Here is a 461,373-nt window from a genome sequence, read left to right as displayed (position 1 = left end):
AACCAGCACCGAACATTACAAATAGTAAGAGTGCCACAGCAGCCACAATTCCCGAAAGCCTTGCTCTCGCCCCATTGGAAACATTAATCAAGCTTTGCCCCAACATTGCACAACCACCCATTCCAGAAAAGAAACCTGAAAAAATATTTGCAGCACCTTGAGCCACCGCTTCTTTGTTTCCTCTACCACGAGTTTCGGTAATTTCATCAATAATATTGAGCGTTAGCAAACTCTCAATCAAACCGATACCAGCTACAATTGCCGCATATGGGAATATCAAAGCCAATGTTTCAAAGTTGAAAGGAACACTTGGAATGTGAAATGGCGGAAAACCACCTTGGATAGATGCAATATCACCTACGGTTTTTGTGTCAATTCCAAAACCTACCACAATTCCAAAAACAGCCAAAATAGCAACTAATGAAGCAGGAATAACTTTAGTAAGTTTTGGTAAACCCCATATAATGAGCATTGTTAACAAGACCAAGCCAAGAATAATGTACAACGACTGACCGGTTAACCAATTTCCTGATGCGTCCTTAAATTGGTCGAGTTGCGACATAAATATGATGACTGCCAAACCATTGACAAATCCGAAAATTACAGGATGTGGAACTAATCGCATTAACTTACCCAATTTGAATACACCTGCCAGAACTTGAATAATACCTGCCAAGACTACAGTTGCAAATATATATTCGGGTCCGTGAGAAATTGCCAAAGCGACAATGACAACAGCAACTGCACCAGTAGCACCTGAAATCATTCCAGGTCGTCCACCAAAAATAGACGTGATTAATCCAACTACGAAAGATGCATAAAGACCTGTAAGCGGAGATAATCCTGCAATTAAAGCAAAAGCAACAGCTTCAGGTATTAAAGCCAAAGCTACTGTTAAGCCCGATAAAATCTCTGTTTTGGCACTTTTTTCAGAATTTTTACTAAATAAGTTAATTACTTTTTTATATTCTTGTTTTGATTTTTGACGATAAAGTCGTGCGTATTTATTCATTAATATTTTTTGTTAAAAAGCGAGTCCACTTGGCAGTAATACCAATGACGTCCGTTTGATTAAATAGATTTTAGTAAGTTTACCTCTAAAAGAGGGCGGAGAAAAAAAGCACTAAATTTCAGGGCGGAGTAACCGCAGGAAGATTGAAATTAAATATTGAAATTGTATTTGCCATTTTTGAAGTCGCAAAGTTAATAAAAATTCTGACTTAAAAATAATAAAAAAGCCTGTGGGTAACAATGTATATAAAAAATAGGCGAAACAGTAATAAATTCAAGTCTTTTGGCTTGTATCTAATTCTGTGCTTAACTGAAAGTTTAATGCTTTGAAATCGCCTACTTTTCATATACAAACCGTTATCTGCAACCGTATAAAAACCATAGAAATGAATAAGATACATTTTAATCATTTAAATTTTAGAGATAATAAAGCACAATTTATTCTTTTAATTCTTGCCTTTATTCTTATAATTTTGAACTTTCTTGAATTTTGGACTTTTGAAAATCCTAAAATTGGAAAATTAATAAATATTGCAATATTCTTATTTCTTGCTTTTATTCATTCTAAAATTTTTTGGTACAAAAACTTTGTGCAATGGAACAAAAAAGGAATTATGATTAAACTAAATGAATTTTGGGGTAAAAATTTTCAATTTGAAGAAATTAGTAATTACAATATCCAAAATAATGAACTTATTATTTCAAAATATGATGGACAAAAAAAGGTTTTTAATTTACAAAATATTGAATCTGAAAGCATAAATAGGCTCGCTAACATTTTAAAAGCTAATACCTAAAAAACGTCTGCAGATAACATAGGTTTTGCAAAATTGCGACGCACGGTCCTTGGCTGAGTCCAGTCGCAACTTCGCAAAGCCTCTTCCCGTTGTACGCAATTTAGATAAAAGTGTCACCAAAAGAAAAATGAATATAAAATCGCTTATTTTTTTCTCCGCATTCGTTGTTTTTTCCTGTGGTAAAAAGCGAGATTTAATAACAAAACCTGACACTAATAATTATTGGGATGAACTAATTATTGAAACTAGATTTCAAAAACTAACGATTTCAAAATTTTCTGACTCCGCAGAGTTTGAAAATATCATATTCAGCAAGGAAGTTTATAATATTCCGCCTAAATATGAGATTGAAAAAACTGAATTACAAAAACTATTTTTTACTAAAGCAGAGAAAGACAGTTTATCCAAATTCATTTATCAAACTATAACTACTCCTAAATTTACGAATCGTCTTGCAACGGGTTATGTTGGGAACGTTAAATTAAGTTATAAAAAAGAAAATATGAATTTAACTTGTGAATATAAATCTGTGGGAGACTGGACAGAAGTATCTCAAAACACCCATAAAATTTTTACTATAATTAATTCAAAAATTCCAATATCACGACAATAAACTGCGTACAACAAAGTATTTCCATTAGCGGGGTTGAAGTTTACATCATAAAGACTTTCGCGAGTTGTTCTTTTCGTTATATTTACAAAAACCAGTTATAATAATCCCCGCCAACAGAAATACCAAAACGTTATCTGTAATTGCAAAAAAAACGCCGTGGATAAAACGAAATTTCCAGAATTAAGAACAGAAAGACTTATTCTAAACCAACCTAGAAATAGTGATTTAAAAAAAATTACTGAAATCCTGAATAGTGAAGTTTATTCAAAAAATACAGTAAATATACCTTCACCTTATACTGATAAAAGTGCCGAATTTTGGTTAAGATTATCAGAAGAAGGTTTTATTAATGAAAATCAATATGTTTTTGCAATTCGCTTGAAAAATAGTGAAGAAATTATTGGTGGAATTGATTTAGGAATTGACAAACGCTTTAACAAAGCAGAACTTGGTTACTGGATTGACCAAAGATTCTGGAATATAGGATATGCAACTGAATCTGTAAAAGCCGTAATTGATTTTGGTTTCAAAACTTTAAACTTAAAGAGAATTTTTGCTACCCATTTTGATTTTAATACTTCTTCGGGAAAAGTTATGCAAAATGCAGGTATGAAAAAAGAAGGCGTTTTGCTTTGTCATACTTGCAAAAATGGAGAGTATCAAAATCACGTTATTTACGGAATAATTAATGAATAAATAAATGCAACTACAGATAACACGGTATTTGCAAAAGGCGGGGCTGAATATATAAAACAACCACTCGATTCCTTTAGCCGCAGCTGCTTTTCATATTGTTTTTTTCCTTAATTTAGACAATCTGAAAAAGCATCTGCTCCGGTTGGTCGAAATTGAACTTTCAGTTAAATTTAGCCCGCCCTTCGCAAATACTTTTCCGTTAGTGGTGCATTTAAAAAGACATTCAGACAATAAATGAGATTTTCGATACCAATATTGACTTTTTTGTTGTTCCTCTGTGGACTATTAATCTTCTTCGGAACTTTATTGGCGACAGGAATTGGATTTTACACCCCTATCTTGACAGGTTCTGCTTTTATTGGTTTTGTCATTCTGCTATTTGACAAAAAACTTGGTCAGACAGTAATGCTATTTGTCTCGGCAGCTTGGCTTTTAAGATATTTTGAACACGCCAGCTATCTTATCCTCTATGACCCTAACAGTTCAGGGAGATGGTTTCTAACAATTATTCCGCTTTTGTTCGCACTACCAATTTTCGGACTGACTTTAAGGGAAAAGTTCAAACAGTTTGACAAGACATTTAAAAATTGGTATTGGGGACTTCTACCATTGACCTTTTTAGCAATTGGACTATTTTCATTCTTATACAAACCACACACGGACGAGTTCAATTGTTGGTATTACTTTGACGACAAAAGTGATGACTATAAAATATCATTTGCAATAACCCCTGACCATAAATTTGAAACTACAGCCAATTCGCCAGAACTAAAAGAAATCGTCATAAAGGAAGGACTGACATACGAAGGAAGAGATGGATATTATTGGCCTGAGACAAAAGTACGAGTAACAACACGTTTCAAAAAAATCATTGGGGTGAAAATATTAGGGTTTAGAAACTCAGAAATTGACAAAAAAGTACGACTTGAAAATCCCTTTGAAATTGATTTAGAAACAATTAAAGGAGACAAGTCAATATTAGAACCTGAATTCAATTTGGGAGACTAAAAATAAATGAATGAAAGAAAAACGCACCACAACATTGTATAAGCGTAATGCGGGCTGAACAGCTAAAAATGAGCATTTTTGCTCCTAAGAAACTTTGCGGTAGGCGGGCAGTGAATCGCTCCGAAATCCCGCACTACGCTTATACTTTACCGTTGTGCGTCACCCTAAAAACCCACCGCACATTTAGCACATTTGGTTTTTCCGACACTCAAAGCCAACGCTAAAAAACCAAAAGAGCTAAATCACCCACCGCTGACAAAGAAGAATTGTTAAAAACTATAATTAAGTATTTGCTTAAATAAGAAAACTATTTGTATTTTTGCTGCGTTATTAAATCCTAAACAAGGAAATTATGGAAAACAATCAATCGTGTATCCGTGTGTTTGCCGACAAGGTTCAAATAGACAATTGTAGAGAAATACTTCAAACCAACGACAAGGCATTCAGTCAACTGAGTGGACTTTTAGCATTGGCAGGAAACGAAGTAAGGTTAAAAATCTTATTTCTCTTAGAAGAAGAAAACGAACTTTGTCCTTGCGACCTTTCAGACATTCTCGGAATGAGCATCCCTGCCGTTTCGCAACACCTCAGAAAACTAAAAGACGGAAACGTCATTGAAGGTAGAAGAGAAGGACAAACCATTTTCTACTCTTTGAAACAGGAGCAACTTACTTTACTTCGTCCATTTTTTAAACACATCATAAACAGTTCAAAAAAGGAAACAGTATGAACAAGAAAAACAACAGACTTGTCGGAGCGGGTGTGCTTTCGGCAGTAGCAGCATCACTTTGCTGCATTACACCTGTATTGGCTCTTATTTCAGGAGCTTCAGGAGTGGCATCTACCTTTTCATGGATGGAACCAGCAAGACCTTATCTAATCGGTATCACCGTTTTGGTATTGGGCTTTGCTTGGTATCAGAAGCTCAAACCACGAACAGCCGAAGAAATCCAATGTGATTGCGAAGAAGACGAAAAAAAACCCTTTATGCAGACCAAAACATTCTTGGGAATTGTAACCGTGTTTGCAGCCTTGATGCTCGCTTTTCCAAACTATGCACACATTTTCTATCCTTCAAACGACAACAAGGAAGTTGTAATCGTCAATGCTTCTGACATCCAAACGGTAACTTTTGATGTAAAAGGAATGACTTGCAATGGTTGTGCTTCACACGTAGAAAATGATGTGAACAAATTGCCAGGCATTGTTAAGGTAGATGCGATTTATGAAGAAGCGATTGCCAAAGTAGAATTTGACCAAACCAAAGTGAGTATCGCTCAAATTGAAGAAGCCATCAACGGTACAGGTTACAAAGTGGTTGGCAAGAAATAGTATTTTTTTGCCTTTTGTATTTAAGAACTTAATTAAATAATTACACAATGAAAAAGAATTTAATTCTATTGAGTGCTTTGTTCCTAATTGGAATTGCTCAGCTCAATGCACAATGTTGCAAACCGACTGACAATAAAGCACAAACAGCAAATACAACACAGCAAGAAGGTAAGACCCTGCAACTGAAAATCACGGGAATGACTTGTGCAGGTTGTTCCAACCATATTTCAAATGCCCTCAAAGAAGTGGACGGCATTATTGAACACAAAGTGGAATATCCGGGCGATTTGGCAACCATCCAATACGACCCAAAGAAAACAAATCCTGACGCTATCATCAAGGTTATTGAGCAGACAGGCTATAAAGCCGAAATCATTAAGGAAAATCAAAAAGAGAAATCATTATGAACAAAGAAATAATAAAACTAGACATCACAGGTATGACCTGCGACCATTGTGCCACAGGCATTGAAAAACTACTTTCCAAAAACGAAGGTGTAAAAGAAGCAAATGTGAGCTATCCAAAAGCTACTTGTGAATGTTCTTTTGACCCTACCAAAACAAGTAAAGAAGAAATCATCAATACCATTAACGGCACAAAAAACTATCGTGTAAAAAGTGAAATTTCTGAAAATGGAAATAGTAGGAATAATCAACTTGATTTAATAATTATCGGTGGTGGTTCGGCTGCATTTTCGGCAGCTATCAAAGCCGAAAGTTTAGGTTTATCGACCTTAATGGTAAACGGTGGTTTGGACTTTGGCGGTACTTGTGTCAACGTGGGTTGTGTGCCTTCTAAAAATCTTATTCGTGCAGGCGAGTCGGCTTATCACGCTACACATTCCAACTTTGAAGGCATCAAGCCAAAAGGAGTTGATATTGATTTCGCTCAAATCATCAAAGACAAGAAAAAATTAGTAGCCACACTTCAAGAGAAAAAATATATGGATGTGGTAAGCGATTTTGAAAACCTGACTATGCTAAAAGGTTGGGCAAAATTCAAAGACAACAAAACCATTTTGGTTGATGGCAAGGAATACAAAGCCTTCAAATTTTTAATTGCTGCGGGAGCTACGACCAACATTCCGACTATTGAAGGATTGGACAAAATTGACTACTTGACCAACGTTTCCCTTTTCGACTTGGAAGAAAAACCCGAAAGCTTGACCATTATGGGAGCAGGTTACATAGGTTTGGAAATTGCAATGGCGTACAATCGTTTAGGCGTTAAAGTCCGAATCATTGAATTTACCGACCGTGTTCTACGGACACAAACCCCAGACATCAGTGAAGCATTGGAAACCCAAATGCGAAAAGAAGGCATTGAAATCTTACCTAATTTCAGAGCCGTGAAATTCGAGAAACAAGCGAATGAAACCATCATTCACTGTAAATGTCCTGACGGTTCATTTACGCAAATTATAGAAAAAGGTAAGGTAGTAATTGCCACAGGCACAAAAGCCAATACAAGCCAATTAGGGTTAGATAACATTGGTTTGGAACTCACCAAAAGCGGACATATCGCTGTAAATGAAAAAATGGAAACCAATCTACCTAACATTTACGCAGCAGGTGACGTAACCAACACCCCTGCATTTGTTTATACAGCCGCTTTTGAAGGTAAAATTGCCGTTGAAAATGCGTTCTCAGGAACAGATAATAAAGCCGATTATTCTTCTTTACCTTGGGTGGTGTTTACTGACCCACAAATTGCAGGGGCAGGTTTAGATGAAGCACAGGCAGAATCAAAAGGCATTCCGTTTGAAGTGTCAAAATTGGAATTGAAAGACGTACCGAGAGCCATAGCAGCCAACGACACAAGGGGTTTCATCAAACTCATTCGTAACTCGGAAACTGACAAACTTATAGGTGCAAGAGTAGTCGCACCCGAAGGTGGAGAACTCATACAACAATTAAGTATGGCAATCAAATACGGAATAATGGTGAAAGACTTAGCAGACAGTTTCTACCCTTATTTGACTTTGGGAGAAGGTATAAAATTAGCAGCAATAACTTTCGGAAAAGACGTATCAAAATTAAGTTGCTGTGCCAGTTAATCCGCCCCAAAGGCACACACTCTTGCAAGTCGCACCAGCCAACGCTTGACCAAAACTTGCAAGAGAGAGTGCCTTCCCTACCCCAAAAAATCCTACCTTTGAAAATTGACTAAACCGACTAAAAATAAAGGGCGAACGCACAACATTGTGTATAAGCAATAGCGGGTGAAGTGGTAAAATCAAGGTCTGTGCTTTTAATAAGCTTTGTGCTAAACTGAAAGGTTTGTACTTTCAAATCCGCTACTGCTCATACACGAAACCGTTATCTGCAATGAAATTAAAACCCGCCATAAACATAAAATTTTGGATTTCCATATTCCTGGCAATTCCTTTTTGGCTTTTCAGTCAAGAGAAAAACAATATTAAATTTACGATTGAAAAGGGGAAATTTATTTTCGACAGAGAAAGTTATACAATTCATAAAAGACAGTCTGAAGAAGTAGTTGAAAGTCTGAGAAAGGCAGATAGCATTTCTAAAGCAGAGCCAAAAGTTTCCATCAGTTTCATAGATGATCGAGTTCTTGAATATCCAAAATTTGAACCTGCGACGATAATGTTCAGAAATAAAATACTGGAGAATTTAGAAATTCATAATGTGAAATTTGGTCAAAATACAATGTCAATTTTAATCGACAAATATGGAAAAATAAAAAAGTTTAAATGTATAAAAGTATCGGACAGAAAAATATGCCGTCAGGTAAGAAAAATGCTCTTTAAAAAAGATTTCGATAAATGGAAACCTGCATCCTTTTATGGAACAATTGTAAATTACGATTTTAGATTTTCTATTATTATTGATTCTAACCTTGCAAAATATGACTTAAAAAACAAATGGTCTCAAGAAAGTAACTTGGAGAAATTCATAAAATAGGAAGTCACTGCAGATAACAGTGTATTTGTAAAAAACGGGGTTGAAGATGTCCTTTGAAAATTTGGTTTTTAATATCCGCAAAACTGCTTTTCATCTTTCAATTTTCACTAATTTAGAAATCTGAAAAAGCATTTTGCTCTAGGCGGTTTTCCTTACCACTTTTGGTTTGCAGTAGCCCGTTCTTCGCAAATACTTTTTCGTTATGTGCCATTTTGTGTGACAACCTAAAAACCGACAATGAAAATTTACGACATATCAATTACGAATTTCAGAGGAATAAAATCTTTACAGAATCTTAAGGCTGGCGACATTAATTCTTTTGTCGGTAAAAATGATTCTGGAAAATCTAATATTCTTAAAGCACTCGATGTCTTTTTTAATGAAAAATTCACCTCAAATGACGTTTTCAAAGGAATTGCAGAAGATGAAAAGACTGAAATTGTCATCCGTTTTGAAGCGAGTGAGACAATCAATCCATTAGCACTAGATTCAGAAGGAAAAATAAAACTAAAAAAAGTATTTACATTTTCAAGTGCTGGTAAATTAGTTAAAGAACTATTCTACTCTTGCAATGACATTAATAGTGAACAGTTTTCGAATTGTTGGGGAATTAAGGAAGCTGATATAAATGGCTACCTAGGTGCATTGAGTGTTGAACACTCTCGTTCAGGACGTGGAGTAACAAACATTTCAAAAATTGAATTGATTGACGCAAATACACAAGATTTAGGAAGAGTAGAGAAAGAATATCCAGGAGATGAATATTTAAAGAATTTAAAGAAACAATACGAATTCTTTGAAATGCCTGATTACTCATTATTTGATGCTGAACAAGATTTAAACGTTGGTTCAACTGCCTTTCAAACTCAGTTTAAACCTATTGCAACTCAATCATTGCAAAACAACTCTGCATTGACAAGTCAGATAGAGACAAATGTTCAAACCGATTTAGAAACTGAATTCAGTGTTATAACTGAATTAATGAAAAGAAACGTTCCTAATTTAGAAAAGATAAAACCTTCCGTAGCTTGTAACTGGGGAAACTTAGTGAAATTTGACCTATCACTTAAATTTACGACAGATACATTTGAAATTCCAATATCAAACAAAGGGACGGGTTTTAAACGACTTCTAATGGTAGCGTATTTTGAGTATTTAGCCCAAAAAGCAACTAAAAAATATCAAATATTTGGCATTGAAGAACCCGAAACCTTTTTGCATCCCGAATTACAAAACGACTTGTTGGATTCTATTATTACACTTTCAGAAAATAGTCAATTTTTTATTACTACACATTCGCCTGTTTTTGCAGGTGCGACAAAAAACTCCAATATAGTTGTAGTTAAAAAAGAAAATGAAATATCAAATTATTTCAATTACGAAAATGAAGCCGACATATTAGATGTAGTTATAAAAGAGTTAGGCATTAGACCCAATTACAATTTACTTAACGACAATTATAGAAAAGCAGTATTTGTAGAAGGTAGTGGGGATGTAAAATTTTGGGAAAAAGCATTTCAAAAAATTAATGGCGGTTTACCTGACGACATTTTACTAATTCCGTGTGGTGGTGACCAAGTTGAATTTTTTGTAAATGCAGAATTATGCAGAAAAATAAATCGAAAGTTTATTTTCATTCTGGACTCTGACAAAGGTGCAACTGACTACGATTCAAAATTGGCTAACAAGCAACTACTAATTGACAAAGTACAAGAACTTGGAGGCGATTTCGATATTCTGCGAAAACGAGAAATCGAAAATTATTATTCAAGAGATGCAATCCAACGTTTAATAACGAATGCAAACATTTTGCCTGTTGAGTTTCAAATAGCAGACTATACCGACATTAAAGAAGATATAAAAACACATATAATTAAAGGATTCAACATCAACTTTAAAGCAAAAAACAATTTTAGTATTTTTGACGAAATGACGAGAGAAGAATGGTTAGCTTGTGCTTATCCTGTTGACGGTTCGACAGACTTGGAAATCATATTAGCAAAAGTGCTTGAAGAATAAAACGGCACATAACAGCAGTTTGGCAAAATGGCGGGTTTAGTGCTAAAATCAACGGCAGTTCTTCGATTGAACTTTTGTACAAAACTGAACATTCGTGCTTCGATTTCCGCCACTTCGCCAAGCTGCAAACCGTTATGTGCAAGCGGAAGAAAGAACTTCAGGAATAACATCAAATTTCTTCTCTGAGCTTTACTAAAAGTTTAAGCCGAATTATTGACTGAAAAAAAATATTCAAAAAAGTGTGATTTTTGAAACCATTGCGCGAATAATTAAGAAAAGGTAAATACTTCTTAATTAAATCTAACTAAAATGGAGCACAAAAACATCAGATTAATTATTGTTGTTATTACGGCATTTACAATACTCGCAACAGGTTGTAGCATTTCGATAACGAGAAATTATTATAGTGCAAAACCAAAAACACCAATAAAAACAGACAGCACAACCTATGTATTAAAATTAGGTCCTCAAACGCACAAACTGAATGATGGACAAAGATAGAACAGCCAATTTTCTCGTTATTGTTGAGAACAATAAAGGTATTCTATTTAAAGTCGCAAACTCATATTGTCGGAACATTGAAGACAGGAAAGACCTGGTTCAAGAAATTATTTTACAGTTGTGGAAATCATTTGACAACTACAACAAAAAATTTAAACTTTCAACTTGGATATACCGAATTTCATTGAACGTGGCTATTTCGTTCTACAGGAAAGAGAACAGTAGAAAACGGATTTCAAACCCACTTACGACAGATATCTTCGATTTTTCCGAGACAGAAATAGCCGATGAAAAAGAAACCAACTTGGGAATATTGAACCAAATAATTTCAGAATTAAATGACTTGAACAAAGCCCTGATGTTGCTATACCTAGAAGAAAAAAGTTACAAGGAAATTTCAGAAATCATCGGAATTACAGAAACCAATGTTTCAACAAAAATCGGCAGAATTAAAAGCAAACTAAAAAAAGAATTCAATCAACTTAAAAATCAATAAAATGGAAAACATAGAACTTATAAATATTTGGAAAGAGCAAAATGTCAAAATAGAAAAAACATTGACAATTAATAAATTACTTTTAAAAGAAACTATTGGTAGAAAGGCAGAATCTACTTTAAAAGGCTTGATTAAATTAAAAACGGCAGGAACAGTAGCTTTTGTATTTTATCTTCTTATCTTGGGCTACGCTTTGTTTTATGCTATTTCAAATTATTCTTCGGCAAGTAATTATTTTATTGTTTCCATTTCGGCAATCGCTTTAATAAACATAAAAGGGTTTGCGGACTATATTAAACACCTCGCTTGGACGAAAAATATAAATTACAATGGAAGCATAATGGAAATTCAGAAACAATTATCAAAACTTCAACTTTCCATAATTAACCACGCCAAATTTATGTGTTTACAATTCCCCTTTTTTACAACGTTTTATTTGAGTGACAATTGGTTTCCACAAGACGTGGGATTGACATACATTATCTTTCAGATAATCCTAACAGGTAGTTTTATTTACTTTTCGTTTTGGTTATACAAAAACCACAAATCCGAAAACTTAAATAAAAAGTGGTTTAGAAATTTATTAGCAGGTTCGGGAGGAAAATCCGTTGAAAAAGCCATTGAATTTTACAGGGAAATTGAAGAATTTGAGAAGGAAAATAGTTGAATAAAAAGTGCCAGCACATAACAAGGGTTTTGCAAAAGAGCGGGTTAAGTCATAGGTTGAACGTTTGTGCACTTAATCCGCAAAAACCATTTTTCATTTGCTCTTTTTTGTAATTTAGCAAATAGAAAAAATGGTTTTGCTACATTTGTAAAAAGTTGAAAGTTCCATCTTTCTAATCCGCTCCTTCGCAAAGCCCAAAACCGTTATGCGTCACCTTATCACAACCGTTCGAAAAAACTAAAAATGAAAAACGATAACGTAAGAAAATTTTTACAGTCCTTTAATATATTGACAGATATTGAAATTGACGATTTTCTACAACTTTTATCTTATAAGATCTTCAAAAAGGCAGATTATTATATTAAAGAAGGAGAAACTTGTAAACAAATAGCATTTGTTTTAACAGGTAGTTTGCGATCATATTATATTTCAGACAAAGACGAACAAATTACTTACTGTATCACTTTTCCAAACAGTTTAATGACAGCATATTCTTCATTTTTGACAGCACAACCAACTATGGAAAATATACAAGCCATTACAAAAACTGAATTGTTAATCATTCCTAAAGACAAATTCGAAAAATTAGTACAACAAAATCCTAATTGGGTATATTTCTTAAAAACAATAGCAGAACAACAATACATTGAATTAGAGAAAAGAATATTTCAATTGCAAAAAAGCGATGCCTCAAAACGCTATACAGACCTAATGAAAAATCAACCAGAGTATGTTCAAAAAATTCCTTTACAATATTTGGCCTCTTACTTAGGTATTTCACAACGACATTTAAGCAGAATACGAAAAGAATTTTCTTTTTAGACATTTGTCCTATTCTGAAAGTTTGATAGGATTTAGCTTTGCACATCTAAACTTAAACTAAAGAGATGAGCAAAACAATTTTAATTATAGGTGGAACTGGTTTGATTGGAAATACTATTCATGAAATGCTTTCGAACAGAAACCCAGCTTTAAAAATTTTAATCGGAACAAGAAATAAGGGTACCAATCAAAATCATGTACAAATTGATATAAATGACAAAAACTCTTTTGAATCATTATACAAGCATTCAATCAATTTAATCATACTTTGTGCAAAAGACCCCAATAATAATGCTTTAGATTATGCCATAAAATCTAAAATTGATTATATCGATATTACAAAACCGACAAGTGAACTAGTAAAATCTTTAGATTTTGCTGAGAAAAGAACCATTGAAAGTAAAATTGTATTTAGTTCCGGATGGATGGGTGGTATTGCACCATTGCTATTATATTCAAAAGGTGTTTTAGCAAATGATGTCAAAAATGTTGAAATTTTGGTTTATTATTCTACTAAAGATAAAGCTGGGAAAAGTTCAGCAGATTTTATGGCTGAAAATGTAAGCAAACCATTTAATTTCTATAAAAATAATACTAAGGTTAATACCAAGCATTTTTTAAATTCAAAGTATCATGTTTTTAATTTTGTGAGTATTTCGGAGTGATGGTGCCAGGTGTTTCGGTCAAACAGTGCCACTAGGAAGATCATGCAATATTAAGTTTTTTATTGATTATAATTAGTATTGATTTTGTTTTTTCGCAAAGATTCACCCTGTAAATTAATACGATGTGCAGAGTTTACAATACGATCTAAGATTGCGTCAGCTAAAGTTCCTTCTCCAATTAGTCCATGCCAAGCCGATACCGGTACTTGAGAGGTAATAATTGTTGTCCCTGAGGAATATCGTTCATCAATTATATCTAATAGTATTTCTCTAGTCGTTGCATCTAAAGCTTGCAAGCCAAAGTCATCAATAATAAGTAAATCTACTTTTATTATTTTCTTGAGTGACGCAAGGTAGGTTCCATCCATCTTACTGAGTCTCAACTCATTTAAAAGCTTCGCTGTCACACGATATAAAGTTTTGTATTCCATAATACAAGCCTGATGGCCGAGAGCTTGTGCAAGATAGCTTTTACCGGTTCCTGCGGCTCCAGTAATGATTAGGTTCTCATTCCTTTTTATAAGGTCCAGAGTGGAGAGCCTCATAAACATGTTCTTGTCCAAGTGACGCTCGGGTGAGAAGTCCACATCCATTATACTCGCTCGTTGTCGAAAGCCTGCTTGCTTTATTAGGTTTTGCATTTTACGATTTACACGATCCTCCCATTGGTGGTCCGTTAATAAAGTAAGATACTCATCTGGAGTAAGTTCAAGAGACTTGGAACTTTGAGTAAACTGTTGATGCATAAGTGCCATTGCACTTAAACGCATTTTTCGTAGTCGTTCTACGGTTTGGATTTGATTCATAATAAATAGATTAATTTTTTAGTTGTAAGCTGAGGCACCACGGATATTCTCATGTTCCGGGATATGGGATTCCTCCCTTTCTAGATCTGTATAATAAAATGATGTTTTATCCACATTGTTCTTTAGGATATTTCTAATACGATTAAAGGATACCATGTCGTATTTAATTGCCCAATAGCAAGCCCGATTTAAACGTTCCGAACCATAAGACTTACTTAGCAATAGAAGCCCCATGATTCGCTTGTATCCAACCTCAGGGTACTCAGAGTCCTGGAGGATTTGTTCTACGCATGCAACAACGTGTTCTCCGTAGGGCAATGCTTTGTTTAGGAAGTATTGGGGACTCCAATCCCTGTACGCTTTATGAGTACTAGATAAATGATCCGGATTTGTATTATAGACCCCTTTAGAACAGAGGCGCTTATGGTGAGCAATACGCTCATGATTATAATACACTTCCACATGATTTGCTGTATATTGAATAATGGTATTCTTGCCTATAAAACGATAGGGCACACTGTAATAAGACTTGTCTGCGGAGAAGTACACATATCCAATCTTCTGAACTTTTGCCCTGCAGTATTCTGTCATTTCAAAACCTTCGGTAGGAAGTTCTTTTAGGTATTCTTTTTCTACGGTTCTAAACAACTCGAGTCGACTTGCGTCCTTTCTTTGGAAGAGTAACTTGTTATAAGCCGTGAGTAACGTTTTAATTTCCTTGTTTAGATCCTCTAATGTAAAAAAGTTCATTTCTCGCATTGGATAATAGATCCGTTGATAGACTAGATTGACTGCATTCTCCACCAACGCTTTATCTTGTGGGGCATAGGTGCGCGTAGGATTCACAACACAGCCGTAATGGTGCGCAAAATCTTTAAAGGATCGATTAATTCTCGGCTCGTATTTACTTGCTCGACTTACCGCTGATTTAAGGTTATCACAAACAATAGCTTTAGGTACCCCTTGATAAAAATGCAGTGCATTCTCACAACATTTGATGAAGTCTTCTTTTTTCTGACTCACGCACGCCTCTACATAGGTATAATGGCTATTAGGGAGTATACACACAAAAACTTCCACAGCCATTTCTTCACCTGTTGCTTTATCAACTATCTTAAGCTTTTTACCAGCATAATCCACAAACATTTCTTTTCCTGGCTCATGCTCAAGTTTCATTGACCCTTTAATCTTGCTATGTTTTCGGTGGTAATGCTCAAGGAATTGAGTGTAGCTGTAGGGTGTATCCACTAGAGAGACATACTGTTGATAATGATACTGGAAAGTAAATCCAGGGTGATTACGAGCCAAATTAATTTGGTCAAAATACTGCAGGAGTTTATCTTGACGATTTGAGTCCACCGTGCTTGTATGCGGGAACATTTCACTAAGCTGCGCAGGGGTTTGTTGCACAAGTTCCTTTACGCAGTAATTACCGGCCCTAACGCGGTTAATGTAGGAGTTGATTGTGTTACGTGATATTCCAAGCGTAACTGCAATTTGACGATTACTATAACCGTCTAAATGAAGTGTAAGAATTTGTTTAAAGTCCATAGGATCAAGTATATTCGCCATAGCTTATCTTTTTTACAAGATAAGATACTTGATCTTCCTAGTGGCACAATTTGAACCGAATTAGGTGGCACAATTTGAACCGAAATTTCGAATCGTGATCAGTGGCACAATTTGAACCGTTTTGGGTGGCACAATTTGAACCGAAAATTCAGATCGTAATCAGTGGCACAATTTGAACCGAATTAGGTGGCACTAATAGACCGAATTGGGTGGCACAATTTGATCCGTAATATCCAATTTTGACGGTAAAAACAGGAAAGTTTATGATTTTGATATTCCAGATTTATATATTTTTAATCAAATAGAAAAGATACCAACTGTTTCAGCCAAACTGACCTTTGATTCTAAACTCATTACTTCTGCTTTAGGCATCATGCAAAAAATAAATTTCTTTAAAATTTTAAATTTTAAAGAACGAAAATTAATATTTGGAGGAGGCGGTAGTGAAGATGTTTCAACCTTTGAAATTTTTGTCTCACACAGTAATTCTAAACAAGAAAAAGTTATTTTAAAATGTCCAAAAGGTCAATCGGAATTGACCTCTTTTTCCACTGTACTACATGTTGAAAAAATACTTGAAAACAGTTTTCAGAACAGCATCTATTTTAGCCATCAACTACATAACCCAAAAGATTTTACAGCTTCATTAACTTCAAATAGCTCAATATCTATACATTAAATAATTTATGAAAAAAATATTAATTATAAATGGTCACCCAAACAAAGAAAGTTTGAGCTTTGCATTTGCAAAAGCCTATAATAAAGGTGTTACAAATTCAGGGGCAGAAGTCAAAGAAATAATAATTGCAGACCTCAATTTCAATCCAAATCTGCAATTTGGGTATCAAAAAAGAACAGAATTAGAGCCAGACCTTTTGAATGCTTGGGAAAAAATTAAATGGGCAGACCATTTAGTTTGGATTCATCCTGTTTGGTGGGGTGGACTTCCTGCGAATATGAAAGGATTTATTGATAGACTTTTTTTGCCAGGCTTTGCATTTCAGTATAGAGAAAACTCAATGTTTTGGGACAAATTGTTAAAAGGTAAAACAGCTCATATTATTACAACACTTGACCAACCGAGTTGGTATTATTGGTTGGTTTATGGCAGACCAAGTATAAACCAACTAAAAAAAGCAACTTTAGAATTTTGCGGAATTGGTCCAGTTAAAGTTTCGTACTTTGGCATCATTAAAAACTCAAATGAAACAACAAGACAAAAATGGATTTCAAAAGTTGAAAAATTGGGAAGACAAAATAAATAAAGGCGAACGCATACCACTGGCTATAAGAAATTTGCGATTTTTAGGTAGTTGAAACATCATGGTTACGAAGAAAGTTTTATTTTGCCGACTGTACTCGGTTCGCTATGTCGCAAACTTCCCATAGCCAGAGACCGTTGTGTGCAATTTTAGAACGACACGTATGACAACAAACATTTGGATAGAAAAAGGTTGGGGCGACTCAGTTGAGAACGCAACATTTGACGACATACAATCTGCAATTGAAGAAACAATCCAAATGGACGAAGAACACGGAGCTTTTTGGGTTGGACATATGGAGAATGAATTTGTACTTGAAGTTCACAAAAACCTTGACCTATTTTTTGTTTATGGAGAAAATCAAGACGAACAAATTCAAACCAAGCTTGACAATTGGGAAGACGTAAAACACTTCTTTAAATTATTTTTTGACAACGAATTTGAAAAATTAAAGACTGAAATTAAGTTGAGACCATTTACATATAAGAAACTGACAAATGGATAGTATTTATATACCAAAGACAGAAATCGAACTTGAAAATTGGATGAAAGAAAACTGTTTCAACTTTAATAGCTATTCAATAAATGGAAGCAGTATTTATGAAGGTTTTGGGATTGACAAATCAGGCGGACTTTATATTTGGTATTATACAGAACGTGAACAAAAAGACAATTTGAAATACTTCAAGTCAGAAACTGAAATTGTCGAATATGCTTTTAATCAAATTAAGTCTGACAAATGGGCAAAGACACATTGCATTGGTTTTTCCGCAGACATAAGTAAAATCAATGATTTAAAAAACATATTGCAGACAATGGAAACAGAATTCTTTGAAGATAAAATACCATATTACGGAATAGACAAACCTGTTTATAGGGTATTTGTATTAGGTTGTGACATTAAAAAGACTGAATATTTAAAAGAAAAATATTGGACAGAAAAATAAAAACTGGGCATAACAGCCGTTTGCCGCAATGGGGGCTGACGTGGTTAAATCAAGTGCAGTGCTTCTATCAACATTTGTGCTTGGTTGACAGTGTAGTGCTCCGAAATCCCCCACTGCGGCAAGCGGCAAAACGTTAGCCGACATTTTAAAAAAGGAATGATTGAATTAATTATAAAATATTTTAACAAATTAACTTTTAATGGAATAATTGACCTTTTTCAATTTATTATTCCAGTAATTTTAACAGTTTGGGCTGTTTTTTATATTCGGCGATCTTCATTTTATTACATAGAGAGAAGTAATATTAAGCTTTATGATGATGTAATAAAAAAAATTCAAGGAATTTCTATCAAATATAAAGAAGAAGACATTAATGAAAATCTTATTCTATTCAATGGAACAATTATTTTCAAAAGTCATAGTGATATTAAAGCAGATGAAATTGACAAGGAATTAACAATATTTTCTAAAGATACCAATGCTATTTGGAAACATTTTGAAATAACAAAAACGAGTACGGATTTCACTCCTAAATTTAATATTGTAGCAAATAAAGTAATAATTGAGAAAAGTTTATTGAAATCTAATGATTTTATTTCGTTTGCTGGGCTTTTAGATTCAAAAAACAATCAATTAACAGTTGGACATAGAATATATAATATTATTCCAAGTAGTATTAATTTTAAAGAAAATGATTTAACATTATACAGAATTGGCGCAAGTTTTTTGACTTTTTTGCTAGTTTTTCTTTTTTCATTTAAGGTCTATACAAATTATAAATTCGATAGAGAAAAAAGCATATCTACAACTTTATCAAAAGTTGATAAATCTGGAAAAAAAACCTCAAAAAAAGATTCAATATTATTTCGAAGCTTTGATTTTAGAACTGAATTCTACTTAAATAACAATAAGATAAATATTGATACTTTATCAAAGCAGTACAAGAAAAAATGGGATAATAAAAAGAATTTGGTAGAAAATGCAAATCAAAAACAACTTGATAGTTTAACCGAAAAATTTAAGAAAAACCGTACAGAAAAAAATGAGATTGTAATGCTCAGAAAATTTATTGATAATTTTAGTATATCATTTTCAAATCTTGTAAATCCTTACGACGAAATTAAACATTTATCAGATAAGAAACTATTAGAATTAATTACTGATAACAAAGTTAAAAATGGTACAAAATACAAAATAAATGATTCAATAACTGTACAATTTAATGACACAACTGTAAAAGTTCCAGAAGATAAAACTAAATCCGAAAGTATTTCAAAAGATATTGACTATTTTGCAATTATATTTTCTGCACTTGAGTATTTGTTTAGTTTAATAATTATTGTTTTAATGGTTATATTGTGGTATAAATATTTTAGACTGTTAAGATTAAAGAAAATGTATATTAAAAACGTCGGCTAATAACTAAGCTTTCGTCTTGTCCGCAGGACACGAGATGAAAGCCCGTTGAACGGAAGCTCCGGTAGCTTTTCAGCGGTATTTTGGCAGTCTATGGAGTTTTCGATTTTAGAATTTAGGATCACAAAGCAGTTTTTCGGAAGGACTGCTTTTTTTTGTGGCCTTTTGTGGTCTTTGTGGGTGTTTTCTGCTGTTTTTCTTCGCTGCAGAACACAGATTCCCTTACCCACAAGTTTATTCTGCAGACAAAGGTTGGGTGACGAAAAGAGAATCCTGCGGCGGACCGCGCTGGCCGAAAATGGCAATGGTGACTAAATTCCCTTGCTTGCAGCACCGGCATTTATTGAGCAAAGTTTTGGGTGGTACCTCCTGGATCTTGATCTTTAAATCGGATTGCAAGGCCTGCAGTTTCCCACGCTTCCAGCTGCTGCTCAGGATGCCGTAATGGCGAATCCTTACAAATCTTTTCGGCAGAATATGAAGACTGAAGCGCCGGATAAACTCCTGGTTGCTCAGGGTCATTTCCTTTTTTTCGCCGCCTTTGCGGTAATCCTTGTACTCAAAACGGACCTGCTGATCCGTCACTTCTTTTATGCGGTGATTGCTGATGGCGACCTTGTGGGTGTATCTTCCCAGATATTCGATCACCTGTTTGGGGCCGCCAAAAGGCCGCTTGGCATACACAACCCAATTTTTGGAAAAAAGTTTTTCGGTAAGAGCGTGGTCAGTAATTCCACAAAGCCTCAGTAAAGCCACAAACTTTGCCCGGAACACTTTGCTCAGTGCTTTCACCGGAAACAGATATTTGTCGGTCCTTACTTTCTTTCTCCATTTTCCCTGCCTCGTGAGGCCACCGCCCGGAACAATGCAGTGCAGGTGCGGATGAAGGCTCAGGTTCTGTCCCCAAGTGTGCAAAACACCAATCATGCCCAGCTGCAGGCCTTCGGTTTTGCCGAACTGGTTTAAAGTGGCCCAGGCGGCCTCAAACAAGGCTTTGTAAATGAGTTGGGGCTGGGATATTGCTAGCCCATTCAACTCCTGCGGCAGTGTAAAAACCACATGATAATAGGTGCACGGCAGCAAGTCCTGTTCGCGTTTCTGGATCCATTCTTCCTTTTTGTGTCCCTGACACTGTGGACAATGCCGGTTACGGCAGGAGTTGTAGCTGATGGAAAGGTTCCCGCAACCGTCACACGTATCAATATGACCACCCAAGGCACCTGATGAGTCGATTTCCAACATTGAGGAAAATTTTAATTCAAAGTCACTGTGGGAAGAGGATATTAAATTTATTAATAATGTTAGCTTTATTTTCCAATCAAAATTCTTAACACATCAATTTAAATTAGAACACGGAATTCCAATTTGGGATTATTCTATGACTATGGGCCATCTGGATGAAAGCTTTATGACAGTTCCGCTAAAAAAGAATGGTCGTATCAAAGAGTTGCTCATTTTCGTAAGAATTAAAAATAAAGTTTATTTCAATTTTAATAAGGATGAAGAAAACTTAGAATTCTTTGAAAATTATTATTTGCTCAATAAAAAAGATATTGTTCCTGATTACAAGACATCTGACTTCAAAAAGAATCTAACTGCAAAGTTTTTAGCCAAATCTTCATCTTTATACTGTGAGACTCGTTATTATGATTATAGTTATTTAAGTTCAGACGGAGGTGTTACTTTTGTAAGAACAAGTTTTCAAATTTGTGGATCAAAACCTTTACATTATATACCCACAGTAGATGATGGGGGTGCTGATAACCGAGATTACGGAGGTGGATCTTTTGATTATCCGGAGCCCGCTGTAAAAGAAGAAATGGATTGTGAAGATGCTAAAATCCCCTCTGAAATTGCAACTAACATTTCTAAAGGTACAAAATACACTGTTGCCAAAATTGCTATAATTGGCATGAATAACGGGGTGGAAAATGGCGTTGTATTTGGAAATGTGAATGGAAATTTGGAAATTACAGGCGTTCAAACGGGTGGAAGTTCTTCCATTGAAAACTTAACCAGTAGCTTTTCTGATCCTGTTGCAGATTTGCATAATCACCCTAATAGCAATCCGCCATCTCCTGGAGATTTTTATTCTTTAATAAATGCAAGAAATAATCATTCTAACTACAACACGAGATATGTGATAACACAAGACGGTACAACATATGCTTTGATAGTCACAGACCCTAGTGCAATGAATATTTTTCTACAAAATTATCCGCCTTCGATAATATTGGATGCTAATGGAAAACATGTTAATTTTCCAAATGAACTATTACAAGAATGGAGTGAATTAAGAAACTCATTTTCACTATCTGGTGCTTTGGCATTTATACTAAATAAATATAATTCTGGAATAGCACTTACTAAAATGGATAGTGCTGGAAATTTTAGAGCCATAAATATTCCAACAACGCAAAATGCTGACGGAACAACTAATTACGCTTTTACTTTATGTCCAAATTAAAAAAAATTAAAAAATGAAAAATTTAGTTAAACACCTAACAATGATTTCTATTTTTATTTTCAATTTTTCTTGTGCCCAAACCACAATGCGGAGCGTTGCTGATGCAAAAAAAATAGACGTAAATAAGAATGAATTCATTGGTAAGCCTTTAAGCTTTCTACTATCAAAAATGAATGTGGAAATAAAATCTACGTTGCCTGCACCAAACAAAAATAGAAATGAAATCAATAGAATAACATTCAGGTTTATAAATGATTATGAATATAGAAAAAATAGTTCAAAACAGATAAAAGATAGACCTACACAGCTTACAGTTGTTTTTAATCAAAATTGGGATTTCAATGGGATTGTATGTAAAAACACCGATCCAAATTGTAATAATTGGACAAAAGAAGATGAAAAAAACCTAGGCGGTTTAATAGTTTATGATATTTATGTTTTAGGAAAAGAGTAAAAACCACTACAGCCAACACGGTATTTGCAAAAGGCGGGGTTGAGAGCGCAATATGACGAGTGGTTTTTTTAAGCCGCTACTGCTTATCCACTTCACCAATTTTCGTAATTTAGGTTCGTGGAAAAAGCATTCGCTTCGGGCAGGCAAAGTTGAGATTTTAGAACTTCTTAGTCCCGCCCTTCGCAAATACTATTCCCGTTGGCAATAATACAAGAAATGATTTGAAACACGGATTTTACATAAAATCAAATAAGGAACAAAATCAGATTCAATTTTTGATTGGATTTTTTGCATTAATTATAATCCTGACTTCCTTATATATTTCCTGGAAATCAGGAATGTATTTATTTGTGATTTTAACTTTCCCAATAACTCTATCTATAATTGCACCTTTCTTTGATACACCTTCCTTAAAAAAAAGCGGAGGTTTAATTTATTATTCACCACTCTTTCTATCTGAAAAACGCAAAAGGGGAATGATTAAAATACACGGAGGAACCTTATTTGATTATGTTTTTGTAATTGACCAAAAGATGAATGGAAAACAAAGAACAAATTTTATAATTCAGCAATATTTAGAAGGACTTTTAAACCTTATTGAAGAGAATGAAAATAATAAGTCTGAAAATATTAAAATTCGTGGTACTAGTTACATAATCAATGAAAGGACAGCTCAACGAATTGGATTTAAGATTGCCAAAACTGATAAAATTCAAAAATTAATATTGTTATACAATTGCTTCAATGTATTAATAACATATTCAATTGCAAAAGGTAAATTATCATTTCCGAATTTGAAAGAAACAAAAACATTCGAAACCAACCTAAAAGAACTTGATAAACGAAAAGATTTTATAAGGAGCTTAAATGATAAACTAAAAAGTACTATTGCCAACAATGTATAAGCGTAATGCGGGCGAAAGTGCTAAATTTAAACGAATTGAATATTAACAAACATATGGTTAAACCGAAAGTGAAGTGCTTCTAAACCCGCACTACGCTTATACTTGACCGTTGTGTGTCATTAAAAGAAACTAAATGTTAGAAATAAGAACTACTTGTGAAAATTGTAAAAAGGAATTACCTAATGAAAGTTCAGAAGCAATGATTTGCACTTATGAATGTACATTTTGTAAAGATTGTGTTGATAATGTTCTAAATAATGTTTGCCCCAATTGTGGCGGTGGATTTGAGAAAAGACCTACTCGACCTAAAGGAGAATTAATTAAAAACCCAGCAAGGAAAGATATTATATATAAGCCAGTAGAGAAAAACCAGTTTTTAGAAACAAATAAAAATATTGACCCAAGAAAACGGTAATACTGAATTTTATGATAGCAGACACACCAAAACCGCCCTAAAAAAAATGGAAACAAAACGCTGAGCATTTAATTGCGCAAGAGAAAGGACCAAAGAATGGTACAAAGAATATAAAACAAGAATATCTAAAGTTGAAAGGGATTACGGATATGATAAACAACAATAACGAACACACAACAAGGGCTACACGTAATGCGGGCTGAATTTCTAACCCGAAGATTTGTGCTTCTATTCCGCTCGCAGTTTGTATATTTATTGCAAGAAAATAACAAATATAAAAACGGCTCGCTACCGTTTGTGCGAACTTGAAACTTTCGGCTTTTAAAATCCCGCACTACGTATAGCCTAGACCGTTATACGACAGCAAATGAAATCAGACCTTATGAAAAAATTATCGATCTATTTGTTATTGATTTTACTAACTGCATTAAGTTGTAAAACGAACGACATCAATTCAAAAAAATATATTTATTATTTGCACGGCCGTATAATTGAAATTCAAGGAAAAAATGCTGTAAGTGAAGAATTCGGGAAATATGAATTTGATGAAATAGTGAATGCTCTTAGAGTTCCAAATTCTGAAGTGATCGCCGAAGTCCGCACAGAAAATGTTGATTATCTAAATTATGCAAATAAGGTGTCCAAACAAATTGACAGTCTTATTAAAAAAGGTACTGCTGCAAGAAATATAACTGTAGTTGGTGCTTCTAAAGGTGCAATTATCGCCAGCAACATTTCACACATTAATCATAATCCAATTAATTATGTTTTATTAGCAGGTAATAACGATTACCAAGAACAACATAACGAATGGAAATTTCACGGACAAGTGTTATGCTTTTATGATGATTCTGATAATATTGCAGGAAAGAACTATAACTTTTGGAAGAGTAGAGAAAACTTTACTACAAAATTTGAACAAATTAAAGTTGACAAAAACTTAGGACACGGATTTCTATATAAACCGTATAAAGAATGGATTGAACCGACAAAAAAGTGGGTTTTGAAACAAAAACTTTAGTAAATTTTGCCGTCGTATAACATTGTATTTGCAAAAGGCGGGGTTGAAACCAAGTAGAAAGGTTTGTTGCATTTAGTCGCAACTTGCTTTCCATATTACTTTTTTTTGTAATTTGGTAATCTAAAAAAGCAATTTGCTTCGTTCGGTCGAAATTGAACTTTCAGTTAAATTTAGCCCGCCCTTCGCCAATACTTTTTCCGTTAGCGGTCATTGTAAAAGAACGAAATCGAATAAAGGAAAATCATAAAATATTGACAACCGAAAACATATTAAACACATTTCCCGACGACTTAAAAATTGCTAAAAAATTAGTTTATGACAAATGTGATTTTGAATTAACAACCCCAAAACTTAATATCGAAAGCGTAGAATATGGAGCTTGTACATTCAAACTTAATGGAAAATCAATCCTTCATCGAGTTTCTAAAATCACACCAAAAAAAACAGGACAATTTGTAGCGATTTGGAAAAGAAATAAAAAAGGAATAACCGAACCTTTTGACATTGCTGATGATTTTGATTTTATAATTATCACAGCAAGAAATAAAAATAACTTTGGACAATTTATTTTTTCAAAATCTCTTTTAGCTGACAAAAGAATTATAAAACAAAATGGAAAAGAAGGAAAAAGAGGGATTAGAGTTTATCCACCTTGGGACGTAACAACAAATAAACAAGCAGAAAAAACCCAAAATTGGCAAACAAAATATTTCTTGACCATTAAAAATGATGATTCAACAAACCTTGAATTGATAAAAAAAATTATTTACTGATTTTAATGTAACTTGACCAAACCAAAACCGAAAGAAATTTTTAGGTCAATTTTTTTTAAAAACGAGATATTAATTGATTTTGACATTAGAAAATAACCGTTTTGAAAACACGGAAATTGAAATCAAAAAAACAATAATTAACGAAATAAAAGAAAATTTAAAGTTGCTAAAACGAACTGAGAAATGAACAACGAACCGCTAACAACGGCTATGCGCCAGGCGGGATTTTCGCCTTCGATTGATAAATTACGGATACGAGAAATGCTCGTTTTCAGAAGAACAATTCCGGGCAAAAGCCCCGCCTGATCGCATAGCCGCGAAACGTTATCTGTAATTGTATAAAGCACTATCTAGAATTTATGAAAGCGTTATTGACACCAAAAATTATTTATCTATCTATTCTGTTAATGTTATTCATTTCATTTTTAAACAGAGAAGGTAAATTTATTAACCAAAACTTGTATTATGCAATCGCAATTATTGTAATAATTTGGGCTTTGATTGTATCTTATTTGGAAATATCTAAAATCATTAAAAGAAAAAATTAACTGTTTTTTCTATAAGAAATATGAAATCGATTAAAAAACAACTACAGATAACAAGGTATTTCTATTAGCAGGGTTGAAGTTTACATCATGAAGATTTTTGCTAATTGTTCATTTTGTTATATTTACAAATATCAGTTAAAATAAGCCCCGCCAACAGAAATACCCAACCGTTGTGCGATATTTTACAAAACATCGTATTAAAATTAAATTCTCTTAAAATATTAATGAAAAATATTCTTTTAGAAGTCTATTACTTTATAAAAAATCCGACTGACCAAAGAATCGAAAATTGGACTTTCAAAAAAAATGTAAAATATATACTCGTTATTTTATGTTTTGAACTTGTTATTAATGCATTAATATTTTTTCCTCTAATATATTTTTTGAATAAAGTAGAACCTATTTTATATGAAATAAGAATAGATTATAATAGTAACACTTTCTTACAAACATTATTAATCACAGCCTTTCTTGTTCCAATTGCTGAAGAGATGATTTTCAGAGATCTATTGCGTTACAATAAACTTTTTTCAAAAATTATAGATAGAAATAAATGGAATTTTTCATTTAAAATTCTTGTTTATATATCCATAATTTGGATATTACGGATCAAATTGTGCCACCCAATTCGGTCTATTAGTGCCACCTAATTCGGTTCAAATTGTGCCACTGATTACGATCTGAATTTTCGGTTCAAATTGTGCCACCCAAAACGGTTCAAATTGTGCCACTGATCACGATTCGAAATTTCGGTTCAAATTGTGCCACCTAATTCGGTTCAAATTGTGCCACTAGGAAGATCAAGTATCTTATCTTGTAAAAAAGATAAGCTATGGCGAATATACTTGAGCCTATGGACTTTAAACAAATTCTTACACTTCATTTAGACGGTTATAGTAATCGTCAAATTGCAGTTACGCTTGGAATATCACGTAACACAATCAATATAATACCCCCGCAAATTCAGACCACTTGACTAATTAAAAAAATGTTTAATTTTAATCAAGTGAAAATTATGAAAAGAAGCAGAAGAAAATTCGATTCCTCATTCAAAGCAAAGGTTGCTGTTGAGGCTTTGAAAGAGCAGCAAACCCTTTCGGAACTGGCTATTAAGTTTGATTTGCACCCCAATCAGATATCACAATGGAAGCATGAGTTTTTAGAGAACTCGGCGCTAGTTTTTGAGCAAAAGCCCAAAGCATTGAAATCCGATCATGAGGTTGATGTGGATAAGCTCTACTCCAAAATTGGGGAATTGCAAATGGAGAAAGATTTTTTAAAAAAAAGTTTAGCCAAGTTAGGTCTATGATTGATTCAAAGCTTTTTATTGACAAGAATCACGGTCTGAGTATCCGTAAACAATGTGAAATTCTGGAAATAAACCGCTCCGGATTATACTATGAACCGAAAGGCGAGCCTCAGCAGAACTTGGAGATCATTGAGATCATGGACAGGCATATCCTGGAAGAACCTACTGCGGGGGTCCTGACCATGCAGTCCATGTTGCAGGATCGGGGAATTAACGCTGGTTATGAACGTGTAAGACGCCTTATGAGGCTGGCTAACATTAAACCTATCTATCCCCGAAGGCATTTAACGCAATGGAAAAGGAACGACTATATTCACCCTTATTTGCTTCGGAATCTCGCCATAACGCATAGTAATCAGGTATGGGAGATCGATATCACTTACATACCAATGGCCAAGGGATTTATGTACTTAACGGCAATTATTGATGTTTACAGCCGCTATATTGTTGGATGGGGACTAAGTAACTCTCTGGATGCCGATTCCTCTCTGAGGGTAGTCAAAGAGGCTATTCGGGATCACGGTAAACCTATGATACTCAACAGCGATCAGGGAAGCCAATTTACTTGCAAGGAATACATAGATTATCTCAAAGACCAGCAAATACAGATCAGCATGGATGGCAAAGGCCGGGCGCTGGATAACATCTATATTGAACGGTTCTGGAGAACAATAAAGTATCAGCATATCTACTTGAATCCGGCGACATCAGGTGTCGGTCTATTTACTGGAATTAAGAAATGGATTGAAAAATACCACTACAGGGCACACCAGGGAATTGATAGAACCAAGCCAATCAACAGATATAAAATGGCAGCCTAATTCAACTAAGAAATGATCAATAGTGGTCTAGTGATGTCGAGGTATTTTACAACTCCTACATTAACCGCGTTAGGGCCGGTAATTACTGCGTAAAGGAACTTGTGCAACAAACCCCTGCGCAGCTTAGTGAAATGTTCCCGCATACAAGCACGGTGGACTCAAATCGTCAAGATAAACTCCTGCAGTATTTTGACCAAATTAATTTGGCTCGTAATCACCCTGGATTTACTTTCCAGTATCATTATCAACAGTATGTCTCTCTAGTGGATACACCCTACAGCTACACTCAATTCCTTGAGCATTACCACCGAAAACATAGCAAGATTAAAGGGTCAATGAAACTTGAGCATGAGCCAGGAAAAGAAATGTTTGTGGATTATGCTGGTAAAAAGCTTAAGATAGTTGATAAAGCAACAGGTGAAGAAATGGCTGTGGAAGTTTTTGTGTGTATACTCCCTAATAGCCATTATACCTATGTAGAGGCGTGCGTGAGTCAGAAAAAAGAAGACTTCATCAAATGTTGTGAGAATGCACTGCATTTTTATCAAGGGGTACCTAAAGCTATTGTTTGTGATAACCTTAAATCAGCGGTAAGTCGAGCAAGTAAATACGAGCCGAGAATTAATCGATCCTTTAAAGATTTTGCGCACCATTACGGCTGTGTTGTGAATCCTACGCGCACCTATGCCCCACAAGATAAAGCGTTGGTGGAGAATGCAGTCAATCTAGTCTATCAACGGATCTATTATCCAATGCGAGAAATGAACTTTTTTACATTAGAGGATCTAAACAAGGAAATTAAAACGTTACTCACGGCTTATAACAAGTTACTCTTCCAAAGAAAGGACGCAAGTCGACTCGAGTTGTTTAGAACCGTAGAAAAAGAATACCTAAAAGAACTTCCTACCGAAGGTTTTGAAATGACAGAATACTGCAGGGGACACTATCCCAAAAAGTGTGTAAGTTGAAAAGTATTGGCTTGAGATTTATAATTTAAGCCTATCTTCAAATATAAGCATAAATTGATTGAGTACGATACCCCAATCTCTAATAGGCATTGTCCATTTTTTTGTTGCTTCTCTTAAGGCGAGGAAAACTGACTTTAAAACTGCATCATCCGTAGGAAAGGACATTTTATTTTTGGTGTATTTTCTTATTTTTCCATTGAGATTTTCGATTAAATTTGTGGTGTAAATGATTTTTCGGATTTCAACAGGGAATTCAAAAAACACGGTTAATTCATCCCAATTATCTCTCCAGGACTTAATTGCATAGGAATATTTAGATTCCCATTTTTCTGCAAAATCATTTAAAGCGGCTTCTGCGGCTTGTTTTGTGGGTGCGTTGTAGATATGTTTCATATCGGAAGTAAAGGCTTTCCTGTCCTTCCAAACCACATATTTGCAAGCATTTCTAATTTGATGAACTACGCAAATTTGAGTTTGCGATTGGGGGAACACACTGCGAATAGTCTGGGTGAATCCATTAAGGTTATCCGTTGCAGTGATAAGTATGTCTTCCACGCCACGTGCTTTCATATCGGTTAACACGCTCATCCAAAAACTGGAGCTTTCACTCTTCCCTAGCCACATTCCTAGAACTTCTTTCTTTCCGTCACGTCGCAGACCCACAGCAAGATAGATGGTTTTATTGATGACTTTAGAGTTCTCACGAACTTTAAAAACGATTCCATCCATCCAAACAATAAGGTATAAATCCTCTAAAGGTCGATTTTGCCAAGCGACAATTTCACTGGAAACAGCATTGGTGATCCTGGAGATTGTTGAGGTTGAGACATCAAAATCATACATGTCCTTGATTTGTTCTTCAATATCACTCACACTCATTCCTTTGGCGTAAAATGATATTATAATATTTTCTAAACCATCAATAATATTGTGCCTTTTGGGAACTATCATCGGCTCAAAAGTACTTTGTCGATCACGCGGAACTTTAATTTCATCTTCGCCAAAAGAGGTTTTTATCTTCTTACTCTGATGACCATTGCGATAGTTGCCGTCTTTCGTTTTCTGATGTTTATTAGTATCTAGATGGTCATCTAGTTCTGCTTCGAGCATATGTTCTACGGCTCGTTTGTGCATTGTTTTGAAGAACGAGGTAAGATCTTCGCTGTTCTTGAAGGATTTGTAAAAATCCTTGTTGTTTAATAATTCTTCTTTGTCAATCATAACTGTATAAAGTTTAAAAATAGTAAAAAGTTATTTCCGAAAAAGTTTTGAGTTTTTAAGGACTCAAAATTTTTCAGAATAACTTTTCAACTTACACAGTTAGTGAAACACTACCCTGCAGGGCAAAAGTTCAGAAGATTGGATATGTGTACTTCTCCGCAGACAAGTCTTATTACAGTGTGCCCTATCGTTTTATAGGCAAGAATACCATTATTCAATATACAGCAAATCATGTGGAAGTGTATTATAATCATGAGCGTATTGCTCACCATAAGCGCCTCTGTTCTAAAGGGGTCTATAATACAAATCCGGATCATTTATCTAGTACTCATAAAGCGTACAGGGATTGGAGTCCCCAATACTTCCTAAACAAAGCATTGCCCTACGGAGAACACGTTGTTGCATGCGTAGAACAAATCCTCCAGGACTCTGAGTACCCTGAGGTTGGATACAAGCGAATCATGGGGCTTCTATTGCTAAGTAAGTCTTATGGTTCGGAACGTTTAAATCGGGCTTGCTATTGGGCAATTAAATACGACATGGTATCCTTTAATCGTATTAGAAATATCCTAAAGAACAATGTGGATAAAACATCATTTTATTATACAGATCTAGAAAGGGAGGAATCCCATATCCCGGAACATGAGAATATCCGTGGTGCCTCAGCTTACAACTAAAAAATTAATCTATTTATTATGAATCAAATCCAAACCGTAGAACGACTACGAAAAATGCGTTTAAGTGCAATGGCACTTATGCATCAACAGTTTACTCAAAGTTCCAAGTCTCTTGAACTTACTCCAGATGAGTATCTTACTTTATTAACGGACCACCAATGGGAGGATCGTGTAAATCGTAAAATGCAAAACCTAATAAAGCAAGCAGGCTTTCGACAACGAGCGAGTATAATGGATGTGGACTTCTCACCCGAGCGTCACTTGGACAAGAACATGTTTATGAGGCTCTCCACTCTGGACCTTATAAAAAGGAATGAGAACCTAATCATTACTGGAGCCGCAGGAACCGGTAAAAGCTATCTTGCACAAGCTCTCGGCCATCAGGCTTGTATTATGGAATACAAAACTTTATATCGTGTGACAGCGAAGCTTTTAAATGAGTTGAGACTCAGTAAGATGGATGGAACCTACCTTGCGTCACTCAAGAAAATAATAAAAGTAGATTTACTTATTATTGATGACTTTGGCTTGCAAGCTTTAGATGCAACGACTAGAGAAATACTATTAGATATAATTGATGAACGATATTCCTCAGGGACAACAATTATTACCTCTCAAGTACCGGTATCGGCTTGGCATGGACTAATTGGAGAAGGAACTTTAGCTGACGCAATCTTAGATCGTATTGTAAACTCTGCACATCGTATTAATTTACAGGGTGAATCTTTGCGAAAAAACAAAATCAATACTAATTATAATCAATAAAAAACTTAATATTGCATGATCTTCCTAGTGGCACTGTTTGACCGAAACACCTGGCACCATCACTCCGAAATACTCATAATTCTTTTTGGATTTGTACATAGTAGTAATTTTGAAAACAGTTCCACATTTTTTTACTGTATTTTACCAATTTTAGTATCTACACAATTAATTGGAGGAATTTTTCTAACTTTTTTAAGAGTAAGATTTAATATTTTAACTTCTATTGTTTCTCACGTTTTATGGAACGGAATATTAACAATTATACCAATATTAATATTCATATTCGAAAAACCATACGAACGTATGACAGAGGATTATAAATTAAATATTGAATATTTGAATTATAACACAAGTAAACCACAAAAATTCCAAATTGATTCTACTTCTAATAGAATTTTTAAAATAGCTATCGAAGAATATTCTTTTAACCATATTTTAGACTCTTTAAAATACCTCGACATCACTAGACCACTATTGATCATTTCTTAGTTGAATTAGGCTGCCATTTTATATCTGTTGATTGGCTTGGTTCTATCAATTCCCTGGTGTGCCCTGTAGTGGTATTTTTCAATCCATTTCTTAATTCCAGTAAATAGACCGACACCTGATGTCGCCGGATTCAAGTAGATATGCTGATACTTTATTGTTCTCCAGAACCGTTCAATATAGATGTTATCCAGCGCCCGGCCTTTGCCATCCATGCTGATCTGTATTTGCTGGTCTTTGAGATAATCTATGTATTCCTTGCAAGTAAATTGGCTTCCCTGATCGCTGTTGAGTATCATAGGTTTACCGTGATCCCGAATAGCCTCTTTGACTACCCTCAGAGAGGAATCGGCATCCAGAGAGTTACTTAGTCCCCATCCAACAATATAGCGGCTGTAAACATCAATAATTGCCGTTAAGTACATAAATCCCTTGGCCATTGGTATGTAAGTGATATCGATCTCCCATACCTGATTACTATGCGTTATGGCGAGATTCCGAAGCAAATAAGGGTGAATATAGTCGTTCCTTTTCCATTGCGTTAAATGCCTTCGGGGATAGATAGGTTTAATGTTAGCCAGCCTCATAAGGCGTCTTACACGTTCATAACCAGCGTTAATTCCCCGATCCTGCAACATGGACTGCATGGTCAGGACCCCCGCAGTAGGTTCTTCCAGGATATGCCTGTCCATGATCTCAATGATCTCCAAGTTCTGCTGAGGCTCGCCTTTCGGTTCATAGTATAATCCGGAGCGGTTTATTTCCAGAATTTCACATTGTTTACGGATACTCAGACCGTGATTCTTGTCAATAAAAAGCTTTGAATCAATCATAGACCTAACTTGGCTAAACTTTTTTTTAAAAAATCTTTCTCCATTTGCAATTCCCCAATTTTGGAGTAGAGCTTATCCACATCAACCTCATGATCGGATTTCAATGCTTTGGGCTTTTGCTCAAAAACTAGCGCCGAGTTCTCTAAAAACTCATGCTTCCATTGTGATATCTGATTGGGGTGCAAATCAAACTTAATAGCCAGTTCCGAAAGGGTTTGCTGCTCTTTCAAAGCCTCAACAGCAACCTTTGCTTTGAATGAGGAATCGAATTTTCTTCTGCTTCTTTTCATAATTTTCACTTGATTAAAATTAAACATTTTTTTAATTAGTCAAGTGGTCTGAATTTGCGGGGGTATTATAGCTTGTTGATTCTCGCCGTGTCCAAATCATATTGCATTTGAAATTTCAACCAGAAATCTGCGGGAATATCTATTGCTTTTTCTAATAGCAATGCCATATCTGCAGTTATTGATCTCTTCCCATTTATAATTTCGTTTAAGAAAGACGCTTTTACATCAAGTAAGTTGGCCAATTCTTTTTGATCAAGATCTTCTCTTGTTACAAGTTCATCTGCAATTAGACTTCCGGGATGAGTGGCGATAAAGGGTGTAATTTCCGATTGTGTTTGTGCTGTTTTCATTTTTTACTTTTTAGAGTTTCCTAGCCATTTTGCCGATAAGTTACCAATAAACGGAATTGCACCATAGCGACCTTCGATGTAATCTTTCTCGAAAGAACGATCTTTTCGAATGAGTTTACCATCTTCTTTATACTCAACTAAGGAATAAAGATCAGAGGCTCCAAATTGATCCTTTTCAACGAAGTAGATTTGATCCCTTCTATAGTTGCCATAGTACATAAGATTGGTGTCATACGTTGCAAATATTAATTGTGCATTATTGGGATTGTATTCTTTTGAGTTGAAAAGTTTGGTGATGGCTAAAGTCATCAAAGGGTGTAGGCTAGAGTCTAGTTCGTCCACTACCAATAATCCGCCATCGTTTAATACATCGAAGATTGGTCCAGAGATAGTAAATAGTTTATTTGTACCTGCTGATTCTTGGTTTCGAAGATCAAATTCAACATTACTCACGCTGGTATTTTCAGCATTAAATTTTTTGTGAATCGTTTTTATATCTATTTTATTTGCCCCTTCTAAATCTGTAATAAGTTGCTTCATTAGACTTTTTGAGATTTCAGTGGGTAGCTCCGCCGGTTCAAATTTCTTTGTAGAAATAGAGATATCCTCAAATCCAAGATCTAGTCTTTGGTAAAATTCGAGTAACGAACTTCTCATTTTGTCATTTTCAAGCATTTTAAATGTAACTTCCTTATAGCCTTCGTGGCTTAGACCAGAAATGCTAATGAAATCTTTAAACCATTTCATTATTTTTTGAGATATTTTCCCGTTAAATTGGTCTGTTACGGCAAGAAATAGTGCATTGTCTCTTGTACGCTTTTCAAGATCCTTCCCTTCAGAAAACCCTTTCCGTACGTCAATTCCGTCATCTACCCGCAGAAATAATGGGGTTTCGGCTTTTTTCACAGATTTAAACAACCATTCCGCATGAATGGTTTTGTTATCTGCTTCAAACCCATACCGGTATCTGATATCATCAATTAAAAATATTGCTTCGAAGAAAGAAGACTTATTTTCAGTTTCCGTATTTAGTAAAAAAGGTACTATGGGAAGATCATCCGCAGAAGACTGTTCAAAGGATTGAAGTATTAGTCGTCGCATGGTAGACATTGCTTTCACTAGGTTGCTTTTGCCACTTGCATTGGCTCCATAGATAACAGCACCTTTCAAAAGATTAAATCGATTCCTTGAAACCACATTTGTATCTATGTGCTCCTTTATTGAAGTTGCTTCCATGCTAAGGGTGACCCTTTCTTTAAATGATAAATAATTACTGACAGAAAATTCGATTAACATATGTTGTTATTTATGAGAAATTTTCTCAAAGATACGTAAAATAATAACGTTTAAATCTATTTAGTGAGAAATTTTCTCATAAATGGGGTATTCGTTTTTCGTTATACCGCACTTTTTCAATTATATTTAAGTTTCCAATTGCTATTTAATGAACAGATACATGTTTGTATTAATAAATTCAAAGAGTAATCCATGTAAAAACAAACGTCAATATATATTTCAAACTTTCGGCAGTATTCTTAATTTACTGCCGAAAGTTTGAAATATGCGTACTAGATTATGATGGATTTAAATTTTCAAAATTAAGAAGCTATCTTTTTACGAAATTACGCAGCGAATTCACAGCGAACACCCAATATAGGGTGCTTCGCCATAACTCCCTTCAATGTAATCCTTCTCGAAAGTGCGATCTTTTCGAATAGTTTTACAATCTTGGAGCTATGTGTCAATTAGCAGGGATAATTAAACATTAGCTGCATTCTGCAAGTGAGCCATCGAAATGGTTCTAGTTCAAAGACTAATACATTAGTAAGAGAACGATTTAAATTGCACAATAATCAGTGGTCGCAAGTTTCATTGGTCATCAAAGAAGCATTAAATCAAAGCAGAATAAAGCTTAATGACCCAAGTAATTCTTCTACAAAATTCGTGGAGTATATTCCTTTTTGGACTTGATACTTTGCTTGTTTAGAAAAAAGAAAGCGAGTGTAACTGACACCAAATTAACAAGTTGTTGCATGTTTTAATAAAAGGAAATGAATTAAATGAGCGAAAATTGGATTGAATTGAATGTGGTTCAGTGAAATCTGCTTTACTACTTCTGGTGAAACGCCTTCGGCATGAAGAATTAAAAAATAAATTCTATTTATCTCAAGCTGATGAAAAATTATTACAAACAATTATTAAAAAATGACAGATTCAACAGCAATAGCAAAGATCTGGAATCTTGCCAACATTCTACATGATGATGGTGTTATAAGATTACACACAAGTAACCGCCCTAGCAAGTACATTGGATAGAGTCCAATTTATGTACTTCCTAGGGCGGATGTTGTATTATATATTTGAACTAAAAGTTCTAATCAGTTCTATTTCAGACTAAGTTCCTGTTCTAAAGTAGGGTAGTCCGTATACCCTTTAGCTCCTGGAGAGTAAAGAGTGTCATAGTCTGTAAGCGGGATGAGTTCTGCACCTTTTTCAATTCTGCTAGTGAAGTCAGGATTAGAAATAAAAGATCGTCCAAAAGCTACTACGTCAGCAAAACCTTCACTTAATGCCTTTTCGCCTGTTTCAGGCGTAAGACCATTACATAGAATTACTGTGCTAGAGAAATTAGTTCTTATAATTGAATACAATTCTTTTGGTATATCCGCATTAGCACTAAGGTGCACATAAGCTAAGTTTAAGGATTCCATTTCCTTGGTTAGAAGGGTATAGGTTTCGATTACTTCGTTTTGTGGATATGGAGCTAGATCACTGCTTTGAGAAAAGGGTGAAATACGAATCCCCACTTTATCAGAACCAATTGCATCTACAATCCCTTTTGCGATTTCAACGACAAACCGAATTCGGTTTGGGATTGATCCACCATATTCATCCGTTCTTACATTTACATTAGGATTTAGAAACTGTTCAGGCAGATATCCATTCGCGGCATGAATTTCAATTCCATCAAAACCAGCTTCTATTGCATTCTTTGCAGACTCTACAAAATCAGCAACTGTATTTTTCACTTGCTCAGTAGAAAGTGCAATCGGAGTAGTGTGCTCTTGCATCCCTGACATTGTGAAGATTTGTCCTGCTGCTTTAATGGCGGAGGGTCCTACAACGACACTTCCTTCTGGTAAATTCGATTCGTGCGCAATTCTACCGGAATGCATTAATTGAACAAAAATCTTACTGCCCTCTTGATGTACAGCTTCGGTCGTTTTTTTCCATCCATCAATTTGGTCCTTGTTGAAGATGCCAGGAATGCTAGTATAGCCGAGACCATCTGGGGAAGGAGAAGTTCCTTCCGTAATGATTAGACCAGCACCTGCGCGCTGCTTATAGTAAGTAGCCATTAGTTCATTGGGAATGTTTCCTGTAGCACGGCTACGGGTCATAGGAGCCATTACGATGTGGTTCTTTAGCTGAAACTCACCTTTAGTAAAAGGAGATAGTAATTTATTCATTAATTCTGTGATTTGGTGTCTTTTATGTTCTTGCTGTATCCGTGTGAATATTCATGTACTACTATAGTAGTACGCCATACTCTTTTTATCAAGTATTTGAGTGCTGCACTCTAAATATTTGAAGAATCAAAAATACGCATATAAAAAAGGGCGAATGTAATTTTTGGAGTGGCTTATTGAATTAGACAAATAGGAAATCTCAATAAGTATGGAGGCGGGCTTTATAGAGCTTTAGTGCAATGTAAATGAGCATTGTGGTAGAGTTTAAGCCAGGATGAACCAGGTCAACCGGACTTACACTGTTAGTGAAACACTACCTGCCCAATTGATCTTTGTATTGGTAAAGATTTAAAACCACATACCTAACTGTCAAATCAAGTCGTGGCTGTTGCACTGTATGCAATAAATTTACGATTTTATTTTATTGATGATATGCTCGACAAACCAGTTTGGCATATTCGCTTGGTCAACGTGTATGGTCATCACTTTATTTTCAACTTCCGCAATCATCCTCATTGTGTTAGAATTATCAAAAAGATAAACCCGGCCTGACAGCTGAATAGCGTCAAAGACGTTTTCTAATGTTAATTTATATCTTGATATTACTTTTTCTTTATCTACTTTGTGACCACCTTTTGCCACTCTGTTTTCTACGCGAGAAACATTGATTTCAGGATCATCTACACATACAAAATAAAGATAGATTCTATAGCCCTTTTCTCTGGCAAGCTTAAGTTCGTTCAGTTTGGAAGAATGACTCATAACACTTTCAAAAGAAAAAGTGTTTTCATTTTCTATCAACTCTTTTCTGATAAAAGACGATATTAAGGAAGCTTCATAGCTATGTGTATCTTTTGATTTATCAACTATAATGTTTTCATCTAAAGAAACATCAATAGAATGATTTGATTCTTCTGCTTTTTTAAGAAGTGTCACTGAATCGTCTTCTTTCAGAAAGTCATTGAAATCGTTCTGGCTTACTTTTAATTGAATGTATTCAGGTCTAGGAAACCTGTTTTAAGAATTTCTTTTTCTATTTCATCGGAATTGGTTTAAACTCCTCAAATAAACTCGACTTTCCTGAACCATTAAGACCACAAAAAAGTCGAAGTTTCATTTTTACAGACATAACTTACTGCCTTTTCTAAGCCCATGCTTTTCAGAAGTAATTTTATCCACTTTTCCCGATGCTACCCATCTATCTTTGAGGACAGTGTAAATTATACCATCTTTGATAACATTATACGGAATGTCTAAAACTCTTGATGCTCTCTGTGCATTAAGTGAGGCTCTCCTTGCTGTTCTCTTCAGACTTCTGTTACCAGAAGCGGAGATTATCCTTTTTCTGATTTGTTTTCTTTCTCTAATTGTCATTGCAAGTATCTTTTACTACACGAATATACCAAATATTAGTGATATTATTTTTTTGAGCTGAATCACGGGGTTTCTCTTTCCCAATGTGAACCATCAATGATAGGAATTTCGTCTTCAGGTACTATTAAAAAATGTTTGGGAATCGGAAGAATTGGATTAATAAGTGATGTAACCACGTTGACGGTCTCATCAAAATACCAATCTTTATCTGACCGCGTATAAGACTGAAAATAGTGACAGTAGATCCAACACAAAGTATTGTCTAAGCTATTAAAGTTTTCCATGGTACCTAAAATTTTCTCGAGCCTAGCTTTTTCAACTTCTGGCCCGTCAAAAGTTTCGATACCAATATGAATTATACTTCCTGTTTTGTTATCAAATTGTTTAATAGCGCTATAAATCTGCCTTTTTATATCTCTTGCTTTTGCATTAATAGAAGCTTCCGCATCGCAATAACATTGCACACCAAAAACATTGGCAATTTCTGCTAAATAGCTATTATTAACATTACCCTCACCCAAAAAAAACTGAACACTTTTAGTTCCGCACGTAAAGCTCGAATAGTCTACAGCTTTTCCGGCTATCAGTTCCAAGAGCTGTGGAGAATGATTTTTAACATAATATTTTTCAAGATGGCTATTGATTTTGATAGTATCAACTTTAGATATTTTTATGTCAACTTCCGCATTTGAAACTATTAATTCATGTTCCATATTAGGAATGATATTGATCAGTAAATCCTTCAGATAGGTATCTGATAATGATTTTAGTTCGACGTGGATTGTTATATCAAGTAGGATATTGTTTTCTAACAATAGATCTTTAACTTCATTTATCAGTGACAGTCTTTTTTGGGTTTCAGTATATGTGTAATCTGCTGTTTTGCTTTGTCTTTTACATTCGACCTGCCAGCTTGCAGTACCTTGTGTCATTAAAAAATCCGGTTTTTTCCCAGTTTCTCCTTGTCTTTCTTCAACTATAGTCGCTTTCCAACCATTTAATACCCATAATAGACCTGTCAAAATTTCAAAAAGAATAGCATCTGCTTCAGAAGATCTTTTACGAATTAAATCCCGCATTTTCTTGTCAATACCTCCAATAGATTTTACTAGCTCTAGATTTTTCCCCAATCGTTTAAATATCGGTATAATCCGCGCACCTTGAAAGTACTCATATTTGTGGCGTTCATAGATATAGGTGTAAGTAAGATATAGATACCAACCCATTTTGTCGTCTTCAATCACAATACTAGGTAAGCTTGCTATATTGGTTGAGATGTCTACAGGCTGTAAGCAGCCGGATAGATAGCTTTCAATAGCATTCTTCTTTTTAAGCCAATCAGATTGTGACAGGTATAACCGAAACCATTCGTATGCTGCAATAATATCCTCGTCATCGCATTCAACTGTCGGGAATCTTGAAAGAGGGATTCGATTCATACTTTAATAATTAGCGACAATTTTAATTACATTACTCTTAACCACAAATGAAGAAATCAAACCCTGGTTATTAAGATTATTAACAAACTCACGATTGTGGCTGTTTAAAGGGATTGTGGGTCTTTTTCTGCTTACAGCGATTTCAGAATAAGGATAGGGTAAATTTTTTGCCAGATTACTAATTTCTTCGATAGATAGTTTGCTAAATTGAATGTTAAGCAGTTTTATTCTATTTTCTACCGAAGTGGTATTTTTAAATAATCCCTCAATGATCTGGTATTCTAATGGAATATAAGAAGAGTTTGAAAGTATGGCACAGACAATAATCGAAATATCCTTACTATTGATAATTACATCAGAATTAAGTATTTTTATGATTGCAATTTTAGTTTGATGATTTATTTTAGTCAAATTGCCTAACAGTAAAATAATATCTTTTTCGTCCAAAGGATATTTTTCAAAATCTTCAATGAATTTATTTTGATGATTGGCTATAAGGTCGATATGTTGATGGGGAAATTTTTCTTTCAACAGACTATAATTCTCTTTAGATAGGGTCAGAATATTTTCAACCAGATATTTCACCTTCTCAATACTCAAATTATCGAAGGCAAGCTGGACTCTTGTGTATAAACTATTTTCCAGCAATTTTTTATAGCTCGCGTCTGACAAATCATTGCACAGTAGAATATTTTTTCTAAACTCTACATAACCAAAATCTCCCTCCTTATCCATCTTTTCCTTCGAAAGCTCAAGATAATTTTCACCATTATTCAAAAAGTCTATCAGGGGTTTTTCCAGAGAAGAATCGCAATCAATATAATAATCAATTACATTTTTCCAATTTGGTATAATTTTATTGGACTCCACCAGCATTGTTTTTATTTCCGAATCTACTTTATCTGATATACTGGAGATTTTAAAGCTATATTTATTTATCACATCCTGTTTTAATTTTTTTTCCAAATTATGATTATTTAGGAGTATAAGAAATGACTCTTCTGGTTCTTCAGAATTTCCTTCTAATTTTAAAAATACATTTTTAACATATGTACTTATATATCCTTTCACATAGCCAATAAGATGTTCGCACTTTGAATGAAGAACAGAATTAAAATGAGCTTTTCCTAAATCGCCTGCTTGTCTATATTTACTATACTCAAGCATCATAGCTTCGATATTTTCCGCATTTATCTGATAACTATCATTTTCATAAACATAATCGAACAATCTTTTGGTATCATCTTTAACAGGATCTAAAAGCGAAAATTTCACATCTAATATTTTCAACAGCGAAGAGACCTTTTCAAAATAGTCAATTTCATCAGTATTCTTTATCATCGACAAGAAATATGACCTTTCTTCAATCAAATCCTTTAACAAATAATTATTTTGAAATTCCACGATATCTTCGTTCGGAACAAACTTTATCAAAAGCTCTAGATAAAAGTTCATTTTTTCCTCAGTATAATTGCTATCATTGTATAGATAATCGATCAATCCCAGCCAAGACTTACAAATGGACGACATAAAAATTTCTTTCGGAAAATCTTCTCGGTGTATATACGAATCTATAAATACGATAGATTTTTCCTTCTCGTTGCCCAATAAGTTTATGATACTATCATATAAAGATTTATAATTAGTATGATTTTTAGCAAGAAAATCAAGTAAATCAAAATTCAAAATACTGTCTCGTCTGAAGTATTTTTCAGGAATTTTACTAATTACAGTCTCAACATTTGTCAAGTTATAATCGAACGCTAGAAACTCTCCACTCTTGACTTTCTTCTCGAAAATGAAATCTTCTTTGGTCAAACTTACCTCGTGGAATAAAGAGATGTGATCATTATAATTTTCATTGAGGTAACCATTTATCAGTAAATTACGCATCAAAGGACTCCCGGCAAAAACATCTAAATAAGTGCTTATATCAATTTCTTCAAAAATCTGCTTTACATCCCAAGATTTGACTTCTTGTCTTTTGTTTTTGAGTTTTTCAATCTCCAATTTGATAAGTTGAACCATATCGTTGGTTTTATCTAAAATAAATTGTTCTCTTTCCGAATAGGTGAAATCTGAACTTATCTCCCTTTCAAGATCAGAAAATTTGAAATCTAGTTTGGTGGTTGTTTGGCTGTATTTATAAGAATCATATCGTGTATAGACGTTGTAAGTGACATTATTATTAATGATATAATTTTCGAAATTTTCGTCATCTGTTAGTTCGTTAATAGGAGCCTCTATAAATAAAGTTGCGTTTTGTGGTAAAAGACATAGAACAGCGTTAATATATCTAATTCTTAAATCTTTTACACTTTTAATAACTTCATCTTCAATTTTTTTGATATCTTTTTCGTTCTTTCTAATCTGTTCATCAATTTCATTTATTATTCCTGAAACATATTTGCCCTTATTATTTATAAATTGATAAAGCATTCCTTCTCTTCTGTGTAACTTCATAAAATCGTTAGGATACAGATTTTTGTAAGTAATGATTGCGAAAAGTTCCTCCGGCATGGTTACAAATTCCGGGTTAAGGGCCTCTCTGTATAAAACAAATTCGTGGAAGATATTGATGAGCAAACGCATATCTATATCATCAATAAAAGTAATGACGTCACTGATAAATTCTTGGGATAGAACAGATTCCAATTTTGCTTCCCTAATAAGCTTGGATAACTGTTCATCGGCGTTGGATGGATTAATGAAGGGTATTATCGGAATTATATATTCAAAAAACTTAACCCTTTCGTTCTTATCTTTAAACATATCATCCTTAATTGCATATATAAATTTTATCTTCTCATAACCTCTTTTACTTTGGATGGACTTTGAATTATTCAGCAGAATATTTATTTCTCTAAGTTTTGTGAAAATATCCGAGTTCTCAAATCTGTCTAAGTCTTCAATCACGATTACATTATAATCAGTTCTTTCAAAAAAGTAAAGAATCTCTTCCAGATGTTCATTAAAAACAGATTTATCAATATTATCACCTAATTCAACTTCTCCCTGAATATTTAATTTATTGATTTTGGAATTGCTGAATAAACGAACAACGGTTTTAGAAAACATTCCGATTCCAAAAAAGAATATAAGATATACTAGTAAACCTATCCAATCTATATTCCTCCATCCCAAGATCCAAGTGTCCGGATTAATTTTCTTTATGTAGTCAAATTTGAAAAGAATGAAAATACTAGAAATCCATAAGACCAATCCAATAGCGATAGACCAGATTTTCCCAGTTGTATTGTTAATAATACGCTTGAATCTTGAATCAGGAATTTCACCTGGCTTTACGTGATAGAAAATCTGCTGCAATATGCTTACTTCGAGCATTCTTTCCATTTCATCCGTATTATTAGTATCATTGAAAGATGCTAAAGAAATATTGAGGTATTTATTTTCTGGATTTAGTTGCTGAAATGTTTTGATAATGGTACTTTTGCCAGAACCGTAAGCGCCAGTAACAGCAATGTTGGTTATCGCAGGTTCGTCAATTGCATTTTTGATAGCCGTAAGATAAGGCTGAACTCTTGCAACTTCTTTCTCATCTGTCAGCACTTTAGCTGCTAAAGAACTCAAACTCTTTCTTTCTGGTAGCTTTTGATTTTCTTTTAATCCGATTTTATGAAGTATCGATTTCAGCATATATAAAATTTTTCATCTAAAACTCAAAAAACATTCCTTGGACAATATTTGGTTAATTGTCAGAAAGTTATACGATTAATAATTTCAAACCTGCCATTATGACTGGTTTTTCAGATTTAACTTATAATTAAGCGATATAGCAAATTCAGGTAGGTTCTGCCAGTATTTATGGTCGTATCACTGTATGCGCCCTACGATCTACATAGTGTCTCACCTGAACTGAGATTTTAGCTTTGCTATAAATTTTATTTACATGAGTAAACGTGAAGCAGGATTGTCCTTTGTAAAGAAATGGAGATAGAGTGGTCTTAGTAAAAAGGTTAGGTGTTAAAAAAAGGTGTTGGCATTCACCGACTACTTTATTGGTCAAGCCGGGACAGGCAGCTAGGGCTCTTTGGGTTTTCGTAAAATTGACAATACAAACAATTTGTCGACAGGTGAGCTTCGCATCGTATATCAAAACGGTGTAAAGATTGAGTGCCGAGCCACTATGTCTGTGGTACGAGAAGGTAGCCACGAGCTGTGTAAGTTGAAAAGTAAAATTCTTACTTTTTTAGTCTTCATCCTCGTCGTCTCTGCGCAAAGTATGCTTTATAAGTTCAATCGGTGAAACTCCGAGAGATGACGCAATGTTTTTAATAACCTTAATTTTGTCTTCTGCGTCTCTTCTTGCCCGTAGGCCGAGTTCTTCTTTTGTCATCTTGCTTTCTTCTTCAGCCCATTTACGAAAACGATCTCCTGTGGCTTGTAGATCTTTGAAATGGTCATCCAAATTATAGTAACAATTGTGTTTTGGTTCTTCTTCTTCCATGGTATTTTTAATTTAAGTTTTTATTAGAAATTCTGACAATTTCCTATGTAAATATACTTAATTCTACAAAAACTTTAGGGGTTGTGAGTGATTATATTTTGCTTGTGCAAGAAGCTACCGCTTTGAAAACAAAGCTTTTGCCTTTGTAGAGCGGATTTAAGAGTGGTTAGAAGACTTTTGTGCATTGGCCTAGCAATCCAGCTATTGTCGATTAGGAAAGCAGTTAGAAACAATAGCTCCAATAAGATTTAATCAAGAATATTTTTGAATTTTTTTTGAATCGCTATTCGACTGTGTTTAGTCTGGCAGGTTTGTGCCGTACTTTTCCTCGAACTCCTTTAGTAAGTCCCCAAGAGAAATATTTTCTTGGCGGCAAATTTTATAAATGGTGCTCAATGGGATGTCATACCCATTTATGGATTTGATCTTTGTCATTGTGGAAGAAGAAAGACCGCACAATTTTGCGTATTCATTTTGAGAAATTGTTTTTCCGTTGTCATCTTTTAAGTCCACAAGAAATTTTGATGCAATAAATTGGCAGATATACTTCTGGAGGAAAGCTTCTGAAGTATTTGTATTGTTGGGGTTATTAGTAGTACTGGCCATGTTCAGTCAATTGAATCAAATTAAGCGAAAAAATGAAAATTTCTTGTTTGTGATGACAAATGATTCAGATGATTTTCGTATCTTTGTAAAAGATGCCACAAAGGTGGGCTCTTGCGACTTTTCAAGCAGTAAATGAAGGCTATATTCTAATTAGGTTCTACTAATTGTTGCCGTTCTAATGCTAGGTCGCACTGACATAACTTATAGGTGAATAAACCTACGGATCTCTATTTCTGGATGGAGATATTTCATGAATTTTTTACGACGTTGTACAAATGGGGGGAGGCTATTGCATTAAGTGATGTTGGGTTCATTTGATTGCGAGATTTGCGGAACCCCGGTACAGCGTAATTAGAATGAACTACTCCAAAAAAGTTTTTTCTATCATACTTTAATTTTTTTAAAATTTCATTATGAAAATTGCATCTAATACTCCCGTTAATTCTAGTACTCCCTCAATTCTTTACAGGGCTCATTTGCATTGGACATGCTTCCTACCTTCAAGCATTTTAATGGCAATAGGGTCGGTTAGCATTCCGTTTGTACTTTTAGATATCTACCGTATGGCTATTCATGGAATTACATCAATAATTGCCTGGCTTCTGTTTTATCTCTTCGTGAAAGGGTTTAATCTCTTTGTTGAAACTTATTTTACAACCATTACAGTAACTAAAGATCATCTCACCGTTTCTAAGGGATTTATGTATCGTAGAGAAACAGATCTTCCCATCAGAAAGATTCAAGGAAGTCATTTAACGATTCCTATAGTAGGACAGTGTCTTAACTACGGTAGATTGTATGTAGCCACGGTTGGTTTTTGGTGTGCTTTACGTGTCGCACATCCAAGAAAACTCCGAAATGTTCTAGTGAGCATTTCAAACTGATAGACTGCTTCGCTGTTTGAAATTGTAGCTTCCTATTTTGAAATATTTTCTAAGCATTATACATGAGCTCAATTGTTAGACCTGGCTATTTTAGTTAGGTCTAATTTTTTTTATTACAGTCGTAATTAAATTTTACCGTACACATTTTTCCTTCCCTCTTTTCCAATAACTTTTATAACCTTCTTTATTTCCAAGTTTCTCATAACACCTGCAATTTCTGTCGCTGAAACGGATGGGGGATTGATAACTCCTAGACGGACTAATTCTTTTTGAATTTGCCCAACCGTTTTACCTTCTTTTAGAAATTCGGTCATAATTATATTGGTTCTGATTTTGGCAGTTAAATTAGTTGCTTCCTTTTCCTTTGGCGGCAAAGGTATTTTTGGAGTTAATTCAATTCCCATTGTACTTATTGGTCCGAAGTCATATTTTACTGCCTTTGCGTACTCAATATAGTAGTCGATATTCGTGGCATCACCTTGTTCAATAGTTCGGATTGTATTACTGGTAATTGTCGTCATGTGAGAAATATCGGGTATGGAATAGTTTTGTTTTAATCTTTCAAGACGCAAGTTATCCCCGAGGATTTTCCTGAATTTTGGTGAAACTAAACGTTTCTTTCGTGCATCGTTATCCACTATTGTATATATTATTTTAAATTAGTTAATTGGTGTTTGCATGTTTCATTTATCTTTACTATATTTGTATTAGTAATTAAAACCAGAAAAATGCGACTTTAATTAGAGTCTTGTTATCGAAAACTGCTAATATTTGATGACGCAAGACCAACTGGGAAGTCGCTACCTCGTATTTTGTATATTTGCATTATGGGGTAGTCTCCCTATTGGATATTTCGTCAAGGGTTCTTAGCAGTACCTCGATAAGAGTTGAAAGTAGGTAGCTGCCCTTTTTCCTATTTAGACTTCTGTTATACTTCTAAAATTCGGACAGGAGAAATCATTTCACTTTTCCGCACATTGCCAACATTGCCCACTTTTGATAGTGGGGTAGAGACGAAATTGCCTATTTAGGTAACTGATCCTACATTTCCCATTCAAAAAGCAACCCAGCCCTTCAATTTGAGGTTGACGGAACTTACTATCTGCTAAACTAACTCGCACGTTAAAAGTAAGATGTTTTTTCCACTTACCCAAATCGATTGAAGATTGATTTGCGGGTAGTGTTGGTTTTTTCTTTCAAACTATATAGTCAGGTGTTTAAAACCCCTGATATCGAGCATCAGATGGCTTTCGATGCCATTTTTCAACCCATCTTTACATTCATATCTTCATTATATTTTTTTGGGAAGGATTTTCCTTCGCAATGGAGAAGCTATATGCCGATGAGAGGGGAAATCTAACTCCCAAAAAAGACTTAGGTCAATTGCGTAAAACTTACGTCAAAAATAAAAATGCCCTTTCCCTTGATTAGAAGCAATACGAGAAAGAGCGTGGTCTTAATAATTGTTTAACCAAAAAAACCAAGAACAAAACTATGGAAAAAAAGTTTTGCAGGGACATCATCGCCCTAGTATTTTTAGTTCTTCTCAGTCTACAGATTCCAGCGCAGCAAAAGGCTTTTAAAGTAGGAGATGTACTCCCCGAAGATTTCTGGACAAAAAGCCATCAAATTGTGAATAGTACTGAGAAATCAATTAAACTTTCTGAACATCGAGACAAATTAATTTTGCTTGATTTCTGGAATACCTGGTGCAGCGGGTGTTTGATTGCTTTCCCTAAAATGGAGCAACTGCAAGAACAATTTAGGGATCAAATCTTTATTCAGGCTGTAACTGGGCAGAATCGCCAACTACTTGACAAATTCTTTTCGTCAAAAAATGGACAGAGATTTAAGAGTATTAAGTCAGTTACAGAGGATAAATACTTCAATCAAGTTTTCCCTCATATAGGTGAGCCTTTCATCGTGTGGATTCAAGATGGAAAGGTTGTTAACACAACAGATAGTCGACAAGTAACCGCTGAAAATATTGCTGAGGTCTTGAAAGGGTATTCAGAAAGCCTTCAGACAGTTACTAGTATAGATCGTAAAAGACCTTTTATGCTAGATGAAAATTTTGATCGACAACGCAATGTTACGATGCTTAATTACTCTATTTTTATGAAAGGGCATGTCCCTGGCATTGGCGCTGGAGGTAAATATAAATATTCTGCTTCCAAGAAAGAAATCGGACGACAGTTCACCAATTTACCATTGAGTGATATTTTTTTTGGAATTGGACTAAAAGCCTTTAATTCGATTAAGTCCGAGGGTCGTTTCAATGAAAAAAGAATGATTCTCAATCTTAAAGATGCTTCCAAGTTTTATGCGAAAAATGAGTCAAATGGAACATTCGAAAATTCTGATCTATATAGTTTTGAGCACAATGTACCAGAGGATAAGGCCGATTCACTGTATGTAGATATGCTCGAAGTGCTTAATCGCTATTCTAATTATAATGCGAAGATCAAAGTATTGCAAACGGATTGTCTTGTCCTAAAGAGGACAACAGATACAAATTTAATTGCAACAAAAGGAGGAAAGAGAATTTCGACCTTCCCGCAAGCACCTGCCATTCTACAAAATGCTCCGTTACTCCATATGATAAACATGATTAATGGGGTCACTCCAATCCAGCTTCCCCTTCTTGATGAAACCGGTATCAGTGAGAATGTTGACCTAAAGATTTCTGGAGTTTTTTCTGTAGAGCAGCTAATAAGAGAATTAGCTCCCTACGGATTAACCATCGTTAGAGAAAATCGACCCTTAGAAATGCTTGTGATTTCAGAAAAATAATTGATAAGATTCTAAACTAAACACTAACTAAACTATGAAATATTTATTACTATTTCTGCTAGCAGGTTGCTGGCTAACGCTAAACGCTCAGGCGACAATTTCAGGTACTGTCATTGATGGAAACACCGGTGAACCTATCATCGATGTGAATGTATGGGCAAAGGATAATAGAATTGTACCTACCGACAAACTAGGAAAATTTAAAATTTCTGTTAATGAACCAAAAGGCAGTTTGTATTTTTCCAGAAGGGGATTTGAAAGTCACTCCACTACTTATGATGTTCAACTGGATGCCCAAATAAGAGTGGTTTTACACGAGCAGTTGCAAGATATTGAAGGTATCACGCTATCGACAGGTTACCAAAGCATACCAAAAGAACGTGCTACTGGATCCTTTTCAACCGTTAGTAAGGATATGCTGAACAAGCAGGTTACTTTGAATATTATGGATAGGCTTCCTGCTGTTGCTAACGGGGTTATGGTTTCGAATGGCACCGCTTCTGGTCAGCCCCAATTAATGGTTAGAGGACTTAGTACGATTAAAGGACCAAAATCTCCACTTATTGTTTTAGACAATTTCCCCTATGAAGGTGATTTAGCTGCAATTAATCCTGATCTCGTTGAAAGTATTACGATTTTAAAGGATGCTGCTGCTTCAAGTATATGGGGTGCAAGGGCTGCTAATGGCGTAATCGTGATAACCACTAAGAAAGGGAGTTTTGCAAAATCATTTTCTGCTGATTTTAACACTTCACTTTCTGTTAGCCAAAAGCCGAATTTGAATTATATTCCCTCAATGAGTAGTTCAGATTTTATAGATGTTGAAAGAGAACTATTTGGGAGAGGGTACTATGATAAAGATATTACTTCATATAATCATGTTGTTTTGTCACCAGTAGTCTCACTTCTTGAAAAACATCGAAGTGGCTTGATTGGAACTTCTCAATTAAATGCAGAAATTCAAAGATTGAAATCAATTGATTCTCGGGAACAGTTTTCGAAATATATTTATTCTTCTGCAGAAAATAGACAGTATTCGTTGAACTTGTCAGCTGGGAGTAAAAACCTTGCATGGTCAGCAATGATTGGGTATGATGACAACATAGGAAGTTTAAGTGAGAAGTATGACAGATTAAACCTACGGTTTGAGAATAGTTGGAAGCCGATAGATCGATTAGTGGTGTCCACAGGAATTTGGATAAACCAAATTAATACGGAAAGTGGCAAGGATGGAATTAGTTCTGTTTTGGTTAAGAATGCCGGATTACCATATATGGAGATTGCGGATAAAGAGGGTAATGCTCTAAGTCTACCTAAAGACTACAACCAAGACTACAAATTGAGTTTGGGCGGAGGCAAACTACTTGATTGGAATTACTATCCTTTGACAAATTGGGAACATACTAAGGCAACATCTGAGCAAACTGAATTGAGATTGAATGCAGGACTCAAGTATAACATAATTGAAGGTCTGGATGCGATCGTGAACTATCAAGTACAGAAAGGCACTGGGATATCTGAAACTTTATATGATGAGCAAAGTTATGATGCAAGAAATGCTGTCAACCTTTTTTCGACCATTGATTCCCAAGGTAAAGTTAGCTACATCATTCCAAAAGGAGGGATTTTAGCACAATCTAATTCCGGGGCTCTTTTAACTAATCTGCGGGCTCAGGCAAATTATAATCGCAATTGGGGAAAACATGCTGTCAATGCAATTATAGGCTCAGAAGTAAGGAATTCAACGTCAGATTCTCGAGCCTCAAGATATTATGGGTATAATAAAAACAATAAATCATTTGCCAATGTGAATTATACTGTAAGATATCCCACCTTAATGGGTTCATATAGTCCTATTCTAGATGGTGCTAGAATGGAAGATAAGACAAATCGATTTATTTCTATGTATACAAATGCAGCCTATACATTTGATCAAAAATATACGATTTCGGCAAGTGCAAGACGTGATGCAAGTAATCTGTTCGGTTTAAATATTAACGACCAATGGAATCCGTTTTGGTCCGCCGGATTTGCTTGGAATATTTCAAACGAAAAGTTTTATAATTCAGTTTTAGTACCAAATTTAAAAATTAGAGGATCTTATGGTTTTAATGGGAATATAGATCCCGCAATGGTTGCAGTTTCCACGATTAGATATTATGGAGTGTCTCGTTTTACCCAAACGCAAATGGCTCAATTTTCTAATTTTTACAACCCAGAACTAAAATGGGAAACGACTCAGATAATTAATTTAGGATTAGATTTCTCAAGTCGCAATAGGCGAATTTTAGGATCCATAGAGTGGTACCAAAAGAAAAGTGATGATCTATTTGGTCAAGCTCCTCTTGATTATACGACAGGTATTACAAGCCTTTTGTGGAATGTTGCGGGAATGAAAGGGAGTGGCTGGGATATAAACTTGCAAAGCAAGAATGTTGCTCGCATGTTTTCATGGGATACTTCCATGAATCTAAGTTTTCAGCGAGATGAAGTTACAGACTATTATCTTAATAATATGATTGGCAGGCAGTTTGTGATTTCTTCTGTTCCTGTTTCAGGAGCTGTTGGAAAGCCAGTTTATTCAATCTTTGCCTATAAATGGGGAGGTCTTGATCCTCAAACAGGGGATCCAAGAGGCTATCTTAATGGAGAGCTAAGTAAAGATTATCTAGAGTTAACAGGTCCCGATACAACAATTGAAGATCTCCATTATTATGGATCAGCAGTGCCTACTGCATTTGGTAATATTACAAATACGTTTGGATATAAATCATGGAGCTTAGACATTGGCGTTTCTTATAAACTTGGGTATTGGTTTAGAAGGAATTCGATAAATTATAATAGACTTTATGAAAATTGGTTAATGCATGATGATTTTGCTAATAGATGGCAGAATCCAGGAGATGAAGCTTTAACGAATGTTCCGTCTATTCAATATCAAACAAATAGTGCTCGAGACGAATTTTACTTAGGCTCTGAAGCACTTATTGAGAAGGGTGATCATATCCGACTGCAGTACGTCCACTTAAATTATAAATTCAATCCCTTTCGAAATAAATTGTCCAATTCTATGCAACTTTATGCGAATATGAACAATTTGGGAATCCTATGGAAAGCGACAAAATCAAATCGAGATCCAGATTATAACATGGGTTCTCACACTGTGTTACCCCCACTTACATTTTCACTAGGTTTAAAAGCTCAATTTTAAAAAGTAATTATTATGAAAAAATACTTCAAACTTCTTTTCTGTGTTTTTGTCTGTTTCCAATTAACAAATTGTAGAGATTTCTTAAATGAAAAGTCAGACTCCAAATTAACGATAATTCAAGATTTGAGTGATATTCAAGCTCTCCTTGATGGCTTTGGAACTCTCAATACATTGTTTGCAGCTGACGGTGAAACAAGTTCAGATGATTTTTATCTAACAGATGATCACTATAACAGTCTTAATTTTGAAGAAGATAAAAGACTGTATACATGGATGGCAGATAATGTGTCGAAGTCATCCTCTCTAGGCAATACTTGGTTTCACACCTATCGTGCTATTTTCACGTCCAATTCCGCACTTTCTAATTTAGAAACGCTCGGAGTTAAAAGTGCAGAAGCTGATTATATTAAAGGACAAGCATTATTTCTAAGAGCAGCTAGATATCTTGATGCTGTGCAAATTTGGTGCGTTGCATATGATCAGAAAACGGCATCTGAAACTCTTGGTTTGCCATTGAGATTGGATCCGGATATGAATATACCTTCAAAAAGAGCTAGTCTAAAAGAGACTTATGATCAGATAATTAAAGATTTGGAGGAAGCAGCTATTTATTTGAAAGACGAAGAATTTTCAAAGTTACGACCCTCACGACCAGCGGCACTTGGTTTACTTGCTCGAGCATATTTATATATGGGTGATTACGATCGATCATTGCTATATTCTGAAAGGGCATTATCGATTACAAACACATTGATGGATTATTCCAAGTTGGATGTAAATGCTGCATATCCATTCAATGATATGAATGAAGAGGTTCTCTTCTGGTGCCTTATGGATTATCAATATCATTTGCGGCCAGCTAGAATTGTGAATAGTCTTTACGAGAAATATGACGATAATGATCTGCGAAAGCAATTGTATTTCTATTCTGCTAATGAAGGTGAAGTATATTTTAAAGGTTACAGTGCTGGAAGTAATGGACCAAACGGTTCCGCAAGTGTAAGTGAAATGTATTTAATTAGAGCTGAATCTCTTGCTCGAAAAAATAAAGTCTCTGAAGCTATGGTAGTTTTAAATGATTTGTTAAAGTGGAGATGGGTGCCAGGGACATATGTACCGTTTACGTCATCAACCCAAGATCAAGCATTAGAAATCATTTTGGAGGAACGTAGAAAAGAACTGTTAATTAGAGGCTTACGTTGGCCTGACATTAAGAGATATAATCGTGATGGTTCGAACATCACCTTAAAGAGGACCCTTAATGGGCAAGACTTTACTTTACCGCCTAATGATCCCAGATATGCGATTGCTATCCCTGAAGAATTAATTAAACTCTCAGGAATAAAGCAGAATCCTAGGTAGTAATAAAGCTGCCTTGCGAATTGCAAGGCAGCAATTTTAGAAAGCTCTTATGGCTTTCTTTCATCCGGGTGAATTGCTAATACCTGCGAATTGGATAGATCAGAGATCTGAGAGTCCAAAGTTAATCCTGCCGGTACAGTAATGTTACATGGTCGATTACCAGAAACGTCACAAGTTGGCGGTGTTTGAACTACCATTATCCAATTAGAGGATTTCGCAAATTCTCCTTCCACAGTGGAAGAGCTGTTATAAGTGTAGATTGTATCTACAGCTTCCTTCTCTGTCATCTGAAATGACATTGTAATTCCTGCTGTTAGCAGGGCGACTACCGACATTGCGTTGGTTCTTAAAAATGAAATGGTTTTCATTGTAAAAAAATTTAATAATTAAAATAAATATTGATAAAATTGGTACTTGACTATTCCTAGTCAATCGGTTGCTATGTATTTGGGAGAACAATAGGTTCTCCCTTGTACATTGTAGCCAACTGGAATTCACAGTTGACAGGTGTCAATCATGCTGCAGCATGCAATTAAGAAGTACGCGTACCTTCTCAATATTTTTTTTCAGGTTTAGCACTAGATTTCAGTCTTTGTCTTTGTCCTGATCTTTGTCTGAGTCTTGGTCTTTGTCTGAGTCTAAATCTAAATCTAAATCAATGTCTGGGTCTAGGTCATAGTCTTGGTCTAAGCTATAATCTTGGTCTAAATCATAGTCTAATTCAAAGTCTAAGTTTAAATCTAAATCTAAATCATGTCTAGATATTGAACTCATAATGCTCTTATGGATGCCGTATAATACTATAACGAGTAACCCTATGTTAACTCCCAAGTTTACTTTCCAAGACCACTTTTCGTAGAATCCAATACAACTGCAGGGTCGGTTTTCAAAGAAAATTAATAGGACTGCATTGTAGAGTGTAAATAGAGTCAAAAGAATCAACGTTAAGCAAAGTCCCATATCGATTGTCCTCGAAATACTTAGGAGCAGAATCGTTAAGAAAAAAAGGATTAACACGGTGTATGCCGTAAGTAATCCAATAGGTGCTAACATGGGAGCGTGCTGAAGTTGAGCTTTGAAGTTATCAAAATCAATGAACTTGGTTATCAGTGTATAAGTAAACAGAACCACAAAGAAAACTCTGAAAAGTGTTACTGAAATGGATCTCTCGGTTTTCATGATATGAATTATTTTTAATTTAAAATTTAGAGTTTAGAGTTAACGGTCGGTCAATGGATATTTAATCAGCACTCAGCCAAGTTGACTTGTATAGCTTCTATTTCTCATCCTCTCTTTCGGAGTTTCCAATAGACTTTCTTTCTCAGATAGGTGGGAGTGAGTTGGTCTTTGGCTAGGACAATTCGAGTCTTAGGAGTTCCAATCGTTTCCCAAGTTCCGTCACATGGACATTTCTGTCCAGAGTAGGTTAGAATTACAACAGGATCTTTTTCACAAAAGAAATCCCTGTAAGAAATCCCATGTTTATGAGTACTCATAGATTTGGGATTTTTTTTAGCCCTCAGTTTCGATCCAATGTTGCCTGTCCTTTTTCGGGGGTAGTTTGGTCGTGTCCTTATCGCCATCCTCTAGAAACAAATCCTGAGATTTTAAAATAGTGCCAGTAGGATTTTCCGCTTTCAAAGAAGCGGGCATAGAATCGCGATCTTGACACGATAATATAACAGTTGATAGTAGAATAAAAGCTAAGCCACTGAAGGCTGCAAATTGAAATGTTTGGTTTTTCATAATGGGTTAATGTTTTAAGATTAGCCCGGCCGGTTGATTTTTTGTTTGATAGAATTCTTGGGGTAAATGTATGTAATTCAGGTATATGAAAATTTTAGGGTAGGGAACGGATCACGATCCGTTCCCTCACATGCAGAATCCGTTCCCTCCTTTTTGAGGCGAATTTTCATCAGAAATAATGAAAAGTGGGCTCCTATCAAATCAGGTGCGGTATTTTGGCAATACTATGCAAAGCATATTAAAAGTGGAAAAATAATTGAAAAAAAGTTTTATTTTTATCAAATACGTGCGAGTATGCGTAATCCGTTCCCTTCTTTAGTCCTAATTTTGGCCTCAAACTATGCAATTTCGCAAGCTTATACCAAAAACTATGACTATTATGATAAGCTGTACGGTCATTTTTCTGAAAATGACGTTAGGGCACTAGTGCCTTTAAATCAGAGCATAAAAGCCGCAAAATTCCAGAAAGATTATCAGCATTTAACCTACGTTTATGAGGACGCAGTCTATTTTATGGGAGACACAGACGTAAAATTGCACTACGCGGACAGCAGTTTGGTGGCAGCGAAGCTTTCAAAAGACCATAGTTTAATTGCAAAAGCTTTTTTAGGCAAGGGAATCGTTTATTATTACAATTTCCGAGATTACAGAAAAGCACTTGACGAATACCGAAGAGCCCATAGAGCGGTTCAAAAATCAAAAGATTCCTACTTAAATTATAAAATACAGTTTCACATTGGCTTAGTTAAGAAATACCTTGGTTTTTACGGGGAAGCTGATTCTCATTTTGCGCAGTGCGTGGATTATTTCAAAAGAAATTTAGAGAAGGGTGAACTGCACTTAAACGAGCGTCACAATATGACTGCAGGTTATCTGAATTCTCTGTATCAACAAAGCCTTGTTAAACGTCATTTGAAGGAATATTCAGCAGCTCGTCATCTTATTTCCGAAGGGCTTGAAGAGTTGAATGGATTAGAGGACCATTCTGAAGAAAGAGGGAAGTTTTTGTTAGGCCATGGAATGGATCTGCTTTTCACTGAGGATTTCAACAACTCCCATTCCGTTCTTTCTGATGCGTTATTCCTTCTTAAATATGAAGAAGATTTTACGGCGCTTGCCTTGACTCACTATTATTTGGGGAAAACAAGTCTAGATATGAAGGAAAAGACAAATGCCAGAAGGCATTTCTTGGCTGTAGATTCCTTGTTTTCGAAGTATGGTTTCTTTGAGCCGGAACTACGTTTGAATTATCGATACTTAATCCAAGGCATGGAATCGAAGACTGACCATGAGCAGAAGGTTTATTATCTAAAACAACTAATCAAATTAGATAGTATCGAAAATAGGGAGGAGGATTATATGGCAGTAGCAGTCCTACGAGAATTTGACCCTGCTACTGACAGGGCTAAATCAGGAACGATTGCCGTATCGTTAACAGACCGTTTGATTCAACTTTTAATAATTCTCTTCATTGGAGGAGGCCTCTTTTTACTTATATATTTTAAACCGAAAAGATCCTACATACAAAGGAAGGCAAAAATTCTCTATTTAAGAGCGATGCGAAAAGTAAAAGGTCCCCCAGAACCTTTTACAGAAAATCAAATAAAAACCGCAATCCATGCACTAAATCAATTCAAGAAGGATCAGGGTTTTGTACAGAAAGGGATTAAAGTAGAGGATGTCGCTGCAAGGCTTGAATTGTCACCGAGACTCATTAGCTACGTAATTAATACTTCAATAAAAGAAAATTTCAGTTCTTATATCAATCGACTCCGATTGGAGTACGCGGCAAGGCAAATAAATAAATCCTCAACACTCATGAGTTTGTCGGTTCAAGGAATCGCTGAGCAAGCCGGCTTTACAAGCCGCCAAACCTTCACTCGATTATTTCATGAATTTTTTGGAGTCACTCCAACAGAATATTATGAACGAATGAAAAAGGACCGAGACGGTTAAAGAAAAAACTTTCCTCAAATATAAAAACACAACCAATGAAAAACACAACCTAAAACAAGAAGAAAAACAAACCACCACCCAACATGCAATCATCCCAACTACTGGCAAGGGCAGAGTCTTTATGGCTTGAACTAATCAGTGAACTAGAAGACGTAGACCCTCTTTCAAAAAGTACACAGAATTTAGAAAATTATCAATACAATTTAATGAAAACGGATGAGTACATCCGACGACTTAAATCCCTAGTTCATTTCCATGTATTTAGTAACATGGCTTTTGAAATTGAGTTCTTCAAAAAAATTAAACCGAAATTTGTTTCGGAATTTATTTTTTTATCAAGAATAATTGAACTAGAATCAACCATTCCCAAAGCGGGGAAAGAGAATGTGAAAGTTGTGCTTGAAAAGCAACTGGAAACCCTTCAACAATTCGCGCTGGAAAATAGAGACTTTATAGCTTATTTCAGAAAGGGAGCGAGTTATGTCGACGATCAATATTTCCTTAGGTCTAGTTACGATCTATATGTCACTCAGTCTCTGTCATTACATAGTCATGATGAGCGGTTTTCTACGTCTCATGACGGACTGGTCGCTCTCGTACTCGCTAACGATAAATACGAACTTTATTTGAGCCAAAGACTTTTAGGTCTAGACGATTTATATCTTCAAGAAATTAGATCTCAGAAATCTCCTTTAGAATGGAGCTCTTCAAAAGCAGGCTTAGTAGAATTACTCTATGGACTACAGCAAATGAAAGCCTTCAACCAGGGAGCAGTTGAATTTTCTAAGGTGGTGAAAACCATCGAAACCTGCTTTAATATTGATCTTGGAAATTACCATAAGACTCTGGGAGAGATTAGAGATCGGAAAACGGAGCGAACGAAATTCTTAAATCAAATGAGTGATGTGCTTATCAAAAGTTTTGAGGAGGCGGAAGAGAAGTAGTAGTGTGATTTGTGGACCTCCACTTTCTAAGTTGTTAATTTTGTGCGTGTGAAATTTAGGTAGGTGTATTTTCCTACGGTTCCACCTACGGAAGCTACAAAAAATAAAATACCGTAAATGGTTGAATTCACCCTACTTGTAATATAGCTCAAAGTTAAGCACAGATTTAGCGTTGCAATGGCTGTACGGTTTAAAACTAGCTTTTGCCTTTTAGGTGCGATGATTAAGCAGACTCCACTGGATACCAGCGTAGCGATCAAAGCATAAAAACCTGAACCGTGACAAATTGATGTGTAAATAATGAAGCAACAAAAAAATGGACAATGCCTATTAGAGATTGGGGTATCATACTCAATCAATTTATGTTATATTTGAAGATAGGCTTAAATTATACATCTCAAGCCAATACTTTTCAACTTACACACTTTTTGGGATAGTGTCTATTTTTCGTGTTCATGAGTTATTTTTTTAAATAGATACATTTAGAGTGCTGTTTTAAATAGCCTTTCTAATTCGGCTGCTTAGCTAGGTTTTTCACTTTCTTCAATCTTGTGGTCGTCAATGTTTTCCAGATCACTCCACTCCCTATTTTCGTAATCCTCAATTAGGTCGCGGAGCTTGCTCCTCAACTTTTTAAAACGGATGTCTTCTTTTGCTAGAAGTCGTAAACGTCTGTCAGCTATGAGTGCTCTATTATAATCAAATTCATTTGTGATTGTACCTATGTCTATTATTTTATCTATGTCAAAATTTGTTTCCATTCTATGGGACGATTTTTGCTCAACCATTTTTCAAGGGTTTGTTGTTATTTTTAAAAATTGTTTGTGATTAATGACGGTTCGTGGCCAATTGTTTGTCGCCTCACCCTCTTCATCAAATTCAATTAGAATTAATTTTTGATGAATATTATTGTTGAAAAATAAAATGAATCACTCTGCGCACAATCTGCAACTTTTCTAAAATCGCAAAGACTCATTTTATTAAAATTGAGATTTTCTAATCTGACACAGCGGCATCAGCTGCGGCACGTGATTTTAAATATAAGTATTTTTTTGCCTCAGTTTTAAAATACTGCTTTTCCCTTCTGTTCTCGTAATTGGAAACAGTACAAAAATAAGCAAAGTTCTGAAATAAGCCGAATTTTTTATTTCTAAAAATTTTATAAGTAGTTGTTTTTATGTATTTTAGAAAGTGCATCTTTTTCTCGTCGCACTAACATATATTGTACTTAAAATGGAGTACTTTGTGTCGGAATGTCAGCTGTATTGATTCAATTGAAATACCAATTGAGATCATGGCGGAGTGCTTTATAGAAAACAAGTAGATGTATTTTTAATTAATGAAAACTGTCAAGATTTGGAAGTTTGGCTCCACAAAGATTTCGGTAGTATTTTCACCTTCAAGTTACAAGGTTGGAGCTATGATATGAGACACTGGCCAAAAAAACGAACATTAAAGATGTTTAAAGAGTGGTTTGAGGTAATTCTATCCACTACTATTTTTGATCTCGAAAATGAATCCGTTTCAAAGTCGATTTAAATTCTACAAGTACGAGAATGGGTGAACTCGGATCGTTTATTCTTCGTGCAGGATAGTAGGTTTTTTTGTCAATCATTTTTTGAATTAAAAGTTCTACTGAATTTCACCATATCCTAGAAACCATGCACTGCATTTCAATTTTGCTTGGATATAACTTTATATTCCTTTATGTCTCCTTTCGATCCTAGATGAATAATTGTATATTTGCCCACACAAAGGCACGAAATTTGGTAGCTAACGTTAAATTGTATTAATATATTTAATTATTACTAAACTAGGTTCCAAGTTATACCGAATTAATAATTATTATTCGGTTATATGGGAGCATAAGTATATTAAAAATAACTTCTATATTTGCAAAACGAAGGATGAATATATGATTGAAAATATATATTCCTGGTTTTTCTCAAACATGAAGTCTTAAATTTAGATGCTATAAACTAATTAAGATTTGAAAACACAAATGATAAGATGAAGACGATCCGGGAGCTTCTGAAAAAAATATATGTTGGAGACAACGTTGTAAACTTGACTGAGATTCGCTATTTACCTAGGTGGATTATCTTGTTTATTGACGTTGTCATTCTTTTGGTTTCCATAGTGATGTCTTATGGAATCCTTTTCACTCTTGGAGTATCACCTTATAATACCTTAAACCTTTTTAGTAAGTACCTTCTCATAATAGGTGTGAATGTTTTTTTCATGTTTCTGTTTAAGACTTACTCCGGGATTATTAGGCACTCTACATTCATTGATTTATTTAAATTACTTGCTGCAAGTTTTTGTAGTGCAGTGGTCTTAGAACTAATTAATTTCATCGCTTCAATTGCCGCAGATGTAAAAGTGGTTAGAACCCCTGTTCTTATTGTTTATTTTGCGGTCTCGTTTACAATGCTTTTTGTTTTCAGACTTGTTGTGAAGGAAGTTTTTCAGTTAGCGAGAGAATTTAAGAGAAGCGCTACGAAAAAAAGAATTCTTGTATTAGGAATAGATGATCAATCTGTAGCTATTGCTAGAGTTATATTAGACAATACTCATTTGCCTTATCATTTGGTCGGATTCCTCACATCGCGTCAAGATTCAAATCGAGTGAGACTACTTGGAAAACCCATTTTAACGAAAAATAAAATTGAAAATTTCACAAAGGACGAGTTAAATATAGATGGAGTCTTGGTTATCAAAGAAATGATGTCTCGCCAGGAAATGAATGATTGGGTAAACTTATTCTTATCGAAAGATATTTTGGTATACAAAGCTCCTTCCGTTCAGAAATTAAGAGAGAATGATTTAGGGAATACGATTAAAAATCTTCAGATTGAAGATTTACTTAACCGTAGACCGATAAAGATTGAGAGTGAGGAGGTGAAGAGAAGACATCATGGGAAGAATATTTTGATTACTGGTGGAGCAGGCTCCATTGGTAGTGAAATAGTTCGCCAAGTTGCGCACTTTGATCCCGCCCTGGTGGTCGTTCTTGATCAGGCGGAAACTCCTCTGTATGAAATCGAACATGAAGTCAAAAAAGATTATCCCCATATCAATTTCAAATTCGTGATGTTAGATGTGGCAAACTACTCAAGACTTCGTTCCGTATTTGAGTTGTATAAGTTTTCTATGGTCTACCATGCAGCTGCATATAAGCACGTCCCATTAGTAGAAGAAAATCCGCATGAAGCTATTTTTACGAATGTGCTAGGAAGTAAAAATTTAGCATGCCTTGCGAGCGAATTTAAAGTGAATCGTTTTGTAATGGTTTCTACAGACAAGGCTGTGAACCCAACCAATGTCATGGGCGCTACGAAAAGAACAGCAGAGCTGTTTGTTCAATCCCTTCAAAATATTGAAGGAAATACCACTAAATTTATCACCACACGTTTTGGAAATGTACTCGGATCAAACGGATCAGTAATACCTTTGTTCAAAAGGCAAATTGAAGAAGGGGGACCTCTTACAATTACCCATCCTGAAATCACCAGGTATTTCATGACCATCCCAGAGGCATGCGAACTCGTATTGCAAGCAGGAACTATGGGAGAAGGAGGTGAGGTCTTCGTTTTTGATATGGGAGAGCCCATGAAAATCTTAGATCTTGCAAAAAGAATGATTAAGCTGTCCGGTTTTGAAGTGGACAGAGATATCAAAATTATTTATACAGGGCTAAGACCAGGAGAAAAGTTATACGAAGAATTATTAAGTGATGATACCAAAACTCTTCCTACACATAATGAAAAAATAATGATCTCAAAAGATCCAACGATGATTTATGAGGAAATAAATTACAAAGTTGAGAAGTTAGTGGCAGTATCTCAAAAACCGGAGAAGAGAGAAGTAGTAAGAGCTTTAAAACAAATTGTACCAGAGTATATCAGTAACAACTCTGTTTACGAAGAGTTAGATGCGCATCTCTAAGATGGCAAATAGAATCCCTCCTAATCGGAGGATGGTATATTATTTGTAAGAGAGTGGTGATTTTTAAAAAGACGATACATAGCTAAAAATTTTTAGCTCCTAGATAATATAAATTTAAAAACGAATAAAATAGATTGCACTTTTAATTTGATTTTCTATCTTAGTGAGAGATTAATTGCGATCCTCAAATAATTTAGATTATTTAATAGTTCCATTGAGCTACAAAGCAAAATAAAAGTTACTTTTACAATATCCTTAAACTATGAAAAACGCTTATTTATTGTTATTTGGTCTTTTGATGCTTTCTTCCTGCAAAACGTTTGAGGGAAGAGATGCAAACAAAGACGAGAATGCACTTCATTATATGAAAAATATTGAAGAAGTAGCGCTGAGCGAATCTAAAAGTAATACGCAGATTCATTTGCAAGTTGGAGATGAAGTTCAAATTATTGTTTCTGCATTAGATGTGGACGTCGCAAAACCATTCAATCAGAATTATTCTTCAGGTCAAACAATTAGAGATGGAAGTACTCCTGCAGGCAATCAGGTTGCTACGAGAACTGCAACTGTAGCTCCAACGTATAGAATTGAGGCCGATGGTCAGATTGACTTCCCGGTACTAGGTAAAGTTTCTGCAATGGGATTTACAGTGGATCAATTAGCAGAATCACTTCGTTCTCAAATCAAACGATACATTAAAGATCCCTCAGTTAATATAAAGCTTTCGAATTACAGAATTTCTGTTTTAGGAGAAGTTCGAAGTCCTGGTAAATTTATAGTACCCGAGGGGCGAGCTACCTTACTGGAAGCACTGGGAATGGCAGGAGACTTAACCGTCTATGGAAAACGAGAGGACGTACTAGTTATTAGGAATGAAGATGGAAATATTTCCCAGGCAAGAATTGATTTAACGGATGCAAATTTTATCAATTCTCCGTATTATGATTTAGTTCAGGGAGATGTAGTTTATGTCTTACCGAATAAAACTCAGGAGAGAATCTCCAAGCGAGATCCTAATAATACACTTTACATTTCAATAGCGTCAATTTTAGTTACCATTATTGCTTTGGTGGTTAGAAAATAATAGTAAGCTTATTCTTAATTAGTTCCATAATGAATCAAGATAATTATAACGAAGACAATCAAGGTGGTGAATTAAATTTGCAAGAACTCCTGAAACCTTATCTACGTAGATGGATATGGTTTGTGGTATCGGTTGCTATAATTCTTATACTCGCTGTGATCTACCTTCGGTATACCACACCTATTTACAAGACAACATCCACTGTCCTCATTAAGGATGCAAAAAAAGCCTCTTCAATTGAAGAAGGGTTATTGCAGGATTTGTCTGGATTAGGTGGAATGCAATCAGCGAGTGTCGATAATGAATTGGAGATTTTCAAATCAAAAAAGTTAATGCGAGAAGTGGTGACCAAGAATCACTTGCAGACAAAGATTACCACAGATGCCAATATAAGAAATACCGAGTTGTTTAGTACTACAACCCCGATCTTAGTAAAGGTGATTTCAGAGAAGCCTGATGAAAAAGACCCTCAATTGCCTATTTCAATCCAAATAAATGGCGATGAACTTACACTTAGTTCAGAAGAACTAGAGAATGAAATTAAGACTACATTTAACAAAACCATTGGACTTCCGTATGCTAATATTATTATAACTAAAAATCCAGATTTCGACTATAAGGATAAAGTTTCCGATTTGAAACTTTATTATGCAAAGACGGAAAGTAGGATTAATGAGTTGCAAAAGATTTTAGTTGCCAATCTTGTGGGGAAAAACACCTCTGTCATTGAACTAAGTGTAAACTATCCAGAAAGAAAGAAAGCGAAACGCATAATTAATAGTCTTGTACTTGCGTATAACGAAGACGCGATAACAGATAAGAATTCGGAATCGCAGAAAACAAAAGAGTTTATTGACGAGAGAATAAATATTCTAGCTGGAGAATTAGGTGACGTCGAATCTGAAAAAGAAAGATTCCAAGCTTCAAATGGAATTACCGATTTAGCGGCTGAAGCTCAAATTAGCCTACAAACTGCGCAGCAAGCTCGCTCAAAGCAATTGGAGGTTGACGCGCAATTGGAACTTACAAACGCATTAATTAGCCATTTAAATAGACAGAAGTCAGGAATTCTACCAAGTAACGTAGGGCTTAATAGTACAGAGGCTTCAAGTTCCATTATGACCTATAATCAGCTCGTTATGGAAAGAAATAGATTACTTCAAACGGCCACGTCCGAGCACCCAAGTATCATTGATCTCAATAAGCAAATTTCTTCGATGCGATCTTCGGTTTTACAAAGTTTGCAAAGCAATCGTAATGCTTTAAATATATCAACAAGAGAGTATCAGGAGGAACAAAATAAAGTAGCAGGGAAAATATCCAAAATTCCCTCACTAGAGAAAATATTTAGAGGGATTGAACGTCAGCAGCAAATCAAAGAAAGTCTGTATTTACTTCTTTTACAAAAAAGAGAAGAAACGGCTATATCCCTTGCTATAACTGCACCAAAGGCAAGAATTATTGACAAAGCGTACAGTACAGCAACTCCAGTATCACCTAAGAGAAATATCGTGTATTTAGGTGCTATATTGATCGGGCTCCTAATTCCATTTGGAATAATTTATTTACTTGAGCTACTCAATAATAAGCTTAATTCTAAACACGATATTGAGAAATTAACAAAATCTCCAGTTCTTGCTGAAATACCGTCTGTAGAGAAAGGGGAATCAGAAGTAGTAAAAATGAATGACCTATCGCCACTTGCTGAGGCATTCAGAATCCTAAGTACGAATTTGAACTTTATGCTTCCGAAGAAGAAGTCAAGTCATGTAATCCTTGTTACGTCATCAGTTAAAGGGGAAGGGAAGACTTTTATGTCCGTTAATTTTGCAATGGTTTTAGCTTCACCTACAAAACGAGTTGTGATAATCGGAGCTGATGTTAGAAATCCCCAGTTTCAAAGGTATGGGGCATTTGCTAAAACCGTAAATGGTTTTACAGAGTATCTTTATGATGATACCACAAAGCTTGAATCAATCATTCATACTTCTGAAAACAATAAGTACTTAGACGTAATATACACAGGGACAATTCCGCCTAACCCCACAGAGCTTCTGAGTAATGGAAGAGTCAATTCGCTATTGGAGGAGTTGAAAGAGCATTACGATTACATCATTTTTGATACAGCACCTTTGATGCTTGTGACGGATACCTTCTTGATTTCAGATTTAGCTGATGCGACAATTTATGTCACGAGGTCGGGGTATACAGAAAAATCATTATTAGATTTTGCAAATAGCAATATTGATTCTAAGAAAATTCAAAATGTTGGCTTTGTTATAAACGATGTACCAAAGGTACACTTCGGATATGGAAATAAGTATGGATATGGGTACAGTGCAAAGGAGAAAAGTTTTTTTGAGAAACTGAAAGCGCGAATCTAAATTGCCGTATTGCTCTAGTGGTCAAAAAGAAATACAAAAAATATGAAAATAGCAGTAGTTGGTACTGGGTATGTCGGGCTCTCAAATGCACTTCTATTAGCTCAGTATAATGAAGTTGTTGCTTTAGATATAATTCCAGAAAGAATTGCCTTATTATGTAAAGGCATATCACCAATTGAAGATAAAGAAATAACAAATTTCTTGTCCAATAAGGATCTGAATTTTAAGGCCACTTTAGATAAAGATGAAGCATTTATGAATGCGAAATTTGTCATCGTTGCAACACCCACTGATTATGATGAGACAACAAACTATTTTAATACAAGTAGTGTTGAAAAAGTAATTAGCGAGGTTAATCAAATTAATCCGGAAGCTATTATCGTTGTAAAGTCCACTGTTCCGGTTGGTTTTATAAGAATGATTAAAGATAGATTTGGGTTCAGTAATGTGATATTTTCACCTGAGTTTCTGAGAGAAGGGAAAGCTTTGTATGACAATTTGTTTCCTTCTAGGATAATCGTAGGAGAGATAAGTGAACGATCAAAAGAATTTGCTAGACTAATGCAGGAAGGTGCAGTAAAAGAAAAGATCCCTACGTTATTTACAAACTCGACAGAAGCTGAAGCCATAAAATTGTTTTCAAATACTTTTTTGGCACTCCGTGTTGCTTATTTTAACGAATTGGATAGTTATGCGCAGACTTTTGAACTAGATAGCAAACAAATAATTGAAGGTGTGGGATTAGATCCACGTATCGGCTCGCATTATAATAATCCCTCATTCGGTTATGGTGGATATTGTCTGCCAAAAGACACAAAGCAATTGCTTGCAAACTATGACCAAGTACCAAACAATTTAATAAAAGCAATTGTAGATTCTAATAGTACTCGTAAAGATTTTATTGCTGATTCTATCATAAAGAAGAACCCTAAAAAAGTAGGAGTTTATCGGCTTATTATGAAGTCCGGATCTGATAATTTTAGGGCGTCTGCAATCCAGGGTGTTATGAAGAGAATCAAAGCAAAAGGGATTCAAGTTGTGGTTTATGAACCGGTTTTAGAAGATGAAATATTTTACGGATCTCAGGTTAATAATGATTTAGATAGTTTCAAAAGAGATTGTGACGTCATAATTTCAAATAGACTAACAGAAGAATTGAATGATGTCTCTTATAAAGTGTTCACCAGAGATTTGTTTGGAAATGATTAATATGGTAATCAAAGCAGAAAGTCCATTTTAGAGAAGTGAACTTACGGTTCAATAGACCTTCTATAAATATTTCCTGATTCAGATATTATTACAATACCTTATTCGTATGAAAGTTTGTACCTTTGTTAGGTACTTGGAAAGGAAATCATATAAAATTAGTTAGATATTTAGGAATAAGTCTGGATTTGAGCTTCTATTTTAAGATAAAGAACTTGAAAGAATACAAGCATTACGAAAATATATTATTTTTACCTTTCAGATTGAGGGGTACAGAATAAGAAAGGAATAGTAAAATGCAAGAATGTCTTTAGTTATAAGATTTTCCAACGATAAATGTAAAAATTCATGTAAAATATTTTTGACACAAAATTTTAAATAGTCGAATTAAAATTTATACAAAATTAAATTGAGGTAAATGCTAATGTTTCTTTAACATTGTACGATGCGTGTTTATGTCATAAGAAGAAAAAAGTATAGTATGTCGGCCTCGTATTGGGATTTGTAATATAAAAAAAATTAGTAGCAGTAATTAATTATGAATATACTAAATTTAATTGGCAGAAGAAAGGAATTATTCAAGGACGACATTCAGATGTATGAAGCTGAATTGCAAAAAATCATCAGTTCTTCCAAATTTCTTGTAATTGGTGGTGCAGGGTCAATTGGTTCAGCAACAACAAAGGAAATTTTCAAACGAAATCCTAAAAAGTTACATGTTGTAGACATAAGTGAGAACAATATGGTTGAATTGGTGCGTGATATTAGAAGTTCATTTGGCTATATCAGCGGTGATTTTCAAACTTTCGCATTAGATATTGGTTCAATAGAATACGATTCTTTTTGGGAGGAAGATGGCGATTATGATTATGTCTTGAATCTTTCAGCACTAAAGCATGTACGTAGTGAAAAAGACGCTTACACATTAATGCGAATGATTAATGTAAATGTTTTTAATACAGATAAAACTTTACAACAATCGATTGACAAAGGTGTTAAAAAATATTTTTGTGTATCAACTGATAAAGCTGCAAATCCTGTCAATATGATGGGTGCATCAAAAAGGATCATGGAAATGTTTTTGATGCGTAGAAGCAAGCAAATTACGATTTCAACAGCTCGTTTTGCAAATGTTGCATTTTCTGATGGTTCATTATTACACGGCTTCAACCAGCGTATTGAAAAAAAACAACCAATAGTAGCGCCAAATGATATAAAGAGATATTTCGTCATTCCGAAGGAATCGGGAGAATTATGTTTGATGTCTTGTATCTTTGGTGAAAACAGAGATGTATTCTTTCCAAAACTAAGCGAAAACCTGCATTTAATTACATTTGCAGAAATTGCTGTTAAGTATCTTTCTGAAAAAGGGTACGAACCATATTTATGTAAAGACGAGGATGAAGCGCGGGAATTAGTTGAGACCCTACCGCAGCAAGGTAAGTGGCCTTGCCTTTTTACATCAAGTGATACAACAGGTGAAAAAGATTTTGAGGAATTCTTTACAGCTAATGAGATTTTGGATATGGAGCGTTTTGAAAATTTAGGAGTCATTAAAAACGAGCTTAATATTGAAGAAGATAAACTTAATTTGTTTGAAACTAAATTAAGTGAATTAAAAGCTGCTCGTAAATGGAATAAAGAAGAAATAGTAGATTTATTCTTTACAATGATTCCTAATTTTGGACATAAGGAAACTGGTAAGTATTTAGATTCTAAAATGTAAAGATGGAAAACATTCAAAGTATGATCTCTTTTGTGAGAGATCATTTTAATTCAGATAAATTTATACCGCTTCATGAACCGCGTTTCAGAGGCAATGAAAAAGCATACTTGGCAGAAACTATTGATTCTACCTTTGTTTCATCAGTAGGCGAATTTGTTGACAAGTTTGAAATGATGATGCAAGATATAACTGGCGCTGCAAAATCTGTTGCCGTAGTTAATGGTTCTGCATCTTTACAGGTTGCCTTAAGATTGGCAGGCGTAAAAAAAGGAGAAGAGGTGATCACACAAGCTCTTACCTTTATTGCAACAGCCAATGCGATTGTTTATAATAATGCAGTTCCTGTCTTTGTAGATGTTGATTTAGATACGATGGGACTTTCACCTAAAGCACTTGAAAGTTTTTTAGAAGAAAATGGTGAACTTCGTGAAGATGGATGCTACAATAAATCTACCGGACGAAGAATTGGAGCCTGTATGCCGATGCATACATTTGGTTTCCCCGTTCATTTAGATGAATTGATGGCAGTTTGTAGTAAATGGCACATTCCTTTAGTTGAAGATGCTGCTGAATCTTTGGGAAGTTTTTATAAAGGAAAACATACTGGTACCATTGGGTTAATCAGTGGTTTTTCATTTAATGGAAATAAAGTTGTCACGAGCGGCGGTGGTGGAGCCATTGTAACTAATGATGTTGAATTAGGAATTCAAGCAAAATATCTGACTACAACAGCGAAACGCCCACATCCTTACGAGTTTTTTCACGATGACTTAGGTTATAATTTCAGAATGCCTAATCTGAATGCGGCGTTAGCATGTGCTCAATTGGAATCTCTAAACGGTTTTCTAGAAGATAAGAGAATTTTAGCAAGTAAGTACTCTGAATTTTTCAAAGAATCCGAGATTAAATTCAGACAAGAAACGGCGGATACAAAAGCAAATTACTGGTTAATGTGTGTCGAACTTAGTAACAAAGCGGATAGAGACGAGTTTTTGAAAAATACAAACGATCAAGGCATAATGACACGTCCGATTTGGAATTTAATGTACCGACTGCCGATGTACGCAAATTGTCAACGTGATGCACAGGTGAATGCTGAGTTTTTAGAAGAAAGAATCGTAAACATTCCAAGTAGTGCTAGATAAAAATTCCATAGCAATTATTGGCTACTCTGGACATGCACTTGTTGTTTTAGACTCTGCGAAACAGATGGGGCTGGAAGTGAATTTTTATTGTGAAAGAAGTCAGGTTTTTTATAATCCTTTTGATATTAATTATTTAGGTAATGAGATAGGTGATTCTTTTGATTGGAGTTCTGTCGATAAATTTATACTAGGAATAGGTGATAATAAAATTCGTCAGCAAGTGGCAAATTTAATTTCATCTAGAAATAAGCAAATATTAAATGTTATTCATCCTTCGTCAGTCATAAGTAATTATGCTATATTTGGGACAGGGAATTTCATTGCTGCTAATGCCACTCTTAATGCTTTTGCAAAAATTGGTGATAATTGTATTTTGAATACAGGTTGCATTGTAGAGCATGAATGTGTAATTGAAAATGGAGTACATGTTGCACCAGGAGCAGTTCTAGCAGGAAAGGTATATATTGGTGAAAATTCCTTTATCGGAGCTAATTCTGTCATAAAACAAGGAATTAGAATTGGAAAAGGAGTGATAGTTGGAATGGGAAGTGTTGTCATCAAAGACATTCCTGATAATGAAGTATGGGTTGGGAATTCTGCAAAAAAACTTAAATAGATGAAAAAAGTTTTAATTATCGCCGAAGCTGGTGTTAATCATAATGGAAATTTAGAGAATGCCTTCAAACTTATTGACGCAGCGGTAGATGCTGGTGTTGATTATGTGAAATTTCAAACATTTAAATCTGAGAATTTAGTTTCTAAATCTGCTAAAAAAGCAGATTATCAAATTCAAAATACAGGTGATTCAGTAGACTCGCAGTATGAAATGTTGAAAAAATTGGAGCTATCGCATGATAATCACGAGTTATTGATTAATTATTGCAATCAAAAAAACATACAATTCTTTTCCACAGCATTTGATTTAGACTCGCTGCATTATTTAAAAGAAATAGGATTAGATTTAGTGAAAATTCCTTCGGGAGAAATCACGAATCTACCCTATTTGAGAAAAGCTGCTCAATTATTTAAAAAAGTGATTATTTCAACGGGAATGTGTACGATGGAAGATATCACAGCTGCTCTAAATGTCTTTTTCGCAGAAAATATATCAAAAGATGACATTACTATTCTTCACTGTAACACAGAATACCCAACTCCTATGGATGATGTAAATCTTAAAGCAATGCTTTCCATACAGCAGGAGTTTGGTACTCATATCGGATATTCAGACCATACATTGGGTATCGAAGTTCCGATAGCTGCAGTTGCATTAGGAGCTTCAGTAATTGAAAAGCATTTTACTTTAGATAACACAATGGAAGGTCCAGATCACGCTGCCTCTTTGGAGCCACTTCAGTTAATAAAAATGGTAAAAGCCATTCGTAATATAGAACAAGCCATTTCTGGCGATGGACTTAAAAGGCCTAGTGCTTCGGAAATAAAGAATATAGAGATCGCACGCAAAAGTATTATTGCTTCAACTTCAATTTCAAAAGGAGCAGTTTTTACAGAGGGAAATTTGACCATTAAAAGACCAGGAACCGGGATTTCACCAATGAAATGGGATGAAATAGTTGGAAAAGTGGCCTCAAGGGATTATGCACCAGATGATTTAATTGAGATATGAAAAAAATTTGTGTAATAACAGCTACACGAGCAGAATATGGTTTACTAAAACCGTTGATGCAGCTCATCAAAGAGTCAGATCAATTGCAATTACAGATTATTGCAACGGGTGCCCATATGTCACCTGAATATGGACTGACATATAAAAACATTGAGAACGATGGTTTTGTAATTGATGAAAAAATGGAAATACTTTTATCATCTGATACACCTACAAGTATTTCAAAAACCATGGGAATGGCATTGATAGGGATGGCAGATGTCTTACCAAGGCTTAAACCCGATTTAGTTATTATTTTAGGAGACCGATATGAAATGTTAGCAATTGCTTCTGCTATAACAATTTTTAGAGTTCCGATAGCGCATTTGCACGGAGGTGAAATCACCGAAGGTGCATATGATGACGCCATTAGACATGCTATTACCAAAATGAGCCATCTGCACTTTACATCAACTGAGGAGTATAAAAAACGGGTTATTCAGATGGGCGAAAATCCTGAAAATGTCTTTAATGTAGGAGCGATTGGTTTAGATAATATCCGCGATTTGAAATTACTTTCAAAAGAAGAATTAGAAGAAGATTTAGGTATTGAATTTAAAAAATGCAATTTTCAGGTTACTTTTCACCCTGAAACTTTAGGTAGTTTATCGTCTGCCGAACAATTTCAAAACTTATTGAATGTCGTTGAAAAACAAGAGGATAGTTTTTTTATTTTTACTAAAGCTAATGCAGATACAGATGGACGAATTATCAACCAAATGATTGATGATTTTGTAAAAAAATATCCAGATATCGCAAAAGCTTTTAGTTCGTTAGGTACTTTAAGGTTTTTATCAGTTATTAAAGTATGTGATGCAATTATTGGGAACAGTTCTAGTGGAATATTGGAAGCCCCTTCATTATTAACGCCAACCATTAATATTGGCGATAGACAAAAAGGAAGAATGCAAGCTGCCAGTGTAATAAATGTTGCTTGTACAATAGAAGATATAAAAAGAGGATTTAAAGAAATTCAGGACAGTGCTTTTCTGAAAAACGTTGATTCCGTGAAGAACCCGTATGATAAGGGAGGTGCCGCTTCTGAGATTTTTAATCAAATCAATACCCAAATACAGCTGAATTCTGTGAAAAGATTTTACAATTTATCATGAATACAATACAGAAACATACTATTTTATCATTGTCAAATGTAAGAGAGGCTTTAGTGAAATTAGATGCTTTAGCATCTGATGCCATCCTTTTTGTCGTTGATGATGAAAATAAATTATTAGGTTCTTTAACAGATGGTGATTTGCGCCGTGGCTTCATTAAAGGCTTAGGTTTTGAAGATCATTTATTGTCTTTCATTCAACCTAGTCCTTCTTTTGTTGTAGTGGGTGAGAACGCTGTTAATAAATTGGAGGAATACAAATCCAAGAACTTTAAAGTTATACCCGTACTTAACAATGAGCATCAGATTGTAGATATCATTAATTTCAGATCCACATCAACCGTTATTCCTGCAGATGCAGTTTTGATGGCAGGTGGTGAAGGAAAACGGTTGAGGCCCTTAACCGAAAACACCCCAAAACCCTTACTCATAGTAGGGGACAAACCTATTATTGAGTATAATATAGATCGTTTAGGTAAAGTTGGGATAAAGAACATCCATATCAGTGTTAATTATTTAGCCGAGCAGTTGAGAGACTATTTTCGGGATGGCTCTTCAAAGAACCTTAATATAAAGTACGTACAAGAAGGTAAACCACTAGGTACCATTGGATCGGTTTTGTTAGTTGAAGACTTCGAACATGATGATATTATTGTCATGAACAGTGATTTACTTACTAATATTGATTTTGCTGATTTTTACAAAATGTACAAGGAATCATCTGCTGATATGGCTGTGGCAGCTACATCTTATCATGTCGATATACCGTATGCAGTGCTGGAAGTAGATAACGCAAACGCCGTAAAATCGCTGAAAGAAAAACCAAGATATACGTATTATTCCAATGCTGGAATTTATATCTTAAAAAGAGAATTGCTTAAAATGATTCCTGAAGATACTTTTTTTGATATTATCGATTTAATGGATAAGATTTTAGAAATGAACCTGAAACTCGTTACCTATCCTATCAACGGCTATTGGTTGGATATAGGTAAACACGAAGATTTTAAGAAAGCTCAGGAAGATATTAAACATATAAAATTGTAACTTGTGTTAGCAATTATACCTGCTAGAAGTGGTTCAAAGCGATTACCTGGAAAAAATATTAGATTATTAAGAGGTAAACCATTAATAGCTTATACGATAGAAGCAGCTCTAAAATCTAATTGTATTACTAAAGTTATAGTAAGTACTGATAGTCAGGAAATAGCTGATATTGCTATTAAGTGTGGAGCTGAAGTTTTAGGCTTGAGACCAGATTATCTTTCAACAGATGCAGCAAGTTCAAATGATGTTATAAAGTATACTTTAACTTTATCGGAGAATTATTTTAAACAAAGGTATGATGAGTGTATTTTGTTACAACCAACGTCACCACTTCGTGAGTCAAGACATATTGATGAAGCTATTGCATTATTTAAAGGTAATGATGCAGATGCTGTAATATCTTTTACTGAAGAAAGTCATCCTTTAAAATGGAATAAGCATATAAATAAGGATGGCATTATTGAACAACTTGATTATTTTGAAGATAGACCCACGTACTTTCCCAACGGAGCTATTTATATTCTTAAAAAAGAAGCGATATTATCTGCGAATTATTATACAGATAGGACATATGCTTATTTAATGGATAGAAATGTATCATTTGATATTGATACAATAGATGATTGGAATTATGTAGAATATTTATTAAATATGTTCAATTAAAGTACCCAACTATGCGTAAGCTTATTTTTGGTCTTGTTTGTTTTTTTCTCTCTTCTTCATATTATTGTAAGGAGATTAAATTGGTTGAGAAAGGAGTAATTGGAGATGGTGTTTTTGATAACTGGGAAATAATCCAAAAATCGATAGATGAAGTTATTAATGCTGGTGGTGGTAAACTTATATTTCCAGAAGGTGAATTTGCAATTTATGGTAAATCGATTGTGATATGGGGAAGTAATGTTGAAATTGAAGGAGATAAGAATGGTCGTTCTAAAATAATTAAGAAAGGTGATGTTGGTTATTTTGGGGATTGCATTGACATTTGTGGAAAGATAACAGGATATCACTATTATGGTGAATTTGGGGTAGGAAATTATGATGTAAGAAAAGTATATCGTGGAAAAACGTATTCTGCTAAAAATGTTATATTAAGAAATATTAATATTTCCTCAGACTTGTCTAATAAAGTTAGGAACTTTTCTGTTGCTAATAATTTAGGTATAATAAACACTGAAAATGTTCAAATAATTAATTGTAAAATTACAAATGCACCACAAACAAATGTTGCAATCGTTAATGATACAGAGAAATTTAAAAATTTGAATATTTCTTTTATAGATTGTGAGTTTTCTTTTTCTGGACAGCATAATGTTCGTGTTATTTCTTACAATAAGGGGCTGGAAGTGGGTAATACTGTTTTATTTAAGAACTGTAAATTTGAAAATGTAAAAGGCAGAGATATAAATCAGAAAGAAATATTAGGTGAATCGGTCAATCTATGGCATAGAGGCTTAGGTTCAGCGAACAATACTATCCTTGAAATTAGAGATTGTTTTTTTGATGAATCTGGCTATATTTTTGTTAACGGTCAGTATACTAATTTTTTAATGATGAATAGTATAGTAAAGAACTCCATTGTTTTTCAGATGAATACCGCTAAAGGACAACCATATATTCGAATACAAAACAGTTTTTTCAGTAAAAAAGGAGACTTTTTTAATATCCTAAAGAATAAGAGAAGGCTTAATATTGAAAAACAATATAAGAATTCTTTTAGAGAAACAGAATTGGGGATCATATACCCATCTAACTTAAAATATTCTATAAATTGAGTATCGCTAAGTTGTTGAAGAGTAAGATAGTGCAGAATATCGGTTTCTATACTATTTTAAATTTAATTAATTCGGCAATACCATTTTTATTGCTGCCATTTTTAACTAAAACTTTATCGAAGGAACAATACGGATTAATTGATATTTTTAATAACACATCTTTTATCCTTTTTCCAATCGTGGGTTTGAATATTGCATCTTGTGTAATAAGATTTTATTATGATAAGGAAGTAAATATATCTAAGCTCTTATCAACTGCTATTAACTTTACTTTTATATTTGGAATAGTATTGTTGATTATTTCCTTGAGTATAAATGTTTTTATAGAAGTTCCAAGGATCTATTTTGTTATATTCAGTTGTAGCCTGATATATGCAACTTTCTCTCAAATATCTGAAATTTTATTGTCCTACTATCGAGCTATTGAGAAGCCGAAGTTCTATGGTGTTTTTAGAATTACTAAAACCTTTTTAGATTTCTCAATAACTGTCTTTATACTATTGTATATATTTACTAGTTGGGAATCTCGAGTTTTCACAGCTACATTCGTAGCAATTTTGTTTTCGATTATTGCTGTTTGTATTTTAAAGAGCAATAAGTTATATTCATTCAGTATTGATTTAGATTATTTAAAAAAAGGAGTTATTTATTCTAGTCCTCTTATTCTACATAGTATAAGTAGCTACTTAATGAGTTATGCCGATCGCTACTTTATTTTAAGCTTTTACGATATAGGTTATGTTGGATTATATAGTGTTGCTTATCAAATCGGCCTAGTCATGTCTTTTGTAGGTAATTCTTTTAATCAAGCATATACACCATTTTTGTTTCAAAAATTGGCAAATATCAATAAGAATACCACAACATTACTAAATAGGATAAATTTTTATTATATTTTATTTACAATTATCGTGGTTTTATGTCTTTTTCTATCTTTACCTTTTATTTATAAGTATTTAATAGGAAAAGATTTTTTGATCGACTATAATATTGTTTTAGTTATATTAATAAGCTATGGGATCTCAAATATTTATAAATTGTATGTGAATTATCTATTTTATTATAAAGCAACAGTTAAACTGGCCACAATAACATTATTTAGTTGTCTAATTAATATACTATTGTGTTATTTCTTGATACATAAATATGCTTTAATGGGAGCAGCTGTAGCGACGCTTATTTCATTCATTATCCAATTATTTTTTGTGTTCTTAGAATTTAAAAAGATAAAAAAAATCAATAATTAAGTGAATTATGGATATTGCGAACATTAACTTTTCACTATTTCTACTTGTAACCTTAGTTTTTTTATTATGGTTCTTAATAATTTATAAGAAAAAAATGGTGAAAAGTATCTATTTCATCTATTACTGTTTTAATTTCACTATTTTTTATGGGCCTATTTTGTACTATAGGTTAGGATTTGAAGGATACATTCACGCTATAAAATTTGACGCATTATTAATTTATTACTATTTAGCGATAATAGTAGCAATTGTTAATATAATTGCGTACGCAATTATTCATAGAATGAACTTGACTGTTCTTGAGTCTTTTTTAAATAAAATTTCTTATAATAATATTAGAAATCATAAACTCTTGACGCATTATTTTATTTTTGTAAATATTATATGTGTGTCTTATATCTTGATATATAGAAAATATTTCCCATTAATGAAGCTGTTTAGTGAAGGGGGACTTGGTGAGAGATTGGATGCCAGTGGAGCTATTCCTCTATACATAACTTTTTCTACACTATTTATGATAATTATACCCTCTAGCTTTTTGTATTTTAGACATAGAATAAAAAGTAAGTTTGTATTTTATTTACTGTTTATTTTTACTCTCTTTGCACTTAGTGCCGGAGGAAATAAAGGTATTATTTCATTTTTTCTAATTTTTTATTTGCTATTATGTACCGAGAAGCAAAGTCTTTTTAAGTATTTAGGACTAATTATTTCTCTTGCAATTATCTATCTAGTTTTTAAAGGATTCACTGAACTGAATACTGAAACTTATGAATATTTAATTGAATCCCCTTTTAGGAGGTTGTTTGCTGCACAAGGTTCTGGTTTTATTGTGCGAATAGATATGATGCTGAATAATTTATTTATCGAAGGATTTGAAATTAAGCAGCAAGTCTATTCAAAAATATATTTAACTAATATAGGTTCAGGTTCTAGCCCAACTCATTTTATAGGTGATGTTATAGTTAAGTATGGATTTTTTATAGCCTTTATTGTATATATACTATATTTGATCTACTTCACTAAACTTCTAACCACCATTTCAAAAGTTTTTAAAAATGATGTTAAAAGTTCTTTTATAGTTTGGAATTTTTTTGTATTAGCTTATATCACTACTAATTCTGACCTTACAGTTGCTAATCTATTAAGATTTACTGTTGTTGTACTAAATCTAATTATGATATCATATGTTTCAAAAGTTAAAGGGTAATTATAAGAATTTAAAGCAATCTATTCTAAGCATAAATTGGAATCGTAATTGGGAAGAGGAGGAGGTGTATCTAAAGATGCTAATTTTGAAGAGATTAGAATACCCTAGGAGCTTTGTATATGATAGTCTATTTCAATATAGAGCCCAAATTTATCAAGTAGCTAAAACTAGAATTTTTTTGTTAAATTTTATTTCATTTTTTGGATTTTTCTTATTGGTTATAAAATTTTTTTTTGCTAAAAAGAACAAATCAAGTACTAAATACGATGTAGCATATTTTTATGATTTAAATATTTTTGACGATCAGATATTAATGGGTAAAAATTTAGTTTTTATTAGTAGTTCTGAAGGTTTATTAATGTCTAGGGATATTCTTTATCTAATCAGACTTATGTTTATTTTAAGATTTAATTTTATAATGCTGTCTACTATTGCTTTTCGTTTAAGTCAGGTAGTCTATGCTAAAGAAAATTATGATGTATCAGAAGTATGGACTAATATGGAGTATAGCTGTGCTTCAGGGGCTATAAAAGTATATTGTAATGAAAATGAAATTTGCTTTAATAATTTTATGCATGGCGAAAAAGTACTTACTTTGAGAGATTGCTTTAGCTCATTTGATAAATTCTATGTGTGGAGCTTGGATTATTTGAATTTAATGAAGACTATGAAAACAAATTCAGAAATTATTATATCAAACCCATGGAATACTGTAGATGTTATAAAAGAAGGTGTTGAGAAGAACTCGATTTGTTATCTTTTAAAAGGTATAGAAACAAAGGAAGAAATTATCCAACTAAACGGGATTTTTAAGAAATTACAAGATAATGGATATGTAGTATATATTAAAGATCACCCAAGGCAATATACTGTCTCTTCAGAAATTGAGGGAGTTACAATCATTGATAAGAAAATTAATTTTTTGAATATAACAAGTAAGATAGAATGTTTTATGGCTCAGTATTCTACAATTTTAACCCAATGTAAGTTTATGGATATTGATTTTATTATTGACGATGTATCAAATATTGATATTTTTCAAAAGTTAAAAAACAGAAAGTACGTTAATGCCGTCGGCAATACAAATCTATTATCCACTATTCTAAAATGAGAAAGCTATATTATTTAATAATTAAGTTAAGTTATTCACCATTTTTTCTTTTAAGAAAAGTAAAAGTTAGTAAAGGTGTAAAGCTTGAATTACGTTCTTTTATTTCAAAGTCAATTATTGGAGATTATACTTACATCGGACATAATTGTGTTATTGATAATACTACTATTGGAAAATATTGTAGTATCGCTGCTTATGTTCAAATGGGAGGGATGGAACATTCACATTGGTGGTTTTCTATGTCAACTTATCTTAGTGATTTAGGAAGAAAAAGGAGAACTATTATCGGCAATGATGTGTGGATAGGATCAAAGGTTAGTATTAGAGAAGGAATTATGGTAGGTAATGGAGCAGTGATAGGAAGTAATGCGGTAGTTTTAGAAGATGTATTACCGTACTCAATTGTAGTTGGTGTACCTGCAAAAAGAATCGGGTTTAGATTGAATCCAGAAATTATTACTGAACTTGAAAATAGTAAATATTATAATTTAGAGCCGGAATATGCACGCAAAATTTTAAATGATTTTAATTCAAAATTTTATAGTTAAGAATGAAAGTATCAATAATCACTCCAGTTTATAATGGAGCAAAGTTTTTACGTTATGTGGAAGAATCTATATTTAAACAGTCTTATGTTGATTGGGAATGGATCATTGTAGATGATTGTTCAACAGATGATTCATGGAAATTAATTGAAGAAATTGCGAATAAAGATAATAGAGTCAGAATTTTCAAAAATTCACAGAATTTGAAAGCTGGTTTAACGAGGAATTTTGCAATAAGTAAAGCAGAAGGTCGGTTCATAGCTTTTCTAGATTCCGATGATGTGTGGCAGGGTGAGAAATTAGAGAAACAATTAGACTTTATGTTGAAGAATAATTATTCATTTACATTTACCGCATATAATTTTATTAATGAAATAGGAGATAGTATTAAGAAAGTATTTTATGTTTCGAAACGTGTGACTTATAAGGAACTACTTAAAGAAAATCAAATAGGTTGCTTAACAGTAATCTATGATACCCAAAAATTAGGTAAATTGTATATGTCTGACCATGCTAGAAAACAAGATTATGCTTTATGGTTATCTATTTTAAAAGACAAAGAAGAGTATGCATACGGACTAAACGAAGTTCTATCTTCATATAGAGTTTCTAAAAACCAAGCCACATCTAAAAAGCACAAGCTTATAATAAAACATTTTACTTTTTTAAAAGAAACGCAAAATTTAGGAAATTTACAGGCCGGGTATTATACATTATCTTGGATGGTGAGGGGATTTGTTAAACACGTTATATAAAAATATGGAATACTTATTACTTTTCATAATTTTATTTGTTTCAGAACTAGGCTACTTTAAGATAGCAGATAGATTTAGTATAATTGACAAACCAAACGAACGAAGTTCGCATTCGGTAATAACTTTGCGAGGTGGCGGAATTATATTCTATTTCGGTGTACTAGCATTCTTTATATACTCAGGGTTTGATTATCCTTGGTTTTTTTTAGGTCTTACTTTAATGACGTTAGTTAGTTTTTTGGATGACCTGTTTACGTTGTCCAATAAGGTACGTTTATTGATTCATTTGATTTCTGTATTGTTGTTGTTTTACCAACTAGAGATTTTTGAGTTTCCTGTATTGGTTCTATTATTGTGGCTGGTACTGGTTATTGGTACCATAAATGCCTATAACTTCATGGATGGAATTAATGGAATTACTGCAGCCTATAGTATTGCTGTCCTGGGCTTATTAGCTTTGATCAACAGTCAAAATGTATTCGTTGAACAAGATTTAATTCTTTACTCAGCTGTTGCGACATTAGTTTTTGGCTTTTTCAACTTTAGAATTAAAGCAAAGTGTTTTGCAGGTGATGTTGGGAGTGTTAGTATGGCATTTATTATTATCTTTATTTTGGGTAGTCTAATTGTTCTAACTCAAAACTTAGTATATATGTTATTGATAGCCGTTTATGGCATCGATACTGTTTGGACGATTATTAGACGCCTTTTTCGAAAGGAAAATATTTTTCAAGCACATAGAACACATTTGTATCAATTGTTGAGTAACGAGGCTGGAAATAATAAATTAGTAGTGTCTTTATCCTATGCAATGATTCAGTTTGTACTCGGTTTAGGCGTTATTTACGCTTCTCAGCAATCAGATGTTTTTCAGTGGATTTTCTCTGTTGTGATTTTGACCTCTTTAAGTATTTTATATTTAGTAGTTAAAAAACGAGTGATTTCTAAATTTGGGATTTTGTAATTGCAAAGCAGGGGGTGTAATGAGTGCTCGAACTACATTGATTAATTAGAATGAAATAGTGATTGAAGTTTACGATAAAAGATGGATGATGAAATTTTAATATATGGTTCAGGTGGACACGGAGGTGTTATTGCAGATGCTATTGAACACATAAATGCTGCAACGAAAGTATTTTTCTTTGAGCAAGTAAAGCAACCGTACAGTAAGAAATTTAAACCCGACCTCAAACTTGTTATAGGCATTGGAAATAATGTCGTGAGAAAGAAAATTTCAGAAACTATTAGTCATCATTTCGGAAAAGTGATTCATCCATCTGCGCAAATCGGGACGAATGTTAAAATAGGTGAAGGTACAGTTGTTTTAGCAAACGCTGTTGTTCAAACTGGAACTGTTATTGGTAAACATTGTATTATTAATGCCAATGCTGTTATCGATCATGATGTTGTATTAGAAGATTATGTAAGTATTTATCCTGGAGCATACATTGGTGGAAATACAACGATTACAGAACTAAAGACTATTGAACCTAATCAAGTAATTAAGAGGAATACACGGTTTTAGAAATGATGAATTCTAGCTTTGTGTTCAACTTTGCATGTGGTGACTGATGTTTTTTGAGTGAAAATTGAAAAGTATTTTACTTTAAATGACACTATCCCAAAAAGTGTGTAAGTTGAAAAGTATTGGCTTGAGATTTATAATTTAAGCCTATCTTCAAATATAAGCATAAATTGATTGAGTACGATACCCCAATCTCTAATAGGCATTGTCCATTTTTTTGTTGCTTCTCTTAAGGCGAGGAAAACTGACTTTAAAACTGCATCATCCGTAGGAAAGGACATTTTATTTTTGGTGTATTTTCTTATTTTTCCATTGAGATTTTCGATTAAATTTGTGGTGTAAATGATTTTTCGGATTTCAACAGGGAATTCAAAAAACACGGTTAATTCATCCCAATTATCTCTCCAGGACTTAATTGCATAGGAATATTTAGATTCCCATTTTTCTGCAAAATCATTTAAAGCGGCTTCTGCGGCTTGTTTTGTGGGTGCGTTGTAGATATGTTTCATATCGGAAGTAAAGGCTTTCCTGTCCTTCCAAACCACATATTTGCAAGCATTTCTAATTTGATGAACTACGCAAATTTGAGTTTGCGATTGGGGGAACACACTGCGAATAGTCTGGGTGAATCCATTAAGGTTATCCGTTGCAGTGATAAGTATGTCTTCCACGCCACGTGCTTTCATATCGGTTAACACGCTCATCCAAAAACTGGAGCTTTCACTCTTCCCTAGCCACATTCCTAGAACTTCTTTCTTTCCGTCACGTCGCAGACCCACAGCAAGATAGATGGTTTTATTGATGACTTTAGAGTTCTCACGAACTTTAAAAACGATTCCATCCATCCAAACAATAAGGTATAAATCCTCTAAAGGTCGATTTTGCCAAGCGACAATTTCACTGGAAACAGCATTGGTGATCCTGGAGATTGTTGAGGTTGAGACATCAAAATCATACATGTCCTTGATTTGTTCTTCAATATCACTCACACTCATTCCTTTGGCGTAAAATGATATTATAATATTTTCTAAACCATCAATAATATTGTGCCTTTTGGGAACTATCATCGGCTCAAAAGTACTTTGTCGATCACGCGGAACTTTAATTTCATCTTCGCCAAAAGAGGTTTTTATCTTCTTACTCTGATGACCATTGCGATAGTTGCCGTCTTTCGTTTTCTGATGTTTATTAGTATCTAGATGGTCATCTAGTTCTGCTTCGAGCATATGTTCTACGGCTCGTTTGTGCATTGTTTTGAAGAACGAGGTAAGATCTTCGCTGTTCTTGAAGGATTTGTAAAAATCCTTGTTGTTTAATAATTCTTCTTTGTCAATCATAACTGTATAAAGTTTAAAAATAGTAAAAAGTTATTTCCGAAAAAGTTTTGAGTTTTTAAGGACTCAAAATTTTTCAGAATAACTTTTCAACTTACACAGTTAGTGAAACACTACCCTTTAAATTCTAGAAATCTAACTCTTGAAGCAATTGTTGCACTTTGTCTTTATCAGAAATGATTGCTTCACCCTCACGAATTCTCCAATCAATATCTAATTGTTCATCGTTCCATAGAATTCCAGCCTCCGACACTTTATTATAATAATTATCGCATTTGTAAGAAAACACGGCTGATTCGCTTAAAACAGAGAATCCATGTCCAAATCCTCGCGGAATATAGAATTGCAGTTTATTCTCTCCTGATAGTTCCACTCCGTACCATTTTCCAAACGTGGAAGAATCTTTTCTCAAATCCACTGCCACATCCCACACGACCCCATCAAGGCATGAAACAAGCTTAGCCTGGGCATGGTCTCCCTGTGTGCGCTCCCCATTTTCAGTACTTTTCAAAAATAGAATTTTTTCTTGATTGACCTCCCCCCGATATATGGAACAATCTAAAATAGAGAAATTTGCATGTTTTGACTGTTTTCAATGAACTCGTTTGGCGTTAAATTCCCCAATGAGCTATGGGGTCTGTAACTGTTATAATCCTCTTTCCAGACATCCAGCTTTTGCTGTGCATCTTCCAGCGATAAGAACCAATTCACATTGAGGCATTCATCTCTTAATGATCCGTTAAAACTCTCTATAAATGCATTATCTGTTGGCTTTCCCGGCCTGGAGAATTCCAGTTCTATTTTCCTTTCATAAGCCCATCTGTCCAATGCTTTACTGATAAACTCCGGTCCGTTATCAATCTTAATCCGCTTGGGATAGGCTTGCTGCTCAAAGGTAACATTTTTTAATATTTCAGCAACATCTTCTCCTTTAATGGAAATTCCGGAATGAAGCACCAAGGATTTACGGCTATAATTATCCACTAAAGTTAAGACCCTGAATTTCTTGCCGTCAAACAGGGCATCGCTCATAAAATCCATGCTCCAGCACTCATGTAAACTAGAAGCAATGCCATTGGTAGGAACCCGGGAGCGTGCAGATTTTATTCTTTTGTTCCGTTTTCTCCTTAGGTTCAAACCTTCCTCACAATAGATTCTGTAGATCCTTTTATGATTGTCCTTCCATCCTTCCCGTCTCAGAAGAATATGTAAACGCTGCACGCCATACCGAACACGAATGTTGGAAAGTTCTATGAGTCGCATCCTCAGAGCCTTATCATCTCTCCGATGTGGATGGTAATAATAAACACTAGGCTGTAAAAACACCAAACGACAGCTTCTTCGCTGAGAAACCCGGTAATCCTGCTGTATCCCTTTCGCCAGTTCACGCCTCTGAACCGGCTTTAGAACTTTTTTTTCAGAACATCCTGAAGAATTTGCTTATCCAAACTTAAATCAGCTACCAACTTTTTGAGCTGGCTGTTCTCTTCTTCCAGCTGGCGCAAACGGCGAAGTTCCGTGATGCCTAAGCCTCCGAATTTTTTTTTCCAATTGTAAAAAGTTGCCTCGCTGATACCCATTTTGCGACATACTTCTTCCACTTTTACTCCCGTGTCGGATTGCTTCAAGGCGAAGACAATCTGACTTTCTGTAAATCTGCTTTTTTTCATCTGATTATTCTTGTTTTAAAGTTAATTGCTTTATCGAAAAATCTCTACTTTTAAGTGTTACGGTTTTGTGGGAGAAGGTCACACAACTGAACATCGATACCTCCGTAGCTTTCTATTTTTTCTTCATACGATCTGCATTCCCCCTCAATACTATTTTTATCACAATTTCCTCTAGGGATATGAATGTTTGCTTTATCGATATCCACATGATTGAATAATTGCTCATCCATAAAACGATGGTAGCTCCATTGATGAGTGGGGTCTAATGGAAAATATTCATCAAGATTAAAACTGATGACATTTTGAAAGCTTAAACCCTCATCTTTATGAAGTCGAACCAATTCTTGATAAACCGGTATGGGTGAGTTTCCTGTGGCTAATCCAAGGATAATAGGGAGTCCTTGCTGCTGTTTTACTCGTATTGCACTTGCGATCCGCTCCGCTACTTGGTGCGAGGCCTCCTGCGACGTTGGATAAATGGTTAGGTTTGGAGACTTGTCGGCTATCAATTCAGGTTCAGTCATATATGAGTCGCTTTAACGCGTTTTTTAATTGTTTGCGGCTGCAATTTACGCATTTCCTAGAATTCAGGCTAGTTCATGTCTAAGCTGCAAAAAATCAATGGGTTGAAATAATTGTGAGTGTGTGTTGATCCGATGAAATTAAACCAACTTTTGTAGACTCTCCATTTCAGTTAACAAAGACTAAGTTCATCATTCTATCTAATTTGGCTGGACGGAGTTTGGGGTAGTGGTCACTACAAGTCTTTGTTCATTAGTAACCCACTTTGCTAATTAGGAAACAACAAATCCAAACCTTTGGATACTCGAATCGTGTAAACCCCTTATATTTGTATACACAAAATGAAACCCCTCTAGTTTACTAGAGAGTTTTTTTTTCAAATATATTATTTATCAAAGATGAAGTCGATTGTTATTACCGGTGGTGCCGGATTTATAGGTTCGCACGTGGTGCGTGAGTTTGTCACAAGACTACCAGAGACTCGTATTATTAATCTGGATGCGCTAACCTACGCCGGAAATTTAGATAACCTAAAGGATATTGAATCAAGTCCAAACTATTTCTTTGAGAAAGCGGACATTACTAGACCAGAAGAAATTCGACAGGTCTTTGAGAAGTATAAGCCTGAGGCGGTAATTCATCTGGCGGCGGAGTCGCATGTCGATCGAAGCATTGTGGATCCAAACGCCTTTATTAACACCAACGTGGTTGGAACGGCGAACCTGCTCAATTTATGTCGAGAGTTCTGGACCCTAGATTCAGACCATACCCATGGTAATTTTCCTGATAGTCCAAGAGACCATTTGTTCTACCATGTCTCCACAGACGAAGTGTATGGCGCACTAGGAGAAACGGGACTCTTTACAGAAAAAACCCCTTACGATCCAAAGTCACCATACGCTGCAAGTAAAGCAGCCTCTGACCATTTGGTAAGGGCCTATGGGAATACCTACGGTATGCCATTTATTATTTCAAATTGTTCTAACAATTACGGTCCCAATCATTTCCCAGAGAAACTGATTCCGCTTTGTATTTCAAATATAATTGAAGAGAAGCCTTTGCCGATTTATGGGGATGGGAAGTACACTAGGGATTGGCTCTATGTCATTGATCATGCCAGAGCTATCTTTCAACTATTCCATGAATCTAAAACAGGAGAAACCTACAACATTGGCGGTTTCAATGAATGGCAAAATATTGATCTGATAAAAGAATTAATTTCACAGATGGATGAGAAGCTTGGTAGACCTGAAGGTTACTCTACAAGACTCATTACCTATGTGCAAGACCGCCCCGGCCATGACAAGCGGTACGCCATAGATGCCACCAAATTAAATGAAGCTTTAGGTTGGTCTCCTTCAGTGACTTTTGAGCAGGGCCTTGCAAAAACCATTGATTGGTATTTGGAGAATAGGGAATGGTTAGTGCGGGTGAATTCTGGAGCGTATAGGAATTATTACCCAAAGTAGTTTGATTATTTTCTGAAGAATTTAGATTTTATGGTTTGGTTTATCACATTTAGATCGGTTTAAAGTTGTCGAATTTTTCAGATCAAATGATGCAACTATTTGTTTTTTGTTTTTGGCCAATTTATTTTAAAGGTAGCTTGGGTTGTGCGCAATTTTTATTTTTTAATCAAATAATATATTTCAATATTTTACACCATGGACGAGTTTTTGAATATTCTGAAAAGTTTCGGTGCTGTTTTATTAGCGGTTGTAGGAACTGTTTTGGCTGAACGACATAATAGATTAACTCTTAAATTAAGTAATGATAATTTACAAAAGCAGCTGTTTACAGAATTTAATAACAGATATGACAAGTTAAATGATTTACTTCATTTTGTAATCCAATTTTCAAATGAGGAGGTAGATAATTTTATTTACGCGGCGGATGACGAAAAGTTTGGAGAATATTCGAAATCCCTCATCAAATTCAAAATCAACGATTATTTTAATCTTTGTTCGGAAGAATATTATTGGCATTCAAAGAACAGAATAGATGAGCGTATTTGGAAGTCTTGGAAAAAAGGAATGGATGATATTTATATAAGAAGTGTAATTATCCGAGATCAATGGCAAGAAGAAATCAAGGATGAGGGTTGGAAATCATTTTATTTGGATAAACCAACTCGACTATTTAATTAGATTTTTGAGGTAGTGTCTAGTGTCTAGTGTCAAAAAAAAATTTTATCATTTTCTAAGTTAAGTCGTATTAGTTAGCTCGCTGCAGGATCATAAATTTAGTTCCTCTTTTTTTGTTTGTGCTTTGCCAATTGCGCAATTATCATAGACATGTGTACAGATTTAAAAAAATCACCATCCGATTTCCTACATTGGTTGTATTATTGCCAATAAGAAATTCATAAGCACCTCCAAAAAGTTCTATTTCGCTATCTTCAAAATTGCCAAAATTTAGCTCCGCAAGACATTTCAAAACAGTAGCTAAACGGCTGGAATTGTTTTCAACGGTGTTACGCAATCGAGAACTAATGTATCCGCCCGACCAAGTACATCTTGTCTACGCTAGATTGAGTTTTTAGCTTTGTCTCAAAGAAAAGAATATGACAAAGCGAGAAGAGGGACTGCTTTTGGTTAGCGAGTGGCGTGAGAGCGGACTTAGTAAAAAGGAATTTTGCGCGAGCAAAAGCATTGGCGTGCATCGCCTGAGCTACTGGCTCTCGCGCGAGTCGGAGCTCGGAGCCTTAAACTTAGGGTTTTTTAAGCTCCCTCGACAGCAGACTACCCCAAGGGGAGAACTTCGTGTTCACTACCCCAATGGCGTGAAAATAGAATGCGCCGCGGATTTAGCGCTCGTAAGACAACTGATTCGTCTTTACTAAGATGTTTGCTTTAGGGTCTTGTGAATGTTACTACCTGTATCAGGGTGCTTGTGATATGCGTAAAAGTTTTGACGGTCTCTGCGGTTTGGTTTTGGATCAAATGAAAAGAGTGCCCAGCTCTGGGGAGGTATTTGTGTTCTTAAATCGCAGCCGCACACACCTTAAACTTCTTCATTGGGAATACGGCGGTTTTGTGCTTTCTTACAAGCGCCTGGAAAGGGGCAGCTTTCTTGCTCCTCATAGCTCCAAGGCCACCGTGGCTCTGAGCCTGTCGCTTTCTAGGGCTCTTTTAAATTCCCTTCGTGCATAGGCCCAATATATTGTGTGGCTTAGTTCTTCAGCGCCGTCTCAATTTCAATATCCCCAGTTAGAATCTTATGAACTGGACAAGCCTCTGCTACGCGTTGAAGTCTTGTGCGCTGGGCCTCATCGAGGTCTCCAACAAGCTCAATGTTTCGTTTGAATAGGGTTGTTTTGTCCTCAGGATTTTCTTCGAGTGAAATCTCTATTTTCACCTCCTTGAGGTCCCATTGTTTTCTCTCAGCGTACATTTTGACAGTTGCACTAGTACACGCCGCTAATGCAGAAACTAAAAGTTCCTTGGGATTGAACCCAAGGTCCCCACCACCTTTATCGGTAGGCTCATCGGCGATAACCACATTCCCCGTAGGGGAAGTGAGTTCTATTTTGTAGGGCTGCTCTTTTAGAACAGAATTTATTTTTACCATGATCTTTTATTTTAAATTATTTACTAACGGAATCTAGTAGTTCGAAATCACTTTCATCTAGTTTTAGATTTGTGCTTGAAAGAACTTCATATAACTGGTCTAAGGAAGTGGCACTTGCCAATGGGCCTCCAATGTTAGGCTGAGCGGATAACCAAGCGAGCGATACAGTGGCCACAGCTGTATTATGCTTTTCGGCAATCTGGTCTAAAGCCTTTAAAATTCCGAGTCCTTTTTCGTTCAAATAGTTCCCAGCGCCGGCGCCTCGTGGACTTTTTTGAAAATCGCTCTCAGATCGGTATTTTCCTGTAAGGAATCCTCCAGCTAAAGCGGAGTACGGAAATACAGATAAATTATGTTCTGCAACAAGTGGGGCATAGTTAGATTCATAAGCGTCACGTTCTACAAGATTGTAAAGGGGTTGGATGGCCTCGTATTTTGCGATGTTATGTTTGTCTGAATACTCTAAGGATTCTCTAAGTCTTTCAGCAGAGATGTTCGATGCGGCAATGTGTTTTACTTTCCCTGATTTGACAAGCTCATCAAACGTTCGTAAAGTTTCCTCGACAGGTATTTTTTCATCGTCGTAGTGAAGGTAGTAGAGGTCAATATAGTCCGTTTGCAGTCTTTCAAGGGATTTCTCAACTGCTTCTAAAATATGCTTTCGGCTGACGTCGATAGCATGAACCCCGGTAGGGCCACCTACTTTGGTTGCGAGAATAATTTGGTCGCGGTTACCACGGGATTTCATCCAATTCCCTAGGATGGTTTCAGATTCCCCTCCTGGACCATCGTTAATCCAATACGAATACATATCGGCGGTATCAATGAAATTGAATCCGGCCTCTAGGTAGGCGTCTAACAGTTCAAATGATTTTTCCTCATCAAGTGTCCATCCAAAGACATTGCCTCCTAAGTTGAAAGGCGCTACTTCTAAACTCGATTGTCCTATTTTTACTTTTTTCATTTTTTATAATTTTGATTTGTGGTTGCGTTATGCAGTTTGTGTTGTCGAAACTCTGCCCTCTTATTTACCAAAGTTCTGCATTTATTGTTGCCATTGACTCTACTTTATTTTATTTTTTTTTTCGAGTCTTTGCATGGATTTGAATTACTAGATCCCATTGGCAGAGTCTAAGTTAAAAAAAAACTTGGTAAATAGGGTTTTAGACTTATAGTTTAGGGAACTCTATTCAATCCTGTTTTTTTTAATTCAATTATTTATTAGTATCCCGCAGTGAAACGTTCTCTGGGGTGTTTCGGCTTTAGCGCCTCATCAAGAAGGACTAGCGACTGCCAAAAGTAATTAGTGGATACTCGGGATTTCTTCTATGTTTTTTGGTTTAAGGTATATCTGAAGTTATTGTTCGAACTAATTGCGCCTCCTAGAATAGCACATACCAGAGGATTTAGTGTGATTTAAATAGATCTGAAATAAAGGATAGCTTATATTGGCGCAATTATATTAAATTTGTCAGAAGCGGCCTAAGAAGTATCCAATGGCTTCTTTTTTCAACTATAGATTACCCACTATGAAAGGAATCATCCTTGCCGGCGGATCCGGTACCAGACTCTATCCCCTTACTATTGCAGTAAGTAAACAGTTAATGCCTGTATACGACAAGCCGATGATCTATTACCCTTTATCAGTTCTACTTCTTGCAGGAATACGGGAGATACTAATAATTACGACACCGGAAGATCAGAAAGCTTTTCAAAAGCTGCTCGGGGACGGGAGCCAAATTGGTTGCCGTTTTGAATATATTGCACAGCCTTCCCCGGATGGACTCGCGCAGGCTTTTATCCTAGGTGAAGACTTTCTTGGTGGCGACTCCGTCGCCTTAGTCCTAGGAGATAATATCTTCTATGGTTCTGGCCTAGAAGAGCTGCTCGAAAGTAAAATTACTGTAGAAGGCGGGTGTGTCTTTGCTTATCAGGTTAGAGATCCTGAGCGCTACGGAGTCGTCGAATTTGATGAAAATCAAAAGGCGATAAGTATTGAAGAGAAACCCGAGCATCCAAAGTCCAACTTTGCAGTACCTGGTATTTACTTCTATGATAACTCAGTGGTCGAGTATGCCAAAAACCTTAAGCCTTCTAAACGTGGCGAACTTGAAATCACCGACATCAATAAGATCTACCTTGAGAAAGGCCAGCTTGAAGTTGGCGTAATGAGCAGGGGCACCGCATGGCTTGACACCGGAACATTTGATTCGCTTCATGAAGCCTCAGAGTTTGTAAAGGTCCTAGAGAAGCGCCAAGGATTTAAAGTTTGTTGTATAGAAGAGATCGCCTTCAGAAAAGGATTTATCGGGAAAGAGCAGCTTCTAGAAGCTGCTAAAAAGTATGGTAAGAGTGGGTATGGGGAGTATTTGAGGACGCTGCTAGTGTAAAGGTGTTTGCTTACATTCCTGGATCACCGCCTGCGTGAAAGATGGTAACTTGTTGGATTATTTTGAAAAATATTTTAAGGGAGTAAGTGTTTATGAAATATTACCTCATAGAAAATCAAAGTATCAAGTATTAAGCTTATATGTCATACAATCAGGTACTGTTATCATTATTGCTGGTAGCGCTATTAAATTAACTCAAAAAAACGATGATCATCCTATCACAGAAAGTCTAGTGCGAAAGTTAAGATCACTACAGGATTTCTTAAGAGACAATTCAATAGCAGATGAAGAATCTTTCTTCAATTATCTTTCAGAACAAGTATAACATATGACAAGCAAAGAAGAATATTTAGACAAAATTGCCCATCTTGAATCGACGGCAGTTACAATGGCTAAAGAGAGAATCAAAAACCGGGAATGGTTGAAAGAATCTCAGCAGCTTGCAGTAAAAATATTGCTTAGATTAGATGATCTAGGATTGAGTCAGAAGTCCTTAGCAGAAGAATTAGGTGTAAGCGCTCAATATGTAAATAGACTTTTGAAGGGAAAAGAAAAATTTGGTTGGGATGTATCCGCCCTACAAGAATCTACACTATGTAGTTCGTAGAGCGGATACGACTTATTAATGAAACGGGATATAATATTGGATATAACGGTTCGTTTTGTGCCACCTATTTCGGTCTCATTGTGCAATTCATTTCAGTCAAATGGTGCCACTCTGTAAAGTCATAGAAATAAAAGAAAATTGTCTCAATACCTTGGATAATTACAATTCATAATTTAATTATGTTAAGATTGCTGTGTTTTTTGGCAGCTCAAAAGATAAAACAGTATTTTTGTCGCGTAAAAGAATGTTTACAAACCAAGTGATGAAGCATTTCAAAAGAATTCTTAAATACGTCCTAATTGTTTTCGTTTCTGTTCTGCTTTTCTTGACCATTTTAGCAGCTAGTTTACAGCTCCCTTCCGTTCAGAATTTCGTGAAGGGAAAGCTCGTGAACTATCTTGAAAAGAAGGTGAAAACGAAAGTGGCGCTTGAGCGCATCTTTATTTCTTTTCCAAACAATCTGGTTATGGAAAACCTTTATTTACAAGGGCAAAAAGTAGATACCCTTTTGTATGCACGAAAATTTGAGGTAGGACTGAATATTCCGAAGCTTTTAAACAATACGGCAGATTTGACATCCATTGATTTAGATGGATTGAAAGCAAATGTGGTCCGAGAAAGAGACGGAAGATTCAATTTTGATTATTTTATTGAAGCTTTTGCCACAGACGACAAAGAGGCAAGTTCATCTAAGCCCTTTATCATTTCTCTAGATAAGATTAAACTTAAGGATATTCGTGTAAGCTTTATAGACCAGCAGTCCCGAAATGACTTGCATGTCTATTTTAAATCTTTTGACACACGCGTCAAAACGTTTGACCTGGAAAAGAATACTTATGCGGTAGACAAGATTGCAATGGACGGTCTAAAGCTGAAAATGAAGCAAGATCTTTTAGAAGAAGTAAGCGCGGAAGTAGAACAGAAGGTAGATTCTTTAAATCAGCAAAAGTCTATGCAAATTTCACTAGGTGAAATTAAGCTGACGAATTTTAATATTGATTATGGGGATGATAATACAAAAACGTTTGCAAAAATTCTATTCAAAGAACTTAGTTCAAGAATAGACCATATAGATTTACCAAAGAATGATTTTGGAATTAATAGCCTTGCTCTTAAAGGAGCGGATATAAAAGCGAAGCTTTTTTTGCCTGCGGAAGGTTCTTCTGAAAAGTCATATTCAACCTCTGAAACGAATTCGAGTTCAAATAATAGCACTGATTCGAACGAATCCTCGTCGTCGACTAATGATGCCCTTAAGCTTCTGCTCAAAAAAATAAGTCTTTCCGATGTGAAAATTGCTTACGACAATACGGCGATTCCAAAAACAAGATCGGGAATGGATTTCAATCATCTTAATTTTGAGAAACTTGCCTTAGAGCTTCGAAATTTCAAGATGGAAAACGGAACTTTTAAAGGGTCTGTGAACTCAGCAGAAATTCAAGAAGCTCGTGGACTAAATGTTCAAAAATTAGAAACCGACTTTGAGTATAGCGAGAAGCAGGCTTATTTGAAAGACCTTTATTTGAAGACTCCTAAAACGATACTGCGAGATGAACTAGTTTTAAATTACAATTCGATTGAGCAGCTTTCAGCGAATCCAGGCGAAGTTAAAATCACAGCGGATATACAAAATTCAAAAATAGGGTTTAGTGATATCTTAATGCTTGTACCTTCACTTCGTACTACTGCTCCTTTCAATAAATACCCAAATGCAGTTCTTAATTTAAACACTAGGCTGAAAGGAAAAATTGGTGATTTGCAAATTCTAAATTTGGAACTCTCCGGACTTGATCAGTTGAAAGTAAAAGCTCGGGGACATCTAAAGAATGCCATGGATCCAGATAGGCTTTTGTATGATCTGAAAGTGGATGAACTTTCTTCGTCTTCTAAAACTATATACAATCTGGTTCCCAAGAATACCATTCCAAGTAATATCACGCTTCCTTCTCATATGAAGATTTCAGGGACGGCAAAAGGAAGTACGGAAGTTGTTGATACGAATTTAAGATTCTCCTCGACGTTAGGTAATGCAGCCATTAATGCGGCTGTGGATATGAGTCGGAAAAATGCAGAGAGGTATAATGTAATCGCCAATTTGCAAAATTTACAAATTGGAAAACTGATTCAGAATAAGGATTTAGGTTCGATTACAGGACAGATTGCAGCGAAAGGTCAAAGTTTTGATTTAGCACGAGCAAATGCAGATTTGACGGGATCGATTGCCTCTGTGGGCTATAATGGCTACACATACCGCAACATGGATCTTAAGGGCAATATTAACGGAGGTGCTTATAATGTACATTTGAATTCAAAAGATCCAAATGCAAATCTTAATCTGGTTGCATCGGGTGTTTATAATGAAAACAGTCCTACGGTAAAGGTGAATGGAACGATTGAGAAGTTAGATTTGCATACACTCGGATTCTATTCAGATCCTTTTATTCTTGCAGGGAAATTGGATGGAGACTTTACAAGTCTCAATCCCGATGCACCGAATGGCTATTTGCATTTAAATGATTTTGCCATCTCAGATGAAAAAGAAATTTATCCGGTGCAGCAATTGTCACTTTTCGCTTTGTCCACTCCGGATAGCAACCGAATCTCTTTCAATTCTCAAATTGCCGACATTGAACTTATAGGGAAATTCAAAACCACTCAAATTTTAAGTTCTCTTGGGGAGACTCTAAATACCTATTATCAATTTCAAGAACCGACGAAAACGAAGTCCGCGATCGAACCGAATCAATACTTTACAATTACAGGAAAAGTAAAAGATGACAATCTACTACGAAAATTTGTACCTGAGCTGAAAGAATTTGAACCGATTGCTCTTGACGGAAACTACGATGCGGATTCAAGAAGCTTAAACTTAGGGCTTCAGATTCCGATGGTTACCTATGGGGCGAATCAGATTCGAGAAGGCTTAGTTCAAATATCAAATAAGTCCGATGCTTTGATTTATGATGTGTCTTTGGGCTCCTTTGCCTCAGAAAGCTTAGCGCTTCAAAAACTAGGACTAGTCGGTCAAGTACAAGATAATCTGATCACATATAAGGCAACGACTAAAGATGAAAAAGATATAACCCAGTTTCTAATTGCGGGGCAATTAGAAAAACTAGGGGATTTAACCAAAATCAGTCTTAATCCGGAGGGTTTAAAACTCAACTATACGGATTGGACGGTAGCGCCAGAAAATCAACTTGTGCTTAGTAGTGCAGGATTTTATGCAGATCAGTTTGCTCTTTCAAGCGGCGGAAGTGAAATTCGAATTCAATCAGAGTCTTTGGCCGCGGGAAGTCCACTTGGGATTTCACTAAAGGAGTTTAAGATTGAGACGATAACAGAAATGCTGAAGAAAGACTCTCTTTTAGCAAAAGGAACGATAAATGGATTCGCGCAGATTCGGGATTTGCAAAAGGATATGCATTTTGATGCTGATATAGATGTAAGTGATTTGTATGTATATGGAAGTCCCGTCGGAAATTTAGATCTTAAAGCTAGCAACGAGACTAAGGATAAGATACGCGCTGATCTTGCGTTAAGCGGGTATGACAACGATGTGAAGCTTGGCGGATATTATACATCATCTACAGGTGGACTTGATATGAATCTAGATCTTACGAGGCTTCAAATGAAAACCGCAGAAGGGTTTTCAATGGGCGCTTTAGAAAGCACGGAAGGGTATGTTTCTGGAAACCTCAAAATAGGAGGGACAACAAGTGCGCCTTCCGTATTAGGCGCAGTTAAATTCAATGATGCTGCTCTTGGAATCACGCAGCTAGGAAGTAAATTCAAAGATCTGAACGATGAAATTCGTTTTACTTCTCGCGGTGTGGAGTTCTCCGATTTTAAAGTGAAAGATGAATCTGGAAACGTGCTTGCTGTAAATGGTCTAGTCGCAACCAAGACGTATCAAGATTTCGCTTTTGATTTGACTCTGAATGCCAATGGATTTAAAGTGGTGGATTCGCAGAAGGACAATGAAAAAATGATGTACGGAGTCCTAGCGATTAATGCCGATTTGAAAATTGGTGGAGATCTTGATTTGCCTGTGGTAGATGGAACGCTATCTGTAACCGATCAAACCGATTTTACTTTTGTCCTTCCTCAATCATCACCATCTCTGCAAGAGAGGGACGGTATCGTAGAATTTATTGATCAGGATCAAGTCGCGCTTCAGGAGACAATTAAAGCCGATTCTATTTCTAGTGATAGTGATATCAAAGGAATGGATGTGAATGTCAACATTGAAGTAAATCGCGAAGCGAAAATATCTCTACTTATTGACAAAGCGAATGGTGATTTTGTAGAACTTCAAGGAGAAGCGCAGCTTACAGGAGGAATTGATCCTTCGGGTAAAACTACCTTGGTCGGAGTGTACGAGGTGGAGAAAGGAGGCTATGAAATGTCTGTAAGTCTACTTAAGCGTAGGTTTGATATTCAAAAGGGAAGTACAATTACCTGGACAGGAGAACCGATGCTTGCAAATCTCGATTTAACTGCCATTTATAAGACCGAAGCGGCTCCTTTAGATTTATTACAACAACAATTAGCGGGTGTCTCTAGAAATGAGCTGAATCAATACAAGCAGAGAATTCCATTCAATACGCTTTTAATCATGAAAGGGGAACTTTTAAAACCTGTTATAACATTTGATATTACGACTGCAGAGGAAAATAGCTCTGTATCCGCCGTCGTGCTTGACAATACACGCGCAAAACTAGACCAGCTTCGAAGAGAGGAAGCGGAACTCAACAAACAAGTCTTTGCGCTTCTGCTTCTAAATCGTTTTATCGGAGAAAATCCGTTTCAAAGTGAAACCGGTCTTTCCGCTTCTACGGTGGCGAAGCAAAGTGTCAGTCGAATTTTATCGGAACAACTAAATAATTTAGCGAAGGATTTAATTGGCGGGGTTGAACTTAATTTTGATTTAGAATCAACGGAAGACTATTCAAGCGGTTCGAAAAACGAAAGAACCGATTTAAATATAGGTCTTAGCAAAAGGCTGTTTGATGATCGCTTGGAAGTGAGCGTCGGGAATAATTTTGCGGTGGAAGGACAGGCTCGTCAAAACAAGCAAATGACCAATATTGCCGGCGATATTAAAATTGAATATACACTTTCAAAAGACGGGCGGTACCGACTCAGGGCCTATCGGAAAAATGATTACCAAGTTGCACTTCAAGGGCAAATCATTGAAACAGGTGTCGGATTTATTATGACTTTGGATTACGATGAGTTCAGAGAACTCTTCGAAAGTTCAAAAAGAGAACAAAAATAATCGATCAGGAAATGGGCAAAGCGCAAACGGAAAACTTGATTAAAGTGAACCCTTTAAATAAGAAGATTAGAACTATGCAAAACTCATATAGAAATCTTGCAAAGCTATTTGCAATCACTATTCTTACGCTGTCGTGTAGCAATACTAAATTTTTGCAGGATGGCCAGCTACTCTATACGGGGGCGAAAGTGGAAGTGAAAAGCGATACCCTTTCTAAGAAAGAAAAGAAAAATTTAGCAAGTGCACTCGAATCCCAGCTTAGGCCGAAACCCAATTCCTCTCTTTTAGGTCTTCGCCCTAAACTTTATATCTACAACATAACGAAGGAGCCAAAAAAGCAGAAAGGTCTTGGCTACTGGCTCAAACATAAAGTGGGAGAAGAGCCTGTGCTCTTTGGAGATGTTGACAGGGAGTTCAATATAAAGATTATTGTCAACTATTCGGAGAACAAAGGGTATTTTAATGCAAGAGCTACTTCCGACACCCTTACAAAGAATAAAAAAGTAAAGGTTCTTTATACCTTAAAACCAGGTGCTAGGTATTTAAATAGTTCGGTTTCGTATCCTAAAGATTCTACAAGAATTAATTCAGAGATTCAAACCGTGAAAGAGAATTCACTTCTCAAAAAAGGAGATCCCTTTGATTTGGATGTTGTAAAAGCGGAACGGGAGCGAATCGATCAGCATTTAAAGAACCGAGGTTTCTATTATTTTAGTCCTGACAATATAATTGTCCAGGCAGATTCTACAGTTTCTAAAGAGCCAAAAGTGGAACTCCTTGTTAAACTAAAACCGAGTACACCTGAACTTTCCAAGGTGCCCTTTACCATCGATAAAACCATTGTCTTTGCAGACTATAACATCGAAGATGTCAAACTCGGTAAGTACGGTGTGCCTTACAAAACGTACTCGGTTAAGGTCGTTAACGATTTGTATATCATTGATCCAGAAAATAAGTTCAAACCAAGAATATTTGACCGAGCTCTGTATTTTGACAGGGGCGATCTGTATAGTCGAGAAGACCATAATTTGTCTTTAAATCGTTTGATTAGTTTGGGCGTGTTCAAATTTGTAAAGAATGAATTTGTGGTTTCTGATTCTTTGAATCATAAATTTGATGCCTACTATATTTTAACGCCTAGGCCATTCCAATCCCTCGCATTCGAAGCGTTAGGGAAAACAAACTCGGCCAATTACAATGGAGCAGAACTTAACTTAAATTGGACGCATCGAAATTTCTTTCGAGGCGCCGAACAGTTGAAAGCAGCCGTTTACGGAGCTTTTGATGTGCAGGCTGGAGGGCCGAAGGATGCAAACAATATCATTCGAGTCGGTGCAAATGCGCAGCTTTCGATTCCTCGGATCGTAGCTCCTTTTGAGTTTCGTTCCTCAAGTGCCTTTGTACCTCGAACGAATTTTAATATTGGCTATGAGTATTTGAGTAGAACACAGCTCTATACCCTTCATAATTTTAATAGCTCTTTTGGATATCTGTGGAAAGAAAACGAGCGAAAAGAGCATGATTTAAAAGTCCTGGATGTGAACGTGGTGGCTCCTCAAAATGTGCAGGAAGCCTACCTAGAGCAAATCCATGGGAATCCGGATAAAGGCATTGCTGCCAACCCCTCGCTTCAGCGAGTAATTGACAAGCAACTCATCTTTGGACCGACCTACAGTTATACGTACACAAATACGATGATTCCAAAGACCAATACGATTTACTACAAAGGAAGTGTCGATTTGGCAGGGACCTTTGCGGGACTGTTTTCCGGTGCGAACGCAAAAGAAGAGGAGGCGAAAAAACTGTTTGGAATTCCCTTTAGTCAATATGCGAAAATGGAGCATGATTTCCGGTTTTATCATAAGATTAATGAAGGAAGTTCGTTTGCCTCTAGGGTGATTGCGGGAATTGGTCTACCTTATGGGAACTCCACCACGATCCCTTACGTAAAACAGTTTTTCGTGGGAGGAAGTAATAGCGTTCGAGCCTTTCGGGCGCGAACGTTGGGTCCTGGATCGTACGATCCTAGACAACAAAATGCAACCTTTTTCTTTGATCAATCCGGGGATGTAAAGCTAGAGCTTAACGCAGAGTATAGAGCCAATCTATACAAATTTTTAAACGTTGCCGTCTTTGCTGATGCCGGAAATGTATGGTTGATTAATGAAGACCCCACTAGGCCTGGTGGGAAATTTTCCAAGGATTTCTTAAAAGAAATAGCAGTGGGAGCAGGTGTGGGACTTCGACTTGATTTTTCGATCCTGATTCTACGACTCGATTTAGCCATGCCGCTTCGAATTCCGTATTACGAGCAAAACGATCGATGGACTTTTGATAAAATTGATTTCGGGAATTCAAGTTGGAGAAAAGACAATTTGATTTTGAACATTGCGATCGGCTATCCTTTCTAAATAAATGGACAGAAATGGGATTGTGATTTAGATAGGAATTAAGAATTTGAATGAAGTAGTAAAGGATATGAGAAACAGTCTAAGCTTTCTGTGGGAAACATTTAAAGAAACGTTTTCAGAGTGGAATAAATCAGATGCAGGGAAAGATGCGGCGAGTCTTGCGTACTATGCGGTGTTCTCCATTCCTGGGCTTTTGATTATCATTATTTGGATTGCGGGAAATTTCTTTGGTGAACAGGCCATACGAGGGGAAATTACCAATCAGATTAGTATGCTAATGGGAAGAGAAGCAGCAGAGAGTATTCAAGAAATGATATCAGCCGCTCTAATTGACAAGGACAACGTCCTTATGAAAGTCGTGGGTGTTTTTTCATTAGTATTTGGAGCTACTACCATTTTTTTTCAACTGCAGAAAGCGCTCAATGATCTTTGGGATGTCGAGGCCGCTCCCAAAAAAGCCATACTGAAGTACCTAACGGATCGCGCAAATTCTTTAGGAATGATCTTAGTGATTGGATTTCTCTTGATGGTCACAATGGTGATATCCTCTCTAATTAGTTTGTTCAATGAATTTATTACGCGTCAATTAGGCTTAGAAACGTATCGCATGATGGAAACTGTGAATTATGTCGTAGGTTTTGGATTTGTCGTTCTCGTGTTTGCCTTTATGTTCAAAGTTCTTCCCGATGTTAATATTCAATGGAAAAACACGTGGATGGGAGCAATTCTAACGGCTGCTTTATTTACCCTTGGAAAATTCTTACTTAGCTTCTATTTTGGAACTTTTAAACCTACATCTGCTTTTGGGACCGCAGGAACGATCGTATTGATTATGATGTGGATTAATTATTCGTGCATGCTTATCTTTTTTGGCGCAACCTTCACGAAAGTGTTTTCTTTACGCAAAGGCTACCGATTCACACCCTCCAAACATGCGAAATGGAATGCAGAAAAACGATTTGAAACGTATTTGAAAGAGCATCCCGAGGGGAATGTGAATTCGTAAAGATTCCATTTTGGAAAATAATTCTTTATAATTGATACCTAGCCTCCGTTAATCATGCATTATAGAACAATCGGATCAACATTTGGATGTCCTTGGATTCAATCAACTTAGTGACCAAGTTAAGTTGTTTACTTTTAGTACGTTGGGTGATGTGATTGCATATATTTACCAAGCTATTTACCAAGTTAAGTTGCTTATTGTTAGTTGGTTTCTTCTCATATGTTTGGAAAGCTAGTGACTAAGTTAGCAACCAAGTTAAGTAGTTTATTGCTAGTGTGTTAGGTGATGCGTTTGCATATCTTTGCCTTGTAAGTGACCAAGCTAGAATCGGTGGAAATGATACATGACACCCAATCTGGATGTCATGTATATACTTTTTCAAGCTGAATTTAAACTATAGTTTTGATAATTCAAGTTTAAATGGATTGTTAATCGTTTGTTTCCCAAATCGTTCTAGGAGTTTGACATTGTCATTAGGATTGATTTTTTCCTTTTCTAAAATTTCTTTTATCTTAGGTTGCTTCAGTCCGAGCTTGTACTTTTGTGTGGGTTCAAGTGAATTAGGCATAATTTACATATTTCATTATTATTGTCCAGTTTATTATATAAAAAACTAGACAATTTTTTGTATATTTGCATTGTAGAATAAAATGAAAACATCTGATTACATAGCAAATACAATTGACAGGCTTCCACGAGGCCATATTTTCACCTATGAAGATTTCACTACAAACGATTTGAGTGCCGGAGCTATAGTGAAAGCATTAAATAGACTAGTAAGTTCTGGCAAAATCTCAAAATTAACAAAAGGAAAATTTTATAAACCTGAAGTGTCTATTTTTGGTGAATTGGAGCCGACGAAATTGGAAGTTGTGAAAGATTTACTCGAAGAAGATGGAAAAACTATTGGCTATTTAACCGGCTTGGGCATCTATAATGAACTCGGATTGACTACTCAGATTAGTAATGTAATTCAGATTGGGAAACGAGATTGGCGACCTAGCTTTAAAAGGGGAAGGTATAAAATTTTAATAGTCAAACAAAAGAATGTAATTACGAAAGAAAACATTCGACTTCTTCAAATTTTAGATGCAATCAATTACATAAATAAGATTCCTGATTCTACACTTAATCAATCCACACTGAGAATAATAGAATTGATCAAATTGTTTACAGATAATGAAATCTCCACAGTTCAAAAATTAGCATTAAATTATCCTCCTTCTACAAGAGCTCTGCTAGGTGCTATATTGGAATTTATAGGAATACAAGATCTTACCTTACTTAAGAATTCGCTGAATCCAATTTCCACGTATCGTTATGATACTGTTGACAGTGTACTTCCAACCTCTAAAAATTGGAACATAAAATGAAAAGAAGTGAAACGACAAGCTTTTTAGTATGGGGCTAAAAAACTTATCTTTGCTTTGAACTCTAAATCAATAATTTTGGTTGGTGATTTTTTTAATTCAAAAATAATAAAGAATGAAGTCGATTGTTATTACTGGCGGTGCAGGATTTATAGGTTCACATGTGGTACGTGAGTTTGTCACTCGTTTATCGGATACTAAAATCATTAATCTTGATGCTCTGACCTATGCTGGAAACTTAGATAATTTAGTAGATATAGAATCTCGTGAAAACTATTTTTTTGAGAAGGCAGACATTACCGAGCCAGAGCAAATCCAGAAAGTGTTTGCGAAGTATAAACCCGATGCAATCATTCATTTAGCAGCAGAGTCACATGTAGATCGAAGCATTACGGATCCGAATGCCTTTATCAATACAAACGTAGTGGGCACAGCCAATCTTTTAAATGCCTGTCGTGAATTTTGGACTCTTAATCCAGAGCATTCCCATGGAAACTTCCCAAGTGAACCTCGAACCCATTTGTTCTATCATGTGTCTACAGACGAAGTCTATGGAGCACTCGGAGAAACAGGGCTATTCACCGAGAAAACTTCGTACGATCCCAAATCGCCTTACTCTGCGAGCAAAGCCGCATCAGATCATCTAGTCAGAGCCTATGGAAATACTTATGGGCTACCTTTTATAATTTCAAATTGTTCGAATAATTACGGTCCTAATCATTTTCCTGAAAAGCTAATCCCACTTTTCATCTCAAATATAATTGAAGAAAAACCTCTGCCTGTTTATGGTGATGGAAAATACACTAGAGACTGGCTCTATGTGATAGACCATGCTCGAGCCATCTTTCAAGTGTTTCACGAAGCCAAGACAGGAGAAACGTACAATATTGGAGGTTTCAACGAATGGCAAAATATTGATCTTATTAAAGAACTTATCTCGCAGATGGATCAAAAGCTTGGAAGACCTGAAGGGTATTCCGCGAAGTTAATTAGTTACGTGAAAGATAGACCTGGGCACGATAAACGCTATGCTATCGATGCAACAAAACTAAATGAAGATTTAGGATGGACGCCTTCTGTCACTTTTGAAGAAGGGCTTTCAGAAACCATTGATTGGTATCTTGCAAATCCAGAATGGATTGAGAATCTTAAATCACGAGGGCAAATCTAATTCTCGATTCAAAAATATAATGAATTAGAGTATTTGACTCATAGAAATCAGATTTTTATTCAATTTTTGAAGGGTACAAGTTTGTATAAATAAGCAGAAAAAAAGTCAAAAAAAAGCTTATTAGTACAAAAAGTGTATAAATAGATAGGTTACGATGTGCTTATTTCGACAAAAAGTGTACAAATAAGCCTGAAAATTCAGGTCTATTTGAACAGGATAAAAAATATCAAACTGAAGCAAATTGGGCCAATGCGATTTTTTCAGTCCCATTTTTACATACTTTAGGCTTTCAGTTTTGATGCAAATTTTCACAAAGTTAAATACTGTACAGAATAAGATGCTATTCTTGTTGTCGTATAAAAAGCTAAATTTGCTAAAATTCAAAGAAGAGTTTTATTTCAACCTTAATTAAGTCATTGATGAAAGGAATCATACTTGCCGGAGGATCCGGAACCAGACTCTATCCTCTTACGATTGCAGTAAGCAAGCAGTTAATGCCTGTATATGACAAACCGATGATTTATTATCCCTTGTCGGTCCTACTCCTTGCTGGGATTCGCGAGATTCTCATTATCACGACGCCCGATGATCAGCAGGCTTTCAAAAAGTTGCTTGGTGATGGTAGTCAAATCGGTTGTCGATTTGAGTACGTAGTACAGCCTTCACCCGATGGACTTGCGCAGGCCTTTGTGCTAGGGGAAGAGTTCATCGGAAAAGATTCTGTTGCGCTTGTCCTTGGTGATAATATTTTCCATGGTTCAGGTCTGGAAGCTCTTTTAGAAAGCAAAACGAACGTGGAAGGAGGCTGTGTATTTGCATATCAAGTTCGAGACCCAGAACGTTATGGTGTCGTCGAATTTGATGCAAATGGAAAAGCTATTAGTATTGAAGAAAAGCCATCCCATCCAAAATCAACCTTTGCGGTACCGGGAATTTATTTCTATGATAATTCTGTAGTACAGTATGCGAAAGATTTAGAGCCTTCGCCGCGAGGTGAACTAGAAATCACCGATATCAATAAGATTTACCTTGAAAAAGGAAATCTTGAGGTAGGAGTGATGAGTCGAGGAACTGCATGGCTTGACACTGGTACTTTTGATTCTCTACATGAGGCTTCTGAGTTCGTCAAGGTACTGGAAAAAAGACAAGGCTTTAAAGTTTGCTGTATTGAAGAGATTGCCTTTCGTAAAGGGTTTATCAACGAGATGCAGCTTTTAGAAGCAGCTGAAAAGTATGGTAAAAGTGGCTATGGAGATTACTTAAAGTCTCTTTTAGTGTGATCAACCATTCAAATAACAAAACCATCCAATTTTCCTAAAGAATATTTCTAAGTGGTATAGTATGCATCGGAATTTGTGGTGCACTTTGAGGCGGAATGTCCGTTTTTTAAATCAACCTATAAATAACTAAGCCACCCAATCTCCTTAATAAATGATTTGAGGTGGTGCACTTTGTCTCGGAATATGTGGTGCAGTTTGTGTCGGAATAAGTGGTGCACTTTTCGTCGGAATACTCAGATTGTGTCTCGTGCTACTTACCGTTTTTTAGCTGCATTTTTCTTTTGTTGGTAATCGTGTGCTACTTTCGTAGTCGACTCGCATTTTTCCCATTCTTTTTCTCCCTTTTTTTCGTCCATTTAAGTTCAGAATAGTTTGAATTTACAAAACAATTCGTCCTGTATAGTTCAAATGAGTCCTTTATAGTTCGAATTACTAGCATAATTACCCAAAATTGAAGCGAACTCTCGAAGTTTGATATAGAAGTTTTAGAGATAGAAAATGAAAGCATCTAAACTTCTGATCACTAAACTAAAAGAGAGAAATGAGAGTCATTTTATTAGGTTCAAAAAGTACAGATTTTGCCGTGGTTCGATACCATCGGGACAAACTGGATTATGAGACAGGAGAACTGATGGCCATTAAGAATTTTTCAGAGTCTATCATGGAATCGAAAGAGCCGGCAGAGATTAGAGCATACTTACAAAAGGTAAGTCAAAAAAGTCGCTCAAAGCAGCCGCAGTTTCATGTTGTGGTCACTTGTTTTCAACAGATGAATTCAAAAGAGGAACTTTCTGAAGTAGCCGAGGAACTCATGAGGCAGCACGGATATGCAGAGCAACCTTATGTAGTGATCTTTCATCGAGATACAGAGCATAATCATGTTCATATCGTGTCCTCTCGAATCTCTGTTGAAACAGGCCTCAAGTTAGAATGCTATTATGAAATGATCACCCTAAACGAGTCTTTAATTAGAGCGTTAAAGAGTGTACAAGGAATTGATTTGCCGGCGCAAGCGCAAGAGCTACTGAATTATCGATATTCAAAGCGACCCGATTTAGAAACCCTGCTCGCTTCAAACTATTTTCACTTGTACTATAGCAAAAAGAACGGCGATTTTAAAATTGCGTACGGCCTAGGCACTCTCCTTCGGCGGAAGGTAGATGAGATTTCCTTTTCCCAGGAACTTCCACTATCTCGCCTGAAAGAAGTAGAAGAACTCTTTGAAAGAGAAAAACTCAATGCAAGCAATCTTGTGTTCGGTGCAATCGAGATTCGTAAATCTTTTCCAACTAGCAGCGGATCGATGGCTAAGAAATCCATTGAAGATTCAAAGATTCTCTACCTATCGGAACTTGGGTACCGTCTGAAAAGCTTACATCAGCTGGATTTTATCCTTATAATGAATCCTCATACTCGGAAACTGGAGGGCACTTTAATCGATCCAAAGACTTCAAGCGTCTTTGGTCCAGAGCATACTTTAGGACTTGTCAATTTTTTCAAGTGGACAGATACTTATATAGAGGCCAAAAAGTTTTTTAGCCTTAATGCTTACAATATTGAGAGCGCACTTGAAAAAAGGCTCTTAATGTCGCTGAATTCCGAATTGGATTTAAAAGAGTATATGCTTTTTACAAAGCTAGAAAAGCGCGAGGCCTCCCTCCGCGAGACCGCGCAAAAAGAAGTACTTGAGTTTATTCACAATCCCCTCCAATCTGGAGTTCAAATTCTAAAGTTTCCTAATGATAATAAGCATTACGCATTCCATGAAAGACTGCACCATGTGGAGGCTTTAGAGAGTTTAATAGAGCCAAAATTTGTAAATAAATACCTTGAAATGGAGCGCAAGTTTGGAGTGCAAAAGGAAAGTTCTGATTTGGTAGTGAAAAAGATAGAACGTGCAAATGGACCTCTGCATGAGCGTGAACTTGAATCTGATTTTGAACCGGATGCTCCACAGGAACTTGTAGAGAACGGTCTAGTGAATATTCTACAAGATCTGCTTGTCCCAACGCGGGTTGGAAATACGGATATGGAAGAGCAAAATAGAAAACGTAAAAAAAGATCGATATGATACTGAGTGTAGGAAATACAAAAGGAGGCGTTGGCAAAAGTACACTTGCCATGAGTTTGTGCAACTATCTTTCAAAAAGTGCAAGAGAAGTGCAGCTTCTCGATTTAGGACAAAACTCAGCCGTGATGGGATTGTATAGAGAAGAACTCTCAGACCGAAAACTGCTTCCTTATACAGTCCAGTCGGGAAAACAGCAGTCTTTAGCGCTTGAGAAGGAGTTTCTTCTCAGCTTAAAAAACAGTTCAACCATTATGGTTGTGGATTTACCGTCTTCCATTCAAGAAAAACATCAGAAGGTTTTGAAATTGAGTGATATTCATTTGATTCCCTTTGAATATTCTCTTCTTACGATCAAATCTACGATGCAGTACTTAAACTATTTGAAACTCATCGGGGGCAATACCAAAAACCTTCTTGTCCGCTGGAAATTGGATTCAAGGCGAAACTATAAAAATCAAATTGCTAGTGATTTAATGCTTAGTGAAGCGAGTTCCTTCTTAATGCAACCGGTGTACGATTTTTCCTCTTTAACGGATATTTCCGTAACGGGCATGAGCAAAGAGCAGCGAAAACCAGTCTATCGAGTATTTGACGAGCTGCTTGTTTACATCGATGAAATTCAAATGCTTCGAAGGGAATATGCTGTAGAAGAACCTTCACTAATGCCTTAGCAGGTCTTTATTTGCCTTTAGTAATCTTTCTGTAACCACAAAAAATAACCAAAGCCACTATGTTTACAATCGTCCTGCTCATACTAATGATCTATTTTTTCTATTTCGGATGCAATATTTATTACGATTTATTCCATCGTTCGAAACTAGATAAAGATCCGAATTATTTCGTTCAATACGAAATGGATAAACCTGAAACAAGCCAAAGGGAAGAAATTCTTCAAAAGGATTTCGCCGGTATTCTCAAGCCAAACTCGCCTAGACTTTCGAAGTCTCCCACGGCCCCTCTTACTAATCCGAGAGCTTCTTCCCATTCTTTGCTAGAGAAAACGATTCCTTCCCAAATAAGGAATCTGACCTCTTCTAAATTTAGCCGCTATGCGCGGTGGCGAGAAGAGGCAAAGAGAAGAAAGTCAGAAGGAGCAATGGTACAAGAAGAGATGAGTAGATTCCACGCCGAGCAGCCCGCAAACGTGCTTGACAAATTAGCAAGGAAGCAAAGGCTAGACGCCGTTTCAAGGCGAGTCTTTGAAAATATTAATCGCTCCAGGCATGGAGCTAGGAAAAAGCAAAAGGAAAGTAGACCGAGCGAAAGCGTCGAATCTCCAAAGCTTTCACAAGCCCATGAAATGCCTGAGAATGGGAATTTGCAACCTAAATCCGAGGTTCGTTCGCGCGCTCCTAAACAAGTAAGCGCAAAGAAAATCGCACCTTCCAACTTAGCGGTTTTAGTATCAGAACCTGGTGCTGTAGCGCACGTGGATCCAGGAATAGATCCTAAAATACCTGTCGGGAAAGGTGAAAAGGTGGAAGAGCAAGATACCAAAGCCAGATGGAGACAGCTTATGAATTTAGCGGAAACGAGTATTGTCGTGGAGAGAGTGGATGGAATCAAAGTATATAAATCTACTCTGTTCGATTCCGATACGGAAATAGAATCTGATTAGGTCTGTTTCCGCTAAGAATTCAATGGAACCTCATGTATGCTTTTCGTACTTGAAAGGCAACCTGTAATACAAGAACCTCCTAATAAATCAAGCAACTCAATTTTAACAAAAACGAATATTAATCTAAATTTTTAATCTTATGAGAACAATTTCAATTTCGAACTCGACGTTCATCAAACTAATGACCTGCGCCATTCTGCTTAGCACAACGGACTTTTTGCTCGCTCAAAGCGGTCCTGGAGCGGCCGCACTCAACTCTGCGAATTCCACGATTCGCCTGTACTGGGATCCTATCAAACTGATTATTCAGGCGATTGGCGCCGTGGTAGGGTTAATTGGAGGCATTCGTATCTATAACAAATGGACCAATGGAGATCAGGATATCAATAAGGAAATTCTGGGATGGAGTGGTGCTTGTCTGTTTTTAGTGATCGTACCTTCCTTTGTCGGATCCTTTTTTGGAATGGTCTAATGGAGTTCGAGATTTTCAGAGGCGTAAAAAAGCCTCTGCTTCTGTTCGGCTTAAAAGACCATTACATTTATTGGGCTTTTGGCCTAGCGGCCACAGGCGCATTCCTTGCCATTGTTTTATCGAGTCTGATTGGACTCATTGGACTTTTCCTAGGTCTAGGTTTTTCTACAGCGGGAATCTTATTCACTTTTAGAAGGCAGAGGAAGCTAGGTCTGCATCGTAAAACGAGAAATGAGAATCTTCTCTATGTGCGCCGTTCAGGACTCAAGGCTCGCTTCTAGCGATTGACGCTTGGAAAGAAAAAGACAATTCTGCTTTATCCATTAATTCATAGTAAAGAATCTCTTGATTCTAAAACAGCCTCTCACTTTTTAAATTTCAACTATGTCACTTAAAAAAACGATTTTTCAGCCGCCCTACTTAGGGTTTGATTTGGGACTTAAGAACGGTTGGGACTATGATGTCCTTATAGATTCTTACGGAATGCCTGTAATCGGTCTCTCGATTCAGAATCTTGCGCCCCAGCATAATTGCGATCCCAATCTATATCTAGAGCAGCATCGCGTCCTAAGTCAAATCGTTAGTATTGTTGGAGAAGGCTTTACGCTTCAAAAGTTAGATCTTTTTTCGAAGGAAACTTATGGATCAGAATTAGATCCTCAGGAACCCTTTTTGAAAAAGAAATTTAAAGAGCATTTTGATGGGAGGCTATTTAGTGGACTCGAAACTCTGCTGCTTGTAAGTCCGTACCACGAGGATTCTAAAAAGAAGAACTTGTTTAAAGTGGCGAATGCAAATTATAAGTTGCTTCGCGAAAAAGCGGAGAGGATCTTTCTACTTTTAGAATCCAGTCGGTTTGAACCCAGGTTTCTAAAGGAAAAAGAATTTGAGACTAAGATAAACCAGGTTCTGTCCATGAATTTTTCAAAGGTTCCAAGTTGGGATACGCTTCTAAGTACCTCTGAGCATCTTCGGATAGGGGAGAGCTACATCAAAGTGTTTTCTCTTGTGGATGTGGAAAAAGTAGAGCTCCCGAGCTTAGTGAAACCCTTTGCGGAAATGTCTCTAGGTAGCTCTATGGGAAGCGGACTAAAAGGAGCTATCGATAAGTTTTCTTTCTTGCATAATGTAAAGGAATCTGAATGCTTGGTGTACCACCAAGTGATTCGGATTCCACCGCAAGAAGAAACGCTGAGGTCTCTTGAGAAGAAAAGGAAAAAGCATGAAGGAGTTGCTTCCAGCGCCCCTTCAAATGCGCTCGTCGCACAAGAAATCGAGGAGTTTATCAAAAGCTTAGCGTTTGAATCTGAACTTCTGGTGGAAGCGCACTTTTCCCTTTCGGTGCGATGCGCAGACCCAGAAAAGCTAGCGAAAGTGCAGTCTCAGATTGAGCAGCACCTTTTTAACCAAGGGATCTTAATTTCAAAAAATTCGTACAATCAGTTAGAATTGTTTCGCTGCGCATTGCCGGGCAATGCTGCGGAATTAAAATCGTACGATTTGTTTTTGACGAGCCGAAGTGCCGCTCTTTGCTTCTTTTTTAATGAGCGCCACCTCAAAAGCGAAGATTCTGATTTTTTCCTTGAGTTTACGGATCGGCAAGGGGTGCCGATTAAAGTAGATCCTTCCGATCTCCCGATGCAAAATGGAAGAATTTCCAATCGGAATAAGTTTGTTTTAGGTCCCTCGGGATCCGGGAAATCCTTTCTGATGAACAGCCTAGTGGAGCAGTACTTAAATTACAATTACGATGTGGTGATTGTAGATACTGGAGATTCTTATAAAGGCCTGAGCCTTTATAAGAAGGGGAGATACATTCAGTATACGGAGGAGAATCCAATTACGATGAATCCTTTTTTGATTTCAAAGCAGGAATTGACGCTAGAGAAAAGCGAGTTTTTGACAAGTCTGGTGTTTCTGGTTTGGAAGGGGAGTGAAAGCACAATGTCTAGCGCTCAAAAATCCATCCTAGATAAACTTGTTCTCTCTTATTATGAACATTATTTTAATTCGGGTATTGAGCGATTTGAATCGCTCACCCCAATTGAACTCTCAGAGTATTTAAAAGACTTTGGAATCGAGGTGGAAACCTTTGCTTTTGGTAAAGAAGGCGCTGAAAGTAGGCTAGAGTCTAGAAAGTCGAAAAAGGTTTTAGAATCTACGCTTGAAATTCCCTACAGTCAATTAAATGATCCTGTAGCAGAGTATGGTGTGAAACCACTAGGGACTGAAGCGAGAGGGAAGCAAACTAGCCCAATAGTTCGCAAAGCATTTGGAACCCTGGGGCAAGGCCTTTCAAGTGCAAAGTCATCCACTTTTAAGCTGGAGCCGATTCGTCCTTTGCTACTTGAAAAAGTAACAGAGTTACACAAAGAGCTACGCGTAACCGAGCTTAGCTTTAATTCCTTCTATGAATTTGCCTCGGTCTTTTTACCGCTTTTCCTACGGGGAAAGAGATATGAGATTTCGGAGAGAGAATTTAGTTTAAGTACTTTCTTTCTGGTTTTAAAAGATTTCTATCGTGGGGGACGCTACGCGCGTACTTTAAACGAAAAAGCAGACCGAGGTCTTTTGACAGAACCTTTTCTTGTGTTTGAAATTGATTCCATTAAAGACAATCCGAAACTTTTTCCAATTGTGACGCTGATCATCATGGATACGTTTTTGCAGAAAATGCGACTTCGTAAAAACCGAAGGAAAGCACTCATCATTGAGGAAGCTTGGAAAGCCATAGCCTCAGAACTAATGGCAAGTTATATTTTGTATTTGTACAAAACCGTTCGGAAGTTTTATGGAGAGGCCATTGTGGTCACGCAAGAATTGGACGATGTGATTTCAAGTCCCATTGTGAAGGATTCGATTTTGAACAATTCGGATACTCTCATTCTTTTAGACCAAACGAAATTCCGGGATAATTTTTCAAAAATTGCTTCGCTACTGGCCTTAAATCCAGTAGAGCAGAACAAGATTTTCACTTTGAATCAACTAGACAACAAGGAGAATCGAAGCCGCTTCAAAGAATTCTATATAAAACGAGGCGCTAGTGGGGAAGTATATGGGAATGAAGTTTCACTCGCCCAGTACATGACCTTTACGACGGAAAAGCCAGAGAAAACAGCTTTTGAAGTGTACTTAAGTTTCTATTCTGATTTTGAATCGGCTCTTGAGCACTTTTTATCAGATCTGAAAAGCTCAGACCTAACACTAAGTCAGATGGTGAAAGAAGTGAATGAGACGGATAGGCCTTTAAGTCAAAGCATCGACTTAAAGCCTAGAAGAGAATTGAATTTCAATTCTATTGCGGACTCTGAAGAGCAGTACTAGTAAGGACCTGAAAAATAAGAGGAAACCTGTTATTAAGACCTTCAAAATCAAACCCCCTTAGTAGATGAAAGCTGTTTATTCCAATACAAATCCTAGTTCCCTAGGGAAGCCTTGGCTAGCATGGCCATGTCAAAGAGTATTTTCTGCAATGCTGGTCTTAAGTCTGTGTTTAGAGCCAGCGATGCTAAGAGCGCAAGCGACTTACGTCGATCCTACCACGACGGCGGCCCTTTTTGTGTACTCGGATGCACTCGAGTCTGCACAAAACAAGCTTTTGCAAGAGAAAAGAAACCTTCGCTCTGCGCAAATGGTAGTGGCCTCGCAGCTCGCTGTGGTAGGCGAAATTCAAAATACGATTCTACTTGGACTCTCAGAAGTCTCAGGAACGCTACAAAATGGAATTCAGGTGAAAACCCTTTTGGAGGAACTGTCTCAGTGCGCGGCGCAGGCACGCGCTATCGAGCAATTTGTGCAAAATAGTCCACAGTACGCTGTGTTTGGAGCGAAAGCTTCGAGTCAAACGTACGCCTCGATCTTAGAGATGTCGAGCGATCTTACGGAGCTTCTGCGTTCTGGGAATTTAAACCTTGCGAGCGCAGGAGATCGCTATCGACTGCTCTACAGCGTAAGTGAGAAAGTTCGATCGCTTAAACTCTGGCTCATGTCGATTTCCATCCATATGGAAAGAGCGGGACGACTTGGTTTTATAAAATCCTTAGAACCCTTTGCAGGGTATATAAGAGCGGATAAAGCGATTGTGTCGTCCTTACTAACTCGATATAAATCCGAGTTCTGATGGAAAATCGACTCGTTTTAAAAATCAGCTCGTTTGGACTCGTTCTTTTTCTTTTGCGCGGAATCCTTAGTTCCAGCGGAGGGAAACCCACCGAGCCCTGGCAAAGAGAGAATGTTTCGTTTCCAATGCTCAATCAGCAGATTCGATCGCAGCTGGAAGAGCACGAAAGGCAATCGAGCCTTTTAGAAACGCAAAACCAAAGTGTAATCCTGGAGCACTCGAATTCACAGCAGTGGAAGGCGTACCAGCAAACTAGCAGCCTTGTTTTAAAAAGGCTCTCCGCAGCGGAGAATTGGATGCAAAGCGGCGCATACGCGATGGCCATACTAGAAAGAGGAAAACGTATCGAGAGCCTAGAAGAAAATCTCATTTCGGAATTGAAGCAGGCACCTTATTTAATACCAGAGGCACTAAAAGAGAAAGTTCAGTGGACAAAGGATTTTGAGTCGCTACTTCGGTACCTAGTGGGGCTCAGCATGACCCTTGGTGAAATCAACCAAATGGAGCGCGCCGATCGAAAAATCCTTTTTGATTTTGCGCTTGAGGAACTTTCTCAATTGGAATCAAAGTGTCGCTACCTCCTTTTCACTCTTAGGGAATCAAGGCAGAAAGTAGAAATCCAAAAATCCCAGCTGCGATACTATGTGCAGCGTGACAAGAGTCTTGTCCAGTCTATTTTAAATCAATTAAAATCTTTGAAATCATGAATCCAAAAACTCTTCCTTTTTTTCTAATTCTAGCCTTAGCTCGCTTAAAAGCGCAAGGGGTCTCCGTGGTGATAAACGACAAACTGCTTGAACAAGTTTCAAAGAACCAAGTCGTAAGACTTGGCAGCAGTGAGGTGCTTCGCGCAAGTGTCGAGACCCAACGAAAAGCCTATGGAGAAATTTCCTCTACGATGACGCAGATTATTTCGATTCAGGAATATCTCTACCAACAACTCTATGAGGTAAACTCCTTAATACTCTCCGGGAAGCAGCTTGAATACTTTTATTGGTATTTGGAGCAAATCTCGTCCAAAAGCGCAGAGCTTTTGGTCCTTTCTTCGAAAGCCCCTGAGCATGCCGTTTTGCTCTCTGGATACTATACTTCCATTTTAAAGCAAAGCTACTTGCTACAGGAAGAACTGCTCACAAGTGTTCTTTCAAAAGACCTAGACATTCTGCTAAATTCATACGACCGGCAAATTTTGCTTGAAAAGCTACTTTCCCGCGCTAGAAGCATTCATGGGTATCTGCTTTACCTGATTTTACGACTTAAATCTGCGCATCCAAAGTCTGCTTTAAGTCAGATTCCGGCTCTGGCAGACTACATTAATCTAGACAAACAGATTGTACAGAATTTACTCTCAAGATATCGAAGTGAATTTAACTAAAGAAGATCTGTTCAGTTGGCTCTTTCGTCTTGCCCTCGTGACTTAGAACCTGTGAACTTACTCACAAGCAGGTAAGAGTGAATTCGTGAATAAGGGAATAAGGGAATTGATTTCCCAATTCACTTTGCTACTCTTTGTTTCAACAATTTAATTCCATCCCCTAATGAATTTCCAAATGACAGTACAGAATCGAAAGTACGTTTCAAAGAAACTTTCGCTAGTCTTATTTCTCCTGTTTTCTTTCCTCTTTGCGGGAAAGCTAGAAGCACAGAAAAGACTGAATGATCCTTCCATTGTGAATCAACAGAAGCGAATGGTCTATGAAAGCTGGAGGGATTTCAGTCCTTATCCAAACTACTTTTTAGGAGTGCAAACGAACTTCGCTTATGCAACCGTTTGGGGGCTCTGGGCTCCGGCTCGAAACAGAGCTTACAAAACGGGACCCGATTTAAGACCTCTTCGACTTGGGGGAGCCGAGTCTGAGAGACTCTTGTCTCTCAAAGTACAGGAGAAACAAACAGAACTTGTAGCAAAGAGTGTAGATTCTCTACACAAACAAAGTTTGCTTGATCTTTCTTACCATACGAGTATTATTCAATCAAGTGAGCCGCTTTGGCAATTGTATTATAAGGAAAAGTTAGAACCCATTTTAGCTTATCCTGAAGTGCCTACGCATTTCACGGACTGGGATTTAAAGTCCGAAAAGAGCTTTCTAGCTCTTTCTAGAAATGGAGGACTAAGCCCTCTAACAGAAGAGCTATCGCTACTTAAAAGTAAATACAGACTAGCGAGTAAATCGGTCCTTCCAAGAGGGAAAAGAATCCTTCTCTACCACGCCTGTTTAATGGACTTAAGAGCATTTGAAAGAAACTTGCAGTATCAGGTCTTATTAAGTGAAGTGCATGAGCGTTCGTCCTTTTATCGATCCGAAAACAAAATCTTTTCCGCTTCAAACTCTTTTGTTTCATTGGAAGGGTTCTCAAAAAACGATAAGCAGATTGTAAGGGGACTTTTAACCCAATGGAAACAAACAAGTTGAAATGAAAGCATCGACTATTTTAAAAGGAATTTCCCTTTTTGTGGTTTTATTGCCACAAATCCTCTTTGCTCAGGATTCTTCTAATTCTAGCGGTTTGTTAGAATTTCTGATGGGAGACGGGGCCTTTGAGAGTTGGTTTTTTGAGGTCTTTACCCAAATGGACCACGATTTAGAGTCTCGCGCCCTATCTGCAAGTATGCTGGGAAGAACCCTTGGAGGAATCGGTTCGCTTATTTACTTAGGCTACCTAGGATTTCAGATGCAGGAAGGGGCTAGACCTTGGGAGATTACGCCCATGCTCCGTCCTTTTGTCATTGGACTGATCCTTTTGCACTGGACTGGGTTTTATAAAATGATTCAATATCCACTGGAGCAGCTTGCTGTTCCTTCAAGAGAATCGTTTTTAGGCCTCGAGCGCGAGGCCAATAAGGTTCGAATTGAAAGATTCGGAAAACAAACCCAGCTCCTCGATTTTTTAATTCAGCAACAAGCGCATGAAAAAGCAAAAGAAAGAGAACTTGCTTTAGGTGAAGACAGCGGCTTTTCCCAGCGAATGATAGAAGGGATGAGTGAGCTTTTTCAGCCCGTTGAAGAATGGAAAATTCGGATGGATTTTGAGTCGCAAAAATTTACTGCGGATTTGATTGAAGCGATTTGCCTAACCATCTTAAGAGTGTGCACGTACCTCGTGTTTTTCCTTCAAAAGGTTTGGTCTTACATTTTGATTCTGCTAGGACCCATTGCACTTGGAATATCCCTTATCCCAGGGTTCGAACACTCGTTTCAGAATTGGGTAAGCAAGTTCATTAATGTCAATTTATACACGTTTGTGGCGTATACCATTGTGAGTTTAGGGCAGCAGCTCATTATCTCGGGGTACCACCTCGAAATGGAGCGCTACGACCGGCTTTTGGACGCAGGCACCGTTACCGATCTCACTACGCTCTCGTACTACATTTCAAACAATGGACTCATTCATACCGTTTTGTTTCCGTGCGTGGCCTACCTCGTAACAGGAATTGGAATTCTAATGACACCCACCATTGCGGATTCCATTGTCGCCGCCGCAGGCGCCGGAGTCATGAGCAAAGGAAAGGCGGGAGCTGGAAAACTTATTGCCGCTTCTAGCGGATCAACCCGCCACATCATTCAAAGTATAAAAACCTCGTATCGCAGTTCTGGACAGTCTAGAAAAGGATAACCCACAGTCTTATTTAAATAGTATTTGAGATGATAATAAAAACGATTGAACAAAGATTCAAACAAAACCGAAACCTAGGGATTCTTGCCCTGGTGATCTCCCTTTTCATTTCATGCGCCTCGCTTCTGTTTGCGCACATACAGGTTCGCGATAGCCGAAAATCCCTTTACGTACTCGATGCAGGCGTGCCCATTTTACTAAATCAAACGAGCGCACTACTCAATCGAGAAGTGGAGTACAAGTCTCAAGTAGAACTTTTTCATCGCCTCTTCTTTACGCTCCCTCCCGACGACGAGTACATCCAGCAGAACATTGAAAAGTCTCTTTATCTCATTGATGATTCTGGGAAGAAGGAGTACTCAAACTTAAGAGAAAAGGGTTTTTACAATCAACTTATCTCCTCTAGCTCGATGGTGAGTATCCAGGTGGATTCCATTCAAATCGATTTAGAGAAAAGGCATTTTACATTTTATGGCAAACAATCCATTCAGCGCAGGACCCGCCGGATGGTAAGGCTTCTGCGCTCCGAAGGTTATTATAAGGACTTAATGCGCAGTCCTCAAAATCCTCACGGAATCCTTCTTCTTGACTGGCGCATTACGGACAATTCTGAACTCTCAAACGAAACACTTTATGGATACTAACAAAAAATTCTTCGCTAAGGTTCTTAAGAAACTTGCTCCACTTCGAGAGAGGCTTAAAAAGCATCCCGAAAAAGTACTTGGCTTTTTACTACTTGTGCTTTTGCTTGCTCTTGTCCTCAACCTTGCGCAGTATAAGTACTTCCCCTCCAAGGAGGAGAAACTAAGGAGGGATTTTCTCGAGGCAAGGGAGGATACGAAGCAGCGCATCGTGTATCGTAAGAAGATACGCCTCAAAAGAGAAAAGCTTCGCCCGGAGTTAAGCCAAACGATTCGATCGCTTGAGAGCTATTTAGCGAAAGAGAAGAAAGGAGAATTAACCAAGGTCGATAGCCTTGAAATGGATCGACTCTATACCCAATACAAAACCTTAATGTATGCTTATCAATCGGATTCCTTATAAAGAGCCACGCTACGTAGTTCCGCTCATTATGTTGCCCTTTCTTTTGTTTTTAGGGTATCAATTTGAACGCTTTGCACAGCGAGACAGGCCTACGCAGAGCCAAGAAGGTGGACTTTCCCTTTCCTTTGGCGAATCGAGCGATCCCATCCTTTCTAAAAATGAGGCTTACGATGCCTTCTTTAGAAATGGAGACGGCTTTTTTGCGCTGGATTCCAGCGAGAAAAAGGCTTCTCTAAAAGAAGCAGAAAGTCCTTTAGGTACTTTGGAAGAAGAGGGATTGAGCTCAGGGCCACCTAAAGACTCTCGCGATTTCATTCGTCTCTTTAACGAAAAGGCATTAGGAAGAGCTCCAAAAGCTTCCCCAAGTGAAATGCAGAGCTCGAATCGCATGGATGCAGAGAATGCACCGTATGCACGGGAAGAAAAGAACCCCAGTCTTGGAAGTGCACCTTTTGATACGATTGAAAAGGCTCCTGAAAAGACTCCTGCAAGAAGCAGTATAACCACGGATACGAGGACGAATAGTGCATATGGAGAGGATTGGGGACCTGCTACGAAGCTTGCAGAGTATGGGGCTCTTGAGAATGCAGAAGAGAAGATGGACCCTATCCGAATTTTGCGCTCTCAAATGCTCGTTATGGATTCATTAGAGAAATCGAGAGATCCTGAGTTCCAAGCTGAAAATAGAGCTCAGAAAAAACTCTTAGCGCATAAAGAAAAGTTGAACGAATTTTTATCCTCTACACTTCGAGTGAGCAAAACCACTCATAGTCCGCATTTTAATGCAGTTTACAAGCAAAATGAATCCTTTTTTATAAAGGCTGTGATCGATGAAGATCTATCGGGATTCTTAGGAAGTCGGATTCGACTTCGACTTCTTGAAGACATTTTTGTGGGCAATAAAAAGCTCTTTAAAGGTCAGATCCTTTATGCACAAGTCTCCGGGTTTTCCTTTGAACGAGCGAACCTTTCGATTGTCTCTGTTCTTGTCAAAGAAGAAATCCTTCCCATTCATTTAACGCTGTACGATTTGGATGGACAAAAAGGACTCTACGTGCCTGGAAGTGAATTTAGAAACATGATGAAAGAATTAGGTTCGAGTTCTGTCCAAGGCCAAAGCCTAGATTCTGCGGAACCTTCTTTCTACTCCAGTCTTTTGTCTACTGCTTTTCGAAGCGCCTCACAAAGTGCCGCTAAACTATTAAGAACCAACAAGGCCAAACTAAAGTACGGTACCCAGGTGCTGCTTTTAGAGGAGGCTCATTAAACTTTATCTACTATGAAAACGCTTTTTAATATCCCTTTTACCCGCGTACCCTTGCCCAAAGCTTCGCAATCTTTCGGAAATCTAATGCCTAGAGTTCTTCAGAAAAAAGCACGTTCTTCGTTAATGAGTTGCAGTAATCGAGAAGTGGCAAAGCGAATTTTGCTTGTCTCTAGTTTGCTTCTGTGCGCGCTAGCCAAGTCGCAAAGCACAGAGAAAGAAAAATCGCTTTCTTCTCTTCCCGTTTTGAAAATGAAACCGGGGGTGAATGTACACATTGTATCGCCGGAACCGATTGAGTTTGTCGATCTCTCAACCTCTTATTTACTTGGAGATCTTCCGACTGAGAACTTAGCCCGGATTAAAGTGTTAGAGGATTCTTTAGCGGTTTTAGAAAAGCAGACCAGAGGAAAAAGTGGACTTTCTTCCACTTTATCTTCTTCCTCATTTGCAGATACGTCGCCATACACCTACCAGGCGTTAGATTTAGGCATTGTGACCATTGTAGCCAAATCCTTTATGGCGCAATACCGAGCTGTGTATGGGGGTAAGGACTCACACGAGATCCAAAGCAGCATTTATATCTACCCTCAGCACATGCAGCCCCTAGAGTTTAGCCGAAATTCTCTCTCGCCAAGAGAGCTGTTGAATTTCTGTGAGAAAATCCTTTCTCGGAAGGAGCTAAGGCCTCTGGCTCGAAAAAAAGGCTTTGGCTTAACCTTAAATTTAAATGGGCTTTATGTGGTAGGAGATTATGTGTTTTTGGATGTCCTCATCGAAAACAAAACCAATCTGAAATTCCAGATGGAATCGATTCTCTTTTCGGTAGAAGACAAAAAGATTTACAAAGCAACCAACCATCAATCCATTGCCCTAAATCCGGTTTATTCTCATCACAGTCAAAAGGAGTTTCGATCTACGTACCGGAATGTCTTTGTCTTCGAGAAGTTTAGTTTTCCGAACTCAAAAACCCTACGGGTTCGCCTCGTGGAAGAGGAGCTTTCGGGACGAAGTCTCACCCTTGAAATTCCCTATTCTGCTCTTTTAAAAGCAGACACCCTCTAAATGATTGAAGTCTTAATTGAGTAGTAGGAGTAGACTAAAGGGATTATTCTATTTAGTATCCTTCTAATCTATTCAAATCCATTCTAGGGGTAACCTTATAAAAACCAATGCTATGCAAGAACAAATTCACCAGCTTAAACTCTACGGCTTCTTTCAAAAGATGGTCTACGGCCTTGTGGTCATGGAAACGCTTTGCGTGGTCTATCTGGACACAAAAATCCCAATATTTTCCGACGTCCTTCTAGGGCTGTCCTATCTGTATATATTTTTTCCTCCTTTTTATGCCAAGATTTGGACCCTTATCCTCATTTGCATTGTGGCCGTCGGGACCAAAGCGCGCAAAAAGTCAGATCTTAAGATTTGGAGGGCCATCGTTCGCCCTATTTTCCTTGGTCTTTTCTTTATGGCCGCAAGTCTCTTTATCCTCCTTAGCTTTCAAGCGAAAAAAGGACCTGAACTATTTTATGGATTTTATCTCATGCATGCATTTTATGCATTGTTCTCCCTATTGGGAGCGCTTCTCGTGCAAGTAGGGGCAGATTCCATCTCTAAGTTTGTGCAAGGCAAGTTAGGGAAGGACCGGTTTAATACAGAGCAGGAAAGTTTTAAACAGAACGAAGAGCTGATCGGAAATGCCACGTCTATTAACCTTCCGTACAAATACAGGCACGGGTCTAAGATGCGCCGCGGATGGGTGAATCTAGATCCCTTTCGAGGCACCCTCGTGATTGGAACCCCAGGCAGTGGAAAATCCTTTGGCGTGATTGCTCCTGCAATCCGTCAAATGGTATGCAAAGAATTTTCCCTTTGCCTTTATGATTTCAAGTTCCCAGACCTTGCGCAAATTGCGTATTACCATCATTTGCAGCAAAAGAAACAAAACTCTGGCTATACCCATTCTTTTCATGTGGTGAATCTAAACGAAGTCGAAAAGAGTAGACGGATCAATCCCTTGCAAAAGAAGTACGTTCCCAATCTAGCTATGGCTCAAGAAATGGCTGAGTCCATGGTGTTTTCCCTTCAAAAGGGAGGGTCTGCAAATTCAGGAGGAGCTGATCAATTCTTTACGCAAAGTGCGGTGAACTTCCTTTCTGCTTGCATTTATTTCTTAGCGAACCAGAGCCAAGGAAAGTACAGTTCGCTTCCTCATTTGCTTAGCTTTTTGAACAAAAGCTATGAAGAGATTTTTTCTGTTCTCTTTACAGAGCAAGAACTGCATTCCATGCTCGCTCCGTTTAAATCAGCGTACGACAACCGAGCGTTTGATCAATTGGAAGGACAGGTCGGAACTCTTAGAGTTCTACTTTCACGTCTCTCTACAAAAGAGAGCTACTGGGTCTTTTCAGGAGAAGAAGTGAATCTGAAAATTACAGATCAGGATGATCCGAGTATTTTGGTCCTCGCTTCCAGCCCCGAGACCGAAGGAATTAATTCGGCGCTGTATGCCTCGGTGTTAAATCGAGTGCTTCGAGTCATCAATCAAAAAGGAAATCTTCCGGCTGGAATCATTGCGGATGAGTTTCCCACGATCTACATTCACAAGATTGATTCGGTTGTGGCCACGGCGCGGAGCAGTAAAATTGCTGTTGTGCTTGGGCTGCAAGAGCTGCCCCAGTTAAAGCAGCTCTACAAAAGAGAAGTGGCCGATACCATCTGCTCGGTCATGGGAAACATTCTTTGTGGATCCGTTCGAGACCGCCATACCCTTGAATGGCTCGAAAGGCTCTTTGGGAAAATCAAACAAAAAAGTTACTCCGAGTCCTACTCGAGTCAAGGAACTAGTTTTTCGAGCAGCGAAAAAATGGACACGATGATTCCGGCGGGGAAAATCGCTTCGCTTCGAACCGGAGAAATGGTGGGAATGATTGCCTCAAGTTTCTATTCTTCGGAGGGAGAATACCGAAGTTCTGCGATGAGTGGAAAAATTGAGCTACTGGAATCCGAGTCCCTTTATTTGGCAGAAAGCGAAGTGCAAATGCCGATTTACTACGATTTTAAAGACGAGCACGGCACTTGTCAAAAAGAAAAAATCCTACTCGAAAACTTCTCACGCATCCATAGGGAAACGGATGAGCTTGTGAAAGGCATACTTCGCTCAGTCGTTTCCAATTCTAGTTCAACGAATAAGGGAGGTTCAAGTCCAACTACTAAAACAAGTTCAAGTACCGCTGCTGCGGCAGCTACAGCTTCCACTGCGAGTTTGGATTGATCCTTATTTGATCCTCAATTTGCCGCTCACTTAAAACTTGAACTGGAACTTTCGGGAGAACCTAACCCAAGCCTAAATCTTAACTCAAGCCTAAATCTTGGTAAAACGAAGACCTGCTACTATTTCAAATCAACAAATCAAATCACCTTTTAAAACCTAATCTTATGAATCCAATTAGCACCCTTTTTCATTTTCTTCTGTTTTTGTTTCCCTTTTTCCTTTTGGTTTTTTTATCTAACAACCCGAAGGGCATTAAACAGAATTCTTCCCTTTATTTCGCTGGCGATTTTCGAAGTACGCCTGCTTTTTCAAAACTTGAAGTGGATACCCTGAAGGAATCGCTCGCAAGTAAGAGCGTACTTACGAAAGGCGCAGATACACTTGTTAATCCTATGTTGAGAGATTCGATTTATTTAAAACCTCCTTCCAAGAAGAAAGCGATGGAAGCTTTCAATCGGTTTAAAGACGGCATGGGAAAAGCCACTCCCGATTCCCTTCGGACTCCGGGGAAAGTTCATTTTTCCTTAAAGACTCTTCCTCCCGTGGTGCAGTTCAATACGGGACTGAAACCAAGCCTAGATTCTCTACGTGCCATTTACAAACGCGAGAGAGCGAATCGAAAAGAATACCGAATGGAAAAAAGAAAGAAGGATTCTTTGAGTTCTTCTACAAAATCCTCTAAAAAGGGAAAGGCTTTAAGTCAGATGTCAAGGGACAGAATGGATTCTTCCCTTGAGGGGAATCCTAGATTCCGTGCAAATGAGCACCTCTCTCCAAGTAAGGAGCCGAGAAGTGATTTCTATTTTCCCCTGGAAGGGGAACTTTCCATCTCTTCTCCTTACGGGAATCGAGTGCACCCACTTTCTGGGGAAGTTAAATTTCATCGAGGACTGGATTTTCGGGCGTCGTATGAGAGCGTGATTGCGGTCATGGACGGCGTCGTAGAAAAAAGCGGATGGGATTCCAAAGGAGGAGGGTATTATATGACCCTTCAGCACGAAGGGGGAATCTCGACTTCCTATTTGCATCTCTCCGAGCGTTATTACAAAAAGGGAGAAAAAGTATTGGCAGGATATATCATTGCCCGAAGTGGAAACTCAGGCGGGTCCACAGGACCTCACCTTCACTTTATGGTAAGAGAGAATGGAGAGCTGCGCTCTCCTCAGGAGTTCCTTTACAAGAAGAGTATTGAATCGGGCGCTTCTTCTAAAGTCTACGCTCAAAACTAATATAGGCGCCTATTCTAAGGGTTTTCAAGTTTCAAACTTTTCAAACCTTTTGAATCTTTCTCCTACGATTAAAAAAGCAAACCAAATCTAAAATCAATAAAATATGAATTTATCTACCCAAACGGAGGCCACTTTAATGGAGTACGGCCTTTTAAACCAGGATCGTTCCTTTTGCTCTAAACTCTCTTCCCTTGAAATTGAGCAGTTCTTAAAAGGAGAACCCCTCTGCGCGACAAGCGGTAGGGAGAGACTTACTTTTCTTCTGGATCCGTATTCAAGGAATGTAACGGTTCGAGAAAGTACGCTTGAGAAAAGCCTTTCCTACGTACAGGAGTCTAGCAGTACAGAGTTTTTACAACTCGTAAAAGAAACAGCCACTTCCTATGGAGAGAGTTCTCGGTATGAGAAGAAAGCCTATTTGAAAGACTCAGCTAGTGGGGAGCTCATGGAACTGGACTTAGTGAAGCACCTTTCTAGAATCGGAAAAGAAGTATTGGAAAAGGGAGATGTGAAGTCTCAATCGCATTATCGAACGGAGCTGTTTCGGATTAAGAATTATTATTTGAAACAAATGAAAAAATACCCGCACAGCGCAAAGGATTTTAAGGCGCAATTAGGCCTGGTTTCCAAAGAACTTTCTAAAGTATCCAGAAGTGTAAGGTCTTTAAGTGGAGGCGCGGAGCCAAAAGCCTCAAGAATACCTTTTGAAAAAGAACCCGCGAGGTCTTCCTTAGTAAGTGAAAAGAGTCAGTCTCAAACTTCTGTAGAAAGGAAAGTGGAAACAAGCGAAAAAGAGTCCCAAGTTGAAACTACGGCAAACTCGCTTCTGGTTCAAAAGAATGAAAAGTTGGAGCTAGAGAAAGAGCCTTACCGAGGTCGGCGTCGTTAAGAAGCGCAAAGTATAACCTTAAAATAGTTAAGAATTATGTCCGTGGATTTATTTAATTACCAAGCCCGCTATGGGGAGAATACCAATTTTGGATTTAAAGAAACTTCAAAAACGCAGTATTTAACGAGTTCTTTAGGAAAGAAATTCCCTTACGAACTATACAGTGCAACTGCGCGCTTTAAGGCTCCACAGAAAAGAGCAAAATCAAAAGTTAGCCTCGCACCCTTAGAGCAAAGTGCAAGCGATTTTGCGCTCATGGAGCGGCAGTTTTCTCGTTACAAAGCGCTTGATTTTATGTCCGGATCGATTTTAACTTCGCTATCGGATGTCGCTTGGCTCTTTCGAGAATTAGAATCAGAGGCGGTAGAACATACGTTTTTAGTTTATCAGTTTAAGGACAGCAGCTATCTCGTGCAGCATCTCTCAAGCGGAGGACTCTCCTCCGCTGTGGTGGATCTACGGCTTTTGGCAGGGCACGTTCACAAACTGAGCCCCGAGTCGATTACCCTTGTGCATAACCATCCAAGTGGACAGCTAATCTCTTCCCGTCAAGATCAGCAAATGCTAAGTCGACTGCGGCTCGCCTTTGAAAATACCAAAGTCGAGGTGAAAGATGGGCTTGTGCTCAACCTTCGATCGGGACAGTACTTAGTGTTTGGAACAAGTAGCGATTCCGATCGAATCTATGAGCATAGGGATCCCAAACGAAAGGAAAAACAAGTGCCTGTGTATAGTTTTAACAAGCAACTGTTTTGCGTGAATTACCAACCTGATAAAATCACCAATCCAGAACAAACGGCGGCTTATTTGTCCGCTCAAAAGTTTGGCCTCTCGGATCGAACCGAAGCTTTAATTCTCAACAATGCCAACGAAATTATGGGCAAGTTCATTCTTCCTCAAAACAAGCAGTACGAGAAGCTCGTAGAGCTTCTGTCCCGCTATGGAGGCACTTCTGCCATACTTTATGGCAATTCGCTTAGCGAGAGACTCTTCGAGCGCTACAAAACCAAACTAGCCAACTTAGGGTTTGCGGCGCTGGATGGAATCCGTCTTGAAAGCGGGAATTATTACTCTCTGTTAAACCATTCCAAAATTACCCTTCGAGAAGAATTGGTACAGAGCTATAACCAAAAGCAGGGAAAAGCAGCAGGGGAAATGAGAGGAAAAGAGCAGAAGGGGGAAACCTCTGTGCTAGAGCGGCTCGATGTTGCGAGTGAAAAAGAAATTAAACCTGCTGGGCCTTTGTTTCCTCCTCGAAACGGTGTGGGGAGGTAACGGCTTTTTATTCCAGGTCTGCTGCTTTTAGAATGAGCCAGTAGTCGTTTTAAATCCTTGTTTTACTTTTCTCTTTTCTCTTTTCTCTTCTCTCTTTTCTTTTTTCAAAAATGCATCCTATGAAACTTTCCTTTTCTTTATTAATCCCGAGCACTTTTCAAAAGTGGAGTCTTATTTTTCTTATCCCTCTTTTTCTTTCTTGTACGAAAGAAATCCCAAGAGCGGAGACGGGGGGAGCAGATCTGCTCTTTAGCGTGTATTTTCAGGCCTCCAAAGGCCTAGAAAATAGCAAGACCTTTCACCGCTCTTCGCTTAGCTTTCTACCCATAGGGGTTTTTGAAATTACGCCCAGTGAACTTGGGGAAGAGACGGACATGGAGTATTTTTTAATTAAAGACTCCCTTTATTATGGCCTTGAAGCAGGGGTAAGGATTTCTATAGATCCCAAAGCAGGCAGGAGCGTACTCTCCAAAACGCTAGGTGCGCCTTTTTCAAAGGACCCCATTGCGTACTATGGAAGAAGAAGGAATTTAAGCGACACCCTTCTTTTTAAAAGGCATTACAAACGCTTTGAGATCTCAACGCCTGAGCAGTATTCGAGGTATTATATTTTGAAATCCGATTCTTTACTTCCCTACGCGCTTTATCCTCAAATTGAACAGGAGTACGGGGGAAGGCTCGAGAGAATAGATTATTACGATGTCGAGAAGGATATATTTTACTCCATGCAATTACTCCGTAGACTAAATAGAAGTAAGGAGGCGGAGTCTTTTTTTAAGCGAGGGTACTTCTTACCCGAGAGCCAAACTTTAACTCAAAATTAAACGATATGAGTCCAAGCAAATACTATTCGTATTCTCAAATCCAGGAGATTCTCTCAAGTGTGACCCTTTTAGATTATGCCTTTTATTTGGTAATGTCCAGGAAGCTTTCCTATACGGGACGCTTTGGAACCCATCACTATTTTGAAGCAAAAGGCATTAAGATGGCCATTAAAGGAGATGTGTATTATGATTTTAAAAAGGACAAAGGAGGAGGCCTTTTAACGGCGGTAATGGATTTAGAGAATTTAGGTTTTCTTTCTGCAGTAGCTTTCTTGGAGGCTGATTTTAGCCTCTCCTCCTCGCAGCTTACAGAAATCAAAACAAGGGCCTCCACAGAAAGAAAAAGGGCGCCTTCGAAAAGTACATTGAAGCTACTTTCTTTTGGTTCGGTAAAAGACTTAGTCCTTCGGAGTTATTTTAAATCCAGGGGCATTTCTTCTACGGTCCTTGAGGATTACGGACTGGAGGTTTCCTTTGAGGTGAAAGGAAGAAAAGGCGTGGCCTTCGGCCTTGAAAATTCCAAAGGAGGATACGACCTGCGATCCTCCACTTGGAAATTAAAGTCAGGTCCGAGTAGCTATTCCATTGTGGAGCAAAGTGCGAAACGAATGGTTATCTTCGAAGGACTCACCGATCTGCTCACCTATGTAGAACTTCAGTATCAGAAAGGATCTCTTATTCGAAGAACGCTCGTGGTTTTAAATTCGGTTACGCAATGCAGTCGCTTTTTAGAAGATTTTAGCTCGTTTAGTGGCTTTGTGTTTGTATGCTTAGACGGGGATGAGGCAGGAGAAAAAGCGACCCAGAAAATTATAGGCGGCATGCCCCAGGCAAAGGTTAGGGACGTTCGTAGTGTTTATCGGATTTCAAAAGAAGGATTTAATGATTTGAATGAAGCTTTTGTACACTCCTTTTCTAACCAGAATAGAGAAGTTGAGTCGAGTAGAAAGAGGAAAATGGACTTAATTTAGATCGGTTTCAAAATTCTCTTGTATCTTTGTTTTCACGCTGCGAAGTGGGAGAACTCATTCTTTGTTTTTCCAGCTTCGTGATGCAAGGGTCCATTTCCTTAATTGAGTAGGGAAGGATCTAAGTTTAATTGAAGTTTAAGTAAAGACGCTAAAGGCGAAAAAATATGTCAAAATCTTGTTGTGACCACGAGGCCGAGAATCACTCTTCAAACCCGCATACCCATCGGTACGATGCAAAAGGAAGACAGCTTTGCTGTCAAGAGAAGACAAATGCCCTAGATTCTATGGAGTCTGAGGACTCCTGCTGCAGTTCCACTCCAAGGAAAAGTAAGAAAGCGCCCAGTTGCTGCGCTCACGAGGACGACTCGGGAGGCGAAAGTGACTCGGAGAGTCATGATCATTCCCATTCGCATGGGAATGGAGCCTCAGAAAGCACTTCTTTACTTTCCCTTTTTAAAATTCCGCTTCTTTCATTTGCGTTACTCATAGTAGGTCTTTTGCTAGATCATTTCCTCAAACCGTCCTGGTTTGAAGGGCCTGTCCGAATTGTTTATTATATAGCGGCCTATCTGCCTGTGGCGATTCCTGTTCTTAGGGATGCAGTAGAAAGTATACGATACAAAGAATTCTTCTCTGAGTTTTTCTTAATGGGTATTGCGACCCTAGGAGCGATTGCGATTGGGGAATATCCAGAGGCGGTTGCGGTGATGCTGTTTTACAGTGTGGGGGAAGTTTTCCAAGGCATGGCCGTTCGAAAAGCGAGAGGAAGCATAAAAGAGCTTTTAGACCAAAGACCGGAAGAAGTCACAGTGCTAAGGGAGGGAGTTCCTTCTACACTACGCGCAAAGGATGTTGAAATTGGAGAAGTGATTCGTTTAAAACCGGGAGAGCAAGTGTCGCTTGATTCCGTCCTTCTTTCTGCTTCCGCTTCGTTTAATACGGCGGCGCTTACCGGAGAGAGCAAACCGGATACGAAAAGAGAAGGAGAGAGCGTTTTAGCCGGAATGGTTAATCTTGGGCAGGTGACAGAAGTGAAAGTGACCACTGCGTTCAAAGATTCAAAACTGAGCAAGATTCTAAAGCTTGTGCAACAAGCGACGGCTCAAAAAGCTCCTACAGAGCTTTTCATCCGTAAGTTCTCAAAAGTATATACGCCCATTGTAGTGTATCTAGCGATTGGCATTACCATTCTACCTGCTTTATGGGTCGAGGATTATGTGTTTTCCGAGTGGCTCTACAGAGCCCTCGTGTTCCTAGTAATCTCGTGTCCTTGTGCCCTCGTGATCTCGATTCCCCTAGGTTATTTTGGTGGGATTGGAGCCGCAAGTAAAAATGGAATCCTTATTAAAGGATCCAATTTCCTTGATGTATTAGCCGCCGCAAAAAGCGTCGTGATGGACAAAACGGGGACTCTTACAAAAGGTGTCTTTAAAGTCGTACAGGATGAAGTGTTAAGTACAAGTAAAGAGGAGAAGGAGCACTTACTCACTCTTGTCAATACTTTAGAGAGCCATAGCACGCATCCGATTGCAAGTGCCATTAAAGAGTACGTAGGAGAAGTAGATCATAGTATAGCATTTAAGTCCATTGAGGAAGTTCCTGGGCATGGATTAAAAGCCGAAATCCAAGGAGAAACGCTTCTTGTGGGAAATTTTAAACTCTTACAGAGAGAAAATGTTTCTTTTCCAAGTGAGCACGAAAAGAACGTAGATACTGTTATCGCCATTGCTTTTGGCGGAGAATACAAAGGATATCTAACCCTAGCCGATGAGCTAAAAGAGGAGTCGCATGCTGCGATTGCAGAACTGCATCGACTGGGCGTCCGGACTACACTCCTGAGTGGAGATAAAGAAGCGGTGGCTCAGAAGGTGGCTGCGGAGCTAGGAATCAAAAGCGCCTACGGCGGACTCTTGCCTGAAGATAAAGTGGAGCATTTGAAAACCCTAGCGAAAACAGAAAGTCCTATTCTCTTTGTCGGAGACGGAATGAACGATGCCCCTGTGCTTGCCTTAAGCGATGTAGGAATTGCCATGGGAGGACTTGGCAGCGATGCTGCCATTGAAACGGCAGATGTCGTCATTCAAGACGACAACCCCCTTCGAGTGCCTATGGCGATCAAGATCGGTAAGGCTACCAAATCCATTGTATGGCAAAATATTATACTTGCCTTTGGAGTTAAAGCAGTAGTGCTGGCCTTAGGAGCGGGAGGAATTGCTTCCATGTGGGAAGCCGTCTTTGCAGATGTAGGAGTTGCCTTACTTGCAATTTTAAATGCGGTTCGCATTCAGAATAAGAAATTTTAGCCACGCATTTTTCAAAGAAGGGTACTCTTTAGCGAAAGATTGCAAAGTAGAGTATAACCCAAAGAGCCACAAAGACAAGTCCCGGGTAGAGGGTAGATCGAAAGGCCTTCCCATCTTTTTTGATCAGGAGTAAATACAACAAATAAACGATAAGCGCTACAGTAAGTGCGATTGCAATAATAGGATAGGCCATAGTTCAATAAAATTTGTAGTTCGTAAACAGAAGATACGAAATATCAGAACTTAAATTGAAAAAGAAGCAGCTAATTTGCGGTTCCTTGGTTTCGAGAAGAAGGTCTTCCTCTTTGTTTTGGAATGTTGACGTTTTTAAGTCGAATGATTCGAAGGGCATGTTCTACGTCTACGACAATGATTTTCCCTTGTTGACTGATCGCTTCGTCTAAAACGCCAGAGGCTTTAATGTTGTAGGCGGTAGACCTTCCACAGCCAAGTACCTTGGCAAGACCGGAATAGCCGTACTCGTATTTTTTCTCTTTCACCATTTCACGGTGAAGTTCAATGTACTCGGCCACGGTCAGTTGCCAAATGTACTTTTCGTAATCTTGTGCGTTGGGTTCCATAAGATCGCAATTTTTGAGGTGGTTTGTAATTGCTATAAAAGCATAGAAACGAAAGTATAATTTCGTTTTCAATTACAAAAGATGTCCAAAAAACGCACAACTTTCAGTGAGGCATGTGTGCTGTAGGGAGCGAGGATGCTATCGCGAAAAAGGAAGTTTTCCAAAAAGAGGGATATTCTGTATTGAGGAGTTAGTGTATTGATATACAGATTAATAGCCTCTAAAAATAGGCATACTATTCACTACATTGTTAATTTAGTTAACGTATAGAGTCTTATTTTAACACTTTTTAACAATTCTTGTAAAGACCTGAATCCACGAGGTTTTACAGAGATTTTAACATAGTGTTAACAAAACATTAAGAAAATTTAACAATGTGAATTTTGAAGTTAAAGGTGCGAATATACCTTTGCCGAGTCAAAACCAATAAAAACAATTCAAAATGATGAAAAGAGTAACTCTCGTAATCATAATGATGATTTCAACTCTTGGACTGTATTCATTCGACAAATACAATGCCAATGACAACGATGAGGTGAAAACGAGTTATGCGTCGTATTATCACGACAAGTTCAACGGGAGAAGAACCGCCAGCGGGGAAGTTTTCAGAAATTCTGAGATGACTGCTGCGCACAGAACCCTACCTTTTGGAACCAAAGTAAAGGTGACAAACCTAAGAAATGGGGAAAGTTGCATCGTAACGATCAACGATAGAGGACCCTTTCATGCGAAAAGAGCTTTAGACTTATCCAAAGCAGCCTTCGATGAAATCGGAAACCTTTCCAAAGGTACAATGCCAATTGAATATCAAATTATCGATTAGTCGATACGACATTGAAAAAGTAGAGCCAGCGTTAACGCTGGCTTTTTTTTTATGTGTTGGAAGCATTTGCCCAGTAGTACATGGGTTTTGAATATTGAACTTCCTTTTTCTAAAACTTACGTTGCTTTAGAAACTCACGTAAATATATTTGTATAATTCCTTTATAGGTTGCTTGTGGAGAAATCGGATCTAATATGACCACATATTTGGGATAATTGTCTTCTATTAGCATTAGGTTGCCAAATTCTCGCTGAACCGTTTTTTCATCTGCCAATAAATAGCATGCTTGAACGTAGATGCGTTCTCCATTTTTTTCTCCGATGAAATCAATTTCGCAAGTTCCTTCCTTGCCGGGATAAACTTGATACCCTGAGCGCAACAATTGCATATACACTGCGTTTTCTCTCAATTTCCCCACTTCCGAACGGAAATTGAACCCTCTGACACTATTGCGAATGCCTAGGTCTTCAAAATAATATTTTTCTCCTATTTCAAATATCTTTAAACCTTGGATATCTGCTCGTTGTGATTTATGTACAAAATATGCGTTTGTCAGTGCCTTCAGGTAATTGATGACCGTTTGGGTTGGCATATTGATTTGTTGCGATTTAAGATATTTGCTGATATTTTGTGCCGACAAAAGACTGCCTGTGTTATCTGCCAAAAAAGCGACGAGGTTTTCCAATAGGGAAACATTCCGAATATTTTCTCGCCTTACTACATCTTTTAGTAAAATGGAAGCATATACGTTTTTCAGATATTCAAAAACCACGTCAGGTTCCGTACCGATATGTTGCTTGTAGGGCATTCCGCCTATGGTGAGATAGCGTTCCAGATTTTCGTTGCTGTCTTTCAGTGAATTAAAATCTAAAAATTCGGTATAACTCAAAGAATGGATTGTAAATTCAACATAACGTCCAGCAAGGAGTGTTGCCAATTCGCCCGAAAGAATATTGGCATTGCTTCCCGTACAATATAAATCACAAAGCTCTTCATTGAGCAAACTTCTCAAGCACTTTTGAAACTCAACTATTTCCTGTATTTCATCGATAAAAACGTAATTGCTTTTATCGGGCAACAAATTACTTTTCACATATTCGTATAAATGCGTATGAGTAATGATATCCGAAAATTGTTCGCGTTCTTTATCTATGTATATGATATTCGCATTGTCGTTTTTTTGGATTTCTTCAATAATTAGCTGAAGCATGGAACTTTTACCTACTCCTCGCTGCCCAGTGAGTAATTTGATGATATGCTTATCAATGAACGGTTTTATACGTTCTAAGTACCCTTCTCTATAAAATAAAATCTTTTCCATTATGATTGAAGTATTTATGAAAATGCGCAAGACCTTCAATTACGATTGAACTGTTTATCCGAAAGTGCAAAACCTTCAATTATATTGGAAGGTTTTCAGTCAAATATCTTCAATTGCAATCGAGTCTAAATTAGAACCCTTTATGCTGGTAGTAGAGACCAAGTAGTCCCTTTAACTTATCTCCAATAAGGCATTCTGTCTATACTCTTTGTTTTCTCCCTGGCTTACATAGCCAAGTTGATTGGTTAAGAGCTTTGTGCTGCCTAATGAAAATTCGGGTAGGTTGCAGTGATGATGTCCATAGATCCAGTACTGAATATCATGTTCTAGCATTAGATGGCTTAAATCGACAGCAAAGGCTTCATTGATAGCACTACCCTTGTATTTTGGGGGATAGTTTTCAAAAGTTGGTACATGATGAGTAACAACAACCGATGGGGCACCCTTTAGTCGTCTAAGGGAATCTTTTATGAATCTCAAATTTTCTCGGTGAAGTGCATTGTAATCACCAGTTGAAAAAGGGAGACCATTATTTGTAATTAGACGGAAGTCATTTAAAGACCTTGAAATTAGGAATTCATTTTGTGGAGAGAGGTGAGACCAGAGAGTGGAAAAGAGAAAATTTACTCCTTCAATCTCTTTTACTGTATTGTTGAGCAATGAGACGTTAGGTCTTATCTTCTGTTCAAAACTTCCAATCGCTTTCTGAATGTCGCTTCGATAGAATTCATGATTTCCAGGGATCCAATACGTATGCTTAAATTGCTCCGAGATCTTATCGAAAAAGTCCTGATGGCGTTCAATTTCAGCAAACGGAACTATATCCCCAGCTAGAACTAAAGTATCAGCCATGGGTACTATTGGGTTTTCTTTGAGGTACTCTTTGTTCTCTGGAAATTCCAAATGCAAATCTGAGCAGTATTGAATTTTCATAACTTCAACCATTTTAAAATTAAGGTTTAATTTAAAATAAATATCAGTTGGGTGTCTAATTAGTCATTGAGCATGGACTAATGAAGGTAGCAGGAATCACTTTTTAGTGATAGGAATAAGACCGTGAATTTACAAAAATTCAAAGAAATTGTCGCGGTTTATCACGAAGGTGTTTTTCGGGTTGTATTTGTCCGTGAAGGACTTTGTAAAGGTGACTTTACGTTTCGGATTGTATTTAATCTCATAAGCTGTGATCTCCCCCTCATTTAATTCAAGATAGTCTATCTCCGCCTGTTGTTTGTTTCTCCAATAATGTACTGAACCATAGAATCCATCATAGTTCAACCTTTTTTTCTTTTCGCTCACAATGAAGTTTTCAAACAGAGCTCCTTGATCGTCTCGACTCACAAGAGGGGAGAACCGGCCAATAATGGCATTTCGGATCCCATTGTCATAGAAATACACCTTAGGTTTAGATGTGAGTTCATTTCTTTGATTCGTAGAGTAAGGGTAGAGTCGAAAAATGACGAACGCTTTTTCTAAGAGGTCTATATAATTGATTACAGTTTGGCGATCCACACTCAGTATTTTAGCAAGCTCATTGTAGGAAACTTCACCCCCTACTTGCAATGCGAGTGCATTAAGCAGCTTCAGAAGTAAATCCGGTTTTTTAATGTTGACTAGTTCCAGAATGTCCTTATATAGATAGCTTCCAGACAAAGAAAGTAATATCTTTTTCTTATTCTGACCTGTAATAACCTCAGGGTACATACCGTAGATCAGAAATTCCTCAAGCCTAGTAATTGCGTGAGCAAAAGTATACTGCTGAACAATTTCTCGCCAAGATAGTGGGAAGAGTTGATGTTCCCATTTGCGACCTGTAAGAGGTTCATTTATTTTGTTTCCTAAATCAAGTGAGGAGGATCCAGTTATGATCAATTGTTTTCCTAGATTGGCATCAATGAGGAGTTTGGCGACTATACCGATGTCCTCAATGCGCTGCGCTTCATCTAGAAAAATCACATCGTAAGGTTCAACTAAATTCAATAGAAAATTAAAATTAGCATCCGCGAGTTGTAAACGAACTTGAGGGTCATCCCCGTTTAATTTTAATACATTTTGATCCGTCACAAGTTCTTGGATGAGAGTCGTTTTTCCGACTTGGCGTGGGCCAAGAAGAATCAAGGCTTTTTTGTTATCCCAATCCTCTAGAAGTTGAGGTGTAATTTCTCGTTTGATCATATTACAAAGATACAATTTCACAAAGACTATGCATCATAAATTAGGATTTTTTGTGGTTGTAATCGCAAAAAGTTATAACTTTTTAGGGTTGTAACCACAAAAAGTTATATTTTTTCACTCCTTTTGCAAAGCGAAATATCGGAACTTTTGCGTAAGCACTCGTATTTTCACCACATATAATGTTTATTATATGTGATTTATGAGTATTGTAGTCTAGTGAATCTTAATTTTGAAGTCCTAAAACTCAACTAGGACAGGGCAATGATCCGAATGAAAGGCTTCTTTTAAAATAGCGGCTCTTGTGAGGCGGTCTTTCATTGGGTATGAGACGAAGTTATAATCGAGTCGCCAACCTTTGTTTCTAGCTCTTGAATTTTGTCGGTAGCTCCACCAAGAATAGTTATCCGGTTGGTCGTTGAAGTGTCGGAAACTATCAATAAGTTCACACTCTTCAATAAACTTGGTCATCCATTCTCTTTCCATCGGAAGGAAGCCTGAAGTATTTTTAAGGCCCTCGGGATTGTGAATGTCAATCGCCTTGTGGCAAATGTTGAAATCCCCTGAAATAATCAGATTTGGAATCGTTTTGCGAAGCTCTTTTATGTAGTCCAGAAAGTCATTACAAAACTCCATCTTGAAGTCTAATCGCTCAATGTTGGATGCAGAAGGGACATAAACGGAGATCACGGAGTAATCTTCAAAGTCTGCTCTGAGGATTCTACCTTCATTATCGTACCTCTCAATTCCGCAACCGTAAATGACTTGTTTAGGTTTAACTTTGGACGCAATTCCCACACCGCTATAGCCTTTCTTTTGTGCACTGTGCCAGTAGTTGTAATAGCCAGCCGTTTCAAATTGAGCGGTGTCAATTTGATCGTTCCCAGCCTTGCTTTCTTGAATGCAAATCACGTCTGGGTCTGCCACTTTTAGCCAGCCCACAAAATCCTTCGTAAATGCGGCGCGAATACCGTTTACATTGTAGCTTATTAGTTTCATAGTACAATAATACGAATTTTGGGGCGGATTTTGGCTGGGTTGAAAATGCTTTTCCTCTAACCCCTTTTTCGATTTCACTACTGTTAAAGGATGTTAAAGGCACGTGCGAACCCCTAGGGATCCAGGGCTTTGCAAAGTTGAGTTTTTTTCGTATTTTAGAATCCTGCTTCTTCAACTTTGAGTAGTATAGAATTTGAAGAAGAAGAATTCCCAACAAGCTGAAAAAAAAACTATGTCCGAAAACCTCTTGCAAATCGCTGAGGAGTCCTCTATTTCTGTCCCGAAATCGGAGCTCCTGTCGCGAGTCCGAATTAAATTTGTGAAACCTCTTGATTCTGCTAAAAGTTTTGAAGAATTGAGTGACTGTACCAACGTAAGTGTTCAAACTCTAAGACGCCTTTATGGAAAGATCAAGTCTTCCCATAAAACGAATCGCTCTACACTTTCCATGCTTTGTCTATATATTGGGTTCAAGGATTGGGACAGCTTCTGTCTTTCTCTTGAATCCACCAATTCTGTCAGCGAAGGAGATAAGAATGTAATTGATTCAATGGAACTCTTTTTGAAAAATGGAGTAAAACACCCAGAGAGCTTTCAACAAAGCACGATCACCGTAGGCACATTAAACGAATACACCCAGTACATATACAAATCACTTGATCATTTTAAGTATTTCTACGAGAAATATAAAGAGAACCTGTGGGCCGTGGAGTATAACCTTGCATGGGTTCCGAATTACAATTTATTTGGAACTCCTTATGTGCGGCGCGCGATGGAAGATCTGGTAAAGAGTACAATCGTTAACCACGTGAAATTGTCTCAAACCAATCTTCTTTGCTTTGGTGCGTTTATGACAAATAACGATGTAGAATTTTCTCGGCATTTTAACACGCTTTCCTCTATTTATGAGGCTTATAAAGCCGATGGGGAATACATGCCTTACCATGAGATGCGCTATACGACGGTTCTTCTCATGGACGGTAAGTCAGATCCCAATCTCATAATACCAGAATATTTGAAAAATCTGAAAGAGCAAAATCTTCCGTCAAGCCATGAGCAGGAGCTTTTGGTCTTTTTTGCCAATACGCTTATCTGGCTGAAGCTTTATGAAAAGGGATTTGAACTCCTTCAAGAAGCAAAGTCTTTTTACAAACCGCTGAAGGAAAAAATGGAAAAATCCTACGTCCATTATTTTGGAATGAATCTAGGGTTTTTAAAAGTGACCTTTGCCCTCCTATATAAAGCCGTAGGAAAGCCGCTTCCCCCACAATATGAAATTAAAACCGCAGATTTTACGGACCAGGCAGATCTCCTTTACCACAAGTATACTAGTGGCTTAAACCTCGTCTACCAAATCCTCGTCGTGAAGTCCAACACTCAAAAAAAGTCTCGTAGGAAAGAGCTTTCACAGGTGATTGAGGAAACACATTATACGAGACTTTACAGCATCCTTCGTGATCTAGATCCTGACTTTTCAAAGTACAGCGAAGACTAACTTTCTTAATAAAGGGTAAACTTGGACTAACTTGGATTTTTTTTTGAAGAATCCAAGTTCTAACTTTGAAGTCCTAAGCACAAATGATGAGAAAAGAACCGTTTGATTTAACCTTGAAAAATTCAATAGTTCAGAGGCTCAAACCTTTTTTCAGCGGGTCCTAAGGGGGAAGATAGATTATTATACTACTACTTAAAACTAATTTCCATTGCAGAATTCCCCCTTTCTAGGGCCTTTTAAAAACACAAAAAGACGAAAACCAATTGATCATGAATAATAGAAGCACAAAGCCCTCTTCTTTTGACGAGCAAGCGAGTCAAGAGTGTCGCGTGAACAGCACGGCGCAGTCCCTTGCACATAGGAAGTTTAATCTTAACCGAGATTGCTTGTCTAAAGTGCTTATTTACGGAGGTTTAATGATAGTGATTTTAGGGCTACTCTCAATTTTCAATACTGAATATCATTTCAGTTCTTTTGGAGCAAGTGCTTTTGGATTTCTTCTTTTTGCAATTGGTCTTATTCTCTTTTGTACATCGCCTAAAGGCACCCTTAATATGGACGGGCGAGAGCTACGCAAGCAAGATAATTTTAACGTATAAATAAGAAGACTGAATCTTTTTCTTTAGCTAGTATGCACCTAGTGAACTAAGTAGCTTTACAGACGTCATAAACGATTTTGGTTTAAACCAAAAAATCCCCCTTAAGAAAAACTTTAGGGGGACTTATTTGCTTTGAATTAGAGGTTTATTTACCTAGTAAATCTTTATAGCTTGCTTGGATAAAGGCTGTTAGGTCTTTTCCTTTTAGTAGGTTTTGTGACAGTTTTGCAAGGTCAAATGCTCTTTTGATTTTAGCACTTTTATCCTCTGCGTTTTCACTTTCCACGATTGTAGTGGCTAAATCACTATTTGTGTTGACCACCAAATTGTACATTTCAGGGAAACCGCCCATTCCGAACATTCCGCCTCCGCCAGTAGCTTGCATGTCTTTCATACGACGCATGAACTCAGGTTGAGTGATGATGAAAGGCGCATCGCTGCTATCCATATCTTCAAGTTGAACCGTAAACGTTTTGTCGCTTACCGTTTCTTCAATAGTAGTTTTAAGCGTTTCCTTTTGCTCATCCGTTAATTTGGCCAAGATGGGCTCATCCTTTTTAATAAGGTTGCTGATGTGATCTGCATCCACACGAACGAATTGGATTTTCTCTTTCGTAGATTCTAATTTTTGAATTAGGTGAGGTGCGATTGGGGAGTCTAGTAAAAGTACTTCATATCCTTTGTCCTGAGCGGCTTGAATGTAGCTATGCTGCTCATTTGGATTGGTTGCATAAAGCACGATGAAATTTCCGTCTTTGTTGGTTTGATTGAGTTTCGCTTTTTCTTCAAACTCATTCCATAAGTAGTGTTTGTCTTCTACGGTAGGGTAAAGAGCGAACTTGTCTGATTTTTCGAAGAATTTATCTTCGGAAATCATACCGTATTCAATCACCACTTTAATGTCGTTCCATTTCTGCTCATAGTCCTCTCTGTTTTCTCCAATGAGAGAAACCATTTTATCTGCTACTTTCTTCGTGATGTAAGAAGAGATTTTCTTCACGGCTCCGTCGGCTTGTAAATAAGAACGAGAAACGTTTAGTGGAATGTCTGGAGAATCAATTACCCCTCTTAATAACATTAAGAAGTCCGGTACAATTCCTTTGACTTCGTCCGTTACGAATACTTGGTTTTGATAAAGTTGAATTTTATCCTTTTCAATGTTTACATTGTTACCCAGTTTTGGGAAAAACAAAACTCCGGTTAAATGGAAAGGGTAGTCTACATTCAAATGGATATGGAAAAGGGGATCTTCAAACTGCATTGGATACAGTTCGCGGTAGAAGCTCTTATAGTCCTCTGCTTTAAGGTCAGAAGGAGCTTTGGTCCAAGCAGGGTTAGGATTGTTGATGATATCATCCACTTCAATCGTTTCTGCTTTTGCATCCTCAGGCGCATCTTCAGGAAGTGGCAAAGTCTCAGTGCGAGTTCCAAACTTAATTGGAATCGGCATGAACTTGTTGTACTTAGAAAGAAGCTCTCTGATTTTAGATTCCTCTAAGAACTCAGTGGAATCCTCGGCAATATGAAGAATGATTTCAGATCCTCTTGTGGTTTTCTCGTCCGTAGGTTCTAATGTGTATTGCGGACTACCATCACAAACCCAACGAACCGCAGGTTCGTCTTCTCTATACGATTTCGTTAAAATCTCAACTTTGCTCGCTACCATAAAGGCAGAATAGAAGCCAAGGCCAAAGTGTCCGATAATACCGGCGTCTTTTGCGTCATCCTTATATTTTGCTAAGAATTCTTCTGCTCCAGAAAAGGCGATTTGATTGATGTATTTCTCTACTTCTTCACCGCTCATCCCAATTCCTTGGTCAATAATGTGAAGCGTTTTGTTCTCTTTGTCTAGTTTAATTTCAATTATTGGATTGCCGTATTCCACCGTGGCTTCGCCCATGTGAATCAGATGCTTTAATTTAAGGGTTGCATCGGTGGCGTTAGAGATTAATTCTCTAAGAAAGATTTCATGGTCGCTGTAAAGAAACTTCTTAATCAGCGGGAAAATGTTTTCTACAGATACATTGATATTTCCTGATGTCATAATTTGGTTATTTTTAATTGGAGCAGAAGTTTCAAAAAAAATACCAATGACGGGAAGGTGACAATTTGTCTTATAGGGTGGCGGTTGTTAGGTTACCTCAAGAATGTAAGTGCAAAGGCTAGAATCAAACTTAAACGGCCCGCTAGGCTTTGCTGTAGATACTTAGCTAGCGAATCGTAATTTAATAGAATTGGACCGTCATACGAGCCTTCCTTCGTATACTTTCCTGTATAGTCGTAGAGTACAGTATCCATTCCTAGCGCTTTTGCAGCTGCAATTTCGGAGTGAACATCGTCACCCACCACAAGAGTCTCTTCTGGCGTAAGAGAATACTCCTTCATAATCTGTGCAAAGACATCTTTTTTTGTCAGGCTTGATTTGGAAGGGTCGACGACAAAGCATTTTTCAAAGTCTTTTTCAATATTCATTCCTTTGATTTTGCTCCATTGTAATTTAGTGAAGCCTGTTGTAATTAGGAACTTTAAAACGTCGAGTTCTTTTGTCTTCTCATACGATGCAAAGGGTTTGATAGGTCCAGTATATACTAGATTCTCAAGTAGCCTAAGGCTGTTCTCGATAAGATCAGGATGAAACTTATGCTCATTGGCTACAACTTGAAAGGGTCTTTTTTGAATTTCCGCTTTGATTTCTTCTAGATCGCCTGAGTAGCGTTTATCGCTCTCAATCAAATTATATAATTCTGCAAACAGGTCGTTTCCGATGGAGCTCACAGGATAGAGGGTATTGTCTAAATCGAATAATAGGGCTCTTTTTCTTATTTTGTTCATTTTGAAATGCTAAGGGTAGTGTACAAACTGAGTTCTTTCTTTTGAGACTCTAAAATACGAAAACCGTGATAAAAAAAACGGAGAAGATCCCATAGAATCTTCTCCGCACTAAAGGCCAGTAAAAATAAACTATGAAAAAAAACTACTGGCTTTAGCAATGTGAAAAATAGAGGCTGCTTTTTTTTCTCCCATCTCCTCTTTTCCTAACCCATGAGATGAGCGTTTATTTTATATTTTATTCTGCTCCTTGTTAAGTTCAAAAATACGACCAATCTCTCTTAAGTTATGGTTAATTAATCTAGCTAAGTAGTTAAATTTGAGTTAATTTTATAAAAGTCCAATTCGAAAGGAATTTCTTTTTTTTGAATACCTTTGTCAACTCTACTTGAATACCAAGTTTTCCTATGCAAAACAAACTTAAAATCATCAACGATCCTGTTCACGGATTTATTAAAATCACCTCACCGTTAATTTTTGATGTACTGGAGCATCCCTATTTTCAAAGGCTAAGAAGAATTGGGCAGACGGGCCTTTTAAATTTGGTCTTTCCTGGGGCAACCCATACGCGATTTCATCATGCGATCGGAGCGATGCACCTAATGTTTACGGCATTAGAAACCTTGAAACTAAAAGGAGTAGAGATTTCAAAAAAAGAACAAGAATCTGCGCTCTTAGCGATCCTGCTGCACGATATAGGGCACGGTCCTTTTTCGCATGCACTAGAAAACATGCTCTTTGAGGATTACCACCATGAGAAACTCTCGCTACTTCTAATGCAGGACCTAAACGGGCAGTTCACAGGAGAACTCACTCTTGCCATCGAAATGTTTCAAGGACGCTATTCTAGAGGCTTTTTTAATGAACTCATTTCTTCTCAATTGGACGTGGACCGCCTAGACTACCTAAGACGCGATAGTTTCTATTCGGGAGTCTCGGAAGGAAGTATTAACACAGAGAGAATCCTCTCCATGCTAAATGTATCAAATGACCAACTGGTCATCGATGCAAAAGGAGTTTATTCCATTGAGAATTATCTAACGGCCCGAATGTTTATGTACTGGCAGGTCTATTACCATAAGACCGCGGCCTTACTAGAGCATCTACTCGTAAGGATTCTTTCTCGGGCTAGAACCCTTACTTTAGAAGGAGTCCAATTAGAAGCCCCAGAGAATCTTCGCTATTTTCTGTACAAATCCAAACATTCTGCTGCTAGCAAAGGGGACATTGAGCGCTTTACGCAACTAGACGATAACGATGTGATTCAAGCGCTTAAATTATGGCAAAACCATGAGGACGTCGTCCTGTCTTATTTTTGCAAGTGTGTATTAGGAAGGAGGATACCCAAAACGATTTTAGCTTCCCAGCCTTTTTCAAGGGAGTTTGTTGAGGAAAAGATTAAACTAACCGATGCTCGATTTGGCGCCGGATTAGGAAAAGAGCTAGTCGGAGAAATTTCCAGAAGTCTACTTGCTTACAACGCGGAAAAACAACCCATTCATCTTCTTCGAAAAAACGGACAGAAAGTATCTCTCAGTTTGTTTGAGAACCAGATTCTCACCAGTTCCATGACCAGTGAGAACACAAAATACATTCTGTATTTTCCTCGAGAGATTCTTTCTTAAAGACTTCGTTTTTTTTCGTTCTTAGAACGAAAGTTGAACAAGTAAATCGGCCCTTTGGGAAGGTCCTACCTTTTCTTTTTCTAGGAAGCTATAGGCAGTATGAAGTTTAAGAGTAGAATGAAGGAAGTACTTACTAATTCCTACTGTGAAGGCGCTGCTTTTCTGAAGAACGGAATTCTGCATGGAACTGAACTCTGGTGTAATCGAGGCGTAACGAACATCAACACCAAGTCCTTTTGCAAAACTATAACCCATTTGCAAATTGTAGGCTTTTCCTAAGGATAAGTAGGAGTATAATTCCTTCGCTTCTCCCGCAAGGTCTTCACCATTCTCATGCTTTGCAATTGTCGAGTTTCCAGAAGTGCTAGCCTTTGCTAATTCCGTAAACAATGAAAAGCCCCGGTATTTGAAAAGGAGATCGGCATAAATCTTTTCGTAGTTGGGATATACCGCATTTAGGTTATTGTCTAGCAATAGAAAATCTCCATGGCCTTCTCCTGATTTGTGGCTTACGCCCTGGTTGTAAGAATAGGCAGCTCCTAAAACAAGTTTTGGACTGGGTTCACGTTGTAGGTCTCCAATGGTTAAGGATTTTTGGTCTTTGAAAAAGCCAAAAGGATAGAAATCCAGTCTAGCTCCGTATTTAAGACCTCCGATATCGTTACTAAAGACATTCCGACCGTCGCCAGAAGTAATCGCTACTTGAGGTACGAGTTTTAATTCTTTTTTTCCAAGGACCATTTCTCCAAAAAGGCCAAGCTCTCGCCCGCTTGCACCAAAGGCGCTGCTTACTAAACTCTTGTCCTGAAAGGTGAGTTTAGAGGATTTGAGTAGGAGTTCTTTGTTGTTTAAGGGCGTTTGTTTCTGACCGAGAGAAAGAGTGAGGGTCTTTGTAGGCTGATAAGAAATCCATGCATCTAAAAAAGCATCCTTTAGTCCAAAATCCAATTGAACCGTAGCGCTTAGTTTTTCTTCAGGAGCCTCGGCTTTTAGAGTAAGAAACAAATGGCTTAACCGAAATTGCGAAGTGTTTGGCCCCTCTTTAAAACTCTCATGGGAGTACAGGGTTTGAAGGTAGCCACTAACAGAAATGGCAAAAGGTTTTTTGAAGGATGGCTCAGGGAGTTTTTCCTCTAAAAGAGTTACTTCCTCTACTTTTAGGGTAGATTGTAGGGTGTCAGCAGTTTGCTGTGCATAAAAAATAACGGAAAGACCGGCAAAAAGTAGGCATAAGGGAGTTCTCATAGTATTGGTTTTTTTTAGGCACGAGTGCCTGGGTTAATAGAGTGAGTATCATGGTTGTTTTTCTAGTATAAAATTAGGCGTTTTTTAAGATTCAATCTCTTTTTTTAGCCTGCTTATTTTCCTGACATTCATCAGGGAAATTATGGTTTGGAAAAGAGCGGAAAGAACGGGGGTCAGTCTTTTTTACGCTCTTGAAGAATTAGTTTATATTTGAAGAAAGTAAATCGTAATTTTTCACCTATTAAATTCGAAAGAGATGGAATCAGGGCAAAAACGTTTTCAGGATCAAAATCTTCGGTTGCAGGAGTTTCTGCATCAAGTGGACGTCGAATGTCCTAAGTGTGGAAAGATGGCCACAGCGATTCGGGACGAAGAAAAGAAGATGGCGACCCTTCGATGTTCCCACTGTGGACTCTTGAAAACCAAATCCATGGAAGTGAAAATCATGGGCAAAACAGCCCTCTATAAAGTGCCTGCTCACGATTACTTCGAGGCGAATTTATGGTACAGAACCCCGTTTAAGGACTATCAGATTGTCGCTTATAATTTACCTCATTTGCTATACCTTGAACAGTACATAGGGGCAAAGCTAAGAGAGCATAAGGATCGAGAGCATTTTACTCTCCTTGAAAAGCTTCCGAAGTTTTACCATGAGGCAAAACATCGCGATGCGCTTCTAAAGAAGATCGCTCAGCTGAAAAAAAAGTAGGTCTAGCCTTGGATTAATCGCAAAAGGATCCTAGTTCTGAAAAATAATTCTCAATATAGTTGGCACCTTTCGAAATTTTAAGGGGAGACAAGTCTTTCTTGGTACTTACGTGCTGAAAAGGTTCCGAACTTGATTTGAGTTTATGAAAGTATTGGGCTTTGGGCTCCGCGTAAGAAAGAATCCCTTCTTCTGATATTTGGATTTTTCCATAGGGAAGCGAGATTATGTACGAATTGTCACCTTCACTGTAAGCAAGATTGGCCTGGCACTCCTCAGCTCGAACCCTCAAATCCGGAAAATTTGCCTTTTCTTTTTCAAAGGCTAAGGGAAGCTCCTCCGTTAGGTAATCAAAAGTTTCTTGTCTTCTTGCCTGATCTTTAGCCGCATAATAAGGATAGTTCAAAATCGACTTTCTATATTCATGGATGAAAATATCAGGATGCATCGAGCTGTAGTCCTTCCATTCTTTTTTCGCTTCGTTTCGAGTCATCACGCCTTTTTTGATTTTAGAATCAATTACCAGATCATAAAGTGCTTTCATCATTTGAGATTGATCTTTTTCCTTTGCGAAAAAAGAAACCGTACGGCCTGTTTGAACTTCCTTATTAAAATCTCTGAGCGTTGCGCGCGTAGAAACTATTTTCTTTGGGAAAACAAGAAAAAGAGATTCCTTTTCCTTTTGGATGCCGATGACTTTTGAAAAGTCCAGATTAGGGTTTTGGAATTGGGCGATTTCTCCTTGCACAGGAGCATAGAAAAAGAGTTTGAAATTTCCATCCGACTGGAGCTGCAGCGCATTTTTACGAAACATGAAAGAGGATCCGTCGTCTGTATAGGGAGCGTACTCGTAAAGCGTTTGATTAATCTTTTGCGTAATTTCTTCTAAAGTTTGTGCACTTGAGAAAAGAGTGCACACAAGAAATAGAAGACTCAGTCTTAGGGTGTTATTTCGTTTCATGGCAAGAGTTTGTACGACTAAAGATAGAAAATAATGAAATACAATTAAGATTCTTTTTCCAAAACTTTTTGAAGATTTTCTTCAATCATTTGAACCGCTAAGTCGATGGTCTCTTTCTTCGTGCGAAAAGAAAGGATGGCCATGCGGATGACAAACTTCGAATCAATCTGCGTTGAACTAAGAAAAACTCTGCCGTCGCGGTGAATTTCTTCTAGCAATCTGCGGTTCTTTTCCTCGCTTTTTGATTCAAAGGGATACCAAAAATAACTAACGCTTAAGTCCGGCTCGGGGCCAAGGCAGAACCCTAAGAATTCCAGTTTTTTGCGGAAGTACTTCGTGAGAAGTAGTTTTTCTTCTAGGCAGCTAACAAAGGGCTCAAGACCGTGGAGCTGTAAGGGAAGCCATACGCGAAGTCCTCGAAAATGTTTTGTGAGTTCGGGAGATAAATTGGCTGGACTTTGCAAGAGTTCCATCTGCTGCCCGTCCTGCATGTAATTCGCCGTGTAATAATTCGAGTGAAGAACATCCTTCGCTTCTTTGACCAGCACGGCGCCTACGCCGTACGGAAGAAAGAGTCCTTTGTGAGGATCGACAATAAGAGAGTCTGCTCTTTCAATGCCCCTAAATTTTTCTTTTTGTGAAGAGAGGATAAACATGCCTCCGTAGGCTGCATCGACATGCAGCCACAGGTTGTTCTTTTCAGCAAGGTCTGCAAGTTCATTTAGGGGATCGATAGCTCCCGTATCTGTGGTTCCTGCGGTTGCCACAATAAGGAATGGAGTCAGTCCCTTTTCTAGATCCGCCTGAAGGATTTCATTTAATTTACTTGGGATCATTCTATGCTCTGAATCCAACGGAACCAACCGAAGGATGGCATCTTCTAGTCCTAGGATTCGCAGTGCTTTTTGCGAGGAGTGATGGACCTGCGAACTTAAATAGACCACACTTTTGGGGATTCTTTCGTTTTTGATTTTGTGGTGGTCTCGAGCGGCGGTAAAAGCAGTTAGAGTGGAGATGGATCCTCCGGAGCATAGGGTTCCCACCGCCTGTTTAGGAAAAGAGAACACCGTCTTTAACCACTCGATCACTTCGTTCTCGATTGTGGCTGCTCCTGGCGAAGCATAGTACACACTCGCGTACGGGTTGGTGATGGCCGCAATAAAATCAGCGAGGGCAGCACTAAAGAGTCCCCCGCCCGGAATATACCCTAAGTGTTTAGGAGAGGCTGCATTGATTCCGGTTTGCGCCACTTCGCGGTGGTAGGTTTTGAGAAGCTCGGAGAGATTTTTCTTTTCTCCTGTGATTTCTAAGTTTCCAATTTCCTTTTTTTGATAACCTTTCTCTTTCTCAAGGCTACTTAGGAAGAATTCACTGTACGATTCTACTTCACGAAAAGACTGCTGCCTCTGAGATTCGTTTGGCTCTAATTGATCGCTAGAAATTCTAAGCTTGTCTAGTTTTTCGCTTATTTGTTCAAGATTCATTGGGTATTGGTTTTTTAAGAACTTTAATCTAGTTCGTTTTCAAGCGTGATTCCAAGTCGGTTCCATGCATTAATCGTGACGATTGCCATCAGCACAGCGGCTAGCTGCTGGTCGGTCAAATGCGCTTTGGCCTCATCATAGACTTCGTCGGAAATAGGACCCTCAGAAATCAGAGTCACCTTTTCTGTAAGAGCCAGCACCGCTCTTTCTATAGGCGTGTAAAGTGTGGTTTCTCTCCAAGCATCAAGGAGAAAAATTCTCTGGGGAGTTTCTCCGATTTTTAGGGCGTCTCTTGTATGCATATTCAGACAATAAGCGCATCCATTGAGTTGTGAGGCTCTAATCTTTATTAGTTCAAATAGTTTTTTGTCTAGTCCACTTTGGCTTAAGTATTTTTCGAGGGCTAACATGGCCTGAAGAGCGGCAGGGTCTGCGGTTGCAAGTTGAATTCGATGGCTCATAAGGGGTAAATTTAAATAGGTGGAAAGATTCTTTAAAATTAAATATAAATGCTTTTTTGGAGGGGCAAATAGACCCTTCAAACAAAGGGATCTAAAAGTACAGAACTATTTTTATTTGGAAGGAAAGGGCGTCGATTATTTTTTTTTAGAGAAGAGTGAGTTCTAGGAACAGGAAACGAAAACCATTCGTGAGCCTTTCTATACAGGAGTGGGCTGTCAGAGCCATGGCATAAAAGTTGACTTATATAGGAAGTAGAAATAAAAGAATTATGAAATATACAATCTATGGGGCCGCTTTTGCCGCAATGCTAAGTTTTAGCTCTTGCAATGTGCAGGACGCTTCCCAAACTCAAACTGAAACCCAAATGAATCAAACCCCTTTAGAAGGAACGAAATGGAGACTTGTGGAGCTGAACGGACAGAAGGTTCCCGATTTAGTGAATGGAAAAATGCCGTTCTTAAAGATTGATTCTGAAAACGGACGATACTCTGCGTGGGCAGGTTGCAACGGAATTGGAGGACAACTTGAGAAGCCTAGCCTAGGAAAAATTGAATTTGCACAAGGAATGTCAACCATGATGGCTTGTGAAAATATGCAATATGAAACGGGACTTAGTAAAGCTTTAATCACGGTAGACAACTATACCATCAAAGACGGCGTTCTTTCTTTGAACAAAGCGCGTATGGCTCCGCTTGCAAGATTTGAAGCGGTTAGCGAAGCGGAACTTGCCAAAGCCTTAGAAGGGGAGTGGGAAGTAGATTATATTGCAGATCCAAGCGTGAATTTTGCGACACTTTACCCAAATCGTAAACCGACGCTTAGTTTTGATGCGGCCACAGGAAAGGTTCATGGAACCAGTAGCTGTAACAATTACAATACGGAGGCGAAGTTAGAAAACGGAGGAATCCAATTTGGAGAAATCATGTCCACTAAAATGGCTTGTGAAGGTCAGGGCGAAGCCGTGTTTTTCAACAATTTGAAAAAGGTGAATAAGTATAGCGTGAACGGGAGTACCCTTACGCTCATTACAGGTGATATCGCCATCATGAGGCTTCAGAAAAAATAGGACTCGATGAAAAATACGCTGTCTATCTTATCTTGCGTAGCGCTGCTCTTTTTTCTTGTGGGATGTAGTTCCCTAGAGAAAAAACCGCTAAGTGAGGGAAACTCGACGCCTCTTTTAGAAACGTATTGGAAACTTACAAGTTTGCAGGGTAATCCTGTCACGGTGTTAGGGGAGAGAGAGCCTCACGTTATTTTTAAAGCAGAGCAAGACAGAGTGCAGGGTCATGGAGGATGCAATTCTTTTAGTGGCGTACTGCAAGCGGCGAAGAATAATTCCTATAAAGTGGAATCTCTAGTCTCCACAGAAATGGCCTGTGAGGGATTAAAAACGGAAGAAACCTTTTTAAAAGTCTTAAGGTCTGATTTAATCTATGCTGCTGGAAAGGATATCCTTGTTTTAAAAGACAAAGACGGAAAAGAGGTAGCCACGCTTAAAGCGGTTTATCTTCGATAAAAAATTTTAAAAATTCAAATTGAATTCCCAAAGGGTCTTCTTTCGTACCGGAAAAAATCGGTCGGAAGAAGACCCTTTTTTTTGTCAAGCTTTAGATTAGAACTCGGTAATGGGGATACCGCTTTCCTAGAAAAAAGTTTCCCTCCTTTTTTTTGATTGCATTGAGATTTTAAAAAACCCTTGTCGATAGGGGTGAAATCAGTGAATTAGACGATTGTTATCTTATCTCAAAATTGATTGAGAATAAGGTGGTGAATATTGTGTATATTTACCACAAACTACTAAAAGATTTGTTTTGTGTAAAAACAAATCAAAACTAAAAACTCTTTTTGCCGTGGACGAAATTAAAAAATTAGCGAAGATTTGGGATTCCATTCCGAATTCGAGAAGTCAAGACGTGGAATTGTCAGTCAAGCAAATTGTCAAGAAGTATTTGGATCTATTTCATTTCGGGGATTACTTCTATGCGGTGTTCAACACCCAAACCACGCAAATGGAATTTGTGGATCCAGGGATTGAGAAGATTTTAGGCCTACAGCCGAGCGAGTTCACCTTAGAATGGGTCCTTAGAAACTTGCATGAGGAGGACAGTCCCTATTACTTTCATTACGAGAAAAGCGCCGTTAAGTTTTTCAGATCCCTTAATAAGGAGCTTTTCTTCAAATATAAGTTCTCCTATGATTACCGACTTCGAACGAAAGAAGGTACTTACAAAAGAGTCTTACAACAAGTTGTTCCCGTCTATTATTTTCCAGAGGGAGGAGCTAGAACCCTTGCTATCTTTACGGATCTAACCCACTTAAATATTACAGGTATTCCTAAGCTTTCTTTTATCGGAATGGACTCGGCGCCTTCGTTTTACAATGTGCATCTGGCGGAGCATTTTAGTCCTCAAGACTGCCTTTTCTCGCCTCGGGAAAAGGAGATTTTAGGGTTTGTTATTCAAGGGCATACCAGCCAAACCATTGCGGATAGACTCTGTCGCAGTGTTCACACCGTAAGAACACACCGAAAAAATATTCTTGAAAAGTCAGGCTGCAGTTCGCTTCAAGAACTAGTAGCACGCTCCGTGCGTGAGGGTTGGATTTAAGTTCGAAAGCTAGAAAAGCCTTTTTTTGCATCATTCTAGACCTAGGATGAAGAACTTTAGGGTTGAATAGGGAAGAAAAATAGCTTTAGATCGATAGAATCCATCAAATAAGAACAAAGACTATTTCATATTTTTCTATCTTTGCACGATATGGAATTTACCGCATCCCAAATTGCAGAAATTATAGGTGGTCGAATCATCGGTGATAAGGACACTGTAATTAATGGAGTATCTCCGATCGAAAGGGGAGAAAGAGGGCATTTGTCCTTTGTTGCTCAGGAGAAATTTGCACCTTATTTGCAATCGACCGACTGCGCGGTTTTGATTGTTTCAAACAAATTAATTGACGATACTGTAGCGTATCCTTTCACGATTATTGCTGTGGAGGATGCTTACTTGTCTTTTCAAGTTCTGATGAATCTTTACCAAAAGCTTCAAAAAAGAAAAGAAGGGATTGAGGAAGGCTCTAGCATTGACCAAAGCGCTGTGCTGGGTGAAGATGTTTACATCGGAGCCTTTACGTATTTAGCCGAAAAGGTGAAGGTAGGGGACGGGACTCAGATTTTCCCGCATGTCTATGTGGGTCAACACGTGAAAATCGGGAAAAACTGCCAGATCTTTTCTGGAGTTAGAATCTATGATTATTGCGTGATTGGAGACAATACAATCATTCATTCCAATACCGTAATTGGTTCGGACGGGTTCGGCTTTCAGCCGACGAAGGAGGGGTATCAAAAAATTCCTCAATTAGGAAATGTGGTGATTGAAAACCATGTCGAAATTGGAGCGAACTGCACCATTGACCGAGGAACCATTGGATCCACGATCATTGGAGAGGGAACCAAAATTGACAATTTAATTCAAATTGCGCACAACGTAAAAATTGGAAAACATAACGTAATTGCTGCCCAGGCAGGAATTGCAGGCTCGACGACTCTTGGCGATTGGAACATGATCGGAGGACAAGTGGGAGTCGTAGGCCATATACAGATAGGAAATAAAGTAAGTGTTCAGGCCCAGAGCGGGGTGAACTCGAGTACGCAGGATGGAGAAGTTCTTTATGGATCTCCGGCCATTTCTGCGGGGGACTTTAGACGTAGCTACGTCCATTTTAAGAATTTACCGCAGCTAGCCAAACGAATCGAAGAGCTAGAGGCGAACTCAAACGATAGGACTAATGACTGACATGCAAAAAACCCTGAAAAGTGAAGTCTCACTCTCAGGTATCGGTTTACATACCGGTAGTGAAGTAAAACTAACCATTAAGCCCGCGAGAGAAAATACGGGATTCGTGTTTGTAAGAACCGATCTCGAAGGGCACCCTCAGGTAGAAGCAGACGTAAACTACGTGACGACGACCGAGAGAGGCACTACTCTTGAAAAACTAGGAGTTCGTATTCATACCTGCGAGCATTTGCTAGCTGCCTTAGTGGGCTGCGATGTGGACAACGCGTATTTGGAACTCTCAAGCGCAGAGCCGCCCATTATGGACGGGTCTTCTAAATTTTTTGTAGAAGCGATCGAAAAGGCGGGGATTGAGGAGCAAAACGTGGCTCGTGAATACTTCGTGGTGAAAGAAGTTCTTAGTTTTACCTGTCCAAGTACAGGCTCTGAACTGACCATTATTCCTTCAGACACCTATGAAATCACCACCATGGTGGATTTTGGAACTAAAGTACTCGGTACTCAAAATGCTACGCTTAAAGATATTTCTGAATTCAAAGAAGAAATCTCAGAAGCGAGAACCTTTAGCTTCCTGCATGAACTTGAAATGCTCATGGACGCAGGTCTTATCAAAGGAGGGGATTTATCCAATGCCATTGTGTATGTGGACAAAGAACTTACGAAAGAGACTTCCGATAAACTTAAAAAAGCCTTTGGGAAAGAGGATGTCGCCATCCGTCCCAATGGGATCTTAGACAATCTAACCCTTAAGTACCCGAACGAAGCGGCGCGCCATAAACTTTTGGACGTCATTGGAGATTTAGCCCTTACCGGGGTAAGACTGAAAGGGAAAGTGATTGCGAACAAACCCGGACACTTCGTGAACACGCAGTTTGCCAAGAAACTTAACCGTCAATGGAAACTCATGAGAAAAAAGAACGTGCCTGATTTTGATTTAACAAAACCTCCTGTTTTTGATATCAACGGGATTATGAAACTTCTTCCGCACCGTCCACCATTTTTATTGGTAGACCGCATTATGGAGCTTTCAGATTCGCACGTGGTGGGTGTGAAGAACATCACGATGAATGAGCCTTTCTTTGTGGGGCATTTCCCAAAAGAACCGGTCATGCCAGGCGTTCTTCAAATTGAAGCGATGGCACAAACTGGAGGAATCCTTGTGCTCGCAAACGTTCCAGATCCAGAAAACTATTCAACGTACTTTGTCAAAATTGACAAAGTCAAATTCAAACGCAAAGTCATTCCTGGAGATACTCTTATTTTCAAGATTGAACTCATAGAGCCGATTCGTCGCGGTATTGTACATATGCAAGGTTACGGGTATGTCGGCGATTCAGTCGCCGTCGAAGCCGAACTTATGGCCCAGGTGGCACGTAACAAAACAGATTAAGCATGGTACATCAATTAGCTGCGGTCGATAAAAGGGCCAAAATTGGAAAAAATGTCATTGTCGAACCCTTTACGACCATTGCAGGCGATGTTGAAATTGGAGAAGGCACTTGGATTGGCCCCAATGTCACCATTATGAACGGCGCAAGAATCGGGAAAGATTGTCGAATTTTTCCAGGATCCGTTATTGCGGCCATTCCACAAGATTTAAAATTTGAAGGAGAAGACTCCTACGTCTATATTGGAGATCGAACTACGATCCGAGAATGTGTCACGGTCAATAGAGGAACCAAAGCTCTTGGACATACGAAGCTAGGGACGGATTGCCTTATTATGGCCACCACGCACATTGCGCATGACTGCGTCATTGGAGATCACGTGGTGATTGTCAATGGCTGCGGAATCGCAGGGCATGTGGAAATTGGAGACCATACCGTCATGGGCGGATTGTCTGCAATTCACCAATTTTGCAAAGTGGGAAAGCACGTGATGATTGCCGGAGGAACCCTCGTAAGAAAGGACATTCCCCCGTACGTAAAAGTAGCAAGAGAACCGATGAGCTATGCGGGAATTAATTCCGTAGGGCTTCGTCGTAGAGGCTATAGTAACGATAAGATTTTTGAAATTCAAAAAATCTTCCGTTACATCTTCCAAATGAAGACCAACGTGACTCAGGCGATGAGCCAGATTGAAAAGGAAATGCTTCCGACCGCAGAGCGCGATGAAATCCTTGAATTTGTCCGCAACTCTCCAAGAGGAATTGTAAGAGGATACGGGACGGGGAAAGACTAAAGAACTAAGATTTAGACAACGTAATATACATTCGAAATTATAAATGGCAACAACAGCTGACATTAGAAAAGGTCTTTGCATCGAATTTAGCAATGACATCTACAAGGTAATCGAGTTCTTGCACGTGAAGCCAGGGAAAGGTCCTGCTTTCGTGAGAACCAAACTTAAATCCGTAACCAGTGGAAAAGTACTTGACAATACGTTTTCAGCGGGACACAAAATTGAAGAAGTAAAGGTAATTACACGTAAGTACCAATACCTTTATGAAGATGACAATGGATTTCACTTCATGAACAACGACGATTTTTCTCAAATCTACATTGACAAAGAAATGATCGACAATGCGCAGTTCATGAAAGCAGGAGAGGAGGTGATGATCATTCTGAAAGAATCGGATGAATCTCCTCTATCGGCTGAACTTCCCCCTTCTGTGATTTTGGAAGTGGTAGAAGCGGATCCAGGTGTGAAAGGAAACACGGCGACCAATGCCCTTAAAAATGCAATCGTAGAAACAGGAGCTCGTATTAACGTTCCCCTTTTCATCGAACCCGGAGATAAAATTAAAGTCTCTACAGAAGACGGTTCTTACCAAGAACGCGTCAAGTAAAAAATACCAAATCAAAGGCCTTTCCTCTTTAAAAGAGCAAAGGCTTTTGGTTTTTTAAGACCTTTACTTTTTTAGCGCTCCTTATTTAAAAGAGAAGGAAAAAGGCGCTACTTTTTGCTATATACCTAAACGATGCGATTTGAATCTGTACAAACCCTAGAAACCATTGCTGAGCTCATAGGAGCCCAAGCCATCGGAGATCCTAAGTTTCCCATTCTGGGAACCAATGAAATTCACCGCGTAATCGAAGGTGAAATTGTCTTTGTGAACCACCCTAAATACTACGACAAAGCTCTAAATTCAAGAGCAAGTGTAGTTTTAATCGATAAAGAGGTCGAGGTGCCTGAGGGCAAAGCGATTCTCGTTTCGAAGGATCCTTTTGGAGACTTTAACCTCATTAATGAGCATTTCTCTACCCTTACTCATTTTCAAGAGAAAGCGGATAAGCAAACCCTAGGAGAAGATAGTTTTGTCCATAGCTCGGTTGTAATCGGAAACGACGTACAAATCGGAAAGGGTTGCTATATTAGTCCAAATGTGGTCATCGGAGACGGAACGCGAATCGGAGATTATGTTCGCATTGGAGCCGGAACGGTTTTAGGAGGGGATGCCTTTTATTACCGGAAAACAGCGGAGGGTCATGAACGGCTAAAATCCGTAGGAAACATTCGTATTGAAGATGGAGTTGAGATCGGAAACTTGTGTACCATTGACCGAGGCGTCACAGACACGACGATTATTGGAAGGGGCAGCGTTTTAGACAATCAAATTCAAATAGGGCACGATACCGTGATTGGCAAAAAAGTTCTTATTGCGGCCCAAGTCGGAATTGCAGGTTGCTGCATTATCGAAGACGAGGTGAGTATTTGGGGACAGGTAGGAATGGCCTCAGGCGTTCATGTGGAGAAAGGAACCGTCATTTTAGGGCAAACGGGAGTAAACCAAAGTCTTAAGAAAGGGACCTATTTTGGACCCCTTGCGACCGAGTTCAAAGACTACCTTCGCAAAGAAGTCAAAGTAAAAAATCTAAAGTAAAAATACTCTGCTTGCCCTAGGTCAAAGGGCATGCGCAAACGAAAAGAAAATTACTGAATTTAATTTTTTTTACCTCGGTAAGATTAAGTAAATTTGTAAGCATTAAAACGTTATAACAAAATAAATCAAATAACAATGTCAGTACTAGTAAACAAAGACTCTAAGGTAGTTGTACAAGGATTTACAGGGAACGAGGGAACTTTCCACGCGTCTCAGATGATTGAATACGGAACCCAAGTCGTAGGGGGTGTAACTCCAGGAAAAGGAGGCTCTGAACACTTAGGTAAGCCGGTTTTCAATACCGTTGCAGAATCTGTAGAAAAAGCAGGAGCAAACGTATCCATTATTTTTGTACCGCCCGCATTCGCAGCAGACGCTATTATGGAAGCGGCAGAAGCAGGAATTAAAGTCATTGTATGTATTACAGAAGGAATTCCAGTGGCTGACATGGTAAAAGTAAAATCTTACATCGCAGACCGCGATGCAAGACTTATCGGTCCTAACTGTCCAGGAATTATTACTTCGGATGAAGCGAAAATCGGAATTATGCCAGGTTTCGTTTTCAAAAAAGGAAAAGTAGGAATTGTTTCAAAATCTGGAACTTTAACTTATGAAGCAGCAGACCAAGTAGTAAAAGCAGGATACGGAGTATCCACTGCGATCGGAATTGGGGGTGACCCAATTATCGGAACAACTACGAAAGAAGCTCTTGAACTTTTCATTAACGACCCAGAAACAGAAGCAGTAGTGATGATCGGTGAAATTGGAGGTTCTCTTGAAGCAGAAGCAGCTCGTTGGTACAAAGAAAGCGGATCTAAGAAACCTGTAGTAGGTTTCATCGCAGGTCAAACGGCTCCAAAAGGAAGAACGATGGGTCACGCAGGTGCAATCGTTGGAGGAGACGAAGACACCGCACAAGCGAAGATGGAAATCATGAGAGCAAACGGTATTACCGTAGTAGACTCTCCTGCAGACATTGGAGTGACAGTAGCAAAAATCTTAGGATAATCGAATCCTATTTCAATACATAAAAATGAGCGATCCATTGGTTCGCTCATTTTGTTTTGAAAACAGAAAGGTTGACTAGAGGTTTTTGCTGATTTATCAATTTCAGTCTATAAAGATGTGATTTTTTCACATCTTCCTAGGGAATCCTAAACTAGCGGCGCTAAAGGAGTAGATTTGTTTTGGAAGGATTTGAGTTTTAGAACCATCCAAGTACTTAGTATAAAAGGAACGGTTAGCGTAATAATCCCTGATTTAGCAAGTCCGATATTTAAAAGTACGGATAGAAGCGTTGCGATGGAAATCCAAACAAATGAGCTTCGTTTTGAATCGGCAAGTGCAATTGCACAAAGAATCGCATTGTATCCCATTAAGCCCGCGTTAAGCCCCGATATAGGTTCTCTTAGGAGCAGTGCAATTAAAGTCCCTAAAATCGCTGCGTAGAGTCCATATAGAGCGGAAGTTTTTGAGTTAAGTAAAAGACCAAGAAGAAAGAGAATTCCGGTCACACTGTTTTCTTGAAATAAAACTTGTCCAAAGCTTTTCGCTGTGGCAGTGAATAGATCGAGTGGCGTGTCTAATGGCAGTGGAAAGGCAAGCAGTGGAATCTTAAATAGAAAGAGAAGCACGGCCATTGAAATCCATGTCACAAGCACAAAAGGTGCGGTATATGGGGGGATAACTTTCTTTAGGTAAAAGCTTAGTGGTGTGGTAAGAGCTGCTCCAACGATTAGCACAGATACGGTGGTAAATGTAAATCCAAAAAAGTACCCAATCGCAATTCCGGTTAGAGCTCCGTTAAATCCATACAGTCCCTCACGAATATCCTCTTTTGAATACCCTAAAAGTTGAGCGGTACTTGTACTCAAAAGGGTTCCTACCACTGCGGCGGCGGCTAATTGGGGGGCGCTATATAGAACTCCCAAAAGAAACAAAAGCCCAGAATAGCTATTGTTTTGGAACATAATCTGCCCGAGTCCTCTCAGAATAGATTTAAGATAAGTCATAGCACGTCGCTCGATCTAATTTTTATAAAAAAGGGTCTAAGGTAGAAGACTCGCTCCTTAAACGGTTCTAGACTAGCTTCGAATCCATTTCCAGATTTCTTTTAGAGTGGCTTTGTTTCCGTACATAAGGACTCCCACTTTATAAATCTTAGATGCAATAAAGACCATTCCCACTGCGGAAATAGCGAGAAGTACAAGCGAGAGAGCAATTTCCCAAAGGGGAACTCCAAACGGGATTCTTGCAATCATAGCGACAGGGGAAGTAAACGGAATCATGGATAACCAAAAGGACAGAGGTCCTTCCGGGTTGTTCAGAATCGTTACACTTCCGTACATACCAATGGTAAGGGGAAGAATAGCAAAGAGCGTAAACTGCTGAGTCTCGGTTTCGTTATCCACTGCGGATCCAATCGCCGCGTACATGGCGCTGTAGAAAATGTATCCTAAAAGGAAGAATAAGATAAAGACGGTAATAATGAGAGGGAAATTTAAACTTAAGAGAGTATTGGAAACTTCACCTGCCAAAAGTTTTAGATCCAGTCCTTTGGTGAGTGCTTCACTTTCTGCTCCTCCCATCGGTAAATTCCCGCTCAATGCACTAAAGCCTGTGTTTAAAATGAGGGCAGCAATGATGGACATAGTGATCCAGACCACAAACTGCGTTAAGGCTACGAGCGTAACCCCAAAGATCTTCCCTAGCATCAAATCAAAAGGTTTGACTGATGAGATGATGATTTCGACAACTCGGTTGTTTTTTTCTTCCAAAACACTCCGCATGACACGAACTCCGTAGATGATGATAAACATAAAGATAACGTACATGAGGACCATGCTTAGTCCGTATTTAACGCCGAAGTTTAAATCGCTGTCCTGTGAATTTTGATCCACCACATTTTGTAGTTTCAAATTGAAACCTTTGTCAAGGTTGTCAATTTGAGTATCGCTAAGGCCTAAGTCCTTGATTTTTTGTTCACGAATCAGACTTTCCAAATCCCTTTGGATCTTGGATTTGGTGTCCATTCCTATTTTCTTATTCGTGAGAAGAACGGCGTCCTTTTCAAGGTTTTCAAGGGATTCATTACTCACGGGAGGAAGGATCAAAAGTCCGTCCATGTCCTCGGCCTCTTTTAAAAGCACTTTCATTTGCGCCTCTGTGCCAGGGTCTAGAAAGAGGTAAGTGACCGTTTCATTCGATTTTAAATATTCCTGAAACACTCCACTCTTGTCAATTACATTAATCTTGGAGTTGGATTTGTTGGCATTTACCATCACTCCGATTAAAACGCCAAAGGCCACCAAGATGAGAGGGGCGAAAAGGGTCAAAAGGATAAAGGACTTCTTTTTAACTTGGGTTAGGTATTCCCGTTTGGTGATCAGAAGGATGTTCTTCATTGGGCTTATTTAAGAGGGATCGCTTACAGCGTTAATAAATACTTCGTTCATGCTTGGGATTTTCTCATCAAAGGTTCGAATTTTCCCAATGGGTAGTAGCGCTTCAATCAGCGCGTTTTGACTGGTTCCTCCTTCGAGTTCAAAAGAGTAGAGGTCGTGGTCAAGTCGCAAATTGGAAAGAGGGTGGCTCAACTTAAAAGCTTCCAATTTCTCTTTTTCCACGTCACTTAAAGTGACAGAGAAAATGTTCTTTTTAAACTGTTCGCGAACTTGGAAAATCTTTCCGTCAAGCACTTTCTTTGAATTGTGAATGAGAGCGACAGAGTCGCAGAGTTCTTCTACACTTTCCATTCGGTGAGTTGAGAGAATAATCGTGGTTCCCTGCTCTTTCAAATATAGAATTTGATCTTTAATTAAATTGGCGTTCACTGGATCAAATCCGGAGAAGGGTTCGTCTAGGATGAGGAGTTTAGGTCTATGCAAAACGGTCACTACGAACTGAAGTTTCTGCGCCATTCCTTTTGATAGTTCGGAGAGCTTCTTTTTCCACCACTGTTCCATGCCGAGTTTTTCAAACCAAAACTTGGCTTGGTTTAAGGCATCGGCGCGGCTCATTCCCTTAAGTTCTCCAAAATAGAGGAGCTGATCTCCAAGAGTCATGTTCTTATAGAGCCCTCTTTCTTCGGGCATGTAACCAATCTTTGAAATATGATGAGGAGATAATCGTTCTCCTTCAATAAAAATCTCACCTGAATCCGGGGCTAAGATTTGATTGATAATCCGGATAAATGTAGTTTTTCCAGCACCGTTAGGTCCTAGTAGGCCGTAAATGCTGCCTTCAGGCACATCTATACTGAAATCCTGTAGGGCGGTTTTCTTTCCGGCTTGGTATGTTTTCGTAACGTGGGTTGCTTTTAGCATCGAAATACGAGTTTAAAATATGGAATCACAAGATCGCAAAAATACTTTACATACAGAAGTCAAAATGGGGATTTTACGTCCTTCTACCAAATGTTTTGGATCCAATTTCGAAGGTATCATTGGGATGAATTCTTGACTTTATGAGGCTTTTTGCGCGAGTGATTTTATGGGTTTTTTTCTAGTCCAATACGTCTTGAAATAAGCGTATTTGTTACAAGACCTTTGCCTTGAAAGAGACTTGTTATACGCGCTGCCCAAAGGTGAGGAGTGTATGATCCGGATCGAGTAGAGAAAACTCTTTTACGCCCCAAGGTTTGGTTTGTAAAGGTCCGTTTGGATGGATTGCAATGTTCCTTTCTAAAAAAGATTTGTAAAGCAAATCGATGTCACTTACTCGAAGGTAGATTTGTGCATAGTTCTCAAGGGGATCAAGCGCTTCGAATAAAAAGAAATGAAGTTCCACTTGGTCTTTTTTGAGCATTAAATAATCGGGATACTCAGGTCCTCCCACAGGCTCAAACCCTAATTCCTTCACATAATAATGGAAGGTGATCTCTCGATTCCGCATAGGTAGTTTCGGATGGACTTCAGTTAGCATAAACGTATTCTTCTTAGTTCGTAAGCTGAAATTCTTTGTAGAAATGAGCCGCTTCAAATATCACTTCGTCCATTTCTTCGAGGGTGTACGCCTCCAAGAATTTTCGACGAAAATCCTTAAAGTGAGGGATTCCTCTAAAGTAGTTGCTATAATGCTGACGCATTTCCACCATACCAGTGCGTTCTCCTTTCCACTCAATGCTCCACTCCGCATGTTGACGAACGGCTTCGAGTCGCTCTGTGATGGTAGGAGGCGTAAGGATTTCTCCTGTTTTGAAATAATGCTTGATTTCATTGAAGATCCAAGGGTAGCCAATGGCTCCTCTTCCAATCATGACGCCATCACAGTTGTATTTTTCTTTGTATTCTTTTGCTTTGGGACCCGAATCAATATCGCCGTTTCCAAAAATAGGGATTTCAATATCGTTGTGGTTCTTGATTTGAGAAATGTAATTCCAATCCGCCTCACCTTTATACATTTGCGAACGCGTTCTTGCATGAATAGTCAGTGCTTTAATCCCCGCATCTTGCAAACGTAGGGCGACTTCCCCAATGTTAATGGAATCAAAGTCCCATCCCAGTCTTGTTTTTACGGTCACAGGCAAATGTGTGGATTTAACGACAGCCTCAGTAAGTCGTACCATCAAATCAATGTCCTTTAAAACGCCTGCTCCGGCTCCTTTGGTTACCACTTTTTTTACCGGACATCCAAAATTAATGTCCACTAAATCCGGTTCTACGGCTTCTACAATTTTCGCAGAAAGTGCCATGGCTTCTTCATCTCCTCCAAAGATTTGAATGCCGACAGGCCTTTCGTAGTCGAAGATGTCAAGCTTTTTCTTGCTTTTCATGGCATCCCGAATCAATCCCTCCGAGGAAATAAACTCCGAATACATAAGGTCTGCTCCATGCATCTTGCAAAGTCTACGGAAGGGAGGATCGCTTACGTCCTCCATAGGAGCAAGAAGAAGAGGGTAGTCGGGAAGTTGAATAGGGCCTATGTTTACCATGCTGCAAAAATACAAAATATCGACTTAAGTATAGGCAAAAGAGTCTGCAAGCAAATTAGGGTGAAAAAAGTGGCCAAGGAGAAGGCGAAAGCGGATTGTGAGATCCCCTTCAATTAGTACCAACCTTTTCGGAAATGGCTCGTAAGTGCGCTTAAGTTCAGAATTAGGGTGAATCGAATTCGCTTCCCGTAATTGTCTAGTGAAGGTTCAAAGCCTAGAGAGGATTGAAGAGGGAAGTACACTTCAAGGAAATCAGGAATGACTTTTAGTTTCACTCCAGAATCCCAAATGAACTCCTCACTTTGTCCCTTGTTCTTATACACTCCTGCATCGGCATATAGGTTGAAAAGTTTCCAAATATGGGCATCGACTCCCACACTTGAGATCCAGCGGTTGACCGGTTCCCCTACATGGGATTTAAAGCCCCCCTCGGCCTGTACATACTGTTGAGAGAGAATCCCTTCGGTTGCACTCTGACCAAGCAGGCTATAATTGAAGGCATAATTAGAAACCCGAGAGACTCCAAAATCAAAAAGATTGTTTCTTGCTTCGTTTTTGAAAAACACCCCACCAAACCAGCGGAAACTTATTTTTTTGTTTTGAGCATATTCCCAGCGGTAATAGCCTTCTGCCGATAGCTTTTGAAAATCATTCATTAGCTGAAGGCTCGAGCCAAAGGAAATTTCATGAATGATTTTTTTGTCGTTGTATCCGTAGCCTAAACTCCAAAGACCGTAGCGGTCGTATTCTCCTTTTGCGATTAATTCGGGAGTAAGATCTTTTTCGAAATGGCTGAAAGAGAAATAAAGAGCTCTATTAATATCGCTTCGTAAGACCTTTGAGAAATTAAGTGTGGAGGCTATGCTAATCTTTTTGTACGCCAAATCGTAATCGTAATGGAAGTACGAGGCACTGGCCCCAATTTCCAAGTTTTGGAAAAAGGCATCTTGCGGTCGGAAACGATAAGAGAGGGCTCCGGAACCTGCAAACGTGTTGGTTCCTGTACTGAAATAGGGAGAAAGGGAGTATTGGAATGGCTGGTCAAAAAGGGACTTGTTTTTAAATCCAATCCCTAACAGCACTTTGTCGTAAGCGTTAAAGGTTACTTTTGGACTCAGATAAATTTCGTTGTATTCTGGATCCGGAATGTCAGGAAGTAATTTAAATTTAATCCGTTTGGTATTGGCGAAAAGTCCTTTGGTGTAAATGTAATTGTCTCTATAGTTAGACTCGGGAAAGAGGTATTCGTCATTCACCGAGATTTTCTTTACCTCAGGACGAGGAATTAAATACTGGCCTTCGTTTCTTTTGGAAGAGGTGTCGTACCAAAAGGATTTTTTGTTTCCTTCAAAATCTTCTGAGGTAATTTGAATCGGCATTCCATACGAAGAGTTCTTTGTCACTTTCACCAAATAGCCTTCCGGTACTTTTTCAAATTTTTTCACCTTGAAATTCACCCGGTTGTTCTTATAGATGAAATCTTCAAGAAATGCGGATGAGTATCCTGTACGAATTGAGAGTTGATCTAAAAAGTCTATCGTGCTTAATAGAGTATCTGTGTTTTTGGAAAGATAAGTCCTTGTGAATTCTTCGAATTCATCCGTGCCCATTTTCTCAGCAATGAAATTAAACAGGCTGCCCGTCTCAAACTGGCTAATGGCCATGTCATTGAAGTTACTAAGCACAGGATAAGGCGTTCCTATTTTTTGATCTAAGTTCTTCGTTAGGATGTAGTGGTATCCAAGGCCGTAGCGCTCCGTAAGCTTAAGTTTAGCGGCCGTCAAGTAGCGAAGCGGATGGATCCCAAAAAGTTGAGCTTCTTGCGGTAGCTTTCCAATGAGTAGAGCATCTTTATAGTTCTCTTTCAAATATTGCATTTCCAGATAAGTCTGGAGTCCATTTTTAAACCAGTGGTCTTTGGATTTTTGAGTAATGGCCTCGCCCTGAAGGGCCTTCTTAGAAACCATGCTGAAATAGTCCAGATCGGTCTTTTCCATGTCCGAGAACATTTTGTAGCGAAATTTCCAGAACTTGATGTCATCAATTCCAAAGAAATCTTCTTTGGAGTAGAACTTGGGAGAGATAAAAACTTTGGAAGGAACGTGCCCTAATTTCTCGCCCAGAAAGTTTAAATGCACAGGAAGCAAATAATGGAGGGTCGAGAGCTGCTCTTTTTCAATTGGATAACCAAAAACGAAAGTCGTTTCACCGTAGCGGGAGCTTGATTGAAGCGTCGGCATGTCGTTTAGGGAGATTAAAAACTCGGGATCGTCTGCTAGTTTACCAGAAAAGACAAAGGAAGAATCCATTTCTTTTTTGAGGTTACTCTCGATTTGGTATCCTTGCGGAACTGATAAAGAAATCTTCCAGCTTTGACCGCCGCTTTGGGTTTGTTCCGTGTCGTTGAATCGCCTTGGTTCGGGATCTAACGTTTCAAACGTATTGGGAACTAAAAAGAAATATTTTAAAGCAAGCGTGCTCTCGGAGGTTCCATATCCTGTCAACTTAATGGAGGGAAGGGAAAGCGTGTATTTTAAGCGTAGAGTGATTCTTTCTCCAGGAGCTAAAGGACTTGAAAGAGGAATTTTTAAGTTTTCCTCGTTAAGCTCTTTCAGGGAAAGAGAATCGTTAATCACTAGGGAAGTAAGGGACCCTAAATCTTCTTTCTTTGCAAAGTAGAGCTGCTTTTGTCTGTCTTCAATTTTTCGGGTAGCGAGAGAAGTGCCTTCGTTTCTGTAGGCGGCAATCCAGTTCAGCAGTTCGACTTCGGAAATAGGATGGGGGAACTTATTGGTATAGTACAGTTCTTGCTCTACTTCGAGATCTTTTAAATTCTCGTTTAGGCTCGCGCGAATCACAAGGCTATCGCCCTGTGCAAAACTCCAAAAGGGAAGTAGCAAAAAATAGAAAATTAAATGCGCGTGTTTCATCATGAGTGCAAAGCAGTCTCAAATATAGTTGTTTGCACTGAACTGCAAAATAAAAGTCAATAAAAAGTATTTTTCTCATACCATTTACTTCTTTGTTTAATTTTATTAAATAACTAATATATAGTACTATACGTTTAATTATGAAGTCCGAAGATTGAGATAAAATACCTAGGAGTAGGTACTGTTTTTTTAATTAGTTCACCAAGTTGAATCATTCCGACACACAGTTCAATGAATATAGGATGAGGATAAGGCGTTGTGATTGTATTTTAGGACAAAACAAAAGAAGTAGCGGCATTTCTGCCGCTACTCCCCTTAAACAATTTTTAAAAAATCGGATTTATTTTTCTTTAAGCTCAAAGTCTCCTTTGATTCTTACTAGATCAGAAACCATCGCTTCAGGGAATTTGGTTCCTACGCCAAAGTCAGATCTTTTCAAGGTTCCAAGAACTTGGTATCCGTGAACGGTTTTCTTGTTTGATTCTGTTGAACCTCTGTAGATAAGAGTTAGTTTCACTGGTTTCGTTACTCCATGCATAAGCAAGTTTCCATTAAGCTCGTAGTAATTTTTCTTTCCTGTTTTCTTTAAAGAGGTAGAGGTGAACGCCATGGTTGGGAAAGTGGCAACATCAAAAAAGTCTGCACTTTTTAAGTGGTTGTCTCTTGCCTCAATGTGCGTATTGATGCTAGATGGATCTACTTCAAACGTTAAAGTTGAATTTGCAAAGTTTTGCTCATCCGCTTGGATGGTAAGAGCCGCTTTGTCCATGTTTCCTGTAATGTCGTTAATTCCTAAGTGGATGACAGAGAACTGAATTCTAGAATGTGCAGGATCGCTTACAAGTGTTTTTTGAGCTGTAATACTAAGAGTGAATAGCATTAAAGCTATCATTGAAAACATCTTTTTCATAGGATTTATTTTTGAATTTGGTTTGTTATTGAATTTGATCAAAGATCGTTATTTTTTTTGAGTTAGAATCTGATAAGTGTCAGGTACTGTATTTTTTAGTCGCAATTTCCGTCGACTTCGCAGCTAGGGGAATTTCCTAAAATTTCAAGTCCTTTGTCTCCTTCCGAGAATTCTTTGTAGCTTTTTTCAAGCGCTTCTAAAAACATAGAAGGTTGCTGCGCCCCGGAGATTCCGTATTTGTCGTTTAAGATAAAGAAAGGAACCGCTCTTACCCCGATTTTGCGGGCTAACATTTCGTCCTCTTTGACTTTGTAGCGAAGTTCATCTGAATTTAAGGCCTCAATTACTTCCGCCTCTGAAAGTCCGACACGGGTTCCAATTTCAATTAAATCGCTTTCAGAATCAATGTTTTTACCTTCAAGGAATTGGGCGCTAAAAAGAGCTTCCTCCATTTCGCTAGCCAGGTTTTTTTGTTTTGCCAATTGGATTAAAAGGTGACCTTTTAAGGAGTTGGCGATTTTCTGAGTCGCGAACTCAAAATCAATTCCTACTTCCTTACCTGCGTTTTGCGCATAGGCATGCATTTGCTTTGCCTGTTCTAAAGACACGCCTTTTGCTTTTGAAAAGTATTCAAAAGGATCCACGTTTGGATCGGATTGTAAAGAAGGATCTAGTTGGAAGCTGTGCCATTCGATTTCAATGTCTTTTGCGTGCTCAAAGCTTTCTAGTGCTTTTTCGAATTTCTTTTTGCCTACATAGCAAAAAGGACATCGGATGTCACTAAATATGTTTACTTTCATTTGTATATGTGTTTTGATTTGGTGAGACAAAGATAAGAATAGAAAGTCCTTTATTTCCTTGACCTATGGTAAGAATTGTAAAGAAAAAATAGAAAAAGAGCAGCTCGGGGCTGCTCTTTGAATTTATTTTGAGTTTGTAGTTCTATTTCTACAAGCTTTCTTCGTAGTGTTTCCAACCTTCAATTTTGTATTCTAAGGCGGATTTTTCTGGGTTCTCGGCTTTATAAATTCCTCTTCCTACAATGATGAAATCCGTGTGAAGTTGTTTGAAGACATGCGCTGGCGTGTTGTACTGTTGGCCTTTTCCATCGCCTTTGCTCTGAAGGTTAACACCTGGCGTGAAAAGTAGAAGTTCACCTGGAAGCTGCGCTTGTGCGACCCCTCCAATTACATTTGGATGAGAAGCGGCAATCTTAGTGGCTTCTTCCCGGTAAGCTTTGTCCGTAAGTGTTCCTTGTGAAGACATGCCGATAATGGCAATGACTCCCGCACTGTGAAAATAATCTAGCGATGCGTAGCCTCCAATTAGTTGAGCGGTCACTAAATCCGCCCAATTGGAAATCTTATGCACTCCGTACGCATACTGAAGTTCTTGGGTACTTCCAATGTCCGCGAATTTTCGGTCTTCCATTAATAAGAAATTGTGCTTTGCAGCTAAATCGATTAAAGGAAGGATGGTCTTTTCGTATTCGAAGTCGGTCACGACATCCATATGGGTTTTTAACGCTACAATGTGAGGTCCTACTTTGTTCGCGAACTCGTGAAGCTCGTCGGTAGAAAGTAAATCCGCAGAAGCAATTAAATTGGATTTCTTCTCTATGGCAATTTCCAGTAGCCTTTGTGCTTTGGAGTGGGTAAGGCACTCTAGTTTAGATTCATAAGAGAGTCTTTTCGGAGCTTCAAAGGAAATGGTATTTCCTTTCAAAAAGTCTTGAATTCTCTCTACTTGCTCCTCATCTAGTTTTCCTTCTTCTTTTAAAATTTGACAAATCTCCGTAATGGTGAAAAGCGTGTGAACACGGTATCCTTTTTCTTCTAGGAGTTCTTTTCCTCCCTGCTCGCGGTCTAAAACCACGACAATGTCAGAGACTTTTAATCCGGCCTCTTCAATTTCTGGAATGGTTTCCAGAAGCGATTTACCGGAGGTAATCACATCTTCTACCAAGAGACAATTTTGTCCACGCTCGTAGAGACCTTCAATAAGCTGTTTGGTGCCATAGGCTTTGGCTTCTTTTCGTTTGATAATTAAAGGCAGGTAGCTCTCTAAGGACATAGCCGTCGCCATGGGCAATGCGGCGTAAGGCACTCCACAAATCAAATCGAATTCATCCAAAGGGACGATGTCCAGCATACGGGCGGCTAGATTTTTCAGGATTTTTGGATCGGAAGCAAGCGGGCGTAGATCTACATAAAAGGGACTTTCAATCCCGGATTTTAGGGTAAAACGGCCAAACTTTACAATTTGGTGCTTGTAGCACTCCAAAAAGAATTCTCTCTTGTCTGTCATTGTGTCAAAAAGGTTTGCACAAAGTTAAGTGAAAATCCCTAAAGACCCAAAGGTGCATTTCAGAAATCCCGCGTAGAATTCATACATTTGAGAAAAATTTGATTCTATGAGAAAAAGCTTTGTCGTAATGCTAGCGATCACACTGGGAGGGTTTACCCAGGCACAGATCGCGGAGAAACAGCTAGATCAGCTAGTGGAAAATACCCTAAAGACCTTTGAGGTTCCTGGAATCTCCGTAGGAGTGATAAAAGACGGAAAAGTAATTTATGCCAAAGGTCATGGCGTAGCCTCCCTTACCAGCAAGGCAAAAATGGACGAGAAAACCCTCGTGGGAATTGCTTCCAATTCAAAAGGGTTTACAGCCACAGCTCTTGCCATGCTTGTGGACGAAGGGAAACTAAGCTGGGACGATAAAGTGACGAAATTCATTCCTGAATTTCAGATGTACGATCCCTACGTAAGTAAGCATCTTACCGTGAGAGACCTTTTGACCCATAGAGCCGGTCTAGGCCTCGGACAAGGCGACCTTATGTTTTTTCCAGAAGGAGGAACGATTTCTCTGCAGGAGCTTATTCACAATGTTCGTTATTTAAAACCTGCAAATGAGTTCCGTGATAAATTAGACTACAACAACATTATGTTTATCGTAGCGGGAGAAGTAATCTCAAGAATCTCTAATCAAAGTTGGGCTGAATTTATCGAAAGCCGCATTTTAAGACCGGTCGGTATGACTTCAAGCCACGGTAGTTATGTTCGCGCTCAGGCGGTGAAAAATAAAATTGATGCGCACGCTCCTGTAGACGGAGTTGTAAAGCAGATTCCACACGATTGGAACGAAACTGCAAATGCCGCGGGAGGTATTATGAGTAATGTAGAGGACATGCTTACTTGGGCTAATTTCTTAATGAATGGGTTCACAACGAAAGACGGGAAAAAACTTGTATCCGATCGCCAAATTCAGCAGCTTTGGCAAATTCAACGCCCCTCTACGGTGGCATTAAGCAATCCTTATGATACAGGAAATTACGGGTACGGCCTTGGATGGTTTATTTCCGATGTGAAAGGACATAAGCAAGTTCAACACAGTGGGGGACTGATAGGAACCGTGACTTTATTTACCCTCATTCCAGATATGAACCTTGGAATTGTGGTTTTAACCAACCAACAAAGCGGAGCCGCTTTTAATACCATTACCAATGCACTCAAAGATTCTTACCTAGGTATTGAAGACAGAAACTGGCTAAAGACGTATTCTGAACGTATGGACAGAGCAGGTAAATCCTACCAAAAACAAAAAGAAGAGGCCTATGCAAAGGCAGCTCAGTTTGGAAAAGCAAAAGAAGGAAAACTATCCGCATCAAAGTTTGTGGGGACCTACAATGACCTTTGGTTTGGCGATGTAAACATCTCTCAAAATGGAAAAGGGTATAGACTCGAATGCAAAACTTCTCCTCGTTTAAAAGGAGACTTAATAGCTTATTCTCCAAATACCTTTATTGTAAAATGGGACGATCGTAGTTATGATGCGGATGCCTATTTAACTTTTGCATTGGACGAGAATGGAAATGCAACCGCTGCTAGCTTAAAACCAATTTCTGACATTACTGACTTTAGTTTTGATTTTGAAGACCTTGATTTACAGAGGGTAAAAGCAAAGAAATAATAATGTTTTAAGGACTTGTTTTTTGATTCCTAGTAGGAATGGGATAAAGAAGTAGCCTTATAAAATGAAACTAGCCTCGCAAATTGCGAGGCTAGTTTTGTTTTATACTTCTATTGTCTTTTGGATGGTATATTGAGATCTAAATCGCTAAAAAACAAAGCTTAATTAGGATGTAAGTTTGGCAAAGTATCAAATTTTTGCCGAACTTATATAGACTTGCAATATCTACCTAAACGTAGAGAGTAGTTGATTTTAATTCTACTCAAAATTGAATTCCTTTTTTCCTTTTCCATCCTGTGCGGATTGAATCCCGATTGCTTATGGCTCAGAAAATCTTTTTCCGTTTGCGAAGCGATAAATGATCCTAGTTTCATAGTTCACTTATCTTAGCAAATTCAGATCCTGAAGTTTTCTGCCAAACTCATCGTCGGCAGCCAATTTCAGAAAATCATTTTGCAATCCTAGAACCCGTAAAACGTTAAAGTAGGCTCCCATAGAAACACTTGAATTACCTTTCTCAACCAAATACAATGTGGAGCGTGCAATTCCTGCCCTTTCTGCCACTTGATTCGCGGTTAGTTTTCGTCGCTTTCTGGCCAGCTTGATATTTTCTCCCATCTCTTCAAGTAACTGTGTATATTTTGGAAGAATTATTTGCTTCTTTAAATTCAAAACGTTTGTTATTTCATACAAAAATAATAAATACGATTGAAATAACAGACTTTTTGAATTAAATGGCATTGTATTTATCTCAATATCATCTTTGAGCCTCAAGAAGTTCCAATGTATTCAGTTTTTTTTTATCAGAAATTACGAACGGATAGTCTCATTGGTCCCCATCTCCTTATTCCACAGTAGAATGAGAAGGAATTTACTATACGAAGTGCCGTGTAGAAATACACTTTAAATGAGTTCAAAATTCGCAGGTGTGCGGCCTGAAGAAATCGGAGTGACTTCCAAATTAAGGTTTGGAAAATAGATTCGGATGCCCCGACTTCCCTATAGTAACATGGGACTAAAAAGAGTGTCTTTTGTTGTCGGAATGATTTCTAGTCTAAAATTTCTTTTGGTAGTAAGAAATGAGTTAGGGTTTTTTCTGCCCCTGAGAATTCGGACCAACTTTCGCAGTCAATTTTCACGATGGCCACCGTGCAGGTCGAAAACTCGCGCGATTCTGAAACTAAGTCCGACAAGAACTCACTAATAGTAGGATTATGAGAAAATAGGGCAACGGAATTAAATTCATCTGAGGTGCGCTCTAGGGTTTTGTAAAAATCTTCAAGCAAAGGTTCGTAGAGATCTTCTACTTTTTTAATGGCAGAGTTTCCGTAGGTTTCTGCAAAATAACGGCAAGTCGTTAAGGCTCTTTTGGCAGGAGAGGACACAAAACTGTCAATCTCAAAGCCACTTTCCAAAAGGAACTTAGCCATGCCTCTAGCGTTCTGATGGCCCCTTTCGTTCAAGGGTCTTTGGAAATCTTCGACTTCGTGGGTCCAGTCACTCTTGGCATGTCGAATCAAAAATAATGTCTTCACGGGGTCTTGTTTTTTTGGTTTGGGGAAACTAAAATAGACAAAAAATTAAAATAAGACGAAGTTCGGGATAGAATTTTTAAAATTTGTAAATTTGCAGCATGGGACAACTCTTAGCCGTGGATTACGGTAAAAAAAGAACCGGACTTGCGGCGACCGATGATTTTCAAATCATTGCCTCAGGACTAGACACCGTAGAAACCGTGAACTTAATGGATTTTTTGACGGCCTACCTTAGTCAAAATGCGGTAGAAGCGATGGTGGTTGGACTTCCCACGGATCTTCGTGGAAATCCCTCCGAAGTGGAAGGCGATATTCTTAAATTTATTGCTGAGTTTCAGGCCAAGTTTCCCTTTATTCCTGTCGAAAGACTGGATGAGCGTTTTACCTCAAAAATGGCTTCTTTTTACATTTCGCAAAGCGGAAAAAGCAAAAAGAAACGCGAAAGCAAAGAGCTAATTGATAAGGTGAGTGCCACATTAATTTTACAGAATTTTTTAGATTTAAGAAAAAGATGATATTACCGATTCGTGCCTTTGGGGATCCTATCCTCAGAAAAGTAGCAAAAGACATTGAGCCTGATTATCCGAATTTAAAGGAATTGATTGAAAACATGTACGAGACCATGGAATCAGCCAATGGGATTGGACTTGCAGCGCCACAAATAGGCCTCGATATTCGATTGTTTGTGATTGATGTCACACCACTCGCAGAAGATGAAGACTACGCGGATATTAAAGAGGAGCTTATTAAACAGGGCAAAAGAGTCTTTATTAATGCTCAAATCTTAGAAGAGAGCGGAGAGGAGTGGAAATTCAACGAAGGTTGTTTGTCAATTCCGGACGTTCGCGAAGACGTGAAGCGTCAACCGACGATTGTAATCGAATACCAAGATGAAAATTTTGTGAAACATACGGAAACTTTTTCCGATATTCGTGCCCGCGTAATTCAACACGAATACGACCATATTGATGGCGTACTCTTTACCGACCACCTTTCGCCGCTTAAGAAAAAGCTTGTGAAAGGGAAACTTTCTAAGATTTCACAAGGAGAGGTAAGTGTAAATTACAAAATGCGGTTTCCTAAATAAGTGAATCGCCTTATTATTAATTAAGTTTAAATACTAAAGACAATACTTTATGCAGTTAGAAAAAATTATTTCCATCTCTGGAAAACCAGGTCTTTTTAAGCTCGTTTCACAGCTTAAAAATGGGTTTATTATTGAGGATGTAACCACGAAGAAAAAAATGAGCATCGGAAATTCTTCCCAAGTAAGTCTTCTGGATAATATCGCCATGTTTACATTCGATAAAGAAGTTCCTTTGTTTGATGTATTCGAAACGCTTGCAAAAGAAGTGAATTACGAGCCGTCTATTTCCCATAAGTCTTCGGATGCAGAGCTTCGCGAAGTAATGGACAAAGCACTTCCTAATTATGACACGGAGAGAGTGTATGTTTCCGATATCAAGAAATTAGTTCAGTGGTATAACACATTGCACAAAGCAGGGTACATTACGCCAGAGAGCTTTGTGAAAGAGGAAGTAGAAGAGGAGGCTAGTGCTCCGAAAGTAGAAGCCGTTGAAACGACAGCGAAGAAACCAGAGGCTAAAACCAAAAAGCCTTCTACTGCAAAAGCGAAACCTGCCACAAGCAGTTCGAAAGCGCAGGTGAAATCTACCAAGAGAAAACAAGGTTAATTCCTTTACCTTCAAGAAATAAAAAAACTTTGTTACCCCTCGTAACAAAGTTTTTTTAGTTTACCTTTATTCCAACCATTTGGGCTGTAGAGTCCAGAAAAATGCGATTGACTATGCACGTGAAATCAGAAAAACTACAAGCGTTCTCCCAACTATTAGACATCATGGATGATCTTAGGGCGAAATGCCCTTGGGATCAAAAACAAACCCTAGACTCCCTTCGTCCTCTTACCCTAGAGGAGGTCTATGAACTCTCGGATGCAATCCTAAAAGAGGATATGCCCGAGATTAAAAAGGAGTTAGGAGACGTACTTCTTCATCTCGTTTTTTATTCAAAGATTGCTGCTGAAAAAGGACAATTCGACATTGCAGACGTCATTCACTCGCTGAACGAAAAGTTGATTTTCCGCCATCCTCATATTTATGGCGATACAAAAGTGAGCTCAGAAGAGGAAGTCAAACAAAATTGGGAAAAATTAAAACTAAAAGAAGGAAATACTTCCGTTTTGTCCGGTGTAGGGAAATCGGGACCTAGCATCGTGAAAGCCCATCGAATTCAAGAGAAAGTAAAAGGAGTCGGGTTTGAATTTGCCTCAAGCAAAGACGCTTGGGAAAAAGTAAAAGAGGAATTACTCGAATTTGAAGACGAAACCGACTTAGACTTAAAAGAAAAAGAATTAGGAGACGTGCTGTTTTCCCTTGTCAACTATGCGAGACTTAGTGGGCTGAATGCCGATACTGCCCTAGAAAAAAGCAATCAAAAATTCGTGTCTCGATTTAAGAAGATGGAACTTTTGGCTAGGGAGCAGGGACTTGAGTTCGCAGAACTTGACGAAAAGCAAATGGATGCGCTTTGGGAAAAGGCCAAAGGTTTTGAGACGAGGGCGGAATCCTAAATTTTAGATGATCTATAGAAAAGATCCAAATGAAAAGAAACTTGCAAACGCCTTTGAGAAGCAATTTGGCTTCCATGATTCACATTAGGGAAACCGAAAGGCTTTGGCATTTTCCAGTTTTGGCGGGACTCTGCATTGGGGTCTGTCTTTTTGCAGGTTGGTATTTTGAGAATCAGCCCTACGGAAATTTGGCTTCCATTGGAGCCTTAACGATCCTTTATTTTACGCATGCTTCCCTTGAAAAACGAATGGTTCACTTAATCGTGTGCGCCTTTGGAATGATCGTGGCGTTTTCCACTTCCTTACTGTTCTCCTTTAATCCGTATTGGAGCGTCTTTTCGCTCTTTTTGATCGCCGTGTTAACCCACTGGCTTTGCGGATATTTTGATATCCCTCCCCCTCGGAATTTCTTTTTTATTATGGTCGCTGCTGTAGCTACCAACCTTCCATTTTCTTTAGAGCTGCTTCCCGTTCGAATTGGGGTCTTTGCTCTTGGAGCGATGGTCTCGGTCTTTCTTGCCTTTGTGTACTCTGTTTTTATTGCGAAAGCTACGGTGCACATTCCAAGAGTAAAACCGAAACGAAACCGATATACCATTACAGCAGAAAGTTTGATTCTAGGCGTAGGTGTGAGTTTAGCATTACTACTTGGATATGCAGTGGATCCTCAAAGTCCTTACTGGATTCCAGTCTCTACCTTAGCCATCTTGCAAGGGCGAAATTTAACGCATACCACCGAAAGAAATACACACCGGGTTCTCGGAACCTTTATTGGGATTGGACTCACCTGGGTTTTAATTCTTTTAAAACCGCAGCCTCTTGCTCTCGTGTTCATTATTGCTCTTTTGCAAATCATTATTGAACTCCTTGTCGTTCGCAATTATTTCTTTGCCGTGATCTTTATTACGCCTCTTACCATCCTTTTGGCAGAGACCAGTTTAGGAAGCGGAGCTTCCCACAATGCGCTAATTTGGGCGCGGTTTTTAGATTCTTTAATGGGCGCGTGTATTGGGCTTGCCGCGGGCGCACTTCTCCACCACAAGGGCTTTATGGCGCGTTTCGAAAAGCAACTTCGCCTTTTGAAACTCTACCGAAAATTCCAAGAACATCAAAGACACTAGCCTTTCTTTACTTAAATATATGTTATATATTTACGCTCAGATTTAAGCCAACCCCTAGATTTTTAGATTAGCCATGCAAAATTACCTTGACCTTTTACAGCATATTTTAGATAACGGAACGGATAAAACTGACCGCACAGGGACAGGAACAAAAAGCATCTTTGGCTATCAATTGCGTTACGATCTTTCCAAAGGATTTCCTTTGGTGACCACGAAAAAAACGCATTTAAAATCTATCATTTATGAACTGCTTTGGTTTTTAAAAGGAGATACGAATGTAAAGTATTTGAACGATAATGGCGTCAGCATTTGGGATGAGTGGGCAGATGAGAATGGAGATTTAGGTCCTGTCTACGGAGCGCAATGGAGAAGTTGGGAAGGTTCAGGTGGACAAGTGATTGATCAAATTTCACAGGTCATAGAGCAAATTAAAACCAATCCAGACTCTCGTCGATTAATTGTCTCTGCATGGAATACAACTGAGATCTCAAAAATGGCTTTAGCGCCTTGCCATACCATGTTCCAATTCTATGTCGCCGATAACAAACTCTCTTTGCAACTCTATCAGCGTAGTGCCGATGTTTTTCTAGGTGTGCCATTTAACATTGCTAGTTACGCCTTGCTACTTCAAATGATGGCGCAAGTCACAGGCCTTGAAGTAGGAGACTACGTTCATAGTTTTGGGGACGTGCATATTTACAACAACCATTTTGAACAGGTAGAAAGGCAGCTTTCAAGAACGCCAAAAGCCCTTCCGACTATGCGTTTGAATCCGGAGGTGAAATCCCTATTTGATTTTGATTTTGAAGATTTCACGCTTGAGAATTACGATCCTTATCCTGGAATTAAGGCGCCGGTCGCAATCTAAATTTCGATTCCTATTTTATCGATTTAGCGTACAAGCGTTTTCTTTAGAGAGGTTAAGTTTCTATGAATTCTCTCTGGGGTAGAGGAATCTACAGGGCCAATTTTGTAACTTTAGGCTTAATTTTGAGACTAGTTATTAAAATGCAGTTGTATGAAACGTACTCTATTGTCCCTTTCTCTTGTCGGTCTTTTTTTAGGATGTTCCCTTGAGGCGCAGACTTTAAATTCAGGACGCACCCAGCCTTATCAGGCTACCTCCACTAAATATACCAGTTTAAAGCACACCCTATTAAAGGTGAGTTTTGATTATTCTAAAATGGAATTAAACGGGGAGGCAACCCTTACCGCAAGTCCTTATTTTTACCCTAGTGATTCGCTCGTTCTCGATGCGAAGGCCATGGCCATTCATGAAGTGGCTCTAGAGAAAGGAAGCTCAAAAAGCCCTTTAAAGTATACCTACGCAGACGATCTTTTAAAGATTCAGTTAGACAAGCGTTATGCAAAGGATGAAAACTACAAGGTCTATATTAAGTACACGGCAAGACCGGAGCAGGTGACTCAAAAGGGAAGCCAGGCCATCACGGATGCCAAAGGACTATACTTCATTAATCCCTTAGGAGAAGATAAAGAAAAGCCAACCCAAGTGTGGACCCAAGGAGAAACCCAGAGTTCCTCTGTGTGGTTTCCAACCATTGATAGACCCAATCAAAAAACGACGCAAGAAATTTACATGACCGTGCCTAGAAAGTACATCACGCTTTCGAACGGAGAATTAAAGAGTTCACAGAACGTGGGTGAGGATCTTCGTACCGATTACTGGGTTATGGACAAGCCGCATGCTCCGTACCTTTTCTTTATGGGAGTAGGAGACTACGCCGTGGTCAAGGACAAATGGCGCCAAATCCCTGTGGATTATTATGTAGAGAAAGAATACGAACCCTACGCAAAGCAAATCTTTGGACACACCCCCGAGATGATTGAGTTTTTCTCAAAGCGATTAAACTACGATTATCCTTGGAACAAATATGCGCAGATGAGCGCAAGAGACTACGTGAGTGGGGCGATGGAAAACACCACAGCCGTACTTCACGCAGAGGACGTTCAACAAAAACCCTCTCAATTGGTGGATGAAAATTCTTGGGAAGATACCATTGCCCATGAACTCTTTCACCACTGGTTTGGCGACCTCGTCACCATGGAGAGCTGGAGCAATTTAACGCTGAACGAATCCTTTGCAAACTATTCGCAATACCTGTGGAACGAACACAAATACGGAAAAGACGTAGCAGACTATGGACTCTTTAAAGAACTAGAGGCCTACTTCGGTGATCCTTCCAATATCTCAAAAGATTTGGTTCGCTACAATTACCACAATAGAGAAGACATGTTTGATGCCGTATCCTACAACAAAGGAGGAGGGATTCTGCACATGCTTCGAAATTATCTAGGAGATGATGCCTTTTTCGCAGGACTAAATCAGTATTTGACGACGCATGCATACGGAACGGCAGAAGCAGCGGATTTGCGTCTCGCTTTTGAAAAAGTATCCGGTAAGGATTTGAATTGGTTCTTTACTCAGTGGTATTTTGGAGGAGGTCATCCTAAACTTACCTATACCACTCGCTTTGAACCGGTGAAAAAAGAAATCGTACTCTCCATTGCCCAGACGCAAGGAGGAGGGTATTTTGAATTCCCCATCGCAGTGGACATTGTAGAAGATAACGCCGTAAAAAGAGAAACTGTTTGGGTCAGTGCAAAAGCGAAGAATGAGTTTTCGATTCCAGTTGGCAAAAATCCAAAACTTGTCAATCTAAATTCAGACGGCGTGCTGTTAAGCGAGATTACTGAATCGAAAACCCCTGCGCAGTATCTACTTCAATACCAAACAGCGAAAGAGTTTTTACCTAAGCAGCATGCCCTTGCAAATGCCGCTTTAAATCTTACGGATGCAAGTGCAATTCAGACGCTTAAGCAGGGACTTAACGATTCAAACTTTAGACTTCGAATTGAGGCGCTTAGTGGACTTGATCTTTCCAGACCGGACCATCAAAAAGCAGCGCTTGCTAAAGTAGAGCAACTGGCAAGTTCCGATGAGAAAACCCTTGTAAGAGGAGCCGCCATTGGTGCGCTTTCTAAAACGGGAAATGCCAAGTATCTACCTCTGTATGAAAAAGGAGTTTCAGAGGTATCCAATTCCATCAAAGGGAATTCTCTTGGGGCACTTGCGCAGATCAATCCGCAAATGGCGAAACAAAAACTAGAATCTGTGGAATTGGAAGGTTTGTCTTCTGATGTCATGACCGTTTTGATTCCGATTGTGGTGGAGAATAAGATTGAGAAACACCGCGCAGAAATTGCCTCGACCGTTGCTTTTTATCCTTTTCTAAAATTTAGAGACCCTGTAGCAGGCGCGGCGGCTGAAAATGGATACGAATGGATTATGAGTTCAGACGATTACCTAGCCACTCACAAGATTACCAAAATCTTTACCCAGGTGCATGGACAGTTAGGTGAAAATGCACAGGCGAAAATGCTCTTAGCTCAGACCATTCAAAAGGGACTGGATTTAAAACTAGCGGCCCTACGAAAGGAACCCTCTAGCAAATCCCTCAATGCACAGGTGGATCTATTGACAAGTGCCTTAAAAGTGTATAAGTAGACATCTCATTTCAAAAATAAATTTTGGAGCTCCCTTTTTTGCAAGTCAAATAGAGGGAGTTTACGTTGTGATGGGAAGGAAAAACGGGCAATGGGCAGCAGGTTCGGGCCTCGATGCTGCTGCGCACTTTCGAGTGTTGAATCCACGATTACAAAATGAAAAGTTTGCCATGCGTTTATAAAAAAGAAATTGAAATGAATACAAATAAATCAATAGCGATTTTGGGCTGTGGCTGGTTGGGATTCCCATTGGCAAAAGCCCTTTTTAAAATGGGATATGCCGTAAATGGGAGCGTTAGGAATACAACCGATTTTCTTAAACTTGAGCAAGTGGGAATAGAACCGTTTCTATTGGATTTGAAAACGAATTCCGTTGCAGGCGATATTGAAAATTTTCTAAATAATAAGGAAGTTTTACTAATTAGTATTCCACCGAAACTAAAGACAGATACGAATGAAAATTTTGTTGCTAAAATCAAGAATTTAATTCTCTACATTCAAAATTCTACCGTAAAAAGACTTATTTTTATTAGTTCCACTTCGGTTTATGGGAATAGTCGTCACGATTTGGTTACCGAAGTAACGGTTCCTGGGCCAGAGACGGAATCGGGTAAGCAGCTGTTAGAAGTAGAACAGTTATTGAGAAGCAATGAACACTTTAAAACCACCATTGTTCGCTTCGGGGGATTGATAGGCGAAGATAGAAATCCACTTCATTTTCTTCGCCCACAAAATAAAATGAAAGATCCAGATAGGCCTATCAATTTTATACATTTAGAGGATTGTTTGGGTATCCTTATACAAATAATTCAACAAGAAATTGGGGGTGAAATCTTCAATGCCGTAGCACCTTATCATCCTACCAAAGCGGAATATTACGATGCACTACGTAGAGAAAAGAGATTGGATTTACCTAGTTTAGTCCAAAATTCAGGAACACAAGGAAAGATAATTACGAGTGAAAAATTAGAAACTGTGTTAAAGTATACGTTTGTAAAACCATTTCTGAGATAGTGTTTCACTTTTAATAATAAGTTAAATAACCTAAAAACAAACACGTAATGAATACCCTATTGATCGCTGGAGGTACTGGCTTTATTGGAAAACATCTAACTCAATATTTATTGCAGAAAGGGCATGTAATTCACGCTTTAACTAGAACTAAAAAAAGCTCTAAAAACGAAAATTTGCATTTTTTTCAGTGGGATATTGAAAAGGGAATAATAGATGAAAAGGCTTTTGAGGGAGTGGATGTCCTAATCAATCTTACGGGTGCTAATATTACTGAAAAACGTTGGACCGCAAAGCGAAAAAAGGAAATTGTCGATAGCCGAGTCGAATCAATTAATTTATTGTTTAAGTATGTACGTCAACTTGAGAACAAACCTACTGCACTTATTTCTTCCTCCGCCGTAGGTTATTATGGAGCTGTAACCACGGAGCAGGTTTTTACGGAGTTATCCCCTAACGGTACAGATTTTTTAGCCTATATCTGCAAAGAATGGGAAAATGCGGCTTTTCAATTTAATCAATTAGGGATAAGGACCATTGTCTTGAGAAAAGGGATCATCATTGGTAAAGAGGGTGGCATGTATGCTAAAACGGCATCCTTAGCCAAGTGGAGTATCAATACGGCTCTAGGGAATGGGAAACAATTCATGCCGTGGATAGATATACGTGACTTAGTTCGTTTGTATGAATTTATTCTAAGCGAGAGCGAACTATCGGGAATCTTCAACACCGTGAGTACCCAGCCTATCTCCATGAATGAATTCTCAAAATTATTGTTAAGATCTTTTGGCAAAAAGAGCTTTTTACCCAATGCCCCCAAATTTATTATTCAGTTGATGTTTGGCGAAATGGCTGCCATGCTTTTAGAAGGCTCGAAAGTAAGTAATGAGAAAATAATAGATGCAGGATTTGTATTTCAGTATGATACGATGGAAAGCGCTTTGCATTAAATAAAATAAGCTTTAGCGATTATATCTGTATCAAATACGGGTAAACAGAATTTCTTAATCCACTCGATTTCATGTCCGATTGAATTTTCTACTTTCCCTATTCCTACTTAATCAAAACTCCACAATAAATCCAATAGAGGGTACAATCGTGGCGGACTCCTCATTTAAGATTAACGGAATCGCATTGCTTCCGTCTGATTTTATGGTTTGGCCATCTGTGGTCTTAAATCCCGAATTATCGTCCAATCTTTCAAAGGTAAACTTGGGTAAATTAGGGGTTTTGTCCATTAAAACATTCTGAAAATCAATAAAGAGATTCAAACTCACTTTTTTGAAATTGTATTTCTTGTCGACCCTTAAATCCAACTGATTAAAAATTCCAAGTCGCTTGCTGTTTAGTTGGGTATAATCATAAATTCCCCTTCCGTTGGTCAAGTACAACGCGGTGGAAGTCGCAAGGTCAAAAGGCGTGTAAGGTTGTCCACCTGCCATTCGATATTTTACCCCAACATCCCAATTGTTTTTGAATTTGTAACCGAAAGTACTCGATAATACAAAACCATAATCCCAGGTCGAAGATCTAAATTTTCCATCGATCCCAGCAAATTCGGATTTGTAAAGCGTGGCACTGGCCACATAAAATAAATTTTCTACCAATTTTTGTTGTATGTAGGCCTCTAGTCCGTACACCCTGCCTTTTCCCGTGGAAATATAAGGCTCGCCACCCACTGCAGAATAATCGGTTCCAATATTGGCATAAGAAATTCCATTCGTTAAGGAAACGGGATAATTTCGGTAATCCTTGTAAAAGGCTTCAAAGGTAAGTCGCAAATCGTTTTTAGGAACGTATTCTGTCCCTATCGTATAATGGATTGCATTGGTGTATTTCAGATTTTTATTCGTTAGATTTCCGGAATCATCTTTAAAACCCAGCATGGTGTAAACGGGAAGTTTATAATAACTGCCAACCAATCCTGAAAGTTTCCATTGGTCGCTCAGAAGATACGAAAATGAAATCCTTGGAGATAAGGATTGGAGTGGGTTTAAACCAGTTTTTGTGAACGTATTCACATCCGTTCTTATACCTCCGGATACCAATAATTGGTCCTCAAAAAAATATTTTGACACGTGTCCATACAGTCCAAATTTGAAAAATTCAATGGCCGAATTGCTTGTAGAATTTACCGCGGGCGAGATTATATTTCCTTCTTCATCTTTTTGTTCTTCTTTAATTGTACTAAATACATCCGCATCGTATTTCACATATTGGGCATCAGCACCGTAGCTGTATTTCCATCCGTTTTCAAATTTATTCATGTCAAAACGCAACTTGTTCTCGGTTTCATGGCTCCTGAGAGAATATAATTTATTGCCTTCTTTTAGAGCGTTATTTTCATATCGTTCTGCGCCATTAAAAAACATATTTCTACTTAACGCAAGGTTGAAATAGCCGTTGTTTACTAATCGTTTCAAATTGGCTCCTACCGTGTAGTTCCATTGTTGAATGAGAGGATTTGCTCGATTGATGTATTCATTGTTGGCATCGCTATTTTTGGGAATTGCGAGTTTGAAATTATCAATCGCTCCCAAACCGATAAAATTCACTTCGGTTTTCTTGTCGATCTTATGATTAATTTTATATTGAAAATCATAATAATCAGGACGAATGGATAAATCGAGTAGTTTGAATAAATACTGCAAATAAGACCTTCTTGCAGATGCCATAAATGTGGTCTTTTTACTTAATGGACCTTCCAGCATAATCGCAAATTCACTGCCCGAAAGTCGGACGTTACCACTCAAACGATCCGGGTTTCCATTTCGTTGGTTGATGACAATAGTGGATGCAAGTGCATTGTCATATTTACTATTAAAGGCGGACGATGTCAATTGAACATCCTGGATAAAGGAGACATTCAAAATTCCTGTGGCACCACCGCTTGCACCTTGCGTTTGAAAGTGATTTAAAACAGGGATTTCAATACCATCTAAGTAATACACATTTTCACTCGGACCCCCACCTCGCACAATTATGTCATTTCGATTGGGAGTCGTGCCGCCGGCTACACCGGGCAACACTTGTATCACTTTTGAAACATCAAAATTACCTCCCGGATTTACTTTTATCTCTTCCGATGTTAATCGTTGGGTTGCCAGGGGTGTAATCATATCCGTAGCCCTGACCGATTTACCTGCTTTAATGACTACTTCTTGCAATTCTTGGCTTATTTCATCCAGTTCATATTGAAGTATTTGAGTACTCCCAGAACCCACATTGATATTGTATACAATCATCGGAATGTATCCAGAAGACGATATTTCAATATTGTACTTTGTTACTGGTAATTTTATACTAAAATCCCCTTTTTCATCCGTAGTCGTGTAAATAGTATCCTTTCCGATGAATTTGAGCGTTGCGCCAACCAGTTCTTCTTGTGTGTTTTTATCCTTTACCACACCCGATACGAAACCTACATTTTGTGCATTCAAATTAAAGTTCAGTAGAACTGCAAAAACAATAAAAATGATTTTTTCCATTGTAATAAAAAATTACTTGGTGCAAATGTAAAGTATATTTTGTTTATTTTAGTCTAAAAAAATACTATTTAAAAAATAATTAGTACATTTACATCCTAAATTTAAGGTGTAATGAATTATCAATTGATAAAAGAGGTTGTTGATTTAGTAGAACAATATGAACAAGGGAATCGTACCAGATCTAATTCTTCTGTGGAAGATTTCATCCATTGGATAGTAACAAATAACACGATACTAGACAGCAAAGAAGAGCCGTATTGGGAAGGTAAAGAAAAAGGTAGAAGTGCAGATAGTGTTATCAATACACTGCTTATACATATGAATCGTTATGCGAAAAGTTATTCTAAATCGGCCATTTTTGGATCTAATTTTTCTACACAGGAAGATTTTATATTCTTAATAAATCTAAAAGCTTTTGGTGAAATGACCAAGATGGAATTGATTAAAAAAAATGTACAAGAAAAACCCTCTGGAATGCAAATTATAAATCGCTTAATAGCGCAAAACTTTGTGGAGCAAAATCGCTCATCCCTTGATAAGAGAAGCAGGGTTATTTCGATAACTCAAGAAGGATTAGAAGCCTTAGATACTCAAATGGATAAGATTAGGCAGGCCACTGAAATAGTAACGGGTAATCTTAATCACATCGAAAAAATGGAATTGATACGACTTCTTAATAAACTAAATGATTTCCATTTACCCATTTATGAGCAAAACATTGACTCAGAGAATTTATTAAAGGAAGTCAGCAAAAATAAAGTGAAATGAAAATAGCAATCATAGGGTCCGGTTTTTCGGGATTGTCTGCGGCGGCATACAGTGCAAAGTCGGGTCACGAAGTACATGTTTTTGAACAACACAACCAACCGGGAGGAAGAGCACGACAATTTACTACCCGCGAAGGCTATGTCTTCGATATGGGACCCAGTTGGTATTGGATGCCTGATATAATTGAGCGATTTTTTAAAGATTTTGGGTTTAAAACATCCGATTTTTTTGACTTAATCTCTTTAAATCCGCAATTTGAGATGGTTTTTTCAGATGAGAAACTGGAGGTACCTGAAAGTTTAGAGGAATTAAAAATTGTGTTTGAAACGATTGAAAAAGGAGCCTCAATACAACTGGAGAAATTCATGGAATCGGCAAAATTCAAGTACGAAGTTGGAATGCAAGATTTTGTCACTAAACCTTGTCATAATTGGGGTGAATTTATCTCTCCTAAAATAGCGAAAAGTGCTTTAAAATTAGATTTACTCAGCAACTTTAGAAGTTACGTTTCTCGCTATTTCAAAAATGAAAAATTAAGAACCTTGATGGAGTTTCCTGTAATTTTCCTTGGAGCTTCGCCTAAAAACATACCTGCTTTATACAGTCTAATGAACTACGGAGGGTACGCTTTAGGCACACATTATCCTATGGGAGGTTTTTATCAGTTGGTATTAGCCATGCAACAAGTAGCAGAAAAACAAGGGGCAACTTTTCATTTTAATGCAGCAGTGGAAAAAATTAATGCAGACAAGCACAAAGTGAAATCCTTGACGATTGACGGTAAAGCCTATGAATTCGATGCCGTTATTGCATCCTCTGATTATCATCATACAGAAACACTTTTAGACCCTGTATATAGAAATTATGATGAAAATTATTGGGCGCAAAAAACGTTTGCCCCCTCCAGTTTGATTTATTATTTAGGAGTTAGCGAAAAAATGGGCAACCTGAAACACCATACGCTTTTCTTTGAGAACGATCTGGATGAGCATATCGACTGCATTTATGGTGATAAAAAATGGCCTGAAAAACCGTTGTTTTATGTTTGTTGTCCATCGAAAACAGACCCAAGTGTGGCGCCCGAAGGAAAAGAGAACTTGTTTTTACTGATGCCTTTGGCTATCGGAATAAACGATGAAGAAGCGATTAGGGAAAAATATCTGCACGAAATGCTTGAAAGAATAGAAAAGCATACGGGAATGGTCGATATAAAATCAAAAATTGAGTACAAAAAAAGTTATTGTGTTTCTGATTTTATGACCGATTACAACGCCTATGGAGGCAATGCCTACGGACTAGCAAATACACTTAGTCAAACCGCCGTACTAAAACCAAAAATAAGAAACAAAAGATTAAATAACCTGTTCTACACCGGTCAATTAACCGTTCCCGGTCCCGGGGTTCCCCCTTCCATTATTTCCGGGAAAATTGTAGCAAGCGAAGTTCATCAACTTTAAAAACACACCTTATGAAACGACTATTTGACGAACTTTCTTATTCGGTCAGTAAAATGATAACACAAAAATACAGTACGAGTTTTTCGTTAGGTATTTTAGCATTAAAGCCTTCCATTCGTTCGGCAATCTATGCTATATACGGCTATGTGCGGCTAGCGGATGAAATCGTGGACAGTTTCCATGAATATGACAAAGAAAAATTATTAACCCGATTAAAAATAGAAACTGAAAATGCATTATCCGAAAGGATTTCATTAAATCCAATTTTGCAGTCTTTTCAGGAAACGGTACATAAATACCAAATCGACCCTACGCTTATCCATCAATTTTTGCATAGTATGGAGATGGATTTGCAGAAGATAGATTACAATTCCGAATTGTACGACGAATATATTTTTGGTTCTGCAGAAGTGGTTGGACTCATGTGCTTACAGGTTTTTACCGAGGGAAAGAATGAAAAATATGATGAATTAAGGCCTTATGCCATGAAGTTAGGTTCGGCTTTTCAGAAAATCAATTTTTTACGAGACTTAAAGGAGGATTATCAAGTTATGGGTAGAACTTATTTTCCAAATGTAGATATGAAAGTATTCGATAATGATGTGAAAAGTCAGATAGAAAAGGAAATTGAACAGGAGTTCGAAGAGGCGTTAATCGGTATTAAAAAATTACCCGTTGTCGCTATTTTTGGAGTTTATTTGGCGTATAAGTATTATTTATCGTTGTTTAAAAAAATAAAATCAAAATCATCAAAAGATATTTTGAATAATCGTGTGCGAGTGTCTAATTCCGAGAAAGCATTTGTAGCATTCAAAAGCTATGTGCGATTTAAAACAACCTATTTATAATGAATATTTTTATCTACATCGCATCCAGTTTATTTTTTATGTGGAGTGTAAGTCAGTCGAATTTACAAACCTATCGTACCGGGTATAGCAAAGCCGCATCCGATAAAATATTGTGCGAAAAAATGATTAGAGATTTAGAAAAGGAAAAAAACAATTCATCCCTTTATTTGGGGTATTTGGGCGGTTATCAAACCGTTTGGGCAAAACATGTTTTCAGTCCGATGACCAAACTCCAGACCTTTAAAACGGGAAAGAAAAATATAGAAAAGGCCATTGAACAAGACCCTAGCAATATAGAATTACGATTTATTAGGCTGTCGGTACAAAAAAATGCACCTACTTTTTTAGGGTATCATTCGCACGTCAAAAGAGATAAAGAATTTATTGTCAAAAACCGAAGCAAAGTTCAATCTGAAATTTTGACAAAAAATATTGATTTGTTATTAAAAGATTAGAAATGAAATATCAATTGTATAGAGAACAACAACTAAACTGCCCTATAGAAACGGCATGGTCGTTTTTCTCATCACCACACAATCTCTCTAAAATTACACCCAAAGACATGGGCTTTGTGGTGCACACCAAGTTGGGTGATCAACCTATTTTTGTAGGGATGGAAATTGATTATACCGTGTCGCCGATTTTCAAAATTCCGTTGAAATGGAAAACAAAAATTACGCAGGTCGATTTTCAAAAAAGCTTTACCGATTTTCAAGAAAAAGGACCTTATAAATCATGGAATCATCACCACGAATTTATTCCAAATAAAGAGGGTGTGTTAATGAAAGACACGGTAGATTATGAGCTTCCTTTGGGGCTTGTCGGTCAACTAGTACATCCACTTTTTGTAAGAAAAAAAATTGAAGAGATATTCAATTATCGTTTTGTATTTTTAGAAAATAAGTTTAATCAAAAATAACGCTGGAAATGAATTTACTACTGGTCGTGATGGTTTTTATACTTATGGAAGGAGCAACCTGGCTCATTCATAAATATGTGATGCACGGTTTTTTATGGATATTGCACAAAGATCATCATGACCATAGCAATGAAGGAGCTTTGGAGAAAAACGATTATTTCTTTGTCATTTTTGCACTTCCCACGATTGCTTTAATGTATTTTGGATCTTTGAAAGATTTCAATTATTTATTTTATATCGGCTTGGGGATCATGCTTTACGGAATGGCTTATTTTTTTGTGCATGATATTTTTATCCATCAACGTTTAAAGTATTTTACCCGGACAGAAAACCCGTATTTCAAAGCATTGCGTAGAGCACATAAGCAACATCACAAGCACATGGGTAAAGAACAGGGCGAATGCTTTGGGTTTTTGTATGTGCCTCTCATTTATTTCAAAATGTACTTTAAAACCACTAAAAAATGATGAGCTACACTTATATTTTGATTCTTTTTTTTACAGTCATCATTTGTTTTATTGCTTCTTTTGACAAAAGATTGCAGTTCAACCAGCATTTTGGAGCATTTCTAAAATCCGCTATTTTAGTCGCTATTCCTTTTATCGCTTGGGACGTATGGTTCACTGCAAAAGGCGTTTGGTGGTTCAATACGAATTATACATTGGGATTTGTGATTGCGGGATTGCCTATAGAAGAATGGCTGTTCTTTATTTGTATTCCGTTTTCTTGCGTATTTACCTATTTTTGTTTCGACAAATTTTTCAAGATGGATGGGTTGTCGGGCTTTAATAATGTAATCGTTTTTGTAGCAATTATTGTTTGTGCAGTTATTGCTTTACTGCACCACGACAAAATCTACACTTTGGTCACCGCCCTTTCCACTATTCTCACACTCGTTTATTTGCACTTTATCGCCAGAGTAGATTGGATTGGTAAGGCCTCGCTTGTATTTACAGTCCTAATGCTGGGTTTCTTTCCAGTGAACGGAATTCTAACGGGAAGCGGAATAGAAACGCCTATAGTCAATTATAATCCAAAAGATTTTATGGGAATCAGAATACTCACCATTCCTATTGAAGATGCGATTTATGGTTATACACAATTTTTATTGGTACTGTATTTCTTTAATAAATTCAAAAAAAGCGAACTTAAAAATCAAACCGCATGAAAAAGAAATTTCAAATAGTAAACGCAGTGGTACTCATAGCAACTCTTGTTATTAATTACCTCTCCAATACAGGTGCTTTTAATGGCGAAACCATGGCAACCATTTCTGCAAAATATCAAAACCTGTTCACGCCAGCAGGATATGCTTTTTCGATTTGGGGACTAATTTATTTTGGGCTTTTGGGCTTTGTGATTTATTTTGGACCCTTAACTAAGCAAACGACGTCCAAAGAAAAAGTGGTTCTAAGTATAGGTTGGTGGTTTGTTATTTCCTGCTTTGCCAATAGTTTTTGGGTATTGGCATGGTTATATGACTATACATTTTTAACCATCCCCATCATGGTGTTGTTGTTGGTTTCTTTGTTTAAAATCATACAAAAAATTCAATCCGAATTTGACACGAAAACATTGCAGACAGCATTATTTCTTCGCTTGCCATTTTACATTTATGCCGGTTGGATTTCGGTGGCTCTAATTGCCGATATAGCCGCGTATCTCAAAAAAATACAATGGGGAGGCTTTGGGATTTCAGAAACGGTTTGGACCGTAATCATGATTGCAATTGCATCGCTCCTGCATTTATTTATGATCTGGAAACAAAGGATGTCCGCATTTGCTTTGGTGGCTGTTTGGGCGTTTTTGGCTATTGCGGTGGCAAATAAAGATGAAAATACAACGGTCCTTTGGGTAGCAATTTGCATGGCAGTTCTTGTGTTTATAAATGTCCTTTTAAATGAATTTATAAGCAAGAAAAAATCATTTTCGAAATAAAAGTGTGGCATAATGGACTATTTAATTAAATAGGAAACAATTGAATTGAAGAAAATAGGACACAGAATTCAAGAAAATAGGACACGGAATTCAAGCTGTGCTTTACAATCTCGATTAGGAACCGCAAGCCATAAAAAGAGACCCAGAAATTCACCAATTTCTCAAGGCCCAAAACCTTGTTTTAAAAGCCTTTGAAGACCAAGTCGTTTTCGATACAAAAACAATTTGCACTTGAATGTGCATAAATAGTTCCCATTTTGACTGTCATTTGCCGTAAGAATTGTTAATTTCGTAGTAAAATTACCCTTTATGCCGTACGGAATTCAAGCTGCAAGCTTCTATGTGCCCTCTCTTTATTTGAATATGAAAGACTTAGCAGTCAATCGTCAATTAGACCCTTTGAAACTAGAAAAAGGATTAGGACTTTATAAAATGGCTTTAGCCGATGTGCATGAAGATGCCGCGAGCTTTGCAGCGGAAGCGCTACTAAAATTAATTAAAGATTCGGGCGTGAATCCGAGAGAAATCTCCAGGATCTACTTAGGAACAGAAAGTGCATTGGACTCCGCAAAACCTACAGCCACTTATGCCATGGGCATGGTGGAGAAAGTTTTAGAACCCACCTATGGACCTAGAGTCTTCAAGAACTGTGACGTGGTCGACATGACCTTTGCCTGTATTGGAGCCGTGGATGCTTTAGAAAACTGTATGGACTATTGCCGCGCCGATCCTTCTCGAAAAGCGGTTGTGATTGCCTCGGACTATGCTCGATATGAACTTGGAAGTTCGGGTGAATATACGCAAGGAGGAGGCGCAGTTGCGCTTCTGTTATCAAATAATCCCAAACTATTAACCCTGGAACCTACTGTGGGTGTGGCCACAAGAAGTGTTTTTGATTTTTTCAAACCGCGCATCAAAATTTCAAAATCGGATTTGAGTGGAGCCTCGGATTCGATGCCTGATACTTTAGAGCTTTTTTCAGAAGAACCTGTCTTTGATGGACAGTATTCCAATGTCTGTTATCAAAATCAAATCAAGGAAGCTTACGAGCATTTTAAAGAGAAAACGGGAGCCGATAAACCCTATGAGAATTGGCGTTATTTGATTTTTCACTTGCCTTATGCCTTTCATGGAAAGAGAGTCTTTACTGAGATTTATAGCGCAGAAAAAGGACTCTCGATTGAAACGCCAGAGGAGCAAAAGGCCGTGGCAAAATCACCAGAGTACCTTTCCTTTATCTCAGAAAAGATAGAGCCGTCTCAAAGAGCTTCCTCTGAAATCGGAAACATGTACACCGCCTCTGTGTTCATGGCTCTTTTGTCTGCACTACAGACCAGCCTAGATTCCGGAGAAGAACTTGAAGGAAAGAAAATTGGCTTTTTAGCGTATGGAAGCGGATCCAAAGCGAAGGTCTTTGAAGGCGTGATTTCAAAAGAGTGGAAAGAGGTCGCTAGAGAGTGGAATTTATTTGACACATTAGCAAAGAGAGAAGCAGTCTCCTTTGAAACGTATGAAAAGCTTCACCGCAAACAACTTTCAAGCTCTATTGCAACGAGACCTCAAGGATTTTCTCTAGAGTCCATTGAATCCGAAAGTCCAACCCTTAGAGGAGCTCGCTATTATCAGTACCTAGAGAGGGAGAACTAGATGGAAACAAGGTGAATATATATATAGAAGGAATTTGAACTAGATTCGAGAACCTTTGCTTACAACAAAGCCCTTGGTCACAGAACCGAGGGCTTCTTGTATTATGATTCAAAAGGAACTAAGACTTGTTTTGCGATGCAGAACAAAGCTGCAAAAAAAGCAAAGCCTAAAAGAAAGTTATTTCTTTTTGCGTGCGTAGTCTTCGTTGTGTCCTTTTCCTTTTAAGATTTCTGGATAGGCCTTCTGCAGTCGATCTAGTCGGGTCTTTTCCTGTTTGGCGGAGCCAATGTGCAAAAGCCAAGTACGAATTCTTCCGGGTGTAAGAGACTCAAAGGCCTCTTTGAACTTAGGGTCCTTTTCAAGTAGATCTAGAATTTCTTGTGGGTAGGCTTGAGGGGTGAGAGGCTCCTTCTTAACAGAGAGTCCTTTGTCTTCAGCAATCAGCATGGCTGCTATGGCTTTTCTAATTTCTTCTTCCCGATCTAGAACGCTGGAAAGATCCGTGAATTTAATAACCCGCGCACTTCTGGAGTTTTCTCCTGGTTTTTCTAACAAGTCGTCAAAACCTTCTAATACCGCTCCCTTAAAGAAACTAAGAACGCAGTAGTATTTGAATTGTCCAATGATAAAGAGGTTCGCTCCTTTGTAGGTATAGCAGGGCTGATACCATTTTTTCTCCTCCCTAAGATCAAAGGACAGAAGGATTTCTCTTAGCTTTTTTGCCACTTGCAGAAAAGGGCCTTCTTTTTTAAAGTAGGATTCTAATTCGGGATTGGGCATGGATTTCATAAAAAAAAGGATTTTAATTGGGGAGACCTAGGTTTGGATTACGAATCGACCGAGGGCTCATTAAATTTCTCACCCGAGAGCCTCGTGGTGAGCATGGCGGCTACCGTGTCCCCGGTGGAGTTTAAGACGGTCGCTAAGGGATCCACAAGAGTTCCGATAATCATGACCGCAGGAATGGCTTCTTGTGGCAATTGATACACAGAAATCATAAGCATTTCCCCTATGTAGCCTCCATTGGGAATGCCTCCTGCCACCATGGAGACGAAAATCGTAATTCCTACGGCTAACAGTAGGTTCAAAGGATCAAAGAAATCTTCTCCAATAATTAGAAAGGCCACATAAATCTTAATAATTGAGGACATGGAGGATCCGTTTTTATGAAGGGTGCTTCCAATCGGAATCACAAGGTTTGCCACGGAATCGGGTACCCCGATTTTGGCAGCCGCTTGCAAATTCGCAGGCATGGTCGCAAAAGAGCTACACGTACTTAAGGCTGTGATTGAGGGGTAAATGTTGTTTTTCCAAAAGAGTTTGATTCCGCTTGTTCCTTTGGCCAAAAAGGCATAAAGGGAGAAGAAGACAAAAAAGTAAACAATACCAGCTACGTAATAGAGTCCTAAAGGGCGCGCGTAAAAGCCAAAGAGTTCGGGACCTACAGTGGCTACTTGATAGGCAAAATACGCTCCTAGTCCAATAGGGGCTAGTTTCATAACAATGAGTAGAAGTTCTTTCATGACTTCGTAGCCGGAGGCTACAAAGCGTTGAAAAACGACTCCATTATCGCCTGCTTTCCGGATGGCGGAGCCTAACAGAAAGGCAAAGATTAAAAGCGCTAGCATGTGTTGGCGAGAGAACAGGGCAGTGAATTCTCCTACGGTGAAGAACTCTACAATTCGATCCCCCCAATTCCCCTCCGTAGGAAGAGTGGAGGCGTAATTGGGATCGGTGATGCCGACCGCCTCGGTTGGGAAAAGAGTCACAGCGCCAATAGTAAATAAGGCCGCAATCACGATAAATAGCAAAAAGCTGAAGATCATGGAAAAAAGGATCCTTGAGAACTTTCCACTTTGCGCAACACTAGAGATGGAATTGGCTACAGCAAAAAAGACCAGAGGGACGACACTTACGAAGAGTAAGTTCAAAAAAATATCCCCAACCGGTTTTAAGTACACAACGAATTCAGGCCAAAAAAGACCTAGAAAACTGCCTAGTAAAATCCCTAAAATTAACAGAAGCAGATTGGAATAGTTCCGAAAGAGTTCGATCACAAGCTTTAAATTTAACCAAAGATAAAGTATTTTCTCGTTTGAATTTGTACCTTTAAAGAGTAATTGATTCTTATGGCACACACCAATTATTATGAAATTCTAGGCGTAAAACCCTCCGCCACTGCAGAGGAAATAAAAAAAGCCTACCGAAAACTTGCAAGAAAATACCATCCTCTCTACAATTTCAACTGATTATCAAATACTTATGATAAATACAGCCAAAAATACAGCCAAAACTATATAGTTTTGGCTGTTTGTTTTTTATGATACTGTGTGAGGTTTTAAAAATAAATATTTGGGGACTTTATGAAAAACGAAGAAACTATTTTACAGCAAAGAAATATTAAACCCACAGCAATGCGTTTATTGGTGGTAGAAAAATTGCTGAAACAACAATATGCTATCAGTCATAAAGAGTTAGCAGAACAGTTTGAAAATGCCGATAATGTTACGCTATTCAGAACGCTGAAAACTTTTTTAGAGCACAAACTTATCCATACTATTGACGACGGAACAGGAGTTGTAAAATATGCACTTTGTCAATCGGGTTGCAATTGCAAACCTTCAGAACAGCATACGCATTTTCATTGCTCCCAGTGCCAGCGAACTTTTTGTCTTACCGATACCGAAATTCCAAACATCAATATTCCACTAAATTTTAAATTAGAAGGCATCAATTTGGTACTCAAAGGACGGTTTGACAGATGCAACTAAAATACTATGAAACTTTGCAATCCGATTGCAAAGTTTATTTTTCTATATTTGCACTATAAATGAGATGGATAATCACAATATTGACTTTTTACCTGATGGTACTTTTTTCATTGCCTTGTAGCGATGGAAGTAATCAGTGTGAAGATACCATTCCTAAAATTGAAACCGTTCAATCTCACGACCACAACAAAGATAGCGATGACAATTGCGGTCCTTTTTGTTATTGCAATTGTTGTAGTATAAGTATTACTACTTACCATTTCAAACCTTTTGAAATCAAGCAACCTAAACCCACTCTTGTTGTTAAAAAAATTACACTTCGTGATTTTACTTTAATTTCCTTCTACTCAGGAAGTATTTGGCATCCTCCCAAATTTACTGTTTAATTTTTTCAGATTTTCTTAATGCTATTGATGGTTTGTTGCAAGCCTCAGTAATTGTATGCCTTTTATTGGCTTTATGGTACTGTTAGCGTGTTCGTGTTATGTATTTTCTATGAATGTTTGTTTATAGAAATAATTACAGGCATTATCCACTTCATCCAATAGTTATTTGATTATCTGTTGGCTTCTTATGACAAGAGGCAATAATTTATTTATCAAAAATTAAAACAGATATACGTGTTAGATAACATTATAAAATTTAGTATTCAGAACAAGCTTGTCATTGGTATAATGACCTTGTTACTCATCATTTGGGGAGTGTGGAGTGCCACAAAACTACCCATTGATGCCGTACCCGATATTACTAATAATCAGGTGCAAATAATTACGGTTTGCCCTACGTTGGCAGGGCAAGAAGTAGAACAATTAGTAACCTTCCCTATTGAACAAAGCATTGCCAATATTCCAGATATAGAAGAAACAAGGAGTATTTCAAGATTTGGCTTATCGGTAATTACAGTAGTATTTAAAGATAAAGTAGACATTTATTTTGCCCGTCAGCTTATCAATGAAAAACTAAAAGAAGCAGAGGAAAATATACCTAAAGGTATTGGCAAGCCAGAACTTGCACCAGTAAGTACCGGATTGGGAGAAGTCTATCAATACATCATCCATCCGAAAAAAGGCAGTGAAAAAAAATACAATGCAAAAGACCTACGCACAATGCAGGATTGGATTGTAGCAAGACAATTATATGGAACTCCCGGAATTGCCGAAGTAAATAGTTTTGGTGGCGAACTGAAACAATATGAAGTAGCAGTAAATCCCAATCGCTTAAAAGCTATGGGGGTAAGTGTTACCGACATTTTTACCGCATTAGAAAAAAACAATCAAAATACTGGTGGTGCATATATCGACAAAAAACCAAACGCTTATTTCATCCGAGGTATCGGTTTGGTAACTTCATTGGATGATGTAAAAAATATCAGTGTAAAAAATGATGGCGGCAGTATTCCCATTTTTATAAAAGACGTAGCAGATGTACGTTTCGGAAGTGCTGTAAGATACGGAGCAATGACCTACAACGGCGAAGTAGATGCAGTTGGCGGTGTGGTAATGATGTTGAAAGGCGAGAACAGCAATGAGGTGGTAAATCGCATCAAAGAAAAATTACCTATTATTCAAAAATCCTTACCCGAAGATGTAATTATTGAACCCTATTTAGACCGTACAGATTTGGTTGACAGAGCTATGAGTACCGTTGAAAAGAACCTGATAGAAGGCGCACTGATTGTCATTTTTGTATTGGTGCTTTTCTTAGGAAATTTTAGGGCAGGATTGATTGTAGCATCCGCTATTCCTTTGGCGATGTTGTTTGCATTGGCTTTAATGAATGTGTTTGGCGTAAGTGCCAATTTAATGAGTTTGGGAGCAATAGATTTTGGATTAATTGTAGATGGTGCGGTAATTATTGTAGAAGCTACATTGCATCATTTAGGTTTAAGGAAATCTACACAAAGGCTCACACAGCAAGAAATGGATAATGAAGTATTTACCTCAGCTTCCAAAATTCGTAATAGTGCAGCCTTTGGTGAAATCATTATCCTTATAGTTTATATTCCTATTCTTACATTGGTAGGTGTAGAAGGTAAAATGTTCCGTCCTATGGCACAAACAGTAGGTTTTGCAATATTCGGAGCATTGATATTATCTTTAACATATATCCCGATGATGTGCGCTTTGTTCCTATCTAAAAAGCCGATGCTCAAAGAAACTATTTCGGATAAGATGATGAATTGGCTACAAAAAATATATCAGCCATTATTAGAAAAAGCCATCAAAATAAAATACTGGTTAGTAGGAATTACCGTTGGTATATTTGTCTTTACGCTATTTTTATTTGGAAGAATGGGTGGCGAATTTATACCACAATTACAGGAAGGAGATTTTGCCTTCCATTGTATTTTACCACAAGGCAGTTCATTGAGCCAGAGTATAGAAACCTCTATGCAAGCTTCAAGAATTATTAAAGAATTTGATGAAGTAAAAATGGTAGTAGGTAAAACTGGAGCGGCAGAAGTGCCAACGGATCCAATGCCACCCGAAGCTACTGATATGATGATATTGCTAAAGCCTCAAAGCGAATGGAAAAGTGGCAGAAGTTATGATGAATTGGGAGATGCTATCAATGAAAAATTAGAAGCAATACCTGGTGTGTTCTTTGAAAAAAATCAGCCAATACAAATGCGTTTTAATGAGTTGATGACAGGTATTAGGCAAGATGTAGCAGTAAAAATATTTGGAGAAAATTTAGATACGCTTGCCTTGAATGCTGATAAGGTTAGTAAAATTATACAAACAGTAGAAGGTGCTACATCTCCACAAGTAGAACGTGTGAGTGGTTTACCGCAAATAAATATAGAATACGACCGTACACGTTTAGCCAATTATGGGATAACGGTAGAAGATGTAAACAATGTAGTAAGCACTGCATTTGCAGGAAAAAGTGCTGGTGTAGTATATGAAAACGAAAGAAGATTTGAACTGGTAGTTCGGTTGGATAGTGTTTACCGTAACAGTATCGAAGATGTAAACAATTTGATGATACCAACTTCAACTGGTAATCAAATTCCGCTTTCGCAAGTAGCAACTATTGATTACAAATTAGGACCGGCACAGATAAGCCGTGAAGCAGGAAAACGTAGAATTGTAATCGGGTTCAACGTTGCAGGCAGGGATGTACAAAGTGTGGTAGAAGAAATTCAGCAAAAATTAAATACACAGGTAAAATTACCACCGGGCTACTATTTCACGTATGGCGGTCAATTTGAAAACTTGCAGGAAGCCAGTAACCGATTAATGATAGCCGTTCCGGTTTCTTTGTTATTGATTTTTGTATTGCTCTATTTCACGTTCCGTTCCTTTAAACAGGCAGGCTTAATATTTACAGCTATCCCAATGAGTGCGATCGGTGGTATATTGGCTTTATTACTTCGTGGTATGCCGTTCAGCATCAGTGCAGGAATTGGATTTATTGCTTTGTTTGGTGTAGCAGTTCTCAACGGAATTGTATTGATAGGTACTTTCAACCAATTGGAAAAAGAAGGCGTAAAAGACGTATTTAAACGAGTAATAGAAGGAACTAAAATCCGATTGCGACCAGTATTGATGACGGCAACAGTTGCCAGTTTAGGATTTTTACCAATGGCATTGAGTAGTAGTGCAGGTGCTGAAGTTCAAAAACCTTTAGCAACGGTGGTTATCGGTGGTTTAATTACCGCAACTTTCCTTACCCTATTTGTACTGCCATTACTCTATATCATTTTCAATTCAAAAATTAAATTAAAAAGAAAGCCACAAGTGAAACCCATTGTAACCATCATTGTATTGCTTTTATCAACGGTAGGCTTTACAGCAAATGCACAGACAAAAAGTTTAACTAACGTTGACGATGCGATAAATATTGCACTTCAAAATAATCAAACCTTAAAAGCTTCAGATTTAGAAATTGATGCCAGCAAAGCTTTGAAAAAAACTGCTGGAGAATTACCAAAACTTGATTTTAATGCACAATTAGGGCAATATAGCAGTACCAAATTCGACCAGTCTTTTCAGGTGTCACAAACCATTCCGTTTCCATCATTATTTGGAGCTAAAAAGCAACTGATTAATGCCGAAATAAAAGGTAAAGAATTGCAAAAAAACCTTACGGTATTGGAGTTAAAAAATCAAGTACGTACTTATTATTATCAAATTTTGTACTTGCAACACAATGAAAAACAGTTACAACAATTGGATAGTTTGTACAATGATTTTATCAAAATTGCACAACTTCGATACAAAACTGGCGACACCAAAAAAGTGGACATCAGCACAGCGGAAGCCAAGAAAGGCGAAATCAATTTATTGCTGAAACAAAACGGAGTATTCCTAAGCAATGCAGTTGCCAATCTAAAAACATTGATGAACACAAAAGACGATTTTGCCATTGCAGAAAACGGCAATTTTCAGCCTTTGCAAATTTCTAATTTGTTGGGTGATGAAGCTGTAGCCAATCATCCTGCCATTCAATCTTTGTATCAAGATGCCGTTATTGCAGAGCAAACAAAAAAGGTAGAACGTTCGCAAGGCTTACCCGATTTTACCATTGGTTATGTCAATCAGTCTTTAATTGGTTTTCAAAATGTAAACGGAGCAGAGAAATTTTTTAATGGTGGAAACCGATTTAGTTCTGTAAACATTGGTATTGCTATTCCCATCACTTATGGTGCTACCAAAGCCAGAATAAAATCTTTAGATTACAGAAAACAAGCAGCCGAAGCCAATGCACAGCAACAGCAAAAAACATTGGCTACGCAAATGCAAAATGCCTTGCAACAATATCAGCAAGACATACAGCAATTCAATTATTTTGAGAAAGAAGCATTGCCAAATGCCAAGGAAATTGTATCAGCAGCACAATTGGGTTACAGAACAGGCGAAATCAGTTATGTAGAATATCTTTTTGCGCTGCAAACTGCCACCGATATTCAGTTGAATTACTTGAAAAGTATTCAGCAGGTAAACCAATCCGTAATCAATATTTATTCATTCATTAATCAATAAGCAAAAATGAAATTCAATATAAATAAAATCACGTCTATCACAGCGATAATTGTTTTAATATTTACTTTTTCCGCGTGTAAAAACGATAAACAAAAAGAGGGTCAGGCTACAGAAGCAAAAGCAACCGAAAAAGCTGAAGCTCCTCACGAAGAAGAAACGCCAACCATTGCCACACTTACCGAAGAACAAATAAAAACGGTAGGCATACAATTAGGCGTAATAGAGCAAAAAGAATTAACGGCAACCATCCGAGCAAATGGTTTGCTGAAAGTTCCCAATAACAACAAAGCCAACGCAACTTCTTTGTATGGTGGTGTAATAAAAACACTGAACGTACAAATTGGAGATTATGTAAAAAAAGGACAAGTAATAGCCACTATTGCCAATCCGCAGTTTATACAATTGCAGGAAGAATATTTGAGTACTGCAAGCAGAATAACTTTTGCAGAACAAGAGTTAGCAAGACAAAAAGAATTGAACGAAGGCAATGCAGGTGCTAAGAAAAATCTACAAAGTGCCACAGCCGAACTCAATAGTTTACGTACCAGAAGAGCTTCCTTACAACAACAGATACAATTAATGGGCATCAATCCAGGTTCTGTTTCAAATGGTAATCTAAAATCAGCATTGGTTGTAACCAGTCCTTTGAATGGTACGGTTAGTAACGTTTTCGCTAAAATAGGAAGCTATGTAGATGTTTCTTCACCTGTTATAGAAATTGTAGATAACAGTTCCTTGCATTTGGATTTGAATGTTTTTGAAAAAGATTTGCCGATGCTCAAAGTAGGGCAAACTATTCATTTTAGAATAACCAACAATGCAGTAGAAGACTATAATGCTAAAATATTTGCAATAGGCTCATCTTTTGAAAACGAAAGCAAAACAATTGCCGCTCACGCCGTGGTACAAGGCAATAAAACAGGACTTATAGACGGAATGAATGTTACTGCCATTGTAAGTCTTAATAATGTAACAACTTCGGCTGTACCGAATGATGCCATTGTAAATGCCGATGGAAAATACTATATTTTTGTACAAACCAATAAAAAAGCAGAAGAACATCACGAAGAAGGCGAAGAAGAAGGCGGTCATAAAGAGGAAGAAGAAAAAGACCATAAGGAAGATAAAACCAGCAAGAATTTTGAAAAAGTGGAAGTGTTTAAAGGCGTATCTGATATGGGTTATACCGCAGTATCTTTTGTAAATGAAATTCCTGCCGATGCAAAAATTGTGGTAAAAGGAGCATTCTTTGTAAACGCAAAACTGAGCAATACAGGTGGGCACGGACATTAAAAATAGGAACTATGATTTGGTTAAAATTTTATTTGCCTTTGTATTTGGTGTTGTATATGACGGTAGCATTTGTGCTACCGTCATACCGCACCTATAAGCAAACAGGCATCAATCCGATAACATTTGGCAAAACGGATAACGCACACGATTACATCGGTTTTGTAATGAAAATATTGATAGCCTTGCTTTTTATAGCGGTATTCATTTATTCATTCAGCGATAAAGCATATCAGTATTTAGTACCCATTTCTTATTTAATGAAAGAAGTGTTTATGATAGTTGGATTAATCTTGATACATCTTTCACTACTCTGGATTTCGGTAGCTCAATATCAAATGAGCAACAGTTGGCGTATTGGTATAGATGAAAATAATAAAACCGAATTAATAACAAAAGGCTTATTTTCTTATAGCCGAAACCCGATATTCTTAGGAATGATAATCAGCGTTACCGGAATATTTTTCATACTGCCCAATGCAATTACATTTTTCCTGATGCTATCCACTTACATCGTTATCCAAATTGAGATAAGATTGGAAGAAAATTTTTTAGAAAAACAACACGGACAAGAATATTTATCCTATAAACAAACTACTAAAAGATTACTATAATGGAACACAAACATAAATATGATGCACAAGGCAAACAGCTTTGTTGCACACCTCAAGAAGAAAAAATATATACCGATGCCGATGCTAAAATGCTATTGGAAAAACATCACGACGATGATGGACACAACCACGAACACACCGATGATGACGGTCATAACCACGGAAGTACCGATAAATCTACCTTTCAAATGTTTTTACCTGCTATCATCAGTTTCGTATTTTTGATGATAGCCATTGCTTTCGATAATTGGTTGCCGCAATCTTGGTTTACAGGTTGGATAAGAATTGTTTGGTATGTAGTAGCGTATGCACCAGTTGGATTACCCGTAATTAAAGAAGCATTTGAAAGCATCAGAAAAGGCGATGTATTTTCAGAATTTTTATTAATGAGCATTGCAACCATCGGAGCTTTTGCCATTGGCGAATACCCTGAAGGTGTTGCCGTAATGTTGTTTTATGCCGTTGGCGAAGTATTCCAAACATTGGCAGTAACAAGAGCGAAAGCTAACATTAAAACGTTGCTCGATCAAAGACCAGATGAAGTAACTATTTTAGAAAATAATCAAGCTAAAACCATAAAAGCAGAAACCGCAAGTATTGGCAATATCATTCAATTAAAACCCGGAGAAAAATTAGGACTAGATGGAGAATTATTATCCGAAACCGCTTCATTCAATACAGCAGCACTTACAGGAGAAAGTAAGCCAGATACCAAAACCAAAGGCGAAACCGTATTGGCAGGAATGATAAACCTAACAACCGTTGCACAGGTAAAAGTAACCACTGCTTATACCGATAGCAAGCTTTCTAAAATTTTAGAATTGGTACAAAATGCCACCGCACAAAAAGCACCAACAGAATTATTCATCCGCAAGTTTGCAAAAATCTACACCCCGATTGTTGTGTTGTTGGCAGTGCTAATTACAATAGTTCCATACTTTTTTGTGAGCAATTATGAATTTAGTCAATGGTTGTACAGAGCATTGGTATTCTTAGTTATTTCTTGCCCTTGTGCTTTGGTCATCAGTATTCCGTTAGGTTATTTTGGTGGAATTGGTGCAGCTTCCAAAAATGGTGTTTTGTTTAAAGGAAGTAACTTTTTAGATGTAATTGCCAGTATTCAAAATGTAGTAATGGACAAAACTGGTACAATGACCGAGGGCGTTTTCAAAGTACAAGAAGTGGTATTAAAACCGGATTTTAATAAAGAGGAAATCCTGAAAATGGTAAATGCTTTAGAAAGTCAAAGTACACATCCGGTTGCTACCGCTATCCATCAATATGTAGGTGAAATTGATAGCTCGATAAAGTTAGAAAATACAGAAGAAATTGCAGGTCACGGTTTGAAAGCCAATGTAAACGGAAAAGAATTATTGGTAGGAAATTTTAAATTGATGGATAAATTCAACATCAATTATGATTTAGACCCGACCACAATTGTTTACACCCTAATTGCCATTGCTTACGATGGGAAATTTGCAGGATATATTACCATTGCCGACAGCATCAAAGAAGATGCACAGCTTACAATTGACAAACTGAAAGCATTAGGCGTAAAAACCACAATGTTGAGCGGAGACAAAAGCACCGTAGTAAAATTTGTTGCAGATAAATTAGGAATTAATAATGCTTTTGGCGATTTATTACCCGAAGACAAAGTAAATAAAGTAAAAGAAATAAAAGCCCAAAATGAAACCGTAGCCTTCGTAGGCGATGGCGTGAACGACGCACCAGTAGTAGCTTTGAGCGACGTAGGTATTGCAATGGGCGGTTTAGGAAGCGACGCCACCATAGAAACTGCCGATGTGGTTATTCAGGATGATAAGCCCAGCAAAATCCCTATGGCAATCAACATAGGTAAGCAAACCAAGAAAATCGTATGGCAAAATATCATTTTAGCATTTGCAGTAAAAGCAATTGTTTTAGTACTCGGAGCAGGTGGATTAGCCACAATGTGGGAAGCCGTTTTTGCCGATGTTGGCGTTGCTTTATTGGCAATTTTAAATGCTGTGAGGATACAGAGAATGAAATTTTAAACACCTATAGCATTTCAAATATTTGGTTGTCAATTAAGTATTGTTGTTGTAATCTGTTAAAATGTGGGAAAATCCATTGGTTTGCGCTGGCTGATTTTTCCATATTTTAATAGATTTATTTTTTATCATTTTCTGGGTTCTGTTTAGCTTCAAGCCATTTTTCATACTTCTCGGTAAGATTTTTTTCTTTCAGATAAGTATTTCTTCGATGAGCTTCTTTTGAATAGAATTTCATTTCATTTTCAGCATACTTTTTTTCGTGATATTGATTAATTCCAAATGATAAAAAAGCGACACACAAACAAAATAGAATCGTTAAAGAACCGTAAAAATACAATTGCTGTTTTCCTTCTTTTTTAACAGAATCTTTAATTTGATTGTTATGTTTTTCAGAAATACGAGTTAATTCATTTATTTGTTTTTCAAATATTTGACTGATTTCTTTTATTACTTCTTTCAGTGGTTCAAATTCAACTTTAAGAGATGTTTTTTTAATCTCTTCCAATTTCCCATCTACAGTTGTAATTATTTTCTCGTTCAAATCAAATTTTTCAATTGCTTTGTCAAGCTTCTCTGCAAAAAGCTCCATTACATCTTGGGTTCTTATTTTTTGTGCCATATAATTATCTTCTAAATGTACTACGTTCTATTATTTTTCTTTCAATTTTATCAACAATTTTGGTTTCAGATGTTTTAGATTCTAGCAATATTTTATTTTGAAGAGCAATCATTTCTAATTCTTTTTTAAAATTTTGAATGCTTTTTTGATTTAATTCGTGCATTGGATTACTCAAATTGAAATTATCATCCTGAAAAAACAAACCAGAATCTAAAAGTTTTTTCAGTCCCATATTTCGGTGAACATCGCTCGCTTTCATTTCTGTTTGACTTTCCATATCTCTCACCCGAAAACCTTGTAAATCACCTTGCTTATTGATTGTAGGAATGAATTTTATTTCCTTTTTCAGCATTTCTGATAAGTATTTTTCCATCGTGTTTGGCTTTGTTGCCATTACGTTCAGATGTTTTCGAAACATTTCTTTCCTTAAATTCTTAGAATCAAATTCGAAACTTTCGGAAGCTCTTATTTTATCAATTCTCATTTGTTTTGCAGATACTAATTCATTTTTTTCTGCAACTCTGTGCGCTGCCCATTGCGCTTTCTTCCCAATATGATGGTCTTTCAACAATTTACCTTTTTCATCTACTCTGTTTAAAAGGATGTGAATGTGACGATGGCGTTTTTCTGTGTGCATAAAAGCAATAAATTGAGATTGATTGGTATCAATTTCTAATTCTTTTAAAAATTCTTTTGTGAGATTCTGCAACTGCTTTTTACTCAATTTTTCACCATCAGCTACATGCGGAGAAAGAACCATAGAAATGAGTTTATTGGTTGCGTTTTGATTTAGATTTTGCAGAATTTTCATTTCTTGAAAAAGTTCAATAGGTGTTTCGCCACAAAGATTATTTCGCAATATTTCTATTCCTTTTTGGTCATCAATTACATAATTAAAAAGTGAAAAACCACCGATGCAAGATTTTGCCATGCCTATCATTTTACTTAAATTTTTCTAGATGATTTTTTATTATTCTCGAAGTTTCAAGCATTTCATTTTTCATTCCTGTAACATCTCCAAGTTTAAATAAATTGGAAATTCTCCGGAAATTATCAGCGTATTTTGAGAGGGTTTTATAGCCTTCAATTTCATCTTCCGTCAACGTATTTTTTAGTTCCAATTCTAAGGAAAGTCTTCGGAAAAATTCCGACATTGAGAGACCTGTTTTTCTAATTTTTTTCTGAATAATTTGATGTTCGAGAGATGAAACTCTGAACCTTAAAACTTTATTTTTCATATTCTTTTAATTTTAAAATTGTGAAGCAATTTTCCCTTTTTTGACCAATCGGGAGAAAAAGCGAGATGCCGATTAGACTCAAAAGCGTCAGATTTTGTAGCTCTATCGGCACATCTCGATGTAAAACCTGTTTTACTCATCTTTTCATAGGTTTATCATAAAGAAATCTGCAATGTCAATTCCTTCTCTTTTTTGTTCGGGTTTTGCTTGTTTTTCTAATAAATCTGATATATAAATATCGAATCCTTTCGCATTCAATTCGACCGCTTTTTTTTTCCATTCGTGATAGGTTGTAAATCCATTTTTTTGAATTTCACAATCAGGATATGCAATGATTTTTCTGTGTTTAATTGGCTCTAATTTTTTCTGTTTAAACTCACCTTTTGCACCACAAGACAACCATAAAAATTCTGGAAATATCACACTCATTATGCATGCTGTTTTTTCTGATTCTACTAAAGCAATTATACTTGATTCATCTTCTATGATTAAATGCAATCCGAACAAACATTGTGATAAATTAAAATCTGAAATTGTATTTTCCCTCTTCAAAAATTGATGCATCCATGTAATATATTTTGTTCGCTTTCCTGATGCAAAATATTGGATTACTTTTCCTGCTCTTACTTTTTTAAGTTCATCAAGTTGCCAAAAAACAGTTCCAAAATTAAATTCGGGAAGCGTTCCAATATTGTATCTCTTTTGAACTTCACTAGCTTTTTGATTGCCAAGTAAAAATCTTAAATATTTCAGGAAATTATTATCATTCCTCATTGATATTTCCATCAAATCATTTTTATGAAACGAAGGACAAAACTCATTAGTAAAATGATCTACCACCGTTGAACTTTTACAATTTTTAAAACCATCTTTTGATGGATGATAAAAATAATCACACTTTGATTCTCTATCACATCTACCATAATTTTCCATGATTTTACTTGTTTCCGTATCAATGAAAATCACAAATGATAACTTACCGCAACTGGGACATTTGTATTTCTTTGAACTAGGATCTAATTTATATCTGTATTTAATCATGTCTGCACTTTTTACATTTTCTGCACTATCCTTTATTCATCGGTGATTGACGTGTGTTTTATTTGCACTTTCGTTGCACTTTCTGCACTTTGAAAAAAATTGATTTTGCACTTCTTACACTTTATTGCATTTTAAATTATCATTAAATGTTTGATATTCAGTATTTTAAAACTCAAAGTGCAATAGTGCAAATAGTGCAGTAGGAGATTGATAATAACCTCTAAAAAACTTGTTTTTCATAAATCCCATGAGCGATTTTTTTAAAGAGTTTTTCATCTTTTAAAAAGTTTTTGAAACTTCTAATTTTCATCGAATCTTCTTTAGAAATTATTTCTATTCCTTCTCCTGTTTTAAAATGTTGCGGGAGTTTGTCGAATACATTTTTTTGTATTTCTGTGAGTGAGTCATAGTAAGTATTATCAATGATTTCAAAAACACGGACTGCATTTTCAAAAAAATAATCTCTTAACTTAATTGCAGATTTTAAAGTTTTCAAAGAAATATTCTTAAGTTTCTGATCATTGCAAACTGAATGAATCACTTCAATTAAAATTGAAAACCTCAATACGTATTGCTGCAATTTTACCGACACGCCTCTTTGATATTCGAAATCAAAATCGTGTTTTTGGCTATTCTGCCATCGGTATAAATATTCTTTTGCATCAGGTTGAAATTCCAGTACAGTTTCTGAATTCTCGGCTAGATTATAAATTTTGCTTATAAATTCTGAATACCATTCTATATATTTCTCATCTAAATCCAGATCGTTCCATTTATTATCCACATATTTATGCGGCAACACAAAAAGAAGACGATCTATAAAACCATTTTTCATTTTATTGGATTGAAAAACACTAGATAATATACCTTCCTGCATGGTTCCGATAATATCTACTTTTGTATTATCCACTCTCATTTCATCGCCAGAAATTCTATTTTTAATGATAGGTTTTCCACTCCAAGCAGATAAATAGGATTCTTCCTCACTTCCCTTTCGATATTGATTAAAAGAATTAAAGAAACCTGCAATCTCATCAGTGTATAAACCAATTCCTCTAGGATTAAAATAATGTGCTTTAACAAATGCTTCTGGCGTAAAATCGTTCAGCAATAATTGGCTAAGAACTGGAACTGTACTTTTAGACTTTTCTTCAACTGGTAATTGTTCAAATTCCTTTTTCTTGATGATATATTGTTCGAAATTCTCTTTATCCAATTTCATTAAAGGATTAAGACAGAACGAAACCGAATGGCTTTTTACATCACCTGTTCTACCGACGAGAACCATATATAAATTCGATTTTTCCAGCCAACTGTTTTTTACTTTCAGTTGGATTCGATTTCCCATCGAAACCGAAACCGCATATAAAATTGAGGCTGAAGTATAATCTGGAGAAAAATTTAATGTTGTTTCTAATTCTCTCATTAATTTCTGCATTATCTGAGGAAAGATACTTCCCGGAAATATGTTTTTTCCTGAAACAAGTTTGAAATCTTCTCTTATTCCGTTGAAAATATGAATATTTTCATTATCGTTGTTTGAGTGAAAAAATGATGTGCCTTTTTGATATCCGTCGGGTAATCGGTCGTTTTCCATTTGCGCCATCTTACATGTTGTTTTTAATTAGACTTAAAGCCAATTCAACATCAACCATGATAGAACGTCCCTCCTGAATTATAGCTTCATCAATAATTCCTCTTTTTTTTATGCGATTTGCTTTTGCAATACTGCAATTGAGAAGATTTGCAATTCCACGGATTCCATAAACATATTTTTTATTTAAGGAGTTTTCAGAAATTGAAACTATTTGTTGATCTTGAACCGTACTTCTACTCTGTTCATTTAATGCCAAAAATTCTTGACCTGTCATTTGCCAGATTGGCTTTTCTAAAAGATTTTCGATTTTCATTTTGAATTTTATTTAAAGTTTAATAATTAATATGCCCGTTCTTAACATTGCAAATAGACATAAAATTCGAAATGGAGAAAAATGGAAATAAAAAAAATATCAATAATTTAATACTGATATTCAATGCTATATAAAATAAAAAATAAAAATAAAATGCAAAAAAATGTAAAAGGACTTTATGAGGTCATTTGCATCTATTTTAGGTAGTGTTTCACTAACTGTGTAAGTTGAAAAGTTATTCTGAAAAATTTTGAGTCCTTAAAAACTCAAAACTTTTTCGGAAATAACTTTTTACTATTTTTAAACTTTATACAGTTATGATTGACAAAGAAGAATTATTAAACAACAAGGATTTTTACAAATCCTTCAAGAACAGCGAAGATCTTACCTCGTTCTTCAAAACAATGCACAAACGAGCCGTAGAACATATGCTCGAAGCAGAACTAGATGACCATCTAGATACTAATAAACATCAGAAAACGAAAGACGGCAACTATCGCAATGGTCATCAGAGTAAGAAGATAAAAACCTCTTTTGGCGAAGATGAAATTAAAGTTCCGCGTGATCGACAAAGTACTTTTGAGCCGATGATAGTTCCCAAAAGGCACAATATTATTGATGGTTTAGAAAATATTATAATATCATTTTACGCCAAAGGAATGAGTGTGAGTGATATTGAAGAACAAATCAAGGACATGTATGATTTTGATGTCTCAACCTCAACAATCTCCAGGATCACCAATGCTGTTTCCAGTGAAATTGTCGCTTGGCAAAATCGACCTTTAGAGGATTTATACCTTATTGTTTGGATGGATGGAATCGTTTTTAAAGTTCGTGAGAACTCTAAAGTCATCAATAAAACCATCTATCTTGCTGTGGGTCTGCGACGTGACGGAAAGAAAGAAGTTCTAGGAATGTGGCTAGGGAAGAGTGAAAGCTCCAGTTTTTGGATGAGCGTGTTAACCGATATGAAAGCACGTGGCGTGGAAGACATACTTATCACTGCAACGGATAACCTTAATGGATTCACCCAGACTATTCGCAGTGTGTTCCCCCAATCGCAAACTCAAATTTGCGTAGTTCATCAAATTAGAAATGCTTGCAAATATGTGGTTTGGAAGGACAGGAAAGCCTTTACTTCCGATATGAAACATATCTACAACGCACCCACAAAACAAGCCGCAGAAGCCGCTTTAAATGATTTTGCAGAAAAATGGGAATCTAAATATTCCTATGCAATTAAGTCCTGGAGAGATAATTGGGATGAATTAACCGTGTTTTTTGAATTCCCTGTTGAAATCCGAAAAATCATTTACACCACAAATTTAATCGAAAATCTCAATGGAAAAATAAGAAAATACACCAAAAATAAAATGTCCTTTCCTACGGATGATGCAGTTTTAAAGTCAGTTTTCCTCGCCTTAAGAGAAGCAACAAAAAAATGGACAATGCCTATTAGAGATTGGGGTATCGTACTCAATCAATTTATGCTTATATTTGAAGATAGGCTTAAATTATAAATGGTAGTGTTTCACTAACTGTGTAAGTTGAAAAGTTATTCTGAAAAATTTTGAGTCCTTAAAAACTCAAAACTTTTTCGGAAATAACTTTTTACTATTTTTAAACTTTATACAGTTATGATTGACAAAGAAGAATTATTAAACAACAAGGATTTTTACAAATCCTTCAAGAACAGCGAAGATCTTACCTCGTTCTTCAAAACAATGCACAAACGAGCCGTAGAACATATGCTCGAAGCAGAACTAGATGACCATCTAGATACTAATAAACATCAGAAAACGAAAGACGGCAACTATCGCAATGGTCATCAGAGTAAGAAGATAAAAACCTCTTTTGGCGAAGATGAAATTAAAGTTCCGCGTGATCGACAAAGTACTTTTGAGCCGATGATAGTTCCCAAAAGGCACAATATTATTGATGGTTTAGAAAATATTATAATATCATTTTACGCCAAAGGAATGAGTGTGAGTGATATTGAAGAACAAATCAAGGACATGTATGATTTTGATGTCTCAACCTCAACAATCTCCAGGATCACCAATGCTGTTTCCAGTGAAATTGTCGCTTGGCAAAATCGACCTTTAGAGGATTTATACCTTATTGTTTGGATGGATGGAATCGTTTTTAAAGTTCGTGAGAACTCTAAAGTCATCAATAAAACCATCTATCTTGCTGTGGGTCTGCGACGTGACGGAAAGAAAGAAGTTCTAGGAATGTGGCTAGGGAAGAGTGAAAGCTCCAGTTTTTGGATGAGCGTGTTAACCGATATGAAAGCACGTGGCGTGGAAGACATACTTATCACTGCAACGGATAACCTTAATGGATTCACCCAGACTATTCGCAGTGTGTTCCCCCAATCGCAAACTCAAATTTGCGTAGTTCATCAAATTAGAAATGCTTGCAAATATGTGGTTTGGAAGGACAGGAAAGCCTTTACTTCCGATATGAAACATATCTACAACGCACCCACAAAACAAGCCGCAGAAGCCGCTTTAAATGATTTTGCAGAAAAATGGGAATCTAAATATTCCTATGCAATTAAGTCCTGGAGAGATAATTGGGATGAATTAACCGTGTTTTTTGAATTCCCTGTTGAAATCCGAAAAATCATTTACACCACAAATTTAATCGAAAATCTCAATGGAAAAATAAGAAAATACACCAAAAATAAAATGTCCTTTCCTACGGATGATGCAGTTTTAAAGTCAGTTTTCCTCGCCTTAAGAGAAGCAACAAAAAAATGGACAATGCCTATTAGAGATTGGGGTATCGTACTCAATCAATTTATGCTTATATTTGAAGATAGGCTTAAATTATAAATCTCAAGCCAATACTTTTCAACTTACACACTTTTTGGGATAGTGTCTTATAAATCTCAAGCCAATACTTTTCAACTTACACACTTTTTGGGATAGTGTCCTATTTTATTAGAGAAGAATAAATTTCAAGACTCTCTGCGACTATTTTAACTCTTGAGACTTTCAAAATATTTGCTTATTTTAAAATCAATTTCTTCATGATCTTTAGTTTTTAAGTGATCTTGGTTAACAGTCTTTATTTTATCATAATTTTGGATTTGAAAACATTCTACAATCGTCTTCTCCCATATTTCTTTTTTAGTGTCAACAATAAATGCTTTCAATTTGTTTATTGAATAAGCAATATATTTATCCTTACTCGGATTTTTTTCGAGAGTAAGCACCTTATTTAATGTAATCTGATTATAAAATTCTGGAAGAGAAACAGTTTTCAATAGACTCATTTTTATTAAAATTGAATAGGCTAATTCTATGGAATCCTCATCCTTAAATATAATTTGGGAAAAAGTATTTGAGTTGGAAAGTCGTAGTATCCATTTGTTTATAATGTCCATTTTTTCTAGAAATGGACTGAAACTGAAATAAAGAATATTAGAATTATTTTCAAAAAACTCATCTCTTTCTTTTTGAACAATCTCAAGTTTTTGCTTCTGAAAATTGTATTCACTATTAGCAATTTCGAAATCCCTGGTCAAATTTTTCATCTCAACAGATTCTTCTAAATATTTCATACTCCACGATTCTAATTGCCTTTGCAGCAAACTATCTTCATTTCTGTACGACTCAAGTCGTTTGCTTTCAACCTCAATTTTGTGATCATAAGGAATTAGTAATTGTTCAAAAAAGACAGTTGCAGAAAACTCTTGTATTAAACTTTGACTATCGTTAAATTTCTTTTTAATCTCTGATATCAGTTCTTTATATTCACTTAAAAGAAGTGGAATATTTTCGCTTCGCAGCAAATCTTCATAAACTAGAGCATCATCTATTTTACAGAAAAATATGATATGGTCTAATAAACCCTTTGTAACATCACTTGTATTTCGAATTGTATTAAAACCAGTTGCTATTCTTTGTAGGAAGGCTAAATGTTCACTTGTTTTCATTTCCTAAAAATTTAATTTTTGCATCTCAATCGCTTTTGTTGAATCTGCAACTTCAATATATGGCTTCATCGATTTGTAATCTGAATGTCCTGTCCACTTCATTATAATTTGTAAACCAATACCTTTAGCAATGCATAAACACACGAAAGAACGCCTTCCAACATGACTACTTAAAAGTTCATACTTGGGTTTAGTTTCATCGTGTCTTTCATTACCTATGAAATATGTTTCTGTAATAGATTCATTTATTTCTGCTAACTGCCCAAGTTCCTTCAAATATTCATTCATATTTTGATTAGAAATAACCGGAAGTGCTTTATCATTTTGGAAAGGAATATCTTTATATTTATCAATAATATCCTGAGATGTTTTATTAAGTTCAATTACAAGGCTATCATTTGTTTTCAGAGTTGTAACATCAAATCTTCCATCTTTAATGTCTGATTTCTTCAATTTGTAAGCATCTGAATGGCGCAAACCAGAATAACAAAGGAAAAGAAAAACATCGCGAACGCGGTCTAAATATAATTTAGATTCAGGAATCTTAAAGTTTTTTATTTGCAAAATTTCAGATTCCGTTAAAAAAATGAGTTTCTTCTTTGCGATTTTAAGTTTTGGTTGAAAATCTTCAAATGATTTAATTTCTGTATATCCCTTTTTTACTGCATATCTCAAGAACCACTTAATATTTTCGATATATTTTTTGGTAGTTGTATTTCGAAGTTTTAATGTTTTGCTAAAAAAAGTTAGAACATTGCTTAATCCTTCCAAAGTTAAATCCTCAAATCTAAGTTTTGGATTAAACGCTTCCAAATGAGTTTTTAAAGTTTTTAACTTTGCATAAGTATCAGCTGTCCAATTATTAATTTTTCCATTATAGGAAGTGAATTCGTCAAACACTTTATAAAATGATATTTCTTCTTTAGACTCAACTTCTATTAATTCAACCTTTAATTTTTTTATTTTTTTTACTTCTACACCATCATTTTTTATCTTTTCATAAGCATCCTTGACCTCTTCAATAGTTGGTATCTGCTTTTTGATTTGACATTCGTAAAAGAACGACTGAATTGCAGATTTGTACTTGTCAATTTTTATGTTTATTTCTTCAGCAGTTTGTTCACTAGAATTTGTCCTACCAGAAATGACTTCCTTTTTTTCAGAATCCCAGTCAGAAATATTTATTCTGAAACCACTATAAAAATTTATTCTGTTAGATAAAAAGGTAAGACGAATAAATATTGGTGCGTTTTCATTAACAATTACACCTTTTTTTTTCCTTCTTTCTATATCAACTGTTATCTTTCTTTTAATGTTAATCATAAAAAATATTTACAGCCAAATTTACAGCCATTTTTTATGATATACAATGATATTTAAGAAATATCTTAAAATACAAAAACGCTAAAAACCCCTATTAAGAGGGAGAAATGACAATTAGAGACACTTAGAAATATCATAGATGAGAATCCCATCCGGATGTGAATCCTGGAGACAAAGTAGCGGAAGAAAAGTTCAAGCAATTGAACGAAGCGAATGAAGTCCTCTCGAATCCCGAGTACCGTAAAAAATACGATAAGTACGGGGAGAATTGGCAGCAGGGCGAGGCTTACGAAAAGGCTCAAAAGCAAAGCGGAGGCTATTCTTCTGGCGGAGGTTTTGGAGATTTCGGCGGATTTTCCCACGAAGGGGGTGGTTCAAGAGAAGAGTATTCGGATTTCTTCGAACAAATGTTTGGCGGAGCTGGAGGTGGATTTGACCGCCGTCAAAGGGGCAGCGCTTCGGGGAGATTCAAAGGAAGTGACTTGCATGGAGAAGTTTCTCTTTCCCTTCGACAAGCGGCGAAAGAACATCAAACTACGTTTGAGGTTGCGGGCAAAAAAGTCCGCATCACAGTGCCGGCAGGCGCGTACGATGGACTTCAAATTAAACTGAAAGGCTACGGTTCCCCGGGTCATCAAAACGGTCCCTCGGGAGACCTATACATTACCTTTACAGTTGAGAAAGATCCACAGTTTGTTTTAGAAGGTCACAATTTGAGACTAAGGATGCCCGTGGATCTCTATACAGCGGTACTAGGAGGAGAGCTTCGCGTTCCCACGTTGGAGGGAGAAGTCAATTTGAAGGTCAAACCTCTGACGCAAAACCTTTCCACAGTTCGCCTGAAAGGCAAAGGTTTTCCAGCGTATAAGAAAGAAGGAGTTTTTGGAGACTTACTCGTCACCTTAGAAGTTGAGCTTCCAAAGAGCCTTAGCACGGAAGAAAAAGAATTGTTTGAAAAATTAAGAACCCTTTAAAATAAGAGCAATGAAAAGCGATCGCATATCCAAAGAAGAGCTTATAAAGCTCTACCAAATCGAAGTGGAATTCTTTCAAGAATTAGAATCTTGCGGTCTTATCCAGACCCGCATCGAAAACGAGGTGACCTACCTCCTTTACGAGGAGCTCGGATCCTTTGAGCGTCTTTTGAACTTTCATTACGATCTAGAAGTAAACGTTCCAGGTCTTGAGATTATCACGCGGCTTTTGACGCAAATAGAATCTCTTCAATCCGAAAACAGAAGGCTAATGAATCGTAGCTCTTTTTAGTGCGTAGAGAGTGGGTAGTCTCTAATTTACAGAGAAAAGAAGTACCTTTGCTCTATGGAATTACTCGACGTACTAATTGTAGGAGCAGGTCCCATTGGGCTTTGCTGCGCACTGGAATCTGAGGCTCGCGGCCTTTCCTATCAAGTTATTGAAAAAGGAACCACGGTCAACTCTCTTTTCCATTATCCCCTTAACATGCAGTTTTTCTCCACGGCGGATAAACTAGAAATCGCAGGGGTACCCTTCATCTCCACAGGAGCTAAACCCGGAAGAAAAGATGCGCTCGAATACTATGGAGGCATCGAAAGAAACCGAAATCTAAAAGTCAATCACTACGAAAAAGTAGAGGCCATCCTTAAAAAAGAGTCCTATTTTGAGGTGCAAACCTCTAAAGCTACCTATACAGCGCGCCATGTCATTCTTGCTACAGGGTTTTATGACATCCCAAATCGAATGAACGTACAAGGCGAAGACCTTCCCAAAGTAAAACATTATTACACCGAGCCGTACGGCTATACTCGGCAAAAGGTGGTTGTGGTCGGATCGAGCAACTCAGCTATTGACGTAGCCCTTGAAACTTACCGAAAGGGAGCCGATGTGACCCTTATTGTACGAGGAAAAGAGATTTCCTCTCGAGTGAAATATTGGGTGAAACCCGATATTGAAAATCGGATTGCAGAGGGTAGTATTAAGGCATATTTCAATTCTAGAATCCTAGGAATCAAAAAAGAAAGTGTAGTTTTTGAAAATGGGCAGGGAGAAAAAATAGAAATTCCAAATGATTTTGTTCTAGCTATGACAGGCTATTTACCTGATTTTCAATTTCTAGAATCGGTAGGGGTGCAGCTTACAGGACCCAATCTAAATCCGATTTACAATCCCGAAACCATGGAGACCAATGTGGAGAATCTCTTTTTAGCAGGCGTGGTTTGCGGAGGGAAAGACACGCATCTCTGGTTTATCGAGAACTCACGCGTGCACGCAAGTCTTATTCTTAGTGCGATTGAAAAGAGGAGGTCCTCTTAAAAGTAGGCTTTGATCCCCATTTGAAAACCTTTAGGCGGAGCTGGATTGTAATAACGCCCTCCAAAGGCGTTAATGTCGTAGCCTAGACTTTGTTTGGTGCCATAAAGGTTCGGGAGGTTAAAAAAGACTTCGGCATTGGATTTATCAAGTTTAAAACGATACTGCAGTCGCAGTTGACCAAGCAAACTAGCGCTTTCTTCTACCGTGTTTTGAGAGTTTAGGTATTGGGAGGAGCGGTAGTAGTTCGAGAAGTGAACTCCAACATTGTCAAAGAGATCAAAACTTAGAAGCGAAGAAAGGCTCGTAGAGGGCACACCAGGAATCCGTTTGTCTTGAAGCATGGCTTCCGAATCCTTCGAACTTGATTGAAAGGTAAAATCATAGAGGCTTCCTGATCCATAGAACTGAACATTCCGAAGGAGGCCCATAGAAAAAGGGCGCGTCTCTAGAGAAAATTCAAACCCTTTTTGCTTTTGTGCTCCTTCGTTAAGAAAGTAATCTTCCCCCTTTTCATTTTGTCTTTTCACAATAGCCTCTTTTAAATCCAGTTCAAAGTAGGAAAGATCGACAAACAAAAAAGAGCCTATTGCTTTGCGAAGGCCAATTTCTTTGTTCCAACCGTACTCTGAACGAAGGGAAGAGCTAATCTCTTGGTCTGAACTTCGAATCTCCTCTAAAGTAGGCGAGGAGCTCCCCTTGGAGAGTTTAGCTCGAAGCGAGAGATCCTTATCAAATAAATAGAGTGCACTAAGGGAAGGAAGAAGTTCTGTCGAGGGAGACTTTGCACCTGTGCTCTTTTCCGGGTAAAGGGAGGTCCATCCTAAAGAAATTGCATTCCAACTTAAAGCCCCCTCTAAGACCAATCTATTATTATAAGTCATTTTTTGCGAGGTGAATAGAAAGCCGCTTCGAGCCGACAATTCATCAAAATTTTGAGCCTCACCGACCTTGCCTTGTAGGTTGTCATAGTTTTGAACGGTGCTTTGGTTGCTTGCTGCCTCAAGTCCTAATCTACTTTCATAGGTCCAATTCTCCCATAGTTTTTCATAGGTGAAATAGGTTCTTGCTGCAAACTGCCTTTCGTAGCGTTTTTCATAGTTGGTGATAAACGGATTTCTTAAATCCGAATAGCCCCCTTGAATGAGTGCAAAATGGCTTAAGTTCGAGGAAAGTTTTGTGCGGTGTGAGATACCAAAAAGAGCACTCTTTGTCAAAATACCTGCGTTTTGCTCTTTTGATCCGGGGAGGGTCGGGGTGCTGGGCCTCGCCCCTTTCGGGTTTTCTAAAACTTGCGAAAGGGTAAGCCCTCCGGGTGTTTGATAGGAGAGATCACTTAATAAGAGCAGGAGTCCTAGTTCGCTTCCTTCCTTGTAACGTACTCGGTCCTTTAAAAGGATACTGGCCCTTGAAAAGCGACTTTGCTCGCGGTAATTGTCGGCTCTGGAATACCCTTGAAGTAGGGTGAGAGCATGTTTTCCGAAGGTTTTTGAAAAGGAAAGGTTTTGGGAGAACGCCCCGTAACTTCCTATGGAGAGTCCCACCTGGTTCTTCGTTTTGGTGTGAAGTACAGCCGTTCCTCCTGTGGTCGCTCCAAAATCTCCCGCTTCAGGCCCTTTGTAAAGAGCCATGGACTCTATAAAGGTGGGATCAATACTGTTTAGATTGCTAGATCCGCTGGCCTCCGTAAGAATGAATTCATCCAAATAAATCTTGACGTTTCGAACGCCAAAGGGACTCCTTAGACTGCTGCCTCGAAGAGCAAGTCGGTAGCTTCCTGGAGAGCGCTGCTCTAAAGAAGCGCCTGGAAGTAAATTGACGGACTCTAAGAGTCGATCCGGTGGGTTTTGTCCTAAGAATCTTTCACCGCTAAGGGCAAAAGACTTGGTGGAAGTCATTTGGGAAATAGGCTTTTGGTACGCATCGAGCGTGATTTCTTCCAAAACGGTTAGCGTGTCTTTCTTTTGCGCTAGGGCAAGGAGAGGACATAAGGTGAGAAGGCTGAAAAGAAACTTGGATTTTACCATAAAGACTAAGACTCAAGCGCACTAAAATACGCAATAATTTAAGATTTTGATTATTAAAAAAGTCTTGCCCGAGGACAAGACTTTGAAGTAATTATTGATTTTTGCTTACTGCTCGGGTTTGTAGCTGTCTTTCAGCGTGACCGTGCGGTTGAAGACTAAATTGTCCTTGGTCGAACTTTGGTCTTTCGTGTAGTACCCAATTCTTTGGAACTGAATCGGAGCTCCGACTTCTACGTCTTTTAGAGCAGGCTCTGCAAATCCTTTTTGAATGTGCACAGAGTCTGGATTCACATAGGCTAAGAAATCGGCATCTTTTTCTGCGTCCGGCTGCTCTACGGTAAAGAGTCTCTCGTATTGGCGCACTTCGATAGGCTGCGCATGCGCGGCACTTACCCAGTGAAGAGTTCCTTTTACTTTTCTTAGACTCGCTTCGCTTCCACTTCCAGAGCGACTCTCTTCATCGTACGTACAATAGATGGTGGTTACTTCTCCATTTTCATCCTTATCTACTCTTTCGGCTTTGATAATGTAAGCGCTTTTTAGTCGAACTTCTCCTCCTAATTTTAGTCGGAAGAACTTACGGTTGGCTTCTTCTTGGAAGTCTTCTTTTTCTATATAGAGTTCTCTCGAGAAAGGAAGCTTTCTTGTGCCTGCCTCTGGATCTTCAGGATTGTTTTCGGATTCTAGCCATTCTTCTTTCCCTTCTGGGTAGTTTTCAATCACTAGTTTAACCGGATCCACCACGGCCATCATACGAGGCGCGATTTTATTTAAATCTTCGCGTACGAAGAATTCTAACAGTTGAATGTCAATTAAGTTTTCTCTTTTCGCTACCCCGACGCGTTCGATAAAGTTTTTAATCGAAGTGGGAGTGTATCCTTTACGACGCAGCCCCGATACCGTAGGCATTCTAGGGTCGTCCCATCCTTCCACCACACCTTCACTTACTAGCTTTTGTAGTTTTCGTTTCGAGGTGATCATATAGGTCACGTTCATTCTTGCAAATTCTCTTTGCTTGTTTCTGACGCTGCCCTCACTATAGACTTGGTCTAAATACCAATCGTAGAGAGGTCTGTGGTTTTCAAATTCAAGGGAGCAAAGCGAGTGGGAGATTTGTTCGATATAATCGCTTTCTCCGTGCGCCCAATCATACATCGGGTAAATCTTCCAAGTTTCTCCCGTACGGTGGTGAGGACGTTTTAAAATTCGGTACATAACCGGGTCCCGCATATTCATATTGGGGGAGCTCATGTCAATTTTTGCACGAAGCGACATGGTGCCTTCCTCAAATTCTCCATTTTTCATTTTTTCGAAGAGTTCTAAAGACTCCTCAGTAGGACGGTTTCTGTAAGGGCTCTCAACCCCGACTTCTACCGGTGATTTTCTCTGCTCTGTAATGAGTTCAGAGCTTTGCTCATCCACATAGGCCTTTCCTTCTTTAATCATCTGCACCGCCCAGTCATAGAGCTGAGAAAAATAATCGGAGGCATAGAGTTCTTTGTCCCATGTGAAACCAAGCCACTCCACATCCTTTTTAATGGAGTCTACGAACTCCTGTTCTTCCTTCTCAGGGTTGGTGTCATCAAAACGTAAGTTGACAGGGGCTCCGTATTTTTCTCCTAGACCAAAATTGATACAAATCGCTTTGGTGTGACCAATGTGCAAGTACCCGTTCGGTTCTGGAGGAAAACGAAAGCGAAGAGAGTCTTTGCTTAGTCCGTTTTGTAGATCTTGTTCTATGATTTGCTCAATAAAATTGAGACCTTTTTTTTCTTCTTCCATGATTTAAGAATTTCAGAGGCAAATTTACTAAAAAAAGCACAGAAATAGGGGACTTTCTTTGGTAAGTAAGACGAGGCCCAATACTTTCGTAGTCTGCATCCCTGCTCACAAGTAGAAAGTAAACTAGCGGAGTAAATATTTGAAAATTAAGAAGTTAGAAAAGGGGTGTTTTTAGAGGGCTAGAAACTGCAACTCAATAGAAAGCTTGTGTTAAAGTTTCAAATGATGGACTTGTTGGCATACAATTGGTATTTACAAATTATCATTTATTAACATTTAATATTTTTTCTATGAAGGCGATCAAAAGAAGGTTTGCGCAATGGATGCAAGCATTAAAGAAGAGAATTTTTGTAGAAGATGTCATTTAAGGAGTTCTTTTTCTAAGAGAAGGAGATTCTTATCTTAAATGATCTCAAAAAAGAAAATCTGACTTTGTTTCAGATTTTTTTTTGTTTTTATGGGGTTGGGATTGCGCTTGACTCGATTAACTAGTCCCTTTAGCCTAGTTTTTTACTCAGCTTTTCTCCGTTTAAAGCAAGAGAAGAATCTAAGTTGTTCTTGTATAAAGAGCCCGTACCAAGGCCTTGAGGAAGAGTTGGGTTTTTCGTATAAGTGTACTGCGCAATGGCATTTAGTCCCACATTGCTTTCTAATGCCGAGGTGATCCACCAACCGATTCCTAAATTTTCACAAAGAAAAATCCACTCATCTGTGGCTTTGAATCCACCCACTAGGGAAGGCTTTAGAATAATGTATTGCGGTTTTATTTGTTCTAGTAATTCTTTTTTATCTTCGGTTATAAGGACTCCAATAAGTTCCTCGTCTAATGCAATAGGTGTAGGCGTTTCTTTTGTAAGCTTCGCCATTAGGTCCCTTTGATCAGCTTTGATGGGCTGTTCAATGGAATGAATTTCTAAATCGGCCAATTCACCTAATACCTTTAGAGCCTGCTCATAATCAAAGGCCCCGTTTGCATCGACCCTAAGTTCTAGGTCCTTTGCAGAAAAGGTTTTGCGTAGAGAAGCGAGAATCGTTTTTTCCTCGTTCCAATTGGGTCCTATTTTTAGTTTCAGGGTTTTAAAACCGAGCTTTAATTTCTCCTGGATTTGGGTTTCCATATAGGCTTTGTCGCCCATCCAAATAAGTCCGTTAATTATAAGCGAGTCTTTCCCTTCCGTAAAAGCACTTGGGAAATAGAGGTCCTTTCCGTTCCTTAGATTTAGCATAGCCTGTTCGTATCCAATTAGGATCGAGGGGAATGCTCGAAGCTCATTTTCGATTTCTAAGGGCGATAGATTAATGTTTTTGACGAGCCACTGTAATTTTTCTTCATACAGGGGCGAATCCTCCATGCTGAGTCCCCGAAAGAGCGCGCATTCTCCAACCCCTACACCCGAATCGGATTGAAGGGTTAAAAAGAAGGTGTCCTTCGTTTTTAAAACGCCGCGCGAAGTGCCGCCAGGCGTAATAAAATCTAACGTATAGGGTTGGATAGAGGCAATCATGGGAGAGAAAATTCTAAAGCATTAGTCTTTTATTGCGTCCATTCTCATGAACTCTTCTGCTTTTTCGACCATGGTTATGCTACCACAGTAAAAAGGAACTCTTTGGTGCAGTTCTGTCGGGTCAATGTCCATGATGCGTTCAAATCCATTTGACGCTTTTCCTCCGGCTTGTTCCGCGATGAAAGCCATCGGGTTGCACTCGTATAAAAGTCTAAGTTTTCCATTAGGAGCATTTGCATAAGACGGATAAAGGTAGATTCCTCCTTTGATCATGTTTCGGTGAAAATCCGAAACAAGAGATCCAATATATCTTGAGGTATAAGGACGATCGCCCTCCATCATTTGGCAGTACTTAAGGTAATTTTTTACTCCTTGAGGAAATTTGATGTAATTTCCTTCATTGATGGAATAGATTTTCCCCTCTTTTGGGAACTGCATGTTGGGATGAGAGAGGTAGTAGGTTCCTAAACTTGGGTCTAATGTGAATCCATTCACTCCGTTCCCTGTTGTATACACAATCATGGTGGAGGAGCCGTATACCACATACCCGGCTGCAATTTGTTCCGATCCTTTTTGAAGGAAGTCTTTGAGTTCTACAGGAGATCCCGGTTCCGTCACACGGCGGTAAATGGAGAAGATAGTTCCCACAGAAACGTTTACGTCAATGTTGGAAGATCCATCCAAAGGATCGATTAGAACCACATATTTGCTTAAATGACCGTTGGTTCCGCATTTGATTTCAATGTAATCATCGTTTTCTTCAGAGGCGATTCCACAGACGACTTCACGCTGGGATAAGGCCGTGATGAAAATCTCGTTGGCAAGCACATCAAGTTTTTGCTGGTCTTCCCCCTGAATGTTGGTATTCCCCGCAACCCCTATGATATCCGCGATTCCCGCTTTGTTGACCTCTCGGTTTACCACTTTTGAAGCTAAGCGTATGGCGCTTAAAAGTCGAGAAAACTCTCCCGTAGAGTACTGAAAATCATCTTGTTTCTCAATAAGAAATTCTCCTAAGGTTTGAAGGGACTGCTCTGCCATTATTGCATTTTTGGTTAATGCTCAAATTTCGTAAAATTATTTGAATTGCCCCTAGAGCCTTGGTTCTTTTTTTTCTAATGAAGATTTATCTCTCAATTCCCTTCCCCCTGTCAAACCGAATCAGGTATTTTTTTGCTATTTTTGATTAAAATTTGAGCTCTCGGGTTTTTCGACGCTAATTTTACAAAGTGCATGAAAGTTTATAAATTTGGAGGCGCCTCTGTTAAGGACGCCCAAAGTGTAAGGAATGTGTCTCGAGTACTGGAACTGCATGGACAGGATCCGATACTTGTTGTGGTCTCCGCGATGGGGAAAACAACCAATGCGTTAGAAGAGGTCCTATTGGACCTAATGAACGGAAGAGAAACGAGAACGAAAATAGGGCAGATTCAGGCCTTTCATTTAGAGATTGCAAACGATCTTTTTGAGCCGTCCCACAGCATGTTTGAAGAACTTGAAATTCTATTTCAAACTCTTTATACCTTGAAACTAGACGAGGACAAAGGAGGCTATGATTTCTATTACGATCAGCTCGTGAGTTATGGAGAACTGATTAGTTCTCTTATCGTAAGTTCTTATCTCGAAGAAGCAGGCTTTATCAACCAATGGTTGGATTCTCGTTTGTACATTCGAACCGACAGTACCTTTCGCGAAGGAGAAGTGGATTGGGAATTGACAAAAGAGAGAATAGGGTCCTTAGACCCCCTTCAGAATTATGTGACCCAAGGCTTTATCGGAGGCGATGAGAATCAGTGCAGCGTCACGTTAGGGAGAGAAGGCTCGGATTATTCAGCTGCGATCTTTGCCTATGGCCTAGGAGCGGAATCCATGACAATTTGGAAAGACGTGCCGGGCGTGATGACCGGAGATCCCCGCAAATTTAAAGACGTGCAGCAGTTCTCTTACATCTCCTACGAGGAAGCGATTGAAATGGCCTATTACGGCGCTTCCGTCATTCATCCCAAGACCCTTCAACCTCTCAAGAAAAAAGACATCCCACTCTTTGTGAGATCCTTTTTAAATCCTCTTGCTCCCGGAACCAAAGTGAGCAGCAGCTCAAAAGCACAGGTTCTAGAGAGTTACATTTTAAAGGAAGATCAAATACTACTCACGGTGTGCACAAGAGATTTCTCTTTTATTGCAGAGCATCACCTTAGTGAAATCTTCGCTCTTTTGTCCGCTTTTCAAATTCGGATTTCCTTAATGCAGACCACGGCCATTTGTCTTGAACTTTGTTTGGAAGATAAATACAGTTCGATTGATAAATTAATCGAATCGCTTCATTCTAAATTTGAAGTGGAAATTCAGAAAGAAGTACGGCTTTTGACCGTTCGAAATTCGACAATCGAATCCACTGCCCATTTTTATGACCACAAAACGGTGCTTCTAGAACAAATGTCGCGAGGAACCCTTCAGATGGTGTTCCAAGGAGAACTTTAAGAATTAAACTATGAGCCTAATTACAAGGAACGAATTGATTAAAGCGGCGGGGCTAAAGCGCCTAGGTCCGGTGAAAGAATTAGCGGCTCGTACGCTTATGAAGCTTACGAAAATTGATGAGGTCAACGAACTCTACGACAAATTGAAAGACAAGGAAGGAGCTGATTTTTTTGAAAGTTTTGTAAGAGAAAGAGACCTTAAATACGTGGTCTTTGAGGAGGATCTTGCAAAGATTCCCAAAACAGGCCCTTTTATTTTGGTCTCCAATCATCCCTTGGGCGCGATTGATGGAATCCTCATGGCAAAAATCATTTCAGCGGTGCGACCGGATTTTAAACTCATGGGAAATTTTCTACTTGAGAAGATTAAGCCATTGGAACCTTATGTGATTGCCGTAAACCCATTTGAATCTAGAAAAGAACTCTATAGCAGCTCAAGCGGAATGCGCGAGACGCTTCAGCATTTGGAACAGGGGGGCTGCCTTGGTATTTTCCCCGCAGGGGAAGTCTCAAACCGAAACAATCCTACAGGGGAAGTAAGAGACAGAAAGTGGGCAAAGCCCGCTTTAAAGCTTATTCGAAAAGCGCGTGTTCCTGTCGTTCCCATGTATTTTCATGCAAAGAACAGCGCCTTCTTTTACCAGGCCGCTCGTTTGCACCCCGATTTGCAAACCCTACTTCTTCCCTCGGAAATGATGCGCAGTCGGGAAACCCCGATACGCATACGCATCGGGCGTCCCGTAAGTCTTAGGCAAATGGACGAAGAAGAAACCATTACAGAATTAGGAGAATACCTACAAGATAAAATTTACATTCTTCGAGCTTATTACGAAAGACGTAAAACGCTCATGGAGAAAATGAATCTCCCGGATCTGAAATTAAGTTTTCCAATTGGTAAGGCTGGAAATTTGGTGGCCAATATCATTGACGAAACACCGACGGAGGATATCGAGAAAGAAATTGAGGCTCTGAAGGCAGAAGACAAGCTGCTGTTCCAAAGCGGGCAGTATCAGGTTTATTTTGCCGCTTATGAAGAGATTCCTTCCGTGATGCGAGAAATTGGGAGACAAAGAGAAATCACCTTTCGAGACGTTGGAGAAGGGAGCAACCTTCCGTTTGATTTAGACGAATACGACAAGCACTATAGTCACCTCTTTTTATGGGATGAGAAAGAAAGTAAAATCGTAGGGGCTTACCGTATGGCCCTAGGCAAGACTGTCATGCGAAAATACGGCGTGAGCGGCTTTTACACCAGCTCTCTCTTTGATTTTGATCAAGAGCTTCATCCTTTCTTCCGCAAGGTGATTGAAATGGGTAGAGCTTACATTTCAAAAGAATACCAACAAAAACCAATGCCTCTGTTTATATTATGGAAGGGGATCATTCACGTATGCCTTAGAAATCCGGATCATAAGTTCTTAATGGGTGGGGTCAGTATAAGCAATAAGTTCTCTGATTTTTCAAAATCACTCATGATTGACTTTATGCGCTCTAATTATTACGATTCTGCTGTGGCGCAGTACGTGCACCCGAAGCATGAGTTTAAAATCAAGATTCGTGAAAGAGACAAAAACTTATTTGTTGAAGAAGTTGAGTCGGATTTAAATAAACTTGACAAACTGATAGACGATTTAGAACCGGGCATGAGAATGCCGGTGCTCATTAAAAAGTATATTAAGCAAAATGCAAAAGTAATTGCCTTTAATGTGGACCCAAGTTTCAACGATGCGATTGACGGACTGATGTATATTCGCATTAGTGAAATCCCTGAAAGCACGATAAATCCCGTGCTAGAAGAAATTGCAGAGCAAATGCGAATGGAAAATGAAAAAAATGCATCTGAAAATCAATAGCTTTTCGCTCGATGCCGATAAAAAGCATCTTAAGTCTTGCGTTGTATTGAAAAAGATGCTATTTTTGCACCACTTTAAACAACAGAACTAAAGTGATGGTTTCTTAGCTCAGTTGGTAGAGCAACGGATTGAAAATCCGTGTGTCCCTGGTTCGATTCCTGGAGAAACCACTAAAAGCGTTTGGTATTACTACTAAACGCTTTTTTTATGTCTTTTATCGCTGAAAACTCGCACCAAGCTCGGGGTCAAAAAATTTCTGGATTATAAATGTTTATTGGAAACAAGGATCAAATTCCTGAAACTTCCTGTTTTTTAGATAGTTTAGGAATCTTTAAAATTATTCTGCCTAGATTTGTTAATGGAATAGGTGGTCAAATAGGTGGTCAAGAAGGTGGTCAAGTTGATCGTTCTATCATAGAGCTGACTCCTGCACAAAATCAGGTTTTTCGTTTGATAGTTGATAATCCCAAAATGTCCAGAGAAGAATTAGTGGAAAATCTAAAGATTAATGAATCAGCAATTCAAAAACATATCAATATTTTGAAAGAAAAAAAGGTAATAGAAAGGTTACGTAGTGCATGAAAAATAATAGGAATTGACCTTATTAAATGTAGTATATGAAAACGAAAGATAAGAACTTAATGACACTCGAAGAGTTCAAAGAGAAAAATTACGGCAAACGTGGTACGAAGCAGCGTGATGAACTCGAAGAAGGCTACGAAGCCTTTAAAATAGGTTCGTCAAATCACGATACACGTTTAGAAATGGGAATGACGCAACAGCAACTTGCTGAAATAGTGGGGACAACTAAATCCTGCATGTCTAAAATTGAAGATAATGGGAAAGGGCAAATTTGAAAGTAGTCGAATCCAACCCTTTGCACACAACAGTTTACCTCCTACGGTAAATTAGACAACCTACTCGTAATTAGAAAGGTACCCTTTCGTATTTTAGATTTACTCTTGCTGTTTTCATTCCTTTTTTGTACCTTATCCTTATGGACAAATCTAAATACGTAACCATTCTAGGCAAACGCATTGAACTCACTAGAAACAATCAGCCGAAAGAAGAGTTTGAAGACCCTTACACTCGCTTCGTATACTTGATAGCGGGCAGTCGAGACCCACAAGACGACGAAGAGCGCGCCTTTGTTGAAGAGATTAAGGAAATGCGCAAAAAGGGGATAGCTCCCGATTTACCATTTAATTAGACGACTTCTTCCCCGTCAAAGGGAAAAGATATGTCCTAACTGCTGCCTTGACTAGGGCAGACGGATACTCTTACAACCGAATTTCTCGCTCCACACGGATTTGCTTCAAAAAAGTTTCATCATGAGACACGACAAGCAGATTGCCTTCATATTCATTTAGTGCGCTGGTTAAAATCTCAACATTTTGTATATCTAAATTGTTAGTGGGTTCATCTAGGAGAATGAGGTCCGGTGACTGCTCCGAAAGAGTTAAACAACATAGTGATAAACGCATTCTTTCGCCGCCGCTTAACGCGAAGCAGGGTTTGTTCCAATCCTCTTTAGAAAACAAAAAACGATTTAATTGGGTTTTGACTACGTGCTCTTGCTGAGCTGAAGTATTAAACTGCTGCGCTTGTTCTAGTACAGTAAGCCCACTTTTAAGTAACGAGTAATCCTGATCGATACAGACGGCCGTACAATCTGCTTTAAAAAGAGTTCCTGTCTCTGGTCTTAGCTCGCCTAAAAGAAGGTTTAGTAGTGTCGTCTTACCAGATCCGTTTTGTCCTTTTAAAGCAATCCGCTCGCCACTTAAAATTTGAAAGGTTAAGTCCTCTCTCCAAAGGAGCTTTTCGGCATATTGAACGTTGAGGTTCTCTGCCTTAATTAAGATTTTGCCGGTATGGAGTTGGGATGGGGAAAACCCAAATTTCATCTTGTCAAAATAGGAAAGGCCAGAACGCAGGTCTTGTAAATCTTTTGAAAGTCCCCCGATCTTTTCTGCATGGACACTTTTTAGTTTGGAACTACTGTTCTCGGCTTGGTTTCGTAAAGTATTTAGCATGATTCGGGAAACACCTGATTTTTCTTGTTTTCCTTTGCCTCGACTGTCTAGTTTCTGTTGCCTTTCTATAGTTTCACGTTCTTTCTCTTTGGCTTTTTTCAAGGCCTTTTCTTTGCTTTGAATGTCTTGGCTTAAAGCCTTGTTCTCAATTTGCTTTTGCTCTTTATAGAAGTCAAAGTTGCCCCCATAGACTTTAATGCCATGCTTATTCAACTCGCAAACGATACTTACGAGGTTAAGTAGCTTTCGGTCGTGGCTTACCAGCAGGATCGTACTCTTGGTACTTTCTATAAACGCATACAAGAGTTCCCGTCTTTCAAGATCGAGATGATTGCTTGGTTCGTCTAATAAGATGAATTCAGGCTCATGAATAGAGATTCCAGCTAGGAATACTTCTGTTTTTTGTCCTCCACTAAGGGTTTCCATGGATTGAGAAAGGTCCAGACCGGAGAGTCCCCAATCCTCTAAGGATGCATGGCAGCGTTCTTCGAGGGTCCAGTCATCATTAAGTACTTGAAAGTTCTCTTCAGTTGTATTCCCCTTTAAGATTTCTCGTAAAGCATTTAATTTGTTTTCAATCCCTAGTGCCTGCGCAAGGGTTAAATGATTGAACTGTCCAAAGATCTGTGGGATGTAATAGGGCTCACTATCCCAAAGGATGTGGCCTTGAGAGGGTGTTAGTTCTTTTGTAATAAGTTTTAGTAGTGTAGATTTCCCTACGCCGTTATTGCCGATCAAAGCGATTTTGTCGTGCTTGTTTACTGTGAGGTGGATACCTTCAAACAGTAAATCTTTGTTAAGATGTGTATAGGATAGATTTTGAATGGTAAGCATAATTTCTTTCAGTTAGGAATTAATAGGGGAGCCACCTTTTCAAGGCAGTCGCTCTTATTTTTCGGAAAGAAATTGTTTTTTACATGTTTGCTTACTGTGATTTCGAGTTGCAAATATACGAAAATAGAAAGAAAGGTTCCCTTTGTAGCCTCTCTAGGATAGTTTTCTTGTAGTATAGCTTCTAAGAAAGTAGCGGCTTTCAATTAAAATTTTATTGGAAATTGACATTAGATTTCAAAAAAATATCAAATTTTTCTTTCGGTAGTACCGAAGGACTAGGGATGAATTGTGAATTAATCTTTTCAATTTCGCTGGAGTAAACCAATCTTTATTCGAGTAAATGCCACAACTCAACTAAGAGTGAAAGGCCTTCGCTAAACGAAAAGGATTTAAAAAATTAGCTCTTATGAAAGCAGAAAGCCACCTAGCCGAGTTCTTTTATTTTATTGCACGATCGAAAAAACTAACTCCTACTCACATAAGCATCTATTTGTGCTTATGCCACCAGTGGAGCGCGCAAAATTACACAGAGTCTTTTCAGATTTCTCGAAGGGAAATCATGAGCAAAAGTAGGATTCAATCGAATTCCACGTACCATCGATGCATTCAAGATTTGCAAGCCATGGATTTAATTCTATACTTCCCATCGTACCATCCCAAGCAGGGAAGTCTCGTCTATGTAAAACCTTTAGGTGAGATACCGGGTAGAGAGGAAAGTATTTAACACTTGAAAAGAAGGATGTTTTCCTTTTGGAAGATTTGGAAGTGAATCTACTTCACTTTTTTTAAAGCTTGCAAGGTTAGATTTTCAAAATCTTCAATGTCAAAGGGCTTTTCTAAATAATGATCCGCACCTGCCGTTCTTGCAAGCGATTCTATGTTGGTATTGGCGGTAAAGTAAACGACCGGAATATGGGAGAATTTCTCCGAAGCTTTAATCATTTGTGTAGCCTGCACTCCGCTAATATCAGGTAGCCAATTATCCATGAAAATAAGATCCGGCGTAAACTGCTCCAATTGAGAAAGTAAATCGGTTGTGGTGGGAGAAAATTTCACCTCACAACATAAGTCCTGTAAAATCTCAACGCATAATTCAAGGATTTCTTCGTTGTCGTCAAATAAAAATACTTTAGATTTTGCCATAAGAATCGTCGTTTAAAGAATTAAGTAAGGGGGCGATTTGTTCTGGTTTTAAAACATGATCAATGGGAGCATGGTCAATTGCATTTTGCGGCATGAAAGAAACCTGTGCAGATTCAGGATCTTGGACTAGGGTGAGTCCTCCTCTTTCTTTTACTTTTTGAAGGCCACTCGTTCCGTCTGAATTTGCTCCGGAAAGGAGCAGCGCTACTAAGCCCTCTTCAAAGGTATCGGCGGCGGACTCAAAACTTACATCGATGGAAGGACGTGAAAAGTTGACCTTTTCAGAGGCGTCTAACGAAAGCGTCAAGTCTTTTTCCATTAGAAGGTGATAGCCTGGAGGCGCAATGTAAAGGGTAGAGGCCTTTAAGGTCTCCTTTTCTTCCGCTTCTTTTACTTTTAATTGAGTCTTGGAAGCGAGCAGCTCCGTGAGCATTTCTTCTTTGCCTGCTTTTCGGTGTACCACAAGAATTATGGGAAACAAAAGGGTTGCACTGAGACTCGGCAGAAATTTAAAGAGTATGTTTAAACTTCCGGCCGATCCACCAATCACCAAGGCTTTGCAAGTTCTCATTTTATCTTAATTTTCTCCATATTTTGACCCCGGGCATTCTTTCGTAGTTTTTTGTTATCGGGGAAAAGTCGAGGCTTTCTTTCGTCCCTAAAGCAATGTAACCAAAAGTTTCTAAACTCTGGTCAAAAAGATTAAACACACCGTTTTGCAGTTCTCGATCGAAATAAATAATCACATTGCGGCAAAGAATCAGTTGAAACTCGTTGAACGAATGGTCTGTGACTAAATTATGGGTCGAGAAGATAATTTTGCTTTTTAGCTCACTAGAGAGTTTTCCTAAAGAGTAATTGGCTGAATAATAATCAGAGAAATCCTCCTTACCCCCAGAGGCGAGGTAGTTCTCCGTATAAAGCTTCAATTTGTTCAGAGGAATCATGGCTTGAGAAGCGGTCTCAAGAACGGCCGAATTTAAATCGGTCGCATAGATTAAACTCTTATGTAGTAATTTAAGTTCCTTTAAAAGAATGGCCACGGAGTAGGCTTCTTCGCCCGTACTGCAACCCGCAACCCAGATTCGGATAAACGGATAGGTGCCGAGTTTAGGCAAAAGTTCTTCCCGTAAATTTTTGTAAAATTCAGGGTCACGGAACATTTCAGTTACGTTGATCGTAATCTCTTCTAAAAACCGCTCAAAATAGGATTTGTCCGTACGGATGCGGTACCTATATTCCGCAAAACTTACGAATTTATCTAGGGCAAACAGGCGGACAATTCTGCGTTTGAGCGAGGCTCTAGAATAGCCCGTAAAGTCATAGCCATACAGTTCAAGAATGTCGGATAGTAAAAGTTCAATATGCTCGTCCTCAAAAGATTCCAAAATCGGTGATTTATAGGTGAGTTTGTAATAAGGTTAAGAGTTGATCCATCGCCACGGGTTTAGATAGATACCCGTCCGCTCCGGCCTGAAGGCATTTTTCTTTATCCCCGCTCATTGCTTGAGCGGTCACCGCAATGACAGGTATGTGTTGGATGGCAGGATTTTTCTTGATTTCTTGAAGCGCTTGGTATCCGTCCATCTCTGGCATCATCATGTCGAGTAAAACCAGCGCAATGCTGGAATCTTCGTTTAAGAGTTCTAAACCTTGTTTCGCGCTCTGAGCGGAAATACTAACATACCCCTTCGCTTTTAGAACAGCACTCAGGGCGTAAATGTTTTTGCTGTCGTCGTCAATGACTAGAATTTTTTGTATCGGTTTCATGGGTTGTGTTTTTTTAGGTTCTATCATAAAGCCATACTCGCAAAAGCGAGATGAGTTGATCAATGTCGACCGGTTTGGATATGTAATCCGAAGCACCTGCGGCTATGCATTTTTCACGATCTCCCATCATTGCTTTAGACGTCACAGCAAGGACAGGGAGTGTTTTGTACGTAGGGTTCGATCGGATCTGACCAATGGTTTCATATCCGTCCATTTCGGGCATCATCATGTCCATGAGTACAATGTCAATCTGAGAATTTTCATCAAGGGTTTTAAGGGCTTCTTTGCCGTCCAAGGCAGGCAGTACATTCATCCCATGCAGCTCTAAAGCTTTGGTGAGTGAGAAAATGTTACGTACATCGTCGTCCGCGAGAAGAACCGTTTTGTCCTTAAGGATATTTCGAAGGGTGCTTTGGGTATCTGCACCTACTTGTTTCTTGTCTTTTTTGTTTTTCTCTTCTACCAAATGCAAAAACAGTCCGGCTTCGTCCAAAATACGCTGGTAGGAGTGAGCCGTTTTTACCACGATAGAGTCTGCGTATTTTTTAATCCGGGTTTCTTCTCCTTTGGAAAGGTTTTTCCCTGTAAACACGATAATAGGCAGCTTCTCAAGTCCCTCTTGCTCTTTGATGGTCTCAAGAGTTTCATAAGCCAATCGGTCGGGAACCCCCATGTCGAGAATCACGCAGTCTACTTTATGGCTTGTAAGAGAATCAATGCTTTCGTCTACGTTGGTTGCAATCGTGTTGGAAATCGAATTGGTACTTAAGAAATAGCTAAGCGCTTTGGCATGTTGTGGATTCTCTTCTACAATGAGTACCTTTTTAGGCGAGCGACTAATGGCATTTTCTAAGGTGTTGAATATAACTTGCATTTGCTCTAAGGCAAAAGGCTTGTTAATGAAATCAACCGCTCCACGCAGTAGACTCTCATGCTTAAATTTCATAGAAGACATGATGTGCACGGGAATCGGTTTGGTTTTCGGATTCGATTTAAGGGCTTCCATAACTTGCCATCCGTCCATAATAGGCAGTTGAATGTCTAATAAAATGGCTAAAGGATTATAGTGTTCGGCGAGCTCGATTCCTTGGTCTCCTCTAACGGAGACAAGTCCCTTGTATCCTTTTTTGCGGGCGTAATCCAAAAGGATTTTCGCAAACGAAGTATCGTCCTCAATGATCAGAATGATTTTATCGTCTTTTTGAATTTGATCTCGGTCGTCCTCAACGGGTTTTGGAATGTTGGTGGATAGGTAGCGCTGCTGTCCATCCTCTGCCGGTTCTAGAGGAGCGAGTTCTGTAGGAATCGCCTCAAAAGTCTCGGTCACGAGCTCCTGTGGTGCTTCCGTCACTTGCGTAGCGTTGATCGGAATGATAAGCGTAAAGGTGCTTCCTTTTCCTTCTTTACTAGAAAGTTTAATTTCTCCGCCTAAGAGTCTGGAGAGCTCTCGGCTAATGGAAAGGCCAAGACCGGTTCCCCCGTATTTACGCTGCGTAGATCCGTCCGCCTGTTGGAAGGCTTCAAAGACCATTTGAATTTTGTTTTTTGCAATTCCAATGCCGGTATCCGACACTTTGAAGTACACCTTGCCTTTGTCTTTATTGCTGGTAATGTCAAGCGTTACTTTGCCCTCGGAAGTGAACTTTAAGGCGTTGGAAAGGAGATTTCGAAGAATTTGCTCTACCCGAAGTTTGTCCGTGTAGAGGGTTTCGATTTCTAAGTCCTTCGTTTTGATTTCAAGTTTTAAGTTCTTTTCTTTTGCAATTTCTCCAAACAGCATTTGCATGCTTTGGGTAATCTCTTTCACAGGTACCGTATGGAGCTCAAGACTCATTTTTCCGGATTCAATTTTAGAGAGGTCTAAAATTTCATCAATCAATGTAAGAAGCCCTTGGCCTGAGCTATGGATCACGGTGGCGTATTCCACGTATTGCTCTTCGAGTTCCTCCGTCTCGGTCATCAGCTTGGACAAGAGAAGAATAGAGTTAAGTGGGGTACGCAGTTCGTGCGACATATTGGCTAGGAATTCCGATTTGTATCGGGTGCTCTGTTCTAAGGCAATTGATTTTTGTTGAATGTCCAGGTTTCTCTGTTCAATCAGTTCATTCTGCTCCTCGAGTAAGCTCGTACGCTCTTCCAGTTCTTGGTTCGACTGCAGAAGTTCTTCTTGTTGTACGCGAAGTTCTTCTTCAGAGGCGAGTAATTTTTGAGACTGCGCTTCCAGTTCCGAATTAATATTCTCCAGCTCCGATTGCTGGCTCATAAGTTCCTCACTCTGCGCCTGGGTTTCTTCTAAAAGTTCTTGAAGCTTAATGCGGTTTTGCGTATCAAAAATAGAAAGACCAATGGTGCTAGCCGCACTGCGCAGAAACTCAAGTTCAGTCTCAGAGTAAGCGTGGGTGGTCCCAATTTCCATCACGCCCAGTGGCATGTTGTGGCGGGTAAGGGGAAGAATTAGTAAATTGGTAGGTAGGGTTTTTCCACTCGAGTAGGTGACTGAGGGAGATTCTGCATTAAAGTCTTCGATCAGAATTTCTCTTTTCGATTGGTAAGCCTGACCTAAGAGTCCCTCACCAATGGCAATTCTTTTTTGCGCTGATTTTGCATCTAAGGCAAAACTTCCGCGCAAATGAAGTTGATGATCCTCCTCTTCCAGTAAATAAATAGCTCCTAAAAAGCTTTTCGTTTTGCTGGTCACAAATTCTAGAATTTCGTCACTCAGAGTCTCTAAGGTTTTCTCTCCCATCATTCGTTCACTGAGTAAAGCGCTCGTGGCACTAAGCCACTGCTTCTCTTCTAAGAGTTTGAAAGAGGAATCTAAGGAGTCGGCCATTCGGTTTAAAGGGCCTGCTACCGTGCCTAAGGTATTTTGCGCGTTTTGATCCCATAAAATATTGTAGTCGCCTGAAGAAATCTGCGCCGCTACTTTTTCAATGGCTAAAAGTCTGTTTTCACTCTCCTCATTTTTCGTTTCCAGTTGGTGGGTAAGGCTCATCGTTCTTTTGTAGCTCTCATTTACTTTACGAAAGAAATAAAGCGTAATTAGAAAAGCGAGAAGGGCCGAGGCGACAATTAGAAAGGGGGTATAGGAAGCAAACGTGTCCATTTGACTGGTGCGCTTTTGAAGCAGCGCCTGCTCCTCATTTTGCATGCGTAAAACGGCTGAGCGAATGTTGTCCATTTGCTCTTTTCCTTCCAAAAGATCTTGGGTAGAGATACCCGTATGGAGATTTCTTGCTTTTAGATTCTGGTCGAGTAGGGTGAGTCTCGCTTTTATACTTTCATTTAAAAACTTAAAATTAGCTCTTTGCGTCTCTGTATCGCTTAGTTCTAATCGAACTTCTTCAATCGCTGCGTTAAGCTTGCTCTTACCCTCCTCATACGGCGTTAAAAATTGGGGATCGAGCGTAAGGAGGTATCCCCTTTGACCTGTTTCTGCATCTTTTACGAGTGCAAGAAGAGAAGTGATATCCAGAATAGTTTCGTTGCTCTTTTTGACTTGAGCGGAACTCTTAATTAAATTGGTTATGCTAATAAAGGAGGCCACGGAACTGGCAAGGAGAACCAAAAGGGCAAGACCGAGACCGTAAAGTAAATTGGATTTAAAATTCATGCGTCGTTTATTGAGTTTCCCTCTCGTGAGGGATTGGGGTTAGTTGTAGAGGAATGCTAAAGAAAAATTCAGAGCCAAACCCGGGTTTGGAATGCACTCCCACGGTGCCTTCGTGGCGGTGTATGATTTCTCTGCAAATGTAAAGTCCGATTCCAAGACCTTGGAAACGCTCAGAGGATTCCTCAATACGGTAAAATTTATCAAAGACCTTTCGGCGATTTTCTTCACTCATCCCAATGCCTTTGTCGCGGACTGAGAAAAAGACTTGGTTGTCTTTCTCATAGGTTTTGATGATGACTTCGGTTTCACCTGGAGAGTATTTAATCGCATTGGTTAAAAAATTAATGACTACCTGTTCGATTCGGTTTTCATCGCCATAGATGAGTTCATAATAATGAACCTCGTGGTGAAATTCGATGGAAGGATTGGAAGGCTGCATGACTTCTAAAACCCGGTCCACCAAACTGCTCATCGAGAAGTAGTTTTGGTTAAGTTTCATCTTGCCACTCTCAATATTAGAAATGTCAAGAAGATCCGCAATGAGTAGGTTTAGCTTTTCAATTTGATTTTGAACTTTGCTCAGCCTGACTTTCGTAGTTTCAATATCGCCTTTGTGAAGGCTTCGCTCCATGAGTTGAATATAGCCCTTGACACTCGTCATCGGCGTTTTTAACTCGTGACTTGCGATGCTTATAAACTCGTCTTTTTTTCGTTCTGCATCTTTCCGCGTTTCAATTTCTGCGCGAAGGGTATCTTGCATTAAATTGAGCGCCCGGTTTTGTTCGTAGATGCGGTAAAAGGTTTTTACTTTTAAAAGCAGAATATTCATATCCACCGGCTTGGTGATATAATCCAGTCCACCGGAAGAGTACCCACGGGTAATTAAACTTACATTGGCACTGGCCGCAGAAAGGAAAATAATGGCGGTTTCTTTGGCTCTTGAAAAGCCTGAAATGGCCTCTGCGACTTCAAATCCATCCATTTCTGGCATTTGAACGTCCAGAATAATTAAAACGTAGGATTGGTTTAAGATTTTTCGAAGTGCCTCTTTTCCAGAAGATGCGGTATCGACTGCGAAATGGTTTTTTTCGAGTACTTTCTTTAGCGAAATGATGTTCTGTGGTGAGTCGTCAACAATTAGAATCATGAGCCCAAAACGATTATCGGTTTTTATATGCATGCAAGATAGCAATTTTGAGAGGTTCGTGGTCTTATATAATTTCCATTTTTGTACTCTTTTTTTCTTTCTCTTCTAAGAAGAGAGCACGAAAGGGTCTTAATTTCTCAATTTGAACAATTAAAGCACTCTGTAAGCGTCTAATTTTGTTTTGATTACGGAATTATCTGAAATTTAACATAAAATCAGAGAAAGCGGAGGGTTGTGGTAATGGGTTTTTCTGTATATTTACCCTATCATTTGATCGAGATATGAGTAGAATAGTTTCCCTTTTGGTATTTTTTGTAAGCGTGCTGGGGTATGCGAAGGGAGGGATTGAGTTTGATAATTCTCCGTTTCCTGAACTTTTAGAGGAGGCAGGAAAGCAAGATAAGCTCATTTTTATCGATGCGTACGCCGTCTGGTGTGGGCCTTGTAAACTCATGGAGAAAAACGTATTTCCGGATGAGTCTGTAGGCGATTTTTACAATTCTAATTTCATCAACACCCATATTGACATGGAGAAAGGCGAGGGGAAAGACCTCGCGCAGACCTATGGGGTGAACACCTTTCCGCATTATCTATTTTTGGATGCAGAGGGAGAGGTTCTTGTAAGAGGCTACGGATACATGAACAAGGAAGCCTTAATTGGGCTTGGCCAAAAAGCGCTGGATCAGAAAAAGCAGGGCAGTGTCAAGAATCGCTTTGAAAAGGGAGAAACGGATCTCGTTTTTTTAATGGAGGCCAGCAAGAAGTACCTTAGCTCAGAGCCTCAGTTTGCGAAAAAAGTGGTCAACCGTTATTTTGAAATCAAGCCGATGGGACCTTACAGCCATGAAGAAGTTGCGCTTCTGCTCTCGTTTATTGAATCCACGAAGGATAGAACCTTCCAAGTTTTTGCAAAAAACAAAGAAAACATTTTAGAGCTTTTGCCACGTGATATTTACGATTCGTACGAGCAAAGAATACGGCTTAACACCCTAGCCAAGTCGGCCATGGATATAGAGAAAGGGATTTTAGACGAATCTCTTTTTTTGAAGGGTGCGGTTAAACTTTTGGGACCTCAGAAAGGAAATTTGGAGCTCCATCGATTGGCCATGAATTTTTACCCCTCGGTGGGCAATTTTGAAAAATATGAGAACGCCGCGATAAACTATCTTCAAACGGGAGAGACCATTGAGAGTTCCGTATTAGATGAGGCATGCTATTTGTTCTGGAAACACATTCAAGATCCACAGGCCCTGTCACAGGCTGTCCTCTGGGCGGAGGAGTCCGTCGAAAGAGAAGCTCGTATGGAGAACACCTATCTTCTAGCTCTTTTGCACCAGAAATTAGGACATACAGAGCTTGCGAGCAGCAGTGCAAATCGGGCTCTTGCCCTTGTGAAGAAAGAAGGAAGAGATCCTTCTCTAGTGCAAGAATTGATAAGTGAACTTGAAAACAGTTAATGAAACCCATTTTTCTTATTACAAGCCTTGTTTTGCTTGGAACCTCTAATTTATCTGCGCAGCAAGCGACAGAGGATCACAAACTCTTTTTGAAAGGCAATGCCCTTCTTGCTCCTGCGCTCATATTCAATGTAGGAGCTGAATACCAACTCTCCCGCAAACAAACCCTTCAAGCGGACATTCTAGTTTCCCCTTGGAAATCTTTTGCAGGAAACCATATGCAAATCTACATGGGGCACCTTGAGGGAAGGCATTATTTTAAATCCGCAATGGACGGATTTTATGTAGGCCTAAACGCAGGGTTTGGTCTTTACGATTTAACGAAGTGGAATTACATCGGAACAGAAAAATTTCAACGAGGATTTAATTTCATGGTGGGAGCGACCGTTGGGTATCAGTGGCAGATTCATGAAAAATGGAATCTGGACGCTTTTATCGGAGGGGGAACCAGTCAAGGAATGTACCACGGGTATGAGCAGGTTCCACCTGACAAATGGATTCGTTACGACAAGGCAGAAGGTTGGAATAAAAGTGGAGAATGGCTTCCGTACCGCGGAGGGCTTATGGTCTCTTATAAACTAAACTAATTATGAAACTATTTGGAAAAGCACACATTGTGTTTTCAATCATCACATTTGCCCTTATTTTTGGGATGAACTATATTGGCAGCGATGCAGAGGATAGGCTTTCTCGTGCACTTCTAAATGGAGCTGCAGGCGTGATCGGACTGTCTATTGGTATGTTTATCCTTTACAAAAACAAGGACGACAAAAATAAACCTGAGCCGTTCGACTAGTTCGGGTAAAGGATGTATTTGCTGCGAATGGCCTCAAAAGAAATGAGTCCCTTCTCCCACGATTCTCGAATCTCTGATTCGGACTTTCCGTCTACGATTTGTTTGCGAAGAGCATCCGTTCCTGCCAGTTTATCAAAAAATAGATTCTTCAAAAAGAAATTTTGATTTGGATTCTTGTACGCCTGATAGGCTTTTAGAAGGTACGAGAGATCTAATTTTCGTAGATCCGTAGGCTCAAGCGAAAGATTTTCTCCATAACTTTTTTTCCCGTTTAAGAAAGGATCGCTTGCTCCTGGCATCGGTCTGGGTGTAAAGCTATAGGGAAGCGAGGGCGTCCAAGGACTGCCATAGACTTCAAAAGGGAGATTCGTTCCTCGACCTACAGAAACCTGCGTACCTTCAAAAAAGCATAACGAGGGATAGAGGTTAATAGCCTGGTCCGTAGGTAAGTTCGGAGAGGGTTTTACCCTCATCGGGTAGCGCTCTTTTTTATGGTATCCTAACATAGGAATGAGCGTATAGGTAGGCTTTACTTTGTTTTTAAGCCATCCCTCTTCAATGGTCATTTTTCCATATTCGCCAATGGTAAGTCCATAGACTACAGGCACAGGATGAAGACCTACAAAACTTGAAAATTTAGATTCTAAAATAGGTCCGTCGGTATATCCGTCATGCGGATTCGGACGGTCTAGAACGATCACTTCTACCTTTTGTTCGGCCGCAGCTTCTAGAACATAGGCTAGTGTTGAGATGTAAGTATAGAAACGAACGCCTACGTCTTGAATGTCAAACAGAATTAAATCAACGCCTGCAAGCTGAGCCGCAGAAGGTTTTTTATTGCTTCCATAGAGAGACAGTACGGAGAGTCCCGTTTTGGTATCCACTCCATTTTTAACCACGGCGCCTGCATCCGCCGTTCCTCTAAAGCCGTGTTCAGGAGCAAAAATATGTTTGATTTTGATGTTTTGGGAGACCAAGTAATCCACAAGATGCTGCCCATCCTCTAAAAGTCCCGTTTGGTTGGTGACCACGGCCACCGATTTGCCCTCTAACAGAGGCAAATAGAGCTCAGGTCGGTCTGCGCCCGCCTTAAAACATTCCTTTGAGGAGGTTTGCGCAGAGAGCCCAGCGATTGCTGCGTAAAAAATTAGGCTTGTAAGAAGTAAAGTTTTAATTTTGAGGCTAAAATTCATCGGGTTGAAGTTTCCTTTCTATTTCTCGCAGAAAATTGCGTTTTCCAAAGATAGCAAAAATAATCTCTCACAGATTATCATTTTCATCGGTCGACTCTCCGTCGCCCTTGGAATCATTGTTTCTTTAATAACCGTTTCCACAGGAATTGGATCCAAAAATGCGATTAAAAATAGGATGGCGGATTTTGCCGGTGCCATTGAGATCAAAAGCGATAATAGCAACACGTCTTACAATTCCGCGATTTTAAATTCCTCTACGGTCCATTTAAAAGAGCTAGAAGCAAACCCTCACGTAGTGAAGGTTCAAAAATTTGTGACGGTGAGTGGGATTATGCGAACTGAAAAGAACTTTGCAGGGATTATCTTTAAAGGCATTGGAAAGGATTTTGACCACGAGCGCTTCAAACAATTCATAACCAAGGGGAGAACCCCAATCGTGACGGAAGAAGGGTATACGAATGAGGTCGTGCTTTCTGAAAAGTTGGCGAAAGACTTGCAAAAATCGGTAGGAGATAGCATTGTGGCTATTTTTTCTAAAGTAGATCAGAACCCTCTGTACCGAAAATTTGAAATCTCTGGACTTTACAAAACGGACATCAAAATGATTGACGATTTGTTTGTGCTAGGAGGGATCAACCACGCGAGAAGAATTCAAGACTTGAGTCCTTCTGATGTGGGAGGGTATGAGGTTTTCTTAGACGACAATAACGATTTAGAAGAGGTATTTCCTTCGGTTGCTGCGCTTGTGGGTGAGGGGAATAGGGCCGATAAAGTGACCTCTAGGTATCCCCAAATCGTGGATTGGATCAATATCTTTGATGTTAACATTGCCCTCATTATCACCATTATGCTTACAGTAGTAGTCATTAACATTATTATGGTCTTACTCATCCTAATTATTGAAAGGACTCAATCAATTGGGCTATTGAAAACCTTGGGAGCTAGCAATGGACAGGTAAGGATGATTTTCATTAACTATACGCTGCTTATCATGATTCCGGGGCTTCTCATCGGAAATGCCATCGGAATTGGATTCTTACTGCTTCAAAAATACTTCGGCATCATCTCTCTGAATCCTGAGAACTACTACGTAAGTCAAGTACCGGTGGATTTGAATCCCCTTTATATTGTAGGGATCTCGGTAGGGATACTTCTAATTTCTGCGGTCTCACTGGTCTTACCAAGTGTCCTTATTTCAAAGATTTCTCCTGTACGTTCTATCAAATACAACTAAGGGGAAAATTGTATCTTTGCACCACTTAAATACTACTAGAAAACACGCTATGACTTATGCAAATACGATTCTCGAAACCATCGGGAATACCCCACTTGTAAAATTGAATAAAGTGCTAGGACCTGATTTTCCAGCCCTAGTCCTTGCCAAAGTGGAAACGTTTAATCCTGGGAATTCTGTCAAAGACCGTATGGCTTTAAAGATGATAGAGGACGCAGAAAAAGACGGACGTTTAAAAAAAGGAGGGACCATTATTGAAGGGACCTCAGGGAATACGGGAATGGGACTTGCCCTTGCCGCCATTGTGAAAGGATACAAATGTATTTTTGTCACCAACTCCAAACAATCCAAAGAAAAGTGCGATATCCTTAGAGCTCTAGGAGCGGAGGTCATCGTATGTCCTACGGATGTGAAACCTACAGATCCACGCTCGTATTATTCTGTTTCCAAGCGCTTAGCTACGGAAACAAAAGACGGATGGTACGTGAACCAGTACGATAACCTATCGAATCGTCAGGCCCATTACGAATCTACAGCTCCTGAAATATGGGAGCAAACGGAGGGGAAGCTTACCCATTTTATGGCCGGAGCAGGAACCGGAGGAACCGTAACCGGATGTGGACAGTTTTTCAAGGAAAAGAATTCAGATATAAACATAATTGGAGTGGATACCTATGGATCTATTCTTAAAGAATACCATGAAACTGGCGAAATCCACCTAGAGAACGCTTACAGTTACATAACCGAAGGAATTGGAGAGGATATCATTCCAGAAAATTACGACATGAGCGTAATTGACCATTTCGAGAAAGTAACTGACAAAGACGGAGCAATCTACGCTAGAAAGCTGGCAAAAGAGGAAGGAATCTTCTGTGGCTACTCTGCAGGAAGTGCCATCGCAGCCCTTGTTCAGATGAAAGACACCTTTACGAAAGACGATGTGATTGTAGTCTTACTGCATGACCACGGTTCTAGATACGTAGGGAAAATCTATAACGACGAATGGATGGAAGAAATGGGATGGTTGTAAACCTATAAACCCTTCTCTATCTGCAGCGCTTTACGGGCGCAGTCAAAGAAAAAAGTCCGTTTCCCCTTGGGTGAGACGGACTTCTTATTTTAGGACTAGAGGGAGGACCTAGGGGAGTTGCAACAATTCACTAGGTTAGAATAGCCTTAAGAGCAAAACTGTCGCTATCTTTGTAAAAAATTAGATATGTCTGTACGCCTCTCCGATTTGGGAATAAACGAGTCCCTTCAAAAAGCTTTAGCTGATCTTGAAATCACGGTTGCCACCGAGATTCAAGAGAGTGTGATTCCTGTAATTCTCGATCAGAAGAAAGACCTTGTCGCACTTGCGAAAACAGGAACGGGAAAAACCGCTGCGTTTGGAGTTCCTCTTTTGCAACTCGTGGATCCAAAGCAGACGGGGATACAAACTCTAATTTTAGCGCCCACAAGAGAGTTAAGCCAACAGATTTATAACAATCTAATTTCTTTTTCAACCTACACTGCGGAAGTTTCCACCGTGTTAATCACAGGGGGAAGTACCCTTAAATCACAAATCGAGGCCCTGAAAGCCTCTCCTCAAATTCTGGTAGCGACTCCCGGTCGTTTCTTAGATTTACTAAAAAGAGAAGCCTTTGATGTGAAAGGGTTAAAGCATCTTGTATTAGACGAAGCCGACGAAATGTTCCAAGTCTTAAAAGAAGATTTGATAGAGATTTTAAAAGCTCTACCTAAGGAGCGTCGCACGTATTTGTTTAGTGCCACGATGCCTGGAGAGTTAAAAGAAATTGTCCACAATTACCTAAATAAAAATGCCGTTTCGATTCAGTCGGAATCAGACCTATTGCCGCACGAAGGAATCGATCATCAGTATCTGGTTGTAGATCCTATTGAAAAACTGGATGTACTCCTGCATTTCCTAAATTCTCAAAAAGGAGGAAGAGGGATTATCTTTTGCAAAACCAAAGCAGCTGTAAACAAATTGGCCAAGAACTTAGCCATCCGTAAAATCCCCTCTGGGGCTCTTCACGGTAGCTTAACTCAGGCCATTCGAGATCGCATCATGGAGCAGTTTCGAGAAGGGCATATTGATATACTGGTTGCCACGGATCTAGTGGCTCGAGGCATTGATGTAAAGGAGCTCGCCTACGTGGTGAATTACCATTTGCCTGATACGAAAGAGGCCTATGTGCACCGAAGCGGTCGTACAGGGAGGGCAGGTGCCAAAGGACTCTCAATGACGATCCTTCAAGAGGAAGAGGTAAAAGAAATTGCTGGGTTTGAAAAAGAACTTGGAATTCATTTTGAGCCTGCAGGGAAAGTAGATGCAAAGGACCTAGAATGGAACAATACCCTGGTTTGGGCAAAAAAAGTCTTTAAAACCAAACCCAACCGTGAAATTCCAGAAGAGGTTAAACTTCAGATCAAATCGACTTTTCATCACCTAACCAAGGAAGAACTCATTGAGAAAGTGATTGCCAATTATTTAATTGAACACAGCAAGTAGAAAGGAGTTTAACGTGAGGATGGTAAGAGGGAACTCCTCAATTCCATCTTTTACAATACGTTTCGATTCTTAAGTTCTTTGTCTATCGCTTTTTTACCCGCTGCTTTTTTGGCAAACATGGGAATGAAAAGGAGCGGAAAGAACGTAAGAATACTCAGTCCATTCGTATAGGTGCTATAGATTGCAATGCCAATCAAAACGCCTACCATGACCGCATTCGTTAAGAGGGCCGTTTTAATTTTTGCTCGCTCTGAAATGAGCTCCTGAGTGCTTTTTTCGGATAGTTTATCGTTAGGGGTCATAGAGTTTCAGTTTAAGGAATTAAACGTTCAAGTGCACTGACAAGAGATCTTGTTAAAGAGCGTCTTGTAAACTTTTCAATGGAGGCAGCGCCTTTTTTCTTTTCTCCGGACTTAAAAAGCTCCATTTCTTTTTTCAAAAATTCTTTTAGAGAGGCCGATTCGTCATACGTAAAATGAGACCCGCTTTTCGTTTCTTCTAGAATCTTTTGCACATCCGCTGAGGGAGGTCCAAAGGATAAAATTCGTTTTTCCGAGGCTAAGTACTCAAAAAGCTTTCCGGGGATAATGCCTTTGGAAGCGCTTGACGGAAAATTGGTGATAAGGAGTAAGGAAGCTTTTTGCATTTGAGCTAAGGCTTCTTCATGCGAGAGATAGCCTAGTTCCTTTAAGTGAGGGGCCAGTGGGGAGCTTTGAAGACTCTCGAGAAGTTTGGGGTCGACTCGACCCACAAAACGAAGCTCAAGCTTCTCTTTCCAGGTTTCTTCAGTTTGAACCAAATCGATTAATACATCCCACAGCAGCTGGGGATTTCTTAATTGTTCTAAAACGCCAATATAACTGAGCGAAAACTTTGCATCGGACGTAGGGCTGTCTTTTGGGAGGGTAGGTAAATCACTTGGATCAAATCCATTGGTGATGCAAATTGCATTTGCCCCTAAGGAGTTAAACTGCTCTGCATCCGAGTAACTGGTTGCCAGAGTTAGATCCGCAGTTTGTAGTACCTCTTTCTCTAGTGCGTGGTGCCTTTTATCCGCCCATTTGGAGAGTTTTAAATGCTTGTAATAGGAAATCTCGGTCCACGGATCTCTAAAGTCCGCAATCCATTTTAGAGAGGGATCTTCTTTTTTGAGTCCAAGGCCAATTAGGTGCATAGAATGCGGTGGACCGGAGGTAATCACCGTATCAATGCCGTTATTTTTTAAATAAGTTTTTAGAAAACGAATTGAGGGTTTAACCCAAAACCTTCTGGCATCGGGGATAAAGAAATTCCCTCGAACCCAGATGGAGAGTCTTCCTTTTAGACTCTGATTTTCTACTTTATCAAACTGACCGGCTTTGTACTTTTTGTTGCTTGAACTAAGGAGTTCCGCCAATTGATAGGGTTCCCAAATTTTGGTTTGCACAAGCGTGAGCTCTTTTGGAACCTGCTTCTCTAGCGAAGGATCTAAAAGAGGGTAACTTGGATTTTCAGGAGTATAGATATAGGGCTCATACCCAAACTCAGGCAGGTATTTTGTAAATTTTAGCCATCGCTGTACGCCGGGTCCCCCTGCGGGAGGCCAATAATACGTGATGATTAAAACTTTTTTTTTATTCATTTTACTCTCCCTCTAGCTCCTTACCCTCATTCTTAGTAGGTTTTGTAGGCGTCTTTTTTCTCTCGATATAGAATCCAAGCCCTGCAAGCAGAACAAAAAGACCCGTACTCAAAAGTGAATAAAGTTTTCCTTTTTGAATGACCTCTGGCTGAAAGACCATTTTGACTTCATGACTTCCTTCGGGCAGATAGATTCCTCGTAAGAGATAATTTACTTTAATGTACTCCACAGGTTTTTGATCGACATAGGCTTTCCAACCATATGGATAGTACATTTCTGATATCACGGCCAACTGAGGGGTTTTCGATTTGGATGCAAATGCGATCTCATTGGCTTTGTAGTCTGTGAGGGTAAAGCTTGCAGTGGAATCCGCGGCAAGAGGTTTCCCTTCGAGATAAGATTGGTCTAAGGCATTAATCACAGCTACCTTTTTGCTGTCTATTTGACCAATCGCTTCAAATTCCTCATTAGCTGTTTTCGTGAAGAGAACTTCTGAGACGAGCCAACCTGGACCGTTTGCGTCTGGATTCAGGGCCACCTGGGGATCTGCGGTAGAGCCGTAGATGAGGTATTTCGCATTTAAGAGATTCAGTACGTTTGGAGTTTGGATAGAATCTCCTCTTAAGAAATACCGATCGATGAGGTCATCGTAGCGTCTCAATTTCGCAGCGGAATACCCGCCAATGGAAGATTTAAAATACGACGTATTGGTCTCACCAAAAGTCCCTAAGGTTTGGTTGTAGATTCGATAATGACTCGTGTCGGTCGTGGTTAATTCTTCTAAGGCCTTATTCACCGGGATTTGGCCTAAAAGTCCTTGAATGTAAGAATTGTCTTTCGCTTTTTCTTGCAAGAATTCAGAGTCTTCGGTTAAAAAAGGCTGCTCTGCAAAGGCTTTCTCTACGAAATTGGTATCGTTTAAATAGCGTTTGTTTACGCTCCAAAGATCCACTAAACTAAGAACCCCAATTCCGATTAACACTACGTTCTGTGATAGCTTTTGTCTTAGACTTAAAAAGAGTAGGGCAAAGACAAGTGCAACATAGCCCAAGGTTTTTAAAGTGTCTTGGACAAAAACCGAATGACGGTTTTCTGCAAGATAGTCTAATAGATAAGGGGGAAGGTAGGTCTTTTCACTAGGCGTATAGAAGCCTAAAAGAGATTTTCCACCTAGAAGAAGTAAAATAAGGAAGATCCCTACCGCTGCACTTACCCAAATAAGCGTTTTCTGTTTCTTTTCCTTGGAGATTTCCGAGCTTTGAAAGAACTGATACAGTCCTAAAATGGCCACAAGAGGGAAGAGAAGTTCTACCACCACTAAAATGGAGGAAGGCGCTCTAAATTTATTGTATAAAGGAATGTATTCAATGAAAAAGTCTGTGAGTAGGGAGAAATTATGCCCCCAGGCAAGTAGAATCGTTAGAATACTAGCTCCTAAGATCCAGTAACGGTACTTTTTTCGAACAAAGAAAAACCCAAGTATAGCAAGGAAAACTACGACTGCACCTTGGTAAGCGGGTCCAGAGGTTCCCGGCTGCTCGCCCCAGTAGGTTAAACTTCGAAGGCCTTGAGAGATTCGATCCCACTGCGCCTGACTCTGTACGTTCTCCTGTACCAAAGTCTGGACTCCTTCCATGATTTTATCGGATCCTTCTTCGCTACTCGCGCCGCCCATAAGGCGTGGAATGAAGAGGTTTAAAGTTTCGAGCTTTCCATAGCTCCACATCGTAATGGATTCTTTGTCAAGACCGGACTTCGTACTCGATTGGGTAGGGTTGTCAAGAATTTGTTTTCCGCGGGTAGTTTCCTTTACAAATTCAGCATTGGCAAGGAGCCTTTGCGAATTCATTCCTACGCCAAGAACAAACGCTAGAGCCAGAATTCCTGAACTGACTAAAAGGTGACGAAGTCTCGTTTTGTCTTTTATCGCTCTGTAGAGTTCGGATAGAAATAAAAACCCAAGGGCGATAAAGAGATAGTAGGTCATTTGCGGGTGGTTCGCTGCAATTTGCAGTCCCATGAAAAGCGTCGTGAGAATAAACCCAAGTAAGTATTTCTTTCGAATGTACACCAGTAAAATGCCTGCGAGCAAAGGCGCAAAATAGGCGAGGGTATGGACTTTTCCATTGTGTCCGGCCGCAATAATGATATAGAAATAGGTGGAAAGACCAAAAAAGGTAGCCCCTAAAAGGGCATACTTCCAGCTTTTGGTCACCACATAGCCAAGCAGAAAGAACCCCGCCATGAGTAGAAAAATATAATTGGCAGGCCTTGGCAAAATCTGCAGCGCATAATCGACTTGCTTAATTAAATCGCCTCGGAACTGAGCTCCTGATTGATAGGTAGGCATCCCCCCAAACATGGCATCGCTCCAATAGGTTTCCGCTCCGTGGGTAGCGCGGTAATCCAAAAGTTCACTTGCGCCTCCTTTGTAATGCACGATGTCGGGCTGAATGACACTCTTACCCGTAAGAACAGGGGAGAGATACAAAAGGGAGATGGCAAGTAAAATCCCTAAGGAAAGGACTACGAATAGGAGATTAGTCTTTTTGGCCATTTGCTTTTTCGTTTAACTCTTCATACTCTACCGTTTCAGCGTCCCATTTTAAATTGGACTTCAATTTTTCTTTGGGAGTTTGAGTACTCTTCTTTGGACTTGGAAATTGATAGAATTTGTTAAAAAAGAGTCTTTTTAAAATATTCCAAACAAAGAAAATGATGATCGTAGAGAGTATCGTAAGAAGGATGAATTTCATGAGAAGTAAAAATCTTTATTTTTCAGGGTTGACAATAACAGTGGAAGTCGACTCGCTTTTCATGGTTTCGCTTTGTTTTCCATCAGAAAGCGTTTGGCTTTGCGTGGTTTTCACGCTCACGTTTTGGTTTTTGATCCAACCTGTGGCCTGATCCAGCTTCACACTTCCGCTTTGATTTAGCTCAGAGGAGATCGTGTGGGTCACTCCCTCGTTTGTTTTCTTATCTGATTTTTTTGGAATACCGCCGGTTACTTTAATCGTAACGATTCCATTTTCCACTTTTTCAAGCGTGTAATTCGTCGTTAGTTTTACAGAACCATCAGGAGCTGCATTTTCGGTCTCACTCCATTTTTGTCCAATTTTCGCTCCAGCTTTTGGAAGAACCATTAGGTTTTTGGTAAACTGTTCTTTAATGGAGTTTTCATTGAAGCTATCCTTGAAACTTTTAAGGAAACCTTCTTTTTGTTCCGCTTCTTTGATTTGAGAAGTGGCTGCCGTTGTAATTTTCTTATAGATTGGGTCGAATCCAGTAATGGAGAGAACTTCTCCTTTGGTATCCATTTTCATTTGAAGTTTGTTCCCCGTAAGCGCGCGGTTCATATGCCACATCATCTTGAGTTGAGGATCTTCAGGTTCTTTCCCTTTGGTATCGACCGTCACGGTTTTTCCTGCGGCCGTTTGAGAATTGGTTTTTCCCACCAAATTAATCGTGATGTCATAAACTCCGTCTTTCAAATCATTAACCGTGAAGCTCATCTCGTCCGTAGAATTGCTAGATCCCCTTTGGGTTTTTCCGTCCGGTCCTACGACCGATTGTAGGTTTCTTTGGTACGTGGTAAGAGGGTAGGTTTCACCAATGGCTAATTTGAAGTTTTGAGTATAGACTCCTTCCTTCTCCGCAATGGCAGGTCCTGCGCTTTCAGCTCCTACCACCGCAGTTGAATCGGATGTAGAAGCATTGGGAGCAAGGCTATCCGATGTTGAAGTTGTCGTTGAAGTAGTGTTTTCTTTTTTGCAAGCAGTTACACTTAGTAAGGCAAAAAGAACGATAGTATATTTTTTCATAAAGTAATTCTAAGGGGTGGGAATCTTACGATTCGAGTTTAAGGGAATGGGATTTTTGACGAATGGCTTCGTACAGGATGGCACCAGTGGCTACCGATACGTTGAGGGATTGGGTTTTTCCTTCAATAGGAAGTTTGATTTTTTCGTCTGCATGGTGCAAAACTTCTTTTGAAATTCCGCTCTCTTCGTTCCCCATGACAAGGGCACAAGGCTCATTGAAGTCTACGTCGTAGGCTAGTTTTTGAGCTTTCTCTGTAGCGGCATACACAAGCACACCGTTTTGTTGAAGGTAATCCACGGTGTGGGCTAAGTTTTTCTCCTTGCAGATTTTAATGTTGAAAAGGGCTCCCGCCGAAGTCTTAATCGAATCTGAAGAGATCGGTGCGCCTCCTTTTTCTGGGACGATCACGGCATCGATGCCTACGCACTCTGCCGTACGGCAAATGGCACCAAAGTTTCTTACGTCGGTAAGGCGATCTAAAATAAGAAGGAAAGGCGTTTTCCCTTCTTCCAGCATACCGGGTAAAATGTCTTCAATGCTGTAAATCGGGACTTGAGCGATAAAAGCCACAACCCCTTGGTGGGTTTTTCTAGTGAGTCGGTTTAGTTTTTCAACCGGCACATAGTTCGGACGAATTTTGTGCTTTGCGAGAAGGGCTTTAAGTTCCTGTACATTGGCTCCAACAAGTTGGTTTTGAACAAAAATTTTGTCAATGTTTTTGCCACTTTCAATGGCTTCCATCACAGGATGGATTCCAAAGACCATGTCGTCTTTCTTATCGATACCTTCGCTTGAGTTAAAATCTTTCATATTAATGGGTTTCGCCTAAAATGGCGCGTTTTTGTGCAAGGGCATAGCCATAGTGTAGTCCCTCGTGCACGTTGTTAAACTGAATGGCCTCTTCAATGGAACTAAGGGAGATCCCAAAACTTGTGGGATAATTCGAGTAGTCTGTAAAGAGCCCGGCCTCGTAATCTTTTGCTAAAATCTTGGAAGTCTCCGTGAGTAGGTACCCGAGGTCTTCTATTTCTGAAGTGGAGACGTCTAGGTTTGGGAGGGTTCCTTTTTTGTAGGTTTCCACCCAGTATTTATCAATTCGAAACGAATTGCCACTTAGGTAATAATGAAGAAGTTGTTGGGTCGCTACGCAGTGAGCTAGGTTCCAATATAGGTTGTTATTGAATCCATCCGGGATGAGCATAAGCTCCTCGTACGGAGTGGAATCTAGGATTTCCTTTAAGTTCTTTCTGACCGTTTTATGGGTCTGAAATTGATAGGTCATAAGACTTGGTTTTAAGCTTCAAAAGTACTTTAATTAATTGTAAATCACAAGTAGAGGTACTATATTTAAGTTCCCCTTAGGCATTGGAATATAGTAGGCAAAGCGGCCCTTTTGGTTCAGAAGATTTTTGTGGAAGGATTCGCTTTTGAATAGCTGCTATTCATGCGACCTTAATTCGTGGACTATTTTCAAATCTGATAACAATCATCCTTCTTTCCTTTGTTTTAGAGGGTTACAAGGGCAGCGGACTTCGGATTTTGAGAGATTGGAAAAGGGAGACAAATAAAAATTGAAAGACAAATTTGGAGTTTCCAAGCTAAAAATCTTGTAAATTGCACTTAGAAAGCAAAAGAAAGAGGGTTCTATGGCCCAATTCCAGTGCTTTTACATTTAACAAATTTTAACGCGAAATTGGCACTAATTGTGTTGACTTTTGCTTGTATTTATCGCAATTTTACCCACGCAATATTAAATTCAATTTATGTCAGAAATAAAGCAGGCTGAAGAGCTTCAGATTCTTACGCATAAGCTTACCGAAACCAACGCGCATTTTACGCGCTTAAAACAGGAAATTAACAAAGCCATTGTCGGGCAGTCTTATATGATAGACCGACTGCTCATTGGGCTTTTAGGAAGCGGACACGTTTTATTAGAGGGAGTTCCCGGCCTAGCCAAAACCTTAGCCATCAAATCTTTGGCCCAGGCGGTGCATGGCGAATTTTCAAGAATCCAATTTACGCCGGACCTTCTTCCAGCGGACGTGATTGGAACTCAAATTTACAACATTAAGGAGAACGATTTTTTAATCAAAAGGGGGCCTATCTTCGCAAACTTTGTCCTTGCGGATGAAATTAACAGAGCGCCTTCGAAAGTGCAATCTGCACTTCTAGAAGCGATGCAAGAAAGGCAGGTGACCATTGGCGATGAAACCATGGCTCTACCAAGACCCTTTCTCGTTCTTGCCACTCAAAACCCAATTGACCAAGAAGGAACCTATACGCTTCCTGAAGCGCAAAGTGACCGATTCATGCTTAAATGTACGATCGATTATCCGGATTTTGAGGACGAAAGAGAGGTGATGAGACGTGTGGCCACGGGGACGCCTGAGACGATTAATGCAGTCCTTAGTTTAGAGCAGATACTAGAAGCGAGAGCCATCGTAAATCAGATCTACCTAGACGAAAAAATTGAAAAATACATTCTGGATATGGTGTTTGCCACTAGAAATCCTGAAAAGTACGGACTAAGTGAACTCTCCGATTTCCTTACATTTGGAGCTTCTCCAAGAGCTTCCATTAATTTAGCCATTGCCAGCCGCGCGCATGCCTTCTTGCAAAACCGCGCCTTTGTGATTCCGGAAGACGTCAAAGCGGTGGCGATGGATGTTCTAAGACATAGAATAGGCCTTAGCTTTGAGGCCCAGGCGGAAGAATTAACTTCGGAGGCTTTAATTGAAAAGATTCTAGCGAAAATTCAGGCGCCGTAAATAAAGGGATCCTCTCTAAAGAAAAGGAGAGAAGAGAAAGGAAAGAATTCTATGGACATTAAAGAACTTGTAAAGAAAGTCAAACAGATTGAGATACGCACCCGGCACAAAAGCCAGGCTGTGCTCATGGGGCAATACCACAGTTCCTTTAAAGGACAAGGGATGGTCTTTTCTGAGATTAGACCCTACGAGCCTGGCGATGAGATTCGGAGAATTGATTGGAACAAAACGGCAAGATTTAAAGAGCCTTACGTAAAAGTAATGCAAGAGGAGAGAGAGCTGAGTGTCATTCTTATGGTGGATGTATCTTCCTCGATGGATTTTGGAACCCACAGCGCTCTAAAAAGAGAATACATGGCCGAAATCTGCGCGAGTATTGGATTCTCAGCGGCAGGCAATCAGGACAAAGTCGGACTAATCCTCTATGCCGACAAAGTCTATAAAGTGATTCCTCCGAGGAAAGGAAGAAAGCATGTGCTTTCGATTCTTTCTTTAATTCTTTCTTTTGAGCCCGTTCGCGCTAAAAGCAATCACGCCGAAGCGCTTTCGTATCTTATGAAAGTGTTCAAAAAGAAATCCTTTGTCTTTATGATATCGGATTTTCAAGAAGAAATTGAACAAAGAACCCTTGGGGTAGCGGCTAGAAGCCACAGTTTGCTCGCCTTTCGGGTCAACGATCGAAGCGATTTAGAACTTCCGAATTTAGGTTACGTAGCTTTTGAAGATTCCGAAACAGGAGAAGTCAAATGGGTGAACACTTCGAATAAACGCTGGCGCTATAATTTCGCTGAGGCGAGAAGAAGTAAAGGGAAAAAATTAAAAGAAATTTTGGAAAAACACAGTGCAGGCCTTATTGAATTAAACACAGGCGCACCCTATACGCGCGCCCTGCACCAGTATTTTTTAAACCGATAAACGTAAGGAGATTGAAAAAACTTATCTATCTGCTTTTTGGGCTTTGGAGCCTAGGTGTAAGTAGTCAAACGCTTTTTTCTGTACTAGAAAAAAAAACCATTGCACTCGCGGAGCCTAATACCTACAAAATCCGAATTGAAAATTTAAACGGACAAAACGTACAGCTTGCCCCTCGAGGGGAGCTGCTGCCGTTTCACTTCGAAGAGATTCAAGACAGTATTTCTTTGCAAGGAGATCATTACGAGCGCCTCATTACCTTTACTGTTTTTGAGGAAGGAACCTTTACGCTTCCTGCTTTTGAGGTGAAAGTCGGAGAGAAAGTTTTGAAAACCATCCCTTACACGTTAGAAGTCGTGAACACAGCCCAAAAGGGCGATGAAATCAACGACATCATGAGAAACCGAGAGGTGAAACTCAATATGAAAGACTATTGGGACCTCTATAAGTTTTACTTACTAGGACTACTCGCTTTACTCGCGATTATCTTTCTGATTTATCAATTCATAAAGTACGGAAAGAGGCAAAAAGACTCGCCAAAAGTAGCGACCAACCAAACCTTAAAGGCGCTCGCACAGCTTAAGAAGAAACAGTATATTGAAAAAGGAAATTACCGACTCTTCTATGTGGAGTTAATCGACATTTCAAGAGCCTTTCTGACGCGTCAATACCGAATTCCTGCGGACGTTCTGTTAACGGAAGATTTACTTGACCTTATTCATATGAACCAAACGGTCTCGCAGCCGAGCGAAGCCATCTTAAAAGAAGTCTTCACAAGAGGAGATCTCGTGAAATTTGCGAAAATTTTCCCAGACGAGGAGGCCATGACGAAGGATTACGACTCGATTGTGCAGATGGTCAAAGAATCGAGCAAGGATTTAGAATTTGAAAATTTGAGAAAGGATGTTTGATTTGAATTTTCAATGGGAAAGCCCCTGGATGCTTCTGCTCTTTCTTTTCTTTGTTCCCCTTCTGATTCGAGATTTTTCAAAGAAAAAAAACCAGCAGCTGAGAGTAAGTTCCTTAGAAGATATGGACTCTTCGAAAGGGTATGGCCTGGTTTTAAAGTTTTTAAAACTTTCTAAATATTTGATTTTAAGTCTTCTTTTCCTAGCCATGGCTAGGCCACGGACTTTTAGTATTTCAGAGCTTCAGGACGACACCAAAGGAATGGACATTATGCTGACGGTGGATGCCTCATTAAGTATGCTTTCTAAAGACCTAGAACCCGATCGACTCTCTGCGCTTCAAAAAATCGCAAGTCAGTTTGTGAAGGACAGGCCCACCGACCGAATTGGTCTTGTAACCTACAGTGGAGAAGCCTTAACCAAAGTACCCGTCACCTCAGACCATCAAATTGTGCTGGATGAAATCGAGCAAATAGATCCAATGGAACTAGAGCCTGGGACCGCAATTGGAGACGGACTCTCCGTCGCAGCCACGCATTTAAGACATTCCAAAGCCAAAACGAAGATTATTATTTTGATGACCGACGGGGTCAATACGATTGAGAATTCCATCTCGCCCCTTGTCGCAGCGGATTTGGCGCAAAGTTTGGGAATTAAGGTCTATACCATTGGGATTGGAACTAATGGCTACGCCTTAATGCCCACGAATATAGATATCTTTGGAGACCTTGTTTTTACCGAAGTCGAGGTGAAGATTGATGAACCCACTCTTTTGGACATTGCAAGGAAAACGGGAGGGAAGTACTTTAGAGCTACCTCAAACGATGCGCTTCAAAATGTGTATGCGCAGATCAACCAACTTGAAAAATCCGAGGTGAAAACCTCGAAAATGTATAACTATACCGAGTATTTTCGTTATTTGCTCTTGGGGGCACTACTCATTTTACTCGTAGATGCCCTTTTGAGATGGGCATTGTTTAAAACCATACTCTAAATAGACCACGCATGGACGTAAGCTTAGGCCAACCTCTTTATCTGCTTCTACTCCTACTGATCCCATTTTTAGGGGTGCTTATCGTCGCGTTTTTGCGATGGAGACGGGAGTCTCGTGAGGCCTTTGCAGAACCCAGGTTTAGAGAAAAATTGTTTTCTAAAAGCAGTCCAATCGCAAGAGTTCTTCCTCTTTTCTATCTATTGGCAGTTGCATTTTTAGTCCTTGCGATTGTCGATGTTTTAGGAGCAAGTGAGAAAATCAAATCTGAGCAGAAAATGAACAACGTTCTGTTTTTACTCGATGTCTCCAGTTCTATGAATGCCGAGGACATAGAGCCAAGTAGGCTCACGATGGCAAAAAACATATTAATTAACACCCTTCAAGGATTAGAAAACGATCGAGTCGGAATTGTTGTTTTTGCCGCTGAGGGTCGCTCCATTCTTCCTTTAACGACGGACTTTACCGCGGTGCAGTCTTACGTTCAAGGAATTGAGACCACGATTTTGCAAAGCCAAGGAACGGATTTTTTAAAGCCGATTCAGGAGGCCGTTAAGAAATTTAAGTCGGTTCCAAAAGGATCCAGACAAGTCGTTTTGATCTCGGACGGAGAGGACAATGAAGAGCAGCAGAAAGCGGCTTTATCCCTAGCTAGAAAAGAAGGCATTCGCATTCTTAGTGTGGGCATTGGCACTGCGGAAGGTGCTCCAGTTCCTGAATATTTGTACGGTCAACTTCTAGGGTACAAAATGGGACTTGATGGTCAGCCTGTGGTCACAAAACGTGAAGAAAAGGCGCTTGTAGCCCTGGCAGAAGGGACCAAAGGCAGCTATGTAAATGGAAATTCCCTTGACAATGCCTCCAGAGAAATTCTGCATGAACTAAAGCAGGCTTCAAGCGATTCGAATCTCTATGTGGACTCGCAAAATGCCAAGCATTATTACCAATATTTCTTAGCAGTATCGCTCTTTTTCTGGCTGCTAATCCTTCTTTTCAATCCGAAAAGAGGTTTTCACTTCTAAAGCCCCACCTAAAGCGGTTGTTTTAACCAAATTTTAACGGTTTTACCCTCAGATATTCAGATTAAAAGAAATAATTTTGTAGCATCAATGGTCAAAAAAAATTATTTTCTATTTCTCTTTGTTTTGCTTGGTTTTTACACTGTAAAAGCCCAGTCAAGTTATAAGCTATTCATGCACGAGGGGAATCAGTATTTTGAAAAAGGGAAGTTCCCGGAATCAAGATCCAAATTCTCAGGTGCGGTCGAAAAAAGCCCTAACGATTTTGCAGCGCATTACAATCTGGGGAATTCCCTTTATAAAGAAAAGAAATTTGAAGAGGCTAGGGCAGAATATGAAAAAGCCTTATCTTTCGCTAAGACAAAAGAGGAAGGACTCGTGGCGCAGTACAATTTGGGAAATTCCCTTATGAAGCTTGACGATTCCAAAGGGGCCGCTGCGGCCTACAAACAAGCGTTAAAACTTGATCCTTACCAAGAAGAAGCAAGGCGAAATTACGAGATTGCCATGCTGAAAGAAAAAGAGAAAGAGTCTCAGAATGCCGGCGGTGGCGGCGGTGGGAATGAGGGCAAGAACAAAAGCAAAGACGCCCAAAAGGACCCGAACGGAAAACCGAGTGAAGGTACTGCAGGAGAAGGTGGTGAAGGAAAAGGAGAGGACGGAAAGAACCAGGGAGATGCACCCAAAGGAAGTCAGATGCCAAAAGATGAGCAAAATGCACTACTGAACCGTGTAGAAGGACGGGAATCAGAGACGGCAAGAAAGATATTAAATAAAAACACATATTCGGTGCCTAGGAGCAACGAGAAAGATTGGTGATGAAGACTAGGCTCTTATTTTTTCTGTTCCTTGTAGTCTCAGGTTTGAGCGATGCTCAGGTGAGTCTACTAGCAGATACCGATAAGAAAGTTCTTAACGGTAAGGAGAAATTCACCCTCTACGTGATTCAGGAACTCAACGGAAATGACCTGATTCAGGAAACGCCTCTGCGTACACCCGATTTATCCAAATTTCATGTCTTAGGCCAAGGTTCGGTGCGTCAGACCTATGGAGATCCTTCCACGAGTACCGTAATCAACCAACTTATTTACGAATTCTTATTAGAGCCTAAAAGCAGTGGAAAGTTCAAGATTGGATCTTTTCTTGTGACCGTGAACGGTCAGATTTACATGACCGATCCCTTTGAGGTGACCGTAAGAGATGGAGATTTTAATACGCGCGCTGCGCAGGAGTCTTCCCTTTCCAAAATTTCGATCGAAATGGAGATCGATCAAAAGCAAATCTACCCCGGTGAACCTACTATGGCGATTGTTCGAGCCTATAGCAAAGACTTTAATCAACTGCGACGGGTTGGGAAAGTAAAGTTTCCTAAAAGCGATCATATGCGTTTTAAGCCTGTGGCTTTTGACAAATCCGAAATACAGCAAAAGACGGGAGTTTCTTCTCAAGTCATTGGAATGGCTCTCGTGATTCCAAAAGAACCAGGCTCCCTAACCGTTCCTCCTGTGAGCGTGAACGTAATGGCGGAAGGGAACAAAGCGCATGAACTCCGAAGCGGCAGTGCAAAGCTCCACGTGAAAGATTTTCCTTCTGCACCTCCTAATGGCTACAAGGGAGCGGTAGGGGATTATAAACTTACGCTCGTTCCCAAGCTAAAACAAGAACCCTTGCAAGTAGGGAAGGCCATTCCCTTTGAACTACGTCTTACAGGCGCAGGGAATTTAAGTCGTACCATGCTTCCTCATTTGTCGGTTACGGGCGAGAGCTCAATGTTTAGACCGGAGGTTACTACGCGCATTTTAGGGGGCAAAAGAGGATTCGACGGCTATGTAAGCGCCAAATATCTAGTGATCCCAAAAGTGGCAGGTCGCTTTCAAGTGGCCAGCACTCCATTTGTTTACTTTAATCCAAAAGACGGGCAGTTTCATAGTCTTGACCCGAGTCCTGTGGTCGTAAACGTTTTGACCGAGGAAGAAATCAAAGGGAGTAAATCTGCCATTGAAAAAGTAAACGAATACACCAACAGTGTGCTCGAGACTGTAAACACGCCTATTGTACAGACCACTCAATTTAAGATAGAAGAAAAAGACAAATTCAATTGGAAGACGCTTCTTTCCAATTACACGCTTATAGCCGTGTTCTTAGCCGTTATTTTACTCTTCTATTCTCTCTTTAGAAGGCTAATGAAAAGCGACTCCAAAACGCAGAAGGTGGATTTAGGCTCGGTCCATGAAACCGAGGAGAAGATCCGCAGAGAAATGGAGATGAACTTTGAGGACCTCTTTAGTGAGCTATCCACAGAGGCGAAAAATGGAAATCGAGATGCTTTTTTTGAAGGACTTGAAGATTTGGATGCAAAGGCGCAGCAGAAAGTAGCGGAAACAAACCCGAAAGGAATAAAATCGCAATTTGAAGCTGAGTTTGGGGCGATGGCCGCAGAGGAGTATCGCGATTTTAGACAGAAAGTGAAGATCGAAAAGTATGCCCCTGCACACGCCGCAGAGCCACTAGAAGGGCTTTATGAGCAGGCAGAAAGAATTTATAAGAAAATTGTATAATTATTATTTATTATTCATATTTTTGCGAAATTAATAATTTGAGTTATGGAAGTATTCAGCCATTTTTCTTTTAAAGAAATTTTTACTTGTTCAATGATTCTTTTTGCCGTGATTGACATCATCGGCTCAATTCCGATTATTGTGAGTTTGAAACAAAAGTTTGGAGCCATTGATTCGGGGAAAGCCTCTATTGTGGCAGGACTTATTATGATTTCTTTCCTTTTTGTGGGGAATAAGATACTTGGCTTTATTGGGGTGGATGTGAATTCATTCGCCATTGCCGGTGCTTTCGTTATCTTTATTATTGCCCTTGAAATGATTTTGGGCGTTCAAATTCAGCGTCACGAAGAGGCAAAAGCAGCTTCCATCGTTCCGATTGCCTTTCCTTTGATTGCAGGAGCAGGAACTTTAACGACTACACTTTCCCTGAAAGCGCAGTACCATGACATTAATATTATCTTTGGAATCTTACTCAATACCTTATTTGTTTACCTAGTTCTTCGCTCCGCAAGTTTGATTGAAAGAAAGCTAGGACGCTCTACACTGAAAGTAATAGAAAAAGTATTCGGAATTATCCTTTTAGCGATCTCTATTAAATTATTTACGAGTAACTTTGCAGAACTAATTCAATCGTATATTCATTTTTAAACTATAGCAGTTATGCAAAGGCTTTATAAATTCTTTTTAGTACTCTTTTTACTTTTTGTAGGGGTAAACCTTTACGGTTTAGATTGGGACAAAGGACTTCTTCATGAAGAGAACACGAAGTTTGTCGTTTCTTTAGTAGCCGGAATTATTGGACTTCTTTTGGTCTTTGTTTTAAGTACTTGGTCTAAGCTTCCTGCAAAGAAAGAGGCTTCTAATTAAGAGATTATTTCGAGCTGATTTCCGATCGCCTGAGCTTTTAGCTCCGTTTCTTGAAATTCTTTTTCGACGCTGCTTTTCGCAGTAATTCCTCCGCCCACAAAAAGATGGGCTGAGCGAGTAAATAGTTTTGCGCAGCGAAGCGTCACAAAGAAATAGAGTTTATTTCCCACTTTTAACCGACTGTATCCCCCATAGAATTCTCTTGGGTAAGGTTCAAGGTTCTCTAGAAGCTGTATGCACAAGTCTTTGGGCGTTCCTAGAACGGCCGGAGTGGGATGGAGGTCCTGGATCAAAGCGTCCAGATCTTTTGGATTTACTTGGCAGGAGAAATCGGTTCGTAAGTGTTTGATGGAGCCCGAGGGATGAGAATAGGTCTCTGAGGTCTTAATCTCAGAAGAGTATTTGGAAAGGACCGATTCCATATAACGGGTCACCGCCGCCTGTTCCTCTATTTCCTTTACTTCCCACTCTTCTTCTAAAGGAAGAGTTCCTGCTAAACTCATCGTTTTAAATTGCCCTGTAAGAAGATCGTATTCTCCGAGTAATTCGGAGAACGCCCCAATCCAGCTCTCGGTTCCTTGTGCAAATACATACGAGAAGGCTTTCGGATACGCTTTTGTCAGATTAAGAAAGCTTTTAGAAAGGGAGAGCTCTTTATAAGCGATAAGCTTTCGTCTCGAAAGCACAAGCTTATCGAGCTTATGTTCTTTGATAAGCGCTATTGCCTCTTCTAATCTTTCGTTGTACTGCTCCCTCGTTTGAGGAATAAGCTCAGAACTATCTGTAAGCTGTGAGGAGGTGAATTCAGAGTCTAGAATTTGCTTTTCACTTACTTTTTCTAGAGTTCCTTTAAAGCTGAGGGTTTTCTTTTCGTCAAAAGAGATGAACTGAAGGGAATCCTTTGAAGGTTCTCCCTGAAGCGTATAGAGGTCCGAAGAAAAAGGAAGCTTGAAATAAAGCATTACTTTAGTTTAGAAAGAGGAATAATGTTGTTTGTCATGGTGGTGTGGTTGATCAGCTTTCCACGCTCGTCGCGAATCTCAATTTGAGAAACGTGCATCGTATTTCCTTTGCGAATAAACGTCGCTTTTCCGGTCACAATCCCTTGTTTTATGCTGCGAAGATGGTTTGAGTTGATGTTCGTTCCCACAGGGGCAAACTGCTCTCGGTCCACGTGTAGAACAGAAAGGGTAGAGCCAAGGGTTTCGGCTAAGGCGACACTTGCTCCTCCATGCAAGATGCCGTAGGGTTGATGAACCTTAGGTTGCACGGGCATAGTGGCAGAAAGACTTTCCTCATCAATGTCCGTAAATTGAATCCCGAGCGTGATCGCCATCGATTCTTTTCCCCAAGAGTTTAGAGCTTTTAAACGTTCTTCTTTTTCTTTTAAATCCATGGTCTAAGAAATGTTTGGGTTCCAGTTTTCTGGAATTTTTGGAGTAATGTCGTTTGTTACAATATAATCGCTTATCGCCTCAAGCACTTCTTCATAAGTCATCTTTTCTAATTGCTCGTAAGGGATTTGATGAGCTAGGAAGACGGTTTTCTTTTTGTAGCATCCTCCCGCAATCACAATAGGAACTTTGGCTTTCATGGCCATGTGGTAAAATCCTTTTCTCCATTTTGGAACCCAGCTTCTGGTTCCTTCAGGCGTAATGACAAGGCTGAAATTGTCCTTCTTAAATTCCTCAGCGACGAAATTGACCAAATCGTTTTTCTGACTGCGGTCAATGCCAACGCCTCCAATCCATTCGACGATTGGGCCGTACCACGCTTTGGTATGCTGGTCTTTAATTATAATTTTGAGGGGTTTTCCTAGCTTCCAGTAGGAGAGGCATCCCAGAACAAATTCTGAGTTGTGCGTGTGTGGGGCTACCACGAGTACGCAGCGATCGAGGTTGTCTTTATCGCCGTGCAACACCACTTTCCATCCCACAAGTTTTAGGGCTAGGCTTCCGATTAATTTTTTCATAAGACTTTTTAGGTTGAAACAAAAAAGTATAACCAACGTAATTGGTTATACTTTACAAATATATTGAAAATTGAATCGCTTAAAACAAATTGGTGATGAAATCAATGACTTTGATCACAATCTCAAGAACTAACTGTACCATAAGATGCTTTTTTAAAGGTTTGGTTTCTAGATTTTAAATACCGCTGTGTAAAGATAAGACAATCGAATCGATTCTAGCATTACATGGAGGTATTTATTTTACTTCTAATTCACTAAGAGTGAGGTCGTCGAGTCAATTTATTCTCTAGAACTCTACTCCTAGTTAGGCGATTTACAAATCTACAATTAATTTGTCTTAATTGTGATTTCTTTTTTTCCACTTTGGATATGAATATTCTTTAGGCTTCCTAAATCAATGTCCATGGAATCCAAGATACGATCCGCTTCTTTTTGTGAGTATTTTTTGTTGTCAATAATCACACTGTCACCCATTTTGGAATCGTAAGAAATTCGTTTTCCATCAACGGTCATTTCAAAAGATTTGGAGATGCGTACACCTGGATTGTCCTGATCGGATTTGATTGTAACTCCATTGACGTCGTGGTCGTCCTGGTCTTCGTCATCATCATCGATGCCATTTCCATCCAAATCCCCATTGATACGCATTTGGTATTCTCCTGCTTGGTTAAATACTTTCGTATCCATCGGTACAACGAGTTCGTATCTCACATTGTAGTCGCGGAAGCGGTGGTCGTAAGGATATTGGATGAAGTTCGGAAGATAGAGGGTGTTTCCTGTTACCTGTACCGGAACTTTTAAGTCTAGTGGTACGTTGTATCCTTCCGCTTCTTTTTTGATAATTAGGTAAGGCTCTGTAATACCCGCTTGTCGAGTGATGTCCACGTCGGGATGATCCTCTTCGAACACACGGTTCTTATCTGAGAATAGATCGTTATCGTACGCTCTGAAGTTTTGAGGAATATCTACTTTATTGATATTGACATAAATCGAATCGCTTGTAGTAGGAATCGCTAAATTCTCAGTGTCTTCGTTGTGTCCTTTGTAGATCATGTTTTTCTTCGCTACGTTGATGCCAAAGAATGCACCGAGACCGATTAAAGCTACGAACAAGGCGAGTAGAACATACCCAACATTTTTCATCTGTGTTTTTGGAGAAAGAAGCTTAAGAGCAAAATACCCAAAAAGGAGAGCAGGAATTAGGGTTCCAAGTACAGCCATGGCTTTCACCGACCAACCTAAGGAGTCTCCGTCAAAAAGAAAGTCGAGTTCGTTAAATCCGCTAAACGTAGTGGATCCCATGAAGCCGAATACAGCAAAGGTTCCAATGATGCACGAGATGCTCATCAGTAGGAAAAGACCCCCAAGTACGTAGCGCGCTACATTCCAAAGTCCGTTGGTTGCCGAAGAAATATACGGCTTGTTCTCGTTGTAAATTTCTCCTACTCTTTGAGTGGATTCGTTTGCAAATTGAACAATCTTGTTAGATTCTTCCTTTAGGTTGTCAAAATTGACGGGCATCCCTTTCATCTTTAAATGGTCCGATGCGGTTTTGGCCACAGGAAGAACCACCCAAAGAATGATATAGATAAGAGCAATCACTGAGGTAGAAATGGCTGCAGTAAAGATACCTAGGACTGCAAATCCTAGCCAAATAGCTCTCATTACTGTGATGTCAAGACCTGTATAATGTGCTAGTCCTGCGCAAACTCCAGCAATTTTTTGTCTTTCCGGATCTCTAAAGAGTTGTCTTTGTCCTGTATAGGTAGATCCTTTTTTCGAAGCCTTTTCTTTCGTTTCTGAATAGTACGCTTCTTCTTGTTCCTCGATTTGTTCGGGACGTCCTATCTGAGCAATGACTTTCTCTACGTCGTCTGCGTTAATCACTTCACGAGCGCCTAGAATATCTTTAAAGATTTCGACCATTCGAATTTCGATGTCGTGCATGACTTCCTCAGCTTCCTGCGGATCTAGAGAGCTCTTTAGAGCCTGTAGGTAGTCGCTTAGTTTGATGTAGGCGTGCTCTTCGATTACGAAGGAGAAGCCTGCAAGTCCTATGGATAGTGTTTTGTTCATGATATTCTAAATTTTGCTAGTGATTTGGTTCACTGAGTTTGTGAGTTCGTTCCAGGTATTTTGTAGTTCGTCCAAAAACAGAATGCCTTTGTCTGTGATTTGGTAGTATTTTCGGGGAGGGCCTCCTGTGGATTCTTCCCATCGGTAGGAGAGAAATTCTCCATTTTTCAGCCGAGTGAGTAGAGGGTACAGAGTGCCTTCCACTACGTCTAGTTTTCCGCCTTTAAGTTCTTCCATCAGATCGGAAACATACATTTCTCGACGGCTGATCAGACTTAAGATGCAGAATTCCAGAATGCCTTTGCGCATTTGCGCTTTTGTGTTTTCTGTATTCATTTTTAGTACGTAAGCATTGGTTAATTTATTGTAAAGGCCACGACTCAATTGTAAGCGCTAAGAAGTTATACCTTTAACTTTATGATGCAAAGATATGTAAAAATTTTAGTATTATGCAATACAAAGTAGTGAAATAATTTATTAAATTAGTGTAAATAGCTGATAATCAGTTGTAATATTTTTGAAGATGAAAATTTAAAAGAGAAGGAATTGGGTGAAAAATGAGTTTTTATCACTTTTTTGTCTTGCTCTGACCTTGTTAAGTAAAGTGGACTGTCTTACTTTCTAAATATATAGTATAGTTATTAAGGTGATTCAATCAAAAATTCCGAATATTGTATTATGGGACTTCAAAACGAACTTAAGTTCATCCTTGCGATGGACGCCTTGAAAAGTGTGGAACGTCGGAATTACAATCTGGACGAATCCCGTCGAGAAAATACAGCGGAACATAGTTGGCAAATTGTGGTGCTTGCCCAAATTCTGTATCCCTATGCCAAAAACAAAGAATCGATTTCTCTTTTACGGGTCCTTCGTATGCTCTCCATTCATGACATTGTAGAGATTAAGGCTGGAGATACGTTTTTGTTCGACAACGAGGCCATGACTGGAAAATACGAGAGAGAACTAGAGGCGGCCAAGAGTCTATTTGGGATCTTAGAGAATCCTATAGGAGAGGAGTTCCTCGAACTATGGATGGAGTTTGAAGCGGAAGATACGCCCGATGCCATTTTTGCCTGTGCCGTAGATCGGATTATGCCTTTTCTATTAAATTGCGCTACTAGCGCAAAGAGTTGGACGGAAGCAGGAGTGAAGGCGAGTCAAGTAGAAAGCATCGTTGGAGAGGCCGTTAGACGCGCCTCCGTAGAAATGGGTGAACTTTTTGAAACCCTTTTTGAAGAGTCCATTTCGGAAGGAAAATTGCTTTCTTAGATTCGTTCGAGTCGATCGGAGTCAATCGTAGTCTTTAAATGCCCAAAATTCACAATCGCTTTTTTCTTATCGAGCTTCTCAATTGTACCCACACTAGAAGAGCCGATGATTCGGACCTTTTGCCCTGGTTTTAACCAGAGGTTTCTTTCGTCCTGACTGCGCTTTTCGATTTTCTCGTTGGTTTCTACGATTTTCTCCTGAATGTCTTTGTTTTTAAGCTGTTGGGTGACTTTACGCTTAATCACTTGAAGGCGTTTCGTTTCGTCTTTGTCGGATTCAGTGGATTTGAATTTTTCTTGTTCTAAGAGTTTGACAAAATCTTTTACCACTTCTTTTCTAGCCTTGCCCTTTGTGTAGCTTTTTATGAACTCTTCTATGCGGGAACCAAACTGAAGTTTTCGGTGCTCTGTATCGTACAGTTTCTGAAAATTGTAGAGCTTTTGCTGCATCTGCTCATTTAGCTTTTGCAGGTTTTCTTTTTTTGCCTCACTGGATTCCTTCGTTTGAGCTAGATTGGATTTGAGTTTCTCGACTTCAAACTTTTCCTGTTGAAGTTTGACGATGGTCTTATCGAGGTTCACCACATCTTTTTCTACTTTTTTTCGGGCCGAATTTAAGATGAATCGTGGAATTTTATTTTTCTCTGCAACTTCAAACGTGAAAGAGCTGCCGGCCTGACCTACTTCCAATTTATAGAGAGGAGTAAAAGTTCTCTCATCAAAAAGCATCGCCGCATTTTGGGCGTCCGGTAAGCTTTCAACTAAGAGTTTAATGTTTGTATAGTGCGTCGTTATAATGGCGAAACTTCTCTTTTGATAAAAGAATTCAAGGAAACTCTCTGCCAGAGCACCTCCTAGTTCAGGGTCCGATCCGGTTCCAAATTCATCAATGAGCAAAAGGGTGTTTTGATCGGCCTCCTTGATAATCCCTGCCATCTTTTTAAGACGAGAGGAGTAGGTCGAGAGGTGGTTTTCAATGGACTGGTTGTCTCCAATATCCGAGGCCATCTTTTCAAAAAAGAACATCTCACTTTTAGGATGCACTGGAACCATGATTCCACTTTGAATCATGAGTTGCAAAAGGCCCACGGTCTTAAGCGTAATGGATTTTCCACCGGCGTTCGGTCCCGAAATACAAAGGATCCGGTTTTGTTCCGTTAAAGTAAGAGACTGCGGAAAAATGGTTTCTCCTTTTTTCTTATTCTTTAAATATAGCAGTGGATGGAAGGCGTCTTTTAAACGAAGCGTTCGGTGAGCGTTTAATTTCGGGAGCACCGAATTTGTCAATTCTGCAAATCTTGCCTTTGCCTGCGTAAGATCTAAGTCAAAAGCATAGGCTTGGTACTGGGCAAGAACCTCCTCAAAGGGAGCTAGCTCCGCGGTTAAGGCGCGAAGGATACGGTCAATTTCTTTTTTCTCTTCGTCTTTGGCTTCGCGAAGACGAAATTGGTGTTTTTGAACACTTTCGGGTTGGATGTAAGATATAGAGCCGGTTTTGGAAACCCCAAGGGTGGGTCCGGGGACTCTTTTTTTGAATCCAGATTTGACCGCGAGTACCCTTTGATCGTCGATAATCGTTTCCCGAATATCGTCAAGAAGGTCCTGACCTCCATAGGTGACCAGTGCGCGGTTGAAATTTTCTTGAATCGCTTTTTGTGCGTGCTGAATCTCCGTTCGAAGTTCCTTTAAGGCGGGGGAGGCCTCTTGTTTCACTTCTCCAAATCGGTTGAAAACCCGATCGATTTTGTCTACGATTTCTTTTTGGTAATCGAGTTTTTCCACTTCTTCTAAAAGGAGTGGAAAGGTGAGAGACACACTAGGGAAGAATTTCTTTAGCCGCCCAATTTGTTCGGTTAGGGTCTTAATTCGGATGAACCCTGCGTTTTCCAAACGAAAGTTCTCAATCTTTATATGCTTTAAATCCTGTTCTAGGTTCGGATACTCTGAAAAAGGAATGGCGTTTTGACTCTGAAAACTTGTAAGGAATTCAGAGGTCTTCTTTAGAGCTCTTTCTGCCTTTTCAAAAGGCAAAGGCAAAAGCTCCATGATTTGCTCTGCCACATCAGGAGAATACGCCAAGGGCGCAATCTGAGAAAGCAGTTCTGGAAATTCCAGTTCAATTAAATCGTCGGTTTTTATTTGCACAGTGCAAAAATAGGAAAACTTACGGTTTTTCCTTTTTTTAGTTTCCGCCTTGTGCTTATCTTTGAAATTCAAAACCTCGCTTATCGCCTTATGAACAGTTGGAAAACACTTTTAGAGTCCTTAGAATCGGATGCTCAGTACCAAGAACTTCAAAAAGCTCTTGATTTAGAGTATGAGAATGCCACGGTTTACCCGAAGAAAGAGCACCTGTTTCGGGCGCTTGAACTTACGCCATTCGAAGAAGTAAAAGTGGTGATCGTAGGGCAGGATCCTTACCATGGAGTTGGACAAGCCAACGGGCTTAGCTTTTCTGTGGACGAAAACGTAAAACTTCCGCCTTCGCTTCGCAATATATTTAAGGAGCTTCAGTCGGATCTAGGTATAGAGAGGGTTTCGGGGGATTTGCAGCCGTGGGCTAGACAAGGCGTTCTTCTGTTAAATTCGGTTCTAAGCGTCCGGGAGGGAAGTCCAGGTTCGCATCAGTTTTTAGGATGGGAGAAGTACACAGACCAATTCCTTTCTCATCTTAGTGCAAATAAAGACCGCGTTATTTTCGTGCTTTGGGGCGCACAGGCCCAAAAGAAATTGCCCCTTATTGATTCCACGAAGCATTTAGTCCTTCAAAGTGCCCACCCTTCGCCGCTCTCAGCCTATCGAGGCTTTTTTGGAAGCAAAGTCTTTTCAAAGATTAATTCGGATTTAGAAGCTAGAGGTCTTGCTCCTCTGGATTGGTTGTAAAAGTCGGATAAACCTTAATTTTCGCAGAATACGGCAGCGAATCTTTACCTGCTTGCGTTTTGGGATAAGGATTGACCTCGAGTAGTTCAAAAGTATAGTCTTCGAATTCTAGTTTGGATAGAGCTTTGGCTCCAATAGATAGGATTCTCCAATCGTTTTTAGTTTCATTTACCGCTAGATTAACTGCGATTTGTACATTTCCGGCCCAAACACAGTTGACATCGGAAGGACATCTACTGTCTCCTACGACTTTTGCAAATTCAAGGAATACGACATCTTCTTTATTTTCTTCAGTAGAGAATTTAAGAGTGCCGGATTTCGCTATTTCCAAAGTGAGCGTTTGGCTTTTAAGCGTATCGTTTTGAGTGGTGCTTGGAGGGAGAATTACTGCTTTTTTTCTAGATTGGCAGCTTCCTAAGAATAAAGTGAAAGCAAGCACAAAAAGAGCGAAAGTGAAAGGGCGGCTAACTGAATTTCTAATGGCATCCATCGCTAGAGAGTTTTAAAATTAAAAGAGATCGTACACGACTACAAATAACATGGCGAGCGCAACCACAAAATTAAATCCAGTTCCGTAAAAGAAGCCTATTAAAGCGCCTTTCATGGATCGAACTGCTTTTTTTGTGTCTGTTCGATCGTGCAAAAGTTCTCCTACGAAGACTCCCAGAAACATACCAATTAGAAAACCAAAAGGCACCGGTATAAACAAAAGTCCAACGAAAGTCCCAATGACTGAGCCAATAGAGCCCCATCGGGTGCCACCGTATTTTCGGGTGGTCTGAGCGGGAATCACATAATTTAGGATGACTGCTACCACGGTCAGAAAGGAAAAGATCCAAACAAAAGTCATGGAAAGACTTGCGTCCGTTCCGAACTTATAAATTAAAAGTCCGCAAAGACTTAGAAGGAGTCCCGGAAGTACCGGTAGAAAGGTTCCTAGCAGGCCTACTACAAGCAAAACAAGGCTAATTAGTACGATTATTCCGTAGTCCATATTCTCAAATTATCGTTAAATTTACAGAATTGCAAGGAATTCACAAGCGATTTCGTTAATTTTGTACGCGTGGAGCAAGAATTAAATAAAACCCTCGATTTCCTACAGCTTATAAGCGACAAGATTCATTATTTTGTGGCCGAGCACATCTATGATGGATGGATGCTGCAGGTGCTGGCCAAGTTTCTGTTTTTAGGTCTTTTGGTCTTTGTGATAGATTTTCTGTTGAAGCATGTCGTAAGCTTCGTGTTTCGTCAATTTTCAGACGAAAAGGTCTATCCTTTGATGAAAGCGATTTCTCAATCGAGAATCACCTATTCTCTTGCTCACCTGATCACTCTCTCTTTTGCGCAGATGGCTCTGTATTCCGTATTTTGGAGACATAAGTACTCGCATCAATACCTAGAAAGAATCATAGGCCTTGTGATTGTGGTGGTCATTGCCAATCTAGCTTCCCGTTTCTTAAAAGCGATTCAATATTATTACACCTATAAGGGAGATTATTACCGCATCGTAGCGATTAATGCCATTTCTCAAACCCTAAAAACCGTTGGGATTTTTATTTTTTCTCTACTGGCTGTAAGTGTGATTTTTGGAATTAAAGCGACGACCATACTAACCAGTCTAGGTGCGATTACAGCCGTACTTGTTCTCGTGTTCCGAGATACGATCCTCGGGTTTATGACGGGGATTCATGTGGCCACCTCGAAAAGCTTAAAAGTCGGAGACTGGGTAGGGATTCCTAAATACAACCTAGAAGGGATTATTCAGGACATCAATATTATTACGACCAAAATTGCCAACTTCGACAAAACGATTTCTACCATTCCGACCTATGATTTGCTCTCGACGGAGATTCGGAACAATCAGATCATGGCGGAGGGAAACAAGCGAAGAATTAAGCGATCGATTATCTTTAACATCAACTCTTTTAAATTTATTGATGCAGAGCTTCTAGACCAGCTTAAGAAAGTCAATTTACTTTCTAACTATCTGGAAAATGTTTCCCTCGAAATTGAGAAAGAAAAAGCGCCTCATCCGAACTCTGCAGAAGCCATAAACGGAAGGCAACTTACCAATATTGGTGTCTTTCGAAAATATGCTCTCGAGTATTTGAAACAAGATCCAGACATTGATCCCGACGAAATGATCCTGGTGCGTCAATTAGAAAACACACCGCACGGACTTCCACTTGAGATCTACTGTTTTGCAAACAAAGCAGGACTTACCGATTTTGAAACCATTCAAGCCGATATTTTTGACCATTTGCTCACGGCAGCAAAACTTTTTGAACTTGAAATTACGCAGGTAAGTCGCTTCTAAATTCCTAAGAGAATTTAAAGCGTGAATCCACTGCGTACAATGCATAGAGAATCATGACAAAATTAAGTGTTAACATTAACAAAATAGCGACAATTCGCAATGCGAGAGGGGCGGATACGCCAAGCGTTACGGAGGCTGCAGAGAAAATTCAATCGTTTGGAGCCCAGGGAATAACAATTCATCCCAGACCGGACGAAAGACACATTACCCGTAAGGACGTTTATGACCTTAAACCCCTAGTGTATACAGAATTTAATATTGAAGGAAATCCGGAGTCCTTTTTTATCGACATGGTAAAGAAGGTGAAACCGGAGCAGGTTACCCTGGTTCCTGATTTGCCCGATGCAATCACTTCCGATCAAGGGTGGGACTGCGTAACGCACAAAGACTTTTTAACAGAAGTCATTGCTGAGTTTAAAAATGCAGGAATTCGGACTTCGATCTTTTTGGATCCAAATCCAGACATGGTAGAGGCCGCTTTTGCAACAGGAACCGATCGAATTGAACTCTATACAGAAGCTTACGCTTCAGGGTATGCCGACAATAGAGAAAAGGCTCTTGCGCCCTACATAGAGACCGCTTTAAGAGCTCAGGAATTTGGACTTGGAATCAATGCAGGGCACGATCTTTCCCTAGAGAATCTGCAGTATTTTAAGCAGAATCTTCCGGGACTTTTAGAAGTGTCTATTGGACATGCTTTGATTTCAGAAGCGCTTTACATGGGACTTGAAAACACGATTCAAGCCTACCTGAAAAGGCTCGCTTAATTCTTCTTTTTTCACTTTAAACATGCCTTACAACTTGTAAGGGTAAATTAGAACAATGGAAATTCTTAATTCAAAAATATACGGCAGTGAGCTTGCGACAACTCCTGTACTCGTTTTTCATGGTCTTTTTGGAATGCTAGACAATTGGGGAAGTTTTGGAAAAGCACTTGGGGAGTATTTCCCTGTGCATTTAATCGATCTTCGGAACCATGGGAAGAGCTTTCACTCTGAGGAAATCAGCCATGATTTAATGGCAGAGGACATTCATACGTACATGGAGAGTCATCAAATGGAGAAAGCCATTTTGCTTGGACATTCCTTAGGAGGAAAAGCCGTGATGCAGTTCTCCATGCTTTATCCTGAGCTTGTAGAAAAACTCATTGTCGTGGATATGGGACCTAAAGCCTATCCGCCTCACCACCAAGCGATTTTAAAAGCGTTGAACAGTGTGGATTTTCAACCGGGACTTTCGCGGCAAGACGTGGATTCGATCCTCGTAAACCACGGACTGGAAAAATCCGTCATTCAGTTTTTAGCGAAGAATTTAACGTGGAAAGAGCCCGGACTCCTTTCGTGGCGATTTAATCTGAAAGTCTTAACGGAGAAATACCATGATCTCGTGGGCAATCCAATCAAATATGGCGTCTTTGAAGGGCCTACTTTGTTTGTCAAAGGAGAAAAATCCAATTATCTTCTTCCGCAAGATTCCTTTCAAATTAAGCAGCAATTCCCAAATTCAAAACTAGTCGAAGTGCCGAAAGCAGGGCATTGGGTGCAAAGCGAAAATCCAGTGGATTTCAATAAAGAAGTCTTTGCCTTTCTTTCTGTCCCTACGACCTAATAGCCTTACTTTTTTTGCATGATCCGACTCTCTTTAAGGAAAAGAAGTGTGCGGTCAATAGAGGACAAAGAAGCGAAACTAAAACCATGTTTTGTTTCGGCTTTTAAGCCGAAGGTATGATAGGCTAAAGTACGCTGCTTCGGGGTTTTTTAATTATCTTTGCCAAGAACGCAAAATTTAAAATTTTACGCCCCATGATAGCAGTTACCGGCGCCACAGGTCTACTAGGTCGAGTCCTCGTGTTTGATCTTATTCGCGAAGCCCAGAAGGTTCGGGCTCTTTGCCGCGCCTCAAGTGATCTAAAGGCCGTTAAAGATGCCTTTTTCTTATACCATGAGGGAACGGAAAAGCTATGGGAGCAGATCGAGTGGATGGAGGTGGATTTTAAAGACCTTGATACCCTGGAAAAAGCTCTTGTTGACGTAAAAAGTGTTTACCACTGCATGGGAGAAGTTTCTTTTGATCCCAGGAAAGAAGAAAAAATTTATCAGACCAACGCAGAGGGAACCCAAAACCTTCTGTATGCAATTGAAAATTCAGGAGTAGAATCCCTTTTACATGTAAGTTCCATCGCAGTTTTAGACGGTCTTAATGCAGAGGGAGAAGTGGACGAAACATGTGATTTTAATCCTAAACTTACCCATTCTTCGTACGCGATTTCAAAACACATTGCAGAATTGGAAGTCATGCGCGCTTCCGCAGAAGGGTTAAGGGTAATTGTGGTGAATCCAGGAATTATTCTCGGTTCCGGAAACTGGAAGCAAAGCAGCGGAGAGCTTTATTCTCGTTATAGAGACTTGCCTTTTGCTGTTCCTGGCATTTCTAGTTATGTCGATGTAAGGGACGTCTCTAAAGCGTCTCGCCTTTTAATGAACTCAGAGCCGAAGAAAGACCGCTATATACTCGTTTCAGAAAGCAAATCCAATCTATGGGTTGCGAATCATATACGGGCCTTTTTCCAGAAAAAGGAGGCCAAAGTTTTACCCGCCTTTGTTTTAAAACTAGGCGTAGGACTTCAGTTCCTGTTAGGGTGGCTCGTTCCCACGCTACAACTGCTCAATGCCGTGAATGTAAGAGCGCTTTGTTCGAGAAGTAAAGTGAGCAGCCAGCAGTTTAAAAACGAATTTAATTTTGAGTTCATACCGGTAGAAGAAAGCCTTAATTACCATCTCCATCATTTTAAAAACAAAGACAAATCCTAACTTTTATGAATGTAACTGAATTTCTAAAAGCAAACACCCAAAAATATCCCACCCGTCCAGCGATTGGTTTTAAAAAAGACGACGAGTGGAAGGAGCTTTCTTGGATGGATTTCTCTCGTATCGTATACAAAACGGCCAATGCTTTAAAAGAGTTTGGAATCAAAAACGGAGATCATGTGGGAATCTATTCCGACAATTCTGCCGAATGGATTGTTTTTGATTTAGCTACGATGGCCCTTGGAGCAGTAAGCGTTCCGCTTTATTCGACTGCGAATGCGGAGCAAGTTTCTTACATCTTGCAAGAAGCCAAGGTTCGCGTGCTACTGGTCGGAAACCAAGAGCAGTACGATCTGGCTTTTGATTTAATGGAAAACGGCCTCGAAATCGAGCAGCTTATTTTGGCCAAGAAAAGAATTTGGACCAAAAAAACCAAAAGTGTTTACTTAGACGATTTTATTAAAAAGGCGAGCGAAACCTTAGAAATTGAACCAAAGGACCACGAAGATCTAGCGACTCTTATTTATACTTCTGGAACCACAGGAGAACCGAAGGGAGTGATGCTCACCCATGGAAACTTCACAAAAGCCATCGCGGCTCATTTTGAGTTTTTTAAATTTCAATCCTTTGAAAAGGAGCATTCACTTGCATTTTTGCCTTTAACGCATGTCTTTGAAAGAAGCTGGACTTTGCTTTGCCTTTCCGGGGCAGCCAAAGTAAGTTTCTTAGAAAATACAAAATTAATTGCCTCTGCACTAACGGAGGTGAAGCCCACCCTTATGTGCGCAGTTCCTAGGTTTTATCAGAAGATTTACGCAGGCGTTCATGGGATGGTTGAGAAATCCTCACCTGTGAAGAAAAAGCTCTTTGCTTGGGCACTTAAAGCCGGAGGGGAGCGCGCTGAGATTTTACGTTTGGAAGGAAAGCCTTCGCTTTCTCTTCGTATAAAGTATGCCATTGCAAACGGTCTCGTGTTTCAAAAGATTAAAAACAAAATGGGAGGGAACCTATGGTTTATGCCTTGCGGCGGAGCCTCCATTTCCCCTGAAGTAACCAAGTTTTTTGCCGCTCTTGGTATTCCAATGACGGTTGGATATGGACTAACCGAAACCACAGCGACCCTTACGGCTTTCCCAAGCACTCGCTATGAACACGGTTCTTGTGGAATTCCTCTGAATGGAACCGAAATCAAAATAGGTCCAGAGGATGAAATTCTTGTAAAAGGTCCTGGAATCATGAAAGGGTATTACAAGAAGCCAGAGCAAACTGAGAGCGTATTTACACAGGACGGTTGGTTCCGAACTGGCGATGCAGGAAAACTAGATTCGAAAGGGAATCTTTACATTACGGATCGTATCAAGGACTTAATGAAAACCTCCAATGGAAAGTACTTAGCTCCCCAACTGATTGAAAATATACTTTTGAATGACGAGGACATCTCTCAAGTGATGCTTATTGCGGAAGATAGACCGTTCGCAAGCGCGATTATCGTTCCGAATTTTGAAGTGCTAGAATCGAAACTAGCAGGTCTTAATCTAAAGCCAGGCAATTGGGAGGAACTTACTAAGGAAGCGGCATTGCATGACTACTACACAGAAAGATTAAATCAATTGCAAAAAGGGTTGCAAGGTCATGAAAGAATCAAGAAGTTTATTTTGCTTCCTAAAGAATTTGAAATTGAGTCGGGAGAAATTACCCCCACTTTAAAAGTCAAAAGAAAAGTCGTACTTGAAAAGTACCACTCAGAAATAGAGAAATTGTACAAAGCTTAAGTTCTTCCAAAAGAATAAAAGTTTGAACCAAATAGAAAAAGAAATGCATACTGAATTTTTAGCCTTGTCTGAGGCGAAAGTTTTTTCAACAAGTGTAAAGCAAATGGCGCCTAGCAATATTGCTCTTGTGAAATATTGGGGAAAATACGCGGGGCAAATCCCAGCCAATCCAAGCATTAGCTACACGCTAAAGAATTGCAACACCCAAACGGAAATGAGTTTTGATACTGAGAAACCTTTTGGGGTGGAACTCTTTCTTGCTGGAGAAAAGAACCAAGCATTTTCAAATAAAATTGAAACCTATTTTAAATCCATTGAAGCGTATTTGCCTTGGATTACAAAAGGATTCTATGAAATCCAGACGGTAAACTCGTTTCCCCATAGTTCGGGAATTGCATCTTCCGCCTCTGGATTTGCAGCCTTAGCCAAATGCCTGATGACTCTAGATGAGAAGTTTGGCTCTACACTTTCCAAAGAAGAGAGTCTCAAAAAGGCTAGTTTCTTGGCTAGACTAGGCAGTGGAAGTGCAGCTCGAAGTCTGCACGAAGGACTTGTCGTTTGGGGAGAAATCCCTGAACTGGAAAAAAGCTCCTCTCTTTACGGACTTCCTTATCCTTCCGATGAGGTACATCCCCTCTTTAGATCGTTTAATGACTGGGTTCTATTAATTCATGAAGGAGAGAAAAGTGTAAGTTCTACAGTTGGACATTCCCTTATGAACGACCATCCTTATGCAGAGCGTCGCTTTGAAGAGGCAATAGCGAACTTAAGTGAACTCTTAAGAATATTAAAAGTGGGAGATTTACAGGCCTTCATTAAGCTAGTAGAGCATGAGGCTCTAACTCTTCATGCCCTCATGATGATGAGTGATCCGGCTTATCTCTTAATGAAGTCAGGAACCCTTGAGGTGATTAATGAAATTTGGAACTTTAGAAAAGAAACCGGTCATCCTTTGTTCTTTACTCTAGATGCAGGAGCTAATGTACATTTGCTTTTCCCACAGAACGAATCGAGAGATGCCATCACCACTTTTATTGAGACAAGGTTAAAGTCACTGACCCAGAAAGGAGGCATTGTGAAAGATGAAATGGTTTTTTAACCCTTTCAAAAAGAAGATTAATAGAAAATTAGAGACAACAGTAAATTCATAGAGGAATGAAAATAGGATTATTAGGCGGAGGCCAGCTCGGACGAATGCTCATTCAAGAAGCTTTAAAATACGACGATCAGTGGTTCACGCTCGATCCCGCTAAGGATGCACCTTGCCACACGATTTCTGATTTTACGCAGGGCGATTTTAATAACTATCAAACGGTTCTAGACTTTGGAGAGGGTAAAGACGTCGTGTCTATTGAGATTGAGCATGTAAACGTTGAGGCGCTTTTTGAGCTGGAAAAAAGAGGAGTTCAGGTAATCCCTAGTCCTAGAATCATTCAGATTATCCAACAAAAAATTCTTCAAAAAGAGTTTTATGAAAAGCACGAAATTCCTTCCCCTAAATTCCAAGCCGTGCAGTCTAAAGTGGAAATCGATTTTGAATTTCCTTTTGTGCAAAAGCTCAATACAGGTGGGTACGATGGAAAGGGCGTTCAAGTGATTCGTTCTGAAAAGGATTTAGAAAAACTCTGGGATGCTCCCTCTGTGATTGAATCCCTGGTTGATATTGAAAAAGAACTTTCTGTCATTGTAGCGCGGAATCAAAAGGGAGAAGTGGCGGTTTTCCCCGTCACGGAAATGCTTGCAGATCCCGTTCTAAACTTACTTGATTTTAATCTTTGTCCAAGTGACATTTCTTCGGATGCAGCCTCCCAAATCGAAATCATTGCAAAGCAATTCCTCGAAGCTGCAGAATCTCCCGGCCTATTTGCCATTGAACTCTTTTTAGATAAGAAGGGGAAAGTTTGGGTGAATGAAACTGCACCAAGGCTTCATAACTCAGGGCACCAAACGCAAGAGGGGAATTTTAATTCCCAGTTCGAACAGATGTATAGAGTGCTAAAAAATCTTCCTTTAGCGAATACCAAGGAGAAAGGGTATTCCGGAATGCTAAATTTAGTAGGAGAGGCAGGTTATACAGGACCTGTTCTATACGAGGGATTAGACACTCTCCTTTCTAGATCCAATACGTATGTTCACCTTTATGGCAAGACAGAGACGAAGCCAGGTCGAAAAATGGGACACATGAACGTGGTTGCTGAAAATAGAGAAGAATTAATCCAAGAGCTCTTAGAACTGAAGAAAGTAGTACGAGTGATTTCGAAATAAGGGCTGATTTTTTTTGATTGCCATTGTCTGTCAGTGTAGGGGTATACTTTTATAGAATGAAAATAGGAATCATTGTCTGGTTTGTTACGCAGAACGAATAGGATAAATCAACGCTTAAAAAATTGATAATGTTAAAGCCGGTTATAACTGAAGAAAATTACGAAAAGTATTTAGAAAGAATTTACTTCCTAATGAACTCAAATTTGAAAGAAGATTCTAAAGAATTTAACGAATTAGAGATTCTTTCAAATTTAGTTAAGAATTATGAAGAGATCCATTATCCCTTGATAAAGGGGGAATGAATAACGCTCTAGTGACTTATGCATTTTGTGACTTCGGTTCGGTTTATTTTTTCATTATCTTTGCTCTAAACAAAATAGATACATGGTAGGAATCATCATGGGTTCGCAGAGCGATCTTAGAATTATGCAAGGTGCAGCAGACATATTAAAGACCCTTGAGGTCCCATATGAGTTGACAGTTGTATCGGCGCATCGAACTCCTAAAAGGATGTTTGATTATGCATCAAGAGCCAAAGAAAGAGGCCTTCGTGTGATTATTGCGGGCGCAGGAGGCGCTGCCCATTTGCCAGGTATGGTGGCTAGTGAAACCACATTGCCCGTAATTGGGGTGCCTATTCATTCAAGCAATTCGATTGACGGGTGGGATTCCATCCTTTCCATTCTTCAAATGCCAGCTGGAATTCCAGTAGCGACCGTCGGATTGGACGGTGCGGTGAATGCGGGTCTTTTAGCTGCGAAAATCATCGGAAGTTTTGATGAGGCTGTTTCTGTTCGTCTAGCCGAGTATCAAAAAGGACTAGAAACCAAAGTACTTGGTACTGTGGAGGCACTTAAAGAGCAGCACCCGAACGGGTACGATCTTTAGTGTAACCATTTATAGGCTCCAGGAAACTCACGATTCCAGTACGCTTCGTTGTGTTTTCCGTCTGGGTGAACTTTGTAATAAATGTTTTTCTTTTTTACTCCTTTCTCTTTCAGTAAAGCAATCACCTTCGAGGTGTCTTTTCCCATGTCAAAGGATTCTTTTTCGCCTTCAATGAAATAGTATCGCTGTTTCTTGAGTGAGCGATCGGATTCTTTTATATAGGTCATTAAAGGTTCACGATTGAACCAAAATGCAGAACTAAAAGCGATGATGTTTCCAAAAGTATTTGGGTATTTCACGCCGCCGTAAACCGATATTAGTGCACCTAAAGAACTTCCGCCAAGAGTGGTGTTCTTCCGTGAACCTTTGGTACGGTAATGAGAATCAATATAGGGTTTTAAAGTCTCCACGACAAAAGCTAGGTATTCATTTCCGCTTCCTCCTGCTTTGTACTCTTCGTTTTTAAAAGGAGAGAGTTCATCCATACGTTTTTCTCCTCCGTTGTCAATCCCTACTACAATACTCTCAGTATATCCTTCTTTCGAAAGGCTATTAAGAGTCTCGTCAATTCCCCATTCCCCTGCATACGATGTGGCCTTGTCAAAAAGGTTTTGTCCGTCGTGTAAGTATAGTACTGGAAACTTTTTATTAGTTGTTGTATACGAAGGAGGCAAGTAGATCCAAATTCTCCTTTCTCGATTTAATTGAGGGATTTCAAAATTCTCCGAGAGAATATGAACATTTTTTTCTCTAGTTGAAGTGGGCTGCTCTTGCGCTGTAGCAGTGCCAAGCATTCCAACAGCCATGAGAAAGGGTAAAAATTTCATCTTTTTTCGATTTAAGATTTGAAAAACTCCATTAAATCCATGTAGTTCTTTTGGTTCACGCCATGGCCACTTACATATTCACGGAAGGTGAAATAGCATCCAAAATCGTACAGCATTTCTGCGCCTTTTGAGCCCCATTCTAAAGGGATTGTGACATCGTCAGTTCCGTGAGATACGAAGAAGCGAAGGTGTTCCAATCGCTTTTTTTCTTTTACTCTTTTACTCAGAAGTCTGTTTTCGGGATAAGCAGAAAGCAAAGCCACTTTTGAGAATTGCTCTGGATAGGTGAGGGAGAGGGCATAACTTAGTATTCCCCCTTGACTAAACCCACACAAATGAGATGGGGTCTTATTGTCAAGCTTATAGCGCTCTCGAATTTCTTTAATCGAGTTCATCACTGCATTAAGAGAGTTGGTTGCCTCAGGAACATCCACAAGACGTTCGAGATCCATGAAGTCAATCGAATACCATGCGTAGCCTTCAATGGGAGCGTTTAATGGAGCTCTGAAGCTCACTATAATCCAGTCCGAGGGTAAGTCAGGTGTAAATGCAAATAGGTCCTCCTCGTGGCTTCCATAGCCGTGGAGTAAAAATAATATGGGGGTAGAGGAAGTGATTGTTTCAGGTTCCCTTACTAAGTGATCTAATACCATATTTCAAAGATACCGATTTCTTTAAAAAGAGAGTGAATGAATTGTTCTCTCCCTTCGAATTTGACACAATAAAGCCGAATCATAAAGATTCGGCTAAGTTGATTATTCAGCTTTTAACAAAGCTATTTAGATTGCTTTAAGAATGAAGTAATTCTTTTTCCCTTTTTGTAGCAATAGGAATTTTCCATCAATTAAATCGCTTTCCTTGCATTGAAATTCGGCATCCACTTTCACTTTGTTGACCGAAATACTTTGTCCTTTTAGTTCTCTTTGTGCTTCGCTTTTGGATTTTAAAAACCCACTCAGCTCCGATAAAACATCGGTTAGATTACTTTCAAAAAGATCGGCCTTTGAAACTTCTTTTTGAGGAACTCCTTCAAAAACTTCTAAAAATGTTTCTTCTTCAAGTTCTACAAGGTCGGAAGCTGTAGATCGACCAAAAAGAATTTCAGAAGCTTTTAGAGCCTTTTCGTATTCTTCTTCTCCATGAACCCAGATAGTAACTTCTTTCGCAAGCGTCTTTTGGAGCTTTCTTTCGTGCGGAGCTTCTTTATGGGTTTCAATAAGGTCGTTAATTGTTTGCTGGTCTAAAAAAGTATAGAATTTAATAAACCTTTCGCTATCCTGATCGCTTGAATTTAACCAGAATTGGTAAAATTTATAAGGAGAGGTTCTCTTTCTGTCTAGCCAGTAATTTTCACCGCTTTCTGATTTTCCAAATTTAGTTCCGTCTGCTTTGGTAATGAGGGGAACTGTTAAAGCGAAGGCTTCTCCTTGCACTTTTCTACGGATAAGTTCTGATCCTGTTGTGATGTTTCCCCACTGGTCGGAACCGCCCATTTGTAGTTTTACATTCTTCTCTTTGTATAAATGTAGGAAATCATATCCTTGCAATAGTTGGTAGGTGAATTCAGTGAAACTCATTCCGTCAGCACCGTCTTGACCTGAAAAACGCTTTTTTACGGAGTCTTTCGCCATCATGTAATTAACCGTTAAATGCTTTCCGATGTCTTTTACGAAATCTAGAAAGGTAACCTCTTTCATCCAGTCGTAGTTGTTCACTAGTTCTGCACGATTCTCGCCTGAACCTTCGAAGTCTAGGAAACGAGAAAGCTGTCCTTTCAAACATTCTACATAGTGATTGAGGGTCGCTTCATCCAAAAGGTTTCTTTCAGAGGATTTCCCGGAAGGGTCACCAATCATACCTGTGGCTCCACCAACCAGTGCGATTGGCTTGTGGCCATGCTGCTGGAAATGAGCAAGAACTTTAATAGGAATAAGACTCCCAATGTGCAAAGAATCGGCCGTCGGGTCAAACCCTATATAGGCAGAGGTCATCTCTTTATTGAGTTGATCTTCGGTTCCTGGCATCATGTCGGCATATAGGCCGCGCCATTTTAGTTCTTCGATAAAAGGATTCATTATTCTAAATTTATAACGTGCAAAATTAGTAAATACTTCCTAGAGCGCCTAATTTAACGCAAGTTGCTTTTAGCCACCTTCCTTTAAAGGCCTAATTCTTTGCGTAGGAGTGAGTAACCCCCTTTTCTCCAGCTCAATTAAGTTTCTCATTCTTATTTTTAAGCGGAATTTTTGCTCGTTTCTTCATTTCTAAGGACTTGCTGCTGAAGGTTCGATTTACACTTTAATTTTTCGTAAATTTGTCTTTTAAATGACGAAATCAAAGCTCCTTTTGCTCATTCAAAAAGCGCGTGAAAAAGACCAAAAAGCGCAAACTCAACTCATTAATTTGTATTGGGTGGCGGTCTTCTCGTTTGTATTGAAGAAGGTAGGAGATAAGAACGATGCAGATGAAATCACCGTGAAGGTGTTCTCGAAAGTCTTAAGCAAACTCGATTATTTTGATCCGCAGTTTGAATTTAAAACTTGGGTTTTGACCATAGCGCAGAACACGACGATTGATTTTTGGAGAAGAAAGAGTCGGGAGACGAAAGACTTGCATACCGATTTAGAAGAAGTGCATAATGAATTTGCACAATCGCCCGAGGAACTTATGATTAGTCAAGAAGAGCAGTTGGAGATTCAACAGATTCTCTCTACGATGGATAAAAGCTATCAGCAAATTATAACGCTTCGGTTTTACGAGGAGAAGAGCATTAAAGAAATTGCCGAGGAATTAGGACTCTCGGTTTCGAATACAAAGGTTCGAATTATGCGAGCCAAAAAGGTCCTAGCGGAATTATTAAAGAAATAAAAAAGCAGGCGAAAGCGTGCAGACTATTATGGAAGAGCAATTAATGACCCCAAATACAACGATACAAAAACCGAAATGGATTCGGGTAAAACTCCCAACAGGTAAAAACTACCGGGAACTTAGATCCTTAGTCGATAAATACAAACTTAACACAATTTGCCAAAGTGGGAGCTGTCCCAATATGGGCGAATGTTGGGGAGAGGGGACGGCCACGTTCATGATCCTTGGAAATATTTGTACGCGTAGTTGTGGTTTTTGTGGCGTTAAGACCGGGAAGCCACTCGATGTAAACTGGGATGAACCTGAAAAAGTAGCCCGTTCCATTAAGCTTATGAAAATTAAGCATGCGGTTCTTACGTCTGTAGACCGCGATGACTTGAAAGACATGGGATCCATTCTATGGGCAGAAACCGTGAATGCGGTGAGAAGAATTTCCCCTGGAACCACGATGGAGACTTTAATTCCAGACTTTCAAGGAGTGCATAAACATATCGATCGCATGCTTGAGGTTGCACCGGAGGTGATTTCCCATAACATGGAAACTGTAAAACGATTAACAAGAGAAGTACGAATTCAAGCGAAGTACGAACGTAGCCTTGATGTCCTTCGTTATTTGAAAGACTCAGGTCAAAGAAGAACCAAGACGGGTCTAATGCTAGGACTTGGAGAAGAGAAAGACGAGGTATTAAGAACGATTGAAGACATTCGCGAAGCGAAAGTAGATGTAATTACAATCGGGCAGTACTTGCAACCGAGCAAGAACCATTTGCCAGTGAAGCGATTTGTAAGTCCTGAAGAATTTGAGGAGTACAGAGAATTTGCTTTAGGGTTAGGATTCCGACACGTGGAGAGCTCACCTCTGGTCAGAAGTTCTTACCACGCAGAAAGACATTTGTTGTAAAATTTTTAAATAATTAAATGAAGTGAAGCGACCTTTTGGGTCGCTTTCTTTTTTTTAGAGGTTCTAGAAATAATTTTTAACTTTAAGCTCACCAAAAAAGAAAACAATATGAAATTAACATTCTTGAGCGCCCTTGCGTTTGCAAGCATTGCGCTCGTGTCCTGTCAGAAAAAGACGGATTCTAAAGTATTGGAATCAGAAGTGAGTGCAGATTCTGCTGCGGTCCAGCCTGCGGGTCTTACTACGAAAGTCCTTGAGTACGACGCTAATGGAATTAGTCACAAGGGCTACGTTTCCTACGATTCCACTCGTGAAGGTTCGCTCCCAATCGTACTGGTAATTCCAGAATGGTGGGGCTTAAACGATTATGTGAAAGGCAGGGCCGACCAATTAGCGGGTCTAGGTTATTACGCAGTGGCCGTAGATTATTACGGAAATGGAAAGGCCGTTGAAACGCCTGAAGAGGCGCAAAAGGAAGCTACTGTGTTCTATCAAGATCCCTCGAAAGGACAGGCTATTTTTGAGGCGTTGAAAGCCACTTTGGCGAAAGATTCTAAGGCAGATGGAAGCAAAATAGCTGTGATGGGTTACTGTTTTGGAGGAGCGCAAGCGCTCAATTTGGGTCGCCAAAACGAAGAGTTAAAAGGAGTGGTGAGTTTCCATGGAAATCTACAAACCGGTGTCAAGCCCACAAATTCAAAAGTGAAATACCTGGTGCTGAATGGAGAAGCGGATACCTTTGTGCCGGCAGAAGAAATCGCAGCCTATAAGAAAGAAATGGATTCAGCGGAGATTGATTATAAATTCGTGAACTACCCAGGAGCAGTGCACGCCTTTACAAATCCCGCTTCCACAGAAGTAGGGAAGAAGTTTAATATGAACATAGCCTACAATAAGGAGGCAGATGAGAAATCTTGGGAAGAAATGAAAGCCTTTTTCTCTTCCATTTTCCAATAAAAAAAGAAAGATTTTTAGTGCAATTAAATTAGGCCAGCATCAAAATTGAAGCTGGCCTAATTACTTAAGTAAAATGAAATAATGATTTATTCTCTAAAGTACTGACGTAGTTTCCACGCCATCGTCTCGTGATCTGTCATAAGGCCCGTTAAAAAGTCGGCAGTTCCTGCATCCCCATATTTGGTATCGGCACTGTCAACATATTTACGTAGGGCTTTTACAATTTTCTCATGATCTCCCACAAGCTCTTTTAGCATCTCTTGATTCGTTGGAATTTTGCCTGGTGTTTCCTTAATCTGAGAATTTGCAATAAACTCGCTCATTGTACCGTCTGCAATTCCTCCAAGGGTGCTAATGCGTTCTGCAACTTGATCAATTGCGACTTCTAATGCGGTATATTGCGCTTCAAAGAGCTCATGCAATTCTAAGAAATCGGGACCGTTTAAGTTCCAATGGAATTTTCTTAATTTAATATATAGAACGTTCCCGTCCGCAAGAACTTTGTTAAGAAGTCCGTGTAATGATTTTAAATTTTTGGCTGAAATGCCTAAGTCTACTTTCATAATTCTGTATTTGTTAGACAAAGGTAGAAAGGTTATCTGGCTATAGCCTTATAAAATTTAGCATGATGTTTATAGAGTTTTATTTGTGGGTGAGTAGAAATTAGAATTTGTTTTAGAATCCAACTGTTCGGAAAATCCGAACAGTTGCGCTAGGTTGGAGCCTGAAATTAATTTTAATTCTAAAAGTAATTTTAGAGGGAAGCTTAATTTAATGGATTTTAGCGACTGATTTCTCACACAAAATTCCGACCTTTCCTTAATGAAAGCAGTGATCATTGCCGTGGGTGGAGAAATTCTTTCCGGCGACACCCTAGATACCAATTCGAATTTTATTGCCAAGGAATTGAAAAAGATTGGAATAGCACTGGAAGCTATTCTTACAGTGAAGGACGAACTTACAGCTATTGTATCGGCATTAGGTCGAGCCTTTGAAATTGCTGATCTCGTTTTAACCACAGGTGGATTAGGTCCGACCAAGGACGATCAAACGCTTTTGGCGTTTGGAAATTATTTCGGAGTCAGTGCTTCGATTGATCCTGCAACCTATGAGCATTTGAAGTCTATTCTTGAAAAGAGAAACAGGCCTTACCTTCTCGATTTGAATAAGAACCAAGCTCTTGTACTAGAAGGCGCAAAAGTCTTTCAGAACGAACATGGAACAGCTCCCTGTCAAATGATGGAGAAAGCGGGAAAGATTGCGATTTGTATGCCTGGCGTTCCTTACGAAGTGAAACCCTTGGTGAAGGATCAGATTATACGCTATCTATCCTCTCGATTTTCCTTACCTTTTTTAGTAACAAGGACTGTTTCGGTTTCCGGCATTCCAGAAAGCGAGTTATCAGATCTTATCGAAGAGTGGGAGCTTTCACTGGCAAAGCACTTGAGTCTTTCCTACCTACCGGTGGAAGGTCGAATCAAATTGCAATTGAGTGGATCCGGCACCAATCTAGAATTGTTGAAAAAGCAACTTGCCGATACGTTTGAACCTATCCGACCTCTTTTAGAGCCCTATGTGTTTTCATGGTATGGAAGTGAAATTGAGGCCGTTCTTTACACTTTACTCCAGAAAGAGAACTTGACTTTAAGTGTAGCGGAGAGCTGCACTGGAGGGTCAATTTCTAGTTGCCTAGTAAGTATTCCAGGAATATCCGCGAATTATCTTGGGGGAATCGTTCCGTACGATACAAATCAGAAAGTGAAACAATTGGGAGTTAGCGCAAAGACAATCGAGGAGTTCGGTGTGGTTTCTTCTGAAGTCGCAATGGAAATGAGTTTGCGCTGTCAAAAACTCTTCGGGAGTGATGTATCGATTGCCACAACAGGGGCTGCAGGGCCCTCATCAGATGCCTACGATACGCCGGTTGGTGAAGTCTTTTATTCGATCCGCGTCCACAACATTGAAGTGACAAGACGACTCTACTTACCTCATTTGGAACGCAAGGATTTTATGAATTTTGTTACTTTACGAGCGCTTCACGAACTCGCTGAAATCCTAGTAAAACGACGATTGGACTGGCTATCTTAACGCCAAAAACTTTAACATTTATCAAATAATTTAACTAAATTGTAACGTTTAATTCTTACTTACAACCTATATACTATTAAATCAAAGTTATACATGAAAAAAGTCACTATTGGTTTGCTTGCTTTTTCAGGAATGGTTTTACTCAATTCTTGTGCTACAAAAGCTCCTGCAGCCGACACCCAAACTGAGGCGAGTGCATCCGCCAAATCCGATGCAGAGGAACATGGAATCAACCTTGAGTACATGGATACTTCGGTAAAACCTACCGAGGATTTCTTTACGTATGTGAACGGAAATTGGTACAAGAACACGGAGATTCCTTCGGACAAAGTATCTTGGGGTTCGTTCAACGAACTTAGAGACGAAACGGACAATGCTTCACTTGAAATTTTAAACAAAATCCTAACCGATTCTTTTGCAAAAGGATCTGAAGGTCAAAAAATTCAAGCTCTTTACGCTAGCTTTATCGATTGGGATACCCGTAACTCACTCGGTCTTTCTCCAATCAAAGCAGATCTTGCAAAAATTGATGCAATTTCAAATTTAAAGCAGTTCCAGTCTTATTTAAATGAAGCCACCAAAACGGGAGACAATCCTTTCTACGGATGGAGAGTCGGAGCGGATCTTAAAAACTCTGTAATGAATGCAGTGTACTTAGGGGGTCCAGCCTTAGGCCTTGGAAAAGATTATTACCAAAAGAAAAGTGAAGCGAATACAGCCACTCTTGTAAAATATACAGAGTTTGCAGGAAAACTTTTTGAAACGCTAGGATCGAAGAATCCAACTAAATCAGCTTCTGAAGTGGTCGCTTTTGAAAACCAATTGGCAAACTACTTACTTACGAATGAAGAGGGTAGAGATGCAAACTTACGTTACAATCCAAAGACCAATGCAGAGCTTAAGAGCTTAGTGAAGAATGTAGATCTACCTACTTATTTAAAAACAGTAGGCGTAAATACTGACCGCGTGATCGTGGGTGAACTTGAGTATTACCAAAATATGGACAAGTTCATCACAGAGAAAAACCTACCTCTATTAAAAGAGTACATGAAAATGCACTTACTAAGAGGAAACATGGGGAACCTAGATCAAAAGATGGACGATCTTAATTTTGATTTCTACTCAAAATATCTTCAAGGCCAGAAAGAACAAAGACCGATGGAAAAAAGAGGTCTTTCTCTAATCAACGGAATTTTAGGAGAAGCCTTCGGAAAATTATATGTAGAAAAGTACTTCCCTGCAGAAGCGAAATCTCAAATGGTTACGTATGTGGATTACATCCGCAAAGCATTTGATAAGAGAATTGGAGACTTAGATTGGATGAGCGCGGATACGAAAGTGAAAGCAAAAGAAAAACTCTCTAAATTCACGGTTAAAATTGCGTATCCAGACAACTGGAAAGACTATTCTAAACTTCAAATGGCTTCGCCAAAAGACGGCGGATCTCTTTATGGAAACCTTCTTAATTTATCGAAGTGGAATTACGACAAAAACCTAGCGAAGGTTGGAAAAGCGGTAGACAAAACAGAATGGGGAATGTCTCCTCAAACTGTGAATGCATACTACAGTTCATCTAACAATGAGATCGTATTCCCAGCGGCCATCCTTCAACCTCCATTCTTTAATTTCAAAGCAGATCCTGCTGTGAATTTTGGTGGAATCGGTGCCGTAATCGGACACGAGATTTCTCACGGATTTGATGACGGTGGATCTAGATTTGACGGAGACGGAAACCTTAAGAACTGGTGGACGGAATCAGATCGTACGAATTTTGATAAGAAAGTAGGGGAACTAGCGGCTCAGTACGATGAATACGAACCTGTAAAAGGAAGTTTCGTGAACGGTAAATTCACCAGTGGAGAGAATATCGGGGATTTAGGTGGCGTTTCTGTAGCTTACGAAGCTTTACAGATGTACCTAAAAGACCATGGCAATCCAGGAAAAATCAGTGGATTCACACAAGATCAACGTTTCTTTATGAGTTGGGCTACGGTTTGGAGAACCAAATCTACGGATCAATACATGCAGAATCAAGTAAAAACAGATCCACACTCTCCAGGTTACTATAGAGCGTTTGCCCCTCTACTTAACGTAGATGCATTCCATAAAGCTTTTGATACAAAACCAGGAGACAATTTATACAAAGCACCAGAAGATCGTATACGTATCTGGTAAGCGATAGAGTCGGCTAAAGCTTTCTTAAGCTTTGAACAGACAAAAGTAAAGGACCCTTGCACTTCGCGAGGGTCCTTTTTCTTGTGACAATAGCATGAATAAGAGCCAAAAAAAACCGTCCTAATTCGTAAATTAGGACGGTTAGTAGGTTTTTTTTGCGACGATTATTTCGTAGCTACTACGTTTAGATCTAGATCTACTTCTTGAGAAATCATCCAATCTTTTGGATCTCCTTCGGTTCCGTAAGTAAGACCCCAATCTTGACGGTTGATCGTGAATTTAGAAGTTAAAGAAACTGCGTTATCTTTCACGTCTACTTTCGCTGGGAAGCTAACGTTCACTGTTTTTCCTTTGATTGTAAGGTTTCCGCTAATAAGTTTGTTGGCTCCTTCTACTTTGCTCACTGTTTCTGCGGGTAAAGCTTCTACTTTCGTAATGTCAAAAGTAACACTTGGGTATTTTTCAATGTCGAAGAAATCGGCACTCTTTAAGTGGTTGTCAAGATCCACAGAAGTTTTTCCGTCTGTAATGCTTGAGTCAACTGCTTTTGGATCTGTTGTTAAAGTTCCCATTTCTGCTACTAAGTTTCCAGAAATAAGTTCTCCGTCTTGTACAGATAGAGTTCCAGTAGTTTCCGTAGTTCCAAATCTTGGGTTAAGACCACCTGTGTGGTACGCCGTCCAGTTTACTTCACTGCTGTCAGCCGCTACTGCGTAGATGTCTTCAGCGTGTGCTGCTACCGTTTGCTCTTCACTAGTGGTCGCAAGGTCTGCTTTCGATTCTTTACAAGATGCAAGGGCTAGAACAGATACTAGCGCAACAAGGGATAATTTTTTCATTTTGATAAATTGTTTATTATTTTGAGTGCAAATGTACCGATTACGAAGGACCAGCAAATTGACCTATGATAAGAAAGTCTGTCTTAAAGGAAAATAAAATGAAAAATGCCCTTTGAACAAATCGTTCAAAGGGCATTTCGTTATAAAGTCTTTCTAGGACTATTTTACAATTTTCATTTCGTTGATTAGCCATTTGGCATCCGCGTACTTGTCTACAATAAAGAGAATGTACTTAGCATCGACCATAATGTTTCTACTAAAACGAGGATCGTAATTGATGTCACTCATGGTACCTTCCCACTGACGATCGAAATTAAGACCAATTAGGTTTCCGTCTGCATCTAGGGTTGGACTACCTGAGTTACCTCCGGTGGTATGGTTGGTCGCTGTGAAGTTTACAGGGACATCTCCATTCGCATTCGCATAGGGTCCGTAGTTCTTGTCGTTATAAAGCGAGATTAGTTTTTCCGGCACATCAAATTCATAATCTCCTGGAATGTATTTTTCCATCACTCCAGAAAGATGAGTTTGGTATCCGTAGTAAAGTGCGTCTTTTGGATTTGAACCGGCTACTTTTCCGTAGGTAACACGAAGGGTAGAGTTCGCGTCTGGGAAGAATTTACGGTCTTTGTCCGTGGCCATTTGCTGCGCCATGTACGTTTTTTGAAGCGCATCAATCTCGTCTTGGTACTTCGCGTATTGGTTCTGTGTCGTTTTTCCGTAGGTGTCTCTAAGGGTTGCAAAGAGTTTTACCATCGGGTCTTTCTCAAGGGCCGTCGCAAGCGCTTTAGGATCGGAAAGAACTTTCTCAAGATCGGTGTAGGCGGTTGCGCCGTTCAGAGAGGCTCTACCGCTCACGATGGAGTTCTTAGAAAAAGACTCAATCGTAGCTAAATTGCTGGCTTCATCCTTGAACGCTGCAAATCCAGAAGGTAAGAATTTAGCATCCATTTTGTTTGCGTACAGGGCAAGCACTTTTGCTGTTACTTTTGCATCCAGCTCAGCATCGTAATTCTTGTACGTGTTGGTTAGTCTATTGGCGAAATTAGCTTTGGTTTGCGCATTCAACTTTCCACTTTCTGCTAAAGCTAAGTATTGAAGATAGCTACTGGCTAGGCTTAAAGTCTCAGAGTTACGAATGACTTCGCTATAGTACGCGCGGTTAAGTGCGTAAGGCGCTTGTTCCGTGTAAAGAACATTGAATCGATCAATCGTAGTTTTGATCGCAGGGTTTTTTGCAATAAGCGTTTGTTCGTACGCCTGTTTTTTCCCTACTGCATTGGATTTGGTTAATCCTTCGACCTCACCGCTCCATTTTTTCCAGTAATTCGCTACGCTCGCAAATTTCGAAGCATACTTGATCTTCGTTGCTTGGTCAGCGCGCATTTGAGCATCTAAGGTTTTGATTGCAACGTCTCTTACTGCAATCATGGCCGGATCAATTTCCGTTCTGATTTTTTCGACTGCGATGGAAGGAAGATACTCCGTCGTACGCCCTGGGAATCCAAATACGAACGTGAAGTCTCCTTCTTTTTTATCCTTTAGTGAAATAGGAAGGAAATGCTTTGGTACAAAAGGAACGTTGTCCTCGCTGTATTCTGCAGGCTCATTGTTCTTATTGGCGTAAATTCTAAAGAGTGAAAAGTCTCCCGTATGTCTTGGGAAAACCCAGTTGTCTGTGTCGGATCCAAATTTTCCAATAGAACTTGGAGGTGCTCCTACGAGACGAATGTCTCTATAGGTATCAATAATATACGCGTAGTATTTGTTTCCGTAATACGCGGCTCTCACCAAAACTTTCTGGTAAGGCTTTATTTTAAAAGAATTTTCAACGGTCTTTGCATTTTTGGCAAGTAAGGCTTCTAAAGCTTTCCCTTCTAGTTTTTCTGTGCCTTTAAGCACCTCGCTAGTCACTTCCTTAATGTCGTTAATGAAGTCTACGGTCACCCCAGGGTTAGAGAGTTCTTCCCCCATGTTTCCGGCCCAAAATCCATCTGCTAAATAATCGTGCTCTACGCTAGAATGCTTTTGAATCTGTCCGTATCCACAGTGGTGGTTGGTGAGTAAAAGTCCTTGCGGAGAAATAATTTCTGCCGTACAGCCTCCGTTAAACTGCACTACGGCATCTTTAATAGAGGGTTTGTTTGGGTCGAAAATATCTTTTGCACTGATTTTCATGCCCATTTCTTTCATTTCTTGCTCGTTGATTTCGGTGGGGATCCACATGCCCCCGTACTGCTGGGCAAATGCCATCGCTGCCGGAATCAAAAGGGCAGAGAGAATAAAATTACGTTTGATCATAATGGTGATTTATTTTATATAATTGAAAGGCTAAAACTACTAAAATTTAGCGAGATGTGAAAAAAAAGAGGCCTCTAAATTGAGGTTTAAACGGCCTAAGAAGTAGCACTTTCACTAGGTTCAATTAAATCTAAAAACTGCTGCTCGTCTAAAATTTGAACCGTTTTTAAATCCATTGCTTTTTTTAGTTTGCTTCCCGCTTTCTCACCGACGATCAAATAGTTTAGTTTACTTGACACGGACGAAACATTTTTGCCTCCATGGTCCTCAACCATTTTTTCTGCTTGTTCTCTCGAGAATAAGGAGAGTTTGCCTGTGAATAGAAACGACTGATCTTTAAGTGCGCTACTAAGCTGGGATTTTTCTTCACCCGTGCTCTCAAGCTGAACTCCATAGAGTTTAAGTCGCTCAAGGATGAGTTGGTTCTCTGGGTTCTCAAAATAGGCTACTAAACTTTGCACAATCTTTTCTCCAATGTCGGCCACTTGCAAAAGATCCTCTGTAGAGGCCTCTTTTAAAGCATCGATAGAAGGGAATTCTTTTACCAATTTCTTGGCCACGGTTTCTCCCACGTGTTTGATTCCTAGTCCAAAGAGTACCTTTTCAAAGGGAGCCGTCTTGGATTTTTCAATAGCCTCTAAAATATTTTGAGCGGATTTCTCTGCCATTCTTTCGAGCGGAAGAATCATTTCCTTTGTAAGGACATAAAAATCGGCTGGGTTTTCGATAAGCTTGGCGGTGTAGAGCTGCTCAATGGTTTCGCTTCCTAAATTTTCTATGTCGAGCGCCTTTCTTGAAACATAATGAATCATTTTCCCTACCACTTGAGGGGGACAGTGTAGCTCATTTGGACAGTAATGAATGGCTTGATCCTCTATTTTCTCGAGCGGTGTGCCGCATTCAGGACAGTGCGAGATGTACCGGATGGGCTGACTGTCTGCAGGTCGCTTATCCAGATTGATCCCTACAATCTTGGGTATGATTTCTCCACCTTTTTCGACAAAAACAAAGTCGTTCTCGTGAAGATCCAGTTTTCGAATAATGTCTTCGTTGTGAAGGGAGGCTCTTTTGACAACCGTTCCGTTTAATAGGACGGGAGCTAAATTAGCCACGGGCGTAACCGCGCCTGTACGACCTACTTGGTAAGTCACTTTTTCTAATTTCGTTTCCTGTGCAGTCGATGGAAATTTGTAGGCAATGGCCCAACGCGGAGACTTGGCCGTGAAGCCTAGTTCTTGTTGCTGCAAAAGACTATTTATCTTAATGACAATCCCGTCGATTTCAAAAGGGAGATTGTCCTTTTCTTCTTGCCAATAGGAAATGAAGGCCCAAACCTCCTCAAGGGTTTTGCATGTTTTGGTATGAGATGAGGTTTTAAAGCCCCAAGAATTCGCTTTTTCTAAAAGTTCTGAGTGACTCTCTGCGATTGGATCTGTAGCAACAATCTGATACATTAAAGCCGAGAGTCTACGCCTACGCACCTCCGAGCTGTCTTGCAACTTTAAACTTCCCGAGGCTGAGTTTCTTGGGTTCATAAAGGGATCTAGACCTTCCTCTACGCGTTGGGAATTAATCCGGGCAAATTGGTCTTTGCTAAGAAAGATTTCTCCCCGTATGTAGAAGCGCTCTGGATACTCCCCTCGCAAAGAGAGGGGGATGTCCGATATGGTTTTTACATTCGCTGTGATTTCATCTCCTTGAAAACCATCCCCACGAGTGGTTGCAGATTTTAATTTTCCATTCTCATAATAGAGAGAAATTGAGGCTCCGTCGTATTTTAGTTCTGCCACAAATTCTAATGGCTCCTCAAGGGTTTTGCTAGCTCGCTTTGCCCAATCCTCTAAATCCTTCTCGTTATAAGAGTTGTCCAGAGAATACATTCGATATTCATGGCTCACAGTCGGAAACGATTTGTTGATGCTTCCTCCCACACGATGGGTAGGGGAAGAGGGATCGTCAAACTCAGGGTACTGAAGCTCTAAAGACTGCAGCGTTTTTAATTTTTGATCAAACTCAAAATCCGAGATTCGAGGCGAATCCAAGATATAGTAATTATAATTGTACTCGTGTAGTTCTTTTCTTAGAGACTCGATTGTGGCTTTAATGGAATCGGACATGGTTTTGATCGAAGAGGGTTAAAATCCTTGTATACGCTATTCTTAAACTTAGGTTCTTTTGGACTTGCCAAAAGATTGTTTTTGGGGCCGCTTGGCCCGATGCAATATTACTGATTTTCGTTCAGATTCCCTTTTGTCCTCTTCGCTTTTTTTAGAAGGTTCTACTAGAAGGTCTTTCTTTTAAAGAACGCCTTTTTTCTAGGATTAATTAACCATCTTCTGTATACCATGTATTGCATAAGAAAATTAGAAGACATAAACGAAGATTTAGGGTATTAACTTTTGTTAACGCTTCTAGGGGTCGGCCTTTCAAGCGCTTAGGGTACGACGAAACATTGGGTTCATTTTCACGTGATAAATTGTTAAAAAAACGTTAAGGGCGAGGTAACACCCATGTGGAGCAAGGCCGCTACTTTTGCCACTTAATAAATATGTACAGTGAAAAGACAAATTGTAACTCTACTAATCCTCGCACTAAGCGGTTCGATTTCTGTGGAAATTGCTGCCCAAAGCCGAGTCGATACAGTGAAAGAAAAACAAATCGAAGAAGTGGTTGTCACCGCTCTTGGGATTAAAAGACAAGACAAGTCTCTTGGATATGTGGCGGAAACCGTCGGATCTGAGACCTTCGAAGAAACCCAGAACAACAACTGGGCACAGTCCATGGAAGGGAAAGTAGCCGGTTTGAAAATTCAAACTACTGGAGCTGGACCTTTGGGATCTTCTCGTATCACGCTTCGTGGGGAGAAGTCCATGAGTATGGACAATAACTACGCGCTTATTGTAGTGGATGGAATTCCTCTTAGTGATGGACCGAGAGTGAATTCCGGATCGGGAACCTCTGCTTACGGTGCCGGTTCTGGAGGCGACCTTCCAATTGATTTTGGGAACGGACTCAATTCCATTAACCCAGACGATATTGAAAGTGTAACCGTTCTAAAAGGAGCCTCAGCAGCTGCACTTTATGGATCGCGCGCTGCGAATGGTGCTTTAATGATTACCACGAAATCCGGAAAAGGAAAGAATGGGAAAATCAGAGTGACCCTGAATTCAAGCGCTTCGTTTGATACCGTTCTAAAATGGCCGGATTTCCAACACGAATACGGACAAGGAACCCTTGCAAAGGATAAAAACGGAAATTTCTATTATTCCTACGGGGCGTCTCCAGACGGAGTTAGCACAGGAGGAACTTCCAGTGCCTTTGGACCTAAGTTTGACGGACAGATGTATTACCAGTATGATCCTACTGTCGAGGGACAAAGTCTTTCTCCTCAACTGTGGAGACCGTATAAAAACAACGTAAAAGATTTCTGGGAAACTGGATCTACTTATTCTAATAGCATCTCCATTGAGAACTCCAATGAGAAGACAAGCTATAGAACTTCCCTTACGTATTTATCGAACGAGTGGATGATGCCGAACACAGGTTTTGACCGGTTCAATTTTGCAGGATCCTTTTCCCATAAGCTGAACGATCGCTTAAAAATAAGCACCAAGCTTTCTTTTAACAGAACCAAAAGTGACAATTTACCTGCCACGGGGTATAACAACCAATCGATCTCTTACTTCATGATCTTCCAAAATCCAAACGTGGATTTAGCTTGGTACAAGCCCGTATGGAAGAAAGGGCAAGAAAATCTAGATCAGATTCACCCATTCTCCTCTTATATAGACAACCCGTATCTAATCGCTTACCACATGCTAAACGGAGTGGACAAGCGCTCCATTGGTGCGAATGTAAGTTTAGACTATCAACTAAATGATCAGTTTAGCTTTATGCTACGTTCGGGAGTGGATTATTTGAATGAAGAAAGAACCACACAAAGACCTTACAGCAGTGCAAACTACCGCCAAGGATTCTACCGTGAACAACTGATCACGAACCAAGAATACAATACGGACGCCCTTGTTACCTACAAGAATCAGTTCGGTAAACTAGATGTGTCTGCTTCCGTGGGAGGAAGTATTCGTTACAACGAATATTTGATGAACGATTACCGCGCAGAGGGACTAAAGGTAGCAGGAGATTACAGTTTATCCAATGCTATTACGCTGAACACAAGACTTCCAAAGCCTTATGATGAGCGCGTAAACAGTGTCTATGGACTCTTAACTCTAGGGTACGATCAGAAAGTATTCGTGGACGTAACCGGAAGAAATGACTGGAGTTCTACTCTAATTAAGTCGAACCGTTCTTTCTTTTACCCTTCTGTAAGTACGAGTTTTATCCTTTCTGATATCTTTAATTTTCGAAGTTCTGGGTTTAATTTCTGGAAACTTCGCGCCTCTTGGGCGAAGGTGGGAATCGACGGATCTCCTTACCAGCTGACTAAGTATTACAACGTAGGTGATTTTCCGGGAAGTATTCATACGCCAAGTGTGTATCCGAATCCTAACTTGAAGCCAGAGAACAATACAAACATTGAAGCGGGGATGGATTTTGGTTTCTTCAAAAACCGTTTGAACTATAGTGTTACCCTCTACGAAAACTTAACAGACAATCAAATCCTTTCGATTCCTGCACTTTATGAATCAGGGTATTCTCACCGAATCATTAACGGAGGGAAAATTCGCAACAGAGGTGTGGAAATGAGCCTCGATGCAACGCTAATTCGTAACAAGAATTTCACTTGGAATGTGAATGCGAACTGGTCTTTAAACCGAAACGAAATCCTTTCGCTTCCTCCTGAATTTAATGGAGAGCCGTACACGATGTCCACTGTGGCAGGAGTACTTTACTTTAATGCCGTTGTAGGAGGATCGCTAGGAGATTTCTACGGGTATAAACTTATGAGAACGCCAGATGGGCAAGTAATTTATGGGGAGAATGGACTTCCCGCAAGACCTGCTACCATAGAGAAAGTAGCCAACGCGTTTCCAGAGTGGAGAGCTGGACTTCAAAATGAGTTCAAATACAAAAACTTTAGCCTAAGTTTCTCTTTTGATGGACAGTTAGGTGGAAATGCTTACTCTCAAACGCACCACAAGATGTCTGAGCAAGGAAAACTGATGCATACCCTGAAAGGCCGTGAGGCAGCAGATGGGATGATCATTGGAGAAGGAGTCGTGCAAAATGCAGACGGTTCTTTTAGCCCAAATACGAAGAAAGTAACGCTTAATTCTTACTATGGGGATTACTACCGTCGTGCGAACATCGAGACCAACACGTTTGATACTTCGTTTATCAAACTCCGGGACGCTCGAATCTCGTACTCGCTTCCTAAAACGCTCACTGAGCCGATGGGAGTGGAGAATTTAACCCTCGCTCTTTTTGGTAAAAATCTATGGATGTGGACCGATTTCCCAATGTTTGATCCGGAAGTAGCGGCGCTTGACAACAGCACCATTACTCCAGGGGTTGAAATTGGACAGCTTCCTTCTTCAAGAACCGTAGGCATTCAGTTGAATGTAAAATTCTAAAGCATTAATACAACAATGAAAAATACAGCAATCAAATTAAGTTTCGTTCTTCTCTCTTTCGCTTTCTTAAGCAGCTGCGATAGAAACATGGACGAGATTAATACCGACACTAGTAAAATTATTAACCCAACGGCGGGAAGTTTTCTAGCGCCACTCCAATACGAAATGGCCTCTTACGGGTACAATCGTGCGGATGACTTTACCTTCCAACTTATGCAAGTAGCGCTTCCTTTTCCAAACGAAGGAAATACGCCAAGTCGCTATTATTTTACAGAAAACTCTGGAGGTGGGTATTGGAACACAAGTTACAAATGGCTTAAGCAGGCAAAAGAGATGGAATCTTTTGCAGCAGCTGAAAACAATGTGAACTATGTAGCCATTGCCAAGGTGCTTCAGGCATGGATGTATTCCAACCTAACGGATACCTTTGGAGATGTTCCTTTTACGGAAGCACTTAGTTTAGAAGAAGGAATCATGACCCCTAAGTTTGATTCTCAGAAAGACATTTATGTCGCTTTGTTAGACGATTTGAAAGAGGCCAACCTTCTTTTTGATACGAGCAAATCTCTAGGTGAACTCGATTTGTTCTACCATGGAGAGCAGTCTGCAGCAGGCGTACTGAAATGGAAGAAATTCGGAAACTCGCTTTCTATTCGTCTTTTAAATAGAATTCAAAAAAGAAACGGGGAACTTAATGTGAATGAGCGTATTCGTACGATTGTAAACAATCCGGCAGACTATCCACTCTTTGAATCGAATGACGATTCTGCAGCGATGTTACTTTCTGGAGTATCTCCTTTTATGCCTCCGATTCCAAGACCGCAAGACTTTACTTCGTACCGTGCAGCAGGAGAGTTTTTCGTGGAGACCTTAGAGAAAAATGGAGACCCAAGACTTTCTCAGTTTTTCACATCGGCTAGAAAGCTTAGTGATAACACAGTGATCGGATTTAAAGGAGCTCCCTCGGGTTATGCGCCAGGCACTACCTTAGACTATCAACCGTCTAATATGAATCAGAATCTAGCCAAAGCTCCTTTGAAAGTGCTTGTGTATCCTTACAGTGAACTTCAGTTCACCCTAAGTGAACTTGCCCTTAAGAACATTATTTCAGGAGATGCGAAAGCCTATTATGAAAAAGGAGTAAGTTCTGCAGTGCAGCAGTGGGATTCCACTCTTCCAGCGGGATATTTTGACAATCCTGTAGTAGCTTATAACGGAACTTTAGAGCAGATTATGACGCAGAAATACATCGCACTTTTCTTTGTCGATCATCAGCAGTGGTTTGAGCACCGTAGAACGGGGTTCCCAACACTACCGAACAACGGAGGTCTATTAAACGGAGGCAAGATGCCCCAGCGTTTAATGTACCCAACCAATCCAAAAGTGATGAACCCGGCAAACTATCAGGCGGCCGTTCAAAGCATGGGCGGAGACGATATTAACACCTTAATGTGGTGGAACAAGCCGTAAACATGAAAAAATACCTATTTAGCTTTCTTCTGATGGCCGGCTGGTGCCAAGCGCAAACAGGAATTGTAGCGCACCGCGGTCATTGGAAAGCAAGCGAAACCTCGCAGAATTCAATCGCCTCGCTTAAAGCGGCTCAGTCGCTAAAGGTGTACGGATCTGAATTTGATGTCCAAAGAACTTTGGACGGAGTGCTTGTCATTAACCATGATGCAGATATTCAGGGTCATGAAATTTCAAAAACTCTGTACAAAGACCTTAAGAATCTCAAGTTAAGCAATGGGGAAAAGCTTCCTACATTAACTCAGTATCTGAAAGTAGGGAAGAAGGATCCTAAGGTTAGACTTGTGATTGAAATCAAACCGACCGCAGATTCTATGCTAGAGAAAATCGTAGCTCAAGAGGTTCTCGCGGAGGTAAAGAAAGTAGGAGTGGCCGCGCAAAGCGAGTACATCTCTTTCTCTCTTGGCATTTGCAAAGCTCTGAAGGAACTAGACCCTTCTGTTGAGGTTCAGTATTTAAAAGGAGATCTTTCTCCTAAGGCACTAAAAGAAGAAGGGATTGATGGTTTTGACTATCCGTACGCGGTGCTTTTAGCCAATCCTACTTGGGTGGCTGAGGCTAAAGCTTTAGGGCTTAGCACCAATTCCTGGACGGTGAACTCCCTTTCTGTCTTTGCCCAATTAAAATCCATGGGAATTGATCTTGTCACAAGTGACATTCCTGAACAATTAATTTTATCAAACCAATGAAAACAAGTTTTATTTTACCCCTGCTGTTTCTAGGCACCGCAGTGATCGCACAGAGTTCCGTTTCGGGATACGTGTTTGAGGATGCCAATGGAAACGAGTTGAAAGACCGCAAAGAAAAAGGGATTGAAGGCGTTTCCGTTTCCAACGGGCAGCACGTAAGTGTAACCGATGCGACGGGTCGTTATTCCCTTCCGCTTACCGGCGACAATACCCTTTTTGTAATTAAACCTTCAGGGTTTCAAACCAAAGTAGGAAAGGATCAACTTCCTAAATTTTACTACCATTTCAAACCAGAGGGTTCCCCGACAAACTTCAAGTATGCGGGTGTGGCTCCCACCGGAAAACTTCCAAAATCAGTTGATTTTCCGCTTTATAAAGCAGAGGAGGAGAATGAGTTTACCGTTTTAGTTTTTGGAGATCCTCAGCCTTACAATCTGAAAGAAGTAGATTACTTCAGAAGAGGAATTATTGAGGAGGTGAAAGGAGCGAAAAAGAATGCTCGTTTTGGGATTACTTTAGGAGACCTCGTAGGGGATGACTTATCTCTTCACCAGCCTTATATTGCTGCCGTTCAGGAACTCGAACTGCCTTGGTACAATGTCATGGGGAACCACGATATGAATTACGAGGCGACGGACGATACAAAGGCTGACGAGACTTTTGAGAAGAATTTTGGTCCTGCCAATTATGCCTTCAACTACGCAAATGCCCATTTTGTTATTTTAGACAACATTCTTTATCCGGATCCAAGAGACCAAAAAGGCTACTGGGGAGGACTGAGAGAAGAGCAATTGCAGTTTTTTGAAAACGATCTAAAACACGTGGATCCTAGTACTCTGATTGTGGTTTCTTACCACATTCAAATGCAAGCGGAGAGAGCAGGAGACGATCATTTTAGACTAACCGACAGAGAAAGAATCTTTAAAGCTTTGAAACCCTTCAAAAATGTACTTCTAATGTCTGCTCACACCCACAAACAAACTCAGATTTACTACGGTAAGGAAGAGGGCTGGGATGGAGAAGGAATGCTTCATGAGATTAACATGGGTACGACCTCAGGGGATTGGTATTCTGGAACGGTAGACTCAAAAGGAGTTCCTATGTCAATCATGAGAGACGGAACGTACCGTGGGTATTCTTACCTCACCATTAAAGACAATAAATACGAAGTTCAATACAAGGCGGCAGGGCATCCTGAATCTTTCCTCATTAAACTTCATGCCCCGAAAGTGGTTACGCAAACCAGAAGTTCGGCAAGATTCTACGCTAATTTCTTTACAGGATCAGCTTCGGATAAGGTAGAATATAGCATTGACGGAGGCGAGTGGAAACCTATGAACTTTACGAAAGAAATAGACCCTTCCTTTATGCTCACTACTTTTAAGTGGGATGAAAGATCTGAACTTGAAGAGGGAAGAAGACCTTCCAATCCAGAACCTTCCAACCACCTTTGGAGCATTGGAGTTCCAAAAGGCTTAAATGTAGGTACTCATAGTTTTGAAGTGAGAGCGACGGACCGTTATGGGAAAACCGCAACTGAGAAAACCACCTTTAAGGTAGAAGCAATAAAGCTAGTGCCTTAATCTATCAATTTTCTAATTTTCGGCCTTCAGAATGCATTGGTGTTCTGGAGGCTTTTTTGTGTCAAAAGGTTTATCGAACCGGGTAAATGGCTAGGAGTTTTAGGTCAGGAAGAGTAAAACTTAAGTAAATTGTTTTGGTTTCTTCAATTGTCCTGCATGCTGGGCAATTTCGTCTATGCGATTTTGTCGAGTTTCCGCTCGCCTTGCTAAAACAATCCATTGCAACATGCTTTTTCTAGCGGACTTGCTTAGACTTAGGAAGTAATCCTTTGAACCTTTGTGTAGGCTGAAGGCCTCGTCTAAGTCCTCGGGTATGATTAGTTCTTCCACTTCGTCTAAAAGGGTCCAAGAACCGTTTTGTTTTGCGATTTCGATGGACTCAAAACCGGCCTTTGTCATGTGTCCGCTCTCAATGAGCTGGTGAACTTTTTCTTTGTTGATCTTTGACCACGTGCTTTTGGGTTTTCGTCGGCTGAAAAACTGGTGGGAAGTTTCGGGGTCTATCTTCATTTTTTTGCTGTCAATCCAACCAAAGCAAAGGGCCACCTCGACGGATTCTCTCCAAGTGATTGACTTTTTCTCTGAGAATTTGGAGTGGAAAACAAGCCATACCGATGATTTTGAAAGATGATTTTTGGATAACCATTCTCTCCATTCTGCAGGGTTTTTCGCGTAAAATACTTCGGTTTCGTTCATGTATATAGGACTCTCGGTCGCGAGAATTGCTTCTTTTTACGACCGCATTTATCTTGAAAAGGTACATAAATATCGTTGAAAGTTGTAAAAAAATCTTGTAGAGATCAGGTGAGCCCCTAATCTGACGAAATTTTTAGGCGCATAATCTGCCTCTTCTCTCCGGGAAGCAGATCACATGATAAATGTTATGTTCCCCATACAATTTAAGAAAGGAGAATCAAGTATCTTTATCCGTTCGAAACTAATTTAAAAAAAAATTAATTATACTTTATGACAGCGATTTCAAAGACACATCATTTTCACATTCCCGTTATGGGCCTTGCTTTTACCATTGACAGTCCACTACGTGTGGCTCAGTTCGGAATTGATTCTGTAATCTCGATTATGGATGATGATTTAATCGAAAAAGTTCGCGGGTTCTACAGCGATAAATTCAAGCAGCCTTACGAGTCAATTTCGACTAAAATAGAAGACTATAGAGCAAAGCGAATTACGTCCTATTTGAATTTTTTGGATGAAAATATCACAAAGAAATTTGAAAAGTTTAAAGAAGATTTAGCCTCCAATCAAAAAGAGCTAGAAGTCTTCTTGCAAACCCTTCCAAGCAGCTCGATTCTAAAATCAAAACTGGACGAAAAAATCAGTGAAAAAAAGCAGGATTTCAAGGAGCTAAAAGAAATCCTAAACAAATACTTGTGCCCTGGTTCCATCGATGTGAATATCATGACCAAGGTGGACAAAGACAATTTTAAAGATTCTCAGCCTTTGAGTGGAGAATATAACGATGCGCATGCCGCTCTTCGAGGCTTTGCACTGAGTACCACGCGCAGTTCTGTGATTTTTTCCGCAGGAATGAATCCACGTCTCTACAGTTATATGGAGAATTTTGACGTTTTTTATCCAAGCTTGGATGGAAGTTTTCACAAGAAGATTGTCCTTAAAGTGAGTGATTTTCGCTCCGCTATGGTGCAAGGGCAATTCTTAGCCAAAAAAGGTCTTTGGGTTTCTGAATACCGCATTGAATCGGGACTTAATTGTGGAGGGCACGCCTTTGCCACGCAAGGACTTCTCATGGGGCCTATTCTTGAAGAATTTAGATCAAAGAAGGAAGAACTTGAAAAGACTGCCTTTGCTCTTTTGGCCGCTGCCTTAGAGCAAAAAGGGAAAACCGTGCCTACAGTCTTGCCGACACTTTCCATTACGGTACAAGGCGGTGTTGGAACTGGTACTGAGCATGCGTTTTTACGAGATCATTACAAGGTCGATAGTGTGGGATGGGGATCTCCTTTTCTTTTAGTTCCCGAGGCCACTTCCGTAGACTCGGAAACGCGCGAACTTCTTGCAAGAGCAAAAGAAGAAGATTTGTACTTAAGTGATATTTCTCCTTTAGGGGTTCCATTCAATACGATTCGAGGCACGAGCAATGAGTATTTTAAAAACAAAAGAATTCAGGAGAACAAAGCGGGAAGCTCTTGCCCTAAAAAATACTTAGCCCTAAGCAAGGCCTATGAAGAAGCAGAGGGGATTTGCACGGCCTCTAAAAAATACCAAGACCGGCGACTTCAGGAATTGGAGGAGAAAAAAGCGCAATTAGACGCGAGGGAGTACCAAGAGGAAAGAGAAAGCATTACTGAGAAAGCCTGCCTCTGTGTAGGGTTATCGAGTTCTGCACAGCTAGAATTAGGGATTCCGGTCAAAGGCCAAAAGCAAGGGGTTGTGGTTTGTCCTGGACCGAACATTGCTTACTTTTCAAAAGAAGTAAGCCTAAATGAAATGATGCGTCATATTTATGGCGGTCCTTCTGTGGAAAACCATGAAAACAGACCCCATGTTTTTATAAAAGAGCTTGACGAGTACTTAAAGTATTTCCGATCGGAGATCGAGAAAACGAAAGTAGTGAGTCCTGCTCTTGAAAAGAAGTGGAAAGCGTTCAAAGAAAACCTTCTTGGTGGAATTGAGTACTACAAAGCTTTGTTTGAAAAGACCTCTTATTTCTCTTCCCTTAAAGAGAAACTCTTTGTGGAATTAGAACAGAGTAAAGCGCAGATCGAATCGCTCAGTTTCCATAAAACGCCTGCAGTAGAATCTTAGAAGAAAAACTTCTAGAAACATAAAAATCCTAATTTTTAACCCTTGAACAGGACTAAAAATTAGGATTATTTTTATTGTAAAAAAACGGCAATAGCCTACTTTCCTTTTTCTTATAGAGGCTCTTAATGAGAGAGCATTTCTCTTATTTTTGCTTCTACTTTTTCGGCCGTAGGGAGCATTTCTTTTTCAAGTACGACATTGATAGGGACCGCCGGTGTGTCTTTTGCTCCTAAAGTTTCCACAGGCAAATCCAATTGGAAGAAACAGTGGTGGGCAATTCGACTACTAAAGGCCTGAGCAAAGGAATTGGTTACCGCTTCCTCACTGAGTACAAGGCATTTTCCATGAATCGATACGCGCTCAAAAACAAGAGCTTCGTCTAAAGGAACGAGGGTTCGTAGATCAATGATTTCAATTCGGTTCTCAAAGGCTTTTGCGGCCTGCTTGGCCCAGTAAACGCCCATTCCGTAGGTGACTACCACAAGGGTGCGTCCTTTATCGATTTGCTCTTGGTCTGCTAAAAGAATCTGACTGGCTTTTCCAAAGGGCAAGATATAGTCTGAATCGGGTTCAATGGTTTTCGCTTCTTCTGTTCCTGGAACTTTCGACCAGTAGAGTCCTTTGTGCTCGAGCATGAGAACCGGGTTAGGATCGTAATAAGCAGCCTTTAGAAGTCCTTTAAAATCAGCCGCGTTGCTTGGGTAGGCAATCTTGATTCCCTTGATGGTGGCTAAGATGCTTTCAATGCTTCCACTGTGGTAGGGGCCTCCTCCTCCGTAGGCGCCGATAGGGACCCGGATGAGCGCAGAGATCGGAAATTTCCCCATCGAGAGGTAAGAAGATTTTGAAATTTCTGTGATGAGCTGATTAAGACCTGGATAAAGGTAATCTGCAAATTGGACTTCCACAATCGGTTTAAGTCCGACGGCGCTCATTCCGACCGTGGAGCCTATAATATAGGCCTCTTGAATGGCGGTGTTGAAAACGCGCTCATCTCCAAATTTATTTCCTAAGGTAACGGCCTCTCTAAAGACCCCACCAATTCGTTTGCCTACGTCTTGTCCATAGAGTAGGGCTTCCGGATGTGCGTACATGATTTCTTGAATGGCATGGATCGCTGCATCCACCATGACAATCTTTTCTTTGGCTCCTTCTGGAACTCTGATTCCCTTTTCTTCCAAAATGGGAGTCGGGGCAAAGACATGGTCCATCACGCTTTTCGGATCTGGATCCGGAGCTTGGAGAGCTCTTTCAAAACTAAGTTCTATTTCTCTTTTGGACTCTTTTTCAATCGATTCGAGCGACGATTCTGAAACGCCATATTCTAATAGATTGTTTCTTAATAGAACGCCTGGATCCTTTTTTCGGTGTTCGTAAAGGTCCTCTTCATCGCGGTAAAACTCTCGTCTTACGCCCGAAGTATGGTGGCCAATAAGAACTGTTTTTGCGCAAACCACCACGGGTTTTTGCTGATCACGTACAATGGAAAAAGCTTTTTCCATGCCCTCAAAGGCCTCAATGAAATTAGTTCCATCAATGCGTAAACGTTCAAGACCGGTAAATCCACTTGTGAATTCATAGGCATCTGCGGTGCGGGCTTCTTTGCCCGTGACGGAGATACCCCAATCGTTATCCTGTACTAAAAAAAGAATGGGAAGTTGGTGCAAAGCGGCAAACTGAAAGGCCTCGGAGACTTCTCCTTCTGTGACTGAATTGTCCCCAAGGGAGCAAACGACGATAGGATTCTTCTCAAAGGTTTTTAGCTTTTGGTTTTTTATGTATTTAAGTCCTTGCGCAACTCCTGTGGTGGGAATTGCCTGCATGCCTGTGGCAGAACTTTGATGAATCATTTTAGGCATTTCCTCGCTTCGGCTCGAAGGATGAGAATAGTAAGATCTTCCTCCTGAAAAAGGATCCTCTTTTTTAGCCAGCAATTGAAGCATGAGCTCGTAGGGAGTAAATCCCATCCCTAGCAATAGACTCTCGTCTCGATAGTAAGGAGAAACCCAATCGTCTTTGGTGAGAAGATAGGCTGTGGCGAGTTGCACGGCCTCATGGCCTCGAGAAGTAGAGTGCACATAAGGGCAGAGGGCTCTATTCTCTTCGTAATGGTCGGCCATGGATTTGGCCATCATCATATGCGTGTAGGCTTTTAAAAGAATCTGTTTCGAAATAGGAGCGGAAGTCTTCGTTTTCATAGGAGTTAAATATAATACTTTTGTTGTATATTGAAATGCTCTCTTCTATGGGCTGTACTAAAGGTATGGCTTTTAGAGCGTCACGCCTCTAGAGACGGGATTTTCGTTCGAAAATTCCAATCCCCAGGGAAATATTCCTTTCCCCAAAAAGGCAGGTGAGCAGCGAAAATAAAAGAAGTTTACATACAATTTGAATCTCAGAAAAAAAGGCTCTAATTTTACCAAAAATAGTTAGCAAAATGTATTTAGTATTTGATACAGAAACCACCGGGCTTGCGAAAAGCATGCAAGCACCCTACAGCGACACGGAGAACTGGCCACGCATGGTGCAGATCAGTTGGCAGTTGCACGATACTGACGGAACGCTAATTGAAAACAAAGACTATATCATTCGTCCGGAGGGATTCGATATTCCCTACAAAGCGGCGGAGGTGCATAAAATCACCACCGAAATTGCCCAAAAAGAAGGACAGGATTTAAAAGAAATACTTCTCGAATTTAAAGAAGTCTTATCGAGGACTAGGGTCATGGTAGGGCATAATTTAGAGTTTGACCTTGGGGTTTTAGGCGCTGAGTTTTTTAGAAAAACCCTTCCCTTTGAAATAGAAGAATTGCAAGTAGCCGATACCATGCACTTTGGAACCGACTTTTGTAAACTCTCTTGGGGACGTGCAGGCTACAAACCTCCGAGACTTGGGGAACTTTATCAGGCTCTCTTTCAAGAGGATTTTGATCAGGCGCACAACTCGGCGGCGGACGTGAATGCGACGGCGAGAGCCTTTTTCGAGCTCTTGCGTTTAAATGCGGTGCCCCTTGGAGTACTAGGGATTTCTGAAAAAGAATTCACTTCTTTTAAAGCGAAGAATCCCACGCAAATTCAGTCCTTTGAGATTGTGGTCAAAAAGCAGGTGGGTCTTCAGTCTACTGCAGTCGGTAAGACGAAAAAACCTAATGTAGAGATCGAACTTGGATCTTATTTCAATTTCCATAACCATAGCATTTACTCTTCTTTACAAGGCTCAAGTAGCCTTACGGATTTAATTGACGAGGCCTTTGAAAATGAGTTTCCAGCAGTGGGTCTCGTGGATCTTGGCAACATGATGGGCGCCTTTAAATTCAATGCGGAACTTCAAAATAGAAACAGTGCTCTTGAAAAAGAGTACAACGCTTATTTAGAAAGGGAAAAGGAAGCAAAAGAGAAAGGAGAAGAGTGGAACGAAGTGCCCCCTAAAAAGCCCATCGTAGGAATTATCGGGTGTGAGTTCTATTTGTCGGACCGACCGGAGCAAAAGCAGTTTACCAAAGACAATCCCGACAAACGATCGAGAGTGGTTTTGCTTGCGAAGAATAGGAACGGGTATAAGAATTTAGTAAAACTCTCATCCCTTGGCTATGTGAATGGCTTTTATTTTGGGGTTCCTAGAATCTCAAAAGAGATGGTGAAAGAATATAAAGAGGACTTAATTGCCCTTTCGGCGGGTCTTCAGGGGGATATTCCCCAAACCATTTTGGAACTAGGGACGCAGAAAGGGGAAGAACTCACCCTGTGGTGGAAGGAAACGTTTGGAGAGGATTTCTATCTTCAAATTCAAAGCCATGGAGTGCAAGAAGAGAACCACGTAAATTCTGTTTTGGTGGAATTGAGCGAAAAGCATTCAATTCCGTTACTTGCTCAAAACGAAACCTATTATTCGGAGGCTACGGACGCGAAGATTCAAGAGATCTTAAGCTGTATTAAAGACGGAGAGAAATTAAGTACCGAGGTTGGACGAGGCTTTGGAAAACGAAAAGCGCTTCCTTCTAAAGAATACTACCTCAAAAACAGACAGGAATTAAAGAAATCCTTTGCCCAGTTTCCTACCGCTTTCTCAGCCTACGAGGATCTGGTCAAGAAATTTGAACCTTATAGTTTGAAGCGCGATGTGCTTCTTCCCGAATTTGCGATTCCAGAAGAATTTCGAAGTCCACTGGATTTAGAGGACGGAGGGAAACGAGGAGAGAATGCGTATCTCCGACACCTTACGATTGAAGGAGCCAAAGCACGTTATGAGGAAATCACACCTGAAATTCAGGAGCGTTTAGATTTTGAATTGGAGGTTATCGCCAATACCGGGTATCCTGGATACTTCTTAATTGTGCAAGACTTTTGTAACGAAGCGAGAAAGATGGGCGTATGGGTTGGACCGGGTAGGGGATCGGCAGCGGGTTCTGCCGTGGCCTACTGCACAGGGATTACCAATGTGGATCCGATTAAATACGATTTGCTATTTGAGCGATTTTTGAATCCAGAAAGGGTTTCTATGCCCGATATTGACATTGACTTTGATGACGAAGGAAGAGACCAAATCATTAAGTGGGTAATTGAAAAGTATGGGAAAACCAATGTAGCTCAAATTATCACGTATTCTGTTTTAGGAGGGAAATCCGCGATTAAAGACGCAGGTAGAGTTCTTGAGCTTTCCATTGGAGAAACCAACGAACTCGCCAAATTAATTCCTCCCTCCCCGGGGATGAACTTTAAAAAGGCCTTTGCGAAATACGACAAGCTACCCCCAGAGGATCAAATGCTCGTCGATGAAATGAAGAGAATCCTAGGAGACTCGAAAGATCCTCGTCATGCAGTGCTTTCCGCAGCTCAGAAATTAGAAGGGGCCATTCGAAATACAGGGATTCATGCTTGTGGGGTCATCATTACGCCCGAGGATATCTCCAATTTAGTCCCTATTTCCATTGCGGCAAAAGATTCTGAAATTTTAGTTTCCCAGTTTGACAACTCGGTGGCGGAGAATGCAGGACTTCTTAAGATGGACTTTTTAGGACTTCGTACGTTGACGATTCTGAAGGATGCTCTTAAATTAATTAAAAAGAACCACGGGGTGGATATCGACATTGATACCCTTCCCCTAGACGATACCAAAACGTATGAACTCTTCCAAAAAGGACACACAGTAGGGATTTTCCAGTACGAGAGTCCGGGAATGCAAAAATACATGCGGGAATTAAAACCTACCGTTTTTGCGGATTTGATTGCGATGAACGCCCTGTATCGTCCAGGTCCTATTAAATACATTCCAAGTTTCATTAACCGAAAACATGGAGAAGAAGAAATCGTATACGACCTTCCTGAGGCGGAAGAATACCTAAAGGAAACCTATGGAATTACCGTTTACCAAGAACAGGTAATGCTCCTTTCTCAAAAGCTTGCAGGCTTTACGAAAGGGGAGGCAGATACCCTTAGAAAGGCCATGGGGAAGAAGCTAAAGAGCGTTCTCGACGAGCTCTATCCTAAATTCATGGAAGGAGGAAAAGAGAAAGGACATGACGAAAAAGCCCTCAATAAAATATGGAAAGACTGGGAGGCCTTTGCCGAGTATGCCTTTAACAAATCCCACTCGACTTGTTATGCACTCATTGCCTACCATACGGCTTATTTAAAAGCGAACTACCCTGCGGAGTACATGGCAAGTGTCATGACCCACAATTTAAATAACACAAAGCAGATTACTCTTTTCATGGAGGACTGCCGCAGCATTGGAGTTGATGTACTTGGGCCCGATGTGAACGAATCCCATTACGAGTTTGCAGTCAATGAAAAAGGCCAAATCCGTTTTGGCTTAGGCGCCATCAAAGGAATTGGAGAAGGGCCAAGTGAGGCCATTGTTCAGGCGAGGGAAGGAGGTCGTTTTGAAACGGTCTATGACTTTTTTGAACGCATTCCATCTCGAGAAATGAACAAAAGGGTAGCGGAGAGTTTGGTGATTGCAGGCGCGTTCGACGAACTGGACTCTTACCACAGAGCGCAGTATTTTGAGATCGATACGATGGGCAAAACGACCCTTGAAAGACTCCTTCGATACGGACAGAGTTTTCAAGAGGGCAAAAATGAAATTCAAAATTCACTCTTTGCTGATTTTGCGGATGAGGTACAAATCGAATTGCCAAAGATTTTACCGGCGCCCGAATGGCAGAGCATGCACAAGCTGAACAAAGAAAAAGAAATTATTGGGTTCTACCTCTCTTCTCACCCTTTAGATGAATTCAAGTTTCAATTTGAATTCCTGCAAGGACAGCTCTCGAAACAAAGCGTTTTGCAGGATCCAAGTGAGCAGGCAGAACTTGAAAAAGCTCCTCTCGTGTCAATGGATGCGGATATAGTTCTTGAGGAGGGTATAGATTTAGACCTCGAATCAGACGATATGGATGCTTTGGTGGGACTGGAACAAACGGTGATTGAACCTAGGGGTGCCCTTGGATTTTTGAACTTGGATCAAATTGATCCGTTCCGCGACCAGCAGTATGGACCAGAACAAATCCGACTCTATGAGGAAATCAAAGACTATAAAGAAAAGCAAAGATTTCGGGAGAACGCAAAAGAGTACATGGTCTCTGGACTCATCACAGAATACACCGTGCGCGATGCTAGAAACAGTGGAGAGAAAATTGCTTTTCTAACCTTAGAAGATTATAGCGGTAGTTATTCGTTCCGATTGGGTGATCGAGATTACCTCAAACTTCGAGACCGACTCGATTTACAACGCTTCGTCATTTTAAAAATCAAATATTCCATTGCAAAAGACTCACGCGTCTTTGTCAACGTTTCCGACGTTTATGATTTGAAGGAAGCGTTTGAAAAGTTTGCAAGAAGTCTTTCCCTTGTGCTGGACGTCGTTCATCTAAGAAGAGAAGATTTTGAATTCTTGAAACGCGTTCTAGCGGAGTTTCCAGGGGATCAAAAATTGAATTTCTATTTCAAAGATTCGAGAGATCAGTCCCATATGGAAATTCCTTCTTTAAAAGCCCAAATCGAGGTAAATCCAACGCTCCTTTCTAGTTTAAAAGGAGACAATCGCTATTCATTTTACTTAAATTAACCTTACGTTCATACAATTTTAAAGTACTTCCTTTTTGAAAGGAAGTACTTTTGCATGGGCGTTAGCGGTGAAAGTAGGCACCAAAAAAGAGAGGGTGAAAATAATTGAAAAAAAACTAGGAAACTTTTTTGGTTTATTAGTTTCCCATAGCGTATCTTTGTCGCGTGAAATTTACAAGTATGGACCCGAATGAAGAATTTTTAGAAACCGCCTCGATGCTCTTTATGGAGAACGGAGCCAAAACTCTGACCATGGATGAGGTCGCGAGAGAATTTTCGATTTCAAAAAAGACGCTCTATCAATTATACAAAAATAAAGAAGCGTTATTAGAAGATGTACTTAACTATCAACTTCGAAAAGTGATAGAGAAAATGGAGCTGTTAGATTCCAAAGTGGAAAATGCAGTGGCGCGAATGTTTTGCCGTGATGAAGAAATTGATCAGGCGGTTCGCACCAACAATTCCATGCTTATACGTCAATTGATCCGCTATTACCCCAATATTTTTTATTCGCACATGAAGCATTTCGGAAACCGATTCACGACGGTGCTTGTTCGGAATATTCATAAGGGGAGAGAACAAGGACTTTACCGAACGGATTTTGACGAGAAAACGTATGCCAAGCTGTTTTTGCAGCTCGTGATGTCCTACGACGCTTCTCCCTTTTTTGATGAAGAAGAGAAAGAGCGTACGGATTTCATGGAAGAAGTAATCCTTATGTATATGCATTCGATTACCACCGAAGAGGGCAAGAAAGAATTAGAAAAAGTAAACAAATAAAATCGATGAATAAACTATTAATGGCAGTCGCCCTTTTAGCAAGTGGAATTGCTTTTGGACAAAACACGCAGGTGCTGACTCTGTCTGAGGCGATTAATTTTGCGCTCGAGCATAAAGCCGAAGCGCAAAAAGCAAGACTCGATGTGCTAAAGGGTCAGGCTCAAATTGCAGAGGTGAAAGCAAGTGCTTATCCTCATGTGAATTTTACGAGCTCAACTTCCTACAATCCTTTGCTTCAAGAAACGGTTCTCCCTGGGGAAATGTTTGGGGCACCCGGACAACAAGTGAAAGTAGCCTTTGGACAAAAATGGACCTCTAGTAACATGGTTCAGCTCTCGCAAGTTCTGTTTAACCAATCCGTGTTTACAGGACTGAAAGCAGCCAAATCCACTAAAGAGTTTTACCAAATTAATGCGGAGCTTACCGAGGAACAGATCATTGAAAAAGTAGCTACGGCTTATTTTCAAGTATACCAATCCGAAGAAATGCTCAACAATGCGGAAAACAACCTAGAGATTACGAATCAAACCATTCAAATCATTAAAGGTCTTTACGATGCAGGACTTGCTCGTAAGATCGATTACGATCGTGTGGTGGTGGCTCGTAACAATGTGAGTTCAGGTGTGAAGCAGTTAGAAAACAGTGTGGATCTAGCAGAGAATGCGCTTAAGTTCATGATCGGCATGCCAATGGAATCTGAAATCACGCTTCCAGAAGGAAGTTTTGAACCTGGAATGCTGTCTGAGGCGGACTACCAAGTAGAGCAGCGCACGGAAGTGAAATTAATGAACAAGCAACTTGAACTTCTCGATTGGCAAAAGAAAGCCTCCGAAGCGGAGTACTATCCTACAGTTTCGCTTTCTGCGAACTATGGCTTTCTAGGACAAGGAGAGAAAATGCCATGGTGGAATGGACAGAAGCAGGGCGTTTTTTGGTCTGACATGGCCTCCGTTGGACTTAACATTCAAGTGCCTATTTTTAATGGATTTGCAACGAAATCAAAAATAGAACTCAATAAAATTGAAATTCAAAAAGCAGAGGCGGATCTTGTAGAAACCAAGCTAGGTCTAGACCTTGCTTATAAGAATGCTCGCACCTCTCTTGAAAACAATTTAACGCTTATCGCTTCGCAAGAAGAGAATGTTCAATTGGCGCAAGATGTCCTTTCTAACACGCGTAGCAACTATCAGTACGGACTTGCAACCCTAAACGATATATTGGATGCAGAACGCGACTTAACCGATGCAAAAGACCATTTAACTCAAGCTAAACTAGATTATAAACTCGCTGAAATCAACCTGTTAAAATCACAGGGGAAACTAAGAACTTTAAATTATTAATTCGATCATGAAAAAAAATACAATTATCACCCTGGTTTCCCTTATCGTAGTTGGGGTACTTGCGTTTTTCATTTTGCAACGCAACAAGTCAAAAAACGAGGCCGAAGTGGCGATCGTAGCGCAAAAGAATAAGGATGTAGCCGTTCGAACTACGCTTGTGAAATCCGAGCTGATTGAAGGAGCCTTTCAAGTGAACGGGAACTTTGTACCGAACCGCGAGGTAACAATCGCTTCTGAGATCACAGGACAGTTAGCTTCCCTATATGTAAAAGAAGGAAGTTACGTGAAAGCAGGACAAAGCATTGGTCGTCTCGTAGGAGATAAGCTAAATGTTAACGTATCCAATGCACAGGCCAATTTAGCCAACGCACAACAGGCACTTAGCCGATACGAACAGGCTTACAAAACCGGAGGGGTAACCGCCCTTCAATTAGACCAAGCGAAACTTCAAGTCACAAACGCAAGAGCGCAAGTGCAGTCTGCGAACTTGGTTTCAGGCGATACAAACATTGTTTCAAAAATAAGCGGGATTGTCAATCAAAAATTCGTGGAAATTGGAACCATTCTAAGTCCAGGAACACCGATCGTTGAAATCGTAGACATTTCTTCTGTGAAACTACGTGTGGATGTAGACCAGTCTTTAGTGAGCAACCTGAAAGTAGGGGACTTAATTAAAGTAAAAGTGGATGTAAGCGATGCAGAAATAGAAGGAAGAATTACTTTTATTGCACCCTCAGCATCTGGCGCTTTAAAATTCCCTGTCGAAATTGCGGTTAAAAATGCATACAATCAACTAAGAGCAGGAATGTACGGAACGGCCATGTTCAATCGCGTATCCGATGGGAAAACGCTTTTAATTCCTAGATCAGCTTTTGTAGGATCCGTTAGTGACAACCAAGTGTTTGTGGTTAAAAATGGAGTGGCTTATTTAACAAAAATTCAAAGTGGAGCTAATTTAGGCGACAATGTAGAAGTGGTAAGTGGCCTGAAAGAAGGCGAAATGGTGGTGACCAGCGGTCAGATTAACCTAAGCGACAAAACAAAAGTAAGCCTACTTAAATAACGATTGTAATACAAGAATAGAATGAAATTAGCAGAAGTATCGATCAAGCGACCAAGTTTGGTCATCGTGATGCTTGCCTTACTGATTATTGGGGGACTCTTTAGTTACTCTCAGCTGAATTATGAGCTGATCCCTAAATTTGAAGTGAAGGTAGTCACAGTGGCTACGGTCTATCCAGGAGCCTCGCCCGCCGAGGTAGAAAATACGGTTTCGCGTAAAATTGAAGACGCGATCTCCGCCCTAGAAGGAATTAAGAAGATTCAATCCAAGTCTTACGAAAGTTTATCCGTCGTTATTATTGAATTTAATAACGATGCCGATGTCGACTTCGCCTTAAACGAAGCGCAGCGGAAAATTAATGCCATTCGATCGGATTTACCTGAGGACATTGATGAGCCTTCGCTCTCCCAGTTCTCGCTATCCGATATGCCGATTGTGCGTATGGGGGTAACCGCCAACCTAACCGAAAACGAACTCTACGACTTAATTGACGAGCGTATCCAGCCGGAAATCTCCAGAATTACGGGGGTATCAAAGGTGGATATTGTCGGAGGACAAGAAAGAGAGATACGAATCAACTTAGATCAAAACAAACTACAGGGGTATGGTCTTACCATTCCTCAAGTAGAGCAAATCATTGCGGCTTCGAATTTGGACTTCCCAACGGGAAGTTTAAAGACGAGAGAAAATTCCACGTTGATTCGTTTGGCAGGTAAAATTACCTCTGTAGATCAGCTAAGGAATTTAACCATTGCCTCTGTCGGAGGTCAAAATATTAAGCTTTTGGATGTGGCCGAAGTACAGGATACACAGAAAGAAGCGGACAAACTAGCCCGAATCAATCGCCAAAGTACCATTATGCTTCAGGTGCAAAAGCAGACGGATGCCAATGCGGTGGAAGTGAGTTCCCTAGTGAGAGAGAAAATCGCACAAATTGAAGCGCAGTATAAAGATACAGGCGTGAAGATTGACATTGCGGACGATACCTCCCTATTTACCCTTGAAGCAGCGAACGCGGTAATCAAAGACTTACTGATCGCGATTTGCCTTGTGGCTTTCGTGATGCTTTTCTTCCTTCACAGTTTTAGAAACGCTTTGATTGTAATGGTTGCGATTCCAACCTCGCTTATTGCCACCTTTATTGGACTCAATCTACTCGATTATAGTTTGAACTTGATGAGTTTACTAGGTCTCTCCCTTGTGGTTGGGATTCTGGTGGATGACGCGATCGTAGTGATTGAAAATATTCACCGTCACATGGAGATGGGGAAAAACAAAGTACGTGCGTCGTATGACGGAGCGAAAGAAATTGGATTTACCGTCACTGCGATTACCCTTGTAATTGTAGTGGTATTCTTACCGATTGCCCTTTCTTCTGGACTTGTAACGGACATTATTAAGCAGTTTACGGTGACCGTAATTATTGCGACTTTGCTTTCCTTGCTTATTTCCTTTACAGTGGTGCCATGGCTCTTCTCTCGTTATGGGAAATTAGAGACCATTAGCAACAAAACTTGGTTTGGAAAAATCATTACAAGGTTTGAAGAGGGACTGAGCTGGTTTACACGCAAAATCGAATCCATCCTTCGATGGAGTTTAGTTCATAAACTTAGAACTTTTGGAGTTGTAATTGTTCTTTTTGTAAGTTCTATTCTGCTTTTAGCCTTTGGTTACATTGGAACGGATTTCTTCCCAGCCAATGACAAAGGGGAATTCTTAGTTCAATTCGAGATGCCGAAAGACACCTCACTTGAAGAAACCAATTTCATGACTCAAAAGGCGGAGAACTATGTGGCTCAAAAGCCCGAAGTGGAAAGTATGATTACTTCCGTAGGACTTGTGAGTGGAGATATGGGAGCGATGCAATCCACCAATTACAAATCGGAGATTAGCATTGTTCTAAAAGAAGATACAGAAGAAGCGACCAAGGTCTATTCTGCCAAACTAAAGAGAGAACTTGAAAAAGAAGTCGTTGGAGTAAAAATCACCACAGTTCCTGTCGGATTTATGGGGGCTGAAATGGCACCGCTTCAAATGACGGTCACAGGTCCTGAGCTTGAAACTGTAATGCAGTACGCCAAAATGGCGGAAACGAAGTTAAAAGCGATCGACGGTTCTTCTGAGGTAGAACTCTCTGTAGAGGAAGGAAATCCAGAAATCTCTATTAATGTCGATCGTGATAAAATGACCGCTTTAGGACTTAACGTGGCGAGCGTCGGAACGACCCTAAGAACTGGATTTAGTGGAAATACAGACAATAAGTTCCGTACCGGAAACAGCGAGTATGACATTAACATCATCCTAGATGAAACCAACAGAAAAAGCATAGACGACGTGAAAAACGTAACGTTTATAAATAACCAAGGACAACAAATCCAATTGGCGCAGTTTGCAGACATCGTTTACAGTTCCGGTCCTGCGCTTCTAGAGCGTTTTAACAGAACTCCTTCCGTAACTGTGCAAGCACAGGTTGTAGGTCGTACGACTGGAGCGGTCGCTGCAGATTGGGAAGCCTCTCTTGCAGAAGAAAAAGCACCTGCAGGCGTCACTTGGGTTTGGGGTGGAAACATGGAAAATCAAAGTGATGGGTTTGGAACGCTAGGCGTTGCCCTAATGGCAGCGGTTCTACTCGTATACATGATTATGGTCGTTCTCTACGATGACTTTATCAAACCGTTTATCGTTTTATTCTCGATCCCGCTATCCTTCATTGGAGCGCTTTGGGCTCTTGCCTTAACGAATCAGAGTTTGAATATTTTCACCATCTTAGGGATTATCATGTTGATTGGTCTGGTGGCCAAGAATGCCATCTTACTGGTGGACTTCATTAACCACCGACTCGATGCAGGAGAGAATATTGAAAACGCGATTGTCCAAGCGAATCACGCGAGACTTCGTCCGATTCTAATGACAACCATTGCAATGGTCTTTGGGATGCTTCCTATTGCCATGGCAACGGGCGCAGCAGCCTCAATGAATAATGGACTTGCGATTGTTATTATCGGGGGACTAATCTCTTCGTTATTCCTAACGTTAATTATTGTTCCTGTGGTTTATTACATTATTGTAAGACTCGAGAACCGTTTTTCAAAACACGAAAAAGTGGATTACGGATCTGAGATGACTGCAGACTATAAGCATCTTCATCCGGAAGACGAACTAGAGTTTTAACTCTAAAGCCGAAGTAATTCTCGGTAAAATAAATAAGCAAGGGTCTACTTTTTTTAAGTGGACCCTTGTTATTTATAGGGAGGAGAGGAATTGAATTTTATTCAGTTTCTGTTCCGTTTTCTAAAATCTCTTATTAATTAAAATTTGAAAATTGTTTTTCGAGCTGGGCCAACCATTTTACCCTTTTCTCTGGAGTGACCGACTTGACCCGATTGTGGCTTATCCACTTGAGATTTTTGTAACCCATGGTTTTGAAAACGCTTTTTATCATTGCTTTTTGGATTAAATTTCCAACGAGCAAGGAATACATTATTTTGGGTTTGTTCATGGTCGTAATGACGGTTACACTTTTCAGGTTTTTCAGTAAGGGAAAGAGTCCAAAACCTCTCGGGTGATGGTCATACACGATACCTGGACTTAAAACCCGATCCACAAAACCTTTGGTGGTTGCAGGCATTAAATCCCACCAAATTGGAAAAATAAAAATTAAATGATCCGCTTTTTTCAAGCGTTCACAGTAGTCTATTACTTGGGGGTCGGTAGGTTTATGTTCAACAAATGCTTTTAAGTCTTCCCTTGACATGACGGGATTAAATCCGTCCTTGTCAAGGTGCATTAAGTCGATTTCGTGAAGGGCTTTTTGAAGTCCTTTGGTTACTGCGTTTAGGATTGCGTTGCAGTAGCTTTCCTCATAAGGGTGATTGAATACGATTGCTGTTCTCATTTTTTTACGGTTTTAAATTCACTGCAAAATTGAGAAGTCAATGTGTTATCAGGCGATAACAATTGTAAAGAAATGCTTTGATGCGAAACTATTATCGTCTGTTTCTAATTCTGCTTAAAGAAACGGAGGTAATTCCTAAATACGAAGCGATATAATGTTGGGGAACTCGCTTTAAAATTTCGGGATGTTTCTCTATTAATTCTTCGTAGCGTTTTTTTGGATTGTTACTAAGGAACGAGTAGAAAAGTTGTTGGGCTTGAACAAGTCGTTTGAATAAATGGTTTTCTATTTCTTTTCCTAATTCAGGTGAGTTTTCGAGAAGATTTTGGAAGTCTTTTTGAGAAATCGTTTGCAAAATACAAGGCTCTAAACTTTCAATGGAATATAAGCTCGGCTGGTTTGTTCTGAAGCTTTCGATCGAGGAAACGCTGTCGCCCTCGAAGAAGAATTGAGTGGTGATTTCTTTTCCATCCTTATTCACCCAAGTCCGCAAACAGCCCTTCTCGATAAAGAACATTGTTTTTGAAATCTTTCCCTCTTCCAGCAATAGGGTCTTTGCAGGGATTTCCTGCCGTTTAAAGTACTCGCTAAATTTGTCCCATTTGTCTTTCAATTCTGTTGTCGTATTTGGATTGATGGTGACCCCCTATACAGACACTTCAAAATTAAACAAATTTATTAACTGCTTTTTTGCATTCTGTAGGTGATATCTTTCTCGATGACAGAATTTTGACGAAACAATACAAAAAACCAAGTTTTTGTATTGTGATCAATTTCGCCCACTTTCCGTAGGCTTCTGTATTTGAAATAGTTAATAAAAAAAAGCTCCAACTTTCGTCGGAGCTTTGTGAACGCGGAAGGAGTCGAACCCTCAACCTTCAGAGCCGTAATCTGACGCTCTATCCAATTGAGCTACGCGTCCATTATCGTTTTACGGTTTGCAAATATAGGACTTTTTTATTTTCTTTGAAAGATGAAAACCAAAATAATTTTATTTCTTTTTCTTGGGATACTCCTTAGTTGTCAAGGAAAACAAGAAACGGTAGCGAATGAATCCATTACGATTTCATCAAGCGTTTCTTACCAATGGCAGGAGGATCACCTTAGCCTTAAGACTGCAAAATCAGAAACGAGTTGGAGGTCAGCGGATTTGCCTTTGAAACGCGCTGTGGTTCTTAATGCAAGTTTGATTGGGTATTTTACAGAACTGGGAATCGAATCGAATCTTGTGGGTGTTTCCAGTCCTGAATATATTTATTCTAGCAAGATTCAGGAAAGAATAAAATCAGGTCAAATCCAAAATGTGGGGAGCGAACAGAAGTACGATCTGGAAAGAATCCTCGCTTTAAAACCTCAGGTGATCTTTACCAATTACATCGCAAATTTTGAGAATACCTATGATATTCTAAAGAAGAATGGGATTCAAATGGTATTCTTAGATGAATACTTAGAGACAGACCCTTTAAGTAAAGCTAAATACCTTCAAGTCTTTGGAGCTTTGTTCGGCGTGGAGCAAAAGGCACTTGAAACCTATATAGAGATTGAATCCAGATACAATTCACTTAAAGCGGAGGCTCAGAAGGTCGCAGAAAAGCCGCTTGTGATCACCAATGAACTTTACGGGAATCAGTGGTTCATGCCTGGAGGTAAAACTCAATTTGCGAATTTTATGAAAGATTCGGGGGCTAAATACCTACTTGAGGATAATTCGGAAGAGAGAGCAATCCCTTTGAGCTTTGAGCAGGTTCTAGTGGAGGCGAAAGAGGCAAGCCTGTGGGTAAATGCAGGAAATTACACTAGGAAGTCTCAGATGCTCGCTTTGCATCCCAATTACGTTCAACTGGATGTTTTTCAGAAGGGGAAAATTTATGGAATTTCTGGAAAAACCTTGGGGAAAGCCAATGATTACTTTGAATCAGGTGTGGTCAGGGCCGATTTGGTTCTTAAAGATTATATCAAAATGGTGCACCCAGAATTAATACCAGCAGATTCCCTCGTTTATTTTAAAGAACTACAGTAGATGCCAAGTTCGAAATCGCTATTTTTGCAGCACCTATGTGGAAGTTTATAAAAAGAATTGTTTTTTTAGTCGTCGTGCTATCCCTACTGGGGCTTTTAGCGGGTCGTTTTTTCAATCCGCCTATCACCTTTACTCAAATGGGAGGGATGGTTAAATATGGAAAATTGCAAAGAGATTACATCCCTTTGCAGGACATGGGAGTTCAAATTCAAAAGGCAGTCATTGCCGCCGAAGATCAAAAGTTCTTTCAGCACAATGGGTTTGATTTTAAGGCCATTGAAAAAGCCTTAAAGCATAACGAACAGGGCAAGAAACTTCGAGGAGGCAGTACCATCTCACAACAAACGGCAAAAAATGTGTTTTTGTGGCAATCCAGAAGCTGGATCCGAAAAGGGTTTGAGGCGTTCTTTACCTTTGCGATGGAAGCACTTTGGCCTAAGGAAGTCATTCTAGAGAGATACCTGAACTCCATTGAGATGGGGCAGGGAGTCTTCGGGATTGAGGCGGCTTCGCAGTATTATTTTGGCAAGAATGCGAAAAGTTTAAGCAAAAGCGAGGCGGCATGGATTGCAGCCATTCTTCCTAGTCCGCAGAAATACGATCCAAAGAATCCCTCTTCTTACTTAAGGAAAAGGCACAATTGGATCCTAAACCAAATGACAAACGTTCGTTTACCGTAATTTACAAATAGAATATTCATGGCATTTTTCACTTCAAATAAACCTGCGTTTGGAAGCGTTCTTAAAAAATACTTTAGTTTTAAGAACGAAACGACCTCACTTGAGCCTTTGTTTGAAGTGTTTCATAGCGTCAAAAAAGAAGACTTTTCCGTGGTGCTCGATTTCTTCATCCACAGTGAAGACATTGCACGAAACTTCGGATCTTATTTAGAAGGCCTCTTTAAAGACAAGCCTTTTAACCTTTCCCTAACCGAGGCTAATATTCTTTCTGAAAATGCGTTCTTTCCGGAACTTCGGAAAAGAACTTTAGATTTTATTTTGCCTCCTGTAGGAAATGAAAATTCGATTTGGTATCTCGTGGACTTTATCTCGACAAGACCAGGGAGCGATCTCAACTATTTGAAAAGCATTCCTTCGGAGCAATTGGACGCCTTTTTCAAGTTGTTAGGAATTGACAATTTAATCACCCGCAAAAAGGTGAAAAGAGAAATGCTTTTCTCTGCCAATATTTTGGCTTGGAGAGCGGTGGGGAACGCTTTAGAAGCGGGTGTAATGAACATGGTTCCCGAATACATGAATTACGACAATCCCTTTTTGGCCCTTCAAGACGAGATGGACCTTCTCAAAATGGAGATGACGAAGAATCCTGATTTTCAGTTTTCCTCCAAAGACCCCGAATACAAGCAGATTAATATCTACCTAGGACAATGTCTCCAGTTCATCGATACCGCGTTTAAGAACTCTTCCAAATACGGAATCACCAGCCGAATTAACCAATCCTTATTAAAGATCCGTCAGCAGATCAATCGAATCTCAGATATTTTTTCACTTTGGGCGATTGATGGACCTGAGGACGTGGTGAAAAACTCCAAAGAATTAATCTTTAAGATTATGGAGTATAAGTCGCATAAGAACAATATATCAGAGCTCTTTGACGACGCGACTCGGCTTCAATCCCATTTGATTACGAACCATACCGCCGAGACAGGTGCCCATTACATTACTTCCACGAGAAAGGAGTACATGAAGATGTTCTACAAAGCAAGTGGAGGTGGAATCATTGTAGGAGCGCTCTGCGTTTTAAAACTGCTTTATGGTTATGCGCCGGGCAGTGAGTTTTCTCACGCCTTTATGTATGCCATGAATTATGCGATGGGCTTTATCATGATTTATCTGATGGGCTTTACCCTCGCTACAAAACAGCCAGCCATGACCGCAGCGACGATGGCCAAGGTGCTTTCGGATGAGAAAAACACCACGACCAACTACAAAGAATTTGCGCATTTAATATCGAAGTTGTTCCGAAGTCAGTTCATTGCCTTCATTGGAAACGTGGCGTTAGCCTTCCCAGTGGCACTCGTCATTATTTATGGGCTGGATGTCCTGTTCAATCAAAACTTTGCGACCGACAAGGCAGGCGTCTTTTTAAATGACCTCGATCCTTTTGAATCTAAAGCCCTTTTCCATGCGAGCATCGCCGGGTTTTATCTTTTTGTCTCTGGGATTATTTCAGGGAGTATTGGAAATAGCTCAGTCTACTATCAAATTCCCGCGCGTATTGATAAGAATCCACTGATCAATTCCCTGTTAGGGAAGCGCTTTGCAAGTGGGCTATCCGATTATTATCAAAAGAACTGGGCCGGAATTATTTCGAACTTTTGGTTTGGGGTGTTCTTAGGGATCACGGGGCCTATTGGGAAGTTCTTAGGGTTGGATTTAGACATTCGACACATTACCTTTGCCGCCGGAAACTTCGCCATTGGACTCTATGGAAAGGACTTTTTGGTGAGTAACTATACCTTTTGGATTAGTTTTATCACGGTCTTTTTAATTGGATTCTTTAACTTTTTAGTAAGTTTTGGTTTCTCCATGGCGCTTGCCTTCCGCTCAAGAAAAATTACGTTTGGAGGAGTTCGATTGATTTTAAAAGAAATCGGAAGGTATTTCCTTTCCAATCCACTTCGTTTCTTTCTTCCAATTCGATCTCTTGAACTGGATACAAAAGCCAAGGAGCTTGTGGAAAAGACCTCTACAAAATCTGAAGAGAAGTAACTTTCGCCTCTCCAAGTTCATCTTGGAATTTTTTTAGAAAGAAGGATTTTCGCATTCGGAAATCATTTTTCAATAGGGGAGACAAAATTCTGATTTCAAGGGTGGTTCCTTGCAAGCGTACGCTTTGTATTTCTGCGAACAGAGATTTATCCAAATAGCCTTCTAAAAGTTCTCTTGCTTTTTCACTCGTTAATTGCTGCTGAAATCCATTCTTTTTCGCAAAGATTTCCATGAGCTCAGAGGCCTTGAATTCTCGTTTTTTCTTGCGCATGATCTATTTCTTTTCCGAGTTCTCTTGGGAGGAGATTTCAAAGATTTTACTGTCCTCGTGAATCCTTTTTACAATTTCTTCCGTTCTTTGTTTGTCCGTATCCGTGATAAACATTTGACCGAATTTTTCACGGTTGATAAGGGCAATTAGGTTGCTTACCCGGTGGGAGTCTAGTTTGTCAAATATATCGTCTAGAAGCAGGATAGGCGTTTTCTTGGTGAGTTCTACGAGTCGCTTGATTTGGGCTAGCTTTAGGGCTATTAGAAAGGATTTTTGCTGCCCTTGAGACCCTGTTTTCTTTAATAGAGTACCGTTCATTTCAAAGAGAAGATCGTCCTTGTGGATACCGCTTGAGGTGTAGGTAAGTTGGCGGTCTTTGCTCAGGTTGGATTCTAAAAGAGTTTGGAAATTCGCGGAGTTTAATTCCGATTGAAAGCGAACACTAATGGATTCCTTGCCTGCCGAGAGGGTGGAGTAAAACTGCTGAATCAGGGGATTTAAACTCTCAATAAACTTTTTTCTTTTTTCAAATATAGGCACGCCAAATTCAAGCAAAGGAGCCGTGTAAATCTCCAAAGAATCTAAATCAAAACTTCGGTTCTTTTGAAAGTATTTTAAAAGCGCATTTCGCTGCTTCAGGGTTTTCTGATACTGGATGAGCTCAAAGAGATATTCAGGATCCGTTTGGGAAATCATTTGGTCTAAAAACCGTCTTCTGCTTTCTCCGGAATCGGTAATTAAGTTCGAATCGTAAGGAGAGATTAAAACCGTAGGAAGATAGCCAATGTGGTCAGCTAATCGAGGGTAGATTTTCTCATTCTTCTTCAGGTTCTTTTTGCCCTCTAAGGGCATTTGAAGCTGAAGTGTGCTGTATTTTTGAGTTCCTTCTTCAAGGGTAGACTCCTCTTGGATCTCTGCCTTCAGGCTGAAAAAATCCATTCCTTGCGTGATGCTTGAAGAGTCCGTATTTAATAAAAAGCTTTTGCCTACCGAAAGGTAGTGCAAAGCATCTAAGAGATTGGTTTTTCCACAGCCGTTGTTCCCTACAAAACAATTGATTTGAGAGGAAAATTTAAAATCTCGGTTCAGATGATTTTTAAATTGGGCAATGTGGAGCTGAGAAACAACCAAAAGATAAGCGAATTAAAAAGGATTAGTAAAAATTACAGAGTTCAAAAATACTCCATTAATATGAGAAATAAAAACGGGAGACCTGAGCAGAGTTCCACCCAAAACGAAAAATAGCTGTCTTTTCTGTTAGGGCTGCAGTAGTAGATAAGGACTCCAGCAATGACGCCCGAAACAAAGAAACAAAAAGCGTATGAGAAACTAAGGAAATAGGAGGCGCAAAGAGAACTTAGAAAAAGAAGCAGGTAAGCAAAATTTTTTGTGTTTTGAATTCCTATTAATTTTGGGAGGGTTAAGACCTGGTCTTTCGGGAGATCCCGAATGTCAAAAGGAAGGACTAAGGCAGTAATGTAAAGCCAACTCATGAAAAAGATAGGCCAGTGAATTGGTTCTGAAAACAGCCATGCATTCACAAGGGCCCAGACAAGTCCTACGTAAAAAATCTTGAGTAGAGGGACTTTTCGGACGGTATCGTCAAGGAAAGTAGAGTTGTATAAAAGTCCCAAAAGCACAATGATTAGCCACTTTAATAGGCGTATTTCATTATGGTTCAAAATAATAAAGAGGGCCGAAACCAAAAATGTCACTATATTTAAGACGAGAATCTTCGAGAGCATTTTCTTCTGTCCTTGGTATTTTGTGTAGAGATATCCACTCAAATAAGTAACAAAGATCAGCACGACGCTCGGAAGTCGGAACGCGTTTTGCTCTACCATAAAAAAGACGGCAAATAGCGTTCCCATAAGGGACACAAAGATTTGAGAGTCGATTAGATAGGTTTTAAGGCGAGACGATCCGTTCATAAAAAACAAAGTTACGCTTTTAACCTTTTGCTTCTTTAATAATATAAGATATAAGTACCCCCGCGTATTTGCGCGATAAGAAAAAAACAACTGAGATGAAAAACGCCTTTATTCTGCTGGCTCTATTTTTAATTGTACCGGTAGGTCTTTTAAAATCGCAATCGTATTATGAAATGAATTGGAAAACTGTAGAGAATAACAAAAAACAGGGACTCTTTAAGAGCAATCTTCCCCTTTTAAAAGACATTGAGGCAAAAGCCATCCAGGAGAATAAGACGGTTGAATTAATTCGATCTCTCAAGGAGCAGTTTGCTATTTTGAATCTTACGAGCGACGATGAGAACAATCGAATCGCTTCCGAATTCTTTTCCAGCCTAGAGAAGGTTTCCCCTCAATTGAAGGGCGAGGCAAAAAGTATGTTTGAGGTTCTCAAAAGTGAATTTTTATATGAATACTACCTTCGAAACCGCTGGAAGATTCAAGCGAGAACAAACGTTCTCAATGCGGATTACAGTCAAATTGAGACTTGGAGCTCTCTTGATTTTAAAACCGAGATTGGCAAAAGTCTAGAGATGCTCGCTAAGAATAAGTCTCAGCTTGAGTCTGTGAAAATGGCCCCTTATCAAAAATTGTTTGGTAGTGAGTCCGACATTCAGTACGTGGAGACACTTTGGGTTTATTTCCGATTGCAGCAAATTGCTTATTTGAAGGACTCGAGTCTTTTCACCAAAAATGAACTTACTCAAAATCGAGTAGAAATTCTAGCCCTTTACAAGGAATTAATAGACTCTACGAAAGGAAACAGCAAGCTCTTTTTAGAGCATCAAAAACTTCTTTTTGATTGTGAGGCGGTGGCTTGTGAAAACAAAGTCGAGAGGCTTACTACGCTTTATACGAGCACTGCAGGGGATTTCGATTACAAAGTAAAACTCATCGAAGACCTTGTGGAGGAGCTTATCTCCCAAAACAAACTTCAAAAGGCAACAGAATGGACACAGGTTGCGATCTCTACGTACCCAAGCTCTCCTTTTTTAGAAGCTGTAAGACTTCAAAAGCGCCGGATAGAGCAGCCGGTGGTCCAGGTGGTTTTTCCTACACAAGTGGATGCAAACCAACCAATCCATTTGGTGGCAGAGCATAAGAATGCGTCTAAGTTCAGTCTCAAACTTTACGAGGCCACGGGCGATAAAGAAGGCTTTTTAAAAATTGTTCAATCCTCTTACCAAAAGGATCTCTACCAAACGATCAAAAAGAGCTTAGTGAAGGAGACGAGTTTTACGCTTCCTAAATCGGATGATTTTCAGATGCATAAAACCGCTTTTTCGCTTGACGGACTTGCACCCGGTCTCTACATAGGGGAGTACCAAGTGGATTCTGAGATCGATCTGTTTTACTTTTTAGTCTCTGAAGACCGTGTGCTTGTGCAAAAAAACGAAGTAACAAAGGGTACCAAAGACCGCTTTCAACTCCAGAATAGATGGACGGGTAAGGCGATTGGAAACTCTGAAATTCAAATGTTAGAATATGTTCGGGGAGCAAGTTTCAAGCCGTATAAAGTCGATACGAATGGAAATGGAGAGTTTGTTTTTCCTTCTTCCTCAAATGAAAATGTCTACAGGTATTACTTACTAGAAAGTAGCCGTGGAAAAGGGTTTTCGCTATTAAATCGCTACGGTGAGAATGACTATCGCTCGATGGAACAGAAAGAAGGTCCTTCTTTCCGTACGCAGCTCTTTATGGACCGAGCGATTTACCGTCCCGGACAAGTGGTGTATTTTAAAGGAATTGTAAGTGAGTCCCGAGCAGAGACAGGAAGTGAGTCCGTCGCTCCGGGCATTACCCAAAGCGTAGAACTTGTGGACTCAAACGGAGTCACGGTAAGTACAAAAGATTTTGTAAGTGGAGAATTTGGTAGTTACCATGGGAGTTTTACCTTGCCCACTACGGTTTTACCGGGCATGTTTTACTTAAGAACGAAAGGAGGGAAAAACGCTTCGAATGCAGCCTATCGAGGCCTTGAAATCTCTAAATCCTTCCGCGTAGAAGAATACAAACGTCCTAATTTTGAGGTGGTTTTTGAGCCGCTTAAGGGGGAGTATAGATATGGACAAAGCCTTACCCTGAAAGGAAAAGCGGAATCCTACAGCGGGGTGCCGATGGCAAACACCTCCGTTACCTATGAGATCAAAAAAGAGAACATCCGTTGGATGTATTTCCGTTGGTTCCCTCAAACGCCTTCCAATGAGAATTCTATTTTAGGGGAAACTAAGACAAACGAAAAAGGAGAATTTGAAATTAGAATGACGCTTGAAAAAGATCCCAATTTAAAAGGGCTACAAGTCGATCGATACGAGGTGAGTGCAAGCGTACTTGACCTCAATGGAGAGAGCATTTCTTCTCAGCAGGCTTTCAAAGTTGCCTCCGTCTCTCATTACCTAAATGCAGAGGGGAAAGATTCTTATTTGTCAGATGAGCCTACGGAGTTTTCGGTGCAAGTCAAAAACTATAGCGATCAGGATTTAGAGAGGTCTTACTTAGCTAAATTAGAAATGCTAGAAGGTCCTTCGAAGCTTTACCGGGATCAGTACAAACCTTATGTTCAAAACCTCCCTATTTTAAGCCATGAAGATTTTACAAAGAAATTCCCATTTGATCGCTATAGCGAAGAGGAATTGGAAAAAGAATCCCACGTTAAGAAAGTGGTGTTTGATGGCAAGACTTCGCAGGGGAAAACCCTTACGCTTGGGAAATTAACCCCAGGGATCTATGAGCTTACCCTTTACAATAAGGAAGGAGCCGATACCATACAGGCCAAGAGACGTTTTGAAGTCTATAACCCGAAAGGCCTTAGTAACAATCAAACCCCTTTTGCAGCCTTGATTGCTGAAAAAGATTCACTTCAGAGAGGGGAGAGCGCAGCGGTCTATGCCTACTCGGCTATTCCAGGAGCTATCGCTCGTTTCTTTATCCAAAATGGAGATGGAAGTACGCTTTTAGAAGAAAAACCTTTCCGGGGTGGTGTCGCAAAATTAGAGGTGAGCGCACCTAAAGATCCAAAGTCAGAACTTCTTCTCGTTCAGTTGCAAGTTTCAAGTTTAGGAGAGGTGCAAACGAAAAGTGTTGAATTTAAAATTGTGCAGCCTTCTCGGGATTTAATCCTAGAAACCACGGTTTTTAGAGACAAGCTCGAACCGGGACAAACTGAAAAATGGAGCGTGAAGGTGAAGGGGAAAGGAAAAGAAAGAATCAATGCAGAGCTGCTCGCGACGATGTACGACAAGAGTCTGGATGTATTTGCTACCAATTTGATTCGTTGGAATCCGATCGGGTTTGCGGGCTCGTATTTCACTCGCTATGACCATTCGGAGGACTTTACGCATGTCCAATATTCCAAACGGATTCCTTACAAAAGAACGAAATACGTGCAACTTCCTACCTTTTCTTGGATGGATTCAAATCTTAGGTACACAGGACAAATGGTCATTCGAGGGACTTCTAGTATGCGAGCCGATTCCATGCAGAGCCAAGTGGCGAAATTGGAAACGCAAATTGAAAGTGTGATGGCTCCTGCAGACTCGCAATTGTATCAAGAGCAAAGCGACGATTATGATGAGACACTGGCCGTGGAGCCCAAAGTTCCGCTTAGGGAGAACCTAAACGAAACGGCCTTTTTCTTTCCAGAACTAAGAACGGACTCTGAAGGGAATGTGCATTTTGAGTTCACTTCTCCTGAAGCGCTAACGCAATGGAGACTTCAATTCTTAGCCCATACGAAAGATTTGCAAATTGGAATGTTGGAAAAAGAAGTGGTAACTCAAAAGAAACTCTCTCTCACCGTAAATTATCCTCGATTCTTAAGAGAAGGGGATCAATTGGAACTAAAGACTCGAATTTCGAGTCTAGTGGATACGCCCTTAAAAGGAAATGCAAACCTTACGATTCTGGACGCGTCCACCCTTGAAGATATAACCGATCAATTTGGACTTGCAAGTACTTCGAAAAGCTTTGATTTAAGCGGAAATTCAAGTGCGCTTGTGGAGTACAGTCTTAAGGTGCCGAAAGGAGTGAGCGCAATTTTAGTACGCAGTACTGCGAAGTCTGGAGCGTTTTCGGACGGAGAGCAAAAGCCTATTGCCATTCTTCCAAATCGCAAACTCGTGACCGAGTCTCGTGCTATCTTTGTAAGGGAGAATGAAAGAAAAACCTTCCAAATTGAAAACTTATTAAAGGGAAATTCAAGTACGATGCAGCCGGTACGAGCTTCTCTAGAGCTCTCTTCCAATCCGATTTGGGAAGTTCTTTTCGCACTTCCGAGTTTGATGCAAGGCACTCAAAAATCAGCAGACTCTGAGTTCAACAAGTGGGTCGCACAGGTGATTGCTCAAGAAGTGCTAAAACAGAACCCAAGAATGGAGCAGGTGTTTTTAGCCTACCAGTCCAAGGATCTTTTGGAGTCGAATTTAGAGAAGAACCAAGAGCTAAAAGAACTTCTGTTAAAAGAAACGCCTTGGGTTTTAGAAAGTGAGAATGAAAAAGAGCAAATGGTGAGTCTAGCGAGACTTTTTGACCGCAGCACAATGAAAGCCTCAACTACGGCAAATTGGGCGGCACTACAAAGACTTCAAAATCCGGACGGTGGCTTTAGCTGGCAGCCGGGAGCTCCAAGTTCTTACTATACCTCTCTTTACCTTTTGAAGAATTTGGGTCGATTAAATCAGTGGATGGGCAAGGACTTAAATTCGTACAGTTCGAATTTAGATTCCCTTGTAAAAAAGCTTGTGAGTTATGTAGATCGGGAAGTGCAAAGTTTGGACGGGAAAGTAGAAACCCTTCTTACGACCAATTCGGTTTTAAATTATCTAGACGCTCGTCATTATTGGGAAACCTCGTATCCTCTAAAAGGAATGGGACTTACTTTAAAAACTCAGTTTATCAAAAAGGCTCCTAGTTTTAAACCCTCGGACTATACCTTCTACGGACTGCATAGAGGAGCGCTGCTTCTAAATGAATACAAACTTACAAGCACTGCGAAAAAGCTCCTTACGTACCTAAAAGAAACCTCCGTGGATTCAGAAGCGCAGGGAATGTATTGGAAAGAGAATGCAGGCAATTGGGGCTGGTTCTCCTCTAGTATAGCCAATCATGCCGGAGCGCTGGAAGCCTTCAATGCTTTAGCCCCTGCGGATCAAAAAACACTAGAAGAACTAAAGATTTGGCTCTTAACACAAAAAGAAGTGAGTCATTGGGATACCTCAAGAGCGACCGCAGAGGTTATTTATCTTCTTTTAAACTCTGGAAAATCTTGGACAGGAGTAGAAAGTGATAAGACCGAAGTTCTTTGGGGAGGCGAAAGCGTGAAAGAAGATTTAGTGGTGGAAGCGCCTGGGTACTTAAAGGCACAAATAAGCTCAAAAGAGATTTCGAAAGAAAAAGGACAAGTAGAGGTCTATAAAAAAGGCCCTGGAATTGCGCAAGGAGGACTCTACTATCAATACTATGAAGATCTGGATAAAATCGGATCTGCTTCAAGTGTAATTTCAATTGACAAGGAATACTACAGAGTTCGTTCCACAACCAATGGCGAGGTGCTTGAAAAAATATCCGCTTTGACTCCTTTGAAAATTGGAGATCGAGTGAAAGTACGGATCGTAGTTAATTTTGATCGTCCGATGGAGTATTTGCATCTCCGCGACCAAAGAGCGGCCGGCTTAGAACCGTCTGATACGCTGTCGTCCTACGTCTATAGCGGCGGACTTGGGTATTACAAAGCGGTAAGAGATGCCTCCGTGGATTTCTATTTTGAACGAGTATCCAAAGGAAAGCATGTGCTCGAATATGAACTTCGCGCAAATGCTTCAGGAAGCTTTAGCGCAGGCAATGCGAGCATTCAAAATTACTACGCGCCACAAATGAGCGCCCATACGAAAGGAGAACGACTTGAAGTAAAGGAGTAAAAAAAGGCTTCTCACGAAGTGGAGCAGATTAGAATAATTAAAAAATAAGATGCATGGAATTTTAATATCTTTGTTTTTAAACTTATTTTTATGATCCAGTGGAAAGTGATTTGTCTAGCCGCCTTAGGTTTTACGGCCGCTCTTAGCGCTCAGGAAAAACCGAGCGAGCAATTTTGGAAGGAAATTCAAAAGCATTGTGGCAAGGCCTATGAAGGCACCGTTACGAAAGGAGCGAAAGAGGGGGATGGCTTTACAGGCCAAGTTCTCCTTATGCAAGTTTTAGACTGCAAAGACAGCGTGATTAAAATTCCTTTCTATGTAGGAGAAGATCAGTCCCGAACTTGGGTGATAAGCAAAAGCCCAGAGGGTCTTTTGAAACTTAAGCATGACCATAGACTCGAAAACGGAACTCCAGACAAAGTCACCCAGTATGGAGGAGAAAGTAGCAATTATGGATTTAAGACACAGCAAATCTTTCCAGCGGACTTAGAGACCGCGAATTTGATTTCGTACGCTTCTGGAAATGTATGGTGGATTGATTTAGACGAGAAAAGCTTTTCCTATAATCTAAGACGAATCGGACAAGACCGCGTCTTTAGTGTTCGTTTCGATTTAAGTCAGCCCGTAGAAACTTCCAAAAAGCCTTGGGGCTGGGAGCAGTAACAAAAAAAGAATCGTGGAGAGTCTATTTGAAGTAAAATCGGCGGAGCTGTATTTAGAGCGACTAAAGCATCTAAGCAAAGAAAAAAGGCCCCTATGGGGGAAAATGAGTAGCTCTCAGATGCTAGCCCATTTGAATGCAAGTTTTGAATTTGTCTTTGAACCTCATAAGAAAAAGAGACCTGGACTTTTAAAAAGGCAGTTTCTTCGTCTTCTGGTAAAGCCCATGGTCGTGAGTGAGAAGCCCTTTAAGAAAAGCTTACCGACCGCCTTGGATTTAAAACAGAAGGAAGAAAAAGACTTTGAGACGGAATATCGGCGCCTTCGCGGCTATATTACGAAGACGGGTCAAATGGGAACCGAGGCTTTTGAAGGGAAAATGCATTTGGTTTTTGGAAAGCTTTCAGCAAAAGAGTGGAATCATTTGATTGGCAAGCATCTCGATCATCATTTTCGGCAGTTTGGCGTTTGATGTAGTAAGAATCAAGTAGAATAAAAGGAGAACGAGGCAAAATAAAACAAGAATATGAAAAAAGCAATCGCCGTTTTGGCAGGACTTATATCGGGAGGGATTTTAATGACCTTTGTGCAAAATTTAGGACATGTAATCTATCCGCAGCCTGAGAGCATGGACCCTAATAGCATGATTGAACTTTCTGAGTACATTAAAAATGCGCCGTTTATGGCCCTGTTTTTCGTGATTCTATCCTACGCAGCGGCTGCGCTATTAGCAGGTTGGGTTTCTACTCTGATTGCCTGGGACAAAAAACGAGTGTACGCCCTTATATGTGGAGTGCTCTTTTTAATTCAAGCCCTGTTTATGATGGCGAGCCTTCCCACTCCGATTTGGTTTTGGATTCTAGGCATTGGCGTTTGGGCCTTGGTCGAAGTGGGATATCGTTTGGCCCTCTACACAATGGATAAGAAGGCACTTTCTCGCTTACGATAGAGGGAATCGGTGCTTTCTACTAAAAATAATTAGCAAAAGAGCAAGTGCTCTTTTAAAATAGGAATCTTAAAACACCAAATTATGACCACTGTAAATGTGTATTTAAACTTCGATGGAGAATGCCATGAGGCCTTTTTATTTTACCAATCCGTCTTTGGAGGTGAGTTTAGCCACCTAAGACGCTTTTCTGACGTGCCCGCCTCGGAAAATATGCCTCCTTTTTCAAAAGAGGACGAAAACCGAATCATGCACGTTTCTCTTCCGATTTCAAAAGAAACGATTTTGCTTGGAAGCGATACCTTTCCGGGAAGCGAAAAGCTCACCAAAGGGAATAATTTTTCCATTGCAATTACGACCGATTCAAAAGAAGATGCCGATCGCCATTTTAACGCCTTGAAAGAAGGGGGAGAAGTGCAAATGGCTTTAGAGCAAACGTTTTGGGGCGCCTATTTCGGGATGCTGACCGACCGCTTTGGGATTCAGTGGATGGTAAATTATGACGATCCTGCCCTTGCGCAGTCGCATTAAACGCATTGGAAGTAGCGGGACCTAAAAAAACCGTTTTTATTGGTTGTAGAAATGCCTTGGAAATACTTTTCTTGGGTCCTGTTTCAGTACGTTTAATCGAAACCAAGATTCTAAAAATCCCCATCCATAAGAAAACATCTGAATGTAGGTGGCAATGACCGATAGGCCTGCAATGCTTATGTTTTTAGTTTTGATTAAAGCATGGAAAAAAACAAGGAAGGTATAGAATCCATAAAACAGGAGAAGCATTGGATTCGAGAAGCCGTAATAGGCTACTACGCCGAGTATATACCCAATTAAAAACAGAGAAGGAAAGGCAAACGTAGCTTTTACAAACTGGGGATGTCTTTGGTTCAGAATGGGCCGAGCCACGCCAAATTGGTTGACTTGTTTAGAGAATTTACCAAAATCGGTTCTTCTTTTGTGATACACGGCAATGTTGTCGAAAAAAGCGGTCGTGTATCCGTTCTCCCAAAGGGTCATCGAGAGATCGGGATCTTCGCCTACTCGTAAATCGGAAAATCCACCGACGTCTTTAAATGCTTCACTACGAACTCCCATGTTAAAGCTTCGAGGTTGAAATTTCCCCACTCCTTTTTTATGTCCCCGAATTCCACCTGTGGTAAAGAGCGAAGTCATGGAGTAAGAGATGGCTTTTTGCATCAAATTAAACCCGCGGTGGGCTTTGTCTGCCCCTCCAAAAGCATCGCACGGGATCTCCGCAAGGCTCTTTCTCACATTCTCAATATAATCCTTTTCAACAATGACATCGCTGTCTAAGAAAATAAGATATTCTCCTTTTGCCCTTGCAGCTCCATAGTTGCGACTTAGTCCAGGACCCGTGTTTTCTTTTCGGTGAAACTCAATTGGGAATCGATCCTGAAACAGTTCGATCGTAGGAAGAAGGGCGATTTTGGATCCGTCGTCCACTACAATCACCTCGAAGTCTTTGTCCGTTTGAAATCCAAGGGAGTTCAAAAGTTCAAAAAGTTCATCTTTTCGATTGTATATGGCGATAATGAGGCTAAGGGTAGGAGTCAAGATGTTTTAGTTTTCTGAGTTATTGTGAGTTTCTGTTTCCGTTTCTGTTGAATCAGTAGAGTCTAGAAAAGCGGCTTTGCTTTGTCCGCCTCTTTTCTTGGTGCCCTCGTACATTTCGTATTGCAAAAAGCGAGTTTCTAATTTACCATTAAAAAGTTTGACTTTACGCGAAGGGCGAAGACCAATTTTTTTCACCGCTTCTAGATCGGAAGAAATTAACCAAGCTAAAGTGTTGGGGTAGGATGTTTTAAACGTATCCCCAATTTTTTTGTAGAAGTCAGAATCTGTGATTTCAATGCGCTCGTCGTACGGAGGATTAAACACGATAAGGAGAGGGAATAACTCTTTTTTGCTTTCAAAGAAATCTTGGTCTCGAACTTCAATCACATCCTCAAGTTCCGCTGCCGCTAAGTTTTTTTCAGCCGCATGAAGCATCTTGGAATCAATATCGTATCCCACTATTTTTCCCTCCAAAGGAGTCATTCGGTTAAGGCGGTGTTCTTTAATGGATTTGAAAAGTTCGGCATCGTAATTCGGCCAGTTTTGGAACGCAAAACTCTGACGGTAGAGTTGAGCAGGCATATTCATGGCGATCATCGCGGCTTCAATTAAAAGGGTTCCAGATCCGCACATAGGGTCTAGGAAATTTCCTTTTCCGTCCCATCCTGCAATTTGAAGCATTCCGGCGGCTAAGACTTCGTTTATAGGAGCCTCTCCTGCGTCTTGCCTATAGCCTCTTTTGAAAAGAGCATCGCCTGAGGAGTCTAGAGAAACCGTGACGAATTCACGGTCAATATGCAAACTGAATTTAATGTCTGGATTTTTTGCATCGACGCTTGGACGCATCTCAAAGTGATCGCGGAAGTAATCCACGATGGCATCTTTCATCTTAAGGGTCATAAACTGCGAGTGCGTAAAGGTCTCAGAATAAACCGTAGAATCAATGGCAAAGGTTTGTCCTGCTTTTAAGTATTTGTCCCAAGGAAAACGGTAAAGCTTATCGTAGAACTTTTGCTCGTTATAGGCTTGAAATTCAAATATAGGTACGAGGATTTTAAGGGCCGTTCTTAGGGAATAGTTAATCTTGTACAAGAAGCCAAGATCCCCCTCACAGTTCACCGCTCGGTTTTTTATTTGTACATTTTTGCCTCCCAGTTTTTTCACTTCTTCTGCAAGAAGTTCTTCGAGTCCAAAAAAGGTTTTGATTTGTATTTGTAAATCGTCTGAAGTCATAAGGTTGTTTTAGAGTGACTAAGGATTTAATATCAGCGAGTAAAGATTTCCCATGCGATTAAATCCGTCTTAATTTGGCAAATTTAGCTATTTTTGCACAATGGAGTGGTTTAAAACATGGTTCAATTCGCCATACTATCATATACTATATAAAAACAGGGATTATAACGAGGCGGAAGCCTTTTTAAAATTGCTTTTGAAAGATCTTCAATTGCCTTCTGAGGCTCATATTATTGATCTTGCTTGTGGAAAAGGAAGACACAGTGTCTTTTTAAGTCGTTTAGGCTTTAAAGTACTGGGACTTGATTTATCTGAAGAGAGTATTTTAGCGGACAAAGCCTACGAACATAAAGATTTAAAATTCCAGGTGCACGACATGAGGGATCCGATTGAGTCGCAGCCGGTCGACGCGGTCTTTAACCTTTTTACAAGTTTTGGCTACTTTAGCGATCCTAAGGACGACGAAAAAGTCTTTGAGTCCGTCTCGAAGGTCCTAAAGCCCGGAGGTTATTTTGTACTTGATTTCTTAAACAAAGGGCAAGTGATTGAGTCGCTCGTCCCAAAAAGTGAAGAAATAAGGGACGAACTTGTTTTTCATATTGAAAAGCGCATCGAACACGGTGCCGTTATAAAAGAGATTCGATTTGAACATAATGAGAAGCCTTATTTTTTCTTTGAAAAAGTACAGCTGCACTCCTTAGAGTATATAGAATCTCTCGCACAGAAATTTGGACTCGTAAGAGAGAAAACCTATGGGGATTACGCATTAAGTCCTTACCACGAAACTCACTCTCCTCGCTGTCTAAGCGTATTTAGAAAAACTACCTTATGATTATACTCCTTCTAATATTAAGCGTTATCGTAGGCGTTTTGCTGGGAAAGTATTTAGGACAGAAGCAAAAAGTGGCCAAGAGTCTTTTGATCTTATCTGCAGGCTTTTTAATTACCATCTGCCTGAACGAAGTCTTTCCCATCGTTTATGAAAGGATCGATCACAACATCGGTTTATGGGTCATTGTAGGAGTGCTTCTTCAAATGTTACTTGAGAATTTGACCAAAGGGTTTGAGCACGGTCACATGCATCATCATTCGGCTGATGCTATTTTGCCCTTAGCTCTTATTGTGGGCTTATTTGTCCATGCCTTTATTGAAGGGATTCCACTAGCGAATGAAACGGAGTGGAATACCCCGTATTTGCAAGGGATTTTAATTCATAACCTGCCTATTTCTTTTATCCTTGGATCGTTTTTGTTTCAACATAAAAAGTTCTCAGCTTCTTCTTGGTTTATCATTGCGCTGTTTGCCATTGCTTCTCCATTAGGCATGCTTTTAGGTCGTTATTTTGATCCGAATCTAGAGCCTTATTTCCTCGCTGTGGTAGGTGGAATCTTCCTTCATATCTCTTCGGTCATTATCTTTGAGAGTAGCAAGAACCACAATGTGGATTGGTCCAAGATTGTGCTGGTCGTACTTGGAATTGCGCTAGCCTTACTAGGGCATCAATTTCATCATCATTAAGTAGAACGACCCTTTGGGTGGGGAAGTGCTCAATAGAGCGGACTCGGGTTGCATCTTGAAAATATTTACAATCCAAAGCCATAGAGCACCGATTATAGAAATAAAAAAAGGATTCGCATAAATTTGCGAATCCTTTTTGTTGTCATTAAAGGGGGGTTAATTAAAACTTCCAACCTAGTGTGATCGTCACTAGCGATCTTTTTGAATCGACATTACTAACTAAAGCGTAGTCGTTCGCGAAATAAGCACTAGGTGAAAAATACTGCGTTTGAGCGGCATCAGAACCTCTTAAGAAAGGCATGTTGTACTCAGAGCTAATATGGTTGTATGCGGCATCTATATAGAAAGACTTGAAGTCGTACCCAATCCCTGCAGCAAGCGTTTGTTTTGCGCCGGCATAGAGATCTTTGTAAGAAGCCTGTTCGTTTTGTCCTTGTGCATTTAAAATTCCAAGGGTCGTGTCGTCCACAGGACTAGAGGCGTAGCCGTATCCTGCTCTTAGACGAAGTCCTTCGTAACGATATTCTCCCCCAATTTTAACTTCAGAGCTGTTTTTGTAATGGTCTGAGTAAAATGCGTCCATTTCGCTTTGTGCAGCAGAACCCATTTTTCCAAAGCTTGGTTTAGATAGTCCAAGACTATAATCCACGTTTAGAGCAAAGTTCTTACTTGGAACATAAGCCGCACTTAGAGTCGCTTTTGCTGGGCTCGAAATGCTTCGAGACTCTCCGTACTCCCCGTCCTCGCTACTGTCTAAACCGTAGAAACTATACGTGCGCTCCATGCTCCACCAGGTAGGAGTTTCAAGGGCAGCACCCAAACGAAACTCAGGGCTTACTTTTCCAATCACCCCAATGGAGGCGGAAAATCCGCTCGCATCTTCAAAATAAGGAGTGTATTGTTTTGCAAAGATTTCGGTTTCTCCATCGCTACGGTACTTCATCGCCGCCGTGTCCCATTGAGACAAAGACGCGCTGTGAAGATTGATAGCACCCCCGACATAGATTCTATTGTCGTAGTTTCCACCCACTGCGATCGACATTTTGCTTTTGTCCCCAAGGCGGTTAAAGGCATGAGCACTGTAGGAGAGTTGATCTCCATCGGCAAGGTCGAAAGTCACAAGACTGTTTCCTGGAGCTTCCGAATAATCTTCAATAGATTCTCTGGAGAAGCTAATTCCTAGGTTCACAAATTTCCACGCGGAACTCATTCCTGTAGGGAAAGCCACAATGGCCCCTACGTGGCCTAAATCGGTATTGTTTAGCTCATAGTCTAAACTATTGCCGTGGAGTGAGGTCGTATTTTGAGTTTTATCAATACTTAACGTAGCAGAAAGATCACTTGCAATGGCCACTCCAATCCCCGCAGGGTTGGTTGAGATGACAGAGGCATCTCCTCCAAGAGCTCCCATGGATCCTGCCATGGCATTGAATTTAGAAGAACCAAGCGTGCTTGGGCTACTATAGAGATCAAGTGAATTTCGAAGGACAGACGTATCCTGCGCTTGCAAATAGAAAGCCGCAGAAATCGTAAGAAGTGTGAATGACTTTTTAAACATTTATTATTTGATTGTTATTTTTAACTAACGGGACCGTTGCATCCCGATTTTTTTTAAACTTTATCTGAAACCGCCGCGAGTTCCTGAACGACTTCCCCCTGAGGAGCTTGAAGATCCAGAAGAGCGGAAGCCTCCGTCGTTTCTAAAGCCACCTGAATTGGAATTTCTAAATCCACTGTCCGGTGTACGGTATTGAGTTCGCTCTTCGACACGTGGCTGTACACGCTGACGCTCATACTGCTGCTGGCGTGCTCTCGAATTCGTGTTCATCCGGTTGGAGTTGTTTAGCGTTCCACGGCGAAGCGTAGAGCTCGAAGTATTTGGACTGCTCGATCTGAAAGTTCCTGAATTCCGGAATCCTGCATTGTTATTCATGCGATTGGTTTGCGGATTTCTGTAATTTCCGTCCTGACCGCTATTTCTTCTAGGTGCGCGGTAGGTATTGTAAGCTCCACTGTAGTAGCCATTGTAATAGTTTCCGTATCCGTAGTAGTTCCCGTATCCGCCATACCCATAGTAAGGTCCGTATCCGTAAAGGGAATTGTACCCATAGTAAGGAGAATATCCGTATCCCCATGGATCGTAAGGCATGTACCCCCATCCCCAAGGACGGTAGTTAAAGTAAGGAGAGTATCCCCAACCAAAACTAAAGGAAAAACGACTTGGCCAATACCCTGAGTAGAGTCCGTATCCGTAGCCATACGGATAGTCCCAACCGCTACCGCTATACTGCGTTACGGATCCCGTGTACGATCCCCAATCGGAGTCCGTCGCTTCGAGCGTGTTCCAGTTGTCGTTTTGATAACGGGCCTTCGCATCCTGAACGTTTTTCTCGCTCTTTTCTAGGGTTGAAGGTTCGTCGTACTCATAATAATCGCCTACTTGGTTGTATTCTCCACCTACTTGGGCCACCGGCAAGGTGTCCGTATTTGGATCGTAGTAAACGCCATCGGTTTCACTGTAGCCCCCTGGGTAGGCTCCACAAGAAATCGCAAGCAGTGCGACTCCCACAAGTAGGCTAATTTGTGAAAAAGGCCGATTTGGCAGGTTTTTATGTATATTTTTTTTCATGATAGAGTGAAAGATTTTAATTTAATTTATATTTGCACATTGGCTAAAAACGGAATTAAACAAAAGGTTTTTAGTCTTTTCAAATTTACGCTTTTTATTTAGATTGAAACGAAGCGCAAAAGTTAAAAGAACGGACAAAATAAGAGTATTATGGCAAAATTAACGTCGAGAGAGGAGGATTACAGCAAATGGTACAACGAACTTGTAGTGAAAGCGGATCTTGCAGAAAACTCGGGAGTGAGAGGAAGTATGGTAATTAAACCGTACGGGTATGCAATTTGGGAGAAAATGCGAGACGAACTGGATCGCAAATTCAAAGAAACAGGTCACCAAAATGCCTATTTCCCTCTGTTTGTGCCGAAAAGTCTTTTTGAAGCCGAAGAAAAAAATGCAGAAGGATTTGCTAAAGAATGCGCTGTGGTGACCCACTACCGTTTAAAAACCGATCCTAACAATCCGCAAAAACTAATTGTAGATCCAGAGGCGAAATTAGAAGAAGAACTCATTGTGAGACCGACTTCTGAAGCGATCATTTGGAATACTTATAAATCTTGGATCCAGTCTTATAGAGATCTTCCTATTTTAATAAACCAATGGGCGAATGTCGTTCGTTGGGAAATGAGAACCCGACTCTTTTTAAGAACCGCTGAGTTCTTATGGCAAGAGGGGCATACGGCTCACGCCACGGAGCCCGAAGCTGTAGAAGAGTCCGAAAAAATGCTAGAGGTGTACGCGAAATTTGCCGAGGACTTTATGGCTATGCCTGTCGTTCGCGGAATTAAATCGCCTTCCGAGCGTTTTGCAGGTGCGGTAGAAACCTACTGTATCGAAGCGATGATGCAAGACGGGAAAGCCCTTCAGGCAGGAACTTCTCATTTTTTAGGACAGAACTTTGCCAAAGCCTTTGATGTAAAATTCACGAACAAAGAAGGAAAGTTAGAACATGCCTGGGCTACGTCTTGGGGCGTTTCCACTCGTTTAATCGGAGCGTTAATTATGGCGCATTCCGACGATCAAGGTCTTGTCCTTCCTCCAACTTTGGCGCCGATTCAGGTGGTGATTGTTCCTATCTTTAAAGGACAAGAACAATTAGAGGAGGTGAGCGTTGTGGCAAAATCTCTACAAGAAAAACTTCGCGCGAAAGGAATCTCGGTTAAGTTTGACGATGACGATCAAAACAAGCCGGGTTGGAAATTTGCGGAATACGAATTGAAAGGAGTGCCGATTCGGATCGCTCTAGGAGCGAGAGACCTTGCAAACGGAACCCTTGAAATTGCAAGAAGAGACAACCTTACGAAAGAATCCAGACCGATTGAGGGAGTGGAGGATTATATCGAATCTTTACTAGAAACCATCCAAAAGGATATTTATATCAAGGCACTCAACTTTAAAGAGGAGCACACCACGAAGGTGGACACTTTTGAAGAGTTTAAAGAAGTTCTAGAAACCAAGGGAGGATTTATTTCTGCCCATTGGGATGGAACCGAGGAGGAAGAGGAGCAGATTAAGCAATTAACGAAAGCGACCATTCGCTGCATTCCTTTAGACAGTGCTCCAGAGCAGGGAGTTTCTCTCCTTACTGGGAGGCCTTCTTCACGCCGCGTGCTATTTGCTAAAGCTTATTAAATAAAAGTTAAAATACCTTAACATTTAGGCCTTTGGATTAGTATTTGCTTAATAAATGATAGTTAACATTAAAAATAAACTATTATGGCATTAAACATTATTGAGCTAATTAAAGGGCAATTAGGTCCTGCATTAGTCTCGCAAGCTGCCACGCAGCTGGGCGAAAGTGAATCTGGAATTTCAAAAGCAATCTCGGGATTAATTCCTTCCGTAATTGGAGGAATGGCAAACCATGCGGACGATTCGACCGTACTTGATTCCATTACCGGAGCTTCAAGCGAAGGTCTTCTTGGTAATTTATTAGGCGGATCCACAGGAAATTCTCTCGTGAGTTCTGTACTGCAAAAAATCTTTGGAGACAAAGTCGGAGGACTTATTAATTCCATTGCAGGTTTTGCTGGGGTTAGTAACGGTTCGGCAAGTTCTTTACTGAACATGGTGACTGGAGCCTCCCTTGGATCTATTGGAAAATACGCAGCCGATCAAAATTTAGATGCGAGCGGAATTTCTTCTTTATTAAAAGATCAAAAAGGAGTCGTTTCGACTTTGCTTCCAGCAGGTCTTTCCCTTGCGTCTCTTGGACTAGGAGATTCGATTATTCCGGATCCTACGACCCCTGTGAATCCCGTACCTCCGGTAACCCCTGTGGATACAACGACTCCAAAAGTCGAGGTTCACAGAGCAGGAGCTACGCATGTGAAAGCAGAGCCGAAAAAAGAATCTAGTTCCGTTTTAAAATGGTTGCTTCCTTTGCTGCTTCTATTGGCTGCAGGGTATTTCCTTTTCAAACAATGCGATAACAAGCAGACTCAAACGACTATGACCGATACGGATTCTCTTATGGTTGATGAAGATACCATGACTCTTGTGACGGACTCTTTAGCGACCGCTCCTATGAATAGAGAAGCAACCAGCGTACTGCTTCCAGACGGAAAAAGTCTGAATGCTTACAAAGGAGGGATTGAAGACCAAGTGGTTCAGTTTTTAAATTCATCAGACTACGCTTCGCTTAGCGATGACGATTTGAAAGACCGTTGGTTTAATTTTGACAACTTGAATTTCGAATTTGGAACCACGACTTTAACTCCAGAATCTCAAGTGCAGTTAGACAACCTAAAAGCAATCCTTGCAGCGTATCCGGCTTCCAAAATTAAAATTGGTGCTTATACCGATAAAAAAGGAGACGATGCATTAAATAAAAAGCTTTCTCAGGATCGTGCGAATGCAGTGAAGACAGCTCTTGCTTCTGCGCAAGTTGTTGAAGCGGAAGGATACGGGGAAGAATTTGCCGTCGTGTCTGAATCTGCAACGGATCAGGAAAGAGAATCTGATCGTAAAACTGCGATTCGTTTCGTAAAGTAAATAAATAGCCCCTAGGGCACACTATACTCTTCGATTCCGAAAATCTTACTTGATTTTCGGAATCGTTTTGTTTAGGGAAGACTAGGGGCACAAACGAATTTAATTCAAAAAGAACTTGTTTATTAGATAACAATTGTTATTTTTGTTAGATTATTCTAACAAATTAAAAATGCCTAGCAATTCCTCCGGTTGGAGACGTTCTCGAAACCAAAATTCCTTGTCCGAATCGTTTGCTTCTGTGTCCATTCCAAAGGATGCCGGGTTTTGGCGCAAGCTACTTGCCTTCATGGGTCCAGGACTCATGATTGCCGTCGGATATATGGATCCGGGGAATTGGGCGACGGACATTGCAGGAGGCGCCCAGTTTGGGTATACGCTGCTTTCGGTTATTTTAATTTCAAATCTATTTGCCATTGTTTTGCAGCATCTTTCCTTAAAACTAGGGATTGCGGCAGAGCGGGATTTAGCGCAGGCCTGTCGGGATCATTATTCCCCTGGGGTGAATTTTGTGCTTTGGCTTTTTTGTGAGATTGCGATTGCGGCCATGGATCTGGCCGAAGTGATTGGAACGGCCATCGCTCTGAATTTACTCTTTGGAATCCCACTTACGTGGGGAGTTGCCATTACGATTGTGGATGTCTTTGTGATTTTGCTTTTGCAATCGCGCGGATTTAGAAGGCTAGAGAGTCTCGTAGGAGGACTTATTTTTATTATTTTAATCTGTTTTGCCTATCAGATCATTGTTTCTCAGCCTGAGATCTATCCGATTTTAAGTGGACTCGTCCCTCAGAAAGAAGTGGTTACAAATCAGTCTATGCTCTACATTGCGATCGGGATATTAGGCGCAACGGTCATGCCCCACAATCTCTATTTGCATAGTAGCATTGTGCAAACAAGAGCCTACGAACGCACTGTACCTGGAAAAAAGGAAGCGATTAAGTTTGCCACCATTGACAGTACGTTATCCCTTGGGCTTGCTTTCTTAATTAACGCAGCCATCCTTATTGTAGCCGCAGCGACGTTTCATACCACCGGAAATCATGACATTGCTGACATTCACGATGCCCACCGAATGCTAGAGCCTCTATTGGGAACCTCTCTTGCCAGCATTGCTTTTGCCATTGCACTGCTAGCCTCTGGACAAAATTCAACGCTCACAGGAACTTTGGCCGGACAAATTGTAATGGAAGGCTTTTTAGATCTAAAACTAAAACCTTGGCTTCGTCGCTTAATTACGCGCCTTATTGCGGTAATTCCGGCTTTTATAGTAACCATCCTATACGGAGAAAAAGGGACTACAGAGCTGCTTATCTTCAGCCAGGTGATCCTCTCTATGCAACTAAGCTTTGCCGTGGTTCCGCTTGTACTTTTTACAAGTTCAAAGAAAAAAATGGGAAGCTTTGTGAACTCCTCTCTTATGAAAATCCTCGTTTGGATCATTACGGTGATCATTGTGGTGTTAAATCTCTATCTTTTGTACACCGAAATTCTTACCTAATCTGTCGGGAGGGGCATAATAAATCGGACAAAATTTCCATTTCTTGGTTTTGGCAGTGAATTTGAGTGGACACTCGTAGTTAATTTTATATTATGTCAGAAAACAACGATAAGCAAGAAGAAATTTTAAGCGATGCGCAGGGGGCTACAAGTGAGTCTGAAACTCCAAACCCAGAGTCGCAGAATCCCGTAGAGGAAAAAGAATCGACCGAAGCTCTTTTGTTGCAGGAGAAGGACCGTTATGTCCGCCTGTTTGCCGAATTCGAAAACTATAAGAAAAGAACGGCCAAAGAAAAAATGGAGTTTTTCCAGTTTGCAAACCAAGATCTTATGAGCTCCATGCTGGGCGTGTTAGACGATTTTGAAAGAGCCTTAAAGGAAATCTCGAAAACGGAACAAAAAGAGGATCTAAAAGGAGTCGAACTTATTTACCAAAAATTAAAATCGAAACTTACGGAAAAGGGTTTAAAAACCATTGAAGTAAATCCAGGCGATACGTTCAATGTGGATTTCCACGAAGCGATTACCCAAATTCCTGCTCCTTCCGAGGATTTGAAAGGGAAGATTGTGGATGTCGTGGAAACGGGCTACACTCTGTATGACAAAGTGATTCGTTTTGCGAAAGTAGTCACTGGAAACTAACTTTTTTACCTAAAATCCTTTAAGTGCCCTAAGTGGCCTTTTCCCATTTAAAATATTATGTCAAAACGAGATTATTACGAAGTTCTGGGCATCTCGAAAAGTGCGAGTCCCGAGGAGATTAAAAAAGCCTACCGTAAAATGGCCATTCAGTTCCACCCGGACAAGAACCCAGGAGACAAACAGGCCGAAGAAAACTTTAAAGAAGCAGCAGAAGCGTACGAAGTACTTAGCGATCCGCAGAAGAAAGCACGCTACGATCAATACGGCCATGCCGGAATGAGCGGCGCCGGAGGTGGATTCGGTGGCGGTGGATTCGGCGGAGGTATGAGTATGGAGGATATCTTCTCTCAATTCGGCGATATTTTCGGGGGAGGATTCTCTGGATTTGGTGGCGGCGGCTCAGGGCGTGCGCAACAATCAAGAGGCTCCAATCTTCGTGTACGTTTGAAGCTTAATTTGCAGGAGATGGTAGAGGGAACTCAAAAAACCATCAAGGTCAAAAAAATGAAGGCCGCTCCGGGAGCGACTGCAAAAACCTGTCCTACCTGTCATGGGTCAGGAGCGCAAGTAAAAGTGATGAATACGATGTTTGGTCAAATGCAAACGCAGACCACTTGTGGAACTTGTGGAGGACTTGGGAAAGTAGCCGATAAAATTCCAGCAGGTGCAAACGAACACGGACTCATTCGTGAGGATGAAGAAGTCACGATCAACATTCCAGCTGGAGCAAGAGAAGGAATTCAACTCAATGTAAGAGGCAAAGGAAACGATGCTCCTTTCGGAGGAACTCCAGGGGATCTTTTGGTCGTGGTGGAAGAAGAAGTAGACAAAACCATCAAAAGGGAAGGGGATAACCTTCACCAAGAATTGTATATATCCTTTGCAGAAGCGGCATTAGGAACTTCTAAAGAAGTTTCTACCGTGGGAGGGCTTGTCAAAATTAAAGTAGATCCAGGCACCCAAAGCGGGAAGATTTTAAGACTTGCTGGAAAAGGACTACCGAGCATTGACAGTTATGGAAAAGGCGATATGTTCGTACACATTAATGTGTGGACGCCTCAGAACTTAACACCAGGACAAAAAGACTTTTTTGAGCAACAACTCGAAAGTGGAGAAATGGTGGCAGAACCTTCCGGAAAGGAAAAGTCCTTTTTTGACAAAGTAAAAGACTTATTTAGTTGAAGAGCGATTAAATCCTGGTTTGACAGGTTTTTTTCTTGAAACCATAAAAAGTGAATCGGGCTATCCAAATGGATAGCCCGATTGTTTGTTGAAAAGACGCGAGCTTTCAACTTATTTTTTAGGTTCTGCCTTGCGCTCTAGCACTTCGTCTACCATTCCGTATTCTTTCGCCTCGCTAGAGGTCATCCAGTAATCACGATCTGAAGATTTCTCAACCCATTCGTAGGTTTGTCCTGAGTGCGAAGAAATAATCTCATAGAGTTCTTTTTTCAATTTAAGCATTTCACGAAGGTTGATTTCCATATCGGAAGCCACCCCTTGAGCACCCCCCGAAGGCTGGTGAATCATCACACGTGAGTGCTTAAGAGCGGAACGTTTGCCTTCTTGTCCTGCTACGAGAAGAACCGCGCCCATACTGGCTGCAATTCCGGTACAGATGGTAGCCACGTCCGGTTTAATGATTTGCATGGTGTCGTAAATCCCTAGACCTGCATACACGCTTCCTCCAGGAGAATTGATGTAAATTTGAATGTCTTTGTTCGGATCCGAACTTTCTAAGAATAACAACTGAGCCGTGACAATGTTCGCCACTTGGTCGTCGATTCCTGTTCCTAAAAAGATGATGCGGTCCATCATAAGTCTTGAGAATACATCCATCTGAGCCACATTTAAGCGTCTTTCCTCCATAATGTAAGGAGTAAGGTTTGTAGGGCCGTAATGATTCATGTATTGGTCTGTAGCAAGTCCACTGTTTCCTAAGTGTTTGACAGAAAAATCTCTAAAGTCGTCTTTAATATTCATATGTAAGTTCTTTCTATGGTTCTTATACTTTACTGTTCAAAATGTGTTCCTAACTGAAAATTAGCCATTATGTCATATGATTCGGTGAAGCTCCTGGTCCATTTGGATTTTAAGCTGGTTGAGTCGAATGATTTTCGTGTAAATCTTTTCCGAATCTTCGCCCGCTTGAAGTTCTTTTTTAAGCTCCTCAATTAGATGCAGCACGTAGGTTCTCTTGTGACGAATTAGAACCTGTTCCACAATTTGGGGTACGAGTTCGTATTCTTGGTCAAAGTAAATGTTGTGCTTTCCCCAATCGCTGTTTTCGTACGGGGTTAAAAGAGCATCGGCTGCCTTTTGATTCAATTCTTGATCCATCAGGGTAAGGAAAAAGCCTCCGGTTCGAATTTGTGCATTTTCAAGACCCTCGAGAATGGCATTAAAGATTTTCGTGTTTAAACTAGAGCGCATCTCATAGCCGTCTTGTTGAAAATGAGCCACAATTTCTTCCAGCACTGTAATTTGGAATTCGTTCTGCTCTTCATCCTTTCGGGTGAGTACTTTTTCTCCGTATTTGAATAAAAGCTCAAAAAGCTTTTCTTCCAAAAGAAGCATGGGATCGATCGATTGGAAATCAGGCTGTGAGATTTCAAGAGTGGGTACCGGGCGCGCTTCTCTTGGTCTCGGTTTCTCATTTTTTACGACTTGCTTTTGAAGGCTAAGTTCATTGAAGAGGTTTTGAGGAGAGAGCGAAAAGCGATCTGCCACTTCTTTTAGATAGATTTCTTGCTGAAGAGGGTTCTCTACGTAGCCGATCGAGCGAACAATGTCCGTGATGGACTCCGCTTTTTTAATGGGATCGGTACCAATGTCCTTTAAGAGGACTTCTGCTTTAAAGTTAATGAAATCCTGTGCCTCGTTTTGAATAAAGCTCTCGACGTACTCTCTTTCATGCGCTTTGGCAAACGAATCTGGATCGTGCCCATCGGGGAAGAGAAGGATTCGGATGTTCATGCCTTGGGCTAGGAGAAGATCAATGCTTCTGAAGCTCGCACGAATCCCTGCCGCATCCCCGTCAAATAAGATGGTGACATTTTGAGTGAGTCGCTTGATGAGCTTAATTTGAGCCGTCGTGAGGGCGGTTCCTGAACTGGAAACTACATGTTCGATGCCCGCTTGATGCAGGGCAATGACATCCATATAACCCTCCACGAGAAGGCAGAGATTCTGCTTAGAAATGGCCTGCTTGCTTTGGTTTAGCCCGTAGAGCACATCGCTCTTATGGTAAATCCCCGTTTCTGGTGAGTTGAGGTATTTGGCCGTTTTTATGTTGTTCTTTAGAATTCGGGCTCCAAACCCTAGCACTCGTCCTGAGAAACTATGAATTGGGAAAATCACGCGGTCCCGAAATCGATCGACTCCTGTAGGCGCATTGGAAGGAAAGACGGAAAGTCCGGAGCTTTCCAATAGCTCCTTGGAATAGCCTTTGTCTAAAGCATACTGCGTAAACTCATCTCTTTTTTCAGGAGAGTATCCCAATTGAAATTTTTCAATCAGCTCTTTTTTGATCTGCCTTTCTTTGAAGTAGGCCAGTCCAATGCTTTGCCCTTCCTCGGTTTCAAAAAGCTGGTCTTTGAAAAAGTCCGCCGCAATTTCATGAATTTTATAGAGAAGTTCTTTCTCGTCTTGCGCTGCTAATTCTTCCGGTGTTTTTTGGACCAAAGTTTCTTCGATCTGAATTCCGTATTTCTTGGCTGCAAAGCGAAGCGCTTCCGGGTAGGTGAAGTTTTCAATTTCCATTAAAAAGGAAATGGCACTTCCTCCCTTGCCCGTGGAAAAGTCTTTCCAAATTTGTTTGGAAGGAGACACCACAAAGGATGCGGTCTTCTCGTCCTTGAATGGACTAAGACCCTTAAGGTTGGATCCGGCGCGCTTAAGCACGACGTATTCCCCTATGATTTCTTCAACCCGAATGGCTGAAAAAATAGCATCAATTGTTTTTTGCGAGATCATTTTGTAAAAATAAGTAAATGTCTTTAAATGCGCATCAAAGCTGGCGGGAAATTAAATGCCCTGTTCTCGCTTTGGGGAATCTAGGCAAAAATTAAGAGGGTTTGTTTATCTTTGCCGCATGAAAACGGTACAGATTCAAGCGAATGATTTTTTTGAACTTTTAAAATCCAGAGACACCTCCATGTGGAGTGTTTTTGCTCAAATGATAGATGGCGAGGCAAAGGAACTTGTGTTTTTAAATGAAAACAAGCAGGTTCTGTTCTCTTACCAATTGCCTACCACCAAAGAGCAACTGGACCTAGACCAGAAGCAGTTTGCGCAGGAGTATGCAAAAAAACTATCGGAGAGAAATTAAGGCTTCTGCGAGTTTTGTTGAGAAAGAAATGCAGAAAGTGTCTTTTTGGCACTCGCTACATCGTGCACACGCAGAATTTTTGCTCCTTGCTTCAAAACGCTTAAATGCAGCTCTTGCGTTTTTTCATCTACTTCTGAATCGAGTGGCGTTTTGTTTAACGGTTTGTAAATAAAAGATTTTCGAGATATTCCAATGAGAAGCGGGTAGTTTCCAAACCCTAGAATACCCACCTCTCCAATCAACCTTTCTTGATCGTTTTGGGTTTTTCCAAAGCCAAAACCGGGATCTAGAATAATATCCTTTACCCCCATCTGTGTTAAAAGTCTAGCCTTGTTTAGTAAGAACTGGTTTACGGTCGTGGTGATTTGCGGATCGGGATGCTTTTCATGCATAGACTCGTAAGTGGGATTCACATGCATTAAAATATAGGGCACTTGTAAATCCGCTACGGTTTCAAATAATGTGGGATCGTACTGGCCCGCTGAGATGTCATTCATGATATCCATTCCTTGGTCAAAACCGTAGCGAAGTGTATCCGACCAAAAAGAATCTACGGAAATGAGCACATCAGGAAATTCTTTTTTTAGAATAGGAATCAGAGTACCTAGTCTTTCTATTTCCTGCTCTGCAGACAAAAAAGTTGCGCCCGGTCTCGTGGACTGGGGACCTAAATCCAAAATATCCGCCCCTTGGGAGACTAAAAGTTCCGCGTGCGCTAGGGCAGCCTTTTGGGTCTGGAATTTACCGGAATCGGAAAAAGAATCTGGGGTCACATTCAAAATTCCCATGAGCTTAGGCGTTTCAAGGGATATGAGACGTCCGTGGCAATTGAGAGAGAAGCTATTTTGAGAAAGGCAGGATTGGATTTTTGTCATAACGCAAAAATAGCAAAAATAGACAGACAAAAGGGGCCCACACCCTTCTATAGGTTTCTCAAAATTCAGTATCTTTGAACCTTAAGCTTATCTATGATCAAGACCTCAAATGAATTTGACATTGCCCTTAAGCAGTGTCGGGATGTATTTCACTCAAAAATGAAGGATTATGGCACCGCCTGGCGTGTGCTTAGACCGAGTTCAATTACAGACCAGATTTACATTAAGATAAACCGCATCCGTACCCTCCAACTAACCGATGAAAAAAAGGTAGACGAAAGCGAGGTAGACGGATTCATTGCCATTGTAAATTATAGTATAATTGGACTGATCCAACTTCAAAAAGGAATTTCCGATGAACTGGCCGCAGAGCCCAGCGAAGTGAGTGAACTGTATGATCAATTTGCAGCAAGCGCCAAATTGCTAATGGAAAATAAAAACCACGATTATGGAGAAGCTTGGAGGGATATGAGAATTTCGTCGATGACGGATCTTATCTACCAAAAAGTTCTACGCACGAAACAAATCGAAGACAATGGCGGCAAAACCCATGTGTCGGAAGGGCTAGATGCCAATTATTATGATATGCTTAATTATGCTGTGTTTTGTCTCATTAAACTTTCTCCTACTTCTTAAAACGAATAGTCTATGTTTCTAAAATCTTTTCTTCGAATTCTGATTGCCCTTATCTTCCTGGTTTCGGGTTTTGTCAAAGCAGTGGATCCTGTAGGATTCTCCTTTAAACTTGAAGAATATTTTTCTCCGGCTGTGTTTAATTTGCCGTTTTTCGATTCGTACGCCCTAGTGCTTTCCATCCTTGTGGTCGCACTGGAACTACTTCTAGGTCTAGCTCTTCTGATAGGGCTTCGCTTAAGACAGACGCTTCTCATATTAATTGCACTCTGCGTCTTTTTTGCCTTTCTCACCTTCTATTCCGCTTATTTCAATGTGGTGACCGATTGTGGCTGCTTTGGAGATGCGCTCAAATTAGAGCCTTGGCAAAGTTTCTGGAAGGATATAATTCTGCTTGCAGGACTTCTGATCCTTTGGAAAGGGTATTCTAAGCAGCATCCTACAGAAGGCAGCGAGAAATGGAAATGGATTGCGATGGGCGCTGGCCTTCTGTGCACCGTCTTTATTGTATGCATTGGAATTAAAAGCGAACCTTTAATTGATTTTAGAGATTATAAAGTGGGTACGGATCTTAAAGCCGAGAAACACAAGCTAAAAGAAAGCCCTGCGCAGTATCAAACGGTGTATGCTCTAAAGAATACGAAAACCGGAGAAGAGAAAGAAGTTTCTCAGGACGCTTACATTGCCGATGCGGCCTATTGGAGTGAGGGCTCCGTATGGGAAATCCAAAAAGACGCGACCAGGCAAGAGCTTGTGAAGAAAGGCTATGAATCTGAGGTACTTAAATTTAGAATTGAAAACAAAAATGGAGAGGATATTACCCCTTCCATTTTAGAGGCAGAACACGTGGTGCTTTTGTTTTCTTATGCTCCACAGGATTTATCAGAGCAAACCCTAAAAAAGGCGCAAGACTTAGTTCGGGGTCATCCACTTGTGTATGGCGTTTCCACTTCCCTTCAAACCTTTTCCGATCTTGAAAATACAACCATGGACCCCACAGCCATGAAAACCATAGCCCGTAGTAACCCGTTTGTCCTTGTACTACACAAAGGAAAAATCGTGGTGAAAAAACCAATTGATGAATATGCGAACTAAGCCCAAATCTAAAAATAAATAACACGATGCAAAAATCAAATAAATCCATCGCCGGATACCATCTTTTAATGATTTTATCCTCGGTCGATAATGAGTTCTCTCCAGAGGAGGGACTTAAAATTCAGGAATATCTTGCGGAAGAATTTCCATTTCGAATCAACCTTGACAATGAGATCGATGCCATTGCCCGCCTTAAACCCGAGGACTGGAAAGACCATTTTGAGTTTCATGCTCGGTGTTTTCTAGAAGACTCGGTGGAGAAGGAGAGAAAAGGATTTTTGCAATTTGCAAAGAATTTAATTAAAGCCGATGAGCAGGTAAGTCCTGATGAGCATCGTTTCTACTTATTATTAAAAGCGCTTTGGAACGCTTAATTTAAAGCTTAAACTATGAAAAAACCATTAATTTTCTCCGGAATAATTCTTTGTGCTATGACAAATGCTCAACAATGGCCGGCTATTTCGCCTCCGATCGCAGAGACTCAGTCTCATGCAAGAACCATCCATGGGGATACCGTTGAGGATCCTTACTATTGGATGATTGACTATTTTAAGAAAGGGAAAGACTCTCAAAAAGTAGTGGACTATCTGACTGCAGAAAACACCTATTGGGAGACGATGATGAAGGATACAGAGCCCCTTCGTGAAGCGCTTTATACCGAAATGCGCGCGAAGATTAAGGAGCAGGACGAGTCTGTGCCTGTTTTTAGAAATGGGTATTATTACTATACGCGAACCGAACAAGGAAAGCAGTACTTTAAGTACGCAAGAAAGAAAGGTACTTTGGACGCCAAAGAAGAACTCCTTCTTGACGTCGACAAAATGGCGGAAGGCAAAGCCTATTATGCCGCCTCCGGATTTTCCATCTCACCGGACAATTCAAAAATGATCTTTGGAGTAGACGACGTGTCTAGAAGACAATACGAACTCTTCATTAAGGATTTAAAAACAGGCGAAATTAAAAGTTTAGGAATTAAGAATACCACTGGTCGTGCAACTTGGGCAAACGACAACCAAACGATCTTTTACACTGCGAAGAACCCAGAGACTCTGTTGTCCGAAAAAATCATGCGTCACACGCTTGGGACTCCTTCTAGCAAGGACGAGGTGGTGTATTTAGAGAAGGACAATACAAACTATATTGGGCAGTATAAGAGTAAAAACGAAAAGTACATTCTAATTAGCTCCTCTGCCACGACTTCGTCTGAAGTTTGGTATTTAGATGCCGACAAGCCTCTTGAGGCTTTTAAAGTCTTTCAACCCCGATTAGAGGATGTATTGTACGACGTGACTGCCCTTGAAGATCGTTTCTTAATTACGACCAATAAGGATGCGTTAAATTTCAAAATAATGGAAACGCCTCTGAATGCAACGGGCGTTGCCAATTGGAAAGATTACATTGGACATAGAGACGATGTCTTAATTGAAGGGATTGATGAGTTTAAGAACTATCTGATCGTACAAGAACGTCAAAATGGACTTACGCAGCTCATTATTCACAACCGAAAAACGGGTAAGAAAGAAGCCCTTAAGTTTGATGAACCTGCATATACCTTAAGCTCTTCCTCCAATCCAGAATACAATACCGATCAGTTCCGTTTTGGCTTTACCTCCATGGTGACCCCTTCGTCTCAATTTGAACAAAACTTAGCCACGGGGAAACGAGTGCTTCTAAAACAGCAAGAAATTCTAGGAGGCTATGACAAATCGAATTATGTGACCGAAAGAATCTTTGCGCCGTCTCGCGACGGAGTGATGATTCCTATGTCGATAGTGTATAAAAAAGGAATGAAGAAGGACGGGCAAAATCCACTTCTTCTGTATGCCTATGGATCGTACGGAAGCTCTATGAACGCCTCTTTCTCCACGACAAGACTTTCTCTTTTAGATAGAGGATTCGTGTACGTACTTACGCACATTCGCGGAGGACAAGAAATGGGAAGACAGTGGTATGAGGATGGAAAAATGATGAAGAAAATCAACACCTTCACGGATTTCATCGACTCGGGTAAGCATCTTGTGAAAGAGAAGTATACTTCTCCTAGGCACATGTATGCTCAGGGAGGCTCTGCAGGTGGACTCTTAGTGGGAGCTGTGGTGAACATGGAGCCCGAACTCTTTAATGGAGTTATTGCTCAGGTTCCTTTTGTAGACGTAGTGAACACCATGCTTGATGAATCGATTCCTTTAACCACGAACGAATACGACGAATGGGGGAATCCAAACGACAAAGCGGCATACGAGTATATGAAATCGTACTCTCCGTATGAAAATGTAGAGAAGAAAAAATATCCGAATTTGCTTGTGACCACTGGACTCCACGATTCTCAGGTGCAATACTTTGAACCTGCAAAATGGACCGCAAGACTACGCGCACTAAAAACAGATAACAACGTTCTGTTTCTAAAAACCGATATGGCCTACGGTCATGGTGGCGCTTCCGGTCGTTTTGATTACTTGAAAGACCTCGCCTTAGTGTACGCGTTTATGTTTAAATTAGAAGGAATTACAAAATAAAACAAAGGGATTTATGAGAAAAAAGATTGTCGCAGGAAACTGGAAAATGAATAAAGATTACGTAGGAGCGCAGCAGCTTCTTACGCAATTGCTAAGTTATACTTCGAACCATACGCTTCCTTGTGAAGTCCATATCGCTCCGCCATCGCTTTACGCGATGATGGCTAAGGATGTCCTAGACCATGGAAAAGTGAAGGTTCTAACTCAGGATGTAAGTGAACATGAGCAGGGCGCCTATACAGGGGAAGTCTCAGTTCAAATGCTAAAATCTGTGGGAGTGGAAGGCTCTTTGGTAGGGCATTCTGAGCGTCGTCAATACCACGGGGAAACCGATTCTCACTGCGCCGTAAAAGTGAAAAAGCTTTTAGAGGCAGGCCTTTTGCCTATCTACTGCAATGGAGAAACCCTTGAGCAGAGAAAAGCAGGTCAGCATCTTGAAGTGGTGAAGAATCAAACCGAGGTCGCTCTATTTGGACTCTCTGCCGAGGAGGTTCAAAAAGTGGTGATTGCCTATGAACCGGTTTGGGCCATTGGAACCGGAGAAACCGCTAGCCCTGAACAGGCGCAAGAAATCCATGCTCACATTCGTCAAATCCTTGCGAGTAAATATGGGGAGCAGGTCGCTCAATCGATCTCTATTCTCTACGGTGGATCCGTGAAACCGGACAATGCAAAAGAGATTTTTTCTCAACCGGACATTGACGGAGGACTCATTGGAGGTGCAGCCCTTAAAATCGAAGATTTTTCAAAAATAATTGAAGCCTTCGCTTAAAGTTTTAAGAAAGCCCCCTTTTTAAAATCTATAAGGTCTGAGAAATCAGGCCTTATTTTTATTATCTTTGCCCTATGGAAACGTACTTAGAATTTGACTTCAAAATAGCCCCTTTAAAGCCTTGGGATGAAATCCTAATGGCTCATTTGATCGAACTGAACTTTGATAGTTTTACCGAGAACGACGAGGGGATTTTAGCCTATGTTCCTAAGAATTTATGGGAGGAAGAAGAGCTCAATGCTCATTTTTTACTCTCAAGTCCTGAGGTTTCCATTTCGTATACGTACCGTGAAATGCCCAATATCAATTGGAACGAAGAATGGGAAAAGAATTTTGAACCCATTGAAATTGCAGACAAAGTTTTAATCCGCGCAGAGTTTCACTCATCGAAACCTGGGATGCATGAAATCGTAATCCAACCCAAAATGTCTTTTGGAACGGGTCATCACCCCACAACCCATTTAATGATACAGCAAATGCATACCCTCGATTTTAAGGGCAAAAGCGTTTTAGACATGGGATGTGGAACTTCTGTTCTTGCTATTTTTGCCAAGCAGCAGGGTGCGAAAAGAGTCGTGGCCATCGATATTGATGAGTGGTCTGTGGAAAATTCAAAAGAAAATGCAGCACGTAACGGCGTGGAGTTAGAAATTTCTCAAGGCACAGCCGATAATTTAGGAAGTGAATCCTTTGATGTTATTTTAGCCAACATCAACCGCAATATATTAATCTCTGACATTCCAGCATATGTGAAGGTCCTAAATAAAGGAGGTGTTCTCCTTCTTTCCGGTCTTTGCTTCTTTGATGTTTCGGATATTATGGAAGTCTGTGAACAGGCTGGACTTACCCTGCTTGAGAAAGAACAGCGAGAAGAGTGGATGACGCTTCGTTTAGAGAAAAAATAAAGATTAGAATTAGAAATCAGAACAAAAGACGCTTCATTTGTCTTTTTTCATGTCTATTAATTCTTTTCCATGTGTTTGTTTTTCTCTTCAATCCAGCGACTTAGGTATTTGGTGCTTTGCATCGTGTGGTGCTGAAGTAGGCGAGATAGATAGTTCTTTTCACGATGGGAATTTAAGTTCAAAAGGATATGTTGAACCTTTGTGGCAAAGGAAGATTGGAAAAGGTCCCTTTTGAATTTTGAACTAAGAATTCTGTCGCTTGTTTGCTGCGCAGTGGTCCACACTGAGCTATTTGTATAGAGTAAAATCGATTGAGTAACGAAGTCCTTTGGTGCGTCTGTAATAAACCCATTCCATTCCCCGTCTTTTTGTATTCCCTCGGCTCCGATTGGAGAAGTGACACTGGGAAGTCCATGGCTCATGGCATCGAGTAGTTTCCCCTTAAGTCCTGCCCCATAAGGAATGGGCGCTACTAAAACGCGCGCCTTAAAAAGAACCTCTTTTAGGTTCTCCGCTCTTCCCTTAAGTAGAAAACCCTGCGATTCGTCGTGTAAGGGCTTTAGTTTGTCTGTAGGATAAGCACCATAGATTAGGAGGTTAGCCTCAGGGATTTGTTTTTTGATTTCGGGCCATGCTTTCCTTAACTCGAGAACCGTGTGGTAGTTGGGTGGGTGTAAAAAATTCCCGATGGAAATGAAATCTTGCCTTTCATGAAATCCAGGAGAGTTTGCCTCTTTCTGTGCAAACAAGGGCAAGTAAAAGAGTAGGCTAGGCTCAACTTTAAATTGGCTTGTCAGGATCTCATATTCGACTTCAGAAATAACGAGCGTAAGATCGCATCGTAAAATCGAGGCCATTTCTCGAAAGAACACTTCGCTTTGCAAATCGCAGTCTCTCAGGGTCTCTCCTTTGAGAAAGGCCTTTTCTCTTGCTTTTCGTAGAAAGTGCAAATCCTCGGTGTCCAAAAGGGTTAATGCGTTAGGCGCAAACTTATGGACTCGCCAACCAAACTGCTCTTCAACCATAAAGCGATCAAACAGAACCACGCTCGGATTTAATTCTTGCAACCGCTCGTCAAATGCGGAGTCGTTGATTTTGACTTGAATTTCCTGAATTCCCAAGGCCTCTAAATTTGCGCTGTACTCGCTTTTTGCGGCCGTGTAAAGAAAGGAGATTTTGTAATCCTCCTCTTGAAAAAGTCCTATGAGTTGAAGCATACGTTTTCCTGCAGCCGTAGAATTAGGTTCTGGTAGGAGGGCGGCGAGGATCACAAGGTGCTTCATGGCTCAAAAATAGGAAAAATTAGCGGGGCGAGTTCTTTCCTTCAGAGAATTTACGAGTCCAAAGAAATGCACGGCCCGAAGCAAGGAAGCCTTCCGAGAGGAAATGGAGACAAAATTGCCCAAAACTGAAAAATAGTGCGTGAAGATTTAGGAAGTTTTCAGATTATGAATTAGATTTGAATATTATTTGGCGGATGGGCTTATAAATAGGAAAGGAGTGGCCAAGTAGATTAAATTAAAAAAAATGTTAGAAATCGGAGAAAGACCCTGGGGGAAGTATTATGTATTAGAGGATGAGGCTAACTTTAAATTGAAAAGAATTGAGGTTTTGCCTGGACATAGATTGTCCTACCAGTACCATCACAAACGTCAGGAATATTGGACCATTGTACAGGGCACTGCCACTGTAATTCTAGACGATAAAGAACATACGTTGAACTACGGGGAAAGCATCTTTATTCCGATGGGGAGTAAACACCGAATCATAAACAATACAAAAGAGCTCGTTGTGTTTATTGAAGTGCAAACGGGAACCTATTTTGGGGAAGACGATATTGTACGTTTGGAAGACGATTACAAAAGAGACTAGGAATTAAGGAAAGAAGAGACCATTCTGGCTTTTTCTTGGAACTGTTTCCGCTTTTTTGAAAAGGGTTAGCCGTATTTTGAATTGTACATTGTACATTTTCAAAGGATTAAACTTTTAAGCTCGCTGAATTTTTAAAATTATCTATAAAGCGTTTGTGTAGTTAGAAAAAATACTTAAATTTGCACCACTAAATCAGGGAAATCATTTCCTTCTTTAGTGAATTTTAAGGGTGCGTAGCTCAGCTGGATAGAGCATCTGCCTTCTAAGCAGACGGTCCTAGGTTCGAATCCTAGCGCGCTCACAATTCGCAAACCCACTCCCACAACGGGTTTGCGAATTTTCTTTAAGATTCGAGTTCACGAACAAAACGGCGTAAAGTAACTTTAAAAGTAACCTTAACTCCGAGTTCATGAAAAAGCAAAAATTACCGCGTACCAAATTGCGGAACGCCTGCCAGCGTACTGAAGTATTTTTTTCTCCAGCAAATTACAAATCCCTAAAATCGCACAAATCACTTGAAAAAGATTGGTTTGTCCAATGTAGGTTTTTTGACCCGCAATTTTCCGAAAAATATCCCGACGGCTTCCAGTTCAGGAAGCGAGTAAATTATTTCCCTAACCTCGACCAACGCAAAGAGGCCATGCTACAATACAAGAAGGACGTTGAGCATCTTCTCGACTTCCAGCATTACAACCCGATATCCAAATCGTTTATGCATTCCACGGCTGGGGAACTTACGCCTGATCTTAGTGCGAGCCAAGCTCTGGAACTGGCAAGGCAGAAAATAACGGGGTCGGCCAGCCACCTGAAGCAAATACGCCGTTGCGTTGCGCGGGTTAATGAAGCATTGGACCAACTCCGATATTCGCACCTCAATATTAGCGATCTGAAGCTCCAGCACATCCGCGCCGCTCTGGAGGTTCTGCAATTGCCCCCGTATACTTTTAACAAGTTCCGGCAATATTTGAGCGACGTATTTAAGCAACTTATCGAATTTGGAGCCGTGGAATCGAATCCAATCCCTTTTATCTCTAAAAAGAAAATTGCCCCGGCGCTCCGAGAAATTATAACCCCCGAGCAACTCCAGTACATTGATCCGTACCTGCGCGATCATTACCCCGAGTTTTACCGATATCGCATGATTTTCGGGTACTCTGGTGGGAGGTCGGCCGAATTGTTCCGGGTGCAACTTAAACACGTGAATTTGGCACGCCAGGAGTACGTCGTACAAATCCAAAAGGGGAGGGCGTACGTCTGGGCCACTAAGGTCATACTACTGGAGGCGGTTCCGTATTGGGCGGAACTCATTGCCATGGCAAACGATCCAGACGATTTTATTTTTTCAAATGGATTGGAACCGGGGGCGCAACAAATAAGCTCCGCACAAATTACACGGCGGTGGAAAAAACACGTTAAAGATTCTGACAAGATAAAAGACCACCGCGGCAATGTGGTTAAGGTAACGGCGGATTTTTACACCCTGAAGCATTTGCTTATTGATCAGCTGGACGGGCTTAGGTCCGCGGAGGTTATACCTCTGTTTAGACCTGCGCAAGCGATTGCAGGGCATAAGAGCGATAAAATGACTAGAACGTACGCTACGGGGCGCGTGGATCGCGAAAATGAATATCTGAAAGGCGTGAAGCTTGGCGGCTCATAGGTAAAAAAATACCCCAAGCGGTATAACTTGGGGTTCATTTGGGTTTAGTTCTTGGGGAGGTTGTCCGGGCGGCGGCCTAGGTCCGTCATCGCCTCCTCAAACGCGCGGTTTAAATCGGTTGTGCTTTCCTTAGTTTCAAAAAACAAATTGAGGTCTAAGGCTTGGCAGATCATTAGGTAGTTTGATAGGCTCGGCACGACCTTAAGATCGAAATACCGGCTTAGCGTTACTTCAGTTAGGCCGCTAAGTTTGGCCAGTCGGTAATTTGTCAGCCCCTTTTGGTCCGCGACTTTCTTAAGCGTCAGGACGAGGGCGTGGGATTATTGCTTCATATTTTATTTTTAATTCTTAACTTTAAATCTCGCCATTCTCAAATATTTTGTGATTTAGAATTAATGTTTATCTTTGTTATGATCGGCACATGGAATTGAAACATGATTTATATATCATTTCGCAATACTCGCACCAGTGCCGATTTTTTTTAGGGTTCTTCCTATTTGATTTCGGTCTCAAAAACCACCACCAAACCCCCGCCAACAAACAAAAAAGCCCCTACCAAAGGGGCTAGATAAAAACATCTCATTTTTTATTAATTAAACCATATCGTCGTACTTATTCAGAATCTTGGCTACGGTAAACAACAAATCGCCCTTGCACCGCGCATAGCGCTCCATATCGCCGCGGTTCGTAATAAAACAAATCTCCCATAGGACCGCCACACCCGCGCCCAAATTCAGCACCCCTAGGCGTTTATGCTGGCTCTGCGCCTCGCTCTTGACCCCGCGGTTCTTAATCCCAAGGATCGCCGCCGTTGCCGCGCAAATCTCCGCCGCCATTTTGTAGCTTCTCGAGTTTTTATCTTTAAAGTCCGCCGCGTTCACGAAACATTCCGTACCCGTTGCGCTGGCCGTTGCCGCGTTAAAATGGATATCGAAAATTACCGATCCGTTGCCCGGCTTAATCCGGTTCTGATACTGGCGGTTGGTTTCGTCGTCTCTATCCATGATCAGGTCCTCCGCCTTTGAATGGCTGGCAATCATGTCGCGAGCTTCACGCGTTAATTCGGCTTCCTTATACCCGTTTGCGACCGCGCCGGGGTCTTGGTTGCTGTGTCCTGCAGACGGGAATATTTTCAAAGGGGAAAGTATCATTTGGAAATTTTAATGTGTTTTTGGAAATTTAATCGCGATTTTAGAAATTAACAACCGCAAAAGCGGTATAAAGGCCAACCCAGCCGCAAAAGAAAGAACGTACCAAGGAAGCGCCGAGCGCTTCGATTCCACCGTCTTGTACTTCGTTACCGTTTTAAACGTCGTGTGAGTCTTGAACGTCGTTTTTGTGGCGGTTTTTACGGCCGTTTTTGCGCTTACTTTCTGCTTTGAGATCTCCGCCCTCTTTTCATTTGAAAAGGTAATCTTACCGCTCGTTTGACCCTCTATGAGTTTACCACCAAAAAGGAACCGGAACTGGGCAAGTTCACTTCCCATTGGTTCGATCAGGAAGTTTAAACTTTCGCTGTCAATCCTTACGTTTGATTCGGTACTTCTAACCGTTTCGGATTCCGTTTTAATCTCGGTTTTTTCCTCGGTTTTTTCGCTCCCTTTGTCCTTGGCCGTATCGGCTTGAGCCGTTCGCGAATCGCAACCCAGTAGAATCAAAAGCGCGGCTATAACTAATTTCTTTCTCATTTTTTTGATTTTAGAAGTTTCGGAACCCAGCATTTTATACGGGCGTATCGCCGCGAGTAACCGCGAACAATCCAATAGTAGGTGTACGTGGCTATTATGTTAGTGGGGTACCATTGCCACGTATTCCAGCTCATATTATAATCATGTCTGGCAAATTCCGCGATCAGGCAGTACGCCGTAAGGAACGAACTCAAAAGCATCAAGTAAAAGATATTAATGGGCATAATCCGCCTATTGATCCATAGGAATGGAACGAACGCAAGCCACGCCGTAATTGTCGCGAAATGCAGTATTAAATGTAATGTTTCCATACCCCTAATTTTTTTTATATTTTGCCAGCTCCGCGGTCAGCCTTGTAACTTGCCCGCGGTAATTGGCCACCTCGTCCTCGTACGCCTTGATCTTGAGTTCGTACTCCTGAATTTTCGTCTGCAGGTTCCGTATTTCCGACTTGTCGCGGATCATTTCCCGCTCCATGGTGCGGATCCGCTCCGATAGCTTTGCGCGCTGGGCAATTGCTTCACGCTCGCGCCCCTCTAGGAACGCAAGTTTTTCGCCCATAGAGTTGTACTGGTTCTGCGCATCCTCGACAAAGCGGTCATAGGCAGCTTGCATAGATTCCATTGCGCCGCCTTGCCGCGTTAAGCTGTCGGACTTTCGGTTTTTGGAATCCACAAGCCACGCGATAATAACTCCCGCGGTGGTGGTAATTGCCACCCAGTTCTCAATTAATATGTTTAAAATCCCGTTCATGATTAATTTTTTATTCTATATCCACCAAATGCGTAAGTCTCTGCCTCCAATCGCTCTCCCGGCTCGTCGAAAGGTGTAAATTAAATGGGCTACAGTTACGCTTTTTACTATCATAATTTAAAAGGAGTTTTTATTTTAGTTATAATTCTTTGAGCACCTCTATATCCTGCAACTGCGTATTGTTTTCCTTGCTGTAAATTTGAAAATTCATAAACACCATTATTTCCAGACAATGTGGTCCATACTATGCCGTTTGTTTCAAGATCAATCAGTATCAAATTCACTCCTTCAGCAGGGGTGTTACCATAATAAACTACTCCATTAATTCCGTATATATCGTCGGGATTTCCAATGATAACCGTTTGTATAGGCGTATAGCTGGTTCCTTTTGAGTTGGTAGCCCCGAATCTATAGTCAAAATCCATTGTGCTTTGATAAGCCTGCGATTTATCCCCGGTCGTATTACTTACAGGATATGTTACCAGCAAAGCACCTGCGGTAGAAAACACTTCGAAAAAAGCAGCAGTAATTACATCGTTACCGTCAGAGGTAATCCCTGCGTTGAGGATGAAATTATTAGGATCTACTATTGTCAAAGGATTGTTTTGAACTACAGGAGCTGTTTGATCGGTTCCTGTTTGAGTCCGTATTGCAGTTTTTGAAGTACCTTTGATGTTTGTTGCTGTAAATCTATATTTGAAACTTGCGGGACTATAATAAGGTTGAGATTTCGCACCGTTTTCAGTTGTGGTTGGATAAATATCAATCACTTCATTATCCATATTTAAAATCTCAAAGGCCGCTGAAGTAACGGGAGTTCCGCCATTGCCAGCTATGGATCCGTTAAGAACATAATTGTTCTCGTCGACTTTCGTGATGGCTAGGTTTACTACATCAGGAATTAAAAATATAGGTAAATCTGGAATTTTAAAAGTGGCATACATAGATTTTAATACACCGTTGCCTCGCCAAAAAAAACAATGAAATGTTTGTGTTTGCGCATCAAAAACAACTTCATTAATAATACCACTTGACGAGTCGTACGAATACTCACCAACTGTGGCCAAACCCGGAATATTTTTATTCCAATTATTTGCAATTAGAGAATTTAATTGATAAAACCTATGGTTAACTTTAAAATCAAAAAGGAAATCCCCAAAAAACAAAGAGGCGTAGGAATTATGCGTTCTTTTTGTAGTTGTATTTGCATAATCATTACTTGATAGACTTGATAGCGCTTTTATACTTAAATCAGATTTTCTAACTGCATACGCACCTTCATCATAACCGAGTGAGGTATCACCAGTAACTTCTTTTCCTAGAAAACAAAATTCTTCATTTTGTGTCATGTCATCAGTTGTTTTAGGAATTAATGTTTTGGAACTCAAGGTCATCGTGCCCTTATCTATTTTATAAAAAGGGTATAATAAATTGGAGTCTAGACTACTTCCACCTGTACTTGCTACATAAATGTAATTATCATCTACAACGCCAGAGTGTATGAAATTATCACCATTTTCGCTATCAGGTAATACAAAGGGTTCGCCAATAACAAAAGGTGTAATCGATGTAATTTCTATTGCAGACGTTTGCAAATCAAAAGCTCGTAATTTAGCCACTTTTAATCTTCCAACTACATATAAAAATTCAGAGTCACTTAATATAGGATTTTGAACGATTGTTCCTAAAATACCGACTTCAAACCTTCTATAAGTTAGATCAGTTGGGTTAATTTGATATAATGTACCAAACCCCAAACAATACAAAAAACCATTACATGGTAAAATTTGTTCTAAACTTGAATCTTGATTGCCGTTGTTACCCAGTAGATCTACATAAGTGATATCCGTTGAATCACTTATTGAAATTTTTATAATCGAATGTTCCGTATTATGCCTTGCACTACCGTATACATAACCATCATATATGCAGGAGCCATGAACCCCTGTTATGTCGACCTCTTTTACGCCAATTAAAGGGATTTTTTTAGGGGGATTTTTAGCTACTATTATTCCAGGTAAAACCGTGTTAATTATTGGAGTTCCTACTACTGGAGTTAAAATTACTTCTATTTTAGTTACAAATAAATTTTCAGTGGATAATAATAAACTTCTGTAATTTCTATCATCATAATTTGTCTGGTTTACAAATGTTTCTTTAGTTTTTAATACTAAACCTTCATAATATTCAATTTTCCATTTAATATTTTCTATAAAAGAAAAAATTAGTTTATAAAAAATATTACCATCTATGAAATCTAAATCTAAAACAACATTGCTGCCAGAGTAATTATAGGTAGATTTATCGGTAACAGATGATCCTATAAAGCCCATATTACTTTTGTGATCAAATGCTGTCCCATCAACATTGCCAACGAATCTTAAATAAACATAATTATTCCAAATCACATCCCATTGCTGACCATTATCAGCCAATAGGTGATGAGTATACGCAGCACCATTTTGAAACCCTGTTATTGGATATTGGGTGCCCCAATCAGATATTGTGTTTATATTTATTGATGTTGGTGATATTACCATCTGCAAATATCCGCTTGCAGATGTTATCGATTCACTAAATTGAAAAGTTGGTTTAATTATACCTGCCGCTTCCTTAAAAACGCTATTTCTTACGCTTGTATTTGCCATTAGTCTAAAAGTGTTAAGTTATACCCTCCAGCTTCAATGAACCCGGTCTCAATAATCCCGGCTGCGGTTCTAAAATTCTGTTTAGATTCGTCTGAAGCAGAATTAAATAAACTAATAAGAGTGTTCATTGTCATAGAATCACCGCCACCTTGATTTTTTACGACAAGGGTATTGATATCCGATTTGAACCAGTATTCTACTACTTGTCCGGCTTCAATGATCCCCACGGTTCGCCCAATTTGGCGCAATGCTGCAGGAACTGCCGCAAGTGCCTCCGCAACGGAATTGTAAGTGCCGTAAAGTTCGTCGATATTCGCGTGGGGATTGATCACGCGAACCTTTTGGGTCAAATCAAAGCTCATAGTTAGGAAAGTGTTACGTTTACAGAATAGCCATTTGAAAAAGGTACGCCGGTGGTCATCACGTAAACCTTGTAAGGTATTGGACTACCGACCCCGTCTGGAACCGTGTTAATGGCACCGCTCAAAACAAAATTGGCCGTCATGTTTTCCGTGGTTACGTTGTTTACCACGCTTACCAAGTTTTTAAACGCGGGGATCGCAATTACAAAATTCTTATCGGCTGTACCCGTATTAAACATTAAAACGTTTGCTGTGCTTGTGGTGCTTGGCGTGTCATCTTTCACATCTTGCCCGCTTGCTGGAGCCGCCGCAACTGGGCCCAAGTAAACCACATATCCTGCCCCCGGGTTTGGGTTAGGGCTGGAACCGCATTCACATGAGAAATTAAATACTACCTGTTGCAATTCCTGCGCATTGGCAAAAGCCACGCCGTCGTTTGTAAGATTAGCTAAAACCAAATTGGCAAAAACTACATCGCCCGTTGTGGTATCAGTAAGATTTACGGTATTGTCTTTATTTGTACTAACGCGGTAAGACCGTGGAAGGCTTGCGCCGTCTACAGTCATTGTTTTGGGGTTTATTGTGATGAAATCCATGTATTTATTTTTTAATAGTTGTAAATCTAAATCCTGTTATTTTTTTCGTTTTTCCGCAACTGCAGGCCCCGTTACACCCGCATGCCTTTCGGCAATTACGGCCGTCAAAAAGCGGCCAAATATCGCGGTTGGTGCATAGGTAGTCCGTTACGGTATTGAAAGCCTCGCGGCCCATTTCTCGGTACTTATTAGAGAAAGCCACCACGTCCTTGTAGGGAGTTGGTACGCTCCACTCGCTTGTTTTTGCCACGGCCCCGTTGGGCGTGTCGTTCATCTGGTTAATTAGCAAGTAGCGCGCGTAAGCATAGTAAACCCAAACGCGTTTTAGGCCCATGTTTTGGCGCGTTGCGCCGTTCCCATCAATAAAGGATCCTCCGCAAACAAGATCCTTGTATTTTGGGTCAAAATCGGGGTTGGGAATATCCACGTTTGGATCGTCCACCGGGTGCGTAAACTCCGGAACGTTCCATTGCTTCAGAACGTCATTAACGAACGGAAAACAAAAGAGGGGAATGAGGTCAAAGTTTTTCGCCTCCTCAGTTGCAATACAAAGTTTGTTTAAATCGCAATGGCGGGCCACCAGACCCACGCAATCGAAATCCGATATTTCCAAGTAGGTTTCCAAATTATTGCACATCATCGCCTTCTATTTTTTTTGGGGTGCCAAGCATCCGCCTAGCCACGTCCTCGTTAATACCAAAAATCTCTTTGATTATTTCCACGCCTGCGTTGATATCCGTCGCGCCTGCAGCCACCGATTTCTGAATTTCGAGAAGTGCAGTCACGCCACCCACCGATCCTTTTAGCGCCGCTTGGGATTTCTTCCGGATACCCTCATCGTCATCAATATCGGTTGTTGTTTCATCCACAATGGGAATAAAGTTAATATCCAATCCCGTGAAAAGGGAAAGGGCCGCCTCCAGTTCCTGGCGTTCCCATTCATTTTGCTCCCAGTAGAATTTTTTCATTTCGGCATAGGTGTCGGCCGACGTGCCGAATAGCGCGCCTTGCCCCGCGTATACCAGCGCCTCCGGAACGTTGTTAAATGCTCCCATAATATTCTGGCGTAAGTTCTTAATCGTTGCGTCAAAAAGCTTGTCGTCGTATTGGGCTTTTAACTGATCAATTACGAATGCCTTGTTAACATCGTCCACGTACGGCGGAATATCAATAACAAGCGTATTAGAGGCGTTCTCTGCCCCCATGTTGTCCTTGATTACTTTTTTGAATGAATCCGTTGCGCGCTCGTCCTCCTCCTGATCGTCCGCAAACCTCTTAACGATCGTTTTCCCGAGCCAACCCGTACGCGTCTGCGTATTGGTGTACCGGGCTATCCTGTACTCGCTATCCATGTCATCGTAAACCACGTCCCAGACGGGGAGAGCATAATGGTACTCTGGAGTTAAATTTAGGTAGAACACTTGGCCGCGGTGGTGCTTGATCATGTCCACAACGCCCGGATCCTTTATTCCTTTTGCCTCGCAATCTTTGATCATTTGCGCGCGGATTACCTCCGTATTGGTATTGAAAGGGTAGTACCATGTTTGCGGCTTTACCCGACTGCCCGTCATTTGCCCCTCCTTGAGCATGTAAACTTTGCCCGCGTTCTCGTCGTCGTCCTCCTTAGATAGGGCCATAACCACGTAATCCAAAACCTTAACGTCCGTAATATTAAACGTCGCATTTCCGTCCACAACCGCCGCCGCTCCATAGGCAATATGGAAGTAAACGCCGTATTGCTTAGATATGTCCTTGCTCGCTCTTTTTGCTAGTTGGTTCAAGGTTTCCCCCTTGCGGTTTATTACAGTTTTTCCGTGGTCCTCGATCCCTTTTCCTATAATGTACTTGGCCATTAGGTTTGAGCATCTTTTACCCGTTGGGGAACTGTTTACGACGTTCTCCATGGTTACGGGGTACAAGTTGTCAGACCCGCGCAAATAAATGCTTGTGGAATCGGTGGAAACGGAAACCTCCCGCGCATGGAGTTCTATATTCTCCGCGCGCAGGGATTTCGTTTTTTTCTTAATTTCTATATCCATTAAAGGAAAAAATTAAAGGGGTTATTACTTCTCGTCGGCTGCAGTTGGCTCGGCTGCAGTAGTGTCGGGTGCGGTACCGGTATTGGTGTCCTCCGTATCGTCTGCATCCGTGTCGCCCGTGTCCGTATCGGTGTCGGTGTCTCCCGGAGCGGTTTCCGTTTCTGGAGTTGCCGGGTTGGCCATCTTATCCCATAGGTAGGCGATAAGGTCGGTTTTGTTCAGGCGTTTAAATTCGTCCTTGTCGTACCCCTTGGCTTCAGCAATTGCAAGAAGTTCGTCCTTTTTAAGGATCTCCAAATCCTGCTCCTCGTCTCTGAATTTTTTAGGTAGAGTTTTGAATTTTGCCGCGCGCTTTTTAAGCTCCTCCGCGGTTCCAGTCGTAAGGTATGCCTCCGCAAAATCCTCGCTCATGCGATACCCGTAAGTTCTTACGGCCTTACCTCGAACGCCTTTTTTGGCCTTTTCAAAGTAAGTGTAAATCTCGTGAACGTCACGAAGTTTAAATGTGTTATCTGTATTTTCCATTGTGATTGATAAATTTGTGGATCGTGCCGCCCCAGTCAGAAGCGCCCAATCCGTGTTAAAGGTGCAGGAACTGCAGGCGGGTTTACGCCCAAATCGCTCCTCGAATAACGAAATATAAGCGGCCATCAGTTCGGGCGTACTCCGCACCTTATCCTTACCGGCCGCTATAAGTTGTGAAAGCTCCATTAGCTTGCGAATAAGGAATCAAAGTCCGCAATCGCATCGCCGCCCTCCGCTGGTGCATAGACCAAAGGTAAGTACGCTTCCTGCTCGGTCTCCTTGGACTGCATCGGAATGAGTCCACCCCCAGCGCCCTCCGTAATATCGTAGGTATAATCCCCAGTACTTAGGCCGTTTTGAAGCCCATAAATCTCCACGGTTCCGTTTTTCGCCTGAAGCGCAATAACGAATAATCCGTGATCCAATTTGTCGAGCTTACATTTTGTTGCTGCGTCGACTCCCATCGCAAGGATCTGCACCGTGTGCAAGTATTGCGGCTGGTTGTACACGCTCGAACTTTTCGCAAATGATCCTTTAATACTAGAGCCATTGTCGGGCAATTTAACTCGTACCCCAGACTTTCCAGCCTTTAGGGTAAGTGGTACGGTGTAATCGCACCCAGCGCCCCCAGAAACGCCCGGAACGCTCAATGATTGGTCCACGTCGTTGAAATTGATAATTACCGCCTCTTGGTGGTATCCTTTCGCGAAATTACGTTGGCATGAAAGATCAAATCCGTCCGCCAATTCCGCGCATATTGTGTTTGTTGCCATATCTTATTTGTAATTTTAAAATGAAATAAAGGGCGGCAAAATACCGCCCTTTTAAATTTAGATAGCTAGGACGTAATCGTCTGTCATTGGCATACCAGCGCCAAAGTAACTACCCCCTTTCATATACACTTTGTCGTCGTCTCTCGAGTGCCAAAGGTCAAAGAAGCTAAGGTTACTTTGTTCCTGCGTACCAATTACTAGGTTGTTTTTGTACGTCAATAGAATCCTGTTAGGATCCACACGCGGAGCGGTCGGAGTGGTTAATTTACCGCCAACCCAGCCCGTGTTAAGCTCGGACGTTTTGTTGATGATGTTATCCCATTCCTCCATTACGCGGATTGGAATACCGTGGAACGTCAAGCGCTGGTAAGGGAACGGCGCGCTTGCAATTGCCTCCGGCTTAAGAATCTCGACGCCGTCGCAACAAGCTTTGTCGCCTAGGAACGTCATGTGATTGGCTAGAGCCATCGCGTTGCGTTTTCCTATACGGAACTCAAGCGGCTGGTCGGATTGCCATACCATATCACTCGCCTTAAGAAACATCTCCTTAAGAATTTCGTACACTCTTTCCCCGGTTAAGGCTTGAGCCGCGTAGTTAAGGCCGTCGTTCTCCACGATTGGAACCGTGTTCCCGTTTGCCTCCGCTCTTGTGAACCAACCGTCAATACCATTGAAAAGAGTAGAAGCGCTTGCCTTGTCTCCAAAATACGCCCCTCTCCATTGCGCCGCAACGTGATTTGTCTTAAATTGGTTGAAAAGGAATTGAACAAGTGCGCTCTCCAGATACTCCTCGTTTTTCTCCGAGTCCGTTTGGATCATTTTGTATTGATTCCAGAATTTCAAAAACTGATCGTCAAACTGTCTTAAACAGATTGGGATTTTACACTCAATCAGACCTAACTCCCATTTAACCGTTGAGTAGTTGTGGGAAAGGTCGCACTCCGCAACCGCGCAAGATCCTGCGTCACTAAACGCAAAACTTTCGTAGTTCGCTTGATCGTCAATAATTGGGATTAGGTTCCCGTTTCTCACGCCGGTAAGAACCGCGTGGTCTTGGGTAATCGGCGAAATTTGTACTGACTTTGTGAAAATCGCTTCTGAGAAGTTGAGCTTCTCCGCCGAGGTTAGGCTATCGACTAGGTCGACAATAGCGCCTGAAAAATTAGTTGTGATTGCCATAATTAATTTAGGTTTTTAAAAAGTTCTCTTTTTTTGTTTTCGGATTTCGGTTTTGGATCGCGCTTGGTGTCGCCCGGCGTGTCCTCCGACTTGATATCCTTAAATGCTTTGATGATGGAAGTGGCCTCCGCCATCGAATTGGTAAGCTCGGTTTGCGCCGTTTTCAGCGTTCCAAGTTCTTTTTTAAGGTTTTCGATTTCGGATTTAAGGGAATCATTTTCCACCTGTAAGGCGTTTTCCGCTTCATCCTCCTTTTTGTCCTCGGCCGCTGGAGTAATCTCCTTTAGCTCCTCGCCCTCGAATCGGTAAATCTCGCCACTCGCAAGGGTGTATTTCCCCTCTTGGGAATCTCCCGCGGCCTTACCGTCGAATTTCGCTTTGCTACCAATTACGGGCGTTTCATCGCTCCCTAATTCGTAAAAATCTAATTCGGAATTGTCGGCGGTGAAAACTATTTTATTTTCAGTCACGCCCAAAAATTTACTGATACGATCCAGGATCGTTTTTCTTTCAGTTTCTTTGCTGTTTTTGTCCATTTTATTGTTAATTAAATTGTTAGAATCTTTGTTCTCTCTACGTCTGGAAATTGCAGAATTGAAAGCGTTTTCTGCCTCTACCACTTTCACGTTTTCCAGCTCGGTGTAAAATCCGTACTTGATACATTCGTCAAGGGTAAGATCGCGGCTTTCGTTCATGAACTGGAGCGCCTCCTCCTTGGTTATGGTGGTCTCCTCGGCGTAGAGTTCCGCTATGGCATCGTCCACCGCTTCTAGGCTTTCATAGACTTTCTTAATTTCCTCCTTGTTTCCACCCGCAAAGGTCCATGCGTTGTGGACGAATGGTTTTAAAAACTTGCTCCCGATCTTTTTGTCGGCGGCAAGCAAAAGGATCACGCCGGAACTGGCACAAAAGCCGTCGGCCCTAGAGGTAAGAGTGATTTTCTTCTCGTCTTTTACGCGCTTTAGCTTGTTGTACATTGAGAACGCCGTGGTGGTGCAACCGCCGTATGTGTGAATATTATACACCAGCTCGTCGCCCTCCTTTAGGTCCAGCGCATCAATGGCGGTATTAAGATCCGCGCGGTCGTATTCCGTGCCGTCGTTGTACCATTTGAAAGCTACTATGTCGCCGTATATGTTTATCTCATGCTTCATTAGCTATTTTGTTTGATGAATAATTCTTGATCAATTACAAAAATTGTGATTTTAAAACGTTAATTTTGCGCTACCTCTGATACGGTACTTTAACGGTTAAAACCTTTATACGCGGTATGTTAAGAGTATGATTATCAGAAAAAAGATAAATTCAATGGGCGTTTTCGTACTTCTTTTATTCATTTTGGGCATCTACCTTGCGGCCATGGGCGCCGTTAAAAAGGGTAGGGCGCGCCATTATGAGCGTACGCGGACTAAGTCCGAGGGCGAGCGAATGGGAAACAAATACGTGCAACTCCATGAGAAGAAACTCCACGACGACACCGCCTATGATCAGTACCTAGATTGGTGTAAATTCCACGGGGAACTCGCACTTCCTAAAACAGATTTTGAGAAATTCCGTAGAAATGAAAGAGACTACGAATTGAGTATAAAAAAAGCCATGAAGTAAATCACGGCTTAGATTTTCTTTGTCATCAGCTCCAGCGCTCGGTGTACCGTTATAACCGATACCTTGAACCTTACCGCCACTACCTTTTTACGCTCTGTAACGGAAGGAATCCACGCGTACTTTAAGTATTCTTGGTATATGGTCAGCGCATCGATTGCCGTGGATATATTCTTTACCCCGGCTTTGTCAAGCTCATAGAACGCTTGTAGATTCTCGTTGATAAAATCTTTTATTTCCAATATTCACATTTTTGCACGGATTGCCGTAGTTTATAGCTTAACACACAGCCGCCGCAATGGGAGCATTGCCGCCCTGATATTTCGGGTATTTCTTTGTCCTCGACCCTTAGATCGGGGATTGGTTCCTGAACGTTGAACGCGCACCCCTTACAGTACTTCTCGTACCGCTCCCTTGCCGTTTCGTAACCTCTACCAAGGTGGAACGCCGTTACCCCAGCCATCACGGCGCGAATGGTTTTTGCCTCGTCTCCTTGCGCCTCACTAAGCGCACCGCGTAATCGTTTTATTTTTTCAATAATTCCCATAGATTAAAAATTTGCGCCGTCAATAATTTTGCGGTTATCCGCCATGTCTCCAATTCCTTGTTGCGCCCCGGTATAGATTGCCGCGGCAATTTTCGAGATCGCTTCCTGCGATAATAAAGTATCTCCGGCGTTCACGCTAATGGAGTTTTGCACCGTGGCCATTCTGGAGGGGATCACTCCGCCCCCCGCGAATTTCACGCCACCGCCTGCCTGGTTAATTGCGGACAACTGATCACGGAATAACATGGAAGAAAGCTTGTTAATAATAACCTCGCCGCCCTCTGCTTCAATCGTTCCGTTGGGTGTGGAAACCGAAACGCCTCCGCCTGCGTGGCTAGGTCCTTGGATCAGCATACCGCGCGCGGCTTTCTTGTCTTTCTTAGGCATTACAAGTTTTGCCGCTTGCGCCGCTCCAGTAGCTACGATAATACCGCCTTGAAAGTACGCATTGGGGGCAAGTGCCGCCGTTAATGGATTCGCGGCAAATAGCGCCGCTTGCGTAAACGCCTTGCTACTTTGCGTTACCGTGTCATTTACAATTTCTGCTAGGGCAAACGTTTTCCCTAGCACGGACTCGCGCCCGAATAGATCGGCAAGCCCACCGAGTACCGCGGTTCTGGATTCGATCTTATAATCGTCAATTTCTTTTGCGATCCTTTTGGATTCAGCGGCGGCCGCGCTTTCGATAAGCTTCTTTTTACCCTCGTAATTCTGCATGGAAATAAGTCCATTTTCACGGTCCAGCTCCAGCATTTCCAAATCATGCTCCTTTTGGCCTTCCAATACCACATTGCGCATTTCCCACTCGGTCGCCATCTTGTCCTCTAGGTCGATTAACTTCTGCTGGAACTCAATCGCCTCGGCTTGCTTTTGGTCCTCCGCATTTTGCGCGGCCATTTCCTTGTTGGCGCTGGCAATTTCGGATTGGGTTTTGTCGTTTAAGGCTTTTTCCTTGAGTGCATACTCACGGCGGATAACATCTTTCTCCTCCTCGGTGCGACCCAAAAGATCCTTTTCTCTTTGCGCCTCCAGTTCTTTAAGACCTAGGGATTCTAGTTCCTTGTAATAGTCTATTTGCGCCTTTAACTTCTCCGCGGTTAGGCGCTTCTCCTCCGCGATTTTCGCTTGGTTGTTGGCAATGTATTCGGCAAGCTCCAGCTTGGCATTGTCGGCGGTAAGATCCGCGCGCTCTTTTAAGACCTCCGCGGCTTTTTTGGCTTCCTGCTCCGCAATTTTTGCGCTTTCATCACGCGCGGCGGTGGCACTCCTTACGCCTTTCGAACTGGACCCAGAACCTCCAGAACCTGCCGCGTCTTTTACGATTTTCTTATTTGCAATCTCTTGAGCCTCGGCCATCGCTTTTGAAGCCTTAACGCTTGCCTCCCTTTGGGCCGCAATATTGTTACGGTTGGTTGTATTGATTTGGTTCCCCAAATTCTGGACCTCCCTAATAGATTGGGCGGCAAAGGAAGTAAACCCCTTTACTTGACTAAATAAGCTTTGTACCGATACGGCAAGGATTTGAGGATTTGCAATATTTGCCAGAATTTGGCCCACGGTACGCCCTAAATTTGCAAGTTGTTGGAAGTCCTTATTAATTCCTCCGAATACTAAGGCAAACGCTCTAGGAATGGCCGTAACGGCTCCGCGGACGTTCGCGAAAATGAGTTTTAAAAAAGCAATTTCCTTTTGGGTCCGTTGTATGATTTGCCCGAGGTACTTATACCATGCGATCTGCACGTCTTTCCACATAGTGGTAACGGTTTGCTGGAAGTCAATAACGGCATCGGATTTAAAGGCCTCATCTTTGGCCTCTGCAAGCTCCCTATTTTTTTCTGCTAGGTTAATCGTCGCCCGCTCAAGGTCCGTAAGGTTTTCCGTTTGGATTTCTTGCGCGTTGTTTATGGCCTCGAATACCTTTAGCGCGCCCCCTGCATCTTCTCCAGCTCCACGGAATACGTCCGCCGTAAGCTGCGCTAATTGTTGCTGGTTCAGGTTCGATTCCTCCGCCTTTTTTGAAATCTCCGCAAGCGCATCCGCAACGGTGGTTTGCCCCGCCCTTACCCTAGCTAGGATATCCTCCGAGAAACTCGCCCCGAATGCGTTGGTAAGTGCGTCCTTTGTGGCTGTGGTTTGTTCGTTAAGACTTAATCCCGCCTCCTTAATTGCATCGGGTAATTTATCCGAGTAGATACCCAAATCGATACCCGCGTTTAGGATATTGATAAACTCATGCGCACTATACCCATTTTGGGCAAAAAGACCGCCGTACTCGCGAATAGAGTCGCCAAATTCGTTATTAGCCGCGCCCCCTTGAGCGAGGCCCTCGTTGTAGATCCTGAACGCCTCATCAGCATCGACCCCAAACTTAATCATCAGCGTATTTAATTCTCGTACGGACTCGCTAAAATCACGCTTGTAGGTGTCGGCAATTGCTTGAGCGTTCACGCGGATATCGTCCGCCATCTTGCCTGACGTGTTCGTAAGTTGCGCTACCAGCTTCTGCGATTCCTTGACCGCCTCGTTGTAGTTCCAAACTTCCCGGACCATTAGGGCAATTCCACTTGCAATAAGTAGGAACGGGTTTGCCTTTATGAAAGTAGAAACCTCCGCGAAACCCGTTTTTAACGTGTTAAAGGCGCCTTGAATATCTCCGCTGGCTATCTGGCTGGGAAGATCCGCAAACGCCTTTTTTATGCTGTCGGTGTAATCCCCAACGGTACGTTGATTGTCTCCCACGGCCTTATCCAATTCCTTGAACTCGTCATTTAAAGCGTCCGCCTCCGCGCTGGCCTTTTTCCATTGCGCCTCCAGATCTCGGTACTCGTCTGTATTTTCTTTGCCCGCACGGCGTAAGTTCACAAGCTCCGCCCCTAAGTTTTTAGCCTCCGTCTTGGAAGCGTTCAGCTCTTTGTTTAGCTCCCGGTACGCGAACTCATTGCCCTCGATATCCGTACGGCCCGCCTCCATCAGCTTGTTAAGCTCATTTGTCTCCAGGCGCAACTCCTTAACCGCGCGTTCCTGCTCAAGGATCGTTTTAATATGCGCATTCTGGGCGCCTGCCATGGAAGAAATCGCCGCCTCGTTATCCTTAATGACGTCGGTTGTTAGCGCCATGGCCTCGTTGTACTGCTCGACTGTAATCTCCCCATCGGAAAGGGCCTTTGCCGCAACCTTTTGGGCTTCCCCCATTGCCTTGATCTCCACGGCCAATGACTGCATTTCTTTCTTCTCGTCGTTCAGCGCCTTTTTATTGACCTTTAGGGCCGCCCCGAAAGCTTCCATCTGGCGGCGGTTCTCAATCAATTGTTTTTCGATTTGGGAAATATCCCACTCGAACGTTCCAAGGTCTATATTATGATTTGCCATTTTTCAATAAATTTAAATTTTCGATTACGTGAATGGAAAGTCGGTTTGATAATGGTAGCTTTTCTAGTCTCTCATAGTAGGCTAGGAGCGCGGCCCGCGTGGCCACTTGGAACCCCTCAATAATTTCAAACGGCGGCAATTCGTTTTCAATGAACAAATCCAGTTGGAATTTTCCCACCACGATCGCGCGCTTTCCACTTGTGGAAAAAAGGCTATCCGTTTCATATTGCGCAATGTTGCGCCCATGGATACCATCTAGCGATAAAACCACCGCGTCCACATCGCGGTACGTTGTCTTTAGGCCATGCAGGTAGAACGCAATCCCACCCACAAGTACCAAGTCCTTTTTATATTTTAATTCGTCTAAGTGCATAATCCAAGTACTTCTAAGTTTCCGCGTGAGTAATTGACCGACCCCTCAATTGCGCAAAATGGTCCTGAACCAATCCAAAACGAAATACCATTCTCTCCGGATATGCTGGCCGCGTAATCGGAAAATATCTCGTACTCGTGGTACGTTCCGTTACAGTCTAGGAAGCTAAACACAATGCTATCTCCGCTTGATCCATACCCGCCAAGCTGGTAACGGCGGCAAACAATCTTGTCGTACTGCAGAACGTTCGAGTACACCTCCGTAAGATCGGCGGCCGTTCCCTTTAAGCGCGCAAAGTTGGCCCCAGCAATTAGCACCAAGGTAAAGGGGTTGGCATCGCTCCCCGTGTCGAACCAAGTAACGCCGTCCCCCGAGGTTTGCCACGAAAAGGACGTAAATAGATTGTTTACGGGCGCTTCTACAATCGCGATACGCGTGGTAATGTTTGCGGCCGTTCCCGTCTTATTCGCGGTGGTATTGTCTCCCCATCGGATTGCAATGGAAAGGGCTGTATCGTCCGACTCCTCGCCATCGTCGATAATGGTATAATCGTAGTATGTTTTTACGCGTACCATTTCGGCGGTGGCTCTGTCTCCAGATACGGTAATGCGGTTAATTAGGTAGTGTTGGGCCTCCTGCGCAAAATAGTACAGTTTGTTTATATCGAGCGTAAGGGCGTCAATGGTGGATAGGTCTAGGGCCATCTCGTGGATCCTAGCATCGTTCACAATTTGCCCGAATGCGCCGTAATATTTTTTTAGAGCGCTTACCCAGTCCAACCCCGTAAAGGTTGCGGTGGGAATGTTCGCGACGTCTTGCTCCTCATTGAAAGTTTGTGACCCAATTTTCCCGCTGTACTTGAGTCCGGACTCGCGTAAAAAGTAGAAGCGATTTTCAAAGCCTTTGTAAGTTACCTCCTCGGTTCCGTCCGCTAATTCCTTTACCTCGCGCTCGTACATTTTGAACTTGCGCGTCAAGCGGATTGTACCGCCGAAATTGAACGGCTCCAATTGCAACTCTGGGGAGTGGGCGAAAGATTGGTACACGGTCTTAATCTCGTCCAAATTCGTGTTGATGATGGATATACGGCCGTCGTGATACGCCGCGTCCTTTTGGTCATATTGGTATCGGAAATAGTTCCGTTGGGCATAACTGCCATAAAGATACGTCTCGCTCGTGCGCTGTACGTACTTGCTGGTCCAATCCACCACCTCCGCGTTGTTGATTCGATCCTCTAGGGTTAGGTACTTCACGCCGCCATTTTCCGCCACCATGGTCAGCCCGTACTGGACCAAAATCTCTTTTACAAAAGTGGTAACAAGTAAATCCGCCATTCCTGTGTTGAAATCCACCACGCCCGGATTTATGAAATCCAAATCCACGGACAATAATATATTCAGGTAGGTAACCTTGGTAATCTCTGCACCCGACACGTAGATTTTTACGTCATCGCCAATGTTTAAATCTAGGATCGTCTCGAGGTTGATGGTTCCATCTTGGGCGTAACTCTCCCCAAGGTACACGGAATTTGTAAAGGGCATATCTGGGAAATCTCGGCGGCCGTTGATCGTCGCGTAGAAGTACACTTTTTTCCCGGGGTTGGAGGCTTCAAAGTCGAGCGTTACCTCCGCGGCTATTCGATACTTTCCGTTTTGCGTTACCGTACCCGGTGGTATATTCCACACGGTTTGGTAAGGACCCGCGTCAATGTAGTAATGCATCTCCCCAGGGGCATCCTCCAGTATGGGCGTGGTGTCGTTTACGCTTACGTACTTCGAGTACGTGATATAGCGGTCCTTGAAGTCGGGGTTTTCGAATACGCTCCCGGAATAGGCAAAGCCAAATTTGGCGTGAATGAAATCCCAAAGCCATGGAACCGATATGCAGGGAACTAAGTAATCTATATTTATCACGTCCTCGCTTAGCGCATTTTGGTAGTGCGTAAGCCCGTTAAAGTCCGTAATGAGGTATTTGTATTCCAACTTAGAGAAAGAGGCCACAACGGTCGCCAAATTCTTTTCGTGGTTCATTTCGGCGGTTATGATCTCCCCAATTGTGCGGTTCTCAATGGCTTTGAAGAAATTAACGATTCCAGAATACACGTGTACCTTGTAGTTTTCGTCCGTTTCCGTGACCATTGCCACGCCCTGCGTAATGAAGTCGAACCCGCCAATTTTGATTTGGCAGTCTAGTTTTTCATAGGGGGCGCGTGAAAGGTCTGAAGCAATTCCCAGCCCGTCAAAGAGTAGAGTATTGGCGGGGGTTTTCGGCACGGAAAATTGGTTGGTCAAATTGGCTTGGCGGTCGCGCACCTCGTGCAAGTCGTTCGCTTGGATCGTCTGCTTAACGTTCGTATCGGTATAAAGTTCTAGGCGCTGGCCGCGGATCCAAATCTCTAAATTCATAATTCAAATGTGATTTGGTTTTCATAAACTCGGAACCATGAATTTAATACTGCAGAACTCCCAGTAACTTTTAAGAGCCTGAATTTATCGTCGGTGGTTAATCCGTTTTGGTCGTATACCCAAACTTCATTTGCGCGTACCAGATCCGCAAAAACCTCCTGCATTTTCCCCGGCGTTTTGGTAAAGACCGTAAGACTGTCGGTCTCGGTAAGGTCCGCGTTTCGGAATGATGGGGCGGCAAGGCTCTGCGATATAACGTCCACAGCATCGCCCGCCCTTGTGCGCCTTTCAATCTGCCAATTTTCGAACACATAAAACTGGAGGCCGCCCAAGCTGTTACGGAAACGGATCACAATAGGGTTGCAAAGGCTTGGTATCTTCATTGGGAACGTATCGGTGTAACCGATAAACTGCTCCACAATTTCGCCCGCTTCGAGTTTCTGCGGGTATGATGGAAGCGCCACGCCCTCCCAAAGGCCCCACGGACCAACTACAAGGAAGTCGCCATTTGCGGCGGTCCAATTGTCGTTAACCGATCCAACGGGGGTTTTGTATTTTCGTCCTGCAATGAAGTTGCGAGGAATTACCTGAAGCTCTGAACCCGCGCCCTCTAGCTTTGCCTCAAATCGTAGTTCAATTTGCCCAATGATTGAACCGCCCAACAAGGCCAATGCAACCGGCGAAATAAGCAAATGGCATTCCCCATTGTTTGGGGTGGCCCGCAACTTAATTACGGCGTTTGTGGCTAAATTGGTGGCGGTAAGTTCTAGATATTCGGTTGGCGTTTCAAATAATACTTTGATCCAAATATCATTTTTCGCGAAAAAATAACTTGCTGTTAATCCTTGTATTGTCATGGTCTTAATTCTCTAATGTTTCTACTGCATTGCGCCGTAACTCCTCTACCAGTCGCGGGGTAATGATACCTGTCAGTCTCTCCCGAACGTATTCCACCGTGGCGAGTTCCTCCAGTACCTCAAGCAAATCCGTTCCGCCTTTTTGGTACCATGTCGTTCCCTCTTGCGCTATCTTGGTGGCAATGGCATACGCCGCGCCTTTTGAATCCTCCACGGAAAGTCCTAGTTTCGCCTGCGCCCATTTCATGATCGGCGCAATGGGTGGCCGCTTGCCCGGCTCCCGTCCTTTTGCGAGTTGCTCCGAGTATTGGCGCCCCCGTATGGTTCCGGTATCGTCGCCCGCTGTGATCTCTAAGTTGTCGAGCCATTCGCCCGTTGCGTTCATATTGTGATCGTTGAACCGTGGAATAAGGTAGAGCCTTACCACGTCGAGCATAACCTCTTTTATCTCTTCATCATGGAAGTAACTCATAACGGAACATTTTCGCGGAATACGCCGGTAATCTTCCAGCCGCTGTAATTCTGATCTTCGAACCGCGTAACGGCCTCCATTCTCCAGCGTATGATATTGAAGTCAAATCCCAGCGCGCACAAATCGAACTCTTTCCCACACCCTAGGCATTCTTGAAGCGGCCGTAAAATGGTATCCCAAATGCTGGCCGTAATTTCGTGGCCCTGCATCTCGTTATAAGTGTTTAGGTCTATTCTTGACTCTTTAAGAGCGTAAAGGGTAAAGGAGTGATCGCAATGCTTATGATTTGCGGCGTTATAAGAAGTGTACGTATACGTGCTATCGGTGGAGTAGCTGGTAAGGAATAAGTGAACGCAACAATTGCCGCCAGTCTGGGATCGGTTTAATCCGGATACGGATAAAGGGGCTCCAAAGGTCCAGCACTCGCCGCATCGGTTTTGCTCGTTGTAGCGATCCGCCACGGTCTGAAAAAAGTTGACTACATTCATCTGCTCTGTTTAAAAAACCCACCCCGGCTAAAGGGGCGGGAAAACTAATAACCATGAAAACTTAAAAAAAGCATTCGTGGGCAAGGCAGGATTCGAACCTGCAATTTTAAGCGCGTATCCCAATTCCGCCACTTACCCGTTTGCTGGTCTTTCCCGGCTGTCAGCGTTTGGCGCCCCTTGCGTGTATTGGCGCCCCATTATCTTAAAAGGTCCGCGGCGTATCGTCTGCGCTGGCTTGAAAATCTTATTATTAACATCAAAAATCACTTAAACTGCAATTCACCCACAAGCCGGCCGCGAACCTCTAATTTGTTTAAAAAAAATACCGTTATCGCACGGCGGGCGCTCTTGGTGTGTTTAACTGGGTATAAAGTACCAAATGGTCAGAAAGTTCAATCTTAATTCCAGAAACGCAACACTCCTATGTTTTAACCAGCCGTTTGAGCTGCGGCGCAAGGCTATGATAACTAAGATTGTTTATTTTTTATTTATAATTTCCGAGTACCGTTTTTCCACGGCGCGGTTTGCCTTTTCCATTTTTAGCTTTCCAAATAAAAGCTCGTAGGGCAACTCCTTAATGGCCGCCCATTTCAATATGTCGCCCCCCGCCAGTTGGTCAATCTGGATATCGCTACCAAATTCATTCAGGGAGGCAATCCCCGCCGCGATCATTTTCGGATCGGGTTCCGATTGTAGGTAAGCCTCCTCCAGCGCCGCGATCTGCTCCAACCCCTTGCGCACCCAAAGCATGAAATAAATTGCCTCGTTGTCCTTTGCGTCGTCCGCGTTGAAGTCCTCGAACTGGTGGCGCATCACAATTTCAATAACGCGGTCAATCTCTCCAGCTTGTAGGAGTTGCGGCAATTCGTCTTTCACAATTCGCCAGGGGAGTGAGTACAAAGGTTTGGAGGTTTTACCCGCAATTGAGTTGCTGGGCTTGCCGTACTGGATCAGTCGGTTTAATTCGGTCTCGGTTATGATCGTCTGCTCTTGTTTTTTAAACATTTCAAAGGTATTAATTAATCCTCATATTATGATGCATGAAATTAAAAAATTTTTTATGAAATTCCATACTTTCCGAATTTCTTCGAATCGGTGTAAACATAGTAACCCGCCGCCTCGTTGATGTGGTCATACCCGCTGGCCTTGTCTGGAGCGCCGTTTTTGTACGTTTGCTTCTCAAGGGCCTCCGCGTAATTCGGGCAAGTTTCGTCGTTCACAAGATAATTTCTTTCTTGCTCCTTATTTAAAAATTGTGTGTTCATTTTGTTGACCCGATCTTTGACTAATGGGTTGGCCATCGGCGCACGAATTACAAACCTGTATGCGCGGATTATTTCATGGTCGGATTTCCCCGACGTGGATCGAGCCTTACCCGCCGCATCCGGGTACACAATAACCTTGAACCCCCCGTACCTTTGCTTTATGACCTCGCACACCTCCGCGGTGTCGTAGGCGTTGACAATTTCATCCACCGCCATTTTTTTGCCGTCCTCTTCTACATGGATCACAGCGTTCATTTTCGTAATGTTAAAGTCCATACCGACGTGCAAAGTGTCGCCCGGCTTAACACGGCGGCGGGTGCGGTTCTTGATGCGGTCATAATTTCGGTATACGGTACCCGTGGTCAGGTTGACAAATTCCCCCTCGAGGTATGCCTCCAGCTGTGCGGGCGTGTACGCATCCTTTAGAGCCGAAATATAGGACTGCGATATAAAGGGGTTGTTTTGCGTTTTGGCGCGGATAAGGCGCTTGTTTGGCGTTGGTTTCTTGACAAAGAAATCATACATGAACTTAAACCCTTCAGGCGTTGATACGAAATCGAGCGCGTTGGGTTTGCCATCTGGGAGCGGCGTCGACAAACGGGCAAGCGTTCCCTTGAGAACCTCCTCCATATGCTTAGCGGGTAAAACGTCCGCCTCGTCAATTACAGAATATCCAACCTCGTAGCCAATGATTAAGGTTGGATCCTCCATGGACCGCAAAATGATCTTGCCGTATGGGGTCCGGTATTCGTGGTCCGTTTTGTTGAGTGTATAGGGAACGCCCATCTTCTCCAGCGTTTCGTTGAATTTGGGATAGGCAATTAGTTTGATCAGCCCGTAGGTGGGGAGGTAGTACGCCACGTCAATACCGGGGTAGGCTAGTTTTTTAAGGCAGGTTTTTATCACGCCCGCTTGGCTTTTCCCCGAACGGAACCCGCCCACGATTGCCGTATGTACGAAATCGGAATTGATAAACTCCGCTTGGTGCGAAAGTAGATTAATCTGTGTCGATTGTTTTGGCATTCTCCGCGTTTATAACTACAAATTCAATTGGGCGTATTTCACGCTGGGTAACGTCGATTTTTTCGGGCGCGTAATCCCCGTCAATTTTGGAAAGGTAGTCCAGCGCCTTGAGTTGCTCCGCCCCCGTAGGTATAATCAGCTCGTTACCGATCTTTCGGGCGTGTCCGCGTGCGATTCTGGAGGCGATCTCCATGCGCTCGGTGCGCGTTACAATGTTGGCGATCTTGGTGTCGATTACAGCCTTTACGAGTTCGGTCTGTTTTTCTTCGAGTATTGGAGCCATCTTTTTATCATGCTCCTTTTTTTGTTGCAGGTAGGTTTTCTCGGCTTCTTTCCAGTATCTGCGATACGTTGAGCGGGGCAATGTCCATTTCTGTCCAATTTTGTCCAAAGTGTCCAAATAAGTTGAACCCCTCTCCATTTCATTTACGATAACTTCCAGAGCCTTAGACCTTGATATGCGTGGACAGCTATCCATTTTTGACCATTTTATATTTAAAGGGTTTAATTTTCATTTCAAAAAAAAAGCACCTACACGTTTTCTATTTTAGTTCTTTTGCATTCACATTTTTTTCAAAAGGTTACATTTTCAATGTTGCAATAATGATCGTCTGCGCTTTTTAACCTTTTCCCTTTCGTGTAGGTGCAAGGATCTAGTTAATATCTTTACGCCAACTGGCGGTTTGGTCTTTTCCGTTTACCCTCACGGTAAGTGTCGGATCCAGCGCAAGCATTCGTTTAACGATCACGTCGCAATACTTGGGGTCGAGTTCCAACCCGTAGCACTTGCGGCCTAATTGGTGGCTCGCTACCATTGTACTGCCAGAACCTAGGAAGTGGTCCGCAACGATCTCCCCGGGTTTGCTGTTGTTTGAAATCTGATAGGCTAGGAGTTCAATCGGCTTCATCGTGGGGTGTGCGCCGTTACGCCTTGGCTTGTCGAAATTCAAAACAGTTGTTTGTTTTCGGTTGTTAAACCAGTTATGTTTTTCGCCCTCTTTCCAGCCGTACAAGCACGGGTCAAAAAATTGGGGTGGTTGCTCTTCGTCGTTTTCGTCAAAGCTCTCTCCCTCTAGGCATGGCTCATGCTTCCAATGGTAGTCTTGTCTACCTAGCACTAATGAGTTCTTAACCCAGACAAGTGTCTGTTTGAAAAGTACTCCGGCATCTTTCAGCGCGCTCATGAAGTTCACTCCTTCGGTTGAAGCGTGCCAAACATACCATACTCCTCCTTTTTTCACGTGGGCGTTTAAACCTGTGAAAGACTTCAATAAAAAGTTGTAAAAATCATCACTCTTCATTGTGTCGTTCATGATAGTCAGTTTTTCATCTGTTCCACCCTCATAGCTCACGTTATACGGCGGATCGGTAAGTACTATATCAGCTATTACCCCCCCCCTCAAATAAGCGCCTGTAACAGTCTTTAATCGTGGCATCTCCGCAAATTAACCTGTGCTGTCCAATCTCGAAAAGATCCCCGTCTTTAGCGCGTGGTTTCTTTGGTGGTGTAACGTCGAATTGTTCATCTTCGTAGGCCTCGTATGTTTCGGCCTCCATGAGTTCTACCCCCAGATCCTGCACGTCAATATCGAACTCGTCCACGGCAATCTCTTGAATCATGGCTTGGTCTAGGTTTACGTTTTTCTTCGAAACTGTGTTGGCGAGTAGGGCGGCGGTGTGGAACTCCTTGGTGTCAGATTGGATATCCGTGCGCTTTAGAACGATTGGGCGTTTGCCGTCGGTCTCAATAACCAGCGCGTCTACGTCCTTAAACTTACTGCTCATAATCGTTTGGCGGGCGTTCCCAGAAATGATTTTATCATCGTTTGAAACCGTGATGGATTCGATCACGCCCACGGTGTCCACGGATTTAGAAAGTAGCTCCATACCCTCCACGGTGTGTCGGTTGAAGTTTTTATCGTCCTGCGCAAGTTTGGATAGTTTAATTCGCTTACTCATAGCTACAAAGGTATTAATTAATCCTCATATTATGATGCATTGAGCTGCAAAATTTTTTTTAGATCGTTTTCAAATTCCAAATAGTTTTTTGCGGTGTATCTCAGAACCCTCCAGCCGTGCAGGCTTGCAAGGTTGTATTTGGCCACGTCGTTGGAGTAACCGGTTAGGGTGGTGTGTCTTGACTTCTTGGAAAAAATACCCTCGTATTCGATCGCAATTTTGCGGGATGGAATGGCCCAGTCAAATCGGAATTTTCGAACGGTATCAAATCGCAGTTCTTGCACGAACTCAACGCCGCTATTTCCTAGGGTTTGCGTGATAAACGTATGCTGTTTTGGCGTTGCTTTTGGCAGTTTTTTCACGGGAGTTTTTGCGCCCGTTTTCGGTAGTGATTTTGCGGGAATCGTGCGGGCCTTTTGCGGGCCTTTTGCGGGTGGCGTTTTTGCCCTTGGTTTTGGGGGAGTCTGGATCCCTTTTATTTTCCCTGCGGCCAGAAGTTTTTTCAGGCGTGATTCTGTAATTTCCATTTCTATTTTTCTAAAATCGTTTTAAGGGGTCAAATTTCGCTTTTCTTTTCCTAGGTCAAGGAAATACCCCACTTTGATATTAAAAGCCGAATTTAGGCTGCTTCTGTTTGAAATTCGAGCAATTTACCCGTTGGGGTGGTTTAGTTTTTGCAAAATGTAATCGTAAACAAGCTGCTCCTTGGTTTTCACTTTCGCCGCGGGGTGGATCTCCAGGGGTTGGCCGTCGCGCTCTCTCTTGCGGAGGGATTGAAGTTCAAATTTAGTGAAAAATAGGGGGCTTAGCAACTCCTTCGCCATTAATTTGCGCATATTTTCGAGGTCCATTTTTTCGATTTGATCCGCCGTGATGTTGCTAAACGCGCCCTTTTTCTCGAGGCCGTCAAAAAAAAGGTGTCCAAGGTCACAGGGTTCTCCCGCCTTAACCGCGGCCCTAAGTTTATCCCAGTTCGCAAGCCTCCTAGCCCGGACCACCTCCACGGATTCCACAGCGGGCGGGTTTAGGTGCGATTTGATCATTGCCCGGGATTTCTCCATGCGCTTGTCCTCCCGCTTGTGGTGGAGGTACGCGTTTTTAACCTCGCCGAGCTTCAGGCGGTCGATCTCCCGAAAGAGCGTAACGCGCTTACCCTCGAAATGCAGTTTGCCATCGGCGGCCAGCTCTAGGGCCAAAAGAAACTCGGCGGCCGTAAGTTCGCAGGTGGTGGCGAAAGAAGCCACGACGAACATGGCGGCGGTAAATTCGCTCTCGCTTTCGAACTTTGGATTTATGAAATTCAAAACTTGGCGCGCAAATTCTTGATGGTCGACGGGGCTAGAGTGCCTCAACGTCGATTGTGCTATCTCGGCCAGCGTTCCGCGATCCATTTTTTGCATCAAATTCGCGGGCAAGAAATTGGCGAGCGGATATTTTCCCAGCGTTGCCGCTTGAAGATTTTCCGGAGTTCTGGGAATTTGGGTTTTGAGTTGGTTGTCCATTTTGAGAATTTTTAAAGTTTGAAGTTTTGTTATCGGTTTCGGATCGTTGCCATGTCCGCACGGCGGCCTGCCAGTCTTTCATTTTGTTTCGCCCCACCATCCAGCCTTTGGATTCGTAGAAATCGCAAAATCGATTTGGATCCACGGAGTAGGATTTGAGGGTGCAATAATTTTTTACCTCCTCGGGGGTTGGCGGTTTGAATATTCCGCCTTCTTTTTTTTGGGGGGCCGGGGGGGATTTTTTTTCTTTTTCGGAAAGTTGTTTACCGAGTGGGGAATTTTCCTTGCTCTTTGCGTTTTCGGAAATGGGTGGGTTGGCGAGGTCCTCCTCGCGTGTTACCCCTATACCTTTTGTTTCTTTTTCTAAAAGAATATCGTTTACGTTTACGTTTACGTTTACGGCTTCGTTTGCTTCGTTTTGCTTCGTTTTTGAAGCACTTGCTTCGTTTGCTTCGTTTTGCTTCGTTTTGCTTCGGGTTTCACCACTTTTTAACCCTCCTTTTCGGCCCGCAATTGAACGTTTTTCCTTGATGCTTTCGTACTTTACCAGGTCTCGTTTTAGGTGTTGTTTTAAGGGTTCAAATATCAGCTCTATGATTCTATCATCGGTTTGCGGGCTTTCATCGTTCACGTATGCGAACATGAATTTTACCAGCTTGCCCGCCTCCTCGTCCGTTAATTTTTTAAATGTCGAATTCCAATCCGTGTACATTAAAAAGGCTTTTTTATTTTCGGCCATAATTCCTGATTTATTTATATTTCTAATTAAAAAGTGTTACCACCTTATCCACAAAGCTCATTTCCATTTTGTCAGTGGCCCCGCTTATTGTATTCGCGATATGGCGCTTCTCCTGTATCATATGATACAGTTCCTCGTCCACCGTGTCCTGACCCAGAAAGTACGTACACATCACGTTATTTTTCTGGCCAAATCGGTGCGCTCGGTCCTCACATTGAACGCAGTCTGCGTACGTCCACGGGTATTCTATAAAGGCCACGCGTGAGCTTGCGGTAAGGGTAAGACCCACCCCCGCGGCTTTGATATTCCCAATAAACACGTGCGTATTGGGGTCGTTTTGAAACTTGTCTATTGCGATCTGTTTTTGCTCCATGCTCGAGCGGCCCGTAACGCTTACCGCCTTTTTGTACTTTGCTTGGAGCGCATCGACGATCTCATGCAGATTGCAGAACAAAATGATCTTTTCGCCCGCTTCGATAAGTTCGTCCACGAAATCAAAAACTTCATTGAGTTTGCCCCTTGCGGAAATACGCTTGAGTTCGCCCATCTTGACCATGATCTCCCCGCGCAACTTCTTACGGATATCCGCATCGTCGCAACCCTGATCTCGCAGGAATTTGATAAAGTCGTTTTTTGCCTTGTTGTAAAGGGGGCGCGTTGTGATATCGCACAGGATCGTTTGGCGCTCCTTGTCGGGTAGGTCCTTTAGTACGTCCTTTTTCTCACGGCGGAAATAGCAATGCTTGTTCATTAGGTAGTTTAACTCTTTGAGGTTTGCCGCGCCATTGCCGCCCTCGCAGTATCTTTTTAAGAATCCAGAAGATCCTCCGAACTCTTTTAGCCTCCCCATTATGGCAAGCTGTGGGAATAAGTCCACCGGCTTGTTTACAACGGGCGTACCCGATAGTAGGATTCTGTTCTTTTTCCCACGGGCTACCTGTAAGGCTAGCATAGACTGCATTGTGGTTCTAGACTTACATTTATGACTTTCGTCAATGATTACGGTATTGAATAGCTCCACGCGTGGGTCCATTTGGATATCCCCGGAGTTTTTAAGTTTTGCCTTGGGCGGGTAATATGTCACAAAGAACTTTTTAAGACTCTCGTAATTGACTATAAAAACGTCGGCCATTCCCATCTGGTGGTATCGGTGCCAATTGTTTTTAACCTTGTCGTCAAGGATCATAACCTGCTTGTCCGTGAATTTTTCCCACTCCCTTTGCCAGTTCATTTTAAGCGAGGCGGGAACAATGCAAAGGCATGGGAATGCGTCGCCGTGGACCTTGTCAATCCCCAGGGTCGTTCCTATACTCTGGATCGTTTTTCCTAAGCCCGGTTCGTCCCCGTTAAGGAAGCGGCGCAACTGGACCCCGCGTGCGATACCTTGCTCTTGATACGGCCGTAATTCGGCCTTGATCTGCACGTCTATCTCCAACTCTGGAAGCGGTGCTATATTGCCGATCTGCTCGGGGGCAACGTTTCCCATTTGGATAAGTTCGGCCTTGTACTTCGTGATAAGTTCGGCCACTTGGTCGCGGTACTGCACCGGAACCTCCCACACTTTTTTATTGTGGTTCCACCTCCTTACTGGGAGTTTCTTAACGTCCTCGAGCTTGCGCTCTTTTCTCCAGTCGAATGGGATCGTAATCTGGAAGTGATTGTTATATTCTACTACTTGCATCCTACCAATGTTTTTTAAGTATTGTTAGATTTTCTGGCAAGTTGGTCGAGCGAAATGGCCACGGCATCCTTGTCCGGAACCAAGTCGTTATATTGCTGAATAAATTCTTTAATTGCTTCATGCTTGATTTGTTTTTCTCGTTGCTTGATGATCTCCAGCGCGCCCATTGTCGACTTGGTTAAGCCGTTCCAGTCTTTGGTATTCGCTTCGAATATTTCGCGCTTTAGTAGCGTAAGAAATTGCATCTGTGTCATGGTTTTGGCGTATGTATTTAGTCTGGGATCTCCTCCCGTATTCGGCAAGCCCGAAAAACACGTTTTTGTACTTGCGGGACTGCTCGTTGCGGTTCTTGGCGTACTGATCTTTTAGCTCCTCCATTATTTCTCAATTACTAGTTTTGAAATTTCGGGGCGCAAGCGGTTAAATACTTTCATGATCTCGTCATGGAATTTGCTCGGCCTGTTTTTGAAACCGTACGCCTGTTTGACTTTTAAATCCTTCAAATCGAATTCAATGGTTTCGGTTCGCTTGTCGTGGACTTTTACGGAAAGAACTAGGGAATTTTTCTTCTTGTAATACCCACCGGCGAAAACGCAATGCTTCAGGGTTTCGCCCTCTATTACGAACTCCTTAACCGATCTTAGTGGCTCTATTGTAATTGGCCCTTTTTTTATTTTCAGATCAAAGAATTTTTCTTTGTCAATCCTAAAAGACTGCTCGTGTTTTTCCGCCTCTTGGCGCTTCCTAAAAAGTTCCTTTCCAACCTTGTGAGCCTCCATTTTCTCAACCCAAAAATCGTGGGCTTTATGTACGTTTGGGGGGCAAACAAAATGGGGGTTTCTAAGATCCTTATTGAAGTACTCCAGGGCCTTGAGATAATCCTTGTAAACGCTTACCTCTTTAACCCTGTATTTGTTCCGGATTAGAATTTTTAGCGTTGGCCAAAACTTAAAAATCGCGGCGCTATTCCAATTAAAAACGATCTCCTTATATCCGGACTTGATTAGCGTTTCGGCCATTGGACTACCCATCACATTAGAGCGGAAAAAAGAAAGATCAATATCAATTTTATGACTCATTCCTTGTTTTAGGTATTCGGGCCTAAATTTGGAGCTAGGACACCACAGGTGCGGATTCATTCGGTAAGTTTTGTAGTAGCCCTCTTCACGGATTGCTAGGTCCCCGCCAAAGGCCATATTGTACCCGCAGATCATACGCGCAAATATTACCTCCTTAAGGCTTATATCCGCCCAATTTTGGACAACTTCACAAACGTACGGTCTGGCCGTTTTCCCCTCGCTATAATGGCGGCGGAATTCAAAGTTCCGGACTAACTGGAAATCGTACTTATCCGTTTTGACCAGCGAGGCGATCGCAAAACAGAACGGCCCATCTGAAAAGTTTTTCTTGCGGGTGTACTCAACTTGGAGTTTCTCGCCACAATGGTCGCAAACGACCCTTTTCCGCACGATTTTCGCCACGTCGATACTTTGCCCACATTCCAGACAAAAGCCTTTATTTTTAGTTGCAAACGCCCTTTTTTTGAAAAACTTTTTAATCGCAAAGTCAATTTGCTTTTGCGTGAGTTCTGGCAGTTCGCGTTGTTGGTTGTATACCTCTATTTGAATTTTAGTTTTTGGTCTCATGAATGGAATGTTTTAAAAATCGAATAAACTGCCCATTATCGGCGCCGCCTTTTTAGGTTTTGCGGGAGCTTTTGGTTTGGCCGCCTCACCTGCCTTATCGCTGGTAACCACTACGCGCGCGCCTTCCTTTTTGACGGTCGTAATCTTAGTATCTAGGTAGTAGGCTTTGGCCAAGGCGAATACCTCATCATTAGTCATGGCGTACGACTTCATTACCTTAGCTTGTTGCACAATGTAATTGCAGCAATCCGCAATTGTTTTTTTTGGGTTTTCGGTCGCCAAAACAAGCGAGCCGTCTTTTTCCTTTTCTGCGTGGATATACTCGGCAATGACCGATTGGAATCCCTTACTTGTATTACTCATTTTAATTTTAGTTAATTTCTTTTCTGTAGGCCGCAAATTGCTTTTCAAATTCTTTCTTCTCCATATGCTTGAACGCGTCGGCCACTCCACCGTACCCAAGCTTGGCGGCAAACTTGTTTTTGTGGTAGTACGTGTCCTGCACGCCCACCTTTTGCCCGGGCTTGCGCTTGGCCTGCACCATCATCGTGCTCGGGGCCTTTGGCTTCTCTTTCGGCGCGGGTGCTACCGGAATTATTTCTGGAACCGCCGGAACCTCCGCCGGAAGTGCCTCGGGATGTGGGTCGGTCTCTGGGTAGGGTTCCGCCTGATCTTCTGGAGTTGTGGAAACTCCTATTATTGATTCATGTAATCGCTCATCCACATCGGAGGCAAAGCAATGGACACCGCAGTAATGCCTTTGGTTAGCAAAAACAATCCTACCTATATGATCGCCCTCATAGTTTCTTGAGATAAAAACGGGGCTTGATCCGGCCGCGTCCACTTCGATATAATCCCTAATCTCCGCTCCGCAGTAATCGCAGGTAACTCGTACTTCTTTCATGTTTTATAAAATGTTAAAATGTTAATTTGATCGGGCGGCGGGGTTCGAACCCGCACACTCTTAGCGCCGCCAACGCGCCCGAAATTCCTATTGCTTGTATCTTAGCCACCGCGCCACCTCGTCAAAGGCTATTTCCGTGTCCTTGTAGCGTTTTACTGAGTATCCGATAAGCCATTCCAAATGATCGTCCGAATGGTCGGATTTGATACCATAGGAGCGGTAAAGCCGCCCCCGTATATCCTCCGCGCATATCTTACTCATCGTCCTCCATTATTTCGTCATCATCGAACCCATCAAACAAACTGCCCATTGGCGGCTCCGCTTGCTTGCCGTTCATGTACATCTCCACCTCGTTAATCACGCGGTCCATATCGATCTTTAGTTGGCGCCCGTATGGGTACGCGTTCTCCCCGTCATCAAAGTAGTTTTGCGGTGGCGTGCTAAAGCTTACTTTCTTACCGTTGGAAAGAATTTTTGCGCCCGAAAGCGTTACGCCCTCGCCGTCTCCATTGCCTTGCAATTGGAACCCCGAAATAAGGTAACCCTCGAGGGTTTGGTTTAGATCCATTACCTCCCTTGCCGTTTCTAGTTCGATCTCCTCCGTGAGGGCGGCGAAATGAGGTACCAAGGCCTCGAACGCGTTTTTAAGGTCCGGGTGGATCGGTGCATCGGATTCGGTGCTAATACTGTTAAGAGCTTCGAGCGTGCGCTCTGTATATCCGTACTGCAGAAACATTCCGGATTTTACTTTTGCCTTTTTAATCTTGATTTCTTTAGGGGCTGTTTCTTCCATTGTTATTTTGGTATTATTGTTATTGTTGTTTGGTTTTTTAACTCGATTTTTCTAACCTCGTAGTGGGTGGTGGATTTCGCTTCAATTTTTCCTAGTGGGAAATAGGCCACATGGATAAAGGGCAAAAGCCGTATGGCGATCCGTACCATCTGCCTACTCGGTATCTTCGATTTTATCAAATAGCATGTGCGCGATTTTTACGGCGCGGGTAATGCATTGGTTGTCGCTTTGCCCCTTGTTCTCTGTTAGGATCCCTTGGAGTAGCTGAATCGCGGCGTACTCAATCTTGGTAAGGCCGTTGTGTGTAACGTGATGTTCCACCATGCGCCCGTTGTGTATTTCGAACTCCACGGCTACGTGTCCGTTGTGGGGCTGGTCTCTGTTGTTCATAGCTCAATCTTTATAGTTGTTGAAATCGTTGTGTTCGTTGTTGATACTTACCAGAAGTATCGCGGTGGCGAAAACTATGGCCACCATAAAAAATATTACTACCATGGCTAATTTTCTTTTGCTTTTTCAATTGCCTCCTTACGCTCCGCAATATCCAAGGCGGCCCTTACCATGGTCTTGTATGCGGGTGGGGCCGTTTGAATGAACCGTAAAAACAAGGCCGATATCTCAAGGCCCGTTCCGCTGACCGCAAAAACGGCTTCATTGGCCTCCTTGTCGTTTACCATTATGATAATGGGGCAATCTTCTGGCAAGGCGTTTACTTCGTTCTTTAGGGCTTCTAAACCCTTGGGAACTGGCTGATCAATTATAAGCGCGCGTTCCTTTTGTACATTTTCTTTACTGTTTTCCATTTGTTTTATTTTTCTAAAATTGTTAAAATCTCTCTAATTATAGAACCGTTGTATTCGTTTGCAGTGAGCTGTAAAAACTCCTTAGTGGTCATTTCTCCATCCAAATCAATCCCTCGGTTTTTTGCGAAATAATCACGCCCGCTACTGCAACTTCCAGTAAGGAAGTGGTGCCAGTTATAGAAGTCTCGATTTGGATATGTTTTATTTAGTTGAAAGGAGGAAATAAACTCCGCCTTCTTTGCTTCAAAAGAAAGACTTGCATAGAACTTCTTAGAAACCTCTGCCAATGCGCTATTCTTGGTTAGGCCATGGGCAAATAAGTTTCCTTGCTTGGCCACATACATCGTCTTTGTTGACATGTCATCGTTAATGACGTTTACCTTTGCTATGTTTCCAATGATAGCTGAAAAAGTACATGGTATGTCGTCTATATAGTAGACTTCTTTCCCTTGGAATGACTTAAATGCGTGTATATGTTTATTTAAAAATCCTTTCCTGTAATCTCTAAAAATGGAAACGTTTTTAGAGCCATAGCCATAGCCATAGCCAGAGCCATAGCCATAGCCAGAGCCAGAGCCATAGCCATCGCCAGAGCCATCGCCAGAGCCATCGCCATAGCCATAGCCATAGCCAGAGCCAGAGCCATAGACATCGCCAGAGCCATCGCCATCGCCAGAGCCATAGCCATAGCCATAGCCAGAGCCATAGCCATAGCCAGAGCCATAGCCAGAGCCAGAGCCATCGCCAGAGCCATAGCCAGAGCCAGAGCCATAGCCATAGCCAGAGCCATTAGTACTTAGGAATTTTTTTATTAAATCTTCCATGCCCCTATTGATTCAATGTTAGTAACCGCTTCCTCCGAACATGGAAGTACTTCTATAACGTTAGGAAGATAGACACCATCCTCGTCCGTAATTGTTAGAGTGAACTTGCAATCTATAGGATTGGTAGAGCCTTCTATTGCTAATTGACTAAGAGAGGCCGCACCTGACCAGCTCCACAATCTTCGTGCGTTGGTTAAGATGACTACGTCTCCTGTTAGTTCTTTCACATTTCCGAACCATACTCCAGCGGAGTAAGTTCTAATGATGTACTTTTTGTCTTTGTTGATTTTAAATTTTGCCATTTTTTAATTTTCTAAATATTAATTGGCCATGCTGGCCGTCTCTATTAATTATCTTTCCTTGTCTGTATAGACTGTTAAGAGCCTCGCGGACCTCGCCCCAGGGAATCCCTGATTTTTGTACGACTTCATTCGGGGAAACCCCACAATGGCCGCCGCTCGAACGCCTGCGAAACTCCACAATCTTCATGATCTCCACCTCCGTGCGAATGTTCATATCCTAGAAGGGCATATCGAAATCGTCCGCGTCCAGAATGTCGGCCACTCCGGGCGCAACGTTTTGCGCAACTGGTGCCGGAGCGGGGGTTGGTGGGGGTGGCGGTGTCGGTGCTTTTGGTTTGGCCGCCGTGGTTCCTGCAGGGGCGCCGAGCTTTTCAATTTTCCACGCGTCAATGTTCTGAATGTGCGCGCGGGTTCCGTCCGCCTTGTCGTAGATCCTCCCTTTGATATTGAAAAAGACCTTGATCAAATCCCCTTTTTCCACGTTTGCGAGTTCGTCGACCTTAAGCCCCAGTAGTTGGAACTTTACAATGTTCTCGCGCTTCTCTCCCGTGTACTGATCAAATCGACCCATGTCGACGTAAAACTCTTGTATAAGGAAGTCGGGGCTTACCTCGCGCACCTCTGATTTCTTTAAAAATTTCGCTGTTAAATCCATATTATTTTAGTATTCTAATGTTAATTGTTCGTTTGGTTCTGGCAGGTCGACCCCGAAAAAATCGAGTGCAAACTGCCTAACTCGCGGCCTAAAATGGTTCTCCCATTCGGCTGTACTTAATTCCGTGGTGCTTTTAGGAAAACGGAAAAACTCCCCCGTGGCCTCGTTTACTTTCTCCTCGTAATTGCAGGCCGTTTTTAGTATCTCGTGGACCTCCGAGGGGGTTTTAAACTCGCCCCATTCGTCCAAAAAAAGACCTTGGAAAATCGGAACCCATTGCCCCCAGTAGAACGCATTTTGATTGTTGGAGCGCCTCTTGTACCGCTTGGCAATTGAAAACGTAATGTCCGCGCCCTCAAAGTGCTGTACTGCTTTTTTAATTAGGGAGGCGTTGAGTTTGAATTTTCCGTTTTCAATTCGGGTTTCGATTTTAAAGGACTTCATTAGGCGTTGAATGCTTTGTTAAGTACTTTTTTCACGTTGTCGAATCCTGATTTTTGCACCTCCTTTAGATAGGTGGCCAAAAACGATAGGGAGTCGTTAAAATTGGAGGTCATGGAATAATTTGCACCTCCGGCTTTATCGGCCGGCGAGCGTACTATAAGTACTATATGGCAGTTTGGGAATTGCCTACGCAAATGGTCCATGCAGTCGCCTAATCTGATTTCTAGTTCTTTTTTTTCGTTTTCCATAATGTTTATTGGTTTTGGTATTTTTCGAAATAAATATTGTTCGCGTACATCCAGTTACCGAGTTCGATAATCTGATCCTTTGTACCGCGCACTAGCATAACGCGCGTTAATACGCCCTCCTTTGGTTGCTCTGCAGGAACTGCCACCGCTGGAGCCGGAGCCGAAAAGGACGGCGCCGTAAATAGTGGGGTTACCGCCCTAGATACCGGCGCTACTTTCGGTGCGGGTGCAACCTCTTCAGGTGCGGGGGTGGGTTCCACGGGCGCCGCTTTGGCCGCCTCCGCGGCTTTGATCTTTTGGCGGTTCTCTGCCAGCGTGTTCGCGTGCTTAAGGGCCGCCGACAAATTCAGTTTGTCCAGATACAAGCTTTGCACCTGCAAATAGTCCTCTGGGAAAGTATTTTTTAGGACCATGAGGTCCTGCTCAATACCCGCCGTTTTGGCTTTGATCTCCTCCTGTACTTTCTTCATGGAAAGAGATTTGTTGAGCCACCTATCGTCAAAGATTTTTTCGAGCGTTACAAGGGTAAAGCCCTGTTTATCCCAAAACGCTCCGATTGTTTTGCGCTTGGCTTCTTTCTCCAGTATCTCGCTTTCTTTGACCACGTCGTCAATCTTTCTTGTGGTGTCTGCGATTAACGAAATCGTGTCCGTTATAACGTCTTTGAACTCCGCAAAGGGTTTTAGAAATTCTTTCTCCAGTTCAATACGCTTTGCGTTTAGAACCTTTGCCGAATTGTTCAATAAGGCTTTGTCCGTTTTCGCTTGCGCAATGTTTGTAAAGTCGTAATTCTCCTTGCTGTACTTTGGTAGCATGGCTTTGACCAGCTCGCGGATGTGATCCGCGTTGGTTACCAGCGATCCGAGACTTTTCTCTGTAATCACTAGTTCTAAGTTGTCTTTCTCTAGTATCATAATTTAATTGTTATAGTAGTGATGGGCGCGGTTGAGGCTTCTCGTTTGCGATATCGTCAAGGTCAAAATCAAATAGACTCATGTCGAATCCCGGCGCCCATTTCGGTTTATAGATTGTGCGGTTTTTTCTGAAGAAATTGTAAGAACGATCAAAGGCGTTTTCTCGGATCATTTTCTCCAGGCAGGCGATACGGAAATCTACCTTGCGCTTGCACCATTCCACGTATCCGGAATCAAACTCAAGTACAACGTGGTTTCCGATCTCATCGTAAACAATATGCGTAATGCGGGGAGCGGTAACATTATAAAGAAGCTCGTAGGCAATGGCGTAAATTCCTACTTGGATATCGTACCCGAATTTTTCGATTGTATTGCGCCCGTACTTTTCCGGTTCGCAGTCGCTCGAAAATTTCAAATCGGTAAATCCTTTCCCATTGGCGGCGTCAAGGAATCCAATGAAATCCCAACCTTTATACTGGAAGTCAATGCGATATTGGAGCTTATCCATTTCCGCCAGCTCGTCCATTACCTCGGCCGAACTCTTAAGGTTTGAAACAATGTTTTTTGCTTTGGCTAAGTCATCAAGGGAAATGCAGGCTTTGCCAAGTGCCGAGGCCCGCACAAAGTCTTTTAGTTGGTCCGTTTTAAGGCGGCCAAATCCATCCAAAACAACCTCGTGCCAGACTGCCTCAAAAATTTCATCCCTTACGATTTCCGTGCCTAGTTTAGCGATTACCGCTTTGCAAAATTCCTCTTGCTTGTCCGTGGTGGGAATAGCATCGGTAATTGTAAAACGATCGTCAAATTCGTCCTCCGTAAGAAGTAGGCAGTCCACAATAGAACCCAGTTGCATTCCCGCGTTTTGCGCTTTCGGTTTTAAAATAGCGTTCATGTAATTGATTGGGCTGTCAAGGTTTTTCAATTTGCTATACGACTGGCGTAAGCTTTTTGTTTGGAGCTTTGCAATAAGTGTATCGCGCGCTGATAATTCTGTCATGGGTTATTTTTTATTATTTGGAAATAAAGTTTTGAATAGTTTAAGAAGCTCGTCCGTTTGCGACTTGGTAAGGGCGTACCTTCCTTTAAATTCGCTGAACTCGTCCACCGTCTGAAAGTGGTTTATCGCTTTCTTAACAAAGGCGTCCGTTACCTCTTGTTTTTTCGGCGTTTCCGCTCTGCGTGGGGCGTTCGCTCCTTGGGCGGCCGCGGTGGCTTTTTCGGCCTCTTGTGGCTTGCGCTCGGAGTTGTCCACGTCGTCCTCGTCCGTTGGAATATGAAAGAACTTGAGAAGAAAATAACGCTCGCCGTAAGTGAGTGCGGATCCCAATCCCTTTTCCCATTCGTTTTGCCCATTGGCCCCGAATTGGTTAACGTCCATTTCTCCAGTCTCAATATCGACCCAAGTAAATACCATCATCACTTTGGAAAGGATCTCGGATTTTTTGCCCTGTTTGGTATTGTAGTCGATTCGCTCGTTTTCTATGCTCGTTACTTCCTGCTTCAGGATCAAACCGAGTTCGTCCATTGCATCGCGAACGTGCTTAAGTATCTTGTTTCCGGATGTGTACCCGTATCCGTATCCTTTGCCGTCTTTGGCAAGCCCTCTAATCTTGCATTGTAGGGCGTGTAACTTGTTATAGATTGCCATGGCTTAAGGTTTAAGGAGGTGGAACAATCTGTCAAACGTGCTAATTGGCGTATTGATCAGACGTATAAGTTTGTAATTGTACGCGCCGTCAATTGCGCGGCTTCTCCAGTAGGTGGATTCCCCATACTTGGCGCGGTATTGCTTGCGCCCAATTTGTTCTGCTCTCATGGCTAAGCGGGTAAAACGTTGGATAATACCTTGCGGCCAAAGGCGTAAAGGGTAACGTACTCTGCGGGTTTGCCGTTATCGTTGAACGGTACAACCTCCACGCGCATGAATGTTTTAAGCGCTTTTCTAAGGGTCTTTCTGATTAGTTTCATAATATTAATTGTTAGGTTTTACTTTAATGGTTTTCCAAAATTGCTTTCTGATCTCCGCCTTGAGGTCCGGATCGATTTCTTTCTTTTCCGGGGCGGCTCCCACACCGCCCGGTGGAAAATTGTTTGCTTCGAGTTCATGAACCAAACGTTGTATATTGTTTAGGGCCTCTTTTAATTCGGCGATCTTCTGCGTTCTCATGTCGTCGCCTTAATGGATTCGAATATTTGCCCTTTTGTGTACCCCTCCTTGATAAAGAAGTTTACGGCCAGTACATCGCGGAACCGTACGGACTTGCCGCGGCGGTGGCTTTGCACTAAGTACTTTACTTGCCTTTCGCTTACGCTTAACTCGATCGCGAGCTTCATGCGGAACTCCATGTCCGTTTCAATTCGGTCTAAAATTTCTTTTGATATGTTCATTTTATTGATTTTGTTTATCTTTGCGCCAACGTTCGCGCTAATTGTAGTACAAATATAAACTTTGTTTAGTTATGAGCAAAGGAAATTATAAACAAAGTTTATAAAAAGTTTGTAAGTTTTTGAATTTCAGCGCTAAAAAATTAAAAAATGATTAGTAAAAAGGATATACAGGGTTTTGTCGCACATCTCAAAAGTGTGGGCAAAGTGAAAAATCAGCAAGATTTTGGCGCCCAGATAGGGATTGCGAACAAATCGTACCTTTCGCAGGTACTCGCAAAGAAAGAAATCGATCCCGAATTGGTGGCAAAAATAAACGAAGTTTACCCCGAATTTGAAGTTTGGTTAAACCCTCAAGCCGGAACCGCGCTCGCGCCCGTGGAAACCCCCGCGTGGGTGCCGTACTTTGATGTCGATTTTGCAGGCGGGTGGAACTCCTCCGAACTTATGGCGGACCAAAAGCCCTCTTTCTTTATTACCTCCCCAGAATTTGAGCGCGCGGAATTTGCTTGCAACCTTTTCGGCCATTCGATAAGCAACCGTATTGCGCACCGATCCGTAATTGGATTGCGCGAGGTATTCGATTGGCAGACTTATTTCCCGACTAATGAGATTTACGCCGTGGTCCTAAAAAATAACTTGCGGACCGTTAAGATCGTCAAGCGGTCCAAGGTTAACGACTCGCTTCTGGAGTTGATCCCAGACCCCAAGCCAGAACACAATAACACAGGCTACGATAAGGAGGACGTACCCATGGATTTCGTTACGCGATTCTTTCAGGTGGTGGCGTGGGGAACTTTTGAACGTATAGCAAACTAAAAATATAAACTACAATGAAAAATATTCTTTTCCTACTGGCATTATTGGCCACCATTTCAATGAACGCACAAACGGATTTCGCGCTTACCAAAGACGGCGGGTTAACGGAGGCCGTGGTAACCGAGACCCCTGGAATGTCCGCAAATGATTTATATAATAAGTCGCTCGATTGGATCGCCGCCAAATACAAGGATCCAAGGGAGGTTATCCTTTCGGCGGTGGAAAATGACTTTATCAGACTGGAGGGAATCCAATCCGATCTGTTTTGCCTTAAGCAGGGGTGCGAGTCCGGAAGATACCAAGTGAAATTAAGTTTTAAGGACGGGAAATATAGATTTGAAATCATTAGCCTTGAGCAAAAAATCGCTCACGCTTGGGTTCCCGTGGACTTCAAAAAAAATTCGGATTTCTATTTTGACCAGAATGGGCTAAAAAAGAAGTTCCAAGCCTATGGAAGTATACCGGTATTTTTTACCGCGCTTAATAATGATCTAATTAATTCCTTTACCAACAAAAATGACAATTGGTAGTAAAATGTTTGAAAGCGATAAAAATATGCTGGAGGCAATCGACCGACTGATCCAGACGGGCAAGGTTAAGCACTACCAAGACGTTATTAAAATTCTAGGGTGGAAAGACCGCAATCGGTTGAACCGGATCCGGACCCAAAGGAACCCGGACCAAGGGCATCACTTTTCCGCGGACGATATCCGAATCCTTTGCCGTCGGTTTAGACTGAACGCCAATAAGATACTGGGGGTACGCTAATGTAACTTACCCCGTAACTTTAAGTACAACAAAAACACAATTATATATAAATAACCCCGTTTTTTACGTGGAAATTAGGGTCGCGCGCTCTTCTAAGCAGACGGTCCTAGGTTCGAATCCTAGCGCGCTCACAATAATAAAATGCAACATACTAAAATACAGTATGTTGCATTTTTCATTTAAGAGCTACTGTGCTCTATTCGGAGACGGTCGAATTTGATAAACTAAGTCAAAGTTTTTGTTTTTTGAAAATTTAGTAATTTAGACATTCAAATTTTACATTAATAAATAGTCGATATTGACATTAAACTCAAAATTCGTTCCTATGAAAAATTCTGTAAAATCCCTTTTTGTGTTGCTGCTGATGGTGAGCGCTTCTGTTTTTGCAAACAATCCGAACCCTTCGATCGTTTCGCAAAGCGAATACGACTCTGCTACAAAATTTGAAAAACGAGTAATTAATCAAATTGATGCCGCGATTGCAGCCTTAGATGTTCTAAACAAAAATAGTTTCAACCAAGATTTCGAGGCTATTGTTTCCATAAGTGAAAATAGTGAAGACAAATTTGCGAACGGAATCCTATTGTCTAAGAAGGAATCTTCTCAACTTAATGCCGACATGGTGCGCAAAGGCAGTTGTGAAGTATCAAGCAGTAGTGCCTACAAATGCATTAAAGAAATCACGAAAGGTGAAGCTTCAGGAGACAACTTAGAAGTGGAAGTAAAAAGAAATGAGAACGGGGGCATTACCATTAGTTGGTAGTCCTGCAAGTATACCAAAACCAAAAGTATAGATAGTGCAATACAGTGCACTATTCCTCTAGATTATGAGTGTTTCGTCCTTTAAGGAGCGAAAAGTGCAGTTAAGCGCACTTTTATAGATTAACTAATAGAGGAATCTGGTTCTACATTTTTAAGGATTCTATCGATTCAGTAGGAAACCCTATCTAGAAATATAAACGGAAAACGTAACCCTCTTCAATTGAAGAGGGTTGCGTTTGACAATTATAATTGGAACCCCTATAAAGGGTTTATCGAAGTTGATTCGATTCCTATTTCCTCCATGACTCGCCTTACGATTGCGTCACAATAAATAAGGTTAAATTCATAAAGGTCTAGTGGGGAGTAAGCCTTCTCAAATTGCTTTCGAAGCATGGATTTAGCTCGGCTTAGCCGAGTCTTTACATTGCTTGGACTTATATGAAGGATTTCGGAGGTTTCCTCCACATTGAATCCGTTGATTTCGCGAAGAGAAAAGACCATGCGATAGTCCTCTGGGATTTTCTCAAGGGAAGATTCAATCAAGTATCCCAGCTCCCGGTTGTTGATTTGTTTGTTAGTGTCTAGATCCATCGTTTCAAACATAGGTTGCATTTTGTCGGTGATTTGGACCCCTGAGTCTTCATATCGGTAGCTTGCCTTTTCTTTTTTATGGTAACAGTTGTTAAGCATAATACGAATCAGCCAGGTTTTAAAATTAGATCGCTGCTCAAAATGAGCGAGGTTTCGATACGCATCGACAAAGGTATCCTGCATTAAATCCTCCGTGTCTTCATGTCCGAAGTTATAGCTTCGTCCTACCTTATAGAGATAGGGGTTAAAGCGACGAACAATCAGTTCGTACAGTTTGTTTTCGCCCTGAAGAACCCGGGAGATAATTTCAGTGTCAGTCAATGGGTCGAGTAGTCTCATTCGTTAGAAACTATTTTAGAGAGTTGAGCCATGCAAAAAGCACTTATGGCCATCACTAAATCTCGAACCGCAACATCTAGGTAAGAAAAACTTAAGAGTAGGGTAAGGGCAATGAGCGCAAGCCAGGCTGCAACAATACTTCCACCAAGGTACGGCTTTTTTAAGACGATCAGACCGGCAACGATTTCAATTACGCCGACAATCATCATGAATGTAGAATCGGAAAAAGGAAGTAAGTCTGCAAGCGTGGGGTTTAAGTACTGGGACCAGTCGGTTAGAAAGTTTGTGAATTTGTCTAGTCCTGCGACAATCGGAACGACCACGAAAATGTATTTTAATACATTTTGAATTTGTTTCAATTGAAGAGTTTGAGTAGTTTCCATTTTGTTGAATTTTTTGGTTTATACTCTATTAGAGTGTAGCAAAATGGAAAGGGTTACAATTATTATTTTTATGGGTGAACAAAAGGTCTTCGGATTTCTATTTCCTCACGTGCATGAATGCCTAGATCTTTAAAGAGTATTGGATATGAAAAGAAGGACTCTCCTGTTAGGGCAGAATACGCAATGCTTCCAAGTATTCGTTTGGAGTCTAATCCAGAATCTTCTTCCGATGGTTTTCTCCCCATACTTTAAGTGAATAAATGATAGGTGTTAAGGTCTGAGCATAAGCTTCCGGTTTGTAAGTAATTTTCACTGGATAATCTGGAGTAACCGTTCTTGAAATCAATTTGTTTTGCTCTAATTCCTTTAGTTCTTTAGCAAGAACTTTTGGGGTGATGCCCGCAATGCTCTGTTGGATATCTGTGAATCTCTCGTTTCCAACTTGAATCGAAATAATTATGGGTAATTTCCATTTCCCACTGAGAATGTCAAGTGCATCCCGCACAGGTCTAACCGTGTCTATGCATGAGGCGTATTTTTTAGCGGACTTAGCGTTTTTCATTTTTGATTATTTCACTATCCTTTAGGAAAGTTCTATACAAAGTAAAGTAAATTAAACTATCTTTGCAAGTAGAAAGTATGGAAAGATAAGGAGCTACTGTCCGCAGCACTACTTGACGGCGTAGGTAGGAATTAGGTCGGAGCTCAGTGGTCTAATGCCAGCACAGTACGATTTTCAAACGCTAAGCGGGAATCAATAATTGCCTATCCCATAATTTTGAGCTTTTTAATAGAAAAAATAAAAGTAAGATGTCTGTAAAATTATCTTTAATTGAATTAGGAGCTGCCTCTCCAGGTCAAAGTGGAACTGAGGCCGTTAAAAATATTATCCATACTGCACAAAAAGTGGAGGAGTGGGGCTTTAACCGTTTTTGGTTGGCCGAGCATCACAATACAGCTAATTTTATAAGTCGTGCGCCCGAAGTGACGATTCCCCTTGTGGCAGCGAATACTTCGAAGATTCGTGTGGGTTCAGGATCTGTGCTATTAAACCATTACAGTCCGTTTAAGGTAGCAGAAGTCTTTACTTTGTTATCGGATATGTTTCCTGGGCGAATTGATATGGGCATTGGAAGAGCCACGACGGGGCCCGTTTCTGATTTTGCTTTGCAACGAAATCGGAAAATACAACAGCGTAGTGACGACTCTTTAGAACAATTGACGGAACTTGTGAACTGGCTGACGGAAGGATTTGAAGAAAGAGATGTTTTAAGTGAAATCAAGGCTCATTTTGGAGAGAAGAATCTTCCGGAATTTTGGCTATTAGGATCTAGTCAATGGAGCGCCTATACGGCCGCCAATTTAGGTCTTAATTACGCATTTGCTGGATTTATCAATCCGGGTCAGGCGCATTCAATCACCAGTGCTTACCGCGAAAATTTCACACCGAATGAGCATGGACTTGGAAAGGGCAAGCCAGAATTAATCTTGTCTTTAAGTATTTACTGTGGTAGCACCCGAGAAGAAGCGGGGAAACTAGCCTCTCCAATGATCGTGATGATGCACAGAATGAGACAGGGGAATATGAACAGTCCCATACTAAGTGAAGACGAGGCTGTTGAGTTAATCGGTCAGATCCCTACGCAAAGCAGACTAAGCGATCCAAGGCTTCCTCCTCAATATTTAATTGGAACGCCTGAAAGCATTCAAAAAGATGTACTTGAAATTGCAGAGGCTTTCCAAACCACGGAAATCATGATTCAGTGCATTAGTAACAATCTAGAAAACAGACTAAAATGTTTAGAGCTTCTCTCTGAGAGCTTTTCGTTAAAGTAAGAAAATAAGTATTTTTTAATCCCTTTGTATAAAGGAGTAAAGTGGGATTTCATTAGGAATTCCGCTTTCACTGTTTTAGGCTTTAATTCAATTTGAAAAGAACAGAGTTTTGATTTCGTGGAGTTTCCCTTATGGGAGTAAAAGCTACTTGTCCGAGAGGGTGACTCTAATTTTTCTTTGGTGGTGGTTTTCTATTGCACTGGTTATTAACTGAAAAACAGCATTGAGGATTTCTCAGAAAAAGAGAATAAAATTATTTTTCTGATTAATAGTTTGATGTCGAACGATTTTTCATATCTTTGCAAAATGAATTTTGGTTATAGAGAAGATTTAAAAGTAATCGTTTCCCTAATGGACACGGTTCGTGAAATTCGCAAGGTGGTTCGGTCTCATTTTGCGCAAAAGATGAAAGCGCAAAACATCGACATCACGATAGAGATGCTTGAGGTTTTAAGTATTCTTTGGCGCAAAGACGGCATTAACCAGCAAGAAATTGTAGAAAGAACGAACCGCAACAAAGCGAGTATTACTTCCTTAATTGACAATATGACCACTCGTGGACTCGTTCGTAGAGATTCAGACCCTTTAGACCGTCGAAGTAATTTGATTTACTTGACCAAGGAAGGGGTTCAATATCAAGAAAGGTTAAAACCCTTATTAGAGGAGATCTACGAATCTTTTCAATCCGATATAGATTACGATAAACTTGTAGAGACCAACCGAGTTCTCGAGAAAATTTACCAAAAAATACTAGAAAAAGAATAAACTTTTTCTTTTTTAAAAGGTTCGAACTCAAACAGTATGATAACAAACGAAATTAAGTAAATGAACAGTAAACTCAAAGGGATAGCCGTTGGAATTGGCTTTTTAACAAGTATCGGTTTCCAAGCACAAGTCTCAAGCGAGCTAGTGGTGAGCATCGAGGAGTTGTTTGAATTAACAAAGGAAAATCACCCTAATTTAGCCGTTCCCAAAGCGGACATTCAAATAGCGAAGCAAGCGATCGAAGTTGCCAAAATGGCAAAATTGCCTAGTGCAAATGCAAGTCTGCAGGCCTACTACTTGGCGGATGCCCATTTAATTGACAAAGATTTTTCAAATAGTAATCGAATCGAGATGCCTCATTTCGGGAATACCTTCTCTGTGGATGCCAGTCAATTGATATGGAAAGACGGTGTAATTCGCAACAGCATCAAAAGCAAAGAATTGCAAGCGCAGCTAAGTGAACTTTCGTACGAATCGAACGAGCAAAACATAAAGCTTCTGGTTCTCGGGTATTATCTAGATTTATACAAGCTAATCAATCAAAAATCCGTCTATGAGCAAAACATTCTTCTTGCTCAGCAGCGTTTAGACAATATAAATACCTTCTACAAAGAAGGAATGGTCACAAGAAACGATGCGATCCGAGGAGAACTTCAACTTTCCAATTTGAAACTTGCCTTAGAAGTGGTGGAAAACAATCGTCAAATCTTAAACAAGCAACTCACCACGGCTCTTGGTCTTTCAGACTCTGTCGACATTTTACCAGACGAATCGATGCTGCAGAGACTTCCGCAGGCACTGGACTTAAATTCCTATAGGGCATCCATTTCAAATCATCCAGTGGTCTTAATGAACGAGAAGATGAGAGAAATATACGATACGTCGGAAGAAATAGCCAAAGCGGAAAGGATGCCTTCTTTGTCCGCCTTCATTGGGAACAAACTTTCACGGCCCGTGACCACAAGTTCACCGGCTCTTGATATGTATACCAACGGATGGAGCGCAGGGCTCTCACTCGATTTTTCGATTGATGCTTTATACAAAACGCCAAAGAAAATTCGGCAGATTAAGTTTGAAATAGAAAAAGTAGAAGCGCAGAGCGTAGAGGCTGCTAAAATGATAGATGTAGCTGTAAATGCGGCCTTTATCAAATACAAAGAATCCTTAAGTCAAAATACGACCCTGAAAACCAACCAAGAATTAGCGGAAGAAAATTACAGAATCATGAATAGCAAGTATAACAACCAATTGGCTATACTTCTCGATTTAATTGATGCCAGTAATGCAAAGTTAGAGGCAGAATTGCAATTTTCGAATTCTGAGATCAGCATGATCTACGCCTATTATAAACTACAGAAAGAGAGTGGAACTCTAAATTAATATTGACCCTATAGAAAGTACTAAATATGTCTCAAGAAACTGAAAATACAAACCCAGAAACTCCTTCGCAAATGGATTCAAAGCCAAAAGCGCCCATCAAGAAAAAAAACAAAAAGAAAAGCAATGTCGTAAATATCCTAGTCTTTATTTTGGTCTTAGGTGCACTTGTTTTTGTCGCGAAATCTTATTTTAGAACCGGTAACGACAGTTTTACGAATGCGGCTCAAGTGGAATCTTATATCAACCCGATCAATACGAGGGTTTCAGCCTACATTAAGGAGATCCGCTTTGAGGAACATCAATTTGTAAAAAAAGGCGATACTCTTCTGATCTTAGACGATCGAGAAATTCAAACCCAAGTAGGGCAGGCGAATGCAGCGTATATGGCCGCCTTAGCCTCTCGAAATTCCACCACGACTTCTGTGAGAACCGCCATTAACAACGTGGGCACCGTCGGGGCCAATGTGCAGGCGGCAAAGGCCTCGATTGAAGCTGCAAAAGCAAGACTATGGAATGCTGAGCAGAATTTCAATCGATATAAAAACCTACTGAAGGACGAGGCTGTAACCCAGCAGCAATACGATCAAATGAAAACGGATTATACGGCTCAAAAAGCGCAATTGGAGTCTCAAATTTCTCAGTACCAATCTGTGATCAACACCAAGACCACAAGTGAGCTGTCTGTAAACGAGGTCCAGTCTAGACTTGGAATGAATGATGCAGAAATTAAGCGGACCGAAAATGCACTTGAAATGGCTAAATTAAACCTTTCCTATACCGTAATTACTGCGCCACACGATGGGATTATGGGAAGAAGAACAGTGAATGTAGGTCAACTTTTGTCCCCAAGCCAACAGGTGGGCACAATCGTGGACAGCAATCACATCTGGGTTACCGCAAATTACAGAGAAAAACAAATGCAAAACGTCGTGGTGGGTGGTCTTGCAAGTGTGAAAATAGATGCTCTGGGAGGGAAGGAATTTGAAGGAGTCGTAAAAGCGATATCAGGAGCGACAGGTGCGAAGTATTCCGCAGTACCCCTAGACAACTCCACTGGGAACTTTGTAAAAGTCCAGCAAAGAATTCCGATTCGAATCGAATTTACAAAGAACAATAAAAAGGAGGATTTAAGTAAGCTACGCGCAGGTATGAACGTGGAAGTCACCCTTAAGTAATGAATAAATCTCCGTATAACTACACCCCGTCCTATGTATAACAAAGGTCCTTTTGCAAGTTGGGTTCCCAAACCCCTCATGCTGCTTTTGATTCTAGTCATTATGTTTCCTTTGATGACTGTAAGTGGAGTCTATAGCAGCACCGTTAGCAATGTGTCAGGTGCATTCGCCACGTACACGGAATATATTTCCTTCGCCAACAATGCAGGTGCTATTGGAATGGGTGTCTCGTTGTTAATTCTACTGAGGGTGAAAATGCGTTTTCGTAGCAGGGAAATTATAACAGGCTGTGCGCTTATTTTGGCCGTATTGTCCTACATATGTGGAACGACGCAGGATCCGATGGTGATGGTAGTGGGTAATTTTCTTATCGGATTCTTCAAAATGTTTCCCATGATGGAAATGGTACTACCCGTCATGATGATCATTACCCCCACAGCCGACCGCGGGAAGTTTTATGCTGTGTTTTATCCTCTTTCCATTGGATTTGGGCAATTGGCAGCTTATTATTTTGCCATCCTTGTTTTTAATGGTACCTATCAAAGTCCCTACTTTCTAATGTCAGGGATTATGCTAATAATCGCCCTTTTGTCACAGATTTTTCAGCATAACCAAAGGTTTAGTTTTAAAATGCCCTTGCATCAAATCGATTGGCTTTCGATTCTTTTGCTGTCCGGTTCCTTTATGAGTTTAAATTATTTTCTTGTATTTTTAAAACAGCAGGGTTGGTTTGTTTCGCAAAGTATCTTTGCTTCGCTTGTTGTAGGCATTTTGCTTTTTGTTTTACTGATCTATAGGCAAACCTTTTTGAGACGAAAATTAATTGATTTTTCGGTGTTCAAGAAAAGAAATGTGATCCATGCCACCTTATTGCTCTTGTTCATGGGGATCTACTTGGCGAGTACTTCCCTATATGTACAGTATACAATTGGAGTTTTAGGGTACGACAATACGATTAATGCGCATGCCAATTTATGGATGATTCCTGGTATTGTCATTGCCGGTATTTTAGCCTATTTTGGGTTTAAGAATAAGTGGAATATGAAGTATTACATTGCCTTTGGATTTATTTGTTTTGCTCTGTATACAATGATTTTGTATTTCCTTATTCAACCCCAGATGGACTTGCATTACCTAGAGTATGCCATGGTTTTAAAAGGGCTTGCGATGGGCGTTTTGTTTATTGGGATCTGGTTTTATGCCTCGCTCAATCTTCAAATCGATCAAATGCTAGGAATGATGGGGGTGCTGATTGTCGTGCGTAGCTTTTTGGGTATTGCGCTTGGAAGCGCCCTCTTAGGCTGGGCGGGGTATCAAGCGCAATGGCAAAGTATGTATGATTTGAGTAATTCTTTTGATATGGGAGCGGTGGCTAACGGAATGTCGGTCTACAAGGATCTAAATCTAAATGCACTTATGGCTTCTTCTAAAATTGTTCTCGGCTCGCTTATTTGGCTACTGATTCCCATTCTAATTCTAGTCCTGACGCATTCGTATGGAAACTTTAATTTTAGAAGGGTAATCTTACTTAGAAAAGTGGTTCGAGGCAGCTCTATCAAAGGGTATCGACTCAAATAATAAACACGACTATCCATACGATACTTTTTCGACCCACTTTTCGATCGTAGCTGAAATGCGTTTATTTACGCCTTGTCTTTGGCGTGCACCCTTGGTGCCAATATTCATAGGAACTGGTTTTTTTATTTCTTTAGGAAACTATAGAAAGGCAAAATTTTAAAAAACTCTCCGTATTTGCTCTGCCCTAAAGTTTTGATTTTCGGTAGTAGCAGCTGCGTGGTTGAAAGGGTGAGGGGAGCGGCAAATTAAATTAATATCCTTTAGAAACGTATATTTGATTATCTTTACTTTAGAATTTGATTGTGAGTTCTTTACCAACCACTGCTACAATCCAATAATAAAAAAAGATAACCCTATGAAATGTGTATTTTCCGCAATGCTGTTATTCCTTTTGTGTACGTTCACAAAAGCGCAAGACCAAGATCCTTTGACGGAGTATATGAACCCATCTGCGGTGCACTCGCTACTTTCGAAGTACACGGGCTTATTCAAAATGCAAATATCAATTTCCATGGGAGAGGGGGAGAAGCCACTGGTTGTTATTGTGAATTCAGAAAATAGAATGCTGCTAGGGAATCGATTCTTAGAAATGAAACAACTGGGCAATATGTTGGGAACCGATTACCAATCGATCAGCACGCTTGGATTCAACAATAGCGACAAAAATTTTACATTGACCACTATTTCAAATTTGCTAACTGGAACCTTAAGTCTAGTAGGTCCCTGGGATGAGAAGATGAAAGTGGCAACAGTAAGAGGGAAAATGATGGATCCAATGACGAAAAAAATCCTTCCGGTGAAACAGGTTATTACCTTTGTTGACGCCGATACCCTTCTAATTGAAAATTTCGATAAACACGCCGACAAACCGGAACAGTTAACCATTTGGTACAAATTAACTAGAATCCGTTAATTCGTAATGGGAAACTTAGACCGTTGAGGAAATTAGCGAAAACCTAAAGAAAGTTGATTATGGAACTATCAGCCAAGGCCACCATTCAAATTCAAAAACCCATTGATGTGGTTTTTGAGGGGATTGTTAATCCTGAAAATATGACAAAATATTTCCTTTCGGAAAGCAGCGGTCGCATGGAGAGCGGAAAAGATCTGATTTGGAAATTTCCTGAATTTCCAGATGAATTTCCGGTAAAAGAGATTAAGATAGAACCCAATCGCTCCGTTTCGTTTGTTTGGGACCCACAAACCGTTGTACTTATTTTGTTAGAAGAACAGCCTGATAAATCCACGGTGGTTAAAGTGACCGAAAAAGGCAAGGATTACAGCGAGGCCAATTTAAAATGGGTTATCGAGAACACCGAAGGTTGGGCCAATTTCCTAGCCTGTATGAAAGCCTATCTAGAGTATGGGATTGGGCTTCGAAAAGGAGCCTTTGAGTATATAAGAAAAGGATAATAAGTAGAACAAAGAACTAGGGGATACACCGTATTTTGCCTTTCTAGATTGGGAATGAGCTCCTAAAAAGCGAAATTCAAAGGCTGCTAGTCATTATTTTGCATTAGAGGAAAGGAAAAGACATAAAACATCTGAAATCCAAACCCGGGCTAAACATACTTCACGCTAGGGTCCCTTCCATACGATTAAAGTTGATATAATAGATAACCAAGCACTGCACCCCCAAAGACAATAAATGCACTGTTGATGGTTTTGAATTTAAAAACGATAATCGTACTTATTAGTGCTATACTGATTGTCTTCCAATCGGTAATGGTTTCTTTACCCATTGTAAAACAAATAGCAATAATAAGAGCAACAGATGCTATGTTTACAGCATCCAGTGAAGCGGACAGTGCTTTCGAGTTTCGCATTTTTTTCATCAAAGGGTTAAGGAATGCCACCAATAGGAACGAGGGAAGAAAAATGGCAATCGTGGAAATAACAGCTCCAGAGAGTCCATTGATTTCATAACCAATAAAAGTTACGGATGAAAAAAGAGGCCCTGGTGTGAATTGTCCAACCGCAATAGCATCCATTAATTGCGGTCGGGTAAGTAAGCCTTGTGCTACCAGTTCGGTATCTAGAAAGGCAAATAAAAGGTACCCGCTTCCGTAGAGAATTGCACCTATTTTTAAAAATATCCAAAACAATTTGATATTTGTTTCGGACAGCAATTGATTGTATTCAATTTGATAAAAAAGAACTGGAATTAAACTTTGTAATGACTTGCTTTTTTGATTCTGAATATAAAACATACCCCATGCAACCAGGCCGGCTCCAAACAATAAATAGATTTCATTCATTCCCAGCAAAGAAAAAATTAGAACTGCGATGCCTATAAGTACTAAAAAGACAGACTTACTCGATTTTTTGGCTAACGGAAAAACTGCGCCGATAATAATGGCAATAATTGCAGGTTTGATCCCATAAATAAACGGTTGTACTTCGGGTAATTGTCCATACTGTTTATACAGCCAGGCAAATATACCGGTGATGAAGACCGCCGGCATAATAAAGCACAATCCTGCAACGAGTAGTCCTTTCCAACCCGCTTTATCGTATCCGATGTGTATCGCCATTTCCGTGCTATTGGGTCCAGGTATGAGATTGGTAGCTCCCAATAAATCTAAAAAATGCTGTTCGCTCATCCACTTTCTTTTGACGACAACCTCCTGCTGCATCATTGCGATATGAGCTGCAGGTCCTCCGAATCCAATGATTCCCAGCTTGAGAAAAAATCGGGCTATTTCTTTTATACTAATTTCTCGTTCCATTCCTCATTAAATTTTCATCGATAGACCAATGACCACCCCCTTTTATTAAGAGAAAAACACAACCTAAAAGCATGGCCCAATCTGTACGGCTTGCATGAAGAAATCCCCAAAAGCCCTCATTTGCAAATACATCAACTTTGGTGGTTGCAAACGCAACGAGCATTATGAGGATTAATGGAATACTAGCAAAACGGGTTAGTAGACCCACTAAAAGTAAAATCCCACAGAGGATCTCGAAAAAACCGACCAAATTTCCCAACAACTCAGGGTATGGAAGTCCGATTTTCTCAAAGCGGCCAGCCCCACGAATGGCCGGAAATAAAAATTTTTGGATTCCTTCGGAAAGGAAAACAGCTCCCACAATCAAGCGGATTATAATGGTGGTTTTTGATAGATCGGTATTAATGACTTTTTTGAACATGGTAAGTAATTTCTTTTATCTTATAGACATAGTACGATCTCGAGCATTGCAACCCGTTTAACCAAAGTAGAGGGTGCGAACTTTTCAGATGCTATTTCAAGCTTACAATTTGGGTCAATGTGAATAGTCATACGATAGCTGAATTTGTAGTAGGACTTGGTTATGCATTTTGTCTTTCGAATGTCGATTTAAAGTGACGATGAATTGTTATGTTTTTTTGGTTGCTCGTATAGAATATACCATAGGTATTTTATCGTGCAAATGTTCTATTCTGAATTTATTAGGTTCGAACTCGGTTGTCTTGTTGAAGCAATTGTAGGGCGAGAAATCATATTCGTCCAGTGAATTAATTTCAAGGCCATTATTGATTAAATTGTTTAATACCTCACTTAATCCATGATTCCAGGTCACCGTGGACAGTGTTATATCCGCTTCTTTGTCCGCATACGTACCATTTTCTGTTTCTATAATGGCTCCGGAATTAAAATATCGGTATCCAATTTTCTCAAAGTTGTAATCAAACATCCAAACCACAGGATGAAATTCTACAAAGACAAATTGTCCGTTTGGCTTCAAAAAAGTAGAAATTATATTTGCCCATTTGTGAAGATCTGGAAGCCAACCAATGGTACCATAACTGGTAAATACTACATCGAATTTTTCGTCTAAATGGTTGGGCAAGTCGTAAATGTCAGAACAAATGAACTTGGCATTTGAATGGGCTTCTTTTGCTATTTGTTTAGCTCTTTCAATCGCTTTATCTGATAAGTCCACACCTGTCACCTCCGCACCAAGCCTCGTTAACGAAATGGAGTCCATTCCGAAATGGCATTGCAAATGCAAAATTGTTTTTCCTTGAATATCCCCAAGCAGGTCTAATTCAATTTCATTTAAAGAAGTTTTGCCTTTAAGAAATTCCTCAAGGCCGTAAAATTCCGAATTTATATGCGAGTCCGTTCTTTGGTTCCAGGATTGTCGGTTTATTTCGATATAGTTGGATTCTGAGTTCATTACAATATGCTTTTTTTGCCGTCTCACTTTTTGAATAATGAAATATGAAGTAGTGAATTTAGCATTATTTTGTGAATTACAATGTTAATTCTAATTTGAGCCAAGTCTTCACTAAAGCGGTATCTTCGAAGTAAATCTTTTTAAGAGCTTTTCCGCTTTTGAATCCTTCCGTGAGGAAATCAATTATTAACAAGTTCTGTTGTGGTGTCCGTATCTCGTGACTGTTACTCGATACAGGATCTAAATAAGTCGTTATTGATAGTGGATTACGTAGGGTAAGATGTAAAAAAGTAGTACGCTTATTCTTTTATTTTTAGTTCTTTAGTCAAATCCAAAAAATATTGTTTAGACCAAATGTCCAGCACTCTTGGATTTGGAATGAATCGCTCAACATCCTTTTTCGCAACCTCGAAATTAAGACTTTCAATCCTCGATCTCAACAACCTAGTAAATTCTGTTTGGGAAATCGTTTCTTTTACCCAATCACCACTATCTATTGCTCTTAATAAAAAATGCTGAAGATTAAGGCTTACTCCCTTTCTGATATACCATTCCAAATCATACCAGTCACGACCTTTAATATTATTTCCCCATTTTCTGAAAAGTAATGCGTGTATTTTACCCGCAAATAAATCTTCTAGCACAAAACATTTCACATAAAAAGAATAAGGTTTTAAAAGCAATTTTTCTTCTGTCTCAAAACCTAAAGGTGGCTTTGTATCTACTTCAATTTTTATTTTTAATCCAATATTTTGTTTGATTCCTAATCCTGGAACTGACGTTTCCAATAGGAGTTCTCCCCAAAAAGTTTCTGACTTCAAGAATGCTGATTCTATTGCAGACACAACAGATTTATGTTTTGTTTTAATTTTTACTTCCATGCCTTGAGCCAAAAATTCATCTTCAATATACTTGAGATATTGGTCTAAGCTGAACGATTCATCTTCTTGCAAAAGGGAAAAGTCTAAATCTTCAGAGAATCGATCCAGTCCATAAAAAATTCTTAAAGCCGTTTCTCCATAAAATGCTGCTTTTGAAAAAAAAACACCACGAGATAATCCTGCTAGTGCCAATTGTTGCATTATTTCACGCAAGGCTTGCTTATAATCATCCGCGGTTTTGGGTTGATATTCTGCTATCCAATCTTGTATCATAGCTTTTCTATCAATTTTATAACGTTTAATAAAGATTCTTTTTTAGGAGCATACTCTAACCAGGTTCTCATTTCTTTGGTATTGAATATCTTTAATTGGTCTTCATCCATTCTTAGATTTTCGAACAAAAATTTTTCAGCAGAGATTTCACTTCTTAAGATGATTCCAGATGTTGTAATAATTTTGTCCATCAAGGATTTTTCTGGAGTTGCGATTAAAGCAAATTGACTTTCTCTTAACAATATCCTTTTAATTCCAAATGAATAATAAGGTGCTGAAATTTTTATATATTCGAAATCAGCTATTGAATTTGAGAATTGTTTGGATTTTTTAAATGTCATTGAACTTACTGAAAAAACCCTTTCTGGAATTAATCCATAAAATGACAATGCCGATTCCACCGAAACATAACTTGGTGCATAGAGAGTATTGGCAATACTAAAATTTTCTGGTAATACATCACTATTCCAAACGTACAATCCTTTTTTTAAAGGAATCAATTTTTGCTCTTGTATCAATGAATGAATTTTGTCGTTGGGTCTTTTATACTCGTGCAAAATACTTAGTAACACCTGATGTGGAATCGGATGTGCTGCATTTTTTTGTATTAAAACTTCAACATTCACGATACAAATGTAAAAATAAAAATAGATAATCGGAAATAAATCGATTATCTATTTATAATTTAACAGAGAATTGTTATAAATTGCTTATGATATTTTCAGGTGATTGTCCAACCGATTTGGACCACCGCTCATCTACGATAGTGGTTCTACATAGGTTAGGTGGTTACGGTAGTTATCTATTTTTCCTGATTGGAACTTTGAGTTACCCGAAATTAGTTAAAAATTCCAATTATTGGAAAAGCAGCAATTTAATTTTAGTGATCTTTGTGTGGAAATACACGTGGGCAACAAGCAAAAAAACAACAACAGACATTATCGAAAATTTAATAAACCATATTGCCAATTTTATTCCAATCTCAACCGAACTAAAATGCCGACTTGAAACAATTGGGGAAATTAGAAATCTTTCTAAAGGCCATTTTCTTCACAAACCGGATAGAACTTGCCGAAGCACTTATTTTATCACCAGCGGTCTAATAAGAACGTACTACCTTAAAGGAGAGAAAGAAATCACAGATAATTTTTCCGCGGAAAACGAATGGATAACTTCAATTTATAGCTTTCTTCAAAACATTCCAGACTTTTTCCATATTCAAACCTTGGAAGCAACGGAACTCATTGAAATTACTTTAACCGACCTTGAAGAGTGCTTCAAAGATTTCCCCGAGATGGAAAGATTTGGACGAATGCTCATTTCCCAGTATTTTTTGCAGCAGTCGGAGCGCATCATTTCTCTTCAGTTTAATTCTGCGATCGAACGGTACCAATTCTTTGAACGAACTCAAAAAAACAAGCTACAAAGAGTACCCTTAGAAATGCTTGCCTCTCATTTAGGAATGACACAAGAAACTCTAAGCAGGGTAAGAGGCACAAAGGGTGTTTTTTGATTTAGGTCAAATTTTGCGAATAGATAAGACATTATCTTTGTCTCAAATAGTCTACCATCAATATATGAAAAACAAACATTACGCAATTGCTGGCCTTTTAGCTCCTGTTTTACTTTGTACAACGTATTTCATAATGGCCAATCAAAGGGTGGAATACAGCTTTTTATATAAACAAATTAGTGAATTGGGATCTCTTGATGCGCCAAATAAATGGCTTTGGAATATATTTGGATACATTATTCCAGGAATTCTTATTTCTATATATTCCATAGGATTGTATAAATCAATGGCCTCAAAAGAATCGTCCAGACTGCCTTTAATCGGCATATTTCTAACGGGTTTCTTTATGGCATTTTCAGGTGTTTTCCCAGCCGATATGGACCACCGCTCATCTACGATAACGGTTCTACATAAGGTGGGTAGCTACGGTAGTTATCTGTTTTTCCTGATTGGAACTTTTAGTTACCCGAAATTAATTAAACATTCCAATTATTGGAAAAGCAGCAATTTAATTTTATTGATCTTTGTGTGGATGACTATTGTTGCTGGGTTTTGGTATTACGTATTTCCTAGCATTCCTGCTGTAGGCCAACGGATTACTTTTTTCTTTGTATTTGCTTGGATTGCCTATACAGCAATTAAGCTTTATAAGCTTCCGACCGAATGCCCAGTAACTCTTATGGAAAATGAAAAATAAATGTTTGAATTAAAATGAATTTCACCAGAAGAGATAAGATTGAAATATTTGAAAATGCAATAAGTTGGATAATTGTTTTTGCAATGTTCGTATATGGCGGAGCAAAAATCATACAATTTAATGGTGCATCTGCAATAAACAAAAGTGTTTCGGAATTGAGTGGAATGGAATTAATGTGGGCATTTTATGGTTACTCTAAATCATTCGCAATAACTCTCGGTATTTTCGAAATTGTTGGAGGAATTCTTATTTTGATAAAGAAAACGAGAGTGATCGGCTCTTTATTTACTTCCACGATATTGATAAATGTTATTTTACAAGACATTTATTTTGGAGTTCATGTAGGAGCATTGAGAGCTGCTATTATCTATCAATTATTGATATTAATTATTTTGTGGCTGAACAGAAATAAACTTATTCGAAGTATCAAAACTTTATTGGAATCTAATAAAATTCAACAAACGAAAATGAAGTATATCGTCAAAATAGTAATGGCTTTAGCCTTATTTGCCGCATTGCGAATATTGGAATATTACATAACTATATTTTAAATCGTTCCTATTTTCAGGGAAGATTACACCCCCTCTTTTAAGGCTGTATCGTTATTTGAAAATATTCCTTTAACTATTGATCGCATAATTATTACTATTAGAATGACACTGCTATTCGAGAACAAGTTTATTCCCCAACTTTTTCCATTCATTGATACCTCCATCGTAAACCGTAATGTCTGTAAAACCTAAACTTTCAAAAAGTGAATAACCAATAGCGGCACGAGCTCCACTTTGACAATGAATAATGATCGGTTGATTTTTATCTAGTTTTGACGCCTTATCGTTTATTTCAAGCAAAGGCAAATTCGCTATACCCGCAATATGTCCTTCAGCGTATTCTTTTGCTGTACGAATATCCCAAGCCTGTATGCCTTTTCTCTTCACAGTTTTTGTCAAGTCCTCAGGTTTAATGTATTGAATTGACTTCAAGTTCTCAGACGAAATATCGTTCACCACGCCTAACACATTGTCAAACCCTACACGCATCAACTTATGCGCTAATGTTTTTTCGTTACCTTTTTCTGCTATAAATACGACTTGGTCCTTATGATTTACTAATTGTGCAAACCAATTGTTAAATCCTTTATTCAACTCAATATGTATCGTATTCGGATGAAATCCTTTTCCTACTTCTTTGCGAACACGAGTATCAATTACTTTTACTCCTTTACCAATCAGACTTTTTATTTCCGAAGCATCAATTACTGCATATTGGTCCTCTGCGAACTTATAGTATGTCCCATCACGATTCCACTCTTTCATCAACTTGAAATAGGGAGGAGGAACCACTTCATCCGCCAATATGTATTTTATAAATTGGGATTCTTTACCTGAATATTGTAAAGCAGGATTAGTCAATTTTTCAGCCTTCAATGTAGAAAATGGAATGTTGCTTAACGTCTTTCCGCAGAATGAACCTGCACCATGACCAGGCCATATTTCCATATCATCAGGTAGCTTTCTGAACTTTTCGATACTTTGATAAAGCGCTGCAGCAGAAGCGGTAGAATTTGCTTCCCCCTCTTCGTATTTCTCTAATAAATCAGGTCTACCCACATCGCCCACAAAAAGAAAGTCACCCGTAAAAGCCTTTATTGGATTAATCATATCCTTATTTGAATACAACAAAAGGCTAATGCTTTCTGGCGTATGACCCGGAGTATGTCGCACTTGGAGAAAATATTCTCCAAATGCCAACTTATCTCCTTGTTTCAATGGTAGATAATCAAATTTATATTGCCATTCCGCAGATCCCTCTTGAGATAAGGCTAATGTGGATGCAGTCAATTTTGCTAATTCACGTGCGCCACTTAAATAATCGGCATGAATATGTGTTTCGGTAACGAATTTCAATTTAGCGTCATACGCACTCAATGTATCGATGAACTCTTGAACATCTTTACGCGGATCAATCACAATCGCTTCCTTTGATTGGTTATCAATCAAGATGTAACCGCTTTGCGAAAGACCTTCTTCATGTAGGCGCTTTAGGATAAGATCTTGAGCTTGAAGGTTAAAACCTATCAGGGTCAAAATCAAACTCATTCTGAAAATTAAATTTCTCATAATTATTGTTTTAAAGGCTTATTAGTAATCGTCCATTCTTTCATGCCTCCTGCATAATTTCTTACCGACTCGAAACCATATTTTTTCAAAATTGAATAGGCGATGGTTGAACGGTCTCCTGCCTGACAGTAAATCACGATGTCTTTAGATTTATCTAACTTATCCAAGTTCGACACGAGCGTTCCTACAAATGCATGTGTCGCACCTTCGATTTGTCCAGCAGCGAATTCTTTCTCATTACGTACATCTACGACTTGTACATTATCCTCTTGAATAGCGGCCTCAAATTGATCCATTTCGATGACGTTAGCGGTTTGCAATTCAATGCCTAAATCTAGAACTGAATCCATAAAACCATAGATATTATCCAAACCTATGCGCATCAATTTGCGTGTGATGTCTTCCCTCTCTGATTCCTCTGCAACAAGCACAAAGGGAACATCGTAGCTAAGCACCCAGCCCATCCAATTGGCAAATGTATTGTTTCCTTGGATATTTAACGAATTAGGCAAATAACCTTTCGCAAATTCAACTTTATTACGTGTATCTATCACCAACATACCATCTTGATATACTTTCAAAAACTCGTCTTTTGATAATTTTTTATGTTGAGGTACAGCCGTCAATAAAGGTCTATCCACTTTATTCAACTTTTTCATCATCGCAAAATACTTTGGTGCTTCGGGTTGACCCTCTAATAAATCTTTTGTAAAAAATTCCTCATTATCACCATATTGCAGTGCCCAGTTTCTGATTTTTTCGTACCCTACAGTAGTACTTGGTACAGCTCCTAAAGCTTTACCACATGCGGAACCTGCTCCGTGACCTGGCCATACTTGTACGTGATCTGCCAAACTCATAAAGCGTTGGATTGACTCAAACAATTGCTTAGCACCTTTCTCTTGCGTACCTATCATACCCGCTGCTTTTTCTAACAAATCGGGTCTACCTACATCCCCTACAAACACAAAATCTCCTGTGAATAGCATTATGGCTTCTGGTGTCGCTGGATGGTCTGTCAACAAGAAACTAATACTTTCTGGTGTGTGACCTGGAGTGTGCAATACTTCCAATGTCAAATTACCTAACGTAATCACATCTCCGTGTTTCAATCCTGTGTGTGCAAACTCATATTGCCAATCAGCACCGCCTTCATCTGATAATAATAATTCGGCTCCTGTTAATGCAGCCAACTCGCGCGCCCCACTTAAGAAGTCTGCATGAATATGTGTTTCGGTTAATTTAGTAATTTTTAAGTTGTTTTCAGCAGCGATTTCTAAGTAAGTATCTACATCGCGTTTTGGGTCAATGACAATAGCTTCGCCTTTTGCTTGACAACCAATAATATAACTTCCTTGCGCTAATGTCTTGTCGTATACGTGTTGAAAAAACATACTATTTAAATTTTAATTGTTTACTATTTAATTGCTTATTGATACAAATTTAGATAAAGTGCGTGTGCCTATCCGCAACTTTTGTTACACAAGGAATACGATGTTAAAACCAGATTTCTTTGAAAAAGATATAGATACCCATCAGCAGTACAAATGTGCCAAAAGCAGGTTTTAACTTATCACTATTAATAATTTTTGTGAGGTAAGAACCTATAAATATTCCGACTATAGACAACGAAGTCAATGTGAATAAAAACGTCCAATCCAATGATTCATTTCCCAATTCGCCGGTAAATCCTATTAATGATTTTGCCGCAATAATGACTAGCGAAGTGCCTACCGCTTCTTTCATCGGAAGCTTAGAAAATAAGACCAAAGCTGGAATAATTAAGAAACCTCCACCAGCACCTACGAGTCCGGTTAATACACCGACGAATGAACCTTCTAACAAAATCATCGGGTAATTGAACTTTTGTGGTTGCAGTTCCTCTGTCGTATCAGACTTTTTGCCTTTTAGCATCGTATAAGCCGCCACGACCATCAATACCGCAAAAAGAATCATTAGGAAAATATCTTTGGTCACTTCAAATCCAGCCAGTGTTAACAAATTATGTGGAATTGCTGGCAAGATATATTTACGTGTGAAGAAGACCGCAAGGATAGACGGTATTCCAAAAACGACAGCCGTCTTTATATTTACCAATCCATTTCTGAAATAGGTGATAGACCCCACAACACTAGTCACACCTACAATAAATAGCGAATAAGCTGTAGCAGTAACAGGTAATACCGCGAATATATAGACCAAAACAGGTACGGTAAGAATGCTTCCTCCGCTACCTATCAAACCCAATAATACTCCAATCAAAATGGATGCTAAATATCCAATTGTTTCCATGACTTTTTCAATTTGTTGGTACAAAGGTCAGCAAGTGAAAGAAAGCCTACAGTTACATTTGTTACACAGTAACGAGAAATTATTGCAACAAAAAAGCGAGAATCTCTTCTCGCTTTTCTAATAAAATATATCCTGCTTTTAATGAGGAAGTTTATCCTTTAACAAACCATATATCCATGTTCCCAACAAAGCACTCGCCAATACAACTAACATCGGTAAATAACCTGCTCCAGTGAGAACAAAAATAGGTCCTGGGCATGCGCCTGCCAAAGCCCATCCTAATCCAAATATCGTACCTCCTAATAAATAGCGAGCGATCGATTTGTCCTTATCTGCAATTGCAATTGCCTTATTATCTATATCCTTTACTTTCTTTCTTTTAATGATTTGAACCAAAATTACACCGGTCGCCAAGGCTGTTCCCATTAGACCAAACATGTGAAAAGATTGGAAATTAAACATTTCGTAGATTCTGAACCAAGAGGCGGCTTCAGACTTGAACATCAGTATCCCGAAGAATACACCTACTAGTAAAAAAACTATATTTCTCATATTAGATTAGAATAAAAGTGGGAAAATAAAGTGAATCATGATAATACCCCCAACAAAGAAACCGATTGTCGCGATCAAAGAAGGTAATTGCAAATTACTAATGCCTGATATTGAGTGACCTGAAGTACAACCTCCCGCATAACGCGCACCAAAACCGACAAGAAGACCACCCACGATTAATAACACTAACACTTTAGGGTCACTAAAAGCTACATTGCCAAAAAACTCACTAGGGACATAATCTTTCCCTGCACTGTGAATACCCATTTCTTCGAGCTGTGTGATAGTTTTAGGATTCAAATCAGGAGATTGACCTGCGCCTAAATAATTAGAAGCGATAAATCCTCCAATCATAGCACCTACTACCATCAGGAGATTCCATTTTTGGCTACGCCAATCGAATTTAAAGTATGACGCTGTTTTGCTCGCTCCACACATCGTACACATCGTACGCAAGTTGGACGACATCCCAAAGTTCTTACCTAAATAAAGCAATACAAACATCGTGATTGCTATAAGTGGCCCACTTACATACCAAGGCCATGGTGACAATATCATATCCATAATCATTTAATTTGCTGCAAATGTCTTGAAGTATTTTCATCCTATCAGTTACATTTGTTACATAAGAAAAGGCTCAACGTTATTTGTAAAGCCTTTTGTTTATTTGACGAGTATCTCAATACTATTCCGGTTGAGCTTGATTCGACCTTCTGTTTCCAACGCTTTTAGTAATCTTGAGACCACTACGCGCGAAGTATTCAATTCTTCCGCTATATCTTGATGGGTTTTGTAGACAATTGTACTATTTTCAATTTTGCTTTTTTCGAAAAGGTAATTCAACACACGCTCATTCATATCCATAAACGCGATCGTATCTAAAGCATTTAGTAATTCATTGAAACGGTTATTGTAACTTTCAAAAACAAAAACCATCCAACTTTTGTATTTCCCGATCCATTCCGACATCTTCTGCACAGGAATCATTAAAATAACGCCTGGCACCTCACCTATAGCACGGATCTCACTCTGCTTCTCACGCAAACAGCAGGTCATAGACATCGCACAAGTATCCCCACGCTTTAAGTAATAAAGTAATAGTTCCGCACTGTCGTAATCTTCACGCATCACTTTCACTGCACCAGACAATAAGAGTGGCATCATCTTAATATACTGATTGTAATCAATCAACACGTCACCTTCCTTAAATTCAACGGCTTTTGATACTTGAACGATTTCAGCTAATAATTCTTGTTCAAAAATACCACCATATGTTTGGTAAAATAATTTTTCCATAACATTTATAACTTGTGTCTGACAAATATAAATATATCAGATCTAAGCTTGAGTACCTTAGGTTACACAAGCAAATAATTAATGGATTAGAAGCTGAAAATTTTAATGAAAACACCTTTTCTATCCGAGATACGTCCGAAAATAAAAAAAGCCACTGATAAATCAGTGGCTTTTGTCGGGGTGGCAGGATTCGAACCTGCGACCTCCTGGTCCCAAACCAGGCGCGATGACCGGGCTACGCTACACCCCGAGTTTCCGGTTGCGGAGGGTGTGGGATTCGAACCCACGCGACACTTGCGCGTCGACAGTTTAGCAAACTGCTCCGTTAACCACTCCGGCAACCCTCCTTGCAATCTTCGTTTTTAAAGAACTGCTTTTCTCTAATTGCGAGTGCAAATATAACAAGGATTTTCATATTAACCAAAAAAAATCGCTTAATTTTTTTTGTATTTTTGGAATCTGAAATCACTTAAAAACACTTATTATGCGTAAAACATTAGGTGTCATTGGATTAAGCTTTTTAGTTTTTTCCTGTGCGCCCCAAGCACCGACGAAAAAAAAGCCGGAATTACCGAAAACGACTACTGCGACTGCGACGACCAAGACTCCGCCGGCAGAAAAAAAGCCAATTTCACAACCTGCAAAACCAAGTGTAGAGCACCAAGGGAAATATGATTTTTTCAAAGTAAATATTGCCGACGCAGCAAACAATGATAATACGATTAGTCATGGGTCGATTGTGACGGCAGAACCCAAAGGGTATAGTGTGACAAAAGCGTATTTTCCTTCCCTCGGGCAAAACTATCGACAACGTTATCTTATTCTTCACTACACAGCGCTAGATGACGATCGTTCGGTTCGCGTCCTAACGACCCAAAGTGTAAGTGCGCATTATTTGGTAGGGAATCAAAATGACAAAGAAATCTATCAGTTGGTGGACGAGAACAAGCGAGCCTATCATGCCGGTATTAGTTCTTGGCGCAAAATTGAAAATTTAAATGATTCCTCTATTGGTATTGAAATTGTGAATCCGGGATACACGACAGACTCTGTAGGTCAAAGGGTTTTTTACCCTTACCCCGAATGGCAGTTCAAAAAAGTAGCGGCTTTAGTGAAAGATCTAGTGGATCGTTACCAAATTCTGCCCACGAATGTTTTAGGACATTCCGACATTGCACCTACAAGAAAACAGGATCCAGGTCCTTTGTTTCCTTGGGAAAGGCTTTACAAGGAATATGGCATAGGGATGTGGTATGATGAGCCGACCAAGCAGCGATTTATGAACGCTCCGGAATCGCAGAACTTTGAATCCCTACTTTTAGATTCCACTTTTATCTTTAAATACCAGACCTACTTGAATGAGTTCGGTTATGGACTACTTCGATCAGGCTCTGTGGATCAGGCCACACAAAAAACGATCGAAGCGTTTCAGTACCGTTTTAGACCGCAAAATGCAAGTGGAGTAATGGACCTAGAAACATGGGCCATTTTACAGGCATTGCTTGAAAAATATCCGACTAAATAATTCTCTTTGAATTAGATACTTTACGCGCGCTCGAATAGGGCGCGTTTTTTTGTTCAATCTATCAAAAACTCTTAACTTTCCCTCAAATATTTTTTTGATGGCACAATTTAGAAAAGAAAGCGATTTGTTAGGGGAACTGGATGTTCCGATGGAAGCGTATTATGGCGTTCAGACGCAAAGAGCAATTGAAAACTTTCACATTTCGGGTCAGAAATTATCGAGTTATCCTCGTTTTATTCGCGCCCTCGCGTTCGTGAAAAAAGCAGCAGCAAAGACCAATTATGAACTTGGACTTCTAAATCAGGAGCTTTACTCGAAGATTTCGGAGGCCTGCGACGAAGTAGCAGACGGAAAGTACAATTCTCAATTCCCAATCGATATGATTCAAGGGGGAGCAGGAACGTCTGTCAATATGAACGCAAACGAAGTAATCTCCAACATTGTACTAGAGAAATTAGGAAAACCGAGAGGAAGTTATGAGTTTTGTTCTCCGAACGACCATGTGAATCTTTCGCAATCGACCAACGATGCGTATCCTACCTCCATCAAACTTGCCCTTCTGCAACAGAATGAACTTTTAATTTCTACACTTAAAAAAGCAATCTTGGCCTTTCGTGCTAAAGGGTTGGAGTTTCACGATGTAATTAAAATGGGAAGAACCCAACTTCAAGATGCCGTACCGATGACCCTTGGTCAAGAATTTGAAGCGTTCGCAGCCACCTTAGAAGAAGATATTACAAAATTGAATGCCAATGCAAAGCTCTTTTTAGAGGTAAACATGGGAGCTACCGCCATTGGAACCGGAATCAACGCACCGGCAGGCTATGCGAACCTCTGCGCTAGAAATTTAGCTAGCATTTCTGGATATCCTATTGTTTCCGCAAAGAATTTAGTAGAAGCTACTCCGGACACAGGAGCCTACGTCATTTACTCTTCGGCTATGAAGCGTTTGGCCGTAAAGCTTTCTAAAATATGCAACGATTTACGTCTTTTGTCCTCGGGTCCTAGAGCGGGTCTCTTCGAGATTAACCTGCCTGCAATGCAGCCTGGTTCTTCCATTATGCCCGGCAAAGTAAATCCTGTGATTCCAGAAGTCGTAAACCAAGTTTGCTACAAGGTGATTGGGAACGATTTGACCGTTACGTTTGCGGCGGAAGCAGGACAACTCCAACTCAATGTGATGGAACCTGTTTTGTGCCATGCGATCATGGAAAACATTTACTTCCTTAACAATGCTTTAGAAGCCCTAACCGATAAATGCATTGTAGGGATTACAGCAAACAAGGATATCTGCTTAAACATGGTGAAACACAGCATTGGAATTGTTACAGCTCTCAACCCCTATATAGGATATAAGACTTCAACGAAAATTGCAAAAGAAGCGTTAGAGACAGGAAATAGCGTATACAATCTAGTGCTTGAACATGGAATTCTATCGCAGGAAAAACTAGATGAAATTTTAGACCCTAAAAACATGCTCGCTCCTCAAAAACTATGAGTTTGAAAATTCTTATCGTGATGCCCACCCACAACGAAGAGCAGTCCCTTGGGTTTGCGCTAGAATCGTTACGAAGGCAAACGTATAAGGAGTTTAAGTTGGTGGTGGTCAATGACGGATCCACCGATCAGAGTGCACAGATTGCGAAAGACTTTAGTGAAAAAGATTCTCGTTTCCGGCTTTTAAACTTGCCTTCTTCGGAGCATCAGCCTGGAGCCAAGGTGGTTCGAACCTTTAACAAAGGACTTTCTACAGAAAACTTGAGTGAGTTTGATGTGGTTTGTAAGTTTGATGCGGACATTGTCTTCCCTGAAAATTATCTGGCTCGTTTGGAGAACGTGTATAAGAGTTCGAATCAGGCAGGTATGGTCTCGGGTATTGTGAAAATCCCCAGGGGACCATTTCAGCCGAAGGATGCCTTTGAGTTTCCACCCGAGAGTGCGGACTGGGAATTTGAGGCGATTAGTTCGAAGGACCATGTCAGAGGCCCTATAAAATCATATCGCGTGGCTTGTTTTAAAGCGATGGATGGACTTCGAGAAACATTGGGGTGGGACAACATTGACCGAATGCTGGCTCAAAAAGAAGGCTTTGAGGTGCTCACACTGAAGGATTTATGGGTGAAGCATTTAAGACCAACCGCGGAGCGATATAAAAATCAAAAAGCAACCAAGCTCGGTGTCTATTTTTACAACATAGGACTTAGTTTGCCATTGGTTCTTATATCTGCAGCCAAAGCCTCAAGGCACCAGGGTGGGGTCGTTGCCTTTTATCTGACTTTGAAAAGTTTCTTAAGTCAATCCGGAACTAAAAAACTCACCTCCGAAGAAATTAGCTACATTCGAAAGCTTCGGTGGAAAGAAGTCTTTTCTAAATTGAATTTAAAAAATTGATATACTATGCCTAAACTTCTACTTCCGCTTTTGAGCTTACTTTTCCTTTTAGGGTGCAAAACAAGGCAAAAAAATTCAGCCGATTACATTCTACACAATGCGAAAATCTACACCGTGGATGCGGAGTTTTCGATGGGTCAGGCCATGGCCGTTAAAGACGGAAAGATCCTAGAAGTTGGTACAAATCAAGATATTTTATCCAAATACAAAGCCTCCCAAAGCTACGATGCTCTGGGGAAAACCGTTTTGCCCGGTCTTATTGATGCGCATGCCCATTTTTACGGATTTGGAAGCATGCTTCAAAATGCAGATTTAGCCGGACTTGACTCCTGGGACGCCGTTTTAGAGGAGTTGCAAGATTTTTCTAAATCCCACAGCGAGGGATGGCTAGTAGGCCGTGGTTGGGACCAAAATCGATGGACGAAGAAAGAGTTTCCAAGCAAAGAAAAACTAGATCAAATGTTTCCAGACCGTCCTGTCTACTTAACTAGGGTGGACGGTCATGCGGCCATTGTGAATCAAAAAGCACTTGATATCGCAGGGTACACCCTTAGCACAAAAATGAGCGGTGGGGATCTCTTGAAAAAAGACGGGAAACTTTCTGGGGTCTTAATTGACAATGCAAAGGATCAAATGGCTACGCATTTGCCTAAGCCGACCAAGGCTCAGGTTCAGCAAATCCTGAGACAAGCGCAGGAGTATAGTTTTAAGGAAGGGTTAACCACTGTCGTGGATGCAGGTTTAGACTTTCCGTTGGTGGAAGAAATTGAGGCCATGCAAAAGTCGGAGGATTTAAAAATCAATTTGCATGTCATGCTGTCGGATTCTGAGGCCAATTTTCAATGGCTAAAATCCCGAGGTATTATTAAAACCGATCGGCTTTTTGTCAATGGAATGAAGTTTTATGCGGACGGAGCCCTAGGTTCCCGGGGGGCCTGTTTGTTACACCCCTACAGTGATGAGGCATCTAACACTGGATTTTTACTTTCTGATGTGGCTCATTTTAAAAAAATGGCTTCCCTTTTATTTGAAGAAGGGTTTCAAATGAATACCCACGCGATTGGCGATTCTGCAAACCGCGTGATATTAGAAGTGTACGCGAATGAATTAAAAGGCAAAAACGACCGTCGCTGGCGAATCGAACATGCGCAGGTGATTTCTCCCGAGGATTTTTCCACTTTTGCAAAGTATTCCATCGTGCCTTCCGTTCAACCCACGCACGCAACATCGGATATGCCATGGGCAGAATCGCGTTTAGGCAAAGAACGCCTTTCGCATACGTATGCGAACAAACAGCTTTTAAATCAAAACGGATGGCTCGTGCTTGGAACTGATTTTCCAGTAGAGGACATTAGTCCTATGAAGACTTTTTACGCTGCAGTGGTTCGAAAAGATGCAAAAGGCTGGCCTTCTGAAGGATTTCAGATGCAAAATGCGCTGAGTCGAGTAGAGGCCCTAAAAGGAATGACTCTGTGGGCGGCAAAAGGCAGTTTTCAAGAAAAGGAGAAAGGCAGTCTTGAGAAAGGGAAGTGGGCAGATTTCATCGTCCTCGATCGGGATATAATGAAGATAGAGCCTACTAAGATTTTAGATACGAAAGTTCTAAAAACCTATGTGAAGGGAGAACTCGTGATGGATTACGAGTCTTTGAAATCGAGCCTTAAGGCAGAGAACTAACTCTTTAGAATAGAACGGTGAGAGTGGCTTATATTGAATTGGATACGCACGCTGAAATTGCTAGAAATTTCAGGGAGCTTTCGAGGGATTTTACTACCCTACAAATCGATTTTTATTTTTCACCCCGTATTCTTTCAGAGCTCCAAATCTCAGCAACAGGAAATGTTCAAAAGAGCGATTCCACAGTTCTTTTGGAGCAGTTGCAAGCTCAGTCTTACGACTTAGTCCTCATTGGAACCGCTCATCGCTATTTCTCTCTCTTTTTAGAGATTCAAAAGGGATTTAACACGTATGTTATCACGCACAATCTAAATTTTCCCAAACGCAGTCGTTCCTTTTTGCTCCAGGCTATTTTTAAAAGCCAAACCGTCTATAGACTCAAACTTTTGCTAAAAGAAGGACTTCTTTCGGCTCCAAAGATTTTCGAAGATTCTTCTCGTCTTTTGGTGCTCGATGGCGATTTGCATAAAGGGGCTGCGAAAGTTTTACCCCTTTTTTATACCAAGAATACGCGTAAGAAAACAGGAAATGAATTTCAATTGGTCATACCAGGAGAAGTCTCGCAGAAAAGAAGGGATTATCGGGAGGTCCTAAATAAGTTGAAAGAGTATGGCGAGAAGTCGTCCCCGCTTGCGAGTTCTAGGGAGGCTTTAAAACGGGTGCATGTGGTTTTCTTAGGAAGGGCAAGCGGAAAGGAACTTAGATGGCTCGAAGAGCTGAAGTTTAAGCATTATGCCTCTTTAGACATTGAATTCTTTACCCATAAAGTTTCCAGTGGTCATTTTGACGAAGTTTTGAGCCGAGCAGATCTTATTTGGTGTCCTTTGCATAAGAAAACACGGTTTTTTGGAGGCGTTGAAATCTATGGGACTACCAAAATGACGGGCGCTATTGGAGATGCCATTAAATTTTCTACTCCTCTTTTGCTTCCCTCGTTTTACAAAAGCTCTTGCCCTTTGGTTCAGTCTTCAAAAGTAAATACGATTGCTTCCTTACTAGAAAGAGATTCCCTTGGGCACCTTAGCTATGAGAGGTATCAAAAATCAGAAGTATCGAATGCCTTAGAAAGGCTTCTTTTGCAATTGAGATAAGCCGAAAAGAGCTCGTTAAAATTTTAAAAGACTTTTAAAAAAACTCCACTTTAGATACTTGTCTAAAGGGTATATGCCCATGAAATGATTGCCCACTCCAATGACAAGAAGTACCACCAAAGGTTTATAGACGAGATTCAAAAATGGATAACTACTTTCCGGAAGAATGATGGAAAGGGTGATTCCGAGTGTACATAAAATCGTCGTGTAGACCATTTCAATGGAAATAGGGAATACTTTGAATTTCCAGTAATTGAATGCAATTTTAATGGCGTTAAAGAGCGTGAGTGAGATTGCGGTCGCAAGGGCAATCCCCACAATTCCTAAGTTCGTTGTGCGTAAAAATAAGAAATTGAGACCTACGCTCATGACGGCTAAAAAAAGCATTACCACAATGGTAAAGCGGTAGTATTTCGAGAGCGAAATAATATGGCCGTTAAACCCAGTGGCTAAGTCAAAGATCATTGCGGAGCCTAAGATCCAAATGACGGGAGAGGCTTCTCTAAGCGCCTCTCCGCTTGCAATGAAATGAGTGAGGTAAGGGAACCCCACCAAAATACAAGAGAAAAGAACCGATCCTAAAAAAAAGAGAGTAAGGGAAGTGCTTTTGTGAAAGCGGTTAAGCTCTTCAAAATTATTTTCTTCAATCGTTCGGTTGATAATTGGGGCTGAGATATTGAAAAGTCCCATTTGAGGGATTAGAATAAAGGAGAGAACCGAGAGGATAATACTGTAGGCACCGTTCTCGCTAAACGAGAGGTATTCACCAATCATAAAGTTATCCACCCTAAAGGCAATGTAATTACCGATGTTTCCGAGGAAACCAAACAAACTGTAGTTCAATACCTTCTTGTAAAATCCATCCTTTTGCATGTAGGAAGTGGAGAAGTCAGGTTTTAGTTTTTCAAGGGAATTGGCGTAGAGAACATAGCCGATGAGGGCTAGCGTGAACATACCCAATAAGAATCCAAAGGATCCTTGTATACTCACGCCTAGAAACACAAAAAGACAAAATGTACCTAGATTTGCTAGTTTTGGAAATAGATTTTCAAAAATATTAGGAACGACGATTCGCTTGTAATTTGAGATGTATTTGTTGAATACTGCGCTAAGCGCTAAAATGAGTATTAGGGGAAGAATTAAAGTTTTGAGTTGGAAGAGCTTAGAGTCTTTAAACTGAGGAAAGAGATAAAAGAACAGAAAGAATCCCCCTATAAACAGAACGAAGTTAAGAGCCACAGTAACAAGCGTAAGACTTAAGAAATTTTGATGTTTTCCGTCTTTTTGTGTTTTTACAAAATACTTAACATTCGAGAAAGAAAGTCCAAAAACAACGATGGGGAGCATCATTTCTGCTGCCGGTAAAACATACCGTAGTTTCCCATAGAATACCATGTCATGAGGAAACACGAAAAGTGCTGAGAGCGTGCCCAGCAAAAACCCAAAATACCCAATTAAAGAGTACTTAAACCCTTGTCGCGATACTACACTCATTTTTCGGGCACAAAGATAATGTTATTAATGTACGGTGTCCTAGAATTTGAATTTTCCTTACCTTGAGATTCGTAAAAATCTTTTTCTAGGGGAATAAGTTCAAGGCTGCTTGGATCCACGTAATACGGCTTATATTGCCAGGAGCAGACTTCCAGAATTAGGGGCCATATGGGGTACTCATGGTGCCGCTGCTCAATTTCAACCAAAAGGGTTGGTTTAAAACGTTTGATCGTTTTCTGTGCCCCTTTTAGGGTTTTTTCTTCACTTCCTTCCACGTCGATTTTGATATAATCAAGTCTCTCAAAATGTTCCATAGGAGCCCAATCGTCAAGACGCATGACTTTCACCTTTTGGTAAACTCCTGCCTCTTCCCCTTCTTCTTTTAAGTGGGTTTGTAGGGTGCCCCTGGATTTTACTTTGCTGCCCCGAATCACAGGAACTTTAAATTCTGCCATTTGGTTTTGATCTGCAAGGGCAAGTGGGAAAATTGGAAGCGTAGGAAATAGTCTCTTTAAACGTTTGTACAGAAATCGGTTCGGTTCAAATCCGTATAAATTATCTGATTTGAGGGTGTTTTCGAGGGTGTATAAGTAGGTTCCGACGTTGGAACCGATGTCTAGAAAAATATCGTCTTTTTGCACCTGCTTTTTCAGCCAATAGAGTTCAGGTTCTACCTTGCTTTCTAAACGATGCAAGGCGTCTAGATGCTTGAGTTTCTTGAAAAATCGCTCTTTGTAAATCGAGGGAGCGATGTAAGAAAGGGTTTCGGCCAGTTGACTGTATAGAGACATAAAAGGCTAGTTCTTTCAAACAAAGATAGTATTTTTCGTTAAAAGATGTTAAATAAACTGTATAACTGAAGAGATTCGATTTAGGCGTTTCAATTCCTATAAAAATCACTAATTTTAGCGCTATTGAAAGGGAAAGGCTAGCTTTCCACTGTTTGATAGAAATTCTGTTTTCCTATGACTTTAAAAACGACTCTGATCGCCTTTGTAGCCCTACTTAGCTTTAGTTCTTGTAGTGTAAATCCCACGCTCTCCTCTAGAGCGGTCCCTTTTAATTGGCAAGCCGCCAATCTCTATTTTGTGCTTCCAGACCGCTTCTCCAATGCAGATCCTACCAACGATAAATCCTTTGGTCGCACGCAGTCTACCGGAGCGTATCGCGGATTTGAAGGCGGTGATTTAAGAGGAATGATTGAAAAACTAGACCAGGGGTATTTTACGGACCTAGGTATTAATGCCATTTGGCTTACGCCGCTTGTGGAACAGATTCATGGGGCGGTGGATGAAGGCACAGGTCTTACGTACGCTTACCATGGGTATTGGGCAAAGGATTGGACTGCGCTGGATCCCAATTTTGGATCGATTGCAGATTTGAAAGAATTTGTCGAGAAAGCGCACAAGAGAGGAATTCGTATTGTTTTGGACGCGGTGATTAACCACACCGGACCCGTGACTTCTATCGACCCGGTTTTTCCGACTAGCTGGGTAAGAACAGAGCCTACCTGCACGTATGAAAATTACCACTCTACCATTTCGTGTACGCTTGTTGAAAATCTTCCGGACCTTCGTACAGAAAGCAGTCTTCCGGTGGAGCTGCCTTCGAGTTTAGTGGAAAAATGGAAAAAGGAGAATCGCTACGAAAAAGAAGTTGCAGAACTAGACGCGTTCTTTGAGAAAACAGGATATCCCCGCGCTCCGAAGTATTACGTAATGAAATGGCTTAGCGATTACATCAAAGAGTTTGGAATCGACGGCTACCGGGTGGATACAGTGAAGCATACGGAAGAAGGAGTTTGGAAAGACTTTGCGAAAGTGGCTAAGAGCGCTTTCTTAGAATACAAAGCTGCTAATCCTACAAAGGTTCTGGACCAAAAGGATTTCTTCCTCGTAGGGGAAGTTTATGGCTATGGAATTTCTCAAGAGAAAGAGTACGATTTTTCGGATCGCAAGGTGAATTACTTTGAAAACGGATTTGATGCTCTCATTAATTTTGATTTTAAATCCGATGCAAATAAGGAGTATGAGGATTTGTTTCAGGATTACGATCAGAAGCTATCCGGTCCTTTGAAAGGGATAACCGTGATGAATTACTTAACGTCACATGACGACGGTACCCCTTTCGACAAAGAGAGAAAGAGAGGCTTTGAGTCTGCTACCAAACTTTTACTATCGCCTGGGATTGCTCAAATTTATTATGGAGATGAGTCGGGTAGGAGTTTAATTCTAGAGGGCGCCGTAGGAGATGCCACCCTTCGTGGTACTATGAATTGGGAAGAGATTCAAAGCAGTCCTGCTACGCAGGAACTTTTAGCGCATTATCAAAAATTAGGTAAGTTTCGCGCCCAGCATTCTGCGATCGGAGCCGGTAAACACCAAATGCTTTCAAAAAGTCCGTACTATTTTTCAAGAGTGCTTGATAAGGACAAGGTCATTGTCGGTCTTTCTCTTTCGCCTGGAAAAAAACAGGTGGATGTGAAAGGGGTCTTTCCAGAGGGAGTTACGCTTAGAGATGCCTATTCAGGTGCAAGTGCAAAAGTGAAAAACGGACAGGTAAGCTTTACCTCTCCGGAAGAAATAGTCCTACTCGAACTTAAAAAATAAACGAAATGATTTCAATAAAAACGTGCTCTAAAAAAATTCTACTCTTTAGTTTTGTCCTTGTTTTTTCCTTAGGTTATGCTCAAAGAGCCCCTGAATCTCCAAAAACCTCCTTTTCAACAGAGGCCCTAGCCGAAGGTTTGACCGCAAAAAGCGGAACAAAAACCAGCGTGGGAGCCGTGCTTGAAAAGTACAAAGGAAAGATTCTTGTGATTGACTTTTGGGCAAGTTGGTGCCAAGACTGCATTTTGGCGCTTCCCAAAACCCAAGAAATCAAAGAGAAGTATCCCCAGGTGGATTTTGTCTATTTTTCCTTGGACCGCTCTTATGAGCAGTGGAACCGAGGTCTTGCAAAATACAATATGGAATCGTGGGATCATTACTGGTTTGACCAGGGGTGGAAAAATCCATTTAACGTATACATTGAACTAAACTGGGTTCCTCGTTTTATGGTGGTGGATCAAACCTCAGACATTGCACTTTACTATGCGATCTCACCCGAAGATCCAAACTTTTTGGAAGTTTTGGAGCGTTTATCTGTGGCAAATGGGAATTAAAAAGAAGGATTTCGAATTCTTTTTTAACTAGAATTCAGGGCATTAAAGTCTATATATGAGGTTGAATTAGCAAATCCTTAAAAAAAAGTGAAGATTACGAAGTGGGCTCTAGTGCACTATAAGGGGTTTTCTCTTAGAGAAAGTAAGGGGCTAAAGTTCGCAATTGCAAGGCAGTGAGAGAGGTAGGCGTGGAGCGGCAAGATTCTGCTGAGTAAATTACTTATTAGCTGTTATTCAATTATTTGTTGTACTTTTGCAAAAATTTTTAAATTACTGAATGAATTTATTTTCCGAGTCCAATTTAAGTCCTGATCTAATAAAGGCAATTGGCGAACTGGGCTACGAAGCCCCGACAGAAATCCAAAAACAGACTATTCCTTTCATCTTATCAGATACACGCGATTTAATCGCTCTAGCGCAGACGGGAACAGGCAAAACAGCAGCGTTTTCGCTTCCGATTTTGGATATGATTGACGATACGAGTCGTAAAATCCAATTTTTGGTTCTTTGCCCGACACGCGAACTATGTCTTCAAATTACGAAAGACATAAAGAATTACTCCAAGTACATGAAAAACCTCAAAACCACAGCGGTTTACGGAGGTAGCAGTATTGTGGATCAAATGCGCTCACTTAGAGACAAACCGCAAATCATTGTGGGAACTCCTGGGAGAGTGATTGACTTAATTAACCGTAAAGCCCTTGATTTCTCAGAAATTCAATGGATGGTGCTTGACGAAGCAGACGAAATGCTTTCGATGGGTTTCAAAGACGATTTAGAAACGATCTTAAGAGAAACTCCTGACACAAAGCTCACTTACCTTTTCTCTGCCACTATGAGCAAAGAAGTGGAACGTATTTCAAGAAATTACTTAACCCAACCTCATCGCATCGCGGTAGGATCTATCAACGAGGTTAAGAAAAACATTACGCACGAATATTATGTCGTAGGGTACCGTCAAAAGAAAGAGGCTCTTAAGAGACTTATTGACGCGAATCCTAACCAGTATTCTATTATTTTCTGCCGTACTCGTATGGAAACCCAGGAAGTGGCTGACTTTTTAATGCAGAACGGCTACGCTGCAGATGCATTGCACGGTGACCTTTCCCAAGCCCAAAGAGATACGGTCATGAAGAAGTTCCGTTTGAAAAACATTGACATTCTTGTAGCGACAGACGTAGCGGCAAGAGGACTGGATGTGAACTCACTTACTCACGTAATTCACTTTTCGTTACCGGACGATCCTGAAGTTTTTGTTCACCGTAGTGGTAGAACCGGAAGAGCAGGGAAGAACGGAATTTCGATGGCTTTAACAAAACCAGACGAAACACGTAAATTGAAGCAAATCAAGTCGGTGACGAAAATTGATATTCAAGAAAAGCAAGTTCCGACAAGCGACGTGATTATCAAGTCTCAAGTGGAAGGGGTCTTTGAGAGACTTTTCACAGAGCACGAAGAATTTTTCACTTTCGATGATTCTTTAATTCCAGACTTGTCTGAATTTACCAAAGAGCAACTTGTTCACCAACTTTTACAATTTCAACTAAGAGATTTGGCTTTATTCTATCAGGATAAGAAAGATCTTAAAAGCGAAAGACTTTCCGACGAGAGAGACGCTCCATCCTCAAGAAGAGACCGTCGTAGAGACGATCGCGACAGAGGCGATAGAGGAGGTAGAGACGATCGTAGAAGAGACGATTTTAGAGGTTCGGATCGACCTAGTAGAGACAGAGACGGAGGCCGCGGCGGAAAACGTCGTAGCAATGCAAACATGACCCGTTTTTTCTTTAACTTAGGGAAAAAGGACAACCTAAGAAAGATGGACTTACTAGATATTATCAATAAGGCTACACAAAAATCTCGCAAGAGACCGGATGTAGGAGACATTGAAATCCTAGAAAAATTCTCTTTCTTTGAAGTAGACAAAGATTTCCAACAAGAGATTCTAAGCAATTTAGGATCGATGAAGTTTAAAGGAAAAGACATGAGAGCCGAAGTGGCTGGATAAATTAAGAAGTGCCGGAACGTAAGTTCCGGTATTTTTTTTGCTTATTTTTTAATGTTAACAAAATTTAATATTAAATTTTAAATCCTCTCTTGACTTATACCGATATTTGCACCCTGAAAAATAACCACAATTACAATGGGAATAGGAAACATGTTTAAAGCATTCCAACCAAAGGACAAAGTGTTCTTTGTCTTGTTTGAAAAGGTCGCAGACCAATTGGTTCAAATGTCGAAAGAATTCCATGAGGGACTCCTCGAATTCGATACAAACGACGATGCACTCCTAAGAAAAATGAGTGATTACGAGCATCAAATGGATGATCTAACCCATGAGATTTTCGTACAACTAGGAGAGAACTTCATTACTCCTTTTGACCGTGAAGACATCAATTTACTTGCTTCCGGGCTTGACGACATCGCAGATTACATTTACGCTTCTGCAAAGTATATCTTCTTATACAAAACCCCTGAGATTAAAGAATTCAGCGAGCTATCGCTTCTCATTCACAAATCTTGTATTGAAATTAAGACAGCGATTGTGAATTTGAATCGATTCAAAGACCCAGCAGCTGTAAAAGAATCTTGCATTAAGATTAATTCTTTTGAAAACATTGCGGACGACGTACTTAGTCAAGCGCTAGTTAAGTTATTTGAAAACGGGGATCCTATTACGATCATTAAAGCAAAAGACGTTTTAGAGTATCTAGAAGTGGTTACGGACAAGGCGGAAGATGTTGCGAATACCATCGAGAACATCGTGATCAAATACGCTTAATTTACCCTAGATCAATTTCATGGACTTTCCAGTACTTTTAATTATCATCATTGCGCTCGCTCTGATATTCGACTTCATTAACGGGTTTCACGATGCGGCCAATTCCATTGCCACCATCGTGTCAACCAAAGTATTAACACCCTTTCAGGCTGTTCTTTGGGCTGCGGTATGGAACTTTGCTGCCTTCTTTCTTGCCGCGTACGTCATTGGAGAATTTAAAATTGGGAATACGATTGCCAAAACGGTAAATGAAAATTTCATTAACCTTGAAGTAATCTTTTCCGGTTTAATTGCAGCGATTTTTTGGAACTTACTTACCTGGTGGTTTGGAATTCCTTCTTCCTCTTCACATACGTTAATTGGAGGGTTTTTAGGAGCTGCTTTAATGCATGCCTTTTCTCTGGACTATGCGCAGGTACAACTGGCAAGCCCAGATTTATCCTTCTTTGAAACCTTTAGGCAGGCTATTATGCAGCTTATGACACAAGACGTGGTTATGTATGGCAAAGTGATTCCTATCTTTTTGTTTATTTTCCTTGCCCCGATTATCGGGATGATTATCTCCATAATCATCACACTTATTATTGTCAATTTAGCGAAGAATGCTAAACCGCACAAGGCGGAAAAGCAGTTTAAAAACTGGCAATTGGTTTCTTCTGCACTTTTCAGTGTGGGACATGGACTAAACGATGCGCAAAAGGTCATGGGGATTATTGGAGCTGCAATTATCTTTTACCACGTAAATATGATTGGAGGAGACGATATATATGCCGTGATGGATTCTTCAGAACGATTTAATTATTTTGCTCAGCATTACCTTTGGGTTCCCCTCGTATCTTTCTTAGCCATTGGGCTTGGAACGATGAGTGGTGGATGGAAAATTATTAAAACGATGGGAACTCGTATTACCAAAGTAACGCCTCTAGAAGGAGTAGCTGCGGAAAGTGCAGGAGCCATTACACTATTCTTAACGGACCATTTAGGGATTCCCGTATCCACTACCCATACCATTACAGGATCTATCATTGGGGTGGGACTTACAAAAAGGATATCGGCCGTACGTTGGGGTATTACCATTAGCCTTCTTTGGGCTTGGGTAATTACCATTCCAGTTAGTGCTCTGATTGCAGGGGTAACGTATTATTTAGTTACTTTATTCACTTAAAGAATAACGCAAATTTCTATAGATAGCGAGCCTAAACGGCTCGCTATTTTTTGTGGTTAGAGTAGAGAAGAAGTCTAGAGTTCTACAGCTTTTGAGATCCAGATGGAACTTCCTGTTTTTTTCAAAAGGAATCAAATGGTTTGTTTTTTTACCCGCTGAATTAGTCTTATTTTTGTGTCTTATTAGAAGTCTATGGAATTTATAAAAGAATATCAGAATGTCGTGGCCAGTGCGATTGAAAAATTCAAGTTCACGCAGGAGCCCCAGGAGCTTTACGATCCGATCAACTATATTATTTCGCACGGAGGAAAACGCCTAAGACCGGTGATGGTTCTTATGGGAAATGATCTTTTTGATGGAAACCTAGATAAAGCAATCAAACCTGCATTAGCCATTGAGTTTTTCCATAATTTCTCGCTTATCCATGACGATATTATGGATGAAGCTCCTCTTAGAAGAGGGAAACCTACCATTCATACTTTGCATGGAATAAACATTGGGATTCTATCGGGCGATGCACTTCTTATTAAATCCTATCAGTTTTTTGAAGACTTAGAACCTGAGCTTTTTAAAAAATGTACGATAATTTTTTCACAAACCGCGGCCATTCTTTGTGAAGGTCAGCAGATGGACGTGAATTTTGAAACCCGGGCGGATGTAACCTATGAAGATTACATTCAAATGATTACGAGCAAGACCGGTGTTTTAAGCGCAGCCTCCTTTAAAATAGGAGCATTGATTGCAGGGGCGAGTGATAAGGAGGCAGAGAACCTTTACCAATTTGGAAAGCACATTGGAATTGCCTTCCAAATCATGGACGATTACCTCGATGTCTTCGGCGATATGGAGCAGTTCGGAAAACGCCAAGCAGGCGATATTTTTGAAAATAAAAAGACCGTTTTGTATCTGCTTGCCATGGAGCATGCAAGCGAAGAAGAACGCGAGGAACTAGAATATTGGTATTCTAAAAAAACAGAAAACATTGATAAACTTCACGGAGTTCTAAAAATCTTCCGTCGTACAAAGGTGGATGAGAAAGTGCTTCGTTTGATCCAAAAGCATAACGAACTAGGGCAACAATTCTTGGGGGAAATTAATCTCTCTGAAGAGAAGAAAAAGCCCTTCATTGAACTTGCCAATTATTTACTTAAACGCGAATCTTAATTCTTCCAATGGAGTTCCGTACGCCTGTTCCGATTCCAGAATCTAGCGTTAAGTTAGAAGTAGAAGACCTTGTGTTTTCCATCGGTTCTTGTTTTTCAAGTGAGATCTCTAGTCTTTTGGACAAAGGGCAAATTCAGACCTGTCACAATCCTTTTGGGACTCTATTTAATCCCTATTCGATTGCCAAGGCCGTAAGGGCGGCGCACGATTCCAAAGTGTATACAGAAGAGGATTTAATTCAGTACCAAGACAAGGTGATCTCCTTAGATCATCACTCAAAATACAACAGTGGATTTGCGCACAAAACCCTAGAGAAAATCAATGCGGATATTGAGGTTTCCAATCGGTTTTTGCAGTCAGCAAATTGGATTGTCGTGACCTTTGGAAGCGCCTATGTCCACGAGTTTTTGCCGCGTCCTCAAATTGTGGCCAATTGCCATAAATTACCCGGAACGTATTTTAAGAAACGCTTATTGAGTGCAGAGGAAATAAAATCCTCCATGCAGCAAATGGTGGAGGATCTGATGGACATTTGCCCCTCAGGCGTTAACATCCTTTTTACCCTTTCTCCGGTGCGTCATACGAAAGAGGGTATCGTTGAGAACCAACGAAGCAAGGCTCTTTTACTAAGTACAATGCACGAAATAGTCGAGCAGTACGAGGAAGTGACGTATTTGCCTGTCTATGAGCTCATGCTGGACGAACTACGAGACTATCGTTTTTACAAAGAGGACATGCTGCATCCCAATGCGCAGGCAGTCAATTATATTTTTGAAAAGTTTGGCAATGCTTATTTTTCAGAGGCTACGATGGAGTTTATTGAAGATAACTTAAAAATAATGCGCTCCTTGCAACATCGCTCCTCCCAGGAGCAAGATCCCAAATACCTTGAATTTAGGGAAGCCTTAAAACGAAAAATTCAGAAGCAAAGAGAAAAAGTGAACCATCCTATTTTTTTAGACGATCTCTAAAAGCAAGGATTTAGCTGAGAAATGATGATAGATACCCATACCCATTTGTATTCAGAAGCCTTCGATCAAGATCGCGATCAGGCCATAGAAAGAGCTCAAAATGTCGGCGTAGAGAAATTCTATTTGCCTGCCATTGATTCGAGCACGCACGAGTCTATGCTAGCGCTAGAAAAGAGGTATCCAGATCGCATTTACGCAATGATGGGACTTCATCCTTGCAGTGTGAAGCCGGAAACCTACGAAAGCGAATTAAAGCTGGTAAGAGCCTATTTAGAGGAGAGAGCGTTTTGTGCGATTGGAGAAATTGGAATAGACCTATATTGGGACAAGGAAACCCTAGAAATCCAAACTCATGCTTTTGAATTGCAGATCGATTGGGCAATCGAGCTCGATATCCCTATTGTGATCCATGCAAGAGAAAGTTTTGACGAGGTCTTTGAGGTGTTAGAGAGAAAACGTCATCCTAAATTAAGAGGGATTTTCCACTGCTTCACGGGTAGCCACGAGCAGGCACTGCAGGCAATTGACCTTGGTTTTTTACTTGGAATTGGAGGAGTCGTTACTTTTAAAAATGGAGGAATAGATAAATTCTTAGGGGAGATTCCCCTTCAGCATATCGTTCTTGAGACCGATTCCCCATACTTGGCGCCGGTTCCCTATAGAGGAAAACGAAATGAGTCCTCCTACTTATCTCTTGTTGCAGGGAAATTAGTAGACGTATACCAAGTGGATTTTGATCAAATTAAAAAGCAGACTACTGAAAATGCAGAAACTCTTTTTGTCAAATCGTAGGAGAAGACAAAAAAAGAAAAGAACAAAAACGTAGCCGTCTTAATACAATTTTGAGGCGGTTTTTTTATACACTGATGACACTAAATCACTAATGCTGGCATTAGTCCGCTATTTTTAAATTGGTGTTTTATTTTAGCTTCTTACCGTTCTTATCTGTAGCGTAGTTTTCTTGAATATTAATACTTATAAAGTCAACTTCTTTTTTATACCTATTATATTTGCCATCAAAATAAGTATACAAACTATGATTCAAAACTTTATTTTCTTTGTAAAGTTCTATTAATTTATCAGAGGATTGTTTAATGATTATCGCATTTTCATCAATATAAATAAGTAATTTGCCATCATTTGATGATATCAGATGTATATTACTGTATCTATTAGTTAACAACTTAATGTAGTTATCAGATGGGTTTTCTCTTTTTTATATAAACCAGAAATAATATAGTCCTTGGGTTTTGTAAAGGAAATCGCCATGGTAGATTATACCCGTATCTTGATCTTAGAAAGTACATTCCATTGCTCACCCTGTATTCCGTAGTCTACTATATTAGGTTAAGATTTCACTTAATATCAAATAGAAAACCGTCTCAAAATCAAATTTGAGACGGCTTCAATTGTTCGTAGTAAAAGACTATCTATTTCTAGTGAATCCTTTGTTCTTAGGTTTTTTATAGCCAAGGTCTTTTTTGGCTTGAGGCCGAGGTCTTGGCGTAAAAGGTTTGTTATTGCTGTCTCTTTTTTCAGCCACCAAATTGTCAACGTGATATGGATGGTCTCTTTCTACCGGAATTTTCATTCCAATGAGTTTTTCCGTATTCTTTAGGTTGAGAAGGTCAAGTCCGTCTACAAAAGAAATGGAACTACCTGAAGAGCCTGCACGACCGGTTCTACCAATACGGTGAACGTAAGTTTCGGATACGTCAGAGAGTTCAAAATTGATTACATATTTAAGTTCATCAATGTCAATTCCTCTTGCTGCGATGTCCGTAGCCACCAAAACTCTTGTGGTTTTGTTTTTGAAATTGCTTAGGGCATTTTGACGAGCATTCTGAGATTTATTCCCGTGAATGGCCTGAGCGCTAATGCCGGATTGATGAAGTTTCTTTGCAATTTTATCGGCTCCATGCTTTGTTCTCGCGAAGATAAGGACCTGGTCAAGTTTTGGGTCCTCCAAAAGGTGAGTAAGGAGGTTAAGTTTGTTGTCTTTGTCCACGAAATAGACCGCTTGGGAAATGGTCTGAGCCGTAGAGGAAACCGCTTGCACTTCTGCTCTCACAGGACTGTTAAGCATGGTTTTCGCTAGGTTCTGAATTTCTTCAGGGAAGGTAGCGGAAAAGAAAAGCGTTTGTCTTTTTTGAGGAAGCATTTTTACAAGACGCTTCACGTCATGCACGAAGCCCATGTCGAGCATTCGGTCGGCTTCGTCGAGCACAAAGATTTCAATATGCTTTAGGCTAATAAGCCCTTGGGAAATAAGATCGATTAAACGACCGGGTGTGGCCACAAGAATGTCCACTCCTCTTTTTAAGGCGGTTTGTTGAGCTCCTTGCTTCACACCTCCAAAGATCACGAGGTTCTTAAGTCTTAAGTTCGCACCGTATTCGTTAAAGTTTTCTTCGATTTGAATCGCGAGTTCACGCGTAGGGGTTAATATAAGGGCTTTGATTTGACCCGGTTTAGAGGGCTTTTCATTTAAGAGCTGAAGAATTGGAATCGCAAAAGCGGCCGTTTTCCCAGTTCCCGTCTGCGCCGTTCCTAAAAGGTCTCTCCCTTGCAAAATGGAAGGAATCGCTTTTTCTTGGATCGGAGTGGGTTGGGTGTATCCCTTTTTTTCGAGCGCTTTAAGTATGGGGTCGATAAGGTGTAAGTCGGTAAATTTCAATGAGTAGTATTTTAAATTAAGATAAATCCTTTCTCCTAAAGAAAGGACTATTTTTGAGGGTGCAAAGGTAGTTTATTTTTTTTTGTCCTACGAAAGACTTCCTTAGTCTACTTTTACCCAGTTTTCCGAGAGTCTAAGACCTTCGATAGTCTCATAAAATGCTCTTAGCTCTGGTGTTCCTCTTTTGCCGTAGTCGTCCCACTGCACTGCTTTTTCAGCTGAAAGCCAGATTTTCACTTTTGCTGTGGGAAGATCCGTTACTTGTCTATTGCCGTAGTGGTCTTCCAACGAATTTACATTCAGCTTTGCTAGAGATTGCTGAACGGCCTTAAACGAAGCTTCTGTTAGAGTGGTTTTAAAGGTTCCTTCCGGTCCCGCATTGGGGTCGTAATCTTTGGTTTGAGGATTTGAAAACGTAAAACGCTCCGCTTTAATCACGGCGCTTCGGTCCGGATTAATCGTGATTTCAAAGATAGGACAAAAGCCAAAGCATGCGGTTGCTTCGTATTGAAGGGTTTGGAAAGATTTAGTTTGCGTCGTACAACTTGCAAGAAGAAGTAGGCCTATGAAAAAGGAAAGTAGTTTCATAATTTATTTTTCTTTCTCACGTTCAATAATTGTACCCAATTGCACTCTTAGCCTCTTTTTCTTCTCCCATTTGAAAAAGAAAAAGAGACAGGGGTGGGTTTTAAAAGAAATAGAGGAGGTTTTAGGTTCCTTTTTAGCCGTGAAGCTTCTTCCAAAGGACATCCTTAAGTTCCATAAGGCCTTGTTCGCTGACTCCGGAGAAAAACAAAAGAGGAACTGTCTCTGGGAATTCTTTTCGGATTTCTGTTTTCAATTCCTCATCGAGCAAGTCGGCTTTGGAGATGGAAACGACAAAGTCTTTTTCTAGCAATTCCGGATTGTACTTAGAGAGTTCATTTTTGAGAACTTGGTATTCTTCAAAATGATCGGGAGAATCGGCTGGAATTAAAAAGAGCAAAATGGAATTTCTTTCAATGTGTCTTAAAAATCGGTGGCCTAGTCCTTTTCCTTCGGCAGCCCCTTCAATAATTCCAGGAATGTCTGCCATTACAAAAGATTTGTAATTTCTATACTCTACGATTCCTAAGTTAGGGGTTAGGGTGGTAAAGGCATAATTGGCAATCTTTGGTTTTGCAGCAGACACGGCCGCAAGCAAAGTTGATTTTCCTGCATTCGGGAATCCCACAAGACCTACGTCTGCTAGGACTTTTAATTCAAAAATAACATGGCCTTCTTCGCCCGGTAGACCAGGCTGCGCATAGCGTGGAGTTTGATTGGTGGACGATTTGAAGTGCTCGTTACCAAGTCCTCCTTTTCCTCCTTTCATAAGGATGATTTCCTGTCCGTTCTCCATGATTTCTCCGAGAACTTCTCCTTCTTCATTCTTAGCTACGGTTCCTAGTGGTACCTCGATGTAAATGTCATCTCCGTCTGCACCAGTTAATTGGCTTTTGGCTCCATTGACGCCTCGCTGCGCCTTAATATGTCGCGTATAACGTAGGGGCAAAAGGGTCCACTCTTGGGAATTGCCGCGCATGATGACATGCCCGCCACGTCCTCCATCACCGCCGTCTGGACCTCCTTTGGGAATGTATTTTTCCCTTCTAAGGTGTGCGGATCCAGCACCCCCGTGACCACTTTTACAGTGAATTTTTACGTAATCTACAAAATTTGACATATAGGTCTTTTAGCTTGAGGAAAAGAAAGGTTTTTAGTAAAAAACCGAACTTTTTTAGTCCTGCTGTGTTTTAATTTTTCTTACTTCCTGGTAAAGCGCCTCTGCAATTTGTGGAATTTCTCCCACACCATTGATCTCCACGTACTTTCCTTGTTTTTTATAAAGCTCCGCTACTTCCGCGGTCTTTGCGTAATATTCTTTGATGCGATTGCGAACGATTTCTTCATTGCTATCGTCCGTTCTTCCGCTGGTTTTCCCTCTGTTGATAAGACGCTCCACTAGGATTTCATCTTCTACAATAAGCGAAAGGCATAGATCAATCTTTGCATTTAATTCGGTTTTAACAATCTCTTCCAGGGCAAGGGTTTGTTCTGCCGTTCTTGGGAATCCATCAAAAATAAAGCCAGCCGCATCGGTGGGTTTTTGTACCTCGCTTATGAGCATATCAATGGTCACTTGGTCTGGAACCAGCTCTCCTTTGTCCATGTAGGACTTGGCTAAAGTTCCAAGTGGAGTGCTGTTTTTAATGTTGAATCGAAATAAATCCCCTGTAGAGATCTGCTTGAGATTAAAGGTTTCGATTAAATTTTGTGCTTGTGTGCCTTTTCCACTTCCTGGAGGGCCAAAAAGTACGATGTTGATCATATCTTATAGTAGTTGTATGGCGGATTAGTGATTGATTCGTCCTTCTGCAAGTTGATACAAATCGGGTAGGTTACGACCGAGTTCATCGTAATCCAGTCCGTATCCTAAAACGAATTTGTTTGGGATTTCTTTTGCCACATAGTCGATTTTAAAATCCTTTTTAAAGACATCCGGTTTTAAAAGCAAAGTGGCCACCTTTAAGGATTTAGGTCTTTGGGTGTTTTTGAAGTATTCAAAAAGACTCTCAATCGTTCCGCCTGTATCCACGATGTCTTCCATAAGGATAATGTGACGGCCTTCGACTTCTTTCGTGAGATCCATCTTTTTGTATACGATTCCCGTGGATTGGGTTCCGGAATAAGAACTTACTTGCAGGAATGCAATTTCACAAGGGCCTGGATAGTGCTTCAAAAAATCGGCGAAAAACATAATTACCCCGTTTAATACCCCGATAAACACAGGGGTTTCGTCTTTGTACTCCTCATAAACTTCAAGGGCGAGGGCTTTAATGAGTTCTTGAATTTCGTCGTTCTTTAAATAAGGGACGAATTCTTTGTCGTGAATCTGGACTCTGTTCATAGTGAATTTCAAAATGCAAATTTACGAATTTTTAAGGAAGTGGCCCTAAAGGAATCAAATCTGCATTTTAGTAGCCTCGGGGCTCGTCTGTCGCTCTTTTTATGGGACCGCTCAATTTTTCAAAAATTAGGTTTGGGCTCTAAACTTAGCCAAGAAAGGGAGAATATGGATCTTCCAGGAGCGCATTTGAAAAAGCAGGCCAATTTGAGGGTAAAATCTTAACTCAATTGTTTGTACAGCTTTTATATTAGAAGTAAATTTGTCCGAATCTAATAAAAAGTAATAGTTTATGTCTACTTATGTGGTTGTAGGTCTTCAATATGGAGACGAAGGAAAAGGGAAAATCACTGACGTGCTTTCCGCTAAATCGGATTATGTTGTGCGCTACCAAGGCGGTGATAACGCAGGTCATACGGTGTATGTAGGAGAGGAAAAATTTGTACTCCATTTGCTGCCTTCTGGTGTTTTGCAATGCAGAGGGAAATGTATTATTGCCAACGGCGTGGTAGTGAACCCGAAATCGTTCCTAAGAGAAATCGAACAAATTGAAAGCAAGGGAATGCGTACGGACCATGTGTTCATCAGTAGAAGAGCGCATGTGATTATGCCTTATCACATTATGTTAGATACCTATAGAGAGGAAGAATTCGGAGGAACTGAAATTGGAACGACCAAAAAAGGAATCGGACCTTGCTACGAGGATAAAATTGCTCGTGTGGGTATTCGTATGGTCGATCTACTAAACCCGGAAGTGCTTAGAGAGAAAATTGAAAAAAACCTTCGAGTTAAAAATTCTCTTTTTGAAAAGTATTTTGAAAAGCCGACGATGGATATAGAAGAAATTTACCAAGAGTTTTTAGAACTTGGGAAAAAACTTCAAGACCGTATCGTGGATACCGAAGTGGAACTCAACGATGCGATCAAAGCAGGGAAAAACGTGCTTTTCGAAGGCGCTCAGGCTTTAATGTTAGACATTGATTTTGGTACCTATCCGTATGTGACCTCTTCTTCCCCTTCCACTGGTGGAGTCTGCTCTGGAGCTGGAGTACCTCCCACGGCACTTGAAAATTTAATTGGAGTTTCCAAGGCGTACACGACTCGAGTAGGAAACGGACCTTTCCCTTCTGAGCTGCACGATGAGCTAGGAGAGAAGATGAGAAAAGTCGGAAATGAATTTGGGGCGACTACGGGAAGACCAAGAAGAACCGGATGGTTGGACCTCGTTTCCTTGAAGCATGCTTGCATGATCAATGGGATCAACAATTTGGTGATTACCAAACTGGATGTATTGTCCGGAATTAAGCCACTTAAAATCGTGACACATTACAAAACGGAGGATGGGAAAATCATTGATTATTTCACATCTTCTACCACGAAATTAGATCTGTACGAACCGATTTACGAAGAGCTTGAAGGATGGGACGAGGACATCTCCCATGCGAGAACCTACGAGGAACTGCCTTTGAATGCGAAAAAATACATAGAATACATCGAATCGTATTTAGGAATTAATGTGTACTTGGTGTCTGTAGGACCTGAAAGAAGCCAGAACATTATTAGAAAAGAACTTTTCTAATTTTCTATACTAAATACCCTCTCTAACCGGCCTTTTCCTTGGAAAGGCCCTGTTTGTTTTGTACGTACTTGGGAGAATTTCGTGTGAAATTTATCTTCAGATTGAAATTTTATACTGATTTTGGATTTATTGTGCGCTTGTTTCATTAATTTGGCAAGCTTGTTGAATATATTTTTACGAATTAGTCTATGGGGTGTAAAATATTACTTTTTACATAACGGGGATTAAAAGTATAAACCTTAAATCCAAACACAATGAAAAAATTTACCCAATTCAAAATGAGCCATTCACTAGACGAAGTGCTCTTTGAAAACCGAAACAAGGAGTACGGAGCTTACCTCCTAAGGCAGCAAGCGGACTCGGTTTTAGCCAAATCCCTATTTGTAGGGGTTAGTCTTTTTGCCGTGGCTACTTTGCTTCCCATTCTCTTATCGACTAGTTTAGGGAATGATCGCCCTGCGCAAATCCCAGCTGAGGATCCGGTTTGGATTTTAAGGGAACCGCTTAGTCCAAAGCCGGCTGAGGCGCAAAAAACTTTGCCTGTGCAAAGTACAAAGCCCTTAGAGACGCCCAAGCAAATCGTTCCAAGTGTTCCCATTCCTACAAGAACACCCGAGGTGAGTAAGGAGGCTACGCCGGTAACTCCTTCTCCCGTTATTACGGGAGCTGATACGGGTCCAAGCATTCCTTCTTCAGCCGTGGGCGTTGGGACAAACGCGGGACCTACGCAAGGACCAGGGAAAGTGGAGTCAACTCCCACGGCTCCCACGCAAGAGATCGATCCGAATGCCATATACGGTTCCGTGGACATTGCGGCGGATTTCAAATCGGGAATTGAATCGTTTCGTTCTCAAGTACTGCAGCGTTTTGACAGTTCAGGATTTACAAACGAAGCGGACGTGTTAAAAACGACTGTAAGTTTTGTCGTGGAAAAGGACGGAACTCTTTCCTCCATTAAAGCTAGCGGTCCAAGCGCTGAATTTAACAAAGAAGCCGAAAGAACCGTGACCTCGATCAAAGGGAAATGGAAACCTGCGAAAGTCGACGGAAATTGGGTTCGTAGTTCGTTCCGATTTCCAATTTCAATGCGTATCGAATAAAGAGAAGCCCAAAGCAGAGAGAAAAAGGAATTATCCACGTCCAATTTTGGATTGTGGATAATTTTTTTAGAGTTTAATTCGCTTGTTGTTAGGGTGTTGACTTGTTTCACGTGGGGACGAATTAGGCGCACGATAAAAAAATTGTATTTTTGAAGAATAAATTAAATCAGATGGCAAAAATCATTGGGGTAGCCAATCAAAAAGGGGGCGTGGGAAAGACCACGACGGCGGTAAATTTAGCAGCCGCACTAGGGGTGCTAGAAAAACGCATTCTATTAATAGATGCAGATCCTCAGGCCAATGCCACCTCTGGACTCGGGGTAGAGCAGGTGCAGTATTCCACCTACAATTTACTTGAACATAGTGTCGAGGTGGATCTGTGCATTCAAAAAACGAGTTCTCCTAATGTGGATATTATCCCTTCTCATATAGACCTAGTGGCAGCGGAAATTGAGCTTGTGGACAAAGTCAATAGAGAATACATGCTTAAAAACGCGCTGGAGAGCGTAAGAGATAGGTACGATTATGTAATCATTGATTGTGCGCCTAGTTTAGGACTGATCACTGTCAATGCATTAACCGCAGCCGATTCCGTGATTATTCCGATTCAATGCGAATACTTTGCCCTAGAGGGTCTTGGAAAGCTTCTTAATACCATTAAGAATGTACAAAAGATTCACAACGGAGAATTGGACATTGAAGGTCTTCTACTTACTATGTTTGATTCGCGTCTTCGCCTTTCCAACCAAGTGGTTGAGGAGGTGAATTCTCATTTCCCAGAAATGGTTTTTGACACGATTATTTCTAGAAACGTGCGCCTGAGTGAAGCGCCAAGTTTCGGAGAAAGCATCCTCATGTACGATGCAGAGAGCAAGGGAGCGATCCAATACATCCAATTGGCTGAGGAAGTGATTTTGAAAAATGAAACCAGTAGTCCATCCTTAAAAAAACAAAAAGTTGAAAGATAAAAAACGTGCCATGGGCAGAGGGCTTGGGGCCATCCTAAGTTCAGAGTCTAAAGTTTCCATTAATTCTGCTACTGACAAAGGAGCAGAAGTTCTTTTGGGTCAAATTGTTGAGGTTCCTATTGAAGATATTTATCCCAATGCCTCGCAGCCTAGAACTTATTTTGATGAAAAAGCATTAGAAGATTTAGCGCAGTCTATTCAAGCGCTGGGTGTCATTCAACCCATCACGGTCAGAAAGGACGGTGAGCGCTTCGAAATTATATCGGGAGAAAGAAGATACCGAGCTTCCAAAAAAGCAAAGTTAAAATCGATTCCCGCCTACATTCGACTGGTTAACGACCAAGAGCTTTTAGAAATGGCGCTGGTTGAAAACATTCAAAGAGAGGATTTAGATTCGATTGAAATTGCCCTTACCTACCAAAGGCTATTGGATGAGATTGGCATGACCCAAGAAAATTTAAGCCAAAGAGTTGGAAAGGAAAGAAGTACCATTACCAATTCCATTCGACTTTTAAGACTGACCCCGGCGGTGCAAAACGCAATTCGAGGCGGTGAGATTTCGGCAGGACACGGAAGAGCGATATTAAGTATTGAGTCACCCGAGCTGCAGAGAGAACTTTTTGAAACCATCGTAAAAGAAGGGTTAAACGTAAGACAAAGTGAAGTCCTAGCAAGCAGCCTTAAATCTCCTTCTTCCAAGGTACAGAAATCCGTCAAGGTGCTTTCTAACGAACTCAAAAAAGCGCAAAAGCGACTTAGTGATGTTTTGGATGTGAAAGTAGAGATTAAAACCGTGGGCAATGGAAAGAAAGGGAAGATTGTTTTAGACTTCAAGGACCAAGAAGAGCTCGATACCATTCTGGCTCACTTTAAATAATGAAGAGTGTAGTTCTACTTTTAGCGATTTGCTTAGGGGCCAGCTTTTCTGCGCAGGTGCAAAGGCAGGATACCCTTTTGATCTCTAAGGACACCGCTGAAATTCGAGAACAAAAATCTCAGGACGCTGTTTTAGAGGAAATACAACAGGCCAATGAGGCGCCACGTCCTACGTTTAATCCGACCAAAGCGGGTCTTTATTCAGCTGTGCTCCCCGGTCTAGGGCAGTATTACAACCGAAAATATTGGAAGATCCCTATTGTTTGGGCAGGGATCGGAACAGGAATAGGAGTCTCCATTTACAACGACAATATGTACAAGCGCTACCGCGATGCGTACGTAGCGGAGTTAAATGGACTTCCTCATGAATTTTCAGACATTGAAGGCATTACAAAAGAGGCTTTAGGAAGAACCCAAGACCGTATGAAAAGGCAGAGAGATTATTCCATGGCGATTACGGGACTCGTGTATATTTTGAATATAATGGACGCCGTCGTAGACGCGCACCTTTACGACCAAAGACATGATCCGGATCTCGCAATCAAACCCACTGTGATTTACGATCCTTTTGGGCTTAACAATGCAAAAGCGGGACTTAGTTTTAATTATAATTTTTAGATAAGATGAAAATAGCACTTGTAGGCTATGGCAAAATGGGAAAGATCATTGATGAAATTGCAACGGCAAGAGGTCATGAGATTTGTGCGAGGCTAACGCAGACCCCAACGAAAGAAACGCTAAATGCTGCAGAGGTTGTTATTGAGTTTTCTCAGCCCGAAGTGGCCTTTGAGAATATCAAAACCGCCTTAGAACTGGGCATTCCGGTGGTGAGTGGAACCACGGGTTGGCTTGAGCAGAAGCCTAAAGCAGAACAAATCGCCTTAGAACATAACAGTGCTTTTCTTTATGGCTCTAATTTTAGCCTAGGTGTAAATTTATTTTTTGCTCTAAATGAGAAATTGGCTCAACTCATGAAAGGGGTCGATTCCTACACGGTGCAGCTAGAAGAAATTCACCACACCCAAAAGAAAGACGCGCCAAGTGGAACTGCTATTTCTTTAGCAGAGGGCATCGTTCAAAATCATCCTATGTACGAGAGTTGGAAATTAGAACAGACCCGTGGATCCGAAATTGGTATTTTCGCTTTAAGAGAAGACGAGGTGCCCGGAACCCACAGTGTTCGCTACCAAAGTGAACAGGACGAAATTGAAATCAAACACACCGCTTACAGTCGTTCAGGCTTTGCCTTAGGGGCCGTAGTGGCCGCAGAGTGGATTCAAAATAAGAAAGGAGTTTTTTCCATGAAAGACGTACTCTCGCTTTAAAGTGTAACAAATACCAAAAGGATTTAACTAATTCGAAAAGCCCAAGGGCATACAAAAGACTATGGACTATTTTCTGATCTACGCGTTATACGTACTTATTCTTTCTCTTCTTATGGGAGTTTCCTCATGGAAACTTTTCCAAAAATTGGGATACAAACCCATTTTTGCGTTTGTCCCTTTTTACAATTATTATCTGATTTTAAAAGAGTCTAAACATTCTACATGGTGGTGCGTACTTTCGTATTTGCCTATTGTAGGTCCCATAATGATGACTGTGTTTCATCTCTATTTAGTGGGCCTTTTTGGAAAACGAAGTATCGGACAACGAATTTTATGTGTCGTACTTCCTTTTCTGTATTTAGCCCTTGTCAATTATTCAAAAGAGACGCAAAGGGAAAAACCTGAGTTTCTTCTTCCAGGCGAAGAGCCAAGCCATCAGAAGAAAGAAACGTTTTTAGGATCTGTGACCTTTGCTGTGGTGTTTGCCACGATAATTCACGTGTTTATTACGCAGCCGTTTGGGATTCCAACCGGTTCCATGGAGCGTACGATGCTCGTGGGAGACTTTTTATTTGTCAACAAACTGAATTACGGATTCCGTATGCCGATGCGACCTGTAGCCATTCCATTCTTGCAAGGAACCATCATGGATAGGGGAGAGAAAGGCAATCCGATCGATGATCCTAAATCGTACGTAGAGGCTATTGATCTACCTTACCTTCGTTTACCGGGTTGGGAAAAGCCAAAGAAAAACGACATTGTCGTTTTCAATTATCCGGACGACTCTGTGCACGTTGCAATTGATCGGAAGGACCCTTATGTGAAACGTCTAGTAGCAGGTCCTGGGGACACGATGGAATTTCGTGCAGGCCGCTTATATATCAATGGGAAACCAGAAGTTCGAATGGGGGATGCGCAGGTGCAACATGCGTACACCCTTTATACGAGCTCTCAGCTTAACATTCCAGCGCTTTACGACCAATACGGATTCTTGCCTGTGGTTGAGCAGCAATTGCAGGGAGGCTTTTATTATCGCTTCCAAGGACTAACCGAATCTCTTGCAAAGGAACTTAAGCAAATGCCACAAGTGGTGAAAATGGACGAAATCGTGGAACCTAAAGGACAGCACGAAATTAGTTATTATCCGGATATGCCACGATCGATGGAGGCGGGTGAACTGGTGCCTAGTTCAAAAGTGAATTATTCAAACACGATATTCCCTTTTAATAAGCTTTGGAATGTAGATTGGTACGGTCCACTCAAAATTCCTTACAAAGGTGAAGTTTTGACTTTGACTTCAGAAAACATTGTGGAGTACCGAAAGCTTATCGTGAAACACGAGGGCAATACCTTAGAAGAAAAAGACGGGAAATTTATAATTAACGGAAAACCTGAGACAACCTACACGGTGAAATACGATTACTACATGATGATCGGTGACAATCGGGATGCCTCTTTAGATGCTCGTTTTTTCGGGTATGTACCTGAGACCCATATTGTGGGAAAACCGATGTTTACTTGGCTTAGTGTCGAGGGACTGTTTGCAGATCAGAGCTCTTCTTACCAGGCCAACGGGAAGAAGATTCGTTGGGATCGAATGTTTAAAGCAAGCAACACAGGAGAACTGCATAAAACCTCCTATGCATGGGTAGCCGCCGTACTTCTAATCCTTTTCTTCGGTTGGGATTATTTCGTAAAACTCTTTCGAAAGAAAAAAGAAGACTAACCCCTAGGTTCTTAATAAACCAAGTGAGAAAAGAGCCGTAAAGGGTAATTTTCTCACTTTTTTACGTATAGATAGATGATGAATAGCCACTCCATAATGCCCGTTTTTTATTTGCCTCCAATTTCTTGGTTTCATTCTTTTTTGAAACCGGAATCTTTGGTCGTTCTAGAAGCCTTTGAGAATTTTCCGAAACAGACCTTCCGAAATCGCGCACATATCTACGGTGCCAACGGAAAACTACCCCTAATTATTCCAATTCGCCATACGGGTGCGCGGGTTTATCGCGATATTGAAATCTCGTACGCAGAAGACTGGCAGGCCCTGCACTGGAAGTCGATTAAAACAGCCTACCAAAGTTCTGCATATTTTGAGTTTTACGAAGACCGCTTGCATACTTTGTATGAAAAGAAAGAGCCCAGCCTCCTGCAGTTTAATTTAAGAGCCCTAAAACTGATTCTAGAACTTTTAAAAGAAGAGAAACCGCTTGAACTTACGGAGCACTATGAGAAAAGCATCGAAGGAAAGGATTTGCGTTCTGAGTTTAGTGCAAAAAAGCCTTCGCCTTTTGGAAATAGACCCTATTATCAGACCTTTAGTGATAAATTAGGGTATTTAAATGATCTCTCGGTACTAGATTTGCTTTGTAATCTCGGACCTGAGAGTTCCCTTTATATTAAAACGACTAATGAATAGTAAAATAATAGAATGAAAAGAATAATTATAGCAGCTAGTTTTCTAGCAGGACTTAGTTTTATCTCTGCACAGTCTGATTCCCTTCAGGCTGCCCAGCAGGCCAAAGAACTAAAAACGTGGTACCATATGGACTTTGCAACCTCCCAAGTTTACGGAGTCAATTCCCAAAATGCTTACAGGTATTTAGAATCAAAAGGACTTAAACCCACCTCCGTCGTGGTAGGAGTTCTCGATAGCGGGGTTGAGGTCGATCATCCGGGCCTTATAAAGAACCTTTGGACCAATTCAGGAGAAATCGCTGGAAATGGGATCGACGACGATAAGAATGGATACATCGACGATGTGCACGGATGGAATTTCCTCGGAAATAAAGCCGGAGACGTCGATGTCGACAACATGGAGGTGACCCGTATGGTTAAAAAGTACAAACCTATTTTTGAAGGAGAAAACTCCAGTGAAAACAAGGCGAACCAAGCCAAAATGCCTGAGGAATTTGCTGCCTATTTGAAGAGCAAAACAATCTTTAACGAAAAAGCAATCACTGCGCAGCAGGGCTATGCGAATTACGCTCGGATTCAAGCGTTAATTCCTTCCGCGATTAAGCTTTTGGACGGGAAGAAATTAACGCCTGAGGTTCTAGCTGCAATCGTTCCTTCGTCTCAAGAAGAAGGGATGGCAAAACAACTGCTTCTTGGAGCTTCACAAGATCCCCTGTTAGCAGGTAAATCAGGAGAGGAAGTCGAGAGCGTTCTTTCCGCGCAAATTAAAGAAGCTGTAGATTATTACGGTCCTCAAGCCAAGCAGCAATACAATCTTGATTTTGACCCAAGAAAAGAGCTTGTGGGAGATGATTATGAGAATTACGAGGAGCGCGTGTATGGAAACAACCATTACGAAGGACCGGATGCCGAGCACGGTACGCACGTTGCCGGAATTATTGCAGGACTTCCCCAAGGACAGGAGACTCAGTATGGAGTCGCTTACAAAGTCGCTAAAATCATGAGCGTTAGAACGGTTCCAAATGGAGACGAAAGAGATAAGGATGTAGCGAATGCCATTCGCTACGCAGTGGACAACGGCGCTAAGGTTCTTAATATGAGTTTTGGAAAACCAGTCTCACCGGGCAAAGAACATGTTTGGGAAGCTTTCCAATACGCGAAAGACAAGGGCGTTCTCTTAGTTAAAGCCGCAGGAAATGAAAACGAAGACATTCAGGTGTATACGTACTATCCAACGAATTTTAAAAACGCAACCGATTCTACGGCTTTTGTAGACAATATGATTGTGGTAGGAGCAAGTACCAATTCAAGCGATGCGCTTAGAGCTAGTTTCTCTAACTACAACGCCAAAATGGTGGACGTGTTTGCACCAGGAGAGCAGATCTACTCAACCGTTCCCGACGGGAAATACGAATATTTGCAAGGAACCTCGATGGCCTCGCCCGTGGTAGCCGGTGCCGCTGCGGTTTTACTCGCTTACATGCCTGAGTTAACCCCTGCACAAGTAATAGAATCACTTGTGAAAACGGTTAATGTTTCCAACGGAAATGCGATGCTTCCAAATGGCGAAACAAATAAATTTGATAGCATTTCTAGAGCCGGTGGGGTGATTGATGTCGCCAAAGCGGCGGAGTATGCTTTCACGAAATTTTACAAAGGAAATTCAGCAGATTCAAAGAATTTACGCAGAAAAGCGGGCGTTCAAAAAAGCCCAACAATGAAGAAGCATCCCATGAAAAGTAAATCTTAGAGATTCTTTTTTTAAGACCCTACCAGCGATTTTCCCTCTAAGGAAAGTCGCTTTTTTCTTTTGAAATTTTTTCAAGTGGAAATTTTGAAACATTTTAATTGGGGATTGTATGCGTCTTGGCACAGTTTTGAATGTATCTTTACCAAGTAATACAAACATTATGAAAAACCTTATTATAGCAGGAATTGTAGGCGCAGCCCTTAGTGTCTCTTGTTCTACAGCGAAAGTGGCACAAGACAATCGCAAAGAATTTTTACAATTAAAAGGAGACTGGCAAATTACCAGTGTAAACTATGACAAATCGCTTCAAGTACGTCCGTTTGACGACGGTGCGGATGCGCAGTGCTTTGTAGGGAGTACCTGGCATTTAGTACCTAATAATTATTCGGGTACCTATAGCCTAAACGGAGGTGAAAATTGTCCAACCTTCACACAACCGATTAAGTTCGAAGTGGTGGGCGGATCTACTTTCCAGTTCAAAAAAATTAACGAAGGTGAAAAAGCAAAAACAGTAACCAAAGGCTACCAATTAAGTTTAGTGGACCAAGGAGAAAATGCTTTCACACTTGAGCAAAATGTACCTTTTGAAGGCAACTTAGTAAAAGTTGTATACCAATTTCAGAAAGTATCAAACTAAAAAACACAAATAAATTAAACTATCTTAGATTATGAAAGTACTAAATAAAACCAGTGTAGGAGCGTTATTGTTTTCTACAGCGCTAATGCTAAGCAGCTGTGAGGCTGTTAAGAATTCCAATAACCAACAAAGAGGCACGGCCATCGGAGCGGCGGCAGGTGCAGTTCTTGGAGGTGTCCTAGGGAACAACATCGGAAAAGGAGGTAGAGCTCCTCAAGGTGCAGTTCTAGGCGGTGTTCTAGGCGGCGTGGTCGGAAACGTGATCGGAAACAAAATGGACAAGCAAGCCAAAGAAATTGAACAAACTTTGCCTGGCGCTGAAGTAGAGCGTGTAGGAGACGGTATTCGTGTGTCGATGCCAGAAAGTATTGTTAATTTTGGATTTGACTCTTCCAATTTAACTTCTGCTGCAAAAATGAACCTTGACAAATTATCCCAAGTTCTTAAGAACAATCCGGATACGAACATTAATGTCTATGGTCATACCGATAGCAAAGGAACGGATGATTACAATCAGAAACTTTCTGAGCGTAGAGCGAACTCTGTGAAGTCTTACCTAGTTTCAACTGGAGTTGCCTCGAGTCGTCTATTCCCAATGGGAATGGGAGAGCAAGAGCCTATTGCAACGAACGATACCGATGCAGGTAGAGCGCAGAACCGTCGTGTAGAATTTGCAATTACGGCAAACGAAGACATGATTTTAGATGCGAAGAAAGAAGCAGGACAATAGTCCAAAAGGATATTGAATATACATGCGACCGCCTCTTTAGGCGGTCGTTTTGTGATTTTAGGGGCGGAGAAAAAACATTAAGGTAAAAATTCCTATTTTTGCCTTGATTTCTGCTAACCATGACGAACATTTTCAGGCTCCTACGAGTGGAGCAGTGGGTGAAGAACCTTTTTGTGTTTTTGCCTCTTTTCTTTTCCGGAAATATTTTTGATTTAAGGCTGGTGCTTTATAGCGTGTTTGCCTTTGTTCTTTTTTCCCTTGCCGCAAGTAGTGTCTATATTGTAAACGATTATTCTGATATTGAATCGGATCGCAGACATCCGGTGAAAAGGCATCGCCCGCTTGCCAGCGGTGCGATTTCTAAATCAAAAGCCAGAGGGTTTTTAATTGCATTAATCGTCCTTATTTTCCTGCTGTTAGTGAGCGCCTATTTCTTTTTAGGACCTGAATTCCATTTGTGGGAAGTGGTGGGAGTGATCGCTTTTTATTGGGTGATGAATTTAGCTTATACCTTTACCCTGAAGCATGTGGCCATTGTCGATGTCTGTCTCGTATCTCTAGGTTTTGTTCTACGAATTCTAGTGGGAGGGTATGCTACAGGAATCCCAATTTCACAATGGGCCATTCTATTGACCTTTATTTTAGCGCTGGTTCTCGCTTTTGGGAAGCGCAGAGGCGAATTAATCAATGCTCAAATTTCAGGAACTACAAGGCGTTCCTTAGATGGATATAACGTACAATTTGCAGACATTGCGCTCTCCATTTCTGTAACACTAGCCATTGTAAGTTACCTTATGTTTACCGTAACCCCTGAAGTGCAGCACAAATTTGGATCGCGCGTGTTTTATACGGTGATTTTTGTGGTGTTTGCTCTTTTGCGTTATTTGCAACAAACCTTAGTTTACAACAAAACAGAATCTCCTACACGGGTGATATACAAGGATCGATTCATTCAACTTACCGTTCTGCTATGGATTATTTCCTTCATGTTACTAATCTATTATAAGCTCTAACCGGATTTTATTGGCCCTTAATTGCATTTGATGAAAAAACTTTACTGCTTTGATTTTGATGGAACCCTTACGAAGAAGGACACCCTTTTTCTTTTTCTTAAGTCTTACAATTCCTCTCGTTACTTTTGGGCTTATCTAAAGCATTTGCCTTTGTTTTTCTTATTGAAAATCAAACTTTTAGAAGCTCAGCCAGTGAAAAGAAGTTTTGTGAACGCCGTCTTAAAAGGGGAGAAGAAACAGAAGCTCGAGCAGGCTGCAAATGCATTTTTTGAAGAGGTATATCCGAGTTTAATCCGAGATGCGGCCCTTGAATTTATCGAGTCTATTCCGAAGGAGTCAGTGGATTCTGTTTTAGTGACTGCGAGTTTGGATTTATGGGCTCAGCCCTTTGCAAAGCATTGGAATATGGAACTGCTTTCCACGGAAATGTTGTATGAAAACGGAGTCTACTTAGGAGAGTTTAAAACGAAAAACTGCAACGGAAAAGAGAAAGTAAACCGGCTCGAAAATTTCTTAGAGAATCGAAAATACGATAAGGTGATTGCGTTTGGAGATTCTTCGGGTGATCAAGCAATGTTTCGGTTTGCATCTGAGAGTCATTTCAAATTTTTTCATTAATTTGCAGGAGTTAAAAACGCCTAATACTCTACTACTTAGGTAGGGTTTAGAAAGTAGATACACGAACTAGAAACATCAGAAATAGGCAATGAAAACGAAAGTTTACTTAGACAATGCTGCGACCACGCCGCTTGATGAACGAGTCATTGAAACCATGGTTAGTGCCATGAGAGAACAATACGGAAACCCTTCTTCAACTCACAGTGTAGGGCAGGAAGCCAAATCATTAATTGAAGGAGTTCGTCGTAAGGTGGCGCAGTACCTTAAAGTACTTCCAGGTGAAATTATTTTCACTTCTTGCGGGACCGAATCCAATAATTTAATTATTCAATCCTGTGTGGCACATTTGGGTGTCACCCGAATCATTTCTTCGCCGATGGAGCACAAATGTGTTGCAGAAGCCATTCGTGATGCGAAAACTCGTCATGGAGTAGAGGTTGTCTATTTAAGACCAGACTCGAACGGAGAGATTAGTCCTGAGTTGGTAGAAAATGCTTTAAAAGGTTCTGATGAAAAGACTCTTGTTTCTCTTATGCATGCCAATAATGAAATTGGTAATTTGCTTGATCTAGAAGCGGTAGGGGAACTTTGCAAAAAATACAATGCCTATTTTCATTCGGATACAGTTCAAACGATAGGGCACTTAGATTTAGATTTTTCGAAAATTAATATCGATTTTGCCTCTTGCAGTGCACATAAGTTTCACGGACCGAAAGGAGCTGGATTTGCTTACGTGAAAAGATCTTCACGTTTGCGTCCGATGATCCTTGGAGGAACCCAAGAGAGGGAACTGCGCGCAGGAACTGAAAATGTCACAGGAATTGTGGGTTTAGGAAAAGCCCTAGATCTTTGTATTGAGAACTTAGAGAATTACTCGAGTCATATGACCGAGATTAAGAGTTACGCCGTAGAAAAGCTTAAAAAGGCTATCCCTGGCGTGAAATTCAATGGGTATTCGGCCGATCCAGACAAGAGCCTTTATACAGTGCTCAGTTTACTCTTGCCATTCAAAAATCCTTTGATTGGTCTAGAGTTAGATATGAAAGGAATTGCGGTCTCTCAAGGAAGCGCATGTTCTTCAGGAGCTTCTAAACCCTCCATGGTTATGATGATGCTGCTCAACGATGAGGAATTAGAGTCCACCACGCCCCTTAGAGTGTCCTTTAGTCACCTAACTACCCAGGACGAGATTGATTATTTTGTAGAGGCTCTACAGGGTATTTTTGAGCATTCGAAAATAGAAAAAACGAATGTTGAACATAGATGATTCTATAGGGACTATATCAATAGATTTAGTATTTTTGTAGAACTAATTAAGAAATAAATAGAAGTTATGGCATTAGAAATTACAGACAGTTCATTTAAAGAAGCTGTATTAGACTCCGATAAACCTGTATTGGTTGATTTTTGGGCGGTATGGTGCGGTCCATGTAGAGTACTAGGACCCATCATCGAAGAAGTAGCTGCAGAATTCGAAGGAAAAGCTGTGGTTGGAAAGGTAGATGTAGACAATAATCAGCAGGTTTCTGTGGATTATGGGATCCGTAACATACCTACCGTACTCATCTTCAAAAATGGAGAAGTCGTAGACAAAATAGTAGGAGTAGCTCCAAAAGAGCTAATTGCAGAAAAGCTTTCTGCTCACTTATAGAAATTAACCTCCTTGAAAATGAATGCCTTCCAAAATGGGAGGCATTTTTTTCAGAAATAGTTTGTAAAGTACGGTAAAAGTTGTATTTTTGCACTCACCAAAAAGAAAGAAGTTCTTTGTTTTTTTTGATCCGGTAGTTCAGCTGGTTAGAATGCCGCCCTGTCACGGCGGAGGTCGCGGGTTCGAATCCCGTCCGGATCGCATAAAGTTTATCAATTACTTTTCAAAAAATTGATCCGGTAGTTCAGCTGGTTAGAATGCCGCCCTGTCACGGCGGAGGTCGCGGGTTCGAATCCCGTCCGGATCGCAACTACAAAGTCATCGTAGTACAAAAAGCTTTAAAACGTATGTTTTAAAGCTTTTTTTGTTTTATATGAAATGTACAAGATCTCTAATTTAATTTTCTAATTAAAAAAGCCAATATTAATTCTGGGGAGAAGCTGGATCAAGAACAAAATCTGGGGAGAAGCTGCTAGTTATTTGCGAATTAAAATTACCGGTAAAATTCAGAGATCAGCACAAACCGTACAGTAAATCCTTTAAAATGGAATTCTGCGATGCAAAAGGTCATTGGTATATTTCTGAAGAATTAGGATCATAGTATGGTCTTGGATTTCCCAAAAGACAGATTGAAATTATTCGCCAATTTTACCGTACTTTTCCAATTGCGAATACACTGTATACGCAAATGTGTTTGTTGTATTATAGTATGTTTCTCGACGAAACAAGAAAAAGAAGTTGATGAAATATTAAATTTGAGTCTGGCAAAATAATTAGATTTTGCCAATATTCAGATACTGTGATATACGCAAGGTCTTATACACTAGAATGGATTAACAATTTGACAATTAGTTTAGGCAGCAGAATAAACTATCTTATAAGATTCAATATATTATCGCTAACCTAATCCTGAAACGAGACTTTATCCATGAAACACAAATGGCTATTAGCTAGTGGAAAAGAAACGTATTTATCAATTACCGATATTGGTCAATCTCGATTTTAATTTTGCCCTTGATTGGTCAATTTTGGAATGCTTCGTTTGTTAAAATTATTAAAACGTCTCATCTTTATTTATAGATGAAATTCACAAATACAAAAATTGGTCAAAAGAATTAAAACTGATTTACGATTACCACAGTGACTTGAAAGTTGTATTTACCGGATCCTCTATTTTAGACATCAAAAAAGGTGCAGCAGATTTAAGCAGAAGAGCTGTAATGTATCACATGCAAGGGCTTTCTTTTAGAGAATACTTACAGATGCACCAAGGCATTGTCACAGATTGATATACATTAGAAGACGTTTTAAAGCATAAAGTTGAACTCCCAGACCTATTGCATCCACTCCTAAGAAAAGGGTACTATCCCTTTGCAATTGAGGGCGACTTTGAGCTTTTGCTCCGGCAGATTATCAACCAAACGCTGGAATCTGATATTCCTATGTACGCGGAAATGAATGTTGCCACAGGGAGGAAATTGAAACAATTGCTTGCAATTATAGCAAGAGTGTTCCCTTTAAACCTAATTTTAGCAGTATTGCACTAGCTCTCGGAGCAAGCAGAAACAACATTGCGGATTATTGCATGTACATAGAGGAGGCTGCAATGATCAGTCAATTACGCAAAAGCACAGGTGGAATTAAGGGATTGGGAAAAGTAGACAAAATCTATTTGGATAATACAAACTTAATTTACAGCTTAGCCGAAGAAAACGAAAACATCGGCAAAATTAGGGAAACCTTCTTTTTGAATCAAATGAGAGTTAAACACAGTGTCACATCCTCAGATATGGGAGTTTTTCGATTAATGATCTTATTTTTGAAATTGGGAGACCTAACAAAAAACAAAAGCAAATTAAGGGTATTGAGAATGGCTACATAGTCAAGGATGACATAGAGTATGGGTACAGAAATACGATTCCACTTTGGCAATTTGGAATGCTTTATTAACAGACTGCTGTAACAAAACGCAATCGTGAAAAAGACAACGTTACATCCTATTGCAGCAACCCTTGGATCATTCCTAGAACCAAAATTGAAATTTCGCACCCACGCAGTGCAAAACAATCATAAAATTGCACTGTGATAGTGCAATTTTATGTTTTTCAAAATGGGATGTGAAAAAGTACATTAGAAACTTGCCAATTTAAAATTGCTGATTCCAATTTTAGCACCGTTATTTAATTGGGTTCCAGTGCTTAAGTAAAAGTATTTTTTTTCGGAGTCGCGGAGGAACATTTCTGTGTCTAGAACCTTCACTTTGTCTAGAAAAATAACCATGTTTTTGCCTTTCACTTCAATGGAAACATGCATGGTGCCCACTGCATATTCCGCCAAGGGAAAGTCGGTCGAATTGTAAATTTTCGTATCGCTACTCGCGCTTATAATTTCTTTGTTCCAATAATGCACGGAAGTAGAAGTAATAGCATTGTCATTATAAGCATCACTCAAGTAAGAGCTAATGGCATTGTCGTGAGCGAAACCAAATTTGAGTTCTTGCAAATCTTTAGCCTCTGTGTTACTATGCGTAGCAATGTCAAATTCTAGGGTGAAATTATCAGGAAGTGGGGTATTGCTTTTTAACTTGTAACTAGTGAATTCTTTTAATACCAACCAGTTTCCATTGTGATCAGGCAAACTAGAGACAGTACCACTACCACTCGTTTTCCAATTCTGTGCCATCCGGCCCGAGGCATCCTTCGAAAAATCATCTTCAAAAATTAAAGTAGGTGCGGTTTTAAAATTGAAATTTTTCTCTGCATTTGCGAAAATTCCGGATGTGCTGTTCTCCGCTTTGTGGGTTGAGGAACTCACCTGTTGATTCGATTTGTTTTTTCCCTCGAGGACCTTGTCCACCGACTTGTTTACTGTGTTTTCTACTTTAGAAGTGACCGCGTTCTTAATGCGATTGAAAATTTGTGCGTTGGCCTCTTGAGCAGTGAAGAGGAAAACGACAGTACTTAGGGCAGGAAGGAACTTTTTCATAAGAGATTTTGTAGGGTTTAAATGTCAGAATAGGGATGAAATTCGTATTTTTTAAGAACAAGTATTGTTCCAAAATCTTGACGCAGAATACATTCGTTCTAAAACTTTATGAAAATAGGAACCTGAAGTTCTAAGCAGTTAGAAAAAGATCGGCTTATTTCCATTTGAACTCAAATTAATAGGACAGCTAGAGATTCTTTATTCTTTAATGCTGCGAACAAATCGCCTGGCCTTGTCTTTCCAATTGTCTTTTTCAAGGAGGATTTTAACAAGCGCAGTCCCAATGATTCCTCCTTGAGAAAATCGGGTTGCTTTTTGAAAATCCACTTGGGATTGGATTCCAAATCCAATCATCACAGGATTCTTCAAATCTAAACTCGCAAGGGTTTTCAAATAGGGTTCGCTAGTTACGTTTTTAGTGGAATTTCCTGTAGTGGAAGAACTAGAAACGGCATACAAAAAACCAGAACTAAGTGAATCCAAATATTGGATTCGCTCCACTGGTGTTTCAGGAGTGACGAGGAAGGAAAAATTCAAACCGTATTTCTCGATCAACTGACGGTAAGTCCTTTCGAATTCAATGGCAGGTAAATCTGGGATGATGAGTCCTGTAACGCCGGATTCTTCACATTGCTGGCAAAAGCGTTCAAAACCAAAACTTAAAACAGGGTTGATATAGCCCATTAATACGATGGGGATATGGATTTGCTCTTTCACAGATTTTAATTGATCTAAAAGAATTTGAATCGTCATTCCGTTTTTTAAGGCGAGTTCATGCGCTTTTTGAATAACCGGTCCGTCTGCGACGGGATCGGAATAGGGCATTCCAATTTCCACCCGATCAGCTCCCGAGTCTTGAAGAAGTTTTAGAATTGAGGTTGTATCTTGTAATTGCGGAATTCCTGCTGTAAAATAGAGATTCAGTTGTTTCGTTCCCGTAGTAATCTCGTGGCTGTTTAGGTCTTTATCGGTTGTCGTCATGGGTTTGTATTTGTGGTGGCAATTGATTCTAATAAGATTAAAGGTGTTTCAGATAGGTTTCCATGTCTTTGTCCCCGCGTCCAGAAAGACAAACTACGATGGTATCTGTTTTCTTAAATTTTATCTTTCCTAAAACCGCTAAGGCATGAGCGCTCTCAAGAGCAGGAATGATGCCTTCTAGTTTTGTTAGTTCAAAGGCTGCCTCTAGAGCCTCCTCATCGGTACATCCGTAAAACTGCGCGCGTTTTTCTTTGAAAAGATGGGCGTGAAAAGGTCCGATTCCTGGGTAATCGAGTCCTGCAGAAATAGAATAGGGCTCAATCACTTGCCCATCGCCCGTTTGCATTACGAGACTTTTGCTGCCATGCAAAACGCCTAAAGTTCCTAAAGCAGTCGTCGCTGCGGATTGGCCTGAGTCGGCGCCTAGGCCCGCCGCTTCCACGGCAATTAAGTTTACCTCTTTTTCGTCGACAAAATGATAAAAGGTTCCCGCTGCATTACTCCCTCCTCCCACGCAAGCAATCAGATAATCGGGAGTTTCACGTCCTGTTTTTTGCTTAAGTTGGGACTTTATTTCTTTGGAGATGACGCTTTGAAAGCGCGCCACGAGATCGGGGAAGGGATGAGGTCCTACGACACTTCCGATAATGTAGTGCGTGGTGGTTGGGTGGTTTATCCAATCCCGAAGCGCTTCGTTGACGGCATCTTTTAAGGTTTTTGAACCGGAAGTGGCTGGCGACACAGTTGCGCCGAGCATTTTCATACGAGCGACATTGGGGGCCTGCCTCTGCATATCCACTTCTCCCATGTACACGATGCATTCTAATCCTAGTAATGCGCAAGCTGTGGCCGTGGCCACGCCGTGTTGGCCAGCGCCGGTTTCTGCAATAATCCTTTTTTTACCAAGCTTTTTTGCAAGCAAAGCTTGCCCAAGTGCATTGTTGATTTTATGCGCCCCGGTGTGGTTTAAATCCTCTCGCTTAAGGTAGATTTGAGTCTGGTATTTGTCACTTAAATTTCGAGCATAATAAAGGGGAGTAGCTCTGCCTACATAGTCCTTTAGTAATTCTTGGTATTCGTCTTGGAATTCTTTAGACTCCATGATTTCTAAATATCGGTTCTTTAGTTCCTCTACGTTCGGATAAAGCATCTCAGGAATGAAGGCGCCTCCAAATTCACCGTAGTAACCTTCGGGGTCTGGGTTTTTATAAGTTTTCATAAAATTTTTTAATTTTATCAAGGTCTTTGAACCCTGGTTTTGTTTCAAATTTTGAATTGATGTCAAGTGCAAAGGGCATAGAATCTAATATCCCTAACTCCCTTTGGTTCTCTGGCGAAATTCCTCCGCTTAAAAAGTAGGGTTTTGTAAGGGTTAGTTTGTTTAGAATCTGCCAATCGAATCTTTTTCCTGTGCCTCCAAAATGTTTGGAATCCGTATCAAATAGAAAGTGGTCCACGAGTGGCGAAAGCTCATTTAATTGGGTTTGCAAAAAGGGTTCTTCCTCGGAGATTCGAATGGCCTTTACGATTTGAGTGCCCGGGGATAGACCTTCTCTGAGCTCCTGTATATAAGCTTTGTTTTCATCTCCGTGGAGCTGAACGAAATGAAGCCTGGCCTCCATAGCAACCTGAGTGATTCTCTCGACAGTTTCATTTACAAACACACCCACTTTTGCAGCATGATTTACTTCTGCAATCTCCTGCAATGTTAGAAGGTTTAAAACGTAACGAGGCGACGGCTCATAGAAGATAAAGCCAAGGAAATCGACTTTCATTTCTTCTAATTCGTGAATTTGAGAGATTTGTGTAAGACCACAGACTTTTAGTTTCATATCAAATCGGATTTACAAATTCTTGAAAGGCAAGACCTGGACTCGAATGTTTCATAAAGTATTCTCCCATCAAAAAGCCGTCAAATCCTTTCTGCTTTAAAAACAGATAATCCTCGCGGCTGCTTATACCACTTTCCGCAATGGACAAAATGCCTTTGGGGATGCTGTCTTTAAGCCTTATAGAATGCTCAAGGTCTACTTTGAAATCGTTTAAGTTGCGGTTGTTGATACCTATAAGGTCGATGTCTTTGTTCAGGTGATTCAGTTCTTGCTCAGTATGGATTTCAAGAAGGACTTCTAATCCCAGTTCATGCGATAGGGCTGTGAATTCATCCACTTGACTTGGGGAAAGGCACGATGCAATTAAAAGAATTAGATCCGCACCAAGAGCTTTAGTCTCAAAAATCTGATAGGGGTCTAGAATGAAATCTTTCCTTAGAATGGGGATTTGTATCTCAGGGCGTATAGATTGGATGTCCTCAAAACTTCCTCCAAAGAATTCTGTATCCGTTAGAACGGAAATAGCGCTTGCTCCACTTCTTTCATACTGAGGGGCAACTTCCAAGATCTTCGCATGCGAATTAATAAGTCCTTTGCTTGGCGATTTTCTTTT

General features: G+C 40.0%; 435 protein-coding genes, 8 tRNA genes and 2 pseudogenes (2 of these 445 only partly in view). 253 read left to right on the top strand and 192 right to left on the bottom strand.

The genetic code is table 11. The annotated features are described in order from the left end of the window. Positions 1–1,012: the 5' portion of a SulP family inorganic anion transporter gene (locus AC3IRX_RS04825; RefSeq protein WP_489211339.1), read on the bottom strand. 563 nt of this gene lie to the left of the window's left edge; only the first 1,012 of its 1,575 coding nucleotides appear in the window; its start codon is at positions 1,010–1,012; its stop codon lies off the left edge, out of view. Positions 1,013–1,397: 385 nt separating this feature from the next. Between AC3IRX_RS04825 and AC3IRX_RS04820 the strand changes: the two genes are divergently transcribed. From AC3IRX_RS04820 to AC3IRX_RS04755, 14 genes are all read left to right on the top strand, one after another. Then, complete coding sequence (locus AC3IRX_RS04820) at positions 1,398–1,808, top strand: hypothetical protein (protein ID WP_489211338.1); 411 nt, start codon at positions 1,398–1,400, stop codon at positions 1,806–1,808. A gap of 127 nt (positions 1,809–1,935) precedes the next feature. Then, positions 1,936–2,421: a hypothetical protein gene (locus AC3IRX_RS04815; RefSeq protein WP_489211337.1), complete on the top strand. Its 486-nt coding sequence runs from the start codon at positions 1,936–1,938 to the stop codon at positions 2,419–2,421. Positions 2,422–2,577: 156 nt separating this feature from the next. Beyond that, positions 2,578–3,117, top strand: a complete 540-nt coding sequence (locus AC3IRX_RS04810; protein WP_489211336.1) for a GNAT family N-acetyltransferase — start codon at positions 2,578–2,580, stop codon at positions 3,115–3,117. A 234-nt stretch (positions 3,118–3,351) separates the two neighbouring features. Continuing rightward, complete coding sequence (locus tag AC3IRX_RS04805) at positions 3,352–4,125, top strand: hypothetical protein (RefSeq protein ID WP_489211335.1); 774 nt, start codon at positions 3,352–3,354, stop codon at positions 4,123–4,125. Between the two features lie 352 nt (positions 4,126–4,477). Beyond that, positions 4,478–4,855: an ArsR/SmtB family transcription factor gene (locus AC3IRX_RS04800; protein WP_489211334.1), complete on the top strand. Its 378-nt coding sequence runs from the start codon at positions 4,478–4,480 to the stop codon at positions 4,853–4,855. Next, complete coding sequence (gene merTP / locus AC3IRX_RS04795; protein WP_027375685.1) at positions 4,852–5,457, top strand: mercuric transport protein MerTP; 606 nt, start codon at positions 4,852–4,854, stop codon at positions 5,455–5,457. Before AC3IRX_RS04800 ends, merTP begins: the two co-directional genes overlap by 4 nt. A 47-nt stretch (positions 5,458–5,504) precedes the next feature. Then, the gene (locus tag AC3IRX_RS04790; protein WP_027375686.1) at positions 5,505–5,864 is read left to right on the top strand and encodes a heavy-metal-associated domain-containing protein; all 360 of its coding nucleotides are present in this window, start codon (positions 5,505–5,507) and stop codon (positions 5,862–5,864) included. Further along, the gene (gene merA / locus AC3IRX_RS04785; protein ID WP_489211333.1) at positions 5,861–7,513 is read left to right on the top strand and encodes a mercury(II) reductase; all 1,653 of its coding nucleotides are present in this window, start codon (positions 5,861–5,863) and stop codon (positions 7,511–7,513) included. The genes AC3IRX_RS04790 and merA overlap by 4 nt, the downstream gene beginning before the upstream one ends. 271 nt (positions 7,514–7,784) lie before the next feature. Then, positions 7,785–8,384, top strand: coding sequence for a hypothetical protein (locus AC3IRX_RS04780; RefSeq protein WP_489211332.1), 600 nt, complete (start codon positions 7,785–7,787; stop codon positions 8,382–8,384). A 237-nt stretch (positions 8,385–8,621) separates the two neighbouring features. Continuing rightward, positions 8,622–10,403, top strand: coding sequence for an ATP-dependent nuclease (locus tag AC3IRX_RS04775; RefSeq protein ID WP_489211331.1), 1,782 nt, complete (start codon positions 8,622–8,624; stop codon positions 10,401–10,403). A 484-nt stretch (positions 10,404–10,887) separates the two neighbouring features. Further along, complete coding sequence (locus AC3IRX_RS04770) at positions 10,888–11,400, top strand: RNA polymerase sigma factor (protein ID WP_489211330.1); 513 nt, start codon at positions 10,888–10,890, stop codon at positions 11,398–11,400. 1 nt (position 11,401) lies between these two features. After that, positions 11,402–12,067, top strand: coding sequence for a hypothetical protein (locus AC3IRX_RS04765; RefSeq protein WP_489211329.1), 666 nt, complete (start codon positions 11,402–11,404; stop codon positions 12,065–12,067). Positions 12,068–12,310: 243 nt separating this feature from the next. Continuing rightward, entirely contained in the window at positions 12,311–12,889 is a 579-nt protein-coding gene (locus AC3IRX_RS04760; RefSeq protein ID WP_008992925.1) for a Crp/Fnr family transcriptional regulator, read from the top strand. A 65-nt stretch (positions 12,890–12,954) separates the two neighbouring features. Then, positions 12,955–13,554 (top strand): NAD-dependent epimerase/dehydratase family protein, encoded by a 600-nt coding sequence (locus AC3IRX_RS04755; protein ID WP_489211328.1) that lies wholly within the window; start codon positions 12,955–12,957, stop codon positions 13,552–13,554. Between the two features lie 59 nt (positions 13,555–13,613). Here the strand turns inward: AC3IRX_RS04755 and istB (AC3IRX_RS04750) are convergent, their stop codons facing one another. Both istB (AC3IRX_RS04750) and istA (AC3IRX_RS04745) read right to left on the bottom strand, forming a co-directional pair. Beyond that, positions 13,614–14,360 (bottom strand): IS21-like element helper ATPase IstB, encoded by a 747-nt coding sequence (gene istB / locus AC3IRX_RS04750; protein ID WP_489210739.1) that lies wholly within the window; start codon positions 14,358–14,360, stop codon positions 13,614–13,616. 18 nt (positions 14,361–14,378) lie between these two features. After that, a complete protein-coding gene (gene istA / locus AC3IRX_RS04745; RefSeq protein WP_489210738.1) occupies positions 14,379–15,932 on the bottom strand; it encodes an IS21 family transposase in 1,554 nt (517 codons plus the stop codon). A gap of 373 nt (positions 15,933–16,305) precedes the next feature. Here istA (AC3IRX_RS04745) and AC3IRX_RS04740 point away from each other — a divergent pair, with 373 nt between their 5' ends. From AC3IRX_RS04740 to AC3IRX_RS04720, 5 genes are all read left to right on the top strand, one after another. Continuing rightward, entirely contained in the window at positions 16,306–16,611 is a 306-nt protein-coding gene (locus AC3IRX_RS04740; protein ID WP_489211327.1) for a hypothetical protein, read from the top strand. A gap of 7 nt (positions 16,612–16,618) precedes the next feature. Then, on the top strand, positions 16,619–17,197 hold the full coding sequence (locus AC3IRX_RS04735; protein ID WP_008992923.1) for an NAD(P)H-dependent oxidoreductase: 579 nt from the start codon (positions 16,619–16,621) through the stop codon (positions 17,195–17,197). Positions 17,198–17,357: 160 nt separating this feature from the next. Further along, positions 17,358–17,699, top strand: a complete 342-nt coding sequence (locus AC3IRX_RS04730; RefSeq protein ID WP_489211326.1) for a hypothetical protein — start codon at positions 17,358–17,360, stop codon at positions 17,697–17,699. Next, a complete protein-coding gene (locus tag AC3IRX_RS04725) occupies positions 17,692–18,141 on the top strand; it encodes a hypothetical protein (protein WP_489211325.1) in 450 nt (149 codons plus the stop codon). The genes AC3IRX_RS04730 and AC3IRX_RS04725 overlap by 8 nt, the downstream gene beginning before the upstream one ends. A 156-nt stretch (positions 18,142–18,297) precedes the next feature. Next, complete coding sequence (locus AC3IRX_RS04720; protein WP_489211323.1) at positions 18,298–19,560, top strand: hypothetical protein; 1,263 nt, start codon at positions 18,298–18,300, stop codon at positions 19,558–19,560. A gap of 231 nt (positions 19,561–19,791) precedes the next feature. Here AC3IRX_RS04720 and AC3IRX_RS04715 read toward each other — a convergent pair whose 3' ends face one another. Continuing rightward, positions 19,792–20,868, bottom strand: coding sequence for an IS91 family transposase (locus tag AC3IRX_RS04715; RefSeq protein ID WP_489211468.1), 1,077 nt, complete (start codon positions 20,866–20,868; stop codon positions 19,792–19,794). Between the two features lie 97 nt (positions 20,869–20,965). Here AC3IRX_RS04715 and AC3IRX_RS04710 point away from each other — a divergent pair, with 97 nt between their 5' ends. The 10 genes from AC3IRX_RS04710 (at position 20,966) to istA (AC3IRX_RS04665) (ending at position 29,238) form a co-directional block, all read left to right on the top strand. Continuing rightward, positions 20,966–22,024: a hypothetical protein gene (locus AC3IRX_RS04710; protein WP_489211322.1), complete on the top strand. Its 1,059-nt coding sequence runs from the start codon at positions 20,966–20,968 to the stop codon at positions 22,022–22,024. A gap of 13 nt (positions 22,025–22,037) precedes the next feature. Then, positions 22,038–22,478, top strand: a complete 441-nt coding sequence (locus AC3IRX_RS04705) for a hypothetical protein (protein ID WP_489211321.1) — start codon at positions 22,038–22,040, stop codon at positions 22,476–22,478. A gap of 221 nt (positions 22,479–22,699) precedes the next feature. After that, positions 22,700–23,383: a hypothetical protein gene (locus AC3IRX_RS04700; protein ID WP_489211320.1), complete on the top strand. Its 684-nt coding sequence runs from the start codon at positions 22,700–22,702 to the stop codon at positions 23,381–23,383. Positions 23,384–23,516: 133 nt separating this feature from the next. After that, positions 23,517–23,798, top strand: a complete 282-nt coding sequence (locus AC3IRX_RS04695) for a DUF1272 domain-containing protein (RefSeq protein WP_489211319.1) — start codon at positions 23,517–23,519, stop codon at positions 23,796–23,798. 382 nt (positions 23,799–24,180) lie between these two features. After that, on the top strand, positions 24,181–24,819 hold the full coding sequence (locus AC3IRX_RS04690; protein WP_489211317.1) for a hypothetical protein: 639 nt from the start codon (positions 24,181–24,183) through the stop codon (positions 24,817–24,819). A 152-nt stretch (positions 24,820–24,971) separates the two neighbouring features. Beyond that, a complete protein-coding gene (locus AC3IRX_RS04685; RefSeq protein WP_489211316.1) occupies positions 24,972–25,592 on the top strand; it encodes a MepB family protein in 621 nt (206 codons plus the stop codon). 1,380 nt (positions 25,593–26,972) lie between these two features. Next, entirely contained in the window at positions 26,973–27,116 is a 144-nt protein-coding gene (locus tag AC3IRX_RS04680; protein ID WP_489211315.1) for a LuxR C-terminal-related transcriptional regulator, read from the top strand. Positions 27,117–27,155: 39 nt separating this feature from the next. Then, positions 27,156–27,449, top strand: coding sequence for a transposase (locus AC3IRX_RS04675; protein WP_086949424.1), 294 nt, complete (start codon positions 27,156–27,158; stop codon positions 27,447–27,449). Next, on the top strand, positions 27,446–28,270 hold the full coding sequence (locus AC3IRX_RS04670) for an IS3 family transposase (protein WP_489211313.1): 825 nt from the start codon (positions 27,446–27,448) through the stop codon (positions 28,268–28,270). Before AC3IRX_RS04675 ends, AC3IRX_RS04670 begins: the two co-directional genes overlap by 4 nt. 101 nt (positions 28,271–28,371) lie before the next feature. Beyond that, complete coding sequence (gene istA / locus AC3IRX_RS04665) at positions 28,372–29,238, top strand: IS21 family transposase (protein ID WP_489211314.1); 867 nt, start codon at positions 28,372–28,374, stop codon at positions 29,236–29,238. Positions 29,239–29,256: 18 nt separating this feature from the next. On the opposite strand, the gene AC3IRX_RS04660 is transcribed toward istA (AC3IRX_RS04665), so the two are convergent. Further along, complete coding sequence (locus AC3IRX_RS04660; RefSeq protein ID WP_489208805.1) at positions 29,257–30,459, bottom strand: IS256 family transposase; 1,203 nt, start codon at positions 30,457–30,459, stop codon at positions 29,257–29,259. A 68-nt stretch (positions 30,460–30,527) separates the two neighbouring features. Here AC3IRX_RS04660 and AC3IRX_RS04655 point away from each other — a divergent pair, with 68 nt between their 5' ends. Together AC3IRX_RS04655 and istB (AC3IRX_RS04650) are read left to right on the top strand one after the other, a co-directional pair. Further along, entirely contained in the window at positions 30,528–31,136 is a 609-nt protein-coding gene (locus AC3IRX_RS04655; RefSeq protein WP_489211466.1) for a Mu transposase domain-containing protein, read from the top strand. Positions 31,137–31,154: 18 nt separating this feature from the next. Beyond that, entirely contained in the window at positions 31,155–31,901 is a 747-nt protein-coding gene (gene istB, locus AC3IRX_RS04650) for an IS21-like element helper ATPase IstB (RefSeq protein WP_489210739.1), read from the top strand. Between the two features lie 494 nt (positions 31,902–32,395). On the opposite strand, the gene AC3IRX_RS04645 is transcribed toward istB (AC3IRX_RS04650), so the two are convergent. From AC3IRX_RS04645 to AC3IRX_RS04595, 11 genes are all read right to left on the bottom strand, one after another. Then, complete coding sequence (locus AC3IRX_RS04645) at positions 32,396–33,220, bottom strand: IS3 family transposase (RefSeq protein WP_489211313.1); 825 nt, start codon at positions 33,218–33,220, stop codon at positions 32,396–32,398. After that, positions 33,217–33,510, bottom strand: a complete 294-nt coding sequence (locus AC3IRX_RS04640) for a transposase (protein ID WP_086949424.1) — start codon at positions 33,508–33,510, stop codon at positions 33,217–33,219. Before AC3IRX_RS04640 ends, AC3IRX_RS04645 begins: the two co-directional genes overlap by 4 nt. 65 nt (positions 33,511–33,575) lie before the next feature. Then, positions 33,576–33,860, bottom strand: coding sequence for a HigA family addiction module antitoxin (locus AC3IRX_RS04635; protein ID WP_489211312.1), 285 nt, complete (start codon positions 33,858–33,860; stop codon positions 33,576–33,578). Positions 33,861–33,863: 3 nt separating this feature from the next. Further along, positions 33,864–35,156, bottom strand: a complete 1,293-nt coding sequence (locus AC3IRX_RS04630) for an AAA family ATPase (protein ID WP_489211311.1) — start codon at positions 35,154–35,156, stop codon at positions 33,864–33,866. A 1,088-nt stretch (positions 35,157–36,244) separates the two neighbouring features. After that, positions 36,245–37,330 (bottom strand): alkene reductase, encoded by a 1,086-nt coding sequence (locus tag AC3IRX_RS04625; protein ID WP_489211310.1) that lies wholly within the window; start codon positions 37,328–37,330, stop codon positions 36,245–36,247. Between the two features lie 408 nt (positions 37,331–37,738). Then, positions 37,739–38,266 (bottom strand): ATPase, encoded by a 528-nt coding sequence (locus AC3IRX_RS04620; protein WP_489211309.1) that lies wholly within the window; start codon positions 38,264–38,266, stop codon positions 37,739–37,741. A gap of 183 nt (positions 38,267–38,449) precedes the next feature. Further along, positions 38,450–38,704 carry a hypothetical protein gene (locus AC3IRX_RS04615; RefSeq protein ID WP_489211307.1) on the bottom strand — a complete coding sequence of 85 codons (255 nt, stop codon included), beginning with the start codon at positions 38,702–38,704 and terminating at the stop codon, positions 38,450–38,452. Positions 38,705–38,766: 62 nt separating this feature from the next. Then, a complete protein-coding gene (locus AC3IRX_RS04610; protein WP_489211305.1) occupies positions 38,767–40,143 on the bottom strand; it encodes a hypothetical protein in 1,377 nt (458 codons plus the stop codon). A 3-nt stretch (positions 40,144–40,146) separates the two neighbouring features. Beyond that, positions 40,147–43,800 (bottom strand): YobI family P-loop NTPase, encoded by a 3,654-nt coding sequence (locus tag AC3IRX_RS04605; protein ID WP_489211304.1) that lies wholly within the window; start codon positions 43,798–43,800, stop codon positions 40,147–40,149. A gap of 553 nt (positions 43,801–44,353) precedes the next feature. Then, positions 44,354–44,611 (bottom strand): hypothetical protein, encoded by a 258-nt coding sequence (locus AC3IRX_RS04600; protein ID WP_489211303.1) that lies wholly within the window; start codon positions 44,609–44,611, stop codon positions 44,354–44,356. A gap of 297 nt (positions 44,612–44,908) precedes the next feature. Then, positions 44,909–45,124 carry a helix-turn-helix domain-containing protein gene (locus AC3IRX_RS04595; RefSeq protein WP_489211301.1) on the bottom strand — a complete coding sequence of 72 codons (216 nt, stop codon included), beginning with the start codon at positions 45,122–45,124 and terminating at the stop codon, positions 44,909–44,911. Between the two features lie 605 nt (positions 45,125–45,729). Between AC3IRX_RS04595 and AC3IRX_RS04590 the strand changes: the two genes are divergently transcribed. Then, on the top strand, positions 45,730–46,101 hold the full coding sequence (locus tag AC3IRX_RS04590) for a PH domain-containing protein (RefSeq protein WP_489211300.1): 372 nt from the start codon (positions 45,730–45,732) through the stop codon (positions 46,099–46,101). 125 nt (positions 46,102–46,226) lie between these two features. Here AC3IRX_RS04590 and AC3IRX_RS04585 read toward each other — a convergent pair whose 3' ends face one another. Then, positions 46,227–46,739: a hypothetical protein gene (locus AC3IRX_RS04585; protein ID WP_489211299.1), complete on the bottom strand. Its 513-nt coding sequence runs from the start codon at positions 46,737–46,739 to the stop codon at positions 46,227–46,229. Positions 46,740–47,595: 856 nt separating this feature from the next. Between AC3IRX_RS04585 and AC3IRX_RS04580 the strand changes: the two genes are divergently transcribed. The 3 genes from AC3IRX_RS04580 to AC3IRX_RS04570 are packed head-to-tail and all read left to right on the top strand — an operon-like array spanning position 47,596 to position 53,467. After that, on the top strand, positions 47,596–48,894 hold the full coding sequence (locus AC3IRX_RS04580) for a TlpA family protein disulfide reductase (protein ID WP_489211298.1): 1,299 nt from the start codon (positions 47,596–47,598) through the stop codon (positions 48,892–48,894). 34 nt (positions 48,895–48,928) lie between these two features. Continuing rightward, positions 48,929–52,105: a SusC/RagA family TonB-linked outer membrane protein gene (locus AC3IRX_RS04575; protein WP_489211297.1), complete on the top strand. Its 3,177-nt coding sequence runs from the start codon at positions 48,929–48,931 to the stop codon at positions 52,103–52,105. A gap of 12 nt (positions 52,106–52,117) precedes the next feature. After that, positions 52,118–53,467: a RagB/SusD family nutrient uptake outer membrane protein gene (locus AC3IRX_RS04570; protein WP_489211296.1), complete on the top strand. Its 1,350-nt coding sequence runs from the start codon at positions 52,118–52,120 to the stop codon at positions 53,465–53,467. Between the two features lie 47 nt (positions 53,468–53,514). Here the strand turns inward: AC3IRX_RS04570 and AC3IRX_RS04565 are convergent, their stop codons facing one another. The 4 genes from AC3IRX_RS04565 to AC3IRX_RS04550 all read right to left on the bottom strand — a co-directional run bounded on the left by AC3IRX_RS04565 (position 53,515) and on the right by AC3IRX_RS04550 (position 55,213). Further along, the gene (locus AC3IRX_RS04565) at positions 53,515–53,835 is read right to left on the bottom strand and encodes a hypothetical protein (RefSeq protein ID WP_489211295.1); all 321 of its coding nucleotides are present in this window, start codon (positions 53,833–53,835) and stop codon (positions 53,515–53,517) included. 217 nt (positions 53,836–54,052) lie between these two features. Further along, positions 54,053–54,646, bottom strand: a complete 594-nt coding sequence (locus AC3IRX_RS04560; protein WP_489211294.1) for a MauE/DoxX family redox-associated membrane protein — start codon at positions 54,644–54,646, stop codon at positions 54,053–54,055. Positions 54,647–54,750: 104 nt separating this feature from the next. Continuing rightward, entirely contained in the window at positions 54,751–54,963 is a 213-nt protein-coding gene (locus AC3IRX_RS04555) for a hypothetical protein (RefSeq protein WP_489211293.1), read from the bottom strand. Between the two features lie 16 nt (positions 54,964–54,979). Further along, positions 54,980–55,213: a hypothetical protein gene (locus AC3IRX_RS04550; RefSeq protein WP_489211292.1), complete on the bottom strand. Its 234-nt coding sequence runs from the start codon at positions 55,211–55,213 to the stop codon at positions 54,980–54,982. A 294-nt stretch (positions 55,214–55,507) separates the two neighbouring features. On the opposite strand from AC3IRX_RS04550, the gene AC3IRX_RS04545 reads away from it, so the two are divergent. Together AC3IRX_RS04545 and AC3IRX_RS04540 are read left to right on the top strand one after the other, a co-directional pair. Beyond that, on the top strand, positions 55,508–57,169 hold the full coding sequence (locus AC3IRX_RS04545) for a helix-turn-helix domain-containing protein (RefSeq protein ID WP_489211291.1): 1,662 nt from the start codon (positions 55,508–55,510) through the stop codon (positions 57,167–57,169). A gap of 83 nt (positions 57,170–57,252) precedes the next feature. Continuing rightward, positions 57,253–58,113 (top strand): RteC domain-containing protein, encoded by an 861-nt coding sequence (locus tag AC3IRX_RS04540; RefSeq protein WP_489211290.1) that lies wholly within the window; start codon positions 57,253–57,255, stop codon positions 58,111–58,113. Between the two features lie 521 nt (positions 58,114–58,634). Here AC3IRX_RS04540 and AC3IRX_RS04535 read toward each other — a convergent pair. Continuing rightward, the gene (locus AC3IRX_RS04535; RefSeq protein ID WP_489211288.1) at positions 58,635–58,874 is read right to left on the bottom strand and encodes a hypothetical protein; all 240 of its coding nucleotides are present in this window, start codon (positions 58,872–58,874) and stop codon (positions 58,635–58,637) included. 1,249 nt (positions 58,875–60,123) lie between these two features. Between AC3IRX_RS04535 and AC3IRX_RS04530 the strand changes: the two genes are divergently transcribed. The 19 genes from AC3IRX_RS04530 to AC3IRX_RS04440 all read left to right on the top strand — a co-directional run bounded on the left by AC3IRX_RS04530 (position 60,124) and on the right by AC3IRX_RS04440 (position 81,598). After that, the gene (locus tag AC3IRX_RS04530; RefSeq protein WP_489211287.1) at positions 60,124–62,061 is read left to right on the top strand and encodes a polysaccharide biosynthesis protein; all 1,938 of its coding nucleotides are present in this window, start codon (positions 60,124–60,126) and stop codon (positions 62,059–62,061) included. A 262-nt stretch (positions 62,062–62,323) separates the two neighbouring features. Next, positions 62,324–63,145 carry a polysaccharide biosynthesis/export family protein gene (locus tag AC3IRX_RS04525; RefSeq protein ID WP_489211286.1) on the top strand — a complete coding sequence of 274 codons (822 nt, stop codon included), beginning with the start codon at positions 62,324–62,326 and terminating at the stop codon, positions 63,143–63,145. A gap of 29 nt (positions 63,146–63,174) precedes the next feature. Continuing rightward, complete coding sequence (locus AC3IRX_RS04520; RefSeq protein WP_489211285.1) at positions 63,175–65,529, top strand: GumC family protein; 2,355 nt, start codon at positions 63,175–63,177, stop codon at positions 65,527–65,529. Between the two features lie 42 nt (positions 65,530–65,571). Beyond that, complete coding sequence (locus AC3IRX_RS04515) at positions 65,572–66,738, top strand: nucleotide sugar dehydrogenase (RefSeq protein WP_489211284.1); 1,167 nt, start codon at positions 65,572–65,574, stop codon at positions 66,736–66,738. A 535-nt stretch (positions 66,739–67,273) separates the two neighbouring features. Continuing rightward, positions 67,274–68,461, top strand: a complete 1,188-nt coding sequence (locus AC3IRX_RS04510; RefSeq protein WP_489211283.1) for a UDP-N-acetylglucosamine 4,6-dehydratase — start codon at positions 67,274–67,276, stop codon at positions 68,459–68,461. A gap of 2 nt (positions 68,462–68,463) precedes the next feature. Next, entirely contained in the window at positions 68,464–69,606 is a 1,143-nt protein-coding gene (locus AC3IRX_RS04505) for a LegC family aminotransferase (protein ID WP_489211281.1), read from the top strand. Next, complete coding sequence (locus AC3IRX_RS04500; protein WP_489211280.1) at positions 69,596–70,222, top strand: acetyltransferase; 627 nt, start codon at positions 69,596–69,598, stop codon at positions 70,220–70,222. Before AC3IRX_RS04505 ends, AC3IRX_RS04500 begins: the two co-directional genes overlap by 11 nt. Beyond that, the gene (neuB, locus tag AC3IRX_RS04495; RefSeq protein ID WP_489211279.1) at positions 70,223–71,233 is read left to right on the top strand and encodes an N-acetylneuraminate synthase; all 1,011 of its coding nucleotides are present in this window, start codon (positions 70,223–70,225) and stop codon (positions 71,231–71,233) included. Then, positions 71,230–72,384 (top strand): UDP-N-acetylglucosamine 2-epimerase, encoded by a 1,155-nt coding sequence (gene neuC / locus AC3IRX_RS04490; protein WP_489211277.1) that lies wholly within the window; start codon positions 71,230–71,232, stop codon positions 72,382–72,384. Before neuB ends, neuC begins: the two co-directional genes overlap by 4 nt. Continuing rightward, positions 72,381–73,430: a nucleotidyltransferase family protein gene (locus AC3IRX_RS04485; protein ID WP_489211276.1), complete on the top strand. Its 1,050-nt coding sequence runs from the start codon at positions 72,381–72,383 to the stop codon at positions 73,428–73,430. The genes neuC and AC3IRX_RS04485 overlap by 4 nt, the downstream gene beginning before the upstream one ends. 3 nt (positions 73,431–73,433) lie before the next feature. Further along, positions 73,434–74,093, top strand: coding sequence for an acylneuraminate cytidylyltransferase family protein (locus AC3IRX_RS04480; RefSeq protein ID WP_489211275.1), 660 nt, complete (start codon positions 73,434–73,436; stop codon positions 74,091–74,093). Positions 74,094–74,104: 11 nt separating this feature from the next. Continuing rightward, entirely contained in the window at positions 74,105–75,205 is a 1,101-nt protein-coding gene (locus tag AC3IRX_RS04475) for a hypothetical protein (RefSeq protein WP_489211274.1), read from the top strand. Next, the gene (locus AC3IRX_RS04470; protein WP_489211272.1) at positions 75,202–76,452 is read left to right on the top strand and encodes a lipopolysaccharide biosynthesis protein; all 1,251 of its coding nucleotides are present in this window, start codon (positions 75,202–75,204) and stop codon (positions 76,450–76,452) included. Before AC3IRX_RS04475 ends, AC3IRX_RS04470 begins: the two co-directional genes overlap by 4 nt. 283 nt (positions 76,453–76,735) lie before the next feature. Continuing rightward, positions 76,736–77,662 carry a hypothetical protein gene (locus AC3IRX_RS04465; RefSeq protein WP_489211270.1) on the top strand — a complete coding sequence of 309 codons (927 nt, stop codon included), beginning with the start codon at positions 76,736–76,738 and terminating at the stop codon, positions 77,660–77,662. Positions 77,663–77,747: 85 nt separating this feature from the next. Then, on the top strand, positions 77,748–78,773 hold the full coding sequence (locus AC3IRX_RS04460; RefSeq protein ID WP_489211269.1) for a hypothetical protein: 1,026 nt from the start codon (positions 77,748–77,750) through the stop codon (positions 78,771–78,773). After that, positions 78,770–79,321 carry a CatB-related O-acetyltransferase gene (locus tag AC3IRX_RS04455; RefSeq protein WP_489211268.1) on the top strand — a complete coding sequence of 184 codons (552 nt, stop codon included), beginning with the start codon at positions 78,770–78,772 and terminating at the stop codon, positions 79,319–79,321. The genes AC3IRX_RS04460 and AC3IRX_RS04455 overlap by 4 nt, the downstream gene beginning before the upstream one ends. 2 nt (positions 79,322–79,323) lie before the next feature. Further along, positions 79,324–80,073: a glycosyltransferase family 2 protein gene (locus AC3IRX_RS04450; RefSeq protein WP_489211267.1), complete on the top strand. Its 750-nt coding sequence runs from the start codon at positions 79,324–79,326 to the stop codon at positions 80,071–80,073. Positions 80,074–80,077: 4 nt separating this feature from the next. Further along, positions 80,078–81,037: an MraY family glycosyltransferase gene (locus tag AC3IRX_RS04445; RefSeq protein ID WP_489211266.1), complete on the top strand. Its 960-nt coding sequence runs from the start codon at positions 80,078–80,080 to the stop codon at positions 81,035–81,037. Positions 81,038–81,118: 81 nt separating this feature from the next. After that, positions 81,119–81,598, top strand: a complete 480-nt coding sequence (locus tag AC3IRX_RS04440) for a PglD-related sugar-binding protein (protein ID WP_489211265.1) — start codon at positions 81,119–81,121, stop codon at positions 81,596–81,598. Between the two features lie 134 nt (positions 81,599–81,732). Here the strand turns inward: AC3IRX_RS04440 and AC3IRX_RS04435 are convergent, their stop codons facing one another. The 4 genes and pseudogenes from AC3IRX_RS04435 to AC3IRX_RS04420 all read right to left on the bottom strand — a co-directional run bounded on the left by AC3IRX_RS04435 (position 81,733) and on the right by AC3IRX_RS04420 (position 85,126). Continuing rightward, complete coding sequence (locus AC3IRX_RS04435) at positions 81,733–82,935, bottom strand: IS256 family transposase (protein ID WP_489208805.1); 1,203 nt, start codon at positions 82,933–82,935, stop codon at positions 81,733–81,735. Positions 82,936–83,059: 124 nt separating this feature from the next. After that, positions 83,060–83,413: pseudogene (locus AC3IRX_RS04430) on the bottom strand (dTDP-4-dehydrorhamnose 3,5-epimerase family protein); the annotation flags it as partial. 77 nt (positions 83,414–83,490) lie between these two features. Then, positions 83,491–84,602 (bottom strand): IS3 family transposase gene (locus AC3IRX_RS04425; protein ID WP_489210193.1). Its coding sequence is split into 2 segments (ribosomal slippage): positions 83,491–84,347 and positions 84,347–84,602, totalling 1,113 coding nucleotides; the frame shifts between segments, so codons are not numbered across the junction. Between the two features lie 50 nt (positions 84,603–84,652). Then, positions 84,653–85,126: a 6-phosphogluconolactonase gene (locus AC3IRX_RS04420; RefSeq protein ID WP_489211264.1), complete on the bottom strand. Its 474-nt coding sequence runs from the start codon at positions 85,124–85,126 to the stop codon at positions 84,653–84,655. A 396-nt stretch (positions 85,127–85,522) separates the two neighbouring features. On the opposite strand from AC3IRX_RS04420, the gene rfbB (AC3IRX_RS04415) reads away from it, so the two are divergent. From rfbB (AC3IRX_RS04415) to tnpB, 4 genes are all read left to right on the top strand, one after another. Next, positions 85,523–86,593 (top strand): dTDP-glucose 4,6-dehydratase, encoded by a 1,071-nt coding sequence (rfbB, locus tag AC3IRX_RS04415; protein ID WP_489211263.1) that lies wholly within the window; start codon positions 85,523–85,525, stop codon positions 86,591–86,593. A gap of 195 nt (positions 86,594–86,788) precedes the next feature. After that, the gene (locus AC3IRX_RS04410) at positions 86,789–87,271 is read left to right on the top strand and encodes a hypothetical protein (protein ID WP_489211262.1); all 483 of its coding nucleotides are present in this window, start codon (positions 86,789–86,791) and stop codon (positions 87,269–87,271) included. Between the two features lie 416 nt (positions 87,272–87,687). Next, positions 87,688–87,966 (top strand): IS66 family insertion sequence element accessory protein TnpA, encoded by a 279-nt coding sequence (gene tnpA / locus AC3IRX_RS04405; protein ID WP_489211261.1) that lies wholly within the window; start codon positions 87,688–87,690, stop codon positions 87,964–87,966. A gap of 1 nt (position 87,967) precedes the next feature. Continuing rightward, positions 87,968–88,276: an IS66 family insertion sequence element accessory protein TnpB gene (gene tnpB, locus AC3IRX_RS04400; protein ID WP_489211259.1), complete on the top strand. Its 309-nt coding sequence runs from the start codon at positions 87,968–87,970 to the stop codon at positions 88,274–88,276. 19 nt (positions 88,277–88,295) lie between these two features. Here tnpB and AC3IRX_RS04395 read toward each other — a convergent pair whose 3' ends face one another. Continuing rightward, complete coding sequence (locus AC3IRX_RS04395; RefSeq protein ID WP_489211258.1) at positions 88,296–88,694, bottom strand: OsmC family protein; 399 nt, start codon at positions 88,692–88,694, stop codon at positions 88,296–88,298. 16 nt (positions 88,695–88,710) lie between these two features. After that, positions 88,711–89,658 (bottom strand): aldo/keto reductase, encoded by a 948-nt coding sequence (locus AC3IRX_RS04390; protein ID WP_489211257.1) that lies wholly within the window; start codon positions 89,656–89,658, stop codon positions 88,711–88,713. Positions 89,659–90,223: 565 nt separating this feature from the next. Here AC3IRX_RS04390 and rfbA (AC3IRX_RS04385) point away from each other — a divergent pair. The 6 genes from rfbA (AC3IRX_RS04385) (at position 90,224) to AC3IRX_RS04360 (ending at position 100,389) form a co-directional block, all read left to right on the top strand. After that, on the top strand, positions 90,224–91,084 hold the full coding sequence (gene rfbA, locus AC3IRX_RS04385; protein WP_489211465.1) for a glucose-1-phosphate thymidylyltransferase RfbA: 861 nt from the start codon (positions 90,224–90,226) through the stop codon (positions 91,082–91,084). A gap of 34 nt (positions 91,085–91,118) precedes the next feature. Then, positions 91,119–91,409, top strand: coding sequence for a hypothetical protein (locus AC3IRX_RS04380; protein ID WP_489211256.1), 291 nt, complete (start codon positions 91,119–91,121; stop codon positions 91,407–91,409). 3 nt (positions 91,410–91,412) lie between these two features. Further along, positions 91,413–91,691, top strand: coding sequence for a helix-turn-helix domain-containing protein (locus tag AC3IRX_RS04375; RefSeq protein WP_489211255.1), 279 nt, complete (start codon positions 91,413–91,415; stop codon positions 91,689–91,691). A gap of 244 nt (positions 91,692–91,935) precedes the next feature. Beyond that, the gene (locus AC3IRX_RS04370) at positions 91,936–96,972 is read left to right on the top strand and encodes a translocation/assembly module TamB domain-containing protein (protein ID WP_489211254.1); all 5,037 of its coding nucleotides are present in this window, start codon (positions 91,936–91,938) and stop codon (positions 96,970–96,972) included. A gap of 74 nt (positions 96,973–97,046) precedes the next feature. After that, entirely contained in the window at positions 97,047–99,383 is a 2,337-nt protein-coding gene (gene tamL / locus AC3IRX_RS04365) for a translocation and assembly module lipoprotein TamL (RefSeq protein WP_489211253.1), read from the top strand. Positions 99,384–99,450: 67 nt separating this feature from the next. After that, entirely contained in the window at positions 99,451–100,389 is a 939-nt protein-coding gene (locus AC3IRX_RS04360; protein ID WP_489211252.1) for a YihY/virulence factor BrkB family protein, read from the top strand. Between the two features lie 394 nt (positions 100,390–100,783). Here AC3IRX_RS04360 and AC3IRX_RS04355 read toward each other — a convergent pair whose 3' ends face one another. After that, positions 100,784–100,957: a hypothetical protein gene (locus AC3IRX_RS04355; RefSeq protein WP_489211250.1), complete on the bottom strand. Its 174-nt coding sequence runs from the start codon at positions 100,955–100,957 to the stop codon at positions 100,784–100,786. An 82-nt stretch (positions 100,958–101,039) separates the two neighbouring features. Here AC3IRX_RS04355 and AC3IRX_RS04350 point away from each other — a divergent pair, with 82 nt between their 5' ends. From AC3IRX_RS04350 to AC3IRX_RS04230, 25 genes are all read left to right on the top strand, one after another. Continuing rightward, positions 101,040–101,762, top strand: a complete 723-nt coding sequence (locus AC3IRX_RS04350; protein ID WP_489211249.1) for a type IV toxin-antitoxin system AbiEi family antitoxin domain-containing protein — start codon at positions 101,040–101,042, stop codon at positions 101,760–101,762. A 112-nt stretch (positions 101,763–101,874) separates the two neighbouring features. Then, entirely contained in the window at positions 101,875–102,930 is a 1,056-nt protein-coding gene (rfbB, locus tag AC3IRX_RS04345) for a dTDP-glucose 4,6-dehydratase (RefSeq protein WP_489211248.1), read from the top strand. Positions 102,931–103,349: 419 nt separating this feature from the next. Beyond that, complete coding sequence (gene rfbA, locus AC3IRX_RS04340) at positions 103,350–104,210, top strand: glucose-1-phosphate thymidylyltransferase RfbA (protein ID WP_489211247.1); 861 nt, start codon at positions 103,350–103,352, stop codon at positions 104,208–104,210. 541 nt (positions 104,211–104,751) lie between these two features. Then, a complete protein-coding gene (locus AC3IRX_RS04335) occupies positions 104,752–106,281 on the top strand; it encodes a relaxase/mobilization nuclease domain-containing protein (protein WP_489211246.1) in 1,530 nt (509 codons plus the stop codon). Next, positions 106,278–106,952: a ParA family protein gene (locus AC3IRX_RS04330; RefSeq protein WP_489211245.1), complete on the top strand. Its 675-nt coding sequence runs from the start codon at positions 106,278–106,280 to the stop codon at positions 106,950–106,952. The genes AC3IRX_RS04335 and AC3IRX_RS04330 overlap by 4 nt, the downstream gene beginning before the upstream one ends. 59 nt (positions 106,953–107,011) lie before the next feature. Beyond that, positions 107,012–107,899 (top strand): hypothetical protein, encoded by an 888-nt coding sequence (locus AC3IRX_RS04325; RefSeq protein WP_489211244.1) that lies wholly within the window; start codon positions 107,012–107,014, stop codon positions 107,897–107,899. A gap of 139 nt (positions 107,900–108,038) precedes the next feature. Then, positions 108,039–108,371, top strand: a complete 333-nt coding sequence (locus tag AC3IRX_RS04320; RefSeq protein WP_489211243.1) for a DUF4134 domain-containing protein — start codon at positions 108,039–108,041, stop codon at positions 108,369–108,371. Further along, positions 108,371–108,652: a DUF4133 domain-containing protein gene (locus AC3IRX_RS04315; protein ID WP_489211242.1), complete on the top strand. Its 282-nt coding sequence runs from the start codon at positions 108,371–108,373 to the stop codon at positions 108,650–108,652. The genes AC3IRX_RS04320 and AC3IRX_RS04315 overlap by 1 nt, the downstream gene beginning before the upstream one ends. Positions 108,653–108,755: 103 nt before the next feature. Further along, positions 108,756–111,695 (top strand): TraG family conjugative transposon ATPase, encoded by a 2,940-nt coding sequence (locus AC3IRX_RS04310; RefSeq protein ID WP_489211241.1) that lies wholly within the window; start codon positions 108,756–108,758, stop codon positions 111,693–111,695. A 64-nt stretch (positions 111,696–111,759) separates the two neighbouring features. Next, the gene (locus AC3IRX_RS04305; RefSeq protein WP_489211240.1) at positions 111,760–112,491 is read left to right on the top strand and encodes a hypothetical protein; all 732 of its coding nucleotides are present in this window, start codon (positions 111,760–111,762) and stop codon (positions 112,489–112,491) included. Next, complete coding sequence (locus AC3IRX_RS04300) at positions 112,491–113,198, top strand: hypothetical protein (RefSeq protein ID WP_489211239.1); 708 nt, start codon at positions 112,491–112,493, stop codon at positions 113,196–113,198. The genes AC3IRX_RS04305 and AC3IRX_RS04300 overlap by 1 nt, the downstream gene beginning before the upstream one ends. Further along, entirely contained in the window at positions 113,195–113,866 is a 672-nt protein-coding gene (locus AC3IRX_RS04295) for a hypothetical protein (RefSeq protein WP_489211238.1), read from the top strand. Before AC3IRX_RS04300 ends, AC3IRX_RS04295 begins: the two co-directional genes overlap by 4 nt. A gap of 175 nt (positions 113,867–114,041) precedes the next feature. Beyond that, positions 114,042–114,905 carry a hypothetical protein gene (locus tag AC3IRX_RS04290; protein WP_489211237.1) on the top strand — a complete coding sequence of 288 codons (864 nt, stop codon included), beginning with the start codon at positions 114,042–114,044 and terminating at the stop codon, positions 114,903–114,905. A 1-nt stretch (position 114,906) separates the two neighbouring features. Then, positions 114,907–116,106, top strand: coding sequence for a TraJ family protein (locus tag AC3IRX_RS04285; protein WP_489211236.1), 1,200 nt, complete (start codon positions 114,907–114,909; stop codon positions 116,104–116,106). 29 nt (positions 116,107–116,135) lie between these two features. After that, a complete protein-coding gene (gene traK / locus AC3IRX_RS04280) occupies positions 116,136–116,750 on the top strand; it encodes a conjugative transposon protein TraK (protein ID WP_489211235.1) in 615 nt (204 codons plus the stop codon). After that, positions 116,740–117,150: a hypothetical protein gene (locus AC3IRX_RS04275; RefSeq protein ID WP_489211234.1), complete on the top strand. Its 411-nt coding sequence runs from the start codon at positions 116,740–116,742 to the stop codon at positions 117,148–117,150. The genes traK and AC3IRX_RS04275 overlap by 11 nt, the downstream gene beginning before the upstream one ends. After that, the gene (gene traM / locus AC3IRX_RS04270; protein WP_489211233.1) at positions 117,125–118,417 is read left to right on the top strand and encodes a conjugative transposon protein TraM; all 1,293 of its coding nucleotides are present in this window, start codon (positions 117,125–117,127) and stop codon (positions 118,415–118,417) included. Before AC3IRX_RS04275 ends, traM begins: the two co-directional genes overlap by 26 nt. Positions 118,418–118,429: 12 nt before the next feature. Then, on the top strand, positions 118,430–119,479 hold the full coding sequence (locus tag AC3IRX_RS04265; protein ID WP_489211232.1) for a DUF4138 domain-containing protein: 1,050 nt from the start codon (positions 118,430–118,432) through the stop codon (positions 119,477–119,479). 112 nt (positions 119,480–119,591) lie between these two features. After that, positions 119,592–121,688 (top strand): type IV secretory system conjugative DNA transfer family protein, encoded by a 2,097-nt coding sequence (locus tag AC3IRX_RS04260; RefSeq protein ID WP_489211231.1) that lies wholly within the window; start codon positions 119,592–119,594, stop codon positions 121,686–121,688. A 164-nt stretch (positions 121,689–121,852) separates the two neighbouring features. Then, complete coding sequence (locus tag AC3IRX_RS04255; protein WP_489211230.1) at positions 121,853–122,917, top strand: M23 family metallopeptidase; 1,065 nt, start codon at positions 121,853–121,855, stop codon at positions 122,915–122,917. A gap of 103 nt (positions 122,918–123,020) precedes the next feature. Beyond that, on the top strand, positions 123,021–123,806 hold the full coding sequence (locus AC3IRX_RS04250) for a hypothetical protein (protein WP_489211229.1): 786 nt from the start codon (positions 123,021–123,023) through the stop codon (positions 123,804–123,806). A 36-nt stretch (positions 123,807–123,842) separates the two neighbouring features. After that, positions 123,843–125,081 carry a JAB domain-containing protein gene (locus tag AC3IRX_RS04245; RefSeq protein WP_489211227.1) on the top strand — a complete coding sequence of 413 codons (1,239 nt, stop codon included), beginning with the start codon at positions 123,843–123,845 and terminating at the stop codon, positions 125,079–125,081. Between the two features lie 119 nt (positions 125,082–125,200). Continuing rightward, a complete protein-coding gene (locus AC3IRX_RS04240; protein ID WP_489211226.1) occupies positions 125,201–125,905 on the top strand; it encodes a hypothetical protein in 705 nt (234 codons plus the stop codon). A gap of 5 nt (positions 125,906–125,910) precedes the next feature. Continuing rightward, positions 125,911–126,876: a DUF8464 domain-containing protein gene (locus AC3IRX_RS04235; protein WP_489211225.1), complete on the top strand. Its 966-nt coding sequence runs from the start codon at positions 125,911–125,913 to the stop codon at positions 126,874–126,876. Between the two features lie 164 nt (positions 126,877–127,040). Then, on the top strand, positions 127,041–129,179 hold the full coding sequence (locus AC3IRX_RS04230; protein WP_489211224.1) for a heavy metal translocating P-type ATPase: 2,139 nt from the start codon (positions 127,041–127,043) through the stop codon (positions 129,177–129,179). A 28-nt stretch (positions 129,180–129,207) separates the two neighbouring features. On the opposite strand, the gene AC3IRX_RS04225 is transcribed toward AC3IRX_RS04230, so the two are convergent. Both AC3IRX_RS04225 and AC3IRX_RS04220 read right to left on the bottom strand, forming a co-directional pair. Next, on the bottom strand, positions 129,208–129,372 hold the full coding sequence (locus AC3IRX_RS04225; protein ID WP_489211222.1) for a hypothetical protein: 165 nt from the start codon (positions 129,370–129,372) through the stop codon (positions 129,208–129,210). 70 nt (positions 129,373–129,442) lie between these two features. Further along, positions 129,443–129,760, bottom strand: coding sequence for a DUF3853 family protein (locus AC3IRX_RS04220; RefSeq protein WP_489211221.1), 318 nt, complete (start codon positions 129,758–129,760; stop codon positions 129,443–129,445). 442 nt (positions 129,761–130,202) lie between these two features. Here AC3IRX_RS04220 and AC3IRX_RS04215 point away from each other — a divergent pair, with 442 nt between their 5' ends. Further along, entirely contained in the window at positions 130,203–130,583 is a 381-nt protein-coding gene (locus AC3IRX_RS04215) for a septal ring lytic transglycosylase RlpA family protein (RefSeq protein WP_489211220.1), read from the top strand. 109 nt (positions 130,584–130,692) lie between these two features. Here the strand turns inward: AC3IRX_RS04215 and AC3IRX_RS04210 are convergent, their stop codons facing one another. From AC3IRX_RS04210 to AC3IRX_RS04195, 4 genes are all read right to left on the bottom strand, one after another. Then, on the bottom strand, positions 130,693–131,904 hold the full coding sequence (locus AC3IRX_RS04210) for an ATP-binding protein (RefSeq protein ID WP_489211219.1): 1,212 nt from the start codon (positions 131,902–131,904) through the stop codon (positions 130,693–130,695). 171 nt (positions 131,905–132,075) lie between these two features. Then, positions 132,076–132,837, bottom strand: a complete 762-nt coding sequence (locus AC3IRX_RS04205; protein WP_489211218.1) for a metallophosphoesterase — start codon at positions 132,835–132,837, stop codon at positions 132,076–132,078. Between the two features lie 129 nt (positions 132,838–132,966). Then, a complete protein-coding gene (locus tag AC3IRX_RS04200) occupies positions 132,967–134,079 on the bottom strand; it encodes an ATP-binding protein (RefSeq protein ID WP_489211217.1) in 1,113 nt (370 codons plus the stop codon). A gap of 237 nt (positions 134,080–134,316) precedes the next feature. Further along, a complete protein-coding gene (locus tag AC3IRX_RS04195; RefSeq protein WP_489211216.1) occupies positions 134,317–135,075 on the bottom strand; it encodes an exodeoxyribonuclease III in 759 nt (252 codons plus the stop codon). Positions 135,076–135,307: 232 nt separating this feature from the next. Here AC3IRX_RS04195 and AC3IRX_RS04190 point away from each other — a divergent pair, with 232 nt between their 5' ends. Continuing rightward, positions 135,308–136,570, top strand: a complete 1,263-nt coding sequence (locus AC3IRX_RS04190; protein ID WP_489211215.1) for a hypothetical protein — start codon at positions 135,308–135,310, stop codon at positions 136,568–136,570. 269 nt (positions 136,571–136,839) lie between these two features. After that, entirely contained in the window at positions 136,840–137,169 is a 330-nt protein-coding gene (locus AC3IRX_RS04185) for a hypothetical protein (RefSeq protein WP_489211213.1), read from the top strand. Between the two features lie 145 nt (positions 137,170–137,314). Here AC3IRX_RS04185 and htpG read toward each other — a convergent pair whose 3' ends face one another. Further along, entirely contained in the window at positions 137,315–139,213 is a 1,899-nt protein-coding gene (gene htpG / locus AC3IRX_RS04180) for a molecular chaperone HtpG (RefSeq protein WP_489211212.1), read from the bottom strand. 92 nt (positions 139,214–139,305) lie between these two features. Next, positions 139,306–140,001 carry an HAD family hydrolase gene (locus AC3IRX_RS04175; protein WP_489211211.1) on the bottom strand — a complete coding sequence of 232 codons (696 nt, stop codon included), beginning with the start codon at positions 139,999–140,001 and terminating at the stop codon, positions 139,306–139,308. Positions 140,002–140,405: 404 nt separating this feature from the next. Here AC3IRX_RS04175 and AC3IRX_RS04170 point away from each other — a divergent pair, with 404 nt between their 5' ends. Then, on the top strand, positions 140,406–141,623 hold the full coding sequence (locus AC3IRX_RS04170; RefSeq protein ID WP_489211210.1) for an HD domain-containing protein: 1,218 nt from the start codon (positions 140,406–140,408) through the stop codon (positions 141,621–141,623). A gap of 21 nt (positions 141,624–141,644) precedes the next feature. Here AC3IRX_RS04170 and AC3IRX_RS04165 read toward each other — a convergent pair whose 3' ends face one another. Continuing rightward, entirely contained in the window at positions 141,645–142,868 is a 1,224-nt protein-coding gene (locus AC3IRX_RS04165) for a hypothetical protein (RefSeq protein WP_489211209.1), read from the bottom strand. Positions 142,869–143,124: 256 nt separating this feature from the next. On the opposite strand from AC3IRX_RS04165, the gene AC3IRX_RS04160 reads away from it, so the two are divergent. Further along, positions 143,125–143,577, top strand: a complete 453-nt coding sequence (locus tag AC3IRX_RS04160) for a hypothetical protein (RefSeq protein WP_489211208.1) — start codon at positions 143,125–143,127, stop codon at positions 143,575–143,577. A 13-nt stretch (positions 143,578–143,590) separates the two neighbouring features. On the opposite strand, the gene AC3IRX_RS04155 is transcribed toward AC3IRX_RS04160, so the two are convergent. The 3 genes from AC3IRX_RS04155 to AC3IRX_RS04145 are packed head-to-tail and all read right to left on the bottom strand — an operon-like array spanning position 143,591 to position 146,480. Beyond that, the gene (locus tag AC3IRX_RS04155) at positions 143,591–144,535 is read right to left on the bottom strand and encodes a hypothetical protein (protein WP_489211207.1); all 945 of its coding nucleotides are present in this window, start codon (positions 144,533–144,535) and stop codon (positions 143,591–143,593) included. 44 nt (positions 144,536–144,579) lie between these two features. Then, complete coding sequence (locus tag AC3IRX_RS04150; RefSeq protein WP_489211205.1) at positions 144,580–146,019, bottom strand: pyridoxal phosphate-dependent decarboxylase family protein; 1,440 nt, start codon at positions 146,017–146,019, stop codon at positions 144,580–144,582. A gap of 23 nt (positions 146,020–146,042) precedes the next feature. Next, positions 146,043–146,480: a carboxymuconolactone decarboxylase family protein gene (locus AC3IRX_RS04145; protein ID WP_489211204.1), complete on the bottom strand. Its 438-nt coding sequence runs from the start codon at positions 146,478–146,480 to the stop codon at positions 146,043–146,045. Between the two features lie 269 nt (positions 146,481–146,749). Between AC3IRX_RS04145 and AC3IRX_RS04140 the strand changes: the two genes are divergently transcribed. The 9 genes from AC3IRX_RS04140 to sucD all read left to right on the top strand — a co-directional run bounded on the left by AC3IRX_RS04140 (position 146,750) and on the right by sucD (position 155,106). Continuing rightward, positions 146,750–147,547, top strand: coding sequence for an META domain-containing protein (locus AC3IRX_RS04140; RefSeq protein ID WP_489211203.1), 798 nt, complete (start codon positions 146,750–146,752; stop codon positions 147,545–147,547). 6 nt (positions 147,548–147,553) lie between these two features. Continuing rightward, positions 147,554–148,000, top strand: a complete 447-nt coding sequence (locus tag AC3IRX_RS04135; RefSeq protein ID WP_489211202.1) for an META domain-containing protein — start codon at positions 147,554–147,556, stop codon at positions 147,998–148,000. Positions 148,001–148,334: 334 nt separating this feature from the next. Continuing rightward, positions 148,335–149,090, top strand: coding sequence for a LuxR C-terminal-related transcriptional regulator (locus AC3IRX_RS04130; protein ID WP_489211201.1), 756 nt, complete (start codon positions 148,335–148,337; stop codon positions 149,088–149,090). A 150-nt stretch (positions 149,091–149,240) separates the two neighbouring features. Next, the gene (gene lpxD / locus AC3IRX_RS04125) at positions 149,241–150,275 is read left to right on the top strand and encodes a UDP-3-O-(3-hydroxymyristoyl)glucosamine N-acyltransferase (RefSeq protein ID WP_489211200.1); all 1,035 of its coding nucleotides are present in this window, start codon (positions 149,241–149,243) and stop codon (positions 150,273–150,275) included. Further along, positions 150,268–151,665, top strand: a complete 1,398-nt coding sequence (locus tag AC3IRX_RS04120) for a bifunctional UDP-3-O-[3-hydroxymyristoyl] N-acetylglucosamine deacetylase/3-hydroxyacyl-ACP dehydratase (protein WP_489211199.1) — start codon at positions 150,268–150,270, stop codon at positions 151,663–151,665. The genes lpxD and AC3IRX_RS04120 overlap by 8 nt, the downstream gene beginning before the upstream one ends. A gap of 2 nt (positions 151,666–151,667) precedes the next feature. Next, positions 151,668–152,456 (top strand): acyl-ACP--UDP-N-acetylglucosamine O-acyltransferase, encoded by a 789-nt coding sequence (lpxA, locus tag AC3IRX_RS04115; RefSeq protein WP_489211198.1) that lies wholly within the window; start codon positions 151,668–151,670, stop codon positions 152,454–152,456. A 43-nt stretch (positions 152,457–152,499) separates the two neighbouring features. Then, on the top strand, positions 152,500–153,063 hold the full coding sequence (efp, locus tag AC3IRX_RS04110) for an elongation factor P (RefSeq protein WP_489211197.1): 564 nt from the start codon (positions 152,500–152,502) through the stop codon (positions 153,061–153,063). Positions 153,064–153,195: 132 nt separating this feature from the next. Next, positions 153,196–154,098 (top strand): LpxD N-terminal domain-containing protein, encoded by a 903-nt coding sequence (locus tag AC3IRX_RS04105; protein ID WP_489211196.1) that lies wholly within the window; start codon positions 153,196–153,198, stop codon positions 154,096–154,098. A 135-nt stretch (positions 154,099–154,233) separates the two neighbouring features. Further along, positions 154,234–155,106, top strand: coding sequence for a succinate--CoA ligase subunit alpha (gene sucD / locus AC3IRX_RS04100; RefSeq protein ID WP_489211195.1), 873 nt, complete (start codon positions 154,234–154,236; stop codon positions 155,104–155,106). Between the two features lie 146 nt (positions 155,107–155,252). Here the strand turns inward: sucD and AC3IRX_RS04095 are convergent, their stop codons facing one another. The 9 genes from AC3IRX_RS04095 to pyrF all read right to left on the bottom strand — a co-directional run bounded on the left by AC3IRX_RS04095 (position 155,253) and on the right by pyrF (position 166,177). Beyond that, complete coding sequence (locus AC3IRX_RS04095) at positions 155,253–156,110, bottom strand: urea transporter (RefSeq protein ID WP_489211194.1); 858 nt, start codon at positions 156,108–156,110, stop codon at positions 155,253–155,255. A 72-nt stretch (positions 156,111–156,182) separates the two neighbouring features. Then, entirely contained in the window at positions 156,183–157,502 is a 1,320-nt protein-coding gene (locus tag AC3IRX_RS04090) for an ABC transporter permease (RefSeq protein ID WP_489211193.1), read from the bottom strand. Between the two features lie 9 nt (positions 157,503–157,511). Further along, positions 157,512–158,423 (bottom strand): ABC transporter ATP-binding protein, encoded by a 912-nt coding sequence (locus AC3IRX_RS04085; RefSeq protein ID WP_489211192.1) that lies wholly within the window; start codon positions 158,421–158,423, stop codon positions 157,512–157,514. A 241-nt stretch (positions 158,424–158,664) separates the two neighbouring features. Then, entirely contained in the window at positions 158,665–159,021 is a 357-nt protein-coding gene (locus tag AC3IRX_RS04080; protein WP_489211191.1) for a bleomycin resistance protein, read from the bottom strand. 13 nt (positions 159,022–159,034) lie between these two features. Next, the gene (gene dusB, locus AC3IRX_RS04075; RefSeq protein ID WP_489211190.1) at positions 159,035–160,030 is read right to left on the bottom strand and encodes a tRNA dihydrouridine synthase DusB; all 996 of its coding nucleotides are present in this window, start codon (positions 160,028–160,030) and stop codon (positions 159,035–159,037) included. A gap of 113 nt (positions 160,031–160,143) precedes the next feature. Continuing rightward, positions 160,144–162,963 carry an aminopeptidase gene (locus AC3IRX_RS04070; RefSeq protein WP_489211189.1) on the bottom strand — a complete coding sequence of 940 codons (2,820 nt, stop codon included), beginning with the start codon at positions 162,961–162,963 and terminating at the stop codon, positions 160,144–160,146. A 337-nt stretch (positions 162,964–163,300) separates the two neighbouring features. Then, on the bottom strand, positions 163,301–163,870 hold the full coding sequence (locus AC3IRX_RS04065; RefSeq protein WP_489211188.1) for a YceI family protein: 570 nt from the start codon (positions 163,868–163,870) through the stop codon (positions 163,301–163,303). 95 nt (positions 163,871–163,965) lie between these two features. Beyond that, positions 163,966–164,670 carry a DsbA family oxidoreductase gene (locus tag AC3IRX_RS04060; protein ID WP_489211187.1) on the bottom strand — a complete coding sequence of 235 codons (705 nt, stop codon included), beginning with the start codon at positions 164,668–164,670 and terminating at the stop codon, positions 163,966–163,968. 148 nt (positions 164,671–164,818) lie between these two features. After that, a complete protein-coding gene (gene pyrF, locus AC3IRX_RS04055; protein WP_489211186.1) occupies positions 164,819–166,177 on the bottom strand; it encodes an orotidine-5'-phosphate decarboxylase in 1,359 nt (452 codons plus the stop codon). A 106-nt stretch (positions 166,178–166,283) separates the two neighbouring features. Here pyrF and AC3IRX_RS04050 point away from each other — a divergent pair, with 106 nt between their 5' ends. Next, entirely contained in the window at positions 166,284–167,840 is a 1,557-nt protein-coding gene (locus tag AC3IRX_RS04050; RefSeq protein ID WP_489211185.1) for a serine hydrolase, read from the top strand. Positions 167,841–168,221: 381 nt separating this feature from the next. On the opposite strand, the gene AC3IRX_RS04045 is transcribed toward AC3IRX_RS04050, so the two are convergent. Beyond that, positions 168,222–168,512, bottom strand: a complete 291-nt coding sequence (locus AC3IRX_RS04045; protein ID WP_489211184.1) for a helix-turn-helix domain-containing protein — start codon at positions 168,510–168,512, stop codon at positions 168,222–168,224. Positions 168,513–168,889: 377 nt separating this feature from the next. After that, positions 168,890–169,375, bottom strand: a complete 486-nt coding sequence (locus AC3IRX_RS04040) for a SixA phosphatase family protein (protein WP_459083589.1) — start codon at positions 169,373–169,375, stop codon at positions 168,890–168,892. Between the two features lie 98 nt (positions 169,376–169,473). Between AC3IRX_RS04040 and ruvX the strand changes: the two genes are divergently transcribed. The 9 genes from ruvX to AC3IRX_RS03995 all read left to right on the top strand — a co-directional run bounded on the left by ruvX (position 169,474) and on the right by AC3IRX_RS03995 (position 178,572). Further along, positions 169,474–169,890 (top strand): Holliday junction resolvase RuvX, encoded by a 417-nt coding sequence (ruvX, locus tag AC3IRX_RS04035; protein ID WP_489211183.1) that lies wholly within the window; start codon positions 169,474–169,476, stop codon positions 169,888–169,890. Next, positions 169,887–170,462, top strand: a complete 576-nt coding sequence (gene def, locus AC3IRX_RS04030; RefSeq protein ID WP_489211182.1) for a peptide deformylase — start codon at positions 169,887–169,889, stop codon at positions 170,460–170,462. Before ruvX ends, def begins: the two co-directional genes overlap by 4 nt. 49 nt (positions 170,463–170,511) lie before the next feature. Further along, positions 170,512–171,069, top strand: coding sequence for a DUF5606 family protein (locus tag AC3IRX_RS04025; RefSeq protein WP_459083592.1), 558 nt, complete (start codon positions 170,512–170,514; stop codon positions 171,067–171,069). A 113-nt stretch (positions 171,070–171,182) separates the two neighbouring features. Then, on the top strand, positions 171,183–171,965 hold the full coding sequence (gene mazG / locus AC3IRX_RS04020) for a nucleoside triphosphate pyrophosphohydrolase (protein ID WP_489211181.1): 783 nt from the start codon (positions 171,183–171,185) through the stop codon (positions 171,963–171,965). A gap of 29 nt (positions 171,966–171,994) precedes the next feature. Further along, on the top strand, positions 171,995–173,086 hold the full coding sequence (locus AC3IRX_RS04015) for an FUSC family protein (RefSeq protein WP_489211180.1): 1,092 nt from the start codon (positions 171,995–171,997) through the stop codon (positions 173,084–173,086). A gap of 73 nt (positions 173,087–173,159) precedes the next feature. Beyond that, the gene (locus tag AC3IRX_RS04010; RefSeq protein WP_489211179.1) at positions 173,160–173,954 is read left to right on the top strand and encodes a thymidylate synthase; all 795 of its coding nucleotides are present in this window, start codon (positions 173,160–173,162) and stop codon (positions 173,952–173,954) included. A gap of 150 nt (positions 173,955–174,104) precedes the next feature. Next, entirely contained in the window at positions 174,105–176,612 is a 2,508-nt protein-coding gene (locus AC3IRX_RS04005) for a M1 family metallopeptidase (protein WP_489211178.1), read from the top strand. Positions 176,613–176,806: 194 nt separating this feature from the next. Next, a complete protein-coding gene (locus tag AC3IRX_RS04000) occupies positions 176,807–177,625 on the top strand; it encodes an NAD(P)H-binding protein (protein WP_489211177.1) in 819 nt (272 codons plus the stop codon). 47 nt (positions 177,626–177,672) lie between these two features. Then, positions 177,673–178,572: a TIGR01777 family oxidoreductase gene (locus AC3IRX_RS03995; RefSeq protein WP_489211176.1), complete on the top strand. Its 900-nt coding sequence runs from the start codon at positions 177,673–177,675 to the stop codon at positions 178,570–178,572. A gap of 111 nt (positions 178,573–178,683) precedes the next feature. Here AC3IRX_RS03995 and AC3IRX_RS03990 read toward each other — a convergent pair whose 3' ends face one another. After that, the gene (locus AC3IRX_RS03990) at positions 178,684–181,110 is read right to left on the bottom strand and encodes a TonB-dependent receptor (protein WP_489211175.1); all 2,427 of its coding nucleotides are present in this window, start codon (positions 181,108–181,110) and stop codon (positions 178,684–178,686) included. Between the two features lie 111 nt (positions 181,111–181,221). Here AC3IRX_RS03990 and AC3IRX_RS03985 point away from each other — a divergent pair, with 111 nt between their 5' ends. The 9 genes from AC3IRX_RS03985 (at position 181,222) to AC3IRX_RS03945 (ending at position 188,687) form a co-directional block, all read left to right on the top strand. Then, on the top strand, positions 181,222–181,878 hold the full coding sequence (locus AC3IRX_RS03985; protein WP_489211174.1) for a MarR family winged helix-turn-helix transcriptional regulator: 657 nt from the start codon (positions 181,222–181,224) through the stop codon (positions 181,876–181,878). Beyond that, the gene (locus tag AC3IRX_RS03980) at positions 181,875–183,335 is read left to right on the top strand and encodes a phytoene desaturase family protein (RefSeq protein ID WP_489211173.1); all 1,461 of its coding nucleotides are present in this window, start codon (positions 181,875–181,877) and stop codon (positions 183,333–183,335) included. The genes AC3IRX_RS03985 and AC3IRX_RS03980 overlap by 4 nt, the downstream gene beginning before the upstream one ends. 11 nt (positions 183,336–183,346) lie before the next feature. Then, positions 183,347–184,183 carry a phytoene/squalene synthase family protein gene (locus AC3IRX_RS03975; RefSeq protein WP_489211172.1) on the top strand — a complete coding sequence of 279 codons (837 nt, stop codon included), beginning with the start codon at positions 183,347–183,349 and terminating at the stop codon, positions 184,181–184,183. Between the two features lie 122 nt (positions 184,184–184,305). After that, positions 184,306–184,638 (top strand): hypothetical protein, encoded by a 333-nt coding sequence (locus AC3IRX_RS03970; protein WP_489211171.1) that lies wholly within the window; start codon positions 184,306–184,308, stop codon positions 184,636–184,638. Positions 184,639–184,640: 2 nt separating this feature from the next. Next, positions 184,641–185,102: an SRPBCC family protein gene (locus AC3IRX_RS03965; RefSeq protein WP_489211170.1), complete on the top strand. Its 462-nt coding sequence runs from the start codon at positions 184,641–184,643 to the stop codon at positions 185,100–185,102. A gap of 8 nt (positions 185,103–185,110) precedes the next feature. Then, positions 185,111–185,569 carry a sterol desaturase family protein gene (locus tag AC3IRX_RS03960; protein ID WP_489211169.1) on the top strand — a complete coding sequence of 153 codons (459 nt, stop codon included), beginning with the start codon at positions 185,111–185,113 and terminating at the stop codon, positions 185,567–185,569. Continuing rightward, the gene (locus AC3IRX_RS03955) at positions 185,566–186,270 is read left to right on the top strand and encodes a lycopene cyclase domain-containing protein (protein ID WP_489211168.1); all 705 of its coding nucleotides are present in this window, start codon (positions 185,566–185,568) and stop codon (positions 186,268–186,270) included. Before AC3IRX_RS03960 ends, AC3IRX_RS03955 begins: the two co-directional genes overlap by 4 nt. Continuing rightward, entirely contained in the window at positions 186,267–187,040 is a 774-nt protein-coding gene (locus AC3IRX_RS03950; RefSeq protein WP_489211167.1) for a tryptophan-rich sensory protein, read from the top strand. Before AC3IRX_RS03955 ends, AC3IRX_RS03950 begins: the two co-directional genes overlap by 4 nt. 309 nt (positions 187,041–187,349) lie before the next feature. Then, positions 187,350–188,687 carry a hydroxymethylglutaryl-CoA synthase family protein gene (locus AC3IRX_RS03945; protein WP_489211166.1) on the top strand — a complete coding sequence of 446 codons (1,338 nt, stop codon included), beginning with the start codon at positions 187,350–187,352 and terminating at the stop codon, positions 188,685–188,687. 177 nt (positions 188,688–188,864) lie between these two features. Here the strand turns inward: AC3IRX_RS03945 and AC3IRX_RS03940 are convergent, their stop codons facing one another. Then, positions 188,865–189,476 carry a YdeI/OmpD-associated family protein gene (locus AC3IRX_RS03940; protein WP_489211165.1) on the bottom strand — a complete coding sequence of 204 codons (612 nt, stop codon included), beginning with the start codon at positions 189,474–189,476 and terminating at the stop codon, positions 188,865–188,867. Positions 189,477–189,514: 38 nt separating this feature from the next. Continuing rightward, on the bottom strand, positions 189,515–190,744 hold the full coding sequence (locus AC3IRX_RS03935; protein ID WP_489211164.1) for a dicarboxylate/amino acid:cation symporter: 1,230 nt from the start codon (positions 190,742–190,744) through the stop codon (positions 189,515–189,517). Between the two features lie 72 nt (positions 190,745–190,816). Between AC3IRX_RS03935 and AC3IRX_RS03930 the strand changes: the two are divergent. The 7 genes and pseudogenes from AC3IRX_RS03930 to AC3IRX_RS03900 form a co-directional block, all read left to right on the top strand. Next, positions 190,817–190,933 (top strand): annotated as a pseudogene (locus AC3IRX_RS03930) (DnaJ domain-containing protein); the annotation flags it as partial. Positions 190,934–191,050: 117 nt separating this feature from the next. Continuing rightward, on the top strand, positions 191,051–191,458 hold the full coding sequence (locus AC3IRX_RS03925) for a Fur family transcriptional regulator (protein WP_489211163.1): 408 nt from the start codon (positions 191,051–191,053) through the stop codon (positions 191,456–191,458). Positions 191,459–191,517: 59 nt separating this feature from the next. After that, complete coding sequence (locus AC3IRX_RS03920; RefSeq protein ID WP_489211162.1) at positions 191,518–191,844, top strand: DUF6660 family protein; 327 nt, start codon at positions 191,518–191,520, stop codon at positions 191,842–191,844. Between the two features lie 234 nt (positions 191,845–192,078). Then, positions 192,079–196,446, top strand: a complete 4,368-nt coding sequence (locus AC3IRX_RS03915; protein ID WP_489211161.1) for a CusA/CzcA family heavy metal efflux RND transporter — start codon at positions 192,079–192,081, stop codon at positions 196,444–196,446. 6 nt (positions 196,447–196,452) lie between these two features. Next, entirely contained in the window at positions 196,453–197,739 is a 1,287-nt protein-coding gene (locus AC3IRX_RS03910) for an efflux RND transporter periplasmic adaptor subunit (RefSeq protein ID WP_229941499.1), read from the top strand. An 11-nt stretch (positions 197,740–197,750) separates the two neighbouring features. Continuing rightward, a complete protein-coding gene (locus AC3IRX_RS03905) occupies positions 197,751–198,350 on the top strand; it encodes a methyltransferase family protein (protein ID WP_489211160.1) in 600 nt (199 codons plus the stop codon). Next, positions 198,350–200,386: a heavy metal translocating P-type ATPase gene (locus tag AC3IRX_RS03900; protein WP_489211159.1), complete on the top strand. Its 2,037-nt coding sequence runs from the start codon at positions 198,350–198,352 to the stop codon at positions 200,384–200,386. The genes AC3IRX_RS03905 and AC3IRX_RS03900 overlap by 1 nt, the downstream gene beginning before the upstream one ends. A 115-nt stretch (positions 200,387–200,501) precedes the next feature. Here AC3IRX_RS03900 and AC3IRX_RS03895 read toward each other — a convergent pair whose 3' ends face one another. The 6 genes from AC3IRX_RS03895 to AC3IRX_RS03870 form a co-directional block, all read right to left on the bottom strand. After that, positions 200,502–201,005 (bottom strand): hypothetical protein, encoded by a 504-nt coding sequence (locus tag AC3IRX_RS03895; RefSeq protein WP_088263539.1) that lies wholly within the window; start codon positions 201,003–201,005, stop codon positions 200,502–200,504. A gap of 4 nt (positions 201,006–201,009) precedes the next feature. Further along, positions 201,010–201,936, bottom strand: a complete 927-nt coding sequence (locus AC3IRX_RS03890; RefSeq protein ID WP_489211158.1) for a relaxase/mobilization nuclease domain-containing protein — start codon at positions 201,934–201,936, stop codon at positions 201,010–201,012. A 10-nt stretch (positions 201,937–201,946) separates the two neighbouring features. Beyond that, the gene (locus AC3IRX_RS03885) at positions 201,947–202,243 is read right to left on the bottom strand and encodes a plasmid mobilization protein (RefSeq protein ID WP_312820259.1); all 297 of its coding nucleotides are present in this window, start codon (positions 202,241–202,243) and stop codon (positions 201,947–201,949) included. Between the two features lie 144 nt (positions 202,244–202,387). Next, positions 202,388–203,284: a DUF6371 domain-containing protein gene (locus tag AC3IRX_RS03880; RefSeq protein WP_489211157.1), complete on the bottom strand. Its 897-nt coding sequence runs from the start codon at positions 203,282–203,284 to the stop codon at positions 202,388–202,390. A 220-nt stretch (positions 203,285–203,504) separates the two neighbouring features. Beyond that, the gene (locus AC3IRX_RS03875) at positions 203,505–204,881 is read right to left on the bottom strand and encodes a DUF3987 domain-containing protein (protein ID WP_489211156.1); all 1,377 of its coding nucleotides are present in this window, start codon (positions 204,879–204,881) and stop codon (positions 203,505–203,507) included. A gap of 10 nt (positions 204,882–204,891) precedes the next feature. Further along, the gene (locus AC3IRX_RS03870; RefSeq protein ID WP_312820262.1) at positions 204,892–205,194 is read right to left on the bottom strand and encodes a DUF3853 family protein; all 303 of its coding nucleotides are present in this window, start codon (positions 205,192–205,194) and stop codon (positions 204,892–204,894) included. 317 nt (positions 205,195–205,511) lie between these two features. On the opposite strand from AC3IRX_RS03870, the gene AC3IRX_RS03865 reads away from it, so the two are divergent. Together AC3IRX_RS03865 and AC3IRX_RS03860 are read left to right on the top strand one after the other, a co-directional pair. After that, a complete protein-coding gene (locus tag AC3IRX_RS03865) occupies positions 205,512–206,714 on the top strand; it encodes an IS256 family transposase (protein WP_489208805.1) in 1,203 nt (400 codons plus the stop codon). Positions 206,715–206,831: 117 nt separating this feature from the next. Then, positions 206,832–208,034 (top strand): IS256 family transposase, encoded by a 1,203-nt coding sequence (locus tag AC3IRX_RS03860; RefSeq protein WP_489208805.1) that lies wholly within the window; start codon positions 206,832–206,834, stop codon positions 208,032–208,034. 146 nt (positions 208,035–208,180) lie between these two features. Here the strand turns inward: AC3IRX_RS03860 and AC3IRX_RS03855 are convergent, their stop codons facing one another. Continuing rightward, positions 208,181–209,140 carry a hypothetical protein gene (locus tag AC3IRX_RS03855; RefSeq protein WP_489211154.1) on the bottom strand — a complete coding sequence of 320 codons (960 nt, stop codon included), beginning with the start codon at positions 209,138–209,140 and terminating at the stop codon, positions 208,181–208,183. A gap of 3 nt (positions 209,141–209,143) precedes the next feature. Then, complete coding sequence (locus AC3IRX_RS03850) at positions 209,144–210,463, bottom strand: site-specific integrase (RefSeq protein WP_489211153.1); 1,320 nt, start codon at positions 210,461–210,463, stop codon at positions 209,144–209,146. A gap of 158 nt (positions 210,464–210,621) precedes the next feature. On the opposite strand from AC3IRX_RS03850, the gene AC3IRX_RS03845 reads away from it, so the two are divergent. Genes AC3IRX_RS03845 through AC3IRX_RS03835 form a run of 3 tightly spaced genes read left to right on the top strand, consistent with a single transcriptional unit; the run spans position 210,622 to position 212,755 of the window. Then, positions 210,622–211,437, top strand: coding sequence for a DnaJ C-terminal domain-containing protein (locus AC3IRX_RS03845; protein ID WP_489211152.1), 816 nt, complete (start codon positions 210,622–210,624; stop codon positions 211,435–211,437). A gap of 10 nt (positions 211,438–211,447) precedes the next feature. After that, positions 211,448–211,729 carry a chaperone modulator CbpM gene (locus AC3IRX_RS03840; RefSeq protein ID WP_489211150.1) on the top strand — a complete coding sequence of 94 codons (282 nt, stop codon included), beginning with the start codon at positions 211,448–211,450 and terminating at the stop codon, positions 211,727–211,729. A gap of 54 nt (positions 211,730–211,783) precedes the next feature. Then, entirely contained in the window at positions 211,784–212,755 is a 972-nt protein-coding gene (locus AC3IRX_RS03835; RefSeq protein WP_489211149.1) for a YpdA family putative bacillithiol disulfide reductase, read from the top strand. Here the strand turns inward: AC3IRX_RS03835 and AC3IRX_RS03830 are convergent. The 4 genes from AC3IRX_RS03830 to fbp form a co-directional block, all read right to left on the bottom strand. Beyond that, complete coding sequence (locus AC3IRX_RS03830; protein ID WP_489211148.1) at positions 212,752–214,779, bottom strand: TonB-dependent receptor; 2,028 nt, start codon at positions 214,777–214,779, stop codon at positions 212,752–212,754. The genes AC3IRX_RS03835 and AC3IRX_RS03830 overlap by 4 nt on opposite strands. A gap of 105 nt (positions 214,780–214,884) precedes the next feature. Then, positions 214,885–216,561, bottom strand: coding sequence for a glutamine--tRNA ligase/YqeY domain fusion protein (locus AC3IRX_RS03825; protein WP_489211147.1), 1,677 nt, complete (start codon positions 216,559–216,561; stop codon positions 214,885–214,887). A 497-nt stretch (positions 216,562–217,058) separates the two neighbouring features. After that, positions 217,059–218,066, bottom strand: a complete 1,008-nt coding sequence (locus AC3IRX_RS03820; RefSeq protein WP_489211146.1) for an o-succinylbenzoate synthase — start codon at positions 218,064–218,066, stop codon at positions 217,059–217,061. A gap of 21 nt (positions 218,067–218,087) precedes the next feature. Further along, positions 218,088–219,107: a class 1 fructose-bisphosphatase gene (gene fbp / locus AC3IRX_RS03815; RefSeq protein ID WP_489211145.1), complete on the bottom strand. Its 1,020-nt coding sequence runs from the start codon at positions 219,105–219,107 to the stop codon at positions 218,088–218,090. 192 nt (positions 219,108–219,299) lie between these two features. Between fbp and AC3IRX_RS03810 the strand changes: the two genes are divergently transcribed. From AC3IRX_RS03810 to AC3IRX_RS03785, 6 genes are all read left to right on the top strand, one after another. Further along, the gene (locus AC3IRX_RS03810) at positions 219,300–220,547 is read left to right on the top strand and encodes an aspartate kinase (protein WP_489211144.1); all 1,248 of its coding nucleotides are present in this window, start codon (positions 219,300–219,302) and stop codon (positions 220,545–220,547) included. A gap of 10 nt (positions 220,548–220,557) precedes the next feature. After that, on the top strand, positions 220,558–222,399 hold the full coding sequence (locus AC3IRX_RS03805) for a bifunctional lysophospholipid acyltransferase family protein/GNAT family N-acetyltransferase (protein WP_489211143.1): 1,842 nt from the start codon (positions 220,558–220,560) through the stop codon (positions 222,397–222,399). 97 nt (positions 222,400–222,496) lie between these two features. Further along, a tRNA-Phe gene (locus AC3IRX_RS03800) sits at positions 222,497–222,569 on the top strand. A gap of 97 nt (positions 222,570–222,666) precedes the next feature. Continuing rightward, on the top strand, positions 222,667–222,981 hold the full coding sequence (locus tag AC3IRX_RS03795; protein ID WP_489211142.1) for a winged helix-turn-helix transcriptional regulator: 315 nt from the start codon (positions 222,667–222,669) through the stop codon (positions 222,979–222,981). A 35-nt stretch (positions 222,982–223,016) separates the two neighbouring features. Continuing rightward, a complete protein-coding gene (locus AC3IRX_RS03790; protein ID WP_489211141.1) occupies positions 223,017–223,256 on the top strand; it encodes a helix-turn-helix domain-containing protein in 240 nt (79 codons plus the stop codon). Positions 223,257–223,396: 140 nt separating this feature from the next. Next, a complete protein-coding gene (locus AC3IRX_RS03785) occupies positions 223,397–223,609 on the top strand; it encodes a hypothetical protein (RefSeq protein ID WP_489211140.1) in 213 nt (70 codons plus the stop codon). A gap of 70 nt (positions 223,610–223,679) precedes the next feature. On the opposite strand, the gene AC3IRX_RS03780 is transcribed toward AC3IRX_RS03785, so the two are convergent. After that, entirely contained in the window at positions 223,680–225,266 is a 1,587-nt protein-coding gene (locus tag AC3IRX_RS03780) for an ABC-F family ATP-binding cassette domain-containing protein (RefSeq protein ID WP_489211139.1), read from the bottom strand. Between the two features lie 406 nt (positions 225,267–225,672). Between AC3IRX_RS03780 and AC3IRX_RS03775 the strand changes: the two genes are divergently transcribed. Then, positions 225,673–225,990 carry a hypothetical protein gene (locus tag AC3IRX_RS03775; protein ID WP_489211138.1) on the top strand — a complete coding sequence of 106 codons (318 nt, stop codon included), beginning with the start codon at positions 225,673–225,675 and terminating at the stop codon, positions 225,988–225,990. A gap of 47 nt (positions 225,991–226,037) precedes the next feature. Here the strand turns inward: AC3IRX_RS03775 and AC3IRX_RS03770 are convergent, their stop codons facing one another. Genes AC3IRX_RS03770 through AC3IRX_RS03745 form a run of 6 tightly spaced genes read right to left on the bottom strand, consistent with a single transcriptional unit; the run spans position 226,038 to position 232,972 of the window. Continuing rightward, positions 226,038–226,409, bottom strand: a complete 372-nt coding sequence (locus tag AC3IRX_RS03770) for a response regulator (protein WP_489211137.1) — start codon at positions 226,407–226,409, stop codon at positions 226,038–226,040. Then, positions 226,396–226,980 (bottom strand): chemotaxis protein CheB, encoded by a 585-nt coding sequence (locus AC3IRX_RS03765; RefSeq protein ID WP_489211136.1) that lies wholly within the window; start codon positions 226,978–226,980, stop codon positions 226,396–226,398. The genes AC3IRX_RS03770 and AC3IRX_RS03765 overlap by 14 nt, the downstream gene beginning before the upstream one ends. A 1-nt stretch (position 226,981) precedes the next feature. Further along, complete coding sequence (locus tag AC3IRX_RS03760) at positions 226,982–227,797, bottom strand: CheR family methyltransferase (RefSeq protein ID WP_489211135.1); 816 nt, start codon at positions 227,795–227,797, stop codon at positions 226,982–226,984. A 10-nt stretch (positions 227,798–227,807) separates the two neighbouring features. Further along, positions 227,808–228,179: a response regulator gene (locus AC3IRX_RS03755; protein ID WP_489211134.1), complete on the bottom strand. Its 372-nt coding sequence runs from the start codon at positions 228,177–228,179 to the stop codon at positions 227,808–227,810. 13 nt (positions 228,180–228,192) lie between these two features. Further along, the gene (locus tag AC3IRX_RS03750) at positions 228,193–231,792 is read right to left on the bottom strand and encodes a response regulator (RefSeq protein ID WP_489211133.1); all 3,600 of its coding nucleotides are present in this window, start codon (positions 231,790–231,792) and stop codon (positions 228,193–228,195) included. Between the two features lie 7 nt (positions 231,793–231,799). After that, a complete protein-coding gene (locus AC3IRX_RS03745) occupies positions 231,800–232,972 on the bottom strand; it encodes a hybrid sensor histidine kinase/response regulator (RefSeq protein ID WP_489211132.1) in 1,173 nt (390 codons plus the stop codon). Positions 232,973–233,220: 248 nt separating this feature from the next. Here AC3IRX_RS03745 and AC3IRX_RS03740 point away from each other — a divergent pair, with 248 nt between their 5' ends. The 3 genes from AC3IRX_RS03740 to AC3IRX_RS03730 are packed head-to-tail and all read left to right on the top strand — an operon-like array spanning position 233,221 to position 235,192. After that, entirely contained in the window at positions 233,221–234,396 is a 1,176-nt protein-coding gene (locus tag AC3IRX_RS03740; RefSeq protein WP_489211131.1) for a thioredoxin family protein, read from the top strand. After that, a complete protein-coding gene (locus AC3IRX_RS03735) occupies positions 234,396–234,983 on the top strand; it encodes a DUF3575 domain-containing protein (protein WP_489211130.1) in 588 nt (195 codons plus the stop codon). Before AC3IRX_RS03740 ends, AC3IRX_RS03735 begins: the two co-directional genes overlap by 1 nt. A 2-nt stretch (positions 234,984–234,985) precedes the next feature. Beyond that, on the top strand, positions 234,986–235,192 hold the full coding sequence (locus AC3IRX_RS03730) for a hypothetical protein (RefSeq protein ID WP_459083629.1): 207 nt from the start codon (positions 234,986–234,988) through the stop codon (positions 235,190–235,192). Here AC3IRX_RS03730 and AC3IRX_RS03725 read toward each other — a convergent pair. After that, entirely contained in the window at positions 235,189–236,385 is a 1,197-nt protein-coding gene (locus tag AC3IRX_RS03725; RefSeq protein ID WP_489211129.1) for an exo-beta-N-acetylmuramidase NamZ family protein, read from the bottom strand. The genes AC3IRX_RS03730 and AC3IRX_RS03725 overlap by 4 nt on opposite strands. Positions 236,386–236,389: 4 nt before the next feature. Here AC3IRX_RS03725 and AC3IRX_RS03720 point away from each other — a divergent pair, with 4 nt between their 5' ends. The 3 genes from AC3IRX_RS03720 (at position 236,390) to AC3IRX_RS03710 (ending at position 240,134) form a co-directional block, all read left to right on the top strand. Beyond that, positions 236,390–237,619 (top strand): ABC transporter permease, encoded by a 1,230-nt coding sequence (locus AC3IRX_RS03720; RefSeq protein WP_489211128.1) that lies wholly within the window; start codon positions 236,390–236,392, stop codon positions 237,617–237,619. Between the two features lie 49 nt (positions 237,620–237,668). Next, on the top strand, positions 237,669–238,649 hold the full coding sequence (locus AC3IRX_RS03715) for a PLP-dependent cysteine synthase family protein (RefSeq protein WP_489211127.1): 981 nt from the start codon (positions 237,669–237,671) through the stop codon (positions 238,647–238,649). A gap of 186 nt (positions 238,650–238,835) precedes the next feature. After that, positions 238,836–240,134, top strand: coding sequence for a DEAD/DEAH box helicase (locus tag AC3IRX_RS03710; RefSeq protein WP_489211126.1), 1,299 nt, complete (start codon positions 238,836–238,838; stop codon positions 240,132–240,134). A gap of 50 nt (positions 240,135–240,184) precedes the next feature. Here the strand turns inward: AC3IRX_RS03710 and AC3IRX_RS03705 are convergent, their stop codons facing one another. From AC3IRX_RS03705 to AC3IRX_RS03675, 7 genes are read right to left on the bottom strand one after another with little or no spacing between them, the layout of a single operon-like run. Continuing rightward, positions 240,185–240,436, bottom strand: a complete 252-nt coding sequence (locus tag AC3IRX_RS03705) for an FUSC family protein (RefSeq protein WP_489211125.1) — start codon at positions 240,434–240,436, stop codon at positions 240,185–240,187. A gap of 11 nt (positions 240,437–240,447) precedes the next feature. Next, positions 240,448–241,755 carry a glycosyltransferase family protein gene (locus AC3IRX_RS03700; protein ID WP_489211124.1) on the bottom strand — a complete coding sequence of 436 codons (1,308 nt, stop codon included), beginning with the start codon at positions 241,753–241,755 and terminating at the stop codon, positions 240,448–240,450. Position 241,756: 1 nt separating this feature from the next. Beyond that, positions 241,757–244,312 (bottom strand): YfhO family protein, encoded by a 2,556-nt coding sequence (locus tag AC3IRX_RS03695; RefSeq protein WP_489211123.1) that lies wholly within the window; start codon positions 244,310–244,312, stop codon positions 241,757–241,759. After that, entirely contained in the window at positions 244,296–244,511 is a 216-nt protein-coding gene (locus AC3IRX_RS03690) for a hypothetical protein (RefSeq protein WP_489211122.1), read from the bottom strand. The genes AC3IRX_RS03695 and AC3IRX_RS03690 overlap by 17 nt, the downstream gene beginning before the upstream one ends. A 15-nt stretch (positions 244,512–244,526) precedes the next feature. After that, entirely contained in the window at positions 244,527–245,576 is a 1,050-nt protein-coding gene (locus AC3IRX_RS03685) for a DUF6263 family protein (protein ID WP_489211121.1), read from the bottom strand. Positions 245,577–245,601: 25 nt separating this feature from the next. After that, positions 245,602–246,387, bottom strand: coding sequence for a 23S rRNA (guanosine(2251)-2'-O)-methyltransferase RlmB (gene rlmB, locus AC3IRX_RS03680; RefSeq protein ID WP_489211120.1), 786 nt, complete (start codon positions 246,385–246,387; stop codon positions 245,602–245,604). 1 nt (position 246,388) lies between these two features. Then, positions 246,389–246,859, bottom strand: a complete 471-nt coding sequence (locus AC3IRX_RS03675; RefSeq protein ID WP_489211119.1) for a DinB family protein — start codon at positions 246,857–246,859, stop codon at positions 246,389–246,391. A 481-nt stretch (positions 246,860–247,340) separates the two neighbouring features. Here AC3IRX_RS03675 and AC3IRX_RS03670 point away from each other — a divergent pair, with 481 nt between their 5' ends. The 9 genes from AC3IRX_RS03670 to AC3IRX_RS03630 all read left to right on the top strand — a co-directional run bounded on the left by AC3IRX_RS03670 (position 247,341) and on the right by AC3IRX_RS03630 (position 255,600). Next, on the top strand, positions 247,341–248,345 hold the full coding sequence (locus AC3IRX_RS03670) for an AAA family ATPase (protein WP_489211118.1): 1,005 nt from the start codon (positions 247,341–247,343) through the stop codon (positions 248,343–248,345). A 51-nt stretch (positions 248,346–248,396) separates the two neighbouring features. Next, positions 248,397–249,260: a DUF58 domain-containing protein gene (locus AC3IRX_RS03665; protein ID WP_489211117.1), complete on the top strand. Its 864-nt coding sequence runs from the start codon at positions 248,397–248,399 to the stop codon at positions 249,258–249,260. A gap of 11 nt (positions 249,261–249,271) precedes the next feature. Continuing rightward, entirely contained in the window at positions 249,272–250,168 is an 897-nt protein-coding gene (locus AC3IRX_RS03660; protein WP_489211116.1) for a BatD family protein, read from the top strand. After that, positions 250,161–251,159, top strand: a complete 999-nt coding sequence (locus AC3IRX_RS03655) for a VWA domain-containing protein (protein ID WP_489211115.1) — start codon at positions 250,161–250,163, stop codon at positions 251,157–251,159. The genes AC3IRX_RS03660 and AC3IRX_RS03655 overlap by 8 nt, the downstream gene beginning before the upstream one ends. 11 nt (positions 251,160–251,170) lie before the next feature. After that, a complete protein-coding gene (locus tag AC3IRX_RS03650) occupies positions 251,171–252,178 on the top strand; it encodes a vWA domain-containing protein (protein ID WP_489211114.1) in 1,008 nt (335 codons plus the stop codon). Between the two features lie 87 nt (positions 252,179–252,265). Then, positions 252,266–252,994 (top strand): tetratricopeptide repeat protein, encoded by a 729-nt coding sequence (locus AC3IRX_RS03645; RefSeq protein ID WP_489211113.1) that lies wholly within the window; start codon positions 252,266–252,268, stop codon positions 252,992–252,994. After that, entirely contained in the window at positions 252,994–254,733 is a 1,740-nt protein-coding gene (locus AC3IRX_RS03640) for a BatD family protein (RefSeq protein ID WP_489211112.1), read from the top strand. The genes AC3IRX_RS03645 and AC3IRX_RS03640 overlap by 1 nt, the downstream gene beginning before the upstream one ends. Positions 254,734–254,778: 45 nt before the next feature. Then, on the top strand, positions 254,779–255,381 hold the full coding sequence (locus tag AC3IRX_RS03635) for a MarC family protein (RefSeq protein ID WP_459083648.1): 603 nt from the start codon (positions 254,779–254,781) through the stop codon (positions 255,379–255,381). Positions 255,382–255,393: 12 nt separating this feature from the next. After that, positions 255,394–255,600, top strand: coding sequence for a hypothetical protein (locus AC3IRX_RS03630; protein ID WP_489211111.1), 207 nt, complete (start codon positions 255,394–255,396; stop codon positions 255,598–255,600). Here the strand turns inward: AC3IRX_RS03630 and AC3IRX_RS03625 are convergent. The 5 genes from AC3IRX_RS03625 to AC3IRX_RS03605 all read right to left on the bottom strand — a co-directional run bounded on the left by AC3IRX_RS03625 (position 255,597) and on the right by AC3IRX_RS03605 (position 259,984). Continuing rightward, entirely contained in the window at positions 255,597–256,562 is a 966-nt protein-coding gene (locus tag AC3IRX_RS03625) for a chorismate-binding protein (protein WP_489211110.1), read from the bottom strand. The two genes, AC3IRX_RS03630 and AC3IRX_RS03625, sit on opposite strands and share 4 nt — an antisense overlap. Beyond that, positions 256,562–256,996, bottom strand: coding sequence for a PaaI family thioesterase (locus AC3IRX_RS03620; protein WP_459083651.1), 435 nt, complete (start codon positions 256,994–256,996; stop codon positions 256,562–256,564). Before AC3IRX_RS03620 ends, AC3IRX_RS03625 begins: the two co-directional genes overlap by 1 nt. Before the next feature lie 3 nt (positions 256,997–256,999). Continuing rightward, the gene (locus tag AC3IRX_RS03615; protein ID WP_459083652.1) at positions 257,000–257,572 is read right to left on the bottom strand and encodes a 1-acyl-sn-glycerol-3-phosphate acyltransferase; all 573 of its coding nucleotides are present in this window, start codon (positions 257,570–257,572) and stop codon (positions 257,000–257,002) included. A gap of 327 nt (positions 257,573–257,899) precedes the next feature. Continuing rightward, entirely contained in the window at positions 257,900–259,648 is a 1,749-nt protein-coding gene (locus tag AC3IRX_RS03610) for a PspC domain-containing protein (protein WP_489211109.1), read from the bottom strand. A gap of 6 nt (positions 259,649–259,654) precedes the next feature. After that, on the bottom strand, positions 259,655–259,984 hold the full coding sequence (locus tag AC3IRX_RS03605) for a PadR family transcriptional regulator (RefSeq protein ID WP_489211108.1): 330 nt from the start codon (positions 259,982–259,984) through the stop codon (positions 259,655–259,657). A gap of 342 nt (positions 259,985–260,326) precedes the next feature. Between AC3IRX_RS03605 and AC3IRX_RS03600 the strand changes: the two genes are divergently transcribed. Beyond that, positions 260,327–260,917: an HD domain-containing protein gene (locus AC3IRX_RS03600; RefSeq protein ID WP_489211107.1), complete on the top strand. Its 591-nt coding sequence runs from the start codon at positions 260,327–260,329 to the stop codon at positions 260,915–260,917. Here AC3IRX_RS03600 and AC3IRX_RS03595 read toward each other — a convergent pair. Next, positions 260,914–263,061 (bottom strand): endonuclease MutS2, encoded by a 2,148-nt coding sequence (locus tag AC3IRX_RS03595; RefSeq protein ID WP_489211106.1) that lies wholly within the window; start codon positions 263,059–263,061, stop codon positions 260,914–260,916. The two genes, AC3IRX_RS03600 and AC3IRX_RS03595, sit on opposite strands and share 4 nt — an antisense overlap. 90 nt (positions 263,062–263,151) lie before the next feature. Here AC3IRX_RS03595 and AC3IRX_RS03590 point away from each other — a divergent pair, with 90 nt between their 5' ends. Further along, the gene (locus tag AC3IRX_RS03590) at positions 263,152–263,799 is read left to right on the top strand and encodes a uracil-DNA glycosylase (RefSeq protein ID WP_489211105.1); all 648 of its coding nucleotides are present in this window, start codon (positions 263,152–263,154) and stop codon (positions 263,797–263,799) included. Here AC3IRX_RS03590 and AC3IRX_RS03585 read toward each other — a convergent pair. Together AC3IRX_RS03585 and AC3IRX_RS03580 are read right to left on the bottom strand one after the other, a co-directional pair. Beyond that, a complete protein-coding gene (locus AC3IRX_RS03585; RefSeq protein ID WP_489211104.1) occupies positions 263,768–264,289 on the bottom strand; it encodes a hypothetical protein in 522 nt (173 codons plus the stop codon). The two genes, AC3IRX_RS03590 and AC3IRX_RS03585, sit on opposite strands and share 32 nt — an antisense overlap. Before the next feature lie 18 nt (positions 264,290–264,307). Further along, on the bottom strand, positions 264,308–264,793 hold the full coding sequence (locus tag AC3IRX_RS03580) for a DUF456 domain-containing protein (protein WP_489211103.1): 486 nt from the start codon (positions 264,791–264,793) through the stop codon (positions 264,308–264,310). Positions 264,794–264,862: 69 nt separating this feature from the next. Between AC3IRX_RS03580 and AC3IRX_RS03575 the strand changes: the two genes are divergently transcribed. From AC3IRX_RS03575 to purE, 8 genes are all read left to right on the top strand, one after another. Continuing rightward, the gene (locus AC3IRX_RS03575; protein WP_489211102.1) at positions 264,863–266,116 is read left to right on the top strand and encodes a mechanosensitive ion channel family protein; all 1,254 of its coding nucleotides are present in this window, start codon (positions 264,863–264,865) and stop codon (positions 266,114–266,116) included. Positions 266,117–266,169: 53 nt separating this feature from the next. After that, positions 266,170–266,883, top strand: coding sequence for a pyridoxine 5'-phosphate synthase (locus tag AC3IRX_RS03570; RefSeq protein WP_489211101.1), 714 nt, complete (start codon positions 266,170–266,172; stop codon positions 266,881–266,883). Between the two features lie 55 nt (positions 266,884–266,938). Next, on the top strand, positions 266,939–267,724 hold the full coding sequence (locus AC3IRX_RS03565; RefSeq protein ID WP_489211100.1) for an alpha/beta fold hydrolase: 786 nt from the start codon (positions 266,939–266,941) through the stop codon (positions 267,722–267,724). A gap of 194 nt (positions 267,725–267,918) precedes the next feature. Then, entirely contained in the window at positions 267,919–268,926 is a 1,008-nt protein-coding gene (locus AC3IRX_RS03560) for an NAD-dependent epimerase/dehydratase family protein (RefSeq protein ID WP_489211099.1), read from the top strand. A gap of 5 nt (positions 268,927–268,931) precedes the next feature. Beyond that, positions 268,932–270,695: an AMP-dependent synthetase/ligase gene (locus tag AC3IRX_RS03555; protein WP_489211098.1), complete on the top strand. Its 1,764-nt coding sequence runs from the start codon at positions 268,932–268,934 to the stop codon at positions 270,693–270,695. Between the two features lie 43 nt (positions 270,696–270,738). Then, a complete protein-coding gene (locus tag AC3IRX_RS03550) occupies positions 270,739–271,794 on the top strand; it encodes a diphosphomevalonate decarboxylase (RefSeq protein ID WP_489211097.1) in 1,056 nt (351 codons plus the stop codon). 56 nt (positions 271,795–271,850) lie between these two features. Continuing rightward, positions 271,851–272,960, top strand: a complete 1,110-nt coding sequence (locus AC3IRX_RS03545) for a 5-(carboxyamino)imidazole ribonucleotide synthase (RefSeq protein ID WP_489211096.1) — start codon at positions 271,851–271,853, stop codon at positions 272,958–272,960. 384 nt (positions 272,961–273,344) lie between these two features. Beyond that, positions 273,345–273,848: a 5-(carboxyamino)imidazole ribonucleotide mutase gene (purE, locus tag AC3IRX_RS03540; RefSeq protein WP_489211095.1), complete on the top strand. Its 504-nt coding sequence runs from the start codon at positions 273,345–273,347 to the stop codon at positions 273,846–273,848. Here the strand turns inward: purE and AC3IRX_RS03535 are convergent. The 3 genes from AC3IRX_RS03535 to tyrS form a co-directional block, all read right to left on the bottom strand. Beyond that, positions 273,845–274,675: an alpha/beta hydrolase gene (locus tag AC3IRX_RS03535; protein WP_489211094.1), complete on the bottom strand. Its 831-nt coding sequence runs from the start codon at positions 274,673–274,675 to the stop codon at positions 273,845–273,847. The two genes, purE and AC3IRX_RS03535, sit on opposite strands and share 4 nt — an antisense overlap. Before the next feature lie 11 nt (positions 274,676–274,686). Further along, a complete protein-coding gene (locus AC3IRX_RS03530) occupies positions 274,687–275,328 on the bottom strand; it encodes an alpha/beta hydrolase (protein WP_489211093.1) in 642 nt (213 codons plus the stop codon). A 126-nt stretch (positions 275,329–275,454) separates the two neighbouring features. Beyond that, positions 275,455–276,750: a tyrosine--tRNA ligase gene (gene tyrS, locus AC3IRX_RS03525; protein ID WP_489211092.1), complete on the bottom strand. Its 1,296-nt coding sequence runs from the start codon at positions 276,748–276,750 to the stop codon at positions 275,455–275,457. Between the two features lie 250 nt (positions 276,751–277,000). On the opposite strand from tyrS, the gene AC3IRX_RS03520 reads away from it, so the two are divergent. From AC3IRX_RS03520 to AC3IRX_RS03510, 3 genes are all read left to right on the top strand, one after another. Continuing rightward, positions 277,001–277,543, top strand: a complete 543-nt coding sequence (locus tag AC3IRX_RS03520) for an RNA polymerase sigma factor (protein ID WP_489211091.1) — start codon at positions 277,001–277,003, stop codon at positions 277,541–277,543. A gap of 28 nt (positions 277,544–277,571) precedes the next feature. Then, positions 277,572–278,444: a lipoyl synthase gene (gene lipA, locus AC3IRX_RS03515; protein ID WP_459083673.1), complete on the top strand. Its 873-nt coding sequence runs from the start codon at positions 277,572–277,574 to the stop codon at positions 278,442–278,444. 108 nt (positions 278,445–278,552) lie between these two features. Then, positions 278,553–279,401: a dienelactone hydrolase family protein gene (locus tag AC3IRX_RS03510; RefSeq protein WP_489211090.1), complete on the top strand. Its 849-nt coding sequence runs from the start codon at positions 278,553–278,555 to the stop codon at positions 279,399–279,401. A gap of 86 nt (positions 279,402–279,487) precedes the next feature. Here AC3IRX_RS03510 and AC3IRX_RS03505 read toward each other — a convergent pair whose 3' ends face one another. Next, positions 279,488–279,964 carry a Dps family protein gene (locus AC3IRX_RS03505; RefSeq protein ID WP_489211089.1) on the bottom strand — a complete coding sequence of 159 codons (477 nt, stop codon included), beginning with the start codon at positions 279,962–279,964 and terminating at the stop codon, positions 279,488–279,490. 259 nt (positions 279,965–280,223) lie between these two features. Between AC3IRX_RS03505 and AC3IRX_RS03500 the strand changes: the two genes are divergently transcribed. Then, on the top strand, positions 280,224–281,489 hold the full coding sequence (locus AC3IRX_RS03500; protein WP_489211088.1) for a nicotinamide-nucleotide amidohydrolase family protein: 1,266 nt from the start codon (positions 280,224–280,226) through the stop codon (positions 281,487–281,489). Positions 281,490–281,582: 93 nt separating this feature from the next. Further along, positions 281,583–283,664 carry a M13 family metallopeptidase gene (locus AC3IRX_RS03495; RefSeq protein WP_489211087.1) on the top strand — a complete coding sequence of 694 codons (2,082 nt, stop codon included), beginning with the start codon at positions 281,583–281,585 and terminating at the stop codon, positions 283,662–283,664. Between the two features lie 164 nt (positions 283,665–283,828). Here the strand turns inward: AC3IRX_RS03495 and AC3IRX_RS03490 are convergent, their stop codons facing one another. The 3 genes from AC3IRX_RS03490 to ligA form a co-directional block, all read right to left on the bottom strand. Next, positions 283,829–284,503 carry a YceI family protein gene (locus tag AC3IRX_RS03490; protein ID WP_489211086.1) on the bottom strand — a complete coding sequence of 225 codons (675 nt, stop codon included), beginning with the start codon at positions 284,501–284,503 and terminating at the stop codon, positions 283,829–283,831. A gap of 159 nt (positions 284,504–284,662) precedes the next feature. Beyond that, positions 284,663–286,804: a S46 family peptidase gene (locus tag AC3IRX_RS03485; RefSeq protein ID WP_489211085.1), complete on the bottom strand. Its 2,142-nt coding sequence runs from the start codon at positions 286,802–286,804 to the stop codon at positions 284,663–284,665. 95 nt (positions 286,805–286,899) lie between these two features. Further along, complete coding sequence (gene ligA / locus AC3IRX_RS03480; protein ID WP_489211084.1) at positions 286,900–288,921, bottom strand: NAD-dependent DNA ligase LigA; 2,022 nt, start codon at positions 288,919–288,921, stop codon at positions 286,900–286,902. Between the two features lie 438 nt (positions 288,922–289,359). Here ligA and AC3IRX_RS03475 point away from each other — a divergent pair, with 438 nt between their 5' ends. From AC3IRX_RS03475 to AC3IRX_RS03460, 4 genes are read left to right on the top strand one after another with little or no spacing between them, the layout of a single operon-like run. After that, positions 289,360–292,341, top strand: a complete 2,982-nt coding sequence (locus tag AC3IRX_RS03475; protein ID WP_489211083.1) for a SusC/RagA family TonB-linked outer membrane protein — start codon at positions 289,360–289,362, stop codon at positions 292,339–292,341. Positions 292,342–292,356: 15 nt separating this feature from the next. Then, on the top strand, positions 292,357–293,811 hold the full coding sequence (locus tag AC3IRX_RS03470; RefSeq protein ID WP_489211082.1) for a SusD/RagB family nutrient-binding outer membrane lipoprotein: 1,455 nt from the start codon (positions 292,357–292,359) through the stop codon (positions 293,809–293,811). A 2-nt stretch (positions 293,812–293,813) separates the two neighbouring features. After that, the gene (locus AC3IRX_RS03465) at positions 293,814–294,560 is read left to right on the top strand and encodes a glycerophosphodiester phosphodiesterase family protein (RefSeq protein ID WP_489211081.1); all 747 of its coding nucleotides are present in this window, start codon (positions 293,814–293,816) and stop codon (positions 294,558–294,560) included. Continuing rightward, positions 294,557–296,143, top strand: coding sequence for a calcineurin-like phosphoesterase C-terminal domain-containing protein (locus AC3IRX_RS03460; RefSeq protein ID WP_489211080.1), 1,587 nt, complete (start codon positions 294,557–294,559; stop codon positions 296,141–296,143). The genes AC3IRX_RS03465 and AC3IRX_RS03460 overlap by 4 nt, the downstream gene beginning before the upstream one ends. A gap of 120 nt (positions 296,144–296,263) precedes the next feature. Here the strand turns inward: AC3IRX_RS03460 and AC3IRX_RS03455 are convergent, their stop codons facing one another. Next, a complete protein-coding gene (locus tag AC3IRX_RS03455; protein ID WP_489211079.1) occupies positions 296,264–296,839 on the bottom strand; it encodes a YdeI/OmpD-associated family protein in 576 nt (191 codons plus the stop codon). 270 nt (positions 296,840–297,109) lie between these two features. On the opposite strand from AC3IRX_RS03455, the gene AC3IRX_RS03450 reads away from it, so the two are divergent. After that, complete coding sequence (locus tag AC3IRX_RS03450; RefSeq protein ID WP_489211078.1) at positions 297,110–298,930, top strand: hypothetical protein; 1,821 nt, start codon at positions 297,110–297,112, stop codon at positions 298,928–298,930. A 122-nt stretch (positions 298,931–299,052) separates the two neighbouring features. On the opposite strand, the gene AC3IRX_RS03445 is transcribed toward AC3IRX_RS03450, so the two are convergent. Beyond that, a complete protein-coding gene (locus tag AC3IRX_RS03445) occupies positions 299,053–301,128 on the bottom strand; it encodes an alpha-ketoacid dehydrogenase subunit alpha/beta (protein WP_489211077.1) in 2,076 nt (691 codons plus the stop codon). 239 nt (positions 301,129–301,367) lie between these two features. Here AC3IRX_RS03445 and dnaE point away from each other — a divergent pair, with 239 nt between their 5' ends. From dnaE to AC3IRX_RS03420, 5 genes are all read left to right on the top strand, one after another. Continuing rightward, positions 301,368–305,999: a DNA polymerase III subunit alpha gene (gene dnaE, locus AC3IRX_RS03440; protein ID WP_489211076.1), complete on the top strand. Its 4,632-nt coding sequence runs from the start codon at positions 301,368–301,370 to the stop codon at positions 305,997–305,999. Positions 306,000–306,178: 179 nt separating this feature from the next. Further along, the gene (locus tag AC3IRX_RS03435) at positions 306,179–306,778 is read left to right on the top strand and encodes a TetR/AcrR family transcriptional regulator (protein ID WP_489211075.1); all 600 of its coding nucleotides are present in this window, start codon (positions 306,179–306,181) and stop codon (positions 306,776–306,778) included. Positions 306,779–306,783: 5 nt separating this feature from the next. Continuing rightward, entirely contained in the window at positions 306,784–308,118 is a 1,335-nt protein-coding gene (locus AC3IRX_RS03430) for a TolC family protein (protein ID WP_489211074.1), read from the top strand. 7 nt (positions 308,119–308,125) lie between these two features. Then, entirely contained in the window at positions 308,126–309,181 is a 1,056-nt protein-coding gene (locus AC3IRX_RS03425; RefSeq protein WP_489211073.1) for an efflux RND transporter periplasmic adaptor subunit, read from the top strand. A 21-nt stretch (positions 309,182–309,202) separates the two neighbouring features. Continuing rightward, positions 309,203–312,352 carry an efflux RND transporter permease subunit gene (locus AC3IRX_RS03420; RefSeq protein ID WP_489211072.1) on the top strand — a complete coding sequence of 1,050 codons (3,150 nt, stop codon included), beginning with the start codon at positions 309,203–309,205 and terminating at the stop codon, positions 312,350–312,352. Between the two features lie 133 nt (positions 312,353–312,485). Here the strand turns inward: AC3IRX_RS03420 and AC3IRX_RS03415 are convergent, their stop codons facing one another. From AC3IRX_RS03415 to AC3IRX_RS03405, 3 genes are all read right to left on the bottom strand, one after another. After that, positions 312,486–313,076 (bottom strand): NAD(P)H-dependent oxidoreductase, encoded by a 591-nt coding sequence (locus AC3IRX_RS03415; protein WP_489211071.1) that lies wholly within the window; start codon positions 313,074–313,076, stop codon positions 312,486–312,488. A gap of 91 nt (positions 313,077–313,167) precedes the next feature. Next, the gene (locus AC3IRX_RS03410; RefSeq protein WP_489211070.1) at positions 313,168–313,689 is read right to left on the bottom strand and encodes a Crp/Fnr family transcriptional regulator; all 522 of its coding nucleotides are present in this window, start codon (positions 313,687–313,689) and stop codon (positions 313,168–313,170) included. A gap of 235 nt (positions 313,690–313,924) precedes the next feature. Beyond that, positions 313,925–313,998 (bottom strand) — tRNA-Arg (locus AC3IRX_RS03405). A gap of 51 nt (positions 313,999–314,049) precedes the next feature. Here AC3IRX_RS03405 and AC3IRX_RS03400 point away from each other — a divergent pair. The 3 genes from AC3IRX_RS03400 to AC3IRX_RS03390 are packed head-to-tail and all read left to right on the top strand — an operon-like array spanning position 314,050 to position 317,828. After that, positions 314,050–315,096, top strand: coding sequence for an ABC transporter substrate-binding protein (locus AC3IRX_RS03400; protein WP_489211069.1), 1,047 nt, complete (start codon positions 314,050–314,052; stop codon positions 315,094–315,096). A 35-nt stretch (positions 315,097–315,131) separates the two neighbouring features. Next, entirely contained in the window at positions 315,132–315,776 is a 645-nt protein-coding gene (gene mtgA, locus AC3IRX_RS03395; RefSeq protein WP_489211068.1) for a monofunctional biosynthetic peptidoglycan transglycosylase, read from the top strand. Between the two features lie 18 nt (positions 315,777–315,794). Further along, entirely contained in the window at positions 315,795–317,828 is a 2,034-nt protein-coding gene (locus AC3IRX_RS03390; RefSeq protein ID WP_489211067.1) for a recombinase, read from the top strand. Here AC3IRX_RS03390 and AC3IRX_RS03385 read toward each other — a convergent pair. From AC3IRX_RS03385 to AC3IRX_RS03375, 3 genes are read right to left on the bottom strand one after another with little or no spacing between them, the layout of a single operon-like run. After that, on the bottom strand, positions 317,806–318,099 hold the full coding sequence (locus tag AC3IRX_RS03385; RefSeq protein ID WP_459112325.1) for a hypothetical protein: 294 nt from the start codon (positions 318,097–318,099) through the stop codon (positions 317,806–317,808). The two genes, AC3IRX_RS03390 and AC3IRX_RS03385, sit on opposite strands and share 23 nt — an antisense overlap. 3 nt (positions 318,100–318,102) lie before the next feature. After that, positions 318,103–319,230, bottom strand: coding sequence for a DNA replication/repair protein RecF (recF, locus tag AC3IRX_RS03380; RefSeq protein WP_489211066.1), 1,128 nt, complete (start codon positions 319,228–319,230; stop codon positions 318,103–318,105). 41 nt (positions 319,231–319,271) lie between these two features. Continuing rightward, positions 319,272–320,030, bottom strand: coding sequence for a UbiA prenyltransferase family protein (locus tag AC3IRX_RS03375; protein ID WP_459112327.1), 759 nt, complete (start codon positions 320,028–320,030; stop codon positions 319,272–319,274). Positions 320,031–320,125: 95 nt separating this feature from the next. On the opposite strand from AC3IRX_RS03375, the gene AC3IRX_RS03370 reads away from it, so the two are divergent. The 5 genes from AC3IRX_RS03370 to AC3IRX_RS03350 all read left to right on the top strand — a co-directional run bounded on the left by AC3IRX_RS03370 (position 320,126) and on the right by AC3IRX_RS03350 (position 328,121). Then, entirely contained in the window at positions 320,126–325,984 is a 5,859-nt protein-coding gene (locus tag AC3IRX_RS03370; protein WP_489211065.1) for an alpha-2-macroglobulin family protein, read from the top strand. A gap of 90 nt (positions 325,985–326,074) precedes the next feature. After that, positions 326,075–326,647: a hypothetical protein gene (locus AC3IRX_RS03365; RefSeq protein ID WP_489211064.1), complete on the top strand. Its 573-nt coding sequence runs from the start codon at positions 326,075–326,077 to the stop codon at positions 326,645–326,647. Positions 326,648–326,660: 13 nt separating this feature from the next. Beyond that, positions 326,661–327,116, top strand: coding sequence for a DUF1569 domain-containing protein (locus AC3IRX_RS03360; protein WP_489211063.1), 456 nt, complete (start codon positions 326,661–326,663; stop codon positions 327,114–327,116). Between the two features lie 54 nt (positions 327,117–327,170). Beyond that, positions 327,171–327,593 carry a hypothetical protein gene (locus AC3IRX_RS03355; protein WP_489211062.1) on the top strand — a complete coding sequence of 141 codons (423 nt, stop codon included), beginning with the start codon at positions 327,171–327,173 and terminating at the stop codon, positions 327,591–327,593. An 81-nt stretch (positions 327,594–327,674) separates the two neighbouring features. Then, positions 327,675–328,121: a VOC family protein gene (locus AC3IRX_RS03350; protein ID WP_489211061.1), complete on the top strand. Its 447-nt coding sequence runs from the start codon at positions 327,675–327,677 to the stop codon at positions 328,119–328,121. 36 nt (positions 328,122–328,157) lie between these two features. Here AC3IRX_RS03350 and AC3IRX_RS03345 read toward each other — a convergent pair whose 3' ends face one another. Next, positions 328,158–329,162 (bottom strand): glycosyltransferase family 2 protein, encoded by a 1,005-nt coding sequence (locus AC3IRX_RS03345; protein ID WP_489211060.1) that lies wholly within the window; start codon positions 329,160–329,162, stop codon positions 328,158–328,160. 6 nt (positions 329,163–329,168) lie between these two features. Next, on the bottom strand, positions 329,169–330,395 hold the full coding sequence (locus AC3IRX_RS03340; protein ID WP_489211059.1) for a THUMP domain-containing class I SAM-dependent RNA methyltransferase: 1,227 nt from the start codon (positions 330,393–330,395) through the stop codon (positions 329,169–329,171). 100 nt (positions 330,396–330,495) lie between these two features. Here AC3IRX_RS03340 and AC3IRX_RS03335 point away from each other — a divergent pair, with 100 nt between their 5' ends. Together AC3IRX_RS03335 and AC3IRX_RS03330 are read left to right on the top strand one after the other, a co-directional pair. Further along, positions 330,496–331,227 carry a class I SAM-dependent methyltransferase gene (locus AC3IRX_RS03335; protein WP_489211058.1) on the top strand — a complete coding sequence of 244 codons (732 nt, stop codon included), beginning with the start codon at positions 330,496–330,498 and terminating at the stop codon, positions 331,225–331,227. After that, on the top strand, positions 331,224–331,913 hold the full coding sequence (locus tag AC3IRX_RS03330) for a ZIP family metal transporter (protein ID WP_489211057.1): 690 nt from the start codon (positions 331,224–331,226) through the stop codon (positions 331,911–331,913). The genes AC3IRX_RS03335 and AC3IRX_RS03330 overlap by 4 nt, the downstream gene beginning before the upstream one ends. A gap of 160 nt (positions 331,914–332,073) precedes the next feature. Here AC3IRX_RS03330 and AC3IRX_RS03325 read toward each other — a convergent pair whose 3' ends face one another. Both AC3IRX_RS03325 and AC3IRX_RS03320 read right to left on the bottom strand, forming a co-directional pair. Continuing rightward, the gene (locus AC3IRX_RS03325; RefSeq protein WP_489211056.1) at positions 332,074–333,471 is read right to left on the bottom strand and encodes an OmpP1/FadL family transporter; all 1,398 of its coding nucleotides are present in this window, start codon (positions 333,469–333,471) and stop codon (positions 332,074–332,076) included. Between the two features lie 60 nt (positions 333,472–333,531). Next, a complete protein-coding gene (locus AC3IRX_RS03320) occupies positions 333,532–334,542 on the bottom strand; it encodes a prolyl-tRNA synthetase (protein WP_489211055.1) in 1,011 nt (336 codons plus the stop codon). A 150-nt stretch (positions 334,543–334,692) separates the two neighbouring features. Here AC3IRX_RS03320 and proS point away from each other — a divergent pair, with 150 nt between their 5' ends. From proS to dnaJ, 5 genes are all read left to right on the top strand, one after another. Next, positions 334,693–336,168 (top strand): proline--tRNA ligase, encoded by a 1,476-nt coding sequence (proS, locus tag AC3IRX_RS03315; protein ID WP_489211054.1) that lies wholly within the window; start codon positions 334,693–334,695, stop codon positions 336,166–336,168. An 84-nt stretch (positions 336,169–336,252) separates the two neighbouring features. Further along, the gene (locus tag AC3IRX_RS03310) at positions 336,253–337,530 is read left to right on the top strand and encodes a DUF937 domain-containing protein (RefSeq protein ID WP_489211053.1); all 1,278 of its coding nucleotides are present in this window, start codon (positions 336,253–336,255) and stop codon (positions 337,528–337,530) included. Positions 337,531–337,699: 169 nt separating this feature from the next. Beyond that, entirely contained in the window at positions 337,700–339,028 is a 1,329-nt protein-coding gene (locus tag AC3IRX_RS03305) for an Nramp family divalent metal transporter (protein ID WP_489211052.1), read from the top strand. 92 nt (positions 339,029–339,120) lie between these two features. Further along, a complete protein-coding gene (locus AC3IRX_RS03300) occupies positions 339,121–339,669 on the top strand; it encodes a nucleotide exchange factor GrpE (protein ID WP_489211051.1) in 549 nt (182 codons plus the stop codon). A gap of 57 nt (positions 339,670–339,726) precedes the next feature. Further along, entirely contained in the window at positions 339,727–340,851 is a 1,125-nt protein-coding gene (dnaJ, locus tag AC3IRX_RS03295; protein ID WP_459083714.1) for a molecular chaperone DnaJ, read from the top strand. A gap of 111 nt (positions 340,852–340,962) precedes the next feature. On the opposite strand, the gene clpP is transcribed toward dnaJ, so the two are convergent. Both clpP and dnaG read right to left on the bottom strand, forming a co-directional pair. After that, the gene (gene clpP / locus AC3IRX_RS03290; protein WP_459083715.1) at positions 340,963–341,652 is read right to left on the bottom strand and encodes an ATP-dependent Clp endopeptidase proteolytic subunit ClpP; all 690 of its coding nucleotides are present in this window, start codon (positions 341,650–341,652) and stop codon (positions 340,963–340,965) included. Between the two features lie 72 nt (positions 341,653–341,724). Then, positions 341,725–343,644, bottom strand: a complete 1,920-nt coding sequence (gene dnaG, locus AC3IRX_RS03285; protein ID WP_489211050.1) for a DNA primase — start codon at positions 343,642–343,644, stop codon at positions 341,725–341,727. A gap of 118 nt (positions 343,645–343,762) precedes the next feature. Here dnaG and AC3IRX_RS03280 point away from each other — a divergent pair, with 118 nt between their 5' ends. Then, the gene (locus AC3IRX_RS03280; protein ID WP_489211049.1) at positions 343,763–343,999 is read left to right on the top strand and encodes a hypothetical protein; all 237 of its coding nucleotides are present in this window, start codon (positions 343,763–343,765) and stop codon (positions 343,997–343,999) included. Here the strand turns inward: AC3IRX_RS03280 and folP are convergent. Continuing rightward, the gene (gene folP / locus AC3IRX_RS03275; protein ID WP_489211048.1) at positions 343,996–344,874 is read right to left on the bottom strand and encodes a dihydropteroate synthase; all 879 of its coding nucleotides are present in this window, start codon (positions 344,872–344,874) and stop codon (positions 343,996–343,998) included. The two genes, AC3IRX_RS03280 and folP, sit on opposite strands and share 4 nt — an antisense overlap. Positions 344,875–344,967: 93 nt before the next feature. On the opposite strand from folP, the gene AC3IRX_RS03270 reads away from it, so the two are divergent. From AC3IRX_RS03270 to prmA, 6 genes are all read left to right on the top strand, one after another. After that, positions 344,968–345,510, top strand: coding sequence for a DUF1599 domain-containing protein (locus AC3IRX_RS03270; RefSeq protein WP_489211047.1), 543 nt, complete (start codon positions 344,968–344,970; stop codon positions 345,508–345,510). 12 nt (positions 345,511–345,522) lie between these two features. Further along, positions 345,523–346,602: a BT_3928 family protein gene (locus AC3IRX_RS03265; protein ID WP_489211046.1), complete on the top strand. Its 1,080-nt coding sequence runs from the start codon at positions 345,523–345,525 to the stop codon at positions 346,600–346,602. 26 nt (positions 346,603–346,628) lie between these two features. Beyond that, positions 346,629–346,976: a tellurite resistance TerB family protein gene (locus tag AC3IRX_RS03260; RefSeq protein ID WP_489211045.1), complete on the top strand. Its 348-nt coding sequence runs from the start codon at positions 346,629–346,631 to the stop codon at positions 346,974–346,976. A gap of 15 nt (positions 346,977–346,991) precedes the next feature. Beyond that, on the top strand, positions 346,992–349,118 hold the full coding sequence (locus AC3IRX_RS03255) for a S9 family peptidase (RefSeq protein ID WP_489211044.1): 2,127 nt from the start codon (positions 346,992–346,994) through the stop codon (positions 349,116–349,118). Between the two features lie 13 nt (positions 349,119–349,131). Then, positions 349,132–349,890, top strand: a complete 759-nt coding sequence (gene tpiA, locus AC3IRX_RS03250; protein ID WP_489211043.1) for a triose-phosphate isomerase — start codon at positions 349,132–349,134, stop codon at positions 349,888–349,890. 74 nt (positions 349,891–349,964) lie between these two features. Continuing rightward, a complete protein-coding gene (gene prmA / locus AC3IRX_RS03245) occupies positions 349,965–350,795 on the top strand; it encodes a 50S ribosomal protein L11 methyltransferase (protein WP_489211042.1) in 831 nt (276 codons plus the stop codon). A gap of 56 nt (positions 350,796–350,851) precedes the next feature. Here prmA and AC3IRX_RS03240 read toward each other — a convergent pair whose 3' ends face one another. Beyond that, positions 350,852–352,078, bottom strand: a complete 1,227-nt coding sequence (locus AC3IRX_RS03240) for a glycosyltransferase (protein WP_489211041.1) — start codon at positions 352,076–352,078, stop codon at positions 350,852–350,854. Between the two features lie 244 nt (positions 352,079–352,322). Between AC3IRX_RS03240 and AC3IRX_RS03235 the strand changes: the two genes are divergently transcribed. The 3 genes from AC3IRX_RS03235 (at position 352,323) to AC3IRX_RS03225 (ending at position 354,327) form a co-directional block, all read left to right on the top strand. Beyond that, complete coding sequence (locus AC3IRX_RS03235) at positions 352,323–352,667, top strand: phosphomannose isomerase type II C-terminal cupin domain (RefSeq protein ID WP_489211040.1); 345 nt, start codon at positions 352,323–352,325, stop codon at positions 352,665–352,667. A 227-nt stretch (positions 352,668–352,894) separates the two neighbouring features. After that, a tRNA-Arg gene (locus AC3IRX_RS03230) sits at positions 352,895–352,968 on the top strand. 108 nt (positions 352,969–353,076) lie between these two features. Next, on the top strand, positions 353,077–354,327 hold the full coding sequence (locus AC3IRX_RS03225) for a tyrosine-type recombinase/integrase (protein WP_489211039.1): 1,251 nt from the start codon (positions 353,077–353,079) through the stop codon (positions 354,325–354,327). Between the two features lie 44 nt (positions 354,328–354,371). Here AC3IRX_RS03225 and AC3IRX_RS03220 read toward each other — a convergent pair whose 3' ends face one another. The 13 genes from AC3IRX_RS03220 to AC3IRX_RS03160 all read right to left on the bottom strand — a co-directional run bounded on the left by AC3IRX_RS03220 (position 354,372) and on the right by AC3IRX_RS03160 (position 366,044). Beyond that, positions 354,372–354,632 (bottom strand): helix-turn-helix domain-containing protein, encoded by a 261-nt coding sequence (locus tag AC3IRX_RS03220; RefSeq protein WP_489211464.1) that lies wholly within the window; start codon positions 354,630–354,632, stop codon positions 354,372–354,374. A gap of 288 nt (positions 354,633–354,920) precedes the next feature. Further along, positions 354,921–355,478: an N-acetylmuramoyl-L-alanine amidase gene (locus AC3IRX_RS03215; RefSeq protein ID WP_489211038.1), complete on the bottom strand. Its 558-nt coding sequence runs from the start codon at positions 355,476–355,478 to the stop codon at positions 354,921–354,923. Positions 355,479–355,487: 9 nt separating this feature from the next. Beyond that, on the bottom strand, positions 355,488–356,015 hold the full coding sequence (locus AC3IRX_RS03210; protein WP_489211037.1) for a hypothetical protein: 528 nt from the start codon (positions 356,013–356,015) through the stop codon (positions 355,488–355,490). Between the two features lie 315 nt (positions 356,016–356,330). Then, positions 356,331–356,768: a hypothetical protein gene (locus AC3IRX_RS03205; RefSeq protein ID WP_489211036.1), complete on the bottom strand. Its 438-nt coding sequence runs from the start codon at positions 356,766–356,768 to the stop codon at positions 356,331–356,333. 110 nt (positions 356,769–356,878) lie between these two features. Then, a complete protein-coding gene (locus AC3IRX_RS03200; RefSeq protein ID WP_489211035.1) occupies positions 356,879–359,416 on the bottom strand; it encodes a hypothetical protein in 2,538 nt (845 codons plus the stop codon). Next, on the bottom strand, positions 359,416–359,778 hold the full coding sequence (locus tag AC3IRX_RS03195; protein WP_489211034.1) for a hypothetical protein: 363 nt from the start codon (positions 359,776–359,778) through the stop codon (positions 359,416–359,418). The genes AC3IRX_RS03200 and AC3IRX_RS03195 overlap by 1 nt, the downstream gene beginning before the upstream one ends. A 2-nt stretch (positions 359,779–359,780) precedes the next feature. Then, positions 359,781–360,374, bottom strand: coding sequence for a hypothetical protein (locus AC3IRX_RS03190; RefSeq protein ID WP_489211033.1), 594 nt, complete (start codon positions 360,372–360,374; stop codon positions 359,781–359,783). Between the two features lie 4 nt (positions 360,375–360,378). Continuing rightward, positions 360,379–361,014: a DUF6712 family protein gene (locus tag AC3IRX_RS03185; protein ID WP_489211032.1), complete on the bottom strand. Its 636-nt coding sequence runs from the start codon at positions 361,012–361,014 to the stop codon at positions 360,379–360,381. Beyond that, complete coding sequence (locus AC3IRX_RS03180; RefSeq protein ID WP_489211031.1) at positions 361,001–362,413, bottom strand: hypothetical protein; 1,413 nt, start codon at positions 362,411–362,413, stop codon at positions 361,001–361,003. The genes AC3IRX_RS03185 and AC3IRX_RS03180 overlap by 14 nt, the downstream gene beginning before the upstream one ends. A gap of 24 nt (positions 362,414–362,437) precedes the next feature. Continuing rightward, the gene (locus tag AC3IRX_RS03175; RefSeq protein ID WP_489211030.1) at positions 362,438–363,124 is read right to left on the bottom strand and encodes a hypothetical protein; all 687 of its coding nucleotides are present in this window, start codon (positions 363,122–363,124) and stop codon (positions 362,438–362,440) included. After that, positions 363,124–363,711: a hypothetical protein gene (locus AC3IRX_RS03170; protein ID WP_489211029.1), complete on the bottom strand. Its 588-nt coding sequence runs from the start codon at positions 363,709–363,711 to the stop codon at positions 363,124–363,126. Before AC3IRX_RS03170 ends, AC3IRX_RS03175 begins: the two co-directional genes overlap by 1 nt. 57 nt (positions 363,712–363,768) lie before the next feature. Next, positions 363,769–364,890 (bottom strand): hypothetical protein, encoded by a 1,122-nt coding sequence (locus AC3IRX_RS03165; protein WP_489211028.1) that lies wholly within the window; start codon positions 364,888–364,890, stop codon positions 363,769–363,771. 2 nt (positions 364,891–364,892) lie between these two features. Further along, complete coding sequence (locus tag AC3IRX_RS03160) at positions 364,893–366,044, bottom strand: ATP-dependent Clp protease proteolytic subunit (protein WP_489211027.1); 1,152 nt, start codon at positions 366,042–366,044, stop codon at positions 364,893–364,895. Positions 366,045–366,198: 154 nt separating this feature from the next. Between AC3IRX_RS03160 and AC3IRX_RS03155 the strand changes: the two genes are divergently transcribed. Beyond that, positions 366,199–366,495, top strand: coding sequence for a hypothetical protein (locus AC3IRX_RS03155; protein WP_489211026.1), 297 nt, complete (start codon positions 366,199–366,201; stop codon positions 366,493–366,495). A gap of 8 nt (positions 366,496–366,503) precedes the next feature. Here the strand turns inward: AC3IRX_RS03155 and AC3IRX_RS03150 are convergent, their stop codons facing one another. From AC3IRX_RS03150 to AC3IRX_RS02965, 38 genes are all read right to left on the bottom strand, one after another. Next, entirely contained in the window at positions 366,504–366,734 is a 231-nt protein-coding gene (locus tag AC3IRX_RS03150; RefSeq protein ID WP_489211025.1) for a hypothetical protein, read from the bottom strand. Next, a complete protein-coding gene (locus AC3IRX_RS03145; protein ID WP_489211024.1) occupies positions 366,725–367,039 on the bottom strand; it encodes a hypothetical protein in 315 nt (104 codons plus the stop codon). Before AC3IRX_RS03145 ends, AC3IRX_RS03150 begins: the two co-directional genes overlap by 10 nt. A 3-nt stretch (positions 367,040–367,042) precedes the next feature. Then, complete coding sequence (locus AC3IRX_RS03140; RefSeq protein ID WP_489211023.1) at positions 367,043–370,408, bottom strand: phage tail tape measure protein; 3,366 nt, start codon at positions 370,406–370,408, stop codon at positions 367,043–367,045. Further along, entirely contained in the window at positions 370,395–370,781 is a 387-nt protein-coding gene (locus AC3IRX_RS03135; protein WP_489211022.1) for a hypothetical protein, read from the bottom strand. Before AC3IRX_RS03135 ends, AC3IRX_RS03140 begins: the two co-directional genes overlap by 14 nt. After that, positions 370,772–373,186 (bottom strand): hypothetical protein, encoded by a 2,415-nt coding sequence (locus AC3IRX_RS03130; protein WP_489211021.1) that lies wholly within the window; start codon positions 373,184–373,186, stop codon positions 370,772–370,774. Before AC3IRX_RS03130 ends, AC3IRX_RS03135 begins: the two co-directional genes overlap by 10 nt. Next, a complete protein-coding gene (locus AC3IRX_RS03125; protein WP_489211020.1) occupies positions 373,183–374,043 on the bottom strand; it encodes a hypothetical protein in 861 nt (286 codons plus the stop codon). The genes AC3IRX_RS03130 and AC3IRX_RS03125 overlap by 4 nt, the downstream gene beginning before the upstream one ends. Before the next feature lie 4 nt (positions 374,044–374,047). Then, positions 374,048–374,290 carry a hypothetical protein gene (locus AC3IRX_RS03120; RefSeq protein WP_489211019.1) on the bottom strand — a complete coding sequence of 81 codons (243 nt, stop codon included), beginning with the start codon at positions 374,288–374,290 and terminating at the stop codon, positions 374,048–374,050. A 221-nt stretch (positions 374,291–374,511) separates the two neighbouring features. Then, on the bottom strand, positions 374,512–375,003 hold the full coding sequence (locus AC3IRX_RS03115) for a hypothetical protein (protein ID WP_489211018.1): 492 nt from the start codon (positions 375,001–375,003) through the stop codon (positions 374,512–374,514). Positions 375,004–375,080: 77 nt separating this feature from the next. Continuing rightward, positions 375,081–375,141 (bottom strand) — tRNA-OTHER (locus tag AC3IRX_RS03110). Between the two features lie 339 nt (positions 375,142–375,480). Further along, a complete protein-coding gene (locus AC3IRX_RS03105; protein WP_489211017.1) occupies positions 375,481–376,008 on the bottom strand; it encodes a hypothetical protein in 528 nt (175 codons plus the stop codon). A 53-nt stretch (positions 376,009–376,061) separates the two neighbouring features. Further along, positions 376,062–377,291, bottom strand: a complete 1,230-nt coding sequence (locus AC3IRX_RS03100; protein ID WP_489211016.1) for a terminase large subunit domain-containing protein — start codon at positions 377,289–377,291, stop codon at positions 376,062–376,064. Beyond that, positions 377,266–377,769: a hypothetical protein gene (locus AC3IRX_RS03095; protein WP_489211015.1), complete on the bottom strand. Its 504-nt coding sequence runs from the start codon at positions 377,767–377,769 to the stop codon at positions 377,266–377,268. The genes AC3IRX_RS03100 and AC3IRX_RS03095 overlap by 26 nt, the downstream gene beginning before the upstream one ends. Positions 377,770–377,944: 175 nt before the next feature. Then, positions 377,945–378,727: a DNA-methyltransferase gene (locus AC3IRX_RS03090; protein WP_489211014.1), complete on the bottom strand. Its 783-nt coding sequence runs from the start codon at positions 378,725–378,727 to the stop codon at positions 377,945–377,947. Next, complete coding sequence (locus tag AC3IRX_RS03085; RefSeq protein ID WP_489211013.1) at positions 378,672–379,250, bottom strand: hypothetical protein; 579 nt, start codon at positions 379,248–379,250, stop codon at positions 378,672–378,674. Before AC3IRX_RS03085 ends, AC3IRX_RS03090 begins: the two co-directional genes overlap by 56 nt. A gap of 29 nt (positions 379,251–379,279) precedes the next feature. Beyond that, a complete protein-coding gene (locus AC3IRX_RS03080) occupies positions 379,280–379,777 on the bottom strand; it encodes a hypothetical protein (protein WP_489211012.1) in 498 nt (165 codons plus the stop codon). Positions 379,778–379,900: 123 nt separating this feature from the next. After that, the gene (locus AC3IRX_RS03075; RefSeq protein WP_489211011.1) at positions 379,901–380,641 is read right to left on the bottom strand and encodes a hypothetical protein; all 741 of its coding nucleotides are present in this window, start codon (positions 380,639–380,641) and stop codon (positions 379,901–379,903) included. After that, positions 380,589–381,491, bottom strand: coding sequence for a DUF6291 domain-containing protein (locus AC3IRX_RS03070; RefSeq protein ID WP_489211010.1), 903 nt, complete (start codon positions 381,489–381,491; stop codon positions 380,589–380,591). Before AC3IRX_RS03070 ends, AC3IRX_RS03075 begins: the two co-directional genes overlap by 53 nt. A gap of 22 nt (positions 381,492–381,513) precedes the next feature. Next, positions 381,514–383,052 (bottom strand): DEAD/DEAH box helicase, encoded by a 1,539-nt coding sequence (locus AC3IRX_RS03065; protein ID WP_489211009.1) that lies wholly within the window; start codon positions 383,050–383,052, stop codon positions 381,514–381,516. A gap of 134 nt (positions 383,053–383,186) precedes the next feature. Next, positions 383,187–383,426 (bottom strand): hypothetical protein, encoded by a 240-nt coding sequence (locus AC3IRX_RS03060; protein WP_489211008.1) that lies wholly within the window; start codon positions 383,424–383,426, stop codon positions 383,187–383,189. A gap of 123 nt (positions 383,427–383,549) precedes the next feature. After that, on the bottom strand, positions 383,550–384,818 hold the full coding sequence (locus AC3IRX_RS03055; protein WP_489211007.1) for a PcfJ domain-containing protein: 1,269 nt from the start codon (positions 384,816–384,818) through the stop codon (positions 383,550–383,552). A 12-nt stretch (positions 384,819–384,830) separates the two neighbouring features. Next, positions 384,831–385,181, bottom strand: a complete 351-nt coding sequence (locus AC3IRX_RS03050; protein WP_489211006.1) for a Cas9 inhibitor AcrIIA9 family protein — start codon at positions 385,179–385,181, stop codon at positions 384,831–384,833. A gap of 7 nt (positions 385,182–385,188) precedes the next feature. Further along, positions 385,189–385,722, bottom strand: coding sequence for a hypothetical protein (locus tag AC3IRX_RS03045; RefSeq protein WP_489211005.1), 534 nt, complete (start codon positions 385,720–385,722; stop codon positions 385,189–385,191). Positions 385,723–385,809: 87 nt separating this feature from the next. Beyond that, positions 385,810–385,983 carry a hypothetical protein gene (locus tag AC3IRX_RS03040; RefSeq protein WP_489211004.1) on the bottom strand — a complete coding sequence of 58 codons (174 nt, stop codon included), beginning with the start codon at positions 385,981–385,983 and terminating at the stop codon, positions 385,810–385,812. Beyond that, positions 385,976–386,515 (bottom strand): hypothetical protein, encoded by a 540-nt coding sequence (locus AC3IRX_RS03035; RefSeq protein ID WP_489211003.1) that lies wholly within the window; start codon positions 386,513–386,515, stop codon positions 385,976–385,978. The genes AC3IRX_RS03040 and AC3IRX_RS03035 overlap by 8 nt, the downstream gene beginning before the upstream one ends. 153 nt (positions 386,516–386,668) lie before the next feature. Beyond that, complete coding sequence (locus AC3IRX_RS03030) at positions 386,669–386,905, bottom strand: hypothetical protein (RefSeq protein WP_489211002.1); 237 nt, start codon at positions 386,903–386,905, stop codon at positions 386,669–386,671. A gap of 107 nt (positions 386,906–387,012) precedes the next feature. Continuing rightward, positions 387,013–387,318, bottom strand: a complete 306-nt coding sequence (locus tag AC3IRX_RS03025) for a hypothetical protein (RefSeq protein ID WP_489211001.1) — start codon at positions 387,316–387,318, stop codon at positions 387,013–387,015. Between the two features lie 5 nt (positions 387,319–387,323). Then, entirely contained in the window at positions 387,324–388,142 is an 819-nt protein-coding gene (locus tag AC3IRX_RS03020) for a hypothetical protein (protein WP_489211000.1), read from the bottom strand. Then, positions 388,130–388,444, bottom strand: coding sequence for a DUF6948 domain-containing protein (locus AC3IRX_RS03015; RefSeq protein WP_489210999.1), 315 nt, complete (start codon positions 388,442–388,444; stop codon positions 388,130–388,132). The genes AC3IRX_RS03020 and AC3IRX_RS03015 overlap by 13 nt, the downstream gene beginning before the upstream one ends. A 217-nt stretch (positions 388,445–388,661) precedes the next feature. Next, the gene (locus AC3IRX_RS03010) at positions 388,662–389,099 is read right to left on the bottom strand and encodes a DUF3127 domain-containing protein (RefSeq protein ID WP_489210998.1); all 438 of its coding nucleotides are present in this window, start codon (positions 389,097–389,099) and stop codon (positions 388,662–388,664) included. A 6-nt stretch (positions 389,100–389,105) separates the two neighbouring features. Next, on the bottom strand, positions 389,106–389,543 hold the full coding sequence (locus tag AC3IRX_RS03005) for a hypothetical protein (protein ID WP_489210997.1): 438 nt from the start codon (positions 389,541–389,543) through the stop codon (positions 389,106–389,108). Continuing rightward, on the bottom strand, positions 389,543–389,791 hold the full coding sequence (locus AC3IRX_RS03000) for a hypothetical protein (RefSeq protein WP_489210996.1): 249 nt from the start codon (positions 389,789–389,791) through the stop codon (positions 389,543–389,545). The genes AC3IRX_RS03005 and AC3IRX_RS03000 overlap by 1 nt, the downstream gene beginning before the upstream one ends. A 5-nt stretch (positions 389,792–389,796) precedes the next feature. After that, complete coding sequence (locus AC3IRX_RS02995) at positions 389,797–390,705, bottom strand: DUF1351 domain-containing protein (protein ID WP_489210995.1); 909 nt, start codon at positions 390,703–390,705, stop codon at positions 389,797–389,799. Positions 390,706–390,715: 10 nt separating this feature from the next. Then, a complete protein-coding gene (locus AC3IRX_RS02990) occupies positions 390,716–391,702 on the bottom strand; it encodes a PD-(D/E)XK nuclease-like domain-containing protein (RefSeq protein ID WP_489210994.1) in 987 nt (328 codons plus the stop codon). A 3-nt stretch (positions 391,703–391,705) separates the two neighbouring features. Next, on the bottom strand, positions 391,706–392,353 hold the full coding sequence (locus AC3IRX_RS02985) for an ERF family protein (RefSeq protein WP_489210993.1): 648 nt from the start codon (positions 392,351–392,353) through the stop codon (positions 391,706–391,708). Positions 392,354–392,356: 3 nt separating this feature from the next. Then, positions 392,357–392,521, bottom strand: a complete 165-nt coding sequence (locus AC3IRX_RS02980) for a hypothetical protein (RefSeq protein ID WP_489210992.1) — start codon at positions 392,519–392,521, stop codon at positions 392,357–392,359. Positions 392,522–392,523: 2 nt separating this feature from the next. Next, on the bottom strand, positions 392,524–392,673 hold the full coding sequence (locus tag AC3IRX_RS02975) for a hypothetical protein (RefSeq protein WP_489210991.1): 150 nt from the start codon (positions 392,671–392,673) through the stop codon (positions 392,524–392,526). A 4-nt stretch (positions 392,674–392,677) separates the two neighbouring features. Further along, positions 392,678–392,872, bottom strand: a complete 195-nt coding sequence (locus tag AC3IRX_RS02970) for a hypothetical protein (protein WP_489210990.1) — start codon at positions 392,870–392,872, stop codon at positions 392,678–392,680. Beyond that, complete coding sequence (locus AC3IRX_RS02965; RefSeq protein ID WP_489210989.1) at positions 392,869–393,093, bottom strand: hypothetical protein; 225 nt, start codon at positions 393,091–393,093, stop codon at positions 392,869–392,871. Before AC3IRX_RS02965 ends, AC3IRX_RS02970 begins: the two co-directional genes overlap by 4 nt. 147 nt (positions 393,094–393,240) lie before the next feature. Between AC3IRX_RS02965 and AC3IRX_RS02960 the strand changes: the two genes are divergently transcribed. The 3 genes from AC3IRX_RS02960 to AC3IRX_RS02950 all read left to right on the top strand — a co-directional run bounded on the left by AC3IRX_RS02960 (position 393,241) and on the right by AC3IRX_RS02950 (position 395,440). Continuing rightward, positions 393,241–393,909 carry a hypothetical protein gene (locus tag AC3IRX_RS02960; protein WP_489210988.1) on the top strand — a complete coding sequence of 223 codons (669 nt, stop codon included), beginning with the start codon at positions 393,241–393,243 and terminating at the stop codon, positions 393,907–393,909. Between the two features lie 14 nt (positions 393,910–393,923). Beyond that, positions 393,924–394,439, top strand: a complete 516-nt coding sequence (locus AC3IRX_RS02955) for a DUF4468 domain-containing protein (protein WP_489210987.1) — start codon at positions 393,924–393,926, stop codon at positions 394,437–394,439. A 563-nt stretch (positions 394,440–395,002) separates the two neighbouring features. Further along, positions 395,003–395,440, top strand: a complete 438-nt coding sequence (locus AC3IRX_RS02950) for a hypothetical protein (RefSeq protein WP_489210986.1) — start codon at positions 395,003–395,005, stop codon at positions 395,438–395,440. A 257-nt stretch (positions 395,441–395,697) separates the two neighbouring features. Here AC3IRX_RS02950 and AC3IRX_RS02945 read toward each other — a convergent pair whose 3' ends face one another. From AC3IRX_RS02945 to AC3IRX_RS02935, 3 genes are all read right to left on the bottom strand, one after another. Then, the gene (locus AC3IRX_RS02945) at positions 395,698–396,369 is read right to left on the bottom strand and encodes a sigma-70 family RNA polymerase sigma factor (protein ID WP_489210985.1); all 672 of its coding nucleotides are present in this window, start codon (positions 396,367–396,369) and stop codon (positions 395,698–395,700) included. After that, positions 396,366–396,752, bottom strand: coding sequence for a hypothetical protein (locus tag AC3IRX_RS02940; RefSeq protein ID WP_489210984.1), 387 nt, complete (start codon positions 396,750–396,752; stop codon positions 396,366–396,368). Before AC3IRX_RS02940 ends, AC3IRX_RS02945 begins: the two co-directional genes overlap by 4 nt. A gap of 208 nt (positions 396,753–396,960) precedes the next feature. Next, positions 396,961–397,314, bottom strand: coding sequence for a winged helix-turn-helix transcriptional regulator (locus AC3IRX_RS02935; RefSeq protein ID WP_489210983.1), 354 nt, complete (start codon positions 397,312–397,314; stop codon positions 396,961–396,963). A gap of 248 nt (positions 397,315–397,562) precedes the next feature. On the opposite strand from AC3IRX_RS02935, the gene AC3IRX_RS02930 reads away from it, so the two are divergent. From AC3IRX_RS02930 to AC3IRX_RS02900, 7 genes are all read left to right on the top strand, one after another. Next, entirely contained in the window at positions 397,563–398,588 is a 1,026-nt protein-coding gene (locus AC3IRX_RS02930) for an MsnO8 family LLM class oxidoreductase (RefSeq protein ID WP_489210982.1), read from the top strand. A gap of 306 nt (positions 398,589–398,894) precedes the next feature. Further along, positions 398,895–399,353, top strand: a complete 459-nt coding sequence (locus AC3IRX_RS02925; RefSeq protein ID WP_489210981.1) for a MarR family winged helix-turn-helix transcriptional regulator — start codon at positions 398,895–398,897, stop codon at positions 399,351–399,353. A 60-nt stretch (positions 399,354–399,413) separates the two neighbouring features. Further along, positions 399,414–400,733, top strand: coding sequence for a TolC family protein (locus AC3IRX_RS02920; RefSeq protein WP_489210980.1), 1,320 nt, complete (start codon positions 399,414–399,416; stop codon positions 400,731–400,733). Positions 400,734–400,759: 26 nt separating this feature from the next. Continuing rightward, the gene (locus tag AC3IRX_RS02915) at positions 400,760–401,908 is read left to right on the top strand and encodes an HlyD family secretion protein (protein ID WP_489210979.1); all 1,149 of its coding nucleotides are present in this window, start codon (positions 400,760–400,762) and stop codon (positions 401,906–401,908) included. Positions 401,909–401,941: 33 nt separating this feature from the next. Continuing rightward, positions 401,942–403,486, top strand: coding sequence for an MFS transporter (locus tag AC3IRX_RS02910; protein ID WP_489210978.1), 1,545 nt, complete (start codon positions 401,942–401,944; stop codon positions 403,484–403,486). Positions 403,487–403,841: 355 nt separating this feature from the next. After that, the gene (locus AC3IRX_RS02905; protein WP_459083732.1) at positions 403,842–404,399 is read left to right on the top strand and encodes a DUF1579 family protein; all 558 of its coding nucleotides are present in this window, start codon (positions 403,842–403,844) and stop codon (positions 404,397–404,399) included. A gap of 59 nt (positions 404,400–404,458) precedes the next feature. Then, positions 404,459–404,899 carry an SRPBCC domain-containing protein gene (locus AC3IRX_RS02900; RefSeq protein ID WP_489210977.1) on the top strand — a complete coding sequence of 147 codons (441 nt, stop codon included), beginning with the start codon at positions 404,459–404,461 and terminating at the stop codon, positions 404,897–404,899. A gap of 185 nt (positions 404,900–405,084) precedes the next feature. Here the strand turns inward: AC3IRX_RS02900 and chrA are convergent, their stop codons facing one another. The 5 genes from chrA to AC3IRX_RS02875 all read right to left on the bottom strand — a co-directional run bounded on the left by chrA (position 405,085) and on the right by AC3IRX_RS02875 (position 409,427). After that, positions 405,085–406,215: a chromate efflux transporter gene (gene chrA / locus AC3IRX_RS02895; RefSeq protein WP_489210976.1), complete on the bottom strand. Its 1,131-nt coding sequence runs from the start codon at positions 406,213–406,215 to the stop codon at positions 405,085–405,087. Then, positions 406,199–406,636, bottom strand: coding sequence for a DoxX family protein (locus AC3IRX_RS02890; protein WP_489210975.1), 438 nt, complete (start codon positions 406,634–406,636; stop codon positions 406,199–406,201). The genes chrA and AC3IRX_RS02890 overlap by 17 nt, the downstream gene beginning before the upstream one ends. A 207-nt stretch (positions 406,637–406,843) precedes the next feature. Further along, positions 406,844–407,647 (bottom strand): class I SAM-dependent methyltransferase, encoded by an 804-nt coding sequence (locus AC3IRX_RS02885; RefSeq protein ID WP_489210974.1) that lies wholly within the window; start codon positions 407,645–407,647, stop codon positions 406,844–406,846. A 299-nt stretch (positions 407,648–407,946) separates the two neighbouring features. After that, positions 407,947–408,801 (bottom strand): nucleotidyl transferase AbiEii/AbiGii toxin family protein, encoded by an 855-nt coding sequence (locus AC3IRX_RS02880; RefSeq protein WP_489210973.1) that lies wholly within the window; start codon positions 408,799–408,801, stop codon positions 407,947–407,949. Then, positions 408,798–409,427 carry a type IV toxin-antitoxin system AbiEi family antitoxin domain-containing protein gene (locus AC3IRX_RS02875; protein ID WP_489210972.1) on the bottom strand — a complete coding sequence of 210 codons (630 nt, stop codon included), beginning with the start codon at positions 409,425–409,427 and terminating at the stop codon, positions 408,798–408,800. Before AC3IRX_RS02875 ends, AC3IRX_RS02880 begins: the two co-directional genes overlap by 4 nt. Positions 409,428–409,513: 86 nt before the next feature. Here AC3IRX_RS02875 and AC3IRX_RS02870 point away from each other — a divergent pair, with 86 nt between their 5' ends. The 3 genes from AC3IRX_RS02870 to AC3IRX_RS02860 all read left to right on the top strand — a co-directional run bounded on the left by AC3IRX_RS02870 (position 409,514) and on the right by AC3IRX_RS02860 (position 411,562). Next, on the top strand, positions 409,514–410,314 hold the full coding sequence (locus tag AC3IRX_RS02870; RefSeq protein WP_489210971.1) for a Crp/Fnr family transcriptional regulator: 801 nt from the start codon (positions 409,514–409,516) through the stop codon (positions 410,312–410,314). Between the two features lie 64 nt (positions 410,315–410,378). After that, the gene (locus AC3IRX_RS02865; RefSeq protein ID WP_489210970.1) at positions 410,379–411,011 is read left to right on the top strand and encodes a DUF998 domain-containing protein; all 633 of its coding nucleotides are present in this window, start codon (positions 410,379–410,381) and stop codon (positions 411,009–411,011) included. Between the two features lie 14 nt (positions 411,012–411,025). Then, on the top strand, positions 411,026–411,562 hold the full coding sequence (locus tag AC3IRX_RS02860) for a hypothetical protein (protein WP_489210969.1): 537 nt from the start codon (positions 411,026–411,028) through the stop codon (positions 411,560–411,562). A 111-nt stretch (positions 411,563–411,673) separates the two neighbouring features. Here the strand turns inward: AC3IRX_RS02860 and AC3IRX_RS02855 are convergent, their stop codons facing one another. The 8 genes from AC3IRX_RS02855 to AC3IRX_RS02820 form a co-directional block, all read right to left on the bottom strand. Next, positions 411,674–413,131 carry an MBL fold metallo-hydrolase gene (locus AC3IRX_RS02855; protein ID WP_489210968.1) on the bottom strand — a complete coding sequence of 486 codons (1,458 nt, stop codon included), beginning with the start codon at positions 413,129–413,131 and terminating at the stop codon, positions 411,674–411,676. Positions 413,132–413,133: 2 nt separating this feature from the next. Then, positions 413,134–414,525: an MBL fold metallo-hydrolase gene (locus AC3IRX_RS02850; protein ID WP_489210967.1), complete on the bottom strand. Its 1,392-nt coding sequence runs from the start codon at positions 414,523–414,525 to the stop codon at positions 413,134–413,136. A gap of 103 nt (positions 414,526–414,628) precedes the next feature. Continuing rightward, complete coding sequence (locus tag AC3IRX_RS02845) at positions 414,629–415,423, bottom strand: sulfite exporter TauE/SafE family protein (RefSeq protein ID WP_489210966.1); 795 nt, start codon at positions 415,421–415,423, stop codon at positions 414,629–414,631. A gap of 138 nt (positions 415,424–415,561) precedes the next feature. Further along, positions 415,562–415,975, bottom strand: a complete 414-nt coding sequence (locus AC3IRX_RS02840) for a DUF6691 family protein (RefSeq protein ID WP_489210965.1) — start codon at positions 415,973–415,975, stop codon at positions 415,562–415,564. Positions 415,976–415,981: 6 nt separating this feature from the next. Next, positions 415,982–416,539, bottom strand: a complete 558-nt coding sequence (locus AC3IRX_RS02835; protein ID WP_489210964.1) for a YeeE/YedE family protein — start codon at positions 416,537–416,539, stop codon at positions 415,982–415,984. 99 nt (positions 416,540–416,638) lie between these two features. Then, positions 416,639–417,271, bottom strand: a complete 633-nt coding sequence (locus AC3IRX_RS02830; protein WP_489210963.1) for a Crp/Fnr family transcriptional regulator — start codon at positions 417,269–417,271, stop codon at positions 416,639–416,641. Between the two features lie 175 nt (positions 417,272–417,446). Beyond that, positions 417,447–417,521, bottom strand: a tRNA-Pro gene (locus tag AC3IRX_RS02825). Between the two features lie 12 nt (positions 417,522–417,533). Then, positions 417,534–417,618, bottom strand: a tRNA-Ser gene (locus AC3IRX_RS02820). A 137-nt stretch (positions 417,619–417,755) separates the two neighbouring features. Between AC3IRX_RS02820 and AC3IRX_RS02815 the strand changes: the two genes are divergently transcribed. The 5 genes from AC3IRX_RS02815 to AC3IRX_RS02795 all read left to right on the top strand — a co-directional run bounded on the left by AC3IRX_RS02815 (position 417,756) and on the right by AC3IRX_RS02795 (position 423,955). Beyond that, the gene (locus AC3IRX_RS02815; protein ID WP_489210962.1) at positions 417,756–418,796 is read left to right on the top strand and encodes an N-acetylmuramoyl-L-alanine amidase; all 1,041 of its coding nucleotides are present in this window, start codon (positions 417,756–417,758) and stop codon (positions 418,794–418,796) included. 97 nt (positions 418,797–418,893) lie between these two features. Further along, the gene (gene aspA / locus AC3IRX_RS02810) at positions 418,894–420,294 is read left to right on the top strand and encodes an aspartate ammonia-lyase (RefSeq protein ID WP_489210961.1); all 1,401 of its coding nucleotides are present in this window, start codon (positions 418,894–418,896) and stop codon (positions 420,292–420,294) included. 2 nt (positions 420,295–420,296) lie between these two features. Beyond that, positions 420,297–421,187, top strand: coding sequence for a glycosyltransferase family 2 protein (locus AC3IRX_RS02805; RefSeq protein ID WP_489211463.1), 891 nt, complete (start codon positions 420,297–420,299; stop codon positions 421,185–421,187). 6 nt (positions 421,188–421,193) lie between these two features. Beyond that, positions 421,194–422,864: an amidohydrolase gene (locus AC3IRX_RS02800; protein ID WP_489210960.1), complete on the top strand. Its 1,671-nt coding sequence runs from the start codon at positions 421,194–421,196 to the stop codon at positions 422,862–422,864. Between the two features lie 23 nt (positions 422,865–422,887). Then, positions 422,888–423,955, top strand: coding sequence for a hypothetical protein (locus tag AC3IRX_RS02795; protein WP_489210959.1), 1,068 nt, complete (start codon positions 422,888–422,890; stop codon positions 423,953–423,955). A gap of 15 nt (positions 423,956–423,970) precedes the next feature. Here AC3IRX_RS02795 and AC3IRX_RS02790 read toward each other — a convergent pair whose 3' ends face one another. Both AC3IRX_RS02790 and AC3IRX_RS02785 read right to left on the bottom strand, forming a co-directional pair. Next, on the bottom strand, positions 423,971–425,449 hold the full coding sequence (locus tag AC3IRX_RS02790) for a lipopolysaccharide biosynthesis protein (protein WP_489210958.1): 1,479 nt from the start codon (positions 425,447–425,449) through the stop codon (positions 423,971–423,973). Then, positions 425,446–426,240, bottom strand: coding sequence for an FkbM family methyltransferase (locus tag AC3IRX_RS02785; RefSeq protein WP_489210957.1), 795 nt, complete (start codon positions 426,238–426,240; stop codon positions 425,446–425,448). Before AC3IRX_RS02785 ends, AC3IRX_RS02790 begins: the two co-directional genes overlap by 4 nt. A 174-nt stretch (positions 426,241–426,414) precedes the next feature. On the opposite strand from AC3IRX_RS02785, the gene AC3IRX_RS02780 reads away from it, so the two are divergent. From AC3IRX_RS02780 to AC3IRX_RS02745, 8 genes are all read left to right on the top strand, one after another. After that, complete coding sequence (locus AC3IRX_RS02780; protein ID WP_489210956.1) at positions 426,415–428,058, top strand: alpha-amylase family glycosyl hydrolase; 1,644 nt, start codon at positions 426,415–426,417, stop codon at positions 428,056–428,058. A gap of 5 nt (positions 428,059–428,063) precedes the next feature. Then, the gene (locus AC3IRX_RS02775) at positions 428,064–428,612 is read left to right on the top strand and encodes a TlpA family protein disulfide reductase (protein WP_489210955.1); all 549 of its coding nucleotides are present in this window, start codon (positions 428,064–428,066) and stop codon (positions 428,610–428,612) included. A gap of 277 nt (positions 428,613–428,889) precedes the next feature. Then, positions 428,890–430,620: a DEAD/DEAH box helicase gene (locus tag AC3IRX_RS02770; RefSeq protein ID WP_459112349.1), complete on the top strand. Its 1,731-nt coding sequence runs from the start codon at positions 428,890–428,892 to the stop codon at positions 430,618–430,620. A gap of 135 nt (positions 430,621–430,755) precedes the next feature. After that, positions 430,756–431,394 (top strand): DUF47 domain-containing protein, encoded by a 639-nt coding sequence (locus AC3IRX_RS02765; protein WP_489210954.1) that lies wholly within the window; start codon positions 430,756–430,758, stop codon positions 431,392–431,394. 19 nt (positions 431,395–431,413) lie between these two features. After that, positions 431,414–432,559 (top strand): inorganic phosphate transporter, encoded by a 1,146-nt coding sequence (locus tag AC3IRX_RS02760; protein ID WP_489210953.1) that lies wholly within the window; start codon positions 431,414–431,416, stop codon positions 432,557–432,559. A gap of 192 nt (positions 432,560–432,751) precedes the next feature. Continuing rightward, positions 432,752–433,723 (top strand): polyprenyl synthetase family protein, encoded by a 972-nt coding sequence (locus AC3IRX_RS02755; RefSeq protein ID WP_489210952.1) that lies wholly within the window; start codon positions 432,752–432,754, stop codon positions 433,721–433,723. An 8-nt stretch (positions 433,724–433,731) separates the two neighbouring features. Next, a complete protein-coding gene (locus AC3IRX_RS02750; RefSeq protein WP_489210951.1) occupies positions 433,732–434,694 on the top strand; it encodes a GSCFA domain-containing protein in 963 nt (320 codons plus the stop codon). Positions 434,695–434,718: 24 nt separating this feature from the next. Next, positions 434,719–435,486 (top strand): TatD family hydrolase, encoded by a 768-nt coding sequence (locus AC3IRX_RS02745; RefSeq protein WP_489211462.1) that lies wholly within the window; start codon positions 434,719–434,721, stop codon positions 435,484–435,486. Positions 435,487–436,120: 634 nt separating this feature from the next. Here AC3IRX_RS02745 and AC3IRX_RS02740 read toward each other — a convergent pair. The 5 genes from AC3IRX_RS02740 to hpt form a co-directional block, all read right to left on the bottom strand. Next, positions 436,121–437,371 (bottom strand): DEAD/DEAH box helicase, encoded by a 1,251-nt coding sequence (locus AC3IRX_RS02740; RefSeq protein WP_489210950.1) that lies wholly within the window; start codon positions 437,369–437,371, stop codon positions 436,121–436,123. A gap of 102 nt (positions 437,372–437,473) precedes the next feature. Then, positions 437,474–437,959 carry a DUF6438 domain-containing protein gene (locus AC3IRX_RS02735; protein ID WP_489210949.1) on the bottom strand — a complete coding sequence of 162 codons (486 nt, stop codon included), beginning with the start codon at positions 437,957–437,959 and terminating at the stop codon, positions 437,474–437,476. Between the two features lie 133 nt (positions 437,960–438,092). Continuing rightward, entirely contained in the window at positions 438,093–439,076 is a 984-nt protein-coding gene (gene obgE / locus AC3IRX_RS02730; protein WP_489210948.1) for a GTPase ObgE, read from the bottom strand. A 54-nt stretch (positions 439,077–439,130) separates the two neighbouring features. Then, positions 439,131–439,721 carry an adenylate kinase gene (locus tag AC3IRX_RS02725; RefSeq protein ID WP_489210947.1) on the bottom strand — a complete coding sequence of 197 codons (591 nt, stop codon included), beginning with the start codon at positions 439,719–439,721 and terminating at the stop codon, positions 439,131–439,133. 24 nt (positions 439,722–439,745) lie between these two features. Continuing rightward, positions 439,746–440,300 (bottom strand): hypoxanthine phosphoribosyltransferase, encoded by a 555-nt coding sequence (hpt, locus tag AC3IRX_RS02720; RefSeq protein ID WP_459083766.1) that lies wholly within the window; start codon positions 440,298–440,300, stop codon positions 439,746–439,748. A gap of 289 nt (positions 440,301–440,589) precedes the next feature. On the opposite strand from hpt, the gene AC3IRX_RS02715 reads away from it, so the two are divergent. The 18 genes from AC3IRX_RS02715 to AC3IRX_RS02630 all read left to right on the top strand — a co-directional run bounded on the left by AC3IRX_RS02715 (position 440,590) and on the right by AC3IRX_RS02630 (position 456,251). Then, positions 440,590–441,876: an adenylosuccinate synthase gene (locus tag AC3IRX_RS02715; RefSeq protein WP_459112351.1), complete on the top strand. Its 1,287-nt coding sequence runs from the start codon at positions 440,590–440,592 to the stop codon at positions 441,874–441,876. Positions 441,877–442,130: 254 nt separating this feature from the next. Further along, a complete protein-coding gene (locus tag AC3IRX_RS02710; protein WP_489210946.1) occupies positions 442,131–442,976 on the top strand; it encodes an energy transducer TonB in 846 nt (281 codons plus the stop codon). A 170-nt stretch (positions 442,977–443,146) separates the two neighbouring features. Further along, positions 443,147–443,944, top strand: a complete 798-nt coding sequence (locus AC3IRX_RS02705; protein ID WP_459083769.1) for a ParA family protein — start codon at positions 443,147–443,149, stop codon at positions 443,942–443,944. After that, positions 443,934–444,821, top strand: a complete 888-nt coding sequence (locus tag AC3IRX_RS02700; RefSeq protein WP_489210945.1) for a ParB/RepB/Spo0J family partition protein — start codon at positions 443,934–443,936, stop codon at positions 444,819–444,821. The genes AC3IRX_RS02705 and AC3IRX_RS02700 overlap by 11 nt, the downstream gene beginning before the upstream one ends. Further along, on the top strand, positions 444,821–445,438 hold the full coding sequence (locus tag AC3IRX_RS02695) for a DUF5683 domain-containing protein (RefSeq protein WP_489210944.1): 618 nt from the start codon (positions 444,821–444,823) through the stop codon (positions 445,436–445,438). The genes AC3IRX_RS02700 and AC3IRX_RS02695 overlap by 1 nt, the downstream gene beginning before the upstream one ends. A 5-nt stretch (positions 445,439–445,443) precedes the next feature. After that, complete coding sequence (gene dapB / locus AC3IRX_RS02690; protein ID WP_489210943.1) at positions 445,444–446,145, top strand: 4-hydroxy-tetrahydrodipicolinate reductase; 702 nt, start codon at positions 445,444–445,446, stop codon at positions 446,143–446,145. A gap of 61 nt (positions 446,146–446,206) precedes the next feature. Further along, the gene (gene lepB / locus AC3IRX_RS02685; RefSeq protein ID WP_489210942.1) at positions 446,207–447,871 is read left to right on the top strand and encodes a signal peptidase I; all 1,665 of its coding nucleotides are present in this window, start codon (positions 446,207–446,209) and stop codon (positions 447,869–447,871) included. A 75-nt stretch (positions 447,872–447,946) separates the two neighbouring features. Further along, a complete protein-coding gene (locus tag AC3IRX_RS02680) occupies positions 447,947–448,564 on the top strand; it encodes a WbqC family protein (protein ID WP_489210941.1) in 618 nt (205 codons plus the stop codon). Positions 448,565–448,576: 12 nt separating this feature from the next. Continuing rightward, the gene (locus AC3IRX_RS02675; protein WP_489210940.1) at positions 448,577–450,313 is read left to right on the top strand and encodes a S8 family serine peptidase; all 1,737 of its coding nucleotides are present in this window, start codon (positions 448,577–448,579) and stop codon (positions 450,311–450,313) included. A 160-nt stretch (positions 450,314–450,473) separates the two neighbouring features. After that, positions 450,474–450,950, top strand: a complete 477-nt coding sequence (locus AC3IRX_RS02670) for a lipocalin family protein (RefSeq protein WP_489210939.1) — start codon at positions 450,474–450,476, stop codon at positions 450,948–450,950. Positions 450,951–450,981: 31 nt separating this feature from the next. Continuing rightward, a complete protein-coding gene (locus tag AC3IRX_RS02665) occupies positions 450,982–451,680 on the top strand; it encodes a YiaD family glycine zipper/OmpA-like lipoprotein (protein WP_489210938.1) in 699 nt (232 codons plus the stop codon). Positions 451,681–451,799: 119 nt separating this feature from the next. Then, positions 451,800–452,693, top strand: a complete 894-nt coding sequence (locus AC3IRX_RS02660) for a decaprenyl-phosphate phosphoribosyltransferase (protein WP_489210937.1) — start codon at positions 451,800–451,802, stop codon at positions 452,691–452,693. 30 nt (positions 452,694–452,723) lie between these two features. Continuing rightward, complete coding sequence (locus AC3IRX_RS02655; protein ID WP_489210936.1) at positions 452,724–453,311, top strand: HAD family hydrolase; 588 nt, start codon at positions 452,724–452,726, stop codon at positions 453,309–453,311. An 88-nt stretch (positions 453,312–453,399) separates the two neighbouring features. After that, positions 453,400–454,578, top strand: coding sequence for a cysteine desulfurase family protein (locus AC3IRX_RS02650; protein WP_489210935.1), 1,179 nt, complete (start codon positions 453,400–453,402; stop codon positions 454,576–454,578). A 66-nt stretch (positions 454,579–454,644) separates the two neighbouring features. Then, positions 454,645–454,962, top strand: coding sequence for a thioredoxin (gene trxA / locus AC3IRX_RS02645; protein ID WP_459083781.1), 318 nt, complete (start codon positions 454,645–454,647; stop codon positions 454,960–454,962). 127 nt (positions 454,963–455,089) lie between these two features. Then, positions 455,090–455,163 (top strand) — tRNA-Asp (locus AC3IRX_RS02640). A gap of 32 nt (positions 455,164–455,195) precedes the next feature. Then, a tRNA-Asp gene (locus AC3IRX_RS02635) sits at positions 455,196–455,269 on the top strand. A 769-nt stretch (positions 455,270–456,038) separates the two neighbouring features. Next, the gene (locus AC3IRX_RS02630; protein WP_489211461.1) at positions 456,039–456,251 is read left to right on the top strand and encodes an ATP-binding protein; all 213 of its coding nucleotides are present in this window, start codon (positions 456,039–456,041) and stop codon (positions 456,249–456,251) included. A gap of 841 nt (positions 456,252–457,092) precedes the next feature. Here the strand turns inward: AC3IRX_RS02630 and AC3IRX_RS02625 are convergent. The 5 genes from AC3IRX_RS02625 to trpC all read right to left on the bottom strand — a co-directional run. Next, entirely contained in the window at positions 457,093–457,947 is an 855-nt protein-coding gene (locus AC3IRX_RS02625) for a hypothetical protein (RefSeq protein WP_489210934.1), read from the bottom strand. A gap of 198 nt (positions 457,948–458,145) precedes the next feature. After that, positions 458,146–458,928, bottom strand: coding sequence for a tryptophan synthase subunit alpha (gene trpA, locus AC3IRX_RS02620; RefSeq protein WP_489210933.1), 783 nt, complete (start codon positions 458,926–458,928; stop codon positions 458,146–458,148). Positions 458,929–458,965: 37 nt separating this feature from the next. Further along, complete coding sequence (trpB, locus tag AC3IRX_RS02615) at positions 458,966–460,147, bottom strand: tryptophan synthase subunit beta (protein WP_489210932.1); 1,182 nt, start codon at positions 460,145–460,147, stop codon at positions 458,966–458,968. Then, on the bottom strand, positions 460,134–460,760 hold the full coding sequence (locus AC3IRX_RS02610; protein WP_489210931.1) for a phosphoribosylanthranilate isomerase: 627 nt from the start codon (positions 460,758–460,760) through the stop codon (positions 460,134–460,136). The genes trpB and AC3IRX_RS02610 overlap by 14 nt, the downstream gene beginning before the upstream one ends. Before the next feature lies 1 nt (position 460,761). Next, positions 460,762–461,373, bottom strand: partial view of an indole-3-glycerol phosphate synthase TrpC gene (trpC, locus tag AC3IRX_RS02605; RefSeq protein WP_489210930.1) — the 3' portion only. The gene runs 162 nt beyond the window's last position; 612 of the gene's 774 nt are visible here — the last part of the coding sequence; its start codon lies beyond the right edge, outside the window; its stop codon occupies positions 460,762–460,764.

This window comes from Epilithonimonas sp. KH_059 (assembly GCF_057838485.1).
This window is presented reverse-complemented; position numbering and strand designations above follow the sequence as displayed.

Bases quoted from the DNA above. Each gene is read 5' to 3' on its own strand.
- AC3IRX_RS04820 (WP_489211338.1), top strand. From the start codon at position 1,398: ATGAATAAGATACATTTTAATCATTTAAATTTTAGAGATAATAAAGCA.
- AC3IRX_RS04815 (WP_489211337.1), top strand. From the start codon at position 1,936: ATGAATATAAAATCGCTTATTTTTTTCTCCGCATTCGTTGTTTTTTCC.
- AC3IRX_RS04805 (WP_489211335.1), top strand. From the start codon at position 3,352: ATGAGATTTTCGATACCAATATTGACTTTTTTGTTGTTCCTCTGTGGA.
- AC3IRX_RS04800 (WP_489211334.1), top strand. From the start codon at position 4,478: ATGGAAAACAATCAATCGTGTATCCGTGTGTTTGCCGACAAGGTTCAA.
- merTP (WP_027375685.1), top strand. From the start codon at position 4,852: ATGAACAAGAAAAACAACAGACTTGTCGGAGCGGGTGTGCTTTCGGCA.
- AC3IRX_RS04790 (WP_027375686.1), top strand. From the start codon at position 5,505: ATGAAAAAGAATTTAATTCTATTGAGTGCTTTGTTCCTAATTGGAATT.
- merA (WP_489211333.1), top strand. From the start codon at position 5,861: ATGAACAAAGAAATAATAAAACTAGACATCACAGGTATGACCTGCGAC.
- AC3IRX_RS04780 (WP_489211332.1), top strand. From the start codon at position 7,785: ATGAAATTAAAACCCGCCATAAACATAAAATTTTGGATTTCCATATTC.
- AC3IRX_RS04775 (WP_489211331.1), top strand. From the start codon at position 8,622: ATGAAAATTTACGACATATCAATTACGAATTTCAGAGGAATAAAATCT.
- AC3IRX_RS04770 (WP_489211330.1), top strand. From the start codon at position 10,888: ATGATGGACAAAGATAGAACAGCCAATTTTCTCGTTATTGTTGAGAAC.
- AC3IRX_RS04765 (WP_489211329.1), top strand. From the start codon at position 11,402: ATGGAAAACATAGAACTTATAAATATTTGGAAAGAGCAAAATGTCAAA.
- AC3IRX_RS04760 (WP_008992925.1), top strand. From the start codon at position 12,311: ATGAAAAACGATAACGTAAGAAAATTTTTACAGTCCTTTAATATATTG.
- AC3IRX_RS04755 (WP_489211328.1), top strand. From the start codon at position 12,955: ATGAGCAAAACAATTTTAATTATAGGTGGAACTGGTTTGATTGGAAAT.
- istB (WP_489210739.1), bottom strand. From the start codon at position 14,360: ATGAATCAAATCCAAACCGTAGAACGACTACGAAAAATGCGTTTAAGT.
- istA (WP_489210738.1), bottom strand. From the start codon at position 15,932: ATGGCGAATATACTTGATCCTATGGACTTTAAACAAATTCTTACACTT.
- AC3IRX_RS04740 (WP_489211327.1), top strand. From the start codon at position 16,306: ATGCAAAAAATAAATTTCTTTAAAATTTTAAATTTTAAAGAACGAAAA.
- AC3IRX_RS04735 (WP_008992923.1), top strand. From the start codon at position 16,619: ATGAAAAAAATATTAATTATAAATGGTCACCCAAACAAAGAAAGTTTG.
- AC3IRX_RS04730 (WP_489211326.1), top strand. From the start codon at position 17,358: ATGACAACAAACATTTGGATAGAAAAAGGTTGGGGCGACTCAGTTGAG.
- AC3IRX_RS04725 (WP_489211325.1), top strand. From the start codon at position 17,692: ATGGATAGTATTTATATACCAAAGACAGAAATCGAACTTGAAAATTGG.
- AC3IRX_RS04720 (WP_489211323.1), top strand. From the start codon at position 18,298: ATGATTGAATTAATTATAAAATATTTTAACAAATTAACTTTTAATGGA.
- AC3IRX_RS04710 (WP_489211322.1), top strand. From the start codon at position 20,966: ATGACAGTTCCGCTAAAAAAGAATGGTCGTATCAAAGAGTTGCTCATT.
- AC3IRX_RS04705 (WP_489211321.1), top strand. From the start codon at position 22,038: ATGAAAAATTTAGTTAAACACCTAACAATGATTTCTATTTTTATTTTC.
- AC3IRX_RS04695 (WP_489211319.1), top strand. From the start codon at position 23,517: ATGTTAGAAATAAGAACTACTTGTGAAAATTGTAAAAAGGAATTACCT.
- AC3IRX_RS04690 (WP_489211317.1), top strand. From the start codon at position 24,181: ATGAAAAAATTATCGATCTATTTGTTATTGATTTTACTAACTGCATTA.
- AC3IRX_RS04680 (WP_489211315.1), top strand. From the start codon at position 26,973: ATGGCGAATATACTTGAGCCTATGGACTTTAAACAAATTCTTACACTT.
- AC3IRX_RS04675 (WP_086949424.1), top strand. From the start codon at position 27,156: ATGAAAAGAAGCAGAAGAAAATTCGATTCCTCATTCAAAGCAAAGGTT.
- AC3IRX_RS04670 (WP_489211313.1), top strand. From the start codon at position 27,446: ATGATTGATTCAAAGCTTTTTATTGACAAGAATCACGGTCTGAGTATC.
- AC3IRX_RS04660 (WP_489208805.1), bottom strand. From the start codon at position 30,459: ATGATTGACAAAGAAGAATTATTAAACAACAAGGATTTTTACAAATCC.
- istB (WP_489210739.1), top strand. From the start codon at position 31,155: ATGAATCAAATCCAAACCGTAGAACGACTACGAAAAATGCGTTTAAGT.
- AC3IRX_RS04645 (WP_489211313.1), bottom strand. From the start codon at position 33,220: ATGATTGATTCAAAGCTTTTTATTGACAAGAATCACGGTCTGAGTATC.
- AC3IRX_RS04640 (WP_086949424.1), bottom strand. From the start codon at position 33,510: ATGAAAAGAAGCAGAAGAAAATTCGATTCCTCATTCAAAGCAAAGGTT.
- AC3IRX_RS04635 (WP_489211312.1), bottom strand. From the start codon at position 33,860: ATGAAAACAGCACAAACACAATCGGAAATTACACCCTTTATCGCCACT.
- AC3IRX_RS04630 (WP_489211311.1), bottom strand. From the start codon at position 35,156: ATGTTAATCGAATTTTCTGTCAGTAATTATTTATCATTTAAAGAAAGG.
- AC3IRX_RS04625 (WP_489211310.1), bottom strand. From the start codon at position 37,330: ATGAATAAATTACTATCTCCTTTTACTAAAGGTGAGTTTCAGCTAAAG.
- AC3IRX_RS04615 (WP_489211307.1), bottom strand. From the start codon at position 38,704: ATGACAATTAGAGAAAGAAAACAAATCAGAAAAAGGATAATCTCCGCT.
- AC3IRX_RS04610 (WP_489211305.1), bottom strand. From the start codon at position 40,143: ATGAATCGAATCCCTCTTTCAAGATTCCCGACAGTTGAATGCGATGAC.
- AC3IRX_RS04605 (WP_489211304.1), bottom strand. From the start codon at position 43,800: ATGCTGAAATCGATACTTCATAAAATCGGATTAAAAGAAAATCAAAAG.
- AC3IRX_RS04600 (WP_489211303.1), bottom strand. From the start codon at position 44,611: ATGGAAGAAGAAGAACCAAAACACAATTGTTACTATAATTTGGATGAC.
- AC3IRX_RS04590 (WP_489211300.1), top strand. From the start codon at position 45,730: ATGGCAATAGGGTCGGTTAGCATTCCGTTTGTACTTTTAGATATCTAC.
- AC3IRX_RS04580 (WP_489211298.1), top strand. From the start codon at position 47,596: ATGGAAAAAAAGTTTTGCAGGGACATCATCGCCCTAGTATTTTTAGTT.
- AC3IRX_RS04575 (WP_489211297.1), top strand. From the start codon at position 48,929: ATGAAATATTTATTACTATTTCTGCTAGCAGGTTGCTGGCTAACGCTA.
- AC3IRX_RS04570 (WP_489211296.1), top strand. From the start codon at position 52,118: ATGAAAAAATACTTCAAACTTCTTTTCTGTGTTTTTGTCTGTTTCCAA.
- AC3IRX_RS04565 (WP_489211295.1), bottom strand. From the start codon at position 53,835: ATGAAAACCATTTCATTTTTAAGAACCAACGCAATGTCGGTAGTCGCC.
- AC3IRX_RS04560 (WP_489211294.1), bottom strand. From the start codon at position 54,646: ATGAAAACCGAGAGATCCATTTCAGTAACACTTTTCAGAGTTTTCTTT.
- AC3IRX_RS04555 (WP_489211293.1), bottom strand. From the start codon at position 54,963: ATGAGTACTCATAAACATGGGATTTCTTACAGGGATTTCTTTTGTGAA.
- AC3IRX_RS04550 (WP_489211292.1), bottom strand. From the start codon at position 55,213: ATGAAAAACCAAACATTTCAATTTGCAGCCTTCAGTGGCTTAGCTTTT.
- AC3IRX_RS04545 (WP_489211291.1), top strand. From the start codon at position 55,508: ATGCGTAATCCGTTCCCTTCTTTAGTCCTAATTTTGGCCTCAAACTAT.
- AC3IRX_RS04540 (WP_489211290.1), top strand. From the start codon at position 57,253: ATGCAATCATCCCAACTACTGGCAAGGGCAGAGTCTTTATGGCTTGAA.
- AC3IRX_RS04535 (WP_489211288.1), bottom strand. From the start codon at position 58,874: ATGGAAACAAATTTTGACATAGATAAAATAATAGACATAGGTACAATC.
- AC3IRX_RS04530 (WP_489211287.1), top strand. From the start codon at position 60,124: ATGAAGACGATCCGGGAGCTTCTGAAAAAAATATATGTTGGAGACAAC.
- AC3IRX_RS04525 (WP_489211286.1), top strand. From the start codon at position 62,324: ATGAAAAACGCTTATTTATTGTTATTTGGTCTTTTGATGCTTTCTTCC.
- AC3IRX_RS04520 (WP_489211285.1), top strand. From the start codon at position 63,175: ATGAATCAAGATAATTATAACGAAGACAATCAAGGTGGTGAATTAAAT.
- AC3IRX_RS04515 (WP_489211284.1), top strand. From the start codon at position 65,572: ATGAAAATAGCAGTAGTTGGTACTGGGTATGTCGGGCTCTCAAATGCA.
- AC3IRX_RS04510 (WP_489211283.1), top strand. From the start codon at position 67,274: ATGAATATACTAAATTTAATTGGCAGAAGAAAGGAATTATTCAAGGAC.
- AC3IRX_RS04505 (WP_489211281.1), top strand. From the start codon at position 68,464: ATGGAAAACATTCAAAGTATGATCTCTTTTGTGAGAGATCATTTTAAT.
- neuB (WP_489211279.1), top strand. From the start codon at position 70,223: ATGAAAAAAGTTTTAATTATCGCCGAAGCTGGTGTTAATCATAATGGA.
- neuC (WP_489211277.1), top strand. From the start codon at position 71,230: ATGAAAAAAATTTGTGTAATAACAGCTACACGAGCAGAATATGGTTTA.
- AC3IRX_RS04485 (WP_489211276.1), top strand. From the start codon at position 72,381: ATGAATACAATACAGAAACATACTATTTTATCATTGTCAAATGTAAGA.
- AC3IRX_RS04475 (WP_489211274.1), top strand. From the start codon at position 74,105: ATGCGTAAGCTTATTTTTGGTCTTGTTTGTTTTTTTCTCTCTTCTTCA.
- AC3IRX_RS04465 (WP_489211270.1), top strand. From the start codon at position 76,736: ATGAACTTGACTGTTCTTGAGTCTTTTTTAAATAAAATTTCTTATAAT.
- AC3IRX_RS04455 (WP_489211268.1), top strand. From the start codon at position 78,770: ATGAGAAAGCTATATTATTTAATAATTAAGTTAAGTTATTCACCATTT.
- AC3IRX_RS04450 (WP_489211267.1), top strand. From the start codon at position 79,324: ATGAAAGTATCAATAATCACTCCAGTTTATAATGGAGCAAAGTTTTTA.
- AC3IRX_RS04445 (WP_489211266.1), top strand. From the start codon at position 80,078: ATGGAATACTTATTACTTTTCATAATTTTATTTGTTTCAGAACTAGGC.
- AC3IRX_RS04440 (WP_489211265.1), top strand. From the start codon at position 81,119: ATGGATGATGAAATTTTAATATATGGTTCAGGTGGACACGGAGGTGTT.
- AC3IRX_RS04435 (WP_489208805.1), bottom strand. From the start codon at position 82,935: ATGATTGACAAAGAAGAATTATTAAACAACAAGGATTTTTACAAATCC.
- AC3IRX_RS04420 (WP_489211264.1), bottom strand. From the start codon at position 85,126: ATGACTGAACCTGAATTGATAGCCGACAAGTCTCCAAACCTAACCATT.
- rfbB (WP_489211263.1), top strand. From the start codon at position 85,523: ATGAAGTCGATTGTTATTACCGGTGGTGCCGGATTTATAGGTTCGCAC.
- AC3IRX_RS04410 (WP_489211262.1), top strand. From the start codon at position 86,789: ATGGACGAGTTTTTGAATATTCTGAAAAGTTTCGGTGCTGTTTTATTA.
- tnpA (WP_489211261.1), top strand. From the start codon at position 87,688: ATGACAAAGCGAGAAGAGGGACTGCTTTTGGTTAGCGAGTGGCGTGAG.
- tnpB (WP_489211259.1), top strand. From the start codon at position 87,968: ATGTTTGCTTTAGGGTCTTGTGAATGTTACTACCTGTATCAGGGTGCT.
- AC3IRX_RS04395 (WP_489211258.1), bottom strand. From the start codon at position 88,694: ATGGTAAAAATAAATTCTGTTCTAAAAGAGCAGCCCTACAAAATAGAA.
- AC3IRX_RS04390 (WP_489211257.1), bottom strand. From the start codon at position 89,658: ATGAAAAAAGTAAAAATAGGACAATCGAGTTTAGAAGTAGCGCCTTTC.
- rfbA (WP_489211465.1), top strand. From the start codon at position 90,224: ATGAAAGGAATCATCCTTGCCGGCGGATCCGGTACCAGACTCTATCCC.
- AC3IRX_RS04375 (WP_489211255.1), top strand. From the start codon at position 91,413: ATGACAAGCAAAGAAGAATATTTAGACAAAATTGCCCATCTTGAATCG.
- AC3IRX_RS04370 (WP_489211254.1), top strand. From the start codon at position 91,936: ATGTTTACAAACCAAGTGATGAAGCATTTCAAAAGAATTCTTAAATAC.
- tamL (WP_489211253.1), top strand. From the start codon at position 97,047: ATGCAAAACTCATATAGAAATCTTGCAAAGCTATTTGCAATCACTATT.
- AC3IRX_RS04360 (WP_489211252.1), top strand. From the start codon at position 99,451: ATGAGAAACAGTCTAAGCTTTCTGTGGGAAACATTTAAAGAAACGTTT.
- AC3IRX_RS04355 (WP_489211250.1), bottom strand. From the start codon at position 100,957: ATGCCTAATTCACTTGAACCCACACAAAAGTACAAGCTCGGACTGAAG.
- AC3IRX_RS04350 (WP_489211249.1), top strand. From the start codon at position 101,040: ATGAAAACATCTGATTACATAGCAAATACAATTGACAGGCTTCCACGA.
- rfbB (WP_489211248.1), top strand. From the start codon at position 101,875: ATGAAGTCGATTGTTATTACTGGCGGTGCAGGATTTATAGGTTCACAT.
- rfbA (WP_489211247.1), top strand. From the start codon at position 103,350: ATGAAAGGAATCATACTTGCCGGAGGATCCGGAACCAGACTCTATCCT.
- AC3IRX_RS04335 (WP_489211246.1), top strand. From the start codon at position 104,752: ATGAGAGTCATTTTATTAGGTTCAAAAAGTACAGATTTTGCCGTGGTT.
- AC3IRX_RS04330 (WP_489211245.1), top strand. From the start codon at position 106,278: ATGATACTGAGTGTAGGAAATACAAAAGGAGGCGTTGGCAAAAGTACA.
- AC3IRX_RS04325 (WP_489211244.1), top strand. From the start codon at position 107,012: ATGTTTACAATCGTCCTGCTCATACTAATGATCTATTTTTTCTATTTC.
- AC3IRX_RS04320 (WP_489211243.1), top strand. From the start codon at position 108,039: ATGAGAACAATTTCAATTTCGAACTCGACGTTCATCAAACTAATGACC.
- AC3IRX_RS04315 (WP_489211242.1), top strand. From the start codon at position 108,371: ATGGAGTTCGAGATTTTCAGAGGCGTAAAAAAGCCTCTGCTTCTGTTC.
- AC3IRX_RS04310 (WP_489211241.1), top strand. From the start codon at position 108,756: ATGTCACTTAAAAAAACGATTTTTCAGCCGCCCTACTTAGGGTTTGAT.
- AC3IRX_RS04305 (WP_489211240.1), top strand. From the start codon at position 111,760: ATGAAAGCTGTTTATTCCAATACAAATCCTAGTTCCCTAGGGAAGCCT.
- AC3IRX_RS04300 (WP_489211239.1), top strand. From the start codon at position 112,491: ATGGAAAATCGACTCGTTTTAAAAATCAGCTCGTTTGGACTCGTTCTT.
- AC3IRX_RS04295 (WP_489211238.1), top strand. From the start codon at position 113,195: ATGAATCCAAAAACTCTTCCTTTTTTTCTAATTCTAGCCTTAGCTCGC.
- AC3IRX_RS04290 (WP_489211237.1), top strand. From the start codon at position 114,042: ATGACAGTACAGAATCGAAAGTACGTTTCAAAGAAACTTTCGCTAGTC.
- AC3IRX_RS04285 (WP_489211236.1), top strand. From the start codon at position 114,907: ATGAAAGCATCGACTATTTTAAAAGGAATTTCCCTTTTTGTGGTTTTA.
- traK (WP_489211235.1), top strand. From the start codon at position 116,136: ATGATAATAAAAACGATTGAACAAAGATTCAAACAAAACCGAAACCTA.
- AC3IRX_RS04275 (WP_489211234.1), top strand. From the start codon at position 116,740: ATGGATACTAACAAAAAATTCTTCGCTAAGGTTCTTAAGAAACTTGCT.
- traM (WP_489211233.1), top strand. From the start codon at position 117,125: ATGCTTATCAATCGGATTCCTTATAAAGAGCCACGCTACGTAGTTCCG.
- AC3IRX_RS04265 (WP_489211232.1), top strand. From the start codon at position 118,430: ATGAAAACGCTTTTTAATATCCCTTTTACCCGCGTACCCTTGCCCAAA.
- AC3IRX_RS04260 (WP_489211231.1), top strand. From the start codon at position 119,592: ATGCAAGAACAAATTCACCAGCTTAAACTCTACGGCTTCTTTCAAAAG.
- AC3IRX_RS04255 (WP_489211230.1), top strand. From the start codon at position 121,853: ATGAATCCAATTAGCACCCTTTTTCATTTTCTTCTGTTTTTGTTTCCC.
- AC3IRX_RS04250 (WP_489211229.1), top strand. From the start codon at position 123,021: ATGAATTTATCTACCCAAACGGAGGCCACTTTAATGGAGTACGGCCTT.
- AC3IRX_RS04245 (WP_489211227.1), top strand. From the start codon at position 123,843: ATGTCCGTGGATTTATTTAATTACCAAGCCCGCTATGGGGAGAATACC.
- AC3IRX_RS04240 (WP_489211226.1), top strand. From the start codon at position 125,201: ATGAAACTTTCCTTTTCTTTATTAATCCCGAGCACTTTTCAAAAGTGG.
- AC3IRX_RS04235 (WP_489211225.1), top strand. From the start codon at position 125,911: ATGAGTCCAAGCAAATACTATTCGTATTCTCAAATCCAGGAGATTCTC.
- AC3IRX_RS04230 (WP_489211224.1), top strand. From the start codon at position 127,041: ATGTCAAAATCTTGTTGTGACCACGAGGCCGAGAATCACTCTTCAAAC.
- AC3IRX_RS04225 (WP_489211222.1), bottom strand. From the start codon at position 129,372: ATGGCCTATCCTATTATTGCAATCGCACTTACTGTAGCGCTTATCGTT.
- AC3IRX_RS04220 (WP_489211221.1), bottom strand. From the start codon at position 129,760: ATGGAACCCAACGCACAAGATTACGAAAAGTACATTTGGCAACTGACC.
- AC3IRX_RS04215 (WP_489211220.1), top strand. From the start codon at position 130,203: ATGATGAAAAGAGTAACTCTCGTAATCATAATGATGATTTCAACTCTT.
- AC3IRX_RS04210 (WP_489211219.1), bottom strand. From the start codon at position 131,904: ATGGAAAAGATTTTATTTTATAGAGAAGGGTACTTAGAACGTATAAAA.
- AC3IRX_RS04205 (WP_489211218.1), bottom strand. From the start codon at position 132,837: ATGAAAATTCAATACTGCTCAGATTTGCATTTGGAATTTCCAGAGAAC.
- AC3IRX_RS04200 (WP_489211217.1), bottom strand. From the start codon at position 134,079: ATGATCAAACGAGAAATTACACCTCAACTTCTAGAGGATTGGGATAAC.
- AC3IRX_RS04195 (WP_489211216.1), bottom strand. From the start codon at position 135,075: ATGAAACTAATAAGCTACAATGTAAACGGTATTCGCGCCGCATTTACG.
- AC3IRX_RS04190 (WP_489211215.1), top strand. From the start codon at position 135,308: ATGTCCGAAAACCTCTTGCAAATCGCTGAGGAGTCCTCTATTTCTGTC.
- AC3IRX_RS04185 (WP_489211213.1), top strand. From the start codon at position 136,840: ATGAATAATAGAAGCACAAAGCCCTCTTCTTTTGACGAGCAAGCGAGT.
- htpG (WP_489211212.1), bottom strand. From the start codon at position 139,213: ATGACATCAGGAAATATCAATGTATCTGTAGAAAACATTTTCCCGCTG.
- AC3IRX_RS04175 (WP_489211211.1), bottom strand. From the start codon at position 140,001: ATGAACAAAATAAGAAAAAGAGCCCTATTATTCGATTTAGACAATACC.
- AC3IRX_RS04170 (WP_489211210.1), top strand. From the start codon at position 140,406: ATGCAAAACAAACTTAAAATCATCAACGATCCTGTTCACGGATTTATT.
- AC3IRX_RS04165 (WP_489211209.1), bottom strand. From the start codon at position 142,868: ATGAGAACTCCCTTATGCCTACTTTTTGCCGGTCTTTCCGTTATTTTT.
- AC3IRX_RS04160 (WP_489211208.1), top strand. From the start codon at position 143,125: ATGGAATCAGGGCAAAAACGTTTTCAGGATCAAAATCTTCGGTTGCAG.
- AC3IRX_RS04155 (WP_489211207.1), bottom strand. From the start codon at position 144,535: ATGAAACGAAATAACACCCTAAGACTGAGTCTTCTATTTCTTGTGTGC.
- AC3IRX_RS04150 (WP_489211205.1), bottom strand. From the start codon at position 146,019: ATGAATCTTGAACAAATAAGCGAAAAACTAGACAAGCTTAGAATTTCT.
- AC3IRX_RS04145 (WP_489211204.1), bottom strand. From the start codon at position 146,480: ATGAGCCATCGAATTCAACTTGCAACCGCAGACCCTGCCGCTCTTCAG.
- AC3IRX_RS04140 (WP_489211203.1), top strand. From the start codon at position 146,750: ATGAAATATACAATCTATGGGGCCGCTTTTGCCGCAATGCTAAGTTTT.
- AC3IRX_RS04135 (WP_489211202.1), top strand. From the start codon at position 147,554: ATGAAAAATACGCTGTCTATCTTATCTTGCGTAGCGCTGCTCTTTTTT.
- lpxD (WP_489211200.1), top strand. From the start codon at position 149,241: ATGGAATTTACCGCATCCCAAATTGCAGAAATTATAGGTGGTCGAATC.
- AC3IRX_RS04120 (WP_489211199.1), top strand. From the start codon at position 150,268: ATGACTGACATGCAAAAAACCCTGAAAAGTGAAGTCTCACTCTCAGGT.
- lpxA (WP_489211198.1), top strand. From the start codon at position 151,668: ATGGTACATCAATTAGCTGCGGTCGATAAAAGGGCCAAAATTGGAAAA.
- efp (WP_489211197.1), top strand. From the start codon at position 152,500: ATGGCAACAACAGCTGACATTAGAAAAGGTCTTTGCATCGAATTTAGC.
- AC3IRX_RS04105 (WP_489211196.1), top strand. From the start codon at position 153,196: ATGCGATTTGAATCTGTACAAACCCTAGAAACCATTGCTGAGCTCATA.
- sucD (WP_489211195.1), top strand. From the start codon at position 154,234: ATGTCAGTACTAGTAAACAAAGACTCTAAGGTAGTTGTACAAGGATTT.
- AC3IRX_RS04095 (WP_489211194.1), bottom strand. From the start codon at position 156,110: ATGACTTATCTTAAATCTATTCTGAGAGGACTCGGGCAGATTATGTTC.
- AC3IRX_RS04090 (WP_489211193.1), bottom strand. From the start codon at position 157,502: ATGAAGAACATCCTTCTGATCACCAAACGGGAATACCTAACCCAAGTT.
- AC3IRX_RS04085 (WP_489211192.1), bottom strand. From the start codon at position 158,423: ATGCTAAAAGCAACCCACGTTACGAAAACATACCAAGCCGGAAAGAAA.
- AC3IRX_RS04080 (WP_489211191.1), bottom strand. From the start codon at position 159,021: ATGCTAACTGAAGTCCATCCGAAACTACCTATGCGGAATCGAGAGATC.
- dusB (WP_489211190.1), bottom strand. From the start codon at position 160,030: ATGGTAAACATAGGCCCTATTCAACTTCCCGACTACCCTCTTCTTCTT.
- AC3IRX_RS04070 (WP_489211189.1), bottom strand. From the start codon at position 162,963: ATGATGAAACACGCGCATTTAATTTTCTATTTTTTGCTACTTCCCTTT.
- AC3IRX_RS04065 (WP_489211188.1), bottom strand. From the start codon at position 163,870: ATGAAAAAGATGTTTTCAATGATAGCTTTAATGCTATTCACTCTTAGT.
- AC3IRX_RS04060 (WP_489211187.1), bottom strand. From the start codon at position 164,670: ATGAAAGTAAACATATTTAGTGACATCCGATGTCCTTTTTGCTATGTA.
- pyrF (WP_489211186.1), bottom strand. From the start codon at position 166,177: ATGACAGACAAGAGAGAATTCTTTTTGGAGTGCTACAAGCACCAAATT.
- AC3IRX_RS04050 (WP_489211185.1), top strand. From the start codon at position 166,284: ATGAGAAAAAGCTTTGTCGTAATGCTAGCGATCACACTGGGAGGGTTT.
- ruvX (WP_489211183.1), top strand. From the start codon at position 169,474: ATGGGACAACTCTTAGCCGTGGATTACGGTAAAAAAAGAACCGGACTT.
- def (WP_489211182.1), top strand. From the start codon at position 169,887: ATGATATTACCGATTCGTGCCTTTGGGGATCCTATCCTCAGAAAAGTA.
- AC3IRX_RS04025 (WP_459083592.1), top strand. From the start codon at position 170,512: ATGCAGTTAGAAAAAATTATTTCCATCTCTGGAAAACCAGGTCTTTTT.
- mazG (WP_489211181.1), top strand. From the start codon at position 171,183: ATGCACGTGAAATCAGAAAAACTACAAGCGTTCTCCCAACTATTAGAC.
- AC3IRX_RS04015 (WP_489211180.1), top strand. From the start codon at position 171,995: ATGAAAAGAAACTTGCAAACGCCTTTGAGAAGCAATTTGGCTTCCATG.
- AC3IRX_RS04010 (WP_489211179.1), top strand. From the start codon at position 173,160: ATGCAAAATTACCTTGACCTTTTACAGCATATTTTAGATAACGGAACG.
- AC3IRX_RS04005 (WP_489211178.1), top strand. From the start codon at position 174,105: ATGAAACGTACTCTATTGTCCCTTTCTCTTGTCGGTCTTTTTTTAGGA.
- AC3IRX_RS04000 (WP_489211177.1), top strand. From the start codon at position 176,807: ATGAATACAAATAAATCAATAGCGATTTTGGGCTGTGGCTGGTTGGGA.
- AC3IRX_RS03995 (WP_489211176.1), top strand. From the start codon at position 177,673: ATGAATACCCTATTGATCGCTGGAGGTACTGGCTTTATTGGAAAACAT.
- AC3IRX_RS03990 (WP_489211175.1), bottom strand. From the start codon at position 181,110: ATGGAAAAAATCATTTTTATTGTTTTTGCAGTTCTACTGAACTTTAAT.
- AC3IRX_RS03985 (WP_489211174.1), top strand. From the start codon at position 181,222: ATGAATTATCAATTGATAAAAGAGGTTGTTGATTTAGTAGAACAATAT.
- AC3IRX_RS03980 (WP_489211173.1), top strand. From the start codon at position 181,875: ATGAAAATAGCAATCATAGGGTCCGGTTTTTCGGGATTGTCTGCGGCG.
- AC3IRX_RS03975 (WP_489211172.1), top strand. From the start codon at position 183,347: ATGAAACGACTATTTGACGAACTTTCTTATTCGGTCAGTAAAATGATA.
- AC3IRX_RS03970 (WP_489211171.1), top strand. From the start codon at position 184,306: ATGATTAGAGATTTAGAAAAGGAAAAAAACAATTCATCCCTTTATTTG.
- AC3IRX_RS03965 (WP_489211170.1), top strand. From the start codon at position 184,641: ATGAAATATCAATTGTATAGAGAACAACAACTAAACTGCCCTATAGAA.
- AC3IRX_RS03960 (WP_489211169.1), top strand. From the start codon at position 185,111: ATGAATTTACTACTGGTCGTGATGGTTTTTATACTTATGGAAGGAGCA.
- AC3IRX_RS03955 (WP_489211168.1), top strand. From the start codon at position 185,566: ATGATGAGCTACACTTATATTTTGATTCTTTTTTTTACAGTCATCATT.
- AC3IRX_RS03950 (WP_489211167.1), top strand. From the start codon at position 186,267: ATGAAAAAGAAATTTCAAATAGTAAACGCAGTGGTACTCATAGCAACT.
- AC3IRX_RS03945 (WP_489211166.1), top strand. From the start codon at position 187,350: ATGCCGTACGGAATTCAAGCTGCAAGCTTCTATGTGCCCTCTCTTTAT.
- AC3IRX_RS03940 (WP_489211165.1), bottom strand. From the start codon at position 189,476: ATGAAATCCATGCCCAATCCCGAATTAGAATCCTACTTTAAAAAAGAA.
- AC3IRX_RS03925 (WP_489211163.1), top strand. From the start codon at position 191,051: ATGAAAAACGAAGAAACTATTTTACAGCAAAGAAATATTAAACCCACA.
- AC3IRX_RS03920 (WP_489211162.1), top strand. From the start codon at position 191,518: ATGAGATGGATAATCACAATATTGACTTTTTACCTGATGGTACTTTTT.
- AC3IRX_RS03910 (WP_229941499.1), top strand. From the start codon at position 196,453: ATGAAATTCAATATAAATAAAATCACGTCTATCACAGCGATAATTGTT.
- AC3IRX_RS03905 (WP_489211160.1), top strand. From the start codon at position 197,751: ATGATTTGGTTAAAATTTTATTTGCCTTTGTATTTGGTGTTGTATATG.
- AC3IRX_RS03900 (WP_489211159.1), top strand. From the start codon at position 198,350: ATGGAACACAAACATAAATATGATGCACAAGGCAAACAGCTTTGTTGC.
- AC3IRX_RS03895 (WP_088263539.1), bottom strand. From the start codon at position 201,005: ATGGCACAAAAAATAAGAACCCAAGATGTAATGGAGCTTTTTGCAGAG.
- AC3IRX_RS03890 (WP_489211158.1), bottom strand. From the start codon at position 201,936: ATGGCAAAATCTTGCATCGGTGGTTTTTCACTTTTTAATTATGTAATT.
- AC3IRX_RS03885 (WP_312820259.1), bottom strand. From the start codon at position 202,243: ATGAAAAATAAAGTTTTAAGGTTCAGAGTTTCATCTCTCGAACATCAA.
- AC3IRX_RS03880 (WP_489211157.1), bottom strand. From the start codon at position 203,284: ATGATTAAATACAGATATAAATTAGATCCTAGTTCAAAGAAATACAAA.
- AC3IRX_RS03875 (WP_489211156.1), bottom strand. From the start codon at position 204,881: ATGGAAAACGACCGATTACCCGACGGATATCAAAAAGGCACATCATTT.
- AC3IRX_RS03870 (WP_312820262.1), bottom strand. From the start codon at position 205,194: ATGAAAATCGAAAATCTTTTAGAAAAGCCAATCTGGCAAATGACAGGT.
- AC3IRX_RS03865 (WP_489208805.1), top strand. From the start codon at position 205,512: ATGATTGACAAAGAAGAATTATTAAACAACAAGGATTTTTACAAATCC.
- AC3IRX_RS03860 (WP_489208805.1), top strand. From the start codon at position 206,832: ATGATTGACAAAGAAGAATTATTAAACAACAAGGATTTTTACAAATCC.
- AC3IRX_RS03855 (WP_489211154.1), bottom strand. From the start codon at position 209,140: ATGAAAACAAGTGAACATTTAGCCTTCCTACAAAGAATAGCAACTGGT.
- AC3IRX_RS03850 (WP_489211153.1), bottom strand. From the start codon at position 210,463: ATGATTAACATTAAAAGAAAGATAACAGTTGATATAGAAAGAAGGAAA.
- AC3IRX_RS03840 (WP_489211150.1), top strand. From the start codon at position 211,448: ATGAAAAGCGATCGCATATCCAAAGAAGAGCTTATAAAGCTCTACCAA.
- AC3IRX_RS03835 (WP_489211149.1), top strand. From the start codon at position 211,784: ATGGAATTACTCGACGTACTAATTGTAGGAGCAGGTCCCATTGGGCTT.
- AC3IRX_RS03830 (WP_489211148.1), bottom strand. From the start codon at position 214,779: ATGGTAAAATCCAAGTTTCTTTTCAGCCTTCTCACCTTATGTCCTCTC.
- AC3IRX_RS03825 (WP_489211147.1), bottom strand. From the start codon at position 216,561: ATGGAAGAAGAAAAAAAAGGTCTCAATTTTATTGAGCAAATCATAGAA.
- AC3IRX_RS03820 (WP_489211146.1), bottom strand. From the start codon at position 218,066: ATGATTGCCTCTATCCAACCCTATACGTTAGATTTTATTACGCCTGGC.
- fbp (WP_489211145.1), bottom strand. From the start codon at position 219,107: ATGGCAGAGCAGTCCCTTCAAACCTTAGGAGAATTTCTTATTGAGAAA.
- AC3IRX_RS03810 (WP_489211144.1), top strand. From the start codon at position 219,300: ATGAAAGTTTATAAATTTGGAGGCGCCTCTGTTAAGGACGCCCAAAGT.
- AC3IRX_RS03805 (WP_489211143.1), top strand. From the start codon at position 220,558: ATGAGCCTAATTACAAGGAACGAATTGATTAAAGCGGCGGGGCTAAAG.
- AC3IRX_RS03795 (WP_489211142.1), top strand. From the start codon at position 222,667: ATGTTTATTGGAAACAAGGATCAAATTCCTGAAACTTCCTGTTTTTTA.
- AC3IRX_RS03790 (WP_489211141.1), top strand. From the start codon at position 223,017: ATGAAAACGAAAGATAAGAACTTAATGACACTCGAAGAGTTCAAAGAG.
- AC3IRX_RS03785 (WP_489211140.1), top strand. From the start codon at position 223,397: ATGGACAAATCTAAATACGTAACCATTCTAGGCAAACGCATTGAACTC.
- AC3IRX_RS03780 (WP_489211139.1), bottom strand. From the start codon at position 225,266: ATGCTTACCATTCAAAATCTATCCTATACACATCTTAACAAAGATTTA.
- AC3IRX_RS03775 (WP_489211138.1), top strand. From the start codon at position 225,673: ATGAAAGCAGAAAGCCACCTAGCCGAGTTCTTTTATTTTATTGCACGA.
- AC3IRX_RS03770 (WP_489211137.1), bottom strand. From the start codon at position 226,409: ATGGCAAAATCTAAAGTATTTTTATTTGACGACAACGAAGAAATCCTT.
- AC3IRX_RS03765 (WP_489211136.1), bottom strand. From the start codon at position 226,980: ATGAGAACTTGCAAAGCCTTGGTGATTGGTGGATCGGCCGGAAGTTTA.
- AC3IRX_RS03755 (WP_489211134.1), bottom strand. From the start codon at position 228,179: ATGAAACCGATACAAAAAATTCTAGTCATTGACGACGACAGCAAAAAC.
- AC3IRX_RS03750 (WP_489211133.1), bottom strand. From the start codon at position 231,792: ATGAATTTTAAATCCAATTTACTTTACGGTCTCGGTCTTGCCCTTTTG.
- AC3IRX_RS03745 (WP_489211132.1), bottom strand. From the start codon at position 232,972: ATGCATATAAAAACCGATAATCGTTTTGGGCTCATGATTCTAATTGTT.
- AC3IRX_RS03740 (WP_489211131.1), top strand. From the start codon at position 233,221: ATGAGTAGAATAGTTTCCCTTTTGGTATTTTTTGTAAGCGTGCTGGGG.
- AC3IRX_RS03735 (WP_489211130.1), top strand. From the start codon at position 234,396: ATGAAACCCATTTTTCTTATTACAAGCCTTGTTTTGCTTGGAACCTCT.
- AC3IRX_RS03730 (WP_459083629.1), top strand. From the start codon at position 234,986: ATGAAACTATTTGGAAAAGCACACATTGTGTTTTCAATCATCACATTT.
- AC3IRX_RS03725 (WP_489211129.1), bottom strand. From the start codon at position 236,385: ATGAATTTTAGCCTCAAAATTAAAACTTTACTTCTTACAAGCCTAATT.
- AC3IRX_RS03715 (WP_489211127.1), top strand. From the start codon at position 237,669: ATGACTTATGCAAATACGATTCTCGAAACCATCGGGAATACCCCACTT.
- AC3IRX_RS03710 (WP_489211126.1), top strand. From the start codon at position 238,836: ATGTCTGTACGCCTCTCCGATTTGGGAATAAACGAGTCCCTTCAAAAA.
- AC3IRX_RS03705 (WP_489211125.1), bottom strand. From the start codon at position 240,436: ATGACCCCTAACGATAAACTATCCGAAAAAAGCACTCAGGAGCTCATT.
- AC3IRX_RS03700 (WP_489211124.1), bottom strand. From the start codon at position 241,755: ATGAATAAAAAAAAAGTTTTAATCATCACGTATTATTGGCCTCCCGCA.
- AC3IRX_RS03695 (WP_489211123.1), bottom strand. From the start codon at position 244,312: ATGGCCAAAAAGACTAATCTCCTATTCGTAGTCCTTTCCTTAGGGATT.
- AC3IRX_RS03690 (WP_489211122.1), bottom strand. From the start codon at position 244,511: ATGAAATTCATCCTTCTTACGATACTCTCTACGATCATCATTTTCTTT.
- AC3IRX_RS03685 (WP_489211121.1), bottom strand. From the start codon at position 245,576: ATGAAAAAATATACTATCGTTCTTTTTGCCTTACTAAGTGTAACTGCT.
- rlmB (WP_489211120.1), bottom strand. From the start codon at position 246,387: ATGAAAGATTTTAACTCAAGCGAAGGTATCGATAAGAAAGACGACATG.
- AC3IRX_RS03675 (WP_489211119.1), bottom strand. From the start codon at position 246,859: ATGACCTATCAATTTCAGACCCATAAAACGGTCAGAAAGAACTTAAAG.
- AC3IRX_RS03670 (WP_489211118.1), top strand. From the start codon at position 247,341: ATGTCAGAAATAAAGCAGGCTGAAGAGCTTCAGATTCTTACGCATAAG.
- AC3IRX_RS03665 (WP_489211117.1), top strand. From the start codon at position 248,397: ATGGACATTAAAGAACTTGTAAAGAAAGTCAAACAGATTGAGATACGC.
- AC3IRX_RS03655 (WP_489211115.1), top strand. From the start codon at position 250,161: ATGTTTGATTTGAATTTTCAATGGGAAAGCCCCTGGATGCTTCTGCTC.
- AC3IRX_RS03650 (WP_489211114.1), top strand. From the start codon at position 251,171: ATGGACGTAAGCTTAGGCCAACCTCTTTATCTGCTTCTACTCCTACTG.
- AC3IRX_RS03645 (WP_489211113.1), top strand. From the start codon at position 252,266: ATGGTCAAAAAAAATTATTTTCTATTTCTCTTTGTTTTGCTTGGTTTT.
- AC3IRX_RS03640 (WP_489211112.1), top strand. From the start codon at position 252,994: ATGAAGACTAGGCTCTTATTTTTTCTGTTCCTTGTAGTCTCAGGTTTG.
- AC3IRX_RS03635 (WP_459083648.1), top strand. From the start codon at position 254,779: ATGGAAGTATTCAGCCATTTTTCTTTTAAAGAAATTTTTACTTGTTCA.
- AC3IRX_RS03630 (WP_489211111.1), top strand. From the start codon at position 255,394: ATGCAAAGGCTTTATAAATTCTTTTTAGTACTCTTTTTACTTTTTGTA.
- AC3IRX_RS03625 (WP_489211110.1), bottom strand. From the start codon at position 256,562: ATGCTTTATTTCAAGCTTCCTTTTTCTTCGGACCTCTATACGCTTCAG.
- AC3IRX_RS03620 (WP_459083651.1), bottom strand. From the start codon at position 256,996: ATGGATTTAAAAGAAAAAGAAGAACGTTTAAAAGCTCTAAACTCTTGG.
- AC3IRX_RS03615 (WP_459083652.1), bottom strand. From the start codon at position 257,572: ATGAAAAAATTAATCGGAAGCCTAGCCCTAAAACTTGTGGGATGGAAA.
- AC3IRX_RS03610 (WP_489211109.1), bottom strand. From the start codon at position 259,648: ATGAACAAAACACTATCCATAGGACTTGCAGGCTTCTCCTTCGTAATC.
- AC3IRX_RS03605 (WP_489211108.1), bottom strand. From the start codon at position 259,984: ATGAATACAGAAAACACAAAAGCGCAAATGCGCAAAGGCATTCTGGAA.
- AC3IRX_RS03600 (WP_489211107.1), top strand. From the start codon at position 260,327: ATGGGACTTCAAAACGAACTTAAGTTCATCCTTGCGATGGACGCCTTG.
- AC3IRX_RS03590 (WP_489211105.1), top strand. From the start codon at position 263,152: ATGAACAGTTGGAAAACACTTTTAGAGTCCTTAGAATCGGATGCTCAG.
- AC3IRX_RS03585 (WP_489211104.1), bottom strand. From the start codon at position 264,289: ATGGATGCCATTAGAAATTCAGTTAGCCGCCCTTTCACTTTCGCTCTT.
- AC3IRX_RS03580 (WP_489211103.1), bottom strand. From the start codon at position 264,793: ATGGACTACGGAATAATCGTACTAATTAGCCTTGTTTTGCTTGTAGTA.
- AC3IRX_RS03570 (WP_489211101.1), top strand. From the start codon at position 266,170: ATGACAAAATTAAGTGTTAACATTAACAAAATAGCGACAATTCGCAAT.
- AC3IRX_RS03565 (WP_489211100.1), top strand. From the start codon at position 266,939: ATGGAAATTCTTAATTCAAAAATATACGGCAGTGAGCTTGCGACAACT.
- AC3IRX_RS03560 (WP_489211099.1), top strand. From the start codon at position 267,919: ATGATAGCAGTTACCGGCGCCACAGGTCTACTAGGTCGAGTCCTCGTG.
- AC3IRX_RS03555 (WP_489211098.1), top strand. From the start codon at position 268,932: ATGAATGTAACTGAATTTCTAAAAGCAAACACCCAAAAATATCCCACC.
- AC3IRX_RS03550 (WP_489211097.1), top strand. From the start codon at position 270,739: ATGCATACTGAATTTTTAGCCTTGTCTGAGGCGAAAGTTTTTTCAACA.
- AC3IRX_RS03545 (WP_489211096.1), top strand. From the start codon at position 271,851: ATGAAAATAGGATTATTAGGCGGAGGCCAGCTCGGACGAATGCTCATT.
- purE (WP_489211095.1), top strand. From the start codon at position 273,345: ATGGTAGGAATCATCATGGGTTCGCAGAGCGATCTTAGAATTATGCAA.
- AC3IRX_RS03535 (WP_489211094.1), bottom strand. From the start codon at position 274,675: ATGAAATTTTTACCCTTTCTCATGGCTGTTGGAATGCTTGGCACTGCT.
- AC3IRX_RS03530 (WP_489211093.1), bottom strand. From the start codon at position 275,328: ATGGTATTAGATCACTTAGTAAGGGAACCTGAAACAATCACTTCCTCT.
- tyrS (WP_489211092.1), bottom strand. From the start codon at position 276,750: ATGAATCCTTTTATCGAAGAACTAAAATGGCGCGGCCTATATGCCGAC.
- AC3IRX_RS03520 (WP_489211091.1), top strand. From the start codon at position 277,001: ATGACGAAATCAAAGCTCCTTTTGCTCATTCAAAAAGCGCGTGAAAAA.
- lipA (WP_459083673.1), top strand. From the start codon at position 277,572: ATGGAAGAGCAATTAATGACCCCAAATACAACGATACAAAAACCGAAA.
- AC3IRX_RS03510 (WP_489211090.1), top strand. From the start codon at position 278,553: ATGAAATTAACATTCTTGAGCGCCCTTGCGTTTGCAAGCATTGCGCTC.
- AC3IRX_RS03505 (WP_489211089.1), bottom strand. From the start codon at position 279,964: ATGAAAGTAGACTTAGGCATTTCAGCCAAAAATTTAAAATCATTACAC.
- AC3IRX_RS03500 (WP_489211088.1), top strand. From the start codon at position 280,224: ATGAAAGCAGTGATCATTGCCGTGGGTGGAGAAATTCTTTCCGGCGAC.
- AC3IRX_RS03495 (WP_489211087.1), top strand. From the start codon at position 281,583: ATGAAAAAAGTCACTATTGGTTTGCTTGCTTTTTCAGGAATGGTTTTA.
- AC3IRX_RS03490 (WP_489211086.1), bottom strand. From the start codon at position 284,503: ATGAAAAAATTATCCCTTGTTGCGCTAGTATCTGTTCTAGCCCTTGCA.
- AC3IRX_RS03485 (WP_489211085.1), bottom strand. From the start codon at position 286,804: ATGATCAAACGTAATTTTATTCTCTCTGCCCTTTTGATTCCGGCAGCG.
- ligA (WP_489211084.1), bottom strand. From the start codon at position 288,921: ATGTCCGATTCCATTAAAGCCACAATCGAGTCTCTAAGAAAAGAACTA.
- AC3IRX_RS03470 (WP_489211082.1), top strand. From the start codon at position 292,357: ATGAAAAATACAGCAATCAAATTAAGTTTCGTTCTTCTCTCTTTCGCT.
- AC3IRX_RS03465 (WP_489211081.1), top strand. From the start codon at position 293,814: ATGAAAAAATACCTATTTAGCTTTCTTCTGATGGCCGGCTGGTGCCAA.
- AC3IRX_RS03460 (WP_489211080.1), top strand. From the start codon at position 294,557: ATGAAAACAAGTTTTATTTTACCCCTGCTGTTTCTAGGCACCGCAGTG.
- AC3IRX_RS03455 (WP_489211079.1), bottom strand. From the start codon at position 296,839: ATGAACGAAACCGAAGTATTTTACGCGAAAAACCCTGCAGAATGGAGA.
- AC3IRX_RS03450 (WP_489211078.1), top strand. From the start codon at position 297,110: ATGACAGCGATTTCAAAGACACATCATTTTCACATTCCCGTTATGGGC.
- AC3IRX_RS03445 (WP_489211077.1), bottom strand. From the start codon at position 301,128: ATGAAAACGAAGACTTCCGCTCCTATTTCGAAACAGATTCTTTTAAAA.
- dnaE (WP_489211076.1), top strand. From the start codon at position 301,368: ATGTATTTAGTATTTGATACAGAAACCACCGGGCTTGCGAAAAGCATG.
- AC3IRX_RS03435 (WP_489211075.1), top strand. From the start codon at position 306,179: ATGGACCCGAATGAAGAATTTTTAGAAACCGCCTCGATGCTCTTTATG.
- AC3IRX_RS03430 (WP_489211074.1), top strand. From the start codon at position 306,784: ATGAATAAACTATTAATGGCAGTCGCCCTTTTAGCAAGTGGAATTGCT.
- AC3IRX_RS03425 (WP_489211073.1), top strand. From the start codon at position 308,126: ATGAAAAAAAATACAATTATCACCCTGGTTTCCCTTATCGTAGTTGGG.
- AC3IRX_RS03420 (WP_489211072.1), top strand. From the start codon at position 309,203: ATGAAATTAGCAGAAGTATCGATCAAGCGACCAAGTTTGGTCATCGTG.
- AC3IRX_RS03415 (WP_489211071.1), bottom strand. From the start codon at position 313,076: ATGAGAACAGCAATCGTATTCAATCACCCTTATGAGGAAAGCTACTGC.
- AC3IRX_RS03400 (WP_489211069.1), top strand. From the start codon at position 314,050: ATGAAAACCAAAATAATTTTATTTCTTTTTCTTGGGATACTCCTTAGT.
- mtgA (WP_489211068.1), top strand. From the start codon at position 315,132: ATGTGGAAGTTTATAAAAAGAATTGTTTTTTTAGTCGTCGTGCTATCC.
- AC3IRX_RS03390 (WP_489211067.1), top strand. From the start codon at position 315,795: ATGGCATTTTTCACTTCAAATAAACCTGCGTTTGGAAGCGTTCTTAAA.
- AC3IRX_RS03385 (WP_459112325.1), bottom strand. From the start codon at position 318,099: ATGCGCAAGAAAAAACGAGAATTCAAGGCCTCTGAGCTCATGGAAATC.
- AC3IRX_RS03375 (WP_459112327.1), bottom strand. From the start codon at position 320,030: ATGAACGGATCGTCTCGCCTTAAAACCTATCTAATCGACTCTCAAATC.
- AC3IRX_RS03370 (WP_489211065.1), top strand. From the start codon at position 320,126: ATGAAAAACGCCTTTATTCTGCTGGCTCTATTTTTAATTGTACCGGTA.
- AC3IRX_RS03365 (WP_489211064.1), top strand. From the start codon at position 326,075: ATGATCCAGTGGAAAGTGATTTGTCTAGCCGCCTTAGGTTTTACGGCC.
- AC3IRX_RS03355 (WP_489211062.1), top strand. From the start codon at position 327,171: ATGAAAAAAGCAATCGCCGTTTTGGCAGGACTTATATCGGGAGGGATT.
- AC3IRX_RS03350 (WP_489211061.1), top strand. From the start codon at position 327,675: ATGACCACTGTAAATGTGTATTTAAACTTCGATGGAGAATGCCATGAG.
- AC3IRX_RS03340 (WP_489211059.1), bottom strand. From the start codon at position 330,395: ATGACTTCAGACGATTTACAAATACAAATCAAAACCTTTTTTGGACTC.
- AC3IRX_RS03335 (WP_489211058.1), top strand. From the start codon at position 330,496: ATGGAGTGGTTTAAAACATGGTTCAATTCGCCATACTATCATATACTA.
- AC3IRX_RS03330 (WP_489211057.1), top strand. From the start codon at position 331,224: ATGATTATACTCCTTCTAATATTAAGCGTTATCGTAGGCGTTTTGCTG.
- AC3IRX_RS03325 (WP_489211056.1), bottom strand. From the start codon at position 333,471: ATGTTTAAAAAGTCATTCACACTTCTTACGATTTCTGCGGCTTTCTAT.
- AC3IRX_RS03320 (WP_489211055.1), bottom strand. From the start codon at position 334,542: ATGAAAAAAAATATACATAAAAACCTGCCAAATCGGCCTTTTTCACAA.
- proS (WP_489211054.1), top strand. From the start codon at position 334,693: ATGGCAAAATTAACGTCGAGAGAGGAGGATTACAGCAAATGGTACAAC.
- AC3IRX_RS03310 (WP_489211053.1), top strand. From the start codon at position 336,253: ATGGCATTAAACATTATTGAGCTAATTAAAGGGCAATTAGGTCCTGCA.
- AC3IRX_RS03305 (WP_489211052.1), top strand. From the start codon at position 337,700: ATGCCTAGCAATTCCTCCGGTTGGAGACGTTCTCGAAACCAAAATTCC.
- AC3IRX_RS03300 (WP_489211051.1), top strand. From the start codon at position 339,121: ATGTCAGAAAACAACGATAAGCAAGAAGAAATTTTAAGCGATGCGCAG.
- dnaJ (WP_459083714.1), top strand. From the start codon at position 339,727: ATGTCAAAACGAGATTATTACGAAGTTCTGGGCATCTCGAAAAGTGCG.
- clpP (WP_459083715.1), bottom strand. From the start codon at position 341,652: ATGAATATTAAAGACGACTTTAGAGATTTTTCTGTCAAACACTTAGGA.
- dnaG (WP_489211050.1), bottom strand. From the start codon at position 343,644: ATGATCTCGCAAAAAACAATTGATGCTATTTTTTCAGCCATTCGGGTT.
- AC3IRX_RS03280 (WP_489211049.1), top strand. From the start codon at position 343,763: ATGAAAACGGTACAGATTCAAGCGAATGATTTTTTTGAACTTTTAAAA.
- folP (WP_489211048.1), bottom strand. From the start codon at position 344,874: ATGACAAAAATCCAATCCTGCCTTTCTCAAAATAGCTTCTCTCTCAAT.
- AC3IRX_RS03270 (WP_489211047.1), top strand. From the start codon at position 344,968: ATGATCAAGACCTCAAATGAATTTGACATTGCCCTTAAGCAGTGTCGG.
- AC3IRX_RS03265 (WP_489211046.1), top strand. From the start codon at position 345,523: ATGTTTCTAAAATCTTTTCTTCGAATTCTGATTGCCCTTATCTTCCTG.
- AC3IRX_RS03260 (WP_489211045.1), top strand. From the start codon at position 346,629: ATGCAAAAATCAAATAAATCCATCGCCGGATACCATCTTTTAATGATT.
- AC3IRX_RS03255 (WP_489211044.1), top strand. From the start codon at position 346,992: ATGAAAAAACCATTAATTTTCTCCGGAATAATTCTTTGTGCTATGACA.
- tpiA (WP_489211043.1), top strand. From the start codon at position 349,132: ATGAGAAAAAAGATTGTCGCAGGAAACTGGAAAATGAATAAAGATTAC.
- prmA (WP_489211042.1), top strand. From the start codon at position 349,965: ATGGAAACGTACTTAGAATTTGACTTCAAAATAGCCCCTTTAAAGCCT.
- AC3IRX_RS03240 (WP_489211041.1), bottom strand. From the start codon at position 352,078: ATGAAGCACCTTGTGATCCTCGCCGCCCTCCTACCAGAACCTAATTCT.
- AC3IRX_RS03235 (WP_489211040.1), top strand. From the start codon at position 352,323: ATGTTAGAAATCGGAGAAAGACCCTGGGGGAAGTATTATGTATTAGAG.
- AC3IRX_RS03225 (WP_489211039.1), top strand. From the start codon at position 353,077: ATGAAAAAGCAAAAATTACCGCGTACCAAATTGCGGAACGCCTGCCAG.
- AC3IRX_RS03215 (WP_489211038.1), bottom strand. From the start codon at position 355,478: ATGATACTTTCCCCTTTGAAAATATTCCCGTCTGCAGGACACAGCAAC.
- AC3IRX_RS03210 (WP_489211037.1), bottom strand. From the start codon at position 356,015: ATGAGAAAGAAATTAGTTATAGCCGCGCTTTTGATTCTACTGGGTTGC.
- AC3IRX_RS03205 (WP_489211036.1), bottom strand. From the start codon at position 356,768: ATGAACGGGATTTTAAACATATTAATTGAGAACTGGGTGGCAATTACC.
- AC3IRX_RS03200 (WP_489211035.1), bottom strand. From the start codon at position 359,416: ATGGCAAATACAAGCGTAAGAAATAGCGTTTTTAAGGAAGCGGCAGGT.
- AC3IRX_RS03195 (WP_489211034.1), bottom strand. From the start codon at position 359,778: ATGAGCTTTGATTTGACCCAAAAGGTTCGCGTGATCAATCCCCACGCG.
- AC3IRX_RS03190 (WP_489211033.1), bottom strand. From the start codon at position 360,374: ATGGATTTCATCACAATAAACCCCAAAACAATGACTGTAGACGGCGCA.
- AC3IRX_RS03185 (WP_489211032.1), bottom strand. From the start codon at position 361,014: ATGATGTGCAATAATTTGGAAACCTACTTGGAAATATCGGATTTCGAT.
- AC3IRX_RS03180 (WP_489211031.1), bottom strand. From the start codon at position 362,413: ATGGATATAGAAATTAAGAAAAAAACGAAATCCCTGCGCGCGGAGAAT.
- AC3IRX_RS03175 (WP_489211030.1), bottom strand. From the start codon at position 363,124: ATGGAGCTTTCACAACTTATAGCGGCCGGTAAGGATAAGGTGCGGAGT.
- AC3IRX_RS03170 (WP_489211029.1), bottom strand. From the start codon at position 363,711: ATGGCAACAAACACAATATGCGCGGAATTGGCGGACGGATTTGATCTT.
- AC3IRX_RS03165 (WP_489211028.1), bottom strand. From the start codon at position 364,890: ATGGCAATCACAACTAATTTTTCAGGCGCTATTGTCGACCTAGTCGAT.
- AC3IRX_RS03160 (WP_489211027.1), bottom strand. From the start codon at position 366,044: ATGAAGCATGAGATAAACATATACGGCGACATAGTAGCTTTCAAATGG.
- AC3IRX_RS03155 (WP_489211026.1), top strand. From the start codon at position 366,199: ATGGGCGTTTTCGTACTTCTTTTATTCATTTTGGGCATCTACCTTGCG.
- AC3IRX_RS03145 (WP_489211024.1), bottom strand. From the start codon at position 367,039: ATGGGAATTATTGAAAAAATAAAACGATTACGCGGTGCGCTTAGTGAG.
- AC3IRX_RS03140 (WP_489211023.1), bottom strand. From the start codon at position 370,408: ATGGCAAATCATAATATAGACCTTGGAACGTTCGAGTGGGATATTTCC.
- AC3IRX_RS03135 (WP_489211022.1), bottom strand. From the start codon at position 370,781: ATGCACTTAGACGAATTAAAATATAAAAAGGACTTGGTACTTGTGGGT.
- AC3IRX_RS03130 (WP_489211021.1), bottom strand. From the start codon at position 373,186: ATGAATTTAGAGATTTGGATCCGCGGCCAGCGCCTAGAACTTTATACC.
- AC3IRX_RS03125 (WP_489211020.1), bottom strand. From the start codon at position 374,043: ATGACAATACAAGGATTAACAGCAAGTTATTTTTTCGCGAAAAATGAT.
- AC3IRX_RS03120 (WP_489211019.1), bottom strand. From the start codon at position 374,290: ATGAAATGGGCGCAGGCGAAACTAGGACTTTCCGTGGAGGATTCAAAA.
- AC3IRX_RS03115 (WP_489211018.1), bottom strand. From the start codon at position 375,003: ATGAATGTAGTCAACTTTTTTCAGACCGTGGCGGATCGCTACAACGAG.
- AC3IRX_RS03105 (WP_489211017.1), bottom strand. From the start codon at position 376,008: ATGTTTAAAAAACAAGAGCAGACGATCATAACCGAGACCGAATTAAAC.
- AC3IRX_RS03100 (WP_489211016.1), bottom strand. From the start codon at position 377,291: ATGCCAAAACAATCGACACAGATTAATCTACTTTCGCACCAAGCGGAG.
- AC3IRX_RS03095 (WP_489211015.1), bottom strand. From the start codon at position 377,769: ATGGATAGCTGTCCACGCATATCAAGGTCTAAGGCTCTGGAAGTTATC.
- AC3IRX_RS03090 (WP_489211014.1), bottom strand. From the start codon at position 378,727: ATGCCACGATTAAAGACTGTTACAGGCGCTTATTTGAGGGGGGGGGTA.
- AC3IRX_RS03085 (WP_489211013.1), bottom strand. From the start codon at position 379,250: ATGAGTAAGCGAATTAAACTATCCAAACTTGCGCAGGACGATAAAAAC.
- AC3IRX_RS03080 (WP_489211012.1), bottom strand. From the start codon at position 379,777: ATGGAAATTACAGAATCACGCCTGAAAAAACTTCTGGCCGCAGGGAAA.
- AC3IRX_RS03075 (WP_489211011.1), bottom strand. From the start codon at position 380,641: ATGGATCGCGGAACGCTGGCCGAGATAGCACAATCGACGTTGAGGCAC.
- AC3IRX_RS03070 (WP_489211010.1), bottom strand. From the start codon at position 381,491: ATGGCCGAAAATAAAAAAGCCTTTTTAATGTACACGGATTGGAATTCG.
- AC3IRX_RS03060 (WP_489211008.1), bottom strand. From the start codon at position 383,426: ATGACACAGATGCAATTTCTTACGCTACTAAAGCGCGAAATATTCGAA.
- AC3IRX_RS03055 (WP_489211007.1), bottom strand. From the start codon at position 384,818: ATGAGACCAAAAACTAAAATTCAAATAGAGGTATACAACCAACAACGC.
- AC3IRX_RS03050 (WP_489211006.1), bottom strand. From the start codon at position 385,181: ATGAGTAATACAAGTAAGGGATTCCAATCGGTCATTGCCGAGTATATC.
- AC3IRX_RS03045 (WP_489211005.1), bottom strand. From the start codon at position 385,722: ATGAAAGAAGTACGAGTTACCTGCGATTACTGCGGAGCGGAGATTAGG.
- AC3IRX_RS03040 (WP_489211004.1), bottom strand. From the start codon at position 385,983: ATGAGTAAGATATGCGCGGAGGATATACGGGGGCGGCTTTACCGCTCC.
- AC3IRX_RS03035 (WP_489211003.1), bottom strand. From the start codon at position 386,515: ATGGAAGAAACAGCCCCTAAAGAAATCAAGATTAAAAAGGCAAAAGTA.
- AC3IRX_RS03030 (WP_489211002.1), bottom strand. From the start codon at position 386,905: ATGAACAACAGAGACCAGCCCCACAACGGACACGTAGCCGTGGAGTTC.
- AC3IRX_RS03025 (WP_489211001.1), bottom strand. From the start codon at position 387,318: ATGGAAAACAGTAAAGAAAATGTACAAAAGGAACGCGCGCTTATAATT.
- AC3IRX_RS03020 (WP_489211000.1), bottom strand. From the start codon at position 388,142: ATGGAAGATTTAATAAAAAAATTCCTAAGTACTAATGGCTCTGGCTAT.
- AC3IRX_RS03015 (WP_489210999.1), bottom strand. From the start codon at position 388,444: ATGGCAAAATTTAAAATCAACAAAGACAAAAAGTACATCATTAGAACT.
- AC3IRX_RS03010 (WP_489210998.1), bottom strand. From the start codon at position 389,099: ATGGATTTAACAGCGAAATTTTTAAAGAAATCAGAGGTGCGCGAGGTA.
- AC3IRX_RS03005 (WP_489210997.1), bottom strand. From the start codon at position 389,543: ATGAAGTCCTTTAAAATCGAAACCCGAATTGAAAACGGAAAATTCAAA.
- AC3IRX_RS03000 (WP_489210996.1), bottom strand. From the start codon at position 389,791: ATGGAAAACGAAAAAAAAGAACTAGAAATCAGATTAGGCGACTGCATG.
- AC3IRX_RS02995 (WP_489210995.1), bottom strand. From the start codon at position 390,705: ATGATACTAGAGAAAGACAACTTAGAACTAGTGATTACAGAGAAAAGT.
- AC3IRX_RS02990 (WP_489210994.1), bottom strand. From the start codon at position 391,702: ATGACAGAATTATCAGCGCGCGATACACTTATTGCAAAGCTCCAAACA.
- AC3IRX_RS02985 (WP_489210993.1), bottom strand. From the start codon at position 392,353: ATGGCAATCTATAACAAGTTACACGCCCTACAATGCAAGATTAGAGGG.
- AC3IRX_RS02980 (WP_489210992.1), bottom strand. From the start codon at position 392,521: ATGAGAGCAGAACAAATTGGGCGCAAGCAATACCGCGCCAAGTATGGG.
- AC3IRX_RS02975 (WP_489210991.1), bottom strand. From the start codon at position 392,673: ATGAAACTAATCAGAAAGACCCTTAGAAAAGCGCTTAAAACATTCATG.
- AC3IRX_RS02970 (WP_489210990.1), bottom strand. From the start codon at position 392,872: ATGAGAACGCAGAAGATCGCCGAATTAAAAGAGGCCCTAAACAATATA.
- AC3IRX_RS02965 (WP_489210989.1), bottom strand. From the start codon at position 393,093: ATGAACATATCAAAAGAAATTTTAGACCGAATTGAAACGGACATGGAG.
- AC3IRX_RS02960 (WP_489210988.1), top strand. From the start codon at position 393,241: ATGATTAGTAAAAAGGATATACAGGGTTTTGTCGCACATCTCAAAAGT.
- AC3IRX_RS02955 (WP_489210987.1), top strand. From the start codon at position 393,924: ATGAAAAATATTCTTTTCCTACTGGCATTATTGGCCACCATTTCAATG.
- AC3IRX_RS02950 (WP_489210986.1), top strand. From the start codon at position 395,003: ATGAAAAATTCTGTAAAATCCCTTTTTGTGTTGCTGCTGATGGTGAGC.
- AC3IRX_RS02945 (WP_489210985.1), bottom strand. From the start codon at position 396,369: ATGAGACTACTCGACCCATTGACTGACACTGAAATTATCTCCCGGGTT.
- AC3IRX_RS02940 (WP_489210984.1), bottom strand. From the start codon at position 396,752: ATGGAAACTACTCAAACTCTTCAATTGAAACAAATTCAAAATGTATTA.
- AC3IRX_RS02935 (WP_489210983.1), bottom strand. From the start codon at position 397,314: ATGAAAAACGCTAAGTCCGCTAAAAAATACGCCTCATGCATAGACACG.
- AC3IRX_RS02930 (WP_489210982.1), top strand. From the start codon at position 397,563: ATGTCTGTAAAATTATCTTTAATTGAATTAGGAGCTGCCTCTCCAGGT.
- AC3IRX_RS02925 (WP_489210981.1), top strand. From the start codon at position 398,895: ATGAATTTTGGTTATAGAGAAGATTTAAAAGTAATCGTTTCCCTAATG.
- AC3IRX_RS02920 (WP_489210980.1), top strand. From the start codon at position 399,414: ATGAACAGTAAACTCAAAGGGATAGCCGTTGGAATTGGCTTTTTAACA.
- AC3IRX_RS02915 (WP_489210979.1), top strand. From the start codon at position 400,760: ATGTCTCAAGAAACTGAAAATACAAACCCAGAAACTCCTTCGCAAATG.
- AC3IRX_RS02910 (WP_489210978.1), top strand. From the start codon at position 401,942: ATGTATAACAAAGGTCCTTTTGCAAGTTGGGTTCCCAAACCCCTCATG.
- AC3IRX_RS02905 (WP_459083732.1), top strand. From the start codon at position 403,842: ATGAAATGTGTATTTTCCGCAATGCTGTTATTCCTTTTGTGTACGTTC.
- AC3IRX_RS02900 (WP_489210977.1), top strand. From the start codon at position 404,459: ATGGAACTATCAGCCAAGGCCACCATTCAAATTCAAAAACCCATTGAT.
- chrA (WP_489210976.1), bottom strand. From the start codon at position 406,215: ATGGAACGAGAAATTAGTATAAAAGAAATAGCCCGATTTTTTCTCAAG.
- AC3IRX_RS02890 (WP_489210975.1), bottom strand. From the start codon at position 406,636: ATGTTCAAAAAAGTCATTAATACCGATCTATCAAAAACCACCATTATA.
- AC3IRX_RS02885 (WP_489210974.1), bottom strand. From the start codon at position 407,647: ATGAACTCAGAATCCAACTATATCGAAATAAACCGACAATCCTGGAAC.
- AC3IRX_RS02880 (WP_489210973.1), bottom strand. From the start codon at position 408,801: ATGATACAAGATTGGATAGCAGAATATCAACCCAAAACCGCGGATGAT.
- AC3IRX_RS02870 (WP_489210971.1), top strand. From the start codon at position 409,514: ATGATATTTTCAGGTGATTGTCCAACCGATTTGGACCACCGCTCATCT.
- AC3IRX_RS02865 (WP_489210970.1), top strand. From the start codon at position 410,379: ATGAAAAACAAACATTACGCAATTGCTGGCCTTTTAGCTCCTGTTTTA.
- AC3IRX_RS02860 (WP_489210969.1), top strand. From the start codon at position 411,026: ATGAATTTCACCAGAAGAGATAAGATTGAAATATTTGAAAATGCAATA.
- AC3IRX_RS02855 (WP_489210968.1), bottom strand. From the start codon at position 413,131: ATGAGAAATTTAATTTTCAGAATGAGTTTGATTTTGACCCTGATAGGT.
- AC3IRX_RS02850 (WP_489210967.1), bottom strand. From the start codon at position 414,525: ATGTTTTTTCAACACGTATACGACAAGACATTAGCGCAAGGAAGTTAT.
- AC3IRX_RS02845 (WP_489210966.1), bottom strand. From the start codon at position 415,423: ATGGAAACAATTGGATATTTAGCATCCATTTTGATTGGAGTATTATTG.
- AC3IRX_RS02840 (WP_489210965.1), bottom strand. From the start codon at position 415,975: ATGAGAAATATAGTTTTTTTACTAGTAGGTGTATTCTTCGGGATACTG.
- AC3IRX_RS02835 (WP_489210964.1), bottom strand. From the start codon at position 416,539: ATGGATATGATATTGTCACCATGGCCTTGGTATGTAAGTGGGCCACTT.
- AC3IRX_RS02830 (WP_489210963.1), bottom strand. From the start codon at position 417,271: ATGGAAAAATTATTTTACCAAACATATGGTGGTATTTTTGAACAAGAA.
- AC3IRX_RS02815 (WP_489210962.1), top strand. From the start codon at position 417,756: ATGCGTAAAACATTAGGTGTCATTGGATTAAGCTTTTTAGTTTTTTCC.
- aspA (WP_489210961.1), top strand. From the start codon at position 418,894: ATGGCACAATTTAGAAAAGAAAGCGATTTGTTAGGGGAACTGGATGTT.
- AC3IRX_RS02800 (WP_489210960.1), top strand. From the start codon at position 421,194: ATGCCTAAACTTCTACTTCCGCTTTTGAGCTTACTTTTCCTTTTAGGG.
- AC3IRX_RS02790 (WP_489210958.1), bottom strand. From the start codon at position 425,449: ATGAGTGTAGTATCGCGACAAGGGTTTAAGTACTCTTTAATTGGGTAT.
- AC3IRX_RS02785 (WP_489210957.1), bottom strand. From the start codon at position 426,240: ATGTCTCTATACAGTCAACTGGCCGAAACCCTTTCTTACATCGCTCCC.
- AC3IRX_RS02780 (WP_489210956.1), top strand. From the start codon at position 426,415: ATGACTTTAAAAACGACTCTGATCGCCTTTGTAGCCCTACTTAGCTTT.
- AC3IRX_RS02775 (WP_489210955.1), top strand. From the start codon at position 428,064: ATGATTTCAATAAAAACGTGCTCTAAAAAAATTCTACTCTTTAGTTTT.
- AC3IRX_RS02770 (WP_459112349.1), top strand. From the start codon at position 428,890: ATGAATTTATTTTCCGAGTCCAATTTAAGTCCTGATCTAATAAAGGCA.
- AC3IRX_RS02765 (WP_489210954.1), top strand. From the start codon at position 430,756: ATGGGAATAGGAAACATGTTTAAAGCATTCCAACCAAAGGACAAAGTG.
- AC3IRX_RS02760 (WP_489210953.1), top strand. From the start codon at position 431,414: ATGGACTTTCCAGTACTTTTAATTATCATCATTGCGCTCGCTCTGATA.
- AC3IRX_RS02755 (WP_489210952.1), top strand. From the start codon at position 432,752: ATGGAATTTATAAAAGAATATCAGAATGTCGTGGCCAGTGCGATTGAA.
- AC3IRX_RS02750 (WP_489210951.1), top strand. From the start codon at position 433,732: ATGGAGTTCCGTACGCCTGTTCCGATTCCAGAATCTAGCGTTAAGTTA.
- AC3IRX_RS02745 (WP_489211462.1), top strand. From the start codon at position 434,719: ATGATAGATACCCATACCCATTTGTATTCAGAAGCCTTCGATCAAGAT.
- AC3IRX_RS02735 (WP_489210949.1), bottom strand. From the start codon at position 437,959: ATGAAACTACTTTCCTTTTTCATAGGCCTACTTCTTCTTGCAAGTTGT.
- obgE (WP_489210948.1), bottom strand. From the start codon at position 439,076: ATGTCAAATTTTGTAGATTACGTAAAAATTCACTGTAAAAGTGGTCAC.
- AC3IRX_RS02725 (WP_489210947.1), bottom strand. From the start codon at position 439,721: ATGATCAACATCGTACTTTTTGGCCCTCCAGGAAGTGGAAAAGGCACA.
- hpt (WP_459083766.1), bottom strand. From the start codon at position 440,300: ATGAACAGAGTCCAGATTCACGACAAAGAATTCGTCCCTTATTTAAAG.
- AC3IRX_RS02715 (WP_459112351.1), top strand. From the start codon at position 440,590: ATGTCTACTTATGTGGTTGTAGGTCTTCAATATGGAGACGAAGGAAAA.
- AC3IRX_RS02710 (WP_489210946.1), top strand. From the start codon at position 442,131: ATGAAAAAATTTACCCAATTCAAAATGAGCCATTCACTAGACGAAGTG.
- AC3IRX_RS02705 (WP_459083769.1), top strand. From the start codon at position 443,147: ATGGCAAAAATCATTGGGGTAGCCAATCAAAAAGGGGGCGTGGGAAAG.
- AC3IRX_RS02695 (WP_489210944.1), top strand. From the start codon at position 444,821: ATGAAGAGTGTAGTTCTACTTTTAGCGATTTGCTTAGGGGCCAGCTTT.
- dapB (WP_489210943.1), top strand. From the start codon at position 445,444: ATGAAAATAGCACTTGTAGGCTATGGCAAAATGGGAAAGATCATTGAT.
- lepB (WP_489210942.1), top strand. From the start codon at position 446,207: ATGGACTATTTTCTGATCTACGCGTTATACGTACTTATTCTTTCTCTT.
- AC3IRX_RS02680 (WP_489210941.1), top strand. From the start codon at position 447,947: ATGATGAATAGCCACTCCATAATGCCCGTTTTTTATTTGCCTCCAATT.
- AC3IRX_RS02675 (WP_489210940.1), top strand. From the start codon at position 448,577: ATGAAAAGAATAATTATAGCAGCTAGTTTTCTAGCAGGACTTAGTTTT.
- AC3IRX_RS02670 (WP_489210939.1), top strand. From the start codon at position 450,474: ATGAAAAACCTTATTATAGCAGGAATTGTAGGCGCAGCCCTTAGTGTC.
- AC3IRX_RS02665 (WP_489210938.1), top strand. From the start codon at position 450,982: ATGAAAGTACTAAATAAAACCAGTGTAGGAGCGTTATTGTTTTCTACA.
- AC3IRX_RS02660 (WP_489210937.1), top strand. From the start codon at position 451,800: ATGACGAACATTTTCAGGCTCCTACGAGTGGAGCAGTGGGTGAAGAAC.
- AC3IRX_RS02655 (WP_489210936.1), top strand. From the start codon at position 452,724: ATGAAAAAACTTTACTGCTTTGATTTTGATGGAACCCTTACGAAGAAG.
- AC3IRX_RS02650 (WP_489210935.1), top strand. From the start codon at position 453,400: ATGAAAACGAAAGTTTACTTAGACAATGCTGCGACCACGCCGCTTGAT.
- trxA (WP_459083781.1), top strand. From the start codon at position 454,645: ATGGCATTAGAAATTACAGACAGTTCATTTAAAGAAGCTGTATTAGAC.
- AC3IRX_RS02625 (WP_489210934.1), bottom strand. From the start codon at position 457,947: ATGAAAAAGTTCCTTCCTGCCCTAAGTACTGTCGTTTTCCTCTTCACT.
- trpA (WP_489210933.1), bottom strand. From the start codon at position 458,928: ATGACGACAACCGATAAAGACCTAAACAGCCACGAGATTACTACGGGA.
- trpB (WP_489210932.1), bottom strand. From the start codon at position 460,147: ATGAAAACTTATAAAAACCCAGACCCCGAAGGTTACTACGGTGAATTT.
- AC3IRX_RS02610 (WP_489210931.1), bottom strand. From the start codon at position 460,760: ATGAAACTAAAAGTCTGTGGTCTTACACAAATCTCTCAAATTCACGAA.